The organism is Paenibacillus sp. FSL K6-3182, assembly GCF_037976325.1.
GTDB lineage: Bacteria > Bacillota > Bacilli > Paenibacillales > Paenibacillaceae > Pristimantibacillus.
The window spans coordinates 3,452,174-3,913,546 of record NZ_CP150265.1; the positions used below are offsets into that span (position 1 = coordinate 3,452,174).

A 461,373-nucleotide genomic window follows, 5' to 3' on the forward strand; every position below is an offset into this window, starting at 1 on the left:
CGGCGGCCGCAGCGGGAAAGCTTGTGATTATCTCGAATCTCAAGGTTTTAAAGTAGTAAACGTAGCTGGCGGCATGCTTCAATGGCAAGGCGAAGTAGCTTCTGGAGAATAATAGAATAATAGGTTTCTAAAAAAGCCCATTGCGGGCTTTTTTTATTTGTATAATCGAATACAGGAATAGATCACTTGAGGAATAAGTATCAAATGAATATATCTATTGTTTCTCTTGCTGCGATTAATGAAATCAAGCTATATTTAATCCAAATTATTGGGGGGCTTGATTATGTCGCATACGAAACCCAGTTTATCGATTCAAGAAGTGAATACGGTGCTGCTGCGTCACTTTGGAAGCGCAGTAAGCCATATTATGGCTAATGAGGGCGGTAATTTCAGCAGCGTTTTTTTCTTCGAATGGGCAAATGAACCGTATGTAATTCGCTTCAATTCATCCAAGGAATCATTTCTGCAGGAAGAGACGATTTCAAATCTGCTTTCTTCACAGGAGTTGCCTTATCCGAAAGTTTGTGGTATCGGTGAAGAGCGGCATTTCTCCTATTGTATTTCAGAGCGAAAGCTTGGAATCGTACTGGCGGATTTGCAGGCTGACCAGAAAATGGCCGTTGTGCCGGATCTGGTTCATGTCATTTCCAAGATGAATCAGGTTCAATTAGGACAAACAACAGGATATGGCCCGGTCATCGACGGGAAAAATGGTCAATATGCTGATTGGGAGTCATTTGTAGCAGCGTCTTTTGCAGAGAATCAGGAGGGAACCTTTTGGGAAAACTGGCATGAGCTGTTTCAGACGACCTGTTTAGAGCGTGATGTTTTTGAAGAGATATATTCGAGGCTGTTGGCATTTTGCAGCTATAACGCAGCGCATAGACATTTTGTTCATAATGATTGTCATGAGTGGAATATTATTTCTGATGGCAGCAGCATTACCGGAATTATAGATGCTGGGTTCATCTACGGCGACTTTATGATCGATATAGCGACGATAGAAGAAGCAATACCTGGGATAGATTTGGGCGAAGCATTCCGTGTTCATTATGAGCATATAGGCAAACCAATCGAAAACTTTAAAGAACGGCTTATTGGAGCTCGATACTTTAAAGGTCTGGACGGTCTTCGTTTTTTTGCGAAAATGGGCTGGGATCATGCATATATCGAGCTTCGCGATAAGCTGCTATCTCTCCCAAAAAGGGTAAAACCTTAAAATGCCTCTCTACACACGCAGAGACATTTGCACATATAATGAGAACACACAACTGACAAAATGCTGACGGTTTTTGTGCAGTTTGGATATATTTTTTTGACCATTTGAGGTATCCTTAGAATCACACTGTTTTTTAGAAAAATACTTCAGGCATCATTGTCCAAGAAGTAAAGGATTGGGTGATTGAAATGATTGTTATCAAGACGAGTGAAGAAATAGCAAAGATGAAAAAAGCTGGTGAAATTTTAGCTGCTTGCCACCGGGAACTGCGAACATTTATTCAAGCCGGCAAAACGACGTTGGAGATTGATAAATTTGTCGAAGCTTTTTTGCAAAAAAATGGAGCTACTCCCGAGCAAAAAGGATATCACGGCTACCCTTTTGCAACATGTGCCTCGGTTAATGATGTAATATGCCACGGTTTTCCAAGTGAGCGGGCATTAGTCGATGGTGATATCGTAACCATTGATATGGTGGTTAATTTAGACGGTTGGTTAGCGGATTCCGCTTGGTCTTATGCAGTCGGAAATATATCGGAAACATCGCAAAAGCTGCTTGATGTGACAAAGGAATCCCTTTATAAAGGGATAGAGCAGGCTGTAGTCGGAAACAGAATCGGAGACATATCTCACGCGATTCAAGTTTTTGCGGAAGCACAAGGTTTCTCGGTTGTAAGAGATTTTATAGGTCACGGTATTGGTCAGAAAATGCATGAGGAGCCTCAAGTGCCTCATTATGGCCCGCCGAATCGCGGAACACGTTTAAAGGCCGGGATGGTTTTGACAATTGAGCCTATGCTTAATACTGGGAAGTACCACAGCAAAATCGATGAAGACGGATGGACGGCTAGAACGATCGATGGCGGTTTATCTGCGCAATACGAGCACACGCTTGCTATTACAGAAAATGGTCCGATTATTTTAACCGAGCAATAGATGTAATAAATGAACAGACTATAGCAAATTAATATGGCCTAATGGCCACAACTATAAATTTCATTGTACTTGGCCTGCGTGCCTGTTTGTTCCTAGTGGAACAACAGGCCACAGGCTATTTTATTTTGTAGAACAAAATTCTAAGTTTAGAAACTGTCCCCAAAAGTGCGTGAGCGAGTAGACTTTATGGATGTAGAAAGAACCTTACAAGTCACAGTGAAAGTAGATACGAAGGTTCTTTTTTCTAAGATAAGATTATGTAAAACTTGGTTATGGATTCCGAAGTTAACTTTTTGGAAGACCCTTCTTTTGAAACATTTTTTTAATGACATGTTACTTTTTTAATAGAAAGAGTGTCTTATTACATATCAGGCAGAAGTGAGGATTCATACATATTTAGGAAAAACGCATCGATAATCAGATCAACACCTTGAAGAGAGGGAGGAGCCATAATGAGCAAGAAAATAGGATATATGTTTTTGGGCGTTTTCTCTTTGCTGCTTGTCATTTTTTTATTCAACTGGCTTAGAACAAATACTGACAATTTCGGAATGCTGCAGAGCTTCTCTGTGACGATTAATAATCAATCGGATTATGATATCGTTTCGGTTGAAACTGGAATTATCTCAAGCTCTGAAAAGCATAGCTATGCAAAAATAATTAAAGCTGGCGACACGGTTCGAATAAAACCGCAATTGAAATTAACAGGTGAAGGCGCCGTATACTTGAAATATACGGATGACAGGGGAATGACGAAGGAGACTGTCGCCTGCGGTTATACCGAATCACTTTCAGGGAGCGCGAAGTTAATCATTGATAATAATGGAGTTGCAGAAAATGAACAAAAATGCATGTAAAGCTTGTTGAACTCGCTAATGTGCAGGTTCCGTATTATGCAATTTTCAACTAAAAGTAATGATAATAATGGTTAAACCCTTTTCTCATTTTTGAGATAAGGGTCTTTTTTGTGCGAAATAATTGTCGACTGCGTTAGGTGGTACTCATCCCTTGTAAACTGTAAACCTCTAGTTAAAGTAATAAATATAACAAATATTTTTAGGGTACAATCTATATTTCTTCAGGTATTTTATCCCTTTCTGTTTTGATAAGATTTTTTTGTAAGCGTTATCAGTCTATATTTATGACAAGGGGGATGGAAATGCGAAGGAAGTTAAGTATGCTATTGGCGTTCATTTTGCTCTTCGGTATGCTGACGCCGATAGGAAGATTCGAGAACACAGCTCAAGCTGCAGCAACAACAGTGCTTCAAAATGGGTTTGAGGATGGAAATGCTGGCAGCTGGCAGCCGTTTAATTGCAGCGGAGGCACTGCGCAGGCAGCCGTTTCTTCAGAGCAGGCCGCAACGGGATCAAAATCGTTAAAGTTATCTGGGCGTGGGAGTGTTAGCTGCAGCCCGAGCATTGAGCTCAATGCTTTGCTTCAAGAGGGACATAGTTACGATATTTCGTTCAAAGTAAAGCTTGGAGCGGGTACTGATCAAGCACATGTTACGATGAGAATGACTGATCAAACGAATGACTTTGATTGGATCGTGGGCAACCAGAACATTGATGATCAAAGCTGGACAACCTTCTCCAAAACATCGTATACGAGGCCTACTGGCTCAAAAGCTATGACGATGTATTTGGAGACAGTTTCGTCGACTGCTGACGTGTTTATTGATGATCTCTTGATTGTAGATCATACGCCAACTGATAATCCCGGCAGTGGTGGAGGAACTCCGATTGGGCCATTGGAATTCGGCTATAACTTCGATGATGGTACAATCGAAGGCTGGAAACCAAGAGGAGATGGCGTAGCCGTAACGGTATCGCAAGAACAGCAAAAGTCAGGCCAATACAGCTTGAAAACGACAGGCCGTACGTTGGACTGGAACGGGCCGACCGTTAGTGTAGTCGACAAAATGACGAAAAATGCAAAATATGAGGTTACAGCTTTCGTCAAGCTTACTGAAGTGCCTTCGGCTTCCAGAACGATAAAGTTATCGGCTGAACTGGATGCGAGTGGATCCAAGAGCTGGGTAAGCATTGCTTCAGCAGCAGTAGCTTCGACAGATTGGGTACAGCTCAAGGGGACATTTAGTTTCAATTCAAATTTAACAGATTTAAGCTTCTATGTTGAAAGTTCGGGAGTAAGTGACGCTTATTATATCGACGATATTAAGGTCTTAATGACGGAACTGCCGCCTAAGACATCCCTACCTGTTCAGACAGATCTAGCGAAGCTGAAGGATGTTTATCAAAATTATTTCAAAGTAGGGGCAGCGCTAGAGCCGATTCAGCTTGAAGGGAAAAGCAGAGAACTTCTAGATATGCATTTCAGTTCAGTCGTTGCTGAGAATGCAATGAAGCCTGGTTCAATTAATTCAACAAAGGGAACTTACAATTTCGAGAGTGCAGACAGGCTTGCCAAATACGCAAGAGACAACAAAGTGAACATGCGATTCCACACACTTGTGTGGCATGAACAAGCAGCAAACTGGATGTTTAACGATGATAATGGCACCGTATTGAGTCCAACTCCAGAAAACAAAGAGCTTGTTCTCAGTCGGCTAAAAGATTTTTTAAGCGTTGTGGTGCCAAGATATGCAGACGTCGCAACGGATTGGGATGTCGTGAATGAGGTCATTGATGAAGGCAGACCGAATGGTATGCGTAATAGTTTATGGTATCAATTAACAGGCGAGGATTTCATTAAAGTTGCCTTTACTGAAACGCGTAGATTGCTCGATGAGTTATATGCGCAAGACCCGATAAAATATGCAAAGGCTAAGGATTCCAAGCTAGTTATTAATGATTACGGAACAAATAATCCGCAAAAAGCAAACTTTTTATTAAACCTTGCAAAGAGATTAAAAGCAGAAGGTGTGCCTATTGATTCGGTTGGCCACCAAACTCATATTAACATTAGCGGACCGTCAATTCAGCAAATTTCTAATTCAATTAAGATGTTCGGTGAGGCCGGATTCGACAACCAATTAACTGAATTTGATGTCTCGGTTTATTCGAACAACACGGATGCCTACCAAGAAGTGCCTCAAGATTTGCTTGCCAAACAAGGCTACCGTTTTAAAGAGCTATTCGAAGAATTGAAGAAATTGGATGATCTGGGCAGGACAGCAGAAAATCCAGAAGGCTGGATAAGCAATGTTACCTTCTGGGGTATCGCTGACGACCATACATGGCTCCACAATCGTCCGGTCACTCGTCAAGACGCGCCATTTGCTTTCGATAAAAACTTCCAAGCGAAACCTGCTTATTGGGGAATGGTTGATCCAACGAAGCTGGTAGCGGTGAAGAAAACGGCAAATGCTGCAAATGGAAGTCCAAACCCAAGCAACATCAATGATATTTTCTGGAGTACAATTCCAGCTATTTCATTGGAGAAGAGCGGCGTATTAGAAGCTGCGATGAAAGTGCTGTGGGATGAAAATAATATCTATGTAAAGGCAATCGTGACTGATCCATCGAAATTTGTTGGTGATAAGGTCGATTTGTTCGTGAAGAGCGGAAATGAAATTAAAAAGGTATCGGTTGAAAGAGGGGCAGCTAACGCTGTAGAAACGAATAAAGGTTACACGATTACTGCTGCTATTCCGTTAAGCGGAAGCACATTGGACAGCAAAGTATCTTATGATATTCGCGTCACAGATTCTGGTTCAGATGACGGTACTGAGCATGGCAAGAATGGCAGTATCATTTCGTGGAGCGATCTTGGAAACAATCAAGATCAGAATAGCAGCGGTTATGGCGAGTTGACGCTTATCTCAGGAACAAAAGTATCAACTGCAAAATATGGCACGCCTATTCTCGACGGTGAAATGGATGCAATGTGGGCGAGCGCGAGCAAGCTTGCTACCCAAGTTAAAGTAGAAGGCGGCGAAGGCTCTAAAGCTGAATTTTATACGATGTGGGACGATAAGCATCTTTATGTTTATGCTTTGGTAACCGACAAAAAATTATCGGATGCGAGTCCAAACCCATGGGAACATGATTCCATTGAAGTTTTCGTAGATCAAAACAATGGAAAAACTAGCGCTTATGAGGGTGATGATGGCCAGTATCGAATTAATTACAAAAATCTGCATACGGTTGGCGGTCATGCCTCTCATGACAACTACACTTCGGTGACGAAGACAGTTTATGGGGCTGATAATATTGCTACCGGTTACATTGTAGAGGCTGCAATCAACTTGGATTTGATCACTCCAAGCAACGAGACGATCATTGGTTTTGATCTACAGGTCAACAATGATGATAACGGTACGGGTAAAAGAGATAGTGTATGGATGTGGAACGATCCTACAGGAAATTCTTATGAGAACACCTCACGATTAGGTGTGCTTGTATTAGCTGGCAAGCCTGATGGCGGAGGAGACCCAGGTCCTGGCGGCAACGGCAACACAGGCAGCATTCCTGCTAATAAGCCAGGAGAAATTAATGCTACTATAGATGCGAACGGCAATGCTAAGGCATCTATCAGTGCTGCCGATGTGAAAGCTGCTATTGCAGATGCTAAAGCTGGTTTATTGAAATTCCAGGCTAAAGCTGTAGATAAGGCGAAGCAGGTCGCTTTCAATATTTCTGTTGAGCAAGTTCAAGCTGCGAAAACGGCAGGTATTAAAATCATCGAATTCAACGCTGGCCTTGCTACTGTTCAATTGCCGATTTCATTATTAGATGCCACTGAATCGACAGGAAATATTGAACTCATTGTTAATAAAATCGCAGCCGATACACTGTCTAGCGAGGTTCGTGAACAGATTGGAACGAATGCGGTTTATGATTTCAGCTTAATCATTGGCGGCAAGATGATAAGCCAGTTTGGTAATGGTCTATCTGTAAATGTATCTGTGCCTTACGAGTTGAAGAATGGCGAAAATGCAAATCAAATCGTCATACTGTATATTTCTGAGGACGGGAAGCTTGAAGTACTTGCGAATAGCAGATACGATGCTGTTACAGGTATAGCCAAGTTTAATACGACTCATTTTAGTAAATTTGCAGCCCTTTCAATCGATGTAAGCTTTAAAGATATATCTTCCGTTTCATGGGCGAAAGACAGTATTATCGGGCTTGCAGCTCGTGGCATCGTTACAGGTGCATCTTCACAAGCTTTCGAGCCTAATCGTTCAGTGACGAGAGCAGAGTTTATCCATATGCTTATTCAAACGCTAAACCTGAAGCAAACAGGAGCGATCAGCACATTCCATGATGTGAAGGAAGGCGCTTGGTATTATAATTCAGCTGCTTCAGCTCAGCAATTAGGCATTGTTACAGGGTTGTCAGATGGGACATTTGGCATTAATGATAAAATTAACCGTCAGGATATGGCAGCAATGGCATACAGAGCGTTGCAAAAAGCAGGCATAACGTTAGAACAAGTGAACGATAAAGCCGAGTTCAATGATGCAGCAGCAATTGCTGAATATGCCAAAGAGGCTGTAGCCATGCTGCAAGCAGCAGGTACAATTAATGGCATGGGCAATGGCAGATTTGCACCAAATCAAACGGCAAGCCGTGCACAAGCAGCTGTTATTTTATATCAGTTGCTGCAAAAATCTACGAAATAACTTCTATGAATTTCTAATAGAAATGAGTTAAAAAAGAGCCGATAAGATGTTTGTTGGGATATGAGTGCTGGACCCATTCGGGGGCTCGCCCATATACAACTCTTCTTAACGGCTTTTGGTTTATTTTCCAACTAGAACGAAAACGTTGCCATCAGGGGCTTCGAATACAGCGACATGTCCAGACTCCGTAGCAAAGGGTGTTCTAATCCATTGAATTTCTTCATTTTTGCTTAACTCGTTGTGTGCTTCACGGACATCTTCAACCAGAATTTCAACTTCAGTAAATTTGTTGTCAGGATGATTGCTAAGAACAAGTTCAGAGCTGTCCTTCATTGGAAATTTTAGACCGATGATTTTCCAAACAAACCCATCCTCTAATGCTCGTTCTATTTTCCAGCTTTCAGTTAGACCCATCGCAGTGTAAAAGGCAAGAGATTTCTCAATTTCGATCGTGTGAATGCAAACGCATTCTAGTTTCTTAAACATAAGGTGCAACTCCTTTGTTATCAATGAGAACATACGTTCTATAAATAATTCTACTATTTTCCATATTGAAAAGCAACCATAAGTAGTATTATACTTTTTATGGATTGGGGGAATATAGGCATGCTTGAATTCTTGTATCACTACTATGATGAATCGACTGGTCCATTCCGCAATTTATCAGACTTAAATCCAGAGGAAGCAGATCGTGTTTTAAACGAAATCATTGTTCAAAATAAAGGCTTCGCTAGCAAACGGTCCACGGATTATCTGGAAATTCGACGGAGTCTCGAATTAAAAGCAAGAGATTTATTTATAGATAAAGGCGGCATGCCCATTCGGAAGTTTCCCCATTATATGACTCTCGGGGAATGTCCATGGCTCTTAGAATGGTATCCAGCAGGTAAAGTACTGCAATTTCCAATGTCGAATTTCGAGCCAAATACGATTAGTTTTACTTATGGAGATTTGTTTCCGACGATGAGGCTCCAAGACGGAAAGCCTTATCGAGGTCAGGTCTATACTATGAACGAGATCTTTGAAGTAGTAAGAGAATTTGGATTACCACAAGAATGGAATGCCAAGGGAGAAAGAGGACCAGAAAGATACATTGAAGTGCAAGTGTGGGATGATGAAACGTTGAACAAACGGAAGTTATAGTTCGAAAAATGCAGCGAGACTTGACACCGAGATACACTTCCTGTATAAATACTTCTAAGCATATGAGTTGGAAATAACAACATTAGCGATTGGGACAGTAGTCTAGGACCGATAGTTGCAGCGAGCCGGGTTAGTGGAAGCCGGTACGGATGTCTTAGATGAAGCGGGCCCATGAAATGGTTTGCCGAAACGAACGAAGTTACTTAGTAGGCAAATCCGGTCATTGACCGTTACGAAAATGAGGGGTCAAGCTGCTTATCAGGCTTGGCACTTAGAGTGGTACCACGGGATCTTTATGGCTCTCGTCTCTTATTTTAGAGACGGGGGCCTTTTTTATTTTGATAATAGGAGGAATTACAATGATTCATAAGTTGATTATTGGAGCAATTGAAGAAATAACGCAAGGCATGCTGGAAGAGGGACGTACAGAGCGACCTGAAAATTTCAAAATTGCGGTCGAGCATCCCGTTAACTTAGCGCATGGCGATTATAGCAGCAATATTGCAATGCAGCTGGCAAGGCTTTTAAAACGTGCACCTTCATTGATTGCAGACGACTTCAAACAAAAATTAATCAAGCATCCAAGTCTTTCCTCATCCATAAAAAAGATTGAAATTGCTTCACCCGGGTTTCTTAATTTCTATGTGAATTGGTCTTGGTGGGCAGTCAATGCAGATCAGCTATCTTCGCAGAAAACGACAGTTAACAAAAAAGTGCTTGTTGAGCATACATCTATCAATCCAAATAAATCAGCGCATATTGGTCATTTGCGTAATTCCTGCGTAGGCGATACGATTGCGCGAATGCTCAAAAGGACGGGTCATCAGGTTGAGGTGCATAACTACATTGATGATCTAGGCAACCAATTGGCGGATACGGTGGTAGGCATTCTTCAGACAAAGTCGGTGCTGCCTTATGAGCGTTTTGGGGATTTTTGCTGGGATACGTATTCAAGCATTAATCGGGCTTATAAAGAGCAGCCAGAATTGCTTGAACAACGTACCAAGGTTCTTGCAGAGCTGGAAGAAGGGCATTCGAATGTAGCATGGATGGGCTTGTTGGTCGCAGAAAGAATTGTACGCGAGCATGTCGAGGAAATGAAGCAGTTTGGCATCACTTATGATGTTCTAGTATGGGAAAGCAATATTGTGCGTGAAGGCTTCTGGGCTCGCGCGTTTGAACTGCTGCAATCAACGGGAATATTCCGCAAGGAAACAGAAGGGAAGCTGAAGGGCTGTTATGTGCTGAAGCATTCTGATGAAAACGGAGAACCAGAGGAACAATCGGATTTCCACGCAGATAAAGTGCTCGTTCGCTCAAACGGTATTTTGACTTATACGGCCAAAGATATTGCTTACCATCTGTGGAAGTTTGGATTGCTCGATAACGATTTCCGTTACCAGAAGTTTTCTGATGGTCTGTGGTCAACGCATACAAGCGGTGCAAGGAAAAAAATCGGTCATGCGGATATGGTCATAAACGTAATTGATCAGCGCCAAGAGTATCCTCAAGCTATGGTTAAACAAGCATTGCTCGCTTTGGGTTTTCAGGAGCAAGCAGAACAGTTGAAACATGTCAGTTATGGTGTTGTTGCATTAAGCCCAAATACGGCAAGTGGTTTAGGTATCGATACGTCAGACGGCAAGCATGCGTATGCGATGTCAGGCAGGCAAGGAATCGGCATAAAAATAGCGGATTTCTTAGTAAGAATGGAACAAATCATAGACGCAAAAAGATCCCGTAAAGGCGGCTTGGCAAGTCGTACGATAGCAGCAGCATCGATTCGTTATTACTTGCTTCGTTTTCATTTGCAAACAGAGGTTGTGTTTGATCTTGATCAAGCAACCGAAATATCCGGCAATACAGGTGTTTATCTGATGTATACGTATGCTCGCTCCAGCAGTATTTTGAAGAGAGCAGGCGACACGGAGTTTAACCCACAAGCTCTAGCTGAGATTAGCGATCTTGAGATTCAAGAGCATTCATTACTGAGACAATTAGCTTATTGGCCTGAAACGCTGGAAGCTGCCGCTTTGGAGCTGTCTCCTAATCAGCTTTGTACGTATGTATATGAGCTTTCCGCATTGTTTAACCATTTCTACGCCACATGTCCTATTTTGAAGGCTGAAGGCTCAGCGAAAAGCTTGCGTATTTGGCTTACCGAGCGTTATAAGCAAACGATGCAGGATGCACTTCACATACTGGGACTTCCTGCGCCAAATAGAATGTAAACAGATGTTCCAATCATGCAATTGGCTTGCCCGTCATATAGTTTAACGCAGAGGTACAGGCATTAACAGCGATGAACGAAGGGCGGGTGCTGCAAATGGAGCAGGTACATGATAATCAGGTAGAGGATAGCGACCTTACGATAGATTTTGCGGTTCAGGGCATGAGCTGCTCAGCTTGTGCGGCAAGAATAGAGAAAGCAGTCAGCAAAATGGATGGTGTTCAAATGGCTGCCGTCAGCTTTCCGCTTCGCACCGCTTGGGTGCAGTTTAAGCCTGAGCGGCTCGGAGCGAAACAAATTGCTGATCGTGTCAAGCAATTAGGTTTTGAAGCGATGCTTAATGAGACAGCTAAAGAAGGCTTGCACAAGGAGCATCGTATATTGAAGCTGCGACTCATAGCTTCAGCGGTACTTACGGTACCGTTATTAACTGGAATGATGCAGCATCTGCCGTTTTTAAGGCCGATGCTTGATTATTTGCCTGCTTGGCTTACTATCCCTTGGTTGCAGCTCATACTAGCCACGATTATTCAATTTGCAATAGGTTTGCCTTTTTACTTCGGTGCTTATCATGCGGTACGCGAGCGAAGCGCCAATATGGATGTGCTTGTTGTCATTGGAACGACAGCCGCCTATTTGTACAGCCATTATGTCGTATTTCAAAACGGCTTGTTTCGGTCGATCTCAGAGGTGGCTGCTCATGCACCGCCATTGTATTTTGAAACTTCTGCTGTCGTAATCACAGCTGTCCTGCTGGGTAAATACATTGAAGTTTCCGCCTCGCTGCGTGCGCAGCGCGGATCAGACGGCTTCGGCAAACTGCAAAGTCAGACGGCGGCGGTTGAACGGGCAGGTGAAGTGATACATATTCAGACCGAATTTGTTAGAGCGGGCGATATTGTCATCGTAAAGGCAGGAGAAACGATTCCGGTCGATGGCATTGTATGCGGCGGTCACTCCGCAACCAACGAATCATTGCTAACAGGCGAGAGTCTGCCGATTGCAAAGCGGGAAGGAGATCAAGTGTGGGCGGGAACTTGGAATGAAAGCTCGCAGCTTCGCATTCGTACGAAGGCAGCTGGCCATGATACGATGCTTAACCGCATACAGGAGCTTGTTCGTCAAGCACAACGGTCAAAATCAGCCATTCAGCGAAATGTAGATGCGGCTGCAAGCTGGTTTGTTCCTGTTATGCTTCTCTTCGCCGTAGCAACGGTTTTCATGTGGGGATTATTTCTTGAGCCGGGGAATTGGAGCCGAGCATTCATATGCGGCATTGCTGTTTTATTAGCAGCCTGTCCATGCGCGCTTGGTCTAGCCGCACCGATCTCACTTGTCATTGCAGCCAGCAGACTTGCGAAACAAGGCATTATTACGAAGGAAGCGGGCGCGCTTGAACGTTTGGCAAGTATTCAAACGATCATTTTTGATAAAACAGGAACATTAACGGAAGGCAAGCCTCATATAAGTGCTTCACTAGCTATTAAAGGAAGCCGAAATGCTTTGCTGAGATTGGCGGCAGCCGCTGAAGCGGACTCCACACATCCGCTTTCAAGAGCAATTGAGAAGGAGGCGGTCAGACTAGGGCTTATTATTCCAGCTTCCAGTCATCATGTCTTCACACCAGGCGGAGGCGTTGAAGCGATAATTGAGGAGCAGCGCTTCGCTATCGGAAACGCTCGGTTTGCAGCAGAACGCCAATGGGCTTTGAGCGTCGATATCATTGCATTCGCAAGGCAGCGTGAGGATTTGGGTGAAACCGTGCTATATGCAGCAATAGACGATGAGATTGCTGGTGCAATCGCATTTAGCGATAAGATAAAGGAAAACGCGAGAGAGACAGTGAAAGAGCTTAAAAATTTAGGGGTTTCCGCTGTTCTAGCGACTGGAGATCACAGGGCGCCGGCAATTGCTGCTGCAAAAGCGGTTGGGATTTCAAGCATACATGCTTCCATGCTTCCCGAAGGCAAATTGGCGCTGGTGGAGCAGTTAAAGCGTCGCGGCAAACGAGTCGCAATGGCAGGGGATGGATGGAATGACGCACCAGCATTAGCCGCAGCCGATGTTGGCTTAGCAATGGGTGAAGGAACAGATGCAGCGCTTAGCGCAGGCCATATGACGCTGCTTTTCTCTCGTCTGCACGCCATTCCAGAAGCGATTCGAATTAGCCGATTAACGATTCGAAATGTGCGTCAAAATCTAACCTTTGCTTTCCTATACAATGTTATCGTCATCCCTTTTGCTGCTTTTGGTTTGCTTGAGCCTTGGATGGCTGGAACGGCGATGGCGCTTAGCTCTGTTTCTGTTGTAAGTAATGCGCTTCGGCTTTCTGGTCAGCTGCAAAGCAAGAGCCGGGTTGGTGCAAGCAGATGACGCTGACTTGGCAGCTGATTGGATTCATTATTTTAACAGGCTTATTCAGCGCACCTCATTGTATCGGTATGTGCGGGGGGATTGTATCAACCGTCTCATTAAATTCCTCAGCGCCAGTCAAAAAATCAATGCTTCTATATAATACAGGCCGCATTCTCTCTTATTCCTTATTAGGGGCTGTAATGGGAACAGTAGGTTCTTTTGTGGATGTTGCAGGTAAATTTGCAGGGGTTCAAGGATTGGCATCCATTATTGGCGGCTGTTTCTTGCTGCTCTGGCTTTGGCGGAGATTTCAGCTGCCGCTCATGAACCGATTGTCTAGCTTTCTGCACAAAAGATTAGTAGGCGGTGCTTCTCGCTCTGCTAAGCAGGAAACGTTCCATTTGCTCGCAACTGGAATAGCCTTCGGATTTTTGCCATGCGGCTTAACTTATGCGATGCAAATGACGGCAGCCTCCACTGGCTCAGGACTTGAAGGAGCGGCTGTCATGGCCTTGTTTGGGCTATCGACTTTCCCTGCTTTAGCTGTGGCTGCTTCGATCGCTGCTTTTGCCAATAAGAAATGGCGGCGATTTATGCGTAAAGCAAGTGTAGTCACGGCGATTGCTGTGGGTGTCATCTCGATTTTGCGCGGGCTTACGGTGAATGGTGTCATTCCTTCGATTAATCCATGGCTTTGGTAATTTGCTAATTAGTTAGCTAATGAACCGCTCGCAGTAATCTGTCGATGGTATACGTTTGGTCAACCGTCTTGAGTGTTAGAGTCGCTTTCCATGTGCCAGCCATCAGCGGTACGCCTTCGCCCGTATATGTTCCAGGATCAGCTTCCGTCATTTTAAACTCGTAATCACCGCAAACCATATCCATCATCTCAAGCTTGACTGATAGTTCAGCTCCTTGTAATGGGGCGCCCGAGAGATCAGTAAGCTCGATTTTAAATAAATTGTTGTCTAGCACCTTCGCTGGATAACCATCGATGGACCATTTAGCTTCGCCTTTGTCGAAGAGATGTTCCGTCATGGGAGGCGATAATTCTTCGCCTTTACGGAGCCATGTGAAAATTAAAACAACGACAATTGCCAAAACCAATAAAATGATAGTGAATTTTAGCAGATTATAATTTGGTTTGTGTTCTGCTTTCATATTTAGGAAAGAACCTCCTTTATGAGTTGTATATTCTTCTGTTAGATTCATAAAAAGAACGCGTGTTAGAACGGAAGTATTATCTGCTGTCTGCTATTTGTTTGAGGAACGAATGTTTAGAAAAATAAAAGTATAGCAAGGGCGGAGAAGTCACGAATTGTGGTAATGGACATCAGATACGCTATTGTGCTCACTTTCGCTTTTTTGGCAACCGTAACGGACACAGAAGCTCTAACTCTCATTAGGCTTCACAAGTTATTTTTTAGCTCACTTTTTTCCAAACATCTGATTCTATGTCCGTTAGCATCAAATATGGGCCCGATTCTTGAATATAGCGAATTGTATGTCCGTTAGCTTCAAAAATGAGCCCGATTCTTGAAAATTACATCTTGCTGCTCAGTTCAGGCTAAGGCTAAACGCACTCATCATGGTTAAAAAAACGCGCGCTAAGAAATAGACCCATTACGTTACCTATGCGGCAAATGAGTGAAGCAGAACGTCGATAATTAGGATGAGTATGGCATGGATGACATTAGACAAATAGAACAAGACGTTGTATAGTAACAACGGATCATTTTATAGATGATGGACGGGGATAGATGCACCATATCTTCACCTGCATGATCCGATTTTGTTGGAGAAGCTGTTCGCTTAGCCTAATTAGAAAAAGCGTATACTAGCATTTCTGACTCAAGGTCGGGGATGCTATTTTTAATACGATATATGACGCAGGAGGAGTAAGGAAAATGAAAAGGTTACATAAAAGTACAATGAAAACGCTAGTAGGTTTGCTGCTCGTGATGATGCTCGTATTCACAGGAGCATGCGGTGCAAATAAGGACACGGTTAACGAGCCGGGAAAAACAACGAACAATGCTGGTCAGACTGCAACTAACGAGCCATCCAAGGCGAATGAATCGACCGTTTATCCACTAACATTAAAGGACGATACAGGTACGGAGATTACATTTGAGCAAGAGCCAACTAAAATTGTCTCGCTTGCTCCTAGTGAAACTGAAGCTATTTATGCAATCGGCTCAGGTGACCGTGTGGTAGGTGTTGATGAGTCAAGCAACTATCCTGAGGAGGCGGCAAGCAAGGCAAAGGTTGGCGATATGACGACAAATATTGAAGCAGTTGCAGCTCTCAATCCGGATCTCGTGCTGGCGTCTTCTTCAATGAATGGAGAGGCAATCACGAAGCTCAGAGAACTGAAAATTCCGGTCTATGCGACAGACCCTCTCACGTATGATGCAGTTATTGCCAAAATCGAAAATTTAGGTCATATTATGAATAAACAATCCGAAGCGGCTGAGGTTGCAGGCCACATGCTTTCAGTGAAGCAACAAGTTTCGGATGCAGTTAAGAATGCAGTGAAAAAGAAAGTGTATTTAGAATTTTCCCCAGGCTGGACCGTTGGATCTGGCACATTCCTTGACGAATTGCTGGCACTGGCTGGCGGCGAGAATGTTGCAGGAGCTGCTCCAGGTTGGTATGAGGTGAGTGCAGAGTCGATTGTTACTCAGAATCCCGAGCTTATTATATACCCTGCATTGAAGGAGGAGCCGAATCCGATTGTTGTTGGCATTGAGAGCCGTCCAGGCTGGAATGTCATTGATGCGGTGAAAAATAAGCAAATGCATGCAGTAACGGAGGACCCGCTTGTTCGTGTAGGGCCGAGACTTGCAGATGGTTTGCTGGAACTTGCGAAAGTGATTCACCCGGATCTCGTAAAATAATGATGACCTATAAATTAGTTTGGTATGGAGGAGCAGCTATGCTCCTTCTTGCTGTTTCTATCGTTGTAAGTTTGTCGATTGGCTCGGCTGGTATTTCCATTCGAGATGTTTGGGGCATTTTGCTTCACCAGCTGCCGTGGCTTGCCGATAACACAGTCCCTTATACACCTGCCGAAATAGCGATCGTCACGCAAGTACGTCTATCGCGTATTTTGCTTGCCGTCCTCGTTGGTGCTTGTCTCGCACTAGCTGGCACGGGTTTTCAAGGGGTTCTTCGAAATCCGCTGGCTGATCCTTATACACTAGGAGTGTCTTCGGGGAGCTCAGTTGGTGCATCATTCATTATTTTATTTGGCTTGCAGTCAGCGATTGGCATGTGGACGATACCGCTAGTTGCTTTTGCTACAGGAACCTTGACGCTGCTTGGTGTTTTTTGGCTGTCTCGCAACAAGGGTGTTATACATATTGAAACGCTTATTTTATCAGGGGTTATCATCCAGTCCTTTTTAGGCGCTTTTGTATCATTCATGGTGTCCGTCTCAGAGGGCGTTGTGAATCAAATTTTGTTCTGGTTAATGGGATCGCTTGCGATGAGAAGCTGGGAACATGTATATATGCTTATTCCTTTTCTCGCGGTAGGCTTTCCACTACTGCTTGCATATGGGCAATCTCTCAATTTATTTGTACTGGGGGAACGCCATGCAGCGCATCTTGGCATCCATGTCGAGAGAACGAAGCTGATCGTCTTAATCAGCTCGACCTTGCTGACGGCAGCAGCAGTCTCTGTTTCTGGTGTAATCGGTTTTGTTGGGCTCGTGGTACCACATCTCATTCGTTTGCTCGTTGGCCCCGACTATCGATTAATTACCCCTTTATCGGCTATCGGTGGAGGCATATTTATTTTATGGGCTGATACGCTTGCGCGCATGGCGCTGACGCCTAAGGAAATTCCGCTTGGCGTTGTTACGGCTCTGCTTGGTGCGCCATTTTTTGCGTATTTGCTGCATCGGCGAAAGCTGAAGCAAGGAGGGGCGTTATGATTGAGGTGCGCAGCATCGTTCAGACGGTGCAAGGGAGGACTGTGCTCAATAAGCTTTCCTGCTCATTTCAAAAAGGGCGGATGTACGGTGTTATTGGACCTAATGGTGTTGGCAAATCAACGCTGCTGCATGTATTGTCAGGCGTTGAACAGCCGGTGCAAGGTGAAGTTTTATTCGAGGGGCAGAGCATCTCGGCATATCCAAGAAAGCAAATCGCACAAAGGATGGCGGTTTTGCAGCAAAGCGGTTTGCCTCAGGTAGGATTCTCTGTGCGTGAGGTTGTTAGCATGGGAAGATACCCTTTCCAAAACTGGCTTGGCAGCGATAAACATGATTCAGAGGAAATTATTGATAAAGCGATATTGACCATGGGACTCGAAGAGCTATCGCATCGCAAAATGGATCAACTAAGCGGCGGCGAACGTCAACGTGTTGCTTTGGCAAAGGTTATGGCGCAGGAGCCCTCTATTATATTATTGGACGAGCCGACGACTTATTTGGACATTGGTTACCAAATTCAGCTTTTGGATACGGTACGTGCTTGGCAGCGTGAACGTGAACTGACCGTTATTGCTGTCCTGCATGATCTTAATTTGGCTTCGCTTTATTGCGATGAGCTTGTCGTTCTTCATGAAGGCAAAGTTGCAGCAGCTGGAACACCCAGGGCGGTCATAACTGCAGGTCTTATCAAGCAGGTTTATCAGGCGGATACAACTGTGATCGTCCATCCTGTTACGGGTGCTCCGCAAATATTGCTCCAACCGAATATGAAAATATAAAATATTAAAAAAACGTTTGAAGGAGTTATGAAATTGAAACATGCATTGGAAACTCAGCTTGCAGAGACGATCAAACAAATCAAACCATTTAATGAAGAGGCAGCAGAATTAGCTGTGAAGCATTCTGATTCTTTGACGAAACCGCCAGGCAGCCTCGGCAAGCTAGAGACAATCGCCAGGCAGCTTGCAGGCATTTCAGGCGAGCTGTGGCCAGATTTGTCACGTAAAGCCGTTATTGTCATGGCGGGTGATCATGGAGTATGTGATGAAGGAGTTAGTGCGTTTCCACAAGCGGTGACACCACAAATGGTGCTCAACTTCCTCAGCGGAGGGGCAGCTGTCAATGTGCTGGCAAGACAAGCTGGCGCAGATGTTGTTTGTGTGGATATTGGTGTAAATGCGGATTTGGAGCATGAGATGCTAGTGAGCCGTAAAGTGGTGCGGGGGACGGCTAATATGGCCAAGGAGCCCGCGATGACACGTGAAGAAGCCGTCCAAGCTATTATTGTTGGGATTGAAGTGGTTAATGAGCAGGTGCAACGCGGCTGCCGTTTATTTGCAACAGGTGAAATGGGTATTGGCAATACGACAGCCAGTGCGGCGTTAACGACCGTATTGACGGGCCTATCTCCTGAGGAATCAGTCGGCCGAGGAACTGGCATAAATGATGAAAGCTGGGCAAATAAAGTACGGGTAGTCAAACGCGCAATTGCTGTCAACGAATTGGACCGCGCTAGTGTCGATCCAATCGATGTGCTGGCTAAGGTTGGCGGTGCAGAAATCGCAGGGCTTGTTGGCGTTATTATCGGAGCTGCAGCAAACGGCTGCCCAGTCGTCATCGACGGTTATATTTCATCTGCTGCGGCGCTTGTCGCATCGCGGATAGCGGAGCAGACGCTTCCCTTTATGATTGCTTCCCACCTCTCTCAAGAGCAAGGCCATTTGAAGCTGCTTGAATCAATAGGCTTGCTTCCTATGATGCAGCTGGAGATGCGGCTTGGCGAAGGTACAGGTGCTGTATTATGTTTTCATTTTATAGACGCTGCGCTCCATCTCATGAATGAAATGGCAACATTTGAGAGTGCAGGCGTATCCAAAGGTTAGGTGAGCGTGAATGGCAATTCTAGTAACGGGCGGAGCAAGAAGCGGGAAGAGCGGATTTGCCGAGCAATATGCGATGAGGGTTGCAGCCCGTGGATTTTATATTGCGACCTGTCAGCCGTATGATACGGAGATGCGCGACCGAATAGGAAAACATCGCAAGGATCGTGAAGATGCAGGCTTCCGCTGGCAGACCATCGAAGATCCGCATGAAGCAGCAAATGTGCTTTACAGATTGAAGGAGCAAATTGATAAAGAAATTTCAAACGGACAGCAGCCTGCTGTCGTATTGCTTGATTGCTTAACGTTATGGCTGACGAATTGGCTTATGCGAATAGAACAAGAATCGTATGAAGATACGAGGCTGAAAATGGAGCAGCAGAACCTTCTCGAAGCTATTAACAACTATCCATATCCATTAATCATTGTAACCAATGAGGTAGGAGATGGCATTGTTCCGGCATATCCTCTAGGCAGGCTTTTTCGAGACGAGGCGGGGAGGTTCAACCAACAGATTGCTGCGATATGCGAGCGGGTTTTTCTCGTCACCGCAGGCATTCCAGTTGAATTGAAATCGCAAGCGTTTAACTGGGATCAATTATGATGATTTATTCTATAAAGGAGCTCCTGCTCCTCGCAGCGGCAGCCATTGCAATAGATTGGATCGTTGGTGATCCGAAATGGCCAACTCATCCCGTCATCTGGATAGGCAGGCTCATTCGACTGCTGGAACGTTTGCTTGCTCCTGAACGATTGAAGGAACATCCGGCTGCTGTAAGAGGTTTAGGTGTAGTGTTGACCGTTGTCACACTCGTTGTGAGCTGCGGCGCAATGTGGTTCATTATTTGGGCGGCAGATGCTATACATACTTGGCTAGGCTATGCGGTGAGCGCATGGTTTATTTCCACAACACTAGCGGTGAAGGGCTTAAAGGAAGCAGCCATGCTCGTTTATCATCCATTAATGGAAGGCAGATTAGATGAAGCACGTAAATATGTTGGTTATATCGTAGGCCGAGATACTGCAAATCTGGATGAGCGGGAGGCGTCGCGCGCTGCAATTGAGACGGTTGCTGAAAATACGGTAGATGCACTCGTGTCACCGTTGTTGTTCGCTTTAATTGGAGGCGCACCGCTTGCAATGCTCTACCGTGCAACGAATACGCTGGATTCCATGGTCGGATATCGCAATGAAAAATATAAGTATTTTGGCTGGTGCTCGGCACGGACGGATGATGTGTTAAATTATATCCCTGCAAGAATAACTGGCGTTTTGCTTACGCTGTCTTCGCTGTTTGATCAGAGAATGAAGGCGAAGCAGGCGTGGCTTGCCATTCGCACGTTTGCTCATCTTCATCCTAGTCCAAATAGCGGCATACCGGAATCAGCGGTTGCAGGGGCGCTAGGCATTGAGCTTGGCGGTATGAATTCGTATTTTGGCGTAGTCAGTGAACGAGCAAGGATGGGATGGCCAACTCGCCAACTGGAACCAAACGATATTGTACTAAGCGTGCGGTTACTGTACAGCGTTAGTTTTATATTATTTGCGGGGGTGATCGGCGTATGGTTCGTCGTGAATTAAAGCTGCATTTCCAAGCACTTATTGCTGCTTTTCAATTTCTAACTCGTTTTCCAGTTCCCATCACGGTTCCTTTCCAAGGATCTGTTCTCTCGCGAAGTGTCGTCTATTTCCCTGTAGCTGGTGCGTTTATCGGTATCTGTCTCCTTGCATGTACGTGGCTGCTAGCATTATTTGTCCCTGCTTGGCCAAGTGCTGTACTGATTCTTGCGATATGGACTGCATTAAGCGGGGGCCTGCATTTGGACGGTTGGATGGATACAGCAGACGGCGTGCTGAGTCACCGCTCTCGCGAGCGTATGCTAGAGATTATGAAGGATAGCCGAGTAGGAGCGATGGGCGTCATTGCCGCAGTTTTGCTCCTTCTTCTCAAGGCGTCGTTATTAGCAGAACTGCTGAAAGGTGACCATTTTGAGCAATATGGACCATTGCTTGTCATCGCGCCGATTTGGAGCCGTGCTTGGATGAGCGCGGCTATTGCAGTGTGGCCGAATGCCCGTCAGGGTGAAGGGATAGCTGTTTTATTTAATGAGGTCAAATGGCCGCAGGCGACTTCTTCTTTTGTGATGGCAGCCATTCTTTCTGTCCTTACTTTTTGGATCGCCGGCACCGGTACAAACGTAGCATTAATAATGCTGCTTATTATCGTCATCTTAACGATTTGCTGCGGTGGTTTTATAGCAGCATGGTTAAATCGGAAGCTTGGCGGATTAACTGGGGATACATATGGTGCGATGAACGAAGCGATTGAAGCGTTATTGCTGCTTGCGGCGGTCATCTGGTTATACGCGCAATAGAAAAGGAGTTGTTTTTGTTAAATGTTAGAAAGATATGGTCATGGCGGCGATTTGCGGACCGCGGAAGAAGCGTTCGATATACCTGCGCATAAATTTGTTGATTTTAGCTCGAACATGAATCCGCTAGGAGCGCCATTAAGCGTTAAACAAGCGCTTCTTACCTATGCAGATATGATAGAGCAATATCCTGATCCAGCCGTTCGCGGCCTAAGAAAGAAGCTTGCTGAACTACATAATATTGATGCTCAATCCATCGTAGTAGGTAATGGAGCGGCAGAACTAATCGATCTAATCGTCCGTACGCTGCAACCAAAGTTAACGACGCTTGCCATTCCGTGCTTTGATGAATATGGCGATGCCATTCGGAAAATCGGCGGAGCTGTGTATGAAATTAAATTATCATCTCAAATGCAATTTAAGCTTAGCTTGGATTCCGAGCATTTATGCGAAGCGGCCGCCACAGGATCATTAGTTATGCTCGGTTCGCCAAACAATCCAACGGGTCAGCTCGTAGATCCAGAGCTTATACGTGCACTCTTAAGTAAAGGAGCCTATGTTGTAGTTGACGAGGCGTTTATGGATTTTGTACCTGATGAAGCACGGTACAGCCTTATTCAAGAAGCAACTAAGCATGAACGGTTGTTCGTCATCCGCTCAATGACAAAATTTTATGCGATACCCGGCATTCGACTTGGATATATCGTTGGCATGCCTAGAACGATAAGCGGCTTGCGACGCTTGCAAATACCATGGAGCGTTAATTCTTTAGCGCAGCTGATTGGCGAAGCGGTGCTGGATGAGAAGGATTATGCAGAGCGTACACTTGCTTGGTTAGAGCAGGAAAGACCTTGGCTCATGTCTGAGCTTGAGGCGATCGGCTTTGAAGTTAACCCAAGTGCAGCCAATTATTTGCTCATTCGGATTCCGAGCGATGCGGGACTCAGTGCCAGCATGCTTCAGCTCGAGATGGGCAAGCAGGGGGTGCTTATTCGCGATGCATCAAGATTTGCAGGGCTTGATCATACGTATATCCGGGTTGCCATTAAACTTCGGCAGCAAAATGAACAGCTGATCGCTGCTTTTAAGCATTGCTTGAAATGGAATGAAAACCAAGGCGGATAAGGAAATTTGAACGAATTGCAAAGTTCCTATCCATTCCAAATTAAACTCATGCATAAGCTTCTATGACAGCCAAAGGAGGGAAAAGAGTGACACAGCCCTTTCGCAAAAATCAGCATTATTATCAATCACAGCTGTGGTGCGGCGTAAGCTTGCAGCTCCTTGAGGACCGCATTGAAGCAAGCAGCAATGTTCCTTTGTATGCGTTAAGCAGCGCGATTCATCCGGGCGGCTTTTCTTATACCAATCGTATTGTGAATTGGAAAGTGCCGCTTACTTATCAATGTGAAGATCCTGTTCTCGACATCATTAATCAATGTACGGAATGGGGCTGCGAACCAGAAGCTACTGTAGGATTATTAACAGCAGCGAAGCTGACACATGCATCCATCACTGAAATGGAAGGCGATCGGTTTAAGCTTATTTGCTGTACGACGGTAGGCACACGAAATGCAGCAAGATCTGGTATGCCGCGAAGTACCTTCTCTGCTTATTCTCCAGGAACGATCAATATTGTTATTTTAATCGATGGTCAAATGACTGAATCAGCTATGGTGAATGCGGTCATCACAGCAACTGAAGCGAAAACAGCAGCATTACAGCATTTAGGCATCGTTGAGATGAAAACAGGACAATCAGCTACGGGGACGACAACGGATGCCATTGTCGTAGCGGTTAGTCAAGCAGCAAGCTGGAATGCGGTTCATGCGTATGCTGGTGCAGCTACGACAATTGGGTGCGCGATTGGAGAAGCGGTCTATGAGACTGTACTAGAAGCAACACGAACGCAGCATGATGACTAAGGATTAACGACCTTCGCCATAAATTCTATAAGGAGGTATGCAAATTGGAATTTTGGATACAAAAAGCGACGATCGATGATCTTAAGCTTCTCTCTCAAATGAACAAAGAGCTTATCGAAGATGAAGGCAGCCGTAATCCAATGACTCTCGCGCAGCTTGAAGATAGATTCCTCGGATGGCTGTCAAGCGACTGGGAGATTGCATTGTTTGAGAAGGCTTCTGCTATTTTAGGATATGCGGTATACCAAATCAGGGAAGATGATTTTTATCCAGAGGAGTCAAATGTTTATCTCAGACAGTACTACATCGCTCGACAGCAACGGAGCCATGGTTATGGTAGCGCAGTATTCAAACAATTAGTCCGCGACTCATTTCCAAGCGGTGCCAAAGTGACGATTGATGTGTTGGCCTCCAATCCGCGCGGGCAGCAATTTTGGACGAATTGTGGTTTTGAACCCTATTATACGAACATGCAGCTTAAACAATGAAACAGCGTACTGCTTTTACTTTTGCCGACTACCGACTACGCCATGCCGAGGGACAAGATAACAATGAGGATGCTAATTGAAATTGTCTTTGAGTTTATTGCCGATTTATTTATAGCGGACGGAAACGGGAAATGGGAGAAGCTCAAACAGACAAAGTACGAGAGAAAGCTGCGAAAATGGGCAAAAGAATACGAATGGTTTGAGCATTTATCCGCAATCTAGACTTAAACCTGGAAGCAAGGCGCCAATTAGAGGGTATGCTCATTGATAAATATAAAAGAAGCAACGGAACAAAATAGCGGAGTTGCATTACAGCGATTGTGAAATCGTGTAAAATGATAAAGTTGAACAATCGGTCATAAGATCGATCGTGTGCCGCTTAGAACGGAGGAACATCCTTTGATTAAAATAGTAGGTTATACAAAACAAAAGCAATGGTTAACTGATTTAACGATAGAAGATCTAAACTCGCCTGAGCTTGACTGGTATTGGGTCGACTTTAGTAACCCGAAGGAAGAGGAGTGCAGACTGCTCGATACCTTTTTTCATTTTCATCCGCTCGCTATCGAGGATTGCTACCATTTGCTTCAGCGGCCGAAAGTAGATCATTACGACGATATTCATTTTTTTGTGCTGCACGAAATTGAGCGTAAGACGTTGACTGTAAATGAAATCAATATGTTCATCGGTCCAACGTTTATTGTTACGTTTCATTATGAGCGTTCACCAGAGATTGAGGAAGCTCAAACTAAGCTATTATCGAGCACGAAGATCGGCGAGAAAGGCCAGCTATATGCGGCATATCTCGTAATAGACAAGCTGGTTGATCAATATTTTCCTGCGGTTCATGAGCTGGAAGACCAGCTTCTTGACATGGAAATCGGAAGCGGCGACGAACAAAGTCAAACTGCTATGAGCGATATTTTCAACATACGGTCTAGGCTGCTGCGTTTGCGCAAAACGATTGTCCCCATGCGTGATTTATTGTATCGTATAACGAATTCCGATCGCATTGAAGGGCTGAAGCCTTATATGGCCTTTTATCATGATATTTATGATCATTTGCTCAAATTGACTGAAATGATGGATTCAAGTCGAGAGATGACGGCAGATCTTCGCGACAGCTTCATTTCCTTTAACTCCAATCGCATGAACTCGATTATGAAAACTCTTACCGTAATCACGACGATCTTCATGCCGCTCACTTTTTTGGCTGGTATTTATGGTATGAACTTTCGTAATATGCCTGAGCTGGAGTGGACGTGGGGTTATTTTGCTGTCATAACGATTATGCTCGTCATCGGGCTTGGCATGTATGCTTGGTTCCGAAGCAAAGGTTGGTTTAAATGAATGTTAAGGAGCTTGGAGAGCAATGGAGATGAAAGAACCTGCTCGGATGAGCAAAAAGCGGCTGTTCACCATAGTCGGCATTATGGCAGGCATTATGCTTGTACTCGTCGTGATGCTTTATTTAATGATTATTTCACTCGGAAATCGCAATGCGGTTAATCTCTCAAAGTCTGAGCAAGCATTGCATTACTCCTATTTTTCAAAGACTTCAACTAGTGGGGTAAAGCTGCACGTACTGCAAACAAAGCCAGCCTATGTCACGCTTGAAACGATCAATACAAATGTTACCCTTACTGGGAAGGTCGGCATTAACGGCGGATTTTTTTACGGCAACCAGCTATTAAGCATCGGAGTCGTAAATAGCATTCCGGTTAATAAGGAAATTGGCAATTTCGGAACGGGAAGTGAAAACGTGAAATATGCGCGTGGCACACTCGTTTGGGATGGCGCTTCTGATTCATTAAGCGTTCAGGTTGCAAGCCAAGCGTCCGAGATAAAAGTGAAGGATCACACACGTTTCTGGGCACAAGGCGGTATAAGCATGAGCTTAGGCGATGATGCACATTGGATCGAGCAGTCGGTTAAGGAGAATGCGCCGTTCCCAGATGACAATCGCTTGCGATCGGCAGCGGTGTACGATCAAGCAGGGACGTTATTCTTAATTGTTAGTGAAACGAAGAACTCGCTTGCCGTATTTAGAGAAGCAATTATATCAAGCATTGGCGATGGAAAGCTGGTTGACGGCATATTTCTAGATGGTGACGGGTCGTCCCAGCTTTTTGGCAGCAAGGCATCGTTGCCTGGAGATAATAGACCGGTTGTACAAATGATTCGGATCGTAAAATGAGTTGAGATAAGATAAGGAGCAATCAGCATGAATCAACAGCAATTGCCGATTGATCAGGTATTGCCGGAACTGCTATTGGCTCTGCAAAGCGGTGTAAATGTGGTGCTGATCGCAGAGCCGGGGGCCGGAAAGACAACACGAGTTCCGCTTGCGCTGCTTGATCAGCCATGGCTGGGAAGCAAAAAAATAATAATGCTTGAGCCGCGAAGACTCGCCGCACGTTCAGCCGCACAGTTTATGGCAAAATCGCTTGGCGAGCAGGCTGGTGAAACGATCGGTTACCGGGTGAGATTAGATTCTCGGGTTAGTTCGCAAACACGCATTGAAGTGGTGACGGAAGGTGTATTAACGCGCATGCTGCAGGAGGACCCCGCACTCGAGCAGGTTGGGGCGATCTTGTTTGATGAATTCCATGAACGGCACTTGCATGGCGATCTTGGCTTAACGCTTTGCTTGCAGTCACAGCAATTGCTGAGAGATGATTTGCGCCTCGTTATTATGTCAGCAACGCTTGACGCAGAGCCGATAGCCGAGCTGCTTGAGGGTGCACCAATTATTAGCAGTGAAGGCCGGGTTTTCCCTGTTGAGACACAGTACATGAAAGCAAAGCTTACGGGACCTATAGAGCCCCACATGGCACGAACGATTATGGAAGCGCTCCGTTCGTTTGATGGAGATGTATTAGCGTTTTTGCCTGGTGTTGCAGAGATACGCCGCACAGCCCGATGGTTAATGGAGAGCGGAGTATCTTCATTTGCTCGAGTAGAGGAGCTGCATGGCAGCTTGCCGCTCGAGAAACAAGATACGGCTGTAGCGCCATGCGCTGATGGCGAACGCAAGGTTGTGCTTGCGACTTCCATTGCAGAATCAAGTCTGACCGTTGAAGGAGTTAAGGTTGTGGTAGACAGCGGCTTAATGCGAGTTCCTCGGTTTTCTCCAAGAACAGGCATGACTCGGCTGGAAACATTGCCTGTTTCGATCGCTTCCGCGGATCAGCGTCGAGGGAGAGCAGGAAGGTTGGCTAAAGGCGTTTGTTATCGGTTATGGACAGAGCAAGAGCATGTTTATTTGCCGAAACAGAGTTCACCCGAGCTGCTTGAGGCAGATCTTGCTTCCCTTGCCCTTGAGCTAGCCATTTGGGGAATAAAAGATCCGCTGGAGCTTAATTGGTTGACGCCGCCGCCTGCAGCTGCTTATGAGCAAGCGGTTGCTTTGCTGAAAGAGCTAAACGCAATAGATGGTGACAGTAAACCAACAGCCGAGGGAGTGAAGATGGCACAGTTTGGTTTGCATCCGCGGCTCGGTGCCATGATTTTGCAGGCTTCAGAGCTAGGTTCTGCGAGACTCGCATGTGATGCAGCAGCTTTGCTAAGCGAACGTGATTTACTTCCACAGGAGCGCAATGTAGATGTGCAGCTACGGTTGGATTTGTTATATCAGCTATCCGGAAAAGATGGCAAACTGCTTATAGGCGGCAGCTCCGAGCATCCTAGCAGTGGCGCAGTACGCCGAATTATCGCGCAAGCGGATCAATGGGAGCGGAAATTGTCAGCGCAAACCGCTGCCGAGACAGCTTCTGAGAAAACAGCTCAGCACAAGTCGCCTATTCCGATTGGCATTTTGCTGGCATTTGCGTATCCGGACCGAATCGCTCAAAGGCGCAGCGATGGCCGATACTTATTAGCTAATGGCAGAGGCGCTGTACTGCCTGAACTTCAGCCGCTATCGCGATCAGCTTATCTTGCTGCTTGCGAGCTCGATGATACAGGCTCCGAAAGCCGGATACGGTTAGCGGCTGAACTTCATCTAAGCGATATCGAGCATTATCTAAGTGGCTATATAACAGCTGAAGAGGTCGTAGAGTGGGATGCAGCTGCACAAGCTGTTCGTGCAAGGAAACGATTGCGGCTTGGCAGTATTGTGATGAAAGAAACCATTCTTCAGAAACCGGATGAACAACTTGTTGCGGATGCTTTGATTACTGCGATTCAGGAAACTGGATTTGTAATGCTGCCAATGAGCAAGCAAGCGCAGCAGTTGAAAGCAAGGATGAAGCTGATGGCGCTTGCTGGCGATGATTGGCCCGATGCTTCCGATGAAGCGCTTCTCGGCACGCTCGAAGAGTGGTTGAAGCCGCATCTATTTGGGATGAAGAGCCGTGCTGATTTACAGAAGCTCTCCATGCTTCAGCTGCTTGAAGGCAATCTTAGCTGGAAGCAAAAACAAGAGCTTGATGAGCAGGTTCCTACCCATATCGTTGTGCCAAGCGGTTCTCGCATACCGATAGACTACAGTGATCCGGAGTCGCCAGTGCTAGCCGTAAGGTTACAGGAGCTATTTGGTCTAACAGACACACCACGACTAGCAAGGGGTAGATTGCCGATTACACTGCATCTTTTATCTCCGTCGCAGCGACCGGTTCAAGTCACACGTGATTTGCGCAGCTTTTGGGAGAATACGTATTTCGAAGTAAAGAAGGATTTGAAAGGACGTTATCCGAAGCATTATTGGCCGGATGATCCTAACACAGCGATGCCGACGAATCGAGCGAAGCCGAGAAACACATAAGGGACTCAGCTGTTTCTGCCAAAGCACGAGAAATCTCCCTATTCTGAGAGGATGTGTGCCAAAGCAATGATCATTTATTTAGTTATACTATATTTGCTATTTATAAATATTTACACGTTTGCGCTTATGGGCTTTGATAAGAAAAGCGCTAAGAAGCAGCGCAGGCGTGTTCCCGAAAAACGATTGTTTTTGCTGAGTGCCATTGGCGGTGCAGGCGGAACATGGCTTGCGATGAAAAAATGGCGTCATAAAACAAAACATCGCTCGTTTACGGTAGGAATTCCTTTTCTGTTTGTACTAAATATATTACTCATTCTAGGAGCTGCCAAGCTTATTGGAATGACTGTAAACTCTTGATTGCTTTGAGAAGCCTTCCTATGGTATATTGGGGCTTCTCTTTTTTTCTTGCACACCACAAACTTAGGAGGTAACTGACATGACCGTTCAAAGTGCCTATCAAGAAGAGCAGGATCGATTAACCGAGTCGCTGAATGATATTGTAAATCAGCTTCAAGAAATTGGTCCACGCTACAAAGGCGATGATTTCACAGAGCAAATGCTCGATTTACAGCAAGAGGAACGTAGACTTAGACTTGAAATATCGAAGCGTGAGCCTTATTTTGGCCGCATTGATTTTCAAGAGTTGCCAGTGGGCGAAACAAAGCCCTTATATATTGGAAAAGCCGGCGTGGCAAAGCAAGGCAGCAATGAGCTGCTTGTCATCGATTGGCGTGCGCCAGCAGCAAGCTTGTTTTATTCCTTCACAGGCGGAGAAGCGCCAGCTTCTTATCAATCGCCTGACGGAGAAATTGAAGGATATGTCCATTTAAAGCGAAATTTCATGATCCGCCAGGGAGAAATCATTCGTCTGGTTGATAGTTATGTACGCGGCCAAGAAGAAGGCTCGGTAACGGATGAATTCCTTTTGTATCGCTTAGGAGAGAACAAGGATAATAAGCTGCGTGATATCGTTTCTACGATTCAAGGCGAGCAAGACCGTATTATTCGTGCGGATCGTAACAAAGCGTTGTTTATACAGGGCGTCGCGGGAAGCGGTAAAACGACCGTTGCGCTGCATAGACTTGCTTTCTTGCTTTATCAGTACGCCGATCGGATGCGAGCGGAGCGTATGATCATTTTTGCGCCGAACCGAATGTTCCTAGACTACATATCCGGTGTATTGCCAGAGCTAGGCGTGGGTGATATTCAGCAAACGACGTTCAGTGACTGGTCTCTTGAGCTCCTTGAGAAAACAGTATCTGTCAGCGATCCGTCTGATACGATGGCTTATTGGTTCGAAGAACGCAGAACCGCTTCAGAAGTGGAGAATGCATCGGGGCGCTTTAAAGGGAATCTCGATTTTAAAGCAATTATAGATGAGCGAATCGCTAACTTTGAGCAACGAATTGTGCCAACGACATCTTTTATGCCAATTGACGGGCTTGAGCTGTCGCCAGAGCAAATTCGCGAGTGGTATGATACCGATTATGGCGAAGAGACGCTCATGAAGAAACGAGATCGACTTGTTAGTCGGATTCGTCGCTGGATGGAGTCCGAGCTTAAGATGAAGCGGATTGTTGATAAAAAAATAAGAGCGAAGGCGCTCACTAAGTTTAATAGCTACACCAAAAAAATTCCGGCATATACCTCTTTACAGCTATATGCTTCGTTATTCAGCGGCAAACAGCTTGAGAGCCGTATTCCTAAGGTTATCGCAGCTGCAACTGCCGAACGATTAAAGAAAGAAATGGCTGCTGCGGAGGATTTGGCACCACTCGCCTATATCCAGCTTCAGCTATTTGGATTGCCGAAGCAGTTTTTCGATCATATCGTTATAGATGAAGCACAGGATTATTCTCCGTTTCAGCTGGAAGTACTGCGGCTGTGTCAAAGAACAGCATCGATGACCGTGCTAGGCGATTTGCAGCAAGGTATTCATGCCTACGCAGGCGTACAAAGCTGGACAGAGCTTACCGCTTTGTTTAATGAAGAGCAAATTGACTTTTATGAGCTCAATCGAAGCTATCGTTCGACAATGGAAATTATCGAATTTGCCAACAAAATTTTAGGAAGCATGATCGGCGAAGTCAAACCTGCGGTGCCTGTTTTCCGAAGCGGAGATGCCGTTCTTGCCGTGCCAGTTGAAAATGATAATTGGTTAGCTTCCATTGATGGTACAATCCGTGAATGGCAATCGAAGGCAGAGTATGAGACGATTTCTGTCATTGGCCGTACAGCGATTGAATGCGAAGAGATTTATAACTTCTTGATTAAGCAAGGTTTGGACGCTTCGTTAGTGCAGAGCAAGCAGCCTGCATATGGCGGCGGCCTGTCTGTAGTACCTGTCTATTTGTCTAAAGGATTGGAATTCGATGCCGTTCTTGTAGCAGATGCGAGCGAGGAAGCTTATTCTGAGCTTGATGCGAAGCTATTGTACGTCGGATGCACGCGCGCCTTGCATAAGCTTAAGCTGTTTTATCGCGGAAGACTCACATCACTGCTGGGCGACGAAGCTTAATTTCGATATAATAGGCAGCAACATAACGTCTATCCGGAGGCTACTTATTTATGAACTGGGACGAATGGCTGCCACCAGTATGGCTCTCTTTAAGAGTATCTATTATTGCTAGCATTATCGTTGCCATTATAGGAATGCTCGTAGCACGCTTCATGTCACGGCATTCTTTTAAAGGCAAAAGTATCATAGAAACCTTCTTCATGCTTCCGCTTGTCCTCCCCCCAACCGTCGTTGGATTCATTCTTCTCATTACGCTTGGAAGAGGGAGCTGGATTGGTAAAGCGTACGAGTGGTTATTTACTCAACCTATCGTTTTCTCATGGATCGCCGCGGTTATCGCGGCGGTCATTGTTGCGTTTCCGCTCGTTTATCAGACGATGAAGGTTGGTTTTCTTTCTGTCGATCGCCATCTTGAGGATGCTGCACGTTCAGCAGGAGCCGGTGAGCTGCAGGTGCTGAGATATATCACGCTGCCGCTTGCTAAACGATCACTGACTACGGCATACCTGCTAGGATTTGCTAGAGGCCTTGGCGAGTTTGGCGCAACCTTGATGATTGCAGGAAATATACCAGGTCGCACGCAGACAGTACCTACTGCTATATACATTGCTGTTGAGACAGGTGAAATGGGAATGGCTTGGGCTTGGACGATAGCCATCATTTCGTTCTCTTTTGTCATGCTGCTGTTTACGGGGCGCAAATTGGAACAATAATGTGAAGGACGAATCCGAATCTAGTTTTCTGCGTATTACTTGCGGAGAAGGAGCGTGCCCGAAGATGCCTACTGAAAAGGATTCACCTGAAAATTTGAAATCTGCTTTGCTTGAAATAGAGAAATGGGAAAAAGAACAGAAGGATTTATGGTTTTGGGAAAAGCTTGGGCGTTTGCCATTTATGCTGCTCGACAAAATTACTCCAAAGTTTATACAGGAAAAACTTGGACTTGCAGTGGATGAGATCGGAAGCTATATTCAAAATGGCGGGAAATATTTGATTTCGGAGTGTTCGGTTATTGATAAACTGCATCAAAATGCTGCTCAGAACGATGTGCTTCTTGGAGCCGATCATGAAGTGACGACCATTAACGATGCGGCTGATATGCCGTTGTCTATTTTAAACTTAACTGCTGAGCAATTGGCCTCCAGTCGTTCGAAAATGGCCACGCTTCAAGGGGCAACGACAGGAATTGGCGGCATTTTTACATTAGCGATCGATATTCCAGCCATACTCGGCTTATCGCTGAAGATCATTCAAGAAATTGCGATTTGCTACGGATTTGATCCAAAAAGCAAGGAAGAACGTGTATTTGCAGTTAAAGTAATGCAATTTGCTTCTTCAGATATTGTAGGGAAAAAAGCGATACTTGATGAGCTCAGTGCTTATGAGGAAGTGAACCGTAGCAATCAAATGCTGTCGCAGCTGCAGGGCTGGAGTGAAGTGGTTGCTGTTTATCGGGACAATTTTGGCTGGAAGAAGCTATTTCAAATGATACCTGTGGCAGGCATGTTATTCGGAGCGTTCATCAATCGGGGCATGCTGAACGATGTTGCAGAAGCAGCAACCATGCTGTATCGAAAACGCAGAGTATTGATAAAGCTGGGGGAAAATGAGGCGAAAGCATAATGACGACGAGCAGCATGAGAAAGAACATAGCCGAGCAAGCGATTGCTTTCCTAGGTGAAGCGTATTATGAGCTTGGAAAAACCGAAGAAGAAGCGAAGCGGCGAATTGAAGAAGTGCTGAAGCAATTAGAGGATACTGGTTATTATACACATACGTATGAAGAGCTAAGGCATGGTGCAAAGATGGCGTGGCGGAACAATAACCGCTGTATCGGTCGATTGTTTTGGCAGACGCTGGAAGTATTCGACGCACGCGATATATTGGATGAGCTAGATGCCGCAAAACGAATCTTCCAACATATGAGCTATGCAACAAATGGAGGCAGGATTAGGCCAGCTATTACGATTTTTCCTGCCAGCCACTCCCAAAATAACATAAGAATTTGGAATCATCAGCTCGTACGTTATGCAGGTTACCGCGAGGGGGAAGTTATTATTGGCGATCCTGCCTCCGCAGCCTTTACAGCTGTTTGTGAGAAGCTTGGCTGGAGTGGTGAAGGTACTCGATTTGACGTGCTTCCGCTAGTCATTTCGCTTTCAGGGAAATCGCCTAAATGGTATGAGCTGCCTAAAGAGAACGTGCTTGAGGTTGCTTTGACGCATCCTGAAAATCAGGAGTTCGAGCAGCTCGCATTGCAGTGGTACGCCGTTCCTTTTATATCCGATATGGAGCTTGAAATTGGTGGAATCATGTATAAGGCTGCTCCTTTTAATGGATGGTACATGGGTACAGAAATCGGAGCGAGAAACCTATCAGACACCAGTCGCTATAATCAGCTACCGAGTGTTGCAAAACTTTTTCAATTTGATATGTCAACGAATACTTCGTTATGGAAGGACCGTGCTTTAACGGAGCTAAATGTAGCTGTACTGCATTCATTCAAAAAGCAGGGCGTCAGCATTGTTGACCATCATACAGCATCGGAGCAGTTTCTACGTTTTGAGAAGCAAGAGCAGGAGCAGGGGAGAGCAGTGACCGGTCGTTGGTCATGGCTAATTCCGCCTATGTCACCCGCTACAACAGGCATATGGCATCGCAGCTTTGATGATACGGAACGAACGCCTGCATATCGAGCGCAAGCTGTTCCATATTAAACAAATAATGTGTTAAATGTAGTAAGATAAATAGAGGAATGTTAGTACATGAATTGGGCTAATCTCCTCTATTTTTTTATTTTAAGCATGTGAGGTTGAATTTTGAGATGAACTGGCTTTTGCAGAGAAAATTATGAATGCCTAATTGTTTTAATAGGAGACTAAAAAAATAGGGAGGCTCTTTATGGGTAAATTTATTAGTCATGTACAGATTCCAGTGAAAAACTTGGAGGAAGCAGCTTCATGGTATATTACCAATCTCGATTGTACGTTACATGCTAATTTCGGTGAATTTGCTATTATAGGCTTTAAGGAAGATAAAACGCATATCTTTTTGTGGCAGTCTTCAGATAAGGAAACATCAACGTTTACAGTTAACGGCGAACCGTTTCCGAGCATCGGTTTTCAGGTAGAGGATATGGATGAGCTTTGCAGAAAGCTATTTGAAGCTGGCGTTAAGGTACACGGTGACCCACAAGCACCGTCAGGAGAAGAAGGAAGAAGGTTTTTGAAATTTTTTGATCCTGATGGCAATATGTTGGTCGCACATACCATATAGGAATGTTAATTTTGGTAAACTGTAATCAACTGATAGACTTTTATTAGCTGACGTTAAATGATATTTGAATCATACATTTGGATGAGCAGGCGCTAATCAGCCTGCTCTTTTTATTGGCTATAACGATTTCTACTAAAAGCTTTCATCTAGCGAATCTTAGCAGGAGATCCTCAATAATCAAGCAACATAAAATTATTAACATACGTCGAAGTAGATGTGTGTACTTTTAATTTGAATGTTAGAGAGGCAGGGGTTCTTGTGCAAAAGTTTGTCTGCTTGGTATTGTTTATTGCGGTTTGTATATCTGGTTGTTCCACAAAGTCTGATTCCGCAGCATCAGACCGAACTACCGAAAATACTGTAGTTGAAGAAAATTTGCCATTGGCACAATTGCCAGTGAATGAAATAAAGGAAATTGTTATCATAGAACCTGATGGCATAGATTTAGAGCCAATGCCTAAACCATTAGCGACTCTTACCGAGAAAAACGAATTTCAAGCATTCTCAGATGCAATAAAAGATGCGGTTAGAGCTACAGGGGAGGTTGTTGCTATCGGACCGAACTATGACATTGTCATAAAATATTCGTTTTCAGAGCAACGTTTTCGATACTGGAATAGCAAACCTCTAAAAATGATTACAGATCTTGAAGTACAAAAGTCATATTTCTTAAGTGAAGAAGCGATCAATCAAATTGATGAGTTAATCAACAAGCGGCTGACAAACGGTGTAAAGGATTAGGTTAACAAACTGAACGAGGCAGCCGTTAGGGTGACAGCTTTCCCGTGCTACTTTGAGGTTTAGTTCGATTTATTTTAAAGGGAAGATGGAGGCATTACAAAGGTGAGGAAAAATATGAATATCGTACTAATCGGTATGTCAGGAGCGGGTAAAAGCACTTTAGGTGTGCTGCTTGCAAAAGCTTTAGGAATGGATTTTATCGATACAGATCTTGTTATTCAACAACAAGAAGGTAGGTTGCTGCAAGAAATAATTGATCATGATGGTATCGACAAATTTATGGAAATCGAAGAGAAAATAGTTTCTGAATTGAAACTGAAAAACTGTGTTATTTCTACAGGTGGAAGTGTTATCTATTCAAATAAAGCTATGAATGCCTTGAAACAGGTTGGGCATATCGTTTATTTGCATGTCCCATATGAAGAGATTCAAAGGCGGCTCATAAACATAACAACTAGAGGGATTGTAATGAAGAAAGGAAATAGCCTGAAGGACGTTTATGAGGAAAGAGTGCCGCTATACATGAAGTATAGTGATAAAACTTTTGATTGCTTAAATAAGGATATCGAACATTGTGTTAGTGAAATTATAGAGAGCATGAAGAAATAAAGGAGCGAAATAGCGCACCTAATGTTTAACATGTATTACATAATTACTCGTGTAAGGGGAGTAGAAACAGCTTGAGGCCGTACGGGAGAATAATATTCATCTCATTTCGGGCCATGCTGAAGATGATTGCTAAATCGTATTTTTAAGCTCTTTCGCCTGCATATCCAGCTGTCGCGCCGCTTCCCCGATGCTCATGAATTCATCGACAGCCCGTTGAATGCGCAGCTGGCTTTCCGCAACAACCTCTTGTGAGAGTTTGGTGCCGTTTACGACCTCTTGAACATGGTTTACGATATCTTCTACATACCCATTTACTTCTTTGGTTGCTTCCTGGACTTGACCAGCCAGCTTGCGCACCTCTATCGCGACCACATTGAAGCCCCGGCCATGCTCACCGGCATGTGCAGCTTCGATTGCCGCATTTAAAGACAAAATATTCGTTTGCGACGCAATATCGCGGATGGTACGAACGATTTTACGAATGAAGCTTGTTTGTTGTTCCAGAAGGTGAAGGACAGTCATATTATCGCTTGCACCTACAGCCACTCTTTCAATTGCTGCTTCCACTTCTTGGCTGTGTGATATCCCTTCTTGGGCACGGCTAAGCAGCTCCTCGGACATTTTTAGCAAATTTTCTGTCATCTGAGAAGTAGCCTGTTCGCGGGCATTAATATCGGTTGCCATTTTTAAAATCGCAATAACACGGCCTTCTTCATCTCTGACCGGCATGTAAGTGGCCTCCAGCCAGATTGCATTTCCGGTTTTTGTAATCCGCAAAATTTTATTCTGAAAGGGTAGTCCATTTCGCAAGTCTTCCCAGAGTTTGGCATACGCAGTGCTATTCACAAATTGTGGCGAACAAAATTGCTTATGCAGCATGCCTGGCATCTCTGAGGAGTGATATCCCATGGCTTGCGCAAAATTTTCGTTTGCCCATAAAACCTTCCCTTGAATATCGAATTCGATCATGGCGAGCGACTGCTCAATAGCTGTAAGAACAGCTCGCTTGTCCAATACCTGGGTAGTCATATGTAGCATGGTGTTACGTTCTGTCATGTCGAGATTCTCCTTCATTCGTTCGAATGCTTATAGTAAGCAAAAATAGCCTTCACAACATTCTACAAACATTGTACATGTTGTGCAAGATATTATTATCAAGGGTTTGAAATACACTTGGAACATGTTTGAAATTCTATCAAATTCAGTTGAGAGATTAATGTGATTGGTTCTCTCATCTAATGTCGCGAAGAGGCGAGATATGCTATTCTAAGTAGATGACATCAGCTTGTTTGGAGGAATTATAAACGTGGATTTTAATATGCAATATTTATCCTTTTTCGTTATTCATACCGATGGTGAAGAGAGTGCCACATCATCAGGAAAACGGTTTAAACATTATCAGACATTAGAAGAGGACACATATGAAGATAGTGAAATTCAAAGGTTTTTGGATGATGAATTTAAACGGATCGTCAAAAGAAAAGTAGAGCGCAATCCTAACTCAGCAGGCGCGCCAACGAAGATTGGACGATTTATGGTTGAGCCCGGTTATGAACTCGGCAGCAATCAGAACTACAATTTATTTCAGCGGCTGCGTGACGCGGATTCCAAGGAGCGCTTTATCGGCATTGCCGACGAGCTCGTTCGAATCTACATGGATACGAGTGCAGTAAGGGGAGGCGCATTTATTATTGCGTTATCCAAGCTTAATACGTATTTCGATGAGCCGTTTTTATTTTTGCTGAAATGTGATTTTGAGCCTAAGATTGCTCGTATTTCGGATGAAAAAAGCTTAATCTCCCAGGTGGAGATGGCGATATCTGCTCGCAGCATCAAATCGATTCAGTATCCGCATATGCCGGAGGAGGGCATGCTAGAGCATTGGGAGCTAAAAATTCATCAGGCGTCGCACGCTCGATATTTTGAAGATTTCTTAAAATATGTTTCTTATGAGAAGCCTTTACCTGAGGTCATGGGTGAGCAAGTGGTGGAGATGGTTCATCAATATATTGCGGATAAGTGGCAAGAGGATGAAAGCTCGGAGCGCCGCGAGGAAGAAAATGCGGTTGAGGTGTGGGCGGCAAGTGAGAAGCGCGACCTTCAGGAGTGGTGGACGCCGGAGCAGGTAGAAGTTGCAGCAGCGGCATTAGTTGAGCAGAAGCCGGATTTACCTTTTACATTTAAACTAGGCGACGTTACAGTAAAAGGACTGCTTGCTGACTTTGGCGACAGCATCCATTTTGCCAAGCATAACGGACGTTACGTCGTCGTAATTGAAGGGGATTCCTTCCAATTCGATAAAGGCATGTCGCCGGTTGAGCTCGTACAGCCGCTTGATCTGGTTGATGTTATGCCTCGTATCGGAAGCAAGAAGCCTACTGAGGATGCGGATTCCGGATATAGCTACACCCCTGCTGGAGAAGGCACAGGCAATAACGATGATGTTCCATGGTAAGTCATCTAGTACGTATGAAATTTCACTTTGAAGGAGAGGATATTTAAGTGGACAACTTATTTTTTATAGAAATAGGCATGGGATGCGATCTACACGGTCAAAATATTACAAAGGCATCGGTGCGCGCGGTACAAAACGCGATTCATCATAACTCGATGCCCGGACTGCGATCCGTACTGCCAGGAGGAACGCTTGATAACATGAAGGTGCGGGTAAGGCTTGCACTTCCTTGTGATCATGAGCTTCTTGACGTTGAGCAGGTAAAAGCAGTGCTGCCGTATGGACAAGTGACTGTAGAAGTCATACACGGCGGCATGCTGACGACTAGCGGTGTAGTACTGCCGGACAAAGATGATAAAAACGATTTGATTTACATCGTTAATGCATCGGTTGAGGTGGGCTACTAGTAGCATCTCCATTGCAAAAGGGAGAAGACGATGGTTTTAAAGCTTGCACTATTCGTATTATTGCTTGTATTTACAGCTTTTTTTGTCGCGACTGAATTTGCAATTATTCGTATGCGATCAAGCCGCGTCAATCAGATGGTAGCAGAGGGCATGAAAAATGCTAGAGCGGTTGAGCAGGTAACGAGCAAGCTGGACGGTTATTTATCTGCCTGCCAGCTCGGCATTACGATTACAGCGCTTGGCCTCGGATGGTTGGGAGAACCAACGATTGAGCTTATATTGCACCCTTTATTTGATCGGATACATATCGAGGGCGAGCTAAGCTCGGTGCTTTCGTTTGTCATTTCCTTCATCATTGTAACGTACTTGCATGTCGTGCTAGGAGAACTTGCTCCCAAAACGTTAGCCATCATTAAATCGGAAGAAGTCAGTCAGTTTACAGCTCCGATTATCATCGTTTTTTATAAAGTGATGTATCCGTTTATTTGGCTTCTCAACGGATCTGCGAACTCCTTGGTAAGATTGCTGGGCTTAAAGCCAGCGAATGAGCATGAGGCTCATTCTGAAGAAGAAATTCGCATCATTTTGTCGGAAAGCTATGAGAGCGGAAAAATTAATAAAAGTGAGTATGGCTATGTCAACCGGATTTTTGCGTTTGATGAGCGGCTTGCAAGAGAAATTATGGTTCCTCGGACGGATATGGCCTGTTTGTATGTAGAACATACTCGCGAGGAGAACCTCGAAATTATAATAAGAGAGCAATACACACGTTTCCCTGTAGCCAAAGGAAGCAAAGACAATATCATTGGGATCTTAAATACAAAGCAATTTTTTCTCCGCTATGAAACAAACCGAGATATCGACGTAACATCTCTGCTTCAGCCCGTTATGTCGGTTCCTGAAGTCATGCCGATCAATAAGCTGCTCCGCAAAATGCAGCAGGAACGCGTTCAAATTGCAATTCTGTTGGACGAGTATGGTGGAACGGCGGGGCTCATCACTATCGAAGACATCATAGAAGAAATTGTAGGGGAAATCCGTGATGAGTTCGATGAGGATGAAGTGAAAGAAATCGAATATATTGAGCAGCAGCGTTATTTGGTTAACGGCAAGGCACTGATTAGTGATTGGAATGAGATTGCTGGAACTGATCTTGAAAGTGAAGAAGTAGATTCTGTAGGCGGTTGGCTCTTTAATCAGAAGCCCGAGCTTCCTATCGGAGAGCCGTGGACCTATGGGAATATGACCTTTATTATTCGTGAACGTGACGACAATCGAATCCGGAAAATCGAAATTCATACCGATTTGATCGAAAATGAAATGGGAACCTACGGACATGCATAGGCTTGTATAGAGTGAGTAATTTTCAGTCTATTTCTAGGAGGAGATTGGGCGTTGGGCGATTTAATTAATGCGATTATTATGGGTATCGTGGAGGGCCTTACTGAGTTTTTACCAGTTTCATCAACGGGTCACTTGATTTTAACAGCGGAGCTGTTGAATTTCACAGGTGATCGAGCGAAAACCTTTGAGGTGGTCATTCAATTTGGCGCAGTGCTGGCTGTGCTTGTGTTATACCGAAATCGGTTTGCGAGTTTACTTAATTTCAAGGTAGGCAAAAATTCGGGTTTGAATGCTCTTCACATCATTATTGCAATGGCACCGGCGGGAGCTTGTGCTGTTTTGCTTCATTCGTTTATAAAAGGCGAGTTGTTCGTTGCTGAGAAGGTGCTGATTGGTCTTGTAGCGGGCGGAATACTGATGATTATCGCCGACCGTGTACGAAAGAAGCCAACTGCAGAGGAGCTTGATGACATTACCTACAAGCAGGCCTTTGCTGTTGGATGTTTTCAGATACTCGCATTATGGCCGGGCTTCTCGCGTTCAGGCTCGACGATATCTGGCGGCATGCTGTTTGGTGTGAGCCAGAAGGCTGCGGCCGAATTTACTTTTTTAGTATCCGTTCCGATTATGGCTGGAGCGAGCGGAATAGACCTACTTAAAAGCCGAGAGTTTCTCACGATGTCGGATTTGCCTCTGTTTCTAGTTGGACTAATAGCTGCATTTATTGTAGGGATGATTGCGGTCGTAACGTTCATAAACATGATGAAAAAAATTAGGCTTTCATGGTTTGCCTATTATCGTTTTGCGCTCGCAGCACTTTTTTATTTTATTATTTTATAAATGGAGAAAACACTGATTTTCGACAAAATTATCGAGAATGATTTTCAACTACATATAATGTAGCAAAAATTCGCTTGGATCAACTATCATTAATTTATATCCAATCGATCATTTTTTCTAATAAATCCAAGATAATCAGGGCAAATTGCCCTGATTTCTTTGTTTTGTGGATGAATAACGATCTTTTTCCATAAAATTGTAATTTAGGAGCGTGAAATCATCGTTGATGGATTTGTCTGATTATGTTAGGTTAATAATTATTGAAGCACTTTTGAAGCACTAATTTTAAGTTAACTATGAAAACTAATGATGATTTTATGTTTATGAGAGGTGGATATTGTTGCAACTTCAGGTAACGAACAGTCCTTTTAATCAAGAGCAAGTTGACCTTCTGAATCGCCTTGTACCATCACTAACGGAGTCTCAGCAAATTTGGCTGACAGGTTATTTGTTTGCTCGTCAAGCATCAGCAGGTCCGTTAACGATTAGTGCGGATGTGCAGGCTGTCTCCGAGGGAGCAGCAGTTGCAGAAGTTATTTCAGCTATCAGTCAACCAGCGGTTTCCCGTGAGGTAACGGTATTGTTTGGCTCTCAAACCGGCAATTGCCAGCGGGTAGCTACCAGCTTATCGCGCAAGCTGGAAGAACAGGGTCTGCAAGTAACACTTGCGCCAATGAATAAGTTTAAGACGAACAATTTGAAAAAAGTCGAAAACCTGTTTTTGGTTGTCAGTACTCATGGTGAAGGGGAACCGCCGGATAATGCGAAGAGCTTCCACGAGTTCCTTTACAGCAAGCGAGCTCCACAGCTAGAAAATGTAAGCTTTTCTGTCTTGTCGCTTGGCGATACGTCGTATGAATTTTTCTGTCAAACGGGTAAAGACTTTGATCAACGTCTTGAAGAGCTTGGCGCAAAACGTATTGTTCCTCGTGTAGATTGTGACCTCGATTACGATGAGGCTGTTGCTGGCTGGTCAGCAGAGGTTATCAGCTCATTAAATGATCGTTTGAATGCTGCCTCGGGAACGACTGCAGCTATAGCGCAAACTAGCAGCGAAACAACACCAGAACAATCCGCCTATTCGCGAAACAACCCTTTTAAGGCTGAAGTTCTTGCGAATATTAACTTGAATGGCCGTGGCTCTGATCGGGAAACTCGTCATTTGGAGCTGTCGCTTGAAGGCTCTAATTTACAATATGAACCAGGGGATAGCCTTGGTATTTATCCGGAAAATCATCCAGAGCTCGTGGATGCGATTATTAAGCAAATGAATTGGAACGCTGAAGAAGTTGTTCCGATCAATAAGAGCGGTGAGCAAGGCTCATTGCGTGAAGCTCTACTTAAGTATTATGAAATTACAGCCCTAACGAAACCGCTGATCACGCAAGCAGCCGAACTGACTTCGAACTCAGCACTTCGTGAACTGCTGGCTCAAGGGCAAGAACAAGCGCTTAGAAGCTATATCAACGGTCGGGATCTGCTTGATTTATTGCAGGATTTTGAGCCTTGGCAAGGAAGCGCAAAACAATTTGTTGCTATCTTGCGTAAGCTGCCAGCAAGACTTTATTCCATTGCGAGCAGTTTTAAAGCGAATGAGGATGAGGTTCATCTTACCGTGAGAGCTGTTCGTTATGAGTCTCATGGTCGTGAGCGTTATGGGGTATGCTCCGTACATTGTGCAGAGCGTGTACAACCAGGCGACAGTCTGCCGATCTATATCCAACAAAATCCGAATTTCAAGCTGCCTGCGGATACGAATACTCCAATTATTATGATTGGTCCAGGTACTGGTGTTGCTCCATTCCGTGCATTCCTTGAAGAGCGCGAGGAAATTGGCGCAGAAGGAAAATCATGGCTGTTTTATGGAGATCGCCACTTTGTTACGGATTTCCTATATCAGACCGATTGGCAAAGAATGCTTAAAGACGGCGTTTTGACCAAACTTGATGTGGCTTTCTCCCGCGATACGGAAGAGAAGGTATATGTACAGCATCGTTTGCTGCAGAAGAGCCGTGAACTATTCGAATGGCTTCAAGCCGGCGCTTATGTTTATATTTGCGGTGATGAGAAACATATGGCACATGATGTGCATACGGCTCTATTAACTGTCATTGAGCAAGAGGGCGGATTAAGCGCTGAGCAAGCGGCAGCTTATTTGAATGATATGCAGGATCAACAACGCTACCAACGTGATGTTTATTAATAAATAGATAACAACAAGAGTACTTGAATGATTGCGAGAGGAGACAGCAACAATGGCGAAAGAGCAGTTGGTAAAACCTATCGGTGGACCGCCAAGTGAAGTTGAGCATATCAAAAGCGAAAGCAACTATTTGCGCGGCGCATTAGTAGAAACGATGAGCAATCCGATTACAGGCGGTTTGCCTGAGGATGACAATCGGTTGTTGAAGTTTCATGGAAGTTATATGCAGGATGACAGGGATTTGCGCAACGAACGTGAAAAGCAGAAGCTTGAGCCTGCATTTCAATTCATGATCCGGGTGGTACTGCCAAGCGGTGTAGCAACCTCTGATCAATGGCTTGCCATGGATGAATTAGCTCACAAGTACGGAAACGGGACTTTGCGTCTCACGACACGTCAAACGTTCCAAATGCATGGCATTTTGAAATGGAATTTGAAGCCTACGCTTCAAAAAATCAATAGCGAGCTGATGACTACACTTGCTGCCTGCGGTGACGTCAATCGGAACGTTATGTGCAGTCCAAATCCTTTTCAATCGAACCATCATGAGGAAGTAAGCTACTGGGCACGTCAAGTGAATGATCATTTGGCGCCGCGTACTCGCGCTTATCATGAAATTTGGTTGGATGGAGAAAAGGTAATCGATGGTAACGAGGATGGAGCGGAAGTAGAGCCGATCTACGGACCTGTATATTTGCCGCGTAAGTTCAAGATTGGATTTGCGATTCCGCCTTTTAATGATGTAGATGTATTCTCTCAAGACATCGGCTACATTGCAATCGTAGAAGATGGCAAGCTGAAGGGCTTTAACATTTCCGTTGGCGGCGGTATGGGGATGACACACGGCGATACAACGACTTATCCGCAGCTTGGTAAAGTGATTGGCTTCTGTCCGCCGGAGCGAATTGTCGAGTTAGCAGAGAAAACCGTTATGATTCAACGTGATTATGGCAACCGTTCGGTTCGCAAAAACGCTCGGTTTAAATATACGATTGACCGTCATGGGATTGAATGGTTCAAAACCGAGCTGCAAAACCGTCTTGGCTGGCATCTTGAAGAGGTACGCCCTTATCAATTCCAAAATAACGGAGACCGTTATGGCTGGTTGAAGGGAAGCAACGGTAAATGGAATTTGACGTTGTTTATCCAGAGCGGACGTATTGAGGATCAAGAAGGCAACCCGCAAATGACGGGTTTACGCGAAATAGCCAAAGTTCATACAGGCGACTTCCGTATTACTCCGAATCAGAATCTTATTATCGGTAATGTCAGCAGCCAGAAAAAACGCAAAATTACGGAGCTAGCTGAGCAATACGGACTTACGGACGGTACGCAGCATTCTGCGCTGCGCCGAAGCTCATTATCTTGTGTTTCGTTGCCGACTTGCGGTCTTGCTATGGCGGAAGCAGAACGTTACCTTCCAACACTGATCGATAAGCTGGAGCCGATTATTAATGAAGCAGGACTGCGTGACCAGGAGATCAACATTAGGATGACTGGATGCCCGAACGGCTGCGCAAGACCAGCGCTTGGAGAAATCTCATTTATCGGCAAGGCACTCGGCAAATACAATATGTATATGGGCGCGGGCTATGCAGGTGATAGATTAAACAAGCTTTACCGTGAAAATATCGATGAGACCGAAATTCTCGATACTTTAAAACCGATTATTAATCAGTATGCAAAGGAACGGGAAACGGGCGAGCATTTCGGAGATTTCGTAATCCGCGCGGGTTATGTAAAGGCTGTTCATGATGGTCAACAATTCCATAACTAATATAAGTATAATTTAAGCAAAAGAAGACTAGGGCGTTATGCCTTAGTCTTCTTTGTTATGAAGAGCACGATGAATCATCGATGAAATAAGATTGACCCTATTCATTAAATGTGTTAATTTGGTAAAAATCATCGGAGTGGAGCGTGCTTATGCCAAAATCAGCAATATTAATTAAACCAACAATCGAATACCGCGACGCGTATATATCCTTTTATGAGGACTGGATAAAGAGCGGTGAAGATATGGTGCCGTGGGTCATTGAGAGAGAACCGGAAGATTTTAATGCCATGATAGATTTTTTGTATGCTGAAGACACTGAATCCAAAATATTAAGCGGTGATCGCGTGCCTCATTCCACTTATTGGCTCCTAAATGAGGACAACTTAATTGTTGGTGCGGTTAATATTCGGCATCGATTGAATGAAAAACTGCTCAATCAAGGCGGCCATATCGGATATGGCGTTCGTCCATCGGAGAGAAGAAAAGGGTATGCCAATATCATATTATCAAATACGTTGGAGCTTTTAAAAGATTGGGGTCATCAAAAAGTTCTAGTTGTTTGTGATAAAGGGAATACCGGCTCAGAAAAAACGATTTTAAAAAACGGTGGCGTGTTGGAATCAGAATTCGTAGAGGAAAATGGCAATATTATTAAAAGATTTTGGATAGACCTATAATCAATGCAGCTAGCTATTTTTTTAGCATTTACAAACCATCAGCTGGTTTCCGTCGGGGTCTTTAAAGCTGAAAAAGTGACCATGTTCAATTTCGCTTACAAGCTCTACATTCTTATCACGCATGAACTGAAAAGCTGCATGGATGTCATCCGTATTAAAATGAAAAATAGGTGTTCTTGCATAAGTATCTTCTGTATAGATTTTACTGTCTAAAACAAGGTTTTGGCCGTTGTTATCTAAAGGAATACAGCATAAATGACCTGCAATGATATCATAGGTAGGCTCCAATTCAAGAATGGAGCAATACCATTCACGAGCTTTTTCAATATCGCTAACCGTAACAAAGATTGCTCCTACTCTATTCATAATAATACCCATCATGAAACACTCTCCTTTAATTTTACATTTATTCTATCATGCTTTGAAGGCTAGCTCACATCATTTCTTCCATTATTATCAAAAAAAGAGGTTATTCCAATTGCTCGGAATAACCTCTTTAACTTATTGATCGCGAAGCAGCTTCTTATCAAGAATAAATGTGCCAAACGGAAGGAAAGCTGCGATAAATGCTGCTGCTGCCTTTAGAATCGACCAGCGGTGTTTAATCCATACATGGAAGACAGCAAGGATATAAAGAACGAATAAGAGGCCATGAAGTCCGCCTACAATAGTCACGGGTTCTGGAATATCAGCCCAGTATTTGAGGGGCATTGCTATTAAAAGCAGTAATAGAAAAGATAACCCTTCGATGAAACCAACGACCCGCAGACGACCCATTGCGGTTTTAAGCATTAAAAAACCTCCAATTAATAAGATTACGAGCGAGGCTCTAGTCCTGCCCACAATAGTTCTACGATTTCGAACGCGGCTTGTTCCACTGTTTTTTCATTATTAATGATTTCTTTACGATTTCGAACCGTTAACATAGCTGTAAAGACATGAGCAAGCAGCATCGAATCACCTCGTTTGATTTCGCCCTCGTCCATTGCCTTCTGAAATACACTCCCAATTAATTCGTGTATCGCTTGCTCACTCGTACGAATGCTCGTAATTTGCTCCTCAGTCAAACCGCTGGAAGCTTCCCGCATCATCGTTTCAAACTCAACATGAGCATTGTTCATATGGCGTTCAGCAACAACAAGCATTCTTTCCTTCAGTGACCCGGTGCTGCTAACAATTTTTGAAGTTTGATCATAAGCCATCTTTAGAACAAATTGAAGACATTCGGTGAACAAAACGCTTTTATTATTAAAATAATAATAAACGCTTGCTTTTGTAACCCCGCATGCTTGAGCTACACTTTCTAATGAAACTTTTTCGAAACCTTGCTCCATAAATAAAAAGGCTGCTGTGCGCAAAATTTGCTGCATCGTCTGAATTGAACCTGTGCCTTTGGGCCGGCCTGGTTTGCGTTTTATTTGGTCCTCGCTCATCGACATGCCCTCCATTCATCAAATTGTAATAAATATGAATTGATTAATTAACCTTTCGGTATATATAATTAAATTATCGCTTGAGTTAATTTTAAACGATATTAGTCGTAATGTGAAATGGAGGATTTGTCAAATGATCGAAAGATTAGCAGGAATGGTCGCTGGACGACGTACAAGGTGGATAACATTAGTTGCGTGGATTGTATTAGCCGGGCTGCTAACTGTATTTCTGCCAGCTGTGGGTGACAAAGAAGTAAGCAATGCTCCAAACCTAGAGGCTGACAGCCCGTCCGTTGTCGCTGATCAATTAATAAAGGATAAGTTTCCAAGCTCCTCTGGCATTCCAGCTTTGGTGGTCTGGCATCGAGAAGGCGGCTTAACAGAAGCGGATTATGCGCTTATTCAAAAAACGACGCAGAAGATTGTTGAAAATCCGTTGAAAGAGCAAGGCGAGGTTATACCTCTTCATCAAATGCCTTTACCTGCTTTGCAAAAGTTTGCTTCTGAAGACGGAACGACACTCGTTCAGCCGATTCAGTTCGGTGAAGCAACAGAAACTGAAGTTTTGAAGGAAAATATTGAGTCCATAAAAGCTATCATCGGAGAAGCATCAGGTAAAGAACCTTTTTCCGTACCTATCGATGATGATGCTGAATTAAGCGTGCGTGTCAGCGGTCCTGTTGGTATTTCGGTTGATGCAACCGATTTGTTCAAAGGAGCGGATGTATCACTGATGATCGCAACGGTACTTATCGTACTAGTCTTGCTGCTCCTCATCTACCGCTCACCGATTCTTGCTATCATTCCACTAATTGGTGTTGGATTTGCTTATGCTGTTACAGGACCATTGCTTGGCTTTATGGCAGGTGAAGGCTGGATAACGGTGGATGGGCAAGCTATATCCATTATGACTGTGCTCTTATTCGGAGCGGGTACTGATTATTGTTTATTTTTCATCTCGCATTTCCGTCAAGAGCTTACTCGTGAAAGTGATAAAATGAAAGCACTAAAACGATCGTTCAAGGACGCCTCAGGTGCTATTGCAATGAGCGGCTTTACGGTAGTTCTTTCTTTGCTAGCTTTGCTTGCGGCTAAGTACGGTGCTTATGATCGCTTCGCAATTCCATTCAGTTTATCGATCCTTATTATGGGAATCGCAAGTTTGACGCTGGTTCCGGCATTGCTTTCAATTATTGGAAGAGCCTCATTTTACCCGTTTATTCCGCGTACAGATGCAATGGCGCATGCACATGCGGACAAAAAAGGAAAAGTGTACCGTAAGCCGAACACGGAGAAGAAGCTCGGCACCAAAATTGGAAAGCTTGTTATAACGAAGCCGTGGATGGTTGTTATCACCTCTGTTTTGATACTAGGAATTTTCGCAAGCTTCTCCAGTCAAATTAAATTTACTTATGATCTGCTGTCTTCTTTTCCAGAGGATATGCCTTCAAGAGAGGGTTTTGAAGTAATTTCGAAGTCATTTACGCCAGGAGATTTAGCACCGATTACAGTGGTTGCTGCGACGGATGGTGCAGTGCCTGAGTTAGCAGAAAAGCTTGCTGCTGTGCCGCTTGTTGATCATGTTCAGGAGCCGCAGCCGAGCGTTAATGACCCTAATTTACAATCGTATACGGTCATCTTGAATACGAATCCATATTCCCAGGAAGCAATGGAGACGATTCCGTTACTCCGTGCGGCGGCAGAAGCTGCGCTTACGAATGGAAACGTTGCTGAGGCTGATCAAAAAGTATGGATCGCTGGCCAGACAGCTACGCAATATGATGCCAAGGTGCTGACGGATCATGATAATAATGTCATTATTCCTTTAGTTATCGGACTCATCATGATTCTGCTGTTTGCTTATTTAAGATCCATTACTGCAACATTATACTTAATCGGCACTGTATTGCTGTCGTATGCAGCCGCACTAGGCTTGGGCTGGGTGATCCTGCATTACATCATGGGCGTTGATGCCATTCAAGGTGCAATTCCGCTTTATGCATTCGTTTTCCTCATTGCGCTTGGTGAAGATTACAATATATTTATGATCTCAAGCATTTGGAAAAAGAGCAAAACGCTGCCGCTGAAGCAAGCCATCAAAGAAGGGGTAAGCGAAACGGGCGGCGTAATCACTTCAGCAGGACTTATTCTTGCAGCTACGTTTGCCGTGCTTGCGACGCTTCCTATCCAAGTGCTTGTCCAGTTTGGCCTCATAACAGCGATTGGGGTTTTAATGGATACCTTTATCGTTCGTCCATTCCTCGTACCAGCTATTACGACTTTACTAGGCAAGAGAGCGTTCTGGCCAGCAAAAGTATCGCTAATAGAGGAATCCAAGCAAAAGGCAAAGGGATAACAACTAAAAAAGCTGTTTCGATCGTAGCTTCCACTACGGGAGAAACAGCTTTTTCATTGCTATAAATGAAACATTTTCCCAAAAGAAACCGTCTTAACTTAAAGGCATAAATGCCTGCTATAGAGAAAAGGTTGGGGGAGTAGATATGATCAATAAAAAACAGAGACTTTCAGTTGGATTCATTTTCATATTTTTTATTAGCAGCTTATTGTTTATTCCATCGAATGTCCAAGCCTGTTCTTGCGTAAAACCAGGTACGGTGGAGGAGAGCAAAATCAAAAGTGACGCAGTGTTTGAAGGAACGGCAACTTCTGTTAAAACATCCTCACAATCCTTGTTTCGCTCCTCTGAGAGAGCGGTCAAAGCCAGCTTCCAAGTCAATGAAGTGTGGAAAGGACATGTTGCTCCAACGCTTGAAGTGAAAACGGCTGAAAGCGAAGACAGCTGCGGCTATACGTTTAAAGAAGGAGAACGTTATTTGGTTTACGCAAAAACAACTGGAAAATCGCTACAAGCACTCTGCAGCGCAACATTATTGCATAGTGAAGCAAATGAACATATCAAGCTGCTTGGTATTGGTTCATTGCCGCCGCAGCCGGAGATCCCCTTGCAGAAAACGGAAAGCTCATTAACACAAGGCTGGTACATAGGGCTTGGCGGTATTGCTGTAGTATCACTCATCTCCGTATTTTATCGTCAACGAAAGCGATCTAAATCAAGAACATAGCAACGATTGTTGTGACACAAAGCCCGATGAGCACCGGTTTTAAATTGCGACGCGCAAGTTCAAAAGGATCTACCCCGCAAATGGCTGCAGCAGGGATAAGCGCCCAAGGAATGATTGTACCGCCGCCTACCCAGATTGCAGCAACTTGACCAAGAGCCGTCAAAGTGGCAATCCCGGAGCCTATGGCGTGGCCAAAGAGCTGCGCGATCGAGCCTGCAAGCGAGATACCAGAGAAGCCTGAGCCATCAAGGCCTGTCACTGCTCCGACTACTGTTAACGTAATCGAGCCAACAACTCCATTAACGGGCACGACATGAGCAAGGGCAATGCCGAGGTCATTAACTATTCCGTGCGACGCTTCAGGAAGCTTGTCGCCGAACATGGCTAGAAATCCAGAGTCGCCCAAGTAAAAGAAAGCCGCAATCGGTATAACCGGTCCAAATACTTTGAAGCCGAATAGGAAGCCTTCAATTAAATAACTAGTCGTTTTCTCGAACCCTTTGCCACGGTGTGTCAGCATTGTAATGAACAGCATAATGAGTATGGCTGTTCCGCCAATCAGCGCAGTGGCATCACCGCCTTGAAGCTTAAGCGCGAACATGGCTGCCACATCAAGTGCGAATAACAAAGGAATAATTGCTGCGAGCCAGCGCTTTGTACTCAGTGACAGCGCATTCCGGTCGGCATCGAAGCTGGGGTCGTTTGATGGATCTGGCCCTGTGGCTGAAAGGACAAGTCCATCACGCCATGTACCAAGTTTCTGATCACGTCGCATTATCCAGTAGGCAGCGACGGTTGTGACAACCCCCATGACAATGACTAACGGAATGCTGGCCTGCATGACGGAGCTGACAGGAATACCAGCAGCATCCGCAGTAAGCTTAGGTGCGCCTTGGATGATATAATCACCAGACAAGGCGATGCCATGTCCGAATAAATTCATCGCGACTGCTGCTCCGAGTGCAGGCAGCCCAACACGCAAAGCTACAGGGAGTAAGACGGCACCGATGAGTGCAACCGCTGGCGAAGGCCAGAAGAAAAATGAGGTTACCATCATAATTAAGCCGATTCCCCAGAAGGCGAGCGCGGGTGTTCTAAGAAAACGGGTAAACGGAGATATCATAATCTCGTTTATACCGGTTCGAATAAGGATACGACTCATGGCGACGATGATGGATATAATTAAAATCGTTCCCAGCAATTCTTTTATGGCAAAGATAAAGCTGTTAAAAATACCGCTTACAGAACCGCTTGCCGATGTGGTTGCTAGTATTCCAATTCCTAAGATCCCGGCAATACAAATAAGCGTTGTATCGCGTCGCATCAGCATAAATCCAATGATTGCGATAATAAAGGTCAAATAAACCCAGTGAATCGCCGATAAATGAATATCCATCTCGATCATCTCCTTGTGACATACACGAAACCAGCATGAGCTGTTAATCGTACAGTAATGTATGCATCAACTCGAATAGGCGTTCATCTCGGTAGTAGGATGATTATGACAAGGAGGTTGCTTATGATTAAACGAGGCGTTTCGATAATATTGCTCTCCATAATGCTAATGACATCTGGGTGTGGTATTATTGATCAAGTAGGTCAAACGGTAAATTTTGCAACAGAAACGACGGATTACTTACAAACGTTAACGGATTTCGGACAAGATATGAATACACTTGCAGAGCAAGCAGTGACGGATTTGGACAAAAGAACGGATTTAAAGGAGAAGCTTCTTGCTTTGAAGGAACAGGTTGTCCATTATGAGGGACTGCAGGTACCTGATTACGCAAAAGATATCCATCAATCGATTGCCGATTACAACGCGACGCTGCAGCAGGGTATCGATCAAGCTCTAACGAATATTGAGCAGGGTAGAGCTGCTTTTGAATCGACGGGTATTCCAGATACGATCAACAAAATTAACGAGCTGTTAAATCAAATCAATCAGCTCGCACCGTAATGAACGTTGAGAAAGGAAGAACAGAAGTGATTAACATCAATGTATTACAGGCCACTATGACGTATTCGAAAGAAGACGGTTACGTAGGCAATGTTCAATTCGGGGTAGAAGGACATAAGAATGAGTATGAAATTGCACTGCACAGCAAGCGGGGCAAAGAGTGGGGTTATGGCTTGTTTTTCCTTCATGAATCAGGCAAGGAAGAAGAACTGCTGGCACTTGAGGATTTGTTAGAGGAAGATGACGAGTTGTTTGATTTCTTCATCGATACAGCCAAGGAAAAGCTAGTAAAGGAAGAAAAACAGGAATAAAAAATGATTAGAAAAGCTCATGCTGGCACACCGACAGGTGCACTTGCATGAGCTTTGTTTGTTAATGACCACCTGATGAAGTTAAGCCCAAATGACGTATAATTAATTTGCTTTCCTCATTGAGCCCCGTAAATGAAACTTTCTTGTTCAGCTGCTCATATTTGTTTTTAACCTTCGCTATGGCGGTTACCGCGGATTGATCCCATACATGCGAGCCGCTAAAGTTAATGGTCACATGTGTTGGATCGTCTTTATAATTAAAAAGAGTCACAAAACGACTGGTTGTCCCGAAAAACAACTGTCCGGTTACATGATACGTAAGATTCTTCGAGCGTTCACCTGCGATGGAAACGCGGATTTTCGCCATTTTACCAACGAATACAAATGCACTTAGCACAACTCCAGCAAATACGCCTTTAGACAAGTCATGTGTGATAAGAACAATAACTACTGTAACGATCATGATTAGCGCATCGGTACGTGGAACTTTATGAATATGAAATACTGATTTCCAATCAAATGTGCTAATAGATACCATAATCATGACGCCGACTAAAGCAGCCATCGGAATTTTATTGACGACATCACTTAATACCATAATAAGAAAGAGCAGGAACGAGCCAGCTACGAATGTGGAAAGCCTAGTTCGGCCGCCTGATTTCACATTGATAACCGATTGACCAATTAATGCACAGCCTGCCATTCCGCCAAAGAAGCCTGTCACCATGTTTGCAATGCCTTGACCGCGTACCTCTTTGTTTTTGTTGCTTGTTGTATCTGTCATTTCATCAAGCACCGAAGCTGTTAAAAGCGACTCCAAAATTCCTACGATGGAAAGTGAGAAGGAGTACGGCAATATGATCCACAACGTATGAAGCGAAAATAAGGTATCCGGAATATGGAACAGCGGCAATGTACTTTCGATTAAACCTCTGTCGCCAACGGTTTTGAGATCCGCGCCAATGGCAACGGCTATAATGGAAACGATAATAATTGCAGCCAGCGGTGAAGGTATAACCTTTGTGAATTTAGGCAGCGTATAGATAATGACTAATGTTAATGCAACGAGAGCATACATAATCCAAGTAGCACCCACAAAATGAACAAGCTGGGTAGTGAAGATGAGGATGCCTAATGCATTGACAAAGCCGAGCATGACGGATTGCGGAATAAATTGAATAAGCTGCCCTAGCTTGAGCACGCCCATAATATACTGCAATACACCCGCCAAAATCGTAGCAGCGAACAAATACTCGATGCCATGATCTTTAACTAGAGAGACCATCAGTAACGCCATCGCTCCTGTCGCAGCGGAAATCATTCCGGGCCTGCCGCCAACAATGGAAATAATGACAGCGATGCAAAAGGAGGCGTACAATCCAACCATTGGCCCAACACCTACCATTAAAGAAAAAGAGATAGACTCCGGTATGAGCGCTAACGCAACTGTAATGCCCGCCAAAATATCACCGCGTACATTTGAAAACCATGATTTTTTTAGTTGTTCAAGCAAAGCAAATAAACCTCCCAAATTGCAGTCATTTGTCTAATTTTACTGACACCAATAACATAACAATGATATTGATTGACTTTCCTCTCGCAGAAAAGTCGGGGCCGTTGCACACTGTTCGTTATTATACAACAAATAACGTGAAAACAACGCGGCACGATGTCTTGGGAAAGCGATTACATCCAGTGAATTCGCCAGTTAGCTTGCATTATCTAATTTTCAGGCATAAGGCTAGGAATAGAAAAGAACCACCGCGGCTTGCGATGGTTCTTAAATCTGTAACGGCTACATTGGCCGTTCGATATGATCCTTTTGTTGTTTGCTTTTATAATATTTATAAATGATAAAACCAACAACGATAACAATGATGGCATAAATGACCCATATTAAGTATTTGTAAATATGATCAGAGAGGTCTTGCACTTGATCTCCCACGAACGTACCAATAATAAAGTAGATGAGTGTCCATACAAATGCGGATGGGTAAGCGAAGATTGCGAATCTTTTGTAAGGCATGCGATTCATCCCCATAACATAAGGCGTGACATGTCTTAAAAAAGGAAGACAAAGGCTAAGGCTGATGGCGTAGCCGCCGTACTTTTCACTTAACTGTTCGGATTTAGCGACAAATTTACTTATGTTTTTCTTCTGGCTGAACCAGTTGGACAACTTGCTTCCTGCAAATCTACCGATGCTGAATCCAAAGGTCATCGCGGAGCAAATACCAAGACACGTCATAATAAAAGCGGGTATCGGCGATAATACACCGGATTCAGCTAAGGCTCCGCCAGTCATCACGACTGCTTCGTTAGGTATGGGCAAACCGATTAAACCAAGACATAAAACGAGGAATAAAGCGAAATAACCAAAATCATCTATTATGTTCAATAATAAATCATACATTGAGCAACATCCTAACCTACCAAAAAATAGAATTTTTATTATTCCACTTCAAACATGTTAACATATCCGAATCCGAAAGGATACCATACATACGATTGGTGAGAGGAAAGGATTCAAATTTAACCATTTCGTAACTAATTGCTTTTCAGGAACAGTTACAATAGGGAATAGGTTTTATGTGTATGAAGGGGCGACTATTCTCATGCTGGATTTCCAAAAAAAGGTGGATGCGTTACGGCGATATGAATCGCTATGTTTTACGGTTTGCGTCACAATCTTAATAGAAGAACATGCTTCATATAAAACAGCTGAACAGGCTTTATGTCAGCTTTTTGGCGATCGTGAATTTTGGCGTACAGCTGAAGTTGATCGATCACAATATATATTGCGGGTTTGTACTAAATTATGCATGCAAAAGAAGGAGATTCGTTTATCGCGAACGTCTTGATTGAAATAAATACGTTGATATTTCATGCTTCCAGCGACCATAATAGAAAGGTCGTGTGAATATTTTTTTTATTTATCATGTTATTCACAGAAAGGATGAACAATGAACGCTAATCAGACTCGGAAAAAAGTAACCATTGCATTATTCGTCGCCACATTTCTTGCTGCCATCGAGGGGACGATCGTTAGTACAGCCATGCCTAGCATTACGGGAGAACTTCAAGGAATCCAGCAGTACAGCTGGATTATTTCGATCTATTTGCTCGCAACCGTTATTACTACTCCTGTTTACGGCAAGCTATCCGATCTTTACGGTCGAAAGAAAATTTTTATTATCGGTGCATTGATCTTTCTTGCAGGCTCCATGTTATCTGGTGTAGCGCAATCCATGAATCAGCTTATTATGTTTCGTGCTTTGCAAGGACTCGGAGCAGGTGCGCTCACGACGATACCTTATACGATCATTGGAGATTTATATCCCTATGAACAGCGTGCGAAGGTACAGGGCTGGATGTCAAGCATATGGGGGATAGCGGGTATTTCAGGCCCATTGTTTGGCGGTCTGTTGGTCGATTACATATCCTGGCGGGCAATCTTCTATATGAATTTGCCGTTTGGAATCGTTGCTATTTATTTGCTCTCCACTTCACTGCGGGAGACATTGGAGAAGAAAAAGAGACATATTGATTATCCTGGCATCATTACCTTTACTATCGCTATGTTTAACTTCTTATATGCGATGACGCTAATTCGCGATGCCGATGGTGGCAACGGCGGAAAACTAACGATTAGCGTATTATTTGGTGTAGCTGTACTATTTTTCGTCATTTTTGCTCGTATCGAAAAACGTTCTCCAGAACCGATCATTCCATTCCAGCTATTTCGGAATCCGATTATTAGCATGGCGAATCTTAGCAGTTTCTTATTGTGTGTGATCAATGTCGTCATAATATTTTATTTGCCTTTATGGATTCAAGGCGTTTACGGCAAACCAGCTACCTATTCTGGACTTGCCATGATTCCATTATCCGTAGCATGGCCGCTGGGCTCAATATTAGCAGGAAACTGGATAGCCAAAAAAGGATTGCGCTTTATTAGTGTGGCGGGCTCTTGCTTCTTGTTCGTCAGCAGTATTGGTTTCGCTTTTATGACAGCTTCAACATCCATTGTATTATTTATCATTTATACGTTTTTGGCGGGACTTTCGTTTGGCCTTTCTCTTACATCCATAACGGTAGCCGTATCTTCAGCTGTTGGCTGGGAGCTTCGTGGATCTGCTGTGGCCAGCAACAATTTCATTCGTACACTCGGCCAGACCATTGGGATTACTGTGTTTGGTTTGCTGCTTCATACCGGTCAAGCTGATCTAATTGAAGCAACGGTTCTTGCAGGAAGCTTGCATACGATATTCATATGGGTAGCGGTATTATCTGTTTTTGTTGTATTTGTATCAATTGGCATGCCTAAGATTAAGCAGCCTGAACAGCAGCAAAGAAATGCTTCTTAGAAAGGTCGATTAAACAGATGAATCCTATAGATTTGGAAGCAAGTAACAAGCTGTTAGCCGAATGGAAAATGAAATCTGTTATCGTGCTTCAAGGACAAAAGCTGCTTGGCGAATGGTATGAGAGCGGACAGGATTCAATCGGTCCGCTCTATTCTTGTACAAAAAGCGTCTTATCCGCGTTGATTGGAATCGCGATTGATAAACATTTTCTGAAGAGTGTGGACGAGCCCATTACGAATTATTTGGAGCATCCGCCGGAAATAAGCGAAGCGCTCAGCCAAATCTCAATCAAGCATTTGCTTACCATGACGCCTGGGTTTGATTGGCCTGACTTTGACAAGCCATATAAAGCCTTGAAAGCAGCGAAAGATCCCATACAATTCGTATTTAATCAGCCACTGATTTCTGAACCTGGAACGGCTTTTGCTTACAATTCGGGAGGTTCTCATCTGTTGTCTGCGATATTGACTTCAGCGACTGGGATGCCTGCTCTTTCGTTTGCCAAAGATTATTTGTTTGGTCCGCTTGGCTTTCGCAGTGCGAGATGGATGGAACGGGCAGGTATTAATGAAGGCGGAACCGGGCTTCAACTGTATGGCAGAGATCTTGCGAAGATAGGCAGTTTATTTGTAGGTAGTGGACATTTTGATAACGAGCCGCTGCTGTCAGCTTCATGGATAACAGAATCGACGCAGCTCCATCATCGCGGATTGATGCAGTATGAACCACCGATATATGGCGGCTATGGCTATCACTGGTGGTATTCGCCGGAGAGTCACAACGGCCAATGCGATTGTTATTTTGCTTTTGGCCATGGCGGTCAATATTTGCTCATCGCGCCAGAGCATGAGCTTGTGATCGTCGTTCGAAAACAAATAACGAAACGAAATGAGGCAATATGGTCAAGACGCCTTATATTTGAACATATTATTCCGTCTTGTTTAGGAACAAATAAACAATAAAAGGTATGTGAATAAATCAAAAGCCGCTCCAAACGCGATTTTTTCGTGTTTGGAGCGGCTTTTGTTCTTTTTGCTGAATTGAATTTTTTCGATGGAACATTAATGTCACATTAATGTTAAGTAGTTCCGATATTTCATAGTGAAGCATATAAATATTTAAATAAACGTATTGCCTAACGATCAATTCTGCATTATTATGTTAGATAACCTTACACAAAGAAAGTGAATGACTGCATTGTCTTTCTGTTTGTAGGATGACGGTGATGCTGTAATTAATAAAGGCAGAATATTTGGTGAATTTAACATACTAGCACTTGAGGCATGAGGGGGATTTTTTGAATGACAACTATACTTATTCGGAACGCAGTAGTTATGACTATGAACCACGACAATCAGATTTTCACAGGTGATGTCTTAATAGAGGGAAGCCGAATTGCCCAAATGGGCGAACGGTTGGAGACACAGAATGTTGATCGTGTTATTGAAGCAGGCGGAAAAGTGCTGCTGCCCGGGTTTGTACAAACGCATATCCATTTATGCCAAACGCTGTTTCGAGGGAGGGCTGATGATTTATCGCTCATTGAATGGTTGAAGGAAAAGATTTGGCCGCTTGAGGCTGCTCATAGTGAGGATTCTGTTTACTACTCAGCCATGCTCGGGATTGGTGAACTGATTCGCAGCGGTACAACGACAATTTTGGATATGGAGACGGTTCATTATACAGAATCGGCTTTCCAAGCCATTAAAGAAAGCGGCATTCGAGCTCTCTCTGGAAAAGTGATGATGGATCATGGTACGGAGGTGCCGCTTGCTCTGCAGGAAAATACTCAAAAATCGCTGCAGGACAGCGTGGATCTTCTCGAAAAATGGCATGGTGCTGAAAATGGGAGAATTCAATATGCCTTTTGCCCTCGTTTTGTTGTTTCTTGCACCGAGGAATTGCTTATTGGGGTTCGTGACTTGTCTGCCAAGTATGGCGTAATGGTGCACACGCATGCATCGGAAAACCAGGGCGAAATTGCAATGGTTGAGGCGGAACGCGGAATGAGAAATGTCGTCTATCTCGATCATATTGGACTTGCGAAGCCGAATCTCATTTTGGCACATAGCATTTGGTTAGATGAAGAGGAAAAAAGAATTATACGGGAGAGGGGAGTCAAGATTACTCATTGTCCGGGCTCTAATATGAAACTTGCGTCAGGCATTGCAGAAATTCCGCATCTTCTTGAGCAAGGGATTGATATTGGCATTGGTGCGGATGGCGCGCCTTGCAACAATAATTTGGATATGTTTCAGGAGATGCGCTTAACCGCTTATATGCAAAAGGTGAAGCATGGTCCTACGATTATGAATGCAAAAACGGTGCTGCGGATGGCGACGATGGGCGGAGCGAAGGTGCTTGGCTTAGAAAATGAGATTGGCAGTATTGAGACTGGGAAACTCGCAGATTTGCAGCTGCTTGATTTGGAGGATTTCCATGTGTATCCATCATTTGATGCAGATTGGTATTCAAGAGTTGTGTATGCGGCGACAAGAGGCGATGTTGATACCGTTCTTATTGATGGGCAAGTGGTCATGGAAAACAAGATCGTGAGAACGGTTGATAAAAAAGTTGTCTTAAAGGAAGCGGATCGCTCACTCAAAAAATTGATCGCTCGATTGTAGCTGATAGGTTGAAGGCTAAGCTGATGATTACGCTGCGAGGGCTAAATGCGCTAATGCTAATGGAGGGATAGCGGATGGATATGCATGATGTATTGGAATCGTTGAAGGCAAGCGACGAGCCGAGTGTGCTCGCTACCATTGTATGTGTTGAGGGTCATTCCTATCGTAAGACCGGAGCGTCAATGTTGTTCAGCTTCAGCGGTGATCAGATTGGATCGGTTAGCCCTGGCTGCTTGGAGCAAGATTTGTTGGAAAGGGCGGCGGGTGTATGGGATTCCGGTCAATTCATTTGTATCGATTATAATATGAAGCCTGAAGAGGATGCTATATGGGGTGAGAGTGTGGGCTGCGGCGGTGAGATTCGCATGTTGCTGGAGCCTGTGGACGGACGATTGCGGGCGATTTTGCTTGAAGCGAAAGCAAAAAATGATGCCGGTATTTCCGTTAAGCTAATGCGAAGCTGGGATGAAAAAGAAATCAGCTACGCTCTTATTGATAACCTTGGCGATCACTCACTGGTGGACTATGAAGATGAACTGAACAACAATTCCAATCAAATGACGATCGTAATTACGCCTAGACCTCGTTTGGTGTTATTCGGGCTAGGAAAAGACGCGGAAGCTATCTATTCGTTAGCGATACAAATTGGCTTTCGTGTTATAGCAGTTGATTGGCGGCCGGCGTTATGTACGAAGGAAAGGTTTCCAAACGCCGAATGTGTGATTGGATCTCCCGTACAAATTATGGAGCAGGTGCAACTCCGTCCAGATGATTATTTAATCGTATGCAGCCATAATTTGTCTCAGGATAAGGACATGATTAGGCTTGCATTGCCTCTAAAACTTGTTTACATCGGCGTTCTTGGTTCAAAGAAGCGGATACGGATGCTGTTTGAGACCTTTCTCATTCCATCCAATGTACACGCTCCGATAGGCCTCTCCATTCATGCAGATGGACCGTATGAAATAGCTGTCAGTGTTGCGGCTGAATTAATTGCCATACGTGCAGCAAGGAAAGGGAGCCAGCGACAGGAGGGGAGCAAACATGCGAATATCAGCCCTTTATTTAGCAGCAGGACAGAGCAAACGCATGGGAGTTCGAAAGCAATCGCTCGAGCTGTCGAAGAACAAGCCGCTGGCACGGATGGGGCTGCTGGCTCTGTTGTCCAGCGATCTTCATGAGATCAAGGTTGTTGTTAATCCCGAAGATTCAAATGATTGGATCCAGGCAGAGGATAGTGCTGTAAGTGCTGCTCATCATTTTCAGTCTAGCGGTGTCACTGTGATTGAATGTGCGGATGCGCAGAAGGGAATGTCCTATTCGATCCGCTGCGGCCTTGAAGCACTCTTGAGAGAGGAAGCTGCGCTTGATGCAGTTGTGGTTGTACTCGCTGATCAACCCTTTATTACTTCCGGAATGATTAATAGGCTTATCCGCTGCTGGAGCGAGCGTCCGGACCTCGATTTTGTCGCAACCGCAGTGCATGAAGCGAATGAAGGGGAAATTGTTCTAATGCCTCCGGCGATATTATCCCGCTCCATGTTCGATTCATTATTTCAGTTAAGGGGCGATGCTGGAGCTCGTAAACTGTTCGAATCATCTGAATTTCAAGGCTATGGGCTGCTGGCGTTAGATCGTGAGACATTATTTGACGTAGATACGCCAGCTGATTTTGCTTTAGCTAAAAAAAGATATTTGGGTTTGTCTAAAGAGTGCTAAAGATACCTTTTTTTAGCAGATCACTTCGGGCCAAACAAATGGTGCGCAGGCTTGCAATGACCATGTTTGGAGCGAGGGTACGCACTTATTTAGATGCAAACGGATCGGGGGAGTAATGTGAACATGAATGCTCAGGAGATCATGTCATCTCCTCTTGTATGGCATCCTCAGACGGCCGCAGAGGCATGGCTGCTTAAACAAAGCTATGGGTTTGATGGATTATATATTTCAGGTGGAACCTTGCTTCGAACGCAGTGGGAATCTGGTGTTTCCGCTATCCCGAAACATTTGATCAATTTGAGTGCTATTCGTGGATTAAACGAGGTTAAAATCGGCGAATCAGGCGTCATTATTGGCGGCCAAGTGACTTTGCAGGCTTGTCGGACGAATGCATTCCTGCAGCGTAATTTTCCACTAGTCACCGATGCTGTACGCGCAATAGCAGCGCCGTCCATAAGGCATTTAGCAACGATTGCCGGCAATGTTTCTTCCTTAATTGGTGACGCTATTCCCGCTCTCCTTGCCTATGATGCTGAAGTGAATTGGTACAACGGTGTAATAGAGCAGCGCGTTCCTTTATCCAGCTATTTGCTTCTAGCAAACGATAGGGCCCAAGGATGTGAGCGATTGCTCCTCAGCATCGTCCTGCCTTTCACACGATTAAAGGAAGAGAGCACGGCGTGTGGGGATGAAGAGGAAAATACCATTTCGAAAATCAAGCATTTTGGCGCCTACCATAAAGTAGGACGTCGTGAAGCATTTACTCCTTCTATTGTAACTGCAGCCATATTAGGCGCGATTTCGTCCGCTGGCGTGCTCATAGAACTAAGAATCGCGCTTGGAGGAGGACAAAAGCTTCCGCAAAGACTAGAACGATTAGAAGCAGAAATCGTAGGAGCGGTTGTAGATCATCAGCTTCTTCAGCAAGCCTATGATTGTATTTTGCAAGAGTACGAACCTAGGGAAGATTTATTCGCATCATCGTCGTATAGGAAGATTACAGCAGCTAACGTCATCGCAGCGGAGCTTTGGCAGGCAGCTAGAGATTGAGGAATGACAGGAAGGAGTGAGCGTATGCTCTTAAACCGCACAAGCAGCGGAGGTAGATGGCGAATCCGTCCTGATGGTCCAGGTAAAGTAACAGGCAGTCTGGCTTATTTAACCGATATGACTAGGGAGCATATGCTTTATGGCCTTGTTCTACGAAGTGAATATCCTCATGCGCGTATTCTGTCCATTCATACAGATAAAGCCAAGCGACTAACCGGCGTCCACGCCGTGCTTACCTTTGAAGATGTCCCTGGATTAAATGCTTTTGGCATTGCGCATCCTGACCAGCCTGTTTTATGCGAGGATCGGGTGAGATATGTGGGTGATGCAATAGCCACAGTAGCTGCTGAATCCCTTGCCATTGCACAAAGAGCTATTGCACTTATCGAAGTTGAATATGAAGTTTTGCAGGTAGTGGATGATCCTGAGCACGCGCTGCGGGATGATGCACCTCTGCTTCATCCAAAAGGCAATGCGATGCACCGGGCATCCTTTCATAGAGGGAACGCTGAAGCTGGATTCGAGCAATGTGCTTATATCATAGAGGAAACCTATTACACGCCGCGCCAAATGCACACCTATATGGAAACGGAAGGCGGCTTGTTCGTGCCGGAGGCGAATCATCGGTTAACCGTATATTCACCAACGCAGCACGGCTTTATGGATCGTATGCAATTATCACGTATTTTAGCTGTACCACAAGAGGATATTCGGATCGTATCCAGCCCCATTGGAGGTTCATTTGGCGGAAAGGACGAGTTGAATGTGCAGCCTTATGGGGCACTGCTCGCCACTTACACAGGAAAACCAGTCAAGATGCATAATTCGAGGCAGGAATCGGTTCGTGCTGGCTTAAAGCGGCATCCGATGAAAATTACGATGAAAACGGGCACTGACGCAGCAGGGAGATTAATCGCCCACCAAGTCAGACTTATTTCTGATACGGGTCCCTATTCAACGCTTGGAGCCGAGGTGCTTAATTTTGCTGTAGAGCATGTAATTGGCCCTTATAAATACGATCATTTGGACGTTGAAGGCGTATCGGTATTTACGAACAATGGTATGTCGGGTGAATTCCGTGGTTTTGGCGGCAATCAAGCTATCTTCGCACTTGAGGGGCAATTGGATCGACTGGCTGAGCAGGTTGGCTTAGAGCCTTGGGCATTTCGTCAATTAAATATGCGCCAAATGGACGATCTCGGGCCATTTGATCAACCGATCGTGATGACGGAAGGTGCCGAGCGAGTATGGAGTGCTATAGCAAAGAGCCCATTGATGCAGGAAAAGCTGCAAAACAAGTCACGAAGCAAAGATGGCGCAGAACCTTGGGTGAAAACGGGCATCGGAGCAGCTTTTACGATGCATGGCGCAGGACTTGGGGTTGGTATTCCTGACCCTGCAGGCGGTCGCTTAGAACTTGCGAAAGACGGGAAGATTGAAGCTGTATTCGGCTATGAGGAGTTTGGGCAAGGTCTCATTGCATCGCTGGAGCAGATGCTCATCGAGCAGTTCAAGTTAGGAGCAGATGATTTGCGGATCATTATCGGCGATACCGATGTCGTGCCAAACAGTGGTTCAACAACGGCTTCGCGTGCAACAGCAATGATGTGGAAATCACTTCAAAAGTTAAAGCAGCCATTTACAGAGCAGTTGCTAAAACGAGCTGAAGCAGCGTTAGGACAGCCAGCTCAGGAGCTGCAATTGGGTGAAGGCGGCATAAGAGAGACGTTGAGTAACGCACTGCTGCTTACCTACCATGAGCTTGCCGAAGAATGCGATTTCCCTATTCGCTGTGAAACTTCGTTTTCATTTCCAACCTCATCTACAGAACGAGTAGGCGCACATTTTATGTATACCTATTCGGCCGTAGTTGTAAAGGTTGAGATTAATACGCTGACAGGGCGAGTTAAGGTACTGCAGCAGTATCATGCGGTAGCGGCAGGACCTGTCATAAATCCACAAGGCTTCCTTGGTCAAATCGAAGGAGGCAGCAGTATGGCTCTTGGTTTTACACTTATGGAAGATGCGATTATGGAAAAAGGTCAATATATTACGCGAAATTTGGATACGTATCTTGTTCCAACGATCATCGACCAAAAAGGGTTAGTAGAAGTGGAAGCCATTGAGCATTTGCCTGAGGGGGATGATTATGGGCCACGCGGTATTGGCGAGGTCGGATCGGTCACTCTAGCACCAGCTATCGCAGCTGCTATAAGGCAAGCTTGCGGGAAATGGGTGACTAAACTGCCGGTAGACCCTGCTTTTTTGCAAGAAAAGCCATTTTTTCTTATGAAGGGGTGAACGGAGATGAGCGATCTTACTGCAAAAGCCCAAACACCGTTTGCACTCCAATGCTTCATTAATGAACAGGAGCTTAAGATTGAAACGGCAGCTTCCACCAGATTGCTGAGCATATTGCGTGATGACTTGGCGCTTACGGGGACGAAGCGATCATGTGATATCGGCAGGTGCGGTGCATGTATGGTATTGATTGACGGCCAGGCGGTCAATTCTTGTTTAACGATGGCTTATCAATGCACCAGCAAGCGGATTACGACGATAGAAGGTTTTTCGTCAGAGGGGATCGACCCGATTGGGCAAGCCTTTCTAGAGGAAGGCGGCTTTCAATGCGGCTATTGCACACCGGGAATGATCGTTTCCGTAAAAGCGCTGCTCGACCACCAGCCAGAGCCGTCAGACGAAGAAATTGCAGAAGCCTTGTCAGGTAATTTGTGTCGCTGTACTGGATATGGCGGAATATGGAGAGCTGTGAAGCGAGCCATTGAAGGGAGGCGTCAAGCGATATGAGAGATGGGCATGAGATCGATTCACGAGGGGTACTGGAAATGAAAATAAATATGGATCAAATCAATGCATGCACCCGCGAGCAGTTCATAACATGGCTTGGAACGATATTTGAGCATTCGCCTTGGGTGGCGGCTTCGGCAAGTGCAGCGCGTCCGTTTGCTTCGGTCGAAGCGCTTCATGACGCGATGATGAACGTTGTGCGGGAATCAAGAGTAGAGACGATTATTGATTTGTTTCGCGCCCATCCCGATCTTGGAACAAGGCTTGCGGTTGCCGAGTATTCCGCGATAGAGCAGCAAGGTGCTGGTTTGGATCAATTGACGGCAGATGAATACGAGCTCTTCCTCGGATTAAATCAAACGTATGTAAAATCTTTTGGGTTTCCCTTTATTTTCGCAGTAAGAGGAAAAAAGAAAGAGGATATACTCGCAGCGATGGAAGCTAGATTATGGCACTCTGCTGCTGAAGAAATAGAGCAAGCATTGCGAGAAATTGAGAAAATTTCCGGATTTCGTTTAAGAGATCTCATCATGGAGTAGAGAAAGGAACGATCATTATGCTAAAATTACGCAGCGGACGAACATTATATTATGGCAAAGGCGATGTGCTGAGCTACCGGACATACGCAATACCGCTTTCTGTAAAATCGATCCCTCAATCAACGTATACGGGTGATCCTAATATTATTTTTGCTCATAACATAACCTTCTCCGTGAGCAGCGAGGTGCTGCTTACCTCCTTTACGGAGGGTGACAATGCGCATGTCGTAGCTACTGACTCGATGAAAAATTTTATATTACGGCAAACTGCTCATTATGAAGGAAGTACAACAGAGGGACTGCTAGCTTTCATAAGCGAGCGATTTATGGAGCGTTATTCGCATATAGATGCGATTGAGATTCGCGCGGATCGGCTGCCTTTTAACTCCGTCACGATTGCCGAAGGCAGCGGCTGGAACGATAGCGAGCTTGTGTTTCGAAGATCGCACAACGAGCATGCGAGCGCTTCGCAAAAATGGATACGTACAGCTAATAGCTTGCAACTCGCTGAGCAAGAAAGTGCTTTGTCCCATATTCAGCTAATTAAGGTGAGGGGCAGCTCGTTTTATGGATTCGTTCGCGATGAATATACAACTTTGCCTGAAAGCTATGATCGTCCTTTATTTATTTTCCTTCATATCTTTTGGACTTATGAGCATGAAGAGGATGCATTGGACAGTCGGCGCGGAAATTATGTTCCATCCGAGCAGATTCATGATTTAGCCCACACGTTGTTCCATCTTGCAAACTCACCTTCCATTCAGTATTTAATCTATCAAATTGGAAAAAGCATTCTTACTACCTTCCCGCAGCTGTCTGAGGTTCGATTCGAGTCGAACAATCGGACATGGGAAACGGTAATGGAGCCTGAGCATCCCACAGCAGCAGGCGTGTTCACTGAACCACGTCCGCCTTATGGCTTCCAAGGATTCACTCTTACAAGAGCTGACCTGATTGAGGGAGAGTGATCCAGTTTGAACGGGAAAGTTACGACGCATGTTCTTGATCTCGCTGGAGGCAAACCGGTTGTTGGCATAACCATAGAGCTATGGTATTTGGGTAAGGAGAGCGCGGAAGCTGCAAACCAGCCTAGGCTCATTGGTTCTTATCAGACGAATGAAGATGGACGCGTTGATGAGCCATTGCTTCTGGGTGAAAGTATGGAGTGCGGAACCTATGAGATCGTTTTTGATGCAGGAGAATTTTTTCGGCGATCGGAACATTTGTCGGCGATAGAAGTGAGCATATTTGATAAAATTCCGATTAGGTTCCGAATTCGCGATAAAAACTCGCATTATCACGTGCCATTATTAGTTGCTCCTGGCGGCTACAGCACCTATCGCGGAAGCTAGCCCAATCTGCGTTCATGTATACAAACAATCAGGATAGTGTATGAATATACCGAAAGGGGATTTGACGATGGCGTTAATGAATGAAAAAACTGCAGCTATGACAACGTTATTGTCGCAGCTGCCAAAGGTTGATTTGCATGTGCATTTGGATGGGAGCGTAAAGCCGGAGACCATTAGGGAGCTCGCTATAGAGCAAGGGAATCCTTTACAAATAGACTCGGAAACGGAGCTTCTGTCTCATATGCAGGTTGGAGAAACTTGCGAGAGCTTAAAGGAGTATTTGGACAAGTTTGGTTTTGTATTGCCATACTTGCAAACGGGATCAGCGTTAGAGAGAGTTGCTTATGAGCTTGTTGAGCAGGCTGCAATCGATAAGGTAAGCTACATTGAGGTTCGCTTTGCTCCTCAGCTGCATCGCACACAAGGATTAACCATTCAGGATGTCATCCAGCATGTGATAAATGGCTTAAAGCGCGGTGAGCAAGCATTTGGCACGGTAGCTAGAGCCATCATTATTTGTATGAGGCATCATTCCTATGCGCTCAATAAGGACGTTGTTGAAGAAGCAGCGCGATTTTATAATAAAGGAGTCGTTGCCGTCGATTTGGCTGGTGACGAGGCAGGATTTCCCGCTAAGCTGTTCCTTCAGCTCTTTGAAGGGGCACAGCAGCTGGGGCTGCCGATTACGATCCACGCGGGAGAAGCGGCAGGTGCGGAAAACGTGCGAGTCGCTGTTACGGGCTTAGGTGCTGTACGTATCGGCCACGGCATTCGAATGCAGGAAGACCCGGAGGTCGTTGCTCTCGTGAGGGAACGGCAAATACCTTTGGAGATGTGCCCGCTCAGCAACATCCAGACAAAAGCTGTTCCAAGCTGGGACGCGTATCCGATCCGCCGTTATTTGGAGGATGGGATCATTGTTACAGTAAATACCGACAACCGAACGGTTTCGAATACGACGATTCAGAAGGAATACGAGCAGCTGGCTGAGCATTGCGGCTTAACGATGAATGATATCGCCAAAATCGTGCTAAACGGCGCTAAGGCTGCTTTCTTAGAGGAAGCAGAGAAACAATTATTGATTGCTAAGCTGGAAAATGAATGGGCAGCAAAAGGATTTAAGGTTTAACAAAATATAAGGTAAAAGGCTTCACGTCAGATTTTGACGTGGAGCCTTTGTTTTTGCCCCTAAATCCTTGAATTTATTGAAAATGTTTCATCTGTGCTTTGACAGATAGACATTACTCCCAATCGCAACCATTTTCTGCTATATCCTGTGCACCTTGGACTTTGTAATCCCTTACATCATGAACTAAGATGGAAAAAGTTATTAATTGTGTTTCGGGAGGGATTCACATTAGTCCAGTTAAACGATATTTACTATGGGCAAAACCTTATTGGTGGTCGATAGGACTTATCATTTTGTTAGGTATGGTTCAATTCGTTGCACCTCTATCAACACCCATCTACACGCAAATTTTGCTCGACGATGTACTTGCAGGCAAAGGGGACTGGGGGCTTTATCAAATTGTAGGCATCATGGCTATTATTTTATTTTTTGGTGTTATTGTCAGCTTTTTAAGAAATTATTTCTCAGCGATGCTTGGCAATCGGATGATGAAGGATCTTCGCGAGCAGCTGTATCATCATCTGCAAAAAATGCCTGTCAGCTTCTATGATCAGAGGCAAGTAGGAGGAATATCCTCTAGAGTCATTCATGACATCGGAGGGGCACAAAACTTGATTGGCGGGGGCATCATTAACCTTGTTCTCGATTTGTTTATGGTGCTTTTTGCGGGGTTTCTATTATTTCGGATGAATGTATACTTAGCATCGCTTTCACTTATTATTTTGCCTTTTTATTACTTGTCATTTACGAACATGAATGTGCATATTCGGCTTGCATGGCGTTCCGTTCATCGGCAGATGGAGCGAATCTCAGGCACTCTTGTCGAGCGTATGGCGGGAATACGGATCGTGCAAGCATTCAATGGTGAAAGACAGGAGCGGGCCCGGTTTGGCAAGCAGACAAAGCAGCATTATAACCATACGGTGTACGCTCATTTATTCTCAAATGTGCTTGGCAGGCTTAGTGAATCGTTTGCCCATATCGGCGGCATTATCATTTGGCTCGGCGGAGGCAGCTTAGTGCTTGCAGGTAAAATGACAGCAGGTGAAATCATCGCTTTTCAATTGCTGCTTGGCAATCTTTATGGACCGATACAGCGATTCGCAGATGTTAATGTCACCATTCAAAACTCGATTACAAATATCGAACGAGTGTTTGAAATGCTGGATGAGAAACCTTCGATTAAGGAGTCAGAAGATGCGCTTCCTATGCCAACGTGTGATGGGCATGTCGTTTTCGTTAATGTTACCTATAACTATAAAACGAGAAATATAATACCTGCACAAACCGTTAACGGTACTGAAGACACGGATATTATCGAACGCGAGAAGGCGACTAAACGCTTTTATTGGAAACCAACGAATGTACATCCATTCCCGCCGGAAGTCACGATTGAAGAAAGACAGGGCATAAAGGACATTACGTTTGAAGCGCGCTCCGGCGAAGTGATTGCGCTTGTGGGGCCAAGCGGCGCAGGCAAATCGACTTTAATCAACCTTATTCCGCGATTTTATGAGCCTGTAGAGGGTACGGTATTTATTGACGGCGTCGATGTGCGTGATTACAATTTGGATGATTTGCGAAAGCATATTGCATTGGTTTTACAGGAAAACATTCTTTTCTCCGGCACGATCAGGGATAATCTGGTTTATGGTCGACCCGATGCTACGGATGACGAGGTTGTCGCAGCTGCAAAATCAGCAAATGCCCATGATTTCATTATCGCGTTTAAGGACGGTTATGAAGCTGTCATCGGCGAACGAGGCATGCGATTGTCGGGCGGACAAAAGCAAAGGCTGGCCATTGCGAGAGCGATTTTGAAGGATCCCAAAATATTAATTTTGGACGAAGCGACATCTGCTCTTGATTCCGAGTCGGAAGCTATGGTCACAGAAGCGCTTGAACGCCTCATGGTTGGACGGACAACATTTGTCATTGCGCATCGTTTAGCTACTGTTGTTCGCGCCAATCAGATATTGGTTATCGATGATGGAGAAATTGTACAAAGAGGAAGCCATCGCACGCTGCTTCGGGAAGGCGGGCTTTATCGCAAATTGTATGAACAGCAATTGAAGGCCATGAAGCCTGAAGAGATGACAGGATTGGCGCAATAAAGAACAAAAGAAGAGGCTGTCCTTCAAGGTCTAGATCTACATTGACCTTGAGGGACAGCCTTTTTTGTTACGAGGCATTTATTGTACTCATTCGAGGTTTGAAACCCAATTGGCTCAGAGAAGCCTGAATTATTTCAAAAGCCATAGCGAAGGAACATTAGAAGGTTCCCAGCCTACAAGCGAGGTATGAGATTGACGACACTCGTATGTGGAGCCATTGTACGAAACAAGTGTACCTGTTGTGTATGCTGTATTTGCAGCCCAAGGTGCAGCCGTTGAAGCGGCAGCCGTTGTTCCAGTAACCGTGCTTGCAGCGGAAACATTGCCGGCAGCATCGATCGCTTGAACATTAAATGTATAAGCTGTGCTTGCGCTAAGTCCTGTAACCGTGTAGAAAGTAGCAGTGCCGGCTACTGTTGTAACTAACGTTGATCCGTTATAAATGCGGTAGCCTGATACTCCTACATTATCAGTCGACGGGTTCCACATAAGCATTAAGCTGCTGGATGTTGGCGCACCCATTACATGAAGGGCGCCTGGTGCAGTTGGCGCTTGTGTATCATTGCCGACTGGAGCGTTCGTTGTAACTGACAGCGAGTTGCTTGCACTGGATTCATTGCCAGCATTGTCGATGGCCTTGACGCTGAATGTGTAAGCTGTATTCGCAGCTAATCCCGTTACATTGTAAGCAAGAGTTGTTCCGGAAACGGAACCAGTTAAAGTGCTGCCGTTATATATCCGGTATCCGGTAACGCTTACATTGTCCGTCGAGGCATTCCATGCCAAGGACACGCTGTTCGTTGTTTTCGCTGTAGTCGTTAAAGCGGAGGGTGCTGTAGGTGCTTGCGTATCAACAGGATTGCTGCCGCTGAAGTTTGCATCAATGACATTGTAGAAAGCGTTCGGTGTGTCAGCGACTTCCCAAACCGCCATAATGATATGATATCCGCTGCGTTCAGGTACGTTGCAGCTGTTCGAATAGGAGAATGGAGGCTGCGTGCCGCCATAATTTACAGAACAGAATGGCGTTAAATCAAAGGAGTCCCGAGTTAGCGCAGCATTTGGATTCCAATTTGGTTTCGTTATATAGTATTTCCAGCTAGCTGTTGCATGATTAGCAGTCAGCTTCCAAGTAAATGTATTTGGACCGGAAGACATATTCACTTTCGACCAGCGAGTAGCGGATTGCTCATCAAGTTTAGGGAAAGCGCCATTAGCGCTAGCTATTTTACCGTCAGCAGGACCTGCTGCGGGGAAACCCTTAGGTGCTTCAAGGCTTTGAGGCTCATAAACGATTGGACCACAATCGGTATTTTGACCAGATTTACAAAGTGCAGCACGGCTGGCAGGCCCTTCAACATAACCATGTGCAAAAAGCTGTTGCGAGAATAGCGTTAATCCTAGAGCAGTAATAAGCATAATGCCAATGTAAGTACGCAGATTTTTTACCTTAAGATGTGATAAACGAATAGTTGACAATGCAGTAGCCTCCTTCAAATTTGGGGAAGATGGAATTGCCGTCACGTCTAAGAGCTGGAATGACCAACGCTTATTCGTTTCGTGTTGCATTTGAGCAAACGTGCGGGAACAAACCTCCTGTTCGTAGAGATTGTATATATAAACTCCAAAGAGTTCATATCCAGTTTAGTTTGTGTATTCTGCGCTGTTCAAAAGGGCAATTGGCTCTAGATTGATGAATGGTTAAATCATTTTAGGAGGTCATTACGGGTGTTTAGGGGGGACAAATGTATAATGTGTTTGTCGCTGAACTCAGTGTACTACATTTTCGCGACAATTATGAGTGTATTTTGGAGCATTTAATCAAACTTTTGATTGAATATCACAAATAAAGGATTAAAACGATTATAAAATGACGCTTATGCCGCATGGATAAAGGCTTTTTTGATGAATGGTGAAAGGTATTATTATCTTTTTTACATTGATTTTGGAAGATATTATAGGACTTTGGATAGGAGAAAAATCTCTTTTTACTGAAAAACCCAGCAAAGACAGCCATATTGCAAAAAAAGTGGTTTGACTATGAATAGTATTTAATTAGCTTACATATAGAAAAGCATAAAAAAAGCGAATTTTCATTCCTAATAGAATGGAAATTCGCCTTTATCGCTTTAGATATATTTTTTAATTATCAGTAGATTATTTAGTTGCAGCAGCTGCGCTGTAAACTACAGGGAAGTGCTCGCCTGATAAAATATCTCCCTCATTAACCGTTACATAAGGCACCATGGGATGATTGCTTGTTGGCGAATAGATGGTGTGGCCAGGCATGTAATGAACAGCGATTGCTCTACGTTTAAGCTCGGAACGGTTATGCGGGCTGCCATGCCAAGTGAGGCTGTGATGGTAGCCGACCTGCCCTTTCTTTATCTCGAACGGTACAGCTTCAACGACTGCGCCTTCAGGCAGCAATTCGGGCTTGCGATGAAAAGGCATAAAGTCAGGCGTACTTGCAAGATATTTCTGGTGATCGCCCCATCTATGACTGCCGGGTACCATCCACATGCAGCCGTTTTCGATGACTGCATCGTCAAGGGCAACCCATGCACTGACGAGGTCAGCTGGCTGAATAACCGGCCACAGCGGATGATCCTGATGCCATGGCGTCGGTCCACCCGTTACTGGTGGTTTATACTGGATCTGATCATGCCAGACACGAAGGGTATCGGTTTTGCATAATTGTGCGATTTCTTCGCAAATAACCGAATGTCCGGCATGTTGCAAATAAGCATCGCTAGCCATCCATATATTTACGATTTGGACTACCTTTTCACTGACGCTCATCTTCATGCCTTTGTATAAGGAGTCAGCTTCTTCCTCACGCATATTATGGTTAAGAATGGGTTTCTTGACCGCTTTTCCTTCCATAACCAAATCTAGTTCCTCGCGTAAACGTTCAACCTCAGCAACGTTTAAGACCACATCGCCTTTCAAAAAACCATTTTTCTCGAATTCAGCTAACTGTGCAGCATTCAACATACTCTTGCACCTCTCCTCAAGCTTGATTATGATTGTTGATAACCTAATCATAATGAAAGCGTGAAGCATTGTATTTTCCTAAAACAATGAATCATTTGTGTTTTTCTTATCATGTGGAGAAAAGGAGCGCATATGTCTACTATCGAGCTTGAGAAAATAGCGCCAACAGTCAACTTCGCCGTTAGACAAACGGCGGAAGCAGGGGAGAATTGGGGAGTTCGAGTCATTCCCGACTGCCAAATCATGAACGTCATTACGGGCTGTGCCGAGCTATATATCAATAATCAGACCTATACGATCGGACCTGGAGAATGCGTGTACTACGGTTCTGATTGTCAGTCCTATTTGAAAGCAACGGAGAAAACGGACTTTTACAGCATTCATTTCAGTTGGCAGCATGATTCTCCAGAGCCTGTGCATCCTGGACTTGGCATTCGGTTTTTCAATTCATGGCCGCCACAGGGAATATCTAACAACCCGGTACTTGTGTGCGGGACGGCAAGCCAGCTTCTTATGCCCACATTGTTTGAAGTGCCTGGGCTGGAAGCGATATGGACGCGTATGGTTAAGGAGTATAAAGGGGAGCAGCCGGGGTATACCATGGCACTGCGTGCCTTAATGATACAAGCAATCATGGTTATGTATCGGCATATGCTGGAAGGCAGTTTGTCTGCTAATGCTAATCATAAAATAGAACCTGCTATTCAAGCGATGCAGCTGCAGCCCGATTACAACTGGTCGGTAGCGGAGCTTGCTGCATTATGCGGTTATCATCCTATCCATTTCTCTAAATTGTTTAAGGAAGAAGCGGGTCTTACACCGAAGCATTTTATTATTAGAGAACGGATTAAGAGAGCGAAGCTGGCTCTTCTTCTAGGGGAGAAGATGGAGTCGCTTTCGATAAGGCTCGGATTCAAAAGCATTCATTATTTCAGCCATCAATTTAAGGAAGTAACAGGGCTTACGCCGTCTCAATTTCGCATGCTTGGACAAACGAAGAAAACAATAAATGATAAGAAGCAAGAATGAGGTATCGAAAACATTGTATAGTTGCTATACTAGTTGGACATTTGTTTATAGGTATAATTTGAAGGTGGAGATAGAATGGTAGACACGAATAGTCGTGCACAAGAGTTATTCACTGCCTACTACGGCAATTATTTTCAGATGCATCGCGCGGGAGAACTAGAGGAGTACAAGTCCTACGAGATTGCAAAAGAAACGGAAACGGCATGGTTCGATGTTATGATTGCCAAAAACGCCAGTGAGCTGTCGATTAGAAACTGGGACGCTGTTCTTGAGCTGCTGTCGATCGCCAAAAACAATCCAGATCCAATAATAGTAGAGCATGTTATGGCTTTCGCTAATCGTCACGTCAAGTCGTCCGATAGTATCGTAAAGCTGATGTATGCTGAAAATATGATCGAAATAATTAAACTAGTTAGAAGTAAAGCGAGTACCGAGCTGCTTCATCAAGCATATAAATCAGCCGCTCAGCTTCTGGATGATGTTATGTCGAGTGCGTTGATCATCGATCCGGGTCATGATTTAAAATCGTTAAACCTAAAGGACAAAAAGTCCTTGAATCATAGAGCAGCAATAAATATTGAGATGATAAAAGAAATGCTTGCTGAGGATCAACAAGCTTAATTTTGGAGGTAGATATGAAAAAGACTAACAGGCTCGCTGCCATCGGAATGATCCTATTGCTCTTGTTTGCATTAGCGATATGGAATTCTTACTCGAATGTAACAGGAGCACAGGTGAAAGTGATTGAGGTTCATGAAACAGCCATCAAAATTCAGGACTTGAGCGGGCAGCAAGACATGATTCAAATTCCTAAAGGCATCTATAAATTAATTGAAGTGGATCATGATTATTATATTAAATATGAACACCGAAAATGGGAAAGACCTACGCTCGTTTCCATTGAGCCATAATAAATCTAAAGGGATTGCTCGGCGCGAGTCAGCAATTCCTTTTTTTTTATTTACCCATTAATTATGCGATACCTGTGTAAAATTTTGTTGCTTCCACCTCATCGTTATGTCAGGATTTAAGTAGACCTATCAATATTACCCAGTACGCCACATAAAAGAGAGAGGGTTTTTTTATGGATGAGAGGGTAGCGAGAATTAGAGAGGAAGAGAAAAAATATCACGAAGCCTGCTATGATGATTATAAATTGTTTGAGGAAGGCTCGTGGCTGCATAAGCCTGTGCTGACGGTTATGAAAAATCTTGACTTACTTGATCAATCAGGCCCACGATCTGTTCTTGATTTAGGCTGCGGAGTAGGTAGAAATAGCATACCGATAGCGAAGGTATTGCAAGAACATCATATTCAGGGACAAGTGGTATGCGTGGATCTCTTGGAGTCAGCCCTGCGTAAGCTAATGAGTTATGGCGAGCAATTTGGAGTGCATCATTTACTAAAGCCGGTTGCAAGCGATATAGGCAATTTTACAATTTCAGAGAAAGAATATGATTATATTGTAGCAGTATCCTCGCTGGAGCATGTGAATACTGAAGCGATGCTGCATCATACACTGCATCATATGACTGCGGGTACAAAAGATAATGGAATCAATTGTATCATCATAAACACCAATATTCGCGAAACAGATATACGAAGCGGTGAAAGCCTAGAAGTTCTTATTGAAGTAAATATGGAAACACAAGCGATGGAGCATTTGTTAAGCAAAGCATATACGAGCTGGGAAGTCATTGACCACCACGTCAAACAGCTGGAATTTGCAATCGTTAGAAATGAAAGGGATATTTTGCTGAGCAGTGATTGCATCACTTTTGTCGTCCGAAAGATAGGATAAGTTTGTACGTTGACAACAACATTGAGGGGGTTGAGCATATGAATCTTAAACCGATGAGGTCCATCTACACGGGTCTTCTGGCAAGCTTTGTACTTGTTTTGAATGCCATTATTCAATTTATAAACATTTATTTGAATGATGGTCCTGAAGCTCTAGGATTCTTTTTCTTTCTTGTAACATTTGTTATGATTGTTTTTTTTATAGTATACGTCGTGGATGTATTCAACAAAAACTACCAAATCATCCATGCCAAAATGGTTAGCAAGCATAAAAATATTATTTATGTTTTAAACGAAAACGGCAAAGTGAAACGAATTAGAGTCATCTATCCTGAAATTTTAAATGAGTTAGTTCCTGGGCAGCAGCTCGAAATCACATTGTCATCGACTCTATCAATACCGCTTCATATTGTTACAGTTGGCAAATCTAATGAAGGATATTTACATAACCATTTTGTGAAGTGTTTCCAACATATCGCGTGGGCGAATGCTCAAGTTATTATGGTGTTGAAATCGAGTGATCTTCCTATGGAGAAGCCATTAAGCTTGCTTAGTCATGTTCTTGCTGCCGAGAAGGTATGGCTAACCCGTATTAATGGAGAAGATAGTGCAGGGATGGCGATTTGGCCGACCCACACCTTAGAGCAATGTGAACGTTTCGCTGAGCAAAATAAAGCGGATTATGAAATTTTGTTCTCCAAGCTGGTTGAATCGGACTATGGGAATGAAAGTTACTACTCAGACAGTAAAGGAAATCCATTTACTACAAAAATAAGCGATATCCTTACACAGGTTGTTTTGCATGGCAGCTACCACCGCGGACAAATCGCTTTATTGCTTAGGCAAGCTGGAGCTGAACCGATACTTACAGATTATATTATCTATGAGCGACAGGCAGCTTTAATAGAAAAAAGTATGCCAATTTCGAAATAGAAGTTGAATATGACGAAGCGAATCGTTAGTATAGAACAATGATATGACAATGATGTCGAGGTGACAGTCATGATTATATGGATTAATGGCGCATTTGGCGCTGGGAAGACACAAACTGCGTATGAACTGCATAAAAGAGCGGAACATTCATTTGTATACGATCCAGAGAATGTTGGTTATTTTATTCGTAAAAATACGCCGCGTTCAACTCATACAAGTGATTTTCAACAAAATCCAATGTGGCGTGACTTTAATTATGCGATGCTAAAGCATCTCGATGAAACCTATGATGGCATCATAATCGTACCGATGACAGTCGTAAATCCGCAATATTTTGAGGAGATCATTGGTCGCTTGCGGGGAGATGGAGTGGAAATTAATCACTATGCTCTGTGTGCAACGGAAGAGACTTTAATGAAACGGCTTCGGGGCAGAGGCGAGCGGAAAAACTCTTGGCCGATACAGCAAATAAAGAGATGTGTGGCAGCTCTTTCGGATGAAAGGTTTGGTCACCATCTGCAAACGGATCATTCGTCCATCATGGATAATGTGGAGCATATTGCTTCGCTTTCGAATATTCAATTGCTGCCGGACCAAAGAAGCTCGTTAAAAAGATCGTTTGACCACGTGATCACGCAGGTGAAGCACATTCGATTTTAAGAAAAAGAACTTAGGAAACTGGGAGGAACATCATGTCTAACTTAATGAACAACAAGGTAATCGTAATTATGGGTGTAGCCAATGAACGCAGCATAGCTTGGGGAGTAGCTAAATCACTGCACAATCAAGGTGCTAAGCTGGTTTTCACTTACCGTAAGGAAAGATCATTGGAAAAACTCAAAAAACTGCTCGAGCAGCATCAAATAGAAGCGTTGGAAGCCGTTTCCTGCGATGTGCTTGATGACAATAGTGTTATTGAGGCATTTAAGCAATTGGAGCAGAAGGTTGGCGTTATTCATGGCGTAGTTCATTCCGTCGCGTTTGCTGAGAAGGATGAGCTGCAAGGGGAATATGTAGACACAACAAGAGAAGGTTATTTGCTTGCGCAAAACTCCAGCTCCTACTCGTTAGTTGCCGTTGCGCGTGAAGCGAAGAAGCTTATGACCGAAGGCGGAAGCATCGTTACGCAAACGTATATCGGCGCAGAACGAGTGGTAAAAAACTATAATGTTATGGGCGTTGCGAAAGCCGCGCTTGAAGCCAGTGTAATGTACCTCGCTGAGGATTTGGGCAAATATGGCATTCGTGTTAACGCGGTATCTGCAGGTCCAATTCGGACGCTTGCTGCAAAAGGCGTTTCAGGCTTTAATGACATTATGTCCACGATCGAAGAAAGAGCGCCGCTTCGTCGCAATATAGATCAGGATGAAGTTGGAGATGCAACGATGTTCTTGCTTAGCCAGTTGTCGAGAGGCATCACAGGGGAAGTACTTCACGTGGATGCCGGTTATCACATTCTTGCTTTGTAATTCGTTTAAATAAAAAATGGCTCAGATCTCATAACGAGGTCTGAGCTTTTTTTATGGATGTTTTTACTTATACTGTAGAGTCGATTTGAACAATAGGTAGATCTGTCTCCTGCAATTCACTTTATTTTGATTGAATAGCGGCTTTGATTTGAAGATTGACAGCTTTTACATCTATAGAAGGTAGTGTTTTATCTTCAAGCTTATACTTTTCTTTTAATCTTAAAATGCGATAAACGCTTTTATCCAGCATATCCCTCGAAATAACGCCGTCGCGTGCACTTTTTTTGAGCGATTGGAGGACGGATAGCTGCGTTTTGTAATCATGTCCGATGAGGATGATATCACTTCCAGCCAAAATCGAGGTGACTGCAGCTTTCCCAACATCAAAATGCTCCGTTATGCCGCCCATCGTCATATCATCAGTCATAACGACTCCTTCATAACCTAGTTCCTCGCGCAATAATTTAGAAATCATCTTTTTGGAAAGGGAAGCAGGGTAGTCTTTATCGATCTTCGGAATTAACAAATGGGCAATCATAATCGCATCGGTATCCTGCTGGATCGCTTCGACGAATGGAAGCAGCTCAAATGCCTTAAGCTCTGCCAAGGATTTATTCACGACAGGCAGATCGAGATGAGAATCTACTGAAGTATCGCCGTGTCCTGGAAAATGCTTGACGACTGCAGCCACTTGCTTAGACTGAATGGCTTTCATCGTTTCCAGGCCATGTGTAATGACTGTTTCTGCGTTGGTCCCGTAGGATCGATTGCCGATGACAGGATTTTTTGGGTTGCTGTTAATATCTAATACAGGCGCAAAATCCATGTTAAATCCGATGGAGCGAACTTCTTCACCAAGAGCTTGTCCAATTTGAAATGTGTAATCGGTATTGCCAGCTTTACCAACCTCAGCGGGGGGAGGAAGCTTAATGTACTCTTCGGGCATACGATTCACTTTTCCGCCCTCTTGATCGACACTTAGCCATAGAGGTGTTTGGTTTTTTTGATTGGTTTCTTTTAGCTGATTAAGCAGTTTTAATATTTGTGCTGCATCGTTCATATTGTCCTTATACAAAATAAATCCGCCAACCCGGTATTTTTCAATCAGCTCTTTTGCCTGCTTATCCATTGAAGTACCTTCAAGGCCTACGATGACCATTTGGCCGATTTTTTCATCTAAAGTCATGTTGGCGATTTTTTGTTTAAGCGGATCATTTTGTTCCGCTGGCTTGTCAGTCGATCTGTCAGTCGGTTTCGGACTAGGCATAATCGTTGGCTGGTCACTTGGACTTATTGTTGGTGATGGAGATGTTGAAGTGTTACCCGTGCTGCAACTTGAACAAATGATTAAAAGGGTTAGTAGTGTAACTGCTTTTTTTATCATCATAAATTCCTCCCTCGTTGCATGATCACCTTTATTGGCACGACTTATGCCTGCTGACAATTTGAATATTCCTCATTTTCCCATCATAAGCTGTATAGGTTATGAAAGCTACTACACATATTTTAAAATCGAGGAGGACTATGATGGAGGATCATCCCCAAGATCCAAATAACAGCACAGTTATCCCTCAGCCCATTCGAGCAAGTGATGGAACGGGAAATATAGACCAAGGTCCGCGTGATATTATGCGTGATATTGAAAACCCGAACATGCTCGTTCCCCCCGTTACCGATTCGGGTTTGCTTCCTAATTTGAAATTTTCATTCTCGGATACACATATGCAATTAAACAAAGGCGGCTGGTCACGCGAGGTAACGGTTCGAGATTTACCGATTGCAACAACTCTCGCGGCAGTCAATATGAGTCTCACAGCAGGCGGCGTTCGGGAGATGCACTGGCATCAGCAAGCCGAATGGGCTTATATGCTGCTTGGTAAAGCGCGAATTACTTCAGTTGATCAAGCTGGACGCAATATGATCGCTGACATTGGTGAAGGAGATCTTTGGTATTTTCCAGCTGGCATCCCTCATTCCATTCAAGGGCTTGAGGGCGGCTGCGAATTTTTGCTTGTTTTTGATGATGGCACCTTCTCTGATTTGAATACATTATCCATCTCCGATTGGTTTGCACATACCCCAAAAGACGTGTTGTCTGCAAATTTTGGCGTTCCCGAAAGCGCTTTTCAACATATTCCTTCCGATCAGGTTTATATTTATCAAGATAAGGTGCCAGGGTCGATTGAAAGCCAAAAGGTGCAATCTCCCTATGGTGAGGTTCCATCTCCTTTTACACATCGCTTGTTGGCGCAGCCACCACTTAAAATTCCTGGCGGAAGTGTGCGGATTGTGGATTCCTCGAACTTTCCCATCTCGAAAACGATTGCTGCTGCCCTCGTAGAGATACTACCGGGAGGAATGCGTGAGCTTCACTGGCATCCAAACAACGATGAGTGGCAATATTATCTTGCTGGACAGGGTCGAATGACCGTGTTTGCTGGAAACGGTGTCGCTCGAACCTTTGATTATCGTGCTGGTGACGTTGGATACGTTCCATTTGCTTATGGACATTATATCCAAAATACGGGCAGCCAATCACTTTGGTTTTTGGAGATGTTCAAAAGTGATCGCTTTGTTGATGTGTCATTGAACCAGTGGATGGCGCTAACTCCGTGTGAACTGGTTGAAAGTAATTTACATGTCGGTCCGGAGCTGATGGATGCCCTGCGCAAAGAGAAATGGCCTGTCGTAAAATATCCAAACTTCTCCTATAAACCGAAATAAGCAGATATGATGATAATGAAGATTTTCTAAAAAGTGATTTCATGCTTTTTGGGAAATCTTCTTAATTTTGTGGACAGGTTCTCTTCTAAAACAGCAATGTGGTAAAGTATAGCTATGATGATAGGTAGGAATAGTACAAATTTTATATAAGAACACGAACATAGGAGAACGATCATGCTGAAATATAATATTTGTTTTATTAAACGCTCAAATGAAATATTATTGCTTAATCGTGAGAAATCCAGCTGGATGGGCTGCTGGAATGGGATTGGCGGCAAGCTCGAAGCGCAGGAGTCTCCGAGGGAAGCGATGATTAGAGAGATTGAAGAAGAAACGGGTATTTGTCATTACGATTTGCATTTTAAAGGATTAGTTACCTGGTCTGGCGATAATTTTGATTTTGGCGGCATGTATGCGTATATAGCGGAAGTGCCGGCTTCCTTTGAATATGCGACACCTAAGAAAACAGATGAAGGGATTTTAGATTGGAAAACATTCGAATGGATTATGGATAAAAACAATGTCGGCATCGTGTCCAATATTCCAATCACACTGCCTATGATGCTGAATGAAGCCAATAGTTACGATCATCATTGCGTCTATAGAAATGAGAATTTAATCGATATTATGCATAAAGAGATTTCTTTCAGCATCGAATCAGATACTTCTAGTAGAGAGCTATATTTAAGCAGTTACGCGATCAAACAAGAATCGCATAGATAATGAATGTACAATAGAGAGGATGAGTCGATTGATTAAAGCGTTGGTCTTTGATTTTGACGGTCTTATTATTGATACGGAAACGCCATCTTATTATGCTTTTCGTCAAGTTTATGAGGAGTATGGAGTAGAGCTGCCTGTGTCGCTGTATGCCAAATGTGTAGGGACGTCGCTGGATCAATTTAACCCTTATACTTATATTGCCGATTGTGTAACAGAAACGATAGATTTAGCAGCTGTTAAAGCAAAATTCAAAGAAGTATATACAGAGCTTCTTAAGTCAGCTGATATTCGCCCAGGCGTGATGGACTACTTGAATGAGGCGAAGCGAATGAATCTCAAAGTTGGTCTCGCATCCAGCTCTCAGCTTTCTTGGATAAAGCCATATTTGATTAAACATCAATTGGATCATTATTTTGACAGCTTCAGTACGGCTGATGAGGTCGAAATGGTCAAACCTAATCCGGAGCTGTATTTGCTGGCGCTGCAGAAGCTTGGAGTTGAAGCGAGTGAAGCGATTTCATTCGAGGATTCTTTAAATGGCTTTTTGGCAGCTAAAGCAGCGGGACTAAATACTGTGATCGTTCCAAACGAGCTGACGAAGGATTTTGCTTTCATGGATTATGATTTACTGATTCCTTCAATGGCAGATAGAAGCTTGTCTGAGCTTATTGAAACGATAGAATTAAAGGCACCACGTATAGTGGAGAAGCGTTAAGTATAAGTAATATATACATCAAGATTGTGCAGCATTGTTGATTTACATAAAGGATTAGGTTATTTTTCATATAAGAGAATATTCATACTTACAACATACAGAATTGAGGAATGAAAATTGAAATTTAGACCTTGTATCGATTTGCATGACGGTAAGGTAAAACAAATCGTCGGTGAAACTTTGAATGCCGAAATTATAGAAAACTTTGTATCCAAACAAGATTCAGCTTATTATGCAGAACTTTTTAAGAAAGACGCGCTTACGGGCGGCCATGTTATTATGCTCGGCGGCGGAAACGAGGAAGCGGCAGTTCGGGCTCTTGCAGCATATCCAGGCGGCTTGCAAATTGGCGGTGGTATTACTGCAGATAACGCTGCCTTTTATTTGGAGAAGGGCGCATCGCATATTATTGTGACCTCCTATATTTTTAAAGATGGTCAGCTGAATGAGGATCATCTTGCAAAGATCGTCGCTGAAGTGGGGAAAGACCGTTTAGTAATCGATCTAAGCTGCAAGGAGAAGGACGGGCAATGGTTTGTTGTGACGAATCAATGGAAGCAATTCAGCGAGTTCGTTGTTAACCAACAAAACATCTCATTCCTTGAGCAGTATTGCAATGAGTTTCTTGTTCATGCTGTTGATGTGGAAGGCAAGCAAAGCGGCATTCAGCAAAGTCTCGTTCGTTCATTAGCTGATTGGGTAACGATTCCGACAACCTATGCCGGCGGAGCAAGGTCGATTGCGGATATGGATCAATTTAATGAGCTTTCAAACGGCAAGCTGGATTTAACAATCGGAAGTGCGCTTGATATTTTTGGCGGGCAATTATCCTATGAGGAAGTTGTTGCCTACAGTAACAAGGCTTAGAGAGAAAACAGCAACGAAGCTGGCTAAGTGAGACTTCGTTTCCTAGGTGGTGTTAAGGATGGATGTGGAAGAATATTATTGCAGGTTAAGAAACACTTTTCTAGCAAACCCAGAACGCGAGCCTATTTTTTTATCCATGGAACGGATCTGCGACATATTGTCTTGTACACGCAGAAATGTACAAATACTTTTAACAAAAATGATGGAAAAGAGCTATATCGAATGGTTGCCCGGTCGTGGCCGCGGAAATCTCTCGCAAATCGTATTTCTTGTTTCATACCGTGATATCGTACTCGGCAAAGCGAAGGGGCTAGTCGAGAAAGGGAAGATCAACGAGGCTTGGAGCATGCTCGAGATGCTTCAGGATCCAGCTGTGAAATCCGAAATTATGACATGGTTGTCTGAATTGTTTGGCGTGAAGCGGGATATGGAGGAGAAGGATATACTGAGGTTTCCCTTTTATCGTCCTCTCTTGCGCTTAGATCCTGCTTTCGTCTGTCGCCGCATGGAGACGCATTGGATAGAGCAGGTTTTTAATACATTGGTCAGATATTCAAATCAGGATGGTAAATTCCACCCTCAGCTTGCTCATTACTGGGAAAGCAACGTTATGAAAACGAGCTGGACGTTTTTTTTGCGCAAGGGCGTTCGTTTTCACAATGATAAGATAATGACCTCGCGAGACGTCGCATTTACTTTTCAAAGACTGCTCACAAGCTCGCCTGCGGAGTGGTTAACGTCCAAGATAAAGGAAATAAAAGAAACGAGCAAGTACAGCATTACCTTTGAGCTAAACGAGCCTAATGCGCTGTTTCTTCATTTCCTTTGTACGGAACGTTATTCCATTGTACCTGAAATGCTCGATGGTACTGGTTCTGATGAGCAGTTTGCCGTCATGCCTATTGGGACTGGACCGTTCAAAATTACCAAAAACAATGAGTCTATGCTCGTTGCAGAAGCCAATGAGTATTATTTGGAAGGTTGTCCTCATCTGGATCGCATTGAAATGTGGGTGTGGCCAAACTATGAGGAAAATCAAGAGCAGCTGCAGTCGGACGGTGAAGATCAACTGGTTTATTTTGAAGCGCAAATCAAGGAGAGTTTAAGGCCAGCGCTGGCCCAATTGGAGAAAGGCAGCACTTTTATTACCATCAATACAGCTAAAAAAGGCATCACACAGCAAAAGAAGTTCCGCCAAGCTTTGCACTTCGGAATAGATCGGCAGCAAATGATCCACGAATTAGGCGGCATTAGGCACCAGCCTTCAACCGGCTTTAATTTAGAGGATACGGATAAGGTTTTCTACAACGATTATGATACGCAACTAGCGGCAACATTGCTTGAAGAGTCAGGATATAAGGGCGAGACCATAACGCTATATACTTATGAAATGCCTGCGAATGATCAAACTTCGAAATGGCTGCAAAGGGTATACAAGCATTTAGGCATTTCAGTAGAAATCGTAAAGCTTTCGCTCGAAGAGCTTGCTAATCCCGAAATCATAATTAAAGCGGATATGATACTTAGTGGGGAAGTACTCGGAGAGCAGCCCGATATTTCGCTTATTGAGATGTATATGTCAAAGAACAGTTTTATTACGAACCATTTGGGTCCGGTTGACAAGATGAATATCAATCAACAAATTTCGAATTGTTTGCGGTATGAGAATTCAGATATTAGAATGGGTTATTTAATAAGCATACAAGAGGAGCTCAAACGAAATTTCAGCATATTGTTCTTATATCATAGCCTGCAGATTGTAGGACATCATCAAACGCTGCAAGGAATTTCGTTAAACGCATGGGGTAAAATCGATTATAAAAACGTCTGGTTAAGAAATACGTGATGAATAGATCGTTTTTATTTGGATTTGCGAGGTGGGATTATGAACGAGCAGGAGCTCATCGACAACATTGTCAAAGGTATAGACACCCTTCATGGCAGCAGTCGAATTTCAAAAATAAATAAAGGTTATATATACAATTGAATTGGAAGCGGGCCAAGAGCTTGCTAAGATGCATAAGTGGCATGCTCCTGCTTCAGTCTTGTCATGGCATGACCGTAAGCTTGCAAAGCATAAAAGCTATATCGAGCAATATATGGCTAGTGGGGCTCGAATGAAAGACGATGCGAAGATTCTATCTTTTATTGAACAAAATCTGTATCTGATGAAGGATCGGCCAAACGTTTTTCAGCACGATGATTTCCATGTGGGCAATTTAATTGTAAAAGAAGGCAGATTAGCAGGCGTCATTGATTTTAATCGATGGGACTGGGGAGATCCGGTACATGAATTTCTGAAGGCCGGGATGTTCAGCAGTGAAATCAGCATTCCATTTACGATGGGTACGATTAAAGGATATCATGGCGATCAAGAGCCTGATGAGAAGTTCTGGACCTTATATTCTCTTTATTTTGCGATGACGATTATCTCCTCAATCGTTTGGATATTGAAGGTGCGGCCAGCTGAGCTGCCTATTATGGTAGAGAAGCTGGAGCGAGTGTTAGAGGATCATCATTATTTTGACAGCATAGTTCCACGATGGTATTTGGAGGTTCAAGAATATGAGACCGGATCATTATAAGCTTATGTACGAATTTGTAAAATGGGCAGGCGGACATTCGCATATTACTGGAATTGCGTTGGTTGGGCCTTGTGCGGACGATGAGAGTGAAGAGGATTCGAATTTAAGTTTTCTTCTCGTTACCGAGAAGAAGCAAAAAACAGTAGATGCCATTTTATATCAGTTCCAATACGAGGCTATAGAGCAAGCGACGAAAGAGGAATATGCTTTGCTAACCTCTCTAAAAATAGAGTATGCAAGTGGAATCGAAGCTGACTTTGGTGTTGCAGATACCGAGTGGCTGCATAGGCCTTTGGAGCAGGGATTGGGTGACTTGTTAGTGCAAGGCTTCAAAGTCATTTGGGAACAAGAAGAGATGTTCGATGATATTTTGAGAGCGATTGCTAGACATGCTGTTGAACTAGAGAATGGGGCTCTTTAATAAAAAGCAGGCTGTACCTAATGGTCAAAAACCTTTAGATCCAGCCTGCTTTTTTATTAAGAACGAAATGTGAAAGAGACTAGCTCAGCTGTTAGTACATATTTGGTTTCTAACGCAGTTGTCGTAATGGTCAAAAAGTTAGCGTTAAAAGCCATCAACTGGCCTTCTTCATTTCCAGTTGAGGTCGTTATATAAATAATGCTGCCAATATGGCGCTTGAGTAAACTATAAATAGCAGTACCTGGAAGAATCTGATTTCCATTTGAAATAATAGACATCGCAAGCCTACTCTCTTTAGAATCTTGTTTATGAAACTGCTGGATTCTCGTGGACATAAATAATGTTTGCATAAAAGATTCGCAGCTCGTAAAGAAAGCTATCTTGATCGAAGGAAACGAGTATAAAATCATTACCAACCTGATCGAGTCTTCCGATTACAGCAAGCTGACCAAAGCCATTTGTCATGACAAACACTTCTTTGCCGAGTAATGCGATCAAATCGCCCGAAAGCGTTGTAGACATGAGCACAAACCTCTTCTCATAGGGAGTTATGATATTGTTTCAATGTTCGTGATGAAGGAAAGCGGGATGAACATCAAAGTGCCTGCGACCGTGTTTAATTGGACTAGTGTCGATTGCACGCTGATTACTGTTCCAGTGAACCCGGTCGGCTGTCCCGGTGTCATGACATTAATGATAGTGCCAACAATAAGGTAGCCGTTAAGTAGTGTAATGAGTTCTGTAAAGTCAAACTCGCTTGACGGACCCGGGGGACCTTGAACGCCTTGAGGACCCTGAAGGCCCTGCGGTCCTAATGGACCGGGAACGCCTTGTGGTCCTTGAATGCCTTGAGGACCAACAGCTCCAGCCGCTCCTTGTGCTCCTGCTGAGCCTTGAGGACCTGTAAGACCGGTTGGACCGGCAGGGCCTTGCAAACCTCTTTGCCCACTTGGACATCCCTTTTTCTGTACATTAAGGTGGCAGCGATCGGTCTTTCTGTTTTTGTGTTTCCGCACAACTTTAGGCTTACATTCCGTATTGCTCAGACTGCCATTGCTATGTTGTAAGTGCAGCTTGCCATGAATAACGACATTTCTCTTTTTACTCACTATTTTTTTCCGTTTTTTGCTCACAGTCTGAAGCTGCACTGTGGGTGATTTTGCAGAAGCTATCAAAATATAATCCCTCCTATAAAGCTATTGCTCCTATATATGTATTTCTTTTTGCCAGAAAAGGGACTAGGGATTACCCCAATTATGCTAGTGAAGAGGATAGATAGGCGTATTTTCATAGTTTTCAAAAATGATTTCAATGGCAAAAGGGATGATAAAAACAATCTACCCTAATATGAACTTAAGATGTATAATCATGGGAATCAATAAGCAAAGGAGAGAGGAATAGTTATGATACATTATCAGAACGATAAAAATTTGTCCGCGCAAGACTTGTCGCAAGTATTTGCGAGCTCTGGGATTAAAAGACCCTATCAAGATTTAGAACGCTTGCAAAAAATGATCGAACATGCAGATATCATTATTAGTGCATGGGACGGCAATAAACTGGTCGGAATAGCGCGGGCGATTACAGACTATTCCTATTGCTGCTATCTGTCTGATTTGGCAATTGATCACGACTACCAAAGATTAGGCATCGGCAAGGAGCTGGTAGAGCGACTTAGGCAAACACTTGGTGCGGAAGTGTCACTTGTCTTGTTGTCTGCGCCTTCAGCTGTCGACTATTACCCGAGAATTGGATTTACCTCTACGGATAAAGGCTTTGTTATAGCAAGAGAACGTTAAGTCTAATTAGAAACGTAGAGAGGGGGAGAGTCAGTGATCGAATCGAAAATCGCTATAAATCAAGATGTTCAAATTCATTACTTAGATTCAAAACCAGATGCAGATCAAAAATTAACCCCATTAATCATATGCCCAGGGTTATCGGAAACAGCTGAAGAATATGAGGATTTATTGTTATATTTATTGCCTCGAAGAGCAATTGTTCTCTCGTTCCGCGGGAGAGGACAAAGCGATACGCCGTTTAGTCATTACGATCTAAAAGATCACATAGCAGATCTTTCAGCTGTTGTTGAAGCTGCTGCCGTGGATCGCTTTCATCTGATGGGATACTCTCGCGGTGTATCTTATGCGCTTGGTTATGCTCAAACGAACGAGCATCACTTAGAATCACTTATTTTAGAAGATTATCCTGCAGAGCATAAACAAATGTCGGCGGAATGGCGTCACGATTATATTTTTAATTATTTGAAGCCGATGAAGCGGAAAGAGAAAATAAGAGAACAAGCGGTTATCGGCATTGAACGGGACTCTTCACAGCTGCAGCTGGATGTGAAGCTTAAACTGCCTGTTCTTGTTATGAGAGGGATGCTAGAGGGATCATTGCTTAGCGATGCGGATCTAATTCATTACAAGCAGTTGTTCAGCAATATAACGGTTAAAGAGTTTTTTGAGTCCGCTCATAATATTCGCGGTACCGAAAAGGAAGAGCTATATCAAACAATCGAACAGTTTATCGAGCATCGTTAGAAAAAGTAGGACGGTTGCGGTTCAACTTGAAAACCCAGTTGACAATGAAAATGATAATTGTTATCATTAGATGACTTTTGAGGTGAAACTATTTTTACTTCACAGCCATATATCGTCTTACAGGGGGAACTATCGTGAGTAACCGCAACAAGAGATTTGTACTTGTATTTATGAGTTTGATTGTCCTATCCATTTGTCTAGCAGCTTGCGGAGGTAATAAAACAAATAATACACCTGCTGCTACAGTGGCTCCAACAGATGCGCCAACAGATAGAAAACTAACAGATGCATTAGGTAACGAGGTTACCATTCCAGCTAATCCTCAGCGCGTCATCGCTTCTTATTTAGAAGATCACTTAGTAGCTATAGGCATTAAGCCAGTTGCTCAGTGGTCCGTTCCTAACGGTATTCAAGATTACTTGCATGATTCACTTGCTGACGTTCCAACTATACCGTATGATCTTCCATTCGAAGCCGTAACAAGCTTTGAACCAGACCTTATTCTTATGGCATATGATGCGAATGTGGAAGGCGATAAATTTGCGCAATACTCCAAAATTGCTCCAACCTTCACCATTGGCAATAAATTGATTGCTGACTGGCGTGCTACTTTGCTGAAAATCGGAGAGGTTTTTGGAAAGAGTGCAGAAGCGCAAAAAGCTTTGGATGAGTATGATGCAAAAGCGAAAGCTGCTAAAGAAAAATTGCAAAGCGCAATCCCAGGTGAATCAGCTGCAGCTCTTTGGTTTGTACAAGGCAACTTTTATATCGTAAGTGAAAAGCTATCGAGTGGTGATCTTCTTTATAATCAATTAGGTTTGACTGTTCCAGAGGTTGTAAAAGAAGTTTCTGCAACAGGAACGGGCAACTGGAACGCCATTTCGCTAGAAAAACTAGCTGAACTTGATGCTGACCATTTGTTCCTCGTTAACAGCGGCACAGATGCGGATTCGCAAGCATTAAGCGATCCAATCTGGAAAAACATCCCTGCTGTGAAAAACGGTAAAATTTATGAGTACCCAAGCACATCAAGCTGGTTGTACGCAGGTACGATTGCTTACTCGCAAGTCATTGATGATGTATTGGAAAGCATTGTGAAATAATAGCAGTAGAGTTGAACAAAGGGCTGTACCTCCGTGCGAATTGTGCATTGGGGTACAGTCCTTTTCTCTGTGGCATGCCTTCCGTACCTTTTGAAATCCATGTATAATCATGGAAGATAGGACACTGGACAAGGAGTTGTATAATGATGACTTTTCATATGAAATCAACCGTACCGATTCTTCGCATTTTTGATGAAGCAAAAGCACGAGACTTTTATTTCAATTTCTTGGAATTTAAATGCGATTGGGAGCATCGTTTTGAGCCAGACTTGCCGCTCTACATGCAAATCTCTAATGGCGATTGTGTCATCCATTTATCGGAGCATTATGGCGATAGTACGCCTGGTTCAGCAATCCGCATTGAAGTCGACAATGCCAAGGCGCTTCAAGAGCATTTGTTAGCCAAAAAATATAATTTCGCTAGACCAGGCTTTGATGAAGAATGGAATCAAGTGAGCATTACAGATCCATTTGGAAATCGTCTGCACTTTTATTCTGCTAAGACTGAGGAAATTAGTTAGATACGGTTGAATAAGAGACATGTGAAGGGGCTGAAATATTGGATCAATTGATATTAAATACGGCTAGAGAGGTTGCTATTGCTGCAGCTTATGAAGCGGGCCGGCTAACACGCGAGAAGTTTGGAACATTGGATCATTATGAAGAGAAAGGCGACCATGGCGATATCGTTACGGAAGTCGATTATTTGGCAGAGAGCATCATTCTAAATAAGATTAGAAGCGTATTCCCCGATCATCGCATTCGATCAGAGGAATATGGCGAGAATGATCTGACTAGCGAATGGCTGTGGTTGGTCGATCCCCTTGATGGAACTAATAATTTTGCGGTAGGATTGCCGTTGTTCGGCATCTCGATCACGCTCTCTTATAACTTTAAACCGGTGTTGGCGGTCATTTATGAGCCGATGACAGATCGTTTGTACGTGGCAAGCTCAGGCGAAGGCACTTTATGCAATGCTTGGCCAATACATATGAAACAATCAAAGGCTTTTGCAAAAGCGAGAGTTGGCTGGATACAAGGTCATGCGGTGCAAAATGAACAGCGTGCCGTAACGCTTAGGCATTACATAGACGTTAACACGAAGCGGATGATGCGGCTGTGGGCGCCAACGCTGCAATGGACGATGCTTGCCAGAGGGGATTTGGATGCAATCATCGTTTACAACTCGGAGGGTGAGGATCTATATTCTGGTATTGTAATGGTTCAGGAAGCCGGCGGCGTTGTCATTGATTACGATGGCAATCCCTTTAAGGGCGTAAATGAAGAGCCTTATTTAATTGCATGTCACCCTGATCACCAGACGTATTTTATGAACCTTGTTAAACAAGGACTGTCAACGTAAGAAAAGGATGGAAATCGCATTATTCGTATAAAATAAGGAAACAGTTTTTGGGTAGTGATCGACCCGCTAAGGAGAGACAACATGGTAGAAGCACTCATAGGAAGCTTTATTTCTGCAATGGCTACCGTGCTAGGCGCGGTTCCGCTGCTCTTCGTCAAAAGTCTTTCGGAAAAATGGAAGGACATATTGATTGCTTTTACAGCTGGCATCATGGTTTCTGCGTCTACCTTTGGCTTGCTGCCGCAAGCTCTCAAGGAATCTGGGCTAATCCCACTGACGTTAGGACTTTTAATTGGCGTGATTGCGCTTGACCTCATTGAAAAAAATCTACCCCATATCGATATTGAGCAAAAAAGAGGGATCTCATCCTTTGACAGCAAGTCGCTGCTCGTCATATTTGCATTAATCATCCATAACATTCCGGAGGGCTTAAGCACCGGCTTTAGTTATGCTAGTGCGAATGGCGGACTTGGACCGATGGTAGCTATTGCAATCGGGGCTCAGAACATGCCGGAAGGGCTCGTCCTTGCCATCTTCCTTATTCATTCCAAGGTGAGCAAGCTGAAGCTTATGCTAATCGTAACCTTGACGGGTCTAATGGAGGTTGTCTCTGCGATAGTCGGTTATTTTGCTGCAAGTTATGTGGCTGGGCTTATTGGCTATGGACTTGCGTTTGCATCTGGTGCTATGTTGTTCATCGTCTATAAGGAGCTGATTCCTGAGACACATGGACATGGTTATGAACGTTCTGCAACCTATTCCTTTATCATAGGGCTGCTTGTTATGGTGTATATTAGTCATTTCTTTGGTTAATCATTCCAAAATCAAGATGTAATTTTGAAGGGAAGCACAAACTTTATATTTTAATTGGTTTTTCAAGCTTTATTCGTTTACAATGAACGATAGAAAAGGGAGGTATCATAATATGTCGAAGATAAACAGGATGTTGCTTGACGTTGATACAGGCATTGATGATGCTTTAGCCATCTTATATGCACTGCTTTCACCAGAGATTAAGGTAGAGGGTATTACGACGGGATTTGGGAATATCGACGTTGAACAAGCTACGGAAAATACGCTGCGTGTCATTCAAGTTGCAAATTGCGGTTATGAGGTTCCTGTTGCGAAGGGTGCTTCAGGTCCGCTCAAGCGTGTGTTCCCAGGCGCTGTCGCTCATATTCATGGACATAATGGCATCGGCGATGCAGAATTGCCGCCAACTCATCAGAAGCCTCTGGTGGGTATATCTGCAGCGGAATTCATCGTTCAGAAAGTGAATGAGAGCCCAGGAGAGCTTATTCTTGTAACCGTTGGCAGACAAACGAATCTAGCGCTTGCTTTACAGCTTGATCCTTCCATTGTGACGAAATTCAAAAAGGTCGTTATTATGGGTGGAACAGTGTTCGCACCAGGTAACATTACACCGGTGAGCGAAGCAAATCTGTACGGTGATCCAGAGGCAGCAGCGCTTGTATTCGAATCAGAGCTTCCAATTACAATTGTCGGCTTGGATGTAACACAGAAGACTCGTCTTACAAAAACACATATGGAGCAATTATCACGCGAGATTGCTGATGATAAACATGAAATCCTTGATTTCCTAAATGTCGCTTTAGAGCGTTATTTTGAATTTTATGCATTTTCCAATCACTTTGACGGCGAATGTGCAATGCATGATCCGTTAGCTGTTATTGTAGCTATTAATCCTTCTCTCGTGAAAATAGAAACGATGAATGCGGTTATTGACTGTGGTGAAGGTTTAACGGCAGGGATGATCATTACGGATCGAAGAGTACGTTCGGTTGTAGGCCGTCCTGTTGATTTCTGTTTGGAAGTTGAGCAGGAGAGAGCGATCTCCCAGCTATTATCCGTATTTAAAAAAGGGGAATAATCATCAATGGAGCAGAGGCATTCACGCGAGTCCAGATGTTACAAAACGGCAAGAGTATTTCCGCCGGACGTCAACAATCACAATACATTGTTTGGCGGGAAACTAATGGCTTACATCGACGATATTGCTTCGATTGCAGCAACCAAGCATTGCCGGCGTTCAGTCGTGACCGCCTCCACAGACTCTGTTGATTTTTTGCATCCCATCAGGCCTTCAGATTCGGTATGCTTAGAAGCATTCGTAACGTGGACAGGCCGAACCTCAGTAGAGGTGTTTGTGAAGGTAATCAAAGAGGATTTGCTAAGCGGCGAACGGAAAATTGCAGCAACCTCTTTTTTAACCTTTGTTGCACTGGATGAGAATCGGAAGCCCGTTCCTGTACCAATCGTTGTACCGGAATCGGAAGAGGAAATAAAATTGTTCGAGACAGCTGAGCACCGAGCGGACATGCGCAAGGTGAGAAGAGATGAAAGCAAAAAGTTTGCTGGATTTTTGACGGTTACTTATCCTTGGGATTAACTTTTGATTTCTCAAAAGACTGCGACAGCATAATAATTGCTGTCGTGGTCTTTTTTTTTGATGAAATTTAATTTTTAGCAATATATTTGTTGAATCGCTCTCTGTTTTTTGTGGGGAATGAGAGAAAATACAGCGTATTTGTATCGATTTATGTATAAAAATGATCCGAAATACGGGTGTAGAACGAATGTTCTCGTATAATTCAGCCTAATTAGATGATATTTTTCATCATCTTGGGCAAAATTTACTTAAATGCCGACCTGATAGGAGCTATTGCATTAAAAATTGGGTGAATTGACTAAAATTAATGGTTTTTATCACCAATATGCTCGTTTTGCGACTAGGGAACATATGTTCCATTTTTGTAATTTAGCGCTCAGATAGTAAAGGCAGCTCTTTTTATCGGAGCTGCCTAAACATTAAATTAGCAGCTTTTGTCCTTTTTCTTCGGTATAGCTTCGTCGTTTCTGCTTTGTTTATCACCAAATTGATCGAGCCTGGATGGACTTGAAGCTGGTCCATCATTATCAGGTTTATTGTTTCTTCCTGTCAATGTCATCACCTCCAGCATTATAGGGTGAGCAGGATCTGTCCATTTCATACCTACAAAAAATCGATGAATTGGAGCCTGTTTGTCCAATTAGACGTAGTAGTGTATGTACATCATTTTTTCAGTCTAATTATTCAGAGTATGGAGAGTGCTGCAGGATGAATTTCACTTTCGTTTTTACACGTGCATTTTTGTTAAGTTTAATGGGTGCAATCGGGTTCATATGGATATCCATTTGGATTGGCGATCAGCGAATTGCAAATTTTGATCAGAGCATCATCAGTAAAATTCAAGGATCGGAATCTGATACTCTTACAGCGATAATGAAGTTTTTTTCGTTTATTGGATCAGGAGTTATGGTTTCTATTTTAGCCATCATCATGTTAGTCGTATTAGCAAAATTGCAATATAGAAGAGAACTGTACTTTTTTGCAGGAATCTTAATTGGATCAACCATTTTAAATAGTGTGCTAAAATTGAGTTTTCAACGTGTCAGGCCAACGATTTACCGCATTATTGAAGAAAATGGCTACAGTTTTCCGAGTGGACATTCCATGGCCGCTTTCACTTTTTACGGGATTATCATTTTTCTATTATGGAAGCATATTCCGAAGGCGTATTGGCGTATCATTTTGATCTTAGTTGGTTCAGTTATGATACTGGGGATAGGGATTAGCCGGATTTATTTAGGGGTCCATTTTCCAAGTGATATTGTAGGTGGATATTTGGCTAGTGGGACATGGCTTACTGTATCGATCGGTTTGTATCAGTATGTGCTCGATAGAAGAAATGGGAAATTGAAAAGTTAACTGGGCTGGGACTTTATCAAGCATCATTATATGTATATGAATGATTAAAACAACGGGTTTGGCCAAAATTATCCTAATTCTTAATAAAATGATCGGAAGAGAGTGTCTCTTTCCGGTCATTTTTTTGTAAAGTGTAGAGACTATTTGGTATAGTTGTCGTTAATGACGAAGCATTGAGGAGTAAATATGAATTGTATTGCTATCCAGCATTATTATAAAGTGAAAAGAGAAATCACAAGTGTAGAACAAAAAACAGTAGTGGATGAACGTCTTATGTATTTATACAAAGAGAAAATTGTTACTAAGTACCGTGAGTTTCCGATAACGGAAGTATTCGATCTATCTTTTAAACCGATTGGCGGGGATGGTGGTATTTTCTATTTGCACACGCTGCAGGGTGTTTTCTCGTATATGATATCCGCAGATCCAGTGTCTTTTATAGAAGCGTTTAAGGATTTAAGCAGCTCTTCTCCAAAAGAATGATTCATGTAGAAAATGAACCAATAGCGTTGTAGCTCTTGATGAGACCGCCCTTGATTAAAGGCGGTCTTTACATGTTTAAACAGGTATCCATTTCGCCGAATTTGAAGAAGAACGAACCTATCTGCTGTAATCTTAGCTGTAATCTTAATGGAAGCTTAATTGTTGGCTCCAATAATGAATAAGAGTTAAGGTCTAGTTAAAACTGAGTTACACAAGATCTAAGAGTGGTTTGTTAGTATGAGGAAGACAAAAGCAAAGCTATATAAATAAGCAGGTGATTTATCGGAGATTCAACTGAATTGGTTAAAACAAAGAATGTAGAATAAGGGGAGAAAATGAATGATGAAAAAAATACTTAGATTTTTACTTAAAGCTGTAATTGTCATTATTATAGCTATTGTAGTTTTTCTAGCCGTCGTTTTTATCGTTAATATCATCAGCAATAAAACGGACAAAGATAAAATCGTATCTTATGGTCAGCTTGTACCTGTAGATGGAAAAAATATGAATGTTTTAATTCAAGGGGATGGCACAGAAACGGTTGTCCTGCTGCCTGGTTACGGAACAGGAGCGCCAGCGCTTGATTTCAAACCACTAATTGATGAGTTGGCACCATTTTACAAAGTAGTCGTGATTGAGCCATTTGGGTATGGCTTAAGTGATGTTACAGAAAAAGAACGTACTACTGAAAATATAGTGAAAGAAATTCATGAAGCGCTGCAACAGCTAAATATTAACCGCTACACGTTAATGGGCCACTCTATAGCTGGTATTTACGGTCTAGATTATGTGAACAAATATGAGAATGAAGTTACAGCATTTGTTGGGATAGACAGCAGTGTTCCAACACAAGGCGGTTTAGATGAACCATTTCCATCAGATGTTTATAAAATACTCAAAAAGACTGGTTTCTTGCGATTGTTATCGAAACTAACCGACGATCAGCTTATTGCACCAGAAGTTAATGATGAAATGAGAGAGCAGATTAGAATAATCTCTCTCAAAAATATGATGAACCCCAATATCATTAGTGAAGGGGAAAATTTCAAGCCTAATTTTGCCGCTGTTGAGAATTCGAAATTCCCGAAAGACCTTCCTGTTATTTTCTTTTTAGAAGCGAATAATACGGATGTTGAAGGCTGGGGAAAATTGCATGATGAACAGATAAAAGATCTAGTTCATGGAAAATTGATGACATTTGAAGGCACGCATTATCTACACCATACAAGGTCCAAAGAAATCGTGGAAAACTATAGGAGCTTTATGGAGGATGTAAATAAAGGCCAGTAGAAAGTTCTGGCAATATACAATTGAATATAAAGCAGGCGCTCCTGGACTACTGCCGGGAGCGCCTTTTTTCGTGTTAAGTATGATAATACATAGAAGAAACCTCGATTTTGTTTCCTTAAGCATGGATTTGAAAACCCTGAAATCATCATCTACCTTTCTATACAAGAGTGAACAGCCGGAATGAGAGAAGTAGGGAAATAAACTGACAGCGTGATCCTTCCGGAGCCTATGCCCTTAGAAAGGGTTGGGATAATCAGCAGCTTGGAAGAAGGGAGAAATAGAAATGAAGTATTGGGCTTTGTGATATAATAAGGTAAAATCTTCAACACCATAAACGAAGAGACGATCCCACATGTAGCGTCATCTTTCAGAGAAATTATCTCTCAATAACCGTTGTTTCCGGAGTTCCTGGATTTGAAGACATCCCAAGAGGAGGAAAACAGAAATGAAGAAGAAGATGGTTACGACTTTATGCGGTACCATGATACTTTTGGTAGGCATAGGCACAGGTGCTTTCGCGAGCTCGAATCTCCAAGAAATTAAAGCGTTGTTAAACGGAGATTTAAAAATCAGAGTGAATGGGGAGATTACCCCTCTCAAAGATGGCAATGGCAAAGCGGTACTTCCTATAACTTATAAAGGAACTACATATCTTCCGGTACGATCTGTTTCTGAGCTGCTGGATGTTCCGGTGAAATATGACGGGACAGCCAAAGAGGTGATTATTGGCGAACAGCAGGCAGGCATTTCCGTGAAGCAGGAGGATTTTAACACCAGTCTGCATACCAAGGACCCTGCACTGACCAAATACGGCGGCAAGAATTATAAGGAAGTTCTGTACAGCGCACCTAATTCCAATATTAAATATACCGCGCTCAGCCCTAACGGCAAATATCAGAAGCTTGTTCTGCAATTCGCTGCAATCGGCAAGGAAGTGGAGATTCTTGAAATTAGGGATAATGACAAGAATGTGCTCCTTAAAAAAGTAGAGAAGATTCTCCCTAATAGTGATCTCCAGACGATTGAGGTAGATATTTCTGGAGTAAAGAACATCGCAATAAATGTGACACAAGCTGTTGACGGCGGGTTCATTATTCCGCTAGATACTTCAATTTACAAGTAATATTAAGCAGAGAAGCCCACAATGCCCGTATAGGCGTAGTGGGCTTATTTTCATGTGAAATTACATTAGATTTTTTCTTGTTCTTTTGGTTTGAATGACAGACTCATTCTTTAAAATAGGGCGTAATCCCGCTTGAATATAGGTTCTCCACTAACTTAAAAAATTGTTCTGACGATAAATCCTTTTGACGCTGGAGCCAAAGACGAAATAAAGAAAGGGAAGTTGTCAGGTAAAACTCAATTAAGTATGGCGTTAAGGAATGGTTTTGCGGAACGTTTAATTTTAATTGATCCAATGTGATTTCATTTTTTAAGCGTTTTAAAAAACGGGCACTTCCATAATCACCCAAAAGTGCATTAAGAACCAGGAGATGTTCTCTTTTGTCCAGACAATAGAGCGTATCTTGAACCGTATGAATCGATAGCTCTTTATTCGCCAATTCTTTTTTCATGTCATTCAATAAGTCATTTTCAACAGAGTCTAACAATTCGTAAATGTCGATAAAGTATTGATAAAAGGTGCTGCGGTTATATCCTGACTTATTCGCAATTTCCTGAACCGAAATTTTCTCAATCGGCTTTTGGCTATATAACTCACAAAAAACTTCTACAAATTTTTGTCTTGTTTTCTCCGTTATTTGGGGTTGCTTTTTCATGTTTCCCTCCTATTAGCGAATAAGAATATCATCCGACAAATAATAAAAAACTGATGGTTGATCAAGGAATAATAAAGATTTACAATCACATCATACAACATGTTGTCTGATAATCAAAAAGGAAATGTTTATAAGTAGGGGTGGTTTAAATGTCAGCAAAACAAGATAGAATTTTAATTTTTGGTGCGGGTGTCATCGGGAGCATGTACGCAATTAAGCTTATTGAAGCAGGGTTTGACGTTACCCTGTTTGCACATTCTAATAGATTTAAATCATTAAGAGAAAATGGCCTGCAATATAAAGTAAAAGATACAGTTAGATCGATACAAGTGAATGTCATTGATACGCTCGAAAATGACGATATATACGATTTTATTTTCGTTACCGTTCGTTATGATCGGTCCGAATCAGCGTTGTTAGCGCTAAAAGATAATCAAAGCAAAAATATAGTTACGATGACTAGTAATTCAATTGGATTTTCTTCGTGGCTGGATATCGTAGGGGATAGACTTTTACCAGCTTTTCCCGGCTTCGGCGGACAGATTAAAGATGGAGTATTGCATGCTCGATTTCTACCAAAGATTATAGTAGCAACTGCATTTGGAGAAATGAATGGTGTAGTGACAGAACGCATAGAAAACCTAGCAAAATTATTTAAAACAGCAAAGCTTCCCTACGTTATTAAAAAGGATATGCAGGCGTATCTAATCACACATTCCGTATCAGACATTGCTATGTTGAGCGTTTTGCATTCTGAGAATAAGATAATTGACAAAAAAACAGTCAGATCCAGAAAGACGGCACGCAAAATAACAGTCACTTTAAAAGCGTATCTAAGAGCAATACAAAAAGCTGGCGTTTCAATAGATCCACCAATGCTTAAAATAGTGCTTAAATTTCCAAACTTATTTTTGGATCTTTTCTTTATGACATGGCTACGAACTAATATGGTTAGGGATATGATGTTGCCGGATTATGCGAATAATGCTAACAATGAGATTTTGCAGCTAAGTCATGATTTAATGAAATTTTTAAGTCAAAATGAGATCAAATCGGAAATACATGTTCAGTAATATTCGAGTATTGTTAAGGAGTGAGAAAATGAATGTTTACTCGAAACACATTAGAATAATCATTCTTGGTGTTGTTTTAACCATTTGCATAGTGGGAGGTACTATGGCGTTTCAAAGCGATGCTAAAAGCACGATTAATCAAAGCCTCACAAATCTTCCTAGCTATCCTGAAAATGAAAATGGACAGACATACGGTTCTGCCAATGAAACCACTTCTGTTGAAATGCAGCCTGACTTAATTTTTTCAGGAAGTGTGAATGGCATTGCAGGATATTTGCTGAAAAAAGATTATCTTGGTGAACTTAGTCGTAATGTCCAACTATATGATGTTGATGGAGTAAACATAATTGGTTCTTTGTATATTAGCCCTAAGAATATGAACTATCCTAAAAATAAAAACGGACAGACATACGGTTCTGCTGCAGATGCCACTTCCTACGAAACGGGACCTGATTTAATTAGTGCAACAGGTGTGGATGGCACTACGGGATATTTGCTAAAAAAAGATGTAGATGGTGAGCAGCCTAAGACACCCGAGGAAGCTCTAGCTATACAAAACAGTAGACCCCCAGGTGGTTATGATATCCCGCTATATGACGTTGATGGTAAAACCGTTATTGGTGTCTTTCATATTGGAGGCAATTGATAAAAAAAATGTCTTTCAATTGTTAAGCTAACGGGAGGTTTAGTGCAGGGTAAGCAGGTGCTGAACGAGTTGAGTGTCTTATTTGTGAACTTTGCGATGGACTAGCCCGCAATTCAAAGTAAGTCCATTGTCCATGAGAAAGTATCTAAGTTTTACTTTGAACGGCTGCAAAAGTTGAAGGAAACAGTGCACTAAAGGGAGACAATAGCGTAATATCCAGGAGCAATTCGCCGTTGCTGCAATTGCTCCTTCTGTCATTAAGCTAAAGAGTAGGTTAGTGCAGTATTCTGTTCAAGGTCTGGGCTTCAAGACACGAGAAATTCGTGTTCATAAATCGCTTGAATCCTTTCCAGAACGTTCTGCGCCTGCTCTTTAAACTTTAATTCCGCAACCCGTCCTTTTAGCAAAAATACGCCGTTCTCATGATGGTGTTCACCAAGAGACCCTTCATACAGCTTGTTGGCACCGAGGGTAGGAGGCGAGAAAAATAGCTTCATCAATACTTCAACCAAAACGGGTAGTCCGGATTGTTTCCCTTTTCTAAGTGTATTGTTGCTACCTGGGTCAACGCTACGGATCTTGATACCATTCTTGGCGAGCTGAGGTGCAATGGCCAGAGTCCACAGAGAAAGAGCTAGCTTTGAGGTCGCGTAAGGACCAAGCAACTTGCGAAAGGTTTTGGGATGCTCCAGGTCTTCGATGGAAAACTCTTTTGTAAATTTTAGAGCTGAAGATGAGGTATTGATTACCGTTTTTAAACGACTGATTTTAATGAGTTCCTTCAATTCCATCAGAATAATATACGGAACGACAGTCATCAGTTCATAATGTTTCTCGCGTCCTTGTTTCGAATAGCTCAGCTCGGGAAAAGACCCTCCGGCGTTATTGAACAAAATATCGATCCGCTGCTCTTTGCTTTTGATCTCTTCCAAAGTAAGCCTCAAGCAGGCATAATCGGCGAGATCATCCGTTTTATAAATTCGAAGCGAACCGCTCTTGACCGCATTGTGGATGCTCCTATCATCGGCTGGAAAATCAGAACGGTTTACAGCAACCACATGCCAGTTCTCCGACAGTAATTTCCGTGTTAGTTCTAACCCGATCCCAGCGCTTGCGCCTGTAATCAATGCGATATGTTCACTCTGGTCCTTGTTCATTGTACATCTCCTTTTTAATTTGATTTGATAGTGCACATTCTATAACTTGAAGTCGACTCCAAGTCAAGACGCGAAAACAAAGCTTTTCTCCAAGGATAAGAGATTTGACTTAGAGCCAGCTTCAAGATGTATAATGTACAAAAATCAATCTTAGGGAGGGAACAGGATGAAGGAAGAGCAATGCTTTACGATAAAGCAAACCGCTGGACAAACCGGAATTACTGAGGATACGATCCGTTATTACGAAAAGATCGGGCTGCTGCCTCGCGCAGAGCGGAAGGATAACGGGCACCGCATCTATCGGCAGGAGGACATCAATACGATCCGGCTGATAGCATGCCTGAAAAAAACGGGGATGCTGCTAGAGGAAATTCGACCTTTTTTGGCGGTCTCGGCCGATACTGATCCAGCGGAATATCCGGAGCTTGTGGAACTCTTAAGAAGTCATCGTGAAAATATTATCAGCCAGATCACATCACTGCAGCAAGTTGTTGATTTTATCGACATGAAGTTGGAGGAGGGGAGATATAGACGGGACTGCAAGGATGAAGGTCTAGACGGCGTACCAGTGAAAATGTTGGGTGAACCGAAAACAAAGCCTGTCTCACCCGGCGAGATGAGGTATTTTTCCGTATCGGCCAAAGCGGGCAAGTCACATGCTTCGGTAAGATAAGCTCGCCATAACAAGAGGAGAGGTTACTTCCCCACATAAACTGCTGTAGTCCGTTGAGCTAACGGGGAACGATAGTTGAATGATACATATTGATGAGCAGGTGCTACGGCAGCCTGCTTTTTTCATTGAAATGGGGCAGGATAGTTTGAAGTTTGCGTAGAATAATCCTATATAGCAAATCCATATTTTGGTTAATTCGATAGTGTGAAATGGGGTTGATACAAATGTTTTTAGTAAATTCTCGTGCCATAATTGAAAGAATAGTAAACGGAATATTAGAAATAGTAGTACAGACAAGGGATAAAGCGGGTGAAACGAAAAAAATTGAACTTCCTGGTGGCAGAATTGAGCAATATGAATCATTAACACAAGCTCTAATAAGGGAAGTTAAGGAAGAGACTGGACTGGATGTAGTTGAAATTGAAGGCGAGGATACACGGGTCGATACAACAGGAATCGACCCAGAATTCCAAGTGGAATGTATAAGACCGTTTGGAGCTTATCAAACAATAAAGGGTCCTTTCGATTCAGTTGGAGTTTATTTCCGTTGCAAAGTGCAAGGGGAGTTATTATCTTCAGGTGATGATACTAAGAACCCACGATGGATTTCAGTAGACGAATTAAGACGTTTGATGGATGATGAACCTTTGCAATTTTCTAATGTAGACAGAGCAGGAATAATGTTTTACTTAAAATCACTCAAGTAGACTTGGGTTTACAATTAAGAGCCTGGGAGAAAAACACCCTGGAGTAGAGCGATTTGAATGTAATTTCTCACAACATAAATGATTGTACAAACGGGGAACTATAGCTTAATTATCTATCAAAAGAACGAGGCTGCCGACATAAATCGGCAGCCTCGTTGAGCTGACGGGCAGTTTAGTTTGAAGGTATGATACACAGAGGATGTAAGAAGGGAGCAATAAATTATGTTGCCTCTATCGAACAAAGTCACATTGTCTTCCATTGATGGTTCTGCAAAGCTTATACTAGCGACAAGATATCTGGTTCATATTAATTATACTTTTGATATGACAGGAGCAACAAAATTCATATCACATACTTCTCATTCTTGCGTGAGATAAGAACAGATTGAGGGTATTGTTTGTTGTATCGACCAAGGAATAATGGCAGAACTTCAAGATAATGATTCTGATGGGTATATAAAAATAAGTTTCAAGGAAGATACCATTTTTGTTCACGCACAAATCGGTGGTTCGCATGAAGAGAGTGTTTACATTGAATTTATAACAGGAGGAAAAGCTGTACTCAAATTTACCACGGGGCTAAGAGAGCTTCTAAATAATGAGGATATTTACTAAGTTACATTGTACTAACGGGTAAGTTTAGTTCAATAGCATACAACGATGAGCAGGCGCTGTAGTGACCTGCTCATTTCATTAAACTAATGGGCAGTTTAATGGATAAGATTCGTAGAAAAAACCTATAAATGAAAGTGACAAAAGTAGTGTAGGTCGGGTGGATTCCAGATCTCGTATATGCTGCGGGATCTTCTGGCTACCCTCACTGGCGATTTTCAATCTGGACAATTCTACCGGCAGTTGAATAAAGCGGATGTGACAATTCAACCAACGCTTGATAGAATCACGTTTGCGGAAATGCTATGCTTTATTCGACGGTGCGCACTGTACATTTTTTTTATGGAGGTAATACGATGCTCGACTTACGTAAAATTGGAGCTTATATTTCGAAGCTTCGCAAAGACCAGGATCTGACCCAATTGGAACTTGCAGATCAACTGAATTTAAGTCATCAAGCGGTATCGAAATGGGAACGGGGCGACTCGATACCGGATATCGGAACGCTTCCGCAGCTTGCGAGGTTATTCGGAAAAACGGTAGACGACATTATTAATGCAGGAGAAAACGCAGAAAATCGGGAACACCAGAACCTAGGAACGATCGTTGAGGAGATCGCAGGGAACAGGCCAGAACAAGTTGCAGAGATGGTCAATACCGGAGAGGTGGAGGTGGAAGAGCTTGTAGAAGTAGCGCCGTTTGTAAAGGCAAGCGTTCTGCATAAGGTTACTGAACGATTAGACAGCAACGTCTTTACGTTAGACGTGATCATGAGGCTGGCTCCGTTCCTTGGAACAGACACATTGGATGAACTGGTTCGTCAGGCAGAAGAGGGCGAGATTGTGTGGAATGTCATTACCGGACTCGCTCCGTTCGTCAGCAGTGACACATTAAACCGACTGGTAGATAAATCAATTGACGGTTCCTTAGAAGTGCACAATCTTGTTGGAATTGCGCCGTTTCTTGGAAGAGAACATTTAGATCGATTGGTACAACATGCAGAAGAGAGCAGCTTGAGCTGGCATTCTATTCAAGGGCTGGCACCCTTTATTAGTAGAGAGACATTAAGTCGTTTGGTAGACCGGGTTGTAGATGGCACCATTGATGCGAACCGGATCGTAAGCCTCGCACCTTTCCTGAGTAGGGAACAGGTGGATCGGTTGGTACAAGAAGCCGAAGAAGGAAGCTTGAGCTGGAATGCCGTGAATGGACTGGCGCCTTTTACTAGCAGTGAGACATTAAGTCGTTTGGTAGACCAGGTTATAGACGGTACCATCGATGCGAACCGGATCATAAGCCTCGCACCTTTTCTGGACAGGGAAAATCTCGAGAAGTTGATTGGTGGAATATCCAAGTAGAGCAAATCAATTCGAATCAGATATGACGATCAATAATGTATTGCATTTTTGTCACAATAAATATTCAGGCGTGTTTATCGCAAACTTGTTTCCAATTTACGAGCAGGACCCAAAGAAATTGAATGAGTATACCCGTAATCCAGAATATGCAGAACTCATGGCCAAAAAAAACCAAGCGATACATGATATGCTCTTGAAGAATCCTCACATCAAGGATGTCATCATAGCTTGGGGGACAATGAATCAAAACTAGGTGGTAAATATCAAAAAGCAATCAATAGCGTTCTTGAAATTCTAAAAATCCATAAAAGGCCTCTTTTTGGGATGCGATTTTTAGCCAGTAGCCAGCCTTGGCATCCACGAAATTGGGGGGCAAGGGAGGGGTTATGAGCTCGATCTATATAAGTGGGATAGTACAGTTCAATAAGTTCGAATAGTAAACGGATGGACAACCGCAACTGCAAAAAAGACGGCAGCTGCGGTTTCACTATTGTTAGCATATTCCGACCAAGGCCAGCCTTCATGGTTCGCCGCTGTTTCATTTTTATGGTCAGTCTATAACGATGACCAAAAATGCTTTAGCTAAAGGAATATAGGAGTGACAAAATAATTCAAATAAATAATCAGTGATTGTGATACAAGCCATAGATGTCCGATGACAAGAATATGTACCGATTGCCGATGAGCCAACGGGCAGTATAAAGTAACAAATCCGAAAAAAATACGTCTAAATATTGGAAGCTATAGTGTTAAATGTTATGAAATAAAAAAACTTCGCACAATGAAAGGAGAAATCGTAATGACAAGGAACAATATCAGTGAACCAGAGAATGGTAATACCATTACTCCACAAAAACCGTCTACACCTCCTAATCCTGCAATGGCACGCTTGTATGTTGATGGCCATATGGGGAAAGATGTGGTCAAGGCTATTGAGATCATCGGCTATGATGCTTCCAGTCAGACTTATACAACTGTTGATTTGTTTGGTAGGCAAAATGACACAGGGGATTATGTGGTTGGAATCCGATTGGAGAAATTAATTGTTTAAATAAATTTGTGTAATACATGAACCGTAATGGTCAAAATAAAGATCATCCTTTTGTTATAAGAGGTCGGGAAACATAAGTTCAGAAACGGTTATCGGTACACATTCTTGTCATCCGATGTCAGAGGACAACAACATAAATGTATTGGAAACCGCCTAAACAGCGGTTTTTTTGTTGTAAGGATATATGTACTTGTCCAAGCCTGAAGACAAGTACATATATCCTTAGCCGAGATTGAAAAGAACATATACGCATAACCGATTAATCTTGAGATAAGGAACTATCGTTAACTCTATGCTATCCCAGCTAATAATAAGCAGCAGAGAAGGCAACGGGAGAATGCCTTCTCTTTTGATTGCCGAACGATGTCTTAATAAAAACGAAGTGCCAGCGGTGATAAGTTTTTGATATTGTAATTGGGAATCAAAACTGAGTTGGATCATTGAAGCTGTGTTCAGCTTGACCAAGCTTGAAACCTTTACGTTTCCAACTTGTTTTGTCGGTGGGGAGTGCTCATTCGCCTTCATCGCACTTTAGAGCTTCCTTAAATGAGGTTCATATTTATTCAAAGGCGTATTACATTGTCCATCATTCGGTGCCCAAACAGCGATGTTTAATGTTTCCAATATGTCTTGAGAAGATACATAACGGTCTTCATTAGTTAGATGCGGTTTTGTATCTGTTGTGAATTCTGTCCAGTTCATTTCCGCGGGTGTCCTTTTTCGGGCTTTAGGTGACCTATCAAAGTATCCAATATTTAAAATACCGGCAAACTTCTCCCCTGCCTTCAGGCCAATTTCATTAAAAAATGACGGATTGTTCAGCAATGGGTCCGTGTACCAGAGCATTCCCAAACCGTTTTCCCAACCAACCAATTGAAGGTTTTGCATGATGCTGCAGACGGCGGCATAATTGTTGTCACGCTGTCGATGATTTTCTGAAGATGCCGCAATAAAAACTAGATGAACTGGCGTATTAAGAATGGATTTGGTGAGAAATCCCGTTAATTTTGACGGGATCAATTTACCAAGCCGACTGTCTATTACTTTGGCAAACATGCTCTCTGCCAGTCGCAAACGCGATTCCATGGAGTCATAATAAATGCAACGCCACGTGTCCCGGTTGGCCATGAGAATCCGGAGTTCCTCATAGGCTTCTGGGTTGAACTGGACAGGGGAATAGTAGCCATTTTTGACCCTATCTGCGATGACGAGTACGTCTTTGTGGTCGCTTTTGGAAGGGTTATTGTCGCGGTTTTCCTTGTTCTTTTTGACGAGGTGGGGATTTACGAGAACAGCCTCAATTCCTTTTGATGAAAGCCAGCGAGCCAGGCTGAACCAGTAGTGGCCGGTAGGCTCCATGCCGACGATAACTTTGCTAAGCTTGAATGATTTGAGCAGATCTTGAATTCATAGGCCGAACCGCCCAAACCCTTCATCATGACTGCCGAATTCTAGCGACGAACCCAGAAACACCACGATAGCTGACTGCACGAGCGACATGATTCTCCTGGGCAATATCTACTCCGACAACTAGATGGAATGAGGAAATGTTTTCAATGCGTTGATTTTGTTTATCCTGTGATTTAAACTTCATAGTAGAGCGACCTCCTAATGGTGAGATTAAAGGGCTGTAGACCCGTTTCCAACTCCCATATTACAGAGGCGCTCTTTTTCATGCAAAGTCCAAAATATTCGTTTTACAGGAATTCTAACGGGCAGGATAGTTTAATCATTTTCGCGATTAACTTCAATTAGTGGGTTTATAAATATGTCCGTATCTCGGTTTAAATTTGAAGGAGGAACAAATAAGCCGTAGGGCTTATTTTTTTTAATAACTTGTGGGGTTCAAACGAAGGAAACGATGTATTTTTATTGTAAAACGATAAATAAAGTGATAAAATCAAAAATGAGGTGAAATAGATGAAAAAAGAGACGCTCTTTTTAAAAATTGTTCTGGTTGTTATGGCAATTCCTGCATTAGTGATGTGTTTTTATGGAATCCCAGCGATGGCGCATAGTATGATGCCGGATTTCCCGGATATTAAAGTTTATCTTTCCGCTTTGGCTGCGTATGTGGCGTCTATTGCGTATTTATTTACGCTACTTCAGGCATTAAAGCTTCTCAGGTACATTGATACAAATACTGCTTTTTCACAAACCTCTGTTTTAGCGCTTAAGAAAATAAAGCAAGCGGCGGTTGTCGTATCACTCATGTTTGCATGTAATCTCCCGCTTTTCTACTTTGTAGCTGACGGCGCAGATGCACCAGGCGTCATGGTCATTGGGCTAATTATAACCTGTGCGCCAGTCGTAATCGCAGTATTTGCCGCAGTTCTTGAGAAACTGCTCAAAAACGCGATCGAGCTCAAAGAAGAACAGGAGTTGACCGTATGATAGTGGTTAACATTGACGTCATGCTTGCAAAGCGGAAAATGAGCGTTACTGAGCTATCCGAGAAAGTCGGCATTACAATGGCGAACCTGTCGATACTTAAAAACGGAAAAGCGAAAGCCATTCGAATCTCAACACTCGAAGCGATCTGCAAAGCACTCGCTTGCCAGCCTGGAGATATTCTCGAGTATCGGCAGGATTGAATAAAATAAAAAAACCGCCGTACATTGCGGATGTAAGTAATGATGAAGAGTTCGAAAGCTATATCAATCCTAACGACTACATAGCCTTCGCCTTTGAGGCTAATGGCAATATGACACTATACCATAAGAATAACTCATCAATAATAATGCTTGCTCATAACCATTGTTTAACCGGGTGGCAAGAACATAGTAACATTGCAAGCCGCAATTTATGCGGCTTTTTTATTTTATGTTATCAAGTTCTTGCCAAAATGATATGACATGAACGTGTTAACATTTCTGATAAGTGAAAAGGGGATATGGTTTAGTTTCTTATGAAGTTTATTGTGAGAATGACATACCTGAGTCATAGATTTGGGATAAAAATGAACTTAGCGGTGATAGTAAAGAACACTTAGAGGATAAGATTCATTCATTACTAAAGGGAGCGTTCAAAAAGTAAATTCTTTAGATAGTTGGCAATGATGAAGAATTAATTGAAGTAAAGAAATAAAAGTTCCATTTTGCTAACGGGAGAATTTAGTTGAATACAACAGGGAGCAGATTGCGATCGGGCAGCTGCTCCATTTTTCATTAAGCTAAAGGGCAGGATAGTTTAATGATTGGGGCTATAAGGCTGTACTAGATAGAACAATGTATAGTGTACTGTTGAGCTATGGTCAAATACTAGTATCAAAATTTAACATAGCCTAGATTTTAAATATTGCACCCACATCCCGTGCAGCTCAGCTTCCGATACTTGAAATGCGCCTTGAAAATCAGTGGCATCGCGTATGAATTTGTTGAGCGCATCTGAACTGTATGAATGGATGAGATATTCTACGATCAAGTGCGAGAATCCATATCCCCCTATCTTCTCGAAATCCCAGGTATCATTAGTTAATGCTTGAAAACTAGGGACAGCGTTATTTTGAATCGCTTCGGAGGTGCTATACTGGATATATTCTTGTGACATTTGTTTGGCTTCATGCCCGCCGAGCCCGTGTGTAAGCCATTTCGGTGCCAACGGATTAATATCCTTCACTAACCACATCGTAAACAAGCTTATAGTGTGCCGTAGTACCGATTGATACGTATGTTCAGGGCCTGGGTTGAGTGGGGATACGATTTTAATTTTATTATCTTCATAGGTTCCCATAAACCATATGGGCGCATCCGGCTCGTTTATTGCTTCATGAAAAGTGGGCAGATCCGGATAGATCTCAATAGCGATTTTCTGAGAAGGTCGATGACGATAGGTTGTAATAATTCGATCTACATTGCTTTTCAACTCTTCAAATAAGTCATGGTATACCTTGTTCATACCATCATTCTTGGAGGAAGCCTCGCTTTTATCCACAATTGATATCAATTCTTTAATAGACATGATTGTAATGTCACCCCATTCTTTTAATTCTTTTTTTAGTTTGTTTAAGGCACGATAGAGTCTGTTCTTGACTGCGCTTTCAGGCATCCCGATGATTTTGGATATTTCCAATAAAGTGCAATCGACGAAAAAACGCAATGATATGATTTGCTGATCCAATTCATTCAATTGGGCTAATGCAGCACTAATATCAAGACGGATATCGACATCTCTAGCAATATCGAGGGATATCGATTGGGACTGAAAATCGATTACTTCGTGCACCATTTCTTTATTTCGTGATCTCGTGCGATACTCGTTTTTCACAATATTTTGCGCGATTTTGAATAGCCAAGTAAATATACTGGAGTTACACTTAAACAAGTGAAAGTTTTCCATTGCTTTTAAATAAGCTTGTTGCGTTAAGTCATCGGCAGTTGCCGAATTTGTCTTTACTGCAATATAATTTCGAATTCTATCTCGATATTGATTATAAATGGCTTCGAAATGCTGGATGTGCTCCTGCTCCTCCGGAAGAACAGGGATTTTCATTTTGTCTTGAGCTCGTGACACCAGTAGTACCTCCTCCTGAACTTACAATTCATTAGACACCGAAGGGAGGTGAAAAGCCACATCATTTTAAAATAATTTTACACGACGCCACTCCACTTTTTTTAAACCCCGAAAAAGCAAAGCGTAAAGGCAATTCAGCTATGTGGTATTAAGTGAGGATTACCAACTTTTATAATAGTACTCGTGACTTTGCTCATCTTGATTGGAATCTTTCAATTTATAACCCCCCAACCAATTGAACTAACGGGACACTATAGCTTAACATTCACTATGACGAGGCTGCCGGTATGAATCGGCAGCCTTGTTGAGCTAACGGGCAGTATAGCATAATATTGAACTTTATAAAAAAGGAACTTTTTATTAACGATGTGCGTCTATACTTACATGAATAATGATTTCCAATTATGTCCAATAAGAAGATTTTCCCGAGGATTAATCACCTTTTTGGAGAGGAGTGCTAAAAAAAATGTTAGGGCTAAATAGCTACCACATTTACTTTTGATAAAAGGAGCTTTTAAAATGAAAAAGGTTTTCTCAGGAGTATTCCTTGCATTGATTCTAATCATTACATCGTCGACTACTTATGCAGCAGGCACAAACATCAAAATAAAAGTTGACGGTTTTGTTATTGCATCCGATGTGAAACCCGAAATTAAGAACAATCGTATAATGGTGCCGTTACGTGTTATCAGTGAAAATTTGGGAGCTAAGGTCAATTGGTCAAATTCTGAAATTACACTTACTAAAAGCGAAATAAAAGTAACATTAAAACTAAACAGCAGTACAGCAGTCATAAACGGTAAAACGGTACTGCTTGATGTAAAACCATTTATAAAAAATAATCGCACAATCGTTCCACTTCGCTTTATTTCAGAAGCATTTGGCTGCACAGTCAATCACAAAAACTCCATCGTAACCGTTGATACTGAGCCATTAGTCATAGACGGTATAAAAGTGAAAGCATTGCAGCAGGAATACCATATGACTATGGGGGGCGTAGTACAGCGAATTCATGGGAATGCATATAACGAAACAATTTATAATATTTTTGTAGAAAACATAGGTAAAAGGGTCGAAGCTCCTGCTAGCTACTCTTGGAATCTTAATCTTGACATACCTGGGTCTTATTATAAAGATGGACAATATGATTTTGTAGGCCACAAAGATAACAGCTTAGTTCGTTTTGATGTTTATTCTTTAATTCGTTCTTTTCCATCTGAACTTTTAACAGGATACCCAGAAATCTTGATTCATGACGTATTTAAAGATGAGTGGTATTTGTTTAGCGATACTGCAATACAATCCATTAATCAGCTTATTGATACCGCTACAAAGAATGGTTTTCTGACGATTATAAGTAATACAGTTGTATAAAAGTATTTTTTCTTATTGCACTAACGGGAAACTATAGCACAATAAATAAAGCGGTAGCCGACTCATAATAACCGGCTGCCGCTTTATTAAGCAAGCTTCTTATTTTTCACAGCAGAAGAATGGTGTGTATTACGAGAATAGAAGATGTTGTAGATGTAACTTATTATTTTAAAACTGAATAACGAAACTACTTAGTGTTTGACACCAATGTCGGATGACACAAACATTGTCCGAATCAAGTTCGCATAAACTGCGGGCTTTTTTATTTATCGGCTCAAGTTCTTGTCAATTGACAATGTCAAGAACTTGAGCCGGTTGTCGATTTGTGACAAGAACATTGTCCGAATGCCGATAAGTTAAAATGTAGAGATCAACCAAGAGCACAAGACTTTCGTGGAGTCGAGTAAGGAAAACCAATTACGTTTGAGAACAGTTTAGAATGATTCGAGTGCTTCCTTAGTTGGTTTCCGCAAATCATGTCGGAACACGGGTACGAAGAGGTATTAGTCGGAATGGAGCCAACCGGCTATTATTGGCTGAATCTTGTCCATTACTCGAAGGAACAACATATATCTTGTGGCGTTGTTAACCCACTACATGTGAAGAAGAGCAAGGAGCTGGATGACAACTCACCGACCAAGAATGACGTGAAGGACGCCCAAATTATCGCACAGCTGCAAAAGTCTATTTTATAGAGTTCCGGATTCCATCAAGTAGATTTGATGGGATTTTATTTACTAATATAATGAAAATGTAAACAAATGTATATGAAAGTAAGAACTTATCTATTTTTCTATGGCTAACACGTCTCATACTATTAACTGTGAGGAGGCCTCTTGGTTAAGAATGAGTGCCCGGGAATGCCGAGTACTCAAGTTAGCAGTACGAAAAACCGAATATATCATCTCATACGAGGAAATGAGGATGAGGAAATGCAGTCAAGCCGAAGGAATCAACAAAGATGTTCGTTATTGTTATCGTTGGTCTTATTTTTTTCTATCATATTTTCTGTTCATCCATCGATAACGTACGCAGACGGCACATCAAATGCAGAAGAAATCACGCAACAAGCACCGGATAACTTACTACCGGAAACAGTGCCTGGTTCTGAAGTGGTTTCGGATCCTGAAACTGTCCCAGATGCCAACCTCGAAGAGCCATTCGCTATGCAGCAGCCAGGAATGGATGCAGCACCAATGGCTTTAGCTAGCGTCCGAGAGAACTATGCGTTGAAGAAGGATGTGAAAGTATCCGGCAATGAAGTTCCGGACGGACTTTTTCCTAAATATGCCGTCGATGGAGACTCGTCAACACGCTGGTCTTCCGATAAATACGACGATCAGTGGTTTGAAGTAGATTTAGGCGAAAAGAAGGAGATCGGTCAAGTTATCATTCGTTGGCAGACGCCAGCTACATCCTACCGCGTGCTGACCTCAGTCTATGGTGATAATTGGGAGAACATTACGCTTGAGAATGATGGCATTATTAATTGCCAAGGTGGAACGGAAGTCCTAAATTTCCTTTCACGAGAAGCAAGATACGTCAAGTTTGTAGGGGTTGAGCGGAAACCGGCTGATGGCATTCTGTATGGGTACTCATTCTATGAGTTCGAGGTATACAGGGAAGATCCACTAGAGAAAATCATCAAAGGGATTCACGGCATTGAACCGATCAGTCAAGGACAGACCGAGTTCCCATTCCCGGCTGTACCAGAAGGTTATCAAATCTCCATCTACGGATCGGATGCGCTGCCTGTCATTGACAAGGAAGGCGTCATTCACCCCCCATTGGTGGATAAAAAGGTTCATGTGATGCTGCAAGTACAAAGCATGGAGGACCCAACGCAGAAAGCGATAACGCCGTCTTTCGAAGTTACGGTCACAGGATTAAATCAACAGATCGAAGGGCTGAATGAGGAACCGAAAGTAATTCCGTCCCTGCAAGAATGGATTGGGAGAACAGATCAATATACATTATCGTCTGCAGCGAAGATTGTCTATAATGACCCGTCGTTAGCCAAATCAGCAGCTATCGTCCAAGAAGATATGAAAGCGATTACGGGACGGGAATTGACTGTTACCCAAGGGACACCATCCATCGGAGATCTGTACTTGTCCTTAAATCCGACGGATAAGGTCTTAGGTCAAGAAGGTTACATACTCGATATCGGTGATTATGTAGCCATTATGGCGCCGACGGTAAAGGGTGTCTTCAGCGGAACGCGTTCCGTGCTGCAAATTCTGAAGCAGGATGAAGGTCATGACCAGATTCCGAAGGGGCAGTCCCGCGACTATCCGAAATACGAGACACGCGGATTTATGATCGACGTGGCTCGCAAATTCTATACGATTGATTTCTTGCGGGATTACGTGAAGATGATGGCTTGGTATAAGATGACGGATTTGCAAATCCATTTGAATGATGATATAGGTAATCGCGGTACGTTTCGGTTAGAAAGCGAGAGGTATCCGAATTTATCAAGTATAGATGGCTTTTATACGAAAGAAGAGTTCCGCGATTTGCAGCGGTTAGGTCAAGATTATGGTATTAATATTATACCTGAAATCGATACGCCGGGGCATTCGCGTGTTTTTACGACATTAGATCCTTCTCTGGGGACTGATTCGCATCTCGACGTCTCAAAACCCGAGACCGTCGAATTTGTCAAGAATTTGTGGAGTGAATATCTTGATGGCTGGAAAGGCGGAGACCCTACATTTCTCGGTCCTGATGTTCAAATTGGAACCGATGAATACAAAGGAAACACGGAAGATTTCAGAAAATATATGGATACCATGATCAAATTCATCAATAGTAAAGGGAAACATCCTTTGTTGTGGGGCGGATTGCAAGAGTACGCCGGTAAGACACCGATCAGCAATGAAGCGACCATGGCGATCTGGCATTTACCGTATGGAGGACCGCAGCAAGCAATCGATCTTGGTTATAACATCATTAACATCAATAATAGCTATTTATATCTCGTACCCCGACTTTATGCCGATTATTTAAATACGTCACTCTTATATCAGGAATGGGAGCCTGTAAAATGGTACGGTGCGACGCTGCCTTTCGGCCATCCGCAATTAAAAGGCGGCATGTTCGCACTTTGGAACGATATTTCGTATGAAGCGGGGCTATCGATGGATGATACCCATGTCCGCTTGCTCCCTGCCATGCAGGTCCTTTCCGAGAAAATGTGGCACGGCGCGAGAAGCGATGTAGACTACGACACCTTTGTGAAGACGGCCGCGAAGATGGGCGATGCGCCGAATACCCACCTTTCCTATGATGTGAAAGTCAAAAATACGGAAGGAAGCGTCCTTGATTATTCGTTCGAAAACAATTTCATCGACGCATCCGGTAACGGATACAATGCAAGAAGCAATAACGTCGATTTTGTCAAAGGAAAATATGGGCAAGGCGCCCACTTCAACGGCGGTACTAGTTATTTGAATACACCGCTCAACAGCTTAAACTTTGGTTGGACCGTCTCTATGTGGATTAACCCGGATGCGGACAATCCGGACGATACCGTATTAATGGAATCGCCTGCGGGAACGGTAAAATTAAAGCAACACGGCACCAAGGGTAAATTAGGATTCTCTAAAGAAGGATATGATAGCGCATTCAATTACAAAGTGCCGGCTGGCCAATGGACTCATCTTCTCATCACGGGGGACAGCAATGGCGTCTCGCTCTATGTGAACGGGAATGAATACGTCGAGAAGCTGGCGCAGCCAGTGCAGCGCATTCAGACGCTTGTCCTGCCTGTCGCGAAAATCGGCGGCACAACCAACGCGTTTAAAGGAACAATCGATAACCTACAAGTCTATAATCGCTTCATTCCGCTGCTCGATGTGAACAACTATGCGCTGCATCAAGGAACCGATGCCTCGGGATTAGAGGCGGCATGGGTACCTTCAAGCCAAGCCGTCGATGGAAATATGATCACGCGCTGGGCGAGTACGTACAAAGACGATTCGTGGTTCACCGTTGACTTGGACAAAACGCAAAATATTAGCAAGGTCGTCATCGGATGGGAGACGGCCGCGAAACGGTTCAAGATTCTCTATTCCACTGATAACGTAACATGGAAAAACGTGATGGCAGATGATCGAATTCTTACGGCCAGCGATAAACGAGAGACGAGTACGGTGGAATTCGCTCCGAAGAAGGCCAGATACGTGAAATTCCAAGGAATTGAGCGAATGCCGGTCTATGGCGAATACTACGGATATTCCATCTATGAGTTCGAAGTGTACGGCGATGATCTAATGGAACCCTACAAAGAATTAATTGATGCTGCCGAGAAATTGATTAATTTGAACAAAGGGAACGAGGAGCTTCGCAAACAATTGATGTTCCTGTTGGATCGATACCCGTATCATTTCGAGACAGTAGTGGATACGCTGCGCGATCTGAACGCGAGGTTGAAGGATTCTATCGATAAACCGGAACCGAAACCTCCAATCGACACTGATAATCCTAGACCTGGCGTGAAGGAAGGCGAAGCGACGATCAAAGCCGGCGAAGCGGGAACGGTCAGCTTAGGCAAGCAGATCACCGTCTCTGTTCCGGTAGGCGCAGCGAAAGAAACGATGATGCTGCATCTGAAGAAAATCGACAAATCCGCTGACTTGCTGACGCAGCAGCCGAATGCAATAAGTCCGGTGTTCGAATTGTCAAAGGATGTGAAGGGCGGCTTCGATAAGCCGATTCAGATCAGCTTGACGTTTGATGTGAGTAAGCTTGGCAAAGATCAACAAGCATCTGTGTTCCAATATGATAAAGCAACAGCGCGTTGGGTGGAACTCAAAGGCACGGTAACGGGCAGTACGATTCAAGCGGATACGCATAATGTCGGTATATTCGCCGTCTTTGCCGTCAATCGTAAGTCGACCGAGCCGAAGCCGGCCTTCAAAGACATCGCAGGCCACTGGGCTGCCAATGATATTCAAGCAGCCGTGCAGCGAGGAATGACGAACGGATATCCGGACGGAACATTCAGACCGGATCAGTCCGTGACACGCGCGGAATTCACGGTATGGCTCGCGAAGGCGATGCAGCTAAGCGGCGAAAGCCGTACGAAGGCGTTCGTAGATCAAGCCTCGATCCCGATATGGGCGAGTGAGGCCGTGGCGCAAGCTGTAGAGCTCGGACTCATTCAAGGCTATGCAGATCAACGGTTCATGCCGAATCAGCCGATCAGTCGCGCAGAGATGGTGACGATGGTCGCGAGAGCATTGAAGCTGTCTAACGACGCAAGCGCAAGAACGAGCTTCGCAGATGACAAGCAAATCCCGGCATGGGCGATCGGAGCCATTGATGCAGCTGTGCAGCAAGGCTGGATTCAAGGGCGTGGCAGCAATCAATTTGCGCCGAATGCATCGACAACACGCGCCGAATCGATCACTGTCTTATTGAAAGCATTCCCAAAGGCATGAATAAAGAAGACGCTCATCATCACCAAGAGATGTTGAGCGTCTTTCTCATTCATTAAAGCGGGCGAAGCGCGACTTATGGCGTCTCCTTCAAATGCTCGATCATATCAAGCCAAGTGTATTATTTCCCAAAAATTATACTTCATATTAAACTCTATATGTCGGACGACAAGAACATATATACAACTGAAGTCTCCTAAACAGCGGCTTTTTTATTTTTTGTATAGAAGTTCTTGTCGTGAGCTCAAGTCAAGAACTTCTATACAAAGCCGTATTGGACAAGAACCCCCGTAATCCCCAGCAATACACGCTTTATTAAACGTGGAATTGAGGTTGAGGAGAATTATAATTTGGCTAAAGTCAGAGGATGCGAAGCAACCGAATTGCCAAAGCTGATGGTAGAATCGACAGACTTATACCTTATAAAAAATAGTGGAATTAATTGACAGAGCAAGTTGAGTGTGATAGCATTGCTTTAACTTAAAACGAAAAGGCTATGATGAGAAATAGTAGCTATTAGGGATCTCACAGAGAGAAGATGGTTGGTGCGAATCTTCATTGATCTAATAGTGAAGCAGTCTCGGAGCTGTGAACCGAACAGAGGAATCTTAGTAGGCTTCAACGGAGTTCCACCGTTATTCAGGAAACAATATCGGAGATATCCCGTATTGATAGAGTGCAGAGAAATCTGAAATTAGGTGGTAACACGGACATAATAGTTCGCCCTAAGTTGACAAGAAATATGTCAGCTTAGGGCTTTTTTGTTTTATTTCTTCTCGTTCGAATATTTGCAAAATAATTTTCTGAGAATAATTAATAATTGAAATGGAGGTATTGATCATGGTGAAAATGACACCAGATGAGTTAAGAAAATCATATATTGATTTTATGAAAGGAATAGGGGCTAGCCAAGTGCCCTCTTCTAGCTTGTTACCAGAAAATGATCCCTCAACGTTGTTTACAGGAAGTGGAATGCAACCTATGGTTCCTTATTTATTGGGGGAAAAGCATCCGATAGGTAATGAGATTGCTAATATTCAGAAGTGTTTAAGGACAGTGGATATTGATGAAGTAGGAGATACGTCGCATCTGACATTTTTTGAAATGATAGGTCGATGGGAGTTTAAAGCAAATGAAAATAACTATAAGAAAAAGCAAATCGATGCCATTTGGAATTGGCATATTATCGAATTAGGAATTGATCCTGGCAGGCTGTATATCAGTGCTTTTATAGGAAGTGATGATTTGAATATACAGAAAGATACGGAAGCCATTCAAATCTGGTCAGAAAAATTTAAATCAGTTGGTATAGAACCTATCATTGAAGATGATCCCTATCAATATGGGGCATCTAGAGGTGGAAAAATATTCTTATACGATGAAAAAGAAAATTGGTGGAGTCGATCCGGAAGTCCATTGGATATGCCTGTTGGTGAACCGGGTGGGCCTGATAGTGAAATGTTCTATGATCTTGAACCAGGCGGTGATTCACTGGATCATCCTGCTTCTGTAAGCGAGAGGTTTTTAGAAATTGGGAACAACGTATTTATGTGTTACAAAAAAGAAGACACAGGATTTGTAAAAATGAAAAATCCAAATATTGATTATGGAGGCGGATTAGAAAGGGTTGCAACAGCCCTTAATGGTGACAAGGATATTTATAATACGGCTTTCTTCCTTAATCCCAAGAAAAAATTGATGGAGTTAAGTGGTAAACAATATACTGACGATTTAAAGTCGTTTAGAATCATACTTGATCATGTGAGAGCGGCTACTTTTCTAATTAATGATGGTGCGGAGCCAGCTAATAGTGATGCAGGGTATATAACAAGAAGGTTATTAAGAAGGGCGATTCGTGCAGGTAAAAAAATAGGTATACAAGGAAGTTTTGTGGGTGAGTTGTCTGAAGTTTATATAGATGAAGCAACATCTTATGAAGATTTGATCGGTAATAAAAAGAAAGTTATCGAAATAGTAAATAAGGAAGAAAATCTTTTCTATAGAACTTTACAGCAAGGAGAATTTGAAATACAAAAACATCTTAAAAATAAGGGTAAAGTTACAGGTGCAGATGCCTTTTATTTTTACGAAACATATGGGTTTCCCTTGGAGTTGACGGAAGAGTTTCTAACTGAAAGTGGATATAGCATGGAGGACAAGGCGTCTTATATAGAGGCGGCAAAGAAACATGCTGAAAAGAGCAGAACTGCTTCTGCGGGTAAATTTAAAGGTGGATTAGCTGAACATTCAACAGAAACAACAGCGCTGCACACGGTATCTCATTTATTACTTGCTGGTTTAAGGGAAGTTTTAGGTGATCATGTTCATCAACAAGGAAGTAATATTACTTCAGAACGATTACGGTTTGACTTCAACCATGATGAAAAACTTACGCCAGAGCAAATAGCTGAGGTGGAAAAGTATGTGAATGATGCGATTTCATCAAAAGCAGTTACCTATATTTCAGAGCTGCCTAAAATTGAAGCGAAAGAAAGTAATGTTGAAGGGAATTTTTGGGATAAATATCCGGATATCGTTAAGGTGTATACAATCAAAGATAATGAAGGGAAAGTTTGGAGTAGAGAAGTATGTGGAGGACCTCATGTAGATGATACAACAAACTTAGGAAAGTTCAGTATTAAAAAAGAACAATCTTCTGCTGCTGGAGTTAGAAGGATTAAAGGAGTAATTAATAAAAATTTCCAGAACGCGGAACAATAGCTGATGTTTTAGGATTGCCATTTGTAACAACGTTATGAGTTGCCGGGAATCCATGATGAATGATAATTTCGGCAATCGAAGAGGGTTTGACATCGCTTGGCCTTTCCGTTGGCGGTACCGGAGCACAGTATTCAAAGAAAAAGCAATTCAGATTAAATCCGAATTGCTTTTTTACTGCAAGAAAGGGAAACTTATAAAAAAACAGAACGAAAATCGAGCTATATGGTGTATGACACTAAATTGTCGGATGACAAGAATATGAGCCGATTAATTACCGCGTAAATCGCGGTTTTTTTATTTTATCGGTACATATTCTTGGCAATGTGCAATGTCAAGAATATGTACCGAATGCCGAAAAAGGCCAAGAATGTATAGCGATTGCCGATGAGCTATTTATCATGTGTTGGGCTTGTTTCACAATAAAATAAAGACTCGGCCTCTGTTCTGCTGGGCGTTAAGCTAACGGGCAGGTTAGTTTAATCAATTCACGAATACCTTAAACATGGTGAATTTGGGGAAAAGACGTTATACAAAAAACTCACGTGAAAGGATAATGATTAATGAACCTATATAAATTGAGTGATATTGTGATACAAATTGCAGTTCACTCATTTCTAAATGAAACAAAACTATCAGAAGAAAAATTGAAGCAAACCCTAACATACTTGTACAAAAAAATAGATATTATTGGCACAGATAATGTTGAATTACGAAACCCTTTAAATCTTGACGAATCCGTTTTTTACTTTAGAGATAGAGAGACTCCCTTAACTGGACAAGAAATGATTACAGGGGATTATTTGATTTTTGATTATACTGGTCACAATGAGGATATGTTCATTAAACAATTTAATTCCATTAATGAGCTAGAAGAAGAGATTACTGATGGCGGGGGGATAACCAATACATTTACAACATTTCAAATTGCACTTGTTTTTGGTAAAGTTCGTCACTACAATATCACATTTACAAATGGGAACAACGGTCAGGAGTATAACTTTGTAAAAGATGTTCACGATGCACTACCAGAATATAATTATGAAGAAGGAAAACCAGGGACTCAGCTATTTGAAATTACAAACGTAAGGATACATTGGCTTGATTAATCGAGGTGTCGGGCTTTCGCTATAATTCATTAAGCTAACGGGCAACTTTAGTTAAATAGCCCCAGTGTAAAACCTTTTATTCGAAGCAAACTAGAATTAATTGCTCTTATAGGAGGTTTTATTGTGATCTTAAGTGAACTTTGGAATCATTATGAGGCGGATAAACGAATTCAAGGGTTTAGCCCAAATACATTGCGTGCTTATGCTTTGCAAATCAAGATGTTGATTACGGATCTCGGGGATATAGATATTTTCGAGGGTAACTCTAAATCTCCTGAAGGAATACTTAGCAAAGCAATCAGATCGTTTAAAGCCAAGCAGTCTAGGGCACCGTATCCGCTTTGTACGTTCCTTATTTCGGTTTGCATTTGAAGAAACCTATCTAACTAGCAATCCTTCCGTTAAACTGCGTGAGCCAAAAATGGAGAAGCGAGTACCTAAGTTTTTGATGGAAGAAGATGTGATACATTTAAAGATCTCTTGTCAGACCTTACGGGAAAGAGCTCTTCTTGAATTTCTATATTGTACAGGTTGTCGTATAGGTGAGGTGGAGAAGTTAAACATTGAGGACTTGAACTGGGAAAACTGCTCGGCCATTGTAAACGGAAAAGGGGCAAAGCAAAGAGAAGTTTACTTCACCACGGAGTGTAAAGTATGGTTGAAAAAGTATTTAGACAGTCGCGAAGACTCGTGTAAAGCCCTGTTTGTAACAGATACCAATCCAGTGAAACGAATGGCTATACCGACGCTCATATGGACATTAAAGCGGTTAGCATCTCGCGGGGCAGTTGCAGCAAATGTATATCCTCATCGTTTTCGTCATACTTATGCATGTCAATTGCTCGACAATGGAGCACCATTAGATTTCATCCAAGGCATGTTAGGGCATGAAAAGGCATCAACCACACAAATCTATGCTCAACTACGCGGTGAACGACGGAGAGAACTATATCGGCGATTCTTTTAGCTTTGTTAGCGGCAGATCTCATTTAGGGTCTGCCGCTATTCCACTATCGGGAAGGATAGATGAATTTTGTGAATATACTTCAGGTATGCGTACGATAAAAAATAAGTTTAACTTTTAAGATTAAAGACGTGCTACAGTCTTCAGAGTTCACTGAATTCGTTAAAGGAAGTACGATCGCAGAAAAAAGAGGTCGAACCAGTAAGTTCTGGTGACCTCAAATCCGATCGGTTAGGTTATGAATTCATGAGAGATATAACCGGGCTAAAGAACAGGGAATCTTGCTAGGCCTGACAGACATCCAATGCAAGTGACGATCTATTCTTTAGTGCTAAGTGACAACAAGTGTTTTAGATTGTCATCAATATATTGATTATCGGCACTGTTGATTCCACGACCGGCAAAATGGCCCCAGATCGATTGGATTGGTTTCAAGACAGCATTAGGTATACGCTTAGCTTCGTATTCATTATCGTCCGCTGTGCAAAAGAGATCCGTGCTTCCCGGCATGATACAGGCAAGAGCTTTTATGCTCTGAAGTGCTTTATCAAAGTCTCCGTTATAGGAGGGGGTTGCACTGATATCTGCATGTTGGCCTGTCCATAACATTGCCAGAACATTATGAGGATCCATATTCATAAAGCTATCTTCCCAGACACCAGCTACAAAATCCTCCAATGTGTCAAATCCCATCTCACGGTAAAGCTCTTCTCTATAAAACGCATGTGATAGTCCCCATCCCGCATACACCCGACCAACGGCACGCATGTCTGTAGAACTTAGTTGGTTTAATTTACTTGAGTCGAAGCCGACTGCAGATAGCAGTGAGGCTTTTACACCTTCAAGCACTACATATGTGTGAGGCCAAGGTTTGGCGATGCCTCCGAAAGGTGCGATTCGTTCGACCATCTCCGGGTAACTTGCCCCCCATTGAAATGCCTGAATGCCGCCCATCGACCACCCGACGACGAGAGCAATCTTTTGAATACCGAATTTTTCGGTCAGCAGTTGGTGCTGGAATCGAACGTTATCATAGATGGTTACCTGTGGAAAGTTAGCCCGATCAAATGGAGCAGGCGTGTTACTGGGAGAGGAAGATAGCCCATTGCCCAGCAAATTGGGAACGATAATAAAATATTTCTCTGGATCGAGTGCCATCCCGCTGCCAATGAGCCATTCATTCTGAACATGCTGATCCCCAAAAGCTGTTGGATAGACAATAACATTATCCTTCTGTTCATTTAATTTTCCGTATGTTTTATAAGCAAGAAAAGCATTTGGTAACGTCACTCCTGATTGTAAGAGTACATCACCCAAATTAAAAATTTCATAGTCCATCGTATAGTCGCTCCCTTCAAAATGAAAAACCACATGTTCACTGTGATCTCTTGTGCTCAGTATAGAGCTGTGATACTCTCAATAAAAGTGAATAGAATTCAAGATAGCATTCAATAAAATTGAAAGATGAAGGGGGAGCATCGGATGGAATTGCGTCAACTGAATACGTTTTGTACGGTTGCAACAACATTAAATTTCACGCGGGCAGCAGAAGTGCTGAGCTACGTTCCTTCCAACGTCACGATGCAAATTAAAGCATTGGAAGATGAGCTAGGTGTTCGCCTCTTTGATCGGTTGGGCAAGCAACTCGCCCTCACAACTGCGGGTAAACGCTTTTTAACACACGCCCAAGGTGTTCTTGAAAAAATGGAGGAAGCTCGTAGTGCTGTCCATGATAATGAAAAACTAAGTGGTACCTTAACGATCAGTGCGAATGAGGTTATTTGCTCCTACCGGCTTCCACCTGTCTTCCAACGGTTTCGTTCGCAGCATCCGGGAGTTCGTCTAATCTTCCGCTCAGTTCCGAATCAAGAGCTCAAGCAAACGCTCTTTGAAGGAACCACGGATATTGTTTATATGTTGGATGAACCCATTCGCTCGAGTGGACTTTCCGTGGAACCTTTGCTGGAAGAACATTTCCGATTGTTAGCTGCTCCAGATCACCCACTCGTCAAACGAACTGTGCTTCAGTTGGAAGATTTTCACGGAGAAGTATTCCTGACGAATGAAAAGGGTTGTCCTTATCGAACTATGTTTGATCGATCATTTGAGAAAGAGGGCATTGATAGCATTACATATTTAGAGTTTCAAAGTGCTGAAGCCATTAAACAATGTGCAATTTCAGGAATCGGTATTGCCTTTCTTCCTGAGATCGTCGCGGAATCCGAAATTGAACGCGGAGAACTTGTTGTCCTCCCATGGCAAATTCCGGACTTGCAGGTATATACACAGATGTTGTGGCATAAAGACAAGTGGCTTTCACCAATCATGTTATCTTTCATAGAAGCAACCAGCGCAGTTTTTGGTTCACAGAATGAGAAACTAGTTTTTCCGACCAAGGGCAAGAACTTAACTCCATAGCTGAAAAGGTTAAGAACATGGACCAATGTCGATTAGAATATTAATCTGTTTCGTTAAGCTAACGAGGAACGATAGCACAACAACTAGGGAGCTGTCGCCGCGCGGTTGGGGAGTGATTGAAGACGGAGACTTTCAAAGAAAGAGCCTACGTATATTTATTGTATTGTGTTCTTCTAGATATTCGGAGCGCATCTTATACTCATCGTATTAAATGGTGGAATCCTGCATCTTGGGTCCAGGCTAAGTATAATGTGATTGAAATAAACAATATTGCCGATGTTTTTCATAACTTACCTGATTTGATTGTTAACAGACCAGATGAATTTGATGAAAAATGGTTTTGGGATTACTTAAGAAATCGACTTCCAGAGAAATATGAATTCTATAATAAAGTTTTCAATGAAAAGATAAATGAAATTGTTCGTTCAACTAACGGGAAACGATAGTTCCACCCCTGAAGGGCTACTATATGGCAGCCCTTCGCTACGCTAACGGGCAGTTTAGCGCAACTTAAGACTATATTAATCATATGAATTAGGTAGGAAAGTAAATGAGTTCCATAAAAGGGATGAAGCTAGTTGCAGACGAAAAGATGGATTGTATCAATCAGCTTGATTATTATCGTCATTGGCGCAATCTGGGTCATGTATGTGAAGCACCCCAGCACAATTGATGTAAAGCTGATTGGTGTTAAGTATCAGTTAGGTTACGAAGATGTAAAATCGGGGATAGAGCCTGCGACTGTTATAATTCAGGGCAAGGTGCATACGAGCTTGAAAAGAGAGCGAATATTTAAGGGTGTAGTACGAATTGTAGGTGAACAAATTCCAGTGCCTCAGGATCAGCGCAATATAGAAATTCATTTTTCTAGAGACGGCTGGGGCTCAATAGCCTATCCTTATTTTCTTTATGACGAACGGGGAACAACTGTAGGAGCTGAAATTTACCAGTCACATTCTATATTCGCGAACAAAGACTTTAGTCAAGTAACATTCCTTATAACAACGCCCAATCAACAGTCTGAATCCGAAGATGGAAATCTTCAGACCGTTTGGAACACTGAGAATGGAAAGATGCTATCTGCCCCCGCAACAACACGAGAAGAGGCCCTAGCCTTATCCAATAAGCTGATGCGTGAATATTTGAAACCTTATGGGAAGTCTTTACGATAACCTGTACATCACATGATTAAGCTAACGGGAAACGATAGTTGAAAACCAAAAGGGCTGCCGCGTGGCCAATGTCATTAAGATAAGCTCAAAGACAAGACCGGGAATAAAACGGAATTCGAAACGGCATGGGGGATAAGCCCTATGCCGTTTGTTTTTTTGGTGCAAGCAAGGAAAAAAGCGTACAGTAAACAAAACGGACGGGATATCCGCTTAAAAAATGTACATGTGAACCGAATTATGCTACTCAGTAAACGAAGCTCACAGTTGTTTCGAACGGATTTTGCGCGTATTCTTCTGACCTGGGCGAATGGGTAGAATCGGCTAAATGTTTTTGCGAATCACCTTAACTTAATGACATTGCCTATATTGGGTGTTTTTTTGCTATGTATGAAAAAATGGTCTCTTTATGAATATAAAATAAATTTAGTTATTCAAAATGAATAATTTTGTATATAATAATGCTTACCACACAAATCATCCCAGCTCAGAGAAAGTCGATAAATGCTTACTCATACATAGAAATTAAATCGAAATGGAGGATGAAGAAAGTGAATGTAAGAAACAAAATAGTTGTTTCCGGTATCATTTCATGCTTGTTCGCCACGCTGCTCACGGGTTTGCCGCTGGGAAGCTGGAATCAGCCAGTACGTGGAGGCAGCTTGGGGATTGCGAGCGCCGCCGAAGCGCCGCCTAAAGCTAGCTTGGTCAAGTGGGGGGAGTTCCATGAGGCGCTTGCTGCAGGTGATCCGGCCGATACCCAGCATGTGTCCAATCTGCATGACGAGCTTAATGGGCTGGATGACTTGAATGACCAGACGCTTATTGATCCGGTATGGAATAAGATACTCCTAAAGCTCCCTGCCCATGTCGATAAAGTAAAAGTGAAAGCCGATCTTTTTCGGTTTTTAAAAGCGGTCATCGTCAGCCAATTTGATCCGAAGGCTAGCGAATTGGAAAACATCCGCGGCAATGCCGATTACCGCGCGGCGATTCAAGCAATTTCTGCCGCAGCGGGGCAGCCAAGCCTGACACTCGAGGATTTTTTACTTTTTCTGTATGGCGACGGCAACAGTCGTAAAGGGCTTGAAGGGAGTGTCAAGGATGAAATTCATAATATGGACCCATTTTCGTTAATGGCACTGACACAGGAAAGAGAGAAGGTTTACAATCTTCTTTTCTCCGAAATGAAAGAGGTGCTTGGCTTATCGAACGACTATCAGGTCAGCAGAGTTTTCCGCAATCTAGGGGTAACCGCTCTGAACGTGCAGGAGATGCTGCAAAGCTTTGGGAATAGGCTGCAGCTCGATACGGATGCTTTTGTCGGAATCGCCGTCGCCTATATGCGCTCGAATGTGAGCACCAGCTATCGTATAGCCCATTACGATGGCAATGTCACGGACGGCCGTATTTATCATTATGATCTAGGTGTATTCGGAGCCTATGTATTGCCAGCTCAACTGGTTTGGTCCAAGCGTTCGGGAAGCTCTGATCTGAAGGTCTTTCCTAGCGGAGGCATGGAATTAGTTTACCCTGCACGCAGCGCGAAAGCGCTTATTCAAGTCAACCTGCTTCATCCATACGGCGGTCCGGATAAGGTAATCTTCGAGAAAGAGGTGAGGCATTCGCATTCATTTGCGGACTTCCCGGAGGAGCCTTTCATCGCGAGAATGGGCAAGCTGTACGGTACGCTTGAAGAGGGGCCTCCTTCTGACTTGTCAAATGTACGCAGCTTGCAGGAGGAGTGGGCGGCTCTTGATGTGAATTCAAACTTGCAACTGCTCGATCCCATTTCGAATAAGCTCACGCCAGCTCAAGCGGATGGGATGAAAATTGCCCTGTTTCAGCTGCTGAAAGAGACCGCAGGCTTGTATTTCGACCCGCAGGAAGCCCGGTTGGATGCCATTCGCACTAACGCTGACTATAAGCTGCTGCTTAATAACATCATCCCGGTTTACTCCAACGGCGCTGAGCAGCTTCTGATCCTGTTGTTCGGTGATGACGCCGCCCGAGGCGGGGTGCAAGGCGAAATGCTGGGACTTCTTGCAAGACAATCTCCGGAGGACTTGATCGCCCTACTTCATAATGAAGAGAAGCGCAAGCAGCTACTTCGATCGGCAATCGATACGGTCTTAAGCGAATCGGATGACGGGCAGCGAACGACATATTTTTATGCTTTGGGCAGCGCTCTTAAGCAAAGAGGGGTGACAACGGAGGATCTCCTAAGCGTCTTGAGCGACTTTGAAGATAGGCTTGGACATAGCGAATCAGCTACCAGTGCCATGCTGAGCGCCTACTTTCGCTCCGAAACACAGGAAACGGCGAACATTAGCGATGATGGGCTGAAGCATACCTATGCGTTGTCTGTGCTTGGGAAGTCCGTCCCTGCCGAGCTTCTGACATGGTCCAAAGTATCAGGCAGCGATGCCGTGATGGTGATGCCTGGTGGAGTCGTTACGATCCCGCCATATACGCCGGAGGTGTCTGCTGTCATCCAGGCGAAGGCGATCAGCCCGGATGGACAATCGGAGAGCATTCTTTTCCGGAAAGAAGTAACATTGAAGGCTGCCGATACGGGAAGCGAGCCCGCTATTCCAGCGCTCCTACTGGAGCGCATGAATAGGCTGCACGAGGCTATTGCAGCGGGAGGCTCCCAGTCGGTACAGAAAATACATGCCGTTCAAGAAGAAATAGCCGGGCTTGACGATAACGAGATGCAGTTTCTCATAGATCCGATCTGGAATAAAATAAGCGAAAAGCTGCCAGCCTCCGTTGATGCATTACTGTTAAAGACCAGCCTATTCCGATTGATCAAGGCTGCTGGTGCCTTACAGTATGACCCTCAGGCGTCTGAGCTTAAGGCCATGCTGGCGAATCCCGAATATCAGTCTGCGTTAGCCATCCTGACGGAAGCCGGCGGCAGCGCGGATGTGAGTATCGACGATATGGTTGTTTTTCTATTCGGCGATGGGAGTCAGGCAAAGGGAATCGAGGGAAATGTCCGCGATATTTTGGCTGCCAAAAAACCAAAGGAAATTACAGCGCTATTTTCAAATAAGAAAGCGGTAAGCTCCCTAATCAATCAAGCTTTAACCGAAGTATTGCAGCAAAGAGACCGGTATGCCGTAAGTGAATGGATTCATGGATTAGGTATTACGGCGGCTGAGTGGCAAGCCGTTTCCGTAGGCTTTCAGCAAGCGCTGGAGAAGGAGAAGCCGGCAATGAATGCTTGGTTAATGGCATATATTCGTTCCGAGGTTCAGGAAACGGCGACTATTAGCGACAATGGCACGAAGCATCAATACAGGCTTAACGTATTAGGGGCAGAGCTGCCGTCCGCGTTCGTGAAGTGGATTAAGCTGTCTGGAGACAAAGCGGTCAATGTGAAGCTTAACGGGACCGTTTCCCTTTCGAACAAACAATCAAGCGGAAGAGCGGTCATTCAAGCCGTATGGCTGAATGCTTCTGGGGGGAATGCAAAGGTTATTTTTCAGAAGGAAGTAGAGCTCGTTAAGGAAGCGGAATAAGAACAAACGTTAAATATGGCTACGGGATTGACCTTTTCGGATAAGCGGCTCATTCTCCAAGGAGATTGCAGCTGCTTATTTTCGTTGCGGATAGTCCTCATATTTACTTCCGGCTACTTATGCTGGATAATAAAGAAAATTTATGGATGATCATGAGCGCGGTTCTTGCATACGATTGGAGGCATATCGAATGAATGTTTTTCTTCTCAATTCTGAATTTCACGGCGCGCGGCATGTCCCTACATTTTTGAGAGACCATTACGTCGGCTTTGAATGGCCGGGTATAGGGGATTTAGAGCAGTTAAGCAAGGAGGCTGGACAGGAGAAGGTTGTTCAGGCTTCCGATCAAAAGGGGGCGGTGCTGCTGGATCGGCTGCTCGAGATCGGCTCCTTCGTTTACGATATGCAGGACGGGGATTATCTTTTTCTGGCAGATGGCGATCATGTTCATATGGGCGACTTAGGCGACTATTACTACGTGGATAGACCGTCCGAGGAGGACGGGGGCCTCTGCCATCGGCGAGGCGTGACATGGCTGAAGAGCTTGCTGAGGTCGGAGCTGCATCCGGAGCTGAAGTCTTTTGTAGACAGGAAGGTTACCATCTCGATGCTCGAGCGGAAGGTAACGCCGGAGCAGATTGAGCACTGGCTGGATAAGCCTTTCGGACAGGTGGTGGGTACGGAACGAACATGTTCAGTCGATCAGGAGACCATTACGTTGGCGCTGGATATATTAAGGAAGGCGATGATAAGCGGGGATCCCGATCGGAGAGAACGTGCTGCAATTGCCGTGCTTCAATTCGCTAAGCAATAGAGTTCCATAGACAGGCAACAAAAAGAGCACCGGTTCGGTCAATGTCATTAAGATAAGCTCAAAGACAAGGTCGAGAATGAAACGGAATTCGAAACGGCATGGGGAGAAGCCCTATGCCGATTGTTTTTTTTGGTGCAAGCAAGGAAAAAAGTTTGAAAATAGGTGTCCGTGTCCGCAGAATCTGTTGTGATATGCAAATCCGGACCGTCAACGGCAAGTAATCGATACCCTCGGTAGTCCTTGATATCCGTATACGACTCTGTAAATGCGACCTTCATCTGCTTGTCAAGTCCTTTTTCATTTTATTCAAAAAAAAGAGCGGGTTATCTTTTTGATAACCTGCTCTTTTTCTTGATATTTGGTCTGCACCTTAACTTAATGACATTGGCCGCGTGGCTGCCCTTCCCCGTTACGCTAACTGGCAGGTTAGTTTAGCACACCGTCATTTATACAAAGTTTCAATTAAGGAGGTGTTTTGAATTATCAGAAGGAGATGGAGGTATTACGGAGCAACTTATCTTATTGGTTACATAATTTCAATTTATGGAACGGGCATTCCTCAGTGGTACTACTTAATTCCAGTTAAAATAGTGGCCTGTTGTTTTATGCTGATTGGTGGAAGTTCTATATATTACATGGCGGAAGAAAAACTTCATTTATTATTGGCTTTCTTTAGGTCATTAAGTATATCGCAATATCATTTGCAATCTTATTCGTCTTTGCTTTGATACAGCATATTTTTGATATTAACTTATCTGCAATAGTAGGAATTTAATAGTTTAACTCGCTGAACTAACGGGATACGTTAGTTAAACAAAAGTGAAGCAGTCCATAACTTTGAGCTCAGAGGCTGGTTAGCAACCGGTGGTGATTATGTGATAGTCGAGATTGATGGTTATTTCTAGCATTCATTTCTTATCGGCAAGACATGTTCAATAAAGGAATTAAGTGATATGTACAGAGTAGCCAAAAACCTATGCACGAGCATGAGTGTGTTTACAGATGTTTTTTGCAGGCTTTTTCAATTTGAGCGGGTGCCTTCATTATATCTGGAGAGCGTCAGATCTGAAATCGTAATTGATACCGATACTGATCACATTTATGCGCCAAGAAATTAAGCTTACTGGGAACTAAAGCTTCATAATCACCAGGATGAGGCTGCCGGCATTAATCGGCATCCTCGTTGAGCTAACGAGCAGGATAGTTCATTGAAATCAGGATAAAATGGAAAACATGCATGATATAATGTTGTAGGAAGTGAAATATAGTATGAACAAAAAATCATTACTTGAATGGGAAACTAGCCATAATGCAATAAATAGGACTGTCGAAGGCTTTTGGAGTTATTTTAGAAAATGGCGTCAAGAAGAGAAAGTCGATTACCACGACACATTTCATGGAAAGTTGTATGAGGATTTTATTAGTGTACATGAACGGTCAATGTACCTTAAATATACTTTTAACCTTGAAGAAGCAGTAATATTTTGTTCAGTAAATATTTTTTATTTAGAAGAACACATCGGTACTTATGATATTGAATTTAATTTAGACAGAGAAATTGCTGATGAATATTTAGATTTTGACGATATTTTATTCAAAGATAGGGTGTTGAAAATGAAACATAACTTGAGAATTGCCCGAAATGCCTTAAAACAAGGAATTGAAATTGGAACAGTATCCAATATTACTGGAATTGATTCAAATTATATTGAGATTTTGAAGGTGAAATATTGTTAAGCTAAGCGATCATTTGTTATACCCCAATGTTCATTTGACATCGTATACATCCTAGAAACAAGATGGATTTAAAATACTTACAGTCAAGCTGAGCGATTTCAGGAATTCCTCCTGAGATTCGCTCTTTTTTTTTCGCATTTTAAGTCCTAATAATTTAATAAACCTCTCGTCATAGACGAGAGGTTTTAATGATAATTTCTATTTATTCGCTATTAACTCGCAAAACCTGCCATAACATGCCAGCTCCCTGGAGCTGATAACGTATAACGGTATTCGCCAGCTGGTTGTCCAGTTGCTATTGTTAATAATGGTGTGGTTGTAGAACCCGGATAAGTCCATTCTTGAGGGTTCAACGTGATTTGTTTGGAAGCAACAAATGTGTTCCCGCGATAAACATTAATCGTCAAAGTATCACGGTATTTACCCGTGTTAACAATAACGCCATGTCCAAATTTAATGGTTCCGCTTGAGATTGTGACGTTCGGGCTAGTGTAACTAAACGCAGCGAATGCTGTTGCTGCAAAACTCAAAAGCATGACTAAAACAAGTGAGAGGGAAAATATACCTTTCTTCATCCTTACATCTCCTTTAATTAGAAATATTAGTGAATTATGTAAGAGGGCCTCTGCACCAAGAGTATAGACAAAGCTATAGAATAAGTAAAGGTGAAAATCATACTATATGTTCAGTTTGCAGATGATAGAATATTATCCCCGATCCGCGCCGTGCTGATATATTCCGGAAGCAGTTTGACTATCTGTTTCCAAAATAAGTAGGGTCTAGAGGAGCTTAGTGTTGATTTCCCTATATCTGATGGAACAAAAATGAATAGGATGATTGTAATATTCTTTGAGGAAGTCAGTAGCTCACAGATAGACACTTGAGTGGACGGGAAGCCACTGTTAGCGGACAACTTCGCGCAGCCAACTCGATGCGACCTCAAGAGGTGCTGGCGTAGTGTGCGTCCTATGAATATCATTATATTTGATTAATAGCAATCAAATTTGCCGATACTAATGATACCGGCTGCCTTCTATTGGATAAAGGGGGAGTGTGAGAGCGCTTCCTCGATTTAGGGTGTGTGGACAAAATAACAATGCTAAGAATACAAGATAGATTGTGACACAAGCCATGGAAAATTCAGTTGTTACTAGGCTTTAAATCGATCTGTGAACATATGTACAAAATACGAGTTTTGTGAAGTAGTAGTAATGAAATTAACATTAATGACTGATTCATCTTTAACTTGCTGTTACTTCACTTACTCTTGCTTTCATTTTATGTACTTCATTATAATGAAAATTCCATACAACTTCCGCTCCAAATTAAACGGTTTGCTCTTGTGAATTAATACTAATAAAATCTAGAGTTTAATTTCATTAGTAATTCTACAATTCAGCTGTCGTAATTATCCTTAGAGTTAATTTTAGAGTTAATCCTTAAAGTTTATTTTGCTCATCATGAATTGTAATTCTAAATTCATGTAAAGTTCCCATTGTAAAAACTAATTTTTCCCATATTTTTCAATGTTCATTTTTTCAGTCATACCACAATGTTTTTCTATAATACTGCAGCTGCAATTTTCTTAAACGGATTGATCAATGAACTTGCATTGGATCATAAAAAAATCACCAATATGACGCATGTATTGGTTAATAATTTCCTCCTAACAACGAATAATTTTAACTTAATCATCGTTAACCTGCCCGTTAGTGCAACGAGGTTGCCGATCCGTACCGGCAGCCTCGTTCTAGTTGCTTATTGAGCTATAGTGTCGCGTTAGTTCAGCAGATTTTTATTTTTCACTAGATTGTCTGTTTCGTGAATCAGATCATGTAACAGGCTTAGAGCTTTCTCCAAACCGGCCTGCTCTTCTGTCACTAAGGTGAATATCTTGTTTATTCTATGGGAGTAATTGCTTGGGACCATGCTAAAAGTATCGACGATAGCAGCAGCTCCTTTTTCGTTCATCCATTATGTTTCATTAAGTGCAAACAAAACCTGATTTAAACAAGAGACTGATCTAAAACAACATCCAGCAAAGTAAGATAAATCATTTTTATAGATACCTTTTTTCCCATTCTCTAAGGAGAAATTCGCTTCCCATAAAAATTTTTGAATTACTGCTTTTTGCAAAACGTGCGAGTATGGACTTGTTCTAGACTTCATTTCTCCAATAAGACCTGTTGGATCCCATAAAATCCTACACAACGCGATTTCAGCTAAATATATAGAATTGATAAATCCATGAGGATGTCCCGGTTGATAGTCGATTGTAAGATCCCCTCTGAGACAGTTGTCAATTACTTTTGACACTATATTAAGATCACGGTATAAAAAATCGACCGGTTGTTGATGCACTTTCAGCCAACCACCACCATTTATCCATGGACCCCAGCCACCGATTTCTGTTATTAAATTGACTCTATTATCATCATCCAAGGTGGAAGCTATCCGATCAAGGTGTGAAATATCTAACCCATTGTTTAGGTTATAATAAATTCCAATATCAATATCAGAGTTGGGGTTTTCAGTCCCCCTAGCTCTTGAACCACCTAAAACCAGAGCCTGCACACCATGGATTTGCTTAAGACAATCAATAATTTTGGAAATAATACTTTGTACATCCATACCTCTCACTCCGTTCGAATATGTCTAAAGCTGCCCGTTATCTTAACGCCTATCCGTACATCTATACAAAAACCTTTATTTTGTGAAGATGTACAAGGAGCTGCCGAGATAGCTCCCTATCGTTCGTATTGTCGATCGCTGATCGGCATCTGAATGGTAAAAAGACATCCCATCTCCACTTGCACAACGATGATGGAGACGTCTCTGGTTGAATGAATTCAGATGGCTTTGTTGTTAATTGCCTATCTCGGGCTGGTAGATGTGAATTGTGACACCTGTGCTTAGTGTTTTGGCGTCCATGAGGCGCATAGCAGCCTTCTCGACCCCTTCTCTGAACAGCAGTTGTCCGCGACCTAAGATCACAGGATGGATCCAGAGCCGGTATTCGTCGATGAGATGATGCTTTATCAGCGTTTGTGCAAGATCGCCGCTGCCTACGACTAACAAGTCTCCGCTGAACTCCTGCTTGAGTTTCGCTGCTTCTTCTGCCGCGTCGCCATGGATGATTGTGGCATTCCACTCCGCATGGCTTAGGGTTCTCGAAGCCACGAACTTCGACATGCCGTTCATCCGATCGGCCAGCCCCCGCATGCCGATCGCTGACGGCCATGTTGCCGCGAAGCTCTCGTAAGTTTTACGCCCCAGAAGAAGTGCTTCAACCGCGTGGGCCTGCTCGACAATGAGTGCCAGGTGCTCCTCGACAACATAGGACCGCTGCCAGCCCCCATACTCGAATTCATAGAGTTCGCCAGGCGCCTGCATGACGCCATCCAACGTAATGAATTGCTGCATGATGATTTTCCCCATTTTTATCCCTGTCCTTTCGTGTCGTGTAGTCGATTCCGACCGCTGCGTATCTCCCGGATGTCCTTCATCCAGGATCAGCTAAACTTCGCCGTTATAAAGACAACGAACGAGAGAATGGCAAATCGACATCCACGAGTTAGAAATAAATAGAACTTTGATACTCGGCTTGTTGAATGATCATACCGTTTCAGGTTAAAGTAAGAAAAAACGCCAAGCCGGATTGAGGGCTTAGCGTATATTTTCGTTAATTACGCGGTAATTAATCGGCTCATATTCTTGTCATCTGACAATGTTAAAGTTCGTGATGTGTCACATTTCTTAAATCGTGATAATAACAAACAAAAGGAGCCTCACTGGCTCCTTTTGTTCTACGAACATTAAAAAATCCCCTTTGGGGATTTTCATAATCTTTTTCGGTCTTCAATTCCTTGATATAAACGTTCAATACTGTAGCAAGATTAATTTTTGTGCTCTCGATCCTTTCAACTATTTATTCTTCTGCTTTGCAACTTGCTTACCGCCGATGATAAGCATGATAATACCAATTATTGCTAGAATACTCCGAACTAAGAATGGACGCAATGAAAACACAGTTTCACCTTGCCATTGCAATCCGAACAACGTTTCATTCAGCCCCACTATCGCCAATAATGGCTTAAAAAACAAACTCAGCGCTAATAATACTATCCCCCAAATCATTTTGCTATTCATTGATTCAAAACCTCTTTTTCAATTAAGATAATGGCACAATCACCTGTTGATAAGAGAATGGACTTAACATTTGGATGTTGTTCTATTTTAGCGACGATAGCTTCCCGCATAATGTTTACTTTGCACTCTTCCCAATCTTTACGGAGTGGTTTATTTTTATCTCGGCCTAATCGGGCGGCATCCATTGGCGTACTTGCAAAACGTATTTCATCTTCATGAACGGTACCTACAAACTTTTGAGCTTGAAAATAGTGTTCCGTTGTTGGCCATTCTTTGTTTTGTAATGTAATTGAATGTTTCGAAAAATTCGAGAAACAACCATATGGCTTATTTATTTCATAAAAATTGATTACCTTCTTATCATCATTTCTGCTTAAAAGATTCCGTTTATTTTCTTCAATATTCTTTAATAATTCTTTTGCGATTTTTGCAATCTCATCCAAGAAACTTCCCCCACTCTTCCTTCGACTTATAAATGATGTTTGTATTTTTCTATATTTATTCTAGATGTGATTAAGCGATCCTGCTTGTTGGCTTAATGAAGTAACGTCAGTCTAATTCTTTATTTTATTCTGACAATGGCTGCTGCATACTGTCGAACGTTTACCCCTTATTATGGAGCGGGCATTTACTAAGTAAATCGCAGGATGCATGACAGGAATGTCATACTCTGTTGTTTCTTTTATAAAATTCGCTTCTACAGCCAGAAGTAGAGTATAGTAGGAGAAGTTAAAAATTTATTCCAGGAGGCAACAGCCATGTCACAGGAGATTTGGATTAACCTACCAGTCAAAGATGTTGAGAAGTCAACTGCCTTTTTCAATGAGATTGGATTCTATGCGGTGAGTGTTGGTAACGAGAGAGCCAAGCTTGCCATAGGCCAAACAACGATTCTGCTGTTCCCGGATGCGGCGTTTGAGAAATTTACCGGTTCAAAAACCGCAGATACTTCCCATTGCGCAGAAGTAATATTTTCCATTGGCGCTGGAAGCAGAGAAGAAGTAGATGCCTTTATTCAAAAAGTAGAGTTTGCCGGAGGAAGCATCTTTGGCAAGCCGAGTGAAAATGACGGCTGGATGTACGGCGCAGGATTTGCGGACTTGGACGGTCACCGTTGGAACCTGCTGTACATGGATGAGAGCAAAATGCCGAAACGCTAATATGGAAACGCCGGTCACCTGCTTAAGGTCAACGGCGTTTTCTCATATTTCGGGTAGGTTTTTTTCGATTTCCTCTAAAAAATCTGGAAAAATTGCCCACCAATTTTCATCCAATAGAAACAATATTCCAAAATAATGACCGGCACCTTGCCCGAGAGTACGTTCAATTCATAAAGCAATTCTCCCAGTCGTTCAAAACCGTTCTACTCGTGTGCAATACTCTCAAATATCCCGTACGGTTCGTTCCTTCGTAGAAAAGCCTGAACGACGCTGGCTCCTTTAGCCCCATCTAATCCTACAACTGGCTCCATAACACACCCTAATTATAAAGTTGCTGTCACTCACATGATGGTTTCAAACCCATAGCTTCGCTACTGATTTATTGAACTATCCTTTCGCATTAGATGTAGAAATCAGGGTCCCTTTACGATTGGCTGTTAGAGTATCAATGTTCATGAGCAAGAATGTTGGTAAGCTTACCAATCGAGTCGTGTACATACAATCTTCGAACACCCCAAGGCTCATCACAGGCCCATATTTTATGTGAAATCCAGCTCTCTTCATGCCTTCTAATGCATGTTCGTGAGTTTATTTCCTATTGTAAAGTCTTCGGGAATGAGTCAATATAGTAGTCAATAAGTGGTAAAATATAGCTAAAAAATTATGGAGGTGAAGGATATTTATGAGGGATGCTGCAGAGGGACAACATGAGCACAGTGAGATGCTGCCGCTGTTTTCCACTACGGATAAAGGCGGACGAATGACTGCGCTGCTGCCGGGACGTGGCGTCGGACACGCGACTCCGCTGCTGCCGTGGCTGTTCGCAGCTGCTGCACTGTGGGCGCTGACCGGCTCCGTGCCGTTTGGTTCCCTATTCGGTCTTGCGCCAACACCGGAGATCAGCATGCTCCTCGGTCATCCGGTCACGGTGGGCGTCGCAGTGTTGTTGCTGTTCGTCGCAATCGGTGTGACTGGCGGAGTGTACTTGCGAGCGGTAGAACAGTTCGGACAGACCAGGGTCGCCGGCCTCTTCGTGTCGCTCGCGATTGCAGGAGGACTCGTCGTAATCGCTGGAGTCTTCCTGATCTGGACGCTGATCAGCGATCCGTCGCGCCCCTTCAACCTCGAGGCCATCGGGACGTCGCCGACGATCCCGCCAGAGCTTGGCGCTGTCATCGGAGCCGCCTTCGCCCTCTGGGCCACCATCGCGCTATTACGGTTGCCCGGCTCGATCGCACATGCCCGGCTACGTCAGAGTGACATTGAGCGCCTCCGAGTGGAGGGCTGCTCGTTCATCGGAACACTGACCACCGTGAGCTTCACGAACTGCTGGCTCTTCGATCTCCCGATATTCAAGGTCGAGGTAGGTTACATCGTCGAGGGTACTCCTCGGGTCATCTCAGCGCACATGCGCACCAGTTCCGACCGTGTTCCCCTCGTAGGCTCGCGCATGCTCGTGCTGACCGACGATCGCGGAACTACCCACGTGGAGGTGGACCTGTCCAATGGAACGACATTTGAGCCGGACGTGAGGAAGTACGCCGCATCGACCGATTGAAGCTTCGGCCGGTGCACTCTCCACGAGCTTCACTTCCGCCTACTCCCGTGCTCATATCATGCAGTTTTCCTGCACAACACGAGCACACTTGCTCGTCTTCGCTTTTTTGAAGGTTCAATTTCATTTTCAGGAGCGATTAAGAATTACTTTGTTTGATGGGATCATGGTGATACCTCCAGCCGTTTAATTATTCTCAACCTTTTTTATAGGGCGGGAATGCTGACAACAGTATGTCAAATTATTCAGCACTTTTTTGTAAATGACTTCGTTTAACCTTTCGATGATGACTGTACTAGACCAAACATGAACTTGATCACACTTAAATAAAAAAAGCCGCAATTTTTGCGGCTTTTAATGAAATAGTACTTATGTCATCTTACAAAGCTGCTCCACATCTGAATTATGTAGTTTATTACTTTTGGTTTAGTGCTTCTACCTCTTCCGAAAAAGCATCTTTGTATTGCTGATACAATCCGGTATCAAACTCGTAGTCTGAGTCATTAGGCTTCGGAGGATTATCTTGAAGTTTTTTATACAAAGTATCAATCTCGCCTGAAACCTTCGTCCATAATTGTTTCACTTCATCATATTTTGAATCTATTTCTTGGATATACTTATCGTATTCTGCTTTCTTTTCCATCGCCTTGCCGAGTTGCTGGATCATGAATTCCATATCTATGGTTTCTCCTGTTGCAGAAGTACCACTGTGGGCAAAGTGACCGATGTTAACAAGACCATCGTTCCAAATATCTCTGGTGACGAAGTTGTTGATCTCCGCTAGTTCTGACTCTACAGTAGGTTTTTCATCTGACTGAGACGAATTATCTAGTTGTATCCCCGCATCTTTGAAAGCTTGCTGTACTTGTTCTTGCAATTTCTCTTCTTCGGTTTTCTCTTTTCCGCAACCTGCAAATACTGCCATCGTGACTAAGCACAGAATGATGTATACGCTCTTTTTACCCCATTTTGACATTTTAAGTCTCTCCCTTTTTTTCAATAATTTCCTACATTTACTATTATCGGTTTTGTAGACGGGTTATTTAATACACAAAATAAAGTCAACCATCTAAGCTAATAACTTGTCTTGAATCTAGGCGTTGATAAAAACAAAAACGAAAAGCACGCCAGAAATCAGGCATGCTTTTCGAAGATTCAATTTGATCCATAAAGCGAAAGTTTTATATCACTTTGCAATCGTTATATCGCCAGAATTAGGATTAAATGCCCCACCCATGTCTGAAAACTATTCTGTACTTTCATCGTTAATTTTTGCCCATTTAGCAGTCAGGGATGGTTTGTACTTTGTTGCAGTGATTTGATCATTTCGATGATAGTTTTCTTCGTGAAATTATAACTTGTATTTTGTATACCTATCTATAAATGGCCTGTAAGCCATACCGCAAATGGTTTTCTATTCATCCAGTAAATGAGTAATATCCAGTTTCCAGTTCATCCCCCTTATACTTATGTAAATGTTATTTAACTACCTACTATATACACCCTAATCTACAATTAAGTACGTAACTTAGTGTCAATAATAGGGTTTCAGTAGTGGGAGCTTTATGTTATGACAATCTGGACGTTTTTTGAGGGTCCACTGCCCCAAATAAGAATAAACACGGTCGGATGCTCTGGCATCTGTTCCAAAAATGTGCTGTCTTCTTATATCATCGTTTTACAAGCATTTTGCATAGCTCAATACATAATTTCAAAAATAAAAAACTGAGTGGATCGTTCTCATCCACTCAGCTCTTAGGGTTATTTTACAATAATTTGTATAACTTCACTTACCGTTGTTCCGCTTCCATTCATAAACTCACCGCGATATTGATAAATGCCAGGAGCTTTTCCCGAAAATTGTGTATTTGCCGATTGGGCATTTGGTGAGTGTGAAGATAAAGATTGCGTTTCAATAAGTTCGCCATTTTCATATAATCGATACTGTGCTGCGTTCGTGCCCCACCACATATTTGCAGTAATGGTATAGTTCCCATCTTGATCCCAGTTGTCACTGGATAACACAGGTTTGCCAGGATTCGCATCAGCCACGGTGACGGTATGTGGATCACATGAAGTCGTTCCATACAAATTTGATAACTCACATGTATACACATAGGTTCCATTTGGCTTGCCTTGAATTGGAATAATGGAAGTTTGGGCAGCTGGCGAATCAACGGGCAATGACTTTGTTTGGATCAATTGGCCATTCTCGTACAACTTATATAGTGAGCCATTGGTTCCCCACCACATATTCATCGCAACATCATAATTGCCATCATGTAAGCCTGTCGCAGCACCGCTATTATTCGAAAGAGTCGGTTTACCTGGCGCCTCATTCACAATCAGCTCCGGATTAACGGAATGCCGATCGAATTTGACTGCATCAACCCTCGTATAGATCATATCGGCAGGAAGTGTTGGCGGGTCTACCGTTGTAGGAGTAACCCTGGTTAAACGAACATACTCGCTGCCGTCTCCTGTAAAGTTGAACGTTCCTAAATTAACCCAACCCGATGAGCCAACTGTTGCATCGATATATGTGACCTCGGTACCTGACTGATGCTTCACTTCCACTTTGACATAATTATCGTTTGCCGTCGTATGGACGATCTTGTAGATGGAGACCGTATATTTCCCCTCTGGAAACTGGCCTTTCCACGTTGCTGATGATCCTTGTACTGTAGAGTAGCGGGACTTAACCCCAATTTTGTATCCGGCTAAGTTGCTTTGGCTCCAAGACCCTTCTGTCGTGTATAACCCCGTTGTATTTGTACTGTCGACGATAACCGTTAGGTCCTTGATCGCGATGGTCAAAGGCGGTGTTGTTAAGGTCACTCCGTAAATCGTTACAGTGGCCCATACCTCAATGTGATCTGTGTCTCCATCAAGATTTAGAAGGGTCAACCTACCGCTGCTGTCTACTTCAGCCAAATCCGTACGATCAACGAAATACTGTACATTGGCCTGTGTAAGATCACCGATCAAACCGTTATCCAAATAGCCGGTTACGCTCAGTTGTGCAGTTTGAGTCATCTGCAGCTCGTTCCGATCGGATAGGATCACCGCAGACTCTAATTGCGGCATCCTGTTCGGGTCCACCCACATGATCGCATCGGCAACTACACGAGACTTATTGGCCTTATTGGTTAGTTCCACGTACCCGCTATTCCCTGCTGCAAAAGGATAATCGCCTAAGTGCACCCAAGTTCCATTTGCCGTTGTCTCATCAACGGCAACCGTCTCGGAGCCCCCGCTATAATAAACGTTAAATGAGGCATTCGTTGCCCAGTTTTCACTCGCAGCCGTTATTTGCGGAAGCTTGTAATACACACTGTAAGTAACAGTATCAGGCAGCTCCGGCCGCCATATAATTTTGCTTGTCGCTGTGCCGGCGGTCGATTTGGCATACACATAGTTATCGTAGTAATAGTCGTTAGCCGTTGTATCCCTTATCCAGACCCCTTCTGTCTCCGCCTCGGTATTATCTACAATAATAGATGAACCCTCCTGCCAATCGGGTTGGACTGGAGTTTCGGATACCTTATCAGGCAGATAAAGTGTCCGTTTGCGGGTTTGTTTCCCGTCCGATTCCACGTAATAAGTGAAGGTTTGAGATAAGTCGTTCACCCGTATTGACCATTCCATCGGATATATCGTATCTGGGATGGTTGTATACGTAGCCCCGCCATCCAAGGAATAATGGATTGTCGCTGGTTTCGTCGTTTTTGCCTGTACATAAGCATCATAAACCGTCTCGTCGGGCTTTACGATCAGCATCCCTTTAACCGCATCGATTGGACTGTGGGTATCGAAGAAGTAGCTTGCATCCGATGTATCAGCAGTTCTAACCTGATGCAGCGGCACATCAATCTGGAGTCCCTCAACAATGATAGCGGTTATCCCTTTGCTTGAAACCGTAGCTTGAATAATTCCGCCACTCATAACCGTTTGTTCTGGTGTGCCATTATCGCGGATGATGGTTACGGTATAATCTAGTGACGGGTTGAAACCAATGATTTGCTCATTCAGTTCAATCGAAGTCTGAACTTCATCTGACGATGCGTTGCTTAGCCCGATATAGAATTTATCCCCGCTCTCTCCCGTTATCCAGTTCAATTGAGGATCGTTAGTCTGGATAATTCCCTTGGGCATCCAGAGCCAAACGTCGGAATTACCGTAGAAATGACCTGGTTTATTGCCATAAAGGTGATATTTGAACCATAAAAAATTCGTTTCGAATACGGAAGGAAATGTAATACTCCCGTTCGATTTTAATGATTGTTCGCTGATCAAATAATCCATCGTTTGCCCGAGCTGCCCCGGAATATGGTGATAGTAGATGGATGTAGCCCCGCTTGGGCCTTCCAGAGGAAAATCCGGTTCAAGTTGGCTAACGGCAAAGCCCTTATAGTAATAACCTGGATAGCTGGAATATCGACCAATAACCGAATTATGAGCGATATCCTGCAGCAGTTTATCACCTGTATAGAGCGACAATCGCAGCATGAATGGAGCTTCCTGAGCATTCATCCGATAATAGCTGGTTGTGCTTCCTGCTTCAAACGTCAATCCGCTCGGTGAAACAAGCCAACTATCCGCTTGTACGCCTCCTGCTACATCTTCTGGGAGCTTGCTCCTAGGATATTGGTATTTTCCGCTTTCCGGCCAATGGAACGACTCCGCGTAATTATACGTCTCGGGCTGTGGAATTGTAACGGTACCTTCAGGAACTGGTCGAGCAACGAACATGGTGGCATACCGTTTGGCTTCCTTATAAGCGGCATTTAAGTATTTGGGATCCTGTGTTTCCTCGTAAAGCTCCAAAATCTCCATCCACAGCTTGCTATAATAATAAATGAATTCATTTTTACTCACATTAACGGATTCAGGAGTATCGATATACTGCAGGATATAGCTGTCGGCTGCATCCTTGGCAGCCTGTAAATACTGCGCATCTCCCGTCATCCGATACATCATCAGGGGCTGAATGACAGGACCCCGGTCTTTCTGGTCAGGATCACGCACGAGGTATTCTTCCTTTGCCAACGCCCCAATTCCTGCTGAAGTGCCCATCATCTGATTGACAGCGGCTACGCTTGAAACATCGAACGGCAGGGTGGCCATTTTCCATAACGAAGGCACGCCATATACTTTCTTCTGCGTCGGCGACCAACCGATGCCATTTCGCGATACGCCATACTGGACGGACGGCAATGCTCTCGTATCGTAAAGCTGGTCATCCCCAGTCAAATAATAAGCCCCCAAAAGGACTGCATTCGAGCTTGTTCGAACGCTATCCTCGTTTTCGATATCAATAAAGCCCTTGGCACGGCTCCACCATCCGCTGGGTGACGGGACATACTGAACAGAGTCGTCCCCTTGCGGCTCAATCTTAAGCAGATCGATCATATTGAACATTGCGTCAGTAAGCGATTGATCTGATACATTTTCCCGGTATGCCGAATAACCGTACTCATTGCGAAGAATGTCCGCGTAGGACTCATAAAGATTGCTTTTTTGTGCGATTAGCCCCATATGAAATCGATAGGTGTTTTCTGCGCTCATTTGCGAATAAGTCCCTAACTGAGGAGCATATAGGATTGGCTGCACGCTGCCTTCGTTGTTGACAAGGCTCATGCCAAGCCGTTGTTTCGTAACGCCTCCCGTCGGTTCAAATTCAACCGGAAGCTCTTCCGAAGGTACAAATACCCCATACGTCAATGGATTCTCCGCACCGTCATTCTTCTCCACCAGACTCATCGGAGCGCTCAGCTCCCTAAGGCTTGTGGATTCCACCGTACCAACCATTTTTGCATGCGACCTAAATCCATTTAATACTTCATTGATGCCAGAGATTTGCTCTGTTGTGAAGGATTGATATCCAATTACATAATTACCATCACGGCGAGGCGTGAAGGCGAAGGAAACATCTGGTTTATCTCCTGACATGGACCAGTTCACTTCAAAATCGTAATCACTGCCATGCATAGAATCGGTTAATACCGCCGTCCGGCTGTCGGGAAAATGGATCTCGTCGAATGTAATCCAGCGTTTGTTCATCGTATCGTAGTAATTGGTTCGGCTCCCCGCATTCCCATCCAATAAAACCCACTGCTCCTCAAGCCTTTCCGACACATTGTTTATTGGCATCCAGTTCCCCGTGTCCGTGTTCTTGTAGAACATGTCACGAACGATGGATTTGCCTCCATCCCATGCTGCCTCATAAAAGGTCGCCTTATAATTTGCATTTTCGATGCTGCCTTTTTCTGTGTAACTGAGATTCGCTAATGTACGGCTCCGCAGCGCGGGCAACGGCGGAGCTTGCTGACGGATATTCCCTTCAAATTTGACTGCATCGGCCCGAGTAATAATCGTGCCCGTCGTAGGTTGCATTCGAGTCAGCCTGACAAATTCGGTATCATCACCACTAAAATAATACTCCCCCAAATCCACCCATCCGACCGATGGACCTGACGTAGGTCTAAGATCCATAAATAAAACATCCGTAATCCCGTTGTGAACAATCTCAATCTTTACATTACTGTCTGCTTTATCCGCCCAATCAAGCTTATAGAACGATATTCTCGCCGTCCCTGCCTCCAAGCGTGGATTCCAAGTGATGCTTCTACCTACCGCGTCCGTATACTTGGAACTGGAATTATTGTATCCTCTCACTCCCGCACTTGTGGTCCAATAAGGAGCGGAGAACCCGTTACTCGCGTTACCTACATCTACGGTGACGATATTATCAATCGTGAGGCTTCCATCATCAAGAATGATCGTCTTATGCGGCTCTTTCTGCTGAATATTCCCTTCGAACTTGACCGCATCTGCTCGCGTAAGTATCGTGCTCGTGGTGCTGGTAGACCGTGTCATTTTAACGAATTCCTCACCAACCCCGGAAAAATAGTATTCTCCCAAATCAACCCATCCCACAGGAGGGCCAGATGAGGGTCTCAGATCCAGAAAGAGTACATCCGTCGTTCCATTATGAACGATTTCGATTTTTACATTGCTATCAGCCTTATCCTCCCAGTTAAGCTTGTATAACGATATTTTCGCAGTTCCTGCTTCCAAGCGCGGATTCCATGTTATCGATCTGCCTGCTGTACTCGTATATTTGGAGCTGGAATGATCATACCCTTTCACCCCTGTGCTAGTGGTCCAATTTGGAGCCGAATATCCATTGTTCTCGTTACCCGCATCAGGTGTCACAACATCATCGATCGTGATGCTTCCGTCATCGATGATAATCGTCTGATAAGGTAAGTTCTCCGCATAAGCGGTCGTTATTCCGACCAGGCTGAAAGGAACTACTATCGTCAACATGAAAACGATGAAGAAAAACAGCTTCCTTTTGACCAAACCACTCACAGCCTCTCCTTTAAATGATAACGCTTCCAAAATAATAATGCCCCCTTTGCTTGAATGATCGTAAAAAAGCAATTAGCCTAATCCATCAGCTAATCCAGCTCCTTCGTTTTTATCATAGCATGTCACATCACCATGAAATTTCTTTCATTTTAACAATTTCTTATAAGATTTTAAGCGATAAGAAAAGGGTATCCGTTTCTCATAGAAATTGAAGAATACTTTATCGTGTGAAACATATAAAATCTTCTATCAAAAATTCGTATATCTAAAAAAGAAACCTACATCCTAATTGACCGCTCAATTGCAGTCAGATAGAATGTAGGTTTTCCAAGTGGACAAATCTATTATAATGGCGGCTGCACCACTAGTAGCTTCCCAAGCTGAATGACCGTTTGATCATACCAAGCTGGATGCTGCCGAACATGGTTCATACTTTTTGCATTGCCGCTTGCCTCAAACACGGCTGCTTTGTCTGTCTTCTCGTGATCGACTTCGAAGCGAACCGTATGTTTCCCATTCGGTAGCTCCGGCAAGAAAACATATTGATTTCGATTATGATCGTTATAGGGTGTGAATCGGTCGATAAGGAAGGGTTCACCTCCATCAACTGACACCTTTAATCGGCCAGAATCAGGCCCCCCGATATCGAATAACCCGAGATGGGTCCCCTCGAATTGCACAGTTATAGCCTCTCCAGGATCGACAGCTCGCCATAGGCCAGGGAACAACCAATTGTACTCACGCACTAACGCAAAATCATCGGGGGTCATGTAAGACCATCCTTCCGAAAAAAGAGTAAGATTATCCAGCGGCAGCATGGATGCATACTCCCAAGGGTTAGCCGGGACCAATGGATTCCGAGGCAAGTGATATTCGAGTCTTCCCTGATGATCGCGAAGCTCGCTTATTTTCTCAAATGACCGGGTAATTGTATCCGTATAAATCTGATGCCCTTCGGGAATTGTCGGATGGACCGAATCATGCGTAAAAATAACGGCTCCCTGGTTAGACTGCTCTGCCATTGAGGTGAAAATGAGCTTTCCATCGGATACCAATTGACTGACCGCTACGCCCAGATGAATGGAAGGAATACCGTAATAATCGGCCACTTCCTCCTGCATAATAGCCCCCTTCTGGTATTCGCCGGCTTGAAATAAGGGCACATCTCGCTCCTTCAGCGTATAAACGAACAAAATGTCGGTAAACGGGCTTCGCTTGCGGATCTGTCGGACAATTCCTTCGATCCGCGCCTTGGATTCGGGGACTCCGCCATCGTTACCAACAAATTCGACAAACACGAGATCAGGCTGATGACGCAGTACATCCATCTCCAAGCGGGCACAGCCGAGGTCTGATCCTGTCCCATCAATGCCTGCGTTCACAGAGCGGATTTCCGAATTGGGATATTTATCTCGAAGCCAATCTCCCGTCATGACCCTATATCCTTGAGAACGCGTATTGCTGCCGCCAAAATAGACAATTGTCACGGTTTCCCCATTTTCCAACTTCGAAATAACATTAGGCAGCCCTCTTCGAGGGAATAGTTCCTTCATCGCGACTTCACCTGCCCTCACTTATTAATTTCGGAGCAAAGCATTTTACAGCAAACACTTCATAGTAAGGAGAACCGTAGGTTGCGCAGAAATGAATCCGGATTCGGGTTACGCGTTTCGCATCCACCTTATGTTTATTCAGTGTCAGATAATTACCGCGGATAATGATTTCACTCTCGGTTCCGTCTTCTAAGGTCAAGGTCACATCATAATCTTGGATAAGGAGCTCGATCGGATCGTCAAAATGCTCCAAATCCAGCCGTGAATTGAACACAAGATGGATTTCCTCCACATTTTTGGGGCTTGCAAAGCAGAATTCCAGCCATTCCTGTCCTTTCGTACGTTCAGATATCCAACCGTTCGGCAGACCATAAGGTCTGGAGAAGCCATTGACGACATTCTCTGGGCTATACATATTTTGGGAGGGCACCAGGTCTTTGAAGCAAATGCTCTTGTTAAGCTTCTTCAGCTTAGACGGAACCTCTGGCCTATAATGGAAGCTGACCGCTCCTGTCAACTTCTCTTCATTGCCATAAACAGCAAGGCTCGCCGCACCTTCCAGTACGATGTAGATTTTGTCGTCAGCCGGCTTCTTGCAGCTGAGGTCCAGCGTAATCCAGTCATCGTGACCTGCTGCTATAACTAATTGGTAATCTTTCAGCTCGCTGGCGGGAATATAGTTTTCCTTCCGCTCCCCGCCAAACAGCTTCACTTGCAAAGTTTCCGAATGCTCGGACCTATTTTTAATTTTGATCCGTACGCTTTCAGCCGTGGATGTCTGAATCGGCAAGACCAAACATAACGCGTTCTCCAAGGAAATCTCTTCAGTTGAATGAAGATTATCATAGCTTCGCTGAGACGAGGCATGAATCGTTAATCCGTCAGCGAAATAAGGATCCAACTCCTCTTGAAGCCCTACAATCGTTTGCCCGTCTCGAAGCAGCTGCGCTTGAAGCTCACCCATATGGGCTGTGACTATTTCCGCGGGGTCTGCCTCGTATTTTAAGCATAACGCAGCAGCCGTTCCTACCGCCTGCCCCATACAACCGCAGGTTGCCATAACCCTTGTAGACCCGAAAGCGACATGAGTAGCACTTATATTGCGGCCAGCGAACATGAGATTAGGAATATTGCGTGAAAATAAGCTGCGGAAAGGGATATTATACAATCCCGGCACGAAATTCCACGCTGTAGCCGGACCCTCATCGTAGATGCCTTTATTCGCATGCAGATCCATATACCAGCCTCCAACGGATACTGCATCCTCGAAATGAGGCTTTGCTGTAAGATCGTTCTGAGACAGCATGTGCTCCCCTATGAATCGCCTCGACTCCCGCTTTCCCGGAATCGGGCATACGTAATCCAGGATGAGATTGTCCACATCATCAAACTCGCCGCTATTTTTGATATAATCCCAAATCCCGTATACCAATTTCCGCAGTTCCAATGCGATGTCTTCATTATTCTTGATAATATCCATATGACCGCCGTATTCGAGCCACCACAATCCGCCAAGCCCGTTGATTTTCCTTGGAAAAGAGCGATGGTTTAAGCCTTTTCTAATACTATCGAAAAATGGCAACTTCGTAATATCGTACGCAAAGCCAGGTCTTTTGTAAGGAACGGAATAGTCTACGTTACGGGCTTGAAACAGAATCGTATCGCCCATAGTGTAATGATCCGCCACTTCGGGAGCCAAATCCTCCTTATATTCATGCTTCGCCTCTCTTCCCCATCGGAAGTGAGCACCTGCTTGATATCCAACAATGCCATCGCCGGAGCAATCGATATAGGTTCGGCTTTCAAAACGAAATTTTCTTTCAGAAGCGAGTTGAAGGCCTTCTACCCATTTAATTCTGTCGTTTTCCATCCCCGTCTCATGCACGCATGTATTGAGGAATAGAGAAATATTAGGCTCAGCATAAACCATGTCGAGCAAGACCGTATCCGAAAGCGAAAGCATAAGCTTCTTGTTGTATAACGGATTATAATGAAAGATCTTCAGCTTGAGTTCTTCTACCAACCCGCCTTCACGAGCATAATAGGATGGACTGTTTCCGAGATATGCCGACCCGTTGATATGAACCCGGACCTCGCTGCTCGCATTTCCCCCAAGAACCGGCCTATCATTAATTAGTGAAACCTGCAGCCCTTGGCGTGCGGCAGCTATAGCAGCACAAATTCCAGCAATACCTCCGCCTACGACGGTTACATCTGCTTTTATAAGCTCCATTTTGATAACCTCCATGATTAGATCCTTCTATCATGGTAATTGTTTTGGTCCTTTTTTTTTTACATGATTTCGCGAAAAAATCATACATTTTTTGCAACCTTATTTGGATTCGTACCGTGTCATTTTTATCCGGTATTGCTTAGGAGTCTCACCCGTATATTCTTTAAATAGTTTGCAAAAGTAACCTTCATTGACGATTCCTACTTCCTCGCACAATTCCAATAAAGAATAATCCTGAACATTTAACAGCTCGAGAGCTAATTGAATTTTTTTACGGTTGATGTAGCTGATCACGCCTTCGTTCATTGTTTTTTTGAATAAGCTGCTAAAATACGACGGAGCCAAATTCACATCCTCGGCAATAGCCTCCAGCGTTAAACGCTGTTTCAGATTTTTCTCTATAAACTGCATAGCACTCATGATTTCTGCACGATGTAATAGTTGTCCAGCATGTACATATTCGAATGTGAAGTCGCCAATATAGGCAAGCTGCTCTTGAAATGCCATAAATTCCATGGGGAATTCAGCTACTTCCGTGGCCAGCTTGTTCCCTGATTTAAACTTCAAAGTAATGTCTCTATATAAGTCTCGAAGCATGGGTGCCATGATAGACTTTTGGATTTTATGGTCCGAAACAAATTGGTTCAAATCAGCAAGTTCACTCTCCAGCTCTTCCTTGGAAATCTTCCTTTTCACCCATATAAGAAAATCAGCCAGTTTCTGCTGAAAGTCTGATTTTTTGTCATTATGGTATTGGAACCGATGCATGGGTGTTTTTACTACTTTCTCAGTATGATAATAGAAATCCTCACTCACATTTTTAGCTTCCGAGTATGCTTGTTTAATCGATTCCCAGCCTCGGTGCGGACCTCCAAAAGCGACGGATACCCTTTGATTCAAATATTGCTGCAAATGAGAGACGATCTGTCCTCCTAATGATTGGCAAGCATATTCCGTTTCCATATCACTGCGGTTATTTTCCCAGGAAAGAAAACCAATAAAACGATTATCGGACAGATCCGCAGCTACGCCGCTTCCGCCATTCATCACCGTTTCCTCGATTACATTCGTCATCGCATATTTCAAGATGTTTTGATCAGCGGCTGAGTATTCGTTCCGGAAACTTTCATAAGTATTCATTTCTACAATGAAGCAGCAATAGTTGGCTTGAAAGAAATGGAACTGCATGCGATTGGCAAAATCCGATGCCCGATGGGAAGGAATTTCGCCTCGGATAAGCTCGTTAAAAAATTGCTTTCGGACTCTATATTTATTTTCAAGCACGGATACGTTTAACGATTGAAATTCCGCTTCTTTTTTCTTCACTTCATTTAAAATCCCAGCCGCCTTAGATAAGGCCCGATTCAAATCCGCTTCCCTCAGCGGAACTTTAACAATGTACTCTAATACGTTGGCATGAATAGCTCGCTGGGCGTATTCAAAGGATGAATAGGCGGTCAAAAGGATGTATTGGGTATGGGGGAGCTCCGGCTTTAGCTGCTCAATCATGGAGATTCCATCCATTCTTGGCATAACGATATCGGATATTACGATATCCGGCTTAAGCTTTATAATTTCCTCGATCCCATTCAGCCCATTGTTCGCTTTTCCCACTAGAACAAATCGCTTATCCCTATGGGAGAGCTCATTAAAAAACAATTCCAATCTTTGAATGATTAGGTCTTCATCGTCAACAATGAAGCAGGTATATTCTCTCACCATTATGTTTCTCCTTTTAGCAAGTCTGCTGGGAATATGGCGCGTACATGGGTTATTTCCTTAGGTATGCTCACGATTTGGAGCCCGTATTGTTCCCCGTAGTGAAGTCTAATTCGGCCATGAATATTATTTAACCCGATTCTTTTCCTTTTCACTTCCACATCACTCGGTTCTGAAACTAAAATACGCTTTATTTTATCAGCTGGAATTCCCTCGCCTTGATCAACGACTTCTATGATGACGATGCTTCCCTCCCTGTACGCATGAATCGTTATCGGGCCTTCGATCCCTCCTCCGTTATAGCCATGGAAGATACTATTCTCCACAAGGGGCTGCAGCAGCATTCTAAAAACTGGGAAATCTATTAACCCTGCTTCGATATCTTCAATCAATTGGAAGTTTCTGTTATACCGGATGCTCTGGATCTCGATATAGTCCGCTACATTTCGTAATTCCTGATGTAGGGAAACCTTCTCTGAAGCGTCATCAATCCCGTATTCCAATAATGAAATGAGCGATCCGATCACCACATCTACTTTCTCTATTTGTCCGAGACGAATAACATTGCTGATTGAACCAAGCGTGTTATACAGAAAATGAGGGTTTATTTGAGACTGCAGCACTTGAATCTCCAGCTTCCTCTCAAGCTCATTATGATGCTCTGCTCGCCGAATCAATTCCACAATTTGCTGCAGCATACGGTCGAAGGCTCGGGAGAGATCTCCGAACTCATCGTTTCGGTTAATCGTTATTGTCGTTGTAAGGATGCCTTGTTCCACCCGTTTCATTTTTGATTTGAGCGCATAGAGCGGATTCCTTATATACTTGGCAATAAAAAAAGAAACGAACAAACTTAAGAGAAGACCAGCAGCTAGAAGCTCGATATAATAGGTTTCCAATCTGGATAAAGCGGCTTTCAAGCGTGATTCATCATTGATCGAAATAATGGTCCAATTGAATTTCTCCGTCGGTTTTTTCAGTAAGGAGACCGGCATGCCGTCCTTGGTATGCAGTTGAAGGGTTGTTTCTGCCCTATCCAGAATTTGTTCTGCTGACGTTTCACCGATTGAAAAAGTATGATCTTGAACATTTAGCGGTCCTCTATTTTCCGAAAATCCGGCAATGATCTTACCCGATGCGGTGATCAGAGCCAAATTCATTTGTTCCTGCTTATTAATCTTGAACAAGGTTTCTTCAATAGCATTTAGATCCAAATCTACGGCAATGGCCATCGGAAATGGAGCGCCATTCAGATATCGAACCATCGTAACTGTCCAGCCGGAATACTTGGATTTGTAAGGATCACTGACGAAGGTCGTCCTTCTGTTCTTGTCGGCCGCATGAAATAAAGGCTCTCTTTCCGCTAAAGGTTCATCGAAAATACGGGTAGGCGTGCTTCCGCCTACAATGGATAAATCGCTTTTAATCAAATAAATATTACTGACGTAATTACTGTTGAGTTCATATAGCTCTCTTAATTGCTTTTTGATTACTTCCGTATTGTCAATGTTGGCTTTCACCGATGTTTCGACCGAGAACAGGATCGTCTGGAAGGAGGAAAAATTAACGGTGAAATACTGATCGACCTTGTCAAGTATTTGGTTGGTGTAGAAGATGTCATTGGTTCTTATTTCCTTTTGGACATAGCGATAGGACAATTGGCTTATCAAGATTATGCAGCCTAATACAAACGCAAACACGATAAAAAATAATTTTAAAGGTAAGCTGATTCTTCTTCGCATTGCGCATCTTCCTTTTTTGAGTCCGTATTAAAATGACAATAAAGAGAGGGGCTACGAATAGCCACTCTCTTCGTTCATTTACTTGATTAAGCCTGCTTCTTTAAATTGCTTGATTGCTGTTTCCTTATATTTCTTCATGTCAAACTTGGTATCCAACGTTTGGAGGAAATTGTCCCAATTGGATAGAGGGTCTTTGCCCGTCATAAATTTGACTAAGCTTTCATTAATGAAACGCGAGCGGTCAGTTGCCAAGGTATCGCTAGGGTCTGCGGTCAATAAGTTTCCAGGCAACGTTGGTCCCACATATTGCTGATTGTTCACGAAAGCTTCTGCCGTCTTAGGATTCTGGAAGCTGAAGTACTCGGCATCGTCACCACGGCGCGGCATTCTGTAATGATCGACCCATAGGTACTTTTCTTTCATTTCCTTCGATAATTCGGACGTTTTATTTTTGATCTTGCCGTCCACTACATCCCAATGAATTCCTTTGATTCCGTATGCAAAATTCGGATAGGCTTCTTCGTCCGTAAAGAGATAATTCAGCATGGACAAGATCCGAATGATTTTGTCCTTATCCGCTTTCTTGGAGATGGCCCATGAATTGCCTTGGAACGATTTTCTCTCTACGATTTGATCGCCGTAAGGACCTATCATTGGAGGAATCACGATCCATTCCGGCACCTCTCCGCTGATTTCTTTCATTTTCTGCTGATAATCCGGCTCCAGCCTGCGCGCATCCCTGATCATGAAGCCGACTTTCCCTTTAAATAGCTTTTGGTCCAACAAATCAGGCGAGGTCATCGTCACCCAATCGGGGTCTACCACATTGGCTGCCATCATTTTATTAATGTAAGCAAGCGCTTCTTTCATTTTGGGATCGATAAATAGAAATACCGGTTCATTATCTTTCACTTCAATGGCTGATGGAGGATTGACGCCAAACATCCACATCAAGCTATCGAAGCCGTAGGTTTGCAGACTGCCCTCTTTATTCATGCCGCCGATGAATCCGTACGTATCGTTTTTGCCGTTTCCGTCCGGGTCTTTCTCTGTAAAGGCTTTCATGACTTCAAATAGCTCGTCAGGTGTCGTTGGCACTTCCATATTCAGCTTTTTCAACCAATCATTACGGATGAAGAAGCTTCGGCTGATACCGTTTACATTATCATAACCTGGAACTCCAATGGTTTTCCCTTGATAGGACATCGCCTCCCAGGAGTCGCTGCTAAAACGTTTCTGAAGTTCAGGGAATTGATCCAGATACGGTGTCAAATCCGCAAGAACGCCTTGATCATAATATTGCGCGAGATCGGACCGACTCTTCAAGAATAGCAAATCCGGGATATCCCCGCCTGCAATAAGCGTATTTAGTTTGGTTGTTGATTGCCCAGCCTGAGGAATCGTCATATCCAAGTCGATGTTCATTGCCTTCTCCAGCATTTGCCGTTGAATGTCTTCATCGCGTGGAGGAATCGGAGCGGCAGCGTTGAACGTGCCTTGGTTAAACATCGTGATTTTCATTTTTTTCGCAAACGGGTTATCCGTGGATGGTGAACTGCTCGAAGCTGTAGGCTTAACCTCCTCTTCTTGATCCCCACATCCCGACAATACCGTTCCCAGCCCTACAATAGCAGCCAGAATGGCAAATGATATCTTAGTTCTTTGCATATTGACCTCTCCTTTGCTTGTATATTATCACGGTTTCCCGTAACAACCTAGATAAGATTTGCTTTTTAACCTTTAATCGATCCCATGAGCATACCCTTGGTAAAATGCTTTTGCATAAATGGATATACGATCAAAATGGGGACCGTAGTCACGACAACAGCAGCCATTTGAACAGCGAACTGGCTAACCGTTCCGGTATTGGCCATCGACTCAGCACTTTGATTTGCAATGTTAAGCAGGATGTTGCGCAAGACAACTTGAAGTGGCATTAAATTCGCATCATTGATATACACAATCGCATCGAAATAACTGTTCCAATGCCCTACTGCATAAAATAGGGAAATCGTGGCGAGGACAGGCATGGAAAGCGGTAAAATGATTTTCCATAACGACTGAAGTTCACTTGCGCCGTCAACTCTCGCCGATTCCTCAATTTCAGCAGGCAATTGCTCGAAAAAGCCTTTAATGATCACCAGATTAAATGCACTAATGAGATGCGGAACAATTAAAACCCATGGACTATTTAACATCCCCAAAGAGCGGATTAACAAATAAGTCGGAATTAATCCCCCGCTAAACATCATGGTAAACACAATGAATAATAAAAACGGACTACGTCCCGGCAAATATTTTTTGGATAACGGGTACGCCGCGATTACCGTAAAAAACACATTTAACGCAGTGCCTACAATCGTTCGGAACAGCGTAATTTTATACGCCTGCCCTATACCATTAGAAATGAATACTTCCTTATAGGCTGCAAAGGTAAAGGATTCTGGTATTATCACAATCCCTCTTCTTAACACTTCCGATTCCGGTGTTACCGAAACAGCGACCACATATAAAAAGGGAAGCAAGCAAAGCAGCGATAACATAATAAGAATAAAATAAACGGCTGATTGCCATACCTTTTCCCCGATCGTCAGCTTAATCATATCTCATACCACCTCACCAAATTTGCCCATCGAATTTTTTGGCAAGCTTGTTTGCAGCCAATACTAAAATAAATCCGATGACAGCTTTAAACAATCCCACAGCAGTTGCGAGGCCAATCTTAAGACGCTCCAGCCCCTCGCGGTATACCCATGTGTCAATAATATCGATTTTCTCCTGGTTAAAAGTATTGGCAAACATGAAGATTTGGTCAAAACCAGCGTCCAGAATATGGCTCAATTTAAGAATGAGCATCAGAATAATGACTCCTCGAATGCCGGGCAAGGTTACATGCCAGAGCTGTCTTGATTTGGAAGCGCCATCCATTCGAGCTGCTTCATATAAGCTTGGGTCAATCCCTGATAATGCGGCAAGGTATAGTATCGCTCCCCAACCGATGTCCTTCCATATTTCAGACGAGATAACCAGCAGTCTTCCCCAAGCAGGCTCCGTTAGGAAGGAGATGGGATCAAAACCGTTTTCCTTCAAAATCATATTGAAAAGGCCATCACCCGGAGCCAATAATGCAACCATCAATCCATAAACAATGACCCAAGACAGAAAATGCGGTAAATAAGTAATGGTTTGTACGATTTTCTTAAACCATTGGGTATGAACTTCATTAAGAAGCAAAGCAAGTGCGATGGGAGCGGAGAAACCGAACAATAGCTTATACAGCGATATAATTATCGTGTTTCTCATGATGTCCCAGAAATAAACGCCGTTAATAAAATCTGTAAAGTTTTTAAATCCGACCCACGGGCTATCCCATAACCCCAAAGCCAGATTGTAGTTTTTAAAAGCAATAATGATTCCGGCCAATGGGATGTATTTGAATACGGCAAAATAAACCAATGCCGGAATTAATAGAAGGTACATCACTTTATACTTTTGTATGGTCCTTAACCACGAATTCCGCTTTTTGGAGAGGGGAATAGCTTCCGCTGCCAATTTCGATTGCATGTCATCACCTCGTCTTTATTTATATTTGTATAATAGCACCCCCCTCTCAGATAAATTTCTGTCATTTCAAGAATTTCTTATAAGATATTAAGTAAGTGAGCCTTCGATAGTTCTAAGTAAAAGATTTCTTCTGAGATCTGCTCCATAAAGTAATTCTCTACTGTGCTCTACAATGAAGGTGAAGGCACCAATCGATTGTTTATCCTTTGAAAATAAAAAAAACCGCCTTATAGGCGGCAAAACTTCTATTTGCTATATTCATCTGTTCGTATCAGATCAGAGGTTTTCTTAAAGTGAGCTTTATTGGATTTAAGACTCTATCCTTGTTTTCGTCATGTCCTTTGGGCTTGCCAATTATGAAGCAGTTTTCGGCCTCTTCGTCGACCATAAGCTCGGCTTCACACCGAAGGATATTGCTTTCATTTTCACCTTTGCGTCCATTGTAGGCGCAGTCATTCAGTTATCCATTTTCGGCTGGCTCATCAACCGTTTCGGCGAAAAGCGGGTCATTACACTTTGTCTGCTCGCTTCAGGGGTGTTCGTCCTGCTGACGTTGTTCGTTCATCAATATTGGCTGATTTTTGCAGTTACTTTTGTTATATTTTTGTCCATTGATATTATACGCCCCGATATTAGCACGCAAATGTCCATGGTTGCGCATGAACAGCAGGGATATGTGGCAGGACTTAACTCTGCCTTTACCAGCATGGGCAATATTATCGGACCGATAGCAGCCGGAATCCTGTTCGATGTAAATGTAAACTTTCCATATGTGGTTGCCGGATTCGTCCTCATACTAAGCTTCGGGCTTACTCTGTTAACAGGAAACAAGCGTGTACAGCGTACGAGTAATTTAAGAAAAGAGCGGAATGCGGGGCTATATTTACAATAAAAAATGGACATATCCGCTCTTCTAAAACGGATATCCATAAATGGTGTATAACACAATATGAAGTTACAGTCATTCTAATGGTCTATGCTGCAGTCACGATTATTGGCTGATCCTTTGTTATGATTATGGTATGCTCATGTTGTGCTGCAAAGCTATTGTCGATTGTAGTAATTAGGATGGCTTTTGATGCGATTACCAATCTTCCCATTCTTCACACGGAGTATTAAACATATAAGTAAATAAATATTGCTCAAAGAGGCTGCCGTTTAATATCAGCAGCCTCGTCTTGTTGATTCTTACGCTATAGTATTGTTCGATTGTAGAACCAATGATTACCTAAGCCTATACGACTTTTATTGGTGTTGAATATGCAATCAAGCTCCTGTTAAAGTAAAGTTATGTCGTCAGAACCAGTGGCAAACGATTGACCCCGAACATCATCCAGCTGTCCAGCCGCTCTAGCGTGTGCGAACGATCTCTTGCGTAGTCAGGAAACCTGCTAAGAAGTGTTTGAATGGCGATCTTGCTCTCCAAGCGGGCAAGCTGAGAGCCCAAGCAGAAGTGTATGCCGTGTCCCAATGCCAGATGCGGATTCGGGTTGCGATGGATATCGAATTTTTCCGGATTATTAAATTGCTCTCCGTCATGATTGGCCGACCCGATCCAGAGGTTGACCATTTGTCCGGGCGAAAGCGTATGGTCGCGCAGAACAGTCGTCTTTTTAACGATTCGATTCATCGTTTGAACGGGAGAGCAATAGCGAAGCACCTCTTCGATGGCTTGCGGAATCATGGAAGGTTCCTCGATGAGACTTTTCCTAGCCTCTCTGTCACTATCTAGGCACAGTAAGGCTGACGTTATAAGATTGGTCGTCGTTTCATTCCCCGCCACCAGCAGCAGAATGCAGAATCCGATGATCTCCAAGTCACTTAATTGCTTGCCTTCGACCTTTGCATGAACGAGATTGCTGATGAGATCATCCTGCGGGTCAAGCCGTCTTCGATTCATGATGTCGGAGAAATAGTCGCTCATTTCCTTCTGGCATTGAAAATAACGTTCGCCGTCATTCCCAACTAGCGAATCCGACCATTCCTTGAACCGGTCGCGATCCACAGACGGAATGCCCAGCATTTCGACGATGACGATGATCGGCAGAGGGCTCGCATAATCGAGAAGGGCATCCATCTCCCCCGTCTCTTCTGCTTGATCGCACAATTGCTGCGCAATCGATTCAATTTTCGGTGCGAGCGCTTCGATAGCCCGAGGCGTGAAAGCTTGCGAAACGAGCATACGCAGCTGTCGGTGTTTAGGTGGATCTTGCCTAAGAATGCTTGAGTTGATCGGCTCCATGGCGCTTTCCGTCCCTTTTGAAGAATAATGCTCATGATCGGCAAATATCTTCTTGACATCTTCGTACTTGAACACGTCCCAAGTATTTTTCTCCGAATTGAACACGACAGGGGAAGAGTTTCGCATTTCTTTAAACCAAGACAAAGGTATCAGTTCGCTGTCAGTTTTCCAATTCATACGTCGCATCGCCGCTTTCCGCTTAGAATGAAATCAGTTCAACATACCATCTGGCTTGCCGCTGGGGGTCAAAAACAACCCGGTCGTAATAATCTGATAAAGAAAATGTTCAAGATCGTCGCGGTTCATACTACTGCCATAGGTTAGAAAGTAATCGCAGGAACTGTTGAGCAATCCGACAATTCCCGCAGCAGCCAAGCTGCAATTGACATTGATCATTACCCCCTCTTCCCGGCTTCCTTCCAGCACCTCTGCTATAAAACGAATATAACCGAGCTTCAGTTCATTCAATTCCTCTAGTACTTCCTGATCGATTCCGTTCGACAATTCGTTGAACACGATATGTGCGAATCCGCTGGAATCCAGAAACAAGTCGAGATTGTGCCGGATGATTCGCCTGATTTGTTCTTCCAACGAAAGATCAGTTTGCAGCTCATTCCGTATTCGATCGGTAATTACCTGCAGTCCATCCATTACGATCGTCTTAAACAGCTGTGCTTTTCCTGGAAAATGATAATACAGCGTCCCTTTGGCAACCTTTGCTCTAAGTGCGATATCGTCCATACTAGCTCGGTGGTATCCATTTTCCGAGAAAACGTCTATCGCTGCTGACATAATTTTCGTTTTGCTCAATGCGAAATGTCTCTCCTTTCCGCAATAAACTGACTAGTCAGTACAATTAATATGCTTATGGTAACACTCGGTAAAATGATTGTCAATCATGATCGCCTTTTTCGTTATTCGGTACAAATTCTTGACATAGCACATTGCTAAGTATATGTACCGAAAAAACAAAAAAACCACGATATACGTGGTTTTTAATAGCTTGTCTCCTATTTAAGCATGCTCAAGAGCTTCGTTCAGATTTCTATTTTTTCAAGCTTTTCAAAAACACCATCAACCCATTCTTGGTCATCCCATAGTTTTGAATCATGTAGTTTTCTAACAGCGGGATGTCCAGTTACAATCGTGTCTACACCGTCTTTGTTTCCAAAGTACAAATCAACGATTTTTAATATTTTATTTTCTGTTTGAACTAACATCTTAAAGCTCATACCAGATCCTTGGTTCGAAAAAGGTAAATTTACGTAGTAGAGATTTTCATCAAGTTGCTTGAATTCTGCTTCCGCAAATTTTTTTTCCAGACCGAAAACAACACTAAACTCTCCCTTTAATTCTTTTCTTTGTTCTAGCTCAAGCATTTTATTTGTAAATTTAAATCCCACCTACAAATGAATCGACCACTTCTATCCCACTATTTATCTGCGGACTTTGCTGAAGCATGCTATCTTGAGGAATTGGATTACTATCCCCATTCCTTGGCAACAGACTAAATACACTTTCAAATATTTGATTCTAAGAGGAGGACTCTCCGTTTGTCAAGGTGGGCCGTAATTCAAACTAGGAATAGCTTCTCCTATTATTTCTTGTGCTTCAGCTTTCTTTTAATGTGAACACCGATCAAACCGATAATTATAAAGCATCCTCCCGTCACTATCATGCCGAGAAAATTAGTCGAAATTAAATCAGGATCGGGACCATTTCCTACTGGACCAATTTTAGGTTTATAAGCATCAAAATAATAAAAAACAGCTATTATTGTCATTAGGGTACCTACTGATATATTAAATACTGATATCCATAGTTTATATTTATCTGGTTGTGTTATGAGTAAATAAATATTTTGGATGATTACGAAAGCCAAAAATATCCCTTTGTAGATCACCTTTATATCACCTATCCTCAAAATGTAATCGTACCTAATAAAACCTTTTATCAGTCACTATTGTTCGACTGTCCTGCCTGTTAGCTTAACGGGCTGCCGTAAAATTGTATATAAACCTCAATGAATCCGCCCATTCGATATCCAGATGAGGGTGTTTTACATACTATACTACCTATCCTGATCCTTTATCACCTGCTCAATCCCCTTCAGAATCAGCTTCATGCCGAATTCAAACGCTCCGTCGGTCCCTATCAGATTGAATAGCCCATTTTTGTACATCCCTCGAAACACTCCCGCATCTGTCTCGCTCATGGAGTCCAGAAGACTGGTTATCTCTCCATCACGAAGCTCTCCCTGCTCCTCAAGCATAGTGGATAATATGCGCTGATACTGATAATTGTCCAGAACGAAGTAGAAGACATAGTTCACCAGGGTAAGAACGGCTTGTAATTTTTGCTCTTGCTCAAGTGGCGTCGATTCCATGCAGAGCAGCATTCGGTTGGTGAACCGGATCATGTCTGGTTCGTGGGGCAGCGTCAACATCATGAGCTGCGTGGAGCAGGGATATCGGCTGAGCACACTCCGTACGGTTACCGCAAATTCCGCTAGTTGCTCCCTCCAATCCCCCTCAGAGTGAAACTCCTCCAAAATGATCTTCGATAAATGGTTGGCCAGGCGCTGGTAGAGATTCTGCTTGCTCTTGAAATACCAGTACAGAGAGGGAGCCTGAATGCCCATACGATCGGCCAATCGCCTCATGCTGAATTTCTCAATGCCTTCCTCTCCAAGAAGCTCCCACGAGGTTTCCAAAATTTTATTCTCCGAAATCTGAGGTTGCTTTTTTTTCATCGGTATCCGTTCTTTTATCTAACAGTGTAAGTTTTCGGTCCAGCAAAAAGTTAAAAGAACATCATCATAAAAAAGAATAAACCCAGCACTGATACAGTACTGGGTCGCATTTCTTCATTTAAAACCGTTTTCTATAAACCCTCATCGCAAAGAAGTAGGCTACAAACAAGATCCCTACGCACCAAGCAAGCGCAATCCATAATTCATTGCCCACCGGTTGGTTTGAAAGCAACGCGCGAATGGCTTCAACGATCGAGGTTACCGGCTGGTTTTCAGCAAAGGCACGAACGACCGAAGGCATCGATTCAGTCGGCACAAATGCCGAGCTAATAAACGGAAGGAAGATGATCGGGTAGGAAAAAGCGCTTGCCCCATCCACCGATTTTGCCAATAATCCTGCAATGGCAGCGACCCAGGTTAATGCCAGCGTAAACAGCATGAGTATGCCAGCTACTGCAAGCCAGTCTAGTATCCCAGCCGAAGAACGAAAACCCATAATCAGTGCTACGAGAATGATAACGACAACCGAGATAGCATTGGATACTAGTGAAGTCAGCACATGCCCCCATAGTAAGGTAGAACGCGAAATTGGCATGGAATGAAACCTCTCGAAAATACCTCGCTGTACATCGGTAAACAGACGAAATGCCGTGTAGGATATCCCGCTAGCAATCGCAATGAGCAGTATTCCGGGCAATAGATAATTAACATAGTTATCCGTACCGGTTTGAATTGCACCGCCAAACACATAGACGAACAATAGCATCATCGCAATCGGAGTGATACAGACCGTGACGATGGTGTCCATACTACGGGAAATATGGCGCATGGAACGTCCGAGCATAACACCCAAATCGTTAAAAAAATGTTTTTTTACCGTCTCCATTTATGCTCCCTCCTTCTTGCCAATAATGGAGAGGAATATCTCTTCCAATGTCGGCTGCTTTTCAATATACTCCACTTTCGTTGATGGAAACATCTTTTTTAGCTCCAAAAGCGTACCACTGGCGATGATTTTACCCTTGTGCAGAATAGCTATTCGGTCAGCGAGCTGTTCCGCCTCTTCCAAATACTGCGTAGTTAGGAATACCGTAGTGCCGCTGTCTGCAAGCTCCTTCACGATCTTCCAAACCTCGATGCGTGCCTCGGGATCAAGGCCAGTGGTCGGCTCGTCGAGGAAAATAACCTGCGGTTTCCCTACAAAGCTCAATGCGATGTCGAGCCTGCGGCGCATCCCACCCGAATAAGTAGATACCCTGCGGTTGGCGGCGTCTGTCAGGCCAAAGCGTTTAAGCAAGTCGTCCGCAACTTGCCGCGGATTACTCAGGTATCGCAGTTTGGCAATCATGATTAGATTTTCCCGTCCGGTCATTAGTTCGTCTACAGCGGCAAATTGTCCGGTTAAACTAATTGCCTGCCTCACATGATCAGGTTTGGACGCTACATCGAATCCCTCAACGACGGCGGTTCCACTGTCTTGTTTGAGCAGCGTAGTGAGGATTTTGACAACCGTCGTTTTACCTGCCCCATTTGAACCGAGCAGTGCAAAAATACTGCCCTTTTCCACCTCGAAATCTACTCCCTTAAGGACGGCAAGCTCTTTGTAAGACTTTTGCAGACCTATAACTTGAATTGATTTGTTTTTCATGTTTTTCCCCTCCTTATCGAACTGTAACCTTAGACAATTCGGCTCCCATGCCTTTAAGCGCAGCATAGGTCAGCTTATCCATGACTGCGTCGTCAAAGCAGATGGTTTTGATGGAGCGGTAATACTTATTAGTCAAGGAAAAAAATGCTTGAAAAGAAACATTCTTGAGTGTAGCACCCTTAAACGAAACTTCATTTATAGCAGACTTGTCAAACTTAACGCCGATAAAGGTTTGCCCGTCAAGACACAGCCCACTCAGGTCACAATATTTGAAGTCCACGCCGTCAAAGATACAACCTTCAAAAATTGTTTTTTTAAGGTCGATCTTGTTTAGCGTGACGTCGGTCAGTTTTACGCCTGTGAATTTTGCTCCTTCCATCCCTGAAATGCTGAAGTTGGTGCGTACAAGGATCGATTTATTGAAGCTCGCATTGGAAAGATCATTGACAGATAGGGTACAGTCGGTCAGATTTGCGCCGTTAAAATTGGCTTCACGTATGTCGCTGCTCTTAAAGGTGCTTCCGGTCAAGTCTGCTCCTGCAAAGTCAGAGCCGTGTAATGCACTCGATGTGAAATTTCCTTTATGCGCAATAACACCTGCAAAGTCACTCTTTGGCAAATTGCTCGCGCTAAAGTTTGTCAGTACTTGCCTCTCCAGCGAGCGGGAGAGATTGGCGACTTCCAGTATCGTTTCCTCGATGTCGCCAATGCTCTCAATGGTCTTATTAAACGCTGTTTCATCGTCTTTGCCCTCGGCTTTAAGTTCACGGTACCTCTCCTGTAAATCGGAGAGCAGGTCGGCTTTTAATTCGGTGACGCTTTTCACCCCATCGTATGGCGTAAAAACGTCGTTCAAATAATTCGTCAATTTCTGATTCATCACATCAAACCTCCTATAGTAAGTTTTCAAGCACGCGTTTTGCATACTCCCAGTTGCTATTGTTGCGGGCATATGTTTCCTTGCCCTTCTCGGTAATTCTAAAATATTTGCGCCGTCCACCCTGTGATTCATCGCCCCAGTACCACTCGATATCACCGTCTGTCTCAAGACGTCTAACACTGGAATACATGGTCGCTTCTTTTAGTTCATACTCACCGCCCGAGCGCTCCGCGATCAATTTGACAATTTCGTATCCATAGCGATCATCTTCGGATAATAGTCGCAATATCATCGTATCGGTATGTCCGCGCAGCAGGTCGGATGTAATTTTGTTCTCACTCATTTAATCACCCCGCAACTGTATAATACGACATACTACTGTGACTGTCAAGGTACTATTTTAATCAAAATACTGTTTCTGTGATTTCCGAAGCCTAACCCTATCGATTTTAGTTGTAAAATGCAAAATGAACCCAAGGATCCCCTTGGGTTCACGCGATTAGTGACCTTGTGTGTCTTTGCTGCTTGGCATGTGACATGATATCCCCCACAACTTAACTGTGAGAAAGTACCTTATTTCAATTCATTCTCATTCAAGCCGGTGGAATACTTTGAGGATTGTTGAACACATTATTTGGATCATACTTAGCTTTTACTCTACGTAGCCTAGGAAAGTTTTTACCATAATAAACAGGACCAGAACATTTGATACCTTGGTCTGGTACATTGATATAGGAGCCTACGATATATGGCTGCAGCTTATGCCTTGTGTTCCGTGCTAAGGCAATATTTTTAGCGGCATGAGATGGCTTAACCCATGAGCTGTTCCATTCGACATAAAATTTGGCTTTACGCCAGTAGAATGCTGTGGCTTTAGGTGCGATTCGGCTTATGGCACCACCCCAGTTAAGGAAGAAGAAGCCGGCCGGAGTCCCTCCCTCAGCGTTTTCTAGAAACTCGCGCATAACTTTATAGGCTTTATCTGGAAAAGGACGTCTGCCGAAGCCGCTTGAAAACTGGTTGCTGAACTTTTGTGTCAGCACTGGATCAGGAGCTAACAAAAACTTTGTAGCTTCAAGATATGGTAACAATCGGATGGTTTTTTTTGTAGGCGTCCCCACGCTTAGAATAGGCTCTAATTGACGCAGGGCTTCCGTTTTAGATCCAAGAAACAGACCGAGCATGCTAACATTTCCACCCTTTTTGGGCCCAACATTTAATTCGCTGCCCAATCTGGTGCTGGCATTAGGAGCCCAGACTTGCCATTTCTTTACGACTTTTTCGAACTGCTCCCATGGCCACGTTACGCTGAAGACGGTAGCTTTGGCTGGAGCACGCAGAACTTTGAATTTGTATTTTGTGTATACGCCAAAGTTACCGCCTCCTCCACCGCGGGAAGCCCATAGGAGATCGGAATTGCGTTTTTTATTTGCCCGGATTACTCTTCCCTTAGCGTCAACCATTTCTAGTCCGATGAGATTGTCGCTAATGAGGCCAGTCGTTCTTTGGAGCGGACCAATCCCTCCGCCAAGTGTAATTCCACCGATTCCAACCGAAGGACTATCACCAAACGGTGCGATAAAACCTTGTCTTGCCAATTTGTCTACGACTCTTCCTACCCGATTGCCTGACTCAACCACAACAGTTCTGCACTTTTTATTCAACTTGATTTTCTTCATTTCGCTAACATCGATGACAATGCCTCCGTTAACTTGAGAAAGGTTGGTCTCCAAGGCGTGCCGTCCACTTCTCGGGCGAATAGGAACATTATTTTTGCGAGCTCATCTTATAGCGTTTGCAACATCCTGTGTTCTTTGGGCAAAAACAAAAACTTTTGGAAATCTGTCGGTATGAGGATCCCAATTCTTACGAGCCGCTTCATAACCAGGGTTTCCCTTGAAAATCACTCGCCCCGTAAGTTTCGTTATTGATTTCATCTATCCAACTCCTTTATCCATTTCTCCCGCAATTTAGACAGTTGCCATGTATCGTATGGTGTGTTTAACCGGTTGGTATAGACTGCTGCTGATAAAGTTTATATAAATCAGAACTCGAAAGATCATGGTTTTCATTATTTGTCTTTACAAGTGCATGAATGTTGAACTGATATTTGTATTCCAAACTAAAAACAGTGACAGTCATGAACAAATAAATAATGTCCTAGACTGTCACTGTTTCAATGCACTAATGACTACTTTTTCGTACTCGGTGCAGTTCTATTTCCTTTAAGTTATGTTTTAGATAGTGTTGAAAAATATATGATTATGTTTACGATGTTTTCTTGCACTTTATAATTAAAAAATGGATTGGAGGTGCATTTTTCGTGTTCTTATTTGGCTCGTCAATTTCTGAAATCTTTACCAGTCCATATTTTTCAAAATCTTGTTTTATGGAATCATCATCATAAAAATACATTTTTACGCCTTCCATTATCTCGAAATAGTCTTTAGCCAATTGTTTGCCCTTTCCGAACATTGGGGCTTTTTGTGAAACCGTTGTAAAAACCAAATATCCATTTGGCTTTAACTGATCATAACAATCTTGAATAAACTTTTCTCTCTCGCGATTATCCAATAAGTGAATAAGCGCATGACTGAATATACCATCATAGAGCTTGTTATCAAAGGGCATATCCGTTACTGAACCATGAAAAATACTTATATCAAGCCCGTTATCCTTCGCCAAATCAATCGCTGTATTTGAAATTTCTATACCTGTTACATTTATTCCATTGTCAATAAAAACCTTTGCATTTCTGCCATAACCAATACCTGGAATCAGAATGTCCTTAACATTCTTTTCAAGGAAAAAGTCCTTTGTTGCGATTGCGGAGTCTGTAGGTTCAAATCCCCACATCGTTTGTTTTTCTATAAAACTTGATTCCCAAAATTCCGTCATATCTCTATCTCCTTTATGACTTAAATTAAATGTTATCTTGCTAGCCATTACAATATTTCGATATACCCTTCAGTTCCATGTACACGTATTCGTTGTCCATCTTTTATTAATGTGGTAGCATTCTCCACCCCAACTACTGCTGGTAAGCCATACTCACGCGCGATAACTGCCCCATGAGTCATCAGCCCACCAACTTCGGTAACTAGACCTTTAATGGATACAAACAATGGTGTCCAGCCTGGGTCAGTAAAGGAAGTGACTAAAATATCTCCATCTTCTAAATCAGCATCCTCCATACTTAAGACAACACGTGCTCGTCCCTCGATTACTCCAGAAGAAACAGGCAGACCTGCAATAGCATCGGTTGGGAGATTTTCTCGTTCATATTTCCCCGAAATGATTTCACCATCAGATGTAATAACACGTGGGGGAGTCAATTTTTCATATCGTTTGTATTCGGTTTTTCGATTGTTGATAATCTGGTAATCCAATATATTTGAGGCTACGATATCTCGAAGTTCTTCAAAAGAAAGATAGTATACATCTTCTTTTTCTTGAATAATGCCAGCTTGTACGAGCTGTTCGGCTTCTTTCAATAAAGCTTGCTTATATACGAAGTAGCGACTAATCATGCCGTACTTTGGATATTCACGATACCCGCTGAAATTTTGGATTAAGCTGATCATTTGTTTGGTCTCTGCGGCTTTGTGATTACCATCCGGCAATTGTTTTAATCGGTCTAATAACTCTTGTTCTTTTTCCAAAGCTTCCTGTCGCCCTTGCTCGAATTTTCGCTTGCCGGCATTAGGCTCAAAGTTTTTGATGTTACCTAGAATCATCGGGACAAGTGTAATTGGTTTTTCACTCCAACGAGTTTTTGTCATATCGATTTCACCGGCACATCGCATCCCATATTTGTCGAGATAAGCATAAATAGCGTCTTGGGTTGCCTTTCCACCATTAAGCTTAACCAGATCATCCAAAAAGTTATCTTCTCTTACATGTTGTAAATAATCAATTACTTCTGGATAAGGACGAATCACATCAGCGACATCCAAGAGTGCCAGACCCATTGTCGAAGTAATATTGTTTGGTACAGATTGCGAAAGCGTATCTGCTGCGTTTTTTTCACCTAACCACTTGTTCATTTTTTCATTAATCCATGATGAAGCATCCATGGCAGTCATAATTACAGCCGAACTTTGTGGGTTAAATAGAGTTTTCTTTAAATGCTGGATATCTTCTAAAATATAATCAAATAAATCTGATCCTGATTTCATTTGGATGTTTTGTTTTAACTCTTCTATCGATGTTTGACTACTCTTAATTAAATCAGTAACGATTGTTGGGTTATTTTCGATTTGTGCTTGAATATCAGAAAACGTCTTACCTTTACTGCTCTTAATGGGACTAGGTAATTGTTTAACATCAGGTGTTGATTTTATAAAATCCTCTCGCTCTACGATAGTCATAAGCGCGTCTTTTATGAGGGGATCGGATTTTCCCAAGGCATCTATTACTATACTGCTACTGACAGGGGAAGCCAGGCTATGTGTGATATCAACAAACAACCTTCCACCAGCTGTTCGCATGGTTGCTGGGGTCGTTAACAGGTAGAAAGACAGTCCCAATGGTTTTATGGGGTCGGTCATCATTTGTTGATGACCAACAGAAACATAGACGTGATTTTCTTTATCATTCGCTTCAGGGATCGGGTATAAGGTTGTAATTGGACGACTCTGTACAATATAAAAAGCATCATCTACCAAACACCATTCGATATCTTGTGGACAACCAAAATAAGCTTCGATCTGTCTTCCGATGAGTGCCAATCGTAAAATTTGTTGTTCAGTAAGTGTTTGTGTATTCTGTAGTTCAGGATCGATTTGCTTTGTCTCAGTTCCTCCTTCTTTTAATCCATAGATAGCCACTTTTTTGGTTGCTATCCTTTTGTTGACGATTTCTCCTCCTTGTACGATATAACAATCGGCAGATACTAGGCCAGAAACCAACGCTTCTCCAAGTCCAAAGCTGGCATCGATGGAGAGCAGCTTTCGGTTAGAGCTGATCGGATCGGCGGTAAATAAAATGCCCGAAGCCTGTGGGAAAACCATCCTTTGAACGATAACGGATAAATAAACTTGACTGTGGTCAAATCCATTTTGCATACGGTATATTACCGCGCGATCCGTAAATAGAGATGCCCAACATTTACTGATATGCTGAATGATTGCTTCTTTGCCGATGATATTTAAATAGGTGTCATGCTGACCAGCAAAAGAAGCATGTGGTAAATCTTCAGCAGTCGCACTAGAACGTACGGCATAAGCATGTTCATCACCAAATTGTGAGAGATAGTGTGTAATTGCTTTCACAGCTTCAGAAGGAATTTCTACCTCCATAATGATTTGTCGAATCTTTCTGCTGATTTCACCAATCTGGTCTCGATCTACTGCTTTTAACGTTGTAAGTTGATCCAACAATGCATGATACGTTTCGTTATGTTCGAAGGCTCTTTGATAAACCTCAGTTGTAACGCAAAATCCTGCTGGTACTTGAATTTCTTCGATTTTTGATAATTCCCCTAAATTCAACCCTTTTCCTCCAACGAGTGAAAATTGCTTTTTTTCCATTTGCTGAAAACCGAGAACTAAAGTACTCATTCAATATCTCCCCTATCCAATAAACTGAGTAAAAGATTTGACAAGAGCTTAGCAGCATGATACAATGAAATTGTAAGATGTAACATTTATGTTTAAATCTATTTTTGAAGACGTGCAATGATTATATCATCGTGTTTGTTTATATGCAAATCTTTAGAACCTGATAATATCATCCAGGTTCTTTTTTGATTCCCCTCTAACATTATCGCATTAAAAAGCAGAGCTCGTGCCGAGCTCCGTCACTTCATATCACCTTCGGGTCCTAATAGGATAGGATTTGCTCTCTTCCACTCTATCGCCGCAATAATAAAAAAGTTACTGAAAAATTACCGATGATAGCTCTCTTAAAGTTAAACTCCGTTAACAGGAGTCTACAAACAACCAAGTGTATTGCTTCCTACGAGGGGATCAAAATCGTTCTATGTTATGGAAAAAGCCTACCATCTCAGAAAAGGCCTTCTGTGCGGATTGTTCATTGTATTTGTGAGAATACGGGTCACTGAAGCCGTGTTGTCCGCTAAATTTATGGATTTCATTCGCATCGTTTTTGCTTAAAATCGAAATTAAATCATCTACATGAAACGACAATTCTTCTTGCGGAAAAAATAGTATTGTTGGACATTTAGGCAGTAATTCCGTGTAGTTTCTAATGCGTGAACCATAGTATGCTGCTATCCCATCAACCTCTGGTTCCTCTGAACATAACCATGCAGCTGTTGCTCCTACGCTAAATCCGGCAAGAAAAACTTTTTTATAATTAGCCCTTTTGTCGAATACGAGCTGCTTAATTTGGTTCGATGCCTTAATAAAGCCTACATTTTCCATGAAATGACGATATGCAGTTTCCTCATTGGCATAGTCGAAAGGTACTTCTTGTACCAAAAGATTTGGACAAATAACATCAAAATCGTGATCCGCTAGTGATTGACAAATATGTTGCATATGACGGTTAATGCCATAAATTTCATGAATGACTATGATTAAAGTTTCAGAACCGTTAATTATGCTAATCATTATTTCAGCCGCCTTTGTTAAGTGTTTTTGTTTGGAGTGTCAACATGTTGTTGAAGCTTCGAATAGTCATAAATATCAACGATAGCACCATGTTCAAAATGCTCTGTAAACAAAAACGCTATTATTTGTTGTGCGGTTTCTTCTGGTGTCGTCAGCATGCCGGCATCTTTGGCCATTCCGAATAGCTGAGCAGATGGGAAAGCTGCTTGGTCTTGAGTTCTTGCTTCTTTTTGCAAATTCGTATCAATCATTCCTGGCCATATAGAAATAATACCGACTGGTGCTTGGGTGTGGCTTTGTTCAAGACCGACACATTGAGTGAATACGTCCAAACCTGCTTTGGAAGCCGAATATAGACTCATGCCAGGATGGTGATGTTTGGCTGAGGAGGATGATATATTTAAAATGCGCTTATTGCCTAAAAAGGTTTTCGTATGCTTCATAAATGTAGAAGTCAGTAAAATAGGTGCGAGCAGATTAACATGAATGTTTCCTGTGATTTCGTTAACAGCAGCCGAATCAATAAATGCAACAGGAGCGATCATAGAAGCATTGTTTATGAGATAAACCCCGTTGGCTCTAGACAGATCAATTTCTGAAAAAATTCGGTTCATTAACGCCTCGATTTGATCAATGTCGTGTAAATCAAATTCCAAATAGGTAATGTTCTTGCTTTTGTTTGTTAACGAATGATTTCTTTCGCGTGAAATACAAAATAAATAGTGCTCTGATGAGATAAGTTGCTCTGCAATAGCTTGTCCAATTCCTCTTGATGTGCCGGTTATTATAAAATAATTCATAATTACGCGCCTCCAATATTAAAGTTTTGAATTGGGAATTCAAAGATACTTTTTAATCAACTTCATCTAAATTAATATTTAATTCTATGGTCTTCCTTTCACTATTAATCGAAAATATGGTTTCAGTGTAAAGAATTTGATCTTCAGGTGTAATATTAATCATTTTGTCCTTATCGAAACTGTATACTTCATTTTTAGCTAATGACTTTGAGATACCAACAAAACTATAAATAATATCTGGGCGATTAGATCGCTCTCCGACGACTGCTCCAGTCAAAGGGTCGCCATGGATGATCCCAATGGAATTATCGCCTGTATTCACCAATTCGGTATGAATTTTAATTTTTGATGCTTCTTCTCTTTCCACTTTGACTCGAACTGTAATGGATTCGGACGAAACCTCCTTAATTATTGACTTGTTCTCTTTGCTTTGACATCCCATTACGAACAGAAGAAATATACATAATATGATAATAGGCTTCAAGTAGTTCAATCCTTTCTGCAAAAGCAAGAAATGAGACTCTAATTCCAACGCTCCATAATTGGGAAGAGAAAGCCGCTTAGGATTCCGGGTACGCAGTAGAAGTAATTCCATTCTAATTTGCCTACACAGAGGGAATAAATCATTGTGGAAATCATCAACCCGGTAAATGCGTGAGCAAGCATGGACGAAAATAATCTCCTTTTTTTAATTCTGAGTAACAGATCAATTAAATAAAAAGCAGGGCATAAGCACAAAAGAGTGAATATCCACAGAAATAATATCAAAAATGGCAGCAGATACACAAAGAACATCATATGGACCTCAATTAAGAAGCTCAGCGGATAAAAACACATAAGAATCAACGAAACGACCACTGCAACCCAGAAACTATTTAATGCAGCGTCATGAACTCTCTCCAACGGTGCTACATCCCCTTCATTCCAATTGAAATTTTCAAAATGAAAAATTTACTTTATGTTATTAGTTAGCATTATGAATAAATTATTCTAATTCTTAAGGATATGGAGCGGGAATTGCTAAAAAGTGTTATTGTTTCCTTAATTATATCCCCATTCCCGTCGTAATGAATAGTTCTATCATTAATAGTACCCCGTCATCCTTCTTGCTCTACTACTTGTTAAGATAAAAAAATAAGCAGGCCGCCGAAGCGTCTGCTCATCCACAATTATCATTGTTCTTAGCTTTCCTTTAGTTCAATAAAAATCTATTTTAGAATCTCTGTCTTCATCTATGGTGTAACATAGAAAAAGCCAGGATAATCTCCTGACTTTATCATGGTCAATGTAAGTTCTAATCAAGTATCTATTCTTCCTCTTGATCAAGGAAGGACTGGAGATCGTCAAGCTTGCTGGACCAGAAATGACGATATGACTCCAGCCACTTATCGACTTCTTGAAGCGGCTCTGGGCGTAAGGAATAGATGTTTTTTTGGGATACAGATCGTACCTCAACCAATCCAGCTTCTCGCAATACTCTTAGATGCTTGGAAACGCCCGGTTGACTCAATTGACACTTATCTACAAGTTCCCCAACTGAACGCTCGCGAATGCGCAATAGATCCAGCATAGACCGTCTGTGTGGTTCCGACAAAACTTCAAATATATTATTACTCATCACTTGGTCCTCTCCACTCGAATGCGCAACCGACAATGGATTTTAATTTGATGTGCTAATCGCTCCAAGAGCATCAGCATTGTCTTCCTTTACAACTCAATTCATTATCGAATCATATTTCTTGCGCAAGTCTTTAAAACGATCCGAAGGGAAGTCGACCTGCTTTTCATGAAGAATCATATCAATCATGTCTAGATGCACATGCCAGCCTGCCAGAAAATCAGCAACTTCAGCGGACTCGTAAAACGTATGAGTCAGGTGAAGATGGCATCCTTTATCATCGTCATGCAGCTCCCATCGAACCACTGATTCTCCTGAAGACTTCTCTATCCAAGTGTACTCGAGCTCATTTGGGGGATTGACCATAGTGAACTTTCCATGTACCAGATCCCCATTCTCCCAAAGAAATGTAATCTTTCCGTTAACGATCAAATCAAATTCAGCATGCGCAGTTAACCAATTGACAATCTGAGTGGGACTAGTTAACGCCCTCCATACTTTTTCTATCGGATGATTTAGATAACGCTCGAACCGAACCACACTTCTTCCTTCATATTGTAGAAGTTTACCGTCCATTCAATCCCCTCCAAAGTTATAATTACCATATTATATTATATACATTACCATATGGTTATATAACTGTAAAGGAATTAACGTTTCTCCATAATGTAGTTTTTTAAGAAGTCGTTGCAAAACTTTCCTTGAGGGTCGTTCTGAAGTAGTAATTGCCGAAAGTCAGGCAACTTCTCATATAATGATTGAAGATGGGCAGGCGGCGTGGCAAACAGCTTTGCCCAATGTGGGCGAGCATGGAAAGGCGCAATTTGTTCCTCGATCATCGGAAGGATTTGTCGGACCGCCTCCCAATCCGCCTTCCATGTAAAGTGAAAAGCAACGGATTCCTGCTTATAACAAGGACTCATCCACAAATTGTCTTCTGCAATCGTACGAACTTCTGACACATAAAGATGTGGCGATATGAAATCACGTATCCGGTCAATCGCACATAGTGCTTGATAGGCATCTTTGCGCGGCACAAAATATTCACTCTGTAGTTCCTCTCCGGCACTTGGCGTGAAATCCATGCGGAAGTGCGGTAGCCTTTCATGCCATGGCCCCGGAATACCAAGCTGCTCACTGCAATTCTCTGCGGAATAACCTGGCACTGGATGTCGTGGTACACTTGCGAGCTTGGCGCCAAAAAATTCAGATTCCACTTCATCGTGTTCAAGATCTGGTAACTTACGCTTTTGCCAGACTTGATTGAATGTAGACGTTTTCCAATCCGTAAAAAGACTAACACTATAAGCGCTAGAGAATATTTCGTCAAAATGATCTTTAAGTTGAACTAAAGGCAAATGATCAAATACATATTGACTCATCTGGAATGTGGGGATTATATCTAGAGTGATTTTCGTAATCACCCCGAGCCCTCCAAGCCCCACTACCGCACCAGCAAAGTGCCCATCTTGTTGATCACGGGAGAATACGACCTTATTCCCATCTGCTTTGACAACTTCCATGGAATGAATCGCCGAAGCAAGATTAGCATTCTGGTCACCGGAACCATGTGTGGCCGTTTGGGATGCGCCTGCTATTGTAATATGGGGCAACGAAGCCAAGTTGTGCAAAGCATAACCGAATTCATACAGATATTGACACAGATCTCCGTATCTAATCCCTCCCTCGACTGTAACCTTATTGTGTTTAGTATCTAATGCAAGGATTCGGTTAAACTTTTGTAGAGAAATTAGGTTCTCGTTACAATCAGCGATTCCATTGAACGAATGACGAGTGCCAAGTGTCTTAATTCGATTGCTACGTGCTACTATTTCTTGTATTTGCTCCAATGTTTCCGGAACATGGAGTTCGGATGCGCTATACCTATAGTTACCTGCCCAATTTCGATTATTTTCCATAAACATATACCCCCACTACATCTGATGAAAGATTTGTCAAAAATATCGATATGTTATAAAAATATTCTATATATTTTGGAAGTATCCTGCACGGAGAATAGTTCTGGTGAACATTACATCAAATACCACTGCAATGACCCTTAGGTCTCTTATGCTATCTCTTATGCTTAATAGCAGCTATAGAAAAAACTAAAGGTACAGCTCCTCATATTTTTAGAGGTGCTGTACCTTTTCTCATAATAATTTGAGCTTTAAGCATTGGTGTACCGTTTGCAACATGAAGTATGCTAAATGCTAAAACCATAATTAATCAAGCCAATGTATCTTAACAATCGTAATTTCAAATTGTAGAGTTCCGTGTCTCTTTTCAGAAACCAATCATTTTAAGAATTAATGGCACCTGAATGTCATCGGCCTTATAACAATTTTCAAACTTTCCTTTTAACAATAGACTTCGACATGCTGCTCCAGATTCTTCATAAATATCGGACTTCACATTTAACTCTATATTCCTATGGTCATTATATTCCGGACTTTCATTCTTAATTTTAAGAACTTCTGCGGATTTCCAATTCATAGAAAAAACGTCTTTATGATTGCTTGAATAAATCGTTTTTTTCTTGCCCGTTTGGGTTTCTTCAACCTCGACAATATACAAAACGTCACCTGCTGCGCCACCATAAGGGATATAATATGCACTTGCATTATATTCACCATTCGGAGATTTGGTCGGACCACTGAATATGACAGCATTATTATTAAGAGCTTGAAAACTATAAAAGTATCTATTATACCCTATTAATAATAAAATACTGATTGCTATAAATAGCAAGAAAGCATATCTTTTTTTCATAAATCCTCCGATCTATGATTCCCGTGTAGGTTTGAAGCTTTTAAAGGTTGGCAGTGACATTATTTTTCACACTCGTACTTTGATACTTTGCAATCGCCCAGTCGATAAAAAAACCTGCGCTCATAAAGAAAAGAAACACATTCGGGTAACCATACCTATTGAATGCGACAAAGGGAATATAGATCACAGTAAAGTAAGCCAATGAAAGTAATAAAAACAAATAAGCAATCTCCTTTTGCCGGAAGGCTCGCTTAAGCGCAATCAGTAAACCTGCTGCTCCCAATAGCATAAATACGACATGGTAGATGCCCGCGATCCAAATATTTACACCAAATACCGTTTTCCAATAATAAGGAGCCGCATATAATCCAAGTACTTTATCAATCGTATACCATTTCAAGTATTTTAATGGTTGATTTTTAAAGCCGAAGCTTACAATTTTTTGTGCCGTTTCGGCTTGAGCAGCGTCTGAGCCTGCAAATAGATTTTCACTGATGCCCTCGTATTCTAGATGGGTGTCGAAGAAGGCCTTTGAAGGTGCCTCGTTGTTAATAAGAGCGCCTAATAACATCGGATTGCCTGCTGACTGTGTGAATGGAATGAATTTATCAAATGTGACGTAATTCCGTATCCACCATGGAGATAGCAAAAGAATCATCGTTAACGAAATAACTGCAGTATACTTCACTATAATTTTCCAAGATATCTTTTTCACAAGCCATAAAATGAACCAGACAACGGGAAAAAGCACCGCATGCGGTTTGAAATAACATGCTAGCCCAACAATAGCGGCCGAAATAATGTAATACCTTGTTTCTTGTCTCCTTAAAGCAAGAAGGCTAAAGCAAATAAGCAATATGAACAGCGTGCGGAACATTGTCTCCGACAAAATGGCGCCTGAAGAAAAATAATCGGGCAAATAAAGCGCTGTTGCGATGCTGGCTATTATAGCTGCTCTACTATTAAACAGCTGATTAGCCGCTATAAAAATCAAATAAATCGAGAACGCCTGCAGGGCTGCCATTAGAACTCGGAATGCCACAACCCCTCCATCTCCTTGTCCGAAGATGAGCATGAGACCTGCCAGTACAACTGGCATTCCTGGCATGATGAAAGCTGACGGCTCATCGCCGCTGTTATAAGTAATCGTGTGCTTATTCAATAAAATTTTAGCGCTATTTACATATTTAACGTCGTCATTATTTTGTTTATCATATGACCCAATGAGAAAGTGATCGCCATACAACAGAACAGATGCGGTGCTAATCGAAAAAACGAGAATGATAATAATGAATAAAGTAGTGCGCATAGGACGAGAGACATGATTAAGCTTAAACAGGATTTACACACCTTTCTCTTACAAATACGAGGGGTACAGACTATCTCTATCATATATCACTATGACCAAGTATTGGAGCCATACGATCCTTTGTATTAATAAATAATAAAGAGCAGCTGCCATGGCAAACTGCTCCAGAACTAAAGTATAACTATCGTTTACCCTTAATTCAAACAGTAACTATTGATATTTCTATCTCACAAAATTAATATAATCAATGTTGACGGGTTCAAAACCATTTGCTCGAATTCGTAAATTAATTTGTCCTCGATGATACTGACCATGTAGTGCTACATGAGTTAAAATATCTCGTGTGGAAGTTACAAACTCTTTACCTTTACTGTTTGAATATGATACTAAGTTATCTAAGTCAGCGTATGTGAGTTCAGTGAGAATATTTTTGAAGCTTTCTTCATTTTGTTTAATAAGTTTTGCACAGGATTCTAGATCACCATCTGACCAGATAGGCATTTGTGAACTGTCCATCCCTCTTATTCTTGCAATCCAAACTTGTTCGGCATTTAGAATATGAGAAAATAACCGCACCAGTTGATCCTCGTTTTCTACATTTTGCAAAGTTTCTAGAATACGTTGATTTGCCCAGTTTAGATGTTCATACATCTTTTGAATTGTTTTCATTGATTCCATCCTTTCATTAACTTCACTTTATCAAAGAGTAAATGTTTGTATCATAGGCAACACCATTTTGATACATATAGTTTTTCAAGATTCCCTCTTTTTCAAAACCTAGTTTTTTTAATAATTGATTGGATTTTTTATTTTCAATAAAAACAATCGCGCCAATACGAGTTAACCCAAGTTCGCTAAAACCATATGTTATAACTTTTGAAATGGCTTCTGTTGCATATCCATTTCCCCAATAATCAGGATGAAGCTCATAGCCTATCTCAGCTCTCTTATGTTTTAAAGACAAAACATTAAAACCGATGGTCCCGATCATTTCTTTTTTACCTTTTATTTCAATGCCCCATCGAATGCCTCGATTTTCTTGGTAGCTTTGAGCGAAAAACGCAATGAACGGTTCTGCTTGTTCGATATTTGTTAACGTATCTTGTCCATAATATCGTGTCACATCATGATTGGAAAAGCAACGAAAGATGCTATGAGCATCTTCTTTAACGATTTCTCTCAATTGCAATCTTTCTGTCTCTAGAATCGGAAACACTTAATCACTCCATTTTTATAATTTTAATATGTATTCCTATTAGATGGTTAACGCAACAGTGATTGCTCATGCTTCGGATAATATTCAAAAAACAAATACTTCCAATCACTCATGAAGTAATTTTGATAAATTCTATTGTAGAAGCAAATCTGTTCATTCCAGAAATCTACAGCGTTGCATTTGTATTTACCTAAAATGAATGATGGATAATTATACATCTTCTCAAAAATGATAATCACCTGATTAGTAGGAAATCAATAATTTCGAGTCCTTTGAGAACGGCCGGTACTTCACAAAATGAGCCTATCCAGACCAATTGCACTAATTAAAAGCCGCTCTTTCCTGCTGCCTAACATATTTTGTGTCCAATCTACAAAACCGCCATCGCCAATAAAATACTCCGTTTCGCCGATTACTGTCTTTAATGTGAATTGTATTCCTTTGTAATACTGGTTTTCCATATTCGGCTCTCCTGAACTTACCGACACATTCAATGACAATTCATTTCCATGTTTTATAATCCTTGAGACTAAGCCAGTCGAATCTTTGTAACCACTTCGTTCACTTATAATGATCTCGATGTCAGATCCAAACAGCGTTTTAAATATACTTTGGTACACTTTAATATGCTCCCATAATGATTGTTTTTCGAAGCTATAGGAACCTTCATCTAATCCAGACGTCACCATACAAAATAAATGGAAATGAGGCAGCATCCCTGGAGCATCTCCAAAGAATTGCGCTCGGACATGCCTATGGGTTGTACAGAAGCGAATAAAATTATCTCTCTTATCATTGGAATCATTTGATTTAAGTAATTTACTGATATGCAGGGCTAAGAGATTGGTTGCATCTGATACAACTTCCGTTCCTCTTAAAGCGGAAATTGCTTTGTTTTGATCAACCGTTCCTAGCACTGAGGAACAGCCTAATGGTGCTACGGGAGATAATTGAATTGGTGAAAAAGAATGTTTTGAAGCAATATCTAATACATCCAGCTCCAACCTCTTAAGCAATAACACATCGACGTCAGCTGGGTGTACAAAGCGGTTATTCTTGTATCTTTTAAGTAGATCATTTGGAGAAGATGTTTTTGTTTTCTCGCTGAATACTTTCAAGAGAAGTGAATTCAAGTCACTGGAGGATATCCGATCCACTAAAAGATTAATTAAATCAGCTTGATCAAGTTTTCGCAGTATTCTTTCAAGATCGGCTGTAAGGGTAGGATTCATTAACTTCACTCTCCTTGACCTTATTCTATTGGTTATTAATGGATAATTATATGGGGTGACATTACTTTAGGTCAAGAACTAAACCAATATTATAATCGATCAATCTTTTAGCTTGAAAAATGACGTAAAGTTTTCTTCTGTATTTCAAACAGGGCTACTCACAAAAATCCCGACGGAGAAGATCCCGCCGGGATTTAGTGGAACATACGATTTGAATTTAAATCAATAACTAAATCGTATCCTTTACTGGTTCGAGTTATTTACTGAATTTCCAAATAATCAATGTAAACATCCCATGTCCCGTTATCGGAGGTGCAAACGAGCTCAATTTCTTGATTACCGGTTCCATGGCTGACATTGCTTATGGTATAGACTGCGGGACTACTGCCTCCGAAGTAGAAGGTCCCTTTCGTCACCCCGCCTATTTTCAAGTCAACTCTGGCCATATTGGAATTATTTGAAGCACCACGGAGTGAGAAACTATGAGTTCCGCTCGTGAAATTCTGTGTGTATTTGACCAAATCATTGTTGGCGTATAAAGCAACACCAGAGAACGGCGAGCTAATATTTCCGGTGTACTGACCAGCTTTGGTCATGCTTTCGGCTTCCTTCTTTGTACTTGTGCTTGGAGGAGTAGTTGTACCGCCACCGTCAGGCGCAACCGCCCGGCCGGTGCTTGTTGAAATCATACCAGGGCAAAGTCCCCGGCTCTTAAGGTTCTGAGCAATCTGGGGAATCGCTTGGAGCGAAGTCTGGTATTGATCATGCATCAGGATGACATCGCCGTTCTGCAGTCTGCCCACAGCGGCTACGATCTGTGCAGTGGTAGCGCCATTCCAGTCCTGTGAGTCAACGTTCCACAGCACCTCGGTTAGACCATTTTGACTCTCGATTGACTTCAAAGTTGCGTTAGTCTCGCCGTACGGCGGGCGGAACAATTTTGGTGCAGCTCCGGTAGCTGACTGGATCGCTTGCTGTGTCCGCGTAATTTCCGATGACATCTGCGAGCTGCTCAATGTGGTCATGTGAGGATGTGTATAAGAGTGGTTTCCAACCCACATGCCCGCATTCATTTGGTCCCGCACGAGTGACGGGTTATTTTGGGGCGTTTTGCCCAAGGTTGAACATCGTTGCACGCAAACCGGCCTGCTTCAGAGCATTGAGCAGTGATGTAGTGTTACTGGCATTTGGGCCATCGTCGTATGTCAGACCTACATATCCATTCGGGCAGTTGGCATCGGCTGCACTGGCAATAGGCATTATAGGGGTGGAGAACAACGAACTGAAGAGTGCTAGGGCCGCTGCCCCTATTATTAGTTTTGCTTTGAACATGGTAGTACCTACTCGTATTAAAATACGAGTATGGTTGTTCGCGCCATTCCGTACCGCTTAACTCTCTCTATTAGATTCGGGGTTTTTACTGAATGTCTAAATAGTCTAGGTAAGCGTCCCATGTCCCGTCATTGGAGTTTACAATTATTTCATCTGTATACCTCCTCTTTTTTAAAATTGCATTTAGTCGCACATGATGCTGTACAGCCTGCAATAGGCTACTCGAGCCTCACTTCCTTCCATATATTAACTTGAGAGCGATTACAGTAATTATCTTAACAAAACGTTTATTAATCGTTTACCTGTAAGAATTTATTTCCTACTGTAAAAAACTTAGTTTTTTTGATCGGTCTTTTTTTGATTTATGATCGTCTATTTTATATAATGCTAGCAAAAAACCGCATCCATAGGAGGATGCGGTTAGTATGCTAACAGCTGCTAAATCAAAAATTATTGAAAATGACGTCGGCTGTTACCTTTCCACTCGTGACGTCTTCCGAGGTGAAGCCAGATACCGTGTTGCCCACTTTAAATTCCTTGCTTACCAGCTGCTCTGAAATATCAGGAGCTGTTGGGCCTGTTATGCCGTAAGTCGTTTTTTCCGTAACTGTCACCCACAATTCGCCAATTCGAAAGCTTTGGCCGTCGGTACTTACCTCATCAATTACACCATCAATGTTTACCCTGTGTTTTGCTGAGGTCGCCGGTCCAGGACCATTATTCTCAATGGTGTCGCTTGGATTTTTCGTGACCGCACCAGGAGAAGTACTGCCTGCGTCTTGGTTTACTGCATAAATGCTCAGAGTCAATACCGCACAAGCCGCAATGCTGGTTGCCCAGATCATCACTTTGTTTTTCTTTACTTTAGAATGAACTGTTTTCATAGGAATCTCTCCATTTCGTATGTTGTTATTATTGTTGTCGATTTGTTTGTGCTTCTCCAGGCTTAAGCGTTCAAGTGTACGTTCTTGAAAGTCTTCACTTATTTTCACTTTGGACATGGCCGATTTATAACTTGTTTTTTTCATTCTCACAAATCACCGCCTATAACTTCTTTAAGCTGTTTACGCCCTCGAGCGAGCCAAGTACCTACCGTCGCAGGTTTGGCATGAAGTATATCCGCTATTTCATCCAAGGAATAACCTTCGTAATAATGCAAATGGATCGGGACCCGATATTTTTTATCCAATGATAATACTGCCTGCATGACCATGTATTCATCCTTCGGTAGGTTAGACAGGTTGTCCGGTATGGGGTTTCGACTCTTAAACCACCCCGTCTTGAGCAAGTTTTTACATTTATTGATCGTTGTACGGATTAACCAGGCTTTCTCATGTTCATCACTATCAAAGACGGGGGATTTTTGGAGATAGGCTAGAAATACTTCTTGCGCTACTTCCTCCGCGTCAGCAATATTTTTGAGATAAGCAAAAGCTATCTTGACCAGGCTGTCGGAATAGTTGACCACGGCTTTGCGGACGGATTCATTGAGCTCATATGAATCGTTCACTTGATGTCCCCCTTTCACTAGTAATACAATCGAGCAGCCCGTTATTTTTCACGCTGTAAAAAAAAATTGGGACAATTGCTTTAAAAGGGAGCAAAAAGTTTTTTATTAGTATGTCCTCTCACCAAAAACGGTAACATGCAAGCAATATTAACTGAAGCACCTGTAAATTCAATAAAAAAAGAACCTTCAATCTATAACTAGATCAAAGGTTCAATATTTATTTTAATGATATTAAATAATTCACGCCATGCTTTCAATTACGTAATATTTCACTACATCCATTTGTTTTTACATCAGAAAAACTAACTAAAAGCCAGCTCTTTTTCACTCAGGCCTAGTGAGTCAGCTGTAGAAGTATGAATTTCGTGCAGAAGCTCTGGATTTTCCATTAATGAAACGCCATAAGAAGGAATCATTTCTTTAATTTTTGGTTCCCACTCTTTGATGTGTTGAGGGAAACATTTTTTAAATACTTCAAGCATAACGTGAACAGCAGTAGAAGCACCTGGCGAAGCGCCTAGTAATGCTGCAATCGAACCATCAGCAGCCGTTATAACTTCCGTACCAAATTGAAGTGTTCCTCTGCCGCCAGCTTCAGTATCTTTGATTACTTGCACACGCTGACCAGCTGCTACTAAATCCCAGTCTTCCGTTTTGGCGTTAGGGATAAACTCGCGCAACTCATCCATGCGCTTTTCTTTGGATAGCATAACTTGCTCAATCAGATATTTTGTCAATGACATATTTTTTGCACCTGCGGATAACATTGTGATGAGATTATCCGGTTTTACGGAAGTGACCAAATCAAACATTGAACCGGTTTTCAAAAACTTAGGTGAGAATCCGGCAAATGGACCAAACAGCAAAGATTTTTTATTGTCGATAAATCTTGTATCCAAATGTGGAACCGACATTGGAGGAGCTCCAACTTTGGCTTTGCCGTAAACTTTTGCATGATGCTGTGCCACAACATTCGGATTATTACAAACCATAAATATTCCGCTTACTGGGAATCCGCCAATATGTTTACCTTCAGGAATACCGGATTTTTGCAATAAATGCAGGCTTCCGCCTCCGCCTCCGATAAAGACAAATTTTGCAGTATGCCGTTCGACGTTGCCGCTGCCATTACGTACTTTCAATTCCCACGAGCTGTCGCTAGCACGTTTAATATTATCAACGCTATGTTTGTATTTGAGATCAACGTTTTTACTTTTTAAGTGATCAAACAGAATGCGCGTTAAAGCACCAAAGTTGACATCCGTACCAGAGTCAATTTTGGTTGCTGCTATAGCTTCATTTGATTTACGATCTTTTATAATAAGTGGGATCCATTCCATCAATTTTGTAGGGTTATCGGAAAATTCCATCCCTTTAAACAATGGATTAGTAGACATGGCTTCAAAACGTTTCTTTAGAAACGTTACATTTTGTTCTCCTTGGACCATACTCATATGAGGTATTGGCATAATAAAGTCTTGCGGATTACGAATTAGCTTACTATTTACAAGGTAAGACCAAAACTGCATGGAAAGCTGGAACTGTTCATTAATTTGAATCGCTTTGCTAATATCTACAGATCCGTCTGGCTTATTTACTGTGTAGTTAAGCTCGCACAGTGCTGCATGCCCTGTTCCTGCATTATTCCACTCGTTAGAGCTTTCTTCTCCAGCACTTTCGAGCTTCTCAAACACGGTAATTTTCCATTCCGGTACCAATTCTTTCAGAAGTGTCCCTAAAGTCGCACTCATGATTCCGGCACCAATCAAGATGACGTCTGTTTTATTTTCTCCGTTGCTCATTTTTACCATCCTTATATCCTAAAATTTGCATAAAGCATGTAGGCGCTTCTGTATAGGCGTTACACTAAGCCAATGCTCGACCCAGTCACACACCTTTTCTGTTTCAATTAAAACCATATCATATTGTTTTGTAATTGATTATAGATTAAATGATCTGTGATTATCAGATAATTATAAGCTATTTGAAAGCTGGTGAAAAGTGAAAAGTCCGTTTACAAGGCTCTAGGAACACACAAAGCAAAGGCAATAACAAAGCTTAATGCATCGATTGAAGCTTTTGTTTGCCGCTATGTGTTACTAGCATCATTACATTTTTTCCGATACTTGCGGTATGGTTCACTGTATTTGATGTTAAACTAAACTTCTATTAGTTTCAATCTAAACGTTGCTACTTCTCTGCTTCTGAGATTTTCAAGTATACAAATTGTGAATAATCTGCAACGTTTATATGAAGGAGTAGATATATTTCACAAAGTTGTTCAGCTTCCCCATTAAATTCCTTTAGAATTTCAACAATTTATATTCATATCTTATTGAGGCTGGAGCCTTTTTGACAACAGTTAAGGTAATTTTCTGTTTGTTTTGCCTGTCTGCCGTATTCTGTATGTATTGTATATGTATTTAAGAAGAAAACATCTCTTGTTTCAGTTTTTGTAATCTTGAAAACAAGCGAAAGACCCGTAAGACAGCCGCTTCATTTGCGAAGCGTGGGCTCTTACGGGTCTTCTTTAATATTTAAGGACTATTTTTTGGAACGTTTTTTGGAAGATATTTTAGCACGTTTTCTGCGTTTTAAGCCTGAAACCATGACATTTTTCTCAGATTGCGTGTAATAATGCTGATAGACAGGACAACAATGATGCTTCTTCACCGTTTCAATATTTTGAATAACATTTACAAGCTGCGGATGGTAGATGTCCTCATATTGCGTAATTGGAGGATCATAAATCGTTTGTGTTGGACAATCTGGACAAAAGTTAGCCGAATTCGCACCTTCTACCATACCCATGTTACTGCCCATATTACTACCCATGTTCATGTTATTACTCATGTTATTATAATCGTTACGGTTCACAGAATTATCTCCTTCCTGTTTTGGAATACAACATATTGTATTCTCAAGAAGACAAAACGACCTGTACGATTGACATGGAAGACGATAGCCTACGCTGTTCCTGCAGGATGTAGAGCATGATATTTACCTTGTACTGATAATGTTTGAAAAAAGTGTTTCATTATGAATGAGAAGTTAATGGAAACAAAATATGTTCTGCTCTATCTTCAAATGAAGGACGAACAAACAATGTGTCCTCACTCTGTGCTAATAACTCGACATGAATGTTTTCATTATCGTAATCGGGTATAAAGTGAAAATGAATAATCTCCGTATCGGCAGTAACAAGGCTGTTCAAAATAACATCATAATCAACTTTTTGAACACTGATGACATCATAAAGATGAAGTTGTTTATCCTCATGCTTAAAAATAACAATGGCATCAACTTCCTCGACATAATAAATCGCATCATTGAATGCTAAGATAAAATAAAACAGCAATAGATGTTCATTGTTTTTCACACCTATTATAGGGGATACAGGTATTCTTTCCTTAGCAAACTGCTCCATCAACCGATAATCATTGGCGTTATTCGTATGTAGCTTGCGGTAGGAACGGATTGCTTCTGGTTTTAATTCTAAACCTAAAATGTTTAAAGTAAAACTACTTTCTTGCGTTTTTCTAAACCCAAATCTAGGATAATAGTCTAGAACCGAGTCATTAGCGAACAAGTAGATAAAGTCATATTCTTGTTCATATTTCTCGATAATATGGTTCATCAGTTTGCCTGATAATCCTTGATTTCGAAAGTCGGGATGCGTCATAACGGTACCGATTTGAATGGCTTTATACTCTTCACTGTTACATATAACCGTCATTTTGCTTGCTGAGGCATTGGCAATGACTTTACCTTTATCGAGAAAGGAATAACATATATAATTTTCGTTCCAGCCCTCTTTTTCATACCATTTTTCGAAATCAAGCCCAAATACCATTTTAGCCAATTCATTAAAGCTTTCTTTGTAGGTTGAAATGTCTTTATAGTCACTTATGAATTGGTAATTAGTCATATTAACCTCGCTCACTTTACTTCTCCCCTTCATTCTCATCAACTTTTGCTGACTGCTTCAAACACCATTAAAAAGTAACAGCAGTCCAACAGTGACCCTATGTCACCGATGGACTGCTGTTAGCTTATTCAAATTATTGCACTATCTAACATGATTGCTCGAATCTTCTTCAAGACGTACGAATGTAATTTAATAATCCCTGCTTATAATATAATTCAGCAGTTGCTTCAGAAAAGCTGGATTACGTGGCATCTCCTTCAATGCTTCCATTGCAAGGCAGAAGTGTTCCCACATCTCTTTTCTAGCTCCATCTAGACCAAGGATGGTTACAAAAGTCGAGTTGTTGTTCTCCACATCCTGGCCAATAGGTTTACCGAGTAAATTTAAATCTCCTTCCGAATCAAGCAAATCATCTTTAATTTGAAAGGCTATGCCCGCATGATAGGCGTATTTTTTCAAAATCGCAATTTCTGACGACTTTACCTGAGCGAGAATAGCAGGCATTACAAGTGAAGCTTCAAATGCAATTCCGGTTTTGTAAAAGCACATCATATCTAGCTGCTCCAATGTTAATGCTTTTCCTTTGGAATGCAAATCCATCGCCTGCCCCATGCACATATCTCCAGCTCTTTGGGACGAATATTGCATTAAAGCAAGCACGGTTTTAGGGTCAAACTGTTCAAGGGATGATTGCTCTTCAATCGCCTTCTGGGTAAGAAATAGGCCGGTTAATTCCGCGGTGGCACTATTATGCACCTGGTGCAGCGTAGGTCGCCCTCTGCGAGTAGAGGCATTATCCTGCGTTGGGAGATCATCGAAGATTAAAGACGCGGTATGCATATACTCTAATGATTTTAGAAGCGGCACGATCGCGGAAGCATGCAGTCCATACTCATTTATACCCATGACCCAAGCCAATATTGGCCGTAATCGTTTGCCATCTCCCTCAAGACTGTAGTTTGCAGCATCAATAAGCAGCTCTCTCATTGGAGGTATTTCATTACTTTTGTGAATCGGCAATAGATTGTTGATTTGCTCGCGAGCAGTTTTGACAGTTGAAAGGAATTGTTCCTTTTCACTGCGATTGCTTTTTAAAACCGTTACCATCTGATCCCGGAGCAGTTTATCGAAGAAATCCACATCATCTGCTTTTTGAACCACATGTTGGATAAGACGATTAAAATGTGGATCTCCTGAAGCAAACACCGCCATAATTTCGTTGTATTTCTCAGTACCTATACGTTCTTTCAACCTTTTTAGACCATTGAAGGCACGATCAAGAATCACTTCTCGGGTTTTGGCATCGGAGTCGTATACGTTGTGAATTAAATAAGAGATGACGGACCAGTATAACTCAAAGGGATTGATTAGATCTGAGCGCTGCTCATGGTATTTGAAATAATAGGTATAGGGTGTTACCGCCCCGTCTTTCATATCATCAAACATATCTGCTAAATCATCTGCCAGCTGGTTATAAATGCCATAATAAAATGTTCGATTATCAAAGCCTTCGTCCAAAGGAGCACTAATGACAGAACGGACGATAAGCCTTGAAGATGAGGATTTTAAAATGATAGGCAGGTAAAGCTCTTTGTTAGAGTAATATACATTCGATAGGTCCTTGACACGGTCCAAATCCTGAGAATGAAAAAACACGTAGGATTGCTCGAAAAAGGTTTGTTGTGTTTCAGGTCGCTGATATTTTTTAATATACTCAAAAGCGTCACTAAGCTCCGCGTGTACGTATTGGACAAATTTAAAGTTATTGCCGGACCATTCACCTAATTGTGGAACAGATCCGCTTAGAAGCGAAGTACGGATCATATTGGAATATTGTTCTTTCTCCTCTGCCTTTAGGACACCAGAATCAAGCAGATCGTCAATAAAAGGATAGGTTAGCCCATAGGAGTAACCAAGTCTGATGGCTTCGTCTAGTCTCCGGGCACGTTCAGCAGGCAATACTTGATCATCCATTTCTTCAATTACATGCAGCATTACGCCAATAATAATTTTGATCAGCTTGCGCACCGCATGCTCGGAATTCATTTCCTTTGGGATATTAGAGGAAACGGATTTCAGTTTATTTATTACCCAAATTATGCCGTTTTCTATGCCTTCCTTCTGAGCCCACCGATACAGCCCCGCCAAGGTCATAAAATCAGGCTGCTCTCCCCCGTTTGTTGTTGAGGGTTGAATAAAGTGGCTTTTGACGTCAGCAATCACTCGTTGAATTCTCATTTGTGTCTCTGGAGCATCTAAAGCTTTTCCTAAATCCCTCATATAAATATAGGAAACGCTTCGATCCAAATAATCATCAAGTTTTCCTGAATAATTCAGCCACCATATATATCTATGATAATCCCGAGAATCCGGTTTTTTCTTTCCTCTCGAAAAAAAGGATAACAATGAATAATGTTGGATATGGTTCTTTTTCCACAATTGAATATCTTCGGTTAGTGTGGTTACATAAGTTTTATTCTTCACTTGTTCGTTCAATGTTTCAAAATACTGGGCTGCCTTTTGCTCTGCAAGCTGGTACCAAGTATCTGCTTGAGCTGTATACTTATCATTCATACGACGCATAACCTCGACTTATAGTTAAAATAAAATGACTGGGAAATGTAATAAAATAACTGATTTGAAGCCCTAGTATAGTTTCCTGAAGTACATAAGACTAAAATATTATGTTTACTCACTTCCTCCGAGGAATTTGGAACGATATGCGTCGAGCAAATAAGTTATATTTTACACGATTGTTGGTGGTTCAACAATTTTTTGGTAAAAATATGTAGCGAGAATATCAAGTTGGACATGAAGTGCAAAGTACTGAGATACATTACGCAAAAAGGCTCGCCCCCGTTCCATTTGAGCCCTTCTAACAAAAAAACAACAAAGGTTAGGTTGATCATCAACAATGTGAGATCAAACTAACCTTTGTCGTTAAGAGTTTTTTTGTATCACTTTAACTAGTTGGTTTATACCATTAATAAGTAATCTGCCAGTTGATTAAACGTCACTTCATATCCTTCGCGAACCATATCTTGTGATGCTTCAAGCGTTTTGGCTTCCTCTTCAGTTGGAGATACTGCTTCCCCTTCCATAGTAAGAATGGTTTTGTCTCCATCTTCACTGAAAATAATAGTGACTGAAAATTCAAGAGGCCAATTAGCGTCAAAGGGTGCACGCACGGTGTTACCTTTCTCATCAGAAAAGGAATTGGTATATACAATTTTCTCAGGTGAATTAACTTCATGATAGATAAACTTGACCCACATCTCGGTTCCGTCTGGTGCGGTCTGTTTGTAATGAAATAAACCACCTGGGCGGAGATCGAATTTTTTAATATCAAAAGCCCATCCTTTTGGTCCCCACCAATTCAATAAATGTTCTGATTCTGAAAAAGCCTTAAAAACAAGGTCACGAGGAGCATTAAACGTATGAGTCATTTTAATTTTTGTAGTCATCTGAATCCTCCATTGCGAAACGAATGTTTTTCTTATATTTGCACACCTTGCCTCTATTTATTATTTACTGTGAGTCCTTTCGTATTGTGACTGCATTTATGTTTCGTTAAATGAAGTCTTCCTCTGCCAGCTCCAAGTTTACGCTCATCGCTATTCGACTGCCGTCTGCCGCTGCAAAAACCAATTGGGATGGCATGAAGTAGGAAGCATCACCAGCGATATAAAGACCGGGTATTGAGGTTTTCCCCTTTCCATCCGTTTGAATTCCTCCCAACTCCGTTTTATCACAGCCCAATTGTTCTCCGAACCGCGTGCTTGAAATAAACTTAGGAGTAACGAAACCACCAGCTCTTTCGATGGTAGTTCCATCTGAGAAACGAACATGCTCAAGCTTCCCATTTTGTCCGACGAATGCTGCAATGGGCTGCTCCATGATGACGATCCCGTTTCGTTGAAGCTGTTTTTTTTGTTCGTTAGACAGGGTTTCATTCCCGTTTGTACAGACAACTAAATCCTTGCTCCAATTGAGAAGCAGCTTCGCTGTATGAAAAACAGTCGGATATTCCGAAACAACGACAAGCGGCTGATCACGCAGCTCCCAGCCGTCGCAATATGGGCAATTAAACAAGCTTTTTCCATAAAGCGGGTAAAAGCCTTCGATCTCGGGAAATATTTCTTTTACTCCTGTTGCCAAGATCAATTTACGTGTATGAATGCGAAATCCAGATGAATCAATAAGCTCAAATCCGGCTTCAATTTTGCTGACAGAAATCACCTCAGCTTGCCTATGATCGACTGTTGGATAACTCAGCACCTCTTCATAAGCAATGCGGCGAAACTCAGCAGGTGTAACGCCATCCCTTGTTATAAAGCCATGCGATGAATGAGTAACAGCATTTCTTGGACGATTGTTGTCGATCAAAGCAACGCTTCTCCTTGCCCTGCCAAGCATAAGTGCGGCATTTAACCCTGCTGGTCCTCCGCCAATAACGGCACAATCATAATTCATGCAGCTCATCTCCTACTAATGGGATATTAAAGACTCTTTATATCTATAATAATGCGAAAAAACGCATATTATCATGTTTAAATACGATATTAAAGATTCGTTATGTCTACAATTGTATAAAAAAAGGATTTTATACGAAATGAATTGTACTTCTCCTTTTTCTGAAATAATGTTCTTAACCTTCAAGTTTGGTTTGTTTTTTTGCAATGTCAGCTAATTTCGTTTGTTTCAGATGTTGTTCCATCTTCTCTTCCGCTTCTTTCATTGCAGCTTGAATCAAGCATTCTTCACCATGAACAAAATCACATTCAAATAATGATGTTGTTCCTTCAATAGCGTGGATAATATCCAAAAACGTAATGTCGTCCTTTTTGCGTGATAGCCGGTAACCTCCGTTTGCCCCAGAAACGGATTCAATCATCCCTGCTTTGACGAGTCTCGTTAAAATTTTGGAAAGATAAGTAGGTGAAACGTTTTGGGATTCCGCCAGCTGCTTGACACCTATGGGCTTCAAATTAGAAGCTTCAACAAGCATGAGCATGGTGTGAAGTGCATAATTGGTTGCTTTGGAAAATTTCATGTTCTCACCTCAATTACAGACTTATTGTGTCTATAATACCTACGAAGTCGCTAATATGTCAAGTTGTGAAATATTATTATGTAATTAAGTAGGCTCTTGGTTATTACACATTATGACTATCATTTTTAGATGTATTTGAAAATAATGCTTCAAAAAATGCTGCTAATTCTTATAAAATAACGAATGAGCTTGACGCAAGCGTCATTAGAGATTTATTTGGAAAAGTTTAATGTACATAAGAAAAACCTCGCTACGAATAGCGAGGTTTATTTTTTAATGAGATGCTGAATATTCTTCTAGCTCGGAAGCTGGATCAAACTTCTCCTTGCTCATAGCAAAGGCAGCTAAAAGAGCAATGACGGATGGAATGATGGCCCAAGCAAAAGTATGAACGAGTGACGAGGACAGTGCTTCAGTTATTTTATCAAGAATCTGAGAAGGAATGCTCTCCCTTGTCTCAGGTGTCAAAATTTTACTTGGATCACTTAGATCAATGAACTCCGACGTTTGACCGCCGCTGCCGAACGATGAAGAAAGCTTATTTGCAAATAAGTGACTTTGAATAATGCCAAATACCGTAATTCCAAGCGTCATTCCCAGTTCCCGAGTGAAGCTAAGTGTAGAGCTTGCAGAGCCTCGCTGCCTAGCAGTAAATCCATGTATTGCGGAATTGCTTAGAACAGAAAACGATGAGCCGATGCCAAGACCAACTAAAATCATAAAGATTGTAACCGTAAATCGGGATGAATCGGGTGTTAAAGTAGTCAGTAGAGCCATGCCGCCCACTAGCAGAAACAATGTCGAAATCATAATGGAGCGATAACTAAACTTGGAGAGCAGAATACCGCCGCCAGCAGCAGTGACAACAGATCCGACCATCATAGGAAGCAACACGAGCCCCGAGTTTGTAGCTGAGCCTCCAAGTACCCCTTGAACGTAGATTGGGATGTAGACGGAAGCTGTTATAAATGCTGCGCCGCTAAAAATAGCCATTAAATTGCTCGTTGAATAAAGCCGATTTTTGAACATGCTGAAGGTGATAATCGGTTCTTCTGCGCGGCGTTCAATAAAGATAAACGTGACCAATAATACGACAAAAGCTAAAAACAAACCTATTATCGTAAAGGAGTCCCAATCGTATTTTTTACCTCCTAGCTCCAGCGCAAACATGAGACAAAGAATTGAGGTTACGAGCGTAATAGCGCCCATGTAGTCGATTTTTTGTTTAGAATGCTCAACAGACTCTTTGTAAAAATAAGCAATCATTACAAATGCAATAATTCCTATTGGTAAATTGATGTAGAAAATCCAGGACCAATGAACATAATCTGCAATATAAGCGCCAATTAGAGGTCCGAAAATGCTGGAAATACCATACGCAGCACCAAATAATCCGCCTATCTTCCCACGTTTCTCAGGTGCTACCACATCAAACATAATTGTGAATGCAATGGGTACAAGTGCTCCGCCGCCAATACCCTGTATCGCGCGATAAATACTTAGCTGTACAATAGATTCCGCTGTACCGCATAAAGCAGAACCGATCATGAATACGATAATTCCGAAAACAAAGAAACGCTTGCGGCCATACATATCAGATAACTTACCAAATATCGGCATGCCAGCCATCTCTGCGATCATATAAGCAGAGGTCACCCACATTAATTTGTCAAACCCGCCAAGATCCCCTACGATTGTCCCCATCGCTGTTGCTAATATGGTGTTATCCATTGATGCCATCAGTGTAGCCAGCAGAAGTGCTGCAATGATTACACCTACTTTATTTCCTTTTGCCATTTCCATTGTTTCTCGTTCCCTCCACTTTGTTCAATTGACAATGTAATTGCCACTCTTTTTGTTTATCTCGACGACAGATTGTCTTGATTAAATATAATTATAGTTATAAGTATCTTGATAATCGAGATAATATTATAGTAAGAGGAGCTTCATTTTTTGTCAAGCTATCAATAACTACCGTCAGTTGAATTTTATTGGATGGGAGATATCAGATTGGATTGGAGGGTCACAAGGTTTGAGGGGCACTGTACGATTGTTGTAATCACGATTAGAAAGGATGACAACATATGATTTCCTTCTTAACTTTATGTGCATGCTTCGTTGGCGGCATTATTTATATCTTATACGCAGGAGTAGGTATCATTAGAGATGATGAAATTCAGCAAGACCAAATAATTAGCAATTTTAAATGATAAAGAAGCAAGCCCTGAGGGCTTGCTTCTTTTGTAGTATAGTTATAAATGGCACAAAAACAGTTCCTAAATCCTCGAATATATTCGTAAGTACATAACTATTTCTGTTTATTACTTCCCTTCCTTCACAAACAACTCAATACGATTTTTTATCGAATCGCGGACCTCTGCGAATGTAGTATTGATTTCTTCTTCTGTACCTGTCGCTTTTGCGGGGTCGTCGAAGCCCCAATGCCATCTTTGCGCTTTGTCGTTACTTACAACCGGACAGTTATCGTTAGCATGACCGCAAAGCGTGATGATGTAATCTGCTTGTTTCAAAATTTCAGGATCAATGACATCCGAAGTGTGATTGGAGATATCGATGCCTGCTTCTTTCATGGTTTGAACCGCACGGGGATTCAAGCCATGAGCTTCTAGACCAGCACTCTTCACTTCATATTTGCCGCTGCCCATTGCCTTTAAAAATCCATCGGCGATTTGGCTTCTGCAAGAGTTTCCAGTACACAAAAAATAAACGAGTGGTTTGTTGTTCATTATTATCGTCCTCCTATATTCTCGAATTAACTTTTACTATCTCTTCTTGAAATTTCGTTTTGCCCATTTTCGAGCTAATCCAAGCATTTATCCATATGGCGATTAGAACCAATATTGCGGTAATTACAGCAATTAACACCCATACATTAATGCTTGTTGTATGGATGAAATGCAGCCACAAATACAACCCTGTTAATGTGATAAAGAGCGTTGGGATCGTGAGAATGATACCCGTTTTAAAATAATTTCCCCATGTGATTTTTACACCCTTACGTGATAATACGTGCAGCCACAAAAGTGTCGCGAGCGATCCGATGGGTGTCATCTTAGGTCCCAAATTACTGCCGATAACGTTGGCATACACCAAAGATTCACGAATGACGCCTTGCGTTGCTGTTCCTTTTATGGCTAGTGCATCGATCATCACGGTTGGCATATTGTTCATGACCGAAGACAATATCGCAGCAAGGAATCCCATACCGATAGTGGAGATGAATAGTCCCTTGTCGGCGATGGCTTGAATGACTTTTCCTAGTTCATCTGTCAGTCCCACATTACGAAGTCCGTAAACAACCACGTACATGCCAATGGAGAAGATGACAACTGCCCAAGGAGCGCCCTTGACCAGCTTCCAAGTTTGAATAGCCGGGCTGCGGCGAGCAGCTAAAATAAACAAGATTGCAGCGACGCCTGCTATGACGGAAATTGGAACATGAATGTATTGAATTACTAGGTATGAGAGAAGTAACATAGCTAAGATTACCCACGAAATTTGGAACAGCTTCTTATCTTTTATGGCTTCAGACGGCTTCTTGAGCTGTTTTAAATCGTAGTGACCAGGGATGCTTTTACGGAAGAACAAAAACAAGACCAGAAGGCTTGCCAGCAGCGAAAAAAAGTTCGGAATAATCATCCGGCTAGCATACTCGATAAAGCCGATTCCAAAAAAATCAACGGAAACGATATTTACGAGGTTGCTGATTACAAAAGGGAGCGAAGTCGTATCTGCGATAAAACCGCTGGCCATAATGAAAGGCAAAATCATTTTCTGATCAAATTTGAGTGCACGCACCATCGCAAGCACAATAGGTGTTAATATAAGCGCGGCGCCGTCATTGGCAAAGAATGCCGATACTGCTGCACCAAGAAGAACAACATAAACAAACATAAGCTTTCCATTGCCTTGTGCGAGCCGCGCCATGTGAAGCGCCGCCCATTCAAAAAAGCCGATTTCATCTAAAAGAAGCGATATTACGATAATGGCTACAAAGGCAAGCGTAGCATTCCAAACAATACCCGTAACCGTACTAACATCAGCAAAGCTTACGACGCCAAACAAGAGAGCCAGAATAGCACCGGCAGCTGCCGACCAACCAATACTTAGTCCTTTTGGTTGCCAGATTACAAACGTGAGCGTAAGTAAAAAGATTAAAATGGCAATAAGTGTCATGCTTCCCCCTGTGTATCACAGCTGTTATTTTTTAAGCCTGCTATTTTTTCTTTCATGGAAGGCAGATATGGATACACGCACTGAACATAGGCTTCCGCATCCGGATTAAGGGAGTAATATACCCACTGCCCTTTTTTCTTTTCATTTAGAAGTCCGGCTGATTTTAGTTTTCGTAGATGCTGGCTGGCATTTGGCTGAGACATCCCGATAATGTCAGTGATATCACATACACATAGTTCCTTTTCTTTGAGCAGTGCTACGATGGTTAACCGCGTTTTATCGGCTAATAATTTATAAGCCTCGGCCATTTCCTGTATCTTTTGCTCCATATGAAGTACCTCCCTCTGTTTTATCCCGTTGGCTTCTTTTCATTTCATAATTATATAACTAATTACTTATATAATCAATGGCGAATATGATGAGATGTGAAAATTTCGAGTGTTTATAACCATTCATAGTCGCCCCTTCTTCCTAAATAAACAAAACAAAGGGCATTAGATTGAATAAATGCCCTTTGTTTTAGGTTGTTTGAAGTAGAACGTTGCTCATACTCTTGCTGAAATATCGTATATTATTTTTCCACTTGAACTGGTCCACAGCAACTGTCTCCGCCGCCGACACCAATGCTACAAACACCTGTCTCCGGCAATTCCAGCTCTACTTTACGAGCAGACTCCATATCCCCCACTAAAGCGGCTACAATCGATCTAACTTGCTCATAGCCGGTTGTCATTAAGAAGGTCGGTGCTCTTCCATAGCTTTTGGCACCGACAATGTAAAAATCTTTCTCAGGTTGACGTAATTCGAGTTCACCATGAGGTCTAACTGTACCGCAGCTATGAACGTTTGGATCGATTAGTGGCGCTAACTCATATGCACTTTCAAGATTCGGGTCCGTCATCACTCTTACCTCACGGACAAATGATAAATCAGGACGTGAGCCCGTGTTGCATACGATCTCGTCAACACCGTCAATATAAGCTTTCTCTGATCCAACCGTACCGATAACATGAATTTTCCCGTTACTCTGTTTTAATTCACCAATATAAAACGAGGTCATCACTTTCAAAATTCCCGATTCAACTAATTTTTGAATTCGATTTCCGAGTTCTCCCCTTGCCGGTAATCCATCTAACTCACGTCCGCCATAAACATCCACAAGATGATGTTTTCGTATTGCCCATACAATTTCAGTCTCGTTTGTTTGCTTTTGAAGCTCGCCAAGTTCCAAAAGTGTATTAATGGCGGAATGACCACTTCCAACGACAAGGACTTTTTTTCCGCGGTAACGTTCTTCATCCTTTCCGAGCAAATCTGGGATGCCATAATATATTTGATTGCTAAGCGCTTTTTCTTCTAATAAGAACACACCATCCGAACGAAGCGGGTTTGGATTTGACCATGTACCTGTTGCATCAATAACCGCTCTTGCTTCAAAAAGATGTTGGCTGCCATTTTGGGTGGCGTGAATGGCAAAAGGCAGATCATCACGACCGTTCGTTTTGACTTTATTTAAACCCTTACGGCTAATGGCAGTCACCTTCGTATTCAAATGAATAGACGGACTTATTTCAGAGAGCTCTGACAGAGGCTTTAAATATTGTTCTACGAGTTCTTTCCCTGTTGGAATATCCGTATTTTTTGGTGCGATCCAGTTGGTCAAAAGCAACAATTGTTTAGCTGCTTTATCGATGTTATATTCCCATGGGGAAAAGAGTCTTACATGCTCCCATTTTTTAATATTTGCTCCGATATCGCAACCAGCTTCTAAAAGTAAAAATGACTCTCCTTTTAAACTTAAATGTGCAGCTGCCGCAAGACCTACCGGTCCAGCTCCTATAATTGCAATTGGCAAATTGCTTTTTTCGTTGTCATGTACCTCACAGCAGCTAATTTGGTTAACAGGAATACTTTTCATCATTTTATTTCCTCCTCGATATTATTTGCAAATTGCAAGTATTAATGATTTTTAAAGGGATAAATAATTATCCCAGTGTTGTACAACATACTTTCGATTTTGCCATGCTGTCGTTAAGCAATTTTATCGAGTTTATGACCATGTCTTGTTCAAATTCAGACATATGCGAAAAGACCTCTTTTAAATAGTCATTCATTTGGCCATCAATGACTGTTGAAATGTACTTGCCTTCAGTCGTTAACGTTAAAATATTGATTCTCCGGTCTTCAGGAAGTTGTGTTTTCTTCACCAATCCTAACTTCACAAGGCTTTGAACTTGGCGGCTAAACGTCGTGATGTCTATGGATAGTGAATCCGCCACCTGCTGAATAGATGGATTATGTTTTCGATCGATCTCATAAATAATATGGCTTTGAATTAATGAGATACCCACTCCGCCCGCTGTGCAACAATTTTTATCCAGAAGCCCAAACCGGCGAGTCATTATTTGAAACATCTCTCTTGTGTTCTCCACTTGTTTCACCTCTTGATCTATTTATAGCGCAATTATTTGCAAAATGCAAGTAATGATTGATTATATACCCTTTCACTTTTTATCTTAAGAAAATACGCAGATGAACGCAAAAAAACCAGTAACAACAAAGCTTTTGTCGTTACTGATTTCCATTTCCTGAGCTATTTGTTGTTGTAACTCACACTCTTTTTTGTTTAATTATTTAGGTTGCTGTCATCATGATCTTCCCAACGTCTTGAATACGCTTTGTTCGTGATCCAGAATGTAATCCATGAAAGAATGGCTACGATTATAAAAGATACGATCCATACGCCGATAGGTACTTGCATATGATTTCCCCCTATATGTTAGCAGTATATTTTTGATCCCTAATACGTGCAGTTCATTGAAATGTGAATTAACGTTTATCATAAAATAAAAAGCGAAAAAACGAACCATCCAAATCGGATGAATTACTACCATCCAATTCGATTGGTTTTCATTTAACTGTCATAGTTAGGTTGAAAACATCCTCTTTCAGTTTGAAAATCAGTGGTATGATAATCATGACTATAATGTTTTATTTACAAGCAAGGGATGTGAACCTGATGTGGGAACTTGAGAGGAAAAGTAAAATTCCTATATATAAACAAATTACCGATCATCTAGAAAGACGGATTTCCTACGGTGAATTCCCTCCTGGCAGCTTGCTTCCATCGGAGAGAAAATTGGCTGAACAACTGGGCGTCAACCGCAGTACAGTCATTTTGGCTTTTGCCGAGCTTCGATCGATGGGGATTATTGAAAGTCAGACAGGCAGTGGAACGCGTGTATCCAAAACAAAATGGGGAGCCACTCCGAGGCACACGCCAAATTGGAGTCGGTACGCTGAAGGCGGCAGCTTTCTACCTAACTTACCCTTTATGCGAAGAATTCGTGAAGCGCTCAATCAAAACCCCTCTCTCATCGATTTTGCTAGCGGCGAGCTGTCGGCTGATTTGGCTCCTAATGATGAAATTACAACGTTGATGAGTGAGAATAAATACACTTCATATTTGGGTTATGATAATCCTCAAGGGTATATTCCGCTTAGACAAGCGTTGGTATCCTATCTTGATCAACATCGAGGTATTAAGACAACGGAATCATCGATTTTGATCACATCGGGATCTCAGCAATCGTTATATTTAATAACCCAGTGTTTGTTGTCGCCTGGCGACGCAGTTGCGATTGAAGATCCTTCCTACTGCTATTCTCTGCCTATGTTTCAATCAGCGGGGCTTAGATTGTTCCGTCTTCCTGTTGACAGTCAAGGGGTATGTCCAGAGGACATTCGAGCCTTATACAAAAAACATCGGATCAAAATGGTGTTCATGAACCCGAACTATCAGAACCCAACAGGTACAGTGTTCGGTGCTGAACGTCGCAAACAGCTGCTTGACGTTGCAAGCGAGTTGGCGCTGCCTATTGTCGAGGATGATCCATTTAGCTTAACGGACTATGAAGGTTCACCGCCTTCACCGCTGAAATCAATGGATTCAATTGGGTCTGTCCTCTATATCGGTTCTTTTTCCAAAATAGCTGCATCTGGCATGCGAATTGGTTGGATGGTTGCCCCTAACTCCATTGTGGAAAGGCTTGCTGACGCAAGGCAGCAAATGGATTTTGGACTTAGCGTTATACCGCAGCAGGTAGCGGCACAATTTTTGAAGTCCAATTATTTTGAACCTCATCTTGACCGCTTGCGAATGCAGCTCCAATATAAACGAGATTTACTTATTGAAGCATTGCAGAAGGAACTTCCAGGATTGGTTACGTTCACTGCCCCACAAGGTGGTCTTCATCTATGGTGTAAGCTAGTTCCGGATGTTCACGATGGAAAGCTGCTGGAGGAATCCATAAAAAGAGGGATTGTTTTTGTTCCTGGAAGTGTGTACGGATCGGATTCTGGTTTCGTAAGATTTACTTTTGCTCGAGCAAAAGAAGCTGAAATTGGTTTAGGAATCTCCAAATTTGCAGATGCGCTGCGTGAGCTTATGAATTGCAAATAGCTTAATAGGAATTAGAAATAACCGCGGAGGTATACCTCCGCGGTTATTATCAACTCGTTAACATGATTTGGCAAGGCGAAACCCAAGGTCGTCAATACAAAATGACGGATGACTGCGACGACGACAAGTGGCTCCGCAGCCTCTCGCTTCTTCAGCCCAGCTGCCGCCCCGAAAAATGCGATATGAGCCATATACCTGCTCATCATATAAATCCCAGCACCATTCCCATACGTTTCCTAACATATCATATAAGCCCCATGCGTTGGGTTCTTTTTTACCTACTTCGTGAATGCTGTCTCCCGAATTTCCATTGTACCAAGCGATTTTATCGATCTCTCCGTATTGATAGCCAGCTGTTCCTGCTTTACACGCATATTGCCATTCCGCCTCTGTCGGAAGGCGATAGCCATTAGATTCCCAATCACATTCAACATGATCTCCATCCTGACTGAATGAATAACACTCCGTTAATCCTGCATTCAGGGACAATAAATTACAAAAATAGATGGCTTCATTCCAAGAGATATTGACCACTGGTTTTTGATCACTACTCAAAGAAAGAGGAGATTTTTTGGTTACAGCTAAATACAATTCCATCGTTACGGGATAAGGTGAAAGATAAAAGGGTTTAATTTCAGACTTCCATTTTCGCTTCGTCCGGTCATCTCTTAATTCAATTTCTCCAGCTGGAATGCTTGCCATTGGATATTCATTATGTTTATTTAGAGCATTAGAAACGGCGATCTCCTCCTTTGTTTACATGTTGCACTACTGTAATTTACCATAAATTAGTGATTCGTTATAAAAGAAATTGAATTTTCCTCTCCATTTGGAATACTTGACAAAAAAGGTACTGCCAGTATGACAGTACCTGCACTACGTATTGATTTAGCGATAGATTGGCAAGCTATAATTACTGCCTTTTAGCCAACATTTCCTTTAAGAACATACCCGTATAGGACTCTGCTACTTCCGCTACACGTTCAGGAGTGCCTTCTGCTACTAATGTGCCGCCGGCTGCGCCCCCTTCTGGGCCGATATCGATAACCCAATCGGATTCTCGTATCAGTTCCAGACTATGCTCAACAACGATGACCGTATTGCCTGTATCAACCAGCTTACTGAGTAAAGTATGGAGCTGCTTAATGTCAGATGGATGGAGGCCTGTCGTCGGTTCATCCAGCAGGTAGAGCGTATGGTTTTTGGAAGGCTTGCTCAGCTCTTTCGCCAGTCTGATCCGCTGTCCTTCGCCGCCAGATAACGTTTTGACCGATTGACCCCATTTCAAGTAGCCTAGTCCGACTTCACAAAGCATCTCGATTATACCTGTTATTTTAGTTTCTTTTTTGAGAATAGCTAGGCTTTCCTGTACAGACATATTCAGCAAATCCGATATAGAGCATCCTTCATACTGAACCTGCAAAACCTCATCCGTAAATCGTTTTCCTTTGCAGTCAGGACATTTTACCTCCAGATCAGGCAGGAAGTTCATATCAACGGAAAGCACGCCTAACCCCTGACATGTCTCACATCGGCCACCAGAAGTGTTAAATGAGAAATGTTTGGTTGTCAGTTTTCTTTTTTTAGCTTCTGGCAAACTAGCGAACAACTGGCGCAGCTGCGTAAACACATCTGTATATGTTGCTACGTTGGAGCGCTGCACTCTTCCCATGGGTGTCTGGTCAAATATAACGACATTGCCGACATGCTCTAAGCCCGTAATTTCCTTGCACCCTATTCGCTCCAACTCCTTCTGACTTCCTTGTGCAAGGATATCAAAAACTAGCGTGGATTTGCCGGAGCCAGATACACCAGTAACGGAAACGAGACAGCCAAGCGGGAAGGCTACAGTTGGAATTTCAACATTACGGAGTTTAGCCTGCTCGATTGTAATAAATTGACCGTTGCCTGTCCTGCGAACGCGTACAGGAGTTGAGCCATTCTCTTCTCTCAAATAAGCGCCTGTAACCGAAAGCGTACTCGACATTAGATCCTCCAGACTTCCTTCGCCTACGACGGTTCCACCGTGCAACCCAGCGCCAGGACCTATATCGATGATATGGTCTGCTGCACGCATCATTTCAACATCGTGCTCGATTACGAGTACTGTATTGCCTAAATCACGAAGCTGCTGAAGTACTCGTATGAGACCGGATGTATCACGGGGATGGAGACCCGTGGTCGGTTCATCCAAAATATAAAGTACTCCGGTGAGGCCAGAACCGAGCAGCGATGCGAGCCGCAGCCGCTGTGCTTCGCCGCCGGATAGCGAAACGGTTTGCCGATTCAGGGAAAGATAACCTAGGCCAACATCAATGATTCGTTTTAGCCTAGTAGGCATATCGTGCAGAATGGGTTCGAGCAGATAATGACCTTCAGGCGGAAGCGTCTCTTGTAATTCCTCGGTCCACTTAAATACATCACTGAGCGACCATTCCGATACGTCTGAGATGGTTGAGCCAGCTACTTGAACGAGACGAACCTCTTTCTTAAGGCGTGCGCCTAGGCATTCCGGGCAAAGCTGTTCATGAAAAAAACTTCCCTCTTTTTCCGCAGTGCCTGTTTCTCCTTCTTTTTCTTTGTAACGCCGCCATAAACCAGGGATGACCCCTTCGAATTTTGTACCTTGGACAGGCTTCACATTTGGATAATGCCGCTTGAAGGCTTCACTCTCGACACCATAATATAACAAATCGCGCTGTATCTCTCCGAAATCCTTTAAAGGCTGATCCGGATCAAATGCAAAGCCGTAATGCTTTCCTGCCGCCATCAAAATACGAATTTGAATATCGCGATGAACCCCGTTCAAAGAAGCCACTCCCCCATCGCGCAAACTGAGCTCCGAATTGAAAACGGCTGCTTCATTAATGCTTGCCACATGTCCAAGTCCACTGCAAGCTCCGCAGGCTCCTTCTGGCTTGTTGAAGGAAAAGTGCGACATTCCTAGCTGCTCAAGCGCTGCTCCGCAGTGAGGACATCCTATCATTTGATGATCCATTTCCTCATCTTCATCAGCCATTGCACCTTTGGGCTCAAATGAAGGAGCAATGTGACCGCTGCAAGCTAGGCAAATCCTCTCCCCTAGTCGCGAGAAGATAAACCTTACAAACGTATAGATATCGGTTACTGTTCCGACTGTTGAGCGTGGATTTCGATTGGTAACATGCTGTCCAACGCTGATGGAAGGTGACAATCCTTCGATAGACTCAACCTTCGGCTTCCCTATCGAATCCGAGGTCATGCCCATGGAATCCAAATACTGCCTTTGGCACTCTCTTTGAAGTGTATCCATAGCCAAAGTTGATTTGCCAGATCCTGATGGACCTGTAAGAACGACCAGCTTGTACTTGGGAATTGAAAGGGAAACATTTTTCAGGTTGTTTTCACGTGCACCTTTAATAAAAATGGTATCTTTCATAAAAATCCTCCTCATAATAAATAATTATTCTATGTCTTAAAGCATTTCGATCTCAAATATGGGTTAAAATTGTTTAGCCATCATGACTAAAGTTTTTGCAAAGTACGAATGATTTCGATAGAATGAACTTGATTATATTCATTTCATCTAATATCTTTATAACAAAGTATCTCGATAACTGAGATACCCATATCTTAAAAGGAGGTTTGTCCTTTGTCAAGCGAGCAACAAGTGCAAGCGACCGATAAGCAGGAACAATTCGTCGCACGTATGCGCGGACTAGGAAGCCGAACAGTTTTGTACCAACAAAATGTAGCTGGTGCTCTCGGCTTATATAATAATGATTTTTTATCTGTGGATATTTTGCGTGAAAAAGGTCCGATCACAGCCGGTGAGTTGTCCAAACTAACTGGCCTTGCTACAGGAAGTGTGACAGCATTAATTGACCGCCTTGAAAAATTCGGTTACGTACGCAGGCAAAACGATCCCAATGACCGTCGCAAAGTGATTATTGTTCCCCTCTATGAAGAAAAAGAAGACGTCAGCAATACGTATATTCCACTTCATAACGAGATGGTGAAGCTGGCTTCTTCCTATACAGATGCAGAGCTGGAACTAATTACACAGTTTTTAGAAAAAGCCAGCAAAGTACTCGATAATCAAATTGATCGCCTCAGCTCTGCAAAAAGCACTAAATCTTCATCTTAAATATAGGGTACATCAATTGAAAAGGACGATATCCAGAAGTCTAATGACCTCAGGATACCGTCCTTTATTGTAATTCATATGATTATCCGTCTCTTACTTGTGACATGAGCTGCCTTTAATCGAAGTAGATCGTTTTGCCGGTTTCGGCTGATAAGTATACCGCTTCCAGAATTGCCGATACCACCATCGCCTCTTCAGGCTTAACGAGCGGATCGGTATCGTTAACAATACTGCTGATCCACTGCTTGGCTTCATACTCGAAATCAGTCAGGTTTTCTCCACGGAATTGCTCTCTCTCGGTTGCTTTGACGTCGATGACGTTTAGAAATAAGCTGCCGTCCCTCTCACCGTTAATGCGCAGACCATCGTGAAAATCAGCGCCGCCCTTCGTACCGCACAAATATGATCCTTCAGATTTGGCGATATTAAGTGCCCAGCTGGTTTCAATTGAAACGACAGCACCGTTTTTGAATTTTACATAACCAAAAGCGGAATCTTCTACTTCAAACTGCTCTGGGTCCCATGATCCCCATTCATTAGCTGCATTTTCAGTATCCTTCAGCTTCTGGAACACACTGCCTACTACACTGTGAGGTTCATAATTGTTCATCAGCCAGAGGATGAGATCCAGTGAATGGGTGCCAATATCGATCAAAGGTCCGCCGCCTTGCTTCTCTTTATCCAGAAATACTCCCCATGTAGGAACGCCTCTACGCCTTGTTGCAACCGCTTTGGCATAATAGATCTCGCCAAGCTCATCATTCTCGATCATTTTTTTTAACAGCAACGACTGAGCTTTGCTGCGGTTCTGGTAGCCAACGGTCAGCTTTTTACCGGTTCTAACATGAGCTTCGTACATCGCTTTCGCTTCGGCACTGGTCTTGGCCATCGGCTTCTCACACATAACGTGTTTGCCTGCTTCCATGGCATCGATTGAAATGACAGCATGCGAAATATTTGGCGTCAATACATGAATGACTTCAATATCCTCCATGGCTAATAACTGCTTATATTCGGTAAAAACCTTTGCGCCGGGAACTCCATACTGCTCAGCTGCTTCGCGTGCTCTTTCTTCGATCAGATCGCAGAATGCGACCATCTCTACATTACCCACCTTGGCTAAGCTTGGCATATGTTTGCCGCCAGCAATCATACCGCATCCGATAATACCTACCTTTACTGTTCGCATCTCATTAATTTCCTCCTTGCCGTTTAAAATCTACGGTTCTTCTCTCGCGATGTGCGATATATGCCGTTTCAAGAAGTTCCGTCAGCTTTGTTCCGTCCTCGAGTCCAAATGGCATCGGCTTGTCGTTCAGAATGCCATCCACCCATTGTGTTAGTGGAAGCGGCTGCTCCTTTGGAAGCTGTCGAGGTGAAATCCAGCCTTGGAGCGGTGAATCGGTATGTTTGGAAGCAAATTTAACATCTTCCCCGGAAATGATCAGTGTCCCTTCAGTACCGTATAGTTCAAACGCAGAAGGCGTCGAGTAAGTAACGAGGCTAGTTTCCAGCAGCGCAACCGCGTTGTTAGCAAACTCAATCGAGCATTGTGCATTATCTTCAACAGCCCGGCCCGTAAAATAATTAAACATGGATGTAATTCGTCTCGGCTCACCAAGCAGCCAGCTTGCCAAATACATCGGATGGCAACCAAGATCCATCATAGCTCCGCCGCCTGCCTGTTTCTCATCGTACCAGTATTCAGGCAGCCAATTGTTTAATGCTCCGTCGTGACCATTTCGGATTCGCAGCAGCGTAATGGCACCAAGCAGCCCATCATCCAGAAGCTGTTTAGCGAATATATGGTGAGGCCTTGTTCGAGCGGGAAAAGAGATACAAAACTTCACGCCGGATTTTTGTACAGCAGCCGTAATTTTGTCGCATTCGGCTACCGTAAGCGCCATCGATTTCTCTGTGAAAATATGTTTTCCAGCTTGCGCAGCAGCAACCATGACTTCCGCGTGCATGCTGGTAGGGGCATCGATGACAACAGCATCTACATCTGCCCTTTGAAGCAGCGTATCTAAATCAGATTCAAAAGCAGCTCCGAGCTCCGCTGCCCACGTTCGCCCTCTCTCCGTTATTTCATCCCAAACTGCTGTTATGTTTACGTTTCCAAGTGATTGCAGGTGTTTGGCATACCCATCAGCATGAACATGCCATTTGCTAATCATCGCTACATTTAACATTCGAAAATCCCTCCATTATTCAAATATTTGCTTAAGCTACGCATTACTAATCTTTAAATGCCGTTGCGGGGTACCCGGCGCCAAATGGCGCGTCTGGCCGCTCATATTCCCCTGCTAAATAACGGCGCATAGGCGTTGTACGCTCCAAATAGTCCTTGTTGTTTGCAAAGCGATCGGAGAATCGAACCCAAGGCGGACTATAAATATAATGTGCGGTATAACGGTCGTAATCTCCGTCATGATAATATGTACGATGCCAAACCGCGTTATGGAAGAGCAATACAGATCCGGCAGGTGCGCAAATGACATGTCCTACTGGCAAATCACCTTTATCGCGGCGGATGTCTGCCGGGAGTGGAACTTGGGCTCTATGGCTGCCTGGAATCATCTCCATGTTGCCCATCCTAGGCAGCGATTGGTCAGTAAGCAAATAGGAAGCGCGCAGCTGCAGCAGAGGAATGGGATAAGCTAGTTGATTAAAATCGTAAGCTCCTGAGCCATCCTGATGCCAGCCGCCTGCTCCTCCAAATGCCGGCTGCTTCGTGCACCAAGCGGATTGAAGAATAAAACGATCGCCATATAATGCTCTCACTTTTGGGAGTACCGCAGGGTGATCAATCAACTGGTCCAGCGTAGGTTCACTTTCAAATCCTCGGCCAACCTGAGCCCATCCGGTTGTCCCTTCTCTCTCATGCAGGCGAATAGATGCCTCCAGGCATTGCTGTGCTTGGTCAGCGGTTAATACATTAGGAATGATCAAATAACCCCAAGACTCGAACATGAAACGGTCAAGCTCTGTGAATTCACCAGGTTGCGAAATGGCATTAAGTCCTTGACTGTGCTCGGCATTCATGCGATAACCTCCTGCTTTCTGGAGTGAATTGCTTCTTTTATATATAAAATATGAACGGTAATTCATTTAATGCATAGAATGCTTGGATTATTCCGATTATTTTTATTTAAATCATGAACATTTTGGTTAACTATTCGCTTTGTGTTATCTAAATAACGACGTTATCAACTAATTGCTCATATAATTGTTTGTTTTTCACATTCATTTTCTAAAATCGTATATATTTAATATGTATTTTTAGATTCCTCATTTTCGTTGTATAGCTTTGATAAACATAAAAAAAGTGGAAGAGTTCCGAAGAACTCCCCCACACAGCCATTTCTTATTGTTACTGAATGATCCATCTGTTACTGAATGATCAAACCAAATCCATTCTGAATGTAATTCGTGTTGGGATGAGCGATATTGCTAGTCGTCAGGTTGTTGAACGTTGCTGATCCATTCCCCGTATAGGTGTAAATTGCCGCACCTGGATGCGGTGATGTGAACCGCGATGTAAGGATTCCATCACGTCCTGTACCATTAATATTGATATTGTTGAACACGATATTTTCAAAGCCGCCGCCATATCCAAACTGGATAGCACTGCGCTGGGTATTGATAATATCAATGTTGGTAAACGTCACGTTTTTGATGGAATCGTTAGATGCCTCCAAATCGATAGCTCCGCGTTCACCATTGTAGAGGTCTTTACTAGTTCCGCTGTTTATAATTGTTGTATCCGAGAACAAAATGCCGGTATTGTTCTGGAAATGGTAGCCTGGGAATACAGTGTTCATTCGAATACCAGATCCGCCGACAGTGTCGATGATCAAGTTGTTAGTAGCCTTATGTCCTCCCCCGCCGAAAAATGCAATAGCAGCCGCACGCCAGTTATTCTCAATCGTATTAAACGAGAAAGTATTGTTGACACCCGCGCGAGCACCATTTACATTACTCGTCCATACGGCAAGACCATCATCACCGTTATTTCGGACGCTGCTGTTGCGAACAGTCGAATTACTTGTGCCTTGAGCGAAGTTGACACCATCAGCAAGATTATTTCGGATACGGCTATTTTCGATCACCAGCCCATCCGCATAAATTGCTGGTGTATGTGCATAATCCCCTACCCAAAAACCGCATTCAAAGTGCTCAACCCATACATTGTGTACCTTTGAATTTTTTCCGAAATTGTCCATAAAGCCCTTGTAAATAGCACCCTCGTGATAGCGTGACCGCAGCTTGGAATTCATATAGATATTGCTAAAATCAAGCTTGCCTTCGACACGGAATGAAATGCCGCCCGATGCTACATTAGGGTTGGTAAACTGGATGTTTGTATGCCAGATGCCTGCACCCATGATCGTAATATCATTAATCATGCTACTGACAGAACCGACCTTCCACATGTTTCCGAGATGGAATGTTCCTTCCGGTATATACATGATTTTCCCAGTAGAAACCGCTGATGTTACAGCAGCTTCGAAAGCTGCAAGATCATCGAGGCCATCGTTTGCAACAGCGCCAAAATCCGTTACAGAAACCGAGTTGGCTGGGCGGGCAATCGCAGCAGGAACCTGCTCGATTTCAAGGAAGTCTACACCATATTCGAGATTGTCTGCATTGCTTTTTTGGATACGTATGGTATCGCCAGGTTGAAGGGCTGTGTCTAGTTTCCAATGCACCTCATCAAATCGGAAGAGCGGACGTCCTCCGGATGGAGTGTCAGCTGGTTGATCACTCGCGAAATACTGCCAGTTGTAGTAAGATGTGAGCGAGATGGTCTTGGCTTTGACACCATTGACGTAAACATCAAGTGATCCGCTGAGCCCCATGCCATCTGACGAGTCAGGCATCGTAAATCTCATCGTAACGCCTGCTCCGCCCTCCCCTTGCCTTACGTTCCACTGAAGATATGAGCCATTCGATGGAAGTGACACGTAGCTCTGACCAGATGCCTCGGATGCAATCAGCGCCTGATCGAATGTCGGTGCAGATTGTAAAGTTGCCCCTCCACCACGAGTCGCATCCTGCGTATCGTACCTGTTGTAAGGCACGCTAGCACCTCGAGCAGAATAAACGACTAGACTTGTTGAACTCGTGTTATTTGCTTGCTTAATTCCTAATTCATTTGCATCAACAGCAACGATTGTTGATACGGTATAGTTGCCTGTTACTGCTGTCCATGTTCCAGGAATACTGACATTTGCAGATGCGCCAGCTGCTAAAGTACCGCTATATGACCCGTTGTAGGTCTGAATGGTAGAGCCGGCTGAATTTTTAAGAATAACGGTTACGCCATGGGTGCCGCTTGCTGAAGAAATGTTTCCTTGATTTTTAAGGATAACGTTGAAAGCGACTGTATTGCTGGCAACTGGATTACTAGGTGTCCAGGATACAGTTCCAATTAAATCGGAACTGGCTACAGGAGTGACAATGAGTGATGATGGATTCGTATAGCTGTTGTTGGCATCATTTTGCTCAATAATTGCATTGTTCTCATCTACCTTCGAGCTTACTGAGTACGTAGCTGCTGTTTTGGCGCCAACATTAAGTGACACTGTTGCTGAAGCACCGGCCGCTAGTGCGGCTACTGGAGCAGAGCCGGCAAGCGTATTGTTAAGGTAGAAGTTGACTGTAGTCGCCGGGGCACTGGCGTTGCCGATATTCTTAACTGTTGCGTTCAGTGTAATTTCGTTAGTCTCTATTGGTGAGACCGGTGCCCATGACATGCCTGTAATCGTCAAATCAGGGTTTGGAGCAGGCGTTCCGTAGACTTGAAACTCAGCGATTTGACCGGCAGGTGCGCCGGAGTTCGTCGTAATATTCAACTGCAGACGTTTAACCGTCGAGGTAATCGGAATCGTTACCGTATTGCCCGAAGCTGGATTAAACGTATAAGCTTGTGCCGACACTAAGCTGCTGAAGGTTGTTGTACTTTGGTTATGGCCTAGTACTTGAATCGTTTGTGTACGAGTGCCCCATTCTGTAGAAGGATTCAGCTTAAGCACGATGGATGTAATGTCATGATTCGCCCCAAGATCGAGAGTTAAGGTGCTCGAAGCGCTGCCGCCTTCCCAATAAGTGGCGGTGTTATTGTCGTTTGCATTCGCTGCGATAAACGTTTGTGTACTGGATGATGCGCTAATAGCTTTGCCAATAGCGATGTTTCCACCTGGAGGAGTCGTAGGCGTTGCTGTTGGAGTTGGTGTCACTGTTGGCGTAGGAGTTGGCGTCACCGCTGGCGTAGGAGTAGCTATTGGAGTAGGAGTTGCCGTTGCTGTAGGAGAAGGTGTAGGTGTAATGATCGTTGAATCAACCGTGATTTGGTCAAGATTGACATTGCCGGAATCACCTGCATCGTATTTATAAGCAATCGTATTGGAGCCTGCATTTAAAGGGAGAGCTTCTGCTTTCGTTCCCCACGTATCCCAGTTCGCAAGGTTTGGAAGTGAGGTTTGGCGGATTTTTGTTCCGTTAACGTAGATGCTTATTGTTTTTGTGCTTCCGCTCGCATTGGCGTACTTGAGTGTCACGTTGCGGCTGCCTGCCGCGGCTGCATTGACCGTAAACGTTGTTGTCGCACCTTGTGCTAAGTAGCCGTCAACAAATCCAGTGCCGGCATAGCCGGTATGATCCGTATTTACACTCGCTCCGCCGGACAGTGCAGCAGACTCAGCCTGATAGATGCCCGTAGGCGTTGACGTAGGAGTTGGTGACGGTGTAAGCGCAGTGCCATAAATTTCGAATTCGGATAACTGTGCCGCTGGCCAGCCTGTATTGCCTGTAAAATTCAAGCGAACATAACGTGTGTTCGTTGAAGTGAAGTTAATTGTGACCGAATTGCTTGCAACCGCCGGATTAAATACATAACCGTTAGAAGCTGCAATATTCGTAAACGTTGTTCCATTAACACTGCCTTGAACCGCAAGCGTTTGCGTCCTTGTTTCCCAGCCAGCAGGCAGCTTTAATACGATCTGGTCGATGCTAGTACTTGAGCCGAGATCGACTTGAATCCATTGTGGAAATGCGTTATTTGCACTTTCCCAATACGTTCCTTGGTTGCTGTCTTTCACATTGCTTGGACTGTAGGTTTGAGATTGGCCGCTTGCTGTAACGTCTTTGCCGATTGACAGATTTGATCCACCTGCAGCAGAAACGGGAGTAAACGGTCCAGTAGATAGGAGCAAGGTCGAGAATAGCATGGTAACGATAAGCGACCATGCAACATACTTATTGCGCATTATATTCCTCCTCAATAATGTGGGGGTGCGAGAAAATGTGCGATCTACCGAGAAACGTACGAATGGCAGCGTTTACAAAAAAGATTGTTTCACTTTTATGCGATTTCCGTATAGCCTTCCGTTCACTTTCCTAGTTCATTTTAGAATGATAGACATCCCTCCTCACGTTGTCACACCCTTACATTATAAAGACATATTTGACCGAGCTATAAGATGTAATATTACGGAAATCGTATGCGATTCAATGATAATAAAACTAATCTAAGCTTCTTTCCTCTAAAACAAAAAACCAGTTCAACACATGGGATGTGTTGAACTGGTTATGTTCATTTTCTTATTTTGAAACTTATTTGATGCTCATTTTAATGTCTAATTAGGATTAGACGCCATTATTTGTAAAAAAGTTTCGTTTTCCTGTACAAAAAAACGACGATTCTCTCTAATATTAAGTAAGAATCGTCGTTTGTTCAGAAACGGTTGATCACTTCGGTGAAAGCTCGCTTTCCGTTACCCATTTATGGTTTTTCATTTTTTCTCCCCCAGTGGTTGGAACGTAATCAAACATATAAACCGTCGTTTGCTCTGTGGTATCAATTGTTGCGGTTGCGCCGTTCATACCCGCCATATGGTCTGCTTGAAGGATAACTTCTGTACCTGGCTCATAGGGTTTGTCGCCTGCATCTTTAATTTCTTCTTGAATAACCCACTTATGATTGGTCACTTTTTCGCCGCCCGTTGTTGGGGTATAAGATACGGCGTATACAGTAGTCGTATAGGCGCCCACAATTGTTGCTGTAGCTCCATTCATTCCTGCCATGTGGTCTGCTTTTATAATCGCTTCACTTCCCACCTTGTAGGTCGGATTCGTTGCTTCTTTTAACCCTTTAGGAAGCTGGCTGCTATTGGAGTGATTCATTTGTGAGTGGTCTTCACCTTGATTGCTGGTCATAGCGTTCTCAGCACTTTCGTTTTTACCGCATCCACTTAAAGCGATTACCGCAGCAACACTAATTAAAAGCAATTGTTTTTTCATTTTATATAACACTCCTCTGTTTTTTCGTTCAGTATGTTATTCGCATTATACCCCCAATGGGTATTTCGGAAACGTTTTTTCATTTCTTTTTTTAAAAAATTTGTTCTTGTGTCCTCCTATCCACTATTCCTTATCCTCATTGTAACTTACACTTTTGAAGAACTTGTGTAGACTGCAATCAGATATACTGGAGGAAGCAAATCACCATGAAAAAAAGAAGCATCAGAATTTCTGATGCTTCTTTTCATTTTATGATTCATGTTTTCCGATGAAGTTGCTGAAGAATTTCTCTAAAACGGTGACATCGGTTATATTTGCGTTGCAGGCTTCGCTGTTTACGCACATATAATTTCCAATCGCCTTGTAGTAATCCGGTGAAGCATTAGCAGGCCTTGATTTCGTAATCGCCGTGAATAACGCAACTTCTTCATGTCTATTGCACAAAAAACAGTTGCTTTTCTTATTTGTTGGCGTAAACTTTCCTTCAATGCCGATAAGCTGTCCGTCTTGACGGTAAATAAGAAACAGCCTATTAGATGCGATATCGGTCCAACCCAAATACGTGACATAACGGTAGTCAATATCAGCTAAATCGGGTACCTTTAGCTTTTTTACTTTTGGAAACAGCTTTTTTATTTGAGCTGCCGTTACTTGAGTGAATTCCGACATCAAAAGCTGCAGCGATTGCAAATAGGATTGAATTTCTTCCGTCCTATTTAACGTTGCAAGCTTCTCTAACTCATGCTTTTGAAGATCAGTTGCGTCTTGGAACGCTTCGGTAATTTTTGTTTGTGTACTATACCTAACCGCTTCAACTACTTTCGGATCGGATACCGTGTTGCATGCAGTTTGAAGCAGATGTGCTTGTTTCTTAATTAAATTATATTGATGGTTTCTAATAAATGGTTTATTCATAGCTGTTCAGCCCCTTATTTTTAATGAAAAAATATAAGGTGCAAAGCTTTTATTAGAAACGATATGAGCTCCATTGGGCGAAAATATTTCAGTCCGGCCCCACGCAAAGTATCGCCCTAATATTAGGCTTTGCATGAGCAGTTACTTTTCCCGGCAATTTGATTTGCCATTCCTATCACCTCCCTGCCTCTTTACATTATAAAATGAATTCAGATGTTGTTACAACGTGTGAATTCCTCTAAATTTACATTTTGATTAAGTATGCCACTTTTTCCGGATTTCCTCCACAGTGGCCAAAGCAATGGTATCTTGCAAAATATCGCCAGGCTTGTTGCCTCTCCCAAGGATGTAACCTGCAAAATTTGTGCCCGTATAGTCGAAAATATATTGAAATTGCTGAACAAGCGGAATTCCTTTCAGATGGGGCTCGTCATCGCCTATACCGATGACCCAGGCTGTTTTTGACGCAAAACTAGATAGAAACTCGGCCTTATTCTCTCTTAATGATTGGGACCATCTGTCAATGAATGTCTTCGTAAGGCCTGATGCGCCATACCAGTAGATAGGTGTCGCGAACACTAATACATCTTGTGCCTTTACGCGTTCGATCAGATGATGGTAATCATCATTTGGGTAAGGCTCTTTCTCACAATGCCGATAATCGACTATAGGCTTGATGTTATAGTCAGATAAGTGAATTTTATCTGCTTCAAATCCTTCAACTAATAAATTCGCTAGTTGGTCCGAGTTTCCATTTTTGCGGGAGCTTCCATAAATCACTGCAATTCCCATAGTGAATAATCACCTCCACATTTAAATTGGTAAGCCTTTATTTTGAAAAGTCCTGACCAAGCCAATCCGTGCTAAGCTTTGCGAGGGCTCCATCCGCTTTCATTTCTTTTATCGTTTGATCCACAGCGTCGGCAAGTTTCTTTGACTCGGGGTCGTCTTTACGGAGTACATACTGGATATGCCCCTCATTAAGCGCATCTCCTACTGCTTTGAGCTTACCTTGCGGATCTTTGATCGGAAGAAGGAAGTCTGCGCTTATTGTTGCGTCAACCCGTCCGTTAGTGATTTGAAGAACTTCATCGTTAGCATCGTTTTGCTGGTACACGATTTTTATTGCGCCATCATGCTCCTTATTGTAATTTTCAAGGATTTGAGCTTGAGCGCTGGTCGGGCCAATCAGCACTTTTTTTCCTTTCAAATCATCTAAGGACTTGATCGATTCATTGTTTACTGCTGCAATAATAATTTTGTTCCGCCAATAAGCGTAAGGTTCTTCGTTAAAATAAAACTTTTGTTCACGCTCAGGGTTTTTCTCGAATAGATGAGCGGCTATATCGATCTTTTTCGTTTCTAGACTTAATAGAATGTTGGAAAATTCCATCGTTTGAAACTCAAATTCATACTCTTTTAGACGTTTGTCTATCTCTCTGATAACCTCAACGTCGTAGCCTGTTAACTTTCCGTTATCATCGAGAAAAGCTACTTGTTCGAAATCATTGCCAGTGCCGACAATAACTTTTTTAACCCCAGCGGTTGATTCTCCTTTATTGCTGCTGCCATTATTGGCGCATGCTGTAATAACAAATAAGAAAACAAGGGCAAACGCAAATCCATTAAACTTTTTCAAAATCGTTTCCTCCAATTTGGTATGTATTAAACTCATAATCCCTACGGGTTAAGTGAGGATTAAAGGCTGAGATAACTGTAGCATTCACACCTGCTTACGGTCAATCGATTACATAATAGATAAATTTTATATAAGAAACCAAAAATGTTATATAAATATAAATATTGTAAAAAATCAAAGACCCTCGCCAATTGAATGGGAAGGGTCTTTGAACATTAATCATTTGTTTTAGTTTTGGTTGTCTTCCCCAATGACAATGACTTCTGTTTCTAAATCTATGCCAAAGTTTTGTTTTACCGTCGACTTAATAACTTCGATCAAATCAATGTAATCTTGGGAAGTAGCATGATCCACATTTACAATGAAACCTGCATGTTTCGTGGATACCTCTGCTCCTCCGATTCGTTTCCCTTGCAAACCGCTGTCTTGTATCAGTTTTCCAGCAAAATATCCGGGCGGGCGTTTGAATACACTGCCGCATGAAGGATATTCCAATGGCTGTTTACTTTCTCGCGCAAAAGTGAACTCATCCATTTTTTCTTTAATATCGGCATATTCAGCTTGTTTAAGATTAAATACAGCTTCGAGAACGACATATTTATTTGCAGAAATATTACTCTTCCGATAACTTAATGACAGATCCTCACTTGATAATGTGAGAAGCTCGCCTGCTTCGTTCATGACTAAAGCTTTGACTAATACATCCGAAATTTGTCCGCCATAGGCACCTGCATTCATATACAATGCACCACCGACCGTACCTGGAATGCCGCATGCAAACTCAAGTCCAGACAGATGCTGTTCTAATGCTTGCTTAGACACATCTATAATCGAAGCTCCAGCCTGCGCAATAATTGTACAATTTTCGGTACGAACTTCATTCAAGTTTTTTAGATGCATCGTAATCCCGCGAAGGCCGCCATCCTTCACGATAAGATTGGAGCCATGTCCCAAGAGGGTAACTGGAACATTTTCTTCTTTCGCAATTTTATAGACAGTGCTTATTTCATCATATTTATTTGGAGTAATGAATACATCTGCATTCCCCCCTAATTTTGTATATGCGTGATTTTTAACGGGTTCAGCAAGCTTAATATTCAAGTCGGGCAGTTTATTTAAGATACGTTTATAAAGGTTCAATTCATTATTCATAAAAGTTGTTCCCATTCGTTCATTATCATTCGTTTCACCTTTTCTTGTTGTTGTTAAAGCTTTGAAATTTCAACTTTAAATTATAGCACATTTTTCCGATTAATATTACCTTTTAATCAAAAGTTGTTATTTATAAATGTAATCAATCCTATTTCCCACATATCATTAAATTATCGTTTCTCCTTATTAAATATGCAACAAAAAAGAGCAGGTTACGATCCTGCTCGCTTTTTTAATGGCTTAATTTGAAGCAACCATAGCATGTCATCTCACTAGCCTTAATGACTTATCATTTATTTCTTTATTTCAATGACAATATCATCTAATTTAATTTGTTCTCTACCTCTACCTGATTTTTTAGGCAATACAATTTCTTTTGAACCTTCTTCTCTCGTTATTTCTAATGATCCATGATTTTCGGCAGTGTGTTCATACAAGTTTATTTGAGATGTCAGTATAAGCTTGGTAGCATTTGGGTCTAATTTTTCGAAGGTTTTACTCCAGTTCATGTTATAGCCGCTTCGCTCACCTGCTCCTCCATTGCCTTTACCTACATAATGATTGCCTAAGTCGTCTTTAATTTCGATATCCACATCTACAGCATCCCATTCATTTCTTGTCTCATCCGAAATCACTTGATTGTAATAAACGATAAAGCTCATGGGGGTGTAGGATATATGGTTTATGTTCACTTTTACTCCCTCATGTTCAATACTTTGATTTATGATCTGTGTTTGATTCGCCGTTGCGTCTAAAGAAAGAGCAAAGTTCCATTTACCTTGTATTTTCTCTTCGTTATTTTGATCTGTTATATTTTCAATAGTCCAATTTAAATTTACGTGATCCAATTCCTTTTGATTACGAAAATCGATATTGCTTTGCACTAAACCTACATAACTATTCTCATCCACTTTTGTAATTTCAGAGCTTTGACTACCACCGAGTGCTCCTTTTGCAAATAATAAACCATGTAACTTTGGTTCGTCACCCAAGTCTTGTTTACTTTCTAATGCATAGGTTAAGGTAACCGATTTCCCATCAAAAATCGCATCTTCTATCGTCACTTTTATGCCGCTGCTCTCCTTTGACATGTTAATTTCGCTGGAATATTTCTTATAGTCATCATAAAATCCGACCCTTCCGGTATCCAATAACCTGAATATATTTCTTATAACGGGGATTTCACTAGCATAAGCAGGGAACGTAATGCCAAAGGTAGCAGTCGTTAAACCGATTAGAATGACTGCAGCAGCAGCATTCTTTTTCCAACGCTGTGTTTTTTTATTTTCAGCTAAGGACTGCTTTAATGCTTTCATGACCTTGGTCTTTTCAAATTCAGTTACTTCCATTTCCACAAACTGCTTGTCGTCTAGATCTATATCGTTTAATAATTCATATATATCCTTCATCATACACTACCTTTCCAATTCAGCTGCATCGCTTTGGTGTAAAGTGTCTTTTTCCCTCTATAAATTCGATTATCGATGGAAGATTTCGTTAAATCGAGTTTCGCTGATATATCCTCTGTTTTTAATCCAAGAAAAAATTTCATTATAAAAATATCCCGATCCACAGGCTCTAATAAATGGATTAATTGAATTAATTCCGTTTTATCCTCCAGCATAATCAACTCTTCTTCTGCCGATTTTTCGGAGCTCAATTCCATTTCATTAGTGGTGAACTCAACTCTTTTACTATTTTTTCTGTAATAATCAATAGACTTAAACTTGGCTATAGCACAAATCCATTTCCTGAAATCAGTCGAATCGCCATGGAATTTATTCGAATTGTTCCATATGGATAACAAAATATCGTTCATACATTCTTCAATAACTCCCTCGTTCTCAAGCGGGGACAGCACTTTATAAGTTACCCCTTTTATTAAGGGCAAATAGGTATCAACGATATATTCTAAAGCATCTTCTTTCTGGCGCTTTAAGCGTTGGATGAAATTTTTATCATTAGACTTCATTAGCGATTCTCCTTATTTTTTTGTAAAAGCTTTTACACTATATACAACGAAGTTGAAAATTTTTATTCTCATGTTTAGATTAATTATATTTTTAGGCCATTTATAATAAAAAAAGTCGATTCCTTAATCGTACAGGAAATCGACTTTTTATGATTGATTTTTTATGAGTCTGCTTTCGAAAATATGGCAATCGGCTTCTTATCCGTAGCTTCTACTACACGCTGCTCAAATGTAGGGCCTGCTTCTGAATAGGAATCATATTCAATAATGCCTACATTCAGCATTCTGAACTTCTTTCTCATCACCTGATAGAAGGTCGAATCATGTGTTGAGATAATAAATTGTTTATGATTTTGCAATTTGGAATCAGCTAAATTACGTATAAGATCAATTAATGCAGCTACATTCAAGTCATCCATGCTTTGTACAGGGTCATCCATTGCGACAAAGGACAGTGGGGACCAAGATTGCGTAAGCGCCATGGCCAAAAAGAATGAAATCGCAGTGGCATTCACCTGGGCTGCGCTAAATATGTACGAGGGATTTGCTTCTTGGTGGCCAAGGGCCGCGTCTTCTCTCGTCATCACTTTGAGAAATAAGCGATTGCTGTTGAATTTTTTCCCCGTATCATAATCGATCTCGGTAAATACGGGATGAGAGTTGATTCTGACAAAGATGGAACGCATAGTATCGAACATTTGATCCATGACTCGTTCATTCAAGCCGCGAATGGCATCTGGCACGGCCTGCTCGGCATCCTTTAGAGCGGCAACCATGTCTTCGATGGTTCGAAGACCTTCTTCCACTCGTTCTATGACCTTATGCTTGGCAGTTTTTTGTTGCTGTAATTGTTCGAGCAGTGCGAGATCTGTGTTTGCTCGGAAAGCATCTAATAATTGTGTTGCTGCTCCGTGCTTACGAGTATTTTCAAGCAATGACTCATCAATCAAACTAGCCTTTGCGTCTAACTGATCTGCAACTGCGCTCCAATCCGTTGTTTGAGCACTGGCACCAATAATTCCTTCTGCCGTTAGTTTACCTAGCCAAACAACGACATCATCTTGTAGATGCTTAAGTTCTCTCTCTTTGCTCTTCCTTGTCAGGGATGAAAACGATGTAGCAATCGTAATAAGCTGCTTGCGTAAATGATCTACTTTTTTATTGCCTTCATCCAGCTTAGTCAGCAACAGCTCTTTCAGAGCTGGCGTATGAATAGGGATATCCAACTCATCAGCCAATGCTTTGAAATCATTGTAGCTCTTGTCCATTAACTGCATTTTTTTGTGCAAATCGTAGTGCTTTGCTTGTAAATCTGCCACTTGATCGAGCAATTGAGTATGCTGATCACTCCATTCCTGCATGGTGGCTTGAAGTATGGTTAGACTTTCTTTAACATTTGCTTTTGCTTCAAACAGCTGGTCATTATAGATTTGTCGTTGTAATTCAAGCTCGAGGCTCTTTTTTTCTGCACGAGCTAGATCAGGATGAATGGCATCCATCTGGGTGCTGACATAGTTTTGCAGGCGTAATGAATCAACATCTTCTATTCCACAGGCAGGGCAGCATTCTAGCTCTGGCTGTTCAATAGCAACCTGTAGAACATGCTTTAGAAAAGCTTTATGTTTCTTTTCATGAAGCACAAGCTGCTGTACAAATTCCAACTGCTGCTTGTGTAAACGATCAGCCTCCATAAAGGAGATTTCCAAATCTGTTTGTTCACGAAACCGCAGCTCTAACTCTCGTAATGAATGATAGAGTGCGAGTCGAGGAGACTCCTCTAAGCGTGGATAAGCCATGGCAAAGTTACCGCTCATCCCATCAAATTTTTTACGGTTTTTTGCCTGAAGCAATAATTTTTTCACTTCATTTAGCGCTTCAAATAAGTGATCGGCTCTATGCTGAATTGCCGTTGTTTGCTGCTGTAAATCCTCATACAGCTGTTCGTTTTGGAGCTTGATCTGTTCGTTTTGCAAAAAACTATCTGCTTCTTCATTGAGCCTTAGCAATTTTTGAATTGTATTTAAGTGTTCATCTAGCGTTTGAGTAAGATGATTTTCTCGTTCCCATTGCATCAGAAGCGGAAGCTTTTCCTGTAATGAGGTCATAGCATCTTTTGCTAGATCTAGCCGTCTGATTGTATCATTTTCCAAAAGATTTCGTTCCTGAACTAGAGCTTCTATTTGCTCCTCGGCTTCTTTGATCAATGAAATAACCTGATCTTCATCTTCTGAAACCGCTGCTTTTTGGAAGACAGCTTCATAGTTATGAAGTGCTGTTGACCATTGATTATTTCGTGATGCAGGCGAGAATTCTGAGATTTCTAGCTTAATGCCTTGAATACGGTGCTCCAGCGTTTCTTCCTCCGCAATCAGCTGCCCACGCTTTTGGCTAAATGCTAGTCTTCTTTCTTCCAGCTCCATCCTTGCTTTATGTACGAGTTCTCCATAGCTCGAAAATTGCTCTGTGCCGAAAATTCGGGAAACCGAATTGTAGCGTTCCTTCTCCTTCATGCCTCTTAGGATGCCATTCATCCGTTCTTGACATAGAAGATGAGTAAGAAACAAGCTGTTGTTTAAATCCACTTTATCGAGCCATTCCGCGTGGACGAGCTTCTCTTTTAAAACGGCTTCTGCCTCCTTGGCAGGTACCTTCTCACCATTAATCTCAACTTCAAGCAAATGGGCTCCGCTATCTGTCCTTACATTCGTATTGGCGATCCCCGTACGTGTTACTGTGATTTGTATGTCTGAATTTCCTAGCTCAATGATTACTTTTGGAGCTCTATCCCCGGCAAAATGATTCCCAATGTATCGATATAATTTTCGTTCGGGGTCTTGCTCATAACGATAAATGCTACCGGTTAATCCCCATTCGATCGCGTCAAAAAAAGAGGTTTTTCCGTAACCATTTGGGCCATGTAAAATGACAATGCTTGTATTGGGAAATTCAAATCTTCGCTTCTCATTAAACCCGCGGAATGCTTCTATTGTGATTGCATTAATCCTCATGGCTGAGCACCTCAGCTAACACTGGAATATTTAAAGATGACAATAGCTTGTCCACAGACTGCTCATCAGCTTTAAACAAAGCTTTATTTAACTGGTCTTTCGTCGATTGTTGAACACAGGATTGCCATTGCTGGAGAAAATGCCGATCATGAAACCAAAGGCGCTCGAGCTGGTGCTCGGGCAGCTTAGTTTGAAAGTCTAAAGGCAGTTTTTCAGCTAAACGATTTAAATCAGAGCTCGTGATGATTATCTTGCGAAAGAAAAAGCGGTTTGACTCGATGCGTTTTTTCAAAACATTGCTTAGCTCTTGCGCGTCTACAAAGAGGACTAAATACATGTCCCAACGCAAATCATCTAGTTCGCTGGGCAGCTGATTCTGTACCCGGTAAGCAAATTGATAAGCTGCTCGCTCCCAGTGATTCTCGAGTGATGATGGAGAGTCATAGGAAACGACAGCAAAAATTTGCTTCGCAGAAAAGTAAAGGGCATCTATATGCCTAATCGATACATTTGTTAGCTTCTCAAGGTCAGATTGTTGGTCAAAAAAGTCAAATATCTGTTGCACCATTTTCAAATCACACTCCTTAGTCGCGTGCAAATTTCTTCATAACTCACTTCATGTCTAACTTGACGCAAGCAAGAGGAACAACTGATACTGACCGTTCCGGATAAGCGATTAGATTCTAAACCTTCGAAGATGGTTAACTTTGTGTCTTGAGCAAATTGTAGTAATATTTTGGAAAAGTCAGCTTTACGGCCATTGTTGCAATGCTCGCATAGGTTTTCTGGGTTGCCTTTTGCGAGTGATTCCGTATTAATATTTTCGAGCAGCAAGCGATATGGGAATAAATCCGAATGGTCTCTGGACTTCATATAAGATTGAAAAGAATTGGTATAAAGTTTAGTCATAAATCCGATGACGACCTCAGGCATCGTTTCTTTAGCCTGTGAGTAGAGCATACGCACCCAGCGATCGGAATCCAGCTGAAGATTGGACAAATGAACCCACTCCTCAGGATCGATAAAGTTCCAATCGGGATATACCAAATTGACGAGAGCCAGCAGCTCCCACAGCTCGCGCAGGCCGGGTTCTCCTTCAGGAAGACGAATGTTTGCAAATTGGTACAGCTTTAGAAACAGCTGTAATCTGCTTTCTTCCATCTCCTTCAGCTTTCGAAGAACATCATTCATAGAAGCAATAAGCTTTGTTCTTATTTCGTCATCATTTTTGAAACGTCGTATGAAGATGGTATCCAGCGCGTGTCGGTGAATCTCAAATTGATCGTTTAATCGAGCCTGCATCTTAGATACATTAGCTGATCCTGCTGGCTTGTCCGACAGGTCTAAGGAAGTTGTAATCTCTGGGGGGTTATCTTGTACACCTAATGGTGAAGGATTAAAAGGGCCAAGTACGTCTAGTAAAAGTCCTTTTAGAATATCGTAGTTCGTTGAGAGATGCCCTTGCAGCAGATCTAGAATGGTGCCATGATCACCGGGCAGAGACCTGGCAAGCGCGTACTTGGTTGAATGTCCCATCGTAGGAACAGCACTTCCCTCCTCGACTACGGTGTCCTTGTCTCCGAAGCAGTAAATGGACGTGAAGAAGCTCTTAAGCTCTTCTTGAGCATCAAAAAAGCTGCGGTTCATATCATCCAAAAAAGCGTTGTTTGAACGCAGCTGATCGATTTGCTTATGATTCTGAAAGCGCTTTATTAAATGGTGGAATTCAGCGAATTTAGAGCCGTTATAAGGTGTTGCATAGCTAATAAAGCCACCGATCCGTTCTAATCCTTTTTTGCGATGCAAATATTCGTTGAGTAGGAATCGTTTACCGATTAATCCTCCCATACTGTGGCCGACGATAACGATTTTCTCATATTTTCTATAGGTATACCCATCCAAAATAGCCTTTAATTGAATAGCAAGCTGGTCTATGGACAGAGGACTTTTTTTACTGACACTAATTTTTTGACCTAAAACTTCAAACTCTCCTTCGATTCCAAAGATGCTGCTGATGAGCTTAGAGGTGTCATATGTAACGATACCAATATCCGTATCCGTGATGTCCGGATCTGATGCGATGAGCTCCGCCCAGTCTCTGCCTGGCTTTACCCACGTTTCAGGAGCGCCCAAACCATGAATCAGCAAGACTAGCATCTTGCCATTGCTTCCCGGTTTTCTCGGTTTCAGTTCGATCTGCATCGACATGTTCAGCTTCCCCTTTCTCCTAATGCTTTCCTATTATTTTATATCAAGCATATATGGTTTCCAAGGGTTGTACTACATGTTCTGGAAGATCTTTTTTTGTTATTTTCCATTTTATGAGTATTGTAATTGATTCGGATATGTGTATAATACAAGGTAATTGAATAAACGAAATGTTTTCTAGGGTTCCGCAGCGTAACCGTTGGTCTGGTCCGAGAGAAAACTCACAGCGATGCTGTGTCACGGAAGGATAAAAGCCTGGGAGAAACTGTTAAACAGTTTACTCTTGGGCTTTTTTTTTATGTTTTTTGGCAACAATAAAATTGGAGGTGTATTTTGGTGAATTCGAATTGGATTAAAGTATTTATTGCCGCTTTTTTCGAGGTTTTTTGGGTGATTGGCTTAAAACACGCGGATGATTTCTGGACGTGGGCAGGAACTGTTATTTCTATTATTATCAGCTTCTATTTAATGATCGCTGCAGGCAAAAAACTGCCCGTCGGAACGGTATATGCTGTTTTTGTAGGAATGGGTACGGCAGGAACTGTTTTTTCCGAAATCATATTTTTTGGAGAACCATTTAAATGGACCAAAATGTTGTTGATTTTACTTTTATTAGCGGGAGTCATGGGCTTGAAATTGGTTACGAAGGATAAAGATCAGAAAGGAGCTGTATCCTAATGGCTTGGATTTCTCTCATATTTGCAGGATTGTTTGAAATGTTTGGTGTTGCGATGATAAATAAATTGCATAAGGATCGCAATTGGCAATCCGTTGTATTATTAACGATCGGATTTTTAGCAAGCTTCCTATTTCTTGCTTATTCCATGAAAACACTGCCTATGGGAACAACGTACGCCATTTGGACGGGGATTGGAGCGTCAGGCGGAGCTATATTGGGAATGCTTTTATATGGAGAATCGAAAGACTGGAAAAGGGTTGTTTTTATAACGATGGTATTAGGTTCAGCCGTAGGGTTGAAGCTTGTCTCTTAAAGGCTTTCATTTGATATGATTAATCGTGGAATTATTTCTACATTCTATTTATGGAAGGAACAGGCTCATTAAGAGCCTGTTCCCTGCTTATTCAGACTCAATTCTTTTCTTGCGTCTACCCCGCTGCACTCACTGTTTCATGCTGGTGATACACGACCGTTAACGTTTCTTTAAGGGCAAGGGCTAGTTCTTTTGCTTCTTGAGGGGTGTTGCCAACTGTAATGAAATAACCCAATCGATCATCCGAGCTTTTTGCTTCTGAGACCAAATCTCCTTCAGCTGCCGTTAGCTGTGCTCGGATAACATTTGTATGTTGTTCTAAATCGGCAAAACCTTCAATTCCATCGAAAATACCCTCTCGATCGGCGGTCACATAAGCAATTGAAGCTGCGCGGTTAAACCTTTTCTGAATATTGATCGGGTGGTTTAAATAATAGTTAACGGTTGCTTCAAATATATCGACACCGAACGCTTGCACTAATAAATCAGAAGAAATGTTGTCGCCTCCTGGCCTGCCGTTCACCTCGATAATTCGTGGCCCCGTACTTGTAAGCTTCACTTCTACGTGACTTGGTCCATTCACTATCCCAATAGCTCTCAAAGCATCAACAGCCGTACGAACGATGTGATCCTCATGCTCTACATGCACTGAAGTAGGTAATGTATGAAGGATCTCAACAAAATAAGGAAGCGGCGAGGTCAATTTTTCAGTAACGGCCGAGAAAATGGGCTCCCCATCTTTTACGAACAATTCGACACTGAATTCTGGACCATCCAAGTACTCTTCAATTAAATACTCGTCGCGGACTTTAAAGTCCATATAAGTTACTTTAAACGCTGAGATCGCATCTATTGCATGCTTCAGTTCAATTGTATTGTTGATGAAATAAACATTTTGACTGCTTGCGCAATTCGTCGGTTTTAATACGATAGGAAATCCGATCTCTTCCGCAGCTGCTAAAGCATCTTCGTAAGTTCTCACTTTTTTGAATTTTGCACTCGGAACTTGATGTTCAGCATAAGCTTCTCTAGCCAAATCTTTGTTTCTCGACTTTAAAGCTGCTTCGTAGGGTACTCCTCTAAGTCCAATCCGCTCCGCAACCTTCGCAGTTACGTGAGAGGCGTAATCCGTAGCAGGAATTAACGCATCCAGTTGATTCGCATAGGGGGAGCTAACAATCGCTTGATAGAGTGACTCTTCATCTCGAATATCTGCGACAATCAAATCATGGTAGATCACTTCATATCCATACTTTTGCGGATTTTCCGTTGAAGAAACGATGGAAATAACTTTATGTCCCTGTTCAAAAGCGACTCTCGCAAAACTAACGCCATAGAAACTTGGTTCAACAAAAGCTACCGTTTTAATTGCTGTCATCTTTTTATCCTCCTTTAATGGTTATGAAAGAAGTGGTTCGCAATGCAAATTTCAGGCTTCCAGAGTACTTTTTAGTGTCGCTTTACTATTCATCACAAAGTACACAACAAATCCGATGAACATTAAGCCGCTCATACAGATAAAACCCGCACCTGGAGAGAAATGATCAATGACAAGGCCAAGCCCTGTGGCGGACAAGGTCTGCAAGAGCAAGGAAATCGCCATCCAGACCGAAGTCGCTCGACCCATGTAGGATTTGGATACCGATTCCATCAGCGTCGTTGTCATCAAAATACGTAACGAAGAGTTCGTTAATCCGATCAACACACTGCCAAAATACAAAAGCAGAATCAAATGGTTAAACGCTACAGCGAGCAAGCTCAGCACGGATATCATAAAAAATAATAGTATGGTTCCATGTTGTGATATTTTTTTTGCCAAGGGTGCTGCAATAAATCCAGACAATAATCCCCCAATGCCATAAAACATATCTGACAAACCGAATACAACGGAATCACCTTGCACCGTATTGCTCACATAACCAGGAAGAACGACATTGTAAATCATAGTGGAAACAAGTGGAATAATCGATACAATACCAAGCAAGAAAATAAATGGACGTTCCGCCAGATATTTTAGGCCATTCTTAAACGTTGCAAAAAAGGTCTCTTTATCATTTTCAAAAGGGATAGGTGTGTATTGAATTCGACTAAGTAAGAAGCTGCTCACGATAAAGGCGAGCGCATTTAGAAGAAGAATGATCTCAAAACCAACGAATTTGTACAACACTCCTGAAAGTGCACCAGCCATAAACATCCCTACTTGCAAGCTGATTTCAATTAAGGAGTTGCCATGAATGAGATCCTTCTCCGTTAGAATTTCCTGAACCAGGCTTCGAGAAGCCGTCATGTACACGGTCCAGCCCATCCCGTTAATAATGGCAAAGGCATAAAGATATTCAATTCGGAATCCCGTCCATACAAAAGCTCCTGTAATGATTAACAAGGCGATCGCCCGAATGCCATTGGCCCATAAGATAATCGTTTTTCGATTCCATTTATCGATTAAGGTGCCTACGAATGCGGAGATGAGAAAACCTGAAATAACATTTAAGGAAAGCATGAACCCTATGGCGGTAATCGAATTTGTCTGATCCATGAGATACCAGTTCGCACCAATCGTACTCATGCCTACGCCGAACCCGGAAATAATATCAGCGAAGGAATAATGGCGGAAGTTTCTTTGTTTAAGTACGCTAAAAACCATCCTTACCTCCTAGAATATTATGGATTTGTTGTTGCAGTGGTTCAAACCCAAATCCTAAATAGTCTAGAACCTCAGCATGTGTACCGCCGTAGATTGGCCATTTCTCACCGCAATGATGTGAGTGAACTTGATGCTTTGGCAATAATAAGGCTAGATAGGACGCCGTACTGCCGGTTGCTCGATGCTCCTCAACGACCAGAAATTGGTCAGCTAAACCGCTTAATGGTTGAATATAAGGTTTCAAGCTTTGAATGTCGACGTAACATAAATGCGCATGTACGATATCGTCGTCTTCTTGAACGATCCGCTTGCAAAGTTCTGTTGCTTGTTCACCCACGGAAATCAAGCATAGTTTGGATCGGGCAGTACGTGCGCCTCCTTCAACAATTAAGTTTCTGCAGCTCTCGTCCTCTGCTCGATCCAAGCTGTCAAAAGCATCATTTCTAGAAAGGCGAATATAATACGGCTCCTCTGATGCTGCTGCTTCACGTATTACTCTTCGTGTTTCCTGCTCACCATGAGGGCAGGCGATCCGTATGTTCTGAAACGATTGGAGGACTGCGATGTCCTCCAGTGCATGATGTGTCGTTCCAAACCAACCACCAGATACCCCTCCATACGCAGCTACAACCTTCACATTTTTTCCCATATACCCCATCGTCAGCTTGATGCTTTCCGCTGCTCGCAATGCTGCAAAGGAAGCAAAGGTTGAGAAGAATGGCACATAACCTGCTTCAGCAAGACCGGCTGCCATATCAATGCCAGCTAATTCCGCGATGCCTAGATTAAAAAAACGCTGGGGATGCTGCTGTCCAAAAGGATGATTTTTGCCTCCTAGATCTGCTTCAATACATACAATTTGGTCGTTGCTGGAAGCAAGTGTAGTCAACTCATCTTTATAGGCATCTCTACCTGACTTCTTGGTCATGATAAATTCACCTTCCATTTATGGGCGAGCTTCTCCGGGATTTTAACATAATGCGCTTCGGGGTTTCCTTCAATCGCTGCAACACCTTTTCCTTTTATCGTATTGGCTAGGACGGCTACCGGTCTATCTGGATCTGGTTCAATCGCGGCAAGGATTTCTTCGAAATGATGGCCGTTGATTTCCTTGACAGCAAAGCCAAACGCTTCAAATCTTTGCCGGAGATTGCGAAGCGGTGATATGTCATGCACATAACCATCGTTTTGGCCTCCGTTGCAATCTACGATATATACAAAATTAGTGATCGACTGGGCTTGGACAATCTGTGCGGTTTCCCAGCATAACCCTTCCTGCAGCTCCCCATCTCCACCGATCACAATCCCTAGTCCATTCGTTTGTTTCATCTTTTGCGCCAGTGCCCAGCCTGCTGCGTAAGGAATGCCATGACCCAAACTGCCTGTAGCGAAGGGGATTCCTGATAGTTTATGATTAGGATGACCTGTGAACAAAGAGCCTGCTTTTCCATAGCTATCCGCTGGGTTATCCTTGATAATCCCGTATACATGGAGCGCGGCATATAATGCTGCTGCAGCATGCCCTTTGCTAAGAATGATGAGCGTATTGGGATCTTCAACATATTTCGAATACGCACCAATCAATAAGTCAATCGCAGAAAGACTTCCGCCGATATGGCATCCTGTAGGTGATGCAGCCATGTCAATAATCAATTTCCTCGCTTCTTTCGCTTTATCAACCAGCAGGGAAATTTCTTCCCTTTGAATATCGATTGCCAGCTCCATTTATTCCTCCAATCTCAGCCGAAACCATTCGTTTACGGCTTCCTTCAAAATTGTTCTGGTCTGCTCTACCTCACCGTAATGTAAATATTCATCATTCGTATGATCCAAGCTGGAATCCCCTGGACCATAAGCTACCATCGGGACGGAATCCCAAGTTGTGGCCAGCGTATTCATGTCGCTCGTTCCACGTTTTTTGATATAGTGAATCGATTTTCCCTGCTTTGCGAAACTGCGAACAAAAGCTTTGACTAATGAGCCTGTGCGAGAGTTCGAAAAACCTGGTGTTGCACGCAGGATTTCAACAGTCACATTTTCACCAAATGACAAATCAATTTTTTTCCAATAATCGTTGCCTGCCGCAGGTGATATTCTAAAGTTTAACGTCCCTTTTACCGTCAAAAAGCCCCGTTCATTCTGATGCTCGATATCAATTAATGAGGATAGGGATTGCGGATCGATATCACGTACGAGAACACGAATATCTGATACGACACTGTACAATTCGTCGATAACACTCTGGCTATCTTTGGCTGCGGTATGCTCCTGAGCTCGATGAATAGTAATTTCCAGCTTAAAGAGACCGTAATAACCAAGGGTTAAGCTCTCTACCCCGCTCGGCTCCCCAATAATAACCGCATCCGCTTTGTAATGATCTCGAATGAAATGAGCTCCTTTTGATGATGATATTTCTTCTTCGACGGCTCCAATTACAAGTAAAGATCCCTGCTCTGGCACATCAACTTCTTGCAGCAAATGAATGAAATTTACAAAGCAGCCTTTAGCATCCACGATTCCCCTGCCCGTAATGCCTTTGGAGTCGGATCGAACAGGCCAAACATGCGGAACCGTATCTATATGCCCTAACAAGAGCAGCGTATGGGGACCATTCCCTTTGCGGAAAACGATGTTCCCAGCGTGGTCAATTTCCCCCGAAACCGGAGGTTGCTTTATCGTCTCTAATAAGTAGTGTGAAAGCACATGCTCATCTTGAGAGACCGAAGGAATGCGCGCGACTTTATTCAATAAATCGAATGCGCCGAGTTCCCGATCCATGTTCCAGAACCACGTTTTGCCGGGTGCTTCCAAGGTATGAGGACCGGATATATTCACATCACAGACGCCCTGTCGGATTGCTAATTGGGCTGCGCGTACTTTTTGCTTCATGCGCCCTTTTACAAAGCTTAATTCATCATTCGTATAGACACTTTGTATCGTTGAATGTTTATCTTCAATATCTTCCAGTAAACCTGCAGTTCCAGTAACAAAGCGCAGGTGATGCGCTTCTAAGTCCACTGCTAAGTGAGCAGCAAGCACGTCTGCATCAATGTTTATGTACACATCCAGTTCTGGATCTAATATTGGTGGAGAAACACATACAACATCAAAGGCCTGTAAAGCAGATTTGAGAAATGCCACATGACTGCCCACAAAATGACCGAACATCGAATCACGGACAATAATTGATTTTTGATTCTTAATCACTTTAAGGGGTTTCGCTTTCTCACCATAGACGAGACCTTGATCTCCACCAAGCTGTGAGAAAACAGAAAGACCGTATGCCTTCAGCTGTGTATGTATAGTGGGCAAAATAATCTCATGATAGGCTGCACGGATAATCGGCATCTCTTCGGGTGAACAGTACCGCACTTCATCCCCTGACGGCAATGTAAGAAAAGGCATCGCACGAGGAATGGATTCATATTTTTGCTTAATGGCTTCGGCACCGCCTGCCACAAGCAGCACTTGATTTCCTCGCTTTACGATACGGCTAATTTCTTCGAAAATGTGAGGATGGTTTACAATCGTACTGCTCCCGAGTTTAATTACAAATAAGCTGCCGCTGCTCATCAGGGCCACGCTCCCTCAAATTCAAATGTCAATCCCGCCTCCTCAGAGTATCCAAAATAATTGTTTGCTGCCTGTATGGCTTGCCCCGCAGCTCCTTTAATTAAATTATCGATGGTTACGATGGAAACACAATTTCGTCCATCCACATAAGCACCGATTTCTGCATAGTTTGTTCCTACCACTGTTTTGATCATAGGTGAACCATTGCCCGAGTTAAAATAATGAAGAAAGGGTTTGGATGAATACGTGCTGTAGAATGCTTTTTTTACATCTACCTCTGTTACATGCTCTTTGAGCAAGGAATACGAGGTTGTCATAATTCCTCGGGGAAGATCAAGACTATAGACCGAAAATTGCAAATTTACCGTTTGATTCAAATGATAGGATAATGCATACACGACTTCGGGCTGATGACGATGACCATGAACTTTATATGCTCTGAAGTTATGGGAGCGCTCCGCATGATGTTCTGTTGTCGATTTTCCGCCGCCGCTGGAGCCCGTCTTGGCATCAGTGACTATACGTCCTTCAATTAAGCCATGCGCCACAAGCGGATAAAGTGTATACAGCGTCGCCACCGCCATACAGCCCGGAAGATTGACTACCTTTGCTTCAGTATTGATTTTGCTGAACTCTGGAATATAGTAGTGCCATCCGCCTTCATATGCATGTTTTAATGTTTCTGGATAATGTTGATGCAATATATCGGGGTCGGATATACGATAATCCCCGCTTAGATTAAAGATATAGTCTGTATGCTCTGCAATATGCTGGATGATCTTAGGCAAGGAGCCTGTAGGCAAACAGGAGAAGACCGCATCGTAATGACCGTCTAATTCGGATATTTTTTTAAACTTTAACGAGCTGAGCTTTTTCTTATGAATAGAACCAATATAGAACTTATCCACCGGGTATCCCGCCTTGGATTCGGAGGACACAAACTGAACTTCAAAATGAGGATGCTTATTTAGCAGCCTGTATAACTCAGCGCCAGTGAACCCGCTGCCGCCTAAAATGGCTACTCGTTTCGTTTGTTGTTCTGCTGTACTCATCCTAATCTAGCGTCTCTTTCGTACAGCACTTTAAGATCGCTGCCTCGCTCTACCAGTTCTCGAATTATATGCGGGTTCGCATCAATTTTTTTGAAAGCTAAGGCGTAAGCTTGAATTCGCTCATATTCTATAGGCGTTCTTAATTCTCTGCATATCGTTAAGCTGTTTCTAAGCATCTTCAATGTTTCAGGGAAATGGTTCAAATCGTAACCAAAATCTTGACGGTCCGATAACGTAAACGGATAACCATTTCCAAAGCCTTTCCGATTTTTGAATGGCAGATGCCCTGGTATCGGTACATTTTGCCACTCTCTAGCAAATACCCCTTCAGAATTAATGAGCTGCTGAACGGCATCTTTTATAAGATAATCCTCCAAATCCTCAAGCCCAAGTCGCTCGGGTGAGAGTTTAACGCGATACATATTATAACTGTGCTTATACCCATCCGGTACGAATGGTCCGCTAAACAGCTTAGTCTCTGAAAGCGCATTGGTTAGATAGGCTGCATTCCGTGCACGAATGGCATCATAATAAGGAAGTCGGGAAAGCTGGCTCAAACCGAAAGCAGCTGCGATCCACGACATGCGGTAATCAATACCTGATGAATCAAGGAACGCGAGTGCGCGCTCATAATCCTCTTTTTCTTTGAAAAAGGCGATGCCTCCTTCCCCGCCTACAGGAAAGTTTTTGTCGGCCATTAAGCTTTGTCCTGCACTGTCTCCGATCGAACCGGCGAGTTGTTGATGGATCGATGCGGAATGCGCATGGGAGGCATCCTCCACTAGACGAAGGGAATACTTGTCAGTCAGATGTCTCAATGCAGGTAAATCAGCAGGCAGGCCATGTACATGCACAGGCATGATTGCCTTTGTCTTGTTCGTTATGGCTTGCTCTGCTTTTAGTGGATCCAAGCAATAGGTTATAGGGTCAATGTCCACAAAAATGGGGATCGCTTTCGCTGCAACAACGGCTTGAGCGGTTGCTATGAATGTGAATGCAGGAACGATCACCTCATCCCCGGGCTGTACACCTGCCCCAACTAATGCGAGGTGCAGGCTGGATGTACCGCTCGCTGTAGCAATCGCATAATTCGCCCCTACATAATTGCGGTACGTTTCTTTGAACTCATCGACAACTTGCTCTCCATCCTGCTGGATGGAGATAAGCATTTGGATGACATCTTCCTTCGTAATGATTGGGAAATTCGTCTTCCTTACATCCTCTGGAATAATCGATGGTCCTCCCAGAAAGGCTAATGGCGCTTGAACCCAATCGTCTGATGGCAGCGCTAACGGCTTGCGAATAAAATCCGACTTCATCATGATTGGTTCCTCCTTAAGAGTGTTAACTTCACGCATGCTGCCACGAGCGGGCTAAGCCTATAGTTGAACTGTAAGGCTGGCTGCAGGTCAGGTTCACTTTCTTCCTGTGTCCACATTGTTTGTAGATCAAATGCACCAAAAATCTTCAAGCGCTCTGCTTTTTTCCAAATGTTCTCATCATTTGCTGCGATGGCAGCTACCGGACCAAAGCCTAATCCCGTAAAATCCAAAACGAGAACGGGAGCGCGGTCGCTGACTTTAAAAATGATCTGGTCCAACTGCTGAAGATTATCCCAATTAACTTCAACGGTCACATAAGCCTGCTTTATGTGTTGATCTGAAATGAGTGTGATTCCTAACCAATGAATAAACTTTTTTTCCTGCTCACTCGGATGATCCAGTCGTGCAGATGTATGGTAGCCTAAGTCCTGTCCCCACAGCGCACCATGAATCGCACCCGTGTAACTATTAAATAAGGAGACATATTTCTTGTTGGTCAGCTTGGCTATCCCTTTCTCCAATCCTTTTAATTCAAGATCATTTTTTTCAATACTCATAATGACGCCTGAATTTAGTACTCTCGATAATACAAAAGACAATGAAAAATAGTTTTCTTTTTGGATGACAGCTTCTGGTTTCGTTAATGTTTCTCCCATTTCCAATTTAACCTCCCTATTTACCGCGATATAACAGTTAAGTTGGCCTTATTTTTTCGTTCAATCGCAGCTTTTACATATTGTGCAATATGGTAGGCCACATCGACACCATGAATTTTCCAAGACTTTGCGAATTCCGGGTTTTGATTCACTTCACAAACGACATACCGTTGCTGCTTGTAATCAAAAAACAAGTCTGCACCATAAATGCCTTCGCCCAAAACCTCAATTATTTGTTTGCAAATGGATGCCATTTCTTCATTAATTTCTAGAGGATCGATCTCCGCGCCTAGATGCGTATTCGTCTTCCAGTTGTCTGCTGAAACTCGGCGGAACGCAGCAATCGGTTTGCTGCCTACGATGACAACACGGATATCAAAATCGCCTTTTTCCACATATTCTTGCACTAATACAGGGAACGATTGATGCCCAGGATCTACAGATTCCCTTGCAGCTATCCACCCATCTAAGCATTCTTTGCCGGTGATTCTAGCTATTCCTCTTCCCCAAGATGAGGTTGCCGGCTTAATGACACATAAATCTCCAAATGTCTGCAAAGCTTGGAAGAGCTTCTCAGGTGTAAAAGCTACTTTATATTGGGGCTGGGGAATGCCATGTTTTTGAAACACAATCGCTTGATGTATTTTATTTGTACAAATAGTAATTGCTTTGACCGAATTCAACGTTTCAAGACCGGCTAATTCAAGCAGATGGGCTCGATTCAACGCGTTTTTCTGTGAGAGACAACGAATGAGAGCAAGTCCGAAGGAATGGACATCAGGCTCGCCTAATGGTAACTCCATGGAATCCAAGTTCACCTGCACTTGTACGCCTAAAGCTCGAAGATGATCGATAATTCGTTGTTCTTCTTCCCGCAACTTTGTAACACATAATAAAATCACACGATTCTGCTCCATGTTCGGTTCCTACTCTCCCCAAGTTTCTTCTATTTCTGGAGCTAAAGCGATGCTGACGAGATTAGATTCGACCTGCACTTCATGCTCTTGACCGCATGAACCGCATTCCAAAATTTCACCCGTCGTTACACTCTCTTCCACCTCGATATCCGACTTGCATACAAGACAATTCAAATCTGCCATTTTCCTTGCACCTCCTATAAGTTTTAAAAATATATATAAATGGAATAAATTCCGTAAAACCGAGTAATAACTTCAAGGCATGCAGCTTTATTAAAACCGTGTGCTGCTATTTCGTTTCTATATCCCACTGGTTTACATTATTGAACGTACCTAGATTAAGCGGTTTTCCAACCAGAACGTTTTTTGATACGACCTGCAAACGTTTCTCGGAATAAACAGCTAAAGTGGCAACCTCATCATGCAGTACCTCTTGCAGTTGGTTATAAATCTCGTGACGTTTTTCCTCTATAATTTCTTGTTCGCCCTTTTTAATCAGCTCATCGACTAATGGATTCTTAAATCGAATCACACTCTCGGGATCATCACTTTTATAGGTTGTAAAATAGAGGCTCGGTTCGATATAGTAATCTCTTGTGAATATGGTAATGTCATGCTCGCCCTTCTCCACTTTATCGATTAACGTTGGGAAATCGAATTTCTGAACGTCTACTTTAATCCCAACAGATTCTAAGTTTTGTACGAGAATATCAGCAGCCTGCTCACGAACCTTATTCCCAACTGGAATAATAAATGTAATGGTACGTTTGGGATCCCAGTTCGCTTCTTTTAAAAGCTCTTTTGCTTTTTCAGGATTGTAATCATAATTGGCAATATTTTTATTAAAATAAGGATGCGAGCTTGGGATGCCTCCATCAATAATTTCGGCCTGCCCTTTGAGCAGTTGCTCCACAATGAGTGGACGGTTCAACGCATAGGCGATCGCTTGGCGCACTTTTTTATCTGGCAGCTTCTCCGTATTGAAGAAAATTTCGGCCGGCTCAGAAGCTGGAGCAGAGGTTACATTTACATTCTCAAAGCCCTTGACCTTATCATAATCCGTAATCGGTACAAGCCCGACCGGCAAAGAATTCATTTGAATTTCTCCCGTCTGCAGCTGTGCTACAAGATTTGCCGCGGGATGCACCTTTATGAATATCGTGTCAATCTTAGGTACATCGAGGTAGTACTTTTCATTTTTTGTCACCTCGACAAATTGCCCCTGCTCATAATTCGCAAACTTATAGGGACCAATGGTGACTAATGGTTTTTGAAAATATTCGTTCGTTGAAAGCTGCTCTGGATTGGCATCTTTCAGAATATGCTCGGGCAAGAAATTAACCTTAACACCGAAACGTTCATTAAATACGAGCGGATCGATCGGTGTTTTTGTTTTGATCTCGAAGGTCGTTGGATCGATGATTTTTAATCCGGATAGCTCTGTCTTCCCTTCATCCAGTTTCCCAATGTCATTTAAACCTTCGATAAAATCCAGCTTGAAGGATGATTCTACTTTGGCATGGAGGGCAAGCTTTAAGGTGAAAGCCACATCTGCCGTTGTAAAAGGGTTGCCATCGTTCCATTTGGCATTCGCTTTGAGTTTGATACGGTAAGTTTGCTTATCCTGCGTCTCGATAGATTCCGCCAGCTTCGGAATAAATTGTGCGGTATCCGTTACATCGAGCAAAGAATCGTTAAGTAAATTAATGGGCGCCAGCGACGCCGAGCTTCCTTGCGTATTGATTTGATTTAAAGTAACAGGAGCATTAACGATGCCAATGTATAAGGTTTTTTTTGCTTTGGCATCGTTGGTTGTTGCCTTAACATAAAACTCCTCCTTGGCTGGTTCTGCTGTTGCTTCGACATTCACCTGCTTCGTTTCACTGCAAGCCGATAGGAAAATCAAGAAGATGGTTAATACTATGAAACCTTGTACTCGAAACCTTGTTTTCATTTGTTTCTCTCCTTTTGTTTTATTGCTTTTTCTATTTAAATAATTAAATAGCAGCTTCATGTACTTAGGCTCTTGCATCAAACGCATCTCGAAGGCCGTCACCTACAAAGTTAATCGCAAGAACGGTAATGAGAATAACGATGCCAGCGGGTACCCATAACCATTGCTGCTCCGTTAAAACCGTTAGCGATTGTGCATCATGCAGCATATTGCCAAGGCTCGCCTGAGGGGATTTGACCCCCATCCCAAGGAAACTAAGTCCAGCTTCACTAAGAATTGTGCTGGCAACGCCAAACGTTGCATTCACAATGATTGGCCCCAATACATTTGGAAAAATATGCTTCAATAGTATTCGCGGGGTGTTGTATCCAAGCGCAACGCCGGCGCGGACAAAATCCATTTGTTTCATGGATAATACGCTTCCCCTGACAAGCATTGCTATTGTTGGCCATTTGAATAGTGCGAGAACAAGGATGATCGTGGTTGCACTTGCACCAAGCACGCTCACGATGACCAACACAACCATCATGTAAGGAAAACTTAAGAAAATATCAGTCAAACGCATAAGTGCCATATCCAGCCATTTTCCATAGTAACCAGCAATTAGTCCAATGAATGTTCCGAAGGTTACGTACAAAGCAACTGTAAAAAAACCAATCATTAAAGATACCCGTGTTCCATAAATCAACCGGCTTAATACATCCCGCCCTACTTGATCAGTGCCTAACCAGTGTGTAAGCGAGGGATGGGCTGAGAACACATCTGTAATTTCATTAGGCTGACTCGGAGCAAGCCACGGAGCAAAAAGCGCGATACTAAGCAGCAGCAAGGTAGTTACAAGTCCCCATACCGCCAGCTTGTGCTTAATAAACTTACGCCTCACTAATTGGGCATGACTCTCCATTACATCCAAGGACAGTTCGTCTTCATCGCCATGATCTGAAGAAAATGTATCTTTCCTCATCCATGGCATTTCACTAACGGACATTCGCTATCCCCTCCAATCAGCTGTATTTAATGCGTGGATCAACTATTGAATAAACGATGTCGGTGAACAAATTCGTGAGGAGTATAACGCATGCAGCAATCAAATTAATGCCCATTAAAGTCGGATAGTCGCGTGAGAGAATGGCTTCCATCGTTAATTGCCCGATACCCGGCCATTGAAATACTTGCTCAATAATAATGCTGCCGCCTAATACCAAAGGAATTTCTGCACCGATGATCGTTATGATTGGGATTAAGGCATTGCGAAGCGCATGCTTATTCGTAACCAGAAATTCACTAAGGCCTTTCGCCCTTGCTGTACGCAGATAATCCTGATGGAGTACATCGAGCATACTGGCGCGAACATAACGAACCTTTTTACCTGCAATCGTAATACCAAGCACTATGACAGGAAGAATCATATGCATGAGGATATCTCCGAAACTTCCAGAGCCACCTAACGTTGACATTCCCCCTGTTGGAAGCCACTTCAGCTTAATTCCAACCAAATAGATGAATCCAAGGCCTAGGAAAAAGGGAGGAATCGAGGTGCCTAGGAAGGATAACCCTGTCATGACATAGTCTAATTTTGAATTCTGTTTGACAGCACTGATTACCCCTACGGGTACGGCAATCAATATCCCAACCAGCATCGATGCTGCAGCCAGCAGCAAGGTAGGTCCGATTCTGGCGCCAATCAGCTGTGATACGGGGGCGAAGCTGCTAAATGAATAGCCGAGTTCTCCTCTAAAAAAACCGCCCAGCCATTTTACATACTGTATATACAATGGGTCATTCAGACCAAGCAGCTCTTTTTTAATCTCTAGCAGCTCTTTCGGGATATTAGGATTGATTAACATATCCACGGGATTCCCTGGAGCCATATTCATGATAAGAAAATTAAGCAATGTGATTCCAAGAAATACTGGTATGGAAATCAGCAGCCTTCGAACGATATAATGGCCCATCGATGCCTTCTCCTTTCCTAGCCTTTGTGCTATGCAAGCGGATAGTGGCATGCAACAGAGTGATGCTCTTCCGTAATCACCGGTTCTGCTGTTCGGCACAGCTCTTGCACATAAGGACAACGAGTATGAAATCGACAACCAGATGGGGGCTCAGCTGGACTAGGCACATCTCCTTGAATGATGTGACTCTTCGTTGCTCGAAGCGTTGGGTCCGGCGGAGGATACGCATTTAATAGAAGCTGCGTATACGGGTGCTTCGGCTTGCGGAATAGCTCCTCTGTAGGTGCCAATTCTACGATTTTTCCCAAGTACATGACGGCGATTCTCGTACTGATCTGTTTAACCGCTCCAATGCCATGGGCGATAAATAAATACGTCAGCTTCAACTCATTTTGCAAATCCTGCAATAGATTTAAAATTTGAGCTTGGATGGAGACATCAAGCGCTGATACTGGCTCATCGCATACGATCAATTTGGGTTTGAATGAAATGGCTCTAGCGATTCCGATCCTCTGGCGCTGCCCCCCGGAAAATTCATGAGGATATCGATTGGCAACGGAACGCGGCAATCCAACTAATTGAAGCAGGTTATCAACCTCATGCTGCACCTCACTGCGCTTCACCAGCTTGTGAACAATTAAAGGCTCAGCAAGCGTATCGTATATTCGAAGCCTTGGGTTTAAGGAAGCATACGGGTCCTGAAAAATCATCTGCATTCGTGTCCGCAGCGGTTTTAACTGTCTCTGAGAGGAAAATATAATATTCTGATTTTCAAAAAGAATACGTCCAGCTTGCGGATTCTCAAGTCGAATGATTGAACGACCAATCGTCGACTTGCCGCATCCCGATTCGCCAACTAAACCGACGGTTTCCCCTTCATACATCGTTAGGCTCACATCATCAACCGCCTTGATATGGCTGACTTGATTCGAAAATACGCCACTACGAATGGGGTAATACATTTTTAACCGTTCAATTTGTATTAGTGTGTTGAGGCTCATAATCTAACCGCCTGAGTATGTTCTTCATTCGATACGTTTGGAAGGTCCATCAGCCAGCAGCGTACATGATGTCCCTGTCCATTCGTCGTAAGATCAGGCTGTTCTTGCTGGCATCGTGCGATTGTATGTGGACAGCGTGGGTGAAAGCGACATCCTGCAGGCATCTTCTGGAAAGATGGAACTGAACCTGGAATCGTCTGCAGCCGCTCCCTGTTGACTTGATCGAGTCGGAGGGTTGATTTCATTAAGCCTTGCGTATACGGATGCTTTGGTGCTCGAAAGAGAGTGAAAACGTCAGCTGATTCGACGACTTGCCCCGCATACATGACGACCACCTTATCAGCCATTTCAGCTACAACTCCTAAATCATGCGTAACTAGCAAGATAGCAGCACCGCTTTCTGCTTGCAGCTGCTTCATTAATGCAAGGATTTGTGCTTGAATCGTAACATCGAGTGCCGTCGTTGGCTCATCGGCAATGAGCAACTCAGGCTGGCATGCCAGCGCCATTGCTATCATTACCCGTTGTCTCATGCCTCCTGAAAGTGCGTGAGGGTATTCCTTTATAATCGATTCAGCTCTAGGAATACCTACTTTCCTTAACAAATCTACGGCTAGGAGCTTCACTTCCTTGCGAGACAGGTTCAAGTGCTGACGAATCGTTTCTTCAATCTGTTCTCCGATCGAGAAGACTGGATTTAGAGAGGTCATCGGCTCCTGAAAAATCATCGCGATTTCGCTGCCTCGAAGCTTACGAAGCTGAGCTTGCGAGCAGTTGATTAAGGATGAGCTGTTGAACTTGATGTCTCCGTGACGAACTGAACCATTAGCACCGAGCAATCCCATGATGGAAAGGGATGTTACACTCTTTCCGCAACCGGATTCGCCAACAATAGCGATGGTTTCCCCATGTTCAAGTGTGAAGCTCACATCATCTACAGCGATCACTTCTCCTTGATCCATCCGAAATGCCACCTGTAATCGATCAACTTCTAATAGCTGTCCTATTGCATTCACCAACTTTTTATCATTTGGTATACATACTTTACAAGTAATCCATATAATTCCTATGTGTTTTATGAACTTTGATTATCCCTAGCATACAGAATTTTGAAAAGTTTGAATAATAGAATAATTCTATATATAAATAGAAAATTGTTCCAATCCATACATAAATAGCTACGGAAGCTCGTTATGACTAGCTATTTAGCGGGGTTATTAGGATGATCTGGAACATAAAAAAGTGCCGCAATAAATCGTCGCGGCACTTTTTATAAGTTAAATGATGAAATTGATTTTAATTGCAATTTAGTTTTTAGCGGTATGTTTCTTAATTGCGGGCATAATTTCAGTAGCGATAAATTCTATATTTTTTGCAATTCTTTCAAACGGAACACCGCCAAAATCAATTTGAGTGCCCGTATGCGGGTTAGGCAAATGATCCCCAATGGAATACAATCCGAGTTCTAATCCTTTTTTTTTATCGATTCGATATTTTTCCATGCGTACTCTCCCCTTTTGCGTATTAATTCAGCGGTATTAATTTTGCTTCAATATCCGCCCGTCTGGCTTCTAAAAATGGCGGTAAATCCAGTGCTTTGCCCAGCTCTGCGACGGATGAATCTTTCGTAAACCCAGGCCCATCCGTCGCTATTTCAAACAAAATGCCATTTGATTCTCGGAAATATAAGCTTTGAAAATAATAACGATCCACAATGCCGGAGGAGTGGAAGCCGCGTTTTTTAACGACCTCATCCCAATAACGCAGTTCTTCTTCATTTTTAACACGGATCGCTAAATGATGAATGCTTCCTCTTCCAGGCTTCTCGATTGCTCCATCTGCTTGTTTGACCAAAATTTCTCCATAGGAACGGCCGGCAACGGATTGATAAACGGCTTCATTATCCGTACGTGACACTTCGCTATAACCTAACATGCTCGTCAATGTAGCGGCTAAACGATCTAAAGATCGAACAGTAATTTCGACAGTTCCCATGCCAAGAATGCGATGATTTTGCAAGGCGATTGATTCCTCCCATGCTGCCCATTTCTCAGGGACTTCCTCACCGTTATTGTTTAGTAGAACCATTCGCAAACCTTCTGTATCTTCAAAATGGAGCGCATCTCGTCCTGCATATTTTGTGATTTCGCCGTGTTCTACCTTTAATAATTCAAAACGTTTTTTCCAATAGGCTAAACTTTCTAAAGAAGGCACGAGTAAGCCAATTTGAGTAATCGCATTAGTACCGCGCACAGTTCTTCCTGCATTTGTCATTTCAAAGAAGGATAGCTCCGTTCCCGCACTGCCCGTTAAATCACCGTAAAATAAATGATACATGGATGGATCGTCTTGATTGACCGTCTTCTTCACTCTGCGTAGTCCTAGTACTTCTTGATAAAAATGATTATTAATTTTTGCGTTTTTTGTAATCATCGAAATATGATGATGTCCAGGGATGGTATACATAATTGTTCCTCCTCTTTTTAACTTGACTAGTCAATTGATATTGCAAAAAAATTACTCTGACGGCAATTTCTTTTTCTGGCTATGTTTATGGATGCGAGTCATCAATGCGTATAGTGTTTTTTGTTCGTCCTCATTTAATACATCTTCAAAAAATGAAGTTTGAAAAGCAAGCTGGCTCGGCATTGCGTTATCCAATATGGCTTCGGCTTTTTCTGTTAAACTAATCGTTTTGGTTTTCCAGTCTTGCTTGCGCACAATATAACCTTCGTTCTCAAGTCGTACGAGCATGCGAGATATACCGCCTTGCGTAACCGTTACTTTCTCGGCTAAAACCATTTGGGTTAGAGGCTGATAGACACGAATCTGCATGAGTACATCAAATTGAGCAGTCGTTAAATCAAATTGTTTTAAAAATTCATTTGACATCTGGTTGCTCTGATTCGTAAAACGCATCAGCCGAAGCCAAATTAACGAACCTAACGTATTATTCTGCATTTCGTTCCCCCTCTCAATGACTATGCCATCACTTTACTACTCAATTGATAAAATGGCAAGTGTGAATGTTTAAGTTTGAAAAGCTACAATTAATGGAAAGATTAATGCACTTAATTAATTATAGTTACTTGACAAAGAAAATTATATTCGCTATTATTATCTCATATTAAAGATACTCAACGTAAAGGAAGTTGGCGTATTTTTATTATCCATCTTTTTAAGAATAACCCTTCCTTGTTTAAGAAATACTGATCATTAACTATTTGTTATTCTAAGGACGGTTCTTGTTCTAAAGCTTTACAACATGATTTGGCAGTGTCTGCAAAAGGTTTTCTAGACAAATGATTTGGTAGAACAACTATTGAGGAGGAAAAAACAGTGTCAAAATTAAATATCGGTATTATTTTAGGAAGTACTCGTCAAGGTCGTCTTAGCCCGCAAGTTGGTGAATGGGTGAAGAAAATCGCTGATCAACGCGGAGATGCTAATTATGAAATCGTTGATATCGCGGATTTCAAGCTCCCGCTCTTGGGAGAAAGCGATGCTACTGAGCAAGCAACAGCTTGGAATACTAAGCTTGCTAGTTTGGATGGATTCGTATTTATCGTACAAGAATACAACCACAGTATTTCAGCATCACTGAAAAATGCGCTTGATTATGCACGTGACGCATGGAACGATAAAGCAGCAGGTATCGTAAGTTACGGTTCTGTAGGAGGTGCTCGTGCAGCTGAGCATTTACGTGGAATTTTGGGTGAATTGTCTGTAGCTGACGTTCGTGTACATCCTGCATTGTCACTCTTCACTGATTTTGAGAACGGTTCTGTTTTCAAACCAGCTGATCTTCATCTTACTAATTTGAACGGTATGTTAGATCAAGTACTCGCTTGGAGCGGTGCATTGAAAACATTGCGTTAATCGTCACTACCAACAACCACCTCTTTATGAAGAGGTGGTTTTTCTTTGTGTCATTTAATGGAGCAGATCATTGCCAGGTGAAAAGGGATATAAATTTCCTTCCAAGCTGAAGGAAGCTTGTCCGGTTTCTTCTGATACGATGATAACAAGTGCATCACTTAATTCTGATAAACCAAGACCGGCACGATGTCTAGTTCCAAGCTTCTTCTGCTCGCTGTCTCTTTGCGTTAACGGGAGGACATTGCCAGCAGATATAATTTTATCATTTTGGATTAAAACTGCGCCGTCGTGGAGCGGACCGCCAGGCGTGAAAATAGATTCTATTAACGAATGCGTCAGCATGGCAGAAATTAATACGCCATGAGTAATATACCTATCGATTGAATCTGATCTTTGCACGACGAGAAGCGCCCCATGGCGCCGTTTCGATAAATGGGATATTGCATGGGACAACTCGTCATATTTAGCGGTATAAGGTGCAAGATAACATTTTAAATAAAAGGTTGTTGCAATCGATTCCGTCTCAAAAACTTGTTCTTTCATAGAATGGAACTCGTTTAGCAAGCAATTGCCAGCATCATGATCCAAATCCTTTATCAAAGATTCAAGGGATTCACGCAAATGTAGAAGCTTGCCTTTCACTTCAACTTTCATTGGAGAGAAATCACATTTTATATCATCCATACGTCCACCCCACTCAAGTGACTACCGCAAATTGAAGTTGAATACTTCCTTTATTTTGCTTAGCCCCTCTTTTTTTATACATAATGGCTGATGGCAACAAAAAGACTAGCCCTATAATAGGAACCAGTCTTCTTAAAGTTCTTGTCAGTATATCTGCGATTGCAGCTTACTGATTGTTTTCAGGAATGCTTATTTTTTTGGACCATGTTTTGCCGCCATCAGTTGTTCTGTACACAGCAGCATTAGCTAGGCTTGTATCTGCCATCCAGCCTAGCTCCTTGCTTGTAAACGAAATAATGCTTTCTCCCCCTGCGATCGGTGTAAGATTATTCCACGTTTTCCCCGAATCAACCGAACGACCAACGCCAATGACTCCAGCGGCTGGAGAGTAACCTCCGAGAATCGCTGCTCCATCAACAAGCTCCATATTACTAGGGTGTCCGCCAGGCGCAGCCGGTCCTTCCTTAACAAGTCCTGCAGCACCGCCTGGTGCTGGTCCACCGCCTGCTGTTTCCTGACTAATTACTTTCCTCCAGCTTGAACCACTATCTGCAGAGGCATAAAGGGAATAAGATTGCTGGGACATCCCTACTCCACCGTAAAATTGTGCCCATATTTGATTTCCCTTTGTGTAAAGCTTTCCGTCTATGCTCTCCTCAGATTTAACCGTTAGTTTCGTGGACCAATTCATACCACCATCTGTGGTTTTTGATAGTCGATAGCCAAATCCAGGTACTACGATAAGTGACCATCCATGCTTCACATCTGTAAACTCTGCATAGCGGTTATTGGGAGGAGTAGAGATTTTGGTCCATGTTTTCCCGCCATTTGATGTTTTATAGGCAAAAGCCTTCGTATAGCCGAAGCCATTTGAAGCATCCACAAAATGAATACGTTCAAGCGCGAGCGGACTGGTTACTATTTTGGTGAACGTTTTTCCGCCATCCTTGGTGTGAATAAGGGCATTCGTTCCGGAAGCAGAAGATTTCGCCAATGCCCATCCGGTTGTGTTGGAAATAAAATCAAGCTGTGTAAATTGCCAAGTACCCTTATAGATCGGTTGCCATGTTGAGCCGGCATCAGAAGTACCAATGAGAAATCCATTGCCAGCAGCGCGTCCGGTTTTACCGTTCAAAAATTGAATATCACTGAAATGGTATGCGGTATCCCCTGCTGGTGTTCCGCTGAAAAGATCCTTTGCTGTTGTGCTGACTGCTGCTTGCGTTAACGGTGTGATTACTGTAAGGCCAATCATCAGTGCTGCTGCTACAAGACCGTACTTAAGTTTAGCTTTGATCATGTTTTTCCTCCTCCTGCTGCTAAGTTAGTATTAGAGCCTTTATAGAAGAAAATACCCTGCTTTGATCAAATTGAATCTTAAACGTTATTGGTCGTTATGCTGTAACTTTCTTACGAGCACCGCTTATTTTAAATACAATGATACCACAGACGATTACAAGGACACCTAACCCTTTATTCGTTGTGAACGCTACTTTTTCGATACCTAGCCACCCTTGCGAGTCCCACAATAAAGCAGTTCCCAGCTGTGCGGTTAGAACGATAGAGATGGCATACGTCGGGCCAAGCCGCCTAATGCCTTGTACCAGACAAGTAACGACGCCTACGCCGATTAGACCGCTGAACCAGTACCATGGCTTCATATTTTGTAATACAAATAACTGTTCGCCTTCGAATACGAATCCGATAACAAATGAGGCAAGGAAGCCCATGCCTAATACTAAGGCAGTAGTTGTCCATGTATTTATTCGTTCATTGACTTTGCTATTGAATATATTTTGCAAACTGACCAAACAACCAGTGAGAACTGCGAATATAAGCCCGATCATCATGTTTTCTACTCTCCCATTGGCTTATTGTTTTGAAATAGCTCATGATATTGTATTACTCATAAATATTTTGGCTGGCGAGTGCGCGTAGTCCATCCTTGTTTTTAACAAGAATGCCTCCATTCTTCCGCTCAATTAAACCTTTTGCACAAAATTGCTGGACAACCCGATTGAGATGTCTATAGCTCGTTCCAATCAAGTTAGTCGTATCCTTTAAGCTGATTGTTTTTCGCTGCCCTTTAATTAGATATTCTGAATCATCATAGGAGACGGACAATAGATAGCTCGCCAATCGAACCTCTACAGGGTGCAAAATATTGAAGCTTAATGCATTCGAATTTTTTAAAAATTTCCGAGCTATAATTTTCAATAAAAATTGCAGCAGCGGTGAATGATCTTTGCCGTATTTATTCAACCACTGATGATGAATTCCAATCATGTATACAGTCGACACGGCTTCAACCGTATTAATAATGTCAATGTCTTGCACATATTCAATATCCCCCACTACATCAAGGGAGGTTTTGAAAGTAAGAATAAGTGTTTTCCCATCTTTTGAGGTTGTGTAGATCTTTATCTTTCCTTGAACGAGAAAATAGAGATATTTTGAAGATTGACCTTGGGAACAAATAAGCTCCTCATGATCAAAGCAGAATAGTGACAAATGGGGTAATAGTTGTTCCCCGAATGTTGCTTCCAATTGATGCGCTTGTAAAAAATGGTGGAGCTGCTCGCGATCTTTAATTTCTTGCATCTGTACGAATCACCTCCAGTGGAATACGATCAAGGGCTTGGTATATTTTAACTATTATAACCGCAATATGACCACCCCAGCTATCATCATCCCAATACCGATGAATTGAGGCAGCCTCATCTTCTGCTTTGCAACCCCGAACCATCCTTGACTATCGACGATAAAAGCCAGGCTTAACTGGGCAATCAGCATGGCAGATATGCTAAGTGTAACGCCAATTTGTTGAATTGCAGTGACATTGCTGAAGATGATAATAGCTGCAAAGGAACCGCCGATTAGATATAAGGGTTTTACTTGTTTAAAACCGGACCACTGTTTATCCCTGACGAATAACAGAATAATCAAGGCTGCTATGAAGCCGGTGAACTGGGTAATCGTTGCGGTTTGCCAAGTGCCGATATCTTGACTAATTCTTGAATTAGCAACACCTTGCAGTGTAATTAAGACCCCGCCTAAAAATGCAAAAATGCTCCCTTTCATATCATTGCTCTCCTCCATATCAATCTTTCCATCATTAAACGATACATTTCAAGGTTTAGGAAAGGACATATGTCCTAAATCAATGTAAAGCAGTTTTTTGCATAAAAAAAGAACGAACGCTCGATCACTGTTCGTTCAATTTATTCGTTTGGGATCGCCACCTATTCGCTCCAACGTATCTTATTGCGGAACCCCAGTTCTTTGGAGATGAGATCCGCATACTTTTTTGCTTGCTGACCGTAGCTCTCGATTTTACTTGGCGTAAAGCGTATCGCGGGACCAGCTACATTCAGTGATCCAATAACGGTATTATCATAAGAAAAGATGGGAGCCCCGATGCCAGTTGTTCCATCCGTTGCTTCTCCTGATGTGATGGCATAACCTCGGGAGCGAATGATCTCTAGAGCAGTCTGAATCATTTCTTTGGATAATGGAATCAGCGACGGTATTGTTGTCCAATCCACACCTTGCAATATAGCTTCTTGCATCGTGGATGGCAAATGAGCAAGAATAGCGCGATTAGATGCTCCTATATAGAGTGGCAGCCTAAGTCCGATAGGTTCGGAAATTTTCAACATTTGCGGTGAATCGATGGAATCAATATAGACGCCTTCTTGGTTCTCTCTTGTAGCCAAATAAATCGTTTCTTTCGTTTTTTGCGATAGTTCGACCATGAATGGTCTAGCCAGTGACCTGAACATTAGACTGTCCCACATCAAAAAACCGTATTTCATAATGGAAAGTCCTAATTTATATTTTTTCGATTTTTTATCTTGAGCAACAAATCCATGTTCGGATAAAGAATGAAGAATCCGATGCGCGCTTTGTACGGGCATGTCGAGTTCCCTGCTGATTTCTGTTGCACTCATTTCTTTCTCGCTGCCATGCGGTACAAGCAGATCCAATATGTGAATAGCTTTGGAAATGACCCCGGACATTTGCTGCACCTCCGATTAGGAATTGATGTTATATTGCTTAACATGATTTTAGCATATAGATCCTAGCAACGGATATATGTCAATCTTGGTTGGCATTATGGGTCCTGCTGTAACAGCGATCGTCAATTGCCATAATATTCAAGCTTGCTATGCCGATTACGAAGATCTTTTTCAGCAATGTCTATCTTCAATAAATAACACGTACCTCCGATCGGAAAAGCATCAACGGTACGTGTTTGTTATGCTATTCATTTATAAACAATCTCACTCGGTTCAGTATCAGATTAGTAACAGCCTTTGCAGTTTATTGTCTTGTGAAGTAAGCCTTGGCTTGAATTGTTTGACTCCAATAGCAGTATGATGTTTTCATTCATATACAAATAGACTCTTTATTTAGTTATTCTTTACTGTATTCGGTAAATACACATGAAATAAAGTCCCTTCATCACTTTCAGCCCAAATTTGTCCTCCGTGACGTTCGACAAGCGTTTTCGTAATAGCCAGTCCTAAGCCCCCGCCTCCCGATTTCCGGTTCCGTGATTTTTCCACACGATAGAAACGTTCGAATACATGCGCGAGCTGCTCTGTTGGTATTCCGATTCCAGTATCCTTGACGGTTATTTGAACACCTTGTTGAACCAATTTCCCATATACCGATACCTTTCCACCATTAGAAGTAAACTTTAGAGCATTCGATAATAAATTTGTCCATATTTGAATGAGTCGGTATTTATCAGCATGGATAGTCATTTCAGGGATGAAACCTCTTTCCAATATAATTCCTTTGTCTGAAAAGGAGGGCTTCATAAGATCTATAACTTGTTCTATAGATTTTGTTAGAGGAGCATCTTTTAAGGTTAACGGCTGTGCTGTAGAAGTAAGTGTTTGCAGTTCTTCCAAATCATTAACCATTTGGACTAAACGGTGAATTTCTTCTCTGCATGATTGAATGCGTTCAGGAGTAGCTTCCCAAATCCCATCTTGAATCGCTGATAAATAACTATTTAATGTCGTTAAAGGTGTTCGAAGCTCATGAGCAATATTTTCGGTCATCGTCACCCGTAATTGTTCTTGCTGTTCAAGCTGTTCAGCTAAATGATTGATAGAGGCAGCCAGTTGATCGACTTCATCTTTTGGAGTTCCTTTTATAGGTAGTCGAACATCTCGTTTTCCTCTTGCCATAACGAGTGTTATGTTCTTCATTTTAACTAAAGGAGAGGAAATTTTTTTAGCGATGTAAATGCTCATAATAAGCGTAATAATGAGTGCTCCGCCTACTGTCAGTCCAATGGATTGAAGAACGGCTTGCTCTAAATGTGAATTTAATGACTCTGTCTTATCGTGGCTACCTTGCGCTATCTCTTCACCATAAAGCTGGAAATGATGATGAGTGGCTGTAGCTAAAGCAATGGAAGCAATGATTAAGATGGCTGTGGTATAAAAGATAAGAAGAATACTAATCCGATAGGATAGTGTTTTTTTCATTTGCCTCCTCCATGAAAGCGATAGCCGGCACCAAAAACCGTCTGAATGAACATTGGATTTTTAGCATCCTCCTCTATTTTTTGCCGTAAATTTTTGACATGCTGATCAATTGTACGAGCATCCCCTTCAAAATCGATTCCCATCACCATATCAATTAATTGTTCGCGGGAAAGTGTTCTTTCAGCATTTCTAGCCATAGCAACAAGCAGTTTATATTCATTGGGTGTTAAATTTATGGGTTCTTGATTGATGTAAACCTGTTTAGCTTGGCTATCCAAACTTAATCGTCCATTACCGTATTCCAAACGATCAGCGAGAAGCTCTTGATGATTAGTACGCCGCAGGACAGAACGAACTCTAGCCAATAATTCATGGGGATCAAATGGTTTCACGATATAATCGTCAGCTCCAGCAGATAACCCTTGGATGCGATGATTTAGAGAAGCTTTAGCCGTTAGCATGATGATGGGTACCGGATTAGTTCCTCGTATTTGTCTGCACAGCAGCTCTCCATTAATGTCAGGGAGCATCAAGTCAAGAATGATTAAATCAAAGGGCTGCTTATCGATTTCATGCAACGCACTTTGGCCATCACTAGCTTCACATGCACTATAACCAGCCTTGTTTAGATAAGCGATTATAACCTCTCTAATTTTATCTTCATCCTCTACAACTAAAATTTTACTCATGGTTGCTCATTCCATTTCAAAGTTTTTAATTCGTCTAGTGAAATACGATTAATAAATTTGCTGAATTTTTCCTTTCCTTTAGCATGTTCTTTATAATAGTTAACGAGATTAATTATTGATGGTATTAACTTCTCTTCCGATAACCCTGAAATTAAAAGCTGGGCAAAGGAAGTTTTTATTCCCTTGGGCTCTCCGCCGACATAAACGTCAAACACATTCCGCATTTTTACGACCCCAATATCTTTTAATAAAGGTTCACTTGTACCTAATGCGCAACCAGCATAACCGACTTTCATTGGAGTTGGTGTTCCGATTCCCGCAATTGCTTCGTTTAATTTAATGGCAATATCTAAGCCTGCATCCTGGGCTCCTTTGCAAAAGTTGCATGCAATCAAGCTTTTTGTCGTAAAGCCTGAAGGATTAACCTCGAGGCCGACTGCTCGTAATTGTTCGGTTATTTCATTTTGTTGATCTAACGGTATTTCCACATAAAGCTGCTTAAAAGGTGTCATCTCTATATTTGCTTCTGTGTCAATAAGTGAACCTATGGTTACCAGTTGATGAGGTGTGAACAGGCTGCCTCCAACCTGAATGGCTGGTGAGACTGCGATTTTTATTTTATCATTCATTTGGCATCTCTCCTTTACATCATAACCATTATAATATACCCCCTAAGGGTATGTAGGTCAAGAGTTTTTACTATACCCGGGTTAAGTATCTTGATTAGTTTTAATGATGTCATTGCATCAGTTTAATTGTCTGCACAAAAAAAAGAGCGAGGCGAATAGTCGACTCACTCTATATAAATATCACTAATGGCTGCATTCAAGTTTTATGCTTATTCTAAACCAAACTTGACCATATAATTTGTTTGGTACCAAGTACCGATTCAGGTATCCATGAGTAAATGGAAGGTACCATGAATATAACAACGAGCTTCTCAACCGGGTCCACAAAAAATCCGGTTCTTCCTGAACCCTCCAGCTGGTAGGTGCCTACTGATTCATATGAAAGATGATGAATAGCTAAATCTAAACCAAGAGCATGACCTTTATCTTTGATTTTACCTCCCCAATGATAGGCGGGAACGTTAAACAGATGTCGGCGAGTCATCAGATCTACCGACTTTCTGCCAAGGATACGCTGACCTTCAAAGGTTCCGCCATTCAACAGCATTTGTCCGAATTTCCACATATCAAATAGTGTTGAATAAAGTCCACTATCCGAACGAGGCGGCATAGGGGAACCGTCATTTTCTCTGCTTAACCTTTCGATATCCATCTGATCTACACTGCATACTTCAGAGTGCAGATGCTCAGGAACATCAAAAAAAGTACGTGTCATTTGGAGTGGTTCGATAATGTTCTCCGTAATGTAGTCCTCATACTGCTTACCAGATACTCTTGAGATGATCTCGCCCAGCAGAGCGAAGCCCACCGTAGAATAATTATAGGCATCCCCAGGTTGGCAAACGAGCGGGCCTTGCAACACTTTTCGAATCCAATTATCCATGCCGCTAGCCCCCCACCATTCTCTAGGATAGGGCTCATTGTAATATCCGGTGACTGGTAAAATACCAGACGTATGCGTTAATAAGTGGAACAAGGTGATATCTTTATGTACAGGATTATTGAATTCTTCCAAAATGCTGGACACAGTCAGATCGATATAAAGCTTACCGTCCTCTATGAGCTTCATGATTGCAACACTTGTGAATGCTTTCGTTATGGATGACATTTTACGCAAGGAATCCGGCTGCAGTTCACCTTGGTCTGTGGATCCATGAAGTCGACCCATTGATTTCCATGCGGCGATCTTTCCTTCTCGTGCAACGAGAAAACTGGCTGCTTGAATTTTTTTCTGTGCGATCAGATTCAGAAAGTGATTATCCAGCTTATTTAATTGATGTGAGCTGAGCCCAACCTCTTCGGGCACAACATCCAAGTGGCCCTCTGTTATTTTCCACTCGCTTAGCAATTCATTCATCTGTCTCGATCCCCTTCCATTAATTAGGAACAATGAATCTATACTACACGAGCCGCTCTAATTTCGTCCATATGGATGTAAAGACTGCCGTTAAAATTATAAAAAATTGTTCGTTTGTATCAAGTTCAGAGCTGCTTTCCATTCATATAGTTTCTCATCAATGAACCTTTGTTTTCGTGAGCTTTACCCTTTTTAATATTTCATTTATAAAATCCGTTTTACCTGCTGTATAACCGGACCGATCTTGAGCTTGCAATGCCAATTCCTTTTTTAACTGTTCATACGCAATGACAGCTTCGGGATGCTCCCTAAGATAATCGCGGAATGCCAAATGTCTTGCTAATTCTTCGCTATCACGATTGCACACGTACAAGTGATGCTCCATCCATTTTTCACGCTGTTTATGCCAAGGAACCGACATATCTTTTCTGCCAAAGGCCTCTCTTCCTTCAAAACTCCAATCTTGTTGATGGAAATAACCAATCTTCTCAAGCCCTTGGATGATCAGAGGCAGCATACTATAATCTTCAATGACGATATCTATATCCAAGATGGGCTTTGCACCAAGTCCTTTAACAGAGGTGCTTCCTACATGTTCAACTGACCTAATGAATTGCCCAACTTCAGCTTCGATAGTAGATCGTATTTCACAAAATTCGTGCTCCCAAAGAGGATTATAGTTTTCAATCTCAACTATTGTACTCATCATACTGATTCCTTTCTCTGCGCGGCAAAACCCATTCTGCACATCGACCAATTAAAGCTTGTGGTTGCAATTTTATCATTCAAATCCCACAAATTATCGATCATGCGAACCTCGACATTTCTGCGTATGAGTTCTCCAAACAAATCATGAACAATTATTTTATTGATGGGGATCTGTGTTTTTTCGCTCACATAGTAACCAGCACTTTTATCTGTGCCATAGAAATCAACCGTATCGAATTCATATAAATACAATGTGGTTTCCCTCATGATTTCAAACCATTTATGCTCAATCGCAACAACATGATCCAACGAATTTGAGCTTAAATAAAGTTTTTTATGCTCATCTGTGGTCGTTTCATGACTATGATAAGTTACTCTAGGACAATTGCGAGGTGTTAGGAAATTCGGCAAGCATTGTTCATTTATTGCCCATACCAACCCTTTGCTTTGATCCATATCCACTCGAGAAGGTATTCTAGGTTCAAAAAGTGTAATATCACTTTCTTCGCTCACATGAAATAATCTCAAATGATCCCTGCTTTCTGATATAAAATGGTTGTGCACGAACAGCATTATTTTCAACATACGAGGAAATTGTACCATAATCTGGTTTAGAGTGGACGCAAAAAAACCGCGATATACGCGGTTCATCAGTCACTTGAAAAGTTATCTATGCACATTGTTGGTTTCGTACAGTAAACAGCTGGCTGAAACCATGTTTTTCAAGGATTTTCGCAGCCTTTTTACTTTTATAGAAACTGTCCGACAAAATTAAGACGGAGTCATTTGGTGCAAGCTCTTTGTTCCACAAATAAGGGAGCCGACCAATTGATATATTAATCGAACCATCCACATGACATTTCTCATAATCAGTTGAATCGCGGACATCGAGTATTTTGCTGCTGTCAGGTATAACGCCTTTTTCATTTAGCGCTTTTTCGTCGACATAAGTTAAATTTTTTAGGGGCGAGAATCTTCTATAAATGAACCACATCGAGAATAAACCAGTTAGAGCAAGTAAAATCAACATATCCTAACCTCCCCAATCCGTTTAATAAGGTACGCATATTCTATTGCAATATGGATGACCACACTTTAATCGCTGTGAAAATGAGTAATACAACAAGCCCATATCGCAAATATTTCACGTTTATTTTAGAGCTGATTCTAGATCCAATTGGTGCACCGATTAAGCTGCCCAATACAACAAATACAGTTGGCCATATCGGAATGGAACCAGCGGATAGCTTGCCGATGACACCACCAATCGCCGATACAAATACGATCGCTAATGATGAGGCAATGGTTGTCCTTGTCGGAATTTTTAAGACCGTCAACATGATTGGGATTAGAATAAAAGCACCACCTGCTCCAACAACTCCTGACACAATGCCAACAATGAAAGCAGACGTTACCGCAATGAGCTTATTAAAAGTGATTTCATTTATATTTAATTGTTGTTTTCCCCGGTTTGGAACGAGCATTAAAACAACAGCAATAACCGATAATGTTCCGTATATAATATTAATGGCATCTTCATTAAGAAAACGAGATCCGAATCCGCCAATTAAACTGCCCATTAAAATACTGCTGCCCATATAAATAACAAGACCTTTATGAATGACTGCTGTTTGATTGCTTTTTTGACGGAAAGCGATAATCCCAGCTAACGAAGCGAAGAAAACTTGAAACATGCTGATGGATGCCACTTCTTTTGCCGTAAACTGCGCTAAGCCAAGACTGGATGGAACATATAATAAAAGGGGAAAATTTATTATGGCCCCGCCTATGCCAAGTAATCCCGAAAAAAAGGAACCGACAAAACCGAGCAGCGTCATGATGATGTAAAGGATAATGTCCATAAAAACTCTCCTTGTTGGAATGCAATAAGTAAGGTATAATTAAAACCAAGTAACTTCATGTGAAATGAGGTATTTAAAAAATGAAAAGTATTTTCAAAAAAATATTTGAAGATAAATGCCCGACCTGCAATGAACCCTTGCTGTCAATCAATGAAAGCTTGTCCAGCACCAAGTATTGTGAGCATGGACATTACAAAGAAGAAAATTACAGCTCCCTAGGTGTAAGAATTATATATGACGTCTTAGAATAAGCGAACACGCTCTACCGTGTTCGCTTATTTTTTGTTATCGGTCAGTTACAAAAAAATCTCCATAAGGCCTATTACAATGAGTATCATACCGCCGATGAGCGTAGAATATTTACCTAACCATGTTCTTGCAATCTCATGTCCAATCCGCAATCCGATAGCAACGGTTATTAGTGAAAATGTACCAACTGAAATTGCAGTCATTATCGGTGACGCACCACTAACACCTGCTACAAATCCTGTAGCGATACAATTTAATGATAAAGCAAAACCTAATGAGATCGTTTCCTGCCAAGTAATAGATCTTTCCGAATCACTTGTCTCACGTAATGGACTTGTTGCAACCCTTGTCCTCTGTTTAGGCAATATGCTCCAAAGACCTAGAAGTATGATGACAGAACCACCAATTAAATCTGCATGCTTTTGACTCATAAAACCAGATATAAGGTGACCCATTGTTATGGCTAAATATGCTGCAGCCATGGCCAATATGGCAATAAACAAGTTTGAGACAATTGGAATTTTTGTTAATCGCGTGCCAAAGGATACACCAATTCCTAAATTATCAATATTAGAAGCCAGTCCAATGAGAATGATTGAAATTAAATACATAACTATTCCTCCTCTACCAACCATTCTACTAAGTAGAGTATGCTAGAGAAGGTTATTAAGCTTGTGTTCTTTTACCGACTTTTCACAAGTAGCTCAATCGCTTCTTTAACCAGCTTATTCGTATCGCCACCAGTTGACTGTTCTTCAATAATACATTGATGAAGGTTTTCCGCAACAATTTGGGCCATTGCTTTATCTGCTGCATTGCGTACTGCTGACAGCTGGCTCACTACGTCCTTGCAGGATTGCTGTTCATCCATCAATCTCAATACGCCTCGAACCTGACCCTCTATTCTTCTTAGACGTGTTTTCATTTCATCAGTATAAACATATGCCATGTTCTTAACCTCCCATTCGATAACGTGTACATGTATGGGTATATTATAAACCAAAAAAGAGTATCATTTCATTAATTATATAAATAAATTCACTTTTGCATCGGTGGCGTCGCCTAAGTAACCGGCTACACCGGCAAGTTGAATGTCATCGATCAGCTCTTCACGCTGCAAACCAAGAAGATCCATTGTCATTGTACATGCAACAAGCTTAACCCCTTGCTCCTGCGCAAGTTCAATGAGCTGCGGCAGTGATAACGCATTATGTTTCTTCATAACATGCTTAATCATTTTAGGTCCCATGCCGCCAAAATTCATTTTGGATAAGCCTAGTTTTTGCGGTCCTCTTGGCATCATCCAGCCAAAGGCTTTTTCAAGAAGCCCTTTTTTGGTATGGATTGCTTCATCCTTGCGCAGAGCATTTAGTCCCCAAAAGGTGAAAAATATAGTTACCTCGTGATCATAAGCAGCTGCTCCATTTGCAATAATAAAAGCAGCTATCGCTTTATCAAGTTCCCCGCTGAAGAGGACTATCGTTGTTTTTTCAGTTACAGCTTCCATTTATGTTCTCCTCTCCATAATAAAATTCAGTTAAATTTTTTTCACTAGAAATGTGAACACGCCGTTTTCTTCCGTATGCTGCACGAGTTCATGATTTGTTTTTCTAATCCAAGCCGTAAAATCATTTAAAGAACCTTTATCGGTTGATAATACCTCCATAAATTGTCCAGGTTTCAATCCATCCAGCGCTTTTTTTGCTTTTACGATTGGCATCGGGCAAGCCAGCCCTTTGGTATCAACGATTAGATCAGCTTTCATTATTCATTTCCTCCTTTAATTATCGTGAACGGCACAACGATTTGGACCGATTTCCATTTCGCGTTGCTCTTCTTCGTTAGGTGTGATTTTACCCATATTCGTTAGGCGTATTTCTTGGTAAGCGTTCGGATGCTGCGGCAGATTGTTGGTAACCATGCTGCGAAACTCAGCTTCATCCGATATTTGCAAGCCTGTATTGTTTTTATATACATCGGATAAAACAGCGGCTACCCGCCCATCTTCTCCAAGCTCCGAGAACTTGCCGAAGTGTCCTGGAAGTACAATTAAATCCTGAGACAACTCCGGATAACGACTATATAACGTTTGGCGAAGATCACCAACCCAATCTTCAGCTAGTCCAGCCAAATCAGGTCGTCCAATGGATTCAATAAATAAAATGTCACCAGTTAGCAAATACTGATCATCTACTATAAACGATGTACTGCCGATCGTATGACCAGGTGAATAAATGGGTTGTATTTTTAAAGTGGTATTGCCTACCTCAATATCGTGACCGTTCTCAAGCTTCGCGTATTCAAATGTGACTTCTGCAGCATCTTTTGGAGGAAGCCAGTACGTTGCAGATTGTTGTTCTGCAAGCTTACGGCCGCCCGAGATATGATCCGCATGAAGATGGGTATCTATCGTATGCATAATGCGATACCCATTGTCCTTCGCAAATTGCTCCAACACATTCGTCATTCTAGGGGCATCTATGACAGCAGCTTCACCGTCTGATACGATCATGTAGGACAAGCAGCCTTTACCCATTCGTACAAACTGAAAAATAGTACCGCCTTGGCGCAAATCGCCAATTTTTACGGGCTCCAAATGCTCGCTCCACGACTTCATCCCGCCCTGCAAGTAATAAATATTAGACCTGCCTGCTGCGACGAGCAACTCTCCAACAAATATAGAAGAACCTTCTTTGGCGCATACAACCAGCACTTTTTTGTCTATTGGAATTTGTTCGATTATCTCCTCTACTCCCTCTAGCAGTTCAAAGTAAGGAATATTGAGAACCTCTATTCGACTTCCTTCGATTTTCCAATTCGCAAAGTCGCTTTCACTACGTACATCAAGGATGAAGAGGTCTTCTTTTTTGCTTAAAATAAGTTTTGCTAGCTGCCTGGCACTCATTTCATTTAACTGGTTTGATGAAATCACGGTGTATTCCTCCTACTATGATGAGTGAATGGTATTACTGTACATCATTCTCTAGTGGTCCTTCCCATTCGGACATACCTGGCAAGACATTGTACACGAGTTTGAACCCTTTATCAGCTAATAGCTGGCAAGCGATATCGCTGCGGGTGCCAGTGCGGCAAACGATATAAAGCTCCTGATCAAGATCGAGTTCACTCGTTCGAATATCAAGCTCTCCTAACGGAATTGATTTGGCTCCAGGGATGTGGTTAAAAACATACTCTGCAGACTCACGTACATCTAAAATCATCATGTTCTCATTTGAAATAAGCTTCTTCATCAAATCTCCGTTGTTCATTGTCTTCAAATATTTGATTTCTTCTTTTATTTCATTCGGGTCGGATTTTCTAAGGTAATGCTTCAATACCTCGCCCTCCGTAAGCGTACCTAAGTATTGATGCCCCGCATTTCTGCTCCACCCTTGGATGTCTGCCAAAGATCCTTTGTCCGTGGCAACCACTTCAATGACTTGTCCAGAAAGAAGCTCATTCATTGCTTTTTTCGTCTTGATGATGGGCATAGGACAAGCCAAGCCTTTGCAATCTATTGTTTTGTCTGCTTGAATGTGATTCATCATTTCTTGAACCTCCTTTGCGTTTATTAATAAATCATTTGAACAACATACCCATTAGGGTATCGAAAAAGGCGAAAAAATGACGCCGTACACATACCCCTATGGGTATAAGGCGTTGATAAAAATATACATGTTTTAAATGCAGATGTCAACGTGGCATCACAAAAAAAAAGACCGTCATTCAGCGGTCTCTTAGTAATCTCTTTCTTTATCCCTTTTTCTTCTTTCCTGATCTCTCTTCAAAGCACGCCTCAATTCATCTTTGTTTCGATTTCTTCTAGGCAGCTTTCCATTTATTTCAAATAATAAAATAACAATCATCGTTAGCAGTAAAACGATTATAAACTCCATCTCTTTCCTCCTAGGATAAAGCTATACTGGGCATCGCTCTGAAAATTAAAAGGTGAAATAAACAATGAAAGATCTACTCTTTTTAGCAACGGACTCAGATCGCATAATGAAAGCATAAGCATTGATTGGTAAGAGGAGGAATGGATTATGTTGTTTCATAACTATGTAGCAGAAAGTTTATGGAGGGATCAGCAGCAAGCTTTGGATAAGCGAATTCGTCGAGGGGATTTTATTGATTATGATATCAAAGCAGCTTCACCCGATAAATCAATGATTAAAAAATGGCTATTGACTCGTAAAAAAAAAGGGGTTAATCCTCAAGTATGAAGATTAACCTTATTGGCAATTAGGATGAATGTTTAATCATCCAGCAAGGATTTCACAAAACGTAGGGCGAACAAAATGATATTAACCAAATCAAGATAAATATTAACGATCATCAGTGGAATATCTTTGTCTTCAAAACCTTCCTTGGACATACGGCTAAAGTCATAAAGTGTATAACCGATGAAAATGAGCAGTCCAAAGCCGGCATAAATGGTTTCCATCATCCCTCCGAAAGGGAAAATAAATTGCATAAGACCGATAAGGATGAGCCCAATTAATGATGCGAACAAAAACCCACCAAGAAAGCGAAAATCCTCTTTGGAGTATGTAGCGTAAATCGCAAGGCCTGCATAAACGAGTACAGCAACGGCAACGGTTTGAATGACGACCGATGTACCCATGGAGGCGATATAATAGCTTAAAGAAAACTGCAAGGTTGCACCAGATACAATCATAAACACGTACATCAGTGAGTAGCCAATTGCTGTTGATTTACGCAAAAACATGATGGCAATGATTAATCCAATCTCGACAATAAACAGTGGGATTCGTGCGGCGCTGGGAAGCATTGTTCCTATGTACATGCCGCCTACTGAAACAATTAAGGCAAAGAAAAAGGTTAGCATTAATTTTTGCATCGGTTTACCATAACCGCTTGACTGCGTATAGCTCATATTATTTTTCTCCTGTCATCCATATTTATGGATCAATAATAGCATGAAAAGCATGAATACAAAATGTTCTTTTTATTTTTTCATAATGGATCTCGTCCATGCGATATGTAATCCGGCTCTTTCCATATTATGTTGACTGCTTGATCCGAAGCTAGCCTGTGCTACGACGAGCTCACAGCCTGCAAGATGCGCTTCATGTAGACGCTTGTTTAATAGTGCTGTTTGCAGACCTTGTTTTCTAAATGTAGGGGCAGTAGCCGCAAGAGCACATGATGCGATTCCATCCTCATTCATATGCATGACACCTACACCTGCAGGTATGTCATTTAAATACGCTAGATAGATTTTCCACCCTTTTCGATTCAGTAAACCAATATTGTTATTAACAAAATGGTGTTTATCGGACAATGACATGCCTGATCCTAGGCAATGGATTTCAGCATAATGATCGAAATCCTCCTCTGTAACGACTTCTGAAATCGTGATATGAGGAGGCAAAACAGGTTTATCTTCACTTGGCAGTCCATAAAGAACAGAATGAAAGCCATTCTGTCGAAAACCGAGCTCTGCCAATTTTCCAAACAGAGCAGCTGTACATTTTATAGGATCCAAATCAATTTGAAAGCTTCTGTCTCTTGCTTCATAAAACTTGATAATCTCCTCCAGCTTGTCGCTGTCCTCATCGCCCAAACCTTTTACCGAATTAAAAATGCCCCAAGGCATTGTTTTTATATAGTAAGCTACAGCTTGGCCATAATGATTAATTTCGACTCCTTCAGGATTGCCTAGTCTCTCCCCTATGGAACTAATTCTTGATGTAAGATATTCCATTTCTGATTGCTGTATTCGTTTAATTAACACTTCATTCAAAATGGGAAGTTTCATCTCAACCATCCTTGCGTATTATAATGGGATTCATCTGAAAAGTGACATCTGCATTAACATTCATAAAGAACATTTCCTGTCTGTGATAAGTCATAGCCGGAAATAGCTGCAAGCTCCTGTTGAAATGAAGCGGATTTCAAAATTTCGATAATTAAGTTAATGAGGTCGACATTCCCCGGATTTTTCATAATGACAAGATCATAACGTTCACTAACTAAAGGAATAAAGTCCACTCCAGTTACGATCGCTGCTGCTTTTTCTATCCCAACTCCAACATCGGCCTCGCCACCCGCCACTTTGGCTGCAACGCCTAAATGATTTGTCAGTTCGTCCTCATAACCAAGAAGTTCGCGTGCCGAAATACGATGCAATCGAAGCTGTTCATCCAATAATACACGAGCCCCGGAGCCTTTTTCTCTATTAATAATACGTAAGTCTGGCTGAACAAGATCGCTCCATCCTTTTAGGTTTCGCGGATTCCCTTTTTGGACAAATAGCCCAGCTTTCCTAGATAGCAGATTAATAACAACGTATGACGAGCTGACGAGCAGCTTGCGTATGTACGGAATATTGTATTCGCCCGTATCGCCGTCTAACAGATGGGTGCTTACGACATCGGATTGCCCATTGTACATGGAGATCAAACTATCTAGACTGCCAGCATTGGACCGTAGTGGGCGCAGTGCGTGTGTATATTTCTCTATATGCCTTCCGAGTATGTCGAGGCTGATGTCTTGTCCTGTGATGACAACGGAGCGAGCTCCAAGGTTATGGCGTGCTTTGCTTGCAGCATCTGGTTGAACATTTAAAGCGTCACGCAAGCTTTGCTGGTTACCCTTTGAGCGCTGCTTATAGGCTTCTAAATCAGAAGCGTCCACTCTCATTTGTTTACCTACTCGGTATGAGGCCAAATCCCCTTTTTTAATGAGATCATAAACGGTTAATTTGGATATTTTGAGCAGCTTAGAGATTTCCTCTGTCGTATAGGAAATATTTTCAGATATGTTAATCACCTCTTAAGGATTGTATGCAGTAATCATTATTGTAGCATAAACAACGGAAATACTGTGGTGATTCGCTTTACAAATCTATTTCCTTCATCTTATAATCGGAAAATGGACTATATCTATTTATATCTAAACATAACGAAAGTGGGTATTGAATGATTAATTTACTTAAAAAAAGCTATGTTTTATTGTATTTGGTTATGATTATGGTCGTTGTAACGGCCTGTGGATCGAATCAAACGAATCAACCAAGCTCCACCAATCAACCAGAAGCAACAGCAATTAGCACGGAAACACCTGCTGAAAATGTTGATTTAACGATTTCGGCAGCTGCAAGTTTAACGGATGCGTTAAAGGAAATTGAAACACAATTTAAGGTAATTCACCCTAATGTAAAACTGAATTTTAACTTTGGCGCTTCAGGCGCTCTTCAGAAGCAGATTGAAAATGGTGCGCCTGCGGATCTTTTCCTCTCAGCTGCTTCCAAAAACATGAAGTCACTAGTTGATGCGAAGCTGATTGCTGAGGATAGCCAAACAAATCTCCTCTCTAATGGACTCGTGCTCGTCACTTCAAAAACGTCAAAAACGCAGCTTGCAACGGTTAATGATCTGTTGAACGCTGATGTCAAAACGATTGCAATTGGCATCCCAGAGAGCGTACCGGCTGGAAGCTATACGAAAGAAGCCTTGGAACAAGCAAAGCTATGGGATAGCTTGCAACCGAAGGTTGTTCAAGCGAAGGATGTCCGTCAGGTTCTTCAGTACGTTGAAACAGGCAATGCAGACGCGGGTTTTGTTTATAAGACTGACGCTTTAACATCAGATAAAGTCAATATTGTCCTTACCGTTGATCCTGCAACATACACGCCGATCACCTATCCGATTGGTATCGTTACAGCAACAAAGCATCTTCCAGAATCGAAGCAATTTTATGATTATCTTCAAACGGCAGAGGCAATGGCTGTGTTTGAAAAATTCGGTTTTTCGAAGCCATAATGCATGTAAGAAAAAGCAGTACTTAAAAAAACCTCTATTCTTCCACTGGGAAGAACGGAGGTTTTTTACTTATGTCTGCTATTTTATTAGGGGTTCAAAATAAGCTTAAGTCCTTCAATTTTGAGCTGATCCATACGAATAACCCAGTTTTTAATGGATTCACAAGTTTCTTCGTCTAGATTAAGAAGCTCTTTCATATCCTTTGTTAACTCTTTTTCATCGTCATTGTAGTCGCCGTCAGCGAATATGAGAAGCAGAATTTCTGCGAAAAAGATTTTTTTTACATGATCATCATTAATATTTCCTAGTATATCTGCTAACTGCTTTTCGGATGAAAAGCTTATTACGGCTTGCTGCATATCCATCTCTTGCATATACGATTGAAGAAATCCTTGTTCTTTCTTGTGAATGAACCCATCAGCATTTGCTGCAAGATGTGCTAATTCGAGAAATGCTTCTTTTTGCTCCTTGGTTTGTAGAAAATGTAAAAACATAAGGTCCACTCCCTTCATTCGAAAATATTTACTCATACTCTTATTCGACATGATTTGACTATTTCCTACTTACAGCTTATCTTTTCTATTTCAAAAAATGTTTTGTGCCCTTCTATTTTGTTTAGTTTTATATCAAAAGGATGGTGGTCTTGATGAAACAAAAATTCAACACGATGCAATTTATAAAATGCTTATACAGCCGTTTTCGTGAGGATGATGTGCCTGCGCTTGGCGCACAGCTAACGTATTATTTGATCTTATCGTTTTTCCCCTTTCTTATTTTTATGGTCAGTTTGCTTAGCTTTATCGAAATGTCTGGTGATAGCGTGATCGCAGAGTTTATTCGCCTTCTACCTGCAGAAGCAAGTGATACGATTAGCGGAATTCTTGCTGAAGTTGTAGATAACAGCAGCGGAACACTGCTGTCAATCGGTATGATTGCGACCATTTGGTCTGCCTCAAACGGTATTAATGCGATTTTGAAAGGATTGAACAAAGCGTACGATGTTGAGGAAAAGCGGCCGTTTTGGAAGGTACGCGGTATTTCACTGCTATCAACAATTTTTTTAGTCGTCGTTATTGTTTTGGTCATGGTTATGCTTATTTTCGGTAAAGCTATTGGCGAATACTTATTTAAGTGGCTTGATTATCCAAATGGTTTCGAATGGATTTGGAATGTCTTGAAGTATGTCATACCAATTTCGGCAATGATAGGCGCCTTTTCCTTGCTTTATTGGATAGTTCCTAACAGAAGGCTGAGCTTAAAAGAAGCTGTGCCAGGTGCTTTATTTGCAACTTTTGGTTGGATTGCGACTTCACTTGTTTTTCAATTCTATATGAACAATTTTGGGAACTATTCGAAAACATACGGCAGTCTCGGAGGAGTAATCATCCTGTTGATCTGGCTCTACATTAGCTCTATCCTCATCATGCTTGGCGGTGAAATTAATGCTACGCTCGCATCAGCAAAAAGCAATATTCCACCCAATAACTCAGCTAGACATCGCTTTCGCATTCCGCTTAATCAGAATAAGGATATTAAAACGATAACATAAGTGGAAAATTTGCAGCCTTGTACAGATACTAGGCGATTATTAACCTTAAATGGATTATAGGCATATGCTGAATAATCTGATTTTGAGGAGTAATGCTGTATGTATCAAATTGAACAAAACACGATTAACTACGCTTATCCATACTCGGATGTTTTCGCAACCAGTGTAAGATTGATGCAGAGCGAACAGCCTCTCACTTTTGTTCTCGTTCATGGCTCCTGGGCGGATGCGAGCTTTTGGAACGGCATCGGTTATGAATTAACCAAAATGGGCCATACCGTATTCGCGCCTGAATATCCTGGGCATGGTGCAGACCCTAATAAAAACGTCACTCATGAAATGATAAGTCATTCTGTAGCCGCTTCTATTGTGTCAAGAAATCTTCAGCAAATCATACTTGTGGGTCACAGCTTCGGAGGCTCCGTTATCCAAAAGGTTGCAGAGCTTATTCCAGAGCGTATTAGGAGGCTCGTATTTTTGGATGCTTTTGTATTAAACGACGGTGAAATGGTCGCCGATGAATTTCCATCCCCTGTAAAAGCTAGTTTCCAGCAGCTTAGGGAAAGCTCGAAGGATGATACGATCATGCTGCCATTTTCGCTGTTTCGTGAAACATTTGTTAATTTGGCAAGCCTCGGCTTAGCGGAGAAAATGTACAGTATGGTAAGTCCAGAACCAGCAAAACCTTTTTATGAAAAACTCGATCTTAAAGTATTTTTTAGTTTGAATATGCCTAAAAGTTATATTTTCTTAACGGAAGATAATGTTCTTCCACAGTACAACAGCGAATATGGATGGCATCCGCATATGTCCAATCGACTGGGCTTGTTCCGATATATCCAAGGTCATGGCGATCATATGTCAACTGCAAAGACACATCCTGAGATGCTTGCTCATCGTATCTATGAAGCTGGACGGGATTAAACGGATAAATCAGAATGAAGAAACGTTATTTCAAAAGCATCAAGTTAAACATTAAAAAGCGCGTGCCGATTAAATATCGGCACGCGCTTGTTGTGTTGCTTTCTCTCATAAATGTAAAAGTTATTTAAGGAACGAATTGCTGGACGATGCGTACGATTTCCCCGTTCTTGATCGTCATATGATAAGGAAAGCTCTTCATATCGAAGTCGTCTTCCGTATTGATGAGTTCAATAAACTTTTTAACTGAAATCGGTTCATTCCAAACTATATCTGCTTCATTAATATTGCCTGTTCGATTATAGATTTGCATTAGCACCTCAGCGTTATCGGCTATCGGTAAGTCACGCAATGTTTCATCATCATTCTCAATGTAATAACCATCTGGCGGGGCATCTAGCCCAGAATCCTTTTCACGCTCAAGGAAAATCTTTGTAGCTGCATCACCCTCGTACCAATCGATTTGGTCGATCGATAATGTGTAATGATGATTTTCCCCTTTTGTCATTGCAACGTAGCCAGTTATCATATCCGGTGTTTGTTCTACCGGTGTATATTCACGGCCTCCCGCCGGCGCAAAGCTAAAGGCCGTGAGACAAGCTATCGCAACAGTTGCGATCAATACATATTTTTTCATAGCGCAGACGCTCCTTCTATATGGTATATATTCTTATTCGGCTTACTTATACAATATAACGAAATGGGGGTGCAGAAAGTTACAGAAAAGCTACAAAAAAAAATAGATTTTAAAAAGAAAAACCTGCGCTGTACGCAGGCATTCACCTAAATAACAAATAGTTCCATAAACTGCTGTACGGGCGTGTTCTCTAATACGTTTTGGTCTTGGCAGAGGTCTAATATCGCTTGTGTTTGCTTGGATGGAAACCTGCTCTTCAAACTGGTATCAAACTTCGCAAACAGAAGCGGTATGGCTTCCTGACGTCTGCGCCGATGACCTACTGGGTAAGCAATCTCGATCTTCTCAGTGGATGTTCCGTCTTGGAAAAACACTTGAATGGCATTGGCAATCGAGCGTTTATTAGCGTCCAAATAATCATATGAGTAAGTGATATCTTCAGTCGTAATCATTTTCTTGCGAAGCTCATCGATACGACTGTCACTCGCATAATCATCCTCATAATGATCGGCAGTTAAATGTCCATGAATCAGACCAATTGCAACCATATATTGAATGCAATGGTCACGATCCGCCGGATTATTGAGCGGTCCTGTTTTGTCGATGATTCGTAGTGCGGACTTATGTGTAGAAATGATTATTTTATCAATTTCATGCCATCTGTCCTTTACACTCGGGTGCAGCAAGATAGCAGCCTCCACCGCTGTTTGGCCATGGAATTCAGCGGGGAAAGATATTTTAAACAATACATTTTCCATGACATAAGCTTCAAAATCCCGTTTAATGGACAAAGGATTCCCTTTAAACAGCACATCATAAAATCCCCATTCCGGTGTAGATAGTGCAGCGGGATAACCCATCTCTCCTTTTAACGCCATCAATGAAAGCCTAAGCGCGCGAGCTGAGGCATCGCCGGCTGCCCATGACTTTCTCGAACCTGTATTTGGCGAATGACGATAAGTACGAAGCGGATGACCATCAATCCAGGCATTGGATAAAGCATCAATAATTTCATCTGTCGTCCCGCCTAGCAGCGCAGTCACTACAGCAGTTGAGGCAACCTTCACGAGAATAACATGATCGAGCCCTACGCGGTTAAAGCTGTTTTCAAGTGCAAGAATGCCTTGAATTTCATGAGCCTTGATCATAGCCGTAAGCACATCTCTCATGACAAACGGCGGTTTGCCCTCGGCTATGTTTTTCCTGCTTTCATAGTCCGCAGCAGCTAGTATAGCTCCAAGATTATCTGAAGGATGGCCCCACTCCGCTGCAAGCCAAGTATCATTGTAATCGAGCCAGCGGTTCATACATCCAATGTTAAATGCAGCAGTGATCGGATCAAGCTGAAACGAAGTTCCAGGAACACGAGCTCCATTCGGAACGAGAGTTCCGGGTACTGTAGGGCCTAGCAGCTTCGTGCACTCGGGATACCTAAGCGCTAACAACCCGCAGCCAAGCGTATCGATGAGACAATAGCGAGCGGTATTATAAGCTTCTTTGCTAGTTATCGTATAATTTGCAGCATATTGTGCAATATCAACCAACACTTGATCCGGCTTTGGCCTCTCATTACTCATTAAAGTGGACATTCGTTTCGCATCCTCCTCCTCATTTAGGATCGTTGCTCGATAGGCAGCCAAGGCAGCAAATCATAGCCAATATAATCAGCATTTGGACGAATGATTCGATTGTTTGCACGTTGTTCAATGATATGGGAAGCCCAGCCGCTGGTACGAGAAATAACGAAGATCGGTGTAAAAAGTGAGGTTGGAATGCCCATAAATCGATAGGCTGACGCGCTGTAAAAATCCAAATTAGCAAATAGTTTTTTCTCTTGCAGCATTATTTTCTCTATAGTTTCGGAAATTGGATAAATGATTGAATTCTCAGTCCCTGCAGAGAGTCTATTTGACCAGTATTTAATAATATCGGATCGTGGGTCAGATACAGAATAAACACGATGTCCAAAGCCCATAATTAATTTTTTGTCCTTCAGCATTTGCCTAATCCCGATTTCGGCTTCGCGCACGCTGCCGAATTGTTCAATCAGCTCCATCGCGGCTTCGTTGGCACCGCCGTGAAGAGGTCCACGGAGTGTGCCGATGCCAGTCGTAATGGCGGAATACATATCTGATAAAGTAGATGCAGTAACACGTGCTGCAAATGTAGAAGCGTTGAATTCATGCTCCGCATACAGGACAAGTGAAACGTCAAAAGCTTTCTCATGAAGCTCGTTCGGGCGTTGATCATGAAGCAGCTGCAGAAAATGTCCAGCAACACTTTGTTGATCTGTCTCTGTATCAATCCTTCTCCCACTCTTCTGATAATGATACCAATATAATAAAATAGAGGCGCTGCAGGCTATTAATCTATCAGCGATGTGGGAAGCGTCACGCTCCTCATTTTCTGGTTCGAACGCAGCTAACGCCGAAACCCCCGTTCGAAGCACATCCATTGGATGTGTGCTGCTCGGCAGCTGCTCCAATATGTTCAATACACCTGCTGGCAGTTGTCTAAGTGACGCAAGCTTCTTCGTGTAATCTTTTAACTGGACATCGTTTGGCAGTGCTCCATATAACAATAAAAAAGCAGTTTCTTCAAAGCTGCCATGAAGGGCGAGATCATCAATCGAATAACCTCGATAGGTTAAGCCCTTTCCTGCTTTTCCGACTGTCGAAATCGAAGTCTGTCCCGCTATAACGTCGGCGAGACCGCCTTGTTTTTTAGTTGTCATGACGGTTCTCCTCCTCTTTGACTCCATAAAGCTGATCCAGCTTCTCTTCGTAGCTCAAATAATCGAGGAAATCATAAAGCTCTGCTCTAGTTTGCATAACATTTATGACATTTTTCTGTGTTCCTTCTTGTTTTATCGTTTCATAGACATGAAGAGCTGCTGCTGACATTGCGCGAAAGGCAGATAACGGATAAAGAGCTAAGCTGACACCTGCATGCTCAAGCTCTTTTATCGTATACAACGGAGTTTGCCCGAACTCCGTAATGTTTGCGAGTATAGGAACCTTCACCGCATCAGCAAAGGCTTGATAATCCTCAAGTTTTGTTATTGCCTCAGGGAAAATCATATCTGCCCCGGCTTCCACACAGGCGCATGCCCGTTCAATCGCTGCTTCTAATCCCTCAACCGCAAGCGCATCCGTGCGAGCCATAATGACAAATTGATCATCTTCTCTTGCGTCTGCAGCAGCTTTAATCCGATCAACCATTTCCTCCTTGCTTACGATTGCTTTGTTAGGGCGATGCCCGCAGCGTTTAGCCATAATTTGATCTTCAATATGAACGCCGGCGGCTCCCGCACGGTTCATTTGCTTAATCGTTCGCGCAATTTGGAAAGCTCCTCCAAAGCCCGTATCCACATCTACGAGCAGCGGCAGCTCTGTAACACTCGTTATTCTTCTTACATCCTCAAGACAATCCTGCAGCGTTGTAATCCCAAGATCAGGAAGACCGAACGACGCATTAGCAACACCTGCACCAGATAAATACAAAGCGCGAAACCCTGCTCTTTCCGCCATTATTGCCGAAAAGGCATTAATAGCGCCTGCGATCTGCAAAGGCTTCTCGACTTGAAGCGCCTCGCGAAATCGCGCTCCTGGAGTATGACCCATCTCGCCACCGCCTTATTAGAAATCATAATGATTTGAGTATTTTGCCGCTAATTACGATTCGGTGAATTTCGTTTGTTCCTTCGTAAATTTGAGTGGCTTTCGCATCTCGGAACAGTCGTTCTATCGTTGATCCTTGCAGGCAGCTGTCTGATCCGAGCATTTGCATAGCCTGGCTAGTCACTGCAACTGCTGTATCAGATGCGAACATTTTGGCCATGGATGCTTCCTTCGTACAAGGCAAACCTTCTTGATGCAAATACGCCGCGCGATAAACGAGCAATCTCGCTGCCTCTACTTTAGCTGTTATGCCAGCGAGTTTAACTTGCTGATGCATTGCCTTCTGATCTGGCTTTAACAACAATGCAGCCTTCAGTTGGAAGCGGTCATTTAGAATGTTTAGTGCAGCTTGCGCAATTCCAAGCGCTTGGGCGCTGATTCCGATACGTCCGCCATCAAGTGAGCCTTTGGCTATGGCAAAGCCTTTGCCTTCTTCGCCAAGTCTCTGGGAAACGGGTATCCTTAATTGATCAAATATAAGCTCACAAGTATTCGATCCGTGCAATCCTAATTTTTTTTCTTTTCTTCCGATCGTTAGCCCTTTTGTTTCACTTTCAATAATAAAAGCAGTAATGCCGTATGCCCCTTTGCTTGCATCAGTCACTGCAAATGCAACATAAACATTGGCCGCCCCGGCATTCGTGATAAATACCTTTGATCCGTTCAAAACATAATATTCTCCGTCTAATACTGCTGTTGTTCTTATAGAGGAAGCGTCCGAACCCGCGTGAGGCTCTGTTAACGCGAAAGCGCCTAAGCGCTCACCCGAAGCAAGCTTGGGAACATAGCTTGATATTTGAGCTGGCGTACCATAATGCAGGATTGGCAAAGTGCAAACCGAAGTATGAACGGATAAGATGACGCCAAGCGCTGCGCTTATCTTTGATATTTCGTTAACCGCAGCAATATAGGAAATGAAATCGCAGCCTGCTCCTCCCCATTGCTTAGGAATTGGAATGCCCATAAAGCCTGCTTGTGATAGTTTATCAATGAGAAGGCTGGGAAATTGATCGTGTAGCTCCATGATCGGCACAGCGCTGGCTACTTGTGTCTTTGCAAAAAGTCGTACCGCTTGTTGCAGCTCTAATTGTTCCTTTGAAAGTCGGAGTTCCATCGCCCGTCTCCCTTCGGATGTGCCTATTCCTTCTCATTCGAGTACACATAAAAGCCGCGTCCAGCTTTCCTGCCTAGCCAGCCAGCCTGCACATATTTGCGCAGCAGCGGGCATGGTCTATACTTTGAATCGCCGAATCCGGCTTGCAGCGTCTCCATGATGGCTAAGCAAGTATCGAGTCCAATAAAGTCGGCAAGCGTAAGCGGACCCATCGGATGGTTCATGCCAAGCCTCATCACTTGGTCTACAGCTTCCGGCTCAGCGACCCCCTCATACACCGTGTAAATCGCTTCATTTATCATAGGCATCAGAATTCGATTGGAGACAAAGCCGGGGAAATCTTGAACTTCAATTGGCGTTTTTTTGATTGTGAGCGTCAATGCTTTTATTTTTTCAAATGTATCGCTCGAAGTCTCAAGCCCTTTAATAATTTCGACTAATGGCATAATAGGTACGGGATTCATGAAATGCATGCCGATTACACGCGATGCTCTTTTTGTTGCTGAAGCTATTTCTGTAATCGATAACGAGGACGTATTGGTAGCCAAAATGGCATTTGGTTGACAAATTTGATCTAGCTTTTCAAAAAGCGCTTTTTTCATCGTCATATTCTCTGGCGCAGCTTCGATCATTAGATCAGAGCGATTGGCGCACATTAAGTCTGTCGATGGTATGATGGATTTTATGGTCTGAGTTCGATCAGCCTCGCTAATATTTCCTTTGGCGGCAAGTCGAGCCAGCGAAGTATTAATTGTGGCAATCCCCCTTGCCACGGCAGCTTGCTCAATATCGTAAAGAGTTACCTGCAAGCCATTTTGCGCTAACGTCTGTGCAATTCCGCTGCCCATTTGTCCAGCTCCAATTACGGTAACGGTTTGGATAATCATGAGCACCCCCTTTGCCTTAGCCCTCCACCTGAATGAGCATGGCATCACCCTGGGCTCCGCCGCTGCAGATGGCAGCAATGCCTAAACCGCCGCCGCGGCGCTTCAATTCATAAATTAAAGTGAGTAAAATTCTTGCGCCGCTTGCACCGATTGGATGTCCAAGCGCGATCGCACCGCCATTCACATTGACCTTCTCCTCATCCCAGCCTACTATTTTCCCGCAGCTTAGGATGACGGAGGCAAATGCTTCGTTCACCTCAAATAAATCAATGTTTTTTAAAGGAATGCCCGTTTTTCGCAATAGCTTTTGGATTGCAAGCGCTGGAGCAGCAGCTAAATTAGGAGCACTCGCACCAATGGTGCTATGTCCGATAATTTTGGCAAGCGGCTTGTGTCCGCCTCGTATCGCTTCTTCCTCCGACATGAGGAGCATAGCGGCAGCGCCGTCATTCACACTCGGAGCATTCCCAGCCGTAATCGTACCGCTTGGACCATGAATTGGTTTTAGCAGCGCAAGCTTCGACAAATCCGTATTAAAACGTGGTCCTTCGTCGATGGCCAAAATAGCGTTTGCAGAAGTGTAGTAAGGCTCAACTTCATCCTCAAATAATCGCAGATTTGCAGCAGAGCTCGCCCGGTCATGGCTTCTTAATGCCCATTCATCTTGTTCCATTCGGCTAATATGATGATCTGTTGCAATTTTGTTGCCATAAACAGCCATCAGTACATCTTCGAAAGGACAAAGAAGACCATCATGAATCAATAAATCCGTCAGTTCGGCATTTCCCAGCTTGTTTCCCCATCTAGCCGTTCGAACAGCAAATGGCGCTTGACTCATGCTCTCCATTCCGCCAGCTAATATTATGTTTGCATCTCCGGCACGTATGACCTGATCTGCCATAGAAATGGCTCGCAAGCCCGAAGCACAAACCTTGTTAATCGTTTCCGCTGGAACGCTCCAATCGATCCCTGCAAGAATGGCAGCTTGTCGCGCTGGATTTTGACCGCAGCCTGCTTGAAGCACCATTCCCATCATGACGGCATCAGCTTGACTTGCGTGTATGCCTGCTTGCTGCAGGGCTCCTTTAATGACGGAAGCGCCCAGATCAACTGCTTTCTCATTTTTGAACATGCCCCCGAGCTTTCCGAAAGCTGTTCGTTTCCCTCCTATAATAACGGTCTGGCGCATGATGATATACCCCCTACTCCTTCAGCATCCGATGGATGCAATCCACTTCCATCCCTCCTGTTCCAAGCTCCGTTTCCACACATTTTGCATCCCTTAAAAACCGTTCCATCCGATATTCTTGCATATAGCCATAACCGCCAAATATTTGTACAGCCTCAATCGCAACGGCAACAGCCGTTTCTGCCGCGAACTTACGCGCGATGGCGGCTTCCTTTGCAAAGCTTAAGCCTTCATCCTTGCGCCACGCCGCTTGATAAGCTAGAAGCCTGGCTGCTTCCAGCTGAGTTGCCATATCTGCAAGCTTGAAAGAGATGCCTTGCTGCTTTCCAATTAAATGACCGAATTGCTTGCGCTCCTTGGCATAGGCAGCTGCAGCTTCAAAAGCTCCTTGTGCAATGCCAATGGATTGCGCAGCTGCACTCAAATGCCCGATATCGATGGAATTCAAAATGATTTCAAACCCTTGACCATCTTTTCCGATTTTGTTTGTCTCCGATAACTCACATTTATCCAGCTTCACATTTGAAATGTGGAAAGAACGCAATCCCATTGTTCGTACTCGCTGCCCTATTTGCCATCCAGCTTTACTCGTTTCTATTAAAAAAGCTGTACATAACGATTTCTTTCGTTTTAACTCCGTCTTTGCAATAACAATGCAATAATCCGCAATATCTCCATGAATGACACATGTATGCTTACCGCTTAGCTCCCAGTGATCTCCTCGTCGACGTGCTGAAATGCTGCTGCTCAATCCCTCGTTCCCCACTACTGTCAATGGTAGAGCGCATCCACCTAGCTTTACACCTTTTGCGAGGTCATTAAGATACAATGCTTTTAAAGCGTCGTCGCCAAAAGTGAAAATCGGCATAGCAGCATAAACCGTATGGGCGGCAAGCAGAGCGGCTGTAGAAGCGCAGACACGAGCCAGTTCTTCTATTACAATAATGAAAGTCATCCAATCGCTGCCGGCACCGCCATTTAAGTCATCAATAGGTATGCCTGTTATGCCAAGCTTAGCCAGCTGGTCAAATAACGATTGATCAAACTGCTCCTTCTCATCACGTTCGATTGCTCTAGTTGCAACCTCGCTTTCTGCAAATTCCCTTAACACTGCGCGAGTCATTTCCAGCTCATCGGATATAGAAAATTGCATCTCACTCCACTCCTTCTTATACGAGGCATGGTTAGTGGACAATGTTCGACGGTATCCGCACATATCGTAGTATATGAAGACAGACCGCTGAAAAATGACTTCGATCTCCCGCCATATATGCAGCTTATCTTTATTATTTAAGCTCGGATAAACAAAAAAAAGCCAACCCCATTAGGTTGGCTTATACTATGTTTTGCTGTGAGCTATACACTTTGTTGAGTAATTACTCCTCCAGGTTCGAAGGTCAGCAGCTTTGTAGCGATTTTATCAATGAAGAAACGATCATGGCTTACGGTGAGTACTGCTCCAGGGAAATGAATTAACGCCTGCTCCATCACCTGTATGCTGGTCAAATCCAAATGATTGGTAGGCTCATCCAAAATGATTAGTTCGGCGCCGGACAGCAAACATTTTGCGAGTGCCACACGTGCCTGTTGACCGCCGGATAAGCTTCCGATCACTTTTTGAAGGTCTGCTTCCGAGAACTGCAGCATAGAAAGAAATTTATTCACTTTCTTGCGAGGGGCATTAAGTCCAAGGCCATAGATGTTCACTGCATGGCTTACCGTATCCTTCTGATCGAGCTCGTCCCACATGCGATTGAAATAGGCGTAGCTTACGCCTTTACTAAACTGCACGGCACCTGAATCAGCCGGTTCTTGTCCTGTTAGCACTTTAATTAAAGTGGATTTTCCGCTGCCATTTGAACCGATAATAGCAATCCGGTCTTCTTTTTGGATATCAAAACTGACATCTTGAAAGATAACACGCTCAGCATAGTTTTTGCTTATTGCATCGACAGTGCATAAGTTGTCTGGAAAACGCAAATTTTCATAAATATCAGTAATCAGAACGTTTACAGGATGCGGCTCTACTCTTTTCTTCATATCAGCCAGCTTCCGCGACAGACGATCTTTGGATGATTTCCTGTTCGAACGGTTGTCGATTTCCTCGGCTTCCATTAGCAGAAGCTCCTCTTCCCATTCGAACTGCCGATCAAGTTCTTTCTTGCGAAGCTTCTTCTTCCGAATATAATCGGTATAATTGCCTTCATATTCTTGAAAATGATAATTTTCAATCTCAATAGTACGAGTTACTACCCGGTCAATAAACTGCCGATCATGAGATACCAAAATCATTGTGCCGCTAAAGCGATTTAACCATTGCTCCAGCCAAGCAAGACCTTCGAGGTCTAGAAAGTTCGTCGGCTCATCAAGAAGTACGACGTCTGGCAGCTCAATTAACATTTTGGCAAGTGCGGCGCGGTTGCGCCAGCCGCCTGACAATTGATCGATAGGCTGTTGACGCGATTGCTCATCAAATCCAAGCTTTGTGAGTACGGTATCGATCTCTACAGCAGCATTCCAGCCATTATGATGCTCCATCTGCTCGAAGAGAGCTGCTTGACGATTCAGCAGCTGATCCATTTCATCAGCATCAACGGTAATACCAAGCTTTTCTCCGATTTCCCCAAGCTCGCGTTCGATGCTCCAAATATGCTCATAACAAAGCTCCAGCTCTTGTTTGACGGAACGATTGCCGCTCAGCTCTGAGAACTGTGAGAAGTAGCTCACCTTGACCTTCGGATCAACCTCTACCTTTCCTGCCGTAGGCTCTTCTCTGCCTAAAATAAGTTTAAATACGGTCGATTTTCCTGCGCCGTTACGGCCTATAAGACCGATTCGTTCCCCTTTGCTTATACGAAAATAAATATCTCGAAAAATAAGTGTATCTCCATACTTTTTCGTTACGTTCTCCAACCGAATGACGCTCATGTCGCTCACCTCTGTATATGGTTGTAAACCACTTTCGGGTGATGTGTCAAGCTAAGTGCAGCATACATCTATTAGAAAGCTTTACAATAGCTTCACTGTACCATTGGCATAACCTACGATGACCTTAGTTGCCATACCGATAAACAAACCGTTATCGACGACACCAGGGATGAGATTCAATGTATGTTCCAGCTGTTCTGCTTGCGAAATGGTACCAAACTGACAATCTACAATATAGTTGCCATTATCCGTTACAAACATTTGATTTTCTTTCGTTCTCACTGTCGTCTCAGCGCCGAGATTACGCAGTTTTTTTATTGTCATTTCGTAACCAAACGGAACGATTTCTACCGGGAGCGGGAAACGTCCCAATTGCGCGACATGCTTGCTTTCATCTACGATGATAATCAGCTGTTTACTGGCGGCAGCTACGATTTTCTCTCGGAGCAGCGCGCCTCCTCCGCCTTTGATTAAGTTCCATTCGTTATTTACTTCATCTGCGCCGTCAATTGTCACATCAATTTGCTCAATCTCTGCGAATGGAAGCATCGTAATGCCAAGCTCTATCGCAAGCTCTTCAGAAGCTCTCGACGTAGCAATCGCCTTAATCGATAGGCCTTCCTTTACTTTTTGACCGATTTTTTGAATCGCCCAATAAGCTGTTGATCCTGTTCCTAATCCCACGACCATTCCGTCCTTAAGAAACTCGACAGCTTTTTCGGCGGCTAATTTTTTTGAGTCCATTTATACAGCTCCTTCACTTAATCAATCGTATTTTGTAAAAAAATATTGTACTCACTATATTTATGGAGAGTCATCTCAAATGAACGCTATTTATGTCGTTAATTATTAATTTTCACATGCATCAACCGACAAACATCACATCACGAATCTGGTAGACTAGCAATTAGGTTGTCCCACCACAGAATAGGAGCGCTGATTATGCACACAATTTCGAATGAACATTTTACGAATGAAACGATTGCTTTTGACGGATTTAGCTTTATCGGGTGTACCTTCTCGAACTGCGTCATCATTATCACTACGCTGGACTTTAATTTTGAACGATGCTCTTTTTATGATTCTTCCCTGCACGTCAACCCGAAACTTCCCATATTCGCGATCTCTCACAAGCTTTCACAGTCTACTTATGATTCAGACACGAACTGTTATCAGAACGATTATAAGTATCCCCAAACCGTTGTAGAATTACCGGAAGCCGTACATCGCTGATTCGGTTTAATTTTTCTAAACATACTATTCCCTAATAGGGAATGCAAGTCTGTAATCATAGGATGCCCTATAAAAAAAATCGCGCTTCTTATCGAAGCGCGATTTTTTGTGCTATTCCTTAATCTAGTTAACGATTCGACTAGCCAATCGTTCGATTCGCAGAACAAGCTCCTGCATATGAAATGGCTTAACGACGTAATCATCTGCACCAATTTGAAGTGCATTGACGATATCAGAAGTATTATTGCGGGCGGTCAGCATGACGATCAACAGCTGTTGTTCAGGATAATTGAGGCGGAGCTCCTTTAATACCTCTAATCCGTCCAAATCAGGCATAGAGCCATCGAGCAGTATAATATACTTTTCACTCTCTTTGTACCAGTTGGAGGATAAGAACGTTCTTCCGTCTGCATATCCTTCTGCTTTTACCTTCGTATGATTCGTCGGTTTCCAGTTAAAAAATCGATTGATGATAATCTCTCGGATTAATGGATCATCATCAACGACAATGATGTTTAATATCGATTCGTTTTTGGAATGGTTTAATGCCTTGGAATAAACAACCGTTTGGTTTCTTCCCCCGCGTTTCCCACTGTATAAAGCTTGATCCGCCTCATCTACCAGTGTAGCAGAATGGCTATTAAGTTCCGTTATTTCCGTGATTCCTGATGAAAATGTGACTTGAAAGTGTGAATCACTCGTTTGAAATTTAATGGCATTAAATTTAGTTCGCAGACGCTCCATAAGATAAGCCGCTTGAACGGCATCCGTATTCGGTAAAATGAGCGCGAATTCTTCCCCACCATATCGGCATAAAATGTCTCTTGGCCTGATCGCATGTTGTGTAGTTGCCACAAAGGCTTGAAGCACCTCATCCCCTTGAAGATGACCATAGGTATCATTTACAAGTTTGAAGTAATCCAAATCAATCATAACGAGTGAGAAAATATCGTTTGAGCGTTTAAAGCTGTCGATATGCTGCCGCATCATTTGATTGAAATGCTTGCGATTGTAAGCGCCTGTTAACTCATCAATAATGATCGAGCGTTCCCAGTCCATCTTCATCGCAAATCGATTGTCGATGAGAGCCTTAAGCAGCTCAACATCAAACGGCTTGGCAAGAAAGTCCATCGCACCGGATCGATAGGCGTTAACTTGATTTTCGACGGATACATTCCCGCTGACCATAATAATCGGAATATGCTGCTGCTTCGCCTTATCAACGATTTGATTAAGAACATACATGCCGCTTCGATCGGGCAACACGATATCAAGAAGGATGAGATTAGGCTTCCATTCGTAGAACAGCTTTAAACCGCGCTCCGCATTCAGAGCTATGCTTACTGGATAATCATTTTTCTCTAAAACTTCTTTGACATAGGTTACAAATTCAACATCATCATCAATGACAAGTACACGATTGTGATGCTTTGAATGATCATCAAGGGAATCAGCCTGACCCTCATTTGCATTGTCGAGTCCGTCTAGCAGCTGCAGTACTTGAGGAAACATGGCCGTTAGTGGCAGCAAATGCTCTGACCACTCCTCGCGTATGTACGTTTTTTTGCTTTTTTCAGAAAAAAATTGTTCTTTGGATTCCGAAAACTTTTCAACCTCACGTAGCCCAATCGTACCGCTTGTCCCTTTAAGATTATGGAAAAATCGATGAATATCTTGTTCCTCAACTGCTGTTTGATTGGACCAATCATCGATCGTCTGTGTAATTCGCTGTTGAATCAGTTGTTTATATTTTTCCGTCTTCATGAAAATGGGCTCCCCCAATTATCGCAGCAAACGAGAGATTGCTGCACTTAGTCTGCCAGGTAAATAGGGTTTCACAAGGAATTCATTAATTCCCCATTGTGCAGCTTTTTCTTTCTCTTCGAAGGCGCTCGAAATGATGATTGGCGTATTTAGCAATACATCGGATTTCTTGATTTTGCTAATAATATCCCAGCCGGTAATTCCTGATTCCAGCATCAGATCGATGACCACGATATCCGGTTTGAGCTGTTCAATTGCATTAATAGCCAATCCACCTTCTGTGAACAGGTGAACATGAAATCCACTAGACCTCAATTCATCACGGAGTAAAGTTGACAAATTAAGGTCGTTTTCAATCAGCATCACTTGAATGGACGTCTCAGAAGAAGTATTTTCCTTCAACTCATCGTTTTGTATTCGTTCTTGCTGCTTAGCCAGTGGAAGCGTCACGATAAAGGTACTTCCATGTCCGAACTCGGAAAAAACTTCTATTTTTCCATCATGTCTTGTAACAATCTCTTTTACGATTGCTAAGCCTAAGCCAGTCCCGCCAATTTCTCTTCTATCTGAATTATCGACACGATAAAACTTGTTGAAGAGATTAGGCAGTGCATCCTTTGGTATGCCAAGTCCCTCATCTTCTAAGCGAATGACGATCATATCTTTGTTAATGCTGCTAAACAAAGTGATTTGTCCGCCATTTGGCGAGTATTTAATTGCGTTGCTCAATAAATTAATGAATACCTGAAGCATTTTATCTTTATCTGCAATTACAATTGCTTCTTGTGCATCATTTTGCCACGTTATTTGATGGATACTAGCAGACATTTGCTGCATGTCGATGGCTTCTTTAATTAATGGCGTTAACGATGTGCTTTTCATTTCATAGGTTTGTTTACCTGATTCCATTCGTTGCAAATCTAAAAAGTCATTAATTAACGTCGTTAATCTTCTTGCTTCTTGATAAATCGTCGATACATATTTCCGCTGGCGCTCCGGCTTCAGTTCCCGGTGAAGCAGCAGTTCTGCGAATCCAAGTACACTTGCAAGCGGCGTCCGCAGCTCATGACTAACTGTACTTACAAACTCAGATTTCATCCGGTCAACCTCGTACTCCTTCGTGATGTCACGGTGAACGAGCAATAACCCGAATTGTTGACCATTGCGGTACAAGGGCTCGCAATAAATTTGAATGAATTTTCTTTCTGGTTCTGTAATTTCATAGTTCATGCTGCGCAAGCCATTATAATGTCCATTTGAGATAAGCCCAGTCATAAAGTGAATTAACTGTTCAGATTCAACAACAGAGGATTGGACAAAACCTTTGAATTGCTCAAAAGGCATATTGATTGTCCCTTTTTCATCATTGAAAAACCCGAATATCTCAGCCATTTTGTGATTAATTTGAAGCGTGCTGCCATCTAGATCCAGCAATTGTATGCCTTCTTGAATGGTGTTCAGTATATCTCCAGTCATCAATCGCTGCTTCTCCGACAGCTCGTACAAATGCAGTTTATCGAAGGCTAATGATACTTGAGTCATCATGCCAACGATCTCTTCTTCCTCTTGCTTTGTAATCGTACGATTGACCTTCGTAATAACTAGGCAGGCAACCATTTCTTCTGATGCATTCAGAATTGGCAAGATTAAATCGGTAGCTTTCATAGCAGAATCGTGATATCCCTGTTCACCAAGTGAACATTCACGAATCATGCTGTATGCTTGTTTGGTCTGTGAGGCACGCAATACGATGCCATCTTCCATTTGCTCAATAAACTGTTTGGCTGAAGCATTGGAAATCCCTACGGATGCGCAATCATGCTCTCTATTCATCATCACAATTAAGCCTTTATCGGAATCGGTAATAGCGACAATATTAGAAATGATGCTTTGCAGCAGCTCTTTTTTATCGAGGGTATTAGAGAGGGATTGTACAAGCTGGTTGCGCTTCTCCAAATATTTCTCATTTTGCTCCATTACGCCTACGGCAATCTGCAGTTCCTCTTGCTGCGCCTGGAGCTCATCCTGCTGCGCAATAAGTTCTTCGTTTTGAGCGAGAAGCTCCTCTTCTTTACTTTGGATTTGCGTCATCATTTTCTTAAAGGTTCTTGCCAGCTCTCCAAGCTCATCTTCTCTTGTGAGATCCTCCGGCTCCGAATATTCACCATTCGCAAACTCACGAGCGTGGTTCGTCAGTCTCATGAGCGGCACGCCAATATCTCTAGCCACTTTTCTCGTAATAAATGAAGCTATAATTAAGATAATAATGATGTAGCCTATTAATATAACGGCTTGAAGCGTTAGGCTGCGAAATAATTCATCGTTTTTTTGCTCAGCAAGCAGCTGTACTTGTTTCTCAAAATCACGCGAATAGCTAATTAGTTTATTTACAGGGTTATCCTCACCTGCGGATACGAGGACGCGAAGCGCTTCATAATTTTGAGCTTTTGAATATTCAATCGCTTTCGGCAAAATGTTTTCAAAGTAATCGACGAAAAAGGACTCAATATTATTCATCACTTCTTGTTCCGTTGCATTAATCGGATAGGTTTTGATTTTTGCTAGAGATTGATCCAGCAGCTTCTTCTCCGAAAAAATCTGCTTATATTCGAAATCTGTTAAATAGACATAGTAACCGCGGGCTCTCAAAATAATATCATTGGAATGATCGGCAATTTGCGCGACAAGCTCTTGCTTCTCTCTCATTTGAACTGTTTCGGACTCATAATTTTTTAATATAATAACCGAGCTTGTCAGCACGGCAACAGCACCAATAAGAATAAGCGATAAAGCGAGCACCATCATCGCTACGAACTGTCGTGTAATTCTTTTCTTATAGAAGAGACGCAGCTTACCCACGTAACATCTCCTCTACCTTATCGATTAGCTCAAGCGGACTGAAGGGCTTAGACATAAAGCCATCGGCGCCGGCGAGCAGCACTTTCTCTTGTTCGGCTTGCTGGCTCTTCGCTGACAGCATAAGAATGCATGAATGCTTGCGATCCTCCAGCAGCCTTGTTTTCTCTATGACTTCAATACCTGTCATCTTAGGCATCATGTAGTCTAGAATAATTAAATCAAAGTTAGTTTCCACAATTTTTTGTAACGCTTCTTCCCCATCTGCCGCTTCTTCGAGCGCATAACCTTCATCTTCGAGCGTATCCATAATAAGCATGCGCAGAACCGGCTCATCTTCTGCAATTAATAATGTTTTCATTTTCTTAATCCTCCACTGCCATTTGTTCTAGTGTTCATTCGACATCTATCGTCAAAAATACATCCATTAATATTTCGACGTTCGACAAAAAATCCCTTTTAAAGGTTTGTCTTAGTTGTGTCAATCCTACTTTTTACTCAATAATGAAACAAAAAAAGCAGATGCTCGCGGCAATCTGCTTTTTTTCAATATTTTTTCATTATCGTGATTTAACAATGATCTTACGAATGCTTTCGCACGATAAATGATATTTCCGCTCTAGATCAGCAACAGTCCAACCATTCGAATAATACAGGTAAATTTCTTTGTTTCGTTCGGCAAGCAGTTTCCGTGTGCCGCTTACCTCACCCCAATGCGCGCGTTTCTCCGCAAGCTTAGGCACATAGATCAAATCACCTTGAATGTATTTTTGAAGCTCTTGCAATAGACTAGGGGGAAGCACGTCTCTCCCATTTTTGTAGTTCACAATAAATGTCCTCCTCGAACAAGCTAATCTTTTTAGAATTGTTTGCAGCAGTAGTGTTAATCAACATTTTTTGCTTCCTCCTTTCGATTTTTGGTAACGCTGAGTTTTTGTTGCAAGCAATAAAAGCCATGGATGTTATTCCCTCCACTTGAACTTCTTTCTTGTTGCACTTTCTTATTATATTGTAAGCATTTTCAGATGACAAGAAATGTTTAACAATAATTCCATTAATAATGGTTAGAACGTTTTTAAAAGTAAAAAGGAGACCTTGCGGTCTCCTTCTAATGAGCGATCTCCGTTAAACGGAGATCACCTCCAAGTTGTTAATCAAATCGATCAGCTCCTTTCCTCAAGATTCGTCGGCCCGACTTCATCAGTATATATCCTGTATCCAGCTTGGCGATAGAGTAAAAACACTTATAAATGAACTTTACCAAATGGACAGCTGTCAAGTGAGAAAAAGTGAGTATTTTATCATCACTTTTTAATAAAGTTGTTTTTATTCAGCAGCAGCAAGGGTTTGCTTCCTCATAGGTAATTAGTGGGCATTTAATCTATGTTATGGTATTTCTAGCTCAACACACAGACTACCTAATTTCAAGGAGGAACATCATGAATAACACAAAGAACAAAAAGATTAGTAGACTTATCGCAGGTATTGGAATCAGCTTATCTATTGCCATTGCCAGCGTGCCTGTCATAGCGCCTCAAGAAGCAAATGCAGCAACGGTATCAAGTAAGTCCAAAGCAAACAGTGTCATTGCAACTGGAAAAAAATATTTGGGCGTGCCTTATAAATTTGGTGCAAAATCTGGTATTACTAGCGCGTTTGACTGCTCGTCTTTCACGCAGTACGTATTTAAGAAAAATGGCATTAGTCTGCCAAGGTCTTCTAAACAGCAAGCGAAATCAGGCACTTATGTTTCGAAAAGCAATCTTAAACCAGGCGATCTTGTTTTCTCTGACACGAATCGTGATGGCATCATCAATCACGTAAGCATATATATCGGTAATGATAAACTCCTTCACACTTACAGAGTAGGTGTAGGCGTAACCATTTCCAAATTCAAAGGCAGCACATGGGACAAGCGTTATGTAACTGCTAGACGCGTAATTAAATAGTACGATAATAGGCAGATCTCTATTAAAGAGATCTGCCTATTTTTATTTTTCGCATCAGTAGCTTGCTTCCGTTATTCTTTTAATAAACCGAGCATGCGCAGGCCATACATAATGCCGTCCTCCGTTACATCCTTAGTGACATAACGAGCGGCTTGCTTCACTTCATCGGATGCATTGCCCATCGCAATGCTGTGATAGACATATTGCATCATTTCCAGATCGTTTAAACCGTCGCCAAATGCATAAATATTTTCACGTTCGAAACCGGATCGTTCTACAAGAGCATGAATTCCTTTTGCCTTTGAGCCGCCAGGCGGTAAAATGTCACTGCCAAACAAATGCCAACGAATGAAGCCGAGCTCAGAAAAATTTTCCTTGTAGCAGCCCTCATCCTCTTGCTTGCAATAAAGCAGGCACTGATAAATATCTTTTCCTACATAATAATCAGGCTCCATAGGCGGCAGCTTCTTTTTTAACGGTTCGTGGGCATCCTCTAAATAAGCGGTTTCATGTGTACTGGATCGCATACCTTCCGGTGTCATATAGACTAAAGGATGATTATTATTTAGAGTAATTTGCGTAAGCTCTGCAAGTCGGTCAGGATTAATCGAATGGCTGTAAACAACTTCTCCATTGTAAACCACGTAAGAGCCATTAAAGCTAACATAGGATTCTATGTTTAATTGTTCGCTAATGGGCTTCAGCATAAAGGGCCCTCTTCCCGTCGCAATAACGAGTTCATGGCCAGCTGCTTTCAATTGCTCAATCGCTTGCTGCGTAGATGGCGGTATTTTCTTCTCGTGATCAACCAAGGTACCGTCAATATCAAAAAAAATAAGCTTGCGAGTCATCATTGTTTGCCTCAATCCTTCATATTCTATTCCTCTATTATAGCTTATTTCATAAAATTCTGCGTGGAGCTGCACACAGCAAATAAACCGACGCCTGCTGGCATCGGTTTATTTTGTTATTGCTTATGCTGCCATTTGCACATTCACTGGGTTAGCAGCAAACACATGTGCTCCACTTCTTGAGGCTTTGCGCTTATTGTTTTGTGCGATACCTACAAGGATTGGCACTTCAGAAATATCTCGTTGTGCAAGCTCAACTAAAAGGGCCACATCCCCCGTCTGATAAGCAATCGCCATCGCTCTTAAGAAGCTTCGCAAATACTCATCATCAGGTAGAATAACAGCCTCTGCCTTCAGCTCCCGCTTGACTGCTTGCAAGGCTTCACGCGCACGGTAATGGGCAGCCTTGATTGCACCAGTCGTCGTATTGAGCCGCTCGGCGGTTTCTTCGATTGAAAAATGAAGCACATCGCGCAAAAGAAACACGGTTCGTTGTAAAGGTGACAGATGTTGCATGAGCGCGTACATCGCTTCTTCGTGGTCAAGACTGCTTGAATAAGCTGCTATATCCAATGGCTTCGCTTGCTGGATGAGAAGTTGATATTGATTTTTTCTTCTTCGCTGATCAATCCAAGTATTTTTGGCGATGCGCAGCAACAAAGCTTCTGGATTATTGTGATTTGAATCAACAGCTGCCCGCAGCCCTTTTAGCCATGTATCCTGCACTAAATCCTCTGCATCCCATTTTGATTTGGTTAAAAACAAACAATATCGCTCAAGTGTTTTTTGAAGCCGATCAAGGTCAGCCTCTGTACTTTTTACTACTGTATGGGGTAAAGATTTCAGTTCATTCATTATTATACCTCCTCGGCATTTACCTCTCTTCATCTCGTCAAAAAGGAAAACATCCTTACTGAAGTAAACGAATGAGGTGAGAAAAAAGATACGTTTTTCTCAAAAATTTTTCCCGTATCTTTTTTTAATTGTGATTCGTTTACTAATCGAAACCAAACAACATCCATTTGGAGGTAAAATACGATGAGTAATTATGTACCTTATGTAGTCGAGCAATCCAGCCGCGGTGAAAGATCTTACGATATTTATTCGCGATTGCTGAAGGATCGCATCATTTTTTTGGGCTCTGCAATAGATGATGTAGTCGCTAACAGCATCGTTGCTCAATTATTATTTCTTACCGCGGAGGATTCTGAGAAAGAAATTTCGATGTACATTAACAGCCCAGGCGGCTCTACTTCTGCCGGATTCGCCATTCTTGACACGATGCAATTTGTGAAAGCTCCAGTACACACGATCTGCACGGGATTCGCTGCTTCTTTTGCAGCTATACTTCTGCTTGCTGGCGAGAAGGGTCATCGTGCTGCGCTGCCTAATAGCGAGATTATGATTCATCAGCCCCATGGCGGTGTCCAAGGGCAAGCCAGTGATATTGCGATAAGTGCAAATCGGATTTTGAATATACGCTCTAAATTGAACCGGATTAGTGCAGAAAGAACAGGGCAGCCTATAGAGAAAATCGAAAAGGATATGGATCGTGATTATTTTATGTCATCGGAAGAGGCATTGGAATATGGAATTATCGACAAGGTCATTACCTCTATGTAGATAATAAGCTCTTATGAATCCATATTGCCGCTTGGCTGCCATCCCCCATTGCTATGGTCAACATTTCAGAATGCGCAGTTACGTCTCCAGCGGCCCAAATGTCTTCGACACTTGTAAGCTTTGTACGCGGGTCAACGACAATATGATTGTTCTCCATAACCTCTACTCCAAGCTGCTTGGCAATGGAGGAACAAACATCATTACCGCCAAAAGCAACAAAACAGCGCTGACGATAAATAGATGATCCATCCGCAAGGATTACCCCTATAAATTGTTCACGCTCAATCAGAACGGTTTGAATAGTCTGTTCAATATAGGGGATTCTTTTTTGGTCTAGCTTGAGGCGTAACTCTTCATTAATTGGTGTGAGCTCATGATTAACATAAATGAGCTCCTCCGTCCAATGCGTAAGTGTTAGTGCCATTTGCGCTCCAGCATTTCCAGCACCGAGTACAAGCGTCGGCTGATCTCGTACTTCGTATCCATCGCAGTCTGGGCATACGTATACGCTCGTTCCCAAACATGGAATAAGCATCTCCAAATTCGGAAGCCGATCTTTCACACCTGTCGCAATAAGCAGCTTCTTACCATTATAACTGTTCATATCCGAAGTTTTTAGAAAAAAAGCCTCATTTATTCTTTCCGCCTCTACAACTTCAGCGTGTATGAAAGTGACTCCAAGCTGCTCTGCTTGCTTTCTCCCTGCAAGGCGAAGCTCCGCCCCGCTAATGCCATCAGGAAAACCGATCAAATTATGATAGCTTCTGCATACCGAAGATCTTCCATTACCGGAATCGATAACAGCAACGTGATGACGATATCTTCCTAATTGTATGGCAGCCTGTAATCCTGCAATGCCGCCGCCTACAATTACACAATCATAGATCATCAAATGCCTCCCAGTAATAGGATTAGTGTACACAACATCAGTTGATTATTTATTATTTATAATTGGCTCTCCACTTATACAAAGGAATAAGGATACGGTTAGGAATAGTCTCTATTTCAAAAAAGAAGCCAGCTGCTCTAATTCAGGGCAGTTGGCTTCTTTTTCATATATGTGATTATTGCACGCTCAATCTTCTTCGCTTCATTTTGATGACTTCTGGAAGCGCAATACCTATGAGTACGACGATGACACCAGCCCATTGCAAGGCGCTGACATGTTCATTCAGAACGAAGGATGAAAGCAAAACAGCGACAGGAAGTTCCGACGCACCCAAAATCCCTGCCATTCCTTCTCCGACATGCGGCACACCGATTGCAAATAGCACTGGTGGAATAAACGCACCGAACATACCAAGCAAGAAGCCGTAAAGCATCAAATCTCCAAAAATGAGTCCATTAAACAAAAAGGTTGGAGGGAATAAAATAAATACAAGTACCATGCCTCCGGTAATCATCCATGCGCTTCGATATGCAGGATGTACAGAAGGAACTGCTTTTCCGCTAAATAGAATAAATAGTGAATAACTGACTGCAGATAACAGGCCGAGTATAACTCCCATTATATTGAACTGTCCTGTGCCCTGCTCAATGATGCCTGCTGCAAGCAAAGTACCGCCGAATAAGATAGCAATTGTAAAAAACATAATGCCGTTTGGACGTTTCCGCTGTCCTACTGCTTGAATTAATACACCAATCCATGTGAACTGAAAGAGCAATATAATCGCAAGCGATGCTGGGATGTAGCGAAGAGATTGGTAATACAATAAACCTGTAATAGCGGTTGGAGTTCCAGCGGCCATTAGAATGAAACGTTGTTTCCATGTCATGCTGCTCGTGCGAATAGATGTATTAGCCTTACTTTGATTAGTTGAGCTCTGGCTGAGCTTCTCACGCCATTTCATAATGAAAGTGAGTATCCAAGCGAGCAAAAAACCTGTTAACAATTGACTGCCTACAACTTCACCAAGCTCATAGCCGCGGCCATAAGCAAGCACAACAATAGTGGATAAAATGCCATAGCTTGCAGCACCTAGAAAAACCGAAAAAATATACTTCATCTGTGTGAATCCCCCTCATGAAAATTTGAAAATTTGCGCATAAAAAAATCCCAACTGCGAATATAGGATCAATGATGATTGATCTCATATTCGTAGTTGGGAAGTAAGGCTTCCCGTAGAAACCCTCACCCTGTTCAAGCTGTAACTCCGTGAGGTTATACGAATTATTTAGTTGTGGAATACGTCTTAAGCACATTGAATATTACATGACAAGTAAAGTGCTGTCAATAGATAATAAACTGGAAGTTCGGAAAATAGGCGATTTTCACATCACTTTTTTGCATCTTGCTCCCTATGCTGCATGCGATTATGCTATGATAATACGACGTGAATATGGCTGTTATATGGAGTGAGATAGATATGAGCAAATCAGTAATAAATGGTACTGTAAAATCGGTTTGCCCTTTTGATTGCCCGGATACTTGTGGTCTGAGCGTCACCTTCGAGGAAGGCAAAATAACGAAAGTAACAGGTGATGCAGAGCACCCGGTAACCCGCGGAGCAATTTGCAATAAGGTAAGACAATTAAATGATCGCGTGTATCATCCTGATAGACTGCTCTACCCTCTTCGCCGCGTAGGTCCCAAAGGCGAGCATTCATTCGAACGCATATCTTGGGAAGAAGCCTATGAGGAAATTACCTCACGGATGAAAGGGATTATTTCCGAGCATGGAGCGAGTGCCATATTGCCTTATAGTTTTTATGGCAATATGGGTGTTTTGAATGCAGAAGGAATGGATCGACGGTTCTTTCATCGACTCGGCGCTAGTCAATTGGACCGCGCAATATGCAACGCTGCTGGATCAACAGGTTATGCTTATACGATGGGCGCTTCCAGAGGCATTGATCCCGAAGAAACGATACATACGAAGCTGTTTCTTATATGGGGCTGCAATCTCGTATCAACAAATATGCACCAAACGATGTTGGCAACGGAAGCACGGAAAAACGGAGCAAAGGTTATTCATATTGATGTGCATCGCAATCGTACCTCTACTTGGGCGGATCAGTTCATTCATTTGCGTCCGGGAACGGATGCAGCACTCGCTCTCGGCATGATGCATGTCATCATCCGTGATGGGCTGACTGATCAAGCTTTTCTCGAGCAGTTCACGCTCGGTTACGAGGATCTCGCGAAGCAAGCAGCTGAATATACGCCTAAACGAGTGGAAGTTATTACGGGCGTACCGGCAGCGGAGGTCGAGGAGCTTAGCAGGCTGTATGGAACGACCACTCCCTCTTTTATCCGCATTGGCAACGGACTTCAGCACCATGATAATGGCGGAATGATCGTGCGAACTATCTCCTGCTTGCCTGCATTGACTGGGCAATGGGATGTTCTCGGTGGCGGTGCAATGAAAGGCAACAGCTGGTATTCGCGGCTCAATGGTGAGAAAATTGAGCGCCCCGATTTAATGCCTGATCCGGATGTCCGCACGATCAGCATGAATCAGCTCGGCGATGCTCTTCTAGATGCCGCTCCTCCAGTAAAGATGCTGTTTGTCTATAACAGCAATCCAGCAGTCGTAGCGCCTGACCAGAACCGAGTGCGCGAGGGATTGGCTCGTGAAGACTTATTTACGGTTACACATGATTTGTTCTTAACAGACACCTGCAAATATTCGGACATTGTATTGCCTGCAACTTCTCATTTTGAAAACTTGGATTTATATACTTCCTACTGGCATCTGTATTTGCAGCTTCACCAGCCGATTATGGAACCGATGGGTGAATGCAAATCAAACTTTACGCTCTTTAAGGAGCTTGCGCTTAAACTTGACTTTGAGCCTCATCTATTTGACATTTCTGAGCAGCAAATGATAAGTGAAGCACTTGATAGCGAAAATAATCCACTTCTTAAAGGCATTACTTTTGAGGCGCTGCAAGCTAATACGTGGATGAAGGCTGGCGGTAATGAGCTTCCTTCCTATATCTCGATGATTCCGACTCCTTCTGGTAAAATCGAGCTTTATTCGGAGAAAATGCTTATGAACGGCTTGCCTCCAATACCCAATCATACGCCGCTTAGAGAGCCGGAAACATATCCTTTTTGGCTGACGACTGGCCCGAATCACAACTTCATTAACTCGACCTTCGCCAACCAAGAAAAGCTCCAAAAGCTTGAGAAGGAGCCTCTCCTTCATATGCATGCGGAGGACGCAGAAGCACTCGGGCTCCTTAGCGGGGAACGTGTAAAGATACGTAATGACCGTGGTGAACTGGAGATGACGCTGCGTGTTGGTCAAGACGTACTGCCAGGAGTTCTCGTCACGCAAGGCTTATGGTGGGAAGACAAGAAAAAAGGTCATCAAGCCGTGAATACACTGACGCCGCAGCGGCTCGCAGATATGGGCGGCGGTGCTACATTTTTCTCAAATCGCGTTGAGGTTTTGAAAGCTGATACAGCTCTGTAATAGAAAACCAAAAACACCTGAGTCCCTATGAAAAGTAGGAACTCAGGTGTTTTTACCTTTTTGCCTATGAATTAGTAGCTAATACCAACACGTTCTCGCACATAAGCACCGTTAAAATATTCCGAAACAGCGAATTCAGCCGTATCTGCAAAAGAAATCGATGCACCTCCAGAGGGCAGGATCTCCTTTCGCACACGATAACCGCCTCGCAGCTCCTCTTGAACGAGTCTTGTGGGACAGACGATGGTCCAGTCCAAATCAGTGTTAGCGAGTGCCCTATAAACCTGCTCATGCTCTTTGGCTGCATCATGGTTTAAACGTCTGTTTTCACTGGACTGGTATCTAAGCAGCTCTGGCTGCAGCTCACTCTGCAAGATGCCCGCTGTACCAACCGTAACGATTCTTTTCACTCGGTAATGATGCATTGCGGCAATCAAATTTGTGATGCCGCTGACAAGCGTTCCGTTGCCTTCTGTATTTAACGCACAAATGACTCCGCTCGCATCAATCATGGCTTCAAAAACCTCATGCTGATTACGTACATCTCCGAGGTAACTCTCATCGATCATTTGCTCAGGCAGTCTTACAAATCGCTTGAATGGAACGTTCCTATCTTCAAGATAACTCGCAATAAATTGTCCGGTCTTGCCTGTTGCTCCGAGAAGTAATAACTTTGAAGCTGTCATGATATGTACCCCTCTTATTAACAACGTTTATTCTGTTAAAGCAGCTCGTCAACGACATTTGGGGGGACTTGTCCCGTTAACGCGTTTACTAGGTTTTGAGCCGCAAGCATAGCCATATCAAACCTTGTATCCGAAGTAGCAGAGCCGATATGAGGCAAGGTTAATACATTAGCCATCGTCAGAAAAGGATGATCCGCTTCAATCGGTTCTTTTTCGAATACATCAAGGCCCGCAGCTGAAATCGTACCCTGCTCGAGAGCTTCAATCAAAGCTTGCTCATCCACCGTTTGCCCTCTCGATATATTAATAAAAATCGCTGATGGCTTCATTAATTTAAACTCAGTTGCTCCAATTAGCTTAACCGTCTCTGGTGTCAGAGGTGCTAATAATAAAACAAAATCTGAATAAGCAAGCAGATCATTTAATTCAAAATAACGAACGCCTAGCTGTTCTTCCGCTTCTGGCTTGCGGCTGCGATTATAATAAACGACATCCATGTCAAACCCGAACCTAGCGCGACGGGCAACCGCCTCACCAATTCTCCCCATTCCAATGATGCCAAGCTTAGCATGGTGGACATCTTTACCGAACAGCTTGACGCCATCGCCTGTCTTCCACTTGCCATCCTTTACGTAACGATCCAGCTCCGCAACACGCCTCGCTGTTCCCAGAATGAGTGCGAGTGCAAGATCCGCTACAGTGTCATTCAGGACATGCGGCGTGTTCGTACCAATTATCCCTCTTGTACGCATTGCTTCAAGATCAAAATGATTATAGCCGACGCTTATGCTGCTTACGACTTTCAAATGCGGTGCATGTTCGATTAATTCAGCATCAATTTTGGCTCCTGCCGTTAATAAACCATTTGCACTCGCCATCTTCAGAAGCAGCTGCTGTCGGGTCATGGGCGTTTTCTCATCCCATTTGTCTATTATACAGTGCTCTGCTATAAACGCCTCTACTTCAGCGGGGATCTGTCGATCAATGAAAACAGTTGGTTTCATTAGCAATCTCCTTTCAGCATTTGTCATTTATAAGCATAGCACAGTTTATCCATTCATTGCTGCTTGGCGCTTGATTAGATCTTCAATAACGATACATGCCATCGCTTCTACAACGGGAATAATACGAGGACAGATGCACGGGTCATGTCTGCCAATGGTCTCGATCATCTTCTCTTGACCGTGGATATCAATTGTATGCTGCGGCAAAGAAATGGATGATGTGGGCTTAACCGCTATACGAAAAACAATTTCTTCACCCGTGCTGATGCCGCCGACAATTCCGCCCGCGTTATTGCTTAAAAACCCGTTTTTGCTCATGGCATCATTATGCTCGCTGCCGAGCATCTCTGCTGCTGCAAAACCTGCCCCAAACTCAATGCCTTTAACAGCCCCGATGGATAGCATTGCTTTTGCAAGCTCAGCGTCCAGCTTATCAAATACTGGCTCGCCTATCCCAGGTAAAACGCCTCTTACTCTGCATTCCACGATACCGCCGCAGCTGTCTCCAATAGCCGCTAAATGCTCGATCTTCTCGATCATACGAACCGCTGCTTCTGGATCACATGCTCTTACCGCATTTTTTTCAATTTCATCCTCTACGTACGTTTCGCATTTAATACCGCCTATTTCCTTGGTATAAGCAACAACACTTATTCCTCGGTTCTCTAACAGCTTGCGGGCAACCGCTCCGCCAGCAACACGGCCTGCTGTTTCTCTTCCCGACGCCCTCCCGCTTCCGCGGTGATCACGCAAGCCGTATTTTTTCAAATACGTATAATCGGCATGTCCTGGACGAAAGGAATTTTGTATATCGTTATATGCTTCAGGCTTCATATCTGTATTATGCAGCATAATGAAAAGTGGCGTTCCCGTTGTTTTCCCTTCAAACATGCCAGACATAATACGAATGACATCATATTCTTTGCGTGGGGTAGTTACAGAGGATTGACCGGGCTTTCTTCGATCCATTTGCGTTTGGATATATTTCTCATCCAGCTCAACCCCAGGTGTCACGCCATCTACAATGACGCCAACGGCTTCCCCGTGTGATTCTCCGAATGTCGTAATCTTAAAGCTTTCCCCATATGTGCTTCCTGCCATTATGTTTACCTCCCGATGGAATGCTTTGACGCATTCGTTATTTGTCTATTATAATTTTGAATATGAAATAAATGAAATCGAAATTTTCGAATCTTGTCATAGAGAGGAACTATATCATGATAATGAATATGGAATGGTATCGCATTTTTCTCCATACCGCTAAATTAGGTAATTTGACAAAAGCAGCACAAGAGCTGCATATTACACAGCCTTCTGTCAGCTATGCAATTAAGCAATTGGAAGCGCAGCTTGAAGTGAAGCTGTTTGATCGATTGTCCAAAGGAGTAAAGCTTACTCCGGAAGGATTGGAGGTTCTCGCTTATGTAGAGAAATCGTTTACGATACTGCAAGCAGGTGAAATCCAATTACAAGCGCTTAAAAACCTTACGGCAGGCGAGCTGCGCATTGGGGCTAGCGGACCTGTCATCAAGCATTTGCTGCTGCCGCTGCTTGATACGTTTCATGCGGAGCATCCGGATGTACGCATTCGGCTTTCTCAAGGAAAAACATCGGATATACGGGATCGATTGTTAGATGGCCAAATTGATATTGGTCTTGTTCACCTGCCCCTCTCTGATCATGAACTTGTCGTTTCACATCTAAAAGAGATTCAAGACTGCTTTGTTGTAGGAGAAGCGTATCGTCATTTAGTCGATACCTCCTTTTCGGCTCAAGCCTTAGCACAATTGCCGCTCTTGCTGCTCTCTGAAGCGAGCAGTACAAGATTGTTTATTGAGCAGTGGTTTAAATCACAAGGCATAACGCCAGATGCGGATATGGAGCTGTCCAGCATGGATATGCTGATAGAAATGGCTATTCGCGGCTATGGAGCAGCATTTGTTACTCAATCTTTTATCGATCAGGAACTTGAGAATAAGAAACTATTTCGACTTCAGACAATTGAACCCATTCCATTACGTTCTGTAGGTTTTGCCACTAGGCGCAATTCTTCTCTTCCCATCATCGCAAACCGATTTATTGCATTGCTTGAATAACAAGAAGAGCCTCTCGGCGTCCAAGAGGCTCTTCTTATTATTGGCATGATAATGATCAGTATGCTCTTTCATATTGCTTTGCTGGCAATGCCTCACCTTTTATAGCCTGAATTGCATGTAATGACCAATAAGGATCACGAAGCATCCCGCGAGCAACAGCTACTAGATCTGCATCTTCACTCGCAATTGTCGCTTCAGCCAGCTGTGGATCCTCCAGCTTGCCTACGGCAATTACAGGTACCTGCAGCGCTTCTTTCAGAGCACGTGCCAAAGGCACCTGATAACCAGGATAGTTGCCCGGACGCCTTACTCCTACTGGTCCTTCCCCGCCGCTGGATACATGAAACACATCAACTCCAGCATCTCTGTAGCGTTTGCTGAACTCAATGCTATGGTTCAAATCATAACCACCATCCATATATTCAATGGCAGAGATTCGCATGATGAGCGGCATGTCTGCCGGCATTACGCTTTTCACCGCTTGTACGACCTCTACACCAAATTTAGCCAAATCCTGACCGTACTCATCCTCACGGGTATTAATGCCAGGAGACTGGAATTGATGCACCAAATAACCATGAGCACCATGTATTTCAATTGTGTCTACACCCGCTTCTACTGCTCTTCTAGCTGCCTCTTTAAATTGATTCACAATAACTTTTATTTCTTCGACAGAAAGTGGTTTAGGTGTTTTATAGTTAGGACCTGCTGGGATGGCAGATGGACCAACGGGCTGCTCAGCGTCCTCTGCTTTGCGCCCAGCATGCGCGATTTGAATGCCTATTTTGGATCCATGTTTGTGCACTTCTGAAATAATGCGTCTGAAAGCTGGAATATGCTCATCTGACCAAAGCCCTAAATCATGATCTGTAATGCGACCATCTGGATCAACATCGGTCATCTCCATGAGGATAAGACCCGTACCGCCTATCGCACGTGAAACATAATGAACATAATGCCACTCATTAGGTATCCCGTCCTTCGCGTCTACAGAGTATTGACACATAGGTGCCATTACAATTCTGTTCTTAAGCTTAAGACTTTTGAGTTCAAATGGTGTATCCAAATGTTTAAACGTCATGATCTATGCACCTCTTCGTTAATTAGTGTGGGTAGTTATTAATCTATTTTTACCACAGTAAGTATAAATGCGAAAGTAGTGAACTTTTTTTCATATAGTTTCCCTAAAGTTACTTTTGTACTATACTTGGAGAAATGGAGTTAAATTAATTGAGGTGATCTGATGGATGAACGTGAACTACTCGTTCTAGAGCGAGGTACTTATGGTATTCCTTGCGTTATAGGTAAAGTACTAGACATTATCGGTACGAAGTGGACCTTTCTCATTATTCGTGACCTGCTGGTCGAAGAAACGATGCGCTTTAGTGAATTGTTGAAATCACTCGAAGGCATCAGTCCGAAGACACTTTCCCTTCGCTTGAAGGAGCTTGAAGACCAAGGCATCGTTAGTCGAACCATTTATGCTGAGGTCCCCCCAAGAGTAGAATACACCATTACTGAAAAAGGTAAAACTTTGGAACCCATCTTTATTGAGCTCAAGCGATTTGGACTCACTTTATAATGATCATACAGCAAAAAGGATCGTCTCCAGCCGTCGCTTAAGAGACAATCCTTTTTGCATTTAGAAAAATTAAATCCATTCAGAACCATCCCTTAATTAACGGTGATGACAAATGGCACCGTCAGCACCTCGCCTTTAAATTGAAATTGCCCCCATAACTTGTAGATGCCTTTCTCAGGAAATACCGTGTGAAACATGACGTTTGCACCACCACTCATCGCTTCCATTGCATGTGCATGTACGAATTGGTCAACTGTGCTGTTCAAAATAACACAATGGCCGGAAGTGCCGAGAAATGGCTCTATCTGCTTTATCGGCTTTCCCGTCTCTTTATCAATGAATCGAAATAATAACATAACCATCTGTCCCGCTTCTATTTCACCAATCCCGGGACTTGCCGATAATGAAACTTCTAAGCCGCTTACACTTTTTATCCATGTGGTGTCAGGAACTATTGTTTCGTTAGATAATGGCTCGCCAGCAACCTGTATCCACTGCTTATTAATGACAACATTTTGTTTATGAGGCTTGAATTCAGTCGTTACATAAAACGAGCCTGCAAATGGTAAATTAAGCTTTGTCCGAAAAACATTGTCTTTCACATAATCGGGATGCACATGCTGAAACGATGATAAATCTTTACTAACGACGATCAGATGCATGAGCTTGGTCATATCTTCTGTAAATTTCGTTACAGGCTGCCCCTCCGCGGTGGTGACTTCCAATTGTAATTCCATTTCTCCTACTTCTACTGGATTGCCATTTATTTCGCTTACTTTAACGTGATAACCTGAAGCTTCTGGTGATGGCATTTGTTCATTCTGAAGAGCAGCCAGCAATCCGCGCTTAGGCGGTTCTATATCGACGTTCGTGAGTTTCGTAAAGGTATCCGAAGCACAGCCAGTTGCAGCTAACAGGATAATGAACAAAGTTATAAGTAACAAACTAATGGACCTTAATCGTACGCTCATAGACTTACACGCTCAGGCGATTGGGCTAAAAGGCTAAGGCCCAGCGACAGCAGCGAAGCTTGTACTATTGAGCCTATCCACAGCTCGGGCTCCCAGCCAATACCGCTCGTCGCAGCCATCCAGCCGAAGTAACTGCCCCAAAGCACAATAGGCATAATGATGGCAATCAGCCTACTGCTTCGCCTGCGATTCAGATCAGAGCGTCTAAAATGCAGCAATATGTCACCGCTGAGTCCTGCCACAAACGATACGATCAAACTATGTATTTGGGTAAAACCATCGATTACACCCATTAGTGCGCTAATGAGTAAGAATACAAAAGTAATCGCACCAAAAGGAGGCTGCCAGCGCTTTAGCATCAATAAAATGGGAAACATAAATACGATCGTATTTAGTAGGATAAACGTTAATCCTCTTACCTCGGCATCATCTGCCATTCGGTGCGCAAATAAAGTGCTGGAATTGTTCATATACCAAGCAACTACTTTTGGCGCAGGCAAATTATACCGAAACATCCACACATACATGAGAAAGAAACAGACAGTACCTGCTGACAATGCTAAGGATAATAAGTATGGGAAAAAGCTTCTCCAACCTATCTGGTCGCCACTCAGCTCCCTCCAGCCTGCTCGAAGTGGACTTGATAAGATGAGAATGGCACCAAGCATTAAAGCTAAATGAGAAGGACTAAGCAGCGCTTCAAGATTCACTTCAATTCCAAAAATAATATGCCAAGCCATATCAGCTAAGCCGCCTGCAAGAAAGATGATGACGCCAAGCAAGCCAAGCTCATATCCACTAGGAATGGCTTGCTTCCACGAGCAGCCCATTCTTTTTTTCACATATACAATCATTCCAAGTATCCATGCTGCGCATGCAAGAAACCCACTATACAAAATCGCATGCCAAGGGGTGAAAAACGTTTCGACAACATCATGGTTATGGGCATAACCGTCTATGAATATACCGAGCACCAGCCATGTGCCAAGCAGCATCGTTACGAAGTGGCTTTTCGTAGAAATAGCATATGTTTGCATTGAACACTCTCCCCAGTTATCAATGAATAAACTGCTCGGCTATGCTGGTTAATTCTGATTTGGTCATGTCTAGATCAGGACTGCCTATCGTGTATAGTATCGTTTCATCCGCTAGTGAATCCATCCAAAAGACGGATTGATACTGATCCGAATCACTGTACAGAAACGGCTGGGCAAGAGCATACGTAGCAGATTGTTGACCAATAACGATTTGCTCTTGCGCCTTTAGATTTGAACGTAATTGCACATTGCTTTTATCCGTGAATACCTCCATCGTGATATGAATAATGTCAGCGGATTCGTTCTCATAAGTCGTCGTATAGACAGGATGATCCACGCTCTCTACTACAGGTCTGGGCAGAGGCAGCCAGGTCTCCTTCGGTTTCTCTTTCTTCACACGTTTCTCAAGCTCATGAAGCGGCTCCATGTCGGCAGCGGATAATGAACCGCCAAACGGCTGCTCCTTCTGACCTCCAATAAACGTCAATGTTTCAGTTAAGGAATCAGGTAATTGAAGATCTGGATTTGCTTCCGTCAATTGCATCTCCCAATCTTTTTCTTCCTTCCACACGAATGGATTGCTGACGATTACAATAGGTATAGAACCTGTTTTCGGCAGAAGGCTTTTTAATTTTTGCGAATAAAATATCGCCTTCCCCTCGGTAGGAAGTGTTTGTTTAACCTCTTCGAGCGACTTTCGCATTTGCTGAGCCAACATCGTATCATACGTTCCTAATTGACCATTGTGCAGCATGTAATCAATAATCTCGTCTTTAAAATGAAAAATATAGGGTGTAGAGAAACCCATGGAAGTAAGGAGCAATCCCGCTACGATGATTCTGAGCGTCCATGATTTTTTTACCGCGTGCAGCTTGGTCTGCTTTTGGAAGCTCTGCGTACGGTACAGCTGTTCGATTCGAGCATCAAGCTCCTCAGGGCGTTTGATTCTCGTTGCGGATTGTTTGTAGGCTTGTGTTAGCTCTTGTTCAATCGACATGATTAAACACCTCCTTGAAAAATTGAGAATGTGACGTTCGATTTCGCAGTTTTTTCAAAGCCTCATGATGTCTGGATTTGGCTGTGCCAAGCGGGATTTGGAGCGTGCTGGCAATCTCTTCAAAGGAGCAATCCTGATAATAGCGAAGGACGATTATTTGTTTATGCTTGACAGACAAGCTGTTTACGAGCTGAAGTACTTGGTGTTTTTCTTCCTCTTCAACCGCTAATTCATCTGGCCTCTTCCATGGCTGTACGCCATACAATTGCTTATTGCGATTAACTAATCGTAAAAAACGCCAACCTTTTCGATTGTAATGATTAACCTGATTAATGATTAAGCCATTAAGCCAAGCTCGAAATGGTCTATTGTAGTCGTAGGCAGGCAAAGAAGAGAGCATAGCGATGTAAATCTCACTAACGATATCATTGACTTCGTTTTTGTTCGTGACCAAATAATAGACGGTACGATAGATATGATCAGCCGTTTTCTCATATACCAAGCGGAAAGCTTCCGGATCTTCATCCAGAAGCGAAGCTAACAAGGGTTGTATGTCCGAATCCTTCAATACGGAAACCTCCTCACGCCACACGAGTACTCATGTGCCAATTTCAATTATTATTTCGTTTCAAAAAGGGATAATTCACTCATCATAATACCGGTTACCTTTTCTTGATCTATCATTAACTCGAGTACCCATTCCTTCTCTTTATCGATATAACCTAGTAGTTTTAAATCATCGTGTTCTCTATTATAATAGGCATCCCCATACATTTCCTTCACAGATTGTATAGAATTTCCCAGTTTAGCCCCTTTATGGGTAGCTTCATCTAGAAGTAGATTATAGCTTGTGACCTTGCTGTCAGTTATCGTATATGTAGCGTTAAAATACTCCCATGACTGAACAGGCACATCATAATCATCAGCTTTTTTCATTTTAATATCGTATTTCCCTTTGGGCTCACCACGTTTATCCGTAAGTAATTGTACCGAATCACCAGGCGATATCCCGCCAGTATGTTCCTTGCTTAAATCCGTACTTTCGATATTTGTAATAAAATCCTGAGGCATGCTTGGCTGCTCGTTGGAACACGCGGCAAGCACCAAACATATCAATATGACTATTATCCCTTTTTTCATATAGCCCCTCCTCTATTTGCTTTCGCTATACATTGGTTTCGTATATGAAAAAAGTTCAAAAAAGGTTTTAAGTTGAAATTATTTAAAATGTCAACTATAATATAGAATGCTTTTATTTGTTTACCGGAAAGGAAAGACTACGATGAGTGAAGCTAATCATTTTCGAGTTTTATTGTATTATAAATTTGTAGCTGTACCGGATGCTGAGCAGTTTGCTGCTGAACATCTTGCATATTGCAAGGAATTAAACGTAAAAGGCCGTATCTTAATTGCTGATGAAGGAATTAACGGAACGCTCTCAGGAACCATCGAGCAAACTGAACAATATATGGCACATATGCGTGCGAATCCTTTATTTTCGGATATGGTTTTCAAAATCGATGAAACAGATAAACATGCTTTCAAAAAGATTTTTGTACGATACAAGAAAGAGCTAGTGACGCTTCGTTATGATAAGCCTTTAGATCCGAATACATTAAGCGGTACTCGTCTATCACCTAAAGAATTTCATGAGTATTTGCAAAGAGAAGATGTTATCGTACTAGATGGCAGAAGCGATTATGAATACGATCTTGGTCATTTCCGCAACGCGATCAGACCCGATCTTGAAACATTCAAGGAGTTTCCTGAATGGCTTCGCGAGAATATGGCGGAATTCAAAGACAAGCCGATCATTACCTATTGCACAGGCGGCATTCGCTGCGAGAAGCTTACTGGCGTTATGCTTAGTGAAGGCTTTAACGACGTCTATCAGCTTGAGGGCGGTATTGTAACCTACGGCAAGGACGAGGAAGTACAAGGCAAACTGTTTGACGGCAAATGTTATGTATTCGATGAGAGAACATCCGTTGTCATTAATCAAACAGACGAAGCGGTTGTTGTAGGCAAATGCCACCACTGCCAGCAGCCTGCTGATACCTATATCAATTGTGCAGATGACTCCTGTCATTTGCAGCATATCGTATGTAAGGAATGTGAAGAAACGAAGCACGGCTTCTGCTCTACAGCATGCGAAGAGCATGTTGTTAGCGTAAAATAATGAGCAAGCAGCTATAGATTTTGGTTATTTTGCTGGAACATGGTTAACCTAAGCTAGCCTCGGAGTTTTAGGCAATCAAGCTAGTGGAGGTTATTGTGGATGGCTCACAACAAAAACAAGTCGATACCAAGCAAAAATCAAGCGTTTGAAGACAGCTCCAAGGAAGCGGAAAATAATTCAGCTTCGGCCAGAGCAGAGAATATCAATCAAAAAGGCCATGTTCCGAATAGCCCATCAACCGGCTAGACGAATAAACGTTTTGCAACAGAAAGAAGAGCTGCCCATGAGTTTTACTCACGGACAGCTCTTTTCTTATGTATTCCAAGGTTTATTTGGTGACAATGGCTTCCCAGCGATGCTGATATTGTAAGAGCCGTGGATGCAGCTGTGCAGGCTCTTCCGTTAACAAAAGCCTGATTTTCACGATCCATTCCTCAAATGATGAGAACGAAGCGAACATATTCGCCATTTCAGCCGTCATGAGTACAAATAGCGGTTTCGGATAGGTTTCGGCCAAATGTCTTAAAGCAAAATCGATAGGCGTATACTTCTTGCGTTTAATTTCAAAACGCTCAACAACGATGTTCGTCTCCGCTCGGTCCCGCTTCCATTCATGCAGCCGATCTTCCCGCTTATAAAATGGGCTGACGTTCTCTTTCGACATCCTCTTAATGCTGAGCTCATGCAGTGGATAGAGAACAAGCTTGCGAAAGGAACGCGCCTTCACCCAATCAGCGGCTAGATCAAGCTCGCGTTCCGTTGTATGCTCAAATGTATCATAGTATACAATCGTTCCTTTCAGCTCATCTACAGGCGGCTCGTAGCCGAATGGCATTTTCTGAACGTTATCCACCATTTATTTGCAGCCTCCTATTATCCAAGTCATCAAATGCTTAGGAGCCTAAAATAACATACTTGGTGGGAAATTGCCATGTCAGAGCTTCCTGTAGTCACTTTTCATTATATTCTTCACTAAACTTGACCATTTGGAGTTGGCGGGACAATATTTTCGGGCAACCTTCTCAATGGTAGTCAGTCCCTTGCCCACATAGTTTTTGGATAAGAGCTGTCCAAACTTTCGTACGCTGTCCCCTTTGGTTTCAAAGCTGAACGCCTTATTGTATTTATCGCCATCTATCGCATTGAGGCCAAATAAGTTATTTTTGCTCTTGGCCAGCCTGCTTTTGCCATTTCCACTCTCCAGCTTCATCACGGCTATTGTAAAATAAGCATTTATGCCGTATTCATCCTCCACTTCAAGGATAGCTTGTTCCAAATCATGCCCGGATAGTGCTGTTCCTTCGAATATTTTCTCAATATGCTCGATGGTAAGGCCCGAATCAGACTCTACAGCAGATGTTGGCTTCATAAGTTCTTCCTCCACTGCTTCTTTTAAAATTTCTATCTTATCTATGCGCTGCTCCTCGGTTTTTGCCTTAAGCGCAATTGCAGGCTGACGATTAACATCAGAAGCAAGGGATAACACGGAAACTTCACTTTTCACCTTTTTGGCATATCCGCCATGTACGTATCCACCATTTTGCAGCTTAAGCCAACCATTGTCTGTTTCTTCTGTAATTTCAAGCTTTGCTCCCTTTTCTACAACCTTTATAATATCCGAAGTGGCGCTCGGTTTTGTTCGAATGTTAAGGTAATACGCGGTAACCTCATATGTATTCGTTAGTTTTTCAGCGATGGCTGGCGGTTGTTCAACTTCAAGAGTCGTTTCAAGCGCGATGGTTGGAGGTTGATTAGATGCGTTAACTGTAGCTGCGCTAATCTTGTTGAATGTTACAGGTATAGGTGCTGGAGTGGGTGAAGCGATGACTTTTTCATTGTTCTCTAAGCTGTCAACAACAAGCGGCGTTAGGGTAGTTAAGGAAAATGTTTCTGCTGCAGACGTTTCTAAAGCTTGTGAATTCGGTTCGTTATTTAAAGGTTGGACGTACATGCCTAAAGTAATGACTAACGATAAAATGAGCAAGTAAACAAATAAATGTTGATTCAACTTTTTTCGCATGATTATACCTCTCCCTTAAGTTAATGAAGTATACCTGTTACGATATAAGTTAGATGGCGAGAATAAGCAGGCATCAATAAAAAGTGGACGGTCTGTGAAGATTATATGTCGCTCATTCCTTCAAAAGACGAGTTTTTATGCTTCTTGTAAATTATGAGAAATTTTTTAGCATCTAGGAATCGAGGTTTAAAACACAAAAAAAGCGCTTCATCCCTAGAGGATAAGCACTTTTTTTGCACCTATAAAAATCGCTAAAAAAATTTTTTTATTGCTCTAAATGTACAGCTTAAAATTTATATTTTCGTCATTTGCTTACGCATTATTTTTTAAATCCGGCTGCATGGGCAGCGATAATCGTATCCATCTGCTCGTTCCAAGCATCATCTTCGGTGCATCGCTCAGGGTGAGCCTCAAACCAAGCAACCGTCCGTTTAATACCTTCCTCAAAGGAAAGATCCGCTGAAAAATCGGGAACTAATCTTTTAATTTTGCGGTTATCAAATACGCTCGTGACAGATTTATCGCCAAGCAAGCCGCCCTCGAGATCAGGGTCATGCGAAATAAGAAACTCGGAAGAAATATGGACAAGCTTCGGCTCTACGCCAGCTGCTGAACCAATCGCTTCATAGATTTGATTCCACGTAAGGACTTCGTCTGAAGTAATATGATACGCCTCTCCGATCGCCTCAGCACGTCCAAGCAAGCCGATAAAACCTTTGGCAAAATCAGTATTATGTGTCATCGTCCACAATGATGACCCATCACCATGCACGATAACTGGCTGCCCCGCACGCATTCTTGCGATCAGTGACCATGGATGCTGCCAGCTGTTTAAGGCAGCGGGTATCATCGTATCGCCATAGGTAAATGACGGTCTTACGATAGTAACTGGAAAACCTGATGACGCCTGCTCATCGAGCAGCAGCTGTTCACAAGCAATCTTGTCACGCGAGTATTGCCAATACTGATTTTCGAGCGGTGTTGCATCCTCTGTGATGATATAGTGCTTAGGCGGCTTCTGATAAGCAGAGGCTGAGCTTATAAATATGTATTGATTCGTGCGTCCACGGAACAACGCAATGTCCGTGCTGACATGCTCCGGCGTGAAAGCAATCCAATCGACTACCACATCAAACTGATAGCCTTCAAGTGCAGCAGCAGCCTGCTCGGCGTCGCGTATATCACCCTTGATGACCTTGGCCCCTTCTGGTACAAACTCATCTCGCTTCCCTCTGTTAAAAAGATAAAGTTCAATTCCGCGTTCTAACGCAAGCTTAGAAACAGCTTCACTTATTAATCCTGTTCCACCAATAAACAATACCTTCATCGACAATCGCTCCTTTTTTGTATCTTGGCATTTGTTACGATTAAACGGGAGAGCTTACGGCTTAAACGATCTAAATCGTCAATTAATAGTACCATATGCGTTACTCTTTTAATATTTGAAAATGCTATAATAAAACCAATTAATAGAAACAAGGAGCTGCTATACTTGAAACGATTAGCCCAAACCACACTCTATTCGGTTCTGCTCTCTTCGATGCTGCTCAGCGCATGCAGCAGCCAAACAAATTCAGCTGGATCAGCAACGAACGCACATGAAGCAAATGGCGGCAATCATGGTGATCATCAAACAGCATCTGGCGATTTGCAAGAGACGACAGCATCGCTTGATATTTTACCAACTTTTCTAGATGGCGCCTCTGACAACCTTCGTATCGCCTATCAAACCGCTGCAACGGTTACGGATGTATTGCCCTATATCCCTTGTTACTGCGGGTGTGGCGAAAGCGCGGGACACCAAAGCAATCTCAATTGCTTTATCGCCGAAATAAAGGAAGACGGCTCTGTTGTCTGGGACGATCATGGCACTCGCTGCGGCGTATGCATCGAAATTGCTGTAACAACCGCAGCAATGAAGTCTTCAGGGATCGAAGTAGATCGGATTCGCCAAATTATCGACGAAACGTATAAAGAGGGTTATGCCAAGCCAACGAAGACTAAGCTCCCTCCTGCTTCCTAGTTTGTTCATCAATGATTTAAACAAATGACAGTCCAGAACAGGAGTAATCGTTCTAGACTGTCATTTTTTTCTAGATGCTCCCTAGTCTATCAATCTATCTACTCTTCTAATACATTATAAACCGTAGCAAATGATTGTTCTGTTTTCATAATGGTATAGCGGGAATGCTCGCGATCAATCATGCTGCTGCTAACCGTGAAGTCAGCTATGGCTCTGTCTAGAGTAGTATCAAACACCACTTTATTCCCTTTCACAAAAACCAGTTTATGTACCGACTCATCCAGCAAAGGATATTGTCCGCTTATCTTTCTATCTATCCAATATCCGGCGTAGGAGGCTTCATTGGTCCACTCTTGTCCGACTGTTCTTTCCATCTCTTCTCTTGAGCGATAAGCTTCAAAAACAAACATTTTATCCCAATCAAATGGCGCGACTTCCTTCATATCAAATGTGGTTCCCTTATGTACAGCTGTCTTAAGCTGCTCGGTGAATAAGGCTTCATAATCGTTATTAACTCTAGTCATTCGATAGTTCGAGTAGCTCAAAATAAACGGAACAAAAATAATCATTAGAAGCGTGATGAAAATGAATTTTTTTATTTTGCGCATGGCTTTCCCTTCCATTTGGATTCCTATTCTCCCTTAATAACGAATGCAGTCATAGGCTTGTTGCAGTATTGGCGGATTATGCAAGAAATCAAACAAAATCATAAATTTACAGCATCGCTATGCTTGAACCAAAGTAACTAAAATAAAGCTATATCCATCATTTTATGTCTGTTCCTTGGAGGGGATCTATGCGATTGCCAAATAAGGTTGTATTTATTACGGATTCAGACAGTGACAGCGGAAAAGCGATCATTCGACGATTAAAGGAAAGCGGAGCGCATTTTATTTTGAATAGTCATTCAGGAGGCTCTGCGATTGGGTCAGAATTAAAGCTAGTTCAGGACGCAGGCTTGCAGGCGGTCGTAGTTACCATTGACCTTTGTAAAACGGCTGAAGTCACGGATATGCTTCTATTCACGAAGCAGCAGCTTGGTACGGTTGATATTCTCGTTCACAACAATAATGAGATTTCTCCAAGCACAATTGAAGATGGTGATGAAGCGCTTTTTCAGCAAAGCATCGCAGTAAACGCCAAATCGGCATTTATTTGTACGCAGGCTGTCGGCAAACAAATGATGATGAAGCAAGCTGGGAAAATCATCTATGTCTCTTCCATTCATGCCGAGAAGCCGACTGGTTCAGCGTTTACCTACAGTATTGCAAAAGGTGCAGTCAAAATGCTGTCCAAAGAAGCAGCACTTGTGTTAGGGCGATATGGGATCAGTGTCAATACCATTGAAGTGGGTTCTGTTGCTGGCGATGATGAGTTGTTTCACAGTCATCTATCCACCTTGTACAACGATTACGAATATAAGGTGCCTAATGCTGTTTTGTGCAGCAATGAAGATATCGCCGAGCTTGTGAATTTTCTCTCTTCCGATGAGGCGAGACTCATTAATGGTGCAGATATAAGGTTGGATGGCGGTTTTTTGCTTCATTATATGAATTTCAAAATGAAAAAACCGTAATCGCCGGTATGGAGGTGAATAATGAGTATCGTTGGCAAAATCGCTTTAGTTACCGGCGCTGGAACAGGAATTGGCAAGGGCGTTGCAATCGAGCTTGCACGGCGCGGGGTTATGGTTGCCATTCATTATAATCAGAGCGATGCCGGTGCGCTTCATACCAAACAGATGATCGATGATTTCGGTGGCAACGCGATGATCGTACAAGCGAATATTTCGCAAAAAGATGAAATTGAACGGATGGTCTCCACCACTGCTGGGCATTATGGCGGCATTGACATTTTGGTTAACAATGCCGCATTGCAGCTGAATTATGGATTTTTTGAGCATGATGAAGTCTCTTTCGATCGCATGATGAACATTAATTTAAAAGGCTACTGGCAATGCATACAAGCCGTCGTTCCCTATATGAAGGAAAAACAGTCAGGACGCATCATTAATATGTCTTCTGTTCATAGCAAGCGCCCCACCGACTTCGATGCCGTATATTCCATGACCAAGGGCGGTATTCGCATGTTAGGCAGAGAAAGCGCAATTGAGCTTGCAACGTATGGGATTACCGTTAATACGATTGAGCCAGGAGCCGTGGATGTCGGCAAGCAAAGTGCACGAGAATCGAAGCCAATCATGTCCGCCGAGGACGTCGCGAAGCATAAAAAAACGACTCGCTCTATACATGATAAATTCCCGCTTGGCCGTGTTGGCCGTCCACTCGACGTAGCTCAGCTCGTATGCTTCATTGCATCCGATGAAAGCGAATTCATGACCGGTTCAGCCATTCGACTCGATGGCGGCAGCATGCTGCTCTAGCTAAGCTAGATGCATGAATGAGTGAGTGCAACCCCTTTCAATACCTAACTTATAAACAAGGAGTGACCTTTCGTGTCCAACAATCCTTCTTATGAAGAAACGTTAGCCCATGTGAGCAAACATGCAAGCCCTTCCGCACTTCGGATTACGGATATTCGCTTCACCGATATTGTAGGCGGGCCGTTTCATAGCAGCTTGATTAAAGTGTATACGAATCAAGGCCTAATCGGATTTGGTGAAGTGCGTGACGGAGCTGATAAAGTATATGCGCAAATGCTGAAAGGCCGGTTGTTAGGCGAAAATCCATGCAATATCGATAAGCTGTTTCGCCGCATTAAGCAGTTTGGCGGTCATGCCCGTCAAGGAGGTGGTGTGAGCGGGCTTGAAATCGCTTTATGGGATTTGGCAGGCAAAGCATATGGCGTACCGATCTATCAAATGCTCGGCGGCAAGTTCCGTGACAAAATTCGAATGTACTGCGATACCGAGGTCGTCGGCAAGGATACCGGCACCGCCATGGGACTTGCGCTTCAGAAGCGTATGGAGGAAGGCTTCACTTTCCTAAAGATGGATCTTGGCATCGGTCAAATTATTAATGAGCCTGGTACTTTAAGTGCTCCGATAGGCTTCATTGATGAAATGCGAAATGCTTCCAAAAACCGTTACAGTGCAAACCAAGACACCTTAACCGAAGAAGAAATTCGTGATATCCGAAATCAACATTATGATATTCACAACATCCCCCATCCTTTTACAGCGATTCATGTAACGGATAAAGGGCTTGATATGCTGGAGCAATATGTGGCGGATGTACGCGCTGTAATTGGTTATGAGGTTCCGCTTGCCGTAGATCACTTTGGTCATATTGGTCTTGAAGATTGCATTAAGCTTGGCCGCCGCGTCGATAAATTCAATTTGGCTTGGATGGAGGATATGCTTCCATGGCAGTATACCGAGCAGTATGCGAAGCTCGCGCGTGCTGTTGCAACGCCGATATGTACAGGCGAGGATATCTATTTGAAAGAAAACTTCAGGCCGCTGCTTCAAGCTGGCGGGGTGTCGGTCATTCATCCAGACGTTCTGACGACTGGCGGCATTTTGGAAACGAAAAAAATTGGTGATATGGCACAGGAATACGGTGTGGCCATGGCGATCCATATGGCTGAGAGCCCTATCGCCTGTCTCGCAGCAGCGCATGTAGCAGCAGCGACAGAGAACTTTATGGCGCTAGAGTATCATTCCTGTGAGGTGCCATGGTGGGATGATATTATCATTAGCAGCAAGCTTCCGAACAAGCTTGTTCAGAATGGCTTCATTCATATGACAGATGCGCCTGGTCTGGGCATTGACGACTTGAACGATGAGGTACTAGCACAGCATCTGCATCCAAAAATCCCAGGGCTGTGGGAGCATACGGACAATTGGAATCATTACCATTCCAATGATCGGCTTTGGAGCTGATACGTTGCGACAGTTATTATGACGGATAGGATAAATACGGGACGCATAATTGCGTTCCGTTTTTTCATGTTTTGAAGTAACGATAGCGCTTTGAGCAAATATGAGCATTATAAAAAGCACCTCCAGTTCCACACGATATGTGGAGTTGAAGGTGCTTGCTTTATGAACGTATGGAGGTTATCCCGAAATGTTAACACTCGTCTTAGCTTCATTTAATAATCGCGCAGCAGCAGCTGCCTCCATTAAACCTCGGATATAACCGATACCGTATAAGCGTCCCAACAGCTCATATCCGGGATTCGCATTATCCTCGCCTTCCATCGTCGGCACATGATCTGGCCTTGCTGGTCCGTTAAAGCCTACTTCATAGTACGTATGCATGGCCTCGAGCATATCGGTTTGCCCATCATCGTGGAACGTTTCCTCAAACTTTTCCGGCGTTCCTTTCACATCACGGAAATGGACGAAAAACATTTTATCCTGTTTTGCAAAATGGCGGATGACGCTCGGAATATGTTCTCCAGCCGTTGCGAGTGTTCCTTGGCATAAGGTAATGCCGTTATAGGCGCTTGGAACTAAATCAATCGCTTGCTGCAGGGCAGCTGCACTTGTCAAAATACGCGATATCCCCCTAATAGGTGTGATCGGAGGATCATCGGGATGTAGCGCAAGCTTCACTTTTGCTTTCTCTGCAACAGGGACGATTCGCTCCATAAAGTATTGAAGGTTTTCCCAAAGCTGATCTTCACTAATAAGGCCAGCCTCAGTGAGCGGCGCATCCTTCATGAGGCTGTGATCGTAGCTGGACACGAGTGCTCCGCCCCGCGTCCGAGTGGTGGTCGATGTTCGAAACCAATTGAACTGAGCCATAAAATTATAGCAAAGGACAGGAATACCGGCTGCACCCATATTCGTAATAAATTGCTGGAACACTTCGATCTCGGCGTCTCTTCCTGCCGTTCCAAGCTTAATCTCATTGCTCGGAGGCATAGATTCGATCACGTTAAGCGTAAGACCAGAATCTGCAAACCGCTGTTTCATACGAATAAGCGGCATTAAATCCCATGGTTTCTCCTGCTTTTCTTCCCATGGAAGTCCTCCAACTGCGTATTCAATGCCAAGCTGCTTTGCCAAAAGCCATAATCTTGCTGGCTGCGATGAGAAAAACTCTGCTAGCTGCATCCAGATACCACCTCCATAGTTTATTAACCAGCCACTTTCGCAGCCAATTCCTTGCCCATCTTGTCTATTTTCTTGTAGGCATCTTCAATCGATTGCTGGCCGAATGTTACAGCCTCCATCTCCTTCTTATACGTATCAACCCATTCGGAGAAGCCTGCTGCCGGCGGATAGAACGGCAAAGCCTTGTCTAGTGAAAGGTCATATATTTCTTTGCCGAGCTTATCTTTAGCCTCAAGAGTTGGCTCCAGCTCTTTATAAATGTCAGGGTTGATCGGAATGCCGCGTGTGAGACCAAGCGCTTTGCCTGCATCCTTATCGGTAACGAACCATCTCAGAAATTTTTTCGCTTCATCTTTGTTTTTGGAATTCGCGCTTACACTTAAGAAGATGGTTGATTGCGCCCAGCCGCCACCCGCAGGACCAACAGGAAGATTCACTACGCCTACCTTTCCTGGCATAAGCTGCTCTAAAGCGCTGACAGAGCCGGTTGTTGCACCTCTTGTCATTACGACGCCGGATGCCATTGGATCAGCTTGCGGGTCATTTTCCAGAAATGAAGCGGCTTTTTCTGCAGGAGGTACGATTTTCGTTTTGCGGAACTCTTCATACGTTTGGTAGAAGGTCATAAACAAATCCTTATCAAGCGTAAATGTTTTGCCGCCATCGGACATAACGGGCGGTTTGCCCATCGACGTCTGGTAATAGTTGAAGCTATCCCAAGTGGTTGTATCACCGATCGGATATTTCCCATCAGGCAGCTTCGCCCGAGCGTCTCTTGCCCACTGGAAAAATTCATCATAAGTCCAATCCTTATGCGGAAGCGTAATCCCGTATTGCTCCAGCTCCGCTTTGTTGTAGGCTAAGCCTTGTGCATTCTGACTTAGTGGAATACCGTACAATTTTCCATCTATTTGCAAATTAGAAATTACGGATGGATCAACAATGCCGCTTAGGTCAATGTCAGAGAGATCCTCTAGCTGACCGCGCGATACATATTCTTGAATGTAGGCAGCATCCATTTGCAGTACATCTGTTATTGACTTCGAAGCAGCAAGTGTCGGAAGCTTTTGCCAGAATGCATCCCATGCCATAAACTCCGGCTTAAAAGATACGTTCGTGTTTTGCTGGGAGTAAATGTCTAGTGCTTTTTTTGTTGCCTCGTGCCGGGCATCCGGCCCCCACCACATAATGCTGAGTGTTGTTTTGGCGCCAGCTTCTTTGCCGCCTGCATCGTCCGGCTTTGCTGTGCTCTTCGTTCCTTCATTCGTTTGCTTCCCTCCATTGTTGCTTCCGCCTCCGCTGCAAGCGGTCAATACGAGCAGTAATGCCAGCATCAACAGCCCCAAGCTTCTTGACCCGTTTTTGTTCATCGTCTTACATCCCCTTTTCCTTTGTGAAATGAAATGACTTACCCTTTTAATCCTGTAGTAGCTATTCCTTCGACAAAATGCTTCTGTGCAAAGAAAAAGATGATTACCGAAGGAAAGATCGACAGCAAGGACATGGCTAGCAATTGCCCCCACTGAATGTCGAATTGATCGATGAACATGCGCAGTGCCAGCCCAACAGTAAATTTGTCAACGGAGCTTAAATAAAGCACTTGTGCAAAAAAGTCGTCCCAGCTCCATATAAAGGTGAATATAGCTACGGTAACAAGTGCGGGCTTCAGCAGAGGCAGGATCACTCTCCAAAAGATTCCGTAAACGCTTGCTCCGTCAATTGTTGCGGCCTCATCCAAATCTTTCGGAATACCGCGAATAAATTGCACAAGCAAGAAAATGAAAAATGCGCCGCCTCCGAAAAAATGCGGAAGCACGAGCGGTACATAGCTGTCCACAAATCCTAGCTTATTGAACAAAATGTACTGCGGGACAACGGTTACCTGCCCTGGAAGCATCATGGTCAGCAGTAAAATGGAAAACCAGAAGCCGCGCAGCTTGAAGTTTAGCCTTCCGAAGCCATAAGCTACAATCGCAGCCGTGGCAACGCCGCCAATGACATTGCCCAGCTCCATAAGCAGTGTGTTTCCAAAAAAATGAGCAAATGTATATTCCGATGAGAAGTGCCAGCCATCCCAGTAATTGCTCCACATGGGTGTCTTCGGCCAGATCGTCGGCAAGCTGAGCTCCTCTGTCTTTTTTAAAGAGGCTCCTGCCCACCAGATGACGGGATACAGCATCAGAATAGAGAACAGGGATAGGTACAAATGGCTCGTCAGCTTCGAACGCAGCGAATTCATTTGGTTTTCCCCCCATCTGATTCGTAGAACACCCAATATTTCGAGGCTGCGAAATTAATAAGCGTGAGAAGCGCAACAATGGTGAGCAATATCCAAGCAAGTGCTGACGCATAACCCATCTGATAATGCTTGAACGCTTTCTCGTACAGGAACATGGCGTACATATAGGTTGAATTAATAGGGCCGCCCTTTGTGATAATGAACGCTGAGGTAAACGTTTGAAACGATCCGATAATGCCCAGCACGAGATTAAAGAACATAACCGGCGAGAGCATCGGCAGCGTAATGCTTATAAACTTCCTTACCTTGCCGGCACCGTCTACAGATGCTGATTCATAAAGCTCTTGCGGCACTTGCTTAAGTCCTGCTAGAAAAATAACCATGGTTGATCCGAATTGCCACGTATTGAGTAAAATCAATGTGCCAAGCGAGGTGTCCGGATTGGATATCCAGCCTACCCCTTCAATCCCAAACCAAGCGAGCACTTGATTGATATAACCGTCTATCCCGAACATATTGCGCCAAAGCGCTGCTACCGCAATGCTTCCTCCGATTAAGGATGGAAAATAAATTGCCGTCCGATAAATATTCATGCCTCGAATGTTCTTATTAAGTGCCAATGCGACCATAAGGGAGAAAAATAGCTTTAATGGAACGGAGAATAATACAAACATAAACGTCACGCTGAGCGATTTCGTGAAAGTGGAATCACCAGTAAATATTTTGGTGTAGTTGTCCGTGCCGGTCCATATTGGGTCCTCCAGCAAAGAATATTCGGTAAAAGACAAATAAAACGATTGTGCAATGGGCCAAAGCGTCAACAGCAAAAAACCGATTAGCCAAGGGGATATAAATATGTATCCGGCTAAATGAGCAGCTCCTTGTTGTTTGCGTTTTGTTTTTATCTGCTTTTGTTTGGGTAAAACAGTCTCTGTCTTCACTCTTATCATCTCGTCCCCTTTCCTAGATAATGTTCCTTTACTTTATACGAAAGCGGTTACATGAATGAAGGTGAAGAAATTATGAAATCGTTTGATTTTATATAGTGTGAAAAATTCATAGATTACCTCATAAATACCTTAAGAAAGTCGCATCGACAAATATGTGAATGTCCCTAACAATAGACTTAGAAAGCAAATAACAGCAGCCTTCAAACACACTATTGCGAAAGAGGTGCTCAGATGAAATTTGACAATCCGGAAGATATGATCCAGCTTACGCCGCTTTGGGAGGGTGAACGCTTTTCGAATGGACGTCCTAAAGTATCCGAAGATGTTCTAAAGCGCATGCGCAAAATTACTTTGGAGGAGGCTTGGGGCCCTCTCTGGAACAGAGGTTATGCCTTTCAGTTCGAAGGTGATTTCAAAATCGTTCACCCGAATAAAATAATGGTTGGACGCGCTGTTACAGCTGTAATGGTGCCTAAACGACCTGATCTGCATGAAGCGTTGCTTAATTATGGGCATGAGCAAGAAAACCGAAAAGGCTTTTTCAACCAATGGGTTATTGATTCGCTTGTAGAAGATGACGTCGCAGTAGTGGATATGTTTGATAAAGTGCATCTCGGCACTTACGTAGGCGGGAATTTATCTACAGCTATTTCCACACGCACGAAGCGCGGCGGTGCTGTCATTTGGGGCGGTATTCGCGATAATCAACAAATCGTAGAAATCGATAATATCAATGTGTATTATCGCGGCAGTGATCCTACTGCGATTGCGGACGTTACAATGGTAGGCATGAACGTACCAACACGCATTGGCAAGGCTATATGTATGCCAGGAGATGTGGTACTCGGCACTCCATCTGGTGTTATTTTTATTCCGCCTCATTTAGCTGAGCTAACGGTCGTACAAGCGGAAAAATCCCAAGTACGTGATGTGTTTGGTTTCGTAAGACTGCGTGAGAGCGTATATTCTACAGCACAAATTGATGCCGGATGGGACGTTGCGCTTTGGACAGATTTCTTGAACTGGTTCGAAAATGATGCCGCAGCCGAGGAATATCGTCATCTAAACTGGGATGCTGAGCTTGAGGAAGCACAAATGAGAGATCGAAACGGACCGCAAAGCGATGTTCGGCTCTAGGCAATTCGTTCGAAACTAGCAATTGTGGTTTAAATATGAGAAAAAGGACTTTAGCTGGATCACGCCGCCGCTAGAGCCCTTTTTCTATGAAATTCTTTTATTTACCAATCGTTTCCCGGTATTCACTAGGCGAGAGTCCGACCTTTTTCTTAAAGATTTGACTGAAATACCGTGGATCTTGGTAGCCGACCTTCTCTGCTACCTCATAATTTTTGTAATGGGTGCTCTTTAGCATATCCTTCGCCTTATCCATCCGAATGTCTGTCAAATGCTCGATGAACGTTTTTCCTGTATTCATTTTGAATAGCAGGCTTAAGTAGGTTGGTGTCATATACACTTTCTGTGCCACACTTTGCAAGGATACATATTGCCATTCCTGCTCCATATGATGAATCGTTTTTTTGATAATGCTGCGGTGGCTCTCCTTCTGATTGTACGAGAACACCTCTTTCAGTCCAATTAAAAAATGAATGACATACTGTTTAATTTCATCCAAAGTCGTAAGCTTCACGATCGACATCACGTCAAACCGCTCATACATGCTAACATGCTCTGTCTCTGATAATACACGTTTTTCTATTCCGACGAGAAGCCTAACGGTCACATCATATACGCTCTGTGTATCAATCGGTCCATCATGAAGCAGCTCATCATAAAATAGATGAACACTTTCTTCAATCTCTGCGGTTGTCTCTGCGGCTTTGTAAACATCAAAAAGCTGCTTCTCCTTATCTGACGGGTATTGCTGCAGCGATTCCGAGCGTCCCAGCTCGCTGAAATAATTAATTTTGCCCGTTCCACTATAAAACTTATACTGCAACGCTCGCGCAGCCTGCCGATAGGAATGAACAATATCATATAATTGACTGCATGGTTTGCCCACCCCGACATTAAAGGAATGAAGAAAATGCTCTTTAAGCATAGTCTGCATCTTCTCGATAGATTCCTTCGATACCCATGAGAAGAGCATGCCAATTCTGCCCTCCTCATCCACAAATACGACGCTGCCTTCGGTCATTTTTTTTTGCATGTAATCCCGAATTTGCTCCAAATAAATGATTTTCTCATGCTCATCTTCAAATGGGATCGTCGGTTCTACCAAAGCCATAACTGGAAAAGTGTAATAGGGATTAAGCTGAAGCCTGGATAAGCTTTCTTTTAAATCCGACTTCATTGCACGGGCATTAGACACCAGGTTTCGCAAGAAACGCTCCCTCATCCACGTAAGAATGACATCTTCTTTAAATAATAACCCCTCGCTTAACATTCTCCATTTCCCCCTCTTGTAAGGTCGATTTGTGAAATGAATGACTTTAATTGAGATGAATCATTTTGTAAGAGTGCATATGCAAAGTAAAGGCTTCTTCTGCTAGTGCAGCGTCGCCAGTGCGCAGAACGTCTACGAGCCGAAGATGCCAATCCGCCAGCTCTTCTGTGGAGTAATGACGATTGGAAATAGCCATGAACCGCATCACTTTGATTCGCATCCGATTCCAAAGATCGAGAATCATATGGTTATCGCAGCGTCTATAAAAAAAACCATGAAACTCCATATCAAGCTCTAATATGTTCAAAATATCGTTTTGCTCATGAGCAACATCCATTTGACGAATCAGATCTTCTAAATAGTTGAAATCATTTTCGTTTAGCTGCTTCATCGATTGCCGTACCGCAAAACCTTCTATGATCTCTCTCAGCTCGAAAATATCTTTTATTTCCTTGTCGGTAATGTATGAAACAATTGAGCCTTTGTTGGGGATGCTCGTACTAAATCCTGCTGATTTCAGTCGTTCCAGCGCTTCACGAACCGGTGCTTGGCTGATGTTGAATTTCTTTGCAATCTCAAGAACTAGCAGCCTAGCTCCCGGCTGCAGCTCACCTGCTAGAATTTCCTTCTTTAATGCTGTGTAAACCTGATCGCTAATGGAGCTAACCGAAGGAATTGACATGTTCTCAAACATAACATTCACTTCTCCGTTTCCGATTATCGATTATCGATAATCTGCTTTGTAACAAGATTATAGAACTTATTCCCAGCTATGACAACCGATTATTTTGTCGAAAACTGACAAATATACTGCGGCTTGGTTGTGAATAAGCATCTGATCAAAACGAATGGTACATAAGATTAAAATGACTTATAAAATATTTTAAGACTTTGTCTAGTCATGCAAATTCCTAGAGCATATAATAGAGATTGATTAATATCCGATATAATTACTTGGACAAATGGAGATTCAAATATGAATGTAAAAGTACCTACAATAAAAAAACAAGTTTTTGATCTCATCATTCGCGATGGACTCGTTTCCAAAGCTGCTTTAATGGCGCGATTAACGATAACATCCACCAGCTTGTCGAGATTGCTGGAGGAACTGCTAACGGATGGTCTAATTCTTGCTTCAGAGCTGGGACGATCTACAGGCGGGCGAAAACCTATATTGTATCGCGTCAATCCAGATCATCGTGCAGTGTTTGGGCTAGAAATATCCCGCTTCACCTCCTCTATCGGTTTATATGATTTGAATTTAAAACCGCTCGCGTTTGAACGATGGAAGATGGATGAAAGAATGACGCCAGAAACGCTTGTGGGCAAAATTACTCAAATTGCTGAGCGTATGATGAGTGACTTTCACATTGATCGCAACAAAGTAATTGGAATTGGGATTGGTGCCGTTGGCCCTTTGAGCCGTGAAGATGGCGTTATGCTAAAACCCCGTTATTTTCCTGCGCGAGGCTGGATTGATGTTCCCATCTGTGACTGGTTGGAACAGCGGCTTGGCATGCCTGCCCTGCTCGATAATGGAGCGAACACAGCTATTATTGGCGAACATTGGGCGCTGCGCAATGAAGAGGTTGAACATATGCTTTATGTTCATGCGGGAGTTGGTCTGCGAACCTCTATGATGTCGGGTGGACAAATCGTTAGAGGCGCAGTAGATATGGAAGGCTCGTTCGGTCAAATGATCATTCAGACCGATGGTCCAAGGCTAGGCGACGAAGGAAATTATGGCGCGCTTGAAGCGCTTGTTTCCATTCCCGCGTTGGAGAAGAAAATACGCTCTCAACTGAAGCTTGGCCGATCAAGCACGTTAATGGGTATTCCGCCAGAGGAAGTTCAATTTGACGCTTTGCGGAAAGCGTATTTGCAAAAAGATGCATTCATTACGGAGCAATTTCTACAAACGGCTACCTATCTCGGCATTGGTATCGCCAATCTCATTAATATTTTGCATCCCGAGGCTGTCATTTTAGGTGGCCCGCTCGTCAATGTCGATAAAACGATTTATGAAACGGTCATTCAAGTTGCGCGGAGCAACATTTATTATTCACCGCAATATGAACCGAAATTTTCGCAAGGACAGCTGACTGAGGATGCCGTTACCGCCGGGGCAGCCATTATGCTGCTGCAGGATTGGGAACTTAATTAGAAACAAAAAACGATGCTGGCTGTCGCCTGCATCGTTCTTGTTTCTAAGCTATGATGATAACAGTTTTTTATAGTAGTTGCAGCAGCTCGTTTAAATGATGAATTTCATACGTTGGAATAATGCTTGTACGATTTGGCTTTCGCTTCGGATTGTACCAGCATGTATCGATGCCATAATTGAGGCCGCCCTGGATATCAGATGTTAATGAATCACCGACCATAAGCACATTAGACTTATTGATCAGATTCAGTTTCTTGAATGCAAAATCAAAAATTCCCGTTTGCGGCTTCGAAAAACCAGTGTCCTCAGAAACGATAATATGCTCGAACGAATGAGCTAAAGCAGACCTGCCAATTCGATTATGCTGTGTCTGTTTAATCCCATTTGTGATGATTGCAATGCGATGCCCATTATGAAGAACCTGTTGAATAAGAACATCCGAGCCCTCGATTAAGAAAGAGCCCTCTCCCAAGTAATGAACGTAGCGCGCGCTAAAATGCACAGCATCAAGCTCGACTTTAACTTCTGCAAACAGTTTTCTAAATCGCTCATGCCGCAAAAAATCAAGAGTAATCTCACCCTTTTCAAAATCATTCCACAGCTGCTGATTAACTGAGCGATAGAGTTCAATATGTGATTGTAGAAGGTCAATTTGAAACTCCAAGAAAACACTTTTAAGGGCGTGCGCCTCTGCTAAAGAATAATCAAATAAGGTATCGTCAGCATCAAACAAAATAATTTCGTATTTCACTAGAAAATCCTCCTGTTAACCTTTTAAGCATGAATGGATCAAAACGTTCCTTCAAGCTAAATTCTTTGAATGTTTCCATTGAAGCTGAATTTGAAATTGCATCAATTGTGTCGTCTTAATATCGTAGGGTCATATATTTCAACGAAACCGCATTGCATGCAAGAAACAAATAAATAATGTTGATATTGAATGTTTAGAAGCTTGCTTAATCCCGCACCTGTCATAGCCAATTCATTAATATCGCACTCATTATGATTACATTTAGTGCATGTGAATGAATTCGCAATGCTGTTGTTTATATCATACTCATAAAGTTCGAGATCTGATTTTTCAAGCTCATTCTCTTGATCATCAACAAAGGGATCTAAATGCTCGTCAAGAACCTCTTGTTTACATTCCGGACAACAATTATGCTCGAGTATAACGCTGCTGCCGCACCAAGGACATTCAATCATGGCGTTGCTCCTTCCTATCTATTACGTTCTCAAAACGTAAGCTAAAGGGAACGATTCATATTTTCTCAACATGTAAACATATTCGTTGCTGCGCTGTCTTTCCCCTCCTTACATACAAACACGAAAAAAAGACAAAACACCACTTTCGATGTTTTGCCTTCTAACCTTACGAATCTTTGGATCGGTTAGCCATATCGATGATCATTACGATAAGCACGAGTAGTTGAATGAGCAGTTCGTTACTCATTGCAATCCCTCCCAGCTGCAGGTAATGCTCCTTCGCTGCGGCTTCTCCTCTCGTTCATTTGCTTAACGAACATCTCCCATTATCATATCTATGGTCGAAACTTAAATTTTATGACGGATATTCGTACGGCGAGTGCTGCCATAACGATTGATGCAAGACATACAGCGACAAAATGAATGAGGCTATTTGTGATGAATAAAGCTTCCAGCTTCACGAACTCAGCTGCTCCTCGAACGAGAACGATAGCAATAGGATGCAATATATAAATCCATACTCTCCACTCCCTAAATGCTTTTCCAGATCGGCCTCTCCAGGATAACGCCCAGTGGAACAAGAAGTAGGTTGCTGGCCATGCAAATACGTACATACTGTCATGCCGCGGAAATTGTAGAGCTTTCAGAAAGGAAGCTTCGGCTATCATTAGTGCTAAGGAAATCAGAAACAAACACGCGTAGTTTATCGGCGTTCTAGCAGGCTGTGGACGTTTTGCTGCCCAGATGCCTAATATGAGGTAAATCGGTGCATAGAATAAACCATTGCGTGTGTAATCAAAAAAATGAAACAGCCATTCATAGAAATGTTTTAGAACAGCTATGTTTTCCGAAATTCCATAATAACTATCACCGAAAAGTCCTATTACATAGAACAAAAAACCAACAACGAGCAGCATGGAAAGCGACATTTTCTGATGCAAATAATACGTAAGAACAAGTCCAATGATTAGCGCAGGCAGATACCATAGATGATAAAACGTACCGTCAAAAACAATGTCCCTTATAAAGGAACCAAAGGTAAAATGAGTAGAAAAATCACCTTTGTACATATTCAAAGGAATGTACAACAAGACAGCAATCAAATATAAGATTCCGATTTTCTTTAAATAAATGAACAGCGCTTTTTGATCTTTAACTTTATCTCCTGTCAGCTTTCGGAAGAAAAAGAAGCCCGTTGACATAAAAAATATAGGCACCGCTAATCGCGAGATGATTCCGCTGAATAGAAAGTCAAAATATTCGTTATACGAGAGCAATGGACTGGTGTGATTAGCAATAACGAATAGGGCCGCTATAAATTTAAGCCAGTCGAGCCCGCTATAATTGGGTTTAGAGACCATGTGATCTTTGCCCTTTTCCAGTAAAAGCCGTAACGATAAAACCATCCCTATTATTTCCTGATATTCGATATAGATCACCATTTAGGATAGGAACAGTCGTGGAAGGTCCATCCTCTGCCGGAACATAATAAATTTGCACGAGCATGCTATCTGTTTCTACGGTGAGATAATTCCCGCCATAAGTAAATTTTCTTACAAAATCGATGTACTCCTCCAAGCAAAAATCATGCTGCTCCATAATTTCGGCATGAGGATAACCGACATAACGAAAATGCCATGGCTCACAAGAGATGTTTGTTATAGCCTCTTTTCCTACTTTGTACCGCTGAATAAAGCCATTTTTTGCAGCAAGCTGCTTGAATGCCATATAGATGCCGCTATCTGGGAAAGATGGCGCAATAAAGTCGACATGTTCATCTATTTTCCCAACATCGATGGCAAGTCCCGTTTGGTGCTCGCTATGTCCTGGCAAAGCCACATAACAAGCGGTATACTCGTCACCATTTTCCACTAGAGAGGTTTCATAGATTTTCTCCTGCTCCTCTCTCGAGCGATAAGCGCTAACTGCAATAATATCATTCATGGCTTGAGATTCATTTAGAAGTATATTGAAATGCTGCAAGCATGTTTTCTCTAGTAACAAACCTTCCTCCAGCAATTTTATGTCAGGATTAGTATGAAGCGGGATCAGCTTGTCCAATGAAATGAACTGTTTTATTGGGTTGGCTTGATTAACCAATACCAGATGTCCTTCATACATTTCTGCACGACTAACTTGAACAGCTGTATGCTTTACATAACCGCTTTCTTGAATGGTTTCAGTTTGGTTCGGTTGCCCCATTTCGTCCAAGCCTCCTCTACGTCCTTGTATTTCCTTGTTACTCTAGCTGATAGCGATGTTGATATTTCCTGTGCTACGCTACCAATATGGGCGGCTAGCTCTGCAAATGTGATCTCTTCTGCTCCCTGACGTCCGATTAAAGTCACCTGTGTTCCTTCCGCATAAGGTCCTGGCAGCTTGACCATGAGCTGATCCATACATATTTTGCCGACGACTTTTGCCCGTTGTCCGTTGACCAGCACCTCGGAATTTTGCATGCTTTGTGACCAACCGTCTGCATATCCAATCGGAACTGTGCCAATCCATTGCTCTTCTTCTGCCTGATAGGAATTGTCGTATCCTAGGTACTCATCTTTGCGCAGCTTCTTTACTTGTATGAGCTTGCTGTGCAAGCTCAAAACAGGCTTGAGCTTCACAGATTGCACAAGCTTTTCTGGATAAAAGCCGTACATCGCCGCCCCTATGCGTACCATATCCATTGCAAGATTAGGAAATCGGAGTGCTGCTGCACTTCCCGCACAATGATAATGACGAATATGGAGACCGGACTTTTTGCTCCATTCCATCATCTCTATAAAGCGGCTTGTTTGCAGCTCAAGAAATGTCGTATCTGCTTTGCCTGCGGTCGCAAAATGAGTGTAAAATCCATCCACTTCGATATCTGGAGCTTTTAGCCATGGCACAAGCTTGTCCCACTCATCTATTGACTGAATACCAATTCTTCCGAGTCCCGTATCCACTTTCACATGGATAAGAAGCTTCTTGGCAGATGTAGTCGATTTGTATTTTCTCATTTCCTTAAACCATGTGGCATTTGTAATGGTTAACATCAAATCATTCTCGATGGCTAAGTGCACATATTCAGCGTCGATTGGTGTCAAAATAAGGATAGGCAGCTTCATGCCATAGGATCTAAGGCGGAGCGCTTCTTCTAAATAAGCAACAGCCAGAACATCAGCGCCTGCTTGTTCAGCCATATGCGCAGATTCAAGATCACCATGTCCGTAGCCATTTGCTTTCACAACAGCCATCAGCTTGACATGGTTTGGCAGCGTTTCGCGAATCTGTATAAGATTGTCTTGAATATGATTCAAATGAATGTCAGCCCAAGTATCTCTAAGCATATCGATCACCTCGTGTACTGAATCGATTGTTTTTCAGCATGACGCATGATAGCATAATCAATTAATTTCTCGACAAGCTCCGAATATCGAGTTCCATTCGTCCGCTCCCACATGACCGGATACATGCTGTAATTCGTAAAGCCAGGCAGTGCATTGATTTCATTCAAATACAACTGTCCCTTGCCATCTAAGAAAAAGTCTACCCGTGCAAGACCCGAGCAGTTATGAGTATGGTAAGCTTTGATGGCTAGTTGCCTAATTTGCGACGTGATTTCTTCGGATAGATGCGCTGGAATCGACATCTTTAGCTGCTTATCCATGTATTTGGACTCGAAATCAAAGAAGACATGGTCATGGATGAATTCGCCTGGCAGTGATGCAAGCGGCTTCTCATTGCCCATAACAGCCACTTGAATTTCTCTGCCTATCACTTCACGCTCAAGCACAATTTTGTTGTCATACTTAAATGCTTCGGTAATGCCGGCAACCAGCTCTTGTTTGTCGTGGCATCTGCTGATGCCGATGCTTGATCCCAGTGAGGCAGGCTTAACATAACAAGGATAACCAATGGTATCTTCTGCCTTTTGAAGTACCTTTGAATGATCTTCCAGCCATTGATCATATCGATATACACGGTAGTCGACCTGATGAATGCCAGCTTGCGCTAATAGCTGCTTTGAGATGGCTTTGTCCAGTGTAAGTGCAGAGGACAATACGCCATTCCCAACATAAGGAACATTAAGCAATTCCAACATCCCTTGTACGGTTCCATCCTCTCCATATGAGCCATGCAGCAGCGGCAAGACAACTTTTTTTCCTGGCAATGCGAATTGACTCATTAAAACCTGTCCGATGGACTCGGCTTCACTCCTATGCTTGGGCAAAGCTATAAGATCGTTTAATTGAAGTCCTTCTTGATTTAACTTGTCAGGCGAACACCATAGTCCTTCTCGCGTAATGTAAATGGGGAATACTTCAAATTTAGAATTATCTATGGATTGAATAACGGTGTATGCTGTTTTTAATGAAACCTCATGCTCGACGGATTTGCCGCCGTATAGGACATAGAGTTTTGTTTGCATAAAAAAAACCTCCCAAAATCGACTTGTTATCTATTACTAAAGATAACAATCAATCGTTAAGAGGCTTGTAAGTAAAGTTTAATTAAAGCTTAAGATTCCATAAATTGTTTATAAGGTTTATTTGCCCGCTGGATCAATTGCGCTAGCAAGCTCCTGTAAATCTCGCCCTTGCAGTGCACCTGCAATCAACTCTGGAAGCCGGTCCGGCGTACAGCCGAAGCATGGAATGCCAAATGTGGAGAGCTTCTTTGCAAGCGCAGCGTCATAAGAAGGAACTCCGCTATCCGACAAGGCTAACAAGCAAATTACGCTAACGCCGGATTGCCGCATATTTTCCATCCTTCTGATAAGTGATGCTTGGTTGCCGCCTTCATAGAGATCTGAAATGAGAATAAACAATGTCTTCTTTGGGTCACTAATAAACTGCTCGCAATATTGAACCGATTTGTTAATGTCTGTGCCGCCGCCGAGCTGAATGCCAAACAACATATCGACTGGATCATTGGCGCATTGCTCACTTAAATCAGCAACCTCAGTATCGAAAGCGACAACATGTGTATCCAAGGCAGGCAAGCTCGCAAAAATAGAACCAATAATAGAAGCATAAATGACCGAATCCGCCATGGAACCACTCTGATCGATATCGAGAATAACGGTCCATTCCTTACTGCGCCGAGCGCGTTCAAAAAAATAAAAACGTTCTGGAATAAGCTTTTGGCTATCCAAATCATAATGCTTTAAATTTCTGCGGATTGTCGTTTTCCAATCCAGCCCTGTCATCGAAGGCAGCGGTGAATGCTTTCTTCGGTTCAAAGCGCCTGTAACGGCTCGCCGAATTTCATGCTCCAAGCGAGCTAAAATTTCATCGATGACCTCGCGAACGAGTAATCTTGCTGTTTCTTTTGTTTTCTCAGGGATACGGCCTTTTAACGCAATGAGTGTCGCAACCATCCTAATATCAGGCTTCACCTGACTTAGCGTCTCCGGCTCGAACAACAGCTGTGTCAAGCCCTTCCGCTCGATGGCATCCGCTTGAATGACCGATACAATATCAGATGGAAAGAAACTGCGAACATCACCTAGCCATTTGGTTAATTTGGGCGATGATGCGCCAAGACTAGCTGAACGACCACCGCTTTTTTGGGGTTTGTCCGTCATAATCTCAGTTGTTTCATCATAAATGGCTGCAAGAGCTTGATCCATCAAGCTCAGCTCACTATCGAGCAATTCCTGACCATTCGCCATGTCAGATAGCTTGTCGTTTGCAGAATGTCCCAAAATGAGGCGCCAACGCTTTAATTGTTCGAAATGCTCATTATCGCTCATGTTATAAGTCTCCAAAGTCGAACTCATTGAGCTCATCTATTTTTTGTTGCTCCTCACTGCTCAGTGGCCGCTGCAATACATCGGCCGCCTCTATGGATCCAAATCCCCATACATCACCTAATAATTGCGCAATCGCGTTTTTTTCTCTAGCTTCGAAGGATGAAAAAGCTCTTCTAAGAAAAACAAGCGATCGTCTGAACTGCTCATCATCAAGCGATCTTGTATAAAGGTCGAGCTGTTCCCATAACTGCCTCCGAGACAGCAGCACGTAACGATTGCGGAGTGACATGCCTTCAAACCAGCCAGCTCCAATATCAGCAGGTATCCCCGGGGATAATCGTCTCGACACCTCTCGTGCTAACCGTTCATGATCGATTAGGTTTCGCTCAAGCAGCAAAGCGAATGCTAGACCTGACAGTTTAGCATTCCGATCATCGCGATAAGCAAGCTCCTCTAGTTGCTGTACCCATCGCTCGTCATCCACCACCTCAAAGTGCTGCTGTGATACAGTATGCATATCGATGATCGCTGAAGCCATATTTGCCGCGGCATCGTCACTGCAAATCGACGAATCAACAAGGAGCAGCGTACCTCTTAAGAAAAGCTGTTGAAGAAGAGGTACTAACACATCCGTATTCATTTTTCGAACATCGCCAAATTGTACGAGAATAGATAATTCACGAAGTGTCCCTGCGATTTGAGTATAGTCACCAGATTCAACTGCCAGCTCTTGCAGTGTGCGACGCGCATCTTCCATAGATGCGGGCAGCCCGCATTGCCATGCTGCCTTAACGAGCGCCGCAGCGTTTAATATGTTAGTGCTCTGCGCTAAAGACTCCTTAATGGAGAAAGCAGCTGCGAGTTCGATCGTCTCCCCTTTCATGATGGACTCAACGATCTCAATCTCGGCTTCTGGCGTCCAGCAGAGCACCCAGTGTTCTGCCCATGTTGCGCCGTCCTGCTTGACTGCGCGTTTCTTAGCAAAGCTAATCGATAGGAGCTGAAGACGCTCAAGAAAAAAAGATCTTCTTAAATCAAGAAAAGCAGCATCCTCGGATTTCACTCTTCTGTTCTCTCGTAGATCCAGCTCAAGGTCAGTTGCTACCGTCGTTTTATATTTTTCCAGTTTTAACGATTTCAAGTTTCGATTAAGATCCTCTTGAATAGGAGTTTGGCTGATTCCGTCGGGCAAAGCACCAATAGCAGTACCAATATTCGTTCTTGCAAGCGCATCTGCTACAATCGAAAGCTCGCCATATCCAAGACAAGTAATGGCGGCATCTTGAAGATCACGCAGCGTCGGCAATCTTCCTCCGTGCAGGGATGCCAGTGATTCAGCTAGTCTTACTGCTTCGATAACGGAAGCTGCGGAACGGAAATTCCCGCTCTGCCGCATATAACCTGCAATCGTTGCTAGATAAGCGGAAGACAACTTTCCAAGGTCACCACTGACTAAACATTGCCAAGCAAGCTCAAAATAGGACGGTGCCGCGTTACCCGCTCCATAGCCTGAATGACTGGATAACTTATAATACGAATAGGGCATAAGCGTCAGCTTGGTCTGAATCTTAGGCAATGCTGCTGCTTCTTGCTCAGTCATGCCATCCAATTCCGCTTCGAGTGCTGATACATGATACGCTCCGGTAACAACTACAATTCGCTCTGCTGGAATGCCTCCTTCTATCGCCTCAGCAATTCGTGCACGCATGTAAGCTTCGCGAATTTCATTATGAGCGGCCTCTAGCGGTGTATATATCCGTTCATCCGTCTCAGATAGCTGCCTCATCTCACTTGAAAAGGCATGAATAGCATGGCGGTAGGTATTAGGCTCGCTGCTATGTTCAAACGAACGTTCCCAATAGGTTTCGTAATCGGATTCTCCCGCTGATATAGCCACTTGCTCATAACGATCATTGATTTGTTCACGATGCGAGCGGGCACCTTCGGCATAATCTTCTTTTTCACTAGCAGCACTTAATTTCAAGTGAAGGCTAACCGATATATCAGACGGCAAATCGATAAATCTGGCTTCAACCCCATTTCTAGCTGCCCATACGAATGCTTGATACTCAGGGGAATACTCCGCTAACGGAAAAACAAGCGTACGGATTGGCAATTGATCGGTATATGCTAATATGGCAATGGGCGGCTTTACACCCTTTAATGTGATTTGACTAATGAGCTCCGTTGCATCCGATGGCCCTTCTACGAGTACCAGCAGCGGCTTAACTTCTTTAAGAAAAGTTTGCAGATGAAATGCCCCGGTCGGTGAGAGATGCCGTACGCCGAACAAATGAACGCCGTAATTGGATACGGCAGCCGTACTCACGAACTCAGCTCACGGCAAGCACGATATAGCCCTCGCCACTCGGCTCCCCGTTTTTTCATCACATTTTCCAAATATTCCTTCCACACCGCATCATCTTTTGATTCATCCTTAACGACAGCTCCAAGCAGACCGGCAGCAAGGTCCTCCTCAGCAACCTGCCCATCCCCAAAGCTGCTTGCCAGCGCCATACTATTAATAAGCAAGGATATTGCTTCCGCAGTTGAGATTGCACCACTTGGCTGCTTCAGCTTCTCTTTGCCATCTAGTGTCATCCCGCTGCGCAGCTCGCGGAAAATGGTCACAACCTTACGTACAGCTTCCTCCTCAGGAACAGCCTCACCGAGCCGATAATTGGAAGCAATCTCGCTTACCCGTTTGCGCACAATGGCTACTTCCGTATCCAAATCTGATGGTGCCGGCAGCACAACGATGTTGAAACGCCGCTTCAAAGCGGCGGACATATCGTTGACACCGCGGTCACGCGTATTTGCGGTTGCAATAATGGAGAAACCTCTTGCAGCTGGAATATCTCTTCCTAGCTCAGGTACAGAAATCGTCTTCTCCGATAAAATGGAAATCAAAGCATCCTGTACCTCTGAAGCGCAGCGTGATATTTCTTCAAACCGTGAAATGCCTCCTGCCTCCATTGCACGATAGATCGGACTTTTGACAAGCGCTTCCTCGGACGGACCATTAGCAAGAAGCATTGCATAATTCCATGAGTATCGTACCTGTTCTTCACTTGTACCAGCGGTTCCTTGAATAACCTTAGATGAATCGCCATGAATGGCCGCCGTCAAATTTTCCGAGAGCCATGACTTTGCTGTTCCCGGCTCACCTATAAGCAATAAGGCTCGGTCAGTAAGCAGTGTCGCAATCGCAATTTCAACGAGTCTTGTGTGACCAATGTATTTTGGCGTAATATCTACCTTGCCAGCTCGGCCACCTGTAATAAAAGTTAATACAGCCCGTGGTGACAGCTGCCAGCCTGCCGGTTTCTCCCCAGTGTCATGTTTCTTCAGTGCTTCGAGTTCATGTGCATATAACTGCTCTGCAGGCAGCCTTAAGATAGTTTGTTTTTGATCCATGCTAGAATTCCCGCTCCTTCTGGTTTCGATTCAAGTTCCGCTGGCTTAGCGGCAATGTGTCCGGCTAGCTGCTTTAATTGGTCACGAGAGTACTCGCTTGACATTTTATCCGCGATTAGCTGAAGCCTATCCGCAAATTCCCCCGGAAGCAAAGCAATTAATAGCTGCAAATCTCGGTCCATATAATAAAAAGATTTTTGCGTAGAAAGCTCCAGTGATGACATTAGCATCTCTGGCGTATCAGTATGTCCAAGCCGGAATAACGTGTACAAAATATGAATTGAACGCTGCTTCATCAGTTGTGGCGCTACTTTTGCTTTGTCGACTAAATAGTGGATTGCCCTCTCATTAGGGCGTTCCACTAATCGGCATACAAGCTCTTCCTCATTTAATGTGATAAAGCGATCTGCCCATCTCGCATCCCAGCTCCATTGATTTTGATGCTGCGTAAATGCGGCTTGCACAACCGTATGAGGAGTAAGTTCATATATGGCTTGTATTAGCTCGCGTGCAGCTTTACTCTTTTTCTCTTCTACATAGCCTTCATACCTGTCAAAAACATCTGCAGGGCTTAATACTTGTCGTGCGGCTTTGAACGAATACGCGATCAAATAGGCGCGGCGATTGCGAAGCTCATGAAGAAACACTAATGCCTCATCATTTTTGGAATCTAATAATATTTGAGCTGCTTGACTCATCAATGGTTCCATTTCTTTGAAAGAAAGGAGATCATTATCTAGCATATGCATCAGAAATTCTCTAACGGTTTGAACATCTGCTTTGGATTGAAAGCAAGTGATGACGCTGCTGAACTTTTCTTGGAAGCCCGTATCTTGTTTAGCTGAAACGACATGTTCAGCCAGCTCTAAACCATAAGCCAACATTTGCTCGGTTAATGCTGGAAGCTCACACGCTTGAATGGGAGCTATGGCAATGTCTGTATCTTTTTTCTTTAGTGATTCCATCAAACGGTCAACGACTTGTGTAGAAGCGAAGCGGGACAATGCCATTAAAGCTGCGCTGCGAATCTCTTTTTTTCGGTCATGCGACAGATCGAGCAAATGTTCCTCGAAGCTAGGCAAACCAGCCGTAAGCGATATCGCAGCTATACGTACCGGCAATCCTCCATCCTTCTGCGCTGCCAGCAGAGTTGGCCATAGTTCCTTCTCGTCCTTCGCCAGCTTATAAAGGCATACGAGCATTCTCGCGTCGCCGCTGCCTCCCTGCATATCGAATTCCGAATGCAGAATTGGCAAGGCAGCTGAACCAAGAAGTGGGATGACATGATCTGCGACATATTCAGCAATTTCAGAATAGCTGTCTCTCAATGCGTTGACTGCTGGTGCGAATGTTCTTACATCGTTGAACAGTCCTGCCTCAACCCCTTGTTTAATGGCTTCGAGCCGATTGGGGCCGCGAAGCGTCAGCGAATCAATGAGCGGCTTAAGCTTTCGATAAGGGATCGTCGTGATCGTTTTGTTATTTGCTGCTTCTATTCCAACGGGCAGCAGCTCACCTGGCGCTTCAATAGAGCTTTGTGTATGCAAGACCGCTTGCAGCAATACCGTTAAATCCAGCAGCTTGTCAGCCGCATTCTCTTGCTGAGCCCTCGTAACATTATCGACTTCTTCTGCAATTCGTTTGAAAATGGGTGCCTTTTCACCAAATTGCTGCAGCTGTGGGAGCGATCGTCTCAAACGCGTATCATCTGCCGCCATGCCCGCACCTGCTATGACTAAACGGCGTACGTCTTCATACAAATCTCGCAATAATGGAATACTCATATTTTGCTCCTTCGTCAACCATTAATAGAATAAGCGGATCATTTCTTGTTCGGTAATTAGAGCCAGAGGCTGTGCCAGCAGCCTTCCTTCTGCGAGACGATCCTCGAACATGACAAGTACCGCCACATTTGCAAGCAGCTCTTTATCTAAATTACGGAGTAAAGGCAATGTAGGATGATTCAGCCTTGAGATGGCATCAAGTGGAAGCCTAGCTCCTTGCTCATCAACTAGAACATATCCGCCTTCCGAATTTGCCACCTGAGCAGCATGAAGCAGCATGACCGGGTTGCGGTCTGCTAATGGATTTTTGAGCTGATTTTTCACCGTTTTTACTGCCGCTGAATAGGATCGCTCTGCATATGAATGAATAACAACACGATCACTTGGTATCAATTCACGCATGGTCATCTCTTCCCAGCGAACCCGTTTATTCAAATCGCCTGGATAAGCGAATAACTCCTTCGTTTGGACGACCATAAAGCAGCTATCCTCTTCCTTCATATGTTTGGCTGCACGGAAAGGCCGATAGCTGCGTGTGATAACGATTTCTCCATCTTGAAGCTGCAGCCAATATCCTTCATCCACATGCTCACCGCGTGCTTCGTCGGAATAGGAGCGAAAAGAAAGCTGTACAAGCTCAGCTGCTTCACGGAGAAGTCCATGCTCACGCAGCTCAGCTAACTGCCATGCATGGCCAATTTTTTCTTCAAGTGGGCTTGAGATATCCATTGGGATGCTCGAATCTTCCATTCGCGCCTTCAAATAATCCCGGCTGCGCTTAATTAAAGCATGCATAGCAGCTAGCTGTTCACAAACCTCCGAATAAATCGTCTCCGGATTCTCACTTGAGCCTACTAAAACCAATATCTCTCGAAATGCTGCTTGGAGCCCGGGTATGTAGTGATTGCCAAGCTGTTTTGCTTGCTCCTCATGCATATGAAGAGAGCGTTTATCCAACGAAGCTAAACCACTTTGCACGATTTGCTGCACAAGCTTGTGAACGAGCTCGACCCCTTCAAGCTGTGAAGCGAGTTTCTTGATAAGAGCGTTTTTGTTAACCTTGCGTTTAGTCTCTGTACCTGCTGGAATCGCGGCAGCTTCCTTCTTTTTCTCTTCACGCTTGTCCGCTTTCTCGCGCTTATCTGCAATATCCGCAGGTATCTCTTCCGTTGAAAAAGCCTTTCCTCCAGCATATGCATACAAAAGTCCTAATATATGTTTGCATGGAAATTGACGGCTTGGACAGGAGCAGCGAAATACAGGTTGTTCGGCTTTTACGAAGTCAACGGAGCAGCTATAGGGCTCTTTGCCGCTTCCCTTACATTCCCCAAATAGCAACAACCCGTCTTCCGTACGGCATAACTTCTGAAAGCTGTTTTTGCGTACGAGATCGTTACCGTTTTTGATTGCTCCCGCATTGGGTGCCATTGCATCGATGAAAGCTTCAGTAAGATGGGTCATAGTTTCCCTCACTCGTTTATGTTTGATTTCATTCGTTTATTTCCACAAAACACGTATCATTTCCTGCTTTTGGGTTCATTTACAACGTTTAAAACAAAGAAAAACCCAGGCGCATGCGCCTGGGCTGAGTATTACCATGGAATATCTCCAATATTGTGCATAATAGCGTCGATCTGGGCTAATTCTTCAGTAGACAGCGAAGCACTTTCCAGTGCCTTTACATTCTCTTCAATCTGGCTTACACGGCTGACACCAATTAATGCTGAGGTAACTCCACCTTCACGCAAAGCCCATGTTAATGCCAATTGGGATAAGGTTTGTCCCCTTCTTGCCGCTAGCTGCTCTAGGCTGCGGAATTTTTGAACCCGCTCTGCCGTGATCGCTTCTGGTTTCATCGCGCTGGAAGCTGCACTCGATTCCGCTTCGATTTTATCGACATATTTATTCGTCAGCTGTCCTCTTCCAAGCGGGCAATAAGCGATCGAGCCTATGCCATTCTCAGAAAGTACATCCTGCAAACCGTCTTCAATCCAACGGTTCAGCATTGAGTAATTAGGCTGATGAATCAGGCAAGGCGTCCCTAGCTGTTTCAAAATTTTCACAGCAGCGCTTGTCTGCTCTGCACTGTAGTTGGATAAACCAACATACAAAGCTTTACCCTGTCTTACTGCATGATCTAACGCGCCCATTGTTTCCTCAAGCGGAGTTTCTGGATCAGGACGATGGGAATAAAATATATCGACATAATCAAGTCCCATTCTCGTTAAGCTGCGATCCAAGCTGGACAGCAAATTTTTACGTGAGCCCCATTCGCCGTAGGGACCTTCCCACATGTAATAGCCCGCTTTTGTAGAAATTAGAAGCTCATCGCGATAGGGAGCCAAATCCTTCTTATATACAGCTCCGAACGTTTCTTCAGCAGAACCGGCAGGCGGTCCATAGTTGTTTGCTAGGTCAAAATGATTAATGCCGAGATCGAACGCTTTTAAAAGCATCGCACGTGAGTTTTCAAGCGGTTGATTGCCGCCGAAATTTTGCCATAGACCAAGGGATATCGCAGGCAGCTTAATTCCACTTTTGCCTGCGCGTTTATATAACATATCGGAATAACGTGATGAATCAGCAGCATAAGGCATTTATCATATTCCCCTTTGTTTTTAGAATAATTTCTTTGTTTGAAACATGCTATAATGAATACTTGCTTACGTCATTTCTTTTAAAGTATAGCTTAACGCTGCTGCAATAAGGAATGTCCACATGCAAGTCATATATGTCATAATGTAATATGTTAGAGACCTTCAATCAAGGAAGTGACAATGAATGTGCGAGCATTATGATCTGGTCTATTATTATCACGGGAAGCAGTTCTGCGAAGCTGGCTATAGCTGGGGACCCGGCGTTAAGGATCATTACAAAATTTTATTTATTCATGAAGGCAAAGGCACCTATCAGATTAACGGAAAAACATATGCCTTAAAAAAAGGACAAGGCTTTATGGTATTTCCAAATACGATATGCCATATGAAGGCGGATCTTCAAGATCCGTGGGTCTATTCGTGGATTGCTTTTCAAGGAACATGTGTTGACGGTTTACTTGAACAGGTCCACTTAAGCAAAACGGCCCCTTCTTTCTCGTACGCTCCAGCAAATTGGTTTGAGCCTTGGTTAGAACAGTTTAATGATGCTGGGGAGCTTGAGAAAAACAGCGGTCTTGTCGTGCATAGCCTGCTCTATCGCCTTATTTCGGATTGGATCGATATGTTGACTGCGCCTAATCAAATTGGTTATTTGCCTAAAGCAAAGGATGTTTATGTTCGCAAAGCGATCGATTATATCAAAATGAATTACTACACCAAAGTAAGCATTACTGAGCTGGCCAAGCTCATTGGCATAGACCGCATATACTTATCCGCCTTATTTAAGGAAGTTGTAAATCAATCGCCGCAAACCTACTTATTGCATTATCGAATGGCTAAAGCTTGTGATCTCATGAACAATCAACAGCTTTCGGTATCTGATATTTCCCACTCCGTCGGCTATAGCGACCCTCTTCTCTTCTCGAAAATGTTCAAAAAAGTGAAAGGGATATCTCCCAGTCATTATCGCAAAGAAATTGTCTAATTTCTTCAAAAAAAGAGAGCCTGCAGGAGAAGGCTCTCTTCATTCTTGTTATTTAATGTGATAAATCTTTAACCATCTTAACATGCGGGATATTCTCTTCCATAAAGATGGTGGATGCTACTTCATAACCTTGCTTCTCATAAAAAGCTGCTGCTTGAACTTGTCCATGCAGCTTCGCTTTCTTAAGCCCCTTTTCACGCGCGATCAACTCAAGCTCGTCCATAATTGCTTTGCCTAGTTTATGCATGCGGTGTGAAGCCAAAACGCAAATCCGCTCTATTTTTGCCATATCATCGACGATCCGCACTCTGCCCGTTCCAACAGGTACATTCTCGTAATATACAAGAACATGATCAGCGATTGCATCGTATTCATCAAGCTCTACTTCCTCCGCAACACCTTGCTCTTTGACGAAGACTGTTTTTCGAATCAGGTACGCCTCTTCCAATTGCTCATCTGTCGTAATCCGTTTTGTTTCCATCTTTCTCTTTCCTTCCATAAAGAAATCTCTATAAAACTGCGACTATTCAGTCTCTAAGTATTATTATAATGCTAATTTGCTAATTAGCCAAAACTTATCGGCATCTCAATCCAAAAAATATAATAGCCGTTGTCATGAACAACACCGATTTCTCCTCCGTGCATCTCTACTATTTGTTTGGCAATGGTAAGTCCAAGACCTGTACCAGCTGGCATAGAGCTGCGAATATCATGCGACTCCCGCTTAAAAAAACGATCAAACAATTGTGCTTCCTCATGAGGATTAATCGGTGCTCCTTCATTTTCAATGGTTAGCCTAAATATATCGTTCAATGCGGTTGCTTTTACCGTAATCACACTCGGTTTGATCGAATATTTGAGCGCATTGATTAAAAGATTGTCAATTGCTCTGACTATTTTCTGCGTATCACTCTCGACGCAGACCGGTCTTGCACAAAAGCTTTTCACCACAATGATTCCCTGCTCGGCAGCAACAGGCTCAAATTCAATAATAAGCTGCTCTACTAGTTTGTTGATATCTACGGATTGCTTAATGAAATCTTGATCTCCGCCAGTCAGACGTGTATATTCAAACAAATCATCGATCAATTTCTTAAGCTGCTGCGTCTTGTGGAAAGCATTGTCTATAAATCGCTCTTGTTCACTTGGATTTTGAAAAGCATGCGATTTCAATAAGTCCAAATAACCGATAATGCTTGTAAGCGGAGTCCGCAAATCATGCGAAACATGTGTGATAAGCTCCATCTTCGACTGTTCCAGCTTTCGTTCACGCTCTAGCTGCGTTTGCAGCTGCTGTGCCATGTGATTAATATTTTGAGCAACGCTGCCCAATTGATCCTGCCTATTTAGCGGAACACGGTATTCTAGATCTCCGCTGGCTATTTTATTTAAACCATATGTTATTTCTTTGAAATAATTGACAACACCGCGTGTAAATACAAAGAAGATAAAAATAAATATACCGAAAAATAAAGGCAGCGATAAGAAATTATCAAGTATAAACCCAAACTGTGTGCGAGTAAAATGATCCAATCCTACGATAAAGAGCACGGCGAGGGAAAAGCTAAGGACTGGCACCCACAGCATAAGTCCACGTATGCTGCGCAGTCCATTTAACAGAGTGTTAACATTATTTTTCAATCTTATATCCTACTCCCCATACCGTTTTTATATATCTCGGTTCTCTAGGGTTTTCTTCGATTTTCTCTCTAATATTGCGGATATGAACCATGACCGTATTTTCGGAGTAAAAGGCGGATTGATCCTTCCATACGTTCTGATAAATTTTATCGATATTAAAAACTTGCCCCCTGTGCGATGCGAGCAGCAGCAATATTGCAAATTCGATAGGTGTTAGCGCTATTTCTTGGCCTTTTACTGTAACCAAATGCTGATCCTTATTGATGACAAGCGCATCTATCGTAATTTCGTTTGAAGCACTCGCCGCCTGGACCGTCAAGGTTTGCCTTCGCAGCTGTGCTTTGACTCGCGCCAGCAGCTCCAATGGATTAAACGGTTTTGTAACATAATCATCTGCCCCTGTGGATAGGCCTGTAATTTTATCGATATCTTCGCCCTTTGCAGAAAGCATAATAATGGGGACATCGTGTTCCTCTCTAATTTTGAGACAAGCTTTAATCCCATCCCATTTGGGCATCATAACGTCCAGAATAATCAAATGAACGGCTTCGCGGTTGATAACCTCAACTGCATGCTGTCCATCGACAGCTTCCACTACACGATATCCTTCATTCCTTAAATAGATGTGAAGAATGTCACGAATTTCCGGATCATCGTCAACAACCAAAATCGTCATGCTCACTTGTTTACCTCCTTTAATGAAGTTCTGCGATATGCTTATAAAGGCTATTTTTTTCTACAGACGTAGACGAAAGCAGGCGGAACATTAATAGGTACAAAAATGATCTTTTCAATATGAAAATGTATGCTTAATTGCTTCTTCATTTGCTGTGAATACTGAAAGGCAACAAACCATCCATCATCCTTTAAGGAGTTTACAATTTGCGCGATCAGCATATCCCTCAGTGTCTGATGGAAATTGAAAAAAGGCAAGCCGCTAATGACACAGTCCAATTGCTTAATTCCTTCCTGCTTTAAGGCTGCTTGCAAGTTTGTCGTGTTCTCATAACATGCAAAATTAGGGTAATTTTCTTCCAATGTTTTTAACATATACGGATCTGTCTCAAAAAGCAAAACTTTAGTTTGCTGGTGAGCAGCTGCCTGAATATGCTTTGTAATCGCACCGGTGCCAGCACCAAGCTCCGCTGCCGCTAGTACCTCATGCCATGGTACGCTCTCGACCATCTTTTGGGCCAAATACTTGGAGCTTGGCATGACACTGCCGATTTCCTTAGGCTTATATAAAAACTTATACAGAAACAAACCTTTTTCCTTTAACGATTGTTTTATTCCCATGATTGTTGGTCACTCCCTCGCTTCTTTTCCTCATGCTAACAAGAAATTGTGCGGATAAAGTGAGGATAAATATGAATTTATTCTGAATACATTCTTTAACTTCAATATCCCACAAAAATGACCAACTAGAGGAGTAATATGCCAAAAGCGAAGCTTTTTTTCGGCTTGCTGCGTGCTATGCTAGCCTTAGGATTAAATAATATAGTAAAGGCGGGATATATAGTGTCATATCTATCAATCAGCACATGGAGCTTACATCGCAATCTTGGACCTCTTCACTGGACGGTATGGGATACCGAAACGAATACTCATCAAACGCGTGTACAAGAACAACCGCAGCTTACGACTTTGCTAGACCTTCCAGCTGAAGCAGCTGCTAGAGGTTATCAAGCGCTTGAAGTTTGCCATTTTCATTTCCCTTCAACAGAACCGGCTTATCTTGAGCAGCTTCGCCTCTCTTTCGAAAATGCTGCGATTAAGTTTGATACCTTGCTGCTCGACTATGGCGACATAACAACAGTTGATGCGGCTAAAAGAACAGCAGATCTTAGTTTCATTCAGAATTGGATTGATATTGCTTCACAAAGTGGAGCTAAACAAATTCGTGTCATTGCTGGTGAAGCTTCACCTAGTGATGATGCTGCCATTGAATTGACCGCTTCCTCCTTGTCCGAGCTAGCTGAATATGCTGCTTCTAGAAATGTTCATGTTATAACAGAAAATTTCAAATCGCTTACGTCGACATCGCAAAGCAGTCTTAAGCTGCTTGCGCATGCGGGTAAAGCAGTAGGCTTTATAACCGACTTCGGTAACTATCATAGCGCGGACAAAATCAGTGAAATCGGCGATACGGCACCACTAAGCGTCTCAGTTCATGTTAAGCCTACCTATGACGATGCCGGTGTCCCTGATAAGGACGAGCTAGTCTCCTATCTTACTGAGGTTGAACGAGTTGGGTTTAAGGGTGCTTATGTTCTTATATACGATGGCCCAGGAGATATGTGGGAAGGGCTTAACCGAGTTAAAGCAATTGTAGAGCCATTAATATTGACAGTCCGCTAGCCCCCTCCTATACTTATAGAGTGGAATAATGATAATCATTATCGAGTAAACCTACTCTATAGGTATATTTTGAGAAACCGAAATGGGGCACAAATAAATGGCACATGACATGGACTTTACACTTGTAGAAACATATTTTCACATTTCTCCGAAAGGTGCCGCTCATCCCTTGCTTGAGCTGCCAGCGACCAGCTTTTACGACAAAGAAACTGCTCATGCAACTCTTATAAAAGCCGGAGAAATGGTGCAAGCAACGGGCATGCAACTAGCTGCTTCCTTTGTAGGCATGTCCTTCTTTAATCTGTGCATAACGAATCTATTTTTTGCTGCCCAATACAACCGTTATTTGGATTTATCGCTACATAATTTAACTTATCAGCTTGAGAAACACGATGATCATGCTCATCTTGGCTTCAAAATTAATGCGCTTCGCTGGACAGATGTGCCAACCGAAGAACAAGAAAGAAAGCAGTTTTTAGAGAATGCCTTCCGAACTAGCTTTAAGGATGAGATTAACGATATTGTCGAAGCTGTAGCCATAAGCGCTGATGTGAAATCCGCCATGATCTGGAACCAGGTCGGTGGACAACTGCAGGGTGTAATTGATTTTCTGAAAAATAATATGAATGATCAGTCACTGTTGACAGTTGTTCAGCGCGATCTTGAGGTCATTCTCGGTCTGCCTGCTGAGGTATTTAATCGAAAACGGAACCCTTTTGTTCACAAGCCTCGGTATATCGATGATCCGTGGTCACCTGGAGGTCCACAAATCGTTCTTCGCTCTTCATGCTGTATGTATGATTGTCGTGTTGATGGTGTGAAATGTTATACATGCCCTCGCATGCTGCCAGAAGAACGTGAAGAAAGACGCAAGCTGGTTGCAGCTGGCGTCCACTAATATAAAAAGCTGATGTCAGATACTACATGTACCTGACATCAGCTTTTTTTGCTGCATTATTTTATAATTTCGATATTTGTTTACATAATTATTATTATGTAACCTTATTTTGAAATTTCATTGGGATTTTGCTGGAAATGTTGTTCATCGCATTTCGAAGCTGTTTATTATCAATATGCGTGTAAATTTGTGTTGTTTCAATACTCGCGTGCCCAAGCAGCTCTTGCAAGGTTCGTATGTCTGTACCGCTGCGAATTTGCATCGTTGCAAATGAATGCCGCAGCTTATGGCTCGATAGCCTTTTATCCGCAAGCGCAGGCATCGTCTCCTTTAGCAGCTTGATCGTTTCATCAGCGACGGTCTGTATCATTCGTATAGATAGTCTTCGTCCAAACTGCGATACAAAAAACGGCTGCTCCTTACCCTGCCTGGATTCCTTGCGCTCAGCAAGCGCCTCATTCAATACATGCTGCAGCGCATCCGGCAATGGGATAACGCGCCATTTACGCCCTTTCCCGAGAATATGAATTGATCCATCCTGCCTAAAATCCTGTACATTCATCCGGTGTACCTCACCGACGCGAAGACCTGCATAGGACATTAATAAAACAATTGCGACATTGCGAATATAATATTTCCCCTGTATGGCTTGCAGAAGCGCTTCGAGTTCATTTTCTTCCAAGTAAACCGGAATACGATTTTTCTCCTGCTTGGACTTTGCGATAAGCGCAGCAGGATTGCCTTCCAAATGCTCCATCTCGATCAACGCTTTAAAAAATGAACGCAAAGAAGAAAGCTTGCGATTGCGCGCCTCATCCCCTGCCCCCTTCTCACGGCAAACGGCCATGTAGCGCATAATATCCATTTTCGTAATATTTTTTGTTTCTGTTGGATGTACCGTCTGTAGAAAAAAACGAACATCATTTATGTAGGCTTGATGTGTGGATTTTGTCATCCCTTTATTTTTCATCCAAATCGAAAATAAGTCCATTTCCAAGCCGTAGCTATCCGTCACCTCATGTTGTCCCATTTGCAAGCAAATCCTCCATAAAAAAACTATTTTTACCCTCTATTTAAGTGACCAATTACTCTATTATGATAGCTTAAAAGTTGATATAAAAGCAAACTGCGTGAAATATGTATTTCACGCAGTTTTTATCCGCAGAAATGATGATTTTTTCGGCAAAATTAGCGATCAATGCTTACGTTTTGCTCCTGTATCCGTAATAGCCAGTTTAATGCTATACGTAATCGGAATGCGACTGAATTCTTCATCCCAATCCTCTTTAACCTTTTGCCATACTTTTGGATGCGATATGCTTAGTTTAGTACCGAACCCCATAACGTCTGTCATGTATTCCTTTTGAATTTTATGTAAGGCTCTATTCACGAGTCGGCTTACTTCCTTCTCTGATGAATGTACAGCCTTGGTTACAAATTTGTGATCTAGAGGCACGTTGTCAATTAACCACTCTTCAATTAGTCGACCATCCGATTCTATATTAACGTGAAAACTAATTTTTCCATTCTTGACCTGTGAAATTATTTTACTTTTAAGCGTTTTGATCTCATAAGCAATGACCTGCTTCGTTTCAGGATCATAGCTTTTTACTAAACCGCCTTTGCCTTCGCCAGTCAACCACATTATGCCTAACAATTCTTCCTCCGATAGCAGTCCTTTGAATTTTTGGGTTTTCCCCTTAATAACGGCTGCACCTGAAAATTCAATCTCGCCTTCAGCAGCTACGATATTTTGAAGTAAATAGCTGGACTTTGCATGCATCTTACCCTCTACTGCAATAAGCGACATCGGAGGTATGATCTTCAATGTACGATAACGATTGCCGATCATCTCAATTACACGGAACGAAGGTATAATGTTAGTACCTTTTGATTCAAATACATCTCTAGCCATGCCGCTGCTCATGACAATTAAGCTATTCGGCCGAATATTATTATCCCTCAACATAAAGCTAAGGAGATTATTCATGCTGTATTTTCGAGACAACATCTCATTTATAACGATCACCTTCAAATGATGACCGATTACAGGCCGCTCCATTCGTGCAGAAAATCCTCTAACCATTTCAAAAAGCGAATCTCCTGTCTCCGAAACATTTATATAAGGTTTAGCTGTTACAACACCTGAAGATTCACCGTCTTTCCCCTCTGATTGTTTATCTATAATTTGCAGCGTGTAGGTGATCAGATCCTTTTTCCGATTTGAGGTACTCAGCTTATCCATTTTTTTCTCAATTTCCGTTTTGCTGGCAACATCAAGCGCTATTCCGACATATAGCCCAAGATCCTCAATCTCATCCTTGCTCCAACAACCCGTTTGGACAAGCAGCGTTAGCGTGCATAGGCATGCTAGTAAAAATCGTCCCCGACTGTTGCTGTGGATCTTCATCATTTTACACTCCTTTTTTTCCACTTCGTCATACCAAACAATATGATAGTCATAGAGAGAAACAAATAAAGAGCGGTATTGCCTAGCAAGCTGCCGTATACAAACAGAGCGCTCGTATTTTTGGGAAGCGTGGAAACTAGAAATACAATGGGCAGTAAGAAATATAAGCATTTCATCATTTTTGCTTTGAATACTTGTGACAATCCCAAGGCTGCAGCATAATACGTAATGACAAAAGAAGAATAGATTTGCATAATCCAAATGACAAGAAAAAACGATTCAAATCTTTCAAATATTTGTCCAGAAAGCTCAAAGCTGCGTACAAGATCGAGTGTTGGCCACGTCCGTGTAATGACTACATCTATCGATAGCCCGCCAACTACAATAATTACGGTCAGCAAATAAATAAAGAACGGAATCGCTGTGCCATAGACGACTGCTTTTACCGATTTTTTCGGATTATCCATAAATGCAGTTAAAATCAATATAATTTCTACGCCTAAAAAGGACAGTGAGGTGGTTTGGACCCCCCTGAGAGGAGGCATGATTCCTTGCCCTAATACAGGCCGCAAATGATCGATTTCGAATATCCGTAAAGACATTAACATGACTAATACGTAAATAACGATTGTTATCGGCAAAATGACCTCAAATAACCTCGCAATCGGATTAATGCCGCTGGTCATCAAATAGAAGCTAACCCAAATAAAAACCATGACAATGACCCATGGAGGCGTTCCTTCCAGCAGAAAAAATTCCGTAACCTCAGATAAAACACGCACCTGATAAGCAGCTGTCATGAAAAAATAAATAACAAACGCTATGCCAATTATGCCTCCAACCCATTTTCCGAGAAGCTTCTGAGTAAACTGGTACACCGTTTGATTGATATGTAATTTTGCCAATGCAGCCATAAACACGCCTACTAATAAGGCAACCGTTCCCCCGATCAGTACCGATATCCATACATCTGGTGTCCCTACTTTTTCAACAGAAGCTCTAGGCAACGTAAGAATTCCTGAACCCAGCATAAAGTTTGAAATGATCACAGCAGTTTGAACGGTTGTAATACGATCATTGGACATTTTTTTCATATAAAGCCTTCTTCCAACTCCATATTTATTCAATTCTTCGTGCGTGTATTGTCTTTTGGCCGCAGCATCTCAGGTCGTTTTTTCATCATAAATATAGGCATGCGAACAATAAAATCTTTCCAATCTTTAACACGGTAAGGAACTGCCGGGCTCGCATAGGGAACGCCAAAGCTCTTAAGCTTGACGACATGTGCGCATAACAATAAGGAAAACAATATTACGCCATACAAGCCGAATGCTGCAGCGCAGAACATAGCAGCAAAACGCAGCATTCTAAGCGCTATCCCAGCATTGTATTGTGGTATTGCAAACGATGATATCGCAGTTAATGCAACGACAATAACCAAAATTGGACTCACGATTCCCGCTCGAACAGCCGCTTCACCAATAATCAAACCTCCTACGATTCCCATGGCCGGCCCAATTGGTTTAGGCAGTCGAAGCCCCGCCTCTCGCAATATTTCAATCGCTACCTCCATAATTAGCGCTTCAACTAGTGATGAGAAAGGTACCCCTTCTCTAGCGCCAACGATAGAAATAGCCAATTTAGTTGGGATTAGGCCAGGATGAAACGATATAAAGGAAATGTACATCGCTGGTGTCAATAACGCGATCAAAGCGGCAAGAAAACGCAGCATTCTGAGCAATGTGCCAACCATCCAACGCTCATAATAATCCTCCGGTGATTGCAGAAGCATGCTAAATGTAACAGGTGCAATCAACGCAAAAGGGGTACCGTCGAGCAGAATAGCAACCCTGCCTTCCATCAATGCGCCAATGACCCGATCAGGCCTTTCCGTACTTTGCACCTGTGGAAACGGACTTAAAAAATTATCTTCGATGAGCTGCTCAACGTATCCTGATTCAGGTAAATTATCAATATCGATCTTGCTTACCCTACGCCTGACCTTTTCAACTAATTCAGGATCAGCAATATCTTTAATATAAGCAATGATGAGCTGCTTCTTAGCACGTGTGCCAACATACATGCTCATGAATGATAGGCTGGCATTTTCACCATGTCTTCTTAGAATCGCAGTATTGTCGGATAAGTTCTCATTAAAGCCAGCTCTCGGCCCTCTAACTAATGCTTCAGAAATTGGTTCCTCAATATTTCGGGATTTGCTCCTTGCAGTGCCAATGATAATAATTTCATCTATTCCATCAACGAGCACTGCTGTTGCACCCATTAACACTTTTGGCAGCATTTCTTCTAAAGAATGGACTTCACTTAATTGACTAACAGTTAATATCTGATTGGTTAAAAACGATTTTGAGACGGTTTTGCCTTCTCCTTGAACAGACATTAACGCTCTCAAAATATGCTGATCAATCAAATCACAATCTGCTAATCCATTTACAAAAACGATAGCTGCGTTTATACCCGTATCCCCAATTGAGCACTCACGCACCAAAACATCGGAATGAAACTCCATTTGTTCATGAATGGCTTTCAGCCGCACTTGAATATTTCCGCTCATCGGATTACTCATCATCAGCTTGGCGAGACCGATTAAAGATAGATGAGATAAGAAGAGGAATCACGAGGGTGACAACAGCTTGTACGCATACCGTCCAATTAGGAATGTTTATCTGATCGTGTAAAGGCATAGTACATACACTCCTTGTTGTTTTTTGTCGAATTATTCCTATTTTTGCCGTAATGGGTAGGTTATAAACTTCTGTTCGTTCAAAGTGCAGGAATAAAAAAAAGAGAAGGGTTTCCCCTTCTCCTTATTTGAACCTTATTCTCTTTTTAGGAGTAACTTAATGCTACACCTTTCGGAAGCACACCTTCCACTTGTTCACGCACATAGCTATCATTCATTTTTTGGCCGAAAATAACGATTTTCCCGCTGTCTTCACGTGTTCTAATCAAACGTCCAATGCCTTGTCGTAAACGAAGCAGCATATACGGCATATCCACTTGTTCAAACGGTGATTCAGAGTCATTTCGTCTCGCTGCGAACAATGGATCATTTGGAGGAAACGGAAGTTCCCACACAATAACCTGGGAAAGAGATGGACCAGGTATATCTAAACCTTCCCATAATGTCACTGCACATAAAATGCTGGCTTCATCCTGTTGAAACTGTTCGATCAAATAGCTGATTTCGCTTGTGCCCTCATAAAAGAAAGTATAAGCCGCACTATCCGCATGCTTGTCCGATTCTGCCTTGAATTGCTCTAGCTGCTCCATCGATGGGAACAAAATAAGCGACCTTCCGCCTGATTGTTTAAGCAAACGATACGTTTCATTTACCTTATCGTTAAGCGCCGTAAACTGTTCAGCTTTTGGAATCTCCACAGTCATTTGCTGCTCATAGTCATATGGTGATGGAACCGAGAAAGATAGTGAGTTATCCATACCCAATATGTCCATCATATAATCAAATGAGCCGTTAACCGAGAGCGTTGCTGAGGAAAATACGATTGGCATTTTACGAGAGAAAACTTGCTCCTTCAACACTTCCTTCACCACTTTTGGCATGATGACGAGTGACGTTCCTTCTTTATCCTGCGAAACCCAGCTAATTGGCTTGTCCGCTTGCTTGAATAAGGAAAGCGCAAATTGAATCATTTCCAAATGCTCTTCAACGATTTTTAGCTGATACGTATCAATTGTGTATAAGCCGCTTTCGAATACGAGCTCTTCTTCTATAACCGATAGCGTATCCTGCAAACGATTAATTTCACGAATAAGCTCCGCACTCCAAATGATTTCCTTGCGATCCGAAGCAGGAACCTTCTGGCTGTGCTTATTCAACATTTTAAATAAGTATTCACTTTGGGCAATCGCATCCTCAACAGCTACAGCAAGAGTTTCACGAATCTCTTCTTGCAGCAGTCTTATGACGATTCCTTCAAAAACAGCATGATTCAGCTTGTAAGTCAGCGCTTGCTGTGCAGCTGTTTCAAGCAGATGGCCCTCATCAAATACTACAGAGCTGTACTCTGGCAGCAATGGAAGCTGGCCTTCACGTTTTCTTGCGTCATATGTCCATATATGCTCCATATAGAAATCATGCGAGCAAATAATGACATCTGCAGATTTGCGATAATGGTCGCGTGAGAGTGTTTGACCACAACGATGTCTAACGTCACACACTAAGCAATCCTGAAATACATCCCAGCCCAGCTCGTTCCACTGGTCATCATTTAAGCTAGGATAGTCCTTGCGATTTCCATATGGATGGAAGCTTTGCATAGAATCCTGCTTATGGACGAAGCTTGGAAGTTCTCGATATATATTGTCATATAGCTCCGCGTTATCTTGTCCAGCTCTCGCATTATCCAGCTTTTTCAAGCAAATATATTGATCTGCTGATTTGCCTAATCTAGCATCAATCGTTAGATCCAAATATTTTCCTAGCTTTGCAATATCGCCTTCAGGCTTTACAAGCTGCTCAATTAAGGATTCATCGGCACAAGCAATAACTGCTGGTTTTCTTGTGTAACGAGCATAGGTGATCGCATACAGCAAGTAAACGAATGTTTTGCCCGTTCCTACTCCAGCTTCAGCAAATATCGTTTGTTTATCTGCAAAAGCACGTTCCAATTGAAAAGCCATATAGATTTGTTCATCTCTAATTTCAAAACCAGCTTCAGGCAGCTTATCATAAAAAACATCAGCGATCCAATCGCTAGCCTGTTGTATAAAAGGTTGTTTCGGGTCAAACTCAAATGGATATTTATTCAAGGTTGCTTGCCTCCATATAGTAGGCACAACCGGCTGTATGCGGACATACAGCCGATTGTGAAATCTCCTGCACTAATCGTACACTCAAATATATCACTAGAGTGTATGCTTAGTCAAAGGTTATGATTTATTTGCTTTATTCTCTATCCATTTCACCAGATTCGGCTTCTCATCCAAAATGGATTCATATTGCTCCTTCCAGCCATAAATCGCATCAGGATCAAGCTGCTTGTAGCGGTCATATTTATGCAAACGATCCTGCTCCCGCGCCCAGCCGAAATGTTTTACTCGCAGGTTTGACGTCTTATTAGCAAGTGAATAAATGTTTTCAGGAAATCTCCCGCAGTGCTGAGGAGTTTGCTTCCACACATAAGAAAATCCCTCTACATATTTCAATAAAAATGGGCGGTACACACTATGGGCATTCCAGTATACATCCTCGCGATAATGATCTTCCGACCAAAAATCAAATAATCGAAACAAATAAGTGAAGGTTTCCGTATCGTTTAGGAGCACTGGCAGCTCTTCCTTAAATTTTTGCTCAAAATATTCATCCGCATCCATATTCAGAATCCACTGCGGCCGAATGCGGATCGTTTCCTCCCATTGCTGTGTTCTTAGCTTTACTTCATTATGAAATTGCGAGCTTTCGTTTTTAATATAGGTCAAAGGAATGCCGGCAAGGCATTCATGAACGATTTCCCCGGTATGATCCGTGCTTCCATCGTCAATAATGACCGCATGATCTATATATTCCCTATGATGCTCAAGCACTTCTTTTAAAAAGCGCTCACCCTCATTTTTTACGATCATAGATAACGTAAGCTTAGGACCTGCTGTGGGCACAATGATCGTAGGTCCTTGTGCTGGCAACATATTCGAATTTGTATATGCTTTGTCCTGAGTTGATTCCATAAACAAAATAGCGCGCTCAATATCCGATTCTCGGTAGATATGAAAGGCTGGGTATCTGGTGTCCACGTACAAATCGATGCCAAGAGCAACTGCTCGAATGCAGAAATGACGATCTTCGCCCCAAAATGATATATTCGAGATCGTCCGAAATGATATCGGCTTCTCTAGTGCTGAGCGAGCGATATATGTGCACGCACCAAGGCCGCCAACCTGATAAACACCAGGGACTCTAAGCTTCATTAGAAACATGACAGCCGCTTCCGCACCGTCACCGGCTTTTACTGTTCCATCTGACTGAAACGGCCAATACGTATCCTTCAGCCAAACCTGCGGCATTTCCATCGTATTAGGCTGCCACTGTGTCCAGAAAATAGTGGAAATGATCTCTTTCTCAGAAGAAATCAAAGATTCAATTGCTTCCGGGTGAATCAGCAAATCCGAATCAATGAGGAATAATCCATCAAATTGCTGCTCTCTCGCTGTTTGGATCATATGATCCTTCCAGCTTGCGATTTTATCAATTAAATCATTGCTCCAGTAATGAGTAAACTCATCCCTGGCATATGGTGTTATCGAATCGCCTTTTATTAAGATGGTTTCACTTTCATTGTTCTCTTTTTGCTTCGATATAAAATCGCTCAGCAATTGCGAGGACTCCTCGTTATCATTGTCATCAATAAAGAAATAATCTACTTTAAAAGAGCGTGCTTCGATTCGCGCAAGCGAGGCTAAAAAGTGACGCAATATGGTCGGTCTTTGGCGAATGGGACTTCCAATCAATATTCGCTTCAACGTTAGGCCTCCTTTATTCCACAGAAATTCCTTAGGAATGATAATCCTTATGAGGCATATGCATCTATTATGCAAAACCCAGATCATTTTTTCAGAATGGAGGCTTAAATGCCATTACTGCTCTCAAAGAATGGGACTTAAAACCGCTGCTGTTCGGATTGCTGTTTCTTTGCTTTGCCGACGCTTTATTTACAGATATAGGATTGCGCCTATCATTAATCGAGGAGCTCAACCCACTCGTACAAAAACTTTATGACTGGAATATTGTTAGCTACTACGGGATGAAGCTGCTGCTCCCACTGCTGCTAATCCTAATTTATTATCGTATGAAAAATCGGTATTGGATCAACCCATGTATTCTTATTACGGTATTGATCTACTTTCTCGTCAATATTTATCACTTGGTTTGGATTTCTTACGGTGTCCATGACGGCTGGTTTTCACTTGATTCGCTGATATGAATTTCTTTACCTCTTCTAGGAGTGTTGTATAATAGCTAATAGAAACAATACAACATATTCCTTCTCTCAGGGAGCCAACGAAGGAGTTCACATGAATGATTGATATATGGCATTTCGCACCGCTCACACTTGCCAAATATATGTTGAAATGGCTGTTCATTGCTGGAGTAATCGGCATCTTATCTGGTTCTGCTTCCGCATTATTTCTAGCCAGTCTTGAATTCGTAACCGAAACGAGTGTACAACATTTGTGGTTATTGTGGCTTCTGCCACTCGGCGGTGCCTTCGTAAGTTATCTTTATCTCAAGTTTGGGAAAGAAGCAGGTAGAGGAAATAATCTAATTATAGAGCAAATACATACCGGTAATGGCTCCATCCCATTAAGAATGGCACCACTTGTTCTGATTGGAACTTTAATCACCCATTTATTTGGCGGATCTGCTGGTCGAGAAGGTACTGCAGTACAAATGGGCGGCAGCTTAGCGGAATGGTTTGGCAAGCTAATTAAACGAGGCCCGCTTGATCGCAAAATCATTTTGATGTGTGGCATTAGCAGCGGCTTTGGTGCTGTCTTTGGCACACCTCTAGCCGGTACAATCTTTGGACTAGAAGTACTTGCAATCGGCGTCATCAGTTATGAAGCGCTGCTCCCTTGCTTCATCGCGAGTTATGTTGGCCATTTGGTTGCTACCGCGTGGGGAATTCAACATATTTCCTATTCAATGGGCGATGTCCCTCCGCTCGATTGGCTGCTCTTTGTCAAAGTTGTCATTGCATCTGTGCTTTTTGGTCTAGCCGCATTATTATTCACTCAGCTGGTACGAGGATTCAAACGTTTATTTAGTAAATGGTTTAAAAGTCCTGTTCTCAAAAGCTTTTTGGGCGGACTATTCATTGTTGCTCTCGTCTATGCGATCGGAACACGTGATTATTTGGGACTAGGCATCCCTCTCCTAGAGCAGTCCTTTCAAGAGGCGGTTTCGCCGTTTGTTTTTTTATTGAAAACACTATTTACTGCTATAACGCTTGGGACAGGCTTTCAAGGCGGGGAGGTAACTCCACTCTTTGTCATCGGCTCAACGCTAGGAAGCGCACTTGCAGGTTTGCTCCATGTCTCCGTCCCCCTACTCGCTGCCATTGGTTTCATATCCGTATTCAGCGGCGCTGCCAAGACGCCAATCGCTTGCTTCATCATGGGCCTTGAATTATTTGGGGCTGAAGGTGCAATTTATATGTTTATCGGCTGCGTAATCGCATTTATATGTTCAGGTCGAATCGGCATCTATGAAGCTCAAAAACCAATTGAGTTACGCCCATAAATCGAAAAAAAGCCTGCTCCTTATCATAAGGGAGCAGGCTTTTTCTTTTGGTTAAAAATAAACAATATAGATTACAGCAGCAAGCACGATGCGGTATATCGCAAATGGTACAAGCTTGATTTTGTTAATAAGCTTCAAGAAGAAACGAATCGAAAGAAGTGCAAAAACGAATGCGCTTATGAAACCTGCGATAAAAAACGGCAATGACTCTAACGTGAAGTATTCCCAGTTTTTCGCCAAGGACAACAAGCTCGCACCAGCCATGATCGGCACAGCCATGATGAAAGTGAAATCAGCAGCAGCGCGATGACTCATGCCTAGCAGCACCCCTCCGGAAATTGTGGAACCGGAACGAGAGAAGCCTGGCCAGAGGGATAAACATTGGATAAGCCCTACGGAGAAGGCTTGCTTATAAGTGATCTGGTCAACTGACTCGATCTTAGGTTTCTTAGGCCCAAAACGATCGGCAACAATCATAAGAATAGCTCCGATAACTAGACCAATTAGCACTGTGCGTATCGAGAATAAATGCTCATCAATGTAATCGTCAAACAATAGACCAAGTACACCAGCTGGGATGAGACCAACGATAACATGTGTTAGCTTTAGCTTTTTCTTCGGTTGAGAAGAAGCTTGTGCCGCGTCCTTGCTGCCTCTGTTCAAGCCCAGCAAGTCAATAAAACGATTTCGGAAAATAATGACTACTGCTAAAATGGAGCCGAGCTGAATAACAATTTTGAATGTGTTCGCAACGTACTTCGTCAAGTACTGTTCCGTTTGAAGCCACATATCGTCAACAATGACCATATGTCCTGTCGAGGATACAGGTGCAAATTCCGTTAATCCTTCAACAATACCTAAAATAATCGCTTTTAAAATCGTAATAAAATCCATGTGTAGTTGAATCTCCTAACTCTCTGATTGATAGAAAGACGACAAAGAACAGCACGGAATAAATCATAACACAAAACGACCCCACTCAACAATTCCAACGCAATACCTATAATTCACATAACATAACTCATTAATAACCGTTACTATAGTTATTTTGTCATTACAAATTGCCTTGTTGACCTACTAGCATAATCCTAGTAATCAAATCACCCAAAACGTTGGCGATAGCCGCATTTCCTGCACAGCTCCTCGACAGCTTCCCGTCTTGAGAAACCATCATAGAGATTAGTTGATCGCTCATTCTCAATAATTTCCGAGAAATGAGTATCATGAATGTTTCCTAAATTAATGACGCCCTCTCCGTCCAAGCAGCAAGGGATGACTGTTCCGTCGATGAGAATGCCAGCTTGATTCCTTAAGGCATGGCAGAAGCCTTTCCCATTATACTCCGGCTCTTTTAAATCCGGCCATTTGAACTCAGGATCTTGATTTAGGTAAATGCGCTCCGCTATTTTGACACCCGAGCCGGGTATGAATTTTTCTTCAATTTTATAATCGAGATTAAATGCCTTCTCTATCATGCCCAGGAGCTCTCGGTTTTTGTTTTTCTGCTGATTCGTTTCATTGTCCATATCTAAGTTCCATAGTCGAAACGAAATAATAATATTGCTGCTTGCGACGGCTTCCTTTACGAAGGATAAGATTTCAGCAAGGTAACCTTCTTTATTCGTGGAACCGGCATGGCCGTCAAAGCTGTGCAGCGAGAAGTTAATTTGACGCAAGGCTGGCTTGTTAAGTAGCTTTTCCTTGTTTTTCGTAATAAGTGTTCCATTGGACGTAATATTTACTTTGAAGCCCTTCTCATGGCTAATATCAAGCAGCTCGTCCATCTTAGGATGCAGCATTGGCTCGCCTTTTACATGAAAATAAATATAATCCGTATGCGGCTTGATCTGATCCAGTGTTTTTTTGAAATCCTCCACTTTAATGAAACCTTTCGCTCGCAATGTGGGCGGACAGAAGCTGCAGGATAAGTTGCAAATACTTGTCGTCTCTATATAAAACTTTTTAAATTTTTTCATTAGTCAGATACTCCGTTTCCCATGGGTCCAGCTTCATTTACCTCGTTAGCTTGGACCTGCTTATCGTGTCAGCTTCTATTATACAACGCCAAACACGAAAGTGACAAAAAGGAATAAACAGCAGTAGCCGTTTATTCCCTCTTCTCTTCACGCAATGGCCGAATTCCAATCGGAATCGCCTCATGCCCGCTATTCACGAATGAAGCTTGGAAAGAGCCTTCATAACGGAAAATTTGCCCAAGGATAGGGTTCCGAACGTCCACTGATATTTTGTAGCAGCGCTCCTCATCGTCATACCACTCATTCACTTCTGCTCTACCTGTAAACAAACGAGGAAATCGGAATTGAAGCCACCCTTCATAGAAACGCTGCTCACCCGAAATAATTCGAATTCCGCCCTTTGTGGAAACTGCAACATCCAAATCGACTGCTAAATGCTGCTTATTGCCTAAATAATCAACGATAATCTCTCTTTCTCCGCTATACACCATCGTTGCGTCAAAATGGCGGATCGCCCTTTGAAACTTGAATTTGCGAATCCACGTGACTGTTTCACGTCCGAATGCATCTACATATGCATAGTTTTCAATTGAAAACGGGATGTTTACGCCGCCTTGGGGGAACATGATGTGGCGGAGCGTTCCAATAAACAATGGCAGTGCAGCAAGTTTGTTGTACCATATAAGCTGCATGACTCCATGTCCGATAGACGCAGTACGATCTTGACTGCAAAAGCCAAAACGCTGCTGTATGCGAGGATGGAGCTTTTGAAAATCAGCTCCTAACGCTTGTTCATATATAGAACGCATCGTGATTTCCCCTTTTCTAATCTGTTTATTTAAATTGTCTTTTACAGCGGCTCGCTTGCGGCAAGTGACGTCTGCTTAAATAGGCTGTTAAGCCTAAACCAATCATTGGCAACGTAAGCGTAATTGGATTAAAAGGCGACTTCAGCAATTCTGAATAGAATAGAAGCGCTGGCATTGTCAATGAAATAAGTGCCAATACATGAATAATATAAATCCATTTTCTCCTATGGAAACAAGCGATTAGCACACCAAGTCCCATTTCTCCAATACCGATTAATTGAACCATTTGCAGCTCCATTCCATTAAACCAACCCACCTGCCTCATCATCGTCAACTCTCCCGTTTCTGGGAACAAGAGCTTAGGCACAAGGCCTTCATAACACCAGAGCAGAACGATGAAGCAGACGCTCAAATAATGAAGCAAAGCTCTCTCTGCAACAACAGAAGGAGGAATACGTTCCTCAAGCCATATTCGCAATCGATCGAAGCTCCAAGCGGTAGCCCAGCCAAATAGGGGTCGGAATAAAAAGCGATCCATAATTCGTCCTGCAATACCGAAACGAGTCTGATAATTAAATAGTGTTATAAAGGACTGTTTGTCTCCAAGATCCTTGTACTTCCAATAACCGCCTCCGATTCGTATTAGCGAGATTGGCTGCTCCGAAGCAAAAGTTAGCGTCGATACTCTTTCGTTTCCATCTTTGAAAATTGTGCTGCTCGTTTCTCCTGTGCCTCTAATGTTTAGACCAAAGCCAATTCTCGTTTCATACTGGAATTTCTGGATGTCGGATTCACTGTTTTTTGGAAAATATTGAATTTTCGAGAATCGGAGATCCCATTGCTCATGCAGCTGTGGGATTTGAGTATGCGCCCACAGCTCATCCTGTGTTGCACGAATTTCAAGCTCGACGTAAATCGATTTTCTATTCATTCATGCTCCTCCTATTCCATCCTCCAAAAATCTTTCTAATAACTCTGGTGTCGGGATGATGCACATTTCATGTTTCTCAAACCAACGATAGCGATTTCGCGCAATAATATGATATACATAGTTTCTCCAAGCAAGCGGTACGAAGCGAAACCAATACAACAACCTCCACCAGCCGTCAAGCTTGCGAAATACTCGAAGCGCCGCTTCGGATTTGGTATAGTACTGATTCGACTGCACCATTACAAACGTATCAAGATCATCTATAGGCAAATTTCCATTCTTAAGCAACTGCTGACCAACAGGCGACTGAAGCGCAGCAAATCGAAAATATTTCTTTTTATCTCTCTTCACGACAAAGTGAGTAATTTTATTACATAACATGCATTTTCCATCAATGAGCAGTACAGCAGCTTCGTCGTTGTGTGAGGTTATTGCTTCCATGTTAAATCGCTCCCTCTCTCGTTTTATTTTAAACGCAAGCCGTATAGTATCGGCAGTTCCATCTTTCATAGAACGACAAACAAAGGGGTACTACGTTATGTAGTACCCCTTTGCCTTCTAGCTATGTAAAATAGGTTATTCCTTCTCATCACGCTGGAAAATTCCTCTTCGCTTCACTTTTTCCACAGCTTCTTTGCTGCTGCGCACGCCAAGCTTCTTGAGCATTTTATTGACCTGATTTTTGAGCGTGCTCTCTGCCTTGTAAAGCTTCTTTTCAATTTGCGATTGCGTGTAGCCGGCTTCAATAAGCTCGAATACTTCACGTTCTGCGCCAGTTAATTCCTTAAGCTGCTCCTCGCGCTTTAGCCGAGTCAGTTCGTTAAGTAAAGCCTCCATAGGAGCAGAATGATGATATGCGTTACGAATCGTTTGTGGCAGCTCCTGGAAGCGTGTCTTCTCCAAATACTGTACAGCACCGGCTGTAAAGGCCTGAGTCATCGTCTGCTCATCATTTAATGACGTTAACATAATAATCTTGGCGGGAGAATGCTCATGCATAAGAATTGCTGTATGAATGCCGTCAAGCCTGCTGCCCTCAAGCTGAATATCCATTAGTACAACATCAAACGTAAGCGTTTGTGCAAGATTTATCGCATCGGTAGAATTAGTTGCCGTACCTACGACAAGCAAATCAGACTCTTTATTCAAAAAAGTAGTGAGCGCTTTAATCCAATCCGTGTCATCCTCAACGATAAACACTTTGATATGACTCAAGGTTTCTTCCTCCTTCTCTACTCATTTTAAAATCTTTTTTAGCGGCCATATTAAGGCTGCACGTGTTCCTACGCCTTCTTGGCTTGTCAGAATAACCTTAGCACCGCTCTTTTGCATAACATTATAAACATAAGATAAGCCGAGTCCGAAATTCCGTCCACTCTTCCCACTGCTATAGAAGGGATCAAACACCTGGCTTAACTTCTCCTCCGAGATGCCCATGCCACTATCCTGCACAGAAAGCGCCGCACCATTCTTATACGCTGCAAGCCTCACTTCAATAGCTCCCCCATTTGGCATTGCATCACTTGCATTCATGAGCAGGTTACCAAAAGCCTCGCTTATATGAATGGGATCACATTGGATGACAGGACGCAGCTCATACTTCGCGGTTAACGAAATTCCTTTATTTTGCATCAGACCCTCATGCTGAAAAAGAACTTTTTCGATGAGCTGATCGAGCTGAACCGGCTGCTCTTTCAGGGTAATGTCCTTTATTTGACTATGAATACGGCTGATCATCTCAAGCATATGATTGGATGCATTCGTTATGATCTGCATATGCTGCATAGATTGCTCATTCGATTCAGGCAGCAGATTTCTTAAATTTTCCGTACTGATGGCTATTTTTCCTATTTCATTTTTTATCGTATGATTAAGCATCGTAGTTCCAGTGCTAACTGCTCGCATCGTACTTTCCATTGGATCATGCTCAAAGCGGAGTTTAACACCAAGAACACCATACATGAAGGTACATAACAGCGCGACCGACAACGAATAAATCATAAAGACTGATATATAATTAAAAAATTCAAAATCCGGTGTAATCACCTTTGCCACATATATGAAGATTAGAACAGCCAGCAGTGTTGGAACCATTATGATTGTGGTGATAAAGCGGCTTCGCTTTATCCTTGCATCACGCTCTTTCCAAAAGGATGCGACTAATAAATAACAGGAAATTAAATAATAAGGCGCGCTCCATAGCAGCAAAAGGTTAAAAAACCATTGCACATCAGAAGAAATCATAACAAATAAAGCCATCAACAAAATCGGAATGGAAAGATAAAATTTCAGTTTTTTTCTCATTCGGTTATGGTCTAGAACAGACGCATAGAGTAGGCAGAATACAAAAACAGCATAAGGCGTGAATGTATAATTAAGAAATTGCAATAGATCAGTTATTATGAATAATCCATTGTCTATTAAGACTTCTGAGAGTCCGCCAATTGAAGCGCTGAACAAAAATAAAGCAGCCCAGCGATTCGATTCGCTCCTGCGATTATTTAAGATGACAATTACGGCTGCCGTAAATAATGCGACAAAATAAAACAGCATATAGGGTACCATCCTGTCATTGTTTGTATGTCTATCCTACCATATTTTTAGTCGAACGATTCCGCTGTGCAATAAAAAAATCCCGATCCAGCTCTAACGAGAGGATTGGGATTTTTTTGAATAAACATTTTAGTAGTCCGATTTCGGCTTACGTGGCTGAGGTTTCGGCTTATTCTGAACGGCTGGCAAATGCCTCATGCTTCTGAGCATTGGTCCTTTGCAGATCGGACAAGTTTGCTCCGTTGCAGCAAACTCATCTCTAACCCATGCCTTGCAGTCCGGATTTTTACATTTGAAAATTTTGGTCGCCTTTAATTTCGGTTTTTCTTCTTCGCTAGTTGCCACGCTTCTGTATTCCCCTTTTCTCTCTATGCTTACGTCATTAATTATTTACATCGTTAAATAAACAGGGATTACACAAACTGGCTTAGATAACGATACGCTATTCCCAGTGAAGACCAATTGTCCACTTGATTTATTAACTTTGAATGTAACGATATTGTTTGTGTCTCGGTTTGCAGCAAGTAAATAATTGCCGTTTGGCGTCAGTGCAAAATGACGCGGATGTCCGCCTTCAACCGAAATGTGCTGAACAAGCGACAAAGCACCCGTTTGTTCATCGATTGCGAAAACAACAATGCTGTCATGACCGCGATTGGAACCATATACATATTTGCCGTCTGAAGATACTGTAATTTCAGCACAAGAGTTTTCACCTTCAAAATCCGACGGAAGAGTGCTAACGGTTGCTAAAGTCGTCAACTGGCCGGTTTCTTTATCGTATGTAAACGATGTAATTGTTGAATCCACCTCATTAATGACATAGACGAACTTACCATTCGGATGGAACGACAGATGACGCGGCCCTGCTCCCGGATGCAAAGAAATTTCGGCATGGTGAATAAGCTTATGATCAGCATCATCCAAGCGATAAGTGACAATTCGATCCAGTCCCAAATCAGAAACGAACAGGTATCGACCGTCAGGGCTGTAGAACGAGGAATGCGGATGCGGACGATCCTGGCGTTCTGGATGCTGACTGCTTCCAACATGTTGTTTCACATCAAGCTCTTGACCGATAGCGCCCTCTTCTGTAATGCCAAATAGTCCAATCATGCCGCCATGATAGCTAGTAACCGTCAAATAACGGCTATTCGCATCACGCTGAATATGACAGGTCGTCGAAGCAACCGTCTCTTTACGGTTTATGAGCCGTAATGAGCCCTCCTTGGTATCAATGGCAAATGCCGCAGCCTCTCCAACCTTAAGACCTGATTGATTCACGGTTTCGGAGATCGTATACAATAGCTTGCGGTCTGCATCTACATTGAGAAACGTCGGATTTTTAAAATCAGCAACCGCGTCCGTCAACGTTAATGTACCCGATTGCTCATCGAATGCATACACGTACACGCCATTCTCCTCTGCTTCTGCATAAGAGCCTGCGAACACAAGCAGACGTTGTTGTTCATTTGTCACGTTTAAAACCCCCTAAGTATTTGCATGTCGTCGCTTCTTAACGAACGTCTGACTTTTATACCGTTATCTATTATAAGTTGTGAAAGCTAATCCGACAAATACGTTTTTTTATACGATCATTTTACGATTCCAGCTGCTGCCTGTCCAGACAACAAAGTCGCCGAGGCTAACATCCTCAGCGACTTTCGTTAATGGCACTTCGATACGTTTTTCATTTATTAAAATAAAAACAGACATCCGAGACAACTCGATGATTTCACCAATTCGCTCAATTTGACAGTTGCTCCTTAGAGTTGTTTCCTCCATGAAATGTCCGCCCTTCGTAAGCTGTTACGACTTTGATGGATCAGGAACACAATAACCATCCGTACATGTAACATCAGCGTCCCCTTCATTCACTTGAATAAAGGTTGGATGTTTTTCTTCCCACGCTTTATTTAATGTGTCCAAAAACACTTCAGGCGATTGTGCGCCGGAAACAGCATATTTACGATCAACTACATAAAAAGGAACACCTCGAATGCCTAGCTTGCTGCCTTCCTCTTCTTCTCCACGGACATTGTCAGCGAATTGGTTAGACTCAAGCATTGCAGCTGCTGCGGCAGTGTCAAGCCCAACTTCAGCAGCGATTTCAACAAGGCGCTCGCGATTGCCGATATTTACGCCATCTGTGAAGTAAGCTTTAAACAATCTCTCGGAAAGTTCCTTTTCCTTGCCCTGTTCAGCAGCAAAGTGAACGAGACGATGTGAGTCAAACGTATTTGTAGAAACTGTTCCTTCAAAATGAAAAGTGATTCCTACAGCTGCAGCTTGTTCTGCTACGTTAGCCGTTGTTTCCTTTGCTTTCTCCACGCTCATTCCATACTTCGTTGCAAGCATGCTGTATGTGCTTATATTTGAATTAGGATCAGCACTTGGATCTAGCTCAAAACTGCGGAATACGATTTCGATCTTGTCTTTATGCGCAAATTTTGCAAGCGCGAGCTCGAACTTCCTTTTTCCTATATAACAAAACGGACATACATAATCCGACCAAATTTCAACTTTCAATGTTGGCACCTCCAGAATGTTTAAAAAAAGTATGATACTATCTTTCTTATTGTAACATGTTTGCATAACTTTTTGAAAACATCTCGCTGGCAAATATGATAGATACAAAAAGATTCTTATCGCAAGTTACCTTGTCGATAAGAATCTTTTGTTTATACTGCAAATATATGACGTCCAATTTTTCCGGTTTGCTTACGTGACCAAATCCATTCAGAGGTAGCTGTTTCTGGATTAAAATAATAAAGAGCTCCACCTGTTGGATCATAACCTTTGACAGCTTCCTGTGCTGCTTGATAGGCAAGTTTGTTTGGAGTAAGATTATATTGTCCATCATCAACTGCCGTAAATGCTCGCGGCTGTTCAATAACGCCTCTAACTGTATCTGGGAAACTGGACGATGCCAATCGATTCATAACGACAGCTCCAACTGCAACCTGTCCTTTATAGGATTCACCACGTGCTTCTGCATAAATAATTCTTGCCAGCAAATCAAGCTCTCCTTGATTCACGGATACACTCTTAAGTGTTTTCCAGGTCTGTGCGCCTGCGACACCGTCGGAAGCCACACCATAATCCTTCTGAAAACGTTTGAGTGAATCTAATGTTGTTGTGCCAAAATAAGCCGTTACGTCTTTATTAAAATAACCTAGCGTTTTTAACCGATATTGCAAATCCGGAACATCGGGTCCTGAGCTTCCTACCTTTAATGTAGCAGGCGGAGCAGCATGAGCAGCTTCGAGCGGAACCGAAAATGCCAGCATAAATATAATAATAAGCGCCATACTATGTTGTATGAATTTAGTGTTCATCATTTAAAAATGAACCTCCTTTTTCTATAGCGTACATACAAATTGTCCGCAATTTGGAAGAAGATTGGCAACTCTTCTACAGACTCGTTTGAGTTTAGCACAGTTAAAATGGAATTGTAACCGAATTTGCAGAATTGCATATATTTACTAATTTACAACATCGCAAAAATCTGAATCATATAATGAAACAATCTTAACGGTTTAATGTGACGTGATATAGAGGAATTCGGAACATTTATAAGCTAATAAAAAGAAAAAACTGTTGAGTTTCCTCAACAGTTTTTTTCTGATTTATATTGAAAATAGATTAGTTGTTATTTGTAGCTACCTTACCGTCATTGGATTCCTCTTTGTCGCTCGATAGGAACCAACCTATAACCGCGATCAAGACAAGGACTACATAGAAGGTAATTTTCCAAGCTGCTGAATGGGAGAATGATTCTGGAATGATCCCCAGTTTAGGGTGAGACAATGTGACAACAGCCAGCTTGACGCCTACCCAACCTACGATAACGAATGCAGCAACTTCAAGTCCAGGCTTGCGCTCTAGCAACTTCACGAAAGCTGAAGCAGCGAAACGCATAATGATTAGACCGATGAAACCACCGATAAAGATGACTGCAAAGTGACCGCCATCCATTCCGCCTATTTTCGGCAAATTGGTCGTTGGCAGCGCCATTGCAAGCGCAACAGCTGCCAGGATGGAATCTACTGCAAATGCGATATCTGCAACTTCTACCTTTAATACGGTAAACCAGAAACCACTCGCTTTTTTGGTTTCTTTTTTGTCTTCTGTTGCATTATCGACATGCTTCTTGAAAATGACTTTTCGGAAAATATGGTTTAGCGCAATGAATAATAGGTACAACGCGCCAATTGCCTGTACTTGCCACACTCCAACCAGAAAGGAAATAGCGAATAACGAAGCAAATCTGAAAACAAATGCCCCTGCTAAGCCGTAAAACAATGCTTTCTTCCGTTCTTTCTCCGGCAGATGTTTGACCATGATAGCCAGCACAAGTGCATTGTCTGCTGCGAGCAAACCTTCAATTGCAATGAGGATGAGCAGAACCCATCCATATTCCATTAACAAACCAAAATCCATACAAGATTCCTCCCTTTCGACTCTGCTTAAGTAAATTTAACTTGTGCTTACACCCAAAAAATAGACCTTTGCCGACTAGTGGCAAAGGTCTCGCTAACAACGTTAAGTTGCCAATAAAGCCGGAGATCGTTAGATTCTCGTAATGACGACTTTACTGTAGCAGCTACTCCCCTTTGGAATGAAGCACGATGAAGTTATAAAAAGGTATACGGGCTGTTTATTAATGGGTTTCAAAAATAAAAAATAAAATAAATGAGATATTATTTTGTTTTTTTTAGAGTGACCATTATATAAATTCTTATACATCCAAACACCATAATCAACGTATGAGGGTCATAAGGAGAAGAAGTCTCTGAGTAGAGAATTCTTTTTTTGCCTATTACTCTTTTATGACGTTGTACCCCCTTACTCTAATTGTTACAATATAACTATTCATCTGGTTATTATTACAATTTGTTAACATAATTATTATTATGTTTATTAAACGCCATTAACTATTCGTACCATTAATTTTAGGAGTGACTCGCCATCAATATTATTAAACAAAAAGATCGTGAAGAGCTCGACAAGAAACTTCCTACGATGCCTTGGTATATTGAAAAATTTATTAATTACAAACTTCCGGATTTATCTCCTTCATCGCTCGTCGAATATATGAGAGACTATGAAACCTTTCTTAACTGGTTAATGGCAGAAGGTCTTTCTGAAGCAGCAAATATTAGAGACGTAGCTTTGCTTGAACTGGAAAAGCTGCATATGGACAGTATAGATGGCTTCCGTATGTATTTATCGACTCATAAAGTGGAGCGAAACAGTAAAACGACGATCTCACGCAAGCTTTCCTCCCTCCGCTCGTTATTTCATTATTTAAGTCAAATTGCAGAGGATGAGGAGTTTTATCCTCTCCTCAAACGGAATGTTATGGCAAAAGTTACGATTAAACGTACGCATAAGCCAAAGGATACAGCCGCAAAGCTTGAGGGCAAGCTGCTTCAAGAAGAGGAAATTTCCGAATTTATGGCTTATATTAAACAGCATTATGGGACGGATGTTGCCAAAAACAAGCAGGCACTTTACGCATACGAGCTTAATATGACAAGAGATGCATGTATCATTAGCTTTATTCTACATTCAGGTTTGCGTGTATCTGAACTCGTCAATTTGAACGTCGATGATATCGATCTCAAGAAGAAGCTTTCCTATGTATATCGCAAAGGTAAAAATGACGATACGTTTAAAGCTCCTGTATATTTTCGCCAAGAGGCGGTTGAGGATCTGCAAGCTTATTTGACTCTTAGGGAACTCCGTTACAAGGCGCCAAAAAGAGAAAAAGCTTTGTTTCTGGCTGTTGCTAATGGAAAAAACGAGGGTTCACGCATGACGAAGCGAGCAATTCAAGAAATGGTCCTGAAATATGCCAAACGCTTTGGAAAACCTTACTTATCCGTACATAAGCTCAGACATAGCTTCGCCACGGACTACTATCTGCGAAACGACATCTACAAAACTCAAGAGCAGCTTGGGCATGCTTCGCCGGAAACGACACAAATTTATGCGCATTTAACAGATAAAACGATGGCACAAGCAATCGATCGCACAAAAAAAGAGGACGAGTCAAGCTAGCGCATTTTTTGCGTAAGCCTGACTTGCCCTCTTTTTTTATTTCATGCCATTAAGAACTGGTTTGCAAAATAACAGATTCCTGCATAGACAGCTGTGTCAGAACAAGATTGGAGTAGATGCCGCCTTTCTTCATCAGCTCCGAATGCGACCCCTGCTCGGCTACTCTTCCGTTCTCAATGACGAGAATAAGATCAGCATCCTTAATGGTGGATAGTCTGTGCGCGATAATAAACGCCGTTCTTCCTGCTAGCAGCGTGTGCAAAGCCTCTTGAATATGCTGCTCGGTTTCCATGTCAACGCTGGAAGTAGCCTCGTCTAATATAAGTATGCCGGGATCTGATAGCAATACACGGCCGAAAGCGAGCAATTGCCTTTGGCCTACCGAGAGTTTTGAGCCTCTCTCCTCCAGCTGCGTTTGATACCCGTCTGACAGCTTGCTTACGACGCGGTCCAGCCTTACGCTCTCGGCTGCTCTAAGCAGCTCTTCCTCTGTTGCATGGTCGTTGCCATAACGCAAGTTCTCTTCTACCGTACCCGCAAAAATAAATGAGTCCTGAAGCACGATTCCCATTTGCTTACGTAGAGATTCGAGCGTTGCCTGCTTGACGTCCATCCCATCGATTCGCACGGTTCCGTCAGTAGCATCGTAGAAGCGCATTAAGAGATTAACAATCGTGCTTTTTCCAGCGCCGGTTGGCCCGACTAAAGCTACTCTTTGCCCGGGCTTAACGAGAAATGAAACGTTATGAAGCACATCTGGTTTATTTTCCTCATATCGAAACGAAACATTATCAAACTCAACCTCACCGCGAACCTGCGGCAGTTCTGAAGCATGCTTGCTATTTTTCACCTCTGGATCGGTATCCAGCACTTCAAAAATACGCTCAGCAGAAGCCATAGCTGACAACAGCTGGCTATAAACCTTGGATAAGGCGCTCAGCGGCCCCCAGAAGCGCCATAAATAATTAATGAACGCCATAATGAAGCCAAGCGTAAGCGCGCCTTCAATGACCTTCGTGGCTCCGAACCAAACTACGATACAGGTGCCCAGCATTCCGATCATTTCAACCAGTGGATATACGGTTGATTCCAACGTAATTGCTCGCATAAATGCGCCTTTGTTGCGGGTATTTATGCCTTCAAATCGCTCATTATTTGTACGCTGGCGTGAGAAGGCTTGAATGACACGAATGCCCTGTATCGTTTCGTTCACATTACCGTTAATCGATGACATCGTTGAGCGTGAACGCGACCATGAGCCTTCAATTTTTGGACGGAGCTTTGCAACGATGAAATAGAGCAGCGGCATCATAATAAATGAGAGCAAAGCAAGCTGCCAATCCATCCAGATCAAAATGATGACGATGCCAAGTAAATGTGTAACCTCCATCACCATCGTTATCAAACCGCCGTTGATTAGCTCGCCAATTGCATTTGTATCATTCGTAATTCTGGACATAATTTTACCAGCGGGACGTCCGTCAAAAAAACGAAAGGACAAGGTTTGCAAATGATTAAATAATTGCTGACGAAGATCAAACAAAATACGTTGTCCTGTAAAATTGATCCATCTGGTATGCATATAGCTAAACAACCAGCCTATTAGCTTAACGCCCAGCAGAATAGCACCCAATACATGGATAACCGAATAATCTTTTTGGTTTATCCCTTTATCGATGATGTACGCAAGAATAATTGGTTCGGATAAGCTTAATAACATATTAATAAGCACTATAATAATGACCCACGTCATTAATTTGCGATAAGGGATAAGATATTGAAGCATACGCCGCATGTATTTCCCATTAAACGGCTTCTCTTCTACATCAGAATCCATATCCCACTCCACTTGACTCATGTTTTCACCTCTCTTCTATTGATGTGCGATTTGCTTCTGTCTATCAAACAATTGACGGAAGAAGCCACTGCCTTCGTTTAGTTCCTTATGTGTGCCTTCTTCTGCCACGCGGCCATTTTCGAGTACAATAATACGGTCCGCATGCTGAATCGAGGAAAGCCGCTGCGCGATTATAAATGTCGTGCGACCCTTCATGACTTCTAATAAAGCTTCATGAATAGCTGATTCTGTTGCTGTATCTACACTTGCTGTCGCTTCATCCAGTACTAGAATTGGCGGATCCATTAAAATCGCACGAGCAAGCGCCACGCGTTGTCTTTGTCCGCCAGAGAGCCCGACACCCCGCTCACCGATTCGCGTATCGTAGCCGCTTGGCATGCTTTCGATGAAGGAATGGATTTGCGATTTGCGTGCTGCCTCCTCAATTTGCTCCTGCGTTGCATCCGGATGACCGTAGGCGATATTATCTCTAATCGATGCTGAGAACAAGAAGGTCTCTTGCGGTACAATACCTATGCTTCGCCGCAGACCATCAAGCTCATATTCCCGCACATCTACACCATCAATGAGTACACTGCCACCGGACACATCATAATAACGAGAAAGCAAGCCAATTAGACTGCTTTTGCCTGAACCGGTGGCACCGAGTACACCGATCACCTCACCTTGCTTCACTTGGAAAGAAACCTCATCCAATATCGGCTTATCCTTCGCTAAATCCTGATCGGAGAAGAAGAATGTTACGCGATCAAAAACGACGTTGCCGTGCATTCCGTCCGTATTTATCGCTTGTTCAGGGGTTTGAATATCAACCGGTGTGTCCAGCACTTCAAATACACGTGGAGCTGCTTTAATCGCTTGTTGAAAAATATTAATTTGCCAGCCTAGCATATTCAGCGGCCAAATAATGCCCCATGTGTACCATTGAAACGCCATGAAGGTACCAATCGACATCTCTTCCCGAGCAACAAAAATAGCACCGATCCAAATCATCAAAACAAACGTGAGTCCTCCGTAAAAGCCCATGAGCGGAAATGCTTTTGCCTCCAGCCTTGCCCGGTCCATATTTGTATCGAAATTTTGCTCATTTCGCTCAGCGAATTTCCGTTGTTCTACGGACTCTGTTGCAAAAGATTTGACAACTCGAATGCCTGAAATATTTTCTTGAAGCGTAGTTGTTAAGCGCCCCATTTGTTCACGAATATTGGACCAAGCTGGTCCTACTTTGTGGTTAAAGCGAAATAACACGAACAAAATAAAAGGAATTGTAATTAAGCTGATTAAAGTTACTTTCCATTGCATCGTCATCATGAAAATCGTCGTTCCGATAAATGTTAGCATGCCAGTAAATAAGTTCATCGCTCCAAACCCGACAAAGTTTTTTACCGCATCAATATCCCCAGTCATTCTGGACATGAGCTGACCAGTCTGCGCACGGTCATAATAAGAAAATGATAACCGCTGCAAATGCTCATAAAGCTCTTTCCGGAGTTTAAACACGACATTTTGACCGACCAGCTCTTGAGAATAACCTTGTATAAACATGCCTAAGCTCTTTAAAGCTTGAATGCCTGCCAAAGCAAGTGTTAATCCGATCACGACGGACATATTGCTTTTTCCGATTCCTTCGTCAAATATTTTGGCTAATACCCAAGGAGCTACCAAATCGAATATCGTCGCAAAAATCATAATGATAACCGCTGTAAATACCCATTTGGCACTCGGTCTTACATAAATCATCAAACGTAACAGCGTTTTCATTGGATTGCCCCTTCCCCTATAGGAAACAAAAAAAGACCTCAAGCCATCATCGGCTTGAGATCTTCGTATAATAGCGTGCAACGGTCAAAAAAGCTGCGTTGACACCAATGAACGAAGGCAGCCCGATCGGCATGTTTGAACAACAAGATGGAAATTCATGCTAAACTGCACGCCTTCGACATTCATTCCAATCTGATTGAAAAACATTCGTGAGCCCCCCTTTTCGTATCCATTTGATCATATTTTCCTAACCCATCCAAATCTTAACACCTGTTTCTGCCTTTGCGCAAGAGGTTTTTACAAAAAAAAGATTTAAAACCTGTCCGACTCATTCGGCAAATCAAAGTCACTTGAGGAGATGCCTTCCTCTACCGCAAACTCAAAATCTTCAATATCGTAAATTTGTACAGGGACCTCTGCTTCTATCAGCTTATCTTGAAACTCAAACTGATCCGACAGCAATGGGACTTGCAGCTTCAACCCTGTTAACAGCAATTCCGTTTCGATCGGATCGAACATCTCGCCATAATGGGCATTATCGACAGCATGCACGACTGTAAAATGAATCGTATCATTTAGAATGAGCGGAGAGCTTTCTCGCCAAGGCACTTGCATGGCCTTTTCAATTTTTTTGCGATTAAGAGCATCCTCAAAAAAAGCAATAAGTTCATTTATTTTGGTTTTTACATGTCCATCATCATCTGGATCATCCATGACAGGTTCAACACCGTCTCTCATTTCATACAGCTCAGCTATGGATGAATAAGGAACGACAAAATCAATTGGACGACTCGGTACAAGAAGATGTCCATACGTTGCCACCAGTACTGCCTCTATTACAAAACGTCGCCGCATGTGATCTCCTCCTATCATTTTGTGAAATAAAGCTAGTTTCATAGAACCGGTATACAAATAAGAATGGTTACACATTATTATACAATAATATATTGCATGTACACGAGAGCCATAAATCCAGATTTGCACAATATGTACGCCTCGCAGTAAAATGATCGTTATATTAGAATTTATATCGCTTCGTTATAGTATAGGAGGGTAATACGAATGCAAAAAGAAGAAGCCATCATCATTGGAGGCGGTCCGTGCGGCTTGGCAGCAGCGATTGAACTCGAACGGATTGGTCTCCAGCCACTTGTCATAGAGAAACGCAACATTGTACATTCAATCTCGCAATATCCCACTTATATGCAATTTTTCAGCAGTCCAGAAAATCTTGAAATCGGCGATATACCATTCACAACGGCTAACGATAAGCCTTCCAGACTGGAAGCACTTAATTATTATAGAACAGCCGCGCAGCGCAAAAACGTTCGTGTGCAAGCCTATGAAATGATAAATAAGATTACGCCTGAGAATGGACAGTTTATTTTGCATGGAGAAGATCGTTTTGGCGAGAAGCGCACATACCAAAGCAAGTATGTCATCATCGCTACAGGTTATTTCGATCATCCGAATGAGCTGGGCATTCCCGGTGAGCAGCTCGATAAGGTTAGTCATTTCTTCCGCGAATCGCATCCCTACGTTGGTATGAAAGTTGCCATTATTGGCGGCAGCAACTCCGCAATCGATGCGGCTTTAGAGCTTGAGAGGGTCGGTGCAGAGGTAACGGTCGTCTATCGCGGCAATGATTATTCTACCAGCATTAAGCCATGGGTTAAGCCAGGTTTCCAGAGCAAAGTAACGAAAGGCTCTATTCGCATGCTGTTTCAGTCAACTGTAACCTCTATCGAAAACAATGACATCACTGTACTAGGACCTGAAGGCGAGATCCGTTTGGAAAATGATTTTGTATTAGCTTTGACCGGCTTCCATCCCGATCGCAACTTCCTTAACACAAGCGGCGTTACGATTGAAGAAGAAGGGTATCCAACCTTCAACGAAGATACTATGGAAACGAATGTTCCAGGCATTTATCTCGCAGGTGTCGTAGCCTCCAGACATGAAGCAAATGAAATTTTCATCGAATCCGGACGTTATCATGGCCATAAGATTGCCGAACATATTTTAAGCCTCAAATGATTATATGGTTAAGCTTTGAATCATACACCAAAAAAAGGGAATCAGCTTGTTAAGCTTGATTCCCTTTTTTTTCGAACTGGTTTTTAAGAGCGTTGATTTGTTGGTCATCTGGCTGCTTATCGCCATACCTTGCTTCTTCGTACAACTCAATAAATCGAGGCATATTGTCGAGCTTGCCAGCCTGCCATGTATTCAGGTCTTCTGATGTTTCGCGCGGAGTCATATGTTCTTTGACCGTATACCCCTGTTCGGCGCTGCTTCTCAATAAGCGAGCATATAAAAACCTGATTTTTTCTGTATTTGTTCGCAGCTCATTCCATTCCTGAGCAAAGGAGCGCTTCTTAGGCAGCAGCTGCTTCAGTTTATTTCCCATTTGCTCCCGCCATTTAGTTAATGTCATTAAACTTTCAACTTCATCTGTAAAGCCAACCCCATTATTGCGGCTATCTGCTCCTCTTTCCTGCAATTTAGCAGCAAGCAGTTTCACCCATTGCATTACCTTTCTAGCAATAAAATAGAACAGAATGCAGAGGATGATGATGACTAACACGATGCCGATAATTTTCGCAATTTGCTCGAGTAGCAGCATCCAATCAGACGGCGGCTTCGTTTCCTCCAAAGGCATCTCAGGTGTTGAAGAATCAATAGGAGGTTCTTCGACCGGTGTCTGCTCCCTAGACTGGTTTAGCCAATTCATTATTCGTTCTATGATCGAATGAAAGAAGCTCTCAATCATCTTCTGAATTTGGCGGAAAAGAGCAAGAATGCTAATGATGCTGACGATTACAATAATTAATAGACGATTTTGGCGTTTGAAAGCAAGAGTAGCTGACGTTTTACCTGAATCTACTGTTTCACTGTTCAAATGCCGCTCATTTGCAAAAAAGAAAAATATAATGACGGCAGCAATTCCGCAAACGATTAAAACACCGTTGTACTCCATCAGTTTTTTTAACGCAATTATTTTTAACGGCTGCACAGCTACATAAAGGAGCACGCCAATCAGCATCTGTGTATTGGGAAATGAGTTGAACCATCCGCGCAATTGCGCCGACATGCCCTTCATTGCTGCTACAGCAGCAGCAAGTCCGCATACAACCATAGGGACGATATCCACATTACCTACCCATGCGATAATGAACAAACTGCTATGCAACGCCCCAATAGCAATAGCTAGAAGCAGCTTCACGCCGTATCGTAATCTTGGATATTTTCCGAGGATTAGCGATGCCGTCCAGTAACAGAGAGGAATCGTTGCTATCCATGGCCACAAAGCTCCAGCAGGCAGCAAGTAAACAGCTATCGCTATAAATACGGGCAAATAAAAGAGCAGTTCAATAACGCCTTGACCTAAGGTATTTAAAGAAAAAGATCGCTTTTGGGGCTCATTCACGCGATCACCTCTTCTCTGCCGCTACCTGATATCGCTTGTCCAACATCGCTAATCGTTGGCTTAGCTTTATCTGTCAGCATCCAAACTGCGACTGCATTGCCGTTGTAGCGAAGCTGTTCAGCTTGTTTTTCCAGTTCTTCGTTCCAATAAGCCGTAATCATTAGCACATCTCGTTCACTGAAGCCGCTTCTTGCTTCGCGTTCCAACAAATGATGAAACAACTCTGTGCGTTCAATATCGAGCTTCGCCATTTCCTCTAAAATAACGATTAAATGCTCATGCCCGCCTCTAGGTTCAATGTGAACGCTTTCCATCATGCCGGTCAAAGGCATATTAGATGCAAAACCAACTTCCATGCCCTGCTGAATGACAGCTTCAGCTGCCCCTGCTGCCCATTCAATGCCTAGCTCGATTAACGATAAATCAGTTACGCTTCGCCACATGCCCTCTACATCGTCCACATTCAAATAAATCATCAGTCTGCGGTCCGCGGTAAAATCATACTGATGGACTTGAAGGCTTCCTGTTTTTGCAGTAGCTTTCCAGTTGATTTGCTTATACGTATCGCCCGCTTGATAATCACGAACGCCTGCAATAATGAATGGATCGTTGATAATCCAGCGGCGAATCGATTGATCACCCTGCCAGCTATGATAAGGTAGCTCATGAATGGGCACCTCGGCAGGCTTTGGATAAACAAGCAGTTCCCCTTGAAGCGCAATTTGAGCGGACGAATGGGTTAAACCAAGCGGATCACCGCCCGTTAACGTGACGGTTTGAAGCTTGTACCAGCCTCGCTTTGCGCAGGTAATGCGGTGTGTGCGCGTAATTTTTGTATATGGCGATAGACTGAAGAAGCTCTTATGGTTCTGGTAAAGCTGCCCGCTGCTCACAGAAAAATTATCAAGCTGTTGAAAATGCAGATGAGTGGAGAGCTGTGATTCCACGCGCAGCCAAGGCACCGGCAGCCATTTGGCGTTGGCCATCTCTTCTATCATCTCAACCTGCTCGCCGCTATAGCATGTTTTGCTCGTAAAACGCCGTTCATATTGGATACGGCGCAATACGAGCTTTTGAAATATTTTGCCCTGTAGTGACAAAATGACGATTGCAGCCAATATAAACCAGAATAAAATCATCAGGCTGCCTAACGAGCCGTAACGCCTGCTTCAGCAGGCACGGCCGTCAAACGAATAATGTCATCAATAATGGATTCCGCCTGATTTGCTGTACGATGCATGCCGCGAATGGCTAGTCGGTGGGACAAGACCGGCTTCGCCATTGCCTTTATATCATCAGGCGTAACGAAATCACGTCCTCGCAAAATGGCATGTACCTGGGAAGCGCGGAGCAGCGCTTGACTGCCACGCGGACTGACACCAACAGAAACCTCCTCACGCCTTCGTGTTTGCTCCACGATTTGCAGCAAATACTGAAGGATGTCATCGTTCACTTTCACCGCTGAATAGGCTTGCTGTGCCTTCTGAATGACATCTATTCCTGCAACTGGCTCAAGCTCCGCAAGCGGATCATGATCTTTAAAACGTTTTAATAGCTGCAAACCTTCTTCAGTCGTCGGATAACCCATCTTAATTTTGAATAAAAAACGATCGAGCTGTGCTTCCGGAAGTGGAAAGGTTCCTTGATGCTCCACTGGATTTTGTGTAGCAATAACCATAAATGGACGCTCCAAATATTTGGTTTCACCGTCGATGCTGATTTGACGCTCTTCCATACATTCGAGCAAACTCGATTGGGTACGAGGCGTCGCACGATTAATCTCATCTGCTAACAGCAAATGAGTAAACAATGGACCAGCTCTGAATTCAAACTCGCTTATTTTTTGATTATAGAAATGAATGCCGCTTAGATCCGATGGAAGCAAATCGGGTGTAAATTGAATTCTCCTGAAAGATAAAGCCAATGATTTGGCCATAGATTTAGCGAGCAAGGTCTTTCCTGTTCCTGGCACATCCTCGAGCAGCACATGCCCTGATGTAAGGAGTCCGATGAGCATTAGTTCTACAACTTCCTCTTTGCCTACGATGACGCGTCCAATATTAGATTTCAATTGTTCGGCTAATTGTTTTATCGCTTCAATAGACATAAGTCAACTCCTTCGTTAGGTTGTAAAGCCTGTTCGAGCACGCTGTAGTTTTTGCAGTTCACTCCAGCGAATCATACGGATGTTTTCTTTTTGCAACGTATTCTTGATCTCAGCATCACGGAATAATTCAAACTCCATTCCCCGCTTTAGAGGCTGCATGTGAAAAGCATTCAGCTCATCGGTTACAAGAGACGGATGTATAATAATTTCAGAAACGCCTGGTTCCAGACCCTCAAGTACCTGCTGCATGCTTGCCTTTAGTGAATCAAATGTTTCACCCTCCTCCAAGTGGAACGGCAAGCCGATTAAATAATCAAGGATAACAACACCCTTCGAATCCGCCAGCATTCCGAGCTGTTTGGCTTGCTCTTCCAGCTCAGGAGAAGCCATTTGACCAATATTTTGCCTTAAATTACGCGGCAAACGGAAAGGCAGGCCATAGGAAGCGCATACATCCAGAACGATAGATAAGAAATTTCTGCCGGTTGCTAACCCATACAAGCTTCCCATGTGATTGTCCGCATGCGATGGTTTCATCCCCATAGCTAAAGCCATTTCAATTTGTGCGATAAGTTCTTCTTTTACTTGCTCTGGATCAGCTTTCAGCTCAAAGGTTTTACTGTCCTTCGGGAAATAATTTTCATGGGTGACAAGCGAACTTGTGCTTCCTTTGCGGTTGACTGGACCCCAGCGGTACATATCCCATTCGCTAGTAAATGTGAAATGGACACCCACATCAACTTGCGGGTGCCTTGCACTCCATAGCGCTGCTTCCCTCGCCCAGCCGCAAGGCATCATAATCGTCGCCGAGCTCACCGTTTGTTCTAGCAGCAGCTGCTGAATGCCGACATTTACCGAATGGCATACTCCGTAGTCATCTGCGTTAATAATGAGCAGTTTTTCGTTCTCGCCGTATCCCAGTGCTTTGGCTAAACTCATGAAAAATCATCCTCCCAATGTTCATTAATCCAGCGGCAGCCGAATGCTGACTGATCGATAATGCCGGAAAGTATTTCCTCATCATCTAAATTATCTCTTAAGCGTATGGCAAAATGCAATGCTACATCAAGCAATCTTAATTTCATTAATATCGGCAATATCTTAATTTCATGAAGAGTTAACGGATTCGTATCCTGATAACCCTGCAATAAACGCTTCACATTCTCTTTTATATTTAGGTCATCTGGTTTTATGATATCGACAATAATGACAGCAAGCTCCATCGCTCTAACATCGACAGTCGTAAATTCAAAATCCAGCACACCTACGATCGCATCGCCTTGACATACCGTATTATTAAAAACCAAATCACCATGGATCCATTGTTCCGGCAGCCCGACAAGTTGATTACAATCCTCTTTCAGCTTCAGACGCTCCTCGTGCAAGGCCATGAAGCTTGATTTTCTACCTTTAAGATCTACGGAAAGCTCTGCCATTGCAAAAAAAGCTTCCTCATCCATCAAAGCATATGTATTTTCCAACATGAAATAAGGGCTGTAAAGCGGCAAGCCTTTTGGGTTTATTCCGCTTAAAGCACTAGAAAGCTTCGCAGCTGTAACGCCTAGCGCATAAACATGCGCTGGGTTTGAAACCGTCGGTCGGTCACCATCAATAAACTGAAATAATGACGATAAGGTGCCATCTGTTGCAACGCTAATCGTTTCGCCTTGTTTATTCTGAACTGGAATCGGCACCTTAAAGGCTAGCTTCTGTTTATTCAAGTCGTTCAGTACCTCATGTTCAAGCCTTACAATATCAATATCCTTATGGTTATTGTAAATGCGCAGGACAAATTTTTTATTTCCCGACGAAATGATTCGGGTCGTATTATTCATTCCGCTCTCCCGGCTCTCAATATGACAAGGCTCGGCGAACGCATATGCATCTAAATAAGCTGTAAAATCTATGGTGTCGGTCAAAACAGACAAGCCTCCTTATTGATCAAGCTGCAATCTTGTCAAACGAGCCCCCAGCTGTTCCTGCCAGCTCGCAGCCAATTCTTTCACATCAAGCAGCTCTCTGATTCCCTTTATGTCATCTTTATCACGGTACATGACACGGTTAGCTTCCATAACCGTTTTACGGGCCGGATGTTTATATTTAATTTCAAACGTCATCCCTGCCTGTATATGGCCCTCTTGGAGTACGCGGAAATAAAGACCTGTGTAGCCTTCACGCTGAACATGTCCCGGCAATTCCGGCAGCTTATGCCGCAGCCCCAGCTTATAGCACGGCTGTCTTGGCTGACTTACTTGAAGGATCACATCATCTGCCTGGATAATATCGCCGATGCACAAATCCCCTTCTGTCCAGCTCGAGAGCGTAAAGTTTTCACCAAAAGCTCCGTAATCAAATGGCTCCTCGTATTTCTCACGCCAATAGGCGTATCGTTGCTCGAAATAGACGCATACCGCTTTGTCCGGTCCACCATGATGAATCGTATCGCCTTGTCCATCGCCCTCAAGTCCTATAGTGCTCAAAGCATGGGTTGCTTGTGAAGGCTGCTTATAAATTCCTGTTAATACTTCTTTACTGCCGTGTGTTATTGATTTCGGCATTCCTATATTTAGTGACACAAGTTTAGCCGTTTCTATATGATGTGTCATTCGCTTCGTTCCTCCTATAATGATCTCTCATTTGATTATTATAATCTTCTTAGGGAGATGTTGGCAAAGAGAGATAACTATATCAATAACTTTTGTGATTTTCAATTTACCAGCAACGCTTTCGACACATTCTACTTGCGTTAGCCACTGGCTGTCGAAAACCTCTATTTTCTGTTACTTATTGCGTTTCCCCGGGAAATGTTTTTTAAATAGTCCGACTATTTCCTAAATGAGTACATCATTATTTCCCACAGCATCGACATACAGATTAATTTAAAGGAAATTTTCTTTCCATAAAATAAAGCTCCTTGCGTGAACGATTAACTCTGCTCTGCAGGCTCATCCCATGTTTTTGCCGATACCTTAGCTCCATGAAAGAGATCAATGTAAGAAATACAAAAGCTGCAATTGAGCCTCGATAATCGATGAATATAGCAGCTAGTATCGTCGTTAACAGCAGCCAAGCTATGGAAACCAAATGGATTGGGATACTCCAGCTGCCCAAATGCCACGGTGATGCATGCAACCGCGCATGGATCTTCCCCTGTTTTATTTTCCAGGCAATCGGTATGGCATACGATAGATTTAAACATATTATCGCTGCAGTTAGAAGAAAAATGATTGTATCGTCTCTATAGCTGAAAAAAGCAATGAGAAGAATAGTTAATGAAATGACCGCACACAACCAGACGGCAGGAATCGGCGTCTGATGCCGCTCCGACACGTTAGACCATCGTTGGCTCAGCGGCAAGGCGCCATCACGTGCTAGGCTGTATACAATCCGCGAGCATACTGTCATCGTCTGCAGTCCGCTGCTCCATAATGATAGAATGACAAAAATAATGATCATACTGGTGCCGCCCCAGCCAGCAGCTGCCGTTTGTAGAAACGTTCCCAACCAGCTTGGTCCGTTAGACAATGGAATGGATATAAGCATAAAGCTCAGAAGTACAAAACCAATAACAAATGTGTAAGCAGTAGATAAAAAAATCGACCACGGTGCTCGTACACGAGGATCAATTGTTTCTTCCGATCCTTGGCTTGAGCCCTCCATGCCAATAAATAGCTTTAACAAAAGGAGCGTACCGCTGACGAATGATCCCGCCTGCACGGTACCATTCCACTGTGCATTTTGAAATTGATACATCAATACAGGAGAATAGCTGCCTGGCCATGCAAGCCAAGCTAGCCCAGCAATAATGAATAAAGCAATAAATACTTGCAGTATAACGCCGCCTGCTTGCAGCTTGCTTAACATCCGGTTTCCAAAGTGGTTCACAGCACCTTGGGAAGCAGTCAGCACTGCAACGACACACCAAAAAGTGAAATCCGATGTTTGATAACCTATTCGAGCGGACATAGAACCGTCCAGTAAAGCTGCACATGCGCAGTTTAGCAGAGCAAGCATAGCTAAATGTCCAGATGCTTGAAGCCAGCCTGCTCGCACTCCCCATGAGCGCCCGCCTAATGAGGATGCCGTATGATAAATTCCGCCTGCAGTTGGTGTCACAGATGAGAGTTCTGCGAGAGATGCACTTAAAATAAGTGCAAATAAAGCGATTATGGGCAAACCAAATCCAATAACCGACGGCCCCCCCTCTCCGATCGCTGGACCAAACAAAAAAGCTGCGCTTCCAATCAAACCGAGCGCATTAAACGATAAACCAAATGATGATAACCCGCCGAACCGCCGTCTAAGCTGCTGCGCTAAACCATAACGATGCAAATCATGTTTGTCCTGTAGCAGCTGCGCCTGCAAGCCATAAACAATTAGATTCTGATGCTTAGATAATGAAATGGACTGTTGCGCTTTGAACGCAATGGCAATAATAACGGCAATGACAATCGCAAATATTAATAATCCTGCTAGCAATAAAATCATCCAATCACCCTCCTACGTAACTGTATGAGTGGTTTGGATGTCACATGCAAAAGGAAGAATGATTAAAGCGCATAACAAACACTCGCATCCATCAAGATGCGAGTCGATTGATTTTTATTTTTTCACTCAGCTTGATTAGAACTTTGCTCCAGTATTCCATAAACGAGTGATTTGAGTTCTATGATATCAAAGGGCTTCGTAAAACAATGTGTAATGCCAAGCGCAAGCGCCTCTTCCATTATGTCTGGATCTGCATATGCCGTTATGAGAATGACAGGCACCTCTGGCGACAGCATTCTTATCCCGCGCAAAATTTCTATTCCATCCATTTCGGGCATTTTCAAATCAAGCAGTACACAATTCGGCTTCTGCTTCTCGTAAATGTCCAAGGCGATACTGCCGCTTTCAGCTTCATAAACATCGATACCCTGCGCAGCAAACAATTCAACAAGCATCATTCGAATAGCGGGTTGATCATCTACAACTAAAATCTTATAGAGCATATCTGCTGAATAAGGCATCGAGCTTATAGTTGCTTTTGCAGCTGCCTCAGCAAGGGGTTGATCTACTATTCGATTCGTAGATATTGACGTAACTGTCGCGGATGGTAAAACAGGCGTCCTTTCGATGGAGCGTTGCTGCTCCTTTTCCATTTTTCGTTGGTGAAAGAAGACAAACGACACCGCGACAATTAGAGCTGCTGCGAATAATATGAGAAAATATATCAATGCGTTGTCTCCTTATGTTCTTAGGCTGAATAACTGCTAAGAGAAAATGGTTTCATTCAGAATTAGTCATTAACCAGCATCGGTCCAAGTGGACCATCCTCATTAATGATATCTTGCAGTTCGTAGACGGATATCGGAAAATACAGAAATCCAAACACATAAGCTGCCAGCTCATATAGCTGGAAATAGACGACAAGTGAACGGTCCGCTACGTAATAGTCCTGGTCAGGTCTTATGGATTTGAAAGGCTCCAGCGTATCAATCTTTCTTGCCAAGATTTGTGCGCTTACGATAGCGCTTATCCGCCCAACATAGTCCGACCCAGGTTTAAACAGCTGGGCCAGCGTATAGGTTTGTCCTGTCGATTGCTTAAAAGTCAGCGATTGCTGAAGCGTCAAGCCGTGAGCTCCACCAGTAAAGGCATAATTGAACAAGGAAAGACTAAGATAATCCTTTTGATTATTTTTCTGTTCAAAATAACCTAGCATCTGCGCTCTCGGATCATCAAGCGAGCCTTGATTATGAACCATCTGCTGCACGGTATGATGAATCGTATGGTTGATCTTTTTATCTGCAGCTTCGCTTCTGCCTCCGCTCACATAAGGCAATGACAGCTCGGCTTTCGGAAAATCAGCTTTTGCCGTTTGGATAACGACTGGCGGTTGAAATGACATATGAAAGACACCTTCCTATTCGGTAAGATGCTCCATTGTATGCAATACACGTCTCATCTCATGCCAAACGATTCCGCCATGCGTAGAAGCGGACACCCCTCTACTCTCAAATTGCTCCGATTCGTAGAACGGAATCAAATGCTCTTCGCACATCAGTATAATGGTTTCAATATGTGATGAACTACATTGTTCGATCAGCTTCCTCAGCAACAAAGTGCCGATTCCACGCCCGCGATAATGCGCATCAACAGCGATAGTAAGGATGCAAAAGTTGTTCCCCTCAAAAAAATCAGCTTGATTCCCCTTCATTTCATCACCGCAATCAGTCTGTGAAGTACGGATGCCGTTTGTTATTCCAACTAATTGGTCGCAAAGCCAAGCTGACCAAAAAAATGAACGATAATGCTTATAGCGAAATTGAAACCCTGCCATGGTAGCAGCAGCTTCAGGAGAATAGCATTTTTGTTCTAGCTTAATAGCAGCGTCGAGCTCAGCTTCTGTTATGAGGCGTAGTACGATCTCGTTCACAGGAGTGCCTTCTCGCGTTCAGTCAATCTTCTGCCGCTTACGTTAAGAACAAGTTTACCGTCTTTCAAGCCGAGAATTTGATCAGCAAATCGCTCCGCCCAGTCCCCCTGATGCATAACAGCAATCACAATAACGCCTTGCTCCTTGCATAGCGCTTTCAAATCAGTTAGAACTTGATCCGCTGTATGGGGATCAAGACCTGAAACCGGCTCATCGGCTGCAATGACTTTAGCGCCATGAACGAGTGCTCTTGCAATAGCCATACGCTGCCGTTCGCCCCCGCTAAGAGTGCTCGCCTTCTGATGTGCTTTATCAAGCAGGCCGCGTTTTTCGATCATATCCATTGCACCCATATAATCATCATTACGTACCATCCCGGTCCATCTCCGCCAAGCAGGCGTTTGTGAAATTGAACCGATAATAACATTTTTTAATCCCGTCTTGTTCGGGAATAGAAAAGGTTTTTCTTCAACATAAGCAACCTCTCTCCGAACTTTAAGCTTGCCTTTGAATCCTTCTTTGAAAATATCTTTGCCATCAAATTGATAGGAGCCTTCACTCCACTTTTCTTGCAAGGCTAGGCACCGAAGAAGTGTGGACTTCCCGCTTCCGCTATCACCTTTAATGGCGATAAAGTCGCCAGGATAAGCCTCAAAGCTAATATCATCGAGCACCTTTGGCCCGCCGGGAATACGTCTGGATAAGTTCTTTACTTTGATCATTTTCCGCTCTCCTTCTGTTTGCAGCAACTGCTTCTATGAATCTAGTTTACGTTAAACAAAAAACAGTTTCCATACGAACAAATGTTTGGTATAATAAAAACAAGAACAAACGTTCTAATGATCGACGAATTCAACATTTTGAAGGAGGCCTGATCACCATGAATAACATCTGCGAAAATTTCCGATATGTAGAGAATGAACGTCCTGGACGCGACTTAACTTTTAAGTTTTACGCCGATGGACGGCTTATTATCATCGATAATGTTGCAGAGGAGGTGATCACTCCCAAAGATTTAAAGGGCGCCAGCAAGGACTTCTACGTTCGCAGACGTATCGCTTTCATTAAGAATCAATTAAAAGCTTCACAGCTTAAATATGCATAACATGGATTAGAAGGAGAGCTGAAGCTATTCAAGCTCTCCTTCTGTGTTTTTAAAAACTTGCTTCATTAAGGGAGCTGTTTGTTAATGCCGTTTAAGCTCGCAGGTCGCTTCGCGAATTTATCGGTTTTAAGCTTGCCTGACTGTCCACGCAAGGTAGAATGATTTTGACGAGATTCTCCATTGCCGTTTTTGTTGATAGCCATTGCAATCACCTCCACTATCATTATGCCGATATTATTGGATATGTATGTAAAAGCAGTTCCTCTCTTACACCCTACATTGACTCGACCCTGCCACTTGCGGTAGATTGATCATACAGTTTCAAGTTTTGCAAAGGAGATCGTATACATGAAGCAACAAATTATGTTTGACCTCGACGATACATTAATTCACTGCAATAAATACTTTTATTTGGTCATTGATCAATTTATTGATGCGATGACCACTTGGTTCGGCAGCTCTCCCCTCGTTTCAATACAAGCCATCCGAGACAAGCAAATGGAGATCGATATTGCCGGCGTAGCCGTATTCGGATTTAAAAGCGAGCATTTCCCACAATCGTTTGTTGATACTTACATTCACTTCTCTCATTTGACTGGTCGCAAGAGATCAACAAATGAAGAAAACTTTCTATGGAAGCTTGGCTTAAGTGTATATGAGCACGATACCGAGCCGTATCCAAATATGGAACAAACGTTGTTCTCACTAGCGGAGGCCGGCCATGAGCTTCATCTCTATACGGGGGGCGAGATGCCCATTCAACGTCGCAAGATTGAAAAATTAAACTTGGAGCGTTATTTCGATTCCCGCATTTACATTCGACGTGTCAAAAACAGCGACGCATTAGAAACCATTTTGTCCAATGGTGTCTTCGATCGCAACAGTACATGGATGGTTGGCAACTCCATTCGAACGGATGTTGTTCCTGCATTAACAGCAGGTATTCACGCTATTCATATGCGTGCGATAACCGAATGGGAATATAACATCATTCAGATTGAAGTGGAACCAAAAGGCGCTTTTTTAACCTTGGATCATCTAAAGGATGTCCCAGGCGCTATTCACGGGTACGTTAATCGATAATGGAATGACAAAAACAAATAAACCCGAATTCGTCCCTTGATGCTTCTGACGAATTCGGGTTTTTGCTATGCGAGAAAAATGGCCTCTACTGTTCGATTGCCAGTTCTCCAGTATCCACATTTTTAAGCACTATTTTTCCTTCTCCAGGCGTACCATCCGGAAGCTCAAGCTTCAGCTTAGTCGTCTTCCCCTTCTCGACTAAAGCTTTCACCTGAGTATCCGTCAAATTCCTGCCAAAGCTTTCTTTCCATATAACGAATTTACAGCCTTCCTTATAGTGAGAACAGCCATAGCCTTTGCGCCCCATAAAGATGGAACCGCCACAGCCTGGCCTTGGACAAGTGGCAATAACAGTAGGGCTGCCTGATACAGTAGACGCAGCCGATGCCGCTTTTTTTGCCGCTCCAGCCGTTTTAGTTGAGGCTGCACGGGTGCGAGTCGCTGTACCAGACTTCCCGCCAGTGCCTTTGACGGAAGCAGGAGCTTCACTCTCAAATGATGTTTTGGCCGCTCGTGATTGAACGCGAACCTTGTCCACGATCATCGTCGCGAATTTTTTTACATTTTCCATGAATTGTCCATCCGAAGCTGTTCCTCTGGATATCTCGTTCAATCGTCGCTCCCACAACCCCGTCATCTCAGGAGAGGTTAGCAAATCAATACCAGCACCACGAATCAGTTCAATAGCTGTTCGACCTTTTTGTGTAACTTGTATTTTTTTGCCCTGCATTTCCACATAACCAACGTTTTTCAGCCGCTCAATCGTAGCTGCGCGCGTAGCTGGTGTACCTAATCCTGAATCTTTCATTGCATCTCGGACATCCTCGTCCTCAATTTGTTTGCCTGCGCTCTCCATTGCTTTAAGCAGTGTGCCCTCTGTGTAATGCTTGGGAGGCTGTGTGTCCTTCTCTTTCACAATGGCATCCGAACAGATAATTCCTGCATCTGCTGATATGGAGAAAGGTTCATTTACTTCAATTTCTTCGTCCTCTGCTTCTTCCTTATCCTTGCTTTTGGCTGAAGGTTTTGCTTTCTCCTTCTTCTGGTCAGCATAGATGACTTTCCATCCTAAGCTTAGAAGCTCCTTAACCGTCGTTTTGAACATTTCGTTCTCTACCTCAGTCAAGACGATGTGAACCTTATATTCAGCAGCTGGATAAAATTGCGACAAAAACCTTCGCACGATCAAATCATACAGCTTTTGCTCATCAGGGCTGAGTCCATTTGCTTTACGATTCGTTGGCAAAATGGCATGGTGATCCTCAACCTTTGTCGGGTTGCAAATAAATTTATTCCCCTTATGCACAAGGCTCCGATTAGCCCCTTTGACGAGATCATCATAGGCGGAACCTTGAAGTGCATTCAACGTTTTGTGCATTTCAGGAATGTTCTGCTCAGTCACGTAATTTGAGTTTGTTCTTGGATAAGAAATAACTTTATGCTTCTCGTACAACGCCTGTGCTGTATCCAACGTTTTTTTCGCGGAAAAAGCATATTTGCCATTGGCTTCCCGCTGCAAAAGAGTAAGATCGTATAGCTTAAACGGATACTCCTTTGTATCCTTAACTTCATACGACGCAATTCGTCCAGCCTTGCCTTTAACCTTTGCCGCAACGGCCTCAACTTTTGCTTGATCTGTCATTCTCTCGGCCTGCCACATGCCGCGGTACGTCATTTCATCCTGTGTGAAATGTCCTTCCAGTTCAAAAAATTTCAAAGAGGAGAACGCTTCAATTTGCTTCTGCCGATCATATATAAGGGCGAGCACTGGCGTCTGAACTCTGCCAACCGATAGCAGCACATTATGCTTCGTTGTAAAAGCACGTGAACCATTCATTCCGATTAGCCAATCCGCCTCGCTTCTTGCTGTTGCCGCGCGGGTCAAATTCTCATATTCGGCGCCCTCTTTCAACTCCTCGAAACCCTTTCGAATCGTCTCAGGTGTTAGGTCTGAAATCCATAGCCGCTTAACGGGTTGATTTAACTTAAGATGGCGCTGGATGAGGGAAAAAATATATTGCCCTTCTCGCCCGGCATCACAAGAATTGACAAGTAGGTTGCTGCGTTTTGCCAGATCGCCGATAACCTTAAGCTGATCGATTGTTTTTTTGTTCGGTACGAGCTTGAACTGTGTCGGTATAATGGGAAGATCATTAATATTCCACTTTTTGTAACGATCATCATAGGCATCAGGCTCTGCAAGACCGATTAAATGACCGATCGCCCACGTAATAATATAATGCTCGCCTTCTATGTAGGAACGGTGATTTTTTGCTTTAGGATCGATTGCGGCTGCTATATTTCGTCCCATATCAGGTTTTTCCGCAATGATTAGTGTCTTCAAAAGATTATCGCTCCTTCATTAAGCTTTTCGAAAGTCTAACGCCTATCGCTCTCCACAATTAGCAATAAACGTTTCGCACTGTACAGCCACTAGAACATTTTACAGATTTCCGCGCAAAAAAGAAATGTTTTTCCCCATATCAAGTTTGAAATTTCTCCATAGAAAAAAGCAAACCCAAGTGGGAGAGTTGTCCCAATTGGGTTCACGGAAGGTCTGTGTTAATAGCCGGCTTCTCCATATAGGCAATGATTTTGGCGAAAATCGAACGTACACCGTCCGACCACTTCGGGTCTTCCGCATACTTTCGATTAATCCATGTAAACGGATCTACTTCTGCCGGCCTATCCTTGCTTAAGTTAAATACGGTTCGTGCCGCAATTTCTGCCGATTGCTTAATATTGGTGTTAAAATCCTGCCAGCTATGAAAAACATTAAAAGGATTGTTGGCAATCTTTTTATGCTGCTTATTCGTTTTCGGTACAAACCCTTGCTCTTGTCCAGTTATAGCGAATAAGACGACCGGATGAATATCGAAGGCTTGCGCTGCCGTTATAATTGCTCCAAAATAAGGCTCCTCAGCTAGTATGGATGATTTCGTCTTTAAAAATGAGATCAACCGCGCTTGATCAATTTCTTGATAACGAAGCTCGATAGGCAGCCCGTCTACAGGGACAACAATAGGTTGAACTTGGTTCATAACAACGGGTGGCTGCAGCTTGTTGTCTGACGGTAAATTTAAAGACCAGCCATACAATAAAGTAGCTGCAATTAATAGAACGCTTAATGTGCTGTATATATAAGTTCTAGTACTAATCCTACGTGCTAACGTATTGCTCCATATCGTTGCAGGCAGTGAAATGACCTCTGCTTGTGTTGAAGTTTGCGTCATATTACGCGGTTCAGCACCTTCAGTAATAAGCAATCCTCTCAGCTGCGTCAGAAGGCCATTCTCAGCCTCATTTGAAGCTACACCCGATTGCTCCATGTTTAATACGAGCTCGTCCATTACACGCTGCATGAGAGGCTTCTTGCAGCTTATGAGCAGCTGCTCCTCCAACCAATCATGGAACGGATCATATATTTCTGCCGAAGTTCGATCTAGCTCTAAACAGGCTTGAAAAATGTCTTCCGCTCTAACCGGTCTTTGCCGTTCCAAAACAGCTGTTCTAATGAGCATTTCTGTGACGGAGCGTTTAACGCTGGTCTCAAAATTCGGTAATTGCTTATGTATTATGCGTTTGACCGCATCCGCTACAATTTCTGCTCGTTTTTCCCCAGGCAGCGCAGCGTATTTGTGTTGTACATAACTTCGAATATTTCGAACGTCTGTTGGTGACAAAACATATGCTTCATCGGCTGCCATGACGAATCGCCCCTTCGCGTCATCTCAATCCGATTTTACCACAAGTTTCCTTAGGACAGTGAGCTTAGTTTTTGAATTTCTTCTTGAATGTGCGGCTAAAGTTTAAATACTGTTATTTGTTCCTTCTCGCTAACCGTAAATTGATATTTACAATCACAGCCTTCATCATGCGGGACAGTATTGATCCCATACTCAGCAAGAAAAGCGCCCTAAGGCGCTTCTCATCCATCAAATTTATTATCTCTCGACCAATATTTAAGGAAGCATCGATGATCCCATCAAATATTTATCCACTTCACGAGCGGCCTCGCGACCTTCATTAATCGCCCAAACCACTAAGCTTTGACCACGGCGCATGTCGCCTGCAGCAAATACTTTATCCACATTAGTGTTGTATTTGCCATAAGTCGCTTTTACGTTTGTACGACGGTCTTGTGCAAGACCAAGCTGCTCAATCAGCGTCGTTTCAGGGCCTTCAAAACCTACTGCAATAAATACAAGATCTGCAGGCCATACTTTTTCTGTTCCTGGAATTTCACTATATATTTTACGTCCAGTCTCATCAACCGTACGTTCAATTTGAACAGTATGAAGCTCTTTAAGGTTTCCATTGCCATCGCCAACAAATTTCTTCGTTAGTACAGAAAACGCGCGAGGATCTTCACCAAATAGAGCTTTTGCTTCCTCATGTGCATAATCCAGCGTGTACACATTCGGGAATTGCGGCCATGGATTTTTATCGTTGTCTCGCACTAGCGGCGCTTTCGCATGTGTGCCGAATTGCGTAACCGACTTACAGCCGTGACGCAGTGCTGTAGCCACGCAGTCCGATCCAGTATCTCCGCCGCCAATAACGATAACGTCCTTGTCTTTCGCGGAAATATAGTTTCCATCTTCAAGATTCGAATCCAAATAGCTCTTAATTGTGCCATTCAAGTAATCCATTGCCATGTGAACACCGTTCAAATCGCGGCCTTCCATTTCAACGTCGCGAGCTCTTGTCGAGCCTCCGCAAAGAACGACTGCGTCAAAGTTATTAACTAGCTCAGAAGCTGTAATATCTTTGCCGATCTCTGTATTCGTTACAAACTCAACGCCTTCTGCTGCCATAATATCAACACGGCGCTGAACAACATGTTTCTCAAGCTTCATTGTAGGGATACCATAGGTTAGCAAGCCGCCGATGCGATCTGCGCGCTCATATACGGTTACGGTATGTCCTGCTCTATTCAGTTGTGCAGCAGTTGCCATTCCAGCAGGACCAGAGCCTACAACGGCAATCCGTTTGCCTGTGCGGACTTTTGGCGGTTGTGGAACAACCCAGCCCTCTTCAAACCCGCGATCAATGATTGCTTGTTCGATCGTTTTGATCGTTACAGCATCGCCTATTAAACCAACCGTACAAGATCCCTCACACGGTGCTGGACAAACGCGGCCAGTGAATTCAGGAAAATTATTTGTTTTATGCAGACGGTCTAGCGCTTCACGCCATAATCCGCGATAAATCAAATTATTCCATTCTGGAATGAGATTGTTTACGGGGCAACCTGAAACCGAACCTGCCAGCTCAATGCCTGTGTGGCAATATGGTGTACCACAGTCCATGCAGCGAGCGCCTTGTGTTTTTAACTGCTCATCCGAAAAATGCTTATGAAACTCTTGCCAGTCTTTGATACGCTCTAGCGGGTCGCGATCGGCCGGCAATTCGCGCTGAAATTCCATAAAACCAGTAGGTGTAGACATGATCGCATTTCCTCCATCCATATTTCCCGTTAACACTGCTTAGATTCTCTTTAAAACTATATCGGGAATTCTTAAAATATTCAATAACGAACTTTCTGCGAAAACGAATATTTTGTCTAAAGCACTCGTTTACTATTTTACAACATCCTAGCATTCAAGTACTTATGAAGGTAATGGATTATGCGTACAATCATTTGCACTTTCTGACATATCGTTCGTCAAACGTTCGGTTTTACCTTAAAAAGCTATACTTCCGACCGAATAAACGTTTGAAACGTGAAAGCATACTTGTTTTTTTCATCACTATCTCTGCTCTCGCTTTCCACAAGCTTCCACTGCAAATCAGAGAATGCAGGAAAAAATGCATCTCCGCCTTCAATATCTGCTTCCACTTTTGTAAGCAATATTTGATTAGCGAAGGGCAGAAACTGCTCGTAAATATCAGCACCGCCTATAACAACAAGCTCTTCAGCTGTATATAATTCTAGCGCTTCTTTAATCGAATGTACGATTTCACAGCCCTCAGGGTGGAAATCCGTTTGACGAGTCAATACGACATTTTTACGATCAACCAATGGCTTAGGCAGTGATTCAAACGTCTTACGGCCCATGAGTACCGTTTTACCAATCGTCATCTTCTTGAAAAAAGCCATTTCTGCTGGCAAACGCCATGGCAGCTTGTTTCCTATTCCTATAGTTCTATTGCGATCCATAGCGGCAATCAAAGTAATATTCATAATGGTTAACTCCTTTCTTCATTTTTAAAAATGAATATGAATTTACACAGCTACCGGCGCTTTAATCGTTGGATGCGGGTTATAATTCTCAATGGATAAATCCTCAACTGCAAAGTCGAAGATTGATTTTTTGTCTGTGTTTAATTTTAACTGAGGGAGCGGTCTAGACTCTCTGCTGAGCTGAAGCTCGATTTGCTCCAAATGATTCGTGTAAATGTGGGCATCTCCAAGCGTATGAATGAATTCTCCCACTTCAAGCCCGCATTCGTGTGCAATCATGTGGGTCAATAAGGCATAACTTGCGATGTTAAATGGTATGCCTAGGAAAATGTCAGCGCTTCGCTGATAAAGCTGGCATGAAAGCTTGCCGTTTGTTACATAGAATTGGAACATCGTATGGCAAGGAGGAAGTGCCATGCTGGGAACGTCTTCTGGATTCCAAGCGGAGACGATCAGTCTTCTCGAATCCGGGTTTTTCTTAATCGTCGCAATGACATCCTTAAGCTGATCAATCGCATCCCCTTGCGTCGTCTTCCACTCTCTCCACTGCTTGCCATACACGTTGCCGAGCTCCCCGAATTCAGCGGCAAACTGGTCATCCGTTAAGATGTGCTGCTTAAAGAGATCCATTTGCTCTTCATATACTTTAGAGAATTCAGCATCCGTTTGCGACCGAAGACCAAAATTCGTCATGTCAGGGCCCGTGTAGGATGCGCTCTCCACCCATCTTTTGAACGCCCATTCATTCCAAATATTATTATTATGCTGCAGCAGATAACGAATGTTCGTATCTCCTTGAATAAACCAAATCAACTCACTGGCAATTAATTTGAATGGCACACGTTTAGTTGTAAGCATCGGAAAACCTTCGCTAAGATCAAAACGCATTTGATAGCCAAAGGTAGAGATCGTTCCAGTCCCCGTTCGATCTTCTTTTTTTGTGCCATGTTCTAAAACATATTTCAACAAATTCAGGTAGGTTTGTTCGCTTTTGCTCATTTGGACATTGCTCCCTATCATGAAAAAAAATCAGAAAAATAACAATTAATTATATCATCAACTAGGATTTCTGTCCTGTTTTCGTTTCTTTCGCAGCGCATGCCTCTCAGGAGCGGAAAGATGCAGCTTTATCTCCTCTTCTGTCTCTGGGACGACAGTTGGAACAATAGCAGGTTTGCCATGATCATCAATTGCAACAAAAGTGAAAAAAGCAGTAACTGTCGTTTTGCGCTCCCCACTGAACAAATTTTCGGATTGAACGGACACGAACACTTCCATCGAGCTGCGATGTGTCCACGAAACAAAGGCTTCAACCTCAATAACTTCTCCGACTCGAATCGGCGCCAAAAAATCAAGACTGTCCGTTGATGCGGTTACAGCTTGCATCCGTGCATGTCTCATGGCTGAGATCGCAGCAACCTTATCCATGTACTCCATCAGCTTTCCACCAAACATCGTATCAAAATGATTCGTGTCCAAAGGAAAGATCAGCTGCGTCATAATTGTTCGTGATTCTCTAGCCAGTTTCGTTGATTGTTCCATGCTCGTGTACGCCTCCTATTTGTTGGATTAAAGCTCTTGAAGCGCAAAGAGGCCCCGCCGGCTGGAGAGCCGCGTGACCTCTGTTGTCGCAAAACGATAGCATTATTGCGATTTATTTAATGAAAGTGTGGATCGGGTGGCCAAGTGCAACCTCAGCTGCATCAAGCACGATTTCACCAAGTGTAGGATGTGCGTGAATTGTAAGTGCGATATCCTCAAGAGTTGCGCCCATTTCGATAGCCAAAGCAAGCTCAGCAATCATATTGGAAGCCTCAATACCGATGATTTGCGCACCAAGTACAAGACCGGAGTCTGCATCGGATACGAGTTTAACAAAGCCTTCATTTGCATTAAGCGACATTGCGCGTCCATTGATTGCGAACGGGAATTTGCCAACTTTTACATTATGACCTTTGTCTTTTGCTTCCTTCTCACTGAAACCAACGCTTGCGCATTCTGGATCAGAGAAGCAAACTGCTGGTACACATTTGTAATCAATAACACTGGATTGACCTGAAATGGCTTCAGCTGCGATACGGCCTTCGTACATTGCTTTGTGCGCAAGCGCAGGTCCAGCAATGATATCGCCAATCGCATAAATATGAGGAATGTTAGTGCGGCATTGCTCATCAACTTCAACTAGTCCACGATCGGACAGCTTCACGTTAATAAGGTCAAGACCTAGCTCACCATCCGTATTTGGACGACGTCCAACCGTTACGAGCAGGTAATCCGCAGTTACTTTCTCTTCTTTATCGCCAACTGTATACGTTACAGTAACGTCTTTATCTGTTTGCTCAGCACCTTTTGCTTGTGCGCCAGTAATGATATCCACATTCGTGCTTTTTAGTTTCTTAGCAACGATGTTGGACATATCTTTGTCAAAGCCCGGCAAAATCGCGTCGGAGCCTTCAATTACTGTAACCTTTGTGCCGAATTTGGAGTACATTTGACCAAGCTCGATACCGATATAGCCGCCGCCGATAACGACAAGGCTCTTCGGAATTTCTGGCAAGGACAATGCGCCTGTTGAAGATACGATACGGCCAGTGAAAGGGAAAGCTTTTAGTTCAATTGGACGTGATCCTGTAGCGATAATGCAGTTTTTGAAACGGTAGCGAGGCGCTTCTTGATCGTTGAATACACGCGCTTCGTTTTCATTAATAAACATAACTTCGCCTTGGAAATATTGGACTTTGTTTGCTTTCAGAAGAGAAGCAACGCCGCCTGTCAATTTTTTCACGATGCCGTTTTTGAACTCTTGCACTTTTGTAAAGTCAACCTTAGCTTCTCCAACTTCGATACCGAATGCGGAAGCGTGACTGATTGATTCATATTGATGTGATGCGGAAATAAGTGCTTTCGATGGAATACAGCCCACATTCAAGCATACGCCGCCTACATGTTCTTTATCCACGATGAGTACGTTTTGACCTAGTTGAGCAGCACGGATCGCTGCTACATAACCGCCTGGGCCCGCACCAATAATTAGAGTGTCAATATCTAGGGAAGCATCACCAACAACCATGTCTTATACCTCCATTATGAACAGTTCTGGTTGACCCAGAAGTGTTTTGATGTAATTCATAAAGTTTTGAGCTGTTGCGCCGTCGATAAGACGGTGATCGAAGCTAAGTGAAAGAGCCATTACAGGAGCAGCTACGATTTCACCATTGCGAACAATTGCTTTTTCAGTAATTCTGCCTGTTCCAAGAATTGCAACTTCTGGGAAGTTGATAACTGGAGTGAAGAACATACCGCCAGCGGAACCAATGTTGGAAATCGAGATTGTGCTGCCTTTAAGCTCGTTGGCAGCAAGTTTACCGTCACGGCCGCGAGCAGCTAGATCACGGATCGAGTCAGCAATTTTGAATAGGTTTTTACGATCTGCATCTTCAATAACCGGCACGATTAGGCCGTTATCTGTATCTGTAGCGATACCGATATTGTAGAATTTGCGAAGAACGATTTCTTGATTAGCCTCATCAAGCGTTGCGTTCAAGATAGGGAACTCGCGGCATGCTGCCACAAGAGCTTTCACGATGAACGGCAAGTACGTAAGCTTGGAGCCTTTTTTCTCAGCATAAGGTTTATATTTAGCACGAAGTGCTACTAGCTCCGTTACATCAACTTCATCCATGATCGTAACATGTGGAGCTGTATAAACCGATTTCGACATTGCGTTAGCAATGATTTTGCGAATACCTTTGAATGGTACGCGCTCTTCCGGACGGTACGGTGTTCCAGCCGATACTGCAGCAGGTTTAGCTTCGCCAGCACCTTTAGCTGCAACTTCTGCGTTGCTTGATTGTTCAGCTGCAGGAGCAGATGCATCTGTAGCTGCAACAGCAGGAGCGCCGCCAAAACCAGTTACGTCATCACGAGTGATACGTCCGTTTTTGCCAGTTCCGCCTACTTGTGTTAGGTCTACGCCTTGCTCGCGTGCAAATTTACGAACGCTAGGTGTTGCTAGTACAAGACCGCCAGTTGCTTTAGGAGCAGCTGCTGCTTGTGCTGCAGGAGCTTCAGCATTAGGTGCCTCAACTGCTGGTGCTGCCGCCGCTGCAGGAGCTTCTGCTTTAGGTGCTTCAGCTGCTGCTGGTTCAGCTTGCTCTGGCAATTCGCCTTCTGCATCAATGATTGCAACAACCTCGCCAATGTGGCAAACTTGTCCGTCTTTTACGAGTACTTCGAGTACTTTACCATTTACTGGGCAAGGCACTTCGACGATCGCTTTATCGTTTTGAACTTCCATAATAATGTCATCATCTGTAACCGTGTCTCCGACTTTGATATGCACTTTAATGATTTCGCCTTCGTGCAAACCTTCGCCGAGCTCTGGGAAACGATATTCGAATTTAGCCACCGCTTTAACCTCCTTTAAAAGTTCAGTACTTTGTTAACTGCTGCAGAAATACGTGCTACCGTAGGAAGCCACGCATCCTCAACTAGAGCAAACGGATATACAGTATCCGGACCAGCAACGCGTAGTACTGGAGCTTCTAAGTGCAGAATAGCTTTTTCATTGATTTGAGCAATGATTTCAGCTGCTGCGCCAGAAGTTTTTTGTGCTTCTTGAACGACAATAGCACGGTTTGTTTTCTTAATTGAAGCAACGATAGTATCGATATCAAGCGGAAGCAGTGTGCGAAGATCGATAACTTCTACACTCACGCCTGTTTTTTCAAGTTCTTCTGCTGCTTTGACTGCTGTGTGAACCATAAGACCATAAGAAATGATCGTTACGTCACTGCCTTCGCGAACAACATTTGCTTTGCCGATCTCAACTGTATATTCACCTTCAGGAACTTCAGCCTTGAACGCACGGTACAAGTTCAAGTGCTCCATGAAAAATACAGGATCATTCTCACGGATTGCAGAAATCATCAAGCCTTTTGCATCATAAGGGTTTGAAGGAATGACTACCTTGATACCCGGCGTTTGAATAGCAAGACCTTCAAGGGAATCCGTATGCAGCTCAGCCGCTTTAACGCCGCCGCCAAATGGTGTACGGAATACAATTGGTGAGTTGTAGCGACCGCCAGAGCGGTAACGCATACGAGCAGCTTGGACAAACATTTGGTCAAGCGCTTCATAAATAAAACCTACGAATTGAATTTCAGCGATTGGACGGAAGCCTTGCAACCCCATACCAACTGCCATACCTGCAAGAGCTGACTCAGCAAGAGGCGTATCAAATACGCGATCTTCACCAAACTCATCCTGTAAACCTTCTGTCACACGGAATACTCCGCCGACTTTACCTACGTCCTCACCAAAGATGACAACGTTCGAATCACGTTTAAGTTCTACGCGCATCGCATCGCGAATTGCTTCCAACATATTCATTTGAGCCATGATCGTCTGATCCTCCTCTTCTATTGAAAATCGTCCTTTTGCTCTTCCAAGTATTGCGGTGTTGTTTCGAACATGCTATCGATCAAGCCTGCTACAGTCATTTTTTCAACTGCTTCAGCTTTTTTGATGTGCTCAGTTACAGTTGCTTTTGCTTCATCTTTCACACGGTTTGTGTCTTCTTCAGTCCACAAGCCTTTTTTCTCTAGATATTTACCGAAACGAACAAGCGGATCTTTTAAAGCCCATTCTGCTTCTTCATCTTTTGTACGGTATTTAGTCGTATCATCCGCCAAGGAATGCGGACGGAAACGGTAAGTTAGAAGCTCAATCAATGTTGCGCCTTCGCCATTGCGACCGCGCTCTGCTGCTTCTTGAACAGCTTTGATAACAGCAAGTACGTCCATACCATCCACTTGAACACCCTTGATACCAGCAGCAACAGCTTTATGTGCAACAGACAAAGCGCCTGTTTGCTTGGAGTAAGGTGTAGTAATAGCATAACCGTTGTTTTGTACAACATAAATGACAGGCAGCTTATAAGCGCCTGCGAAGTTCATGCCTTCGTAGAAGTCGCCTTCTGACGAACCGCCGTCGCCTGTATAAGTGATAGCTACACGTTTTTCATTCTTTTTCTTAAATGCCATTGCTACGCCAGTTGCGTGCAATACTTGTGCGCCAATAATGATTTGCGGCATTAGAACATGTACATCCTCAGGAATTTGACCACCTTGTTGGTGTCCGCGAGAATATAGGAAAGCTTGATATAATGGCAAACCATGCCATACAAGCTGTGGCATATCACGGTATCCTGGGCAAATGAAATCATCTTTGTTTAGCGCGTATTCGCTGCCAACCATTGATGCTTCTTGACCTGATACTGGAGCGTAAAAGCCAAGTCTTCCTTGACGGCCTAAATTAACAGCACGCTCATCCCATGTACGAGTAAATACCATGCGGTACATAACTTCTTTTAATTGATCATCAGACAAAGCCGGCAATAAGTCCGGGTTAACAACTTCCCCGTCGAGTGACAAGACAGATAGCGGAGTTACCGGTTCCGTTTGAACTTCGTATGGCAATTTGCTCATTTTGATCGCTCACCTCAATCGAAATATTTGAAAATCGTTTACCTCTGTTATAGAATTATTATAAACCTGTTTAATGAAAATGGTCAAAGCAAAAAACACAAAAACCGTTGTTTTTTCGCTGATTCTCATCATTCTTTTAAGAAATTGTATATGCTACAGACTTTATTTATTAGTATAACAGCATAATACAACAAGACAGAAATAGATGTGATTCCTTTGATTGTCTTTCTATTGTTTACCCACAACAGATGTTTTCCATTCAATAAATTCAACCGATAGGAGAGAAAGAAATGACAGATGAGCGATATTTGAAGAGAACAATAGTAAAGGAAACCGTACCAAGCCGATATTTGGCTGAACAAAGCCGCAATTTACGTATCTTTTTGCCGCCAGGTTATAACGAGGTGCTTAGCTACCCGGTCGTCTATTGCCAGGATGGCGAAGATTTTTTCAACTTTGGGCGAATTGCTACTACAGCGACGCGATTGATTTTGGATGAGGGACTTGAGCCCTTCATTATTGTAGGTGTTGATGTCGACAAAAAGCAGCGCACGGAGGAATACACGCCAGATGGCAATCGGCACGAGGCATACATTCGGTTTTTCGCGGAAGAGCTCATTCCGTTTGTTGAGGAACGTTATGCGGTAAGACAAGAACCAGAGCATCGATTATTGGCAGGCGATTCACTCGGCGGCTCCGTTTCCTTGCATTTAGCTCTCTCCTACCCGCAGCTATTTACACGTGTCATGTCCTTATCAGGTGCTTTTTATGGCGTATCCCAAAACATCATTTCCGCAGCAGGAGACCTTAGCTGGCTCAATATTTATATGATTGTTGGTCTGCAAGAGGATGCATATGAAACGGACCGTGGCGTATTTGATTTTGTAGCTTTGAATCGCAACGCCAAGGCGCTGCTTGAACTTAATCAAGCTACTGTCTTCTATGAAGAAAAAGACGGCAAGCATCAATGGGGTTTTTGGCAAAAAGAGCTTGATAAAGCTCTCGCCTATTTCATTGAGGTTGAATAATCAAAAGCAAAGCTGTCCAGCAGGCTCCTTTCGGGAGTGCTGGACAGCTTTTTTAATGAATTTATTCATTTAATTGCAAATCTGCTTTTATCCGTTTAAGAAGCTCCTTGCATCCGCTGTCGACTAATTCATAAACAAACGGAAAATTATTTTCATAATAAGGATCAGGCACATCGGCTATTCCTTTCGCAGGCAGCAGCTCCATAAAAGTAAACAATCGTTTGGTTTCCTCTTCTGTAGCTTTACCTTCTCCAAAAAACAGCTTGCGTACATCTCGTAAATTGTTTGTGTCCATACATACGATATAATCAAACGTTTTGTAGTCATCAGGCGTAACTAACCGAGCTTTCATACCCTGATGTGAAATTTGGTGCTGATCCAGCTGATCTCTCGTGCCCTCATGCGGCGGATGACCCAAATGCCAGTCACCGGTTCCTGCGGAATCAACCATAATTTGATCTGTCAATTTTGCTTGCTCTACCTGATGGCGCATAACGGCTTCAGCCATTGGGGACCTGCATATGTTTCCGAGACAAACAAATAAAATACGAGCTTTCATGATGTTCCTCTTTTCTGCTGTTCATTAGAAGTATGAATATGTAACGTGCGTCTTGGCAGCTTCCACTTGAAATAGACAGATAGCATCCGGAAGCTAATAATAATAACGAATAAAACCAAGAGCTCCAAGGTTGATTTTATCCAACCAAGTCCAATCGCGAGACCTGCAAGCATGGCCCATACGGCATAAATTTCATCTTTTAGCACAAGCGGCTTGCGGCCAGCCAGCACATCGCGAATGATTCCGCCGCCAATTCCTGTCAGCATGGCTGCAACAAGGACTGCACTAAGCGGATGCTTCATTTGCGTTGCATACAGCGCTCCTTGAATAGCAAAGGCTGATAATCCAATCGCGTCAAAAAACGCCTCGCTCCGTCGCCAGCGCTGAATCCAGTCAACAGGCAATAGAAAAGCAATCGTCATGGCAATGATAGCTATTTTGAGCAGGTATCCTTGATTCCAAAGCGATGTAACTGGCATACCTATCAACAGATTACGCACGACACCGCCGCCAAATGCTGTGACAAGTCCAAGCACGAACACACCTAGTATATCGTATTCTTCCTCCATAGCGACAATCGCTCCGCTGACTGCAAAGGCAATTGTTCCGATAATGCTAAAAATACCAAAAATGTCCATACTCACAGCAAATGCTCCTCGCTTCCCGTACATGAACCGATCACTGCATCGGTACTTTCATTCATCATTTTAGCTGGGAGGATGTGGATTCGCAACGACAAATTTCGTGAATTTCATCCGTTTATCCATACAGTTATTCCACTCCTCTAGTTTTTATAGAACAAAAGGCATTATACTGGAGTGAATTACATTAGATTTCGCCAAAAAGAAAGGAAAATTCATCATGCAACTTCGCATCGTAATATGCACGGGCGGCCAGCTTGGCGCCTGGGCACTTGCACATATAAAGCCCGATGATCTCCTGATTGGAGCAGACAGCGGTGCTCGCTTCCTCATTAAGAACGGACGAAGACCAGATATTTCGATCGGAGACTTTGATTCCGTATCAGAAGAAGATTTGTTAGAAATTCGTGAAAATAGCGGTCAAACGATAGCTTGTGACCCCATCGACAAAAACTACACCGATACGGAAATGGCCATACGTCTCGCCTTGGACTTGCAGCCTACTGAAATCATTTTACTTGGAGCGCTGGGCACTAGATTTGATCACTCCCTAGCTAATGTCCACCTGCTCGCGCTTTCTTCCCAGCAACAGGTGAAAATGACGATCATTGATGACCATAATAAAATTTCTTTGATTAGCGAGCAATTAAACATTGAGCAGCAAGGATATCCGAACGTTTCATTGCTTCCGCTGTCTTTAAAAGTAGAAGGAATTACGCTTGATGGTTTTCAATATCCGCTGACTGACGCCGAGCTAACGATTGGTCAATCTCTCGGGATTAGCAATGTCCTTGTATCATCTACTGGAAACATCTCCATAAGAAAAGGCTTGTTGTTAGTCATCCAAAGTCGTGACTAACGATTTCAACAAAAGACCCAACCGAGGTAACTAATCCTCCTGTCGGGTCTTTGTTTTTTCAAGATTAATCCTTTAGATAAGCTCATCCTCTTTTGTAACAATTTCTAAGCCTTCTACATGCTTGCGATTCATCAGCTTGCGGGCTTTTCTATTCTCCTTTGATTCAAATACAATATCGAGATCATACTCCTCATTTTGACCCGGGTAAAGCTTCGTTTTGGCGATATACAGCTTTAACCGTTTATGATTGAACGTGAGCTTTTGCCCTTGAATTTGGACAATCACATTTCCTCGTTCATCTGCAGGCCGATATACTACACCCATTTTATTTAGAGGATAGATCCATACTGCATCACCTTTCTCAAAAGGTTTTTTTGCTTCTTTCGGGTTCTGTGCTTTCGTTTCATCAGCATTTTTTAAATTTTTGTTAATAAAATCTGCTGCTGCTGAAGATGAGGTTTTCTGAGCTTCCTTTTCATTTCTTGATTGCTCACTTGTGCGTGTTTCATGAGACGGATCTACTTTCCGCACAAGCAGATGTTCTGCACGCTGCATCACCTCTTCTGGCAGACCAAAGCGCCTTGCTATCGCGAATGCGTGACTCTCGCCTGCTTCCCCCATCTCTAAGCGATAAAGCGGCTTTAACGTTTCCGCATCAAATGCCATTTTCCCATTTTGACATCCAGGGGTGCGGGCAGCAAAAGCTTTAATTTCATTAAAATGAGTCGTTGCCCCTGCTAATGCTCCTTTTTTCAACAGTTGTTCTAATAGTGCAATAGAGAGCGCTATCCCTTCTGATGGATCGGTACCCGCTGCCAATTCATCAAGCAGAAGCAGTGCCCTCGGACCAGCCGCTTGAAGCATATCCTTAAGAACGGTGATATGAGATGAAAATGTACTCAGTGATTGTTCCAAACTTTGTCCATCTCCAACATCGGCAATAACGTGCTGGAATACGCCGATTTCACTCCCCTGCTCAGCTGGAACCAGCAGGCCCGATTGGATCATCAGTACGAATAATCCAATGGTTTTTAAAGTTACCGTTTTCCCACCTGTATTCGGCCCAGTAATAATTAACTGCTTCCATTTGTATCCGAGCTCCACATGAAGCGGTACGCTATGTTGTCCTAGCAGTGGATGGCGTGCACCGACGAGTCTTACAACTGGCTGATCGGATAACTCAATTTTTTTACCGTTATACGACCTAGACAGCTTCGCTCTTGCCGTAATAAAGTCAAATGAAGCCATGGCTTCTACATTACGAAATAGCTCAAAGGAGAACGACTCGGTATATTCAGACAATCGGGATAATATAATGGTGCGCTCCCGCTCCTCATCCGCCTTCCACTGCTGCAGCTCCACCTGAAGCTCTGATGCGTCTAATGGCTCAACGAACAAGGTCTGACCACTAGCAGATTCATCCCACACTGTCCCTGGCACCTGCTTGCGATGCTCTCGCTTTACTGCAATAACAAATCGATCATGGCGCTTGCTGATGACCGGCTCTTGCAGAGATGTACGATACTTATTAAGCGCATTTTCCATTTTTTTCTGGATTTTGTCCTCCGCTGCATAGATATGTCTGCGGATGTAGGCAAGATCAGGACTAGCTTGATCGGTTAGCTGGCCGTAACGAATACAACGTTTTAGTTCGTCCCTAAGTACGGGGCAATCGTACATAGATTCCGCATAAGCGGAAATCGTTGGCGCAATCTCACGTTTGCTGAACATGTACTTTTTCATTTGCACAACAGAGGTTAACCATACCGACAACTGCTCTAGTTCCTGCTCATTATAAATTCTACCTTTGCCGAGCAGTGACAGAAACGAATCAATTCCGTCCATTGCGGATAATGGAATGCTTGCTCCGCTTCCGAGAAGTTCAGCAGCCTCGTACGTTTCTTGCAGCCACGCTTCAACTTGCCGCTGCTTCGTGCTTGGTTCAAGCCTTTCAGCCAACAATCGTCCTGCAGGTGAAATCGTGTTGCTCACTACGCCTGCTTTTACCTTATCAAACTCTAATCTTCGCCAAGATGCTTCATTCATCTGTATGGCCTCCTCTATTTTGAGTAAAAAAAAAGACAGAAACAGAACGCGGGCGCGTTCCATTCCTGTCTTTGATCGACAAATGCTCCAATACCACTTCCACCGCTAACAAAATCGTTAACATGAAAATGGATATAAAAAAACCGTGCTGCGAGAGCACGGTGATTGGGCCGCTGTCGAATTGCTTCAGGCGGAAATCCTCATGTCCAGAACTCTTGGCGTCAGATCACGAAATAGAGCCTTGCATCTCAGTGAATTCACACTGGGAATCGTCGCAAGACCAACGTTCATCTGACTCTATCCAATTTATGAGTTATGGACACCAGCAAACATTAAAATTTCCCCTTTAAGCATCATGTTAAAAGATAATCCAAAATAGGATTCTTAATTAATGTACATAAAAGACAAGCAGCTTGTCAAGCAAGACTTAATCTACTGTTTAATGCTATAAAGAAATGGACATGCCCGTTCGTGCAAATTGAAGGTGATCGGGCAGCTTATAATCTCTCCGAAGATCAATATCATGCGACATATGTGTGAGAAAGGTTTGTTTGGGCTTCCACTTCTGGATAAGCTCGATAGCTTCAACAACATCATAGACCGAACGAGTTTCATAAGCAAAAGGCTCTTCGTAAAAGCTTGTTCCTAGTACAAGCAAATCAAGATCAGCCAAATGTTGCTGCTGCTCATCCGTCAGGCCGATCGAATCAGAGCAATATACCCATTTGCAATTTGTCTCCGAATGTTCGAAGCGAAATGCATAAGCATAGCCGTTTTTCCCATGATTGACTCGCCAGCTATATGCTCGCCATTTGCCGAGCATAATAAGAGTGTCAAATGAATGGAACTCAATCTGCCGATTTAGCCAAGGAAAACGATCTAATATTTCTTTAATGACTTCAGTGGGCGCGTAAGCTTGACCTCTTTTTTTCGTCCAGCGACAAGCGTCTGCCCACTCCACCAATCCACCGATATGGTCAAAATGAGCATGTGTAATGAGCAGTGTGTCGATCTCACGCAGTGAGGCCATCTCTAATTGTTTTGCGAAGTCCGACCCACAGTCAATCCACACCGTTCCAGCTTCTTGATCCTCCAGCTGCAGCGACGATCTATAACGACGGTTCTCCTGTGTGTCCCGTGCTTCCTCACAAACCTCGCATTCACAATAAATGCGAGGCACACTCATGGAATCTCCAGTTCCCCTAAAAATCAGCTTCGTCATAGCGGCAGCAGCTCAAACGACTCCGATGCACAGATTTGTTCCATCATTTGAAGCCATTGTTCCGGCTTGTTTGGCAATGCGGCATAATAGCCTTCTAAGAATGAGGCGATTAGAGCTGCATCAATCGTTGTTTGCTCTTCATTTTTCGGAAGGAAACATAAGTCTAGTTCAGCAACAGCTTGGCCTTCATGGTCCCAAGAAGGATGAACATAAGGAAAAGCGATTCGCTTATAGCCGATATGCGACAGCACTTCGCGACGCACAATCGGATTCATAGGTGAAACTCCGCCAAATGCATGCTCACCTGCGCGATAAGGGTCGTATACCTCAGCAAACATGCCAAGCGAGACAGTACCGGACTGATCAGCTAGCTTCTGCAAATCTTGTTCTCGATTGCGGAGTAGAAACCGACCGATGCCAAGTGATGGTTTTCCGATAATCGTAAAATCAGTCATAGCAACGCGCAGCTCTGGATAATAACGATATTCTGTTGAACCTACGACTTCCCCCTCATGCAATGCAACATATACATGAATGGTTGGGTCTTCAAGCGGCTCGCGCCAAAGCTCATAAGCAAGAACTTCCTCAGGAGGAAAAATCGTTTGAAGAAGCTTATGTAATGGTTCAAAATATTTGTCCTCAATGCTTACGATTCGATGATAGGTTAGCATATATGTACATCTCCTTATTTAAATGGATTGCGCCACTCCATGATTGCAGCGCAGTTACCCGATTGCTCATCATCCAAGTAGTCAAGAGCAACCCCAATCGGTATCCGTCCGCATCTAAGCAAAAAAGTAATGACAGGGTCTTTGTATTCTCCAGTTAGTACTTTTTCCAAATAAGCTTCTGGCGTCATCTCCTGGATTAGTGCCCCATAACCGGGCATGCGACCGCCCCCAAGCAATCTCAAAAGTCCCAGCTGAACAACCGTTTCATACATCGATTGCATGAGCCATTTGCCAATGCCTGATTTTCGGAACTCCGGTATGACACAAAGGTCTATTACATACAGAGTGTCTCCGTTTAAATTATGATTGCGAATATAACCACTGTCAGAAATCGTTTCCCAATTATGTGCATGGCCATAATCAATCATATCGATGGTTACTCCGGTCATGGAGCCAATAATCATTCCATCAACCTCTGCGCATAAGGCACCTTCAGGGAATCGGTTCACATGTTCAGTTAATTGTTCTTTGTTCCACCAAAGCTCCTGTGGGTAAGGTGGGGGAAAGCTTAGCCGCTGAACTTCAATCAATCCATCAAAATCTGCTGGTTTGTAATTACGAATGACTGCTTTTTGCGGTTTTCCATCGATGAACAAGAACAGCTCCTTACGCATCACTGTCTCCCCCTTTCTTCGCTAAACAAGATAAAAATCAAGTCCAATCGGTATACAAATCGGTGCGGCGGTCACGCCACGTCGTAACAGAACCCTTCAGCCTGACTTCCTCAAGCAAAGATAAATCAAGATCAGCCACGACGAGCATATCATCATTGATGATGCCTTCGCTTAATATACCGGCTGGCGGGAATGGAATATCGTTCGGAGCAATAATAGCAGCTTGACCAAAATTTGCACGCATCAGATCAACTTTACGAAGAGAGCCAACTGTACCCGTCGTTACAATGTATACCTGATTCTCAACAGCTCTAGCATGGCAGCAGTATCTTACGCGATAGAATCCATGACGATCATCTGTGCACGATGGACAGAAAATGACATCCGCACCTTTAGCGCGAGCCATTCGAACGATTTCAGGAAATTCAATATCGTAGCAAGTAAGCATCGCGATGGTACCATATGCGGTCTCGAATACCTCAAGACCTTCACCTGCCGACATATTCCAGCCTTCTACTTCTGGTGGCGTAATGTGGATTTTATGCTGAACGTCAATTTTCCCATCGGGATGAAAGAGATGCGCAGCATTGCGCAAACTTCCATCCGATTGTTTTATCACATGGGTGCCTCCAACAATATAAACCTCATATTCAGCAGCTAGTGAGCGAAAGAGAGCAAGATAATCCTCCGTGAATTCAGGAAGCCGGTCAATAGGAAGCGCAACGCCCTGCTCATCTCCAATGGACATCAATTGGGTTGTCAGAAACTCAGGAAACAAAATAAATTGTGACCCGTATTCCGAGGCATTGCGTACATAATGTGTTACTTGCTCTGCGAATTGCTCAAACGAGTTAATATCAGCAAGCTTATACTGAACGGCTGCCGTACGAAACTTCATTCGTTAAATCCTCCAATCGTATCGTTATTGTTTGCGCTGTTTAAATTGCAAAGTAATCGTCGTGCCTAAATCCGGCAGACTAAACACATCTACCTTTCCTTCATGCAAATCAATGATTCGTTTCGCAATGGACAAGCCGAGACCTACTCCGCCTGTTGTGCGGCTTCTGGCTCCATCCACACGGTAGAAGCGTTCGAATAGATGCGGAATTTCGTTTTCTGGAATGCCCATTCCTTTATCCTTAACCTCGATTTTCACGATATGTCTAACGAGTGTAATCGTAATATCGATCGGGTCCTTCGAGTATTTAATCGCGTTATCGAGCAAAATGACGAGCAGCTGCCTGATTTTGTCCTTGTCTCCAACCATACGAACCGCCTTGGACATTGCTTTCACTCGAATCGGTCTGCCGAACGTCGTTTGCAGCATCGTTGCTAGCTCATCAACCACTTGAACAACGTCAAACAGCTCCTGCTTCAGCCAATCCTCCTGCTCCGCCTCAGCAAGCATAAGCATGGATTTTGTTAAGTTTTGCAGACGATTTGCTTCTTTATCGATTGCTTCAATCGCTTCATTTCGTAAGCTCTCGTCATCACGTCCCCAACGCTTTAACATACCAGCATAGCTGCTGATAACAGTTAGAGGGGTTTTGAGCTCATGAGAAGCATCTGCTACGAATTGCTTCTGCTTAGCAAATGTGCGGTCAAGTCGTTCAATCATCTGATTAAATGCACGAACGAGCTGCAGAAGCTCAGCAGATTCCTCGCGGTTGCTAAGCTCAATTTGTCTAAGCTTCCCGCTTCGGTCAATTTCTCGCATCGTATTAACCATTTGCTGAATGGGCGCCGTTAGTCTTGAAGTAAACCAATAGGTTCCGAATATTGCAAACAAAATGGCACCGCCGCTCGTGACGCTTAACGCTGCGACCAGCACCTGCAAATAATTGTCCAATTCATCTAGTATTCGATTAATTTCAAGCATTGCAATAACTCGATTGCCGTCATATAGCGGAACTCGCATGAACAAAATTCGTTCTCCGCCCTTCGTGATCATCCCGGTATGGTGATGCACCTCAAAGGTCGCTGGCAGCTGCTGCAGCAGCTCATCCGTTCCTGTTATATTTACAACCCGGTTATTAGGCGCAATGATGCGAATCATTTCGTTTACGTTGTAATACTCATTGAGCAGCTCCGGATAGTTTAATCCTCGGCCGCTCTGAATTCGGGGATTCTCAAGCATGAGATTCACCTTATTCGCAATGACCTCTTCTTCACTTTCAGTCGTTATTTTGATCACATAGAAATACACAAAAATATTAAATAGAATCAAAATAAATATAAGCCAAAAAATGGTGAAAAGCGTAAACCGTTTGCGGAGTGTCATGCATCGGGCTCCTTTATCATATAACCTACTCCTCGAACCGTATGAATAAGCTTATGACGATAACCCTTGTCCAACTTCTGACGCAGATAACGGATATAAACATCTACTAAATTTGTTTCACCGATAAAATCATATCCCCAAACTTCGGATAAAATATCTTCACGCGATTTCTCATCATTTTTGTTTTCCACAAGATATACGAGCAGCTCGAATTCACGCGGCGTTAGCTCGATCAAAATATCTTTGCGATATACTTTACGCGTGCGCAGCTCGATCGTTAAGTCGCCAACCTTGATCATGTCGGATCCTTCCGCTTCCTTCGGATACTGCTGGAATATACGCAAAATATTGCGAACCCGCGCCAGCAGCTCCTCCATTGCGAACGGCTTAGTAATATAATCATTTGCTCCATGCTCGAATCCGCTTACTTTATCCGGTACGGTGTCGCGTGCAGTCAACAATATAATAGGTACAGGATTTCCTGCTTGTCGCAGTAATCGCAGAACTTCAATTCCGCTCATCTCAGGCAACATGACATCGAGCAATACAAGCTCCCATTCACCTGTCGAAGCCATTTCATATCCGGTTCTGCCATCAGCGGCAGTCCCTACGGTATACCCCTCATGCTCAAGCTCAAGTTGTAAAATTCGGGAAATACCCGCTTCATCTTCGACGACTAGAATACGTTCTTTCATTCTAGAGGTTCACCTGCTTCCAGTTGTAAATAATATTAATGCCGTTAATCAACCATATCTTCTTCTATAAATACGGTTAAATTTATCATAATGAAGACCTATCACAAATGCAAGCAAGCCGATCTACAAGAAGAGTAGACCGGCAATTGCCACGGAAGGTGTTTATCTTCACGAAGATTAAGGATATTAAGCTAAAACCACTCCTAGTTTTGCATCGACCAGGCTTCTACATCCCATGTTTTGGTAGCCATATCCTCGTAAAATTCCGGTTCATGAGATACAAGCACGACAGTTCCTTTATAAGCCTTAAGAGCACGCTTCAATTCCGCTTTAGCCACAACGTCCAAATGGTTCGTCGGCTCATCGAACAGAATCCAGTTGCTCTCGCGCATCATAAGCTTGCATAGACGAACCTTCGCTTGCTCGCCGCCGCTGAGCTGATTAAGCGAACGTGTAATATGTTCATTTTTCAAGCCACAGCGTGCAAGGGCACCCCGAACCTCTGATTGGGTCATGAAGGAGAACTCATCCCATACATCCTCAAGCGGCGTCATCGTCGGAGCTTTTGCTTCTTGCTCAAAGTAAGCAGGATTTAAATAATCGCCCAGATAGGTTTTGCCGTCAAGCGCTGGAATTACGCCTAAAATGGTTTTGAGTAGTGTAGATTTACCAACGCCGTTGCATCCTACGATAGCAATCTTATCACCACGTTCAATGACCATGTCCATTTTTGGCAGCAGAGGTTTATTGTAGCCAATGACCATGCCTTCTGCTTCAAATACAGTCTTGCCGCTCGTTCTCGATTCTTTAAAGTTAAACGTTGGTTTTGCCGCTTCTTCCGGTTTATCAATACGATCAATACGATCAAGCTGCTTCTCACGGCTTTTGGCACGTCCTGATGTTGAAGCGCGTGCTTTGTTTTTCTGAATAAAATCCTCTTGCTTCTTAATAAAATCCTTTTGTTTCTCGTATGCATCGATGTGCTGCGCCTTGTTCAGATCAGCCATTTCAAGAAATTTATCATAATTGGCCGAATAGCGTGTCAGCTTCGTAAATTCAAGATGGTAAATCACGTTGACCACTTGATTCATAAAGCTCGTTTCATGTGAAATAAGAACAAACGCATGCGGGTAGTTTTTTAAATAGTTAGTTAGCCAATTGATATGCTCTTCATCCAAATAGTTCGTAGGCTCATCGAGCAGTAGAACACCTGGTTTTTCAAGAAGCAGCTTCGCTAGCAGTACCTTTGTCCGCTGACCGCCGCTAAGTGCAGTAACATCACGATCAAGTCCAATCGCATTCAGACCTAGCCCGTTTGCCATCTCATCTACTTTTACATCAATTAAATAGAAATCGCCGATCTCCAGCTCTTCCTGAATCTCACCCATACGTGTAAGCAGCTCATCTAATTTATCTGAATCTGCATCGCCCATTTGAGCTGCAATGTTATTTAGCTCTTCTTCCAATAGCAGCAAAGGTAAAAAAGCATCCTTCAGTACATCACGGATCGTTTTACCTGCTTCAAGCTTCGTATGTTGATCCAAGTAGCCGTAACGAACACGCGGTGTCCATTCGACCTTTCCTTCATCCTTCAACAGTTTGCCTGTTAAAATATTCATCAGTGTTGACTTGCCTGTACCATTCGCACCGACTAGGCCAACATGCTCTCCATCCAACAAACGGAAGGCTACATTTTTAAAAAGCACACGATCTCCGAACGTATGTGATAATTGCTCAACTGTTAACAAACTCATTTGTCTTTATCTCCATTCATATATGAACCATAGTTATAGCTTGTGAAATGTGTCGTTTTGCCCGTATCATTGTACCACAAAAATGGTCATTTTGTGTTCATTTCCTTATAAAGGAGCTGTAAAATGGGCGAAAGCGCATGATTTAATCGTTTATTTAAGCGCGATTCATCCGTTGCCCAGAGCCCTTTCCATTGCAAAGAAAGCAGCGTCTCTTCCGGAAGTCGCGGCACGATGGCTAATGGCTTGTCGGGAAATAAGGAAAGCCATTCATTCCGACCATGGTAGTTCAGATCCTTGTTGGCGATATAAAATAATTTTCCGCCTGTGGCTTTCATTTTTTGCTTCAAGTCCATTAGCAGCTTTAATTCGCTCGCTTGCCACTTAACCACAGCAGGATCACCAATTACAAATAGGAAATGCGACTGCTTCAGCATGGATATAGCATTAGACTCCTTCCAACTGCCAGAGAAATCGAATAGCTGGTACATAGTTGGTGAAGTCCGAAGCATTTGTGCAAAAGCCATAGCATCATATTTAGCATCATCGGATCTTAGTTCAGAATGAAATGAAAACCAATTTACTGCTAAATCATTATGTTTATAGTGGATATAACGTTTATCCTGTGTTAGCTGACCGGACTGTTCATAATTACTGATGCTTTTATGCCCAGATAACCATGCGTGCCATTCAGGCCTAGTATCGTCGTATTCGACTGCTGCTATAGAAGCGCCTTGCCTCCCAAGCAGGACTGCAAGTGCATGCGTCAAAAAGGTAGACCCTGCACCTGAGGATAAAGATAATAAGCCGATCAGCTTCTGATTTAATTGTGTACAGGGTTTGCTTTTTAGTTGATTCCAGAACACCTTATTGTCGCTATCAGGCTCTACAAAAACCTCTAGCGCTTTCTCCGCTTCAGCTATAGTTGCATATCGATATTGGGGATCGGGTTGAAGTAAACGTTTTAGCACAAGCTTAAAGGCTTTCGGAACGTCTGGCTGCAAAGATGTAAATAAAGCAGAATCCGCTGTCCAGCCCGTTTTTTGATGATAAATACTTCCCTCACTAGCCATAAAATACAGCAGCGCACCGAGTCCATAAATGTCCGTTCGCTCATCGCTTTGCCCTGCTCCTGCTTGCTCCGGCGCTGCGAAGCCATACGTTCCAAGCTGAACGGTGTCTTTATCCTTGCCGGTAATATATTGGCGTGAAATACCAAAATCAATTAGCTTCACATTTCCTTTTTTGTCAATCATCACGTTTGAGGGCTTCAAATCACGATGAATAATTGGAGGCGTATGTTCATGCAAGTAACGAATCGCAGAGCATAGCTGTAATCCGATATCAATTATGTTTGTAAAGGTTAGCTGTGCTCCGTTTGAACGAAATAAATCTGTAATCGTGCAGCCTTCAATGTATTCCATTACCAGTGCTTCGAATTGCAGCTCATTCGGAGGGAAGTAGTCGACCATTAAAGGAAGCTGCGGATGCTCCAGCCTCATCATCATTTGTGCTTCTTCTGCATATTTCCGACCGCCTGGCAGCGGTGCAATGACTTTCATAGCTCTTCGTTTACTTGCGAGCTTCAAATCATCAGCGGCGTACACGACTCCCATCCCGCCTCGCCCAAGAATGCCGACAATCCGGTATCGATCCCCCACCACAGATCCCATTGCATATGGCGAAAATATCATTTCCGTACCTTCCATATCGATCCCTCCAGCATAAAATACGAACAAAAAAAGGCATCCCGACGCCGTTTGTAAGTTACAAACCGCATCAGGATGCCTTCCTGATAACCTATCTATTAGTGCTACTTTAACATAAATCTTAAACTTGAAACAAGATGCATTTCTTTAAAAAACACGTTTCTTGGAATTCAACAGCTCCGCCAAAAACGCAAGCACAAGTCCTTGCCCCCAGCCTTGTACACGTTTATGAGCCACTTCACGATAGCCCTGCAAATCATTCATAACTGCTGTTCCGGCTGATACATTCAGCACTGCGCCGTCCTCTGTAATTTGGCTCAAAACACCTTCGATCGAACGCTGAATGTATTTGTTGTATAAGGAACCAAATGCGAATAATCCAGTCGCAATTCCTGCTGAACCCGACGTTTCATGATAGGAGCTATCATCGTTTAAAACCGTGTGCCATAGCCCATTTTCGGATTGCATACGCACTAATGTACTAAGCTGATCTCGCATTGAGCCTTCAATTATCATAAATGAAGGATGCTGAACGGCTATATGCGGCAATGCCTTTGCCATTGTAAGAGCAGCCCAAGAGTTTCCACGTGCCCAGAAAATCGAGGACATATGATTTTTTGCAATATTGTCCCAGCCATGATAGTAAAGGTTCGAAACGGGATCTTGTAAAAAATGCTCATGACCGTGATACTGCTTCAGGCCATCTTCCAAATAATCGTTTCGCCCGAGCAAATGTCCCATACGCACGAGGAAATAACCCGCCATCATCATCGTATCCACCCACGCTTGCTCAGGAAAATTATACGTTTCTGAATTGACCGTGTGCTGGAAAATGCCATCTGCGAATCGTACCGCATCATTTTTTAAGTATTCGGCCATTTGAATGGCGACATCTAAATATTTTTGCTCGTCAGTTGCTTTGTACAATGAAATTAAAGCATGACCTATGGATACTCCATTGACAGATAGCTTCGGCAAGCCGTCTTCCAGCTTCTCATCAATCCATTCCTGCAAAAGCTGAATATAACGTTCATTACCAGTTGCCTCGTACGCTTCCGCAACCCCATAGAAAGCAACACCGCCCGGCCAATCCCAGCTAAAATCCATTCTGAATGTGCGATCTACAACACGATCTATAACGTCCTTAATATGATTTTCGTCAAATTGAAGCTGTGGCATTTCCATCTTCCTCTCCCCTATTTCATTTTGAATGTCTATTTCAAACCGCTGGTGCTGATACCTTCAACAATATACTTCTGGAATGCGAAGAAAATGGCGAGCACCGGTATAAGGCTGACGATTGACATCGCGAACATAGCGCCCCAGTTGGAGACGGTATCGCTGTCGAGAAACATTTTCAGACCCATCGACACTGGATACAAACTTGGACGATTTAAGTATAAAACCGGTCCGAGCAAGTCTTCCCAGCGCCAGTAAAACGAGAAAATTGAAGCGGTAGCCAGAGCTGGAACGACAAGCGGCAAAATAATTCGGAAAAACAAGCGGAACTTCCCGCAGCCATCGATCGTTGCTGCTTCGTCGAGCTCATTCGGAATGGTCCGGATGAACTGAATGAGTAAAAAGATAAAAAACGGAATGCCGAAATATTGCGGGATAACAATAGGTTTAATTGAGTTTAACCAATGGAGCTTCGCAAACAAAATATATTGCGGAACGAGTACAACATCATGGGGAAGCATGAGCGTAACCATCATGATTCCAAACCAAAACGTTTTCCCCACAAAATTAAGTCTTGCAAATCCAAAAGCGATAAATGCAGATGATAATACAGCTCCGATGGTAGAAATAACAACGATTTCTAGAGAATTCATAATAAAATTGCCGAATGACTGACCTGCTATGCCGACCCAGCCTATTTTATAATTTTCCCAAATCCAAGGCTGTGGTATAAGTGAATCAGCCGTTGCGAAGATGAGATTGCTTTGCTTAAATGAACTCATTAACAGCCATAACACCGGGTAAACCATGACTAACGCGAGCGCTGCGACAAATATGTGGTAGATCGGCCACTTCAGCTTTTTGAATGTCATGTTTAATGGCCACCTTTCGACTCGTAATGAACCCATTTTTTAGAGGTGTAGAACAAAATCCCTGTTAGGATAGCGATAATAATGAGCATTACCCACGCCATTGCTGAAGCAAATCCCATATCGAAATAAACGAATGCTTGACGGAACAAGTAAAGGGAATAAAGAAGTGTGCCGTCTAACGGGCCGCCCTCGCCTTTTGAAATAATGTAAGCTGGAACGAAGGTCATAAATGCTCCGATGGTTTGCATGATCGTATTAAACAAAATGATCGGGCTGAGCATTGGCAAAGTAATTTTGAAGAAGCGAACGACTGGACCCGCTCCATCCACATTGGAAGCTTCGTACAATTCTGGCGGTATATTTTTGAGACCTGCTAGAAAAATAAGCATCGACGATCCAAATTGCCAAACGGACAATGTAATGAGCATCCACAGCGCAGCTGCAGGTTCAGCAAACCATCTCACGCTATCTAAACCGAGTGCATTCAGAAAAATGTTTATAACCCCTTCGTCGCCGTAAAGGTTGCGCCACATAATCGATACGGCAACGCTTCCGCCAATAATCGAAGGAAGATAATAAACGGTCCGATATAACCCGATTGCTTTCGAGGCTGTATTCAAGATCATCGCAATAAATAATGCAAAGGCCAATCTAAGCGGTACACCGATAAATACGTATAAAAAAGTTACCTTTAGAGATGCCCAAAACTTCGAGTCATCAAAAAACATCGTCTGGTAATTCTCTAATCCGATAAAGGATGGTGTCGATAAGAGATCATAATCGGTAACCGAGAAATATAACGATGCGACAGCGGGTACTAAGGTGAACAATAAAAATCCGATAACAAATGGACCAATAAAGGTGTAGCCAACCAAGTTGTTTTTAAGTGATAGCGATTTCATCTTATCCAACTCCTATACGAAGTCTAGCGTGCCAAAGCATCTTTATTTATGAAAAAACGATGGTCGATCTAACGACCAACCATCGCTTCTACTCAAACAATATTACTTGTTTTTCTTAAGAATAGCGGTTGCTTCGTCTCTAAACTTCTTAGCTGCGTCTTCTGGTTTAATTTTGTTGTAGTTCATTTGCTCTGCAAGGCTTGTGAGCGATTTGAACACTTCTGCAGAACCGATTGGATCAGCTGGATCCATTGGTGAGCTGTTCGCTTCTGCCCAAGCAACATAGTCGTATACTTGGATTTGTGCTTCAGTAGAAACTGCTTTTAACGCTTCTTTCACTTTAGAGGAAACAGGTACGCCGCGATCGCCTAAAATCAATTTGTTAGCTTCGATATCATTTACGAAGAAGTTGATAAACTTAGCTGCTTCTTCTTTCACTTTTGAATTTTCCGATACGGAGAAGAACATACTTGGCTTAAGGAATAACCCTTTAGTCATGTTTGGACCAGCCATTGGAGCAATTGCTAGCGGACGGTTAGCCACTTGCTGCAATCCAACATATTGGTTCGACCATTGCCATACGCCAATGCCTTGGTTCAATACAAGGTGGCTGTCTTCTGCGCCTTTGATTTGAGCTAGAACGTCTGGTGACGGTACTGCGCCATCGATAACAAGTTTAGCTAGCATTCCGAAGAAATCGGTGAATAGTTGATCATCCTCGTAGCCTAGGCCGTTGCCTTCTGCGTTAAACAACGTTTTATCAAGTGTACGTAGGTAGTAGCCGAAGAACACTTCTGGACGCATACCGTTGTCGAAGAAAATTCCTGCTGCTTTTGCTTTTGCAGCCATTGCTACGTAATCATCCCAAGTGTAGTTTTCAGGAATGGAATCAATGCCTGCTTTTTTCAGTAGTGCTGGATCGTAGTTAAACCCAAGAGCATTTACACCAAGGTTCATACCGTATAGTCCATCGCCTAATTTACCGCCATCAATCGCGTTTTGGCTAATGTCACTTACGTCAATTTGATTGCCGATAAATGGAGTCAAATCAGCCAATTGTTTTCTGCCAGCGTATTGCGAATAGTTTTGCGTATCGATTTGGATGATATCAGGAAGCTCGTTTGCAGCTGCTTGAGGAGCAAGCTTTTTCCAGTAGTCATCATAGTTTGCATATTCCATTTCTATCGTTACATGCGGGTTTTTCGCTTTGTACATCTCAATGACTTTCATTGTGTAATCATGACGCGGCTGTCCGCCCCACCATGCGATACGAAGAGTGACCGGCTTTGCTTCTGCTGGCTCTTCTTTCACTTCGTTTGTTGATTTTGGTGCGTTGGTCGCATTTGTTGGTTTTTCATTGTTTGCGTTTCCGCCGCAAGCGCTTACGAGAACTAGTGCAAAAGCCATGAGCATCAAAAGCATTTTCTTTGGTGCTTTCATTGTGTTACGCCCCTTCCAGACTCTTTAATGTTGTTTACAAGCTTTATTATAGGGTGAATGTCGAATCGTCGGAATTAAAAAAACCGCTTTCTTTGTTAAAAAAACAGAGGTCGCCATTATGGCGACCTTTTGAATTCGGAAGGCGTGGACCCTGTATGTTTTTTAAAAACTTGACTAAAATATTGCGGATTATCGCCAAAACCAAATTTCTCAGCGAGTTCAAAAACCTTCACATCACCTGTTTTCTCGATCTCTTCCATCGCTCGCTCCATCCTTAACCGAACAACGTAATTTGAAAATTTCTCTCCCATTTCCTTCTTAAACAGCTTGCCTACATAATCTGCGTTCATGTATAAGATCTCACTTGCTACCCAGTTGAGCGATAGATCAGGATTGGAAATATGTGCTTCAATTACTTGAATCATCTTCTGAATAATGGCGGAATGCTTATTGGTGTGGGTATGAAAGTTGTTCAAGCATATTTGCTGCGCACATTCGGTGACGAATTGCTGCGTCGTTTTTAGTGTTGTAAATTGATCAAATCCGGCAATCTTAGTTAAATATTCATTGATTTCTTCAGGTTTGCCTTGTCTAACGATAGATATGTAAAGTGGTATGACATAAGATTTCGAGAGATGCATGTCCATGCGGCTGTCGGCAAGCATATCAAAATAGTTTTGCAGCTCATGCTGAACAAACGACCAGTCTCCTGATTTGACATGCATGCAAAGAGGCTCTTCATCATACATGAAAGGCTTAAGCGCCTGATCATCTCCTCTTTCGACATCCTTCTGCGTTATGATGCTTCCTTCGCCTAAATAAAATTGATAATTTAAGCATTCCAGCGTATCACGATACATTTTACGAGCATCGATAATTTGACCCGCATTGCTGACGGCCACCGTAGCATCCAATTTGTAATAGGAAGAAAACGTTTGCTTAATTTCATTCAATTGTGCAAATAAAATGTCTGTGTCGTTAATCTCTTTAATGAGCAACAACACATGTTTTCCTATCGTCGTACTGAGGAGTACCGTCGGTTTACCGAGAACATCCTGAGCGATGTTTTTGACAGCAAACAGATGCTCAAACTCAAAAACACCCTCAATTTGAAATAAAATCAACTGAACCTTTTCATTGTCTACTGTAATATGAAACAGGATGCCATAATCATCCCAATCACGCTGGCCATATGTCTTATTAGTTACAAGCTCCTTAAGAAATTGCTCCTTCGCGTGAGGAAGCACCTTTGAAAGCTCTTTCTGGATATCAAGCATAAAGCTCTCTTGCGTTTGCTGTTTCCTCAGCTCTGTTATCACCTCGGTTAGTGCATCCGTAATCGTATTTTCATTGCATGGCTTAAGCAAATAGTGTTTCACTCCAAATTGCATCGCCGTGCGAGCATAATCAAACTCACTAAAGCCGGAAAGAAGAATAAAAACGATATGCGGGTAGTTTTCGTACACTTTTTCCACCAGCTGCAGCCCGTTCATGCCTGGCATTTTGATATCTGAGATGACGATATCCGGCATATGGCTCTCGATAAAGGCCAAAGCTTCAAGTCCATTGCGCGCCGTTCCTGCCAGTTCTGCCTCATATGCATTCCAGTTTACTGTACGCGATATGCCTTCTACGATGATTCGTTCATCATCCACCAACAAAACCTTATACATGGAAATCCCTCATTTCATAAGGAAGCATCAGCTTCACTTTGGTACCGCCGTTTGGCTTGCTTTCTACCATTAGGCCATATGTTTCGCCATACAGCAGCTTGATGCGGTCTTCGATATTTTTCAAGCCTAAACCGGAGCCTTTCGTCTGCACTTGTCCGCTTAACAGCTTTGTGACAAACTCTTCTTCCATTCCCGGCCCATTATCCTCCACTGAAATAAACCACAGCTCATTTTCCACATAGGCATGTATTTGTATTTTACAGGTGTCAATCATTTGTTCAAGGCCATAATTGATTGCATTCTCAACGAGCGGTTGAAGCGAAAGCTTCGGAATACTGCAGTTAAGCAGCCTGTCCGGGACGTCGATATGGAAATCAAGCCGTTCTTCAAAACGGTATTTCTGAATCGTGACATAGTGATTAATGATGTCCAGTTCCTTGCTAAGCGGGATGAGCGGCTCCTTCAAATTGATGGACGTTCTGAGCAAGGAGCCGAGCGCTTCAACCATCTGAGAAATATGTGTTTGGTTGCTTAGCTTGGCGGACCAGTTGATCGACTCTAATGTGTTGTACAAAAAGTGTGGATTAATTTGAGCTTGCAGCGCTTTAAATTCCGTATCGCGAATCGTAAGCTGCTTCACGTAATTTTCATGAATGAGCTCATTGATTCGTTCAATCATTATTCGGAAGTTTCGATGCATTTGACCAGCTTCATCCATTGCAAGCGCTCTCTCATTCGGCTCCTCGATATATTCAAAATTACCAAGCTGTACTCTTTTCATTTTAGCATTCAAGCGTTCAATAGGCTCTGTAATACCATTTGCGAAGCCAACTGCAATGAGGAGAATGACGATAAATAATATAGCAAAAATAATAATAATCGTATTTTTGACCTTCACGACACGGTCAAAGATGTCATCAAATGGGATCAGCGTATAATAAGTCCAATCGGTATAAGTTGACGCTATATAAGTAACAAAATATTGCTTACCTTCATAACGTATAACTTTGTAGCCCTCATTGCCAGGCAGCGCAGATAAGGACTCCATGGAAAAAGCGGACGCTTCAGGATACACCGCTTCATTGTTTTTCATAATGACCAGCTTCGCGTCGTTGCTGTTCATGCCTTTAGCAAGGTCTCTAAACAGTTTGTTCATATCGATGCGAAGCGCTAAAGTGCCAAGATAGTCTAAGCTCAGCTGCTCAAACGAACGCACCTCTCGCGCAGCAATTAAGGACTTATCGTTGCTGTAGGGGGCAATCCACGTATTTCCTCCCTTTTTCACCGCTGTTGCATTTTTGAACGCATCCAGACGGTCCTGGTAAATCGTTATCGAATTTGCACCAACCGCATATTCATTATCATTTACGTCATACAGCTGGGCGGAAAGCACGTATTTATCAAGCCCGCCGATATTGACCATTCGCTCTTTTACCGTTAATTGCACAACGTAGTTATCATAATCGGACAAACCGCTCTTGATGGATCTCAAATAATGCTGGATCGTAGAATCCGTTGAAAGCATAAAGGTAAGCTTCTCCATCTTTTTCAGCTCATTCTCGATACTGAGAGACGACAAACTGAGCGCTTTGGAAGATTGCTTATATATTTCCTGATCATAAAAATCAAAAGCGTATTGCTGAATAATGATAGCAAGCATAGCAACAACCAGCATGATGACTGATATCAACACAAACATTTTGTGTTTGATACGCAAATTCATATAAAGCGCTTTCAAGCTCTGCATTGGCCAGGTCTCCTTTAAGAGATTACAGCTATTATCGAATTATTATTGGTTAGAAGACATACTCATTCTTTGCTAGGATTGTATGCTGGATTTGAAAAAAGAGCGCCCTCCTATCAACAAGGGGGGCGACTCCTGTTATTTTTTGATCAAATAAAGTGTGATTTCTTCTCTGTTATGGAACAGCTGCTTAGCTTTTTGAAGCTTAAATTCTGTTGAAAGTCTTGAAATCACGTCTCGAATCGTTTGAAGCGGTTTCCGGTGCATCAGCTTAACTGTAATTATGGCAGTTGCACCCTTCGTTAGTGCAGGCTCAAGATCGAGAACGAGCTTACACATCATCATCGGACTCCAGCTCATATCACAGACTAGAAGCTGGAATGAATCGGGATTAAATTTCACTTCAGATGCATTGCGCTTTAAGTACGTTAACGTAGGATACGCCATTAGCGATGGATGCAATTCAGCAGGATCGATGGCTGTAACCCGCAGGCCGCGTTCAAGTAAAAGTGATGTCCAGCCGCCTGGCGCTGCGCCAACATCAAGGGCATTTTGAAACTGTGCGTAATTTAGGTTGAATTCACGTTCTGCTTCAAGCAGCTTAAATTTGGCACGTGAGACTTGTCCTTCTTCGCGTTGAAAACGAACGGCTCCGCCCGGCCAATCCGAGAGCATCTCCGATGGCGATCCAAAACCGACATATAGCTGATTAATCGCAGCATAGATCGCAATAATAACGTCTGGCTGCTGTACAACAGGTTCCGCGTCAATCTCTTCGAGTACCGCATCTATCACCGCTTTTGTATCAGCAGCCGAATACACAAACTCCGATTTCGACGTACGTCTAATATGAACGGCTACCCGTTTATTTTCCAAAGTTAATACAGCATTTCGAACCATGCTAGACAATTGTTCTAAATCATTCGCATTTCCTGTAATTTCAATCGTCCGATCCACCGGCTGCACATGGCGCAAAAAGATCGGCTCCTGCTGATGAATCGCTTGCAGCGTCTCTTCCCGTGTTAGCGGGCTCGTCATTAAAAACACTTCGCCTGCTGCTAGCTGTGTGAAGGCAACGCCCTCAATCAGCCTCCGAAGCTCCTCCATCGCATATGGTGCATAAGTTTGATTAGCTGTTCCGATCCATTGACTCACGTATGTTAAACCTCTTTCGTGTTATATTACCCTAGATCCCTAGAGGGATTTTTTCACCCCTGCCCTCGAGGGTTTACTACCCTGAGCCCTAAACAATTACTACACCAACCCTACAAGCGTTTCGAACCCACCCAAACCCTCCCTTCCAAGGGAGGGCCCCAAGGGTTGCACCCTCTGGACACCCGCAACTCGACTAACGTTGGCGATAATCTGTGCTGGAATGTTTAGTTTACGGATGAGCGCTTTCGTCCCTACGGGATACGCTAGAAGTTTGTTGTCTGTAAATGTAAATCGTGTCTTGATGTGTGAAAGATTGAAGCCTTCGTAAATACAAACATTTACATAGATCAGAGATAAAAAAAAACATAGAAATGCCAGCAAATTAATTACGCAGCATTTTAGTTCTATTTATATTTTTAGTCTTTGTTTGCATTATAACCGAATATGTCACATTTCGTGAAATTATTCGAGTAATTAACTTAAATATTATTTTTGCTAGTTATTATTTGAGTATAGCCATATGAACCATTGTTTTAGCCCATAAATAATGATTAACGGACGATGTTAGTGAAATAGATATAGAAACTAGAACTATTTCAACTAAATGGGCTCAATAAAACTAAATAAGACTAGAATATAGTCTTAAATCAGAGAAAAATAAATTTTATTACTGCTTATTGTAAAATTGAGCACAAATAGAACTAAAAACTAGTCTTAATACCCTCAAACCAATCGAATTACACCAAATAAGTCTAAAAATTAGTCTTATATGTAATTGGCTTAACAATATGTAGTTGATATTATTTATAAAACTGCATCAAAAATAAAAACTGGTCATCTCACACAAAATCCTAGTTGATAATTTAACCTAATGAGACTGTTTATTAAGAAAAGGTGAAAGCCTCTTAGTGAAAGCATGTCCCAAAGGGACAAAAGCGTTAGATACTCTACCCTAACTCGAAAGCAACGATCAAGCTCCCACGTTAGTCCAGCTGCAGGTGTCCAATGAGCGTAACTTTCAAATTCCTTAAAAAATATAGAGTTTGGGTGTGTTCGAAAAGCCCTTGGGGTTCCCCCGCATTAGTGAAAGCGTGTCCCAAAGGGACGAAAGCGTTCGATGCTCTACCCTAACTCTCAAGTGCCGTTCAAGCTTCGACGTTAGTCCAGTTGCGGGTGTCCAGAGGGTGCAACCCTAAGGCCCTACCTTGGAAGAGAGGGTATGGGTGGGTTCGAACCCACCTTGGGGTTCCCCTTCATTAGTGAAAGCGTATCCCAAAGGGACGAAAGCGTTCGATACTCTACCCTAACTCATAAGCGACGGTCAAGCTCCCACGTTAATCCAGTTGCGGGTGTCCAGAGGGTGCAACCCTAGGGCCTTCTCTTGAAATGGAGGGTTTAGGTTGGTTCGAACCCACCTAGGGGTTCCCCATAATTAGTGAAAGCGTGTCCCAAAGGGACGAAAGCGTTCGATGCTCTACCCTAACTCATAAGCGCCGATCAAGCTCCCACGTTAGTCCAGTTGTGGGTGTCCAGAGGGTGCAACCCTTGGGGCCCTCCCTTGGAAGGGAGGGTTTGGGTGGGTTCGAAAAGCCTTTAGGGTCGGGAGTTTTAAAAATCCTCAAAGATTTCACTTTAAAAAACCCTTAAGGGTTTGGGTGTAGTAGACCTGAAGGGTCTGGGTCTAAAAGCCCTTATGGGTTTGGGTGTAAAAAATCCTTAAAGGGTCTGGGTGCATATTATTGCCCAGCTATATTATTAATGAGAGCCTCCGGCATAGGACCATTAAACAGCTTGGTCTCTGCCGGCGCATTCGTTGAAAGCATATGGTACATTTGCATGCGACCAGCGGCACTTGAGGTGTGTAAGTATATTTGGCTTGGATAACGACCCGTTTCAACAATGTGGCGCACGACTTCGTAGCCAGTCGGCTGTGACCAGCCTAGATCGTAATCAAGTGATAAAATATCAATTTCCTCAAGGTCAATCAGCTGCTTGCACTCTTCTGCATTGCTTGCCAATACAAAACCTTTTGGACAAGTGCGATAATCGTCTAAATAAACATGAATCATAAATGAATCCCCCGTTCAACCGATAGACTCAAAGCGCGATTAATCCCTCATCTTGTTGACAAGCAGGACAAGCATACGCTTTGCGGCCAGATACATCGATTTTCTCGATCACAGCACCACAGCGTGAACATGGTTGACCCTCACGCTCGAAGACTTGAAAGTGATTCCGATGTTTTCCAGTTAAGCTATCTCCTTCAAAGAACGGATGCTCTCCCGCTCCTCCTTGTGAAATCGCTTCCTTTAGTACATTATGCATCGCTGCGTATAGGCGTTCCCATGCTTCGTTTTCTAATACTGGAACTTTAGTGTCAGGGCGAATTGCTGCGGCAAAACAAATCTCATCCGCATATGCAGCACCAATTCCAGAAATCACGTTTTGGTCGCTAAGAGCGGTTCTGATTGCTACACGTTTTTTGGCAAATAGTGCAATGAAACGATCCACTGTCACTCTTTTGTCCAATGCATCTGGTCCTAGGCGTCCAAGTTTCCCTTCGACTTCCTTCACAGTCAACAGCTGCAAATCATCTGCACGCAAACCGACTCCATACAATACGGCTTCACCGAAATGCAGTTTCATCTGAACGTTGCGATCAGGTTTGTCAGACTCGCTTCCTCTATACAAATAAGCCCCTTGCCCCAAATGAAGCAATAGACGTTTTCCATTATCCAAGTGCAAAACTAAATGCAAACCTCTTCTTTCAACAAACCATACAACTTTACCAACCACGTCACGCTCAATTTGTTCTTCACTTGCTTGAAAAACTTTACCATTTGTTATCTCGATACCGGTAATTTGGGCGCCAGCGAATTGCTCCGCCAATAAAGCCCGATAATTTTCCAGTTCCGGCAATTCATGCATGAAAGCTCGCTTCCTTCCTATTTTCTTCGTTATAAGTCTTAACAATCTCTATGATCAGATATATAAGAACGAAGCTCTTCTAAATGATTGCAAATGACAGTTGGTTTGCACCCTGCCTGCTCCATATAATACTCGATATTTTGCGCTGTTGTAAGCCCGGTCAGTACAAGAATCGTACCGCATCCAGCAGCTGCTCCAAAAGCGATGTCTGTTGCCAAATTGTCGCCTACTACCCATGTTTCATCAGCGCTTAAGCCAATCGATCTTAATGAATAGCTCATAAGAATGGATGATGGTTTGCCAATGAGTACAGGTTCTTTGCCGCCCGCTGCCTTCAACATAGCTCCAATAGAGCCTGCTCCCGGAATGAGTCCATCACTGGATGGCAGCAGCAAATCAGGATTTGTCATAACGAATTCAGCCCCACTGTGAATATACCGAACGGCCTTCGTTAATCGCTCGTAAGTGAACGAACGGTCAATTCCTTGTAAAACAAAATCCGGTTGTTCCTCTGTGAGAATTAAACCTGCTTCTTGCACGGCCTGTTTTAGTCCAGCCTCACCAACGACAAATACGGATGCACCTGGCTTAATCGAAGCGATATGCTCAGAAGCCGCTTGCGCGGATGTGTATACCTCATCAGCAGCAGCTGGAATACCCATTTTCATTAGCCTTTCAGCAACCTCATCGGGTGTAGAAGAGGAGTTGTTTGTAACAAAGCGATATGGAAGCTTAATCTCTCTCAAATAAGTGATGAGTTCAGCTGCACCAGTAATTTGATGAGTACCGTGATATAACGTTCCGTCAAGATCAATTAATAAGCCGCGCATGGCAGGCAGTCCCGTTGTCATCGTTGTTTTCCTCCCAAGGGTAAACGGCAGTCGCCACTATAGTGGTCAAGCTTACGTTTTCCGTTGAAAGATAAGCTATATAGTTGAGCTGCAGCTGTCTGTTTACGCTTTTATCCCATTTTAAAAAGTAGCTTCTTAATGAACATGTTTGGTTGATTTGCGGCGCAGCCTTGCTATTCGATTACGCAAAGCATCGAGCTCCGCTCTTTTTTTGGCATCGTGCCGAATGAGCTGCGAATGATTCAGTGCATGTTCAAAAGCTGCATTCGCATATCCTAAAGCTGACTCAAAATCTTTGATCTTATGCTCATAATACATGGCAAGCTCAATGCTTGCTTCATGGGCAGCAGATCCAAAATGATTAGAAGAATGAATAATAGCCTTCTGCCACAATAACACAGCACGATCCCAATTTCCAGCCTTCTTGTCCCGCGCGGCAAGCATGACTAGTGTAGAAGGTTTTGAGTTTTCTTCCTTCATGGCCAGATCGAATAAATGATCAGGAAGCTCCATTTTTCCCATACGCTCTAGCCAAAGACCTGTGCGCACCATCTCCTCAGGCTCATCAGGCAACGGAATATACAACTTAATCGTTCCGTTTAACAAATGTCCAAATCGAATCGCTAGACAAGCTAGGGATAACATATCTATTTCGTTATGGCGAAAAACTCCCTCAAGCGGTGCTGGATCTCCATTCGCCAGAAATTGAAAATAAAGCTGAGGAGCGAGTGATCCTGGAACGTCATCCTCCCGGTGAATACCGAGCCGCTCTTCTTCAACATGGCTCAATTTACACGAAACGAGCGTATTACGCCATATCGATCTTGCAGGATGCAAGAAATCAAGATGCTGAGGTTCCCACATTTTTTGGCCAAGTCCATTCATAATAAAACGATTTTGAACAAGTGGCCAATCGAAGGTTTTTCCGTTGTAGGTGGACAAAAAAGTATAATCGTTCAGCTTCCCCATCAAATAATGAAGCATTGCCCGCTCTTCAGCAGGATGCCTGATTAACGCTTGCTCGATGACAAATTGGTCCTTTGACAAATAGCCTATGCCAACCATGAAAGGAACGTTCCCTGCTCCAACGCCTAAACCTGTCGTTTCCAAATCGAGAAACATGATTTGTTCCGCAGATGTTAAAGAATCAGGATGAAATGCTGATAAGGCAGGTGCAGCCTCGTGCAACTCTACTAATGCATGATGACCATGGCGAAAATCTGACGGATAAATGATTTTTCGGAGCAAAAAGCTTCCAATTTCATTCGTAACCAGCTTGACATCGAAGGTCTCCCACACGGGTGAAAGCCATTCTTCATCATCTTCCGGCAGCTGTGCCACCTTCTCTTCAGTGGCAGGAACCACCGCCCCTGGCTGGTTCTCTTCCTCGCGGATGTTTCCCCGCAAACGATTCATTTTATCGCGTAATAAGCTCATCGATTGCCCTCCGCTTCATTAAGAAGATAACATGTTTGCTTTGACACACCAATCTCATGAAGCGGTCCTAGCGGAGCGAGATGAGCGAGCTGCATTTCGTACTTGGCAATATAACCCTTCATAATCATAATGACCTCAACAGATCTAAGCTTGTTTGTTTTGCATGAATTCCATATATTTCAGTGCCAATACAAGACGGACAACCATCTTCGCATGGACATTTTCGGATTAATTTTATTGCAGCTTCTTTTACTTCATCAAACCGTTTATATACGTCCTCGGCTAGTCCAATTCCCCCAGGGTAGTGGTCATATATGAAAATCGTAGGAAGCTGCGTATGCTCGGCTCTGATTTGTGAAACGACATGAATATCATTTCGGTCACACATTACATGAATAGGTACAATATGCCTAAGCACATTCGCTATTCCAAGAAGCAGCTGTTCTAGCGTTTTCGTTTCAATCGCTGGGTCAACCTCTTTCAATTCTATCCAAGTCGCGCTGGTATGCAATTCATCTTCCGGTAGATTCACTTGGCCGTATCCGATATTTTCAAAACTCGTCAATCGAATTTTCTTAAAAAGTGTTGCGAGAAAATTCACGACAACATCTCCATATATTATGGATGAAGATCGCTTGCTCTCTATCCTATCCTCTGCTAATACTTTAAGCTTTACCGCCAGATTGGCATCTGTATAATACTCTACATCGACTTTTCGAACATATGCCTTCTTATGCTCCCAATCCAGCTTTTCAACTTGGAATTGAACACCTTCATGTAAATAAATGGCTTCATCGTGCAAAAGAGTCATAGCGCTAAAACGGTCCATTTCCCCAATGATTCTCACGTTTGCAGTTTCTGACTGGTCGATGATAACTACATTTTCCTGTGCGGCAGAACGTAGACTTACTTCACTAGCTGGGAAAGCCAGATTAGCCCAATAAAACGTATCAGCTGCTTGAGTGAGTACTCGTTCTTCTACCAGATACTCCAATATGTCTACTATTTCTATTGAACCGAATTGTTCTCCCTTTTTAAAAGGCAGCTCATAGGCGGCACAACGAACGTGATCAACTAGAATGAGTAAGTTTTCCGGATTGATTCTAGCGGATTCCGGGGATCGATCAAAGAAGTATTCGGGGTTTTGGACAATATACTGGTCAATAGGCGTATTGCTGGCTACCATTAGTACAAGTGCTTCTCCATGTCGTCTTCCAGCTCGTCCAGCCTGCTGCCATGTACTTGCAACGCTCCCAGGATAACCTGTCATAATACAGACCTGCAGCTGTCCAATGTCTACACCTAGTTCTAAAGCATTTGTGCTGACCACGCCTAATATTTCGCCGTTTCTTAATCCTCTTTCAATTTCTCGTCTTTGATTTGGCAAGTAGCCGCCACGGTAGCCTCGTATGGATTTAGTGCCGATTTCATTTTTAACCAGTTCCTGTATATGGCTTAAAATAATTTCTACTCTTACCCGGCTGCGAGCAAAAACAATCGTCTGTATTTTGTTCGTCAAAAATTCCTTCGCTAACTGATTAACCTCTACAGTAGAGCTTTTTCGTATATTGAGCGGCTTATTTACAATGGGCGGGTTGTAAAAAACAAAATGTTTCCGTCCTCTTGGCGCGCCGTTATCATCAATTAACCGCATAGGATTCCCTGTCAATTGTTCTGCTAGCTCCTTAGGGTTGGCTATTGTGGCAGATGTACAAATAAACAGTGGATTGCTACCATAAAACTTGCATATGCGTTTGAGCCTTCGAATGACATTTGCTACATGACTTCCGAATACGCCTCTATACGTATGAAGCTCGTCAATAACGATATATTTAAGATTGCTAAATAAACTTACCCATTTTGTATGATGTGGAAGGATAGCGGAATGCAGCATATCCGGGTTCGTGATGACTATATGTCCTACATTTCTTACAATCGTTCGAATAGCAGGCGAAGTATCGCCGTCATAGGTAAAGCTTTTAATATCAATTCCCATTTCGTTTATCATTTCAGTTAATTCACTTTTCTGATCTTGTGCAAGAGCTTTCGTTGGGAATAAATATAAAGCTCGACTGCCGTCGTCTTCCGCTATCGCTTGTAACACTGGAAGGTTATAACAAAGCGTTTTTCCAGAAGCGGTCGGAGTTACAGCGACTATATTTTCACCTTTACGTATCGTTTCGTAGGCTGAGTGCTGGTGTGTATATAAATGCTCTATTCCTCTTTTTGCGAAAGCCGATTTAATTCTTGGATCAACGCTTTCTGGCAGAGGTTTTGTTTTTGCCTCTTGAGGCTCTATTTCAGTCCAATTTATAATATTTTCATTGGCTCGTAAATTTTGGATCATTTCTGAAAGTGATTTCTTTTTTATCATTTCTTAGCACCTCACTATACCCTATATATTAGCGAATATCTGTTCCCTTTACTAGTCTTTAGTTCTGGATATACAGTGCCAAAGAAAAACTGGTTGCTTGCCATAGGCTTGTTGACATCCACCTATCAAATTGACACACGAAACAAAAACCAATATAGTAAATTTATATTATAATTAGATGGTTGTTTAAATATCTAACGACTTCAAAAGTCAGCTGGAAAGGACAGCTTACATGTCAATCAATTTAGCCTTTAAGGCACTATCTGACCCTACTCGCAGAAAGATTTTAGAACTATTGCGAGAACGTGACTTAACTGCTGGAGAAATAGCCGACCATTTTCAAATGACTAAGCCCAGCATCTCTCATCATCTTAGCTTGTTAAAGCAAGCAGAGCTTGTATCCGATGAACGGCAAGGCCAGCATATTTATTATTCACTTAACACTGCTGTCTTCCACGACTTAATGGACTGGATGAATTCCTTTCAACAGAGCGAATCCGAAGGGATTGTAGAGAAATGAAAGCAAGTATCTTCTCTTGGATTATTGTTGCCATTGCATTAGTCGCGAGCATCGTAACCTATCCCGATTTACCCGAGCAAATGGCGATTTACTGGGATATGAATATTGAATTCGATGGATTGGCGCATAAAGCATTTACCTTGCTGCTTTTACCAGCATTTATGGTCATCTTAATTGTCATCCTTCCAAAAAAACATGCTTCCCAAAATCAAAAGCCTAATCTTCACACGGTTCAAAATGTAGTCTTGATCAGCTTGCTCGTGCTTCACGGTGTTACCATTGCATCTGGTTACGGACTCATTATTGATATTACCAAAGTCATCATTACTATCATTGGTATTATTTTCACAGTGGCAGGCTTGTATATGCCCCATTTTCAACCAAACAGCTATATTGGCATAAAGACCGTTAATACGCTTGGCAGTGAAGACGTTTGGAAAAAAACACATCGAGCAGCATCCAAATTTTATGTGGTTGGCGGATTGCTGATGATTGTCTCGTCTTTTATTCCAAACCCTTACCAAATGTTCATATTTTTCGGTATTGTTGTCATCATCGTATTAGCGTCTGTATTTCTATCGTTTCACTTTGGCAAAGATAACAAATAAAGCAAAAACGCGAGGAAATCCTCACGTTTTTGCTTTTTTTTATTCTATATGAGTCGCACGTTTTATTTCGATATGTAGAAAATCTGTTGCTGCTGTGACAGGTGAGAAGTGTACGCCAGCCTCTTCTTCAAGCTGTACAAGATCCTCATTGCTATAGCGTCCGCTAAAATGGGTCATCACCAGCCGCTTGGCGTTTGCTTTAACAGCTGTTTCTGCCGCCTCCGCCGTCGTACAATGTCCAAACTCATGTGCTTTCTCTTCCATACCTGCAGCGAAGGTCGCTTCGTGAACGAGCAGATCAGCATCTTTCGCTAAGGTTATAGCATTATCACATGGCTTCGTATCACCAAGCACTGTGATTACTCTCCCGATATAAGTAGGGCCAGTAACATCGTCAGTGTGAATGAGCAATCCGCTCGGAGATGTAACCGACTGCCCTCTTTTTAACGCCCCGTAAAGCGGACCTGCTTCAATTCCATACTCCTTCAGCTTGTGGACGAGCAGCTTGCCGGGCTGATCTTGTTCAGTAACGCGATAGCCGAAGCAAGTCACTCGATGCTCAAGCGGCGCTACCTCAACCTTAAATCGATTATCCTCAAAAACAACACCTTCATTTCCCGTTAATTCGTGGATAATGAGCTCATAATCGAGCTGCGTAGCACTAATCGCAAAGGTTGTCTCAATATAGCTCCTAATCCCAACAGGACCAAAAAGCTGTACAGGTGTGATTCCGCCATCGAAAGAGCGGCTGCTGAGCAAGCCAGGCAGCCCATAAATGTGATCACCGTGCAGATGTGTAATAAATATGTATTCAATCTTATTCAGTTTAAGTGATGTTCTCATAAGCTGATGCTGCGTTGCCTCTCCAGCATCGAATAACAGTAAACTGCACGTTGGCTCAGGAAGTTGAAGCGCCACGGCTGTTACATTGCGATACTTCGAAGGCCTTCCTGCGCCCGTTCCCAAAAACCACATATTCATATTATTATCCACCCCGCTCTTAGCCCTGCGGCCTCGACTTCTGGAATTGAAACGAAGAGCCCTCTTAAGCTCGTCATTACGAACGCTCAAGGGCTCTTTGTTATTATACGCTATAGTTTCTCAACATTAAAATATTGTGCTTCTGGATGAGCGAATACCATTGCAGATACGGATGCCTCTGGCTCCATCATGCAGCCTTCCGTCAATTCGACACCAATATCTTGGGGTCTCATCAAATCGAACAATGGCTCCTGATCCTCAAGGTTTGGACATGCCGGGTATCCGAACGATACACGAATGCCTTGATAACGAGCGCCATGACGCTGTTTCATTGTCATCTCCGCAGGATCTGGATAACCACAGATATCACGCATAATATGGTGGACACGCTCTGCCATTCCTTCTGCAACCTCAAGAGCTACGGACTGAAGTGCATGCGAGCGCAAATAATCGCCGTTATCCTTCCATTCATTCGCAATTTCACGAATGCCGTGTCCAGCGGTTACAACTAGGAAACCAACATAATCCATAACGCCGCTATCCACTGATTTCAAGAAGTCAGATAAGCATAGGTACGGCTCCACCTGTTGACGAGGGAACGTAAACCGCTTAATTTCCTGACGCGGGTCCACTGGGTTGTAAATAATTATATCATTGCCTGAAGACTGCGCAGGGAAGAAACGGTACATACCGTGGGTTTTTATAATGCCATCGGTTGTTCCTTTTTGCAATATTTCATCAACGGTCGCTTTAAGCTGCACTGCTTTTTCATTGCCATCCTTCAATAATTGATCAACATTGCCTTTTAGTCCAAGGTGATGACCAAGCAGCATCTGCATGTTGACATAAGGTATGACATGTGGAAGCGGTACATCACGTAGAATATGCCGATCCAAATCCGGCGGCGTAAATACAGGCGCATCCGGTGAAATTTTGGAACGAACAGCCCGCGTCAATTGTGGCAAAGGTTTCTTCTCTTCTTCGTATACCCCGCCAGACGCTTTAAAAGCGGCCATTTCATCTTCAAGCCGTGATCGATGCTCAGGGTCCATCAGCTTGTTGGCGATATCAAGACCGTCCATTGCATCCTTTGCGTATAGAACAAGTCCATCATATTCTGGACCAATTCTCGTTTTCGTAAATTTCCGTGTCAGCGCCGCACCGCCAACAAGAATCGGTGCATCAATGCCGGCTGTACGCAAATCCTGTGCCGTAATAACCATTTGCTGTGCGGATTTGACTAGCAAACCAGACAAACCGATAGCATCAGCCTTCTCATTGCGATAAGCCTCAATTAATTGCTCAGGCGGCACCTTGATGCCTAGATTTATTATTTTGTAACCGTTGTTTGATAAAATAATTTCGACTAAGTTTTTTCCGATATCATGAACATCGCCTTTGACGGTAGCCAAAATAATTTTACCTTTGACGGAGGATTCATTTTTTTCCATAAATGATTCAAGGTAAGTTACCGAAGCTTTCATCACCTCAGCGCTTTGAAGCACCTCTGCAACGATGAGCTCATTGCCATTGAACAAACGGCCAACTTCCTCCATCCCGCGCATTAGCGGCCCGTTGATGACTTCCATCGCTGTATATTTCTTCAACGCTTCATCCAGATCCGGGATAAGCCCCTCTTTTGTTCCTTCGACTACGTAGGAGCCTAAACGTTCCTCAAGCGATAGATTCGAAATCTTTTCTTTCTTCTCTACCTTCTTGTCACGGAATGCTGCAACGAACGCAGCAAGGGACTCGTCCGTCGTGTTGTAAATTAGCTCTTCAGCCAGTTGACGCTCTTCATCAGGGATCGATGCATAACGCTCCAGCTTCTCTGTATTAACAATGGCATAATCTAGCCCTGCTTTTGTCGCATGGTACAAGTACACCGAATTGAGTACTTCCCTACCTGCATCTGGCAAACCGAAGGAAATGTTGCTCAGACCCAAGATCGTTTTGGCACGCGGGAACTTCTCCTTGATCATCCGAATTCCTTCCAGCGTCTCAACAGCTGAACCGATATATTGCGGATCACCTGAACCAACTGGGAACATATTGGGATCAAAAATAATATCTTCCGGATTCATCTTGTATTTCTGAGTAAGAAGATTGTAGGAACGTTCCGCAACTTCCATCTTCGCTTCACGCGTTACCGCTTGGCCGCGTTCATCGATTAGAATCATAACAACTGCTGCTCCATAACGATGGATTAATGGCAAAATCTTCTCAAACTTGGATTCTCCATCCTCCAAGTTAATGGAGTTAATAATCGCTTTACCTTGCGAATATTTCAGACCCAGCTCAATGATATGATCATAAGTAGAATCCAGCATAAGCGGTGCCTTAATTTTCTTTACCACTTGCGGCAAAAATTGATGTACCGCATACGCTTCATCAATATCGGTATCCTGCAAGTTGATGTCGATGACATGGGCGCCACCCTTCACCTGTGCACGTGCAATTTCAGAAGCCTCATCAAACTTCTCTTCCTTGAGCAGACGTTTGAACTTCCGCGAACCGGATATGTTTGTTCGTTCCCCGATCATGATCGGGCGATTTTCCGGTTCAATAAATACCGTCTCAATACCTGAAACCGCATCTGGATGCTCGCCCATCTTCGTGCGCGGAGCATACTTCGCCATGGTTTCAGCCATCACTCGTATATGGTCAGGAGTTGTTCCACAGCAGCCGCCGGCAATATTCAACCAGCCCTGTTCAGCGAATGCTGACATCTTCTTAGCCAGCGACTCTGGAGATTCGTGATAATGCCCGTTCTCATCCGGCAAGCCTGCATTTGGATAGCAGCTAATTGCAGCGTTTGCGATTTCACTCAGTGTCCGCAGGTGATCCCGCATAAACTCAGGGCCTGTCGCACAGTTGAGTCCGATAGAGATCGGCTTCAAATGCTCTAACGAAATGTAGAAAGATTCGATGGTTTGACCAGCGAGCGTCGTTCCCATCGGCTCAATCGTACCTGAAATCATAATGGGCAGCTCTTTGCCAAGTTTGTCAAAGGCGTTGCGAATACCAATGCTGCCTGCTTTTACATTAAGCGTATCCTGTGAGGTTTCAAGCAATAATGCATCCACATCAGCTTCGATTAAAGCAAGCGCTTGCTCATAATAGCTCTCGACGAGCTCATCGAAAGTTACCCCTCCGGTTACGGATAAAGTTTTGGTCGTTGGACCAAGCGCGCCTGCAACGTAACGAGGCTTGTCTGGCGTGCTGTACTTATCACATGCATCACGCGCTAATTTTGCAGCTGCAAGATTAATCTCTCTCGCTTTTTCAGGAATATCATAATCATCGAGTACTACGCTTGTCGCACCAAATGTATTGGTTTCCAAAATATCTGCGCCAGCCTCAAGGTACTGCTCATGAATAGACTGTATAACGTCAGGACGTGTCAGAACGAGTATTTCATTACAACCGTCCAGCTCCGCTCCACCAAAATCATCTTCAGTTAATCCAGCTTGTTGAATCATCGTGCCCATTGCGCCGTCCAAAATAAGTATGCGCTCCTGAAGCATTTGTTGTATGGTCGGTTTTGACAAAATACTACACCCTTCCCAAAAATCATTAACACATAGTTTATCAGAATACCTGTGTGGTGAAAAGGTAATCCATCGACAATCCATTTGATTTGTTTTATAATCATTATATCATTTAATCTCTATAGGAAAAGAGGGAATGTTCATGGCTGAAATTAGAATTCGCAATACAGAGGAACGGATTCAAGGTGAAGAGGCTGTTCGTGCATTTCTAGAACAGCAAGAGGTGCTCTATGAGCATTGGAATCCAAGCAAGCTAGCAGAAGATTTACAGCAAAAATTCGTTCTCTCCGATGAAGAGAAGCAGCAAATTTTAGCGACATATGACGAAGAAATTAAAGATTTGGCACAGCGTCGTGGATATCAAACTTGGGATATTATCGCATTGTCCGATGCTACGCCTAACTTAGACGAGCTGCTCAAAAAGTTTGAAAATGTACACACGCATACAGAAGATGAAGTTCGTGCGATTACAGCAGGACGCGGCATCTTTATTATAAAAGGTACGGATGATGTTGGTTATTTCGACGTTGAGCTTGAAGCTGGCGATGTCATTTCCGTACCGGAATACAAACCGCACTTCTTTACGCTCATGGATAACCGCCAAATCGTAGCCGTTCGTCTCTTCATTGAAACAGAGGGCTGGATCGCTCATCCGTTTGCTGACGACAAGTTCGCTGCTAATCAGGCCTAATATTAAATCAAAAATAATGCAAGCCCCTCTTCAGCAGCACTAGCTGTCCGCGAGGGGCTTTTTTGTTGCAAAGTTTACACTTCAAGCAAAGGAAGAAGCTCTTCCAAATGTTTAATTTCATGTGATGGGACAATCTCGTCATTGCGAACAGCGCCGTGACGGTTAATCCAAACTGATGTCATGCCAATCGTATTTGCACCAAGAATATCCGTTGTCAGCTTATCTCCAACCATGATCCCATGATCCGTCTCTACGCCAAGACGCTCAAGAGCATGTTTAAATATCGATGCTGCCGGCTTTCCTTCACCAAATTCACCCGAGATTATAATATGATCAAAGTATGGCACAAGTTCCGGTACGCCAGCAAGCTTCTCACGCTGCAAATCAGGCGAGCCGTTCGTAAGCAAAAGCAGCTTGTATTTTCCTTTGAGTGCATCTAGAACGCGGAATGTTTCTTCATATACGATAGGACGCAAGCGGCGCTCAGCCGGGAATTGCTCAGCCAGCTTCGCACCTAGCTCCTCGTTATCAACGCCAAGTGCCTTTAAGCCTTGTGTCCAAGCTGCTTTTCGATACCCTGGAGCAAGAGACTGAAGCTTGCGGAATTCCTCCTGTTCCCCTTCAAGAAACGGTGCCCAGAGCCCTTCGAAAGGATTGATCCCGATCATCTTGGTAAACGAGAACGTTTCATAGGATTCGTAGAGAGCTCTTGCCTCACGGCGAACGGATTCTTCTAGCTCGCTCGGATCAACCCCGCATTCTGCTGCTGCCGCTTGGCATGTAGCTTCAAAAGCTTCCTTAACGCTGCGGTCGTCCCACAGCAATGTGTCATCCAGATCAAATAATACTGCTTGTTTAGCCATCGTTGTTCGAACTCTCCTGCCTATTTATTTTTGCTGAAAAGCAATTCCATTAGCATTTGCAAATAATTTCAGCTTCTCGCCAATTTCATCGGTTGGAAAACGGTTCGTCAATTTAGAGAACACCCAGTTTCCGCCTTTTTGCATCTCCACGACCACATAACCTTTTTGCACGCTGAAGCCTTTGATTGATGCTGCTGGAATACGCTTGTCTCCCGTTAGGCGACGTGATTGAATGTAGTCTTTGCCGATCGTGATATATGGTCTACGGAAAAAGAACAAAGCCGCAAGCAAAATGTAGCATCCTACCGTAATCCAAAACATCGTATCCATTTTAAATGTAGAGGAGCTGGACATCAAAATGACGTACATCCCGATAAACAAAATCAAAAGAATTGGCGCAATAAAATTGCGGCCAACGATTTTTTCTGATTTCTCTGCATTAAAAACGATTTGACCATTTCCTTGCTTCTTGCGCTGCTTATTTACGACATCCATATTTTTGCGCACTTTGCGCTCCCAGGAACGTGACAAACAAATTCTCCTCCTAATTAAATACCTTATTCAAACGGTCTGCGAAACTTTTCTATAAAACGTTTAGGGTAATCTTCCGGAAGCGCACTTATTTGCTCCAAACGGTTCCAAACCTCGCTTGGCATTTCCCAGCCGATTGCGCCAATATTATCTTCAAATTGCTCCAGCTTGCTGGCGCCAAAAATCGGCGAAGTAATGCCTTCTCGCTGAATCAGCCATCTTAAAGCTACCTGTGCAGGTGATTTATCCAGCTCTTTCGCTGCTTCCAGCAATGCGTCGAGAATTTCAAAGTTTTTATCATTAGACCGCAGATTCCACGAGCTCTCGCCTACTTTGGAAGTTAGACGCCCTTCCTTTGGCTCTTCCCTTGTATAGCGTCCAGTTAGAAAACCGCCGCCAATCGGGGCCCAAGGAATAATTCCGACTTTCTCCTCTAAACAAAGCGACAGCATTTCACGATCCATCTGTCTGCTCACTAAGCTGTATTGAGGCTGAATCGATACAAAACGCACATATCTGCTAGCATCGCTATACGCTAGTGATTTCATCAGCTGCCAAGCAAAAAAATTGGAACATCCTATGTAACGAACTTTACCGGAAGTAACGAGGTCATCCAGTGTGCGCAGCGTTTCCTCTATCGGAGTCGTATGATCCCATACATGCACTTGATACAGATCGATATAATCTGTCTGAAGCCGCTTAAGACTAGCTTCTACACCGTCCATAATATGTTTGCGGGATAAGCCTACACCGTTAATATTGCTGGATGTTGTCATTCGCACTTTTGTAGCAAGAACGATGTCAGATCGTTTGTTTTTGATCGCTTTGCCGACGATTTCCTCGGAACGACCGCTCACATAAACGTCGGCCGTATCGAGAAAATTGCCTCCACGATCAACAAAACGATCGATCATCTCGATCGAATCTTCCTCACTTGTCGTATTGCCGAATGTCATGGTGCCTAAACAAAGCTCTGAAACAGCTAGTCCACTTTTGCCTAATAGTTTGAAATTCATCTAATCACCCCATCTTGGATATTAAATGATTACACAGTACATTCATTAGTGCTTAACATTATCTTTGTCATCAACGATTTCGATCTTATCAAGTTGTTGACGGAAATTGCTTTTGAAAACAGTCAAGTACTGCTTGCGAAGCTCTTCTCTCTCAACCGTTTCCTCATCGGATAAACCTTCCGATTTATTTTTACGAGCCAGCTCGTTAATACGTTCTATAATTTTATCGAATTCCATTACTTGCTCTACTCCTCTCATGATGAAAAAAACTCTACTCTCTACTTTTACATTTCCACCAATCAGTTGTCAAGGCAACAGAGCTCATCTCGAATAAAGTAACGACAGACTGCAGCATTCGTTATTGCAAAACAACTTGATCGCCTGGCTTCAATCCTTCAAGCACTTCTGTTTGTTCTGGCGTTTCGAGCCCAATCTTTATTTCTTTACGCTCATATTGACCATTGCCTGTATCGAGCATCACGAAATGTTTATCTTTCTCGCGAATAATCGCAATGGATGGCACTGAAATTGCATTTTCTTTGCGTTCAGTTTCAATAGCACCGCTGAGGCTAAGGCCGGCAATCAAATACTCGTTAGGCTCAAGCACGATTACGACTTCAAATTGTGCGGCTTGATTTAAATTGTTTTGATCCGTTCCTGTTTTTGCAAATTTAGAAACTTTAAGCACTTTGCCTGAAAGATTCAGCTCTTTCATCGCATTCATCTTCACCTTGACCGGCATGCCCGCTTTAATTCGAAACACATCCTGTTCGCCAACTAAGGCGATAAATTGCAATTTGTTCAAGTCAACGACTTTGCCGACATACTCATTGACGGTCAATGCCTGTGGCCGTTTGTTAGGATTATCGAATAAAAAGATTCCCGTTGCTGGTGAACGAAAGCTGGATTCATTAAGCATTTTTTTCTTTTGCTGCAGCTCCTTGGCTTGAATGCTAGCTGTTACTTCATTAACATCCTTCGATAAACGTGCGATTTCTCTTTCAACTAGCACTTTTTTTCGTGCTTCTTCCGTCGACTCCATCGCGGCTGATTCGTCATTCAATTGATTTAGGTAATCGTTTAACTCAGCCTCAAGCTTGCCCTTTCGCAGTACTGCCTCCATTTGCAAAATATCGTTTTGCACGGCCGTCTGATCCAGGTTAAACAGTATATCACCCTTTTTCACCTGCTGCCCATCTTCTACCGCCCACTGTTTAACCTCGGAGCCATAAGGTGCATAGATGAGAGTTTCCTGCTCATACAATGACTTTCCCTTTACTTCAACCGTATTGGCTATCGTTTCGTTCGTCACTTGGAATGTAATTGGCTGAGAATCAGAAACGAATTCTGTTTGCCTTGGAGGATTGCCTATTTTGTATAGTCCAAAACTTATCCCAATAATTATAATACCGATTATTCCCCACTTTATTTTTCTTTTCATATGTAAGCTCCTTCTTCAACCATAAATTAATCGCGCCTAATCGCTGTTAAAGCATCCGTACGTGAAGCGCTTATTGCTGGATAAATACCCGATAGTATACCTGTAGCAAGCGCAAAAGCCATGCCTATTGGAATCGTTATAAATGGAATGAAAATAATGACAGAGTCCGTCTCGCCGGATAAGTTATAAATGAGGGCATTTATACCCCACACAATCCAATACGAGAAAAGTACACCTAACAATCCACCAAGCAATCCGAGCAGTGCTGCCTCGATGATGAACATGTTGCGGATTTGAGCCAAATTCGCACCAAGCACCTTCATTATCCCAATTTGTCTACGTCTTTGATAGGTAGACATCGTCATCGCTACTACGATTGATATCGAAGCTATGATCAGAATAAACACACCAATACCAAGTGCTGCAGCTTTAATGATTTTAAATTCATTTGCGAGCTGTTCCTTCTGCTGTAGATTTGTTCGCGTCGTAACGACTAGTTTCTGCAGCTGCTTCTCTACTTGTTCAATCTTTGCTTGGTTATCTACTTTTACAATAATAGAGTTATAAGCTTCCTGCTCATCACTTCCTAGCTTCAGCTCTTTCTTCAGGAGCTCCGCTGTCTCTAATGAGACATATCCTTTTTTGTCATACATCGACTGCTCATCACTGACTCCAGCAGGCTTCTTGAGTACACCTATTACCCGGAGGGGTCCGCTCAACACGACTTGGCCATCAGGTGAAGAGGAACGAAGCTGTATTTGCTTCTGATATAAGGCCCCTGGTACGCGATTTAACTTCTCAAATTGCTGATAAACCGTTTCATCATAGGGATTGGCATCAATTTGCTCTCGAATTTTACGTTTCGACTCTTCATCAATAAATCCCATTGTCGCTCCATAGTTAAGAATGATGGTACCTAATACATTCGTTGCTTCTCCTTGATTGATGTCATTTCCAAAAGCGGAAAGCATCTCAATATCTGTACCTATAATTTCGGTTTGAATTTGTGAAGTAAGCCCATCTAACGTCATCGTCTCCATATAGTTAAGCTGTTGATATGGTGATGCCGCTTTGACATGTTCGATTTGTCTCATGATGTCAAGCTTTTGCTTGGTTAACTTGCCTTTCTGCAAAGAATCTTCATCAGCCGTAGATGCTCCGCCGCCAGCGTATGCTCCTGTACTCGCTGTTACCGTTATTTCATCCATCTTCAAGTAACTATTCATTTGTTTCTCAATGTAAACTTGAGCAGATTCACCGATACTGAGTGCGATTATAATTGCTGCACATCCAATTGAAATACCCGCAGCGCATAATGCCGTTACAACCTTTCTACGCCTTACCTGATCCCATGATAATCTTGTAATATCACTAATTCTCAATTTGAATTCCCCCCGCAAGCATACTTTCTCGTGCGGCTTCCTGATCCGTTACGAGATAACCATCTCGCAGCGTGATAATTTTTTCCGTTTGTGCTGCTACCTCACGTTCATGGGTTACGATAATAAAGGTAGTATCCATCGTTTTATTCAACTGCTTCAAAATCATAATAATTTCTTCCTCTGTTTTGGTATCCAAATTACCGGTAGGCTCGTCCGCAAAAATAACCGATGGCTCTGTTATCAATGATCTTGCAATACTGACACGCTGTTGTTGTCCTCCCGAGAGCTGCGATGGGAATAATTCTGCTTTATCAGGAATTCCCACCTGCTCTAATAACGAAAGAGCTTTTTTCTTCCGTATTGAAGGATGCATCGATTGAAATACAAGCGGAAGCTCCACATTTTCCCTAACCGTCAAGTTGGCTATCAACTCATACGCTTGAAAAATAAATCCGATATGCTTCCGTCTAAACTCTGCCAAGCGGTTTTCATTCATCGTTACAATATTATGGTCCGCGATAAAGATTTGGCCTTCTGTAGGCTTCATTAAGCCAGCCATTAAGTTCAGTAAAGTAGATTTACCGGAACCGGAGCTCCCTAACAACGCAATCATTTCTCCCTTATGTACGTGAAAGCTTATTTTCTGCAGTACAGTGGTCGTTTCATGCCCATTCATAAATGAGTGGGATAACTCTTCAACTCGTAACAAAATAGCATCTCCTTTCAGTCCCCTTTAATAGACGGCTAAACCAAGGGTTAACCCTGCAGTAAACATAAAAAAACTTTCTAAAGAAGTAGATTGGCCTGCATCTACTTTAAAAGAAAGTAATTTTTTGTATGAACTATTGAATTGTAATGGAAAATCAAGCTAAATGCTAGGAATAATTAACTTCTGTCCTGGCTTTATAACTGTTGATTGCAGATCATTCCGATCTTTAATCAAATATACGATATATCTGATATCATGGCTGCCATCTGAAACTTGTTTTGCAATATTCCAGAGTGTATCGCCTGATTGCACCCTAATAATTTGTTCTTCCGCGGAAGCGGCTTCGGGAGTAATACTCGAAGCGTATGTTCCCATAAGTAGGAAGCTCGTAAATAATAAAAAAAACACAGCAGTGCAAACGACGAGCTTAACAGTATGACGCTTTATGAAATGCCTAATCAAGCGGTTGACCTTTGTTGCTTTGTTCGTATCTTGTTTATGAATGGTTCTATAAAAACTTGGACTGGTTATCATTTATCAACACCCCAAACGTTTGTTCTGTTTTTAGAATACACGAACAGACGTTTGGTGTCAACGAAAAAATACGAACCTCTGTACTTAAGAACTTATGTTTGTACGAACTCGAGTTCTATGTTATAATTTTTTGCAAACCTACTAATGGAGTGATTGCAGTGTCGAAGATTTCTAACCGACAACATTCAATTCTTGAATTTATTAAGAATGAAGTTCGGGAGAAAGGCTATCCACCCTCCGTTCGAGAAATCGGCGAAGCTGTTGGATTGTTGTCCAGTTCAACCGTTCACGGTCATTTGGACCGTCTAGAGAAAAAAGGTTTAATACGCCGAGATCCTACTAAACCGCGTGCTATTGAAATTTTGGATCAAGAAGGCTCTGATGGCATTATCCCGCTTTCCGTAGCTAGAGTACCTATTGTTGGTAAAGTTACCGCTGGTGTGCCGATTACTGCTACAGAAAATATTGAAGAATATTTCCCGCTTCCTTCCCATTTTGTTGGTGACAGCAGTGTTTTTATATTGAATGTCATGGGCGAGAGTATGATTGAAGCAGGTATTCATGACGGGGATTATGTTATTGTTCGTCAACAGCAAACGGCAAACAATGGTGAGATCGTAGTTGCAATGACTGAGGACGACGAAGCAACAGTCAAAACATTTTACAAAGAGAAAAATCATATTCGTTTGCAGCCGGAAAATTCCACAATGCAGCCTATATTACTTCAAAATGTAACGATTCTAGGTAAAGTCATTGGACTTTTCCGTGATATTCATTAATACCAATTAATATGTACATAAAGAAAAGGCTGAATCAACGATGTTGATTCAGCCTTTTCTTTGGCTATTATGTTAACGATCTTGCTTAAAGGTTTGGTAACGTCTGCCATTCTCATGCCTTTCATCAAAATTCTGATTTTAGAGCTCTCCAATGACATGGGTCCAAAATTGTTGTGCGGGAACATTACGTTCAAGCTGATACAGCTCCCACTCTCCGCTATGCTTTTGTATAACTAGCGTAGCTGCTTGTTTGCCAACACCAGATCTTCTATATTTTCGCATAATAAAAAAATGTGCAAGTAAATTATAGTGTCTGTCATATTCAGTTACTTTTTTGGTTAATGCAAAGCCAGCGATCTTATCGTTCACAGTTACGAAATCATGAATTCATCAGCTAATGACAAACACCCAATCACTATGAATTTATCACGCATAACATACTGTGTATTCAACTCGTAAGGAGGTGCATTGAAAAATGTCCGGTTACGTGGGTGGAGCTTTCTCAAGCTTAGGAATCATCTTAGTATTATTCATTCTACTGGTGATCATTGCTTGCAGTTGCGGCGGCTTTGGCTTCGGATATTAATTCGTATTTGAGCCATTCTTCATATTAACAAAAGAAGATCCATTTGATGGATCTTCTTTTTGCTTTTCATACTCCTTCCAACCATTAATTTGATTTTTAAATGGAGAGATGTTAAATTACACGTTTTCTTAACAGTACGGCTGTTGTTCTTATATTAGAAATTCGTATTAGCTTCTTGCGGTCAAGTTTCGGATAATCATAAAGTAATCCTTCATATACGATTTGCATTTGCTCATGTTTAAGAAAATCATGAGGTGTAACTTGCGCGGATGGTCGTTCCCACAAGTTTATACCACTGCTCCGCATGGCTTCAGCAACAAACTGGGAGCAAAAATATGAATCTGGTGGCTCGATATTAAGCTCAAGTAGTACTCCTAACAATCCGATTAAATTGTATCGGTAATTTTCTTTATTTTTTTCAAACTCACGAATGTATTGAAGCAATGCGGCATGTTGTTTTTCTGATAAAGCAATCTTTAGAAGAACACAGCGCGTATTTGGGAAATATCGAAAGGTTCCAGTATAGACGTTTTCTTTGACAAAGCCAGCGATTAACGGGTTGTTCGCACGTTTACGCCCAAAGCTGTATATATTCTTCAGATTTATATCCATTGCAAGTGAAGCGTGATTATAGGGTGCACCAGTAAATAATTTGATCAACCGAGTAAACCATGTGCCCGTGTCCGTAAGCAACACATAAATACTGCTATTGGTTTCTTCATCTATTCTAGTTTCTGTCAAGCTGCTCACCTCATTTATCGTTGATTATCCAAGTTATAGTTAGGTCGTTTTTGAGTTTAAAATATATGTCACGATTTCGTTTATTAGCTTGGGTTGATTAGCTATTATGAATATAACAACAATATAACCACCCGAATAGTACTAACTCTATGTGGTACTGGCTCTATTCAACCTAAATAAGACCAGCCACAAACACATTATCCATGTGTTGGACTGATCCTATAAAGGTTTATTTTACTAATGACGCATATATTTCATCGACATACAAGCACTAGACCGTAGCTCTTAGACCTGTATACTTTCCTTTAGGAGCGTATTGAGTCCATTGCTTTAAATATATTTGATCTTCTCTAAAACCGTAATCAGCGCATCATAGACGCTGCTGAGCGACTATATAGGCTACTTATCGACATGTGATTAACAAATGTCTGCGCCTTCACTTCATCAGGCTTTATTTCAGCTGTATAACTGAATGTAAAAAAAACCTCAACGCCAGCAGCGTTGAGGTTTTTGAATTTTAGTAAAGTGTCAAGTACTGATCGCGTTCCCATTGGTGAACTTGTGTGCGGTACATATCCCACTCGATTTCTTTAAGTTCGTAGAAATGAGCAAGAGCATGATCACCCAGCGCATCGCAGATGATGTCGCTTCTGAGCATTTCGTCCAGTGCTTCTTTCAAATCAAGCGGTAAGCTCGGGATGCCTGCATCCTGACGCTCTTCCTCTGTCATGATATAGATGTTCCGATCTGTTGGTGCTGGTAAAGGTAGCTTGTTTTGAATGCCGTCAAGACCAGCTCTGAGCATTACAGCAAGTGCCAAATACGGGTTAGCAGCCGGATCTGGATTCCGTACTTCTACACGTGTGCTAAGACCGCGCGAAGCAGGAATACGGATCATTGGCGAGCGGTTGCTTGCAGACCATGCTACATAACAAGGCGCTTCATAACCAGGCACTAGACGTTTATAGGAGTTAATTGTAGGATTCGTAATCGCAGCCATTGCACGCGCATGAAGCAGAATTCCTGCCATGTAATGACGAGCAGCAGTACTTAGGCCAAGTTTGTCCTTCTCATCGTAAAACACGTTTGTATCGCCTTTAAACAACGATTGGTGACAGTGCATACCCGAACCATTCACGCCAAACAACGGTTTAGGCATAAATGAAGCATGCAACCCATGCTCGCGAGCAACTGTTTTTACGACTAGCTTAAATGTTTGAATTTGGTCAGCCGCTTTAATCGCGTCGGCATATTTAAAGTCAATCTCGTGCTGGCCTGGTGCCACTTCATGATGGGATGCTTCAATTTCGAAGCCCATTTCTTCAAGTGTCAAAACGATTTCACGGCGACAGTTTTCACCCATATCCATAGGCGCTAAGTCGAAATAACCGCCTTGGTCATTAAGCTCAGTCGTAGGTTCGCCGCGCTCATCGGTTTTGAACAAGAAAAATTCCGGTTCTGGACCAACGTTCATTGCTGTGTATCCTAGATCTTCTGCTTCCTTCAGTGCACGTTTCAAAATACCGCGCGGATCTCCAGCGAATGGCGTTCCGTCTGGCATGTAAATATCACAGATCAAGCGAGCAACACGATCTTGAGTTACCCATGGAAATACAACCCATGTATCAAGATCAGGATACAGATACATATCTGATTCTTCAATACGTACATAACCTTCGATAGAAGAACCATCGAACATCATTTTGTTATCCAACGCTTTTTCAAGCTGGCTTACAGGAATTTCAACATTTTTAATTGTTCCGAGCAAATCCGTAAATTGCAAACGAATAAATCGAACATTTTGTTCCTGTGCTATACGTCTAATATCGTCTTTAGTGTAACTCACAGAATCATCTCCTTAGTTTGCGAAGCAATAGTTATCATGTTAAATTAGCGCTTATTTAAGAAACGAGTCAATTGTCCTTGAATTAGCGAAGCTTGTCCAGGTCTTTTCTCCAGCAATTGCTGTTTAAGCAGTCGGTGAAGCTGCTGATCGGATAGCTCACGGCGCTTCACTTCCGATTGCTCACTGACAATTGTCGCATCATCAGATTCCTTGGATACAGGATTCATTACTTGCTTAATGCCGGCGATATTAACGCCCTTCTCAATTAACGATTTAATTTCCAAAAGCCGTTCTACGTCATTAAATGAAAATAACCGCTGATTGCCTGCTGTTCTTGCAGGAACGATTAGTTCATGCTGCTCGTAATAACGGATTTGGCGGGCTGTTAAATCCGTCAGCTTCATAACGATGCCGATGGGAAATAAGGCCATATTTCTGCGAATATCATCAGCCATGTCGCATCAACCTTCCAGTCGCTCTTTTATATGTTCATTCTAACCGTTACAACGCAAATGTGTCAAGTTATGTAAGGTTTAATCACAATTAAACCACTGTCTACAAGGCGATATAATGCGGTTAAAACACCATATTTAGCGTGAGCATACGTCAGTCCACCCTGCATATATGCAATGTAAGGTTCGCGTATTGGAGCATCAGCTGATAGCTCTAAACTGCCTCCTTGAATGAACGTTCCTGCCGCCATAATGACAGCATTCTCATATCCAGGCATGTCCCAAGGCTCGGGAACCACATGCGAATCAACAGCAGCTGCCTGCTGTATCCCTTGAACAAAAGCGATTAAATGATCAGCTTGTCCAAAACGAACCGCTTGGATGAGATCTGTACGCGGCTCATTCCATCTCGGTTTTGTTTCGAACCCAAGCTCTTCAAATAAAGCAGCAGCAAGCACACTTCCTTTGATCGCTTGTCCGACTAAATGAGGGGCTAAAAATAAACCTTGGAACATGGAGCGAAGCGTGCCTAACATTGCGCCTACCTCGCCGCCGATGCCCGGAGCAGTCAAGCGGTAAGCAGCAGCTTCGACGGCAAAAGCTTTCCCGGCAATATAGCCCCCCGTTTCAGCTAAGCCCCCGCCTGGGTTTTTGATAAGCGAGCCTGCCATCAAATCTACTCCAACTTGAGTAGGCTCGAGCAGCTCTGTAAATTCACCATAACAATTGTCCACAAAAACAATCAGGTCCGGCTTTATTGCTTTTACCCTATTTACGATAGTTTCAATCTCCGAAACGGTAAATGAAGCTCTCCAATCGTAACCACGCGAGCGCTGAATACCGATGACCTTCGTTTTTTCCGAGATCGCTTGCTCAATTTGAGCCCAGTCCAATCCACCATCCTCAAGGAGCGCTACCTCAGAATATTTCACGCCCCAATCCTGCAAGGAGCCCATGCCGTCTCCAGGCTTCCCGATAACTTTATGCAGTGTATCGTAAGGTCTTCCCGTAACGTACAGGAGCTCATCCCCAGGGCGCAGCACTCCAAATAAGGCACAGCTGATTGTATGTGTTCCAGAAACGAAATGCGGCCTAACAATAGCCGCTTCCGCTCCCATTACCTCTGCGTAAACAAGATCAAGTATTTCACGTCCGCGATCATTATAGCCATATCCCGTTGAACCGGTAAAATGAAAATCGCTTACTTTGTGATGTTGAAACGCTTCTATGACCTTCCACTGATTCCGCTCAGCTATCTTGTCAATGCTGCGAAAAGCTTCTGAGGCAAGCACCTCGGACTGCTCTGCTAGCTGCTCTAGGTGCTCCCATAGTCTTTGGTTTACATGTTGCCTGTTCATTATGATATCTTCTCCTTAAATTTTGCGCAGCAAAATCACTTCGTAAGCATAAGCTAAAGTTTTGCGCAGCAAAACTACTTCGCAAGCAAACCCTACTCAATATATTGTTTCAAACGATGACCGTGCTGCTCGTATTCCTGCTTACTCACATGAACGGTTAGTCGTAAGCTTTCTTCATTCACTTCTTGATTGATAACCTCACCGCTTCGATAAGCAAGTGCGATCAAATCTCCTCGCTCTGCTGGTACGTTAAAGATTACTACGTCTCCGCTGAGCTTATCTTGCACGGTTTGCTTTAACAGCTCTAGATCCCCAGCATCATACGCGCTAATGACAAGATTATCGCCGCTAGTAATCGGCAAATCTGCTAAAGAACCGTTATTTACACACATATCCTTCTTATTGTAGACCATAATATAGGGTTTATCCGCAGCGCCAAGCTCACCTAAAATTTTGTTAACGACTGCAATTTGCTCATCCCGCATTGGAGAGCTGCTGTCGATGACATGAAGCACTAGATCAGCCTCGCATACCTCTTCTAACGTCGCCCGAAATGCTGCTACAAGATCTGTCGGCAAGTTTTGAATAAAACCTACCGTATCTGTAAGTATAATTTCTCGGCCATTTGGCAGCTCAAGTGTTCTTGAGGTGGGATCAAGCGTTGCGAACAATTGATTTTCTACATACACATCTGCATGAGTAAGCTCGCGAAGCAGTGTCGATTTCCCGGCATTCGTATAGCCAACAAGAGCTACTTGAATGGCGCCGGATTTTTTGCGACGCTCGCGATGCAGTTTACGGTGGCGGACAACCTCGTCAAGCACCGTCTTCAAGTCAAAAATCCGATCACGAATATGACGGCGATCCGTCTCGAGTTTCGTTTCACCTGGACCGCGGGTACCAATGCCTCCGCCAAGCCGTGACAAGTTTTTACTTTGTCCAGATAGACGTGGCAAAAGATAGCTGAGCTGCGCCAGCTCAACCTGAATAATACCTTCGCGCGTTTTGGCACGACCTGCGAAAATATCCAAAATCAACTGGGTACGGTCAACGATTTTCAAATCCAGTGATTCTTCCAAATTACGAACCTGAGCGCCGGACAGCTCTTGATCAAATATAGCCGTTGTAGCGCCCAGTTCATCAGCTAGAGCCTTAACCTCTTGCACTTTTCCTTTGCCGATAAACCATTTGGAATCGACGGTTTCTTTGTTTTGCGTAATAGTCGTCAGCACTTCAACCCCTGCTGTTTCCGTCAGCTGTACAAGCTCCTGTAGCGATAGCTCGGGGTCTCCGCCTTTCCGCTTGTCTTTTGACGTAACTAAGCTAATCAGAATCGCTTTTTCAATCATGTTCGTATTCGTATCGAATGTTATCTCGCTCATCTCATACTCCTTCTAAACTACGCAATCATATTGGTTTCGTGTCCCACTTTAAATCATCTGGTCTAATCGTCATTAATTCCTGCTTTGCGGGAACGGAACTGGCATACTGCGTAAGCAAACGAACGGCCTGAAACCTGATCGCTTTCTCTATCACATTTCGAACATACCTGGCATTGCTGAACGAGAACATAGTGTTTAGCTTTTCCTGCATTAAATGCTGTCTTAGTTTAAATATGGTCTGAGGCTGCAATATATAATCACGGTCCTTAGCCATGAGCTCACTAATCTGAATCAGTTGATCAACCGAATAATCTGGAAACTCAATTTGGATCGGAAAACGTGACGGCAATCCTGGATTTGTGAGCAAAAAATCGTCGATTTCGGCAGGATAACCCGCGAGTATGAGCACAAAATGATTTTTGTGATCCTCCATTGCTTTTACAAGCGTATCGATTGCTTCCTTGCCAAAATCTTTTTCCCCGCCCCGAGCTAGACTGTACGCTTCATCAACAAACAACACGCCGCCGATTGCTTTTCGAACGAGATCTCGCGTCTTCTGAGCGGTATGTCCAATATATTCGCCAACAAGATCAGCTCGCTCCACTTCAATCAAATGTCCTTTGGTGAGTACACCCATCTTTTGAAACAGCTTCGCGACGATGCGGGCGATTGTTGTTTTCCCTGTCCCTGGATTGCCTTTAAAAATCATATGATACACATGAGAGCCGCCAAATAATCCTGCTTCAGAACGCATTCGGCTAATATAAAGCAACGCATATATTTCGTACACAAGAGATTTCACATTGTCCATGCCAATCATCGGTTCAAGCTCTTTCTGAATGTCAGCATAATGATCGACGCCCGGCAGCGGCTTCACTGCAGGCAACGGTTCTGTCTCTAAAGCAGGAGCAGAGGCCCCAGTCTGAAATGTTTCTTGCGTTCTTAGGACCACATTGATTTGACGGGAAGGCCTTGCAGTGCCATTGCCGGATCCCGATTTGACGTGTCCACTCATCTGTGGCATCACCTATCCTTTGCTTCGAAAGCTGTAGCGGCTAACCGCACTACAAGTTTATTCTACTTTGCAGCAGCATATTAGCAGATTTACAGCTTCGAATCGGAAGAGTGAAATCCGAGACTAAGCAATAAAGAGTCGAGCTTCCACTTTGTAAAAGCTAGTACTTCACGCGACTCATTATAGACAGGATTTAGCACCTTTGATTTTGTACCAGCGACTTGAAACTGAACAAAATCAAGCTTTTTGGCTATCTCCGTTGATCTTGCAGCATGATAATCATGGGTGATGACAATTAGTGTTGACAGGCCTTGGTGCTCTGCGATCTTCTTGCTGAATTCAAGATTTTCGTACGTGCTGGTCGCCTTATTTTCTAGCAACAGCTTGTCAGCTGAAATACCTTTTGTTATGAGATAGTCTCTCATACCCTCGGCTTCTGTTTTCTTTGAACCGTTGCCATCCAATCCACCTGTCAAAATAAGCTTGTCTACCGTACCCGCCTTGTATAATTGCCAAGCAAGGTCAAGCCGTTCCTTCAGTGCTGGACTTGGCACATCATTCCACAAAGCAGCACCAAGAACGATGCCTGCATCCGATGGAACAAGTGGCTTATTCGTATCGAAACCATTAATTAACCACAGTAAATATCCACACCAGAACACGCCTGCACATATTAACCAGGCAACAACACGAAACAAGAGCAGCCACGGTCGCTTTTTCTTCGATCTTCTGCGCGGGCTGCTCCTTGAGACGGTTGCCTTCCTCATGATTCGCTTAATTCCCCGGTTTTTGCAAGCAAGCTCTTGCGATGCTTAAGGCTCAGCGTAAAATACCGGAACCGTCCGTTTCGTATGCTCGATAATAATTTCCCTGCTGTTTTGCGTGCAAGTGCAACATCCTTGCCATTAACATCACCTTGCCTTAAGGCATCCTCTAGCTCATCCTCGTCCATGAGAAATACCTCACCGCTAGGCAGCACAACCACATCCAAATATAAATCATCGAACCAAGGCACCTGCTGATCGGTTAAGCCTTGCGTTTTGCAAACATCGATATACCATTGCACGACGCGTCCCTTGTCATCAAACATCGTCGTGACGACAAAATGCTCGCCTCTTGGAAAATGCTGCATCCACAAGTATCCGCGATCTGCCAAACATAATCTACGTCCGTTATATTCCTTCCATAACGGCTCACGCAATTCATGAATCCGGTAAAACGTCACGAGACCTTTGAACTCTTCACCGTCCAGCGCTAGGCACGTATAGCTCTTACGCAAGATACGCCGCCAGTTAGCTCGGTCTGAAAATTTTCTCTTCATACGGAACGTACCCTTCCGTTCATTTGGGAAAAGCTCGCAAACAACCTGCACAGCTCTTCTTGGCTTTGTTTACACAACGAACATTTTGCGACCAACGACAGTTGAAATTTACCTATAAAAAAAGATTACCATAACTTAACGTCCATCTCCAGCCGACAGCCAAAATAAACCAAGCACTTTGCAATAAAATAAAAAGAATACCGCCCCGAAAGGCGGTATTCCTCTTATTGCTCAACGATTTCAATCGAATCAATGACGATATTTTCAGTTGGCAAGTTGTTTTTCAAAGGCGTCTTCGAAATGGCTTTTACAACATCCATGCCACTCTCCACCTTGCCGAAAATCGTATAATTAGGCTCGCGGTTTAAATTTGCAGCATCAGGTCCTGTGCAAATAAAAAATTGGCTGCCTCCCGAATTAGGCTTGCTTGCGTTTGCCATCGCGACAATTCCTTCTTCGTATTTCATTTCCGAACTTAGTTCATCTGGAATCGAATAACCTGGAGTACCGTATCCGTTTCCTTTTGGATCTCCGCCTTGAATCATGAAAGACTCAATAATACGGTGAAAAGTTAATCCATCATAAAAGCCTTCTCTAGCGAGAAAAACAAAATTGTTCACCGTTACCGGCGCGTCTTCCGTAAACAGCTTGACTGTAAAATCGCCTTTAGTCGTTTTAAACTTTGCTAAGTACGACTTGTCGAGATCAATCTGCATATCAGGCATCTTGTCCCAGTTCATCAACTTGGCTGAAGCTGAAGCACTATCCCTTCCTGAACCATCCTTGCCGCAGCCAGCTATAACCATAACTGCTGCGACAACAATGATTAAATACAAGAATGGTGCTCTCTTTCTATTCGCCATTGCTAACCACCCGTTTCTTACGTATTGCCGCCGGTTTCAGTATTTCCTAGAGCATTGTTGCTGTTGTTCGTATTTGTGCCAGTGCTTGGAGTTGGCGTCGGTGTTGGTTCACCCGTCCCATTTCCTGATCCTGGCGGTTCAGTTGTTCCTGGATCTGTACCATCAGTTGGAGGCAGCGTCGGTTCTCCATCACCGCCTTCTACTGGAGGTGTGGGCTCTCCTCCGTCTGGCTCATCTGGATTCGGCTCCATTGGCACATCCGGATTCACTTCTGTTTCCGGAATGCTGATCTTAACTTTTTGAGATGGAGCACTTTCCATATCCTGCTCAGCATCATAAGCCACAACATAATATTCATAGGTCATTCCCGGGAATGCACTCATATCATCTACCCCTGTGGAAGTGAGCGAGTCTACGAAGCGGATGAAGTCACTTTCTGAAGCTTCCTTGCGGTAAACCTGATAAGTGACCTTTCCATCCTGATACGGATCCCACGACAATTGAACCTTCATTTCTTCTGGAATAAATACTGCTTTAAAATTTGTTATCGTTGCCGGCGGTTTATTTTCTTTAATGCCTTGCGGTTTCTTAAAGCTTGACTTCGCTACATCCTTCATTGCAGGTTTCATAACCTTGGAGAACATGGAAGCCGCTTGACTGCTGCCCGTTTTAAGGATATGTTCCACATTTGTCTTATCGTATCCCATCCATACGGCTGCTGTCCACTCCGGCGTGTAGCCAACAAACCAGGCATCCCGGATACCCGAGCCTTTGTAGCCTGGAATACCATGCTGAGTAGTACCTGTTTTACCTGCCAATGGACGATCAATTGCTGCTCTTGTACCCGTACCGCCCTTTTGTACGACCGTCTGCATCATCTCGGTCAAATAATAGGCAGTGCTTTCAGACATGAGCTGCTTAGAAGGTGGAGCTTTATATTCGTATTTATAATTATTTTTGCCTTCAATCTTCGAAATCGCATGAGGATCAACAGATCTGCCGCCGTTCGCAAACACGCTATAAGCAGTTGCCATTTGCATAGGCGTTGCACCTTTGGACAAGCCCCCAAGAGCAGCTGTTAAATTACGATCATCTTTCTCAAGCTCGATGCCAAGCTTGCTTGAAAAAGCAAACCCTTGCTTCAAGCCTACTTGATTCAGCATCCAAACGGAGGCAAGGTTTCGAGAATCCTTAATCGCCTGCTGCATCGTAACTGCAGTTGCTCCCCATCTATCTGTTGGGCAATAGCTGCCGTAACATTTCTTGTCATTTGCAAGTACAGTCCATGGATAATACTTGCCCGTTTCAAGAGCAGGACCGTAAGAGATAATCGGTTTGAAAGCTGAACCTGGCTGGCGAGGAACCTCTACCCGGTTAAGTCCCTTTTTCACGTAATCTCTGCCGCCTGTTAAAGCTTGAATCGTGCCATCGCGGTGATCAATAATGATCATTGCGCCTTGCACCTGTTGGTCATCCTTGCTCTTCTCAAAGTTGTCATCATCGTTAAACTGTGTATCCATCGTATCCTGTGCTTGCGGGTTTAGCGACGTATAAATCCGGAAACCTCCGATCCGAAGCTCTTCCTCGGATTTCCCAGTCTTCTCCATCGCTTCTTCAACCACATAATCAATAAATGCTGGATACTTTTCGGTATTTCTTTCTTCATGATTTTTAGGGATTTCATACACGACCGCTTTCGCTTCTGCCATCTCTGCTGCCGTAATCAAGCCTTGATCGTACATAAGCTTAAGCACGACTGCTCTCCTGTTCATCGAATCCTCAGGATGATTTATTGGATTGTAGCGGTTCGGCGCTTTCGGCATAGCGGCAATAGTAGCAATCTGCCAAAGCTCCAGCTTATCAAGATCAGTGTCGAAATAATACTTGGCTGCTTCCTTAACGCCATGTACTCTCTTGCCAAAAAATATTCGATTCAAATACATCGTTAATATTTGTTCCTTGGACATTTTGTGCTCAAGCGCTACCGCAATAGAGGCTTCCGTTGCTTTACGGAAAAACGTCTTATCCGCGGTTAGAAATACGTTTTTGGCAAGCTGCTGGGTAATCGTACTTGCCCCCTCAACAGCGCTGCGAGCGATAACGTCCTTCACAACAGCACGTCCGATAGCAAAAAAATCGATTCCTGAATGCTCATAGAAACGTTGGTCCTCTGTTGCAACAATAGCATCAAGCAATTGCTTTGGAATTTCCGAAAATTCAGCAATCTCACGATTTTCATTGGGATCGGACAATCGTGAAATTTCATTGCCATTCACATCATAAATGATGGATGCTTCACCCATAGTCAGCTTGTTCGCATTTTCAGTCAGAACTCGTTCACCGTTCAACACGATAAGCAAGTATCCGATCAAGCCGCATACGATGGCGATTACAGCAGTGAAAAATAATCCATAAAACCATTTCTTTCCTGATATCTTCTTTTTCTTCTTTTGTTTAGAAGTTTTAGGTGCAGTTGTTTTGCTTGGTCGTTCAGCCATAGCCGACTCCCCTCCTGTTGTTCAATTGTCTGTCTAATCTAGTTTTACCACAAAATGAAAAGAGCAACCCAGCTTGGAGCGGGGTTGCTCTTGCCTGCCGCTATCTAGTTAAACGAGACACGTTATAAGAAAGTTTCACTAACTGATTAAGCCTATGAATCGGAGCCGTTATGATCCTGCTGCATAAGAGAAACATTCCGCTGCGGGGTGAACGTCGAAATAGCATGTTTGTATACCATTTGTTGACGACCTTCGCTGTCGATGATAATCGTGAAATTATCGAACGCTTTAATAACGCCCCGAATTTGGAAGCCATTCATTAAAAAAACCGTAACCGGTATGTTGTCTTTGCGAAGCTGATTCAGGAACGTATCTTGAATATTGATCGATTTGTTCATTGGACGTTACCCCCGTCTTAAAAAGATTGATTAGAAGTATATTCAAGATTAACTTGAAACTTTCCTGCTATTATATCATGAACAGATTGCAAATTGTTGTGAAAATTTTCCCCCATATCAATCCAATGAATGTCTTTCATATGACGGAACCAGGAAAGCTGGCGTTTTGCAAACCTTCTAGTATCTCTTTTCAGTAGCTCTACCGCTGCTTCCAATGAGCATTCTCCCTGTAAATATTGTGCAATCTCTTTGTAGCCAAGACCCTGCATAGCAACTGCTGCAGGCGGCAAATCTCTCTCAAGTAGGCGCCTCACCTCATCTACTAAACCTAGCTTCATCATCTCATCTATCCGCAGCTCTATTCTACGATACAACTCCGCACGGTCCATAGTCAAACCGATGATGCAAAGCTCGTATGGAGATACCTTAGTTTGACCGGCTTGCTGATCGGAGAAGGTTTGTCCAGTCATGTGATAAACTTCCAGCGCGCGGATGACGCGCCGCATATCATTTGGGTGCAATCTCTGCCCTGCTGGAGGGTCAATGGCAGCTAAACGCGCATGCAAAGCTTCTGCGCCAAATTCAGCCGCATAATGCTCTTGCTCTTGCCGGAATGCAGCGTCTGAACCAATTTCAGCAAACTGAAACTGATAACAAACGGACTCCACATATAAGCCAGTACCTCCAACGATAAACGGCAGCTTTTCTCGCTCCGATATTTCCGCGATCGCCTTCGTTGCTCCTGCTTGAAAATCTGCAGCAGAATACGCTTCGTCCGGCTCACAAATGTCAATAAGGTGATGAGGAATGCCTTCTCGCTCTTCAAGTCCGATTTTGGCAGTACCAATGTCCATGCCGCGATAAACCTGCATGGAATCGCCTGAGATGATCTCTGCATTCCAAGCTTTTGCAATATCTAAACTCATTCGTGTCTTGCCTACAGCTGTAGGACCAATGAGGACTAGCAAAGGCTGCTTGCGAATCGGATGCCCTTCTTGATCTAACTGCGTATTGTTTATTTCTTCATTCAAAGCTTTATCACTCCATATGCAATTTTCGAAGTATTCACATGCTTGCGTTCAAATCCGAGCCTTGCAAATTCACCGCTAGCTTGATGCTCCTTTAGAACTACGCTTTTCCTGGCAACACGCTTCGCTTGTTCAATCACTTCGTCCGACAAAGCGTCCATATTTGCAATGCCGCGGAGCGGCTCCATCGAGCTGGATTCGTTAATCGGTTTCCGAAACATAGGGTCAAAATAAACGATATCAACACTATTGTCAGGCAATTTTTTTAAGTAATCCAAATGATTCATGCACTTCATGTCAATACGTCTCATTGCCTCATTCACATCAGGAAGGCTTGTCTCATAACCTGCTAGACCCTCTCGAACGATAGCGCATAAGATGGGCTGGCTCTCAATCGCTGTAACAGCTCCTTTAGGTCCAGAGGCATATGAAAACACAAGTGAATCCGACGCAAGACCTGCTGTGCAATCAATGATTTGATCCCCTTCCAAACATCCCGAAAGTTGGATAAGAGGATCTGTTTCACCGCGCCGAATCCGTTTTACCCGCACATATGCCATGCTGGGGTGAAAATAAAGCGGCGTCTCTGATTGTCCGTCATAATAACGAACCTCTTCTTCGGTTACGACGATTAACTGACTGTCATCGCTTAACGATAATAGTTTGTTAACCGTTAAGTTTCCGCGTACTTTGAGCGAAGCGGCTAGCTCTTCAGAAAGCCGGCTTGCTTGCTCCAAAGCCCGTTCTGAAGGCTTAGCCGTTGTTGTAACAATCAAGACATCACCCGCTTGAACATTTTTTCGAGCTGATAGGTCGATAGATGCACGATGATTGGACGGCCATGCGGACAAGTATAGGGCTGTTTGCAGTTTGCAAGCCTTGTCAAGAGTGTCTCGCCTTCCTCACGGTTCATACGATCATTTGCTTTAATGGAGGCTTTGCATGCGCACATAATGGCCGCCTTTTCCCTAAGCTTTCCGATATCAATCGTTTTTCGCTCGGAGATGAGCAGTTCTGCCATTTCCTCAAGCAAGGATTGCTCCTCGCCTTGAGGCATCCATTCCGGGTAGGAACGAACGAGAAACGTTTGAGGACCGAAGGACTCCAGCTCCACGCCTGCTTGCGCGAACATAGGAATAAGGTCTTTTAATTGCATCGCTTCTCCTGCTGTAAATTCCAGTGTTAAAGGAACAAGCAATTGTTGGCTAGCCGCCTCAGGATTTCCGAATTTTTGAAAGAAATATTCGTAATTGATCCGTTCATGCGCAGCATGCTGATCGATTAAATAAAGACCATCCTCCGACTGCGCTACGATGTAGGTGCCGTGGTGCTGTCCAATCCAGTGGAGCTCAGGAAAGGAAGGTTGATCCTCTACTGTTTCTTCTTCTGTTGGCAGCTCGGCGATCATAGCTTGAACTACTGGCGCCTGCGCCTCATTAAAAAGGTTCTCTTGCGGTACATCCGTCTGGTAAGCTCGATCCTCAGCGAATTCAAGGGTCACAGCTGCTTCTTGAGCAGCGTTCTGTAACGAAGCAGTGTCTAAGGCTGTTTCAAGTGATTTTAGATTAGAATCCGAATCATTAGATGCTTGCTCCATATGCGCGGGAGCTTCACGGACGGTAAAGTTATCAATAGGAAACGTTGGAGGAGGAGCATAAAGCTTCTCTGCCGCATTCCTAGGAACATATTCCCGATCAATAACCGGTGGCTTGTAAGGCGTCGATGAAGTCTTATTTGTCGTTGTTGGTTGGTAAGGCTTAAACGATTCCGCCATGGGCTCAGGGCGATGGAAAGAAATCGCATCTTGAACGAACAATGGTTTTGAACGCTCCAATTTATTGCTTGATTCTGGGCCCGGAATATGCCGCTGGCGACCTAACACCGCTTTAATCGCATCCTCTATCATCGTACGAAGCTCCGGTTCTTTACTGAACCTGACCTCCATTTTGGATGGATGAACGTTTACGTCGAGCAAGCTTGGATGCATCCCTATTTCTAATATCGCAAGCGGAAAACGATTGATCGGCAGCAGCGTATGATAAGCCTGCAGCAAAGACTGATTAATCGTATGACTGCGAATGTAACGTCCATTAACGATTGCAGTAATTCCATTTCGATTCGCACGTGTGAGCTCCGGTTTCGAGATATAGCCACTCAGCTCGTAATCTGAAGTTTCTGCTTCGATCTTGAGCATCACCTTCGCTGTATTTGAGCCATAAACGGCCGCAATGACTTGAAGTCGATCGCCAGTTCCGAGCGTACGAAGCAGTACATTTCCATTATGCTTGAACGTAAATGCTATGCCCGGATGAGCAAGTGCGATGCGGTTAATATAGTCGGAAATATGTCCTAGCTCCGTCTGAATTGCCTTCATATATTTAAGGCGTGCAGGTGTATTATAAAATAAATCCCGCACGGTCATTTCTGTGCCCTGCGGCGCATTTGCTGGTTCATCAATGGTAACCTTGCCGCCCTCTATCACAATCCTGCGAGCAAGTCCTGTCGACGTTTCAGAAGACGTGCACTGCAGCCTCGAAACAGCTGCGATACTTGGCAGCGCTTCTCCGCGAAAGCCAAGGCTCGCAATACGGAACAAGTCGCTTGCTGTAGAGATTTTGCTCGTCGCATGCCGCTGAAATGCGGTTACGATATCGGCTGCCTCTATGCCGTAGCCATTGTCGATGACCTTTATAAGCGATAAGCCGCCTTCTTCAATCATAATATCGACCGTTGTACTGCCAGCGTCTACCGCATTTTCAACAAGCTCTTTGACGACTGAAGCAGGCCGCTCTACCACTTCTCCTGCGGCTATTTGGTTGGCTAACTGCTCGTCCAATATATTAATTTTTGCCATGACGTTGTTGTTCCCCCTTTCACGAAACTAGTCATTTAATTTCGATTTCATATCGTTAAGCCACTGCATAGCTTGCATTGGCGTCAAATTAAACAAATCGAGCTTGCGCAATTGATCAGCCAGCTGCTCCGCTTTAGGACTCGCTTTCTTCCGCACGGGCTCAGCTTCCACAGCAGCTGCTGGCTCATCAAATATCGAAAGCTGTACCATTGAACTAGTTTCCTTAACTCGCTCATTGCGAGTGCTGGTATTGGAAAAAACTGAAGAGTCCTCCGGTACTGGATAAGTGAAACGATTGCTAGAAACAGCACTTTCAATGCCAGCTGTTGCTTTCGGAGCTTCGTACGCTATTGTCTCATCAAGCAGCTCATACGCTCTTCCAATGATCGATTGAGGCAGTCCAGCAAGCTGTGCACAGTAAATTCCGTAACTAGTGCTTGCAGCACCTGGAATCAGCTTTCGCAGAAACGTTACATTATCGCCGCTTTCCTCAACCGCCATACGTGCGTTAGTCAAAGATGGCAAAGATTCCTCGAGATGCGCCAGCTCATGGAAATGCGTGGATACCAGTGCTTTGCATCCAATATGATGGTGGACGTACTCAATAACTGCTTGTGCGATTGCCATTCCTTCACCCGTTGAGGTGCCTCTGCCCAGCTCATCAATGATAACAAGGCTGTTCGCCGTTGCTTTCTCCGTCATTAGCTGGATATCCTTCATCTCAACCATGAAGGTGCTTTGCCCGCCGATAAGATCGTCAGCCGCACCGATTCTTGTAAAAATGCGATCGATTAACGGAATAACTGCTGACTTAGCAGGAACAAAACAACCCATTTGAGCCATGATGCAAATGAGTGCCACTTGGCGCATGTATGTGCTTTTACCAGCCATATTAGGCCCTGTGATCAGGAGCATCCACTGCTCGTCCTTATGGAGCGAGGTACCATTTGAAATAAATGGCGTACCATCCATCATCGCCTCTACGACTGGATGTTTTCCATCCTCTATATGCAAATCATAATTCTCAGTCACGCGCGGACGCGAAAAACGACGTTCAGCGCTGACCGTCGCCAGCGATTGGTAAACATCAAGCTCAGCAATTATGGCAGCGGCCTTTTGCAGCCGATGAAGGTGTTGCGACAAATGGTCACGCAGCTCGATGAACCGTTCATGCTCCAGATCGACCATTTTATCCTCTGCTTCGAGAATCAGCCGCTCTTTCTCTTTGAGCTCAGGAGTTACGAAACGCTCAGCGTTAGCCAATGTTTGCTTGCGCTCATATCTGCCTTCAGGCAAGCTTGATAAATTTGCTTTAGAAACTTCTAAGTAATAGCCAAAAATGCGGTTATAGCCGATTTTTAAATTTTTAATGCCTGTTGCCTCGCGCTCTTGACGCTCGAGCTCAGCCAGCCATTTTTTTCCGTTCGTGCTTGCCTCGCGCAGCTGATCCAAATAATCATCATAGCCAGCACGGATTAATCCGCCTTCTCTAATGGTAACTGGAGGATCGTCGACTAACACGGTTTCAATCAGATCAGCTAAATCGGAGCAATTGTCTGTTCCGTCCACTAGTGCTTTGAGGACCTCTGAGCCAGACTGTTCACACAAAGCAGTCAACTGCGGAATGCGGCGAAGCGAGCTGCGAAGTGCATTTAAATCGCGCCCATTTGCGCTGCCAAAAGCTACTCTGCCGACAAGCCGTTCAAGATCGTAAATAGGCTGAAGCTCTGAGCGTATGTCATCTCTCAAAATTAAATTAAGGTATAAGGTCTCCACTGCATCCAAACGAGCTTCAACGGCAGCGCTGTTTAATAACGGTTTGTCGATCCAGCGGCGCAGAAGCCGCGCTCCCATTGACGTTTGTGTGCGATCAAGCAGCCATAAAAGCGAGCCCTTCTTGTTACGATCGCGAACTGTCTCGGTTAACTCCAAATTTCTACGTGTATAGTGATCCAAAATCATATATTGATTAGGTTCATAGCTCGTTATCGAACGCACATGACCAAGTGAACGTTTTTGTGTTTCGTCCAAATAACCCGTAAGTACACTAACCGCCAGCAGCCGTGCTCCAGATATTTTGGCAAGCTCCTGCTCTCCGAACTGCTCAGTAAGCTTCTCCGCATCCATTGGCTCGCGGGCAGTTAGCAGCAGCTGCTTATTCCAGACGGCTGCAGCTTGAACACGGTCGAGCAGTTCTTTGTCTCCGACCAGCTCCGATGGCTGGTAAACATTAATCTCATCAATGAGTGCTTCGACATGCTCTTGGAATGAGGTTACATAGAGCTCACCTGTCGATAAATCACAAGCCGAAAGCCCGAACAAGCCATGGGAGCGAACGATCGCCGCAATAAAGTTGTTCGTATTTCCGTCAAGCGCCTTCGATTCCATAACGGTACCGGGTGTAATGATCCGAACAATTTCGCGGCGGACAACGCCTTTTGCCGCTGCCGGATCTTCGACCTGCTCGCAGATGGCTACTTTGTAGCCTTTGTCCACTAGTCTGCTAATATAATTTTCAGCGGAATGATAAGGTACACCGCACATCGGTATTTTTTGCTCGCCGCCGCCCTCTCGGCCTGTCAGCGTAATTTCCAACTCGCGCGAAGCGGCTATTGCATCATCAAAAAACATTTCATAAAAATCGCCTAATCGAAAAAATAAAAAAGCGTCTTTTGCCTCTTCTTTGATCGCTAGGTATTGCAAAATCATTGGAGTATATCCAGCCATTCCGATCCTCCTCAAAAACGTAGGCAGCATGCTGCTCCGTATATGTTCAAATAATTAATATCGTTAATTACATGCGTGCGATGATTTAATCCTTTTGCGCCCATGCAGTAAACAGTAGATATTCATTATAACAAGCGGAACAGATGTGCGCCATAAGTGAAACGGGTTGTGCGTGGTTTTGTTTGTTTTGTGTGAGGGGGTTTGGAGGGGGGTACGGGGTTTTTGGGGTTTTTGGGGTTTTTGGGGTTTTTGGGGTTTTTGGGGTTTTTGGGGTTTTTGGGGTTTTTGGGGTTTTTGGGGTTTTTGGGGTTTTTGGAGTTAACTCCTGGGAGCTAGTTAAACATGTGACTTCATGGGAGCTGTGTTTTCTGATGGTTACCAGTAGCATTGTTTTTGTTAGCTGGCTTCAGAGAGGAATGCTAAAAATTTGTGATTGCGTGGAGATGAGGTACCTTGTGAAATGGGAGAAAGACGAAGGTTTAACGGACACTAGATACGCTATTATGCTCATTTTGCCTGTTTATGCATTACTAACGGACATAGAATCCCTTATTTGGCTCCTCGAGCTAGTTTATAGCTCCCTTTTGCTCAAATAGCGGAATGTATGTCCGTTAGATTCAAATATGTGCCCGATTCTCTAAAATAGCGGATCGTATGTCCGTTAGAAGGTGTGCGGTGACTTTTGCGATGAGATAACGGACATCAGATACGTTATTATGCTCATTTTGCCTGTTTATGCATTACTAACGGACATAGAATCCCTTATTTGGCTTTTCGAGCTAGTTTTTAGCTCCCTTTTGCTCAAATAGCGGAATGTATGTCCGTTAGGTTCAAATATGCACCCGATTCTCCAAAATAGCGGATCGTATGTCCGTTAGGTAGTGTGCGGTAACTTTTGCGATGAGATAACGGACATCAGATACGTTATTATGCTCATTTGGGCTGTTTACACATTACTAACGGACATAGAATCCCTTATTTTGCTCCTCGAGCTAGTTTATAGCTCCCTTTTGCTCAAATAGCGGAATGTATGTCCGTTAGAATCAAATATGCGCCCGATCCTTGTAAATAGCGGATCATATGTCCGTTAGGAGGTGTGTGGTGACTTTTGCGATGAGGTAACGGACATCAGATACGTTATTATGCTCAGTTTGGCTATTTAAGCATTACTTACGGACATAGAATCCCTTTTTTGGCTCCAAGAGCTAGTTTTTAACTCTCTTTTGCGCAAATAGAGGAATGTATGTCCGTTAGGTTCAAATATGTGCTTGATTATAGAAATTAGCGGATCGTATGTCCATTAGGAGGTGTGCGGTGACATATGCGATGAGGTAACGGACATCAGATACGTTATTATGCTCATTTGGGCTGTTTACACATTACTAACGGACATAGAATCCCTTATTTGGCTCCTGGAGCTAGTTTTTAGCTCCCTTTTGCTCAAATAGCGGAATGTATGTCCGTTAGGTACAAATATGTGCACGATTCTCCAAAAAAGCGGATCGTATGTCCGTTATAAATATACCAATGTTATCGAAAACCGACACATTCGCTCCATACTCTGTTCAATATGGAGCTCAACTCCTATTTTGCACATCTTCTTGCAGCAACAGTAAATAAAACATAATAAAAGAGAAGTGCAGCGTGTACCGAGTTAATTAACACACTCAGAAGTAATAACTCAAACAATAGCGACTTACAGATGCCACTTCACAACGCTTATCTTCTTATTGGCAGTCTCCATTTGACGCGTATATCTGAGCTTTCATCCCAGGTCTTGCTTTTTCTTGCGGCATCAAACAATGGCTCGATGTATGGTGAGAGCTCAGAGTAGCTTGCTGTGGCCGAGAGTGCTGAAGCGAGGCCATCCAAGCAGATCGCTAGTTCTGCGCGGTCGCCGGAATAATATGCTGCTACATAACGCTCCTGTAGGGACGGCATGTAGGATAGATTTTGTTCTTCGCGGGCGCATATAAGCGCGAGCGCGAAAGAGGCTTTGGCTGCCGCAGGCGATACAAGCCAGCTCGGCAGCGTGCGGTATTCGAACCCGCCATGCGGCTGCAGACGGAAGTCTCCAAGGGTTCCATACCTTGGACGGCGGGCCCGCCCTGCGGGGTCTTCTACAAGGGCGAGCGGGAATGCCGCGTAGCTGTCCAGCAAGCGGAGCAAGCGACTCGTCAGCGGCGCTCCGCTAAGATGAATGTGCCCGCCGAGCGCAAGCCCCGGCACGGGCATAGCTCCAGCGGCCCAGCGCAGCGCCGGGTCGCTTATGCGATCGGCGGCGCGCAGCAGCAGCCGCCGCACATTCGCGGCGAGCGCGGCCGGGCTATCGGCCGGCTCTGGCCGCAGCTCGGCGACGGGATACAGCAGCCGTCGCCCTATGAGCAAGGCGTCGGCACCGGCTTCCCCCCCGACGCCAGCTCCAAAAAACCGTGACGCCGAAGCGATCTTCCCCGCTGGCGTCACAAGCACAAACTCCGGATCGGCGCCAATAAGCAGCTGCCGATCCACAGTCTCCGCTCTCGCCGCGGCATGCCACGCGGCGAATCGCCTAAGCGAAGCGGCCTCCAGCCTCGTGTCCCTCAGCTTCGGCCATGCATCGCGGACGGCTGTGCGCCCGTCCCCGCCAAGCCACACCTCGGCCTCGCCAATATCGAGGCCAAGCGCATATAGTGCCGCTACAGCGGTACGCGCCACTCTTCGCAGCGCTGGATCATCAGGCCAACCGCCGCTGATTGGCAGCAAAGACTTAATTTGCATCACTTTCCCCGATGCATCAATTCTCAGCATTTCGACGGGCTCCAAATGGACGACGCTGATACGGTACAATCGTTCACTCTGAATCGCAGGACCGCCGCACAAGCCAGCTCGGCGCCAAATGCGCTGTTTCTCCAAATCAAGCAAATTTGTGGCAATGTGACCGTTGACATTAAGTATCCACATCCCTGTGAAACGGCTGCTATCGATTGTGCGGGCGTCTGACCATGAGAGCACAGCATCCCCTGCTCTCACTGTTGACCAGTGCTCGGCATGCAGCGGCTGCCCATTGCGCTCGCCTGAGGTATGCTGCTCGTTGGCATCGTATGTAATTTTCTCCAGCCGATCGTAGCTGCCCCGCCATATCCACGTCGAAGCCATTGCTTTCCCGCCTTTAAACAAGGGATGTATACATAAATTTTCGCTTTTTTTATCATTTCAAAAAAAAAGAGGGCTTTCGCCCTCGAATTTGCCGCTCGCGCAGCATATGATACCTTGACAGCAAAGCTTCCCGGCTTGCTTACAACTCATCGTCCAGCAGATCTGGATCCAAATCCTCATAATCATTATCGCCGAGGCTGAATTCCAAATCCTTGCCGTCCAGGTCGTCGCAACCGCCTGGAAGAACCGCTACACAAACCTTAGTCTCGGCGACTAGCTCCACCGAAAACTCACGCTCTACACGAATCACGACGCCAGAACCGTTCGAAGAAATATTCGCTTCGATACAGTTTGGCTCCTGAACTACCTCGGCTGACACTTCCACCGTAGAAGGCCGATGTTTCGGGTCTACATAGGATAGATTGACATGCTCGACGTAATGCACGGATTCCTTAGCTACGTCTGTTTGCGAGTTTTTGCTGTACGAATACCAAATGTTGATATCGTAAGTACCAATTACCTCAATGCCGTCGCCCGAACGAACCGCTTCATACTGATGGTTGATGATCCATGCTCCCAGAATACTGGTTGGATTATGAGGCGGCGTTACGGTATGGGTTACAGTGGAAAACTTACGACCTTTGCCGCAGACAGCTTTCGTAATTATTTCTCTGTATTGTAGCTGTTTATCTGCAATAGTCATTGATTTAACCTCCTCCATACAATCATTCATTTAAAGTGTATGCAGGACATTCGTCTAGGGTGACTGTTTATTTTCTCGAAATATAAGATTATATAAGTTTTATACTTATAGCGATCCATATAGATCACTGCGGAACGGATGCTAGAGCCGCCTGATGTCGGAAATAGCCGTTACGCTTGAAATATAAGAATACATAAGTGCCACACTTATAACGATGCTTATATTTCTCAGCTAAACGTATGCTGTGCCGAAATGGCTAGCAGAACTGCTTGCGATTGATATGCATGCGATTATAGCTTTTATCTCTACAATCACGCTCGCATATGTGCGCAAAACGATAGTTAGGTTTGCCAATGTCGCCACAGCCGTTTACGCTTGAAATTCAAGCGGTTATAGATTAAAACCTATAAGCCACTCGTATTTCAACGTGATACGATAGCTATGTCTACGAATGCCGCCACAGCCGCATACGCCAGAAATCCATGCAATTACTTTATTACGCCATAATCACACTTGAATTTCTAGGCGGTACAATAGCTATGTCTACGAATGTCGCCACAGCTATTTACGCTTGCCTCGCAACGAATTTTTCCCTTTACATTCTATGGTCGAAGTTCGGACGTCATGACTTTTCTTTTTTTTAATCGCTTCGCGATGCCTAAATACCGTTCAAGCTCCCTTAAAAGCATGAGTAGCGAAGCGCGAACCTCGAACTCATCTCTTGTTTTTGGCAGCTCCATCGCTTGAAATAATCGAGACAGCTCTAGCAGCCGCTCTCCGACGCTGCCTTTATAAACATCTGATTTCACATCGCTAGACAGCTGATCAAACAAATCTGCGATCATAATCGCTTGAGGAAACTTTTCATATACGAAAGCAAGCTTAACCATCATTTGCTGGATGGATTCGAGCTGCTGACGTCTCATTTCAAAATAAGTGGACCAATATTGCTCTTGGCCCCAAAGCCGATTTTCGCGATTGCGAACGGAGCGCTGGGCTCCTTCCTCAATCGCGTTATAGGCTTCCAAAATTTCGCCGCCGTTCCATATATGCGATGGATCTCGCAGCGTCAGCGACATTTCTTGAAAGATGACGGCAAAGTTTTGCTCAATTGAAGAACGAAAGAAGCTAAGTTGATGCTCATCCTTAGGCATATAAATGATGTTCACGATGGTTGCCCATCCCAAACCTGCAAATAAGAGCATAATTTCGTTTCCAATAATATCGGTTGTCACCTCTGCCCGATTGAAAAGGTGGAATACGATAACCGAGCTTGTAACGATGCCATCCTTCAATTGGAAGCGCGACAATATTGGAAAAGTAATGAGAATGAATATAGCAACTGCCCAAATGTGAAAACCAAATACAGTAAAGATTAGCGAAGCAAAAAAAAGTCCGAGCACAGAAGCGATAAATCGCACAAATGCGCTCTTAATCCCCTTCATCCTCGTCACTTCAACGCCAAGTATGGCAAGAATGCCGGCGCCAAGCGGCGGCTCCAATCCGAGATAGACTGCGGTATAAATGGCTGCAATGGCGGCCAACGCCGTTTTGATAATACGAATGCCCATGAAATAACCTCGCGTTAAGTAGGATTTATTTCTACATCCTAACGCTCGCGCCAACCCTCAGTCAACTTTCTCTCCAGCATTGCAACTAACTGATACATAACCGTAGCGACAACAGCGATCACAATCAAGCTTGATAACACTAATGTGAAATTGAATACTTGGAAGCCATATATTATTAAATAACCTAAACCTAGCTTTGCGACGAGAAACTCACCAACGATGACGCCGATCCACGCTAGCCCGACATTAACTTTCAACGTTGAAATAATAACTGGAAAAGAACCCGGCAAAATTACTAGCTTAAACAATTGCAGTCTGGAAGCACCAAACAGCCTTACCACCTTAATATAACCGGTGTCAATCTCACGAAATCG

The 461,373-nt window shown here is 43.0% G+C and carries 429 protein-coding genes, 6 pseudogenes, 2 riboswitches and 2 other annotated features (2 of these 439 only partly in view); of the genes and pseudogenes, 147 read left to right on the plus strand and 288 right to left on the minus strand.

Annotated elements, in window-relative coordinates:
* The 5 genes from MHH56_RS15000 to MHH56_RS15020 form a co-directional block, all read left to right on the plus strand.
* On the plus strand, window positions 1-112 hold the final stretch of the coding sequence (locus MHH56_RS15000) for a rhodanese-like domain-containing protein (RefSeq protein ID WP_339209041.1). The gene continues 248 nt to the left of window position 1, outside the view; only the last 112 of its 360 coding nucleotides appear in the window; its start codon lies off the left edge, out of view; its stop codon occupies window positions 110-112.
* A gap of 171 nt (window positions 113-283) precedes the next feature.
* Entirely contained in the window at window positions 284-1,219 is a 936-nt protein-coding gene (locus tag MHH56_RS15005; protein ID WP_339209043.1) for an aminoglycoside phosphotransferase family protein, read from the plus strand.
* A gap of 188 nt (window positions 1,220-1,407) precedes the next feature.
* A complete protein-coding gene (gene map, locus MHH56_RS15010) occupies window positions 1,408-2,154 on the plus strand; it encodes a type I methionyl aminopeptidase (RefSeq protein WP_339209599.1) in 747 nt (248 codons plus the stop codon).
* A gap of 452 nt (window positions 2,155-2,606) precedes the next feature.
* Window positions 2,607-3,011: a hypothetical protein gene (locus MHH56_RS15015; RefSeq protein WP_339209045.1), complete on the plus strand. Its 405-nt coding sequence runs from the start codon at window positions 2,607-2,609 to the stop codon at window positions 3,009-3,011.
* A gap of 326 nt (window positions 3,012-3,337) precedes the next feature.
* Window positions 3,338-7,747, plus strand: a complete 4,410-nt coding sequence (locus MHH56_RS15020; RefSeq protein ID WP_339209047.1) for an endo-1,4-beta-xylanase — start codon at window positions 3,338-3,340, stop codon at window positions 7,745-7,747.
* A gap of 120 nt (window positions 7,748-7,867) precedes the next feature.
* Here MHH56_RS15020 and MHH56_RS15025 read toward each other — a convergent pair whose 3' ends face one another.
* Window positions 7,868-8,233, minus strand: coding sequence for a VOC family protein (locus MHH56_RS15025; protein WP_339209049.1), 366 nt, complete (start codon window positions 8,231-8,233; stop codon window positions 7,868-7,870).
* 120 nt (window positions 8,234-8,353) lie between these two features.
* On the opposite strand from MHH56_RS15025, the gene MHH56_RS15030 reads away from it, so the two are divergent.
* The 4 genes from MHH56_RS15030 to MHH56_RS15045 all read left to right on the plus strand — a co-directional run bounded on the left by MHH56_RS15030 (window position 8,354) and on the right by MHH56_RS15045 (window position 14,176).
* The gene (locus MHH56_RS15030; protein ID WP_339209051.1) at window positions 8,354-8,890 is read left to right on the plus strand and encodes a hypothetical protein; all 537 of its coding nucleotides are present in this window, start codon (window positions 8,354-8,356) and stop codon (window positions 8,888-8,890) included.
* A gap of 76 nt (window positions 8,891-8,966) precedes the next feature.
* Window positions 8,967-9,203, plus strand: a binding site (T-box leader).
* Between the two features lie 46 nt (window positions 9,204-9,249).
* Entirely contained in the window at window positions 9,250-11,121 is a 1,872-nt protein-coding gene (argS, locus tag MHH56_RS15035; RefSeq protein ID WP_339209053.1) for an arginine--tRNA ligase, read from the plus strand.
* Between the two features lie 95 nt (window positions 11,122-11,216).
* Window positions 11,217-13,493, plus strand: a complete 2,277-nt coding sequence (locus MHH56_RS15040; protein ID WP_339209055.1) for a heavy metal translocating P-type ATPase — start codon at window positions 11,217-11,219, stop codon at window positions 13,491-13,493.
* The gene (locus MHH56_RS15045; RefSeq protein ID WP_339209057.1) at window positions 13,490-14,176 is read left to right on the plus strand and encodes a sulfite exporter TauE/SafE family protein; all 687 of its coding nucleotides are present in this window, start codon (window positions 13,490-13,492) and stop codon (window positions 14,174-14,176) included. The genes MHH56_RS15040 and MHH56_RS15045 overlap by 4 nt, the downstream gene beginning before the upstream one ends.
* 16 nt (window positions 14,177-14,192) lie before the next feature.
* Here MHH56_RS15045 and MHH56_RS15050 read toward each other — a convergent pair whose 3' ends face one another.
* Entirely contained in the window at window positions 14,193-14,636 is a 444-nt protein-coding gene (locus tag MHH56_RS15050; protein WP_339209059.1) for a FixH family protein, read from the minus strand.
* Window positions 14,637-15,382: 746 nt separating this feature from the next.
* Here MHH56_RS15050 and MHH56_RS15055 point away from each other — a divergent pair.
* The 22 genes from MHH56_RS15055 to MHH56_RS15160 all read left to right on the plus strand — a co-directional run bounded on the left by MHH56_RS15055 (window position 15,383) and on the right by MHH56_RS15160 (window position 35,989).
* Window positions 15,383-16,375, plus strand: a complete 993-nt coding sequence (locus MHH56_RS15055) for an ABC transporter substrate-binding protein (protein WP_339209061.1) — start codon at window positions 15,383-15,385, stop codon at window positions 16,373-16,375.
* A 2-nt stretch (window positions 16,376-16,377) separates the two neighbouring features.
* Window positions 16,378-17,415, plus strand: a complete 1,038-nt coding sequence (locus tag MHH56_RS15060) for an iron ABC transporter permease (RefSeq protein WP_339209601.1) — start codon at window positions 16,378-16,380, stop codon at window positions 17,413-17,415.
* The gene (locus MHH56_RS15065; protein WP_339209063.1) at window positions 17,412-18,194 is read left to right on the plus strand and encodes a heme ABC transporter ATP-binding protein; all 783 of its coding nucleotides are present in this window, start codon (window positions 17,412-17,414) and stop codon (window positions 18,192-18,194) included. Before MHH56_RS15060 ends, MHH56_RS15065 begins: the two co-directional genes overlap by 4 nt.
* 27 nt (window positions 18,195-18,221) lie before the next feature.
* Window positions 18,222-19,298: a nicotinate-nucleotide--dimethylbenzimidazole phosphoribosyltransferase gene (gene cobT / locus MHH56_RS15070; RefSeq protein ID WP_339209065.1), complete on the plus strand. Its 1,077-nt coding sequence runs from the start codon at window positions 18,222-18,224 to the stop codon at window positions 19,296-19,298.
* A gap of 10 nt (window positions 19,299-19,308) precedes the next feature.
* Complete coding sequence (cobU, locus tag MHH56_RS15075; RefSeq protein WP_339209066.1) at window positions 19,309-19,899, plus strand: bifunctional adenosylcobinamide kinase/adenosylcobinamide-phosphate guanylyltransferase; 591 nt, start codon at window positions 19,309-19,311, stop codon at window positions 19,897-19,899.
* Window positions 19,896-20,876 carry an adenosylcobinamide-phosphate synthase CbiB gene (gene cbiB / locus MHH56_RS15080; RefSeq protein WP_339209068.1) on the plus strand — a complete coding sequence of 327 codons (981 nt, stop codon included), beginning with the start codon at window positions 19,896-19,898 and terminating at the stop codon, window positions 20,874-20,876. The genes cobU and cbiB overlap by 4 nt, the downstream gene beginning before the upstream one ends.
* Window positions 20,858-21,670, plus strand: a complete 813-nt coding sequence (gene cobS / locus MHH56_RS15085; protein ID WP_339209069.1) for an adenosylcobinamide-GDP ribazoletransferase — start codon at window positions 20,858-20,860, stop codon at window positions 21,668-21,670. Before cbiB ends, cobS begins: the two co-directional genes overlap by 19 nt.
* Before the next feature lie 21 nt (window positions 21,671-21,691).
* The gene (gene cobD, locus MHH56_RS15090) at window positions 21,692-22,792 is read left to right on the plus strand and encodes a threonine-phosphate decarboxylase CobD (protein WP_339209070.1); all 1,101 of its coding nucleotides are present in this window, start codon (window positions 21,692-21,694) and stop codon (window positions 22,790-22,792) included.
* A gap of 86 nt (window positions 22,793-22,878) precedes the next feature.
* Window positions 22,879-23,592, plus strand: a complete 714-nt coding sequence (locus MHH56_RS15095) for an adenosylcobinamide amidohydrolase (RefSeq protein ID WP_339209071.1) — start codon at window positions 22,879-22,881, stop codon at window positions 23,590-23,592.
* Window positions 23,593-23,636: 44 nt separating this feature from the next.
* Window positions 23,637-24,080 carry a GNAT family N-acetyltransferase gene (locus MHH56_RS15100; protein WP_339209073.1) on the plus strand — a complete coding sequence of 148 codons (444 nt, stop codon included), beginning with the start codon at window positions 23,637-23,639 and terminating at the stop codon, window positions 24,078-24,080.
* Window positions 24,081-24,143: 63 nt separating this feature from the next.
* Entirely contained in the window at window positions 24,144-24,302 is a 159-nt protein-coding gene (locus MHH56_RS15105; protein WP_339209074.1) for a hypothetical protein, read from the plus strand.
* A 177-nt stretch (window positions 24,303-24,479) separates the two neighbouring features.
* On the plus strand, window positions 24,480-25,430 hold the full coding sequence (corA, locus tag MHH56_RS15110) for a magnesium/cobalt transporter CorA (protein ID WP_339209076.1): 951 nt from the start codon (window positions 24,480-24,482) through the stop codon (window positions 25,428-25,430).
* Between the two features lie 22 nt (window positions 25,431-25,452).
* A complete protein-coding gene (locus tag MHH56_RS15115) occupies window positions 25,453-26,277 on the plus strand; it encodes a hypothetical protein (protein WP_339209077.1) in 825 nt (274 codons plus the stop codon).
* 27 nt (window positions 26,278-26,304) lie between these two features.
* Entirely contained in the window at window positions 26,305-28,845 is a 2,541-nt protein-coding gene (gene hrpB, locus MHH56_RS15120; RefSeq protein WP_339209078.1) for an ATP-dependent helicase HrpB, read from the plus strand.
* A 66-nt stretch (window positions 28,846-28,911) separates the two neighbouring features.
* Window positions 28,912-29,202: a DUF1294 domain-containing protein gene (locus MHH56_RS15125; protein WP_339209079.1), complete on the plus strand. Its 291-nt coding sequence runs from the start codon at window positions 28,912-28,914 to the stop codon at window positions 29,200-29,202.
* A gap of 79 nt (window positions 29,203-29,281) precedes the next feature.
* Window positions 29,282-31,363, plus strand: a complete 2,082-nt coding sequence (locus MHH56_RS15130) for a UvrD-helicase domain-containing protein (RefSeq protein ID WP_339209081.1) — start codon at window positions 29,282-29,284, stop codon at window positions 31,361-31,363.
* A gap of 50 nt (window positions 31,364-31,413) precedes the next feature.
* On the plus strand, window positions 31,414-32,076 hold the full coding sequence (modB, locus tag MHH56_RS15135) for a molybdate ABC transporter permease subunit (RefSeq protein ID WP_339209082.1): 663 nt from the start codon (window positions 31,414-31,416) through the stop codon (window positions 32,074-32,076).
* 64 nt (window positions 32,077-32,140) lie between these two features.
* On the plus strand, window positions 32,141-32,986 hold the full coding sequence (locus tag MHH56_RS15140) for an EcsC family protein (protein ID WP_339209083.1): 846 nt from the start codon (window positions 32,141-32,143) through the stop codon (window positions 32,984-32,986).
* A gap of 14 nt (window positions 32,987-33,000) precedes the next feature.
* Complete coding sequence (locus tag MHH56_RS15145; protein ID WP_339209085.1) at window positions 33,001-34,080, plus strand: nitric oxide synthase oxygenase; 1,080 nt, start codon at window positions 33,001-33,003, stop codon at window positions 34,078-34,080.
* A 184-nt stretch (window positions 34,081-34,264) separates the two neighbouring features.
* Window positions 34,265-34,639, plus strand: coding sequence for a VOC family protein (locus tag MHH56_RS15150; RefSeq protein WP_339209086.1), 375 nt, complete (start codon window positions 34,265-34,267; stop codon window positions 34,637-34,639).
* A 231-nt stretch (window positions 34,640-34,870) separates the two neighbouring features.
* The gene (locus tag MHH56_RS15155; protein WP_339209087.1) at window positions 34,871-35,380 is read left to right on the plus strand and encodes a hypothetical protein; all 510 of its coding nucleotides are present in this window, start codon (window positions 34,871-34,873) and stop codon (window positions 35,378-35,380) included.
* Window positions 35,381-35,494: 114 nt separating this feature from the next.
* Entirely contained in the window at window positions 35,495-35,989 is a 495-nt protein-coding gene (locus tag MHH56_RS15160; protein ID WP_339209088.1) for a shikimate kinase, read from the plus strand.
* A gap of 129 nt (window positions 35,990-36,118) precedes the next feature.
* On the opposite strand, the gene MHH56_RS15165 is transcribed toward MHH56_RS15160, so the two are convergent.
* Window positions 36,119-37,045 carry a methyl-accepting chemotaxis protein gene (locus MHH56_RS15165; RefSeq protein WP_339209089.1) on the minus strand — a complete coding sequence of 309 codons (927 nt, stop codon included), beginning with the start codon at window positions 37,043-37,045 and terminating at the stop codon, window positions 36,119-36,121.
* A gap of 250 nt (window positions 37,046-37,295) precedes the next feature.
* On the opposite strand from MHH56_RS15165, the gene MHH56_RS15170 reads away from it, so the two are divergent.
* The 7 genes from MHH56_RS15170 to MHH56_RS15200 all read left to right on the plus strand — a co-directional run bounded on the left by MHH56_RS15170 (window position 37,296) and on the right by MHH56_RS15200 (window position 45,692).
* A complete protein-coding gene (locus MHH56_RS15170; RefSeq protein WP_339209090.1) occupies window positions 37,296-38,444 on the plus strand; it encodes a DUF3900 domain-containing protein in 1,149 nt (382 codons plus the stop codon).
* Window positions 38,445-38,491: 47 nt separating this feature from the next.
* Complete coding sequence (locus MHH56_RS15175; RefSeq protein WP_076269289.1) at window positions 38,492-38,851, plus strand: Lin0512 family protein; 360 nt, start codon at window positions 38,492-38,494, stop codon at window positions 38,849-38,851.
* A 30-nt stretch (window positions 38,852-38,881) separates the two neighbouring features.
* On the plus strand, window positions 38,882-40,195 hold the full coding sequence (locus MHH56_RS15180) for a hemolysin family protein (protein WP_339209091.1): 1,314 nt from the start codon (window positions 38,882-38,884) through the stop codon (window positions 40,193-40,195).
* Between the two features lie 51 nt (window positions 40,196-40,246).
* Window positions 40,247-41,035 (plus strand): undecaprenyl-diphosphate phosphatase, encoded by a 789-nt coding sequence (locus MHH56_RS15185; RefSeq protein ID WP_339209092.1) that lies wholly within the window; start codon window positions 40,247-40,249, stop codon window positions 41,033-41,035.
* Between the two features lie 340 nt (window positions 41,036-41,375).
* A complete protein-coding gene (locus MHH56_RS15190; RefSeq protein ID WP_339209602.1) occupies window positions 41,376-43,238 on the plus strand; it encodes an assimilatory sulfite reductase (NADPH) flavoprotein subunit in 1,863 nt (620 codons plus the stop codon).
* Between the two features lie 52 nt (window positions 43,239-43,290).
* Window positions 43,291-45,015, plus strand: a complete 1,725-nt coding sequence (cysI, locus tag MHH56_RS15195; protein ID WP_339209093.1) for an assimilatory sulfite reductase (NADPH) hemoprotein subunit — start codon at window positions 43,291-43,293, stop codon at window positions 45,013-45,015.
* Between the two features lie 149 nt (window positions 45,016-45,164).
* Window positions 45,165-45,692, plus strand: a complete 528-nt coding sequence (locus MHH56_RS15200; RefSeq protein WP_339209094.1) for a GNAT family N-acetyltransferase — start codon at window positions 45,165-45,167, stop codon at window positions 45,690-45,692.
* Window positions 45,693-45,713: 21 nt separating this feature from the next.
* Here MHH56_RS15200 and MHH56_RS15205 read toward each other — a convergent pair whose 3' ends face one another.
* The 3 genes from MHH56_RS15205 to MHH56_RS15215 form a co-directional block, all read right to left on the minus strand.
* Window positions 45,714-46,073: a VOC family protein gene (locus MHH56_RS15205; protein ID WP_339209095.1), complete on the minus strand. Its 360-nt coding sequence runs from the start codon at window positions 46,071-46,073 to the stop codon at window positions 45,714-45,716.
* Window positions 46,074-46,193: 120 nt separating this feature from the next.
* Window positions 46,194-46,484: a DUF3817 domain-containing protein gene (locus MHH56_RS15210; protein ID WP_076269299.1), complete on the minus strand. Its 291-nt coding sequence runs from the start codon at window positions 46,482-46,484 to the stop codon at window positions 46,194-46,196.
* Between the two features lie 23 nt (window positions 46,485-46,507).
* The gene (locus tag MHH56_RS15215) at window positions 46,508-47,125 is read right to left on the minus strand and encodes a TetR/AcrR family transcriptional regulator (protein ID WP_339209096.1); all 618 of its coding nucleotides are present in this window, start codon (window positions 47,123-47,125) and stop codon (window positions 46,508-46,510) included.
* Window positions 47,126-47,258: 133 nt separating this feature from the next.
* Between MHH56_RS15215 and MHH56_RS15220 the strand changes: the two genes are divergently transcribed.
* Both MHH56_RS15220 and MHH56_RS15225 read left to right on the plus strand, forming a co-directional pair.
* Window positions 47,259-49,481, plus strand: a complete 2,223-nt coding sequence (locus MHH56_RS15220; RefSeq protein ID WP_339209097.1) for an MMPL family transporter — start codon at window positions 47,259-47,261, stop codon at window positions 49,479-49,481.
* Window positions 49,482-49,626: 145 nt separating this feature from the next.
* Window positions 49,627-50,208 carry a hypothetical protein gene (locus MHH56_RS15225; protein ID WP_339209098.1) on the plus strand — a complete coding sequence of 194 codons (582 nt, stop codon included), beginning with the start codon at window positions 49,627-49,629 and terminating at the stop codon, window positions 50,206-50,208.
* Here the strand turns inward: MHH56_RS15225 and MHH56_RS15230 are convergent.
* On the minus strand, window positions 50,192-51,604 hold the full coding sequence (locus MHH56_RS15230; RefSeq protein WP_339209100.1) for a hypothetical protein: 1,413 nt from the start codon (window positions 51,602-51,604) through the stop codon (window positions 50,192-50,194). The two genes, MHH56_RS15225 and MHH56_RS15230, sit on opposite strands and share 17 nt — an antisense overlap.
* Before the next feature lie 123 nt (window positions 51,605-51,727).
* Between MHH56_RS15230 and MHH56_RS15235 the strand changes: the two genes are divergently transcribed.
* Both MHH56_RS15235 and MHH56_RS15240 read left to right on the plus strand, forming a co-directional pair.
* Window positions 51,728-52,168, plus strand: coding sequence for a DUF6376 family protein (locus MHH56_RS15235; RefSeq protein ID WP_076269304.1), 441 nt, complete (start codon window positions 51,728-51,730; stop codon window positions 52,166-52,168).
* A gap of 56 nt (window positions 52,169-52,224) precedes the next feature.
* Window positions 52,225-52,479, plus strand: coding sequence for a hypothetical protein (locus MHH56_RS15240; RefSeq protein ID WP_339209101.1), 255 nt, complete (start codon window positions 52,225-52,227; stop codon window positions 52,477-52,479).
* 61 nt (window positions 52,480-52,540) lie between these two features.
* Here MHH56_RS15240 and MHH56_RS15245 read toward each other — a convergent pair whose 3' ends face one another.
* Together MHH56_RS15245 and MHH56_RS15250 are read right to left on the minus strand one after the other, a co-directional pair.
* A complete protein-coding gene (locus MHH56_RS15245) occupies window positions 52,541-53,992 on the minus strand; it encodes a SulP family inorganic anion transporter (RefSeq protein ID WP_076269306.1) in 1,452 nt (483 codons plus the stop codon).
* Window positions 53,993-54,274: 282 nt separating this feature from the next.
* A complete protein-coding gene (locus tag MHH56_RS15250; RefSeq protein WP_339209103.1) occupies window positions 54,275-54,892 on the minus strand; it encodes a DedA family protein in 618 nt (205 codons plus the stop codon).
* 550 nt (window positions 54,893-55,442) lie between these two features.
* Between MHH56_RS15250 and MHH56_RS15255 the strand changes: the two genes are divergently transcribed.
* From MHH56_RS15255 to MHH56_RS15315, 13 genes are all read left to right on the plus strand, one after another.
* Window positions 55,443-56,846, plus strand: coding sequence for an MDR family MFS transporter (locus MHH56_RS15255; protein WP_339209104.1), 1,404 nt, complete (start codon window positions 55,443-55,445; stop codon window positions 56,844-56,846).
* A gap of 17 nt (window positions 56,847-56,863) precedes the next feature.
* Window positions 56,864-57,808 carry a serine hydrolase gene (locus tag MHH56_RS15260; RefSeq protein ID WP_339209106.1) on the plus strand — a complete coding sequence of 315 codons (945 nt, stop codon included), beginning with the start codon at window positions 56,864-56,866 and terminating at the stop codon, window positions 57,806-57,808.
* Window positions 57,809-58,147: 339 nt separating this feature from the next.
* The gene (locus MHH56_RS15265) at window positions 58,148-59,473 is read left to right on the plus strand and encodes a 5'-deoxyadenosine deaminase (RefSeq protein WP_339209107.1); all 1,326 of its coding nucleotides are present in this window, start codon (window positions 58,148-58,150) and stop codon (window positions 59,471-59,473) included.
* A 74-nt stretch (window positions 59,474-59,547) separates the two neighbouring features.
* Window positions 59,548-60,654 carry an XdhC family protein gene (locus MHH56_RS15270; protein ID WP_339209109.1) on the plus strand — a complete coding sequence of 369 codons (1,107 nt, stop codon included), beginning with the start codon at window positions 59,548-59,550 and terminating at the stop codon, window positions 60,652-60,654.
* Entirely contained in the window at window positions 60,563-61,192 is a 630-nt protein-coding gene (locus MHH56_RS15275) for a nucleotidyltransferase family protein (protein ID WP_339209112.1), read from the plus strand. Before MHH56_RS15270 ends, MHH56_RS15275 begins: the two co-directional genes overlap by 92 nt.
* Before the next feature lie 123 nt (window positions 61,193-61,315).
* A complete protein-coding gene (locus tag MHH56_RS15280) occupies window positions 61,316-62,242 on the plus strand; it encodes an FAD binding domain-containing protein (protein WP_339209113.1) in 927 nt (308 codons plus the stop codon).
* Window positions 62,243-62,266: 24 nt separating this feature from the next.
* Window positions 62,267-64,543 carry a xanthine dehydrogenase subunit D gene (gene pucD / locus MHH56_RS15285; protein WP_339209603.1) on the plus strand — a complete coding sequence of 759 codons (2,277 nt, stop codon included), beginning with the start codon at window positions 62,267-62,269 and terminating at the stop codon, window positions 64,541-64,543.
* A gap of 6 nt (window positions 64,544-64,549) precedes the next feature.
* A complete protein-coding gene (locus MHH56_RS15290; protein ID WP_339209114.1) occupies window positions 64,550-65,050 on the plus strand; it encodes a 2Fe-2S iron-sulfur cluster-binding protein in 501 nt (166 codons plus the stop codon).
* Window positions 65,047-65,589, plus strand: coding sequence for a 2-oxo-4-hydroxy-4-carboxy-5-ureidoimidazoline decarboxylase (gene uraD, locus MHH56_RS15295; protein ID WP_339209115.1), 543 nt, complete (start codon window positions 65,047-65,049; stop codon window positions 65,587-65,589). The genes MHH56_RS15290 and uraD overlap by 4 nt, the downstream gene beginning before the upstream one ends.
* A 17-nt stretch (window positions 65,590-65,606) precedes the next feature.
* Complete coding sequence (gene pucL, locus MHH56_RS15300) at window positions 65,607-66,557, plus strand: factor-independent urate hydroxylase (protein WP_339209117.1); 951 nt, start codon at window positions 65,607-65,609, stop codon at window positions 66,555-66,557.
* Between the two features lie 6 nt (window positions 66,558-66,563).
* Window positions 66,564-66,941: a hydroxyisourate hydrolase gene (uraH, locus tag MHH56_RS15305; protein WP_339209119.1), complete on the plus strand. Its 378-nt coding sequence runs from the start codon at window positions 66,564-66,566 to the stop codon at window positions 66,939-66,941.
* A gap of 67 nt (window positions 66,942-67,008) precedes the next feature.
* Window positions 67,009-68,070 carry an adenosine deaminase gene (add, locus tag MHH56_RS15310; protein WP_339209120.1) on the plus strand — a complete coding sequence of 354 codons (1,062 nt, stop codon included), beginning with the start codon at window positions 67,009-67,011 and terminating at the stop codon, window positions 68,068-68,070.
* Window positions 68,071-68,258: 188 nt separating this feature from the next.
* Window positions 68,259-70,184: an ABC transporter transmembrane domain-containing protein gene (locus MHH56_RS15315; RefSeq protein WP_339209122.1), complete on the plus strand. Its 1,926-nt coding sequence runs from the start codon at window positions 68,259-68,261 to the stop codon at window positions 70,182-70,184.
* A 129-nt stretch (window positions 70,185-70,313) separates the two neighbouring features.
* On the opposite strand, the gene MHH56_RS15320 is transcribed toward MHH56_RS15315, so the two are convergent.
* Both MHH56_RS15320 and MHH56_RS15325 read right to left on the minus strand, forming a co-directional pair.
* Window positions 70,314-71,603 carry a lytic polysaccharide monooxygenase gene (locus tag MHH56_RS15320; RefSeq protein WP_339209604.1) on the minus strand — a complete coding sequence of 430 codons (1,290 nt, stop codon included), beginning with the start codon at window positions 71,601-71,603 and terminating at the stop codon, window positions 70,314-70,316.
* A gap of 738 nt (window positions 71,604-72,341) precedes the next feature.
* Window positions 72,342-73,181: a phytanoyl-CoA dioxygenase family protein gene (locus MHH56_RS15325; RefSeq protein WP_339209124.1), complete on the minus strand. Its 840-nt coding sequence runs from the start codon at window positions 73,179-73,181 to the stop codon at window positions 72,342-72,344.
* A gap of 132 nt (window positions 73,182-73,313) precedes the next feature.
* Here MHH56_RS15325 and MHH56_RS15330 point away from each other — a divergent pair, with 132 nt between their 5' ends.
* The 7 genes from MHH56_RS15330 (at window position 73,314) to fabI (ending at window position 78,412) form a co-directional block, all read left to right on the plus strand.
* Window positions 73,314-74,210, plus strand: a complete 897-nt coding sequence (locus MHH56_RS15330) for an AraC family transcriptional regulator (protein ID WP_339209126.1) — start codon at window positions 73,314-73,316, stop codon at window positions 74,208-74,210.
* Between the two features lie 75 nt (window positions 74,211-74,285).
* A complete protein-coding gene (locus MHH56_RS15335; RefSeq protein WP_339209127.1) occupies window positions 74,286-74,831 on the plus strand; it encodes a hypothetical protein in 546 nt (181 codons plus the stop codon).
* A 14-nt stretch (window positions 74,832-74,845) separates the two neighbouring features.
* Window positions 74,846-75,121 carry a hypothetical protein gene (locus MHH56_RS15340; RefSeq protein ID WP_339209129.1) on the plus strand — a complete coding sequence of 92 codons (276 nt, stop codon included), beginning with the start codon at window positions 74,846-74,848 and terminating at the stop codon, window positions 75,119-75,121.
* Window positions 75,122-75,294: 173 nt separating this feature from the next.
* Window positions 75,295-76,011, plus strand: coding sequence for a class I SAM-dependent methyltransferase (locus MHH56_RS15345; RefSeq protein ID WP_339209130.1), 717 nt, complete (start codon window positions 75,295-75,297; stop codon window positions 76,009-76,011).
* A gap of 38 nt (window positions 76,012-76,049) precedes the next feature.
* Complete coding sequence (locus MHH56_RS15350; RefSeq protein WP_339209132.1) at window positions 76,050-76,943, plus strand: DinB family protein; 894 nt, start codon at window positions 76,050-76,052, stop codon at window positions 76,941-76,943.
* 69 nt (window positions 76,944-77,012) lie between these two features.
* Window positions 77,013-77,603: an AAA family ATPase gene (locus MHH56_RS15355; protein WP_339209134.1), complete on the plus strand. Its 591-nt coding sequence runs from the start codon at window positions 77,013-77,015 to the stop codon at window positions 77,601-77,603.
* A gap of 32 nt (window positions 77,604-77,635) precedes the next feature.
* Window positions 77,636-78,412: an enoyl-ACP reductase FabI gene (gene fabI, locus MHH56_RS15360; protein ID WP_076269326.1), complete on the plus strand. Its 777-nt coding sequence runs from the start codon at window positions 77,636-77,638 to the stop codon at window positions 78,410-78,412.
* A 121-nt stretch (window positions 78,413-78,533) separates the two neighbouring features.
* On the opposite strand, the gene nagZ is transcribed toward fabI, so the two are convergent.
* Complete coding sequence (nagZ, locus tag MHH56_RS15365; protein WP_339209135.1) at window positions 78,534-79,799, minus strand: beta-N-acetylhexosaminidase; 1,266 nt, start codon at window positions 79,797-79,799, stop codon at window positions 78,534-78,536.
* 137 nt (window positions 79,800-79,936) lie between these two features.
* On the opposite strand from nagZ, the gene MHH56_RS15370 reads away from it, so the two are divergent.
* The 7 genes from MHH56_RS15370 to MHH56_RS15400 all read left to right on the plus strand — a co-directional run bounded on the left by MHH56_RS15370 (window position 79,937) and on the right by MHH56_RS15400 (window position 86,447).
* A complete protein-coding gene (locus tag MHH56_RS15370; protein WP_339209137.1) occupies window positions 79,937-81,136 on the plus strand; it encodes an oxalate decarboxylase family bicupin in 1,200 nt (399 codons plus the stop codon).
* Between the two features lie 174 nt (window positions 81,137-81,310).
* Complete coding sequence (locus MHH56_RS15375) at window positions 81,311-81,859, plus strand: 8-oxo-dGTP diphosphatase (RefSeq protein ID WP_339209138.1); 549 nt, start codon at window positions 81,311-81,313, stop codon at window positions 81,857-81,859.
* Window positions 81,860-81,878: 19 nt separating this feature from the next.
* Complete coding sequence (locus MHH56_RS15380) at window positions 81,879-82,574, plus strand: HAD family hydrolase (protein WP_339209141.1); 696 nt, start codon at window positions 81,879-81,881, stop codon at window positions 82,572-82,574.
* A 117-nt stretch (window positions 82,575-82,691) separates the two neighbouring features.
* The gene (gene hisA / locus MHH56_RS15385) at window positions 82,692-83,441 is read left to right on the plus strand and encodes a phosphoribosylformimino-5-aminoimidazole carboxamide ribotide isomerase (RefSeq protein WP_339209142.1); all 750 of its coding nucleotides are present in this window, start codon (window positions 82,692-82,694) and stop codon (window positions 83,439-83,441) included.
* A gap of 58 nt (window positions 83,442-83,499) precedes the next feature.
* Complete coding sequence (locus MHH56_RS15390) at window positions 83,500-85,287, plus strand: ABC transporter substrate-binding protein (protein WP_339209144.1); 1,788 nt, start codon at window positions 83,500-83,502, stop codon at window positions 85,285-85,287.
* Window positions 85,288-85,429: 142 nt separating this feature from the next.
* Window positions 85,430-86,026 (plus strand): aminoglycoside phosphotransferase family protein, encoded by a 597-nt coding sequence (locus MHH56_RS15395; RefSeq protein WP_339209145.1) that lies wholly within the window; start codon window positions 85,430-85,432, stop codon window positions 86,024-86,026.
* Window positions 86,007-86,447, plus strand: coding sequence for a hypothetical protein (locus MHH56_RS15400; protein ID WP_339209146.1), 441 nt, complete (start codon window positions 86,007-86,009; stop codon window positions 86,445-86,447). Before MHH56_RS15395 ends, MHH56_RS15400 begins: the two co-directional genes overlap by 20 nt.
* Before the next feature lie 56 nt (window positions 86,448-86,503).
* Here MHH56_RS15400 and MHH56_RS15405 read toward each other — a convergent pair whose 3' ends face one another.
* From MHH56_RS15405 to MHH56_RS15415, 3 genes are read right to left on the minus strand one after another with little or no spacing between them, the layout of a single operon-like run.
* A complete protein-coding gene (locus MHH56_RS15405; RefSeq protein ID WP_339209147.1) occupies window positions 86,504-86,782 on the minus strand; it encodes a hypothetical protein in 279 nt (92 codons plus the stop codon).
* Window positions 86,754-86,969 (minus strand): hypothetical protein, encoded by a 216-nt coding sequence (locus MHH56_RS15410; RefSeq protein ID WP_339209148.1) that lies wholly within the window; start codon window positions 86,967-86,969, stop codon window positions 86,754-86,756. Before MHH56_RS15410 ends, MHH56_RS15405 begins: the two co-directional genes overlap by 29 nt.
* Before the next feature lie 26 nt (window positions 86,970-86,995).
* Window positions 86,996-87,622, minus strand: coding sequence for a hypothetical protein (locus tag MHH56_RS15415; protein WP_339209149.1), 627 nt, complete (start codon window positions 87,620-87,622; stop codon window positions 86,996-86,998).
* A 228-nt stretch (window positions 87,623-87,850) separates the two neighbouring features.
* On the opposite strand from MHH56_RS15415, the gene MHH56_RS15420 reads away from it, so the two are divergent.
* The 8 genes from MHH56_RS15420 (at window position 87,851) to MHH56_RS15455 (ending at window position 93,869) form a co-directional block, all read left to right on the plus strand.
* The gene (locus tag MHH56_RS15420) at window positions 87,851-88,246 is read left to right on the plus strand and encodes a GNAT family N-acetyltransferase (protein ID WP_339209150.1); all 396 of its coding nucleotides are present in this window, start codon (window positions 87,851-87,853) and stop codon (window positions 88,244-88,246) included.
* A gap of 33 nt (window positions 88,247-88,279) precedes the next feature.
* Window positions 88,280-88,993, plus strand: coding sequence for an alpha/beta hydrolase (locus tag MHH56_RS15425; RefSeq protein WP_339209152.1), 714 nt, complete (start codon window positions 88,280-88,282; stop codon window positions 88,991-88,993).
* A gap of 134 nt (window positions 88,994-89,127) precedes the next feature.
* The gene (locus MHH56_RS15430; protein ID WP_339209154.1) at window positions 89,128-90,096 is read left to right on the plus strand and encodes an ABC transporter substrate-binding protein; all 969 of its coding nucleotides are present in this window, start codon (window positions 89,128-89,130) and stop codon (window positions 90,094-90,096) included.
* Window positions 90,097-90,239: 143 nt separating this feature from the next.
* Complete coding sequence (locus MHH56_RS15435; RefSeq protein WP_339209156.1) at window positions 90,240-90,617, plus strand: glyoxalase superfamily protein; 378 nt, start codon at window positions 90,240-90,242, stop codon at window positions 90,615-90,617.
* A gap of 38 nt (window positions 90,618-90,655) precedes the next feature.
* Window positions 90,656-91,459, plus strand: a complete 804-nt coding sequence (locus MHH56_RS15440) for an inositol monophosphatase family protein (protein ID WP_339209158.1) — start codon at window positions 90,656-90,658, stop codon at window positions 91,457-91,459.
* A gap of 81 nt (window positions 91,460-91,540) precedes the next feature.
* Window positions 91,541-92,272: a ZIP family metal transporter gene (locus tag MHH56_RS15445; protein ID WP_054024887.1), complete on the plus strand. Its 732-nt coding sequence runs from the start codon at window positions 91,541-91,543 to the stop codon at window positions 92,270-92,272.
* A gap of 112 nt (window positions 92,273-92,384) precedes the next feature.
* On the plus strand, window positions 92,385-93,350 hold the full coding sequence (locus tag MHH56_RS15450) for a nucleoside hydrolase (protein WP_339209161.1): 966 nt from the start codon (window positions 92,385-92,387) through the stop codon (window positions 93,348-93,350).
* A gap of 6 nt (window positions 93,351-93,356) precedes the next feature.
* Window positions 93,357-93,869 carry an acyl-CoA thioesterase gene (locus MHH56_RS15455; protein ID WP_339209163.1) on the plus strand — a complete coding sequence of 171 codons (513 nt, stop codon included), beginning with the start codon at window positions 93,357-93,359 and terminating at the stop codon, window positions 93,867-93,869.
* Between the two features lie 424 nt (window positions 93,870-94,293).
* Here the strand turns inward: MHH56_RS15455 and MHH56_RS15460 are convergent, their stop codons facing one another.
* Complete coding sequence (locus tag MHH56_RS15460; protein WP_256710960.1) at window positions 94,294-94,422, minus strand: hypothetical protein; 129 nt, start codon at window positions 94,420-94,422, stop codon at window positions 94,294-94,296.
* A 155-nt stretch (window positions 94,423-94,577) separates the two neighbouring features.
* Here MHH56_RS15460 and MHH56_RS15465 point away from each other — a divergent pair, with 155 nt between their 5' ends.
* The 4 genes from MHH56_RS15465 to MHH56_RS15480 all read left to right on the plus strand — a co-directional run bounded on the left by MHH56_RS15465 (window position 94,578) and on the right by MHH56_RS15480 (window position 98,124).
* Window positions 94,578-95,228, plus strand: a complete 651-nt coding sequence (locus MHH56_RS15465) for a phosphatase PAP2 family protein (RefSeq protein WP_339209167.1) — start codon at window positions 94,578-94,580, stop codon at window positions 95,226-95,228.
* Window positions 95,229-95,414: 186 nt separating this feature from the next.
* Window positions 95,415-95,711: a hypothetical protein gene (locus tag MHH56_RS15470; RefSeq protein WP_339209169.1), complete on the plus strand. Its 297-nt coding sequence runs from the start codon at window positions 95,415-95,417 to the stop codon at window positions 95,709-95,711.
* A gap of 339 nt (window positions 95,712-96,050) precedes the next feature.
* Window positions 96,051-97,001: an alpha/beta hydrolase gene (locus MHH56_RS15475; RefSeq protein WP_339209170.1), complete on the plus strand. Its 951-nt coding sequence runs from the start codon at window positions 96,051-96,053 to the stop codon at window positions 96,999-97,001.
* Between the two features lie 445 nt (window positions 97,002-97,446).
* Window positions 97,447-98,124 (plus strand): stalk domain-containing protein, encoded by a 678-nt coding sequence (locus MHH56_RS15480; RefSeq protein WP_339209172.1) that lies wholly within the window; start codon window positions 97,447-97,449, stop codon window positions 98,122-98,124.
* A gap of 103 nt (window positions 98,125-98,227) precedes the next feature.
* Here the strand turns inward: MHH56_RS15480 and MHH56_RS15485 are convergent, their stop codons facing one another.
* Window positions 98,228-98,779 (minus strand): TetR/AcrR family transcriptional regulator, encoded by a 552-nt coding sequence (locus MHH56_RS15485; protein WP_339209174.1) that lies wholly within the window; start codon window positions 98,777-98,779, stop codon window positions 98,228-98,230.
* Between the two features lie 149 nt (window positions 98,780-98,928).
* Here MHH56_RS15485 and MHH56_RS15490 point away from each other — a divergent pair, with 149 nt between their 5' ends.
* Together MHH56_RS15490 and MHH56_RS15495 are read left to right on the plus strand one after the other, a co-directional pair.
* Window positions 98,929-99,852, plus strand: coding sequence for a 2-dehydropantoate 2-reductase N-terminal domain-containing protein (locus MHH56_RS15490; RefSeq protein ID WP_339209177.1), 924 nt, complete (start codon window positions 98,929-98,931; stop codon window positions 99,850-99,852).
* Window positions 99,853-99,880: 28 nt separating this feature from the next.
* Complete coding sequence (locus MHH56_RS15495; RefSeq protein ID WP_339209178.1) at window positions 99,881-100,498, plus strand: hypothetical protein; 618 nt, start codon at window positions 99,881-99,883, stop codon at window positions 100,496-100,498.
* A 305-nt stretch (window positions 100,499-100,803) separates the two neighbouring features.
* Here the strand turns inward: MHH56_RS15495 and MHH56_RS15500 are convergent, their stop codons facing one another.
* The gene (locus tag MHH56_RS15500; RefSeq protein ID WP_339209180.1) at window positions 100,804-101,655 is read right to left on the minus strand and encodes an SDR family NAD(P)-dependent oxidoreductase; all 852 of its coding nucleotides are present in this window, start codon (window positions 101,653-101,655) and stop codon (window positions 100,804-100,806) included.
* Between the two features lie 166 nt (window positions 101,656-101,821).
* Here MHH56_RS15500 and MHH56_RS15505 point away from each other — a divergent pair, with 166 nt between their 5' ends.
* The 6 genes from MHH56_RS15505 (at window position 101,822) to MHH56_RS15530 (ending at window position 106,056) form a co-directional block, all read left to right on the plus strand.
* Window positions 101,822-102,328, plus strand: coding sequence for a MerR family transcriptional regulator (locus tag MHH56_RS15505; protein ID WP_339209182.1), 507 nt, complete (start codon window positions 101,822-101,824; stop codon window positions 102,326-102,328).
* Window positions 102,329-102,552: 224 nt separating this feature from the next.
* Window positions 102,553-103,035, plus strand: a complete 483-nt coding sequence (locus MHH56_RS15510; RefSeq protein ID WP_339209183.1) for an NUDIX hydrolase — start codon at window positions 102,553-102,555, stop codon at window positions 103,033-103,035.
* A 420-nt stretch (window positions 103,036-103,455) separates the two neighbouring features.
* Window positions 103,456-103,650, plus strand: a complete 195-nt coding sequence (locus tag MHH56_RS15515; RefSeq protein WP_339209186.1) for a hypothetical protein — start codon at window positions 103,456-103,458, stop codon at window positions 103,648-103,650.
* Between the two features lie 353 nt (window positions 103,651-104,003).
* Window positions 104,004-105,005 carry a helix-turn-helix transcriptional regulator gene (locus MHH56_RS15520; RefSeq protein ID WP_339209187.1) on the plus strand — a complete coding sequence of 334 codons (1,002 nt, stop codon included), beginning with the start codon at window positions 104,004-104,006 and terminating at the stop codon, window positions 105,003-105,005.
* A gap of 22 nt (window positions 105,006-105,027) precedes the next feature.
* Entirely contained in the window at window positions 105,028-105,258 is a 231-nt protein-coding gene (locus MHH56_RS15525; protein ID WP_339209188.1) for a DUF1643 domain-containing protein, read from the plus strand.
* Window positions 105,259-105,786: 528 nt separating this feature from the next.
* Complete coding sequence (locus tag MHH56_RS15530; protein WP_339209189.1) at window positions 105,787-106,056, plus strand: hypothetical protein; 270 nt, start codon at window positions 105,787-105,789, stop codon at window positions 106,054-106,056.
* A gap of 222 nt (window positions 106,057-106,278) precedes the next feature.
* On the opposite strand, the gene MHH56_RS15535 is transcribed toward MHH56_RS15530, so the two are convergent.
* The 3 genes and pseudogenes from MHH56_RS15535 to MHH56_RS15545 all read right to left on the minus strand — a co-directional run.
* Window positions 106,279-106,581 (minus strand): hypothetical protein, encoded by a 303-nt coding sequence (locus tag MHH56_RS15535; RefSeq protein ID WP_339209190.1) that lies wholly within the window; start codon window positions 106,579-106,581, stop codon window positions 106,279-106,281.
* A 6-nt stretch (window positions 106,582-106,587) separates the two neighbouring features.
* Window positions 106,588-107,184: a nitroreductase family protein gene (locus MHH56_RS15540; protein ID WP_339209605.1), complete on the minus strand. Its 597-nt coding sequence runs from the start codon at window positions 107,182-107,184 to the stop codon at window positions 106,588-106,590.
* Window positions 107,170-107,650, minus strand: a pseudogene (locus MHH56_RS15545) (transposase); the annotation flags it as partial. The pseudogene MHH56_RS15545 and the gene MHH56_RS15540, both read right to left, overlap by 15 nt.
* A 326-nt stretch (window positions 107,651-107,976) precedes the next feature.
* On the opposite strand from MHH56_RS15545, the gene MHH56_RS15550 reads away from it, so the two are divergent.
* Both MHH56_RS15550 and MHH56_RS15555 read left to right on the plus strand, forming a co-directional pair.
* Window positions 107,977-108,450 (plus strand): DUF2975 domain-containing protein, encoded by a 474-nt coding sequence (locus MHH56_RS15550; protein ID WP_076269355.1) that lies wholly within the window; start codon window positions 107,977-107,979, stop codon window positions 108,448-108,450.
* Window positions 108,447-108,650, plus strand: a complete 204-nt coding sequence (locus MHH56_RS15555) for a helix-turn-helix transcriptional regulator (RefSeq protein WP_076269356.1) — start codon at window positions 108,447-108,449, stop codon at window positions 108,648-108,650. The genes MHH56_RS15550 and MHH56_RS15555 overlap by 4 nt, the downstream gene beginning before the upstream one ends.
* Before the next feature lie 679 nt (window positions 108,651-109,329).
* Here the strand turns inward: MHH56_RS15555 and MHH56_RS15560 are convergent.
* The gene (locus tag MHH56_RS15560; protein WP_339209193.1) at window positions 109,330-110,568 is read right to left on the minus strand and encodes a sigma-70 family RNA polymerase sigma factor; all 1,239 of its coding nucleotides are present in this window, start codon (window positions 110,566-110,568) and stop codon (window positions 109,330-109,332) included.
* Between the two features lie 519 nt (window positions 110,569-111,087).
* On the opposite strand from MHH56_RS15560, the gene MHH56_RS15565 reads away from it, so the two are divergent.
* From MHH56_RS15565 to MHH56_RS15595, 7 genes are all read left to right on the plus strand, one after another.
* The gene (locus MHH56_RS15565; RefSeq protein ID WP_339209195.1) at window positions 111,088-111,942 is read left to right on the plus strand and encodes a copper amine oxidase N-terminal domain-containing protein; all 855 of its coding nucleotides are present in this window, start codon (window positions 111,088-111,090) and stop codon (window positions 111,940-111,942) included.
* A 476-nt stretch (window positions 111,943-112,418) separates the two neighbouring features.
* Complete coding sequence (locus MHH56_RS15570) at window positions 112,419-112,637, plus strand: transposase (RefSeq protein ID WP_339209196.1); 219 nt, start codon at window positions 112,419-112,421, stop codon at window positions 112,635-112,637.
* A gap of 285 nt (window positions 112,638-112,922) precedes the next feature.
* Window positions 112,923-117,389: an S-layer homology domain-containing protein gene (locus MHH56_RS15575; RefSeq protein WP_339209197.1), complete on the plus strand. Its 4,467-nt coding sequence runs from the start codon at window positions 112,923-112,925 to the stop codon at window positions 117,387-117,389.
* Window positions 117,390-117,873: 484 nt separating this feature from the next.
* Window positions 117,874-118,117: a binding site (T-box leader), on the plus strand.
* A gap of 109 nt (window positions 118,118-118,226) precedes the next feature.
* A complete protein-coding gene (locus tag MHH56_RS15580) occupies window positions 118,227-120,107 on the plus strand; it encodes an alanine--tRNA ligase (protein WP_339209198.1) in 1,881 nt (626 codons plus the stop codon).
* 575 nt (window positions 120,108-120,682) lie between these two features.
* A complete protein-coding gene (locus tag MHH56_RS15585; RefSeq protein ID WP_339209199.1) occupies window positions 120,683-121,213 on the plus strand; it encodes a hypothetical protein in 531 nt (176 codons plus the stop codon).
* A 123-nt stretch (window positions 121,214-121,336) separates the two neighbouring features.
* On the plus strand, window positions 121,337-121,585 hold the full coding sequence (locus tag MHH56_RS15590; RefSeq protein ID WP_339209200.1) for a hypothetical protein: 249 nt from the start codon (window positions 121,337-121,339) through the stop codon (window positions 121,583-121,585).
* Window positions 121,586-121,661: 76 nt separating this feature from the next.
* Window positions 121,662-122,180, plus strand: a complete 519-nt coding sequence (locus MHH56_RS15595; RefSeq protein ID WP_339209606.1) for a tyrosine-type recombinase/integrase — start codon at window positions 121,662-121,664, stop codon at window positions 122,178-122,180.
* A gap of 315 nt (window positions 122,181-122,495) precedes the next feature.
* Here MHH56_RS15595 and MHH56_RS15600 read toward each other — a convergent pair whose 3' ends face one another.
* Window positions 122,496-123,515, minus strand: coding sequence for an alpha/beta fold hydrolase (locus MHH56_RS15600; protein ID WP_339209201.1), 1,020 nt, complete (start codon window positions 123,513-123,515; stop codon window positions 122,496-122,498).
* Between the two features lie 144 nt (window positions 123,516-123,659).
* Between MHH56_RS15600 and MHH56_RS15605 the strand changes: the two genes are divergently transcribed.
* From MHH56_RS15605 to MHH56_RS15625, 5 genes are all read left to right on the plus strand, one after another.
* Window positions 123,660-124,595 (plus strand): LysR family transcriptional regulator, encoded by a 936-nt coding sequence (locus MHH56_RS15605; protein ID WP_339209202.1) that lies wholly within the window; start codon window positions 123,660-123,662, stop codon window positions 124,593-124,595.
* Between the two features lie 251 nt (window positions 124,596-124,846).
* A complete protein-coding gene (locus MHH56_RS15610; protein ID WP_339209203.1) occupies window positions 124,847-125,041 on the plus strand; it encodes a hypothetical protein in 195 nt (64 codons plus the stop codon).
* A 132-nt stretch (window positions 125,042-125,173) separates the two neighbouring features.
* The gene (locus tag MHH56_RS15615) at window positions 125,174-125,767 is read left to right on the plus strand and encodes a hypothetical protein (protein ID WP_339209204.1); all 594 of its coding nucleotides are present in this window, start codon (window positions 125,174-125,176) and stop codon (window positions 125,765-125,767) included.
* Window positions 125,768-126,315: 548 nt separating this feature from the next.
* Window positions 126,316-129,291, plus strand: coding sequence for a hypothetical protein (locus MHH56_RS15620; RefSeq protein WP_339209206.1), 2,976 nt, complete (start codon window positions 126,316-126,318; stop codon window positions 129,289-129,291).
* Window positions 129,292-129,481: 190 nt separating this feature from the next.
* Window positions 129,482-130,105, plus strand: a complete 624-nt coding sequence (locus MHH56_RS15625; RefSeq protein WP_339209207.1) for a hypothetical protein — start codon at window positions 129,482-129,484, stop codon at window positions 130,103-130,105.
* Between the two features lie 47 nt (window positions 130,106-130,152).
* Here the strand turns inward: MHH56_RS15625 and MHH56_RS15630 are convergent, their stop codons facing one another.
* Window positions 130,153-130,383 carry a hypothetical protein gene (locus MHH56_RS15630; RefSeq protein WP_339209209.1) on the minus strand — a complete coding sequence of 77 codons (231 nt, stop codon included), beginning with the start codon at window positions 130,381-130,383 and terminating at the stop codon, window positions 130,153-130,155.
* A 991-nt stretch (window positions 130,384-131,374) separates the two neighbouring features.
* Here MHH56_RS15630 and MHH56_RS15635 point away from each other — a divergent pair.
* Window positions 131,375-131,842 carry a hypothetical protein gene (locus tag MHH56_RS15635; RefSeq protein WP_339209211.1) on the plus strand — a complete coding sequence of 156 codons (468 nt, stop codon included), beginning with the start codon at window positions 131,375-131,377 and terminating at the stop codon, window positions 131,840-131,842.
* 212 nt (window positions 131,843-132,054) lie between these two features.
* On the opposite strand, the gene MHH56_RS15640 is transcribed toward MHH56_RS15635, so the two are convergent.
* The 5 genes from MHH56_RS15640 to MHH56_RS15660 form a co-directional block, all read right to left on the minus strand.
* Entirely contained in the window at window positions 132,055-132,417 is a 363-nt protein-coding gene (locus MHH56_RS15640) for a hypothetical protein (protein ID WP_339209213.1), read from the minus strand.
* A 1,399-nt stretch (window positions 132,418-133,816) separates the two neighbouring features.
* The gene (locus tag MHH56_RS15645; protein ID WP_339209215.1) at window positions 133,817-134,473 is read right to left on the minus strand and encodes a nucleotidyltransferase domain-containing protein; all 657 of its coding nucleotides are present in this window, start codon (window positions 134,471-134,473) and stop codon (window positions 133,817-133,819) included.
* A 234-nt stretch (window positions 134,474-134,707) separates the two neighbouring features.
* The gene (locus MHH56_RS15650; RefSeq protein ID WP_339209217.1) at window positions 134,708-135,265 is read right to left on the minus strand and encodes a dihydrofolate reductase family protein; all 558 of its coding nucleotides are present in this window, start codon (window positions 135,263-135,265) and stop codon (window positions 134,708-134,710) included.
* Window positions 135,266-135,766: 501 nt separating this feature from the next.
* A complete protein-coding gene (locus MHH56_RS15655; RefSeq protein WP_339209218.1) occupies window positions 135,767-135,991 on the minus strand; it encodes a hypothetical protein in 225 nt (74 codons plus the stop codon).
* Window positions 135,988-136,434 (minus strand): NADAR family protein, encoded by a 447-nt coding sequence (locus MHH56_RS15660; RefSeq protein WP_339209219.1) that lies wholly within the window; start codon window positions 136,432-136,434, stop codon window positions 135,988-135,990. Before MHH56_RS15660 ends, MHH56_RS15655 begins: the two co-directional genes overlap by 4 nt.
* Before the next feature lie 315 nt (window positions 136,435-136,749).
* Here MHH56_RS15660 and MHH56_RS15665 point away from each other — a divergent pair, with 315 nt between their 5' ends.
* A complete protein-coding gene (locus MHH56_RS15665; RefSeq protein WP_339209220.1) occupies window positions 136,750-137,151 on the plus strand; it encodes a VOC family protein in 402 nt (133 codons plus the stop codon).
* A gap of 445 nt (window positions 137,152-137,596) precedes the next feature.
* On the opposite strand, the pseudogene MHH56_RS15670 reads toward MHH56_RS15665, so the two are convergent.
* Window positions 137,597-137,733 (minus strand): annotated as a pseudogene (locus MHH56_RS15670) (glyoxalase); the annotation flags it as partial.
* 139 nt (window positions 137,734-137,872) lie between these two features.
* Here MHH56_RS15670 and MHH56_RS15675 point away from each other — a divergent pair.
* A complete protein-coding gene (locus MHH56_RS15675) occupies window positions 137,873-138,709 on the plus strand; it encodes a hypothetical protein (protein ID WP_339209222.1) in 837 nt (278 codons plus the stop codon).
* Window positions 138,710-139,121: 412 nt separating this feature from the next.
* On the opposite strand, the gene MHH56_RS15680 is transcribed toward MHH56_RS15675, so the two are convergent.
* The 9 genes from MHH56_RS15680 to MHH56_RS15720 form a co-directional block, all read right to left on the minus strand.
* A complete protein-coding gene (locus MHH56_RS15680; protein WP_339209223.1) occupies window positions 139,122-139,682 on the minus strand; it encodes a hypothetical protein in 561 nt (186 codons plus the stop codon).
* A 785-nt stretch (window positions 139,683-140,467) separates the two neighbouring features.
* A complete protein-coding gene (locus MHH56_RS15685; RefSeq protein ID WP_339209224.1) occupies window positions 140,468-146,113 on the minus strand; it encodes a hypothetical protein in 5,646 nt (1,881 codons plus the stop codon).
* Between the two features lie 314 nt (window positions 146,114-146,427).
* The gene (locus MHH56_RS15690) at window positions 146,428-147,636 is read right to left on the minus strand and encodes a GDSL-type esterase/lipase family protein (protein WP_339209225.1); all 1,209 of its coding nucleotides are present in this window, start codon (window positions 147,634-147,636) and stop codon (window positions 146,428-146,430) included.
* A gap of 7 nt (window positions 147,637-147,643) precedes the next feature.
* On the minus strand, window positions 147,644-149,869 hold the full coding sequence (locus tag MHH56_RS15695) for an FAD-dependent oxidoreductase (protein WP_339209226.1): 2,226 nt from the start codon (window positions 149,867-149,869) through the stop codon (window positions 147,644-147,646).
* Between the two features lie 99 nt (window positions 149,870-149,968).
* Window positions 149,969-151,591, minus strand: a complete 1,623-nt coding sequence (locus tag MHH56_RS15700) for an AraC family transcriptional regulator (RefSeq protein WP_339209227.1) — start codon at window positions 151,589-151,591, stop codon at window positions 149,969-149,971.
* Window positions 151,591-153,330, minus strand: coding sequence for a histidine kinase (locus tag MHH56_RS15705; protein WP_339209228.1), 1,740 nt, complete (start codon window positions 153,328-153,330; stop codon window positions 151,591-151,593). Before MHH56_RS15705 ends, MHH56_RS15700 begins: the two co-directional genes overlap by 1 nt.
* A gap of 78 nt (window positions 153,331-153,408) precedes the next feature.
* The gene (locus tag MHH56_RS15710; RefSeq protein ID WP_339209230.1) at window positions 153,409-154,998 is read right to left on the minus strand and encodes an extracellular solute-binding protein; all 1,590 of its coding nucleotides are present in this window, start codon (window positions 154,996-154,998) and stop codon (window positions 153,409-153,411) included.
* A 65-nt stretch (window positions 154,999-155,063) separates the two neighbouring features.
* Entirely contained in the window at window positions 155,064-155,933 is an 870-nt protein-coding gene (locus MHH56_RS15715) for a carbohydrate ABC transporter permease (RefSeq protein WP_339209231.1), read from the minus strand.
* A gap of 13 nt (window positions 155,934-155,946) precedes the next feature.
* Window positions 155,947-156,894, minus strand: coding sequence for an ABC transporter permease subunit (locus MHH56_RS15720; protein WP_339209232.1), 948 nt, complete (start codon window positions 156,892-156,894; stop codon window positions 155,947-155,949).
* Window positions 156,895-157,189: 295 nt separating this feature from the next.
* Between MHH56_RS15720 and MHH56_RS15725 the strand changes: the two are divergent.
* A pseudogene (locus MHH56_RS15725) lies at window positions 157,190-157,786 on the plus strand (MFS transporter); the annotation flags it as partial.
* Window positions 157,787-158,182: 396 nt separating this feature from the next.
* On the opposite strand, the gene MHH56_RS15730 reads toward MHH56_RS15725, so the two are convergent.
* The 40 genes and pseudogenes from MHH56_RS15730 to MHH56_RS15925 form a co-directional block, all read right to left on the minus strand.
* Window positions 158,183-159,313 carry a cytochrome P450 gene (locus MHH56_RS15730; protein ID WP_339209234.1) on the minus strand — a complete coding sequence of 377 codons (1,131 nt, stop codon included), beginning with the start codon at window positions 159,311-159,313 and terminating at the stop codon, window positions 158,183-158,185.
* 33 nt (window positions 159,314-159,346) lie between these two features.
* Complete coding sequence (locus MHH56_RS15735; protein WP_339209235.1) at window positions 159,347-159,946, minus strand: TetR/AcrR family transcriptional regulator; 600 nt, start codon at window positions 159,944-159,946, stop codon at window positions 159,347-159,349.
* 227 nt (window positions 159,947-160,173) lie between these two features.
* Window positions 160,174-160,539 (minus strand): hypothetical protein, encoded by a 366-nt coding sequence (locus MHH56_RS15740; RefSeq protein ID WP_339209237.1) that lies wholly within the window; start codon window positions 160,537-160,539, stop codon window positions 160,174-160,176.
* 194 nt (window positions 160,540-160,733) lie between these two features.
* Entirely contained in the window at window positions 160,734-161,039 is a 306-nt protein-coding gene (locus MHH56_RS15745; RefSeq protein WP_339209238.1) for a hypothetical protein, read from the minus strand.
* A gap of 168 nt (window positions 161,040-161,207) precedes the next feature.
* The gene (locus MHH56_RS15750) at window positions 161,208-161,888 is read right to left on the minus strand and encodes a TetR/AcrR family transcriptional regulator (RefSeq protein ID WP_339209239.1); all 681 of its coding nucleotides are present in this window, start codon (window positions 161,886-161,888) and stop codon (window positions 161,208-161,210) included.
* Between the two features lie 118 nt (window positions 161,889-162,006).
* The gene (locus tag MHH56_RS15755) at window positions 162,007-162,774 is read right to left on the minus strand and encodes an ABC transporter permease (RefSeq protein ID WP_339209241.1); all 768 of its coding nucleotides are present in this window, start codon (window positions 162,772-162,774) and stop codon (window positions 162,007-162,009) included.
* Entirely contained in the window at window positions 162,775-163,536 is a 762-nt protein-coding gene (locus tag MHH56_RS15760) for an ATP-binding cassette domain-containing protein (protein ID WP_339209243.1), read from the minus strand.
* Window positions 163,537-163,549: 13 nt separating this feature from the next.
* On the minus strand, window positions 163,550-164,416 hold the full coding sequence (locus MHH56_RS15765) for a pentapeptide repeat-containing protein (RefSeq protein ID WP_339209245.1): 867 nt from the start codon (window positions 164,414-164,416) through the stop codon (window positions 163,550-163,552).
* A 13-nt stretch (window positions 164,417-164,429) separates the two neighbouring features.
* Entirely contained in the window at window positions 164,430-164,759 is a 330-nt protein-coding gene (locus MHH56_RS15770; protein ID WP_339209247.1) for a PadR family transcriptional regulator, read from the minus strand.
* Between the two features lie 250 nt (window positions 164,760-165,009).
* Window positions 165,010-166,353, minus strand: a pseudogene (locus tag MHH56_RS15775) (FAD-binding oxidoreductase).
* A gap of 331 nt (window positions 166,354-166,684) precedes the next feature.
* Window positions 166,685-167,314, minus strand: coding sequence for a class I SAM-dependent methyltransferase (locus tag MHH56_RS15780; RefSeq protein ID WP_339209248.1), 630 nt, complete (start codon window positions 167,312-167,314; stop codon window positions 166,685-166,687).
* A gap of 47 nt (window positions 167,315-167,361) precedes the next feature.
* Window positions 167,362-169,977 carry a phosphoenolpyruvate synthase gene (gene ppsA / locus MHH56_RS15785; protein WP_339209250.1) on the minus strand — a complete coding sequence of 872 codons (2,616 nt, stop codon included), beginning with the start codon at window positions 169,975-169,977 and terminating at the stop codon, window positions 167,362-167,364.
* Window positions 169,978-170,385: 408 nt separating this feature from the next.
* Entirely contained in the window at window positions 170,386-170,991 is a 606-nt protein-coding gene (locus MHH56_RS15790; RefSeq protein ID WP_339209252.1) for a dienelactone hydrolase family protein, read from the minus strand.
* A 17-nt stretch (window positions 170,992-171,008) separates the two neighbouring features.
* The gene (locus tag MHH56_RS15795; RefSeq protein WP_339209254.1) at window positions 171,009-171,791 is read right to left on the minus strand and encodes a (S)-benzoin forming benzil reductase; all 783 of its coding nucleotides are present in this window, start codon (window positions 171,789-171,791) and stop codon (window positions 171,009-171,011) included.
* Between the two features lie 52 nt (window positions 171,792-171,843).
* On the minus strand, window positions 171,844-172,158 hold the full coding sequence (locus tag MHH56_RS15800; protein WP_339209255.1) for a hypothetical protein: 315 nt from the start codon (window positions 172,156-172,158) through the stop codon (window positions 171,844-171,846).
* Window positions 172,159-173,097: 939 nt separating this feature from the next.
* Complete coding sequence (locus tag MHH56_RS15805) at window positions 173,098-173,409, minus strand: metalloregulator ArsR/SmtB family transcription factor (protein ID WP_339209257.1); 312 nt, start codon at window positions 173,407-173,409, stop codon at window positions 173,098-173,100.
* A 96-nt stretch (window positions 173,410-173,505) separates the two neighbouring features.
* Window positions 173,506-173,985 (minus strand): SRPBCC family protein, encoded by a 480-nt coding sequence (locus MHH56_RS15810; RefSeq protein WP_339209259.1) that lies wholly within the window; start codon window positions 173,983-173,985, stop codon window positions 173,506-173,508.
* Window positions 173,986-174,059: 74 nt separating this feature from the next.
* Complete coding sequence (locus MHH56_RS15815) at window positions 174,060-175,328, minus strand: FAD-binding protein (protein WP_339209260.1); 1,269 nt, start codon at window positions 175,326-175,328, stop codon at window positions 174,060-174,062.
* A gap of 367 nt (window positions 175,329-175,695) precedes the next feature.
* Window positions 175,696-176,181: a DUF5412 family protein gene (locus MHH56_RS15820; RefSeq protein ID WP_339209262.1), complete on the minus strand. Its 486-nt coding sequence runs from the start codon at window positions 176,179-176,181 to the stop codon at window positions 175,696-175,698.
* A 40-nt stretch (window positions 176,182-176,221) separates the two neighbouring features.
* Complete coding sequence (locus MHH56_RS15825; RefSeq protein ID WP_339209263.1) at window positions 176,222-177,490, minus strand: glycosyltransferase family 39 protein; 1,269 nt, start codon at window positions 177,488-177,490, stop codon at window positions 176,222-176,224.
* Between the two features lie 222 nt (window positions 177,491-177,712).
* On the minus strand, window positions 177,713-178,159 hold the full coding sequence (locus MHH56_RS15830) for a DinB family protein (RefSeq protein ID WP_339209264.1): 447 nt from the start codon (window positions 178,157-178,159) through the stop codon (window positions 177,713-177,715).
* 22 nt (window positions 178,160-178,181) lie between these two features.
* A complete protein-coding gene (locus MHH56_RS15835; RefSeq protein ID WP_339209266.1) occupies window positions 178,182-178,706 on the minus strand; it encodes a GNAT family protein in 525 nt (174 codons plus the stop codon).
* A 290-nt stretch (window positions 178,707-178,996) separates the two neighbouring features.
* Entirely contained in the window at window positions 178,997-179,938 is a 942-nt protein-coding gene (locus MHH56_RS15840) for a hypothetical protein (RefSeq protein ID WP_339209268.1), read from the minus strand.
* 260 nt (window positions 179,939-180,198) lie between these two features.
* Window positions 180,199-181,270: pseudogene (locus MHH56_RS15845) on the minus strand (polysaccharide deacetylase family protein).
* Between the two features lie 443 nt (window positions 181,271-181,713).
* Window positions 181,714-182,298 (minus strand): hypothetical protein, encoded by a 585-nt coding sequence (locus MHH56_RS15850; protein WP_339209269.1) that lies wholly within the window; start codon window positions 182,296-182,298, stop codon window positions 181,714-181,716.
* Window positions 182,299-182,300: 2 nt separating this feature from the next.
* Window positions 182,301-182,780: an RNA polymerase sigma factor gene (locus MHH56_RS15855; protein ID WP_339209271.1), complete on the minus strand. Its 480-nt coding sequence runs from the start codon at window positions 182,778-182,780 to the stop codon at window positions 182,301-182,303.
* Between the two features lie 302 nt (window positions 182,781-183,082).
* Complete coding sequence (locus MHH56_RS15860; protein ID WP_339209273.1) at window positions 183,083-184,582, minus strand: malate:quinone oxidoreductase; 1,500 nt, start codon at window positions 184,580-184,582, stop codon at window positions 183,083-183,085.
* Between the two features lie 742 nt (window positions 184,583-185,324).
* Window positions 185,325-185,633, minus strand: coding sequence for a hypothetical protein (locus MHH56_RS15865; protein WP_339209275.1), 309 nt, complete (start codon window positions 185,631-185,633; stop codon window positions 185,325-185,327).
* Window positions 185,634-185,817: 184 nt separating this feature from the next.
* On the minus strand, window positions 185,818-186,723 hold the full coding sequence (locus tag MHH56_RS15870; RefSeq protein WP_339209277.1) for a GNAT family N-acetyltransferase: 906 nt from the start codon (window positions 186,721-186,723) through the stop codon (window positions 185,818-185,820).
* 174 nt (window positions 186,724-186,897) lie between these two features.
* Window positions 186,898-189,291, minus strand: a complete 2,394-nt coding sequence (locus tag MHH56_RS15875) for a polyprenyl synthetase family protein (protein WP_339209279.1) — start codon at window positions 189,289-189,291, stop codon at window positions 186,898-186,900.
* A gap of 392 nt (window positions 189,292-189,683) precedes the next feature.
* Window positions 189,684-190,172, minus strand: a complete 489-nt coding sequence (locus MHH56_RS15880; protein ID WP_339209281.1) for an SRPBCC domain-containing protein — start codon at window positions 190,170-190,172, stop codon at window positions 189,684-189,686.
* 106 nt (window positions 190,173-190,278) lie between these two features.
* Window positions 190,279-191,181: an NAD(P)/FAD-dependent oxidoreductase gene (locus MHH56_RS15885; protein WP_339209282.1), complete on the minus strand. Its 903-nt coding sequence runs from the start codon at window positions 191,179-191,181 to the stop codon at window positions 190,279-190,281.
* A 175-nt stretch (window positions 191,182-191,356) separates the two neighbouring features.
* Window positions 191,357-191,761: an Rrf2 family transcriptional regulator gene (locus tag MHH56_RS15890; protein WP_339209283.1), complete on the minus strand. Its 405-nt coding sequence runs from the start codon at window positions 191,759-191,761 to the stop codon at window positions 191,357-191,359.
* Between the two features lie 273 nt (window positions 191,762-192,034).
* Entirely contained in the window at window positions 192,035-193,558 is a 1,524-nt protein-coding gene (locus MHH56_RS15895; protein WP_339209607.1) for an MDR family MFS transporter, read from the minus strand.
* Window positions 193,559-194,082: 524 nt separating this feature from the next.
* Window positions 194,083-194,508 carry an arsenate reductase (thioredoxin) gene (arsC, locus tag MHH56_RS15900; protein ID WP_339209285.1) on the minus strand — a complete coding sequence of 142 codons (426 nt, stop codon included), beginning with the start codon at window positions 194,506-194,508 and terminating at the stop codon, window positions 194,083-194,085.
* Between the two features lie 13 nt (window positions 194,509-194,521).
* The gene (locus MHH56_RS15905) at window positions 194,522-195,958 is read right to left on the minus strand and encodes an arsenic transporter (RefSeq protein WP_339209286.1); all 1,437 of its coding nucleotides are present in this window, start codon (window positions 195,956-195,958) and stop codon (window positions 194,522-194,524) included.
* Window positions 195,955-196,287: a metalloregulator ArsR/SmtB family transcription factor gene (locus tag MHH56_RS15910; protein WP_339209287.1), complete on the minus strand. Its 333-nt coding sequence runs from the start codon at window positions 196,285-196,287 to the stop codon at window positions 195,955-195,957. The genes MHH56_RS15905 and MHH56_RS15910 overlap by 4 nt, the downstream gene beginning before the upstream one ends.
* 242 nt (window positions 196,288-196,529) lie before the next feature.
* Window positions 196,530-197,879: an NAD(P)-binding domain-containing protein gene (locus MHH56_RS15915; protein ID WP_339209289.1), complete on the minus strand. Its 1,350-nt coding sequence runs from the start codon at window positions 197,877-197,879 to the stop codon at window positions 196,530-196,532.
* Window positions 197,880-197,943: 64 nt separating this feature from the next.
* Window positions 197,944-198,390: a MarR family winged helix-turn-helix transcriptional regulator gene (locus MHH56_RS15920; protein ID WP_339209291.1), complete on the minus strand. Its 447-nt coding sequence runs from the start codon at window positions 198,388-198,390 to the stop codon at window positions 197,944-197,946.
* Between the two features lie 194 nt (window positions 198,391-198,584).
* Entirely contained in the window at window positions 198,585-198,719 is a 135-nt protein-coding gene (locus MHH56_RS15925) for a hypothetical protein (RefSeq protein ID WP_256710766.1), read from the minus strand.
* 258 nt (window positions 198,720-198,977) lie between these two features.
* Here MHH56_RS15925 and MHH56_RS15930 point away from each other — a divergent pair, with 258 nt between their 5' ends.
* Window positions 198,978-200,420, plus strand: coding sequence for a PLP-dependent aminotransferase family protein (locus MHH56_RS15930; RefSeq protein ID WP_339209608.1), 1,443 nt, complete (start codon window positions 198,978-198,980; stop codon window positions 200,418-200,420).
* Between the two features lie 57 nt (window positions 200,421-200,477).
* On the opposite strand, the gene MHH56_RS15935 is transcribed toward MHH56_RS15930, so the two are convergent.
* Window positions 200,478-201,122 (minus strand): formylglycine-generating enzyme family protein, encoded by a 645-nt coding sequence (locus tag MHH56_RS15935; protein ID WP_339209292.1) that lies wholly within the window; start codon window positions 201,120-201,122, stop codon window positions 200,478-200,480.
* A gap of 211 nt (window positions 201,123-201,333) precedes the next feature.
* Complete coding sequence (gene uvrA, locus MHH56_RS15940) at window positions 201,334-203,838, minus strand: excinuclease ABC subunit UvrA (RefSeq protein WP_339209294.1); 2,505 nt, start codon at window positions 203,836-203,838, stop codon at window positions 201,334-201,336.
* Between the two features lie 270 nt (window positions 203,839-204,108).
* Between uvrA and MHH56_RS15945 the strand changes: the two genes are divergently transcribed.
* Window positions 204,109-204,546, plus strand: coding sequence for a MarR family transcriptional regulator (locus MHH56_RS15945; protein ID WP_339209609.1), 438 nt, complete (start codon window positions 204,109-204,111; stop codon window positions 204,544-204,546).
* Window positions 204,547-204,661: 115 nt separating this feature from the next.
* Here the strand turns inward: MHH56_RS15945 and MHH56_RS15950 are convergent, their stop codons facing one another.
* The 14 genes from MHH56_RS15950 to MHH56_RS16015 form a co-directional block, all read right to left on the minus strand.
* Window positions 204,662-205,735 (minus strand): Gfo/Idh/MocA family oxidoreductase, encoded by a 1,074-nt coding sequence (locus MHH56_RS15950; RefSeq protein ID WP_339209295.1) that lies wholly within the window; start codon window positions 205,733-205,735, stop codon window positions 204,662-204,664.
* Between the two features lie 4 nt (window positions 205,736-205,739).
* Complete coding sequence (locus MHH56_RS15955) at window positions 205,740-206,738, minus strand: Gfo/Idh/MocA family oxidoreductase (protein WP_339209297.1); 999 nt, start codon at window positions 206,736-206,738, stop codon at window positions 205,740-205,742.
* 46 nt (window positions 206,739-206,784) lie between these two features.
* The gene (locus tag MHH56_RS15960) at window positions 206,785-207,591 is read right to left on the minus strand and encodes a phytanoyl-CoA dioxygenase family protein (RefSeq protein WP_339209298.1); all 807 of its coding nucleotides are present in this window, start codon (window positions 207,589-207,591) and stop codon (window positions 206,785-206,787) included.
* A 347-nt stretch (window positions 207,592-207,938) separates the two neighbouring features.
* The gene (locus MHH56_RS15965) at window positions 207,939-211,817 is read right to left on the minus strand and encodes a discoidin domain-containing protein (RefSeq protein ID WP_339209299.1); all 3,879 of its coding nucleotides are present in this window, start codon (window positions 211,815-211,817) and stop codon (window positions 207,939-207,941) included.
* A 481-nt stretch (window positions 211,818-212,298) separates the two neighbouring features.
* The gene (locus tag MHH56_RS15970) at window positions 212,299-212,850 is read right to left on the minus strand and encodes a YdhK family protein (protein ID WP_339209300.1); all 552 of its coding nucleotides are present in this window, start codon (window positions 212,848-212,850) and stop codon (window positions 212,299-212,301) included.
* Between the two features lie 249 nt (window positions 212,851-213,099).
* Window positions 213,100-213,765, minus strand: a complete 666-nt coding sequence (locus MHH56_RS15975) for a FusB/FusC family EF-G-binding protein (protein ID WP_339209301.1) — start codon at window positions 213,763-213,765, stop codon at window positions 213,100-213,102.
* Window positions 213,766-214,020: 255 nt separating this feature from the next.
* Window positions 214,021-214,557, minus strand: coding sequence for a flavodoxin family protein (locus tag MHH56_RS15980; RefSeq protein ID WP_339209302.1), 537 nt, complete (start codon window positions 214,555-214,557; stop codon window positions 214,021-214,023).
* Between the two features lie 37 nt (window positions 214,558-214,594).
* Window positions 214,595-215,356, minus strand: coding sequence for a transporter substrate-binding domain-containing protein (locus MHH56_RS15985; protein WP_339209610.1), 762 nt, complete (start codon window positions 215,354-215,356; stop codon window positions 214,595-214,597).
* Window positions 215,357-215,632: 276 nt separating this feature from the next.
* Window positions 215,633-216,556, minus strand: a complete 924-nt coding sequence (murB, locus tag MHH56_RS15990; RefSeq protein WP_339209303.1) for a UDP-N-acetylmuramate dehydrogenase — start codon at window positions 216,554-216,556, stop codon at window positions 215,633-215,635.
* A 293-nt stretch (window positions 216,557-216,849) separates the two neighbouring features.
* Window positions 216,850-217,965 (minus strand): DUF4179 domain-containing protein, encoded by a 1,116-nt coding sequence (locus MHH56_RS15995; protein WP_339209611.1) that lies wholly within the window; start codon window positions 217,963-217,965, stop codon window positions 216,850-216,852.
* Window positions 217,965-218,528, minus strand: coding sequence for a sigma-70 family RNA polymerase sigma factor (locus tag MHH56_RS16000; protein ID WP_339209306.1), 564 nt, complete (start codon window positions 218,526-218,528; stop codon window positions 217,965-217,967). Before MHH56_RS16000 ends, MHH56_RS15995 begins: the two co-directional genes overlap by 1 nt.
* A 161-nt stretch (window positions 218,529-218,689) precedes the next feature.
* Window positions 218,690-221,536, minus strand: coding sequence for an SMC family ATPase (locus tag MHH56_RS16005; protein WP_339209308.1), 2,847 nt, complete (start codon window positions 221,534-221,536; stop codon window positions 218,690-218,692).
* The gene (locus MHH56_RS16010; protein ID WP_339209310.1) at window positions 221,526-222,104 is read right to left on the minus strand and encodes an ABC-three component system middle component 1; all 579 of its coding nucleotides are present in this window, start codon (window positions 222,102-222,104) and stop codon (window positions 221,526-221,528) included. Before MHH56_RS16010 ends, MHH56_RS16005 begins: the two co-directional genes overlap by 11 nt.
* 2 nt (window positions 222,105-222,106) lie before the next feature.
* A complete protein-coding gene (locus MHH56_RS16015; protein ID WP_339209312.1) occupies window positions 222,107-223,744 on the minus strand; it encodes an ABC-three component system protein in 1,638 nt (545 codons plus the stop codon).
* Window positions 223,745-223,910: 166 nt separating this feature from the next.
* Window positions 223,911-224,008, plus strand: a riboswitch (guanidine-I (ykkC/yxkD leader).
* A gap of 72 nt (window positions 224,009-224,080) precedes the next feature.
* Between MHH56_RS16015 and MHH56_RS16020 the strand changes: the two genes are divergently transcribed.
* Window positions 224,081-224,422: a multidrug efflux SMR transporter gene (locus MHH56_RS16020; protein ID WP_339209314.1), complete on the plus strand. Its 342-nt coding sequence runs from the start codon at window positions 224,081-224,083 to the stop codon at window positions 224,420-224,422.
* A complete protein-coding gene (locus MHH56_RS16025; RefSeq protein ID WP_339209315.1) occupies window positions 224,422-224,736 on the plus strand; it encodes a multidrug efflux SMR transporter in 315 nt (104 codons plus the stop codon). The genes MHH56_RS16020 and MHH56_RS16025 overlap by 1 nt, the downstream gene beginning before the upstream one ends.
* Window positions 224,737-224,851: 115 nt before the next feature.
* Here the strand turns inward: MHH56_RS16025 and MHH56_RS16030 are convergent, their stop codons facing one another.
* From MHH56_RS16030 to MHH56_RS16115, 18 genes and pseudogenes are all read right to left on the minus strand, one after another.
* Window positions 224,852-226,114 carry an ATP-grasp domain-containing protein gene (locus MHH56_RS16030; protein WP_339209316.1) on the minus strand — a complete coding sequence of 421 codons (1,263 nt, stop codon included), beginning with the start codon at window positions 226,112-226,114 and terminating at the stop codon, window positions 224,852-224,854.
* Between the two features lie 51 nt (window positions 226,115-226,165).
* Entirely contained in the window at window positions 226,166-227,380 is a 1,215-nt protein-coding gene (locus MHH56_RS16035; protein ID WP_339209317.1) for an MFS transporter, read from the minus strand.
* Window positions 227,370-228,308, minus strand: a complete 939-nt coding sequence (locus tag MHH56_RS16040) for a transketolase (RefSeq protein WP_339209318.1) — start codon at window positions 228,306-228,308, stop codon at window positions 227,370-227,372. Before MHH56_RS16040 ends, MHH56_RS16035 begins: the two co-directional genes overlap by 11 nt.
* The gene (locus MHH56_RS16045) at window positions 228,305-229,105 is read right to left on the minus strand and encodes a 1-deoxy-D-xylulose-5-phosphate synthase N-terminal domain-containing protein (protein WP_339209319.1); all 801 of its coding nucleotides are present in this window, start codon (window positions 229,103-229,105) and stop codon (window positions 228,305-228,307) included. The genes MHH56_RS16040 and MHH56_RS16045 overlap by 4 nt, the downstream gene beginning before the upstream one ends.
* Window positions 229,106-230,953, minus strand: coding sequence for a M20/M25/M40 family metallo-hydrolase (locus tag MHH56_RS16050; protein ID WP_339209320.1), 1,848 nt, complete (start codon window positions 230,951-230,953; stop codon window positions 229,106-229,108).
* Entirely contained in the window at window positions 230,953-232,005 is a 1,053-nt protein-coding gene (gene argC / locus MHH56_RS16055; RefSeq protein ID WP_339209321.1) for an N-acetyl-gamma-glutamyl-phosphate reductase, read from the minus strand. Before argC ends, MHH56_RS16050 begins: the two co-directional genes overlap by 1 nt.
* Window positions 232,002-233,327 (minus strand): DegT/DnrJ/EryC1/StrS family aminotransferase, encoded by a 1,326-nt coding sequence (locus MHH56_RS16060; protein ID WP_339209322.1) that lies wholly within the window; start codon window positions 233,325-233,327, stop codon window positions 232,002-232,004. Before MHH56_RS16060 ends, argC begins: the two co-directional genes overlap by 4 nt.
* A complete protein-coding gene (locus MHH56_RS16065) occupies window positions 233,324-233,983 on the minus strand; it encodes a degT/DnrJ/EryC1/StrS aminotransferase (RefSeq protein ID WP_339209323.1) in 660 nt (219 codons plus the stop codon). Before MHH56_RS16065 ends, MHH56_RS16060 begins: the two co-directional genes overlap by 4 nt.
* 20 nt (window positions 233,984-234,003) lie before the next feature.
* Window positions 234,004-234,900: a RimK family alpha-L-glutamate ligase gene (locus MHH56_RS16070; RefSeq protein ID WP_339209325.1), complete on the minus strand. Its 897-nt coding sequence runs from the start codon at window positions 234,898-234,900 to the stop codon at window positions 234,004-234,006.
* Window positions 234,901-234,909: 9 nt separating this feature from the next.
* Window positions 234,910-235,083: a lysine biosynthesis protein LysW gene (locus MHH56_RS16075; protein ID WP_076265982.1), complete on the minus strand. Its 174-nt coding sequence runs from the start codon at window positions 235,081-235,083 to the stop codon at window positions 234,910-234,912.
* A gap of 106 nt (window positions 235,084-235,189) precedes the next feature.
* Window positions 235,190-236,854, minus strand: coding sequence for an ABC transporter substrate-binding protein (locus tag MHH56_RS16080; protein ID WP_339209327.1), 1,665 nt, complete (start codon window positions 236,852-236,854; stop codon window positions 235,190-235,192).
* A gap of 64 nt (window positions 236,855-236,918) precedes the next feature.
* On the minus strand, window positions 236,919-237,842 hold the full coding sequence (gene opp4C, locus MHH56_RS16085) for an oligopeptide ABC transporter permease (RefSeq protein WP_339209328.1): 924 nt from the start codon (window positions 237,840-237,842) through the stop codon (window positions 236,919-236,921).
* A 16-nt stretch (window positions 237,843-237,858) separates the two neighbouring features.
* On the minus strand, window positions 237,859-238,809 hold the full coding sequence (locus MHH56_RS16090; protein ID WP_339209329.1) for an ABC transporter permease: 951 nt from the start codon (window positions 238,807-238,809) through the stop codon (window positions 237,859-237,861).
* A gap of 29 nt (window positions 238,810-238,838) precedes the next feature.
* Entirely contained in the window at window positions 238,839-239,810 is a 972-nt protein-coding gene (locus MHH56_RS16095; protein ID WP_339209330.1) for an ABC transporter ATP-binding protein, read from the minus strand.
* Window positions 239,807-240,817: an ABC transporter ATP-binding protein gene (locus MHH56_RS16100; protein WP_339209613.1), complete on the minus strand. Its 1,011-nt coding sequence runs from the start codon at window positions 240,815-240,817 to the stop codon at window positions 239,807-239,809. Before MHH56_RS16100 ends, MHH56_RS16095 begins: the two co-directional genes overlap by 4 nt.
* Before the next feature lie 300 nt (window positions 240,818-241,117).
* A pseudogene (locus MHH56_RS16105) lies at window positions 241,118-241,222 on the minus strand (N5,N10-methylene tetrahydromethanopterin reductase); the annotation flags it as partial.
* 112 nt (window positions 241,223-241,334) lie between these two features.
* Window positions 241,335-242,276 carry a ring-cleaving dioxygenase gene (locus MHH56_RS16110; RefSeq protein WP_339209331.1) on the minus strand — a complete coding sequence of 314 codons (942 nt, stop codon included), beginning with the start codon at window positions 242,274-242,276 and terminating at the stop codon, window positions 241,335-241,337.
* 51 nt (window positions 242,277-242,327) lie between these two features.
* A complete protein-coding gene (locus MHH56_RS16115) occupies window positions 242,328-242,771 on the minus strand; it encodes a MarR family winged helix-turn-helix transcriptional regulator (protein ID WP_339209333.1) in 444 nt (147 codons plus the stop codon).
* 378 nt (window positions 242,772-243,149) lie between these two features.
* Here MHH56_RS16115 and MHH56_RS16120 point away from each other — a divergent pair, with 378 nt between their 5' ends.
* Window positions 243,150-243,689 (plus strand): NADPH-dependent FMN reductase, encoded by a 540-nt coding sequence (locus MHH56_RS16120; protein WP_076265973.1) that lies wholly within the window; start codon window positions 243,150-243,152, stop codon window positions 243,687-243,689.
* Window positions 243,690-243,743: 54 nt separating this feature from the next.
* On the opposite strand, the gene cdaS is transcribed toward MHH56_RS16120, so the two are convergent.
* The 21 genes from cdaS to MHH56_RS16225 all read right to left on the minus strand — a co-directional run bounded on the left by cdaS (window position 243,744) and on the right by MHH56_RS16225 (window position 259,237).
* Window positions 243,744-244,373, minus strand: coding sequence for a sporulation-specific diadenylate cyclase CdaS (gene cdaS, locus MHH56_RS16125; protein ID WP_339209334.1), 630 nt, complete (start codon window positions 244,371-244,373; stop codon window positions 243,744-243,746).
* 166 nt (window positions 244,374-244,539) lie between these two features.
* The gene (locus MHH56_RS16130; protein WP_339209335.1) at window positions 244,540-245,673 is read right to left on the minus strand and encodes a hypothetical protein; all 1,134 of its coding nucleotides are present in this window, start codon (window positions 245,671-245,673) and stop codon (window positions 244,540-244,542) included.
* Between the two features lie 94 nt (window positions 245,674-245,767).
* Window positions 245,768-246,223 (minus strand): DMT family transporter, encoded by a 456-nt coding sequence (locus MHH56_RS16135; RefSeq protein WP_339209336.1) that lies wholly within the window; start codon window positions 246,221-246,223, stop codon window positions 245,768-245,770.
* 52 nt (window positions 246,224-246,275) lie between these two features.
* The gene (locus tag MHH56_RS16140) at window positions 246,276-246,974 is read right to left on the minus strand and encodes a cyclic nucleotide-binding domain-containing protein (RefSeq protein ID WP_339209337.1); all 699 of its coding nucleotides are present in this window, start codon (window positions 246,972-246,974) and stop codon (window positions 246,276-246,278) included.
* Window positions 246,975-247,028: 54 nt separating this feature from the next.
* Complete coding sequence (locus tag MHH56_RS16145) at window positions 247,029-247,454, minus strand: DMT family transporter (protein ID WP_339209338.1); 426 nt, start codon at window positions 247,452-247,454, stop codon at window positions 247,029-247,031.
* A 161-nt stretch (window positions 247,455-247,615) separates the two neighbouring features.
* On the minus strand, window positions 247,616-248,392 hold the full coding sequence (locus tag MHH56_RS16150) for an IclR family transcriptional regulator (RefSeq protein WP_339209339.1): 777 nt from the start codon (window positions 248,390-248,392) through the stop codon (window positions 247,616-247,618).
* A gap of 393 nt (window positions 248,393-248,785) precedes the next feature.
* Complete coding sequence (locus tag MHH56_RS16155) at window positions 248,786-249,877, minus strand: ATP-binding protein (RefSeq protein ID WP_339209342.1); 1,092 nt, start codon at window positions 249,875-249,877, stop codon at window positions 248,786-248,788.
* Entirely contained in the window at window positions 249,874-250,566 is a 693-nt protein-coding gene (locus tag MHH56_RS16160; protein WP_339209344.1) for a response regulator transcription factor, read from the minus strand. The genes MHH56_RS16155 and MHH56_RS16160 overlap by 4 nt, the downstream gene beginning before the upstream one ends.
* Complete coding sequence (locus MHH56_RS16165; RefSeq protein WP_339209345.1) at window positions 250,563-251,195, minus strand: nitrite reductase; 633 nt, start codon at window positions 251,193-251,195, stop codon at window positions 250,563-250,565. Before MHH56_RS16165 ends, MHH56_RS16160 begins: the two co-directional genes overlap by 4 nt.
* Window positions 251,196-251,409: 214 nt before the next feature.
* Entirely contained in the window at window positions 251,410-252,552 is a 1,143-nt protein-coding gene (locus MHH56_RS16170; RefSeq protein WP_339209346.1) for a serine hydrolase domain-containing protein, read from the minus strand.
* Between the two features lie 157 nt (window positions 252,553-252,709).
* Window positions 252,710-253,258 (minus strand): GrpB family protein, encoded by a 549-nt coding sequence (locus MHH56_RS16175; protein ID WP_339209615.1) that lies wholly within the window; start codon window positions 253,256-253,258, stop codon window positions 252,710-252,712.
* Window positions 253,258-253,788, minus strand: a complete 531-nt coding sequence (locus MHH56_RS16180) for a DUF6886 family protein (protein ID WP_339209348.1) — start codon at window positions 253,786-253,788, stop codon at window positions 253,258-253,260. The genes MHH56_RS16175 and MHH56_RS16180 overlap by 1 nt, the downstream gene beginning before the upstream one ends.
* 142 nt (window positions 253,789-253,930) lie before the next feature.
* Window positions 253,931-254,290 carry a rhodanese-like domain-containing protein gene (locus MHH56_RS16185; RefSeq protein ID WP_339209349.1) on the minus strand — a complete coding sequence of 120 codons (360 nt, stop codon included), beginning with the start codon at window positions 254,288-254,290 and terminating at the stop codon, window positions 253,931-253,933.
* A gap of 40 nt (window positions 254,291-254,330) precedes the next feature.
* Complete coding sequence (locus MHH56_RS16190; RefSeq protein WP_339209350.1) at window positions 254,331-255,122, minus strand: sulfite exporter TauE/SafE family protein; 792 nt, start codon at window positions 255,120-255,122, stop codon at window positions 254,331-254,333.
* Window positions 255,123-255,418: 296 nt separating this feature from the next.
* Complete coding sequence (locus tag MHH56_RS16195; protein WP_339209351.1) at window positions 255,419-255,982, minus strand: manganese efflux pump; 564 nt, start codon at window positions 255,980-255,982, stop codon at window positions 255,419-255,421.
* A 71-nt stretch (window positions 255,983-256,053) separates the two neighbouring features.
* Window positions 256,054-256,320, minus strand: coding sequence for a metal-sensitive transcriptional regulator (locus MHH56_RS16200; protein WP_339209352.1), 267 nt, complete (start codon window positions 256,318-256,320; stop codon window positions 256,054-256,056).
* 75 nt (window positions 256,321-256,395) lie between these two features.
* Window positions 256,396-256,878: a DsrE/DsrF/DrsH-like family protein gene (locus tag MHH56_RS16205; RefSeq protein WP_339209355.1), complete on the minus strand. Its 483-nt coding sequence runs from the start codon at window positions 256,876-256,878 to the stop codon at window positions 256,396-256,398.
* Window positions 256,879-256,908: 30 nt separating this feature from the next.
* Window positions 256,909-257,136 (minus strand): sulfurtransferase TusA family protein, encoded by a 228-nt coding sequence (locus MHH56_RS16210; protein WP_339209356.1) that lies wholly within the window; start codon window positions 257,134-257,136, stop codon window positions 256,909-256,911.
* A 15-nt stretch (window positions 257,137-257,151) separates the two neighbouring features.
* Window positions 257,152-258,276 carry an MBL fold metallo-hydrolase gene (locus MHH56_RS16215; protein WP_339209616.1) on the minus strand — a complete coding sequence of 375 codons (1,125 nt, stop codon included), beginning with the start codon at window positions 258,274-258,276 and terminating at the stop codon, window positions 257,152-257,154.
* A gap of 61 nt (window positions 258,277-258,337) precedes the next feature.
* A complete protein-coding gene (locus MHH56_RS16220; RefSeq protein WP_339209617.1) occupies window positions 258,338-258,916 on the minus strand; it encodes a sulfurtransferase TusA family protein in 579 nt (192 codons plus the stop codon).
* Window positions 258,917-259,108: 192 nt separating this feature from the next.
* Window positions 259,109-259,237: a hypothetical protein gene (locus MHH56_RS16225; protein ID WP_339209357.1), complete on the minus strand. Its 129-nt coding sequence runs from the start codon at window positions 259,235-259,237 to the stop codon at window positions 259,109-259,111.
* Window positions 259,238-259,414: 177 nt separating this feature from the next.
* Here MHH56_RS16225 and MHH56_RS16230 point away from each other — a divergent pair, with 177 nt between their 5' ends.
* Window positions 259,415-259,594 carry a hypothetical protein gene (locus MHH56_RS16230; protein WP_339209358.1) on the plus strand — a complete coding sequence of 60 codons (180 nt, stop codon included), beginning with the start codon at window positions 259,415-259,417 and terminating at the stop codon, window positions 259,592-259,594.
* A 32-nt stretch (window positions 259,595-259,626) separates the two neighbouring features.
* On the opposite strand, the gene MHH56_RS16235 is transcribed toward MHH56_RS16230, so the two are convergent.
* From MHH56_RS16235 to MHH56_RS16245, 3 genes are all read right to left on the minus strand, one after another.
* Complete coding sequence (locus MHH56_RS16235) at window positions 259,627-260,268, minus strand: Bax inhibitor-1 family protein (protein WP_339209359.1); 642 nt, start codon at window positions 260,266-260,268, stop codon at window positions 259,627-259,629.
* 72 nt (window positions 260,269-260,340) lie between these two features.
* A complete protein-coding gene (locus MHH56_RS16240) occupies window positions 260,341-261,153 on the minus strand; it encodes a GNAT family N-acetyltransferase (RefSeq protein ID WP_339209360.1) in 813 nt (270 codons plus the stop codon).
* 53 nt (window positions 261,154-261,206) lie between these two features.
* Entirely contained in the window at window positions 261,207-262,157 is a 951-nt protein-coding gene (locus MHH56_RS16245; RefSeq protein ID WP_339209619.1) for a helix-turn-helix transcriptional regulator, read from the minus strand.
* A 158-nt stretch (window positions 262,158-262,315) separates the two neighbouring features.
* On the opposite strand from MHH56_RS16245, the gene modA reads away from it, so the two are divergent.
* Complete coding sequence (modA, locus tag MHH56_RS16250) at window positions 262,316-263,158, plus strand: molybdate ABC transporter substrate-binding protein (protein WP_339209362.1); 843 nt, start codon at window positions 262,316-262,318, stop codon at window positions 263,156-263,158.
* Window positions 263,159-263,244: 86 nt separating this feature from the next.
* On the opposite strand, the gene MHH56_RS16255 is transcribed toward modA, so the two are convergent.
* Complete coding sequence (locus tag MHH56_RS16255; RefSeq protein ID WP_339209364.1) at window positions 263,245-263,703, minus strand: TerB family tellurite resistance protein; 459 nt, start codon at window positions 263,701-263,703, stop codon at window positions 263,245-263,247.
* A gap of 101 nt (window positions 263,704-263,804) precedes the next feature.
* On the opposite strand from MHH56_RS16255, the gene MHH56_RS16260 reads away from it, so the two are divergent.
* Together MHH56_RS16260 and MHH56_RS16265 are read left to right on the plus strand one after the other, a co-directional pair.
* Complete coding sequence (locus MHH56_RS16260) at window positions 263,805-264,707, plus strand: YihY/virulence factor BrkB family protein (protein ID WP_339209620.1); 903 nt, start codon at window positions 263,805-263,807, stop codon at window positions 264,705-264,707.
* 99 nt (window positions 264,708-264,806) lie between these two features.
* Window positions 264,807-265,631 carry an alpha/beta fold hydrolase gene (locus MHH56_RS16265; protein WP_339209365.1) on the plus strand — a complete coding sequence of 275 codons (825 nt, stop codon included), beginning with the start codon at window positions 264,807-264,809 and terminating at the stop codon, window positions 265,629-265,631.
* A gap of 124 nt (window positions 265,632-265,755) precedes the next feature.
* Here MHH56_RS16265 and MHH56_RS16270 read toward each other — a convergent pair whose 3' ends face one another.
* From MHH56_RS16270 to rpiA, 10 genes are all read right to left on the minus strand, one after another.
* On the minus strand, window positions 265,756-266,265 hold the full coding sequence (locus MHH56_RS16270) for a hypothetical protein (protein WP_339209367.1): 510 nt from the start codon (window positions 266,263-266,265) through the stop codon (window positions 265,756-265,758).
* 146 nt (window positions 266,266-266,411) lie between these two features.
* Window positions 266,412-267,854 (minus strand): bifunctional 2-methylcitrate dehydratase/aconitate hydratase, encoded by a 1,443-nt coding sequence (locus MHH56_RS16275; RefSeq protein WP_339209368.1) that lies wholly within the window; start codon window positions 267,852-267,854, stop codon window positions 266,412-266,414.
* A gap of 23 nt (window positions 267,855-267,877) precedes the next feature.
* Window positions 267,878-268,999 carry a 2-methylcitrate synthase gene (gene prpC, locus MHH56_RS16280; protein ID WP_339209369.1) on the minus strand — a complete coding sequence of 374 codons (1,122 nt, stop codon included), beginning with the start codon at window positions 268,997-268,999 and terminating at the stop codon, window positions 267,878-267,880.
* Window positions 268,989-269,888, minus strand: coding sequence for a methylisocitrate lyase (prpB, locus tag MHH56_RS16285; protein WP_339209370.1), 900 nt, complete (start codon window positions 269,886-269,888; stop codon window positions 268,989-268,991). Before prpB ends, prpC begins: the two co-directional genes overlap by 11 nt.
* Window positions 269,889-269,910: 22 nt before the next feature.
* The gene (locus tag MHH56_RS16290; RefSeq protein WP_339209372.1) at window positions 269,911-271,059 is read right to left on the minus strand and encodes an acyl-CoA dehydrogenase family protein; all 1,149 of its coding nucleotides are present in this window, start codon (window positions 271,057-271,059) and stop codon (window positions 269,911-269,913) included.
* 23 nt (window positions 271,060-271,082) lie between these two features.
* Entirely contained in the window at window positions 271,083-271,946 is an 864-nt protein-coding gene (locus tag MHH56_RS16295; RefSeq protein ID WP_339209374.1) for a 3-hydroxybutyryl-CoA dehydrogenase, read from the minus strand.
* A 16-nt stretch (window positions 271,947-271,962) separates the two neighbouring features.
* Window positions 271,963-273,135, minus strand: a complete 1,173-nt coding sequence (locus MHH56_RS16300; RefSeq protein ID WP_339209375.1) for an acetyl-CoA C-acetyltransferase — start codon at window positions 273,133-273,135, stop codon at window positions 271,963-271,965.
* Between the two features lie 13 nt (window positions 273,136-273,148).
* On the minus strand, window positions 273,149-274,288 hold the full coding sequence (locus tag MHH56_RS16305; protein ID WP_339209377.1) for an acyl-CoA dehydrogenase family protein: 1,140 nt from the start codon (window positions 274,286-274,288) through the stop codon (window positions 273,149-273,151).
* 203 nt (window positions 274,289-274,491) lie between these two features.
* Window positions 274,492-276,063 carry an ABC-F family ATP-binding cassette domain-containing protein gene (locus MHH56_RS16310; RefSeq protein WP_339209378.1) on the minus strand — a complete coding sequence of 524 codons (1,572 nt, stop codon included), beginning with the start codon at window positions 276,061-276,063 and terminating at the stop codon, window positions 274,492-274,494.
* Between the two features lie 81 nt (window positions 276,064-276,144).
* Window positions 276,145-276,807, minus strand: coding sequence for a ribose-5-phosphate isomerase RpiA (gene rpiA, locus MHH56_RS16315; RefSeq protein WP_339209379.1), 663 nt, complete (start codon window positions 276,805-276,807; stop codon window positions 276,145-276,147).
* A gap of 198 nt (window positions 276,808-277,005) precedes the next feature.
* Between rpiA and MHH56_RS16320 the strand changes: the two genes are divergently transcribed.
* Window positions 277,006-277,296 carry a hypothetical protein gene (locus MHH56_RS16320; protein WP_076265938.1) on the plus strand — a complete coding sequence of 97 codons (291 nt, stop codon included), beginning with the start codon at window positions 277,006-277,008 and terminating at the stop codon, window positions 277,294-277,296.
* A gap of 123 nt (window positions 277,297-277,419) precedes the next feature.
* Here the strand turns inward: MHH56_RS16320 and MHH56_RS16325 are convergent, their stop codons facing one another.
* From MHH56_RS16325 to MHH56_RS16340, 4 genes are all read right to left on the minus strand, one after another.
* A complete protein-coding gene (locus tag MHH56_RS16325) occupies window positions 277,420-279,060 on the minus strand; it encodes a diguanylate cyclase (protein ID WP_339209382.1) in 1,641 nt (546 codons plus the stop codon).
* 18 nt (window positions 279,061-279,078) lie between these two features.
* A complete protein-coding gene (locus tag MHH56_RS16330) occupies window positions 279,079-281,919 on the minus strand; it encodes an ATP-binding protein (protein ID WP_339209384.1) in 2,841 nt (946 codons plus the stop codon).
* The gene (locus tag MHH56_RS16335) at window positions 281,912-282,277 is read right to left on the minus strand and encodes a response regulator (protein WP_339209385.1); all 366 of its coding nucleotides are present in this window, start codon (window positions 282,275-282,277) and stop codon (window positions 281,912-281,914) included. Before MHH56_RS16335 ends, MHH56_RS16330 begins: the two co-directional genes overlap by 8 nt.
* Window positions 282,278-282,476: 199 nt before the next feature.
* Complete coding sequence (locus MHH56_RS16340; RefSeq protein ID WP_054024760.1) at window positions 282,477-282,743, minus strand: CD3324 family protein; 267 nt, start codon at window positions 282,741-282,743, stop codon at window positions 282,477-282,479.
* Between the two features lie 612 nt (window positions 282,744-283,355).
* Here MHH56_RS16340 and MHH56_RS16345 point away from each other — a divergent pair.
* Window positions 283,356-283,865, plus strand: a complete 510-nt coding sequence (locus tag MHH56_RS16345; RefSeq protein ID WP_339209386.1) for a C40 family peptidase — start codon at window positions 283,356-283,358, stop codon at window positions 283,863-283,865.
* Between the two features lie 71 nt (window positions 283,866-283,936).
* Here MHH56_RS16345 and MHH56_RS16350 read toward each other — a convergent pair whose 3' ends face one another.
* Together MHH56_RS16350 and MHH56_RS16355 are read right to left on the minus strand one after the other, a co-directional pair.
* On the minus strand, window positions 283,937-284,719 hold the full coding sequence (locus MHH56_RS16350) for a Cof-type HAD-IIB family hydrolase (RefSeq protein WP_339209387.1): 783 nt from the start codon (window positions 284,717-284,719) through the stop codon (window positions 283,937-283,939).
* A gap of 120 nt (window positions 284,720-284,839) precedes the next feature.
* On the minus strand, window positions 284,840-285,571 hold the full coding sequence (locus MHH56_RS16355) for an RNA polymerase sigma factor (protein ID WP_339209388.1): 732 nt from the start codon (window positions 285,569-285,571) through the stop codon (window positions 284,840-284,842).
* Window positions 285,572-285,754: 183 nt separating this feature from the next.
* On the opposite strand from MHH56_RS16355, the gene MHH56_RS16360 reads away from it, so the two are divergent.
* Window positions 285,755-286,339: an ATP-dependent Clp protease proteolytic subunit gene (locus tag MHH56_RS16360; RefSeq protein WP_339209390.1), complete on the plus strand. Its 585-nt coding sequence runs from the start codon at window positions 285,755-285,757 to the stop codon at window positions 286,337-286,339.
* Here the strand turns inward: MHH56_RS16360 and MHH56_RS16365 are convergent.
* Both MHH56_RS16365 and MHH56_RS16370 read right to left on the minus strand, forming a co-directional pair.
* Entirely contained in the window at window positions 286,332-287,228 is an 897-nt protein-coding gene (locus MHH56_RS16365; protein WP_339209391.1) for an NAD(P)/FAD-dependent oxidoreductase, read from the minus strand. The two genes, MHH56_RS16360 and MHH56_RS16365, sit on opposite strands and share 8 nt — an antisense overlap.
* Window positions 287,229-287,403: 175 nt before the next feature.
* Entirely contained in the window at window positions 287,404-288,345 is a 942-nt protein-coding gene (locus MHH56_RS16370; protein ID WP_339209393.1) for a DMT family transporter, read from the minus strand.
* A gap of 73 nt (window positions 288,346-288,418) precedes the next feature.
* A riboswitch (purine riboswitch) is annotated at window positions 288,419-288,528 on the minus strand.
* A gap of 177 nt (window positions 288,529-288,705) precedes the next feature.
* Here MHH56_RS16370 and MHH56_RS16375 point away from each other — a divergent pair.
* A complete protein-coding gene (locus tag MHH56_RS16375; protein ID WP_339209394.1) occupies window positions 288,706-290,760 on the plus strand; it encodes a molybdopterin oxidoreductase family protein in 2,055 nt (684 codons plus the stop codon).
* A 71-nt stretch (window positions 290,761-290,831) separates the two neighbouring features.
* On the opposite strand, the gene MHH56_RS16380 is transcribed toward MHH56_RS16375, so the two are convergent.
* The 3 genes from MHH56_RS16380 to aroC are packed head-to-tail and all read right to left on the minus strand — an operon-like array spanning window position 290,832 to window position 293,551.
* Window positions 290,832-291,446, minus strand: a complete 615-nt coding sequence (locus tag MHH56_RS16380; protein ID WP_339209395.1) for an NAD(P)-binding oxidoreductase — start codon at window positions 291,444-291,446, stop codon at window positions 290,832-290,834.
* A 35-nt stretch (window positions 291,447-291,481) separates the two neighbouring features.
* Window positions 291,482-292,450: a D-glycerate dehydrogenase gene (locus MHH56_RS16385; protein ID WP_339209396.1), complete on the minus strand. Its 969-nt coding sequence runs from the start codon at window positions 292,448-292,450 to the stop codon at window positions 291,482-291,484.
* A gap of 45 nt (window positions 292,451-292,495) precedes the next feature.
* Window positions 292,496-293,551, minus strand: coding sequence for a chorismate synthase (aroC, locus tag MHH56_RS16390; RefSeq protein WP_076265927.1), 1,056 nt, complete (start codon window positions 293,549-293,551; stop codon window positions 292,496-292,498).
* Window positions 293,552-293,667: 116 nt separating this feature from the next.
* Here aroC and MHH56_RS16395 point away from each other — a divergent pair, with 116 nt between their 5' ends.
* The gene (locus MHH56_RS16395; protein WP_339209398.1) at window positions 293,668-294,546 is read left to right on the plus strand and encodes a LysR family transcriptional regulator; all 879 of its coding nucleotides are present in this window, start codon (window positions 293,668-293,670) and stop codon (window positions 294,544-294,546) included.
* A gap of 55 nt (window positions 294,547-294,601) precedes the next feature.
* On the opposite strand, the gene MHH56_RS16400 is transcribed toward MHH56_RS16395, so the two are convergent.
* Window positions 294,602-295,627: an NADH:flavin oxidoreductase/NADH oxidase gene (locus tag MHH56_RS16400; RefSeq protein WP_339209399.1), complete on the minus strand. Its 1,026-nt coding sequence runs from the start codon at window positions 295,625-295,627 to the stop codon at window positions 294,602-294,604.
* Window positions 295,628-295,789: 162 nt separating this feature from the next.
* Between MHH56_RS16400 and MHH56_RS16405 the strand changes: the two genes are divergently transcribed.
* Window positions 295,790-296,128, plus strand: a complete 339-nt coding sequence (locus MHH56_RS16405; RefSeq protein ID WP_339209400.1) for a helix-turn-helix domain-containing protein — start codon at window positions 295,790-295,792, stop codon at window positions 296,126-296,128.
* Window positions 296,129-296,220: 92 nt separating this feature from the next.
* On the opposite strand, the gene MHH56_RS16410 is transcribed toward MHH56_RS16405, so the two are convergent.
* The 5 genes from MHH56_RS16410 to MHH56_RS16430 are packed head-to-tail and all read right to left on the minus strand — an operon-like array spanning window position 296,221 to window position 300,273.
* Window positions 296,221-297,099, minus strand: a complete 879-nt coding sequence (locus MHH56_RS16410) for a hypothetical protein (protein WP_339209402.1) — start codon at window positions 297,097-297,099, stop codon at window positions 296,221-296,223.
* A complete protein-coding gene (locus MHH56_RS16415) occupies window positions 297,096-298,136 on the minus strand; it encodes a hypothetical protein (protein ID WP_339209403.1) in 1,041 nt (346 codons plus the stop codon). Before MHH56_RS16415 ends, MHH56_RS16410 begins: the two co-directional genes overlap by 4 nt.
* 19 nt (window positions 298,137-298,155) lie before the next feature.
* Complete coding sequence (locus tag MHH56_RS16420; protein ID WP_339209405.1) at window positions 298,156-299,133, minus strand: hypothetical protein; 978 nt, start codon at window positions 299,131-299,133, stop codon at window positions 298,156-298,158.
* Window positions 299,123-299,701: a sigma-70 family RNA polymerase sigma factor gene (locus MHH56_RS16425; RefSeq protein ID WP_339209407.1), complete on the minus strand. Its 579-nt coding sequence runs from the start codon at window positions 299,699-299,701 to the stop codon at window positions 299,123-299,125. Before MHH56_RS16425 ends, MHH56_RS16420 begins: the two co-directional genes overlap by 11 nt.
* A gap of 50 nt (window positions 299,702-299,751) precedes the next feature.
* Window positions 299,752-300,273, minus strand: a complete 522-nt coding sequence (locus tag MHH56_RS16430) for a hypothetical protein (protein ID WP_339209408.1) — start codon at window positions 300,271-300,273, stop codon at window positions 299,752-299,754.
* A gap of 142 nt (window positions 300,274-300,415) precedes the next feature.
* Here MHH56_RS16430 and MHH56_RS16435 point away from each other — a divergent pair, with 142 nt between their 5' ends.
* Both MHH56_RS16435 and MHH56_RS16440 read left to right on the plus strand, forming a co-directional pair.
* A complete protein-coding gene (locus tag MHH56_RS16435; RefSeq protein ID WP_339209410.1) occupies window positions 300,416-301,312 on the plus strand; it encodes a rhodanese-related sulfurtransferase in 897 nt (298 codons plus the stop codon).
* A gap of 99 nt (window positions 301,313-301,411) precedes the next feature.
* Window positions 301,412-301,558 carry a hypothetical protein gene (locus tag MHH56_RS16440; protein WP_179089728.1) on the plus strand — a complete coding sequence of 49 codons (147 nt, stop codon included), beginning with the start codon at window positions 301,412-301,414 and terminating at the stop codon, window positions 301,556-301,558.
* 82 nt (window positions 301,559-301,640) lie between these two features.
* On the opposite strand, the gene MHH56_RS16445 is transcribed toward MHH56_RS16440, so the two are convergent.
* The 3 genes from MHH56_RS16445 to MHH56_RS16455 all read right to left on the minus strand — a co-directional run bounded on the left by MHH56_RS16445 (window position 301,641) and on the right by MHH56_RS16455 (window position 304,659).
* Complete coding sequence (locus MHH56_RS16445; RefSeq protein WP_076265917.1) at window positions 301,641-302,168, minus strand: hypothetical protein; 528 nt, start codon at window positions 302,166-302,168, stop codon at window positions 301,641-301,643.
* A 78-nt stretch (window positions 302,169-302,246) separates the two neighbouring features.
* The gene (locus MHH56_RS16450) at window positions 302,247-303,332 is read right to left on the minus strand and encodes a glucosaminidase domain-containing protein (RefSeq protein ID WP_339209412.1); all 1,086 of its coding nucleotides are present in this window, start codon (window positions 303,330-303,332) and stop codon (window positions 302,247-302,249) included.
* Window positions 303,333-303,651: 319 nt separating this feature from the next.
* Window positions 303,652-304,659 (minus strand): SDR family oxidoreductase, encoded by a 1,008-nt coding sequence (locus MHH56_RS16455; protein ID WP_339209413.1) that lies wholly within the window; start codon window positions 304,657-304,659, stop codon window positions 303,652-303,654.
* 165 nt (window positions 304,660-304,824) lie between these two features.
* On the opposite strand from MHH56_RS16455, the gene MHH56_RS16460 reads away from it, so the two are divergent.
* Window positions 304,825-305,355 carry a PCYCGC motif-containing (lipo)protein gene (locus tag MHH56_RS16460; RefSeq protein ID WP_339209414.1) on the plus strand — a complete coding sequence of 177 codons (531 nt, stop codon included), beginning with the start codon at window positions 304,825-304,827 and terminating at the stop codon, window positions 305,353-305,355.
* A gap of 98 nt (window positions 305,356-305,453) precedes the next feature.
* Here MHH56_RS16460 and MHH56_RS16465 read toward each other — a convergent pair whose 3' ends face one another.
* A complete protein-coding gene (locus tag MHH56_RS16465) occupies window positions 305,454-305,963 on the minus strand; it encodes a hypothetical protein (RefSeq protein WP_339209415.1) in 510 nt (169 codons plus the stop codon).
* 188 nt (window positions 305,964-306,151) lie between these two features.
* On the opposite strand from MHH56_RS16465, the gene MHH56_RS16470 reads away from it, so the two are divergent.
* The 3 genes from MHH56_RS16470 to MHH56_RS16480 all read left to right on the plus strand — a co-directional run bounded on the left by MHH56_RS16470 (window position 306,152) and on the right by MHH56_RS16480 (window position 309,199).
* A complete protein-coding gene (locus MHH56_RS16470; protein WP_339209416.1) occupies window positions 306,152-306,931 on the plus strand; it encodes an SDR family oxidoreductase in 780 nt (259 codons plus the stop codon).
* A gap of 21 nt (window positions 306,932-306,952) precedes the next feature.
* Window positions 306,953-307,738: an SDR family oxidoreductase gene (locus MHH56_RS16475; protein WP_339209418.1), complete on the plus strand. Its 786-nt coding sequence runs from the start codon at window positions 306,953-306,955 to the stop codon at window positions 307,736-307,738.
* Between the two features lie 72 nt (window positions 307,739-307,810).
* Complete coding sequence (locus MHH56_RS16480; RefSeq protein WP_339209419.1) at window positions 307,811-309,199, plus strand: mandelate racemase/muconate lactonizing enzyme family protein; 1,389 nt, start codon at window positions 307,811-307,813, stop codon at window positions 309,197-309,199.
* A gap of 177 nt (window positions 309,200-309,376) precedes the next feature.
* Here MHH56_RS16480 and MHH56_RS16485 read toward each other — a convergent pair whose 3' ends face one another.
* The 4 genes from MHH56_RS16485 to MHH56_RS16500 are packed head-to-tail and all read right to left on the minus strand — an operon-like array spanning window position 309,377 to window position 313,570.
* Window positions 309,377-310,381: a mannonate dehydratase gene (locus MHH56_RS16485; protein ID WP_339209421.1), complete on the minus strand. Its 1,005-nt coding sequence runs from the start codon at window positions 310,379-310,381 to the stop codon at window positions 309,377-309,379.
* Between the two features lie 23 nt (window positions 310,382-310,404).
* Window positions 310,405-311,751 carry a sugar ABC transporter substrate-binding protein gene (locus MHH56_RS16490; protein ID WP_339209423.1) on the minus strand — a complete coding sequence of 449 codons (1,347 nt, stop codon included), beginning with the start codon at window positions 311,749-311,751 and terminating at the stop codon, window positions 310,405-310,407.
* Window positions 311,752-311,789: 38 nt separating this feature from the next.
* A complete protein-coding gene (locus tag MHH56_RS16495) occupies window positions 311,790-312,620 on the minus strand; it encodes a carbohydrate ABC transporter permease (RefSeq protein ID WP_076265908.1) in 831 nt (276 codons plus the stop codon).
* Entirely contained in the window at window positions 312,617-313,570 is a 954-nt protein-coding gene (locus MHH56_RS16500) for a sugar ABC transporter permease (RefSeq protein WP_076265907.1), read from the minus strand. The genes MHH56_RS16495 and MHH56_RS16500 overlap by 4 nt, the downstream gene beginning before the upstream one ends.
* Before the next feature lie 231 nt (window positions 313,571-313,801).
* On the opposite strand from MHH56_RS16500, the gene MHH56_RS16505 reads away from it, so the two are divergent.
* Window positions 313,802-314,707, plus strand: a complete 906-nt coding sequence (locus tag MHH56_RS16505; protein ID WP_339209426.1) for an RraA family protein — start codon at window positions 313,802-313,804, stop codon at window positions 314,705-314,707.
* A 97-nt stretch (window positions 314,708-314,804) separates the two neighbouring features.
* Here MHH56_RS16505 and MHH56_RS16510 read toward each other — a convergent pair whose 3' ends face one another.
* Complete coding sequence (locus MHH56_RS16510; RefSeq protein ID WP_339209427.1) at window positions 314,805-315,974, minus strand: helix-turn-helix domain-containing protein; 1,170 nt, start codon at window positions 315,972-315,974, stop codon at window positions 314,805-314,807.
* 46 nt (window positions 315,975-316,020) lie between these two features.
* Window positions 316,021-316,668, minus strand: a complete 648-nt coding sequence (locus MHH56_RS16515) for a GntR family transcriptional regulator (RefSeq protein WP_339209429.1) — start codon at window positions 316,666-316,668, stop codon at window positions 316,021-316,023.
* A 282-nt stretch (window positions 316,669-316,950) separates the two neighbouring features.
* Here MHH56_RS16515 and MHH56_RS16520 point away from each other — a divergent pair, with 282 nt between their 5' ends.
* Complete coding sequence (locus tag MHH56_RS16520; protein WP_339209430.1) at window positions 316,951-318,138, plus strand: ROK family protein; 1,188 nt, start codon at window positions 316,951-316,953, stop codon at window positions 318,136-318,138.
* 67 nt (window positions 318,139-318,205) lie between these two features.
* Here the strand turns inward: MHH56_RS16520 and MHH56_RS16525 are convergent, their stop codons facing one another.
* The 12 genes from MHH56_RS16525 to MHH56_RS16580 all read right to left on the minus strand — a co-directional run bounded on the left by MHH56_RS16525 (window position 318,206) and on the right by MHH56_RS16580 (window position 332,876).
* Window positions 318,206-318,889, minus strand: coding sequence for a YjjG family noncanonical pyrimidine nucleotidase (locus MHH56_RS16525; RefSeq protein WP_339209431.1), 684 nt, complete (start codon window positions 318,887-318,889; stop codon window positions 318,206-318,208).
* 101 nt (window positions 318,890-318,990) lie between these two features.
* Window positions 318,991-319,344 (minus strand): zinc ribbon domain-containing protein, encoded by a 354-nt coding sequence (locus tag MHH56_RS16530; protein WP_339209433.1) that lies wholly within the window; start codon window positions 319,342-319,344, stop codon window positions 318,991-318,993.
* A gap of 335 nt (window positions 319,345-319,679) precedes the next feature.
* A complete protein-coding gene (locus MHH56_RS16535; protein ID WP_339209434.1) occupies window positions 319,680-320,750 on the minus strand; it encodes an acyltransferase family protein in 1,071 nt (356 codons plus the stop codon).
* On the minus strand, window positions 320,695-321,546 hold the full coding sequence (locus tag MHH56_RS16540) for a D-alanyl-D-alanine carboxypeptidase family protein (protein ID WP_339209436.1): 852 nt from the start codon (window positions 321,544-321,546) through the stop codon (window positions 320,695-320,697). The genes MHH56_RS16535 and MHH56_RS16540 overlap by 56 nt, the downstream gene beginning before the upstream one ends.
* On the minus strand, window positions 321,498-322,670 hold the full coding sequence (gene alr, locus MHH56_RS16545; RefSeq protein WP_339209437.1) for an alanine racemase: 1,173 nt from the start codon (window positions 322,668-322,670) through the stop codon (window positions 321,498-321,500). The genes MHH56_RS16540 and alr overlap by 49 nt, the downstream gene beginning before the upstream one ends.
* Window positions 322,671-322,675: 5 nt before the next feature.
* The gene (locus MHH56_RS16550) at window positions 322,676-323,752 is read right to left on the minus strand and encodes a D-alanine--D-alanine ligase family protein (RefSeq protein ID WP_339209439.1); all 1,077 of its coding nucleotides are present in this window, start codon (window positions 323,750-323,752) and stop codon (window positions 322,676-322,678) included.
* 117 nt (window positions 323,753-323,869) lie between these two features.
* The gene (locus MHH56_RS16555; protein WP_339209441.1) at window positions 323,870-325,078 is read right to left on the minus strand and encodes a VWA domain-containing protein; all 1,209 of its coding nucleotides are present in this window, start codon (window positions 325,076-325,078) and stop codon (window positions 323,870-323,872) included.
* 1 nt (window position 325,079) lies between these two features.
* Entirely contained in the window at window positions 325,080-327,407 is a 2,328-nt protein-coding gene (locus MHH56_RS16560; protein WP_339209442.1) for a DUF5682 family protein, read from the minus strand.
* Window positions 327,404-328,495, minus strand: coding sequence for an AAA family ATPase (locus MHH56_RS16565; protein ID WP_339209444.1), 1,092 nt, complete (start codon window positions 328,493-328,495; stop codon window positions 327,404-327,406). Before MHH56_RS16565 ends, MHH56_RS16560 begins: the two co-directional genes overlap by 4 nt.
* Window positions 328,471-330,279, minus strand: coding sequence for a hypothetical protein (locus tag MHH56_RS16570; protein WP_339202583.1), 1,809 nt, complete (start codon window positions 330,277-330,279; stop codon window positions 328,471-328,473). The genes MHH56_RS16565 and MHH56_RS16570 overlap by 25 nt, the downstream gene beginning before the upstream one ends.
* Before the next feature lie 21 nt (window positions 330,280-330,300).
* Window positions 330,301-331,740 (minus strand): SWIM zinc finger family protein, encoded by a 1,440-nt coding sequence (locus MHH56_RS16575; RefSeq protein WP_339202585.1) that lies wholly within the window; start codon window positions 331,738-331,740, stop codon window positions 330,301-330,303.
* A gap of 131 nt (window positions 331,741-331,871) precedes the next feature.
* The gene (locus MHH56_RS16580; protein ID WP_339202586.1) at window positions 331,872-332,876 is read right to left on the minus strand and encodes an aldo/keto reductase; all 1,005 of its coding nucleotides are present in this window, start codon (window positions 332,874-332,876) and stop codon (window positions 331,872-331,874) included.
* A gap of 184 nt (window positions 332,877-333,060) precedes the next feature.
* Between MHH56_RS16580 and MHH56_RS16585 the strand changes: the two genes are divergently transcribed.
* Window positions 333,061-333,861 carry an AraC family transcriptional regulator gene (locus MHH56_RS16585; RefSeq protein WP_339202587.1) on the plus strand — a complete coding sequence of 267 codons (801 nt, stop codon included), beginning with the start codon at window positions 333,061-333,063 and terminating at the stop codon, window positions 333,859-333,861.
* 52 nt (window positions 333,862-333,913) lie between these two features.
* Here MHH56_RS16585 and MHH56_RS16590 read toward each other — a convergent pair whose 3' ends face one another.
* The 4 genes from MHH56_RS16590 to MHH56_RS16605 all read right to left on the minus strand — a co-directional run bounded on the left by MHH56_RS16590 (window position 333,914) and on the right by MHH56_RS16605 (window position 336,798).
* Window positions 333,914-334,342, minus strand: coding sequence for a GNAT family N-acetyltransferase (locus MHH56_RS16590; RefSeq protein ID WP_339202589.1), 429 nt, complete (start codon window positions 334,340-334,342; stop codon window positions 333,914-333,916).
* Between the two features lie 83 nt (window positions 334,343-334,425).
* The gene (locus MHH56_RS16595; RefSeq protein ID WP_339202591.1) at window positions 334,426-335,502 is read right to left on the minus strand and encodes a HAMP domain-containing sensor histidine kinase; all 1,077 of its coding nucleotides are present in this window, start codon (window positions 335,500-335,502) and stop codon (window positions 334,426-334,428) included.
* Window positions 335,492-336,178, minus strand: a complete 687-nt coding sequence (locus MHH56_RS16600; RefSeq protein ID WP_339209621.1) for a response regulator transcription factor — start codon at window positions 336,176-336,178, stop codon at window positions 335,492-335,494. The genes MHH56_RS16595 and MHH56_RS16600 overlap by 11 nt, the downstream gene beginning before the upstream one ends.
* A gap of 50 nt (window positions 336,179-336,228) precedes the next feature.
* On the minus strand, window positions 336,229-336,798 hold the full coding sequence (locus MHH56_RS16605; protein ID WP_339202593.1) for a methyltransferase: 570 nt from the start codon (window positions 336,796-336,798) through the stop codon (window positions 336,229-336,231).
* A 222-nt stretch (window positions 336,799-337,020) separates the two neighbouring features.
* Between MHH56_RS16605 and MHH56_RS16610 the strand changes: the two genes are divergently transcribed.
* Both MHH56_RS16610 and MHH56_RS16615 read left to right on the plus strand, forming a co-directional pair.
* The gene (locus tag MHH56_RS16610; RefSeq protein WP_339202595.1) at window positions 337,021-337,860 is read left to right on the plus strand and encodes a TIM barrel protein; all 840 of its coding nucleotides are present in this window, start codon (window positions 337,021-337,023) and stop codon (window positions 337,858-337,860) included.
* 97 nt (window positions 337,861-337,957) lie between these two features.
* Window positions 337,958-338,758, plus strand: a complete 801-nt coding sequence (locus tag MHH56_RS16615; protein ID WP_339202597.1) for a (2Fe-2S)-binding protein — start codon at window positions 337,958-337,960, stop codon at window positions 338,756-338,758.
* Between the two features lie 94 nt (window positions 338,759-338,852).
* Here the strand turns inward: MHH56_RS16615 and MHH56_RS16620 are convergent, their stop codons facing one another.
* The 6 genes from MHH56_RS16620 to MHH56_RS16645 all read right to left on the minus strand — a co-directional run bounded on the left by MHH56_RS16620 (window position 338,853) and on the right by MHH56_RS16645 (window position 347,669).
* Window positions 338,853-339,788: a tyrosine-type recombinase/integrase gene (locus MHH56_RS16620; RefSeq protein WP_339202599.1), complete on the minus strand. Its 936-nt coding sequence runs from the start codon at window positions 339,786-339,788 to the stop codon at window positions 338,853-338,855.
* Window positions 339,789-339,953: 165 nt separating this feature from the next.
* On the minus strand, window positions 339,954-341,171 hold the full coding sequence (locus MHH56_RS16625) for a Ger(x)C family spore germination protein (protein WP_339202601.1): 1,218 nt from the start codon (window positions 341,169-341,171) through the stop codon (window positions 339,954-339,956).
* Entirely contained in the window at window positions 341,168-342,253 is a 1,086-nt protein-coding gene (locus MHH56_RS16630) for a spore germination protein (protein WP_339202603.1), read from the minus strand. The genes MHH56_RS16625 and MHH56_RS16630 overlap by 4 nt, the downstream gene beginning before the upstream one ends.
* A 38-nt stretch (window positions 342,254-342,291) precedes the next feature.
* Window positions 342,292-343,758 (minus strand): spore germination protein, encoded by a 1,467-nt coding sequence (locus MHH56_RS16635; protein ID WP_339202605.1) that lies wholly within the window; start codon window positions 343,756-343,758, stop codon window positions 342,292-342,294.
* Window positions 343,759-344,018: 260 nt separating this feature from the next.
* The gene (locus tag MHH56_RS16640; RefSeq protein ID WP_339202607.1) at window positions 344,019-345,962 is read right to left on the minus strand and encodes an ATP-dependent DNA helicase; all 1,944 of its coding nucleotides are present in this window, start codon (window positions 345,960-345,962) and stop codon (window positions 344,019-344,021) included.
* A 120-nt stretch (window positions 345,963-346,082) separates the two neighbouring features.
* Window positions 346,083-347,669, minus strand: a complete 1,587-nt coding sequence (locus tag MHH56_RS16645) for a glycosyltransferase (protein ID WP_339202608.1) — start codon at window positions 347,667-347,669, stop codon at window positions 346,083-346,085.
* Between the two features lie 556 nt (window positions 347,670-348,225).
* On the opposite strand from MHH56_RS16645, the gene MHH56_RS16650 reads away from it, so the two are divergent.
* On the plus strand, window positions 348,226-349,449 hold the full coding sequence (locus tag MHH56_RS16650; protein WP_339202609.1) for a voltage-gated chloride channel family protein: 1,224 nt from the start codon (window positions 348,226-348,228) through the stop codon (window positions 349,447-349,449).
* 51 nt (window positions 349,450-349,500) lie between these two features.
* Here MHH56_RS16650 and MHH56_RS16655 read toward each other — a convergent pair whose 3' ends face one another.
* From MHH56_RS16655 to MHH56_RS16715, 13 genes are all read right to left on the minus strand, one after another.
* A complete protein-coding gene (locus MHH56_RS16655; RefSeq protein WP_076265882.1) occupies window positions 349,501-350,343 on the minus strand; it encodes an undecaprenyl-diphosphate phosphatase in 843 nt (280 codons plus the stop codon).
* A gap of 206 nt (window positions 350,344-350,549) precedes the next feature.
* Entirely contained in the window at window positions 350,550-351,425 is an 876-nt protein-coding gene (locus MHH56_RS16660) for a radical SAM/SPASM domain-containing protein (protein WP_076265881.1), read from the minus strand.
* 131 nt (window positions 351,426-351,556) lie between these two features.
* A complete protein-coding gene (locus MHH56_RS16665) occupies window positions 351,557-352,234 on the minus strand; it encodes a DUF4166 domain-containing protein (RefSeq protein ID WP_339202613.1) in 678 nt (225 codons plus the stop codon).
* Between the two features lie 25 nt (window positions 352,235-352,259).
* Window positions 352,260-353,165, minus strand: coding sequence for a DoxX-like family protein (locus MHH56_RS16670; RefSeq protein ID WP_339202615.1), 906 nt, complete (start codon window positions 353,163-353,165; stop codon window positions 352,260-352,262).
* The gene (locus MHH56_RS16675; RefSeq protein ID WP_339202616.1) at window positions 353,166-353,606 is read right to left on the minus strand and encodes a DCC1-like thiol-disulfide oxidoreductase family protein; all 441 of its coding nucleotides are present in this window, start codon (window positions 353,604-353,606) and stop codon (window positions 353,166-353,168) included.
* 135 nt (window positions 353,607-353,741) lie between these two features.
* Window positions 353,742-354,380, minus strand: coding sequence for a response regulator transcription factor (locus tag MHH56_RS16680; RefSeq protein ID WP_076265877.1), 639 nt, complete (start codon window positions 354,378-354,380; stop codon window positions 353,742-353,744).
* Window positions 354,381-354,401: 21 nt separating this feature from the next.
* Window positions 354,402-355,718, minus strand: a complete 1,317-nt coding sequence (locus MHH56_RS16685) for an ATP-binding protein (RefSeq protein WP_339202617.1) — start codon at window positions 355,716-355,718, stop codon at window positions 354,402-354,404.
* 129 nt (window positions 355,719-355,847) lie between these two features.
* Window positions 355,848-356,063, minus strand: coding sequence for a cold-inducible protein YdjO-related protein (locus MHH56_RS16690; protein WP_076265875.1), 216 nt, complete (start codon window positions 356,061-356,063; stop codon window positions 355,848-355,850).
* Window positions 356,064-356,108: 45 nt separating this feature from the next.
* On the minus strand, window positions 356,109-357,197 hold the full coding sequence (locus tag MHH56_RS16695) for a lactonase family protein (RefSeq protein WP_339202619.1): 1,089 nt from the start codon (window positions 357,195-357,197) through the stop codon (window positions 356,109-356,111).
* 108 nt (window positions 357,198-357,305) lie between these two features.
* Entirely contained in the window at window positions 357,306-357,503 is a 198-nt protein-coding gene (locus MHH56_RS16700) for a hypothetical protein (RefSeq protein ID WP_339202620.1), read from the minus strand.
* A 24-nt stretch (window positions 357,504-357,527) separates the two neighbouring features.
* Entirely contained in the window at window positions 357,528-358,247 is a 720-nt protein-coding gene (locus MHH56_RS16705) for a DsbA family oxidoreductase (RefSeq protein ID WP_339202621.1), read from the minus strand.
* Window positions 358,248-358,399: 152 nt separating this feature from the next.
* Entirely contained in the window at window positions 358,400-359,008 is a 609-nt protein-coding gene (locus tag MHH56_RS16710; protein WP_339209623.1) for a cell wall hydrolase, read from the minus strand.
* Window positions 359,009-359,363: 355 nt separating this feature from the next.
* Complete coding sequence (locus MHH56_RS16715; protein WP_076265871.1) at window positions 359,364-360,161, minus strand: TerC family protein; 798 nt, start codon at window positions 360,159-360,161, stop codon at window positions 359,364-359,366.
* A gap of 528 nt (window positions 360,162-360,689) precedes the next feature.
* Here MHH56_RS16715 and xerS point away from each other — a divergent pair.
* Window positions 360,690-361,784: a tyrosine recombinase XerS gene (xerS, locus tag MHH56_RS16720; protein ID WP_339209624.1), complete on the plus strand. Its 1,095-nt coding sequence runs from the start codon at window positions 360,690-360,692 to the stop codon at window positions 361,782-361,784.
* Window positions 361,785-361,833: 49 nt separating this feature from the next.
* Here xerS and MHH56_RS16725 read toward each other — a convergent pair whose 3' ends face one another.
* The 3 genes from MHH56_RS16725 to MHH56_RS16735 form a co-directional block, all read right to left on the minus strand.
* A complete protein-coding gene (locus tag MHH56_RS16725; protein ID WP_339202623.1) occupies window positions 361,834-363,642 on the minus strand; it encodes an ABC transporter ATP-binding protein in 1,809 nt (602 codons plus the stop codon).
* Window positions 363,643-363,657: 15 nt separating this feature from the next.
* A complete protein-coding gene (locus MHH56_RS16730; RefSeq protein WP_339202625.1) occupies window positions 363,658-365,403 on the minus strand; it encodes an ABC transporter ATP-binding protein in 1,746 nt (581 codons plus the stop codon).
* Between the two features lie 312 nt (window positions 365,404-365,715).
* Window positions 365,716-366,258, minus strand: coding sequence for an ADP-heptose synthase (locus MHH56_RS16735; RefSeq protein WP_076265867.1), 543 nt, complete (start codon window positions 366,256-366,258; stop codon window positions 365,716-365,718).
* Between the two features lie 207 nt (window positions 366,259-366,465).
* Between MHH56_RS16735 and MHH56_RS16740 the strand changes: the two genes are divergently transcribed.
* Entirely contained in the window at window positions 366,466-367,440 is a 975-nt protein-coding gene (locus MHH56_RS16740; protein WP_339202626.1) for a YpdA family putative bacillithiol disulfide reductase, read from the plus strand.
* 49 nt (window positions 367,441-367,489) lie between these two features.
* Here MHH56_RS16740 and MHH56_RS16745 read toward each other — a convergent pair whose 3' ends face one another.
* The 11 genes from MHH56_RS16745 to MHH56_RS16795 all read right to left on the minus strand — a co-directional run bounded on the left by MHH56_RS16745 (window position 367,490) and on the right by MHH56_RS16795 (window position 378,080).
* Complete coding sequence (locus MHH56_RS16745; protein WP_339202628.1) at window positions 367,490-368,833, minus strand: DUF4129 domain-containing protein; 1,344 nt, start codon at window positions 368,831-368,833, stop codon at window positions 367,490-367,492.
* Entirely contained in the window at window positions 368,830-369,972 is a 1,143-nt protein-coding gene (locus tag MHH56_RS16750) for a DUF58 domain-containing protein (RefSeq protein WP_339202629.1), read from the minus strand. The genes MHH56_RS16745 and MHH56_RS16750 overlap by 4 nt, the downstream gene beginning before the upstream one ends.
* Before the next feature lie 8 nt (window positions 369,973-369,980).
* On the minus strand, window positions 369,981-370,940 hold the full coding sequence (locus tag MHH56_RS16755; RefSeq protein ID WP_339202631.1) for a MoxR family ATPase: 960 nt from the start codon (window positions 370,938-370,940) through the stop codon (window positions 369,981-369,983).
* A gap of 15 nt (window positions 370,941-370,955) precedes the next feature.
* Complete coding sequence (locus MHH56_RS16760; RefSeq protein WP_339202632.1) at window positions 370,956-371,879, minus strand: polysaccharide deacetylase family protein; 924 nt, start codon at window positions 371,877-371,879, stop codon at window positions 370,956-370,958.
* Window positions 371,876-372,859, minus strand: a complete 984-nt coding sequence (locus tag MHH56_RS16765) for a phosphotransferase (RefSeq protein WP_339202633.1) — start codon at window positions 372,857-372,859, stop codon at window positions 371,876-371,878. The genes MHH56_RS16760 and MHH56_RS16765 overlap by 4 nt, the downstream gene beginning before the upstream one ends.
* A 15-nt stretch (window positions 372,860-372,874) precedes the next feature.
* Complete coding sequence (locus MHH56_RS16770; RefSeq protein ID WP_339202635.1) at window positions 372,875-373,546, minus strand: MOSC domain-containing protein; 672 nt, start codon at window positions 373,544-373,546, stop codon at window positions 372,875-372,877.
* A gap of 268 nt (window positions 373,547-373,814) precedes the next feature.
* Window positions 373,815-375,428 (minus strand): amino acid permease, encoded by a 1,614-nt coding sequence (locus tag MHH56_RS16775; protein ID WP_339202637.1) that lies wholly within the window; start codon window positions 375,426-375,428, stop codon window positions 373,815-373,817.
* A gap of 122 nt (window positions 375,429-375,550) precedes the next feature.
* On the minus strand, window positions 375,551-376,156 hold the full coding sequence (locus MHH56_RS16780) for a response regulator (RefSeq protein WP_339202639.1): 606 nt from the start codon (window positions 376,154-376,156) through the stop codon (window positions 375,551-375,553).
* A 62-nt stretch (window positions 376,157-376,218) separates the two neighbouring features.
* Window positions 376,219-376,830: a DUF3298 domain-containing protein gene (locus tag MHH56_RS16785; RefSeq protein WP_339202640.1), complete on the minus strand. Its 612-nt coding sequence runs from the start codon at window positions 376,828-376,830 to the stop codon at window positions 376,219-376,221.
* 15 nt (window positions 376,831-376,845) lie between these two features.
* Window positions 376,846-377,358 (minus strand): GNAT family N-acetyltransferase, encoded by a 513-nt coding sequence (locus MHH56_RS16790; protein ID WP_339202641.1) that lies wholly within the window; start codon window positions 377,356-377,358, stop codon window positions 376,846-376,848.
* Complete coding sequence (locus MHH56_RS16795; protein WP_076265856.1) at window positions 377,355-378,080, minus strand: ATP-binding cassette domain-containing protein; 726 nt, start codon at window positions 378,078-378,080, stop codon at window positions 377,355-377,357. The genes MHH56_RS16790 and MHH56_RS16795 overlap by 4 nt, the downstream gene beginning before the upstream one ends.
* A 158-nt stretch (window positions 378,081-378,238) precedes the next feature.
* Between MHH56_RS16795 and MHH56_RS16800 the strand changes: the two genes are divergently transcribed.
* A complete protein-coding gene (locus MHH56_RS16800; RefSeq protein ID WP_076265855.1) occupies window positions 378,239-378,463 on the plus strand; it encodes a hypothetical protein in 225 nt (74 codons plus the stop codon).
* Between the two features lie 65 nt (window positions 378,464-378,528).
* On the opposite strand, the gene MHH56_RS16805 is transcribed toward MHH56_RS16800, so the two are convergent.
* Complete coding sequence (locus tag MHH56_RS16805) at window positions 378,529-378,666, minus strand: hypothetical protein (protein WP_179089726.1); 138 nt, start codon at window positions 378,664-378,666, stop codon at window positions 378,529-378,531.
* Between the two features lie 145 nt (window positions 378,667-378,811).
* Between MHH56_RS16805 and MHH56_RS16810 the strand changes: the two genes are divergently transcribed.
* Window positions 378,812-379,546: an HAD family hydrolase gene (locus MHH56_RS16810; protein WP_076265854.1), complete on the plus strand. Its 735-nt coding sequence runs from the start codon at window positions 378,812-378,814 to the stop codon at window positions 379,544-379,546.
* Between the two features lie 85 nt (window positions 379,547-379,631).
* On the opposite strand, the gene MHH56_RS16815 is transcribed toward MHH56_RS16810, so the two are convergent.
* The 10 genes from MHH56_RS16815 to pdhA all read right to left on the minus strand — a co-directional run bounded on the left by MHH56_RS16815 (window position 379,632) and on the right by pdhA (window position 392,221).
* Complete coding sequence (locus MHH56_RS16815) at window positions 379,632-381,890, minus strand: DNA topoisomerase 3 (RefSeq protein ID WP_339202644.1); 2,259 nt, start codon at window positions 381,888-381,890, stop codon at window positions 379,632-379,634.
* Window positions 381,891-382,092: 202 nt separating this feature from the next.
* Window positions 382,093-383,253, minus strand: coding sequence for a hypothetical protein (locus MHH56_RS16820; RefSeq protein WP_339202646.1), 1,161 nt, complete (start codon window positions 383,251-383,253; stop codon window positions 382,093-382,095).
* 255 nt (window positions 383,254-383,508) lie between these two features.
* A complete protein-coding gene (locus MHH56_RS16825; protein WP_339202648.1) occupies window positions 383,509-384,996 on the minus strand; it encodes a glutamate synthase subunit beta in 1,488 nt (495 codons plus the stop codon).
* A 245-nt stretch (window positions 384,997-385,241) separates the two neighbouring features.
* Window positions 385,242-385,733: a dihydrofolate reductase gene (locus MHH56_RS16830; RefSeq protein WP_339202650.1), complete on the minus strand. Its 492-nt coding sequence runs from the start codon at window positions 385,731-385,733 to the stop codon at window positions 385,242-385,244.
* Window positions 385,734-385,775: 42 nt separating this feature from the next.
* Complete coding sequence (locus MHH56_RS16835; protein WP_339202652.1) at window positions 385,776-386,732, minus strand: thymidylate synthase; 957 nt, start codon at window positions 386,730-386,732, stop codon at window positions 385,776-385,778.
* Window positions 386,733-386,789: 57 nt separating this feature from the next.
* Window positions 386,790-387,275, minus strand: coding sequence for an acyl-CoA thioesterase (locus MHH56_RS16840; protein WP_339202654.1), 486 nt, complete (start codon window positions 387,273-387,275; stop codon window positions 386,790-386,792).
* A gap of 112 nt (window positions 387,276-387,387) precedes the next feature.
* Complete coding sequence (gene lpdA, locus MHH56_RS16845; RefSeq protein WP_076265847.1) at window positions 387,388-388,803, minus strand: dihydrolipoyl dehydrogenase; 1,416 nt, start codon at window positions 388,801-388,803, stop codon at window positions 387,388-387,390.
* Window positions 388,804-388,806: 3 nt separating this feature from the next.
* A complete protein-coding gene (locus MHH56_RS16850) occupies window positions 388,807-390,141 on the minus strand; it encodes a dihydrolipoamide acetyltransferase family protein (RefSeq protein WP_339202656.1) in 1,335 nt (444 codons plus the stop codon).
* 14 nt (window positions 390,142-390,155) lie between these two features.
* Window positions 390,156-391,133: an alpha-ketoacid dehydrogenase subunit beta gene (locus tag MHH56_RS16855; RefSeq protein WP_339202658.1), complete on the minus strand. Its 978-nt coding sequence runs from the start codon at window positions 391,131-391,133 to the stop codon at window positions 390,156-390,158.
* A gap of 20 nt (window positions 391,134-391,153) precedes the next feature.
* Window positions 391,154-392,221, minus strand: coding sequence for a pyruvate dehydrogenase (acetyl-transferring) E1 component subunit alpha (gene pdhA, locus MHH56_RS16860; RefSeq protein ID WP_339202659.1), 1,068 nt, complete (start codon window positions 392,219-392,221; stop codon window positions 391,154-391,156).
* 290 nt (window positions 392,222-392,511) lie between these two features.
* Between pdhA and MHH56_RS16865 the strand changes: the two genes are divergently transcribed.
* Window positions 392,512-393,249, plus strand: coding sequence for an alpha/beta hydrolase-fold protein (locus MHH56_RS16865; protein WP_339202661.1), 738 nt, complete (start codon window positions 392,512-392,514; stop codon window positions 393,247-393,249).
* A gap of 61 nt (window positions 393,250-393,310) precedes the next feature.
* Here MHH56_RS16865 and MHH56_RS16870 read toward each other — a convergent pair whose 3' ends face one another.
* Window positions 393,311-393,808: a low molecular weight protein-tyrosine-phosphatase gene (locus MHH56_RS16870; RefSeq protein WP_339202663.1), complete on the minus strand. Its 498-nt coding sequence runs from the start codon at window positions 393,806-393,808 to the stop codon at window positions 393,311-393,313.
* A complete protein-coding gene (locus tag MHH56_RS16875; protein WP_339209625.1) occupies window positions 393,805-394,446 on the minus strand; it encodes a trimeric intracellular cation channel family protein in 642 nt (213 codons plus the stop codon). Before MHH56_RS16875 ends, MHH56_RS16870 begins: the two co-directional genes overlap by 4 nt.
* Before the next feature lie 223 nt (window positions 394,447-394,669).
* Between MHH56_RS16875 and MHH56_RS16880 the strand changes: the two genes are divergently transcribed.
* Window positions 394,670-395,308, plus strand: a complete 639-nt coding sequence (locus MHH56_RS16880) for a thiamine diphosphokinase (RefSeq protein WP_339202664.1) — start codon at window positions 394,670-394,672, stop codon at window positions 395,306-395,308.
* A 72-nt stretch (window positions 395,309-395,380) separates the two neighbouring features.
* Here the strand turns inward: MHH56_RS16880 and MHH56_RS16885 are convergent, their stop codons facing one another.
* The 21 genes from MHH56_RS16885 to MHH56_RS16985 form a co-directional block, all read right to left on the minus strand.
* Window positions 395,381-397,354, minus strand: a complete 1,974-nt coding sequence (locus MHH56_RS16885; RefSeq protein WP_339202665.1) for a DNA mismatch repair protein MutS — start codon at window positions 397,352-397,354, stop codon at window positions 395,381-395,383.
* 445 nt (window positions 397,355-397,799) lie between these two features.
* Window positions 397,800-398,576 carry an MBL fold metallo-hydrolase gene (locus MHH56_RS16890; protein ID WP_339202666.1) on the minus strand — a complete coding sequence of 259 codons (777 nt, stop codon included), beginning with the start codon at window positions 398,574-398,576 and terminating at the stop codon, window positions 397,800-397,802.
* Window positions 398,573-399,247, minus strand: a complete 675-nt coding sequence (locus tag MHH56_RS16895; RefSeq protein ID WP_339202667.1) for a GNAT family N-acetyltransferase — start codon at window positions 399,245-399,247, stop codon at window positions 398,573-398,575. Before MHH56_RS16895 ends, MHH56_RS16890 begins: the two co-directional genes overlap by 4 nt.
* A gap of 14 nt (window positions 399,248-399,261) precedes the next feature.
* Window positions 399,262-399,921, minus strand: a complete 660-nt coding sequence (locus MHH56_RS16900; protein ID WP_339202669.1) for a GNAT family N-acetyltransferase — start codon at window positions 399,919-399,921, stop codon at window positions 399,262-399,264.
* A 37-nt stretch (window positions 399,922-399,958) separates the two neighbouring features.
* A complete protein-coding gene (locus MHH56_RS16905) occupies window positions 399,959-400,819 on the minus strand; it encodes a carbon-nitrogen hydrolase family protein (RefSeq protein WP_339202671.1) in 861 nt (286 codons plus the stop codon).
* Between the two features lie 24 nt (window positions 400,820-400,843).
* Window positions 400,844-402,202, minus strand: coding sequence for a HAMP domain-containing histidine kinase (locus tag MHH56_RS16910; protein WP_076265834.1), 1,359 nt, complete (start codon window positions 402,200-402,202; stop codon window positions 400,844-400,846).
* Entirely contained in the window at window positions 402,199-402,897 is a 699-nt protein-coding gene (locus MHH56_RS16915; RefSeq protein ID WP_076265833.1) for a response regulator transcription factor, read from the minus strand. Before MHH56_RS16915 ends, MHH56_RS16910 begins: the two co-directional genes overlap by 4 nt.
* Before the next feature lie 203 nt (window positions 402,898-403,100).
* Window positions 403,101-404,651: an ABC-F family ATP-binding cassette domain-containing protein gene (locus MHH56_RS16920; protein ID WP_339202673.1), complete on the minus strand. Its 1,551-nt coding sequence runs from the start codon at window positions 404,649-404,651 to the stop codon at window positions 403,101-403,103.
* Between the two features lie 86 nt (window positions 404,652-404,737).
* Window positions 404,738-406,357 carry a serine/threonine-protein kinase gene (locus MHH56_RS16925; RefSeq protein WP_339202674.1) on the minus strand — a complete coding sequence of 540 codons (1,620 nt, stop codon included), beginning with the start codon at window positions 406,355-406,357 and terminating at the stop codon, window positions 404,738-404,740.
* 147 nt (window positions 406,358-406,504) lie between these two features.
* The gene (locus MHH56_RS16930) at window positions 406,505-407,536 is read right to left on the minus strand and encodes a glycoside hydrolase family 88 protein (protein WP_339209626.1); all 1,032 of its coding nucleotides are present in this window, start codon (window positions 407,534-407,536) and stop codon (window positions 406,505-406,507) included.
* 35 nt (window positions 407,537-407,571) lie between these two features.
* Window positions 407,572-408,408, minus strand: a complete 837-nt coding sequence (locus tag MHH56_RS16935) for a carbohydrate ABC transporter permease (RefSeq protein WP_076265830.1) — start codon at window positions 408,406-408,408, stop codon at window positions 407,572-407,574.
* 2 nt (window positions 408,409-408,410) lie between these two features.
* Window positions 408,411-409,310, minus strand: coding sequence for a sugar ABC transporter permease (locus MHH56_RS16940; RefSeq protein WP_076265829.1), 900 nt, complete (start codon window positions 409,308-409,310; stop codon window positions 408,411-408,413).
* A gap of 102 nt (window positions 409,311-409,412) precedes the next feature.
* Entirely contained in the window at window positions 409,413-410,750 is a 1,338-nt protein-coding gene (locus tag MHH56_RS16945; protein WP_339202676.1) for an extracellular solute-binding protein, read from the minus strand.
* Between the two features lie 116 nt (window positions 410,751-410,866).
* On the minus strand, window positions 410,867-412,423 hold the full coding sequence (locus MHH56_RS16950; RefSeq protein WP_339202677.1) for a response regulator transcription factor: 1,557 nt from the start codon (window positions 412,421-412,423) through the stop codon (window positions 410,867-410,869).
* On the minus strand, window positions 412,416-414,170 hold the full coding sequence (locus MHH56_RS16955; protein WP_339202678.1) for a histidine kinase: 1,755 nt from the start codon (window positions 414,168-414,170) through the stop codon (window positions 412,416-412,418). The genes MHH56_RS16950 and MHH56_RS16955 overlap by 8 nt, the downstream gene beginning before the upstream one ends.
* A 135-nt stretch (window positions 414,171-414,305) precedes the next feature.
* Entirely contained in the window at window positions 414,306-415,322 is a 1,017-nt protein-coding gene (locus MHH56_RS16960) for an SAM-dependent methyltransferase (RefSeq protein WP_076265825.1), read from the minus strand.
* A gap of 1,736 nt (window positions 415,323-417,058) precedes the next feature.
* Window positions 417,059-417,391: a cyclic-phosphate processing receiver domain-containing protein gene (locus tag MHH56_RS16965; protein WP_339202679.1), complete on the minus strand. Its 333-nt coding sequence runs from the start codon at window positions 417,389-417,391 to the stop codon at window positions 417,059-417,061.
* 28 nt (window positions 417,392-417,419) lie between these two features.
* The gene (locus MHH56_RS16970; protein ID WP_339202680.1) at window positions 417,420-418,250 is read right to left on the minus strand and encodes a DNA-formamidopyrimidine glycosylase family protein; all 831 of its coding nucleotides are present in this window, start codon (window positions 418,248-418,250) and stop codon (window positions 417,420-417,422) included.
* Between the two features lie 38 nt (window positions 418,251-418,288).
* Entirely contained in the window at window positions 418,289-419,101 is an 813-nt protein-coding gene (locus tag MHH56_RS16975; protein WP_339202682.1) for a TIGR01457 family HAD-type hydrolase, read from the minus strand.
* 135 nt (window positions 419,102-419,236) lie between these two features.
* Complete coding sequence (locus MHH56_RS16980) at window positions 419,237-420,538, minus strand: ribonuclease H-like domain-containing protein (protein WP_339202684.1); 1,302 nt, start codon at window positions 420,536-420,538, stop codon at window positions 419,237-419,239.
* 124 nt (window positions 420,539-420,662) lie between these two features.
* Window positions 420,663-422,909 carry a DEAD/DEAH box helicase gene (locus MHH56_RS16985; RefSeq protein WP_339209627.1) on the minus strand — a complete coding sequence of 749 codons (2,247 nt, stop codon included), beginning with the start codon at window positions 422,907-422,909 and terminating at the stop codon, window positions 420,663-420,665.
* A gap of 235 nt (window positions 422,910-423,144) precedes the next feature.
* Here MHH56_RS16985 and MHH56_RS16990 point away from each other — a divergent pair, with 235 nt between their 5' ends.
* Together MHH56_RS16990 and MHH56_RS16995 are read left to right on the plus strand one after the other, a co-directional pair.
* Complete coding sequence (locus tag MHH56_RS16990) at window positions 423,145-423,432, plus strand: autorepressor SdpR family transcription factor (protein ID WP_339202685.1); 288 nt, start codon at window positions 423,145-423,147, stop codon at window positions 423,430-423,432.
* Entirely contained in the window at window positions 423,429-424,040 is a 612-nt protein-coding gene (locus MHH56_RS16995) for an SdpI family protein (protein WP_076265819.1), read from the plus strand. The genes MHH56_RS16990 and MHH56_RS16995 overlap by 4 nt, the downstream gene beginning before the upstream one ends.
* Before the next feature lie 39 nt (window positions 424,041-424,079).
* Here MHH56_RS16995 and rnz read toward each other — a convergent pair whose 3' ends face one another.
* Together rnz and metH are read right to left on the minus strand one after the other, a co-directional pair.
* The gene (gene rnz, locus MHH56_RS17000; RefSeq protein ID WP_339202687.1) at window positions 424,080-425,021 is read right to left on the minus strand and encodes a ribonuclease Z; all 942 of its coding nucleotides are present in this window, start codon (window positions 425,019-425,021) and stop codon (window positions 424,080-424,082) included.
* Between the two features lie 110 nt (window positions 425,022-425,131).
* On the minus strand, window positions 425,132-428,572 hold the full coding sequence (gene metH, locus MHH56_RS17005; RefSeq protein ID WP_339202688.1) for a methionine synthase: 3,441 nt from the start codon (window positions 428,570-428,572) through the stop codon (window positions 425,132-425,134).
* A gap of 142 nt (window positions 428,573-428,714) precedes the next feature.
* Between metH and MHH56_RS17010 the strand changes: the two genes are divergently transcribed.
* Window positions 428,715-429,263 carry an acireductone dioxygenase gene (locus MHH56_RS17010; RefSeq protein WP_076265816.1) on the plus strand — a complete coding sequence of 183 codons (549 nt, stop codon included), beginning with the start codon at window positions 428,715-428,717 and terminating at the stop codon, window positions 429,261-429,263.
* Window positions 429,264-429,337: 74 nt separating this feature from the next.
* Here MHH56_RS17010 and MHH56_RS17015 read toward each other — a convergent pair whose 3' ends face one another.
* The 8 genes from MHH56_RS17015 to MHH56_RS17050 form a co-directional block, all read right to left on the minus strand.
* Window positions 429,338-430,126, minus strand: coding sequence for an HAD family hydrolase (locus tag MHH56_RS17015; protein ID WP_339202690.1), 789 nt, complete (start codon window positions 430,124-430,126; stop codon window positions 429,338-429,340).
* 24 nt (window positions 430,127-430,150) lie between these two features.
* A complete protein-coding gene (locus MHH56_RS17020; RefSeq protein ID WP_076265814.1) occupies window positions 430,151-430,657 on the minus strand; it encodes a hypothetical protein in 507 nt (168 codons plus the stop codon).
* 26 nt (window positions 430,658-430,683) lie between these two features.
* Window positions 430,684-431,673 (minus strand): aldo/keto reductase, encoded by a 990-nt coding sequence (locus MHH56_RS17025; RefSeq protein ID WP_339202692.1) that lies wholly within the window; start codon window positions 431,671-431,673, stop codon window positions 430,684-430,686.
* A gap of 45 nt (window positions 431,674-431,718) precedes the next feature.
* Window positions 431,719-431,910, minus strand: coding sequence for a DUF896 domain-containing protein (locus tag MHH56_RS17030; protein ID WP_076265812.1), 192 nt, complete (start codon window positions 431,908-431,910; stop codon window positions 431,719-431,721).
* 121 nt (window positions 431,911-432,031) lie between these two features.
* The gene (locus MHH56_RS17035; RefSeq protein ID WP_339202694.1) at window positions 432,032-433,114 is read right to left on the minus strand and encodes an efflux RND transporter periplasmic adaptor subunit; all 1,083 of its coding nucleotides are present in this window, start codon (window positions 433,112-433,114) and stop codon (window positions 432,032-432,034) included.
* A 26-nt stretch (window positions 433,115-433,140) separates the two neighbouring features.
* Window positions 433,141-434,496, minus strand: a complete 1,356-nt coding sequence (locus MHH56_RS17040; RefSeq protein ID WP_339202696.1) for an ABC transporter permease — start codon at window positions 434,494-434,496, stop codon at window positions 433,141-433,143.
* Window positions 434,486-435,205, minus strand: a complete 720-nt coding sequence (locus MHH56_RS17045; protein ID WP_076265809.1) for an ABC transporter ATP-binding protein — start codon at window positions 435,203-435,205, stop codon at window positions 434,486-434,488. Before MHH56_RS17045 ends, MHH56_RS17040 begins: the two co-directional genes overlap by 11 nt.
* Window positions 435,206-435,364: 159 nt before the next feature.
* Entirely contained in the window at window positions 435,365-435,739 is a 375-nt protein-coding gene (locus MHH56_RS17050) for a LysM peptidoglycan-binding domain-containing protein (RefSeq protein ID WP_339202699.1), read from the minus strand.
* Window positions 435,740-435,897: 158 nt separating this feature from the next.
* Between MHH56_RS17050 and lexA the strand changes: the two genes are divergently transcribed.
* Window positions 435,898-436,518, plus strand: coding sequence for a transcriptional repressor LexA (gene lexA / locus MHH56_RS17055; RefSeq protein ID WP_054024635.1), 621 nt, complete (start codon window positions 435,898-435,900; stop codon window positions 436,516-436,518).
* Between the two features lie 138 nt (window positions 436,519-436,656).
* On the opposite strand, the gene MHH56_RS17060 is transcribed toward lexA, so the two are convergent.
* Window positions 436,657-436,887: a GNAT family N-acetyltransferase gene (locus MHH56_RS17060; RefSeq protein WP_339202702.1), complete on the minus strand. Its 231-nt coding sequence runs from the start codon at window positions 436,885-436,887 to the stop codon at window positions 436,657-436,659.
* A 106-nt stretch (window positions 436,888-436,993) separates the two neighbouring features.
* On the opposite strand from MHH56_RS17060, the gene MHH56_RS17065 reads away from it, so the two are divergent.
* Entirely contained in the window at window positions 436,994-437,104 is a 111-nt protein-coding gene (locus MHH56_RS17065; protein ID WP_083681511.1) for a sporulation protein YjcZ, read from the plus strand.
* A 111-nt stretch (window positions 437,105-437,215) separates the two neighbouring features.
* Here the strand turns inward: MHH56_RS17065 and MHH56_RS17070 are convergent, their stop codons facing one another.
* From MHH56_RS17070 to mutS, 15 genes are all read right to left on the minus strand, one after another.
* The gene (locus tag MHH56_RS17070; RefSeq protein WP_339202706.1) at window positions 437,216-437,845 is read right to left on the minus strand and encodes a hypothetical protein; all 630 of its coding nucleotides are present in this window, start codon (window positions 437,843-437,845) and stop codon (window positions 437,216-437,218) included.
* Between the two features lie 517 nt (window positions 437,846-438,362).
* The gene (glnA, locus tag MHH56_RS17075) at window positions 438,363-439,691 is read right to left on the minus strand and encodes a type I glutamate--ammonia ligase (protein WP_339202707.1); all 1,329 of its coding nucleotides are present in this window, start codon (window positions 439,689-439,691) and stop codon (window positions 438,363-438,365) included.
* Between the two features lie 44 nt (window positions 439,692-439,735).
* Window positions 439,736-440,146, minus strand: a complete 411-nt coding sequence (locus MHH56_RS17080; RefSeq protein WP_053376247.1) for a MerR family transcriptional regulator — start codon at window positions 440,144-440,146, stop codon at window positions 439,736-439,738.
* A 62-nt stretch (window positions 440,147-440,208) separates the two neighbouring features.
* Entirely contained in the window at window positions 440,209-441,501 is a 1,293-nt protein-coding gene (locus MHH56_RS17085) for a methionine gamma-lyase family protein (RefSeq protein ID WP_339202711.1), read from the minus strand.
* 92 nt (window positions 441,502-441,593) lie between these two features.
* Window positions 441,594-442,883: a GTPase HflX gene (gene hflX / locus MHH56_RS17090; RefSeq protein WP_339202713.1), complete on the minus strand. Its 1,290-nt coding sequence runs from the start codon at window positions 442,881-442,883 to the stop codon at window positions 441,594-441,596.
* Between the two features lie 25 nt (window positions 442,884-442,908).
* Complete coding sequence (locus tag MHH56_RS17095; protein WP_339202714.1) at window positions 442,909-443,898, minus strand: AAA family ATPase; 990 nt, start codon at window positions 443,896-443,898, stop codon at window positions 442,909-442,911.
* Window positions 443,899-443,987: 89 nt separating this feature from the next.
* A complete protein-coding gene (locus MHH56_RS17100; protein WP_339202716.1) occupies window positions 443,988-444,665 on the minus strand; it encodes a YdcF family protein in 678 nt (225 codons plus the stop codon).
* A complete protein-coding gene (locus MHH56_RS17105) occupies window positions 444,662-445,219 on the minus strand; it encodes a DUF402 domain-containing protein (RefSeq protein ID WP_076265800.1) in 558 nt (185 codons plus the stop codon). The genes MHH56_RS17100 and MHH56_RS17105 overlap by 4 nt, the downstream gene beginning before the upstream one ends.
* Before the next feature lie 224 nt (window positions 445,220-445,443).
* Window positions 445,444-446,082 (minus strand): peptidylprolyl isomerase, encoded by a 639-nt coding sequence (locus tag MHH56_RS17110; protein ID WP_339202718.1) that lies wholly within the window; start codon window positions 446,080-446,082, stop codon window positions 445,444-445,446.
* 17 nt (window positions 446,083-446,099) lie between these two features.
* Entirely contained in the window at window positions 446,100-448,580 is a 2,481-nt protein-coding gene (locus tag MHH56_RS17115) for a PBP1A family penicillin-binding protein (RefSeq protein ID WP_339202720.1), read from the minus strand.
* A gap of 152 nt (window positions 448,581-448,732) precedes the next feature.
* Complete coding sequence (hfq, locus tag MHH56_RS17120; RefSeq protein WP_169081614.1) at window positions 448,733-448,978, minus strand: RNA chaperone Hfq; 246 nt, start codon at window positions 448,976-448,978, stop codon at window positions 448,733-448,735.
* A 17-nt stretch (window positions 448,979-448,995) separates the two neighbouring features.
* Window positions 448,996-449,961: a tRNA (adenosine(37)-N6)-dimethylallyltransferase MiaA gene (gene miaA, locus MHH56_RS17125; protein ID WP_339209628.1), complete on the minus strand. Its 966-nt coding sequence runs from the start codon at window positions 449,959-449,961 to the stop codon at window positions 448,996-448,998.
* Between the two features lie 44 nt (window positions 449,962-450,005).
* Complete coding sequence (locus tag MHH56_RS17130) at window positions 450,006-450,782, minus strand: class I SAM-dependent methyltransferase (protein ID WP_339202723.1); 777 nt, start codon at window positions 450,780-450,782, stop codon at window positions 450,006-450,008.
* A complete protein-coding gene (mutL, locus tag MHH56_RS17135) occupies window positions 450,779-452,860 on the minus strand; it encodes a DNA mismatch repair endonuclease MutL (RefSeq protein WP_339202725.1) in 2,082 nt (693 codons plus the stop codon). Before mutL ends, MHH56_RS17130 begins: the two co-directional genes overlap by 4 nt.
* 27 nt (window positions 452,861-452,887) lie before the next feature.
* Entirely contained in the window at window positions 452,888-455,587 is a 2,700-nt protein-coding gene (mutS, locus tag MHH56_RS17140; RefSeq protein ID WP_339202727.1) for a DNA mismatch repair protein MutS, read from the minus strand.
* Between the two features lie 191 nt (window positions 455,588-455,778).
* Here mutS and MHH56_RS17145 point away from each other — a divergent pair, with 191 nt between their 5' ends.
* Window positions 455,779-456,183, plus strand: a complete 405-nt coding sequence (locus tag MHH56_RS17145) for a hypothetical protein (RefSeq protein ID WP_339202728.1) — start codon at window positions 455,779-455,781, stop codon at window positions 456,181-456,183.
* A gap of 1,123 nt (window positions 456,184-457,306) precedes the next feature.
* Here MHH56_RS17145 and MHH56_RS17150 read toward each other — a convergent pair.
* Entirely contained in the window at window positions 457,307-458,725 is a 1,419-nt protein-coding gene (locus tag MHH56_RS17150) for a hypothetical protein (protein ID WP_339202729.1), read from the minus strand.
* Window positions 458,726-458,864: 139 nt separating this feature from the next.
* Window positions 458,865-459,428 carry an outer spore coat protein CotE gene (locus tag MHH56_RS17155; protein ID WP_076265792.1) on the minus strand — a complete coding sequence of 188 codons (564 nt, stop codon included), beginning with the start codon at window positions 459,426-459,428 and terminating at the stop codon, window positions 458,865-458,867.
* A gap of 244 nt (window positions 459,429-459,672) precedes the next feature.
* Here MHH56_RS17155 and MHH56_RS17160 point away from each other — a divergent pair, with 244 nt between their 5' ends.
* Window positions 459,673-459,807: a hypothetical protein gene (locus MHH56_RS17160; RefSeq protein ID WP_339202731.1), complete on the plus strand. Its 135-nt coding sequence runs from the start codon at window positions 459,673-459,675 to the stop codon at window positions 459,805-459,807.
* Between the two features lie 223 nt (window positions 459,808-460,030).
* Here MHH56_RS17160 and MHH56_RS17165 read toward each other — a convergent pair whose 3' ends face one another.
* Window positions 460,031-460,999, minus strand: a complete 969-nt coding sequence (locus MHH56_RS17165) for an aromatic acid exporter family protein (protein ID WP_076265791.1) — start codon at window positions 460,997-460,999, stop codon at window positions 460,031-460,033.
* Between the two features lie 38 nt (window positions 461,000-461,037).
* Window positions 461,038-461,373, minus strand: the final stretch of a protein-coding gene (locus MHH56_RS17170) for an ABC transporter permease (protein WP_339209630.1). 462 nt of this gene lie beyond the right edge of the window; 336 of the gene's 798 nt are visible here — the last part of the coding sequence; its start codon lies beyond the right edge, outside the window; its stop codon occupies window positions 461,038-461,040.

Bases quoted from the DNA above. Each gene is read 5' to 3' on its own strand.
- MHH56_RS15705 (WP_339209228.1), bottom strand. From the start codon at position 153,330: ATGCGAAGAAGAATCAGCTTACCTTTAAAATTATTTTTTATCGTGTTT.
- MHH56_RS16075 (WP_076265982.1), bottom strand. From the start codon at position 235,083: ATGGCAGATTTGAATTGTCTTGTATGCAAGTCGGATATCGAGGTGGAA.
- MHH56_RS15370 (WP_339209137.1), top strand. From the start codon at position 79,937: ATGATGGAGGATCATCCCCAAGATCCAAATAACAGCACAGTTATCCCT.
- MHH56_RS17155 (WP_076265792.1), bottom strand. From the start codon at position 459,428: ATGACTATTGCAGATAAACAGCTACAATACAGAGAAATAATTACGAAA.
- MHH56_RS15260 (WP_339209106.1), top strand. From the start codon at position 56,864: ATGAATCCTATAGATTTGGAAGCAAGTAACAAGCTGTTAGCCGAATGG.
- MHH56_RS15885 (WP_339209282.1), bottom strand. From the start codon at position 191,181: ATGAATTATGATTGTGCCGTTATTGGCGGAGGACCAGCAGGGTTAAAT.
- MHH56_RS16300 (WP_339209375.1), bottom strand. From the start codon at position 273,135: ATGCGCCAGACCGTTATTATAGGAGGGAAACGAACAGCTTTCGGAAAG.
- MHH56_RS16210 (WP_339209356.1), bottom strand. From the start codon at position 257,136: ATGAAAGCTGATCTAATCGTTGATACCAAAGGGCTGGCTTGCCCGATG.
- MHH56_RS15895 (WP_339209607.1), bottom strand. From the start codon at position 193,558: ATGGCAAAAGGAAATAAAGTAGGTGTAATCATTGCAGCACTTCTGCTG.
- MHH56_RS15380 (WP_339209141.1), top strand. From the start codon at position 81,879: ATGAGTCGATTGATTAAAGCGTTGGTCTTTGATTTTGACGGTCTTATT.
- MHH56_RS15565 (WP_339209195.1), top strand. From the start codon at position 111,088: ATGAAAAAGGTTTTCTCAGGAGTATTCCTTGCATTGATTCTAATCATT.
- MHH56_RS16275 (WP_339209368.1), bottom strand. From the start codon at position 267,854: ATGTCCACTTTAATGAGTAATGAGAGGCCAAAGCCGGATCAAGTGTTG.
- MHH56_RS16265 (WP_339209365.1), top strand. From the start codon at position 264,807: ATGTATCAAATTGAACAAAACACGATTAACTACGCTTATCCATACTCG.
- MHH56_RS16510 (WP_339209427.1), bottom strand. From the start codon at position 315,974: ATGTTAAGCGAGGGGTTATTATTTAAAGAAGATGTCATTCTTACGTGG.
- MHH56_RS15695 (WP_339209226.1), bottom strand. From the start codon at position 149,869: ATGGAGCTTATAAAAGCAGATGTAACCGTCGTAGGCGGAGGTATTGCT.
- MHH56_RS15825 (WP_339209263.1), bottom strand. From the start codon at position 177,490: ATGCGCACTACTTTATTCATTATTATCATTCTCGTTTTTTCGATTAGC.
- modA (WP_339209362.1), top strand. From the start codon at position 262,316: ATGATTAATTTACTTAAAAAAAGCTATGTTTTATTGTATTTGGTTATG.
- MHH56_RS15045 (WP_339209057.1), top strand. From the start codon at position 13,490: ATGACGCTGACTTGGCAGCTGATTGGATTCATTATTTTAACAGGCTTA.
- MHH56_RS15965 (WP_339209299.1), bottom strand. From the start codon at position 211,817: ATGCGCAATAAGTATGTTGCATGGTCGCTTATCGTTACCATGCTATTC.
- MHH56_RS16380 (WP_339209395.1), bottom strand. From the start codon at position 291,446: ATGACAGCTTCAAAGTTATTACTTCTCGGAGCAACAGGCAAGACCGGA.
- MHH56_RS16885 (WP_339202665.1), bottom strand. From the start codon at position 397,354: ATGAATGAAGCATCTTGGCGAAGATTAGAGTTTGATAAGGTAAAAGCA.
- MHH56_RS16185 (WP_339209349.1), bottom strand. From the start codon at position 254,290: ATGTTGATTTTACTTGCTCTAACTGGTTTATTCTCGATGTGGTTCATT.
- MHH56_RS16675 (WP_339202616.1), bottom strand. From the start codon at position 353,606: ATGGAAGCAATAACCTCACACAACGACGAAGCTGCTGTACTGCTCATT.
- MHH56_RS15165 (WP_339209089.1), bottom strand. From the start codon at position 37,045: ATGACAGAACGTAACACCATGCTACATATGACTACCCAGGTATTGGAC.
- MHH56_RS16965 (WP_339202679.1), bottom strand. From the start codon at position 417,391: ATGATTCATGTTTATTTAGACGATTATCGCACTTGTCCAAAAGGTTTT.
- cobU (WP_339209066.1), top strand. From the start codon at position 19,309: ATGGCAATTCTAGTAACGGGCGGAGCAAGAAGCGGGAAGAGCGGATTT.
- MHH56_RS16305 (WP_339209377.1), bottom strand. From the start codon at position 274,288: ATGCAATTTTCTATATCCGATGAGCTGGAAATGACTCGCGCAGTGTTA.
- MHH56_RS15580 (WP_339209198.1), top strand. From the start codon at position 118,227: ATGGTGAAAATGACACCAGATGAGTTAAGAAAATCATATATTGATTTT.
- MHH56_RS15390 (WP_339209144.1), top strand. From the start codon at position 83,500: ATGGATGTGGAAGAATATTATTGCAGGTTAAGAAACACTTTTCTAGCA.
- MHH56_RS16875 (WP_339209625.1), bottom strand. From the start codon at position 394,446: ATGGACATTTTTGGTATTTTTAGCATTATCGGAACAATTGCCTTTGCA.
- MHH56_RS15470 (WP_339209169.1), top strand. From the start codon at position 95,415: ATGAATTGTATTGCTATCCAGCATTATTATAAAGTGAAAAGAGAAATC.
- MHH56_RS16950 (WP_339202677.1), bottom strand. From the start codon at position 412,423: ATGTATAAGGTTTTGTTGGTGGATGATGAACGAATCATCGTAGAAGGC.
- hflX (WP_339202713.1), bottom strand. From the start codon at position 442,883: ATGAGCGAGATAACATTCGATACGAATACGAACATGATTGAAAAAGCG.
- MHH56_RS16725 (WP_339202623.1), bottom strand. From the start codon at position 363,642: ATGAGTCAAGTGGAGTGGGATATGGATTCTGATGTAGAAGAGAAGCCG.
- MHH56_RS15160 (WP_339209088.1), top strand. From the start codon at position 35,495: ATGAATATCGTACTAATCGGTATGTCAGGAGCGGGTAAAAGCACTTTA.
- MHH56_RS15675 (WP_339209222.1), top strand. From the start codon at position 137,873: ATGCTGCCGCTGTTTTCCACTACGGATAAAGGCGGACGAATGACTGCG.
- cysI (WP_339209093.1), top strand. From the start codon at position 43,291: ATGGCGAAAGAGCAGTTGGTAAAACCTATCGGTGGACCGCCAAGTGAA.
- MHH56_RS15315 (WP_339209122.1), top strand. From the start codon at position 68,259: ATGGAAAAAGTTATTAATTGTGTTTCGGGAGGGATTCACATTAGTCCA.
- MHH56_RS15215 (WP_339209096.1), bottom strand. From the start codon at position 47,125: ATGAGCGAGGACCAAATAAAACGCAAACCAGGCCGGCCCAAAGGCACA.
- MHH56_RS15875 (WP_339209279.1), bottom strand. From the start codon at position 189,291: ATGCGTCGTATGAATGATAAGTATACAGCTCAAGCAGATACTTGGTAC.
- MHH56_RS15145 (WP_339209085.1), top strand. From the start codon at position 33,001: ATGAGAAAGAACATAGCCGAGCAAGCGATTGCTTTCCTAGGTGAAGCG.
- MHH56_RS16535 (WP_339209434.1), bottom strand. From the start codon at position 320,750: ATGGTTTTATCGTTACGGCTTTTACTGGAAAAGGGCAAAGATCACATG.
- MHH56_RS15655 (WP_339209218.1), bottom strand. From the start codon at position 135,991: ATGAATAGCAAAATGATTTGGGGGATAGTATTATTAGCGCTGAGTTTG.
- MHH56_RS16810 (WP_076265854.1), top strand. From the start codon at position 378,812: ATGAAGCAACAAATTATGTTTGACCTCGACGATACATTAATTCACTGC.
- MHH56_RS15265 (WP_339209107.1), top strand. From the start codon at position 58,148: ATGACAACTATACTTATTCGGAACGCAGTAGTTATGACTATGAACCAC.
- MHH56_RS15225 (WP_339209098.1), top strand. From the start codon at position 49,627: ATGATCAATAAAAAACAGAGACTTTCAGTTGGATTCATTTTCATATTT.
- MHH56_RS16835 (WP_339202652.1), bottom strand. From the start codon at position 386,732: ATGAGCAAAAGCGAACAAACCTACCTGAATTTGTTGAAATATGTTTTA.
- MHH56_RS16515 (WP_339209429.1), bottom strand. From the start codon at position 316,668: ATGTTTGAGAACATGTCAATTCCTTCGGTTAGCTCCATTAGCGATCAG.
- MHH56_RS15945 (WP_339209609.1), top strand. From the start codon at position 204,109: ATGCGCGGACTAGGAAGCCGAACAGTTTTGTACCAACAAAATGTAGCT.
- MHH56_RS15320 (WP_339209604.1), bottom strand. From the start codon at position 71,603: ATGCTTATTACTGCTCTAGGATTAACGCTATTCTCGCAACAGCTTTTT.
- MHH56_RS15015 (WP_339209045.1), top strand. From the start codon at position 2,607: ATGAGCAAGAAAATAGGATATATGTTTTTGGGCGTTTTCTCTTTGCTG.
- MHH56_RS16095 (WP_339209330.1), bottom strand. From the start codon at position 239,810: ATGAGCCTCAACACACTAATACAAATTGAACGGTTAAAAATGTATTAC.
- MHH56_RS17080 (WP_053376247.1), bottom strand. From the start codon at position 440,146: ATGGCTGATGATATTCGCAGAAATATGGCCTTATTTCCCATCGGCATC.
- MHH56_RS16385 (WP_339209396.1), bottom strand. From the start codon at position 292,450: ATGAAACCAACTGTTTTCATTGATCGACAGATCCCCGCTGAAGTAGAG.
- nagZ (WP_339209135.1), bottom strand. From the start codon at position 79,799: ATGATGATAAAAAAAGCAGTTACACTACTAACCCTTTTAATCATTTGT.
- MHH56_RS15115 (WP_339209077.1), top strand. From the start codon at position 25,453: ATGGAGATGAAAGAACCTGCTCGGATGAGCAAAAAGCGGCTGTTCACC.
- MHH56_RS16365 (WP_339209391.1), bottom strand. From the start codon at position 287,228: ATGATCTATGATTGTGTAATTGTAGGCGGCGGCATTGCAGGATTACAG.
- MHH56_RS16855 (WP_339202658.1), bottom strand. From the start codon at position 391,133: ATGGCTCAAATGAATATGTTGGAAGCAATTCGCGATGCGATGCGCGTA.
- MHH56_RS15055 (WP_339209061.1), top strand. From the start codon at position 15,383: ATGAAAAGGTTACATAAAAGTACAATGAAAACGCTAGTAGGTTTGCTG.
- hrpB (WP_339209078.1), top strand. From the start codon at position 26,305: ATGAATCAACAGCAATTGCCGATTGATCAGGTATTGCCGGAACTGCTA.
- MHH56_RS15625 (WP_339209207.1), top strand. From the start codon at position 129,482: ATGAATGTTTTTCTTCTCAATTCTGAATTTCACGGCGCGCGGCATGTC.
- MHH56_RS17100 (WP_339202716.1), bottom strand. From the start codon at position 444,665: ATGAGGAAGGCAACCGTCTCAAGGAGCAGCCCGCGCAGAAGATCGAAG.
- MHH56_RS15645 (WP_339209215.1), bottom strand. From the start codon at position 134,473: ATGGATGTACAAAGTATTATTTCCAAAATTATTGATTGTCTTAAGCAA.
- MHH56_RS15485 (WP_339209174.1), bottom strand. From the start codon at position 98,779: ATGAAAAAGCAACCCCAAATAACGGAGAAAACAAGACAAAAATTTGTA.
- MHH56_RS16130 (WP_339209335.1), bottom strand. From the start codon at position 245,673: ATGATCAAAGCTAAACTTAAGTACGGTCTTGTAGCAGCAGCACTGATG.
- MHH56_RS16435 (WP_339209410.1), top strand. From the start codon at position 300,416: ATGAGTGAAGCTAATCATTTTCGAGTTTTATTGTATTATAAATTTGTA.
- arsC (WP_339209285.1), bottom strand. From the start codon at position 194,508: ATGAACAACAAACCACTCGTTTATTTTTTGTGTACTGGAAACTCTTGC.
- MHH56_RS16550 (WP_339209439.1), bottom strand. From the start codon at position 323,752: ATGCAAACAAAACTCTATGTCCTATACGGCGGCAAATCCGTCGAGCAT.
- MHH56_RS15125 (WP_339209079.1), top strand. From the start codon at position 28,912: ATGATCATTTATTTAGTTATACTATATTTGCTATTTATAAATATTTAC.
- MHH56_RS16370 (WP_339209393.1), bottom strand. From the start codon at position 288,345: ATGAAGTATATTTTTTCGGTTTTTCTAGGTGCTGCAAGCTATGGCATT.
- MHH56_RS16135 (WP_339209336.1), bottom strand. From the start codon at position 246,223: ATGATGATCGGGCTTATATTCGCAGTTCTCACTGGTTGTTTGGTCAGT.
- MHH56_RS15375 (WP_339209138.1), top strand. From the start codon at position 81,311: ATGCTGAAATATAATATTTGTTTTATTAAACGCTCAAATGAAATATTA.
- MHH56_RS16010 (WP_339209310.1), bottom strand. From the start codon at position 222,104: ATGGTGCAACAGATATTTGACTTTTTTGACCAACAATCTGACCTTGAG.
- MHH56_RS15630 (WP_339209209.1), bottom strand. From the start codon at position 130,383: ATGAAGGTCGCATTTACAGAGTCGTATACGGATATCAAGGACTACCGA.
- alr (WP_339209437.1), bottom strand. From the start codon at position 322,670: ATGCTTAGAGATACTTGGGCTGACATTCATTTGAATCATATTCAAGAC.
- MHH56_RS15040 (WP_339209055.1), top strand. From the start codon at position 11,217: ATGGAGCAGGTACATGATAATCAGGTAGAGGATAGCGACCTTACGATA.
- MHH56_RS16405 (WP_339209400.1), top strand. From the start codon at position 295,790: ATGGATGAACGTGAACTACTCGTTCTAGAGCGAGGTACTTATGGTATT.
- opp4C (WP_339209328.1), bottom strand. From the start codon at position 237,842: ATGTCCGTTAGTGAAATGCCATGGATGAGGAAAGATACATTTTCTTCA.
- MHH56_RS15570 (WP_339209196.1), top strand. From the start codon at position 112,419: ATGTCGGAACACGGGTACGAAGAGGTATTAGTCGGAATGGAGCCAACC.
- MHH56_RS17015 (WP_339202690.1), bottom strand. From the start codon at position 430,126: ATGGCTAAACAAGCAGTATTATTTGATCTGGATGACACATTGCTGTGG.
- MHH56_RS15950 (WP_339209295.1), bottom strand. From the start codon at position 205,735: ATGCGAACAGTAAAGGTAGGTATTATCGGATGCGGTATGATTGCTGGC.
- MHH56_RS16000 (WP_339209306.1), bottom strand. From the start codon at position 218,528: ATGAAGTCTAATGATAAAAATTTCATCCAACGCTTAAAGCGCCAGAAA.
- MHH56_RS15350 (WP_339209132.1), top strand. From the start codon at position 76,050: ATGAATCTTAAACCGATGAGGTCCATCTACACGGGTCTTCTGGCAAGC.
- MHH56_RS17105 (WP_076265800.1), bottom strand. From the start codon at position 445,219: ATGAAGAGAAAATTTTCAGACCGAGCTAACTGGCGGCGTATCTTGCGT.
- MHH56_RS16865 (WP_339202661.1), top strand. From the start codon at position 392,512: ATGACAGATGAGCGATATTTGAAGAGAACAATAGTAAAGGAAACCGTA.
- MHH56_RS16990 (WP_339202685.1), top strand. From the start codon at position 423,145: ATGTCAATCAATTTAGCCTTTAAGGCACTATCTGACCCTACTCGCAGA.
- MHH56_RS15250 (WP_339209103.1), bottom strand. From the start codon at position 54,892: ATGTATGATTTATTATTGAACATAATAGATGATTTTGGTTATTTCGCT.
- MHH56_RS15535 (WP_339209190.1), bottom strand. From the start codon at position 106,581: ATGAAGGCGAATGAGCACTCCCCACCGACAAAACAAGTTGGAAACGTA.
- MHH56_RS15025 (WP_339209049.1), bottom strand. From the start codon at position 8,233: ATGTTTAAGAAACTAGAATGCGTTTGCATTCACACGATCGAAATTGAG.
- MHH56_RS16230 (WP_339209358.1), top strand. From the start codon at position 259,415: ATGTTGTTTCATAACTATGTAGCAGAAAGTTTATGGAGGGATCAGCAG.
- MHH56_RS16755 (WP_339202631.1), bottom strand. From the start codon at position 370,940: ATGTCTATTGAAGCGATAAAACAATTAGCCGAACAATTGAAATCTAAT.
- MHH56_RS15930 (WP_339209608.1), top strand. From the start codon at position 198,978: ATGTGGGAACTTGAGAGGAAAAGTAAAATTCCTATATATAAACAAATT.
- pdhA (WP_339202659.1), bottom strand. From the start codon at position 392,221: ATGAGCAAATTGCCATACGAAGTTCAAACGGAACCGGTAACTCCGCTA.
- MHH56_RS15760 (WP_339209243.1), bottom strand. From the start codon at position 163,536: ATGAAAAACAAATCAATTCAAGTTATAGGTCTGCAAAAGTCTTACAAA.
- MHH56_RS16970 (WP_339202680.1), bottom strand. From the start codon at position 418,250: ATGCATGAATTGCCGGAACTGGAAAATTATCGGGCTTTATTGGCGGAG.
- MHH56_RS16415 (WP_339209403.1), bottom strand. From the start codon at position 298,136: ATGCAAACATATGCTATTTCTACGAAAAGCCACTTCGTAACGATGCTG.
- MHH56_RS15780 (WP_339209248.1), bottom strand. From the start codon at position 167,314: ATGACGGAATTTTGGGAATCAAGTTTTATAGAAAAACAAACGATGTGG.
- MHH56_RS16825 (WP_339202648.1), bottom strand. From the start codon at position 384,996: ATGTCTACACCTACTGGTTTTATGGAATTTCAGCGCGAATTGCCGGCC.
- MHH56_RS16440 (WP_179089728.1), top strand. From the start codon at position 301,412: ATGGCTCACAACAAAAACAAGTCGATACCAAGCAAAAATCAAGCGTTT.
- MHH56_RS15335 (WP_339209127.1), top strand. From the start codon at position 74,286: ATGGTAGACACGAATAGTCGTGCACAAGAGTTATTCACTGCCTACTAC.
- MHH56_RS16700 (WP_339202620.1), bottom strand. From the start codon at position 357,503: ATGGAGGAAACAACTCTAAGGAGCAACTGTCAAATTGAGCGAATTGGT.
- MHH56_RS15765 (WP_339209245.1), bottom strand. From the start codon at position 164,416: ATGAATCAGAAATTGACGAATTATTTGAACGACGTTTTTACGCCATAC.
- MHH56_RS15240 (WP_339209101.1), top strand. From the start codon at position 52,225: ATGACGTATTCGAAAGAAGACGGTTACGTAGGCAATGTTCAATTCGGG.
- MHH56_RS16930 (WP_339209626.1), bottom strand. From the start codon at position 407,536: ATGCCACAGCTTCAATTTGACGAAAATCATATTAAGGACGTTATAGAT.
- MHH56_RS16225 (WP_339209357.1), bottom strand. From the start codon at position 259,237: ATGATTGTTATTTTATTATTTGAAATAAATGGAAAGCTGCCTAGAAGA.
- MHH56_RS16890 (WP_339202666.1), bottom strand. From the start codon at position 398,576: ATGACGAAGCTGATTTTTAGGGGAACTGGAGATTCCATGAGTGTGCCT.
- MHH56_RS17065 (WP_083681511.1), top strand. From the start codon at position 436,994: ATGTCCGGTTACGTGGGTGGAGCTTTCTCAAGCTTAGGAATCATCTTA.
- MHH56_RS16005 (WP_339209308.1), bottom strand. From the start codon at position 221,536: ATGAGGATTAATGCAATCACAATAGAAGCATTCCGCGGGTTTAATGAG.
- MHH56_RS15755 (WP_339209241.1), bottom strand. From the start codon at position 162,774: ATGGAGACGGTAAAAAAACATTTTTTTAACGATTTGGGTGTTATGCTC.
- MHH56_RS15200 (WP_339209094.1), top strand. From the start codon at position 45,165: ATGCCAAAATCAGCAATATTAATTAAACCAACAATCGAATACCGCGAC.
- MHH56_RS16145 (WP_339209338.1), bottom strand. From the start codon at position 247,454: ATGAAAGGGAGCATTTTTGCATTTTTAGGCGGGGTCTTAATTACACTG.
- MHH56_RS15500 (WP_339209180.1), bottom strand. From the start codon at position 101,655: ATGAACAAGGACCAGAGTGAACATATCGCATTGATTACAGGCGCAAGC.
- MHH56_RS16905 (WP_339202671.1), bottom strand. From the start codon at position 400,819: ATGAAGTTTCGTACGGCAGCCGTTCAGTATAAGCTTGCTGATATTAAC.
- MHH56_RS16805 (WP_179089726.1), bottom strand. From the start codon at position 378,666: ATGGCTATCAACAAAAACGGCAATGGAGAATCTCGTCAAAATCATTCT.
- fabI (WP_076269326.1), top strand. From the start codon at position 77,636: ATGTCTAACTTAATGAACAACAAGGTAATCGTAATTATGGGTGTAGCC.
- MHH56_RS16660 (WP_076265881.1), bottom strand. From the start codon at position 351,425: ATGAAAAAATTTAAAAAGTTTTATATAGAGACGACAAGTATTTGCAAC.
- MHH56_RS16160 (WP_339209344.1), bottom strand. From the start codon at position 250,566: ATGAGTAAAATTTTAGTTGTAGAGGATGAAGATAAAATTAGAGAGGTT.
- MHH56_RS15680 (WP_339209223.1), bottom strand. From the start codon at position 139,682: ATGTCAAAATGGGGTAAAAAGAGCGTATACATCATTCTGTGCTTAGTC.
- MHH56_RS15815 (WP_339209260.1), bottom strand. From the start codon at position 175,328: ATGGAAAATAATCGAAATTGGGCAGGTAACTATAGGTATAGCGCATCC.
- MHH56_RS15520 (WP_339209187.1), top strand. From the start codon at position 104,004: ATGCTCGACTTACGTAAAATTGGAGCTTATATTTCGAAGCTTCGCAAA.
- MHH56_RS15505 (WP_339209182.1), top strand. From the start codon at position 101,822: ATGAAGGAAGAGCAATGCTTTACGATAAAGCAAACCGCTGGACAAACC.
- lpdA (WP_076265847.1), bottom strand. From the start codon at position 388,803: ATGGTTGTTGGTGATGCTTCCCTAGATATTGACACTCTAATTATTGGT.
- MHH56_RS15525 (WP_339209188.1), top strand. From the start codon at position 105,028: ATGACGATCAATAATGTATTGCATTTTTGTCACAATAAATATTCAGGC.
- MHH56_RS15905 (WP_339209286.1), bottom strand. From the start codon at position 195,958: ATGACACTTATTGCCATTTTAATCTTTTTACTTACGCTCACGTTTGTA.
- cbiB (WP_339209068.1), top strand. From the start codon at position 19,896: ATGATGATTTATTCTATAAAGGAGCTCCTGCTCCTCGCAGCGGCAGCC.
- MHH56_RS15255 (WP_339209104.1), top strand. From the start codon at position 55,443: ATGAACGCTAATCAGACTCGGAAAAAAGTAACCATTGCATTATTCGTC.
- MHH56_RS15640 (WP_339209213.1), bottom strand. From the start codon at position 132,417: ATGAAGAAAGGTATATTTTCCCTCTCACTTGTTTTAGTCATGCTTTTG.
- cobS (WP_339209069.1), top strand. From the start codon at position 20,858: ATGGTTCGTCGTGAATTAAAGCTGCATTTCCAAGCACTTATTGCTGCT.
- MHH56_RS17010 (WP_076265816.1), top strand. From the start codon at position 428,715: ATGGCTGAAATTAGAATTCGCAATACAGAGGAACGGATTCAAGGTGAA.
- MHH56_RS16470 (WP_339209416.1), top strand. From the start codon at position 306,152: ATGCGATTGCCAAATAAGGTTGTATTTATTACGGATTCAGACAGTGAC.
- MHH56_RS16485 (WP_339209421.1), bottom strand. From the start codon at position 310,381: ATGCAGCTAGCAGAGTTTTTCTCATCGCAGCCAGCAAGATTATGGCTT.
- MHH56_RS15475 (WP_339209170.1), top strand. From the start codon at position 96,051: ATGATGAAAAAAATACTTAGATTTTTACTTAAAGCTGTAATTGTCATT.
- MHH56_RS16600 (WP_339209621.1), bottom strand. From the start codon at position 336,178: ATGACGATTTTGGTTGTTGACGATGATCCGGAAATTCGTGACATTCTT.
- MHH56_RS16090 (WP_339209329.1), bottom strand. From the start codon at position 238,809: ATGGGCCATTATATCGTTCGAAGGCTGCTGATTTCCATACCAGTATTT.
- MHH56_RS16920 (WP_339202673.1), bottom strand. From the start codon at position 404,651: ATGAGTTTGTTAACAGTTGAGCAATTATCACATACGTTCGGAGATCGT.
- MHH56_RS16215 (WP_339209616.1), bottom strand. From the start codon at position 258,276: ATGAGTGCCAGGCAGCTAGCAAAACTTATTTTAAGCAAAAAAGAAGAC.
- MHH56_RS16295 (WP_339209374.1), bottom strand. From the start codon at position 271,946: ATGATTATCCAAACCGTTACCGTAATTGGAGCTGGACAAATGGGCAGC.
- MHH56_RS16115 (WP_339209333.1), bottom strand. From the start codon at position 242,771: ATGCAGAATAATACGTTAGGTTCGTTAATTTGGCTTCGGCTGATGCGT.
- MHH56_RS16325 (WP_339209382.1), bottom strand. From the start codon at position 279,060: ATGAAGACGGAAAAATATAAACAACTGATTCAACAGCGAATTACACAG.
- MHH56_RS15270 (WP_339209109.1), top strand. From the start codon at position 59,548: ATGGATATGCATGATGTATTGGAATCGTTGAAGGCAAGCGACGAGCCG.
- pucD (WP_339209603.1), top strand. From the start codon at position 62,267: ATGCTCTTAAACCGCACAAGCAGCGGAGGTAGATGGCGAATCCGTCCT.
- MHH56_RS16025 (WP_339209315.1), top strand. From the start codon at position 224,422: ATGGCTTGGATTTCTCTCATATTTGCAGGATTGTTTGAAATGTTTGGT.
- MHH56_RS15795 (WP_339209254.1), bottom strand. From the start codon at position 171,791: ATGAATTATTTTATAATAACCGGCACATCAAGAGGAATTGGACAAGCT.
- MHH56_RS15495 (WP_339209178.1), top strand. From the start codon at position 99,881: ATGAATGTTTACTCGAAACACATTAGAATAATCATTCTTGGTGTTGTT.
- MHH56_RS15105 (WP_339209074.1), top strand. From the start codon at position 24,144: ATGAGGATGCTAATTGAAATTGTCTTTGAGTTTATTGCCGATTTATTT.
- MHH56_RS16050 (WP_339209320.1), bottom strand. From the start codon at position 230,953: ATGAGCAGCGGCAGCTTATTTGTAATTAAACTCGGGAGCAGTACGATT.
- map (WP_339209599.1), top strand. From the start codon at position 1,408: ATGATTGTTATCAAGACGAGTGAAGAAATAGCAAAGATGAAAAAAGCT.
- MHH56_RS15650 (WP_339209217.1), bottom strand. From the start codon at position 135,265: ATGCAGCAATTCATTACGTTGGATGGCGTCATGCAGGCGCCTGGCGAA.
- MHH56_RS15635 (WP_339209211.1), top strand. From the start codon at position 131,375: ATGAACAAAAAATCATTACTTGAATGGGAAACTAGCCATAATGCAATA.
- MHH56_RS16555 (WP_339209441.1), bottom strand. From the start codon at position 325,078: ATGAGCGATAATGAGCATTTCGAACAATTAAAGCGTTGGCGCCTCATT.
- MHH56_RS16195 (WP_339209351.1), bottom strand. From the start codon at position 255,982: ATGTATTTAATTTCAATCATTCTCATTGGACTGGCTTCTAATATTGAT.
- MHH56_RS15790 (WP_339209252.1), bottom strand. From the start codon at position 170,991: ATGATTAGCATAATTAACGGTTCTGAAACTTTAATCATAGTCATTCAT.
- MHH56_RS15605 (WP_339209202.1), top strand. From the start codon at position 123,660: ATGGAATTGCGTCAACTGAATACGTTTTGTACGGTTGCAACAACATTA.
- MHH56_RS16955 (WP_339202678.1), bottom strand. From the start codon at position 414,170: ATGCAGAGCTTGAAAGCGCTTTATATGAATTTGCGTATCAAACACAAA.
- MHH56_RS15820 (WP_339209262.1), bottom strand. From the start codon at position 176,181: ATGAAAAAAAGATATGCTTTCTTGCTATTTATAGCAATCAGTATTTTA.
- MHH56_RS16570 (WP_339202583.1), bottom strand. From the start codon at position 330,279: ATGAGTATTCCATTATTGCGAGATTTGTATGAAGACGTACGCCGTTTA.
- MHH56_RS16240 (WP_339209360.1), bottom strand. From the start codon at position 261,153: ATGAAACTTCCCATTTTGAATGAAGTGTTAATTAAACGAATACAGCAA.
- MHH56_RS16870 (WP_339202663.1), bottom strand. From the start codon at position 393,808: ATGAAAGCTCGTATTTTATTTGTTTGTCTCGGAAACATATGCAGGTCC.
- MHH56_RS17110 (WP_339202718.1), bottom strand. From the start codon at position 446,082: ATGGCGAATAGAAAGAGAGCACCATTCTTGTATTTAATCATTGTTGTC.
- MHH56_RS15030 (WP_339209051.1), top strand. From the start codon at position 8,354: ATGCTTGAATTCTTGTATCACTACTATGATGAATCGACTGGTCCATTC.
- MHH56_RS16670 (WP_339202615.1), bottom strand. From the start codon at position 353,165: ATGAATAGAAAATCGATTTACGTCGAGCTTGAAATTCGTGCAACACAG.
- MHH56_RS16685 (WP_339202617.1), bottom strand. From the start codon at position 355,718: ATGCTGTTTTATTTTGTCGCATTATTTACGGCAGCCGTAATTGTCATC.
- rnz (WP_339202687.1), bottom strand. From the start codon at position 425,021: ATGAATATGTGGTTTTTGGGAACGGGCGCAGGAAGGCCTTCGAAGTAT.
- MHH56_RS15465 (WP_339209167.1), top strand. From the start codon at position 94,578: ATGAATTTCACTTTCGTTTTTACACGTGCATTTTTGTTAAGTTTAATG.
- MHH56_RS16895 (WP_339202667.1), bottom strand. From the start codon at position 399,247: ATGCTAACCTATCATCGAATCGTAAGCATTGAGGACAAATATTTTGAA.
- ppsA (WP_339209250.1), bottom strand. From the start codon at position 169,977: ATGAGTACTTTAGTTCTCGGTTTTCAGCAAATGGAAAAAAAGCAATTT.
- MHH56_RS16730 (WP_339202625.1), bottom strand. From the start codon at position 365,403: ATGAAAACGCTGTTACGTTTGATGATTTATGTAAGACCGAGTGCCAAA.
- MHH56_RS15150 (WP_339209086.1), top strand. From the start codon at position 34,265: ATGGGTAAATTTATTAGTCATGTACAGATTCCAGTGAAAAACTTGGAG.
- MHH56_RS15915 (WP_339209289.1), bottom strand. From the start codon at position 197,879: ATGATGAAAAGTATTCCTGTTAACCAAATTAGCTGCTGTGAGGTACAT.
- mutS (WP_339202727.1), bottom strand. From the start codon at position 455,587: ATGGCTGGATATACTCCAATGATTTTGCAATACCTAGCGATCAAAGAA.
- MHH56_RS15065 (WP_339209063.1), top strand. From the start codon at position 17,412: ATGATTGAGGTGCGCAGCATCGTTCAGACGGTGCAAGGGAGGACTGTG.
- MHH56_RS16030 (WP_339209316.1), bottom strand. From the start codon at position 226,114: ATGACAGCAATTAAAACGGTAGCTTTTGTTGAACCAAGTTTCTATGGC.
- MHH56_RS15850 (WP_339209269.1), bottom strand. From the start codon at position 182,298: ATGAAAAAAACAAGTTATAAATCGGCCATGTCCAAAGTGAAAATAAGT.
- MHH56_RS17030 (WP_076265812.1), bottom strand. From the start codon at position 431,910: ATGGAATTCGATAAAATTATAGAACGTATTAACGAGCTGGCTCGTAAA.
- MHH56_RS16915 (WP_076265833.1), bottom strand. From the start codon at position 402,897: ATGAAAGAACGTATTCTAGTCGTCGAAGATGAAGCGGGTATTTCCCGA.
- MHH56_RS16320 (WP_076265938.1), top strand. From the start codon at position 277,006: ATGCACACAATTTCGAATGAACATTTTACGAATGAAACGATTGCTTTT.
- MHH56_RS17085 (WP_339202711.1), bottom strand. From the start codon at position 441,501: ATGAACAGGCAACATGTAAACCAAAGACTATGGGAGCACCTAGAGCAG.
- MHH56_RS15405 (WP_339209147.1), bottom strand. From the start codon at position 86,782: ATGTCCACGAGAATCCAGCAGTTTCATAAACAAGATTCTAAAGAGAGT.
- MHH56_RS15540 (WP_339209605.1), bottom strand. From the start codon at position 107,184: ATGGCCAACCGGGACACGTGGCGTTGCATTTATTATGACTCCATGGAA.
- MHH56_RS16530 (WP_339209433.1), bottom strand. From the start codon at position 319,344: ATGATTGAATGTCCTTGGTGCGGCAGCAGCGTTATACTCGAGCATAAT.
- MHH56_RS16575 (WP_339202585.1), bottom strand. From the start codon at position 331,740: ATGACCCATCTTACTGAAGCTTTCATCGATGCAATGGCACCCAATGCG.
- MHH56_RS16310 (WP_339209378.1), bottom strand. From the start codon at position 276,063: ATGAGCGTCATTCGGTTGGAGAACGTAACGAAAAAGTATGGAGATACA.
- MHH56_RS16110 (WP_339209331.1), bottom strand. From the start codon at position 242,276: ATGTATACCATCCCTGGACATCATCATATTTCGATGATTACAAAAAAC.
- MHH56_RS16940 (WP_076265829.1), bottom strand. From the start codon at position 409,310: ATGAAATCGCTATCACTTAAAAACAACTTGGTTGGCTACACCTTTATT.
- MHH56_RS15700 (WP_339209227.1), bottom strand. From the start codon at position 151,591: ATGGTGAGAGAATATACCTGCTTCATTGTTGACGATGAAGACCTAATC.
- MHH56_RS15715 (WP_339209231.1), bottom strand. From the start codon at position 155,933: ATGATTAAGCTGACGATCGGGGAAAAGGTATGGCAATCAGCCGTTTAT.
- MHH56_RS15770 (WP_339209247.1), bottom strand. From the start codon at position 164,759: ATGAGTGAGAACAAAATTACATCCGACCTGCTGCGCGGACATACCGAT.
- MHH56_RS16655 (WP_076265882.1), bottom strand. From the start codon at position 350,343: ATGGATTTTATTACGATTTTAAAAGCGATTATTTTAGGTATTGTTGAA.
- MHH56_RS16500 (WP_076265907.1), bottom strand. From the start codon at position 313,570: ATGATAAGAGTGAAGACAGAGACTGTTTTACCCAAACAAAAGCAGATA.
- MHH56_RS17025 (WP_339202692.1), bottom strand. From the start codon at position 431,673: ATGAATTTCAAACTATTAGGCAAAAGTGGACTAGCTGTTTCAGAGCTT.
- MHH56_RS16840 (WP_339202654.1), bottom strand. From the start codon at position 387,275: ATGGAACAATCAACGAAACTGGCTAGAGAATCACGAACAATTATGACG.
- MHH56_RS16750 (WP_339202629.1), bottom strand. From the start codon at position 369,972: ATGATTTTATTCTGGTTTATATTGGCTGCAATCGTCATTTTGTCACTA.
- MHH56_RS15005 (WP_339209043.1), top strand. From the start codon at position 284: ATGTCGCATACGAAACCCAGTTTATCGATTCAAGAAGTGAATACGGTG.
- uvrA (WP_339209294.1), bottom strand. From the start codon at position 203,838: ATGAAAGATACCATTTTTATTAAAGGTGCACGTGAAAACAACCTGAAA.
- cdaS (WP_339209334.1), bottom strand. From the start codon at position 244,373: ATGGATGATATAAAATGTGATTTCTCTCCAATGAAAGTTGAAGTGAAA.
- MHH56_RS15810 (WP_339209259.1), bottom strand. From the start codon at position 173,985: ATGGACGGTAAACTTCTACAATATGAAGGAAGAAGTGTGGTTCGGTTC.
- MHH56_RS16775 (WP_339202637.1), bottom strand. From the start codon at position 375,428: ATGATTTTATTGCTAGCAGGATTATTAATATTTGCGATTGTCATTGCC.
- MHH56_RS17115 (WP_339202720.1), bottom strand. From the start codon at position 448,580: ATGGCTGAACGACCAAGCAAAACAACTGCACCTAAAACTTCTAAACAA.
- MHH56_RS16740 (WP_339202626.1), top strand. From the start codon at position 366,466: ATGCAAAAAGAAGAAGCCATCATCATTGGAGGCGGTCCGTGCGGCTTG.
- MHH56_RS16650 (WP_339202609.1), top strand. From the start codon at position 348,226: ATGATTGATATATGGCATTTCGCACCGCTCACACTTGCCAAATATATG.
- MHH56_RS15720 (WP_339209232.1), bottom strand. From the start codon at position 156,894: ATGCAATCGAAATTGGCAGCGGAAGCTATTCCCCTCTCCAAAAAGCGG.
- MHH56_RS16450 (WP_339209412.1), bottom strand. From the start codon at position 303,332: ATGCGAAAAAAGTTGAATCAACATTTATTTGTTTACTTGCTCATTTTA.
- MHH56_RS15955 (WP_339209297.1), bottom strand. From the start codon at position 206,738: ATGTTAAATGTAGCGATGATTAGCAAATGGCATGTTCATGCTGATGGG.
- MHH56_RS15235 (WP_076269304.1), top strand. From the start codon at position 51,728: ATGATTAAACGAGGCGTTTCGATAATATTGCTCTCCATAATGCTAATG.
- MHH56_RS15330 (WP_339209126.1), top strand. From the start codon at position 73,314: ATGTCTACTATCGAGCTTGAGAAAATAGCGCCAACAGTCAACTTCGCC.
- MHH56_RS16900 (WP_339202669.1), bottom strand. From the start codon at position 399,921: ATGCGTAAGGAGCTGTTCTTGTTCATCGATGGAAAACCGCAAAAAGCA.
- MHH56_RS15550 (WP_076269355.1), top strand. From the start codon at position 107,977: ATGAAAAAAGAGACGCTCTTTTTAAAAATTGTTCTGGTTGTTATGGCA.
- MHH56_RS16065 (WP_339209323.1), bottom strand. From the start codon at position 233,983: ATGGGAGAAACATTAACGAAACCAGAAGCTGTCATCCAAAAAGAAAAC.
- rpiA (WP_339209379.1), bottom strand. From the start codon at position 276,807: ATGGACTCAAAAAAATTAGCCGCCGAAAAAGCTGTCGAGTTTCTTAAG.
- MHH56_RS15325 (WP_339209124.1), bottom strand. From the start codon at position 73,181: ATGTTGAATGCTGCACAGTTAGCTGAATTCGAGAAAAATGGTTTTTTG.
- MHH56_RS15860 (WP_339209273.1), bottom strand. From the start codon at position 184,582: ATGAGCAACGGAGAAAATAAAACAGACGTCATCTTGATTGGTGCCGGA.
- MHH56_RS16945 (WP_339202676.1), bottom strand. From the start codon at position 410,750: ATGAAAGCACCAAAGAAAATGCTTTTGATGCTCATGGCTTTTGCACTA.
- MHH56_RS16590 (WP_339202589.1), bottom strand. From the start codon at position 334,342: ATGGAAACAAAACGGATTACGACAGATGAGCAATTGGAAGAGGCGTAC.
- MHH56_RS16455 (WP_339209413.1), bottom strand. From the start codon at position 304,659: ATGAAGGTATTGTTTATTGGTGGAACAGGATTAATAAGTGAAGCTGTT.
- MHH56_RS16770 (WP_339202635.1), bottom strand. From the start codon at position 373,546: ATGACACATCATATAGAAACGGCTAAACTTGTGTCACTAAATATAGGA.
- MHH56_RS15880 (WP_339209281.1), bottom strand. From the start codon at position 190,172: ATGACTACAAAAATTAAAATGACTCATACGTTTAATGCTCCTCGTGAC.
- MHH56_RS16170 (WP_339209346.1), bottom strand. From the start codon at position 252,552: ATGAATGAATTGCTAAGCGAGTGGAAAATAACAGAGGGCCACTTGGAT.
- MHH56_RS16880 (WP_339202664.1), top strand. From the start codon at position 394,670: ATGCAACTTCGCATCGTAATATGCACGGGCGGCCAGCTTGGCGCCTGG.
- MHH56_RS16910 (WP_076265834.1), bottom strand. From the start codon at position 402,202: ATGACACTCCGCAAACGGTTTACGCTTTTCACCATTTTTTGGCTTATA.
- MHH56_RS16580 (WP_339202586.1), bottom strand. From the start codon at position 332,876: ATGCCTTATGCTGCTGATTCATCACGTTATTCCGATATGTTATATAAA.
- MHH56_RS16290 (WP_339209372.1), bottom strand. From the start codon at position 271,059: ATGGAACTCCGACTTTCAAAGGAACAATTAGAGCTGCAACAAGCGGTA.
- MHH56_RS17035 (WP_339202694.1), bottom strand. From the start codon at position 433,114: ATGAAAAGAAAAATAAAGTGGGGAATAATCGGTATTATAATTATTGGG.
- uraD (WP_339209115.1), top strand. From the start codon at position 65,047: ATGAGAGATGGGCATGAGATCGATTCACGAGGGGTACTGGAAATGAAA.
- MHH56_RS15510 (WP_339209183.1), top strand. From the start codon at position 102,553: ATGTTTTTAGTAAATTCTCGTGCCATAATTGAAAGAATAGTAAACGGA.
- MHH56_RS16665 (WP_339202613.1), bottom strand. From the start codon at position 352,234: ATGCGTTCTATATATGAACAAGCGTTAGGAGCTGATTTTCAAAAGCTC.
- MHH56_RS15290 (WP_339209114.1), top strand. From the start codon at position 64,550: ATGAGCGATCTTACTGCAAAAGCCCAAACACCGTTTGCACTCCAATGC.
- argC (WP_339209321.1), bottom strand. From the start codon at position 232,005: ATGAGTACAGCAGAACAACAAACGAAACGAGTAGCCATTTTAGGCGGC.
- MHH56_RS16605 (WP_339202593.1), bottom strand. From the start codon at position 336,798: ATGGGAATAAAACAATCGTTAAAGGAAAAAGGTTTGTTTCTGTATAAG.
- MHH56_RS15220 (WP_339209097.1), top strand. From the start codon at position 47,259: ATGATCGAAAGATTAGCAGGAATGGTCGCTGGACGACGTACAAGGTGG.
- MHH56_RS15730 (WP_339209234.1), bottom strand. From the start codon at position 159,313: ATGAATTGGAAAACTGACAGCGAACTGATACCTTTGTCTTGGTTTAAA.
- MHH56_RS15935 (WP_339209292.1), bottom strand. From the start codon at position 201,122: ATGGCAAGCATTCCAGCTGGAGAAATTGAATTAAGAGATGACCGGACG.
- MHH56_RS16175 (WP_339209615.1), bottom strand. From the start codon at position 253,258: ATGAGTACAATAGTTGAGATTGAAAACTATAATCCTCTTTGGGAGCAC.
- MHH56_RS16355 (WP_339209388.1), bottom strand. From the start codon at position 285,571: ATGAATGAACTGAAATCTTTACCCCATACAGTAGTAAAAAGTACAGAG.
- MHH56_RS16630 (WP_339202603.1), bottom strand. From the start codon at position 342,253: ATGTCCAATGATCGTATTACAACCGTTCAAACTGCTGTGATCATTTCA.
- MHH56_RS16935 (WP_076265830.1), bottom strand. From the start codon at position 408,408: ATGACATTCAAAAAGCTGAAGTGGCCGATCTACCACATATTTGTCGCA.
- MHH56_RS17050 (WP_339202699.1), bottom strand. From the start codon at position 435,739: ATGATAACCAGTCCAAGTTTTTATAGAACCATTCATAAACAAGATACG.
- MHH56_RS16410 (WP_339209402.1), bottom strand. From the start codon at position 297,099: ATGAGCGTACGATTAAGGTCCATTAGTTTGTTACTTATAACTTTGTTC.
- prpC (WP_339209369.1), bottom strand. From the start codon at position 268,999: ATGACAACTAAAAAACAAGGCGGTCTCGCCGACGTTATAGCGGGACAG.
- argS (WP_339209053.1), top strand. From the start codon at position 9,250: ATGATTCATAAGTTGATTATTGGAGCAATTGAAGAAATAACGCAAGGC.
- MHH56_RS16760 (WP_339202632.1), bottom strand. From the start codon at position 371,879: ATGAGTTTAGCCAAAGCACTGGGATACGGCGAGAACGAAAAACTGCTC.
- MHH56_RS16190 (WP_339209350.1), bottom strand. From the start codon at position 255,122: ATGGACATTATCCTTTACATCATCATGACGCTGCTCGGTTTTGTCGGT.
- MHH56_RS16625 (WP_339202601.1), bottom strand. From the start codon at position 341,171: ATGATGAAGATCCACAGCAACAGTCGGGGACGATTTTTACTAGCATGC.
- MHH56_RS15665 (WP_339209220.1), top strand. From the start codon at position 136,750: ATGTCACAGGAGATTTGGATTAACCTACCAGTCAAAGATGTTGAGAAG.
- MHH56_RS16395 (WP_339209398.1), top strand. From the start codon at position 293,668: ATGATAATGAATATGGAATGGTATCGCATTTTTCTCCATACCGCTAAA.
- MHH56_RS15830 (WP_339209264.1), bottom strand. From the start codon at position 178,159: ATGAAAACAATTCAAAAGATGTATGAACATCTAAACTGGGCAAATCAA.
- MHH56_RS16045 (WP_339209319.1), bottom strand. From the start codon at position 229,105: ATGGAGCTGGCAATCGATATTCAAAGGGAAGAAATTTCCCTGCTGGTT.
- MHH56_RS16830 (WP_339202650.1), bottom strand. From the start codon at position 385,733: ATGAATATTACTTTGATTGCCGCTATGGATCGCAATAGAACTATAGGA.
- MHH56_RS16465 (WP_339209415.1), bottom strand. From the start codon at position 305,963: ATGCGCAAAATAAAAAAATTCATTTTCATCACGCTTCTAATGATTATT.
- MHH56_RS15595 (WP_339209606.1), top strand. From the start codon at position 121,662: ATGGAAGAAGATGTGATACATTTAAAGATCTCTTGTCAGACCTTACGG.
- MHH56_RS16060 (WP_339209322.1), bottom strand. From the start codon at position 233,327: ATGATGAAGTCGGATTTTATTCGCAAGCCGTTAGCGCTGCCATCAGAC.
- MHH56_RS15455 (WP_339209163.1), top strand. From the start codon at position 93,357: ATGGAGCAGAGGCATTCACGCGAGTCCAGATGTTACAAAACGGCAAGA.
- MHH56_RS16040 (WP_339209318.1), bottom strand. From the start codon at position 228,308: ATGACCAAGAAGTCAGGTAGAGATGCCTATAAAGATGAGTTGACTACA.
- MHH56_RS16070 (WP_339209325.1), bottom strand. From the start codon at position 234,900: ATGGAGCAGAATCGTGTGATTTTATTATGTGTTACAAAGTTGCGGGAA.
- MHH56_RS16445 (WP_076265917.1), bottom strand. From the start codon at position 302,168: ATGGTGGATAACGTTCAGAAAATGCCATTCGGCTACGAGCCGCCTGTA.
- modB (WP_339209082.1), top strand. From the start codon at position 31,414: ATGAACTGGGACGAATGGCTGCCACCAGTATGGCTCTCTTTAAGAGTA.
- MHH56_RS15710 (WP_339209230.1), bottom strand. From the start codon at position 154,998: ATGCAAAGAACTAAGATATCATTTGCCATTCTGGCTGCTATTGTAGGG.
- MHH56_RS16820 (WP_339202646.1), bottom strand. From the start codon at position 383,253: ATGGCAGCCGATGAAGCATATGTTTTGTCACCAACAGACGTTCGAAAT.
- MHH56_RS15970 (WP_339209300.1), bottom strand. From the start codon at position 212,850: ATGAAAAAACAATTGCTTTTAATTAGTGTTGCTGCGGTAATCGCTTTA.
- MHH56_RS16350 (WP_339209387.1), bottom strand. From the start codon at position 284,719: ATGATGACTCGCAAGCTTATTTTTTTTGATATTGACGGTACCTTGGTT.
- pucL (WP_339209117.1), top strand. From the start codon at position 65,607: ATGCTAAAATTACGCAGCGGACGAACATTATATTATGGCAAAGGCGAT.
- MHH56_RS16140 (WP_339209337.1), bottom strand. From the start codon at position 246,974: ATGCAAGAAATTAAAGATCGCGAGCAGCTCCACCATTTTTTACAAGCG.
- MHH56_RS16735 (WP_076265867.1), bottom strand. From the start codon at position 366,258: ATGCGGCGACGTTTTGTAATAGAGGCAGTACTGGTGGCAACGTATGGA.
- MHH56_RS15865 (WP_339209275.1), bottom strand. From the start codon at position 185,633: ATGAGTAATAACATGAACATGGGTAGTAATATGGGCAGTAACATGGGT.
- add (WP_339209120.1), top strand. From the start codon at position 67,009: ATGGCGTTAATGAATGAAAAAACTGCAGCTATGACAACGTTATTGTCG.
- MHH56_RS16540 (WP_339209436.1), bottom strand. From the start codon at position 321,546: ATGGGGCAACCGAACCAAACTGAAACCATTCAAGAAAGCGGTTATGTA.
- MHH56_RS16270 (WP_339209367.1), bottom strand. From the start codon at position 266,265: ATGAAAAAATATGTATTGATCGCAACTGTTGCGATAGCTTGTCTCACG.
- cobT (WP_339209065.1), top strand. From the start codon at position 18,222: ATGAAATTGAAACATGCATTGGAAACTCAGCTTGCAGAGACGATCAAA.
- MHH56_RS15480 (WP_339209172.1), top strand. From the start codon at position 97,447: ATGAAGAAGAAGATGGTTACGACTTTATGCGGTACCATGATACTTTTG.
- MHH56_RS15355 (WP_339209134.1), top strand. From the start codon at position 77,013: ATGATTATATGGATTAATGGCGCATTTGGCGCTGGGAAGACACAAACT.
- MHH56_RS17095 (WP_339202714.1), bottom strand. From the start codon at position 443,898: ATGAGTGGACACGTCAAATCGGGATCCGGCAATGGCACTGCAAGGCCT.
- MHH56_RS16710 (WP_339209623.1), bottom strand. From the start codon at position 359,008: ATGCTGGCATTTTCGGTTCCGCTCGAAGCTGCTCATGCTGCTCCGCCT.
- MHH56_RS16505 (WP_339209426.1), top strand. From the start codon at position 313,802: ATGAAATTTGACAATCCGGAAGATATGATCCAGCTTACGCCGCTTTGG.
- MHH56_RS16520 (WP_339209430.1), top strand. From the start codon at position 316,951: ATGAATGTAAAAGTACCTACAATAAAAAAACAAGTTTTTGATCTCATC.
- MHH56_RS16255 (WP_339209364.1), bottom strand. From the start codon at position 263,703: ATGTCGAATAAGAGTATGAGTAAATATTTTCGAATGAAGGGAGTGGAC.
- MHH56_RS16925 (WP_339202674.1), bottom strand. From the start codon at position 406,357: ATGGAAGGTACGGAAATGATATTTTCGCCATATGCAATGGGATCTGTG.
- MHH56_RS16620 (WP_339202599.1), bottom strand. From the start codon at position 339,788: ATGGGACAACATGAGGTGACGGATAGCTACGGCTTGGAAATGGACTTA.
- MHH56_RS16785 (WP_339202640.1), bottom strand. From the start codon at position 376,830: ATGTCATTTCAACCGCCAGTCGTTATCCAAACGGCAAAAGCTGATTTT.
- MHH56_RS16980 (WP_339202684.1), bottom strand. From the start codon at position 420,538: ATGAGCTTATTACGCGATAAAATGAATCGTTTGCGGGGAAACATCCGC.
- MHH56_RS15980 (WP_339209302.1), bottom strand. From the start codon at position 214,557: ATGGGAATTGCAGTGATTTATGGAAGCTCCCGCAAAAATGGAAACTCG.
- MHH56_RS15060 (WP_339209601.1), top strand. From the start codon at position 16,378: ATGACCTATAAATTAGTTTGGTATGGAGGAGCAGCTATGCTCCTTCTT.
- MHH56_RS16715 (WP_076265871.1), bottom strand. From the start codon at position 360,161: ATGGATTTTGGTTTGTTAATGGAATATGGATGGGTTCTGCTCATCCTC.
- MHH56_RS15230 (WP_339209100.1), bottom strand. From the start codon at position 51,604: ATGGATATTCATTTATCGGCGATTCACTGGGTTTATTTGACCTTTATT.
- MHH56_RS15600 (WP_339209201.1), bottom strand. From the start codon at position 123,515: ATGGACTATGAAATTTTTAATTTGGGTGATGTACTCTTACAATCAGGA.
- MHH56_RS16420 (WP_339209405.1), bottom strand. From the start codon at position 299,133: ATGTCGATTGAACAAGAGCTAACACAAGCCTACAAACAATCCGCAACG.
- MHH56_RS15910 (WP_339209287.1), bottom strand. From the start codon at position 196,287: ATGGAGCAAAAGATACAGGAAATGGCCGAGGCTTATAAATTATTAGCC.
- MHH56_RS16360 (WP_339209390.1), top strand. From the start codon at position 285,755: ATGAGTAATTATGTACCTTATGTAGTCGAGCAATCCAGCCGCGGTGAA.
- MHH56_RS16335 (WP_339209385.1), bottom strand. From the start codon at position 282,277: ATGAAAACATTATTAATTGCAGAAGATGAGCCGGTTCTGCGCATGCTT.
- MHH56_RS15275 (WP_339209112.1), top strand. From the start codon at position 60,563: ATGGGAGTTCGAAAGCAATCGCTCGAGCTGTCGAAGAACAAGCCGCTG.
- MHH56_RS15420 (WP_339209150.1), top strand. From the start codon at position 87,851: ATGATACATTATCAGAACGATAAAAATTTGTCCGCGCAAGACTTGTCG.
- MHH56_RS15345 (WP_339209130.1), top strand. From the start codon at position 75,295: ATGGATGAGAGGGTAGCGAGAATTAGAGAGGAAGAGAAAAAATATCAC.
- MHH56_RS16015 (WP_339209312.1), bottom strand. From the start codon at position 223,744: ATGTCGATGCAGATCGAACTGAAACCGAGAAAACCGGGAAGCAATGGC.
- MHH56_RS15050 (WP_339209059.1), bottom strand. From the start codon at position 14,636: ATGAAAGCAGAACACAAACCAAATTATAATCTGCTAAAATTCACTATC.
- MHH56_RS15450 (WP_339209161.1), top strand. From the start codon at position 92,385: ATGTCGAAGATAAACAGGATGTTGCTTGACGTTGATACAGGCATTGAT.
- MHH56_RS16155 (WP_339209342.1), bottom strand. From the start codon at position 249,877: ATGAAAAAAACACTATCCTATCGGATTAGTATTCTTCTTATCTTTTAT.
- MHH56_RS15805 (WP_339209257.1), bottom strand. From the start codon at position 173,409: ATGAGTAATAATATATTTGAAGTTTTGTCGGAACCACACAGACGGTCT.
- MHH56_RS16615 (WP_339202597.1), top strand. From the start codon at position 337,958: ATGGCACATGACATGGACTTTACACTTGTAGAAACATATTTTCACATT.
- MHH56_RS15750 (WP_339209239.1), bottom strand. From the start codon at position 161,888: ATGAAAAAAAAGCAACCTCAGATTTCGGAGAATAAAATTTTGGAAACC.
- MHH56_RS15530 (WP_339209189.1), top strand. From the start codon at position 105,787: ATGAAAGGAGAAATCGTAATGACAAGGAACAATATCAGTGAACCAGAG.
- MHH56_RS15690 (WP_339209225.1), bottom strand. From the start codon at position 147,636: ATGAAGGAACTATTCCCTCGAAGAGGGCTGCCTAATGTTATTTCGAAG.
- MHH56_RS16220 (WP_339209617.1), bottom strand. From the start codon at position 258,916: ATGAATCACATTCAAGCAGACAAAACAATAGATTGCAAAGGCTTGGCT.
- MHH56_RS16800 (WP_076265855.1), top strand. From the start codon at position 378,239: ATGAATAACATCTGCGAAAATTTCCGATATGTAGAGAATGAACGTCCT.
- MHH56_RS16495 (WP_076265908.1), bottom strand. From the start codon at position 312,620: ATGAATTCGCTGCGTTCGAAGCTGACGAGCCATTTGTACCTATCCCTG.
- MHH56_RS16345 (WP_339209386.1), top strand. From the start codon at position 283,356: ATGAATAACACAAAGAACAAAAAGATTAGTAGACTTATCGCAGGTATT.
- MHH56_RS15205 (WP_339209095.1), bottom strand. From the start codon at position 46,073: ATGATGGGTATTATTATGAATAGAGTAGGAGCAATCTTTGTTACGGTT.
- MHH56_RS16975 (WP_339202682.1), bottom strand. From the start codon at position 419,101: ATGACAACGGGACTGCCTGCCATGCGCGGCTTATTAATTGATCTTGAC.
- MHH56_RS15340 (WP_339209129.1), top strand. From the start codon at position 74,846: ATGAAAAAGACTAACAGGCTCGCTGCCATCGGAATGATCCTATTGCTC.
- MHH56_RS16490 (WP_339209423.1), bottom strand. From the start codon at position 311,751: ATGAACAAAAACGGGTCAAGAAGCTTGGGGCTGTTGATGCTGGCATTA.
- aroC (WP_076265927.1), bottom strand. From the start codon at position 293,551: ATGGCAGGAAGCACATATGGGGAAAGCTTTAAGATTACGACATTCGGA.
- MHH56_RS15515 (WP_339209186.1), top strand. From the start codon at position 103,456: ATGGCAGAACTTCAAGATAATGATTCTGATGGGTATATAAAAATAAGT.
- mutL (WP_339202725.1), bottom strand. From the start codon at position 452,860: ATGGCAAAAATTAATATATTGGACGAGCAGTTAGCCAACCAAATAGCC.
- murB (WP_339209303.1), bottom strand. From the start codon at position 216,556: ATGAATAATGAATTGAACCTTTATAAACGTATCTTAAATAAACTGCCC.
- MHH56_RS15435 (WP_339209156.1), top strand. From the start codon at position 90,240: ATGATGACTTTTCATATGAAATCAACCGTACCGATTCTTCGCATTTTT.
- MHH56_RS16795 (WP_076265856.1), bottom strand. From the start codon at position 378,080: ATGATCAAAGTAAAGAACTTATCCAGACGTATTCCCGGCGGGCCAAAG.
- MHH56_RS15410 (WP_339209148.1), bottom strand. From the start codon at position 86,969: ATGTCTACAACGCTTTCGGGCGATTTGATCGCATTACTCGGCAAAGAA.
- MHH56_RS16205 (WP_339209355.1), bottom strand. From the start codon at position 256,878: ATGGAAGCTGTAACTGAAAAAACAACGATAGTCCTCTTCAGCGGGGAA.
- MHH56_RS15210 (WP_076269299.1), bottom strand. From the start codon at position 46,484: ATGCTTAAAACCGCAATGGGTCGTCTGCGGGTCGTTGGTTTCATCGAA.
- MHH56_RS15555 (WP_076269356.1), top strand. From the start codon at position 108,447: ATGATAGTGGTTAACATTGACGTCATGCTTGCAAAGCGGAAAATGAGC.
- MHH56_RS15400 (WP_339209146.1), top strand. From the start codon at position 86,007: ATGAGACCGGATCATTATAAGCTTATGTACGAATTTGTAAAATGGGCA.
- MHH56_RS15180 (WP_339209091.1), top strand. From the start codon at position 38,882: ATGGTTTTAAAGCTTGCACTATTCGTATTATTGCTTGTATTTACAGCT.
- MHH56_RS15960 (WP_339209298.1), bottom strand. From the start codon at position 207,591: ATGAATGCCGAGCACAGTCAAGGACTTAATGCCATTTCGCAACCTGGT.
- MHH56_RS15995 (WP_339209611.1), bottom strand. From the start codon at position 217,965: ATGAAGGATATATATGAATTATTAAACGATATAGATCTAGACGACAAG.
- MHH56_RS16080 (WP_339209327.1), bottom strand. From the start codon at position 236,854: ATGAAAACAAGGTTTCGAGTACAAGGTTTCATAGTATTAACCATCTTC.
- MHH56_RS15490 (WP_339209177.1), top strand. From the start codon at position 98,929: ATGTCAGCAAAACAAGATAGAATTTTAATTTTTGGTGCGGGTGTCATC.
- cobD (WP_339209070.1), top strand. From the start codon at position 21,692: ATGTTAGAAAGATATGGTCATGGCGGCGATTTGCGGACCGCGGAAGAA.
- MHH56_RS15890 (WP_339209283.1), bottom strand. From the start codon at position 191,761: ATGAAATTTTCCAAAGCAACCAATTATGCACTTCACACCATGCTCATG.
- MHH56_RS15280 (WP_339209113.1), top strand. From the start codon at position 61,316: ATGAATGCTCAGGAGATCATGTCATCTCCTCTTGTATGGCATCCTCAG.
- MHH56_RS16260 (WP_339209620.1), top strand. From the start codon at position 263,805: ATGAAACAAAAATTCAACACGATGCAATTTATAAAATGCTTATACAGC.
- MHH56_RS15445 (WP_054024887.1), top strand. From the start codon at position 91,541: ATGGTAGAAGCACTCATAGGAAGCTTTATTTCTGCAATGGCTACCGTG.
- MHH56_RS16995 (WP_076265819.1), top strand. From the start codon at position 423,429: ATGAAAGCAAGTATCTTCTCTTGGATTATTGTTGCCATTGCATTAGTC.
- MHH56_RS16565 (WP_339209444.1), bottom strand. From the start codon at position 328,495: ATGGATCAAAAACAAACTATCTTAAGGCTGCCTGCAGAGCAGTTATAT.
- MHH56_RS16165 (WP_339209345.1), bottom strand. From the start codon at position 251,195: ATGAATGATAAAATAAAAATCGCAGTCTCACCAGCCATTCAGGTTGGA.
- MHH56_RS16235 (WP_339209359.1), bottom strand. From the start codon at position 260,268: ATGAGCTATACGCAGTCAAGCGGTTATGGTAAACCGATGCAAAAATTA.
- MHH56_RS16400 (WP_339209399.1), bottom strand. From the start codon at position 295,627: ATGACGTTTAAACATTTGGATACACCATTTGAACTCAAAAGTCTTAAG.
- MHH56_RS15140 (WP_339209083.1), top strand. From the start codon at position 32,141: ATGCCTACTGAAAAGGATTCACCTGAAAATTTGAAATCTGCTTTGCTT.
- MHH56_RS16635 (WP_339202605.1), bottom strand. From the start codon at position 343,758: ATGATGAGTAATCCGATGAGCGGAAATATTCAAGTGCGGCTGAAAGCC.
- MHH56_RS16150 (WP_339209339.1), bottom strand. From the start codon at position 248,392: ATGTCCGGGGTCATTTCCAAAGCTATTCACATATTGGATCTGCTTGTA.
- prpB (WP_339209370.1), bottom strand. From the start codon at position 269,888: ATGGGTCATACTCCAGGAGCGCGATTTCGCGAGGCGCTTCAAGTCGAG.
- MHH56_RS15925 (WP_256710766.1), bottom strand. From the start codon at position 198,719: ATGCAAGTACCTATCGGCGTATGGATCGTATCTTTTATAATCGTAGCC.
- MHH56_RS16375 (WP_339209394.1), top strand. From the start codon at position 288,706: ATGAGCAAATCAGTAATAAATGGTACTGTAAAATCGGTTTGCCCTTTT.
- MHH56_RS15975 (WP_339209301.1), bottom strand. From the start codon at position 213,765: ATGAATAAACCATTTATTAGAAACCATCAATATAATTTAATTAAGAAA.
- MHH56_RS16200 (WP_339209352.1), bottom strand. From the start codon at position 256,320: ATGGCATATGTTTATACTGATGAAATGAAAACACGTCTAAGAAGAATA.
- MHH56_RS16430 (WP_339209408.1), bottom strand. From the start codon at position 300,273: ATGAAAAAAGGGATAATAGTCATATTGATATGTTTGGTGCTTGCCGCG.
- MHH56_RS17165 (WP_076265791.1), bottom strand. From the start codon at position 460,999: ATGGGCATTCGTATTATCAAAACGGCGTTGGCCGCCATTGCAGCCATT.
- MHH56_RS16585 (WP_339202587.1), top strand. From the start codon at position 333,061: ATGTGCGAGCATTATGATCTGGTCTATTATTATCACGGGAAGCAGTTC.
- MHH56_RS15840 (WP_339209268.1), bottom strand. From the start codon at position 179,938: ATGAATCCTACCCTTACAGCCGATCTTGAAAGAATACTGCGAAAACTT.
- hfq (WP_169081614.1), bottom strand. From the start codon at position 448,978: ATGAACAAATCGATCAATATTCAAGATACGTTCCTGAATCAGCTTCGC.
- MHH56_RS16035 (WP_339209317.1), bottom strand. From the start codon at position 227,380: ATGGTTTTTAGCGTACTTAAACAAAGAAACTTCCGCCATTATTCCTTC.
- MHH56_RS15130 (WP_339209081.1), top strand. From the start codon at position 29,282: ATGACCGTTCAAAGTGCCTATCAAGAAGAGCAGGATCGATTAACCGAG.
- MHH56_RS16475 (WP_339209418.1), top strand. From the start codon at position 306,953: ATGAGTATCGTTGGCAAAATCGCTTTAGTTACCGGCGCTGGAACAGGA.
- MHH56_RS17150 (WP_339202729.1), bottom strand. From the start codon at position 458,725: ATGGCTTCGACGTGGATATGGCGGGGCAGCTACGATCGGCTGGAGAAA.